Raw genomic sequence first — 454357 nt, 5'->3', positions numbered from 1 at the left:
GAGATGGCCTGCGGATCGATAACGTCAAACAGCTCGGCAATCTCATTTTCTGACGGCAGCGTCATGATCAGCGCGGTCAGTGCCGGGTCGCAGTCGGTATCAAGCAGCACTGCGCGGAATGCGTCGGCGACGTGCAGTGGCAGCGACAGATGCTGGCCCTGCTGATAGCGGGCGACATTGAGGCGGATATAGGTGGCCAGCAGGCTCTGAGCCGCATCCCAGCGGGAGAAGTCGTTGCGGGCATGGCGCATCAGGAAGGTAAGCTGCGCGTCACTCCACTTATAGTCGAGCTTCACCGGCGCAGAGAATTCACACAGCAGCGACGGTACCGGCTGGAAGTAGACGTTGTCGAAAATAAAGGTCTGGAACTCCTCGGTAACATTCAGCACATGATGCACCGGCTGCCCATTATGCTGCAGCGGGATCACCTTGCCTTCGCCATCATAGAGTTCGATATCCAGCGGAATGTGCAGCGGCAGCTTCTCTTTCTGGTCGGCGGTGGCTGGCGTGTGCTGGGTAACATGCAGAGTGTACTGTTCCAGCTCCGGATTATAGTCGTCACGAACCGTCAGGACCGGTGTACCCGACTGGCTGTACCAGCGGCGGAACTGCGACAGGTCGACGTTAGAAGCATCTTCCATCGCCTGAACAAAATCATCACAGGTTGCCGCGCTGCCGTCGTGGCGCTCAAAATAGAGCTGCATGCCTTTCTGGAAATTCTCCTCACCCAGCAGCGTGTGCATCATGCGGATCACTTCCGATCCCTTTTCATACACGGTCAGGGTGTAGAAGTTGTTCATTTCGATCACCTGATCCGGGCGGATCGGGTGCGCCATCGGGCTGGCATCTTCGGCGAACTGTGCACCACGAACGATGCGCACATTATCGATGCGGTTCACCGCGCGCGAGCCCAGATCGGAGCTGAACTCCTGATCGCGGAAGACCGTCAGCCCCTCTTTCAGGCTGAGCTGGAACCAGTCGCGGCAGGTCACACGGTTACCGGTCCAGTTATGGAAATATTCATGACCGATTACGGCTTCAATACCGAGATAATCTTTGTCGGTCGCGGTTTCAGCTTTGGCCAGCACATATTTGGCGTTAAAGACGTTGAGGCCTTTGTTCTCCATCGCCCCCATATTAAAGAAGTCCACTGCCACGATCATAAAGATGTCGAGGTCATACTCCAGACCAAAACGCTCCTCGTCCCACTTCATGCTGTTTTTCAGCGAGGTCATCGCCCAGTCAGCGCGGTCGAGATTGCCGCGGTCGACGAAGATTTCCAGCGCCACATCACGGCCTGAGCGGGTGGTAAAGCTGTCGCGCAGCACGTCGAAGTCGCCCGCCACCAGCGCAAAGAGATAGCAGGGTTTCGGGAACGGGTCCTGCCACTTCACCCAGTTGCGCCCCTGATCGTCCTGGCCGCCGTCGATCCGGTTACCGTTGGAGAGCAGGTAGGGATAGCGATTGCCGTCGGCATAAATGGTGGTAGTAAAACGCGCCAGCACATCCGGGCGATCGAGATACCAGGTAATATGACGGAAGCCTTCAGCTTCGCACTGGGTGCAGAGCGCCTCACCCGATTTGTACAGTCCTTCCAGCGCGGTGTTCTGATCCGGATGAATATCGTTGATGATTTTCAGGGTGAAGCTTTCCGGCAGCTGACTGATGACCAGCGCCCCCTCTTCTTCACGGAACGCCGTCCAGGGCTGCCCGTCGATTTCCAGCGCAATCAGCGTTAACGCCTCTCCGTCCAGGCGCAGCTCAGCCTGGCTGTCGCCCAGCCGTTTGACCTGGCTGATGGCCGTTACGCGGGTGGTCGACGCATCCAGTTCAAAGGTTAAATCGATGTCGGTGATGGTGTAATCAGGCGCACGGTAGTCGTGGCGATACTTGATTTGGGGCTGTTGCGTCATATTCCGTCTCGCGTTGTTATAAGTTTACCGGCAAAGTCTAAGCTTGTTACAACAAGCTTGCCACGCACAATGCAGCTAAAGGGTGAAATGTCTACAGTTTGTTAACAAAGGCACAGATTGGCCTCGACCCGCCGGACTGAAATATGCTGTGATTGGCGTCAGATAGTGAATTATACTTTTGCGTCTTTATGACTGTGTACAACACCGGGCTCTGCGCCACCGAACAGGATGCTGAAACGCGCCATGACAGGACATGCTTCCCCGATACTGACCTCGCTGCTGGATACGGACGCCTATAAGCTCCATATGCAGCAGGCCGTTTTCCACCGCTACCACGACGTAACGGTGACGGCGGAGTTTCGCTGCCGCGGCGACGAACTGCTGGGTCTCTACGCTGACGAAATTCGTGACGCGATAACCGCAATGCAAAATCTGGCGCTGACCGAAGATGAAGCGACCTGGTTGTCTCATCTTCCCTTCTTTCGCGAAGATTACCTGAGCTGGCTTCGCCAGTTCCGCTACAAACCGGAGCAGGTTGAGGTGCGCAATCACCACGGCAAGCTGGACCTTCGTATTCAGGGGCCGTGGCGTGAAGTGATACTGTGGGAGGTGCCGCTGCTGGCGCTGATCAGCGAGATTGTGCATCGTCATCGCACACCGCAGGTCACCACTCAGCAGGCGATTGACTACCTGCATCATAAGCTCAGTGACTTTAAAGCGCAGGTGGCCGACTTCGACATGTCACGCTTCCGCCTGATGGATTTCGGCACCCGCCGTCGCTATTCACAGGATGTGCAGCAGTCGATTGTCGCAACGCTGAAACAGGATTTCCCCTGGCTGATTGGTACCAGTAACTATGACCTGGCGCGCCGCCTGTCACTCACGCCAGTGGGCACCCAGGCGCACGAGTGGTTTCAGGCGTTCCAGCAGATTAGTCCCGTTCTGGCGAACAGCCAGCGGGCAGCACTGCAGGCGTGGCTGGATGAGTATGACGACCAGCTGGGTATTGCGCTGACCGACTGTATCGCCATGGATGCGTTCCTGCGCGACTTTGGCCCGGTGTTCGCCCGCCGTTATCAGGGTCTGCGCCACGATTCCGGCGATCCGGTTGAGTGGGGTGAGAAAGCGCTCGCCCACTATCAGAAGCTGGGTATCGATCCCTTAAGCAAAAATCTGGTCTTTTCTGACAATCTGAATCTCGACAAGGCGCTGGCGCTTTACCGCCATTTTGGTCAGCGAACGAATGTGGTTTTCGGTATCGGGACCCGCCTGACCTGCGATATTCCGGGCGTCACGCCACTGAATATCGTCATCAAACTGGTGCAGTGCAACGGTAAACCGGTGGCGAAACTCTCCGACAGCCCGGGTAAAACGATCTGTCAGGACAAAGCTTTTGTCAGAGCGCTGCGTAAAGCCTTTGACCTGCCGCTGGTGAAAAAAGCGAGTTAAATCCCCTCTTATCGGGGCGTCAATACGCCCCGCCTCTGCTGTAATAAATCTGTTTTCAGCCTGAATTTTGCTTGTTTCCTGAAGACTCGCAAGTAACATAGCAAAACCCCGGATGGGGCAACTTTTTTTACTCACTTCTTCTATATAGAGAGATATTTATGAGCGTAGTGCCTGTAGCGGACGTACTGCACGGTCGCGTCGCGGTTGACAGTGAAGTCACCGTACGTGGTTGGGTGCGTACCCGAAGAGATTCCAAAGCCGGTCTTTCCTTCATCGCCGTGTATGACGGCTCCTGCTTTAATCCCGTTCAGGCTGTCGTCAATAATTCTCTGAATAATTATCAGGATGAAGTGCTGCGTCTGACCACGGGCTGTTCGGTTATCGTCACCGGTAAAGTGGTGGCTTCGCCGGGTCAGGGCCAGGCGTTTGAGATTCAGGCGACCCATCTGGAAGTGGTGGGCTGGGTGGAAGATCCGGACAGCTACCCGATGGCGGCTAAGCGCCACAGCATTGAGTATCTGCGTGAAGTGGCTCACCTGCGTCCGCGCACCAACCTGATTGGCGCGGTTGCCCGCGTCCGCCATACTCTGGCGCAGGCGCTGCACCGTTTCTTCCATGAAAATGGCTATTTCTGGGTCTCCACTCCACTGATCACCGCGTCAGACACCGAAGGCGCAGGCGAGATGTTCCGCGTTTCGACGCTGGATCTGGAAAACCTGCCGCGTGACGATCAGGGCAAAGTCGATTTCGCTGAAGATTTCTTTGGCAAAGAGGCGTTCCTGACCGTATCAGGTCAGCTGAACGGTGAAACCTATGCCAGCGCCCTGTCGAAGATTTACACCTTTGGTCCGACCTTCCGCGCCGAAAACTCTAACACCAGCCGTCACCTGGCGGAATTCTGGATGCTGGAGCCGGAAATTGCGTTTGCTTCGCTGGATGATGCCGCAGCACTGGCCGAAGCCATGCTGAAATATGTGTTTAACGCGGTGCTGGAAGAGCGCGCTGACGACATGGCCTTCTTTGCTGAGCGTGTCGACAAAGAGGCTGTTGAACGCCTGCAGCGTTTCATCACCACCGATTTTGCTCAGGTCGACTACACCGATGCGATTGAGATCCTGAAGAACTGCGGTCAGACCTTCGAGAATCCGGTGTCCTGGGGTATCGACCTCTCCTCTGAACACGAGCGTTATCTGGCAGAGAAACACTTCAAAGCGCCAGTGGTTGTGAAAAACTACCCGAAAGATATTAAAGCGTTCTATATGCGCCTGAACGAGGATGGCAAAACCGTGGCGGCGATGGACGTTCTGGCGCCGGGCATTGGTGAGATCATCGGCGGTTCACAGCGTGAAGAGCGTCTGGATGTGCTGGATGCGCGTCTGGAAGAGATGGGGCTGAATAAAGAGGATTACTGGTGGTATCGTGACCTGCGTCGCTATGGCACCGTTCCGCATTCTGGCTTTGGTCTGGGCTTCGAACGTTTAATCGCCTATGTCACCGGCGTACAAAATGTCAGGGACGTTATCCCCTTCCCACGCACCCCACGCAATGCGAGTTTCTGACATTCGGCATTTAATATAAGAAAATCATATATATAAAGAGGTCGGCACTGCCGGCCTTTTTTTATTTTTGTAAATTTTGAGTTCTCTCACAAAGTTCCGTATTTTTTACATTTTGTAATACATATTTTCCTTTAGAAACCAGATTACGAGTTTAGTAGCATTTTCGCGCTAGAATTACGGCGGGGGGGATGGAAAGATGCGTGCAGACACAGGAAGACACCAAACTTCGTTGAGGGTTCTGTAAAGATTTCCTTACGGCAGTGGCAGGTGTACAAATAACTCCAATGAGGGTAATGAATAATGATGAAGCGCAATATTCTGGCAGTGGTTATCCCTGCTCTGTTAGCCGCCGGCGCAGCCAATGCTGCCGAAATCTATAACAAAGACGGCAACAAACTGGACCTGTACGGTAAAGCAGTTGGCCTGCATTACTTCTCTGATGATTCAGGTAACGACGGCGACCAGTCTTACGTTCGCTTCGGCTTTAAAGGCGAAACTCAGATTAACGACCAGCTGACCGGTTATGGCCAGTGGGAATACAACATTCAGGCGAACAACTCTGAAGGTTCAGACGCACAGGACGGCAACAAGACCCGTCTGGGCTTTGCCGGTCTGAAATTCGGCGATGCGGGTTCAATCGACTACGGCCGTAACTACGGTGTGGTTTACGATGCAATCGGCTGGACCGACATGCTGCCAGAGTTTGGTGGCGATTCAGGAAGTTCAGATACCTTCATGAACGGTCGTGGTACCGGCATGCTGACCTACCGCAACACCAACTTCTTTGGCCTGGTCGATGGCTGGGATTTCGCCGTTCAGTATCAGGGTAAAAACGATCGTGATGAAACTCGTCGTTCAAACGGCGACGGCTGGGGCGTGTCTACCTCTTATGTTGCACCAATCGGTGTGGGTGTAGTGGGTGCCTACAGCAGCAGCGACCGTACTGATTCACAGGCAGCAGGTGTTACTGATGTAAATGGTAACGTTATCGGACAGGGCAAACGTGCTGAAAACTGGGCAACTGCACTGAAATACGATGCGAATAACGTTTATCTGGCAGCGATGTATGGTGAAGGCCGTAACACCTCATCCTTTACCGCCACCATCCCTGGCACAACACCTAATACCACTTCTACTGCCACTGCTTTTGTTAATAAAACTCAGACTATTGAGTTAGTGGCTCAGTATCAATTTGACTTTGGCCTGCGCCCATCCGTTGCCTATGTGCAGCAGAAAGGCAAAGATATCGAAGGTATCGGCGATGCTGACCTGTACAAATATGTCGATGTTGGCGCGACTTACTACTTCAACAAAAACATGTCTACCTATGTTGATTACAAAATCAACCAGCTGGATGATAACAACCGCCTGAATCTGAACACAGACGACGTGGTGGGTGTAGGCCTGGTTTACCAGTTCTAATCCTGCTTTCAACATGTTGAAAAACGGGGCTGCGGCCCCGTTTTTTTATGGCCGTTAATCACAACCTCTGCGCTGCTTAATCCCCTTCCGCTCCGCGTTAACGTCTTTATCTCCCCATCGCGCAATCCGCACCGCAAAATAGAGCATTTTGATTCGCAAACGGTTGGCATTTGCCTGACCGGACGTTAACCTGAGAGCACTCTTGCAAACGTTCACGCTAATGGACCTGACACATGTTTGAATCGATCTCTGCTGCACCCGCCGATCCTATTCTCGGGCTCGCCGATCTGTTTCGTGCTGATGACCGCCCTGAAAAAATCAATCTGGGTATCGGCGTCTATAAAGACGAAACCGGCAAGACCCCGGTGCTGACCAGTGTTAAAAAGGCTGAGCAGTATCTGCTGGAAAACGAAACCACCAAAAACTATCTCAGCATTGATGGTCTGGCGGATTTCGCGCGCTGCACGCAGGCCCTGCTGTTCGGCAATGACAGCACACTGATTAGCGCGCGCCGCGCACGTACGGCACAGACGCCAGGTGGCACAGGCGCGCTACGCATTGCGGCAGATTTTCTGGCCACGCAGACAGCGGTAAAACGGGTCTGGATCAGCAACCCCAGCTGGCCGAATCATAAAAATGTGTTCAATGCTGCCGGTCTTGAGGTGTGTGAATATCACTATTATGACGCGGCAAACCACACGCTTGATTTTGAGGGAATGCTGGCGTCGCTGAGTCAGGTTCAGCCTGGCGACGTGGTACTTTTCCACGGCTGCTGCCATAACCCGACCGGTATCGATCCGACAGCGGAGCAGTGGCAGAAGCTGGCAGAGATCTCACAGGCGAATGGCTGGCTGCCGCTGTTCGACTTCGCTTACCAGGGCTTTGCCCGTGGTCTGGACGAAGATGCCGAAGGACTGCGTATTTTCGCCGCGTCACATCAGGAGCTGATCGTCGCCAGCTCATACTCGAAGAATTTTGGTCTCTACAATGAGCGCGTGGGGGCCATCACGCTGGTAGCGGCCGACGCCGGCGTAGCAGAAACCGCATTCAGTCAGGTGAAATACACCATTCGTGCCAACTACTCCAATCCCCCGGCGCATGGTGCGGCCGTCGTCGCGACGATTCTGAGTAACGACGCACTGCGGACGATCTGGGAGCAGGAGCTGTCGGACATGCGTCAGCGCATTCAGCGTATGCGGCAGCTGTTTGTTAACACGCTGGCAGAGAAAGGTGCGCAGCGTGACTTCAGCTTTATCATTAAGCAAAACGGCATGTTCTCATTCAGCGGCTTAACCAAAGAGCAGGTTATTCGCCTGCGTGAAGAGTTCGCTGTGTATGCCGTTAACTCTGGCCGCGTGAATGTGGCGGGCATGACGCCGGACAACATGTCGGCGCTGTGCGAAGCGATTGTCGCGGTGCTCTGAGGCAGGCGATAAAAAAAATGGGCCTGAGGGCCCATTTTTTATGGCAGGAAAAGGTCTGTTTTTACTGCAGGAAAGGATTGCTGATGCGTTCCTGCCCCAGTGTGGATATCGGGCCGTGGCCGGGCAGAAAAGTCACATCATCGCCCAGCGGCAGTAATTTGGTGTGAATCGCCTCAATTAACTGCTGATGATCGCCCTGCGGGAAGTCTGTTCGTCCCACGCCGCCATTAAAAATCACATCACCAGAAATCAGCAGCCTTCCGGGACGGTCAAAGAACACCACATGACCGGGGGAATGGCCCGGGCAGTGCAGGACCTCCAGCGTAGTCAGCCCGACCTGCACACTCTCCCCCTCCTCCAGCCAGCGATCCGGCGTAAAAGAGGCGCACTCTTCCAGTCCGAACATCCGGCTCTGCGTGGGCAGCGCCTCCAGCCAGAAAGCATCCCGCTTTTGTGGCCCGACAATAGGGATCTGATAGTAAGCCGCCAGTTCGACCGCGGCTCCGACGTGATCGAGATGCCCATGGGTCAGCAGAATCTGAGCGGGTTTGAGTCTGACCTGTTCCAGCGTTTGTTTGATCAGATCGGCATCGCCGCCTGGATCGACCAGAGCCGCTTCACGGGTGGTGTCGCACCAGATAACGGAACAATTCTGGGCAAAGGCTGTAACAGGAATAATGTGGTAGTTCATAACGCTCCATGACCGGCTCACGCAGCGTCGCCGGTGTCGTTACCAGTGCCTGATCGGACCGGTATCAATATGTACAAAGTTACTGCGGGGATAATATCCTACACCACCCGCACGCAGAGATAACGCCGCTTTGCGTACATTGGCTAATGAAACCCCTTCAATATGGAAATCCATCGCCTGGCCTTTGGTGTGATAGCTATGTTTCGCGACTCCCGGACCGCTCTCACGCAACATATTGTTGGTCGCCAGTGAACGGTAGCCCGAGACCAGCTGGACAGGTTTGCGCGTACCGAGCAGTGCCTGCAGGCGGAAAATCTGATCGAAGAGGTGCGGATCAATGCTTTTCACTTTGTTGGCGCGGTAGTCACGGAAAAAGTGATTTAATCGTGTCAACTCATCCTTGTCGTAACTCTTACCATTAAAAAATTCAGTTTTAAGGGTTTCACCGGTGTGAAGATTGTTAAGCATCAATACACGCGGGCGAGACGTTGAAAGCGAGGCCCTTGCAGAAGCGGGCAATAATGCCAGTCCGGCGGCGGCACTACCGCAAAGCAGCAGGTTGCGACGAAAAGAATCAATAGTAGACATGTAGCGGTTTACCTGAGAGTGAAGCCATAGAAATGTGCAAAAAGCGCACAGGCCGAACCATAACTTTCTCTCAGGTAAGCGTCAACCCATGTGGGGCGTGTTTGAGAGGCGATTCCCGAAGGAATCGCTCTCAGAGGATATTTCTTACGGTGCCAGGTGCGCCGCTAACGATTTAAAATCAATCACTAGAGCAGTAACTGTTTCGCCCGGCTCAGTGCCTGACTGCCCGAACGGGCGGTGTCATCATAATTGTAAATATCTGTTCGGAACTGCGGCTTGCCATCATCAGCAACCCAGGCCGTAAGGTAATAGAGATTGACCGGGATGCGATGGCGAATCGGCACATAACGGGTATCCCCCTCTTTCAGGGTGCTGGAAATACGGGAGTCGTTCCAGCCTGCATCCTGCAGTAACAACCCGGCCAGTTCTGATGCCTTATTCACACGTACGCAGCCTGAGCTGAGCGCACGAATATCACGCTGAAACAGGTTATGGTTTGGCGTGTCATGCAGATAGATGGCATCCGAACTAGGCATGTTGAATTTGTATCGGCCCAGCGCATTCGTCTGACCCGGAGCCTGAATCATCCGGTAAGGGAAGGATGCAGCGGAAACCATGCGCCAGTCGATCATGCTGGGATCGATCACTTCAGCGTCAGCACTCCAGCCCGACAGCAGGGTATAACCGTGCTTGTAGAGATAGGTGGGGTCCTGTTTCACTTTAGGGATGATATCTTTACGCACCAGCGTCGTCGGCACATTCCACGGCGGATTGAGCACCACATTATTGAGCGCGCTGCGCATCAGTGGTGTTTTACGATCGGGACGCCCGACAATGACCCGGGAAGAGAGGATCTTGTTGCCGTTGTTGTAATAGATCAGCGAGTAGTTGGCGATGTTGACCATAATGCCGTTGTGCATATCATCCGGCAGCAGGCGCAGTCGCTGAATATTCAGCGCCAGTAACGAAGCGCGCATCTGGGGTGAGACGTTCAGCCACTGCCGCGTTCTGGCACCGATAGCGCCATCGCCATCCAGTCCCTGCCACTGCTGAAAACGTTTGACCGCCGCCACCAGCGTCTCGTCATAGACATTGGCGGTGTTACCTTCCAGCGTCTGGCTCTGAACGTTGCCGGGTGACTGCGGTGATGGCGCAGGCAGATCGTTGACCGGGGTGGCAGAAGGACTCACTGCCACCGGCTGATCGCTGTGGGTTACCGGCGAAGGAGCGACCGGCACGGCATCATCATCCGGAGCCGGTGCGTTGCTCTGTGCGGTCAGCATGCCGCTGCGCTGCAGAATTTCACGCAGTGCGGGCACATCGTCACTGACCTGCCCCGGACGCAGCGTTTCGCTGTTCTTCAATTGCGGCCAGGGCTGTTTATCACTGAGCAGCGCTTTCAGCGCAGCGTGCATCGGCTGATACTGAGGATGCTGCGGCTGCAGGGAAGCAACAAACGTACTGTTCGCGCCCGCATTGACCGCATTCTGCCACTGATTTACCACGGCCACCGACGGCTGTGTCAGCCTGTAGGGAACATTACTGTAGAGCCAGGTTTCGCCCTGCGTCGGCACGTTAGAGACAAACTGCAGGTAGCCCAGCATGGCGTCGGAGAGGGTCACGTCACGGGCAAAACCAGTGATAGCCGGGTTAGTCAGACGGTCAACCCAGCGCGTGAACTGCGGCTGAACGCCAGAGAGCGCCACCTCAGCCAGCTGCTGCTGAAACTTCTGAACCGCCTGCTCATCCTGCCAGAGCGGCTGCATGTGGCGGGACGCATACAGCGTCGCCAGCGGCGCGAGGTAAAATGGCTGATCGGTGATGGAAAACGCCTGGCGGATACGTTGCTGACTGTCGGAAACCGAAACTGACGCGTGCGCGGTGCCGGGCATCGCGGCGATAACAGCGGCCTGTGGTAGCGTAAATGGAACAACCGTTAGCGCCAGCGCTAACAATGATATAACACGATGATGATTAACCTTTTTTGCCAGCAACATCCCTGCCCCCTTATCTTCTTAACTGCGCAGCGTTCCCTGTATCCGCTGCGATCGGGCTGTGACTCATTATGTTGAGTATACAAACAAAAACGGCATTTGCCTCATGCGACAAATGCCGTTTCCAGATTAACCAATGGTTCGGTTTTTGACTACGTCTCAGCCTGAGATTTTTCAGTGGTCAGATCGGGCAGAGCGGCCTCCCCGCTTCCGGCACGAGTGGGCACGGGATCGGCTGCAAATCCACGCAGGCCGACGACATGCACGTGCTCGGTGTTATTAAACACCTTACGCACGAGTTTGTAGGTCGTGCCTTTCTCCGGGCTGATGTTCTCCGGCGCAGCAATCACCAGCTGCATCTCCAGACGTTCACACAGCTCAAACAGCGTGGCGATAGAGCGGGCATCCAGACGGGCCGCCTCATCCAGGAACAGCAGGCGGCAAGGTGAGATATCCTTGCCACGCAGACGGCGGGACTCCTCTTCCCAGCTCTGCACGACCATCACCAGAATCGACATCCCGGTGCCGATCGCTTCGCCGGTTGAGAGCGCGCCACTTTCTGCACGCAGCCAGCCATCCGAACCGCGGTTAACTTCCACCTCCATCTCCAGATAGTTGCGGTAGTCCAGCAGCTCCTCACCGATAGTCTGCGGCGTCCGCTGACCCATATCGATATGCGGGTTCAGACGCTGATAGAGCTTCGCCAGCGCCTCTGAGAAGGTCAGACGGTTACTGTTGAAGAGGTCCTGATGCTGTTCATGCTCTTCCGACAGCGTATCCAGCAGCATGGCATGGGTTTCGCGAACGTTAACGTTGAGACGTACGCTGCGCACCTGACCAAAGCTGACAGTCTGCAGGCCCTGATTAAGCTGACGGATACGGTTCTGTTCACGCTGGATAGTTTTACGGATGATGTTCGCTGCACTGCGTGAACTGATGGCCAGCATCTGCTCACGTGCGGTCAGCTCTTCCGTCAGGCGATTCAGCTCAATTTCCATCTGCTCAATCGCTTCCACCGGATCGTCAGTCCGGATAATGTCCTGACGAATACGCTCACGCAGATGCTGATAAACGGCGATAAAGAACTGAATTTTACGTTCCGGACGTTTCGGATCTTCCGACAGCCGCAGCACGTCGCGCAGATGCTCATTGTCCGCCACCGCCAGACGCAGCGCACCCAGCGCCTTATCCGACATCGAACGCAGTTCATCGCCACTCATGTAGGCGAGTTCACGACGATGCAGACGACGCTCCACGCCATTCTCTTTGACCAGACGCAGCACCGTGCACCAGCCCGCTTTCGCGCTGACCACCTGTTCACGCACCTGATGATACTGGCGTTCCAGCTGGCGCAGTCGCTTCTGCAGATTATCCATCTCCGCTTCGCAGAAGGTCAGCTGTTTCTCCAGCTGATTCCGGCGTGCGCGGTTGTGGCTCAGTGCGGTATAAAGCTCATCGCGACGCGCCCGCGCCCGCGCTTCTGCGCTGCTGTCCGCATGGACGCCAATCGTCTGCATCTCCTGCTGCAGCTCTTTCAGCATGTCGCGCTTGGCATCCCAGGCGCTTTTCAGCGAGGCCAGCAGCTGAGCATATTGGGTCAGCTGTGCCTGATGTTCACGCAGACGTTCACGGCAACGACTGCGCTCGCCTTCAGCCTGCTCCAGGCGCTGACGCAGCTTGTCGCTGAGGTCATTGTTGCCACTGAGCATGCTGGCTGAATCGTCATAACTGAAGTGAGCACGACGCTGCACCACCTCGGTCAGGGCAAATGCCTGCTGACGGGCGTTGCGCTGCTGCTGCTGCGCCTGCTGATAATCCGCCTGCAGCTGTTCGTGCTGTTCCGGGTCGCTCTGCAGAACCGCGATGATCGGTTCCAGTTTCGCCAGCTTAGCGCCATGCTGATGCAGGAAGCGCGCCGCATCCTGAGAGGCATCAACCTGCTCACGAATCTCTTCGCAGCGATCGGCCAGGGTGTCATCCAGCAGCAGATTAACGCGCGGCAGCAGGCGGTTTAACTGCGATACGCCCTCTTTCGCCAGCTCATACTGCTGACGCTGCTGCTGATTGTTACTTTCATGCTGATTGAGCGCCCGCTCCAGCTCCCCGCGGCGCGCGCCTAGCTGACGAATCTGCGCTTCCGGGTCGGCATCAAAGGCGACGGCCAGATGACTGCCGATAAAGCGACTGAAGGACTGATGCAGACGCTGCGTTTTCTGCACATCGAACGACAGGGTCGCGTAGCGTTCCGCCAGCTTGTCGCGCTCCAGATGCAGCAGCTCAAGCTGGTTTTCACGCGCCGCGCGGCCAAACAGCGGTATTTTCGGGAAGCGGGAGTAGCGCCACTGACGCTCAGCCACTTTTACCACGACCGCATTCTGCAGTTCATCAACACTGAAGACGCTGTCGTCGAATGACTGCGGATCGCCCTCGATCAGATAGAGATCTTCCGGGCACTCTTCCAGTCCGTCCAGCAACTCGCGCACCCGTGAAAGATCAGGTACAACGATCGCATGACGTGACGGACCATAGAGCGCCGAGAAGTACGGCGCATCGTCCAGGGTCACATCATCATAAATCTCTGACAGCAGCACGCCGCCGAAACGTTCTGCCAGCTGGGTCAGACGCGCATCCTCAGCACCGCCCGGCTGACTGAGCCGTTCAATCTGCTGCTCGATGTCGCGTTTACGTGCTGCCACCTCGTCGCGCTCGACGGTGGTTTCACGCTCCTGTTCCAGCAGCTGCTGCATGTACTCGGTGACATCCTGGCTGCTGTTCAGCGCCTGGCCGGTCTGTTCGCTGAGCTGCGTCAGGATCTCCTGGGCGGCGAGCCAGTGCGGCGCGCGCGCCGTCAGGCCTGTAATACGTTCACGCAGCTGTTCGAGCTCCTGGCGCATCTTCATGCGCTGCTCACCCGCGTCCGCCACGCTGCTGTTCAGCTGTTCGATCTGCGCTTCCAGCTCCTGCTGCAGGCCAGCCAGCGCATCCGCGTCGTAGTGCTGCCCCTGACGCTTGCAGAACTCGGCCAGCAGACGCTCAGCCTCATGCTGCTCGCGCAGCCGCTGTTCCAGTTCATTGAGACGCAGACGCAGCGAGGAGAGCTGTTCGGCGTGATGGCGCTGATTGCTGGCATCCCGCAGCAGTTCGCGGCCGGTTTGCCAGGCATCCTGACGACTCACCTCACCGGCGATGCTGGTCACCAGCGCCAGCGCCTGTTCAAACTGACTGTGCGCCGCTTCCGCCACGCTCAGCTTCTGCTCAAGACGCAGCAGGTGCTCTGTCGCCTCCTCCTCTTTAGCCTGGAAGCTCTCCTGCCATTCGGCTGCATTGTCGATGCTCAGGTCGGGCAACTGACAAAGGGTACGGGCGCGCTCCAGTGCCTGCAGTGCCTGCTGATACTGAATGGCGCGGGTTTGCTGCACGTCGAGCGCCTGCTGGAAATCGGCCAGCTGACTTTTCAGCTCATCCACTTCCAGCTCAGCCGCTTCAGCCCGCGCTTCGTTCTCTTCCTGAATCTCACGCGCTTCGGCCACCACTTCGGTCTGCTCTTCCAGCCGCAGCGTCAGGTCTTCGATATCGGCATCGTAGCGTTCAATCTTCTCCTGCTGACGCATCGCCGTCTGCACAAGGTTAAGGTGATCGCTGGCGGACTGATAATCGACTTCGAGATCGTTTTCGGCGCCGCTGTGCTCAGCCAGTTCGCGCGCCATTTCAACATGACGATACTGCTCGGTGGCGAGTTGCTTGCGGCTGCTGAACAGTTCATTGCGCAGCTGTAACGCGCTGTCGAGATGAACCCGACGCTCGTTAGCATGGCGCATGTAGTCAGCCGAAACGTAACTGGTCGCCTCAGAGATCAGGTGTTTAAACAGATCGCGATCGGACTGAGTTACGCGGATTGCCTCCAGCGTCATGCGGTTCTCGCGCAGTGCGGCTTCCATATCCTGGAAGGCTTTGCGCACGCCGCTGTTTTCAGGCAGCAGGTAATCGCGCAGCGATCGGGTAATCGCACTGGAGATACCGCCGTAGAGCGAGGCTTCGATCAGGCGATAAAACTTGCTGCGATCGCTGGCGGAGCGCAGACGACGCGGCACCACGCCCAGATCAAACATCATGGCGTGATAGTCAGTGACCGAGTTATAGGCGCGGAACTGTACCCCTTCCTGCGCCTCAACCCGCTCTTTCACCTCATTCAGCGGCAACACGCGCGCCTGACGGCTGTTCAGCACTTCGGTCAGCATGTCGGTCGGATTGGTGTCGGCAGGCAGACCGTGGATACTGAACGGCTTGATGTCCACCTTTTTATCCCGGCCGGCGACCTGTTGCAGGCGAACACCCACCACCACACGCTGGTGGCGTGAGTTCACCACATCCAGCATGGAGTAGCAGACGCCGGCGCGCAGTTTGCCGTGCAGGCCTTTATCGCGCGACCCGGAGGTCGCACCCGCTTCGGTGGTATTACGGAAGTGCAGTAGCGTCAGATCGGGGATCAGCGCGGTGACAAAAGCCGCCATCGTGGTGGACTTACCGGCCCCGTTACCGCCTGACAGCGTGGTAACTAATTCATCAAGATCAAAGGTGCGGGCAAAAAAGCCGTTCCAGTTGATCAGCGTAAGCGAACGAAACTTTCCGCGCTCAATCATGCCTGTTCTTCCTCTGCGTTCTCACTCGCGTCGCTCTCCTGCCCGTCACCTTCATCGGTGTCGACCGGTGCAGTGGCGTTTTCCAGTAGCATCGCTTCACCATCACGAATCAGACGAAGCTGCGCTTCACGGGCATCATCTCCGCCGCGCACGTCGGCGCCAAAGCGGAACACCGATTCCGTGATGCGGAATTTGCTGCTGTCGTTGCCGAAAAACCACACCATGCCGAGACGGCGCAGACGGCTCAGTGAGGCGCGCACTTTCTCCTGCAGCTTGGTGCGGTCCAGATCCGACCCGGTTGAACGCTGATTCACCAGCTTCAGCAGCCGGTTCTCGTCCGCCAGCGAGAGCAGTTCATCGTAGAGCTCCTGCTGGGTGAAAATCCCTTCATTGGCCAGCCTTTCCGGGCTGAGATAGAGATAGCAGAGAATTTTCCCGACCATCATATCCAGCTCAGAGAGTACCGAGCGCGGGATCAGCGTGGTTGAACGCGGACGCAGATAGAAGAAACCTTCCGGCGCACGGATTAACTCCACGTGATAGCGGCTGTAAAACTCTTCGAGAAACGACTGGTAGTCCATCAGAAAAGCGTGGTTATCCAGCTCTTCAATACCGATGTGGCGTCCCGCGCGTAACTGGCTGTCCAGCGCGGGGAAAATCGGGTTGGCCAGTGCCTGTGCCAGCTTAACCGGCATCACTTGTTCAATATTTGTCGATGACATGTGCCTGCACCTTGGCTCCGTAATCATTGATGGCTTGCCATTCCACAGGCAAACCGGCTAAATCGGCTTCCGCTACGCCAAGACGCACCGCCTGGTCCACCACAATGCGCGCCAGATCGAAATGACGGGCGCGGGGATACTGGGCCAGGTAGTCGCGCATTACTGACGCGAGGTTGAGCGGTTTTTGTTGCAACTTGTAGACCTGCAGCGCTTCTTCAATCATGGCTGCCAGCTGTTCGCGGATTTCGTTGATCTCTTCGTACTCCATCTCCGGCGGCAGTTCGCCCATGACTTCGTCGTTACGCAGCGTCAGGGCCTCATCGCGCATGTCATAGAGACGGTCGGCGTTGGCATAGGTCAGCGCCCACGGCGCGTCGAAGTAATTCTGAACCGATACCCGCAGACGCTGCGCAAAGACGCGGTTTTTATCCATGTCGATGGCAGTACGAATAAATTTATGGACGTGGCGGTCGTAGCCGATCCAGAGGTCAATCGCCTGCTGGCCCCAGCTGGTGATTCGGTCAAGTTTGCTCTGCAGATCAAACACCAGCTTGTCGACAAACCCGAGATCCGGGCTGTTCAGCGTGGCATCCTGAATGCGTAACAGGTTTTCCTGCAGCCTGTCACCCGCGGCTTCGAGCGTATCCTGCAGTTCGCGCAGGGTTCCCGAGGTCTCTGAAAGCAGCATTTCGCAGCTGGAGATAGCCGCGCGCCAGTCTTTGTTCAGCAGCTCGGCGATATCGTTTTTGACCGCCTGCTGCTGCTCATCCATCAGACGCTGGGTCATATCAATGCTGTCGAATATCTCTGCCACCGAATATTTCAGCGGCGCGAAAACATTACGGTGCCAGTGAAACTCATCGCCGTTTTCCTGGGCGGCATCGGCGGCCCGCTTCAGCTCGCTGGCCACAATGGAGAGCTGCATCGACAGGCGCAGGGTCGAAAACTCCCGCTGACGGATGTAGTAGTCGGTGATACCGATCGCCAGCGGCGTCAGGCGATAGATGGCGTTGCCTTCGGTGAGTTCGCTGGTAAAGCGGTTGAGCAGGCGCTGTCGCACCATGTCATTGATGGCGTTATTGGCTCGAACCAGCACGGTTTCATGGGTTTGTTCAAACGCTTTACTGACATGACGGAAAGCATCAATCAGATCGCCTTCGCTCATTTCGCCGTCCATCCGCTCCCCGTTGAGGGTGGCGATAGCCAGCAAAAAGGCCAGCCGTTCCACTGGCAGCGCAAGGGAAAAGTCATTTTTGCGCGCCCAGGATACCAGTTCAGGTACCGTCTGGGAAAATTCACTCATAATTCGTCCTTCTGCCCGGGTTTACGCGCGGTCACGTGGATGTAACGCCCTAAGCTTAAAAAGGGTTCCTGACGGCAGTAACGCCGCTCCATCTCAATAATTTCGTCGTCGCTTTTGGGCTCGCCCTTTGGCGGTTTCATGTAGTCGCTGAAAACCCGGATACCGGCACGCCGCTCAATCACAAAGCCACAGGCCTCCAGCCAGCGATAAACCTGATCGGGATCGCGGGGATAGTCAGGCGATAGCGTGCGCTTTTTGCGTTTGGTCAGGTTGGTGCGCAGATAGCCAAAGTTGCCCAGCGTTAAGGTGCGCAGTGTCAGGCCGTGCAGATTGTAAAACATCAGTGACATGACCCCACCCGGACGCAGCACATCATACAACGCTTTCAGCACCGCCTCCGGTTCGGCGACCCACTCAAGCACAGCGTGGAACAATACCAGATCCACCGGCTTATCCAAATGTTCACCCACCTGCTGGGCGCTAATTTGTCTGAATTGCATGTTGTGGCTCACACCCTGCGCCGTGGCATTTTCTTCCGCCCGGCGCAGCATCTCACCGGAGAGATCGCACAGCAGCACCTGATGGCCCTGTGCCGCCAGACCGCTGGAGACCTGGCCGATTCCGCCACCCGCATCCAGCACGGAGAGCGGGTGTGGCGACAGGCCTGGCAGGATCATCGCCAGCTCATCATGGAGGATGGCCTGGCGTATCCGTCCTTTGGTGGTGCCGTAAATATTTTGCGAAAATTTATCCGCGAGATCGTCAAAGTTACGATCCTGCATGGCATGCGCTCCGGTATGCTGCGGTAAGACTTGTGCTATTTTGTCACAGGCACCAGAAGAATGAACCTTTCATCCCCATCTTCCCTTCCGGGTGCTCTATTTTCGGACAACAGGACGCGTTTTTGATGTTATTTACCCTGAAAAAAGTGACTGGCGGGCTGCTTTTACCCCTGCCGTTTCTGCTTTTGCTGATGGCATTGGGCATTTTACTGCTTTGGCTGACTGACTGGCAGAAAAGCGGTAAAACCGTGATCTCGGTCAGCTGGCTGTTACTGCTGCTTCTGAGTCTGCAACCGCTGGCCGATCGCCTGCTGTTGCCGCTGGATAGCCGTTATCCGACCTGGAACGGCAGCCGTGAGGTGGACTATATCGTCGTGCTGGGCGGAGGCTACACGTTCAATCCGGCGTGGGCGCCGAGTTCAAATCTGCTGAACAACAGCCTGCCGCGCGTGGCAGAAGGAGTGCGTCAGTGGCAACGCAATCCGCAATCGACCCTGATTTTCACCGGCGCCGCAGGCGGCACCAATCCGAAGAGCAGCGCCTGGGTCGCGGCACAGGTAGCCGAAAGTTTGGGGGTTCCCCCGGCACATATTCAGCTTCTCGATCAGCCGCGCGATACGGCGGATGAGGCGCAGGCGGTGAAAGGCGTGGTGGGTGAACATCCGTTCCTGCTGGTCACATCCGCGAATCATATGCCGCGGGCGATACGTTTTTTCCACGCGGTCGGATTGCAGCCGATTGCCGCACCCGCCAACCAGCTGGCAATTACCTCACCGCTGAATGGATGGGAGCGAGCGATACCCTCCCCGATCTGGCTGAGTCACAGCGAACGGGCGGTGTATGAAACGCTTGGCGCACTATTACAGAGGCTGAAAGGTGAGAAACCGGACTCAGCCGAGCCAGGGAAGTAGCTGCGCGCAGGCATGGTCAAAACGGGGACGATTAAAGGTGCCGGTCTGGATCAGCTGGTCGACACAGTCCCACACCTGATAAACCCACCGACGCCAGACAAAGCCTTCTGAAACCGGTGCCCGCTGCAGATAGCTGTGCAGCAGCGCGGTTTCAGCAGGAGAGTCATCCAGATGGATGAGATCAATCTCACGCGGTGCCCAGAGGAGCGGGCCGGGCTGGGTCATCGCGATTAGCTGATCGCTGCGGCTGTTTTTCAGCATGCTTTGCAGCCGGACGTTGCCATGCACCATTACGCAGGGATCGTCAAAGCCGCGGAACAGATGCGCCAGTCGCGCCCGGCAGCGAAACAGAATCTGGCGATCTTCCAGCGTTAAAGCCGGTGGTCGCAGATAATTCAGCGTCGCCCACAGCACCTCAACCCGCTGAGCATACCAGGCGGGCCAGCGATTCTGCTGAGTGCTGTCCACCGTACCCACCAGCCCATGGCTGTCGAGCCGATGCCAGGCAAGCAGTCCTTCGACTACCTGCTCACAAAACTGCTGCCAGCGCTGAGCATCCCGCGCCGGGGCCTCCGCCGCCACGCCATTGAGTCGCGCCAGCAGAAGCATTTCATGAACCGGAGGACGCTGGCTCATCACCAGACCATACACGGCTGGCACTGCAATCCGTCCGGCCTGACCGAGCAACGTCAGCTTTTTCGCTTCTATCGCTGCCCGGCCCTGATGACGAAAATATTTTGCCACGACCGGCATAGGGAGGCCTTCCCGATCGTATAACGCATAAAGTCGGGTGGGCGGCTGTTCGCTGATGATTTCGAGGCGGCTGATCGTTTCCCCCAGCGCCAGCGTGAGTTCCGATTTAAGCTCTTCCATGCGGCATCCTCCTCAGATGAGTATCACAATATCCTGAAGGAAGTGTTGGCGATAAGTTTAGTGGCGGATCAATAAGGTTGTGCGGAAACGGGGAGACAGGCTCCCCGATAATCAGGCCTGCATGGCCTCGCGGACACGTTGCAGATCGTCTGGCGTGTCTACCCCCACGCTGGGAATAGTTTGCGCAACAGCAACATGAATTTTCTCGCCGTACCATAACACCCGCAACTGTTCGAGCAGCTCAATCTGCTCCAGCGGACAAGGTGCCCAGGCAACATAGCGGCGGATAAAACCGGCCCGATAGGCGTAAATACCAATGTGGCGCAGTAGCGTGTCACCAATCTGGTCGCGTGACGCAGCATAGCGTTCACGATCCCAGGGGATAGTCGCCCGTGAAAAATAGAGCGCGTAACCCTGCGCATCCATAACCACTTTTACCGCATTGGGATTAAACGCTTCCTCCGCATCCGTGATGGGTACGGCCAGCGTCGCCATGCCCGCGGCCGACCCCGCCAGATTATTCGCCACCTGACGCACAATCTCTGCCGGAATCATCGGTTCGTCGCCCTGCACGTTGACGATGATTTCATCATCAGCAAACTGATACTTTTCGATCACTTCCGCCAGCCGCTCTGTGCCGGACTGATGATCGGCGCGCGTCATGCAGACTTCGCCGCCTGCCGCTTCCACGGCCTGCGCCACATCGGGATGATCGGTGGCCACAATGACCCGGCTGGCACCCGACTCGCGGGCGCGCTCCATCACATGCACCACCATCGGTTTACCATGAATATCGAGCAGCGGCTTGCCGGGTAAGCGGGTTGACGCATAACGTGCAGGAATGATGGCGGTGAAACTCATGGATGAATCTCTTCAACAGAGAGCGTACGGGCTTCTGTTTCCAGCAGTACCGGAATCCCCTCTCTGACCGGAAAGGCCAGGCCATCGGGTTTGCAGATCAGCTCCTGCTGAGCATTGTTAAAGTAGAGTTTGCCATTACAGACCGGGCAGGCAACGATTTCGAGTAAACGATGATCCATATGTCCTCCATCAGGGAGCAAATGCTTAAGGGGTAAAGCATACCATAGCCCGCTTCATGCGGGATGGGGTAAAACGTTCTCTGCGGCAGCTGCCGCAAAAGAGATTATGCCAGTGTCCACAGCGCAGGCCAGCAATCGCTAAGGGCCTCTGGCATGTTGAGGATGACGACGCTCTCTGCACCCTGCCATGCGGCGAAACGTTCGATCGCGCGCCGGATATCCACGACAAAGCGTGCCGTCACACGGGTCTTCTCTTCAAGCCAGATATTTTTAATTTCCAGCTGTTTAGCCTTGCGCAGCATGCGGGCATCCAGCCGGCCTTTCAGCTGACCGCGATGAAGTATGGGCAGCACAAAATAGCCAAATTTCCGCTTTTCCGCCGGGGTATAGCACTCGATACGATAGTCAAAGCTGAACAGCTCCAGCGCACGTTTGCGATCCCAGACCACCGGATCAAACGGCGACAACAGCGCGCTGTGCGTCGCCTGCAGCGGGGTCTCCAGTAACGGCATCAGTTCCCGGTGAAGCCACATCGCCCCCAGCCCTTCCGTGTTGACGGCCACCAGTTCTCCGGCTGCCTGCGCCTCGGCGATAAACGCGTTCAGTGGTGCCCGTTTCAGACGGTAGTAATCGGCCAGCCAGGCAGTGCGAAAGAGGCCCAGACTGCGGGCACTGTTCAGCAACATCTGGTGGATGGCTTCCGCTTCGCTGATGCCATGGATGGCATCCTGCCAGTCAGGCATCACGCGGCTGCGCAGGTCATAGACACGCTGAAAATTGCGGCGCTCGGTGACCATCAGTTCACCGGCGCTGAAGAGATTTTCCAGATGGCGCTTATGCGGTTTCCATGCCCACCATCCCGATTTGGGGTTATCAGCATGGCTGAAGTCGGCGGCCCGTACCGGCCCCTTCTCCCTGATCTGCTGCAGGAGATCGGCTATCTCCTGCTGATGCTCAGCAACCCACTGCGCATTATATTTCCAGCCCAGCCGCTCCGGCGAGAGCATACGATGACGCAGAAGCCGGTAATCAGCGCGCGGAATAAAGCAGGCCTCGTGCGCCCAGTATTCAAACAGCTCACCCTCAGCCAGCGCCTGTTCCAGCCAGCGCTGTGGAAAGTCACCAAGACGGCTGAAAAGCACCAGATAGGGACTGCGGGCCACCACATGGATCGTATCAATCTGCAGCAGCGACATGCGGGAGATGCACGCGATCAGATCCTGATAGACCGCGCGCTTTGCGGGGGCGCGCAGCAGGCCCTGGGCGGCAAGATGAAGGTGACGGGCCTGCTGTAACGAAAGTGAATGCGTGGTGTTCATTCTTTTCCTTATCAGGCCTCACCTGAATGCGCATTGGGGGTTCAGGGCGTGCGGCGGCAGAGCTGTTCGATATCGTCCAGTAAGGGCGTCACGGCCTGGCCGGATAACCGGGCATCTACCGGCAGATACCACCACGACGGCTGGGCAAACGGGCGGCATTTCACCGCATCTTTTTCAGTCATCAGCAGTTGCTGGCCCGGCTGCAGTAAGCGGGTCAGCTCATCTTCACTGTAGGCGTGATGATCGGCAAAGGCGACCTCTGCCAGCGGCGTCATACCCTGCTGCTTCAGGGTGTTGAAAAAGCGGGGCGGATGACCAATACCGGCCATCGCCACCACTGCACCCAACTGCTGCAACGGACAGGTTTCGCCGGTCAGCAGATTAGTGGCCAGGCCAGGCTGGAGATGCATGGCAATCTCGCCAGCCAGTGCATCGCCGCCGTTGATGATTACCGCATCAACCTGCTGCAGACGACTGGCTCGTTCGCGCATCGGACCGGCGGGCAACCACCAGCCATTACCGAAGCGACGCTGGCCGTCCACCACCACAATTTCCCGGTCGCGCTGCAGAGCGTAATGCTGCAGGCCATCATCCGTGATAATGACATCCAGCGGGCCCTGCTGTAGTAACGCCTCAATTGCCTGTTGACGCCGGGGGGCGACCGCGACCGGTGCCCCGGTGCGCTGGGCAATCAGGACCGGTTCATCCCCGGCCTGATCGGTGCCGGTCTGGTTGGTCACCCGCAGCGGATAGTGATCCGCCTTGCCGCCATATCCCCTGGAGACGACCCCCACACGCAGCCCGCGCTGCTGCAGCGCCTCAACCAGCCAGATCACCACCGGCGTTTTTCCGTTGCCGCCAGCGGTTAAGTTACCCACCACCACAACCGGCAAGGGTGCACGCCAGCTTTTTCGCCAGCCCCGGCGGTAACTGAAACGTATCAGAGCCGTAATCGCCCCATACAGCAGGCTTAATGGCCAGAGCAGAAGCCACAGCGGTGAGCGACCACTCCAGATACGTTCAATCATTGGCCGAATTGCATCTTGTGCAGCTGGGCATAGGCACCGCGTTCAGCCAGCAGCACCTGATGCGTTCCGCGTTCAACGATCTGACCATCTTCAATCACCACAATCTCATCCGCTTTTTCAATCGTGGAGAGTCGATGCGCAATCACCAGCGAGGTGCGGTTCTTCTGCAACTCATCCAGGGCTGACTGAATCGCACGTTCGGACTCGGTATCCAGAGCTGAGGTCGCTTCATCGAGGATCAGAATCGGACAATCGCGCAGCAGGGCACGGGCGATGGCAATACGCTGACGCTGGCCGCCAGACAGCAGTACGCCATTCTCACCAATGACCGTATCCAGGCCTTTATCCATTTTATTGATAAAGTCCATGGCGTGCGCCATGGTCGCTGCCCGTTCAATCTCTTCACGGCTGTATTGCTCACTGCGCGCATAGGCGATGTTATTGGCAATCGTGTCGTTGAAGAGATGCACATTCTGCGACACCAGCGCCACCTGATTACGCAGCGAACGCAGGGTGTACTCACGCAGGTCAAAACCGTCCAACAGAATTTCACCCTGCTGGATGTCATAAAAGCGGGTCAGCAGGCTCGCCATCGTGGACTTACCGGAACCGGAACGGCCCACCAGCGCGACCGTTTTTCCGGCGGGCAGCGACAGATTGATATTGCGCAGTGCCGGGACTTCACGGCCCGGATAGGTAAAGGTCACGTCGCGGAACTCAATATCGCCTTTGGCGCGGGTAATTTCGCGGGTGCCATTGTCCACTTCCTGTTCACTGTCCAGAATGGAGAACAGGGTCTGACAGGCTGCCATGCCGCGCTGGAACTGGGCATTGACGTTGGTCAGAGACTTAAGCGGGCGCATCAGAGCAATCATCGAAGAGAAGACCACGGTGATGGTGCCAGCGGTCAGGGTATCCATGACGCTCGGGAAACTGGCGGCGTAAAGAACAAAAGCCAGGGCCAGAGAGGCGATCAGCTGAATCACCGGATCGGAAATAGAGGAGGCTGAGACCAGCTTCATTCCCTGCTGACGCATACGGTTACTGACGCGGTTAAAGCGCTCTGACTCAATTTCCTGACCGCCAAAAATCAGTACCTCTTTATGTCCTTTCAGCATCTGCTCGGCGCTGGTGGTCACCTGCCCCATGGTGTTCTGCATACTTTTGCTGATTGAACGGAAGCGCTTAGAAACGGTGCGGATGGCAAAGGAGACGATAGGTGCCAGCACGATCAGGATTAACGACAGCTGCCAGCTGTAGTAGAACATCATGATGAACAGGCCAATAATCGATGCCCCTTCACGCACCACGGTGACCAGCGCACCGGAAGAGGAGGAGGCGACCTGTTCAGAGTCATAAGTGATACGCGACAGCAGGGTGCCGGTCGACTGCTGGTCAAAAAACGAAACCGGCATGCCCATCATATGGCTGAACAGGCGACGGCGAATATTCATCACGACATTGCCGGAGACCCAGGAGATGCAGTAGCTGGAGATATAGCTGGTTACGCCACGTACCAGCATCAGGCCGATCACCACCAACGGCATCCACAGCATCACTGACCGGTCGGCTTTACCAAAACCATCATCCAGTAACGGTTTCAACAGGGAGAGCATTAAGGCGTCGCCCGCAGCATTAATAATCAGGGCGACAGAGGCCACAATTAATCCCGCTTTATTTGGCGCGATCATCGGCCAGAGTCGGCGGAACGTCTGCCACGTAGAGAGATCTTTATCTTGATGCATTATTTATTCACGCTGTTGGAAATAGCCGGCCATTCTACCTGGAATCACGTTTGACGCCAAACCACTGATGATACCAACGGGGCATTAATTGATCCCGCAGGCTGAAAACCTGCACGCTGCCCTGCTCTATCCTGATGCTGATTTGCCCTGACTGCCCGGTATCCAGCCAGTGAAAACCGGCGGCGTGATAAGCTTCCACGACCCGTTTTGCAGGCATACGCCATGCATTGTAGCGCGCCAGAGAGGCGATGGCGGTGTGACCTGCCGCTTTGCGCAGCAGCAGTGAGGTGGACGAAGTGCGACTGCCGTGGTGCGGCACCTGCAGGATATCGACCTTCAATCCCTCCTTTTCCAGGGCCACCAGCTGACGCTCCGCCCTGGCTTCAATATCGCCGGTTAACATCAGCCGCACCTGACCATCATCAACAATCATCACGCAGGAGTCGTTATTTCCACCGGGTAAGGGGGCCGTCAGCGGCCAGATGACCCGAAAAGTGAGCTGTCGCCAGCGCCACTGCGTGCCACGCACACAGGGTAAGTGCGTCCTGTCCGCCAGCGCACTTCTGATTTCCGCTGCGGGCCAGCGCTTTTTGATCGCATCCAGCCCGCCGGTATGATCAAGATGTTTATGGCTGAGGATCACCTGCTTCAGGCGCAGCTGCCTGCGCTCCAGCCACGGAATAATCACCCGACTGCCTGCATTATCGTTCTGCCAGCGTGGCCCGGTGTCATAGATCACCGCCTCGTCGCCCTGGCTGATCACCAGGCTCAGTCCGTGTCCGATATCCAGCATATCGATACGCCAGCCCCGTTCCTGATTGGGCTGGCGACTGAGTATCATCGCCAGGGCTATCGCGCTGCTGCTCGCAGGAAAAGCGAAAAAGAGCTGCGCGCGCCAGAGGATCAGGCCGCCCCAGACCATGATCGTAAACCAGGTTGTGCCACTCAGTGGATACCAGCCCGATGGCAGCTGCTTCAGGCAGTAAAACAGCGCTCGCAGGGAAAGATCGGCCGCGCTCCAGAAGAAGCCGGAGAGCTGTGTGACCGGCAACAGCATGGCGAGCGTCATCAGGGGCATGGTAAGGAATGAGACAACCGGAATCGCGACGAAATTTGCCACCAGGGCCGTCAGGCTGATGCCGTTAAAAATCGCCACCTGCAGCGGTACCATTAAAATCATCATGCCCGCCTGCAGATGCAGCAGCTGAAGCGGCAGCCAGCGTCGTTGATGCCGAAGCGCGGCAGGCAAGGGAAACCAGTGATACCAGACCAGCAGCATGCCGACAGCCAGTACCGAGAGCCAGAAACTGTCAGAGAGTACGGTTAAGGGCTCTGCCACCAGCAGCAGTGCAATACAGAATGTCCAGACCTGCCAGCTGTTCAGCTGAATACCGGCAGTCCGGGTTATTCCCCATAGCGTCAGGGCAAGCAATGAACGCTCTGCGGGCGGCTGCGCGCCTGAAAGCCAGGTATAGAGTGCGGCGAACAGCCAGCTCACGATGAGAGGAAAAAGATAGCCAACACAGCGGGCAGGCAAAAGGAACTGAACGCCGCGCGCAATCAGCCAGCCGGTGCTGGCCGCTAAGGCGATGTGCATACCGGAGATCGCCATCAGATGCGCAGTGCCCGTCTCCCGCAGAAGCTGACGTGTCTGCTGGCTCATCTCATCACGAACGCCAAACGCCAGCGCTTCCAGCGTCGCCCGTGAAGCGAGGCCGCGGGTGCTCTCCCGATGCCTCAGAATAAACCGCCAGCGCGCGTCACAGCGCTCATCAACTGCGACCTGCTTCAGGATCCGACCCTGTAGCGGCGTATTGTTAGCGAGTGCGAAACGCTGGGCATCAAAATCGCCTTCGTTGAGACGGGCATGAACCGGTCGCAGACGCAGTTGCATCGTCCAGCGCTGTCCGGGACAGTAGAGCGCTGAGTCAGCATCGAAATAGATCCAGGCGAAGCGCGGCGGAAATATCCTCCTGCCCTCTTCTTCCAGCAGGCGAACCTGGATTTGCCTGCGCGCCTGGCGCAGTTCAGCGATCTGAATCGTGTAGCTCCTGTTACGTGCAGAGAAATGTTCAATGTCCCGCACCATCAGACGGGCGTCGTAGCACGCCCAGCTCAGAAGCAGCAGCGTGATACCGATCAGACGAACGGGCTGACAAGGAGAATGCAGCAGCGCCAGACCGGTAAGAAGACACATCAGTATCATCTGGCCTGAAGGCAGCCGGGCCATCAGCAGTAGCGGCAGTGTGGCCACAATCGTCAGTCGCGCCAGAACAGTCCATGTCAGCATAATCATATCCATCGGGTCAGTTCGGTAAGTCTGAACCCCTCAGGAGAAAGTAACAGGAGAGAATTGCGCTGGCCCGAGCGGGCTCGCAAAAAACTTGTGATGGATAGCGTCAGATAAGAACAGCGTGAATATCTGATCGCAGACAGGATAGCGGGCAAAAAAAAACGACATCCGGAGATGTCGTTTATCGGGTTCGGTATCGGCTTAGCCGTAAATATTTGCGCGATCGCGCAGCTCTTTACCTGGCTTAAAGTGGGGAACGTATTTACCTTCCAGATCCACTTTATCACCCGTTTTCGGGTTACGCCCGGTGCGCGGAGCGCGATAGTGCAAAGAAAAGCTGCCGAATCCCCGGATTTCGATGCGCTCACCCTGTGCCAGCGTCGTGGCCATGTGCTCGAGCATCTCTTTTACTGCATCCTCAACGACTTTCGCCGGTATATGAGTATGCTGTCCCGCCAGTCTTTCAATCAGTTCTGACTTGGTCATGTAACCTCCGGTTTATCCCTCAGGGAAAGTATGACAGCTTTTACCGAAACCGGGTGGTTGCCCACCCGGTGCTTCAGGTCGATTACTCGCCTTTAGCCGCTTTGAACGCTTCAGCCATCGCGTTAGAGAAGTTGCCTTCTTCCTGTTTGGTGTTAACAGTGTTGATAGCTTCTTTCTCATCAGCCTGGTCTTTCGCACGGACAGACAGGCTTACGACACGGTTTTTACGATCAACGCCGGTGAACTTAGCTTCAACGTCGTCGCCAACGTTCAGAACCAGAGTGGCGTCTTCAATGCGGTCCAGTGAAGCTTCAGAAGCGCGCAGGTAACCCTCAACGCCGTCTGCTAATTCAACTGTAGCACCTTTAGCATCAACTGCAGTCACTTTACCGGTGACGATCGCACCTTTCTTGTTCAGAGTGATGTAGTTGTTGAACGGATCTTCTGCCAGCTGTTTAACGCCCAGAGAGATACGCTCGCGCTCTGCATCAACCTGCAGTACAACGGCAGCGATTTCGTCGCCTTTTTTGTACTCACGAACGGCTTCTTCGCCAGTCGCGTTCCAGGAGATGTCAGACAGGTGAACCAGACCGTCGATGCCGCCGTCCAGGCCGATGAAGATACCGAAGTCAGTGATTGACTTGATTTTACCTTCAACACGATCGCCTTTGTTGTGCGTCTCAGCGAACAGCTGCCATGGGTTAGATTTACACTGCTTCAGACCCAGGGAGATACGACGACGCTCTTCGTCGATGTCCAGAACCATAACTTCAACCACATCGCCTACGTTAACAACTTTAGACGGATGGATGTTTTTGTTGGTCCAGTCCATTTCAGAAACGTGTACCAGACCTTCAACGCCTTCTTCGATTTCCACGAAGCAGCCGTAGTCAGTCAGGTTGGTCACACGACCGGTCAGGCGGGTGCCTTCCGGATAGCGTTTAGCGATAGCAACCCATGGATCTTCGCCCAGCTGCTTCAGACCCAGAGAAACACGGGTACGCTCGCGGTCGAACTTCAGCACCTTAACGGTGATTTCGTCGCCAACGTTAACGATTTCGCTTGGATGCTTAACGCGCTTCCACGCCATATCAGTGATGTGCAGCAGGCCGTCAACGCCGCCCAGATCAACGAATGCACCGTAGTCAGTGAGGTTCTTAACGATACCTTTAACTTCCATGCCTTCCTGCAGGTTTTCCAGCAGCTGATCGCGCTCTGCGCTGTTTTCAGATTCGATAACGGCACGACGTGAAACCACGACGTTGTTGCGTTTCTGATCCAGCTTGATTACTTTGAACTCAAGCTCTTTGCCTTCCAGGTGCAGCGTATCGCGCACCGGACGCACATCAACCAGTGAACCTGGCAGGAACGCACGGATACCGTTCAGCTCAACTGTGAAGCCGCCTTTAACTTTGCCGTTGATAACACCGGTAACAGTTTCAGCGTCTTCGTAAGCTTTCTCCAGCGTGATCCATGCTTCATGGCGCTTAGCTTTCTCACGGGACAGCAGGGTTTCACCGAAGCCGTCTTCCACTGCATCCAGAGCAACATCAACTTCGTCGCCAACCTGGATTTCCAGTTCGCCGGCTGCGTTCTTGAACTGCTCTGCAGGGATTGCAGATTCAGATTTCAGACCCGCATCAACCAGAACGACATCTTTGTCGATAGAAACGACGATGCCACGAACGATAGAACCCGGGCGGGTTTCGATTGTTTTTAAGGATTCTTCAAATAGTTGAGCAAAAGATTCAGTCATATTGATAATCTTCAGGATTCTTCAATTTAACGTCCATCTGACTTCATGTCGGATGGGGTTGTTTCACATGCCCTGCACCGGATCCGTGGTACAGGGTTATTAATTCAGTTAAGCCGGGATGCCCAGCTTTTCGCGGGCATAGTGTAGCGCTTTTTCAATGACCTGGTCGATAGACATCTCAGTCGAGTCTAATACCAGTGCATCGCCAGCGGCGACCAGAGGCGCAATTGCGCGGTTACGATCGCGGTCGTCGCGCTCTTTTATCTCGGCTAAAAGGCGGTCAAAGTTAACATTAAAGCCCTTTTCCTGCAACTGTAGCATACGGCGCCGGGCGCGCTCTTCCGGGCCGGCATCCAGGAAAATTTTCACTGGCGCATCAGGAAAAACCACGGTGCCCATGTCCCGGCCATCCGCAATCAGACCCGGCATCTCGCGGAAACCACGCTGGCGGCGCAGTAGTGCTTCGCGCACCCGGGGAAAGGCAGCGACACGGGAAGCGGTGTTGCTCACCTCCTGCGTACGGATCTCGCCGGTGACATCCTCCCCTTCCAGTATGACCTGCATTTCACCCTTTTGAGAGACAAAGCGCACATCAAGGTGTGCAGCAATCGGCACTAACGCCTCTTCCGATTCGATATCTACCTGATGATGCAATGCGGCTAACGCCAGCACGCGATAAATAGCACCGGAGTCCAGCAGATGCCACTGCAGCGATTCTGCCATGGCTTTGCACAGGGTTCCTTTCCCCGCGCCACTTGGCCCATCGATAGTTATGACCGGGGCAGTTACTGTCATTATTCCCTCCTGTTGCTGCGTGCTTCATGGCCTGTCGGCCACCCTTAATGGTTAGCATTATACGCTGCATAGCCGTGCTTGGTTACCCTTTCGCACTGAGCGGGTGGGGAAATTTAGTCAAATAAGAGGATATCCGGGCGATTAAAGCCAGATTAAATCAGGGAAAATCCGGTGCGGGAACGCACCGGAGAAGGTCTGTCAGGCGCGCTGGCTGATTTTCCCGAGCTGCACAAAATAGTCCGGGAAGGTTTTTGCCGTACAGCCTGGATCAAGAATGGTGACCGGCGTATCAGAGAGCGCCACCAGAGAAAAACACATCGCCATGCGGTGATCGTTATAGGTGCCAATATCCGCATGAATCAGTGTCGCTGGCGGCGTGATGCGGATGTAGTCATGGCCCTCTTCGACCTCTGCGCCTACTTTACGCAGTTCAGTGGCCATGGCGCTCAGCCGGTCGGTCTCTTTTACCCGCCAGTTATAAATATTACGTAACTGCGTTGTCCCTTCTGCAAACAGTGCCGTGGTCGCAATGGTCATCGCCGCGTCCGGGATATGGTTCATATCCATGTCGATCGCCTGCAGTTTTCCGGCGGTGCAGGCAATATAGTCATCGCCCCACTCAATGCTCGCGCCCATCTTTTCCAGCACGTCAGCAAAACGGATGTCACCCTGCATACTCTTACGTCCGATACCGGTGACCCGAACTGTTCCGCCTTTAATCGCGGCGGCGGCCAGGAAATAGGAGGCGGAAGAGGCGTCGCCTTCGACCAGGTAATCCCCTGGCGACTGATACTGCTGCGCACCTTTGATCAGGAAGCGTTGATAGTTCTGATTTTCAACGTCGACGCCAAAGCACTGCATCAGATTGAGCGTGATGTCGATGTAAGGTTTCGATACCAGATCGCCTTTAATGGTGATGCAGGTGTCCTGCTGAGCCAGCGGCGCAGTCATCAGCAGTGCCGTCAGGAACTGACTGGAGACGCTGCCATCCACACTGACGTCACCGCCGGTAAATCCCCCGCGTAAACGCAGCGGCGGATAGTGTTCGTTTTCCAGATACTCAATGGTCGCCCCACCCTGACGAAGCGCATCCACCAGATGGCCGATTGGGCGCTCTTTCATGCGTGGTTCGCCGGTCAGTTCGACATCGTGCTGACCCAGGCAAAGTGCTGCTGCCAGCGGGCGCATTGCGGTTCCGGCATTCCCCAGAAACAGCGACAGCGATTGTGCGGCATGCAGCGGGCCGCCATTCCCCGTCACTTCACACACGGTGCGATCGTCTGAAAGGGTATAGCTGACGCCCAGTGCGGTCAGCGCATTCAGCATGTGCTTTACATCATCGCTGTCGAGTAAATTGGTGAGTCGGGTGGTGCCTTTTGCCAGTGCAGCCAGCAGCAGTGCACGATTGGAAACGCTCTTGGAGCCAGGCAGATTTACCGTGCCGTCGACGCGCGCAATCGGTTGGAGAGTCAGGGAGTCCTGCATGTGAAACGAAATCCTCAAAAAATACAGAGACCTCGTCGCAGGACGAGGTCTGGCATCAGCATCAGCGCTGATATCTTATCGGTTAGCCGTGACGGCGTTCAAAATCTACCATGAAGTCGGTCAGGGCCTTAACACCTTCCAGCGGCATCGCATTATAAATAGAGGCGCGCATACCACCTACTACACGATGTCCTTTAAGCGCATGTAATCCATTCTTAAATGACTCTTCCAGGAACAGCGCATCCAGTGAGGCATCGGCCAGCTGGAAAGGAATGTTCATCCGCGAGCGGTTTTCTGTCGCCACATCATTGCGATAGAAGTCGCTGCCATCAATCACACCGTAAAGCAGGTCAGATTTTGCCTGATTGATGCGATCAATTTCAGCTACACCGCCTTTCTCTTTCAGCCATTTAAACACCAGACCCGAAAGGTACCAGGCAAAAGTCGGTGGCGTGTTAAACATGGAGTCGTTATCGGCCAGAACTTTGTAATCGAGGATAGAGGGAACAGAGCTGTGTGCCTGACCCAGCAGATCTTCGCGTACTATGACCAGCGTCAAACCAGCCGGGCCCACATTCTTCTGCGCGCCGGCATAGATCACACCGTAACGGCTGACATCAATCGGACGTGAAAGAATGGTAGAGGAGAAGTCAGCGACCACGGTCTTGCTGCCAAAATCGGGCTGTTCATCAATAGCGATGCCGTCGATGGTCTCATTCGGACAGTAGTGCAGGTAAGCGGACGCTTCGCTGACGGCCCATTCGCGCATCGGCAGAATGGCACGTTTACCGTTACGGGTTGTTTTGACATCCAGCGTACGCGGGGAGCAATACTTTTCCGCCTCTTTAATGGCACTGTGCGCCCAGTAACCGCCATCAACATAGTCGGCCGTTGTCGCGGACCCCAGCAGATTGCCCGGCACGGCAGCGAACTGCGCACGTGCGCCCCCATGACAGAATAAAACTTTGTAACCGGCCGGGATTTTTAGCAGATCACGGAAGTCCTGTTCGGCTTCCTCAGCCACCTGAATAAACTCTTTACTGCGGTGACTGATCTCCATTACAGAGGTACCCAGACCGCGCCAGTTCGTCAGTTCCTGTTCTGCACGACGGAGCACTTCTACCGGTAGCATCGCCGGGCCAGAGCTAAAATTATAAACCTGCGTCATTTCCCCTCACCACTGTCATATCGAACGGTTATGAATAATCATCCGGTTTTATCACTGCATTCTGATAGCTGCAATCATAAATCAGGAGGCGGTCACATTTTCTGACTCTGCCGCGCCGGATGTTATGTTACTAATGCAAACCTGCACGAAATTTTGTGAGGCGTCGTTCAGCACGATAAAAGTGCGTCTGGCCGGTAAAGCGAAGTAATGGAAAACTACGGCGGTAAATTTATCCCGCCCTGATAGCGGTCTTCAGGCAAAATCCGTATCATGGCGCGCTTTACGCACCCTATGACAACTGAGAGAGCGGCACTATGACGCAAACATTTATCCCGGGCAAAGATGCCGCACTGGAAGACTCCATTGCGCGTTTCCAGAATAAGCTGCAGGATCTTGGCTTTAATATTGAAGAAGCTTCCTGGCTGAATCCTGTTCCCCATGTCTGGTCTGTGCATATTCGCGACCGCGATTGCCCGCTCTGTTTTACCAACGGCAAAGGCGCCAGTAAAAAAGCGGCGCTGGCCTCCGCGCTGGGCGAATATTTTGAGCGTCTCTCAACGAACTATTTCTTTGCTGACTTCTGGCTTGGAAAAAAGATCGCGAACGGCGATTTTGTTCACTATCCCAATGAAAAATGGTTTGCTGTCCCTGAGGATGAATCTTTACCTGAGGGGATTCTGGACCCGCGTCTGCGCGACTTTTACGATCCAGACCAGGCGCTGACGGCGTCCGGATTAATCGATCTGCAGTCCGGTAATGCTGAACGGGGCATCTGTGCCCTGCCGTTTACCCGCCAGTCCGACCAGCAAACTGTTTATATCCCGATGAATATCATTGGTAACCTCTATGTCTCTAACGGCATGTCGGCGGGCAACACGGCCAATGAAGCACGTGTTCAGGGGCTCTCTGAGGTGTTTGAGCGTTACATCAAAAACCGCATTATTGCTGAAGCTATCAGCCTGCCGGCGATCCCGGATGAGGTGATGCAGCGCTACCCTGACGTGATCGAAGCGATTGCCCGTCTTGAAGCGGAAGGTTTCCCGATTTTCGCCTACGACGCCTCACTGGGCGGTAAATATCCGGTGATCTGCGTGGTGCTGTTTAACCCGGCCAACGGGACCTGTTTTGCTTCCTTTGGGGCGCATCCCGATTTTGGCGTTGCGCTGGAGCGTACCGTCACCGAGCTGCTGCAGGGCCGGAGCCTGAAAGATCTGGATGTGTTTACCCCACCGACGTTCGACGATGAAGAAGTCGCCGAGCACGCCAACCTTGAAACCCATTTCATTGATTCAAGCGGCCTGATCTCCTGGGATCTGTTTAAAGAGACGGCGGATTATCCCTTTGTGGACTGGTCCTTCGCGGGCAGCACTGAAGAGGAGTTTGCCACACTGATGGCGATCTTTGCTTCAGAAGATCAGGAAGTCTATATCGCTGACTATGAGCATCTGGGTGTCTACGCCTGTCGCATCATCGTGCCTGGCATGTCTGATATCTATCCGGCAGAAGACCTCTTCCTGGCAAATAACAGCATGGGAGCGGGCATACGTGAAACCCTGCTGGCACTGCCTGACAGCAACTGGAATCCGGAAGAGTATCTCGATTTAATCGGGCAACTGGATGACGAAGGTTTCGATGACTTTACCCGCGTCCGCGAGCTGCTGGGTCTGGCCACCGGTAAAGATAACGGCTGGTCGACGCTGCGTATGGGTGAATTAAAGGCGATGCTGGCTCTGGCAGGTGGCGATCTGGAGCAGGCCCTGATCTGGACAGAGTGGACAATGGAATTTAACAGCTCTGTCTTTACGCCAGAGCGGGCAAATTACTACCGCTGCCTGCAGACCCTGCTGCTATTAGCGATGGAAGATGAGCGTGACCCGCTGCAATACCATCATGCCTTCACGCGGATGTATGGTGAAAGCGCAGTGGAAGCCGCCTCGGCCGCCATCAGTGGTGAACAGCCGTTTAACGGACTTCAGGCGGTTGATGATGAGCTGCTGGCATTCCCTGCTCATCAGTCTCTGCTTGCGGCTTACGAAAAACTGCAAACGGCCAAACGCCACTACTGGAAAAACGCGTAATTCCTGACGCGTCAGCGGGTCGATAGTCGATCCAGCATGGCACTGCATTTACCGGGTGCCATGCTATTTTCTTTTCATGAAACATTAGCTGCATTAAATCCCTTTCCCGCAACATCCCATTGTTTTGTTTAACATGCGGATGACCAATCAACTACAAATGCCATTCCGGGCAGGCAATCACAGACCTGACATTAAAATAATCCTGCATATTTTAAAAAATATTTAATTAAATAAATTCAATATCTTACAACAAAATCATTCAGTTTTCCTGTGACAAAACGGTTACCGTTCCGGCAAACATGATCCACATCAATTACTTGCTACTACTCCTTTGTTACTATTTTTTCAGACAACTTCTGGAGTAAGTTAGTGTGAAAACTGACAACCCTTTTAATCTATTACTTCCGGCCGCAATGGCAAAAGTTGCTGAAGATGCCGGAATTTATAAAGCCACCAAACACCCCTTTACCACTTTCTTTCTGGCGTTAACCGCTGGCGTATTTATCTCAATCGCATTCGTTTTTTATATCACAGCCACCACCGGCAGCGGCACAATGCCCTATGGCATAGCCAAACTGATTGGGGGTATCTGCTTCTCACTCGGCCTGATGCTGGTTGTCGTGTGTGGTGCCGATCTCTTCACATCGACGGTCCTCATCGTTGTGGCCAAAGCCAGTGGACGTATCAGCTGGGGCCAGCTGGCCCGTAACTGGATCAACGTTTATGTCGGTAACCTGGGCGGTGCCCTCTTCTTTGTCGCACTTATGTGGTTTGCCGGACAACATATGGTTGCCAACGGTGCCTGGGGATTAAATGTGCTGCAGACCGCCGATCACAAAATGCACCACACCTTTATTGAAGCGGTCTGCCTGGGCACATTGGCTAATCTGCTGGTCTGCCTCGCGGTCTGGATGAGTTATTCCGGCCGTAGCCTGACCGATAAGCTGGTGGTGATGATTCTGCCCGTTTCGATGTTTGTAGCCAGTGGTTTCGAACACAGTATCGCCAACATGTTTCTGATCCCCTATGCCATTACTATCCGCGACTTTGCGACACCCGAGTTCTGGCAGGCGGCAGGGGCGACAGCAGCACAGTTTCACTCACTGACCGTCACTCACTTTATTCTCGACAACCTGATTCCCGTAACCCTGGGTAACATTATTGGCGGCGGCGTTCTGGTTGGTCTGACTTACTGGGTGATCTATCTCCGTAAAGGTGACCCGGTACACTAAACGTATTTTTGATGGCACAGCCCATCCGCTGTGCCTGACCGTAACAGTCTCTTCATCTAAGGCAGGTATAGTATGACCGAACTTAATGCAAAACTGGCCACAGCATGGGAAGGATTTGCTGAAGGCGAATGGCAGAATAGCGTCAACGTGCGCGATTTCATTCAGAAGAACTACACCCCTTATGAAGGTGATGAGTCATTCCTGGCGGGTGCAACTGAAGCCACTACCAAATTGTGGGAAAGCGTGCTGGAAGGGATCAAAATTGAGAACCGCACCCACGCGCCTGTCGATTTTGACACCGATCTTGCTTCAACCATCACCTCACATGACGCTGGCTACATCATCAAGCCACTGGAAAAAATCGTAGGTCTGCAGACTGAAGCCCCTCTGAAGCGCGCCATTATTCCTTACGGCGGCATCAAAATGGTGGAAGGCTCATGCAAAGTTTATGGCCGTGAGCTTGATCCTTCACTGAAAAAAATCTTTACCGAATACCGTAAAACCCACAACCAGGGTGTGTTCGACGTCTATACACCCGACATCCTGCGCTGCCGTAAATCCGGTATTCTGACCGGTCTGCCGGACGCGTATGGTCGCGGACGTATCATCGGTGACTACCGTCGTGTCGCGCTCTACGGCATCGATTTCCTGATGGCGGATAAATTCGCACAGTTCACCTCACTGCAGAACGATCTGGAGAATGGCGTAAATCTCGAAGCAACGATTCGTCTGCGTGAAGAGATCTCTGATCAGCACCGTGCGCTGGCGCAGATCAAAGAGATGGCGGCAAAATATGGCCACGACATTTCCGGCCCGGCCACCAACGCTGCCGAAGCGGTACAGTGGACCTACTACGGCTATCTGGCCGCCGTGAAATCACAGAATGGTGCTGCGATGTCCTTTGGTCGCGTATCCACCTTCCTGGATGTCTACATTGAGCGTGACCTTAAAGCCGGTAAGCTGACAGAAGAACAGGCCCAGGAGCTGATCGACCATCTGGTGATGAAACTGCGCATGGTCCGCTTCCTGCGTACACCTGAATATGATGAGCTGTTCTCAGGCGACCCAATCTGGGCCACTGAATCCCTGGCCGGTATGGGCGTTGATGGCCGTACGCTGGTCTCAAAAAGCACGTTCCGCTTCCTGAACACCCTCTATACCATGGGCCCGTCACCCGAGCCGAACATGACCATTCTGTGGTCAGAGAAACTGCCGATTAACTTTAAGAAATTTGCCGCTAAGGTCTCTATCGACACCTCATCCCTGCAGTATGAGAACGATGACCTGATGCGTCCGGATTTCAACAATGATGACTACGCCATTGCCTGCTGCGTCAGCCCGATGATTGTCGGCAAACAAATGCAGTTCTTTGGCGCGCGAGCCAACCTGGCGAAAACACTGCTCTATGCAATCAACGGCGGTGTTGATGAAAAACTGAAAATGCAGGTGGGCCCGAAAGGCGACAAAATCAGCGACGACGTGCTGAATTTCGACACCGTCATGGAGCGTATGGATCACTTCATGGACTGGCTGGCAAAACAGTATGTGACCTCGCTGAACATCATTCACTACATGCATGACAAGTACAGCTACGAAGCGGCACTGATGGCCTTACACGACCGGGACGTCTATCGCACCATGGCGTGCGGTATTGCGGGACTCTCTGTAGCGGCGGATTCACTTTCCGCGATTAAATATGCCAAAGTGAAACCTATCCGTGATGAAGACGGCCTGGCAATTGACTTCGATATCGAAGGTGAATATCCGCAGTTCGGTAACAACGATCCGCGGGTGGATGACCTGGCCTGCGATCTGGTTGAACGTTTCATGAAGAAAATCCAGAAGCTGACCACCTATCGCAATGCCGTGCCGACTCAGTCTGTCCTGACCATTACGTCAAACGTGGTATATGGTAAGAAAACCGGTAACACCCCGGATGGACGCCGCGCTGGTGCACCGTTCGGACCAGGTGCTAACCCGATGCACGGTCGCGACCAGAAAGGTGCGGTAGCGTCACTAACCTCCGTTGCGAAACTGCCGTTTGCCTATGCGAAAGATGGTATCTCGTACACCTTCTCCATCGTGCCGAACGCGCTGGGTAAAGATGATAACGTGCGGAAAACCAACCTTGCCGGTCTGATGGATGGTTACTTCCATCATGAAGCCAGCATCGAAGGCGGTCAGCATCTTAACGTCAACGTGATGAACCGTGAAATGCTGCTGGACGCGATGGAGCATCCTGAGAAGTATCCACAGCTGACCATCCGCGTTTCCGGTTATGCTGTTCGCTTTAATTCGCTGACTAAAGAGCAGCAGCAGGATGTGATTACCCGTACCTTTACTCAGTCACTGTAATCACCGCCCTACCCGCTTAAAAAGGCTCCTCGCGGAGCCTTTTATTTAAAAGTCTGTTCTGGTGGTCGTCTCTGTGAAGGTGTCCACCAGAATCGATTTCCTGCCCTGAGCGCAACAGAGATTGCGCCGTCTGTTACGGCAGACTCACTGGAGAAAACATCGCAATGTCAGTTAACGGTCGTATCCACTCATTTGAATCCTGCGGCACCGTCGATGGTCCCGGCATCCGCTTCATTACCTTCTTCCAGGGCTGCCTGATGCGCTGCCTTTACTGTCACAATCGAGATACCTGGGATACCCATGGTGGCAAAAAGATCAGCGTCGAAGCCCTGATGGCGGATGTGCTCTCCTATCGCCATTTCATGAACGCCTCTGGCGGTGGCGTCACCGCATCCGGAGGCGAAGCCATTCTTCAGGCTGAGTTTGTGCGCGACTGGTTTCGTGCCTGCAAGGCGGAAGGCATTCATACCTGTCTCGACACCAACGGTTTTGTCCGCCGTTATGATCCGGTGATCGATGAACTGCTCGACGTGACCGATCTGGTGATGCTCGACCTCAAGCAGATGAATGACGATATCCACCAGATTCTGGTGGGCGTGTCGAATCATCGCACGCTGGACTTTGCCCGCTACCTGCAGAAAAAAGGCAAACGCACCTGGATTCGTTTTGTCGTGGTGCCAGGCTATTCCGACGATGATGATACTGCGCACCGGCTGGGTGAATTCACTCGCGACATGGAGAATGTTGAGAAGATTGAACTGCTGCCTTACCACGAACTGGGTAAGCACAAATGGATTGCGATGGGGGAAGAGTACAAGCTGGATGGCGTGAAGCCGCCGAAGAAAGAGACAATGGAGCGGGTAAAAAATATTCTTGCCAGCTACGGACACGAAGTCATGTACTGACCCGTTTAATGCCAGAAAAGGGAGCCAGTGGCTCCCTTTTTGTTATTCCGCGATCAGGCATGCGCCACTGGCGTGGCATGATGATTCGCTTTACGCAGCAGCATTACCAGATAGATCAGCGCCACCGTCGCAATCATGATAAACAGTGAGCGATCAGAGTAATTCTGCATCAGAACGGAGGTCATCGCCGGTCCCGCCAGACTGCCGACGGTATAACTCAGTAGCAGCGCCTGATTCATGGCAACCAGCTCATGGTGTGACACCGTCTCACAGGCCCAGGACATCGCCACCGGATAGAGTGTAAAGCCCGCGAGGCCGAGCACAAACAGCGACGGTGCCATTGCGGCATTGGCCAGCATCGCCATCGCCCCCAGGATAACCACAAAGACCTGCACCCGCAGCACCAGCATGCGACCAAAGCGGTCAGCCAGACGGCCGATGGGCCACTGACCCACAATCCCGGCACTGACCAGTAACGCCATCCAGTAGCCCACATGAGCATCACTCATTCCCTGATGCGACAGGTAAAGCGGCATCAGACCGTAAAGTGAACCCAGGACGATACCGGAGATAATGCAGCCATTGATGCCAAGGCGCGAACTGCGGCGACGAAGCATAGGCCAGATGCGGGCCGGTACGGGCTCCGCCGCGTCTGCGCTGGCGGAGACGCGGGTAAAGACCAGCGGCAGTACCGCGCAGAACACCAGCGACGTGACCCAGGGGATCACACTTAGCAGCTCTGTTGAGAGTCTGCTGACCAGCAACTGACCGGCCACCGTGCCCAGGTAGTAGACGATCATATAGGCTGCCAGAAGCTGACCGCGGTTACGTACCGTTCCACTGCAGAGTAGCGCACTTTCAACCACCACCCACATCAGCGCACAGCCCACGCCCGCAATAAAGCGCAGCGAACTCCATGCCCAGAAGCCTTCCAGAGTCGCAAGGCAAAGCGTGGCGACAGCAAAAAGTCCGGTTGCCAGGTAATAGCTGCGATTAAATCCGTAGTGTCTGATCAACCAGCCAGCCAGCAGCGTGCCTGCAAGATTACCGGTGTAATAAGAGGAGCTTACGATGCCCACCTGCCAGGTTGTCAGTAAGTCATGGGTCAGCCACAGTGGAACCAGCGTATTCAGTACGGCGATGGCTACGGTCATTAACATCAGGCCGCAAAGCAGCAAAATCACAGGGCGTGACCAGGTTGACATAGGGGATCGAAACCAGAACAGATAAAGGGAAATTGCGCGCAGTTTGCCACTGGCTTTTTTAAAGTCAATGGGTGCCATTTAGCAGCAGCACATTTTGCTGTCCGACAATTTAATTTACTAATCTTCAGTGGGTTACAATCCGACAGGGCATCAGGACATCAAATGCTATCTCTATGAAAATACAGATTTTTAAGCATTACGGCCCATCTGCTTTCGATAACGTTTATTTGTGATGCATTTGACGCTAATCAGGCAGGGTAGTGAAAACTGCGGGCATAAAAAAACCCGGCTGGCGCCGGGTTTAGTCCGTCAGGCTTGCTCAGCCAATGATCTCAGCGCCATTCATATACGGGCGTAAAACCTCAGGCACAATAATGCGGCCATCTTCCTGCTGATAGTTTTCCAGCACCGCAACCAGGGTACGGCCTACAGCCAGCCCCGAGCCGTTCAGGGTATGAACCAGCCGTGGTTTCTTATCCTGTTTATTGCGGCAACGTGCCTGCATACGACGCGCCTGGAAATCGCCCATGTTCGAGCAGGAGGAGATTTCACGATAGGTGTTCTGAGCCGGTAACCACACTTCAAGATCGTAGGTTTTGGTCGATCCAAAGCCCATGTCGCCAGTGCAGAGTAAAACCTTACGATAAGGCAGGTTCAGCAACTGCAACACTTTCTCGGCGTGCCCTGTCAGCTCTTCCAGCGCATCCATCGACTGCTCCGGGCTGACAATCTGAACCATTTCCACTTTATCGAACTGGTGCATACGGATCAGACCGCGGGTATCACGGCCGTACGAACCCGCTTCAGAACGGAAGCACGGCGTATGCGCGGTCAGTTTGACCGGCAGGCTCTCCTCTTCGAGGATTTCGTCACGCGCCAGGTTAGTCAGCGGCACTTCTGCAGTCGGAATCAAGGCATAGTGGCTGCTGTCTGACTCCTCTTCCAGCGGGCGCGTGTGGAACAGATCTTCGCCAAATTTCGGCAGCTGTCCGGTACCGTAAAGCGTTTCGTGGTTAACCAGATAAGGCACATAGGTTTCCAGGTAACCATGCTGCTCAGTGTGCAGGTCAATCATAAACTGACTCAGCGCACGGTGCAGGCGGGCAATCTGTCCCTGCATCACGACAAAGCGCGAACCGGTCAGTTTTACGGCGGCCGCAAAATCCAGGCCTTTGGCTGCTTCACCCAGCTCAACGTGATCTTTAACCTGGAAATCAAACTGACGCGGGGTTCCCCAGCGACTGACTTCCTGGTTTTCGCTGTCATCTTTACCCAGCGGCACTTCGTCTGCCGGAATGTTCGGCAGTGCCAGCGCAAAGTCACGGATTTGATTCTGCAGTTCATCCAGTTCTGCTTTTGCGGCATCCAGGCGTTCGCCCAGCGCGTTCACTTCCTGACGCAGCGGCTCGATATCTTCCCCACGGGCTTTGGCCTGACCGATGGATTTGGATCGGGAGTTACGCTCTGCCTGCAAGTTCTCTGTTTCTACCTGCAGGACCTTGCGACGCTCTTCCAGCGAACGCAGCGTTTCCACATCCAGTTTATATCCCCGGCGTGCCAGTTTTTCTGCGACTGCGTCTGGCTCGTTACGCAGCAGATTGGGATCGAGCATGCTTATCCTGTGTTTAAAAAGTTGGTTGAAAGAAGGGACGCACTCCGGTGGAATGCGTTGAAAACATTGCCCACATTACCGTAACGTCTGTTTCAGCGGTAGCGTTTTGTCGGGCTATTTTGATCCTGTTCAGCCAGCCAGCTTAGCTTTTCGCCAATCTTGCCCTCAAGCCCGCGCTGGGTGGGACGGTAATAGCGGGTGTCAGCCAGTTCCGGCGGGAAATAGACTTCACCTGCGGCATAGGCGTTGGTTTCATCGTGGGCGTAGCGATACTCTTTGCCGAGTCCCATCTCTTTCATCAGCTTCGTTGGCGCGTTGCGCAGGTGTTCCGGCACATCGAAATCCGGATGGTCACGGGCATCCCGCATGGCGGCCTTGAAGGCGGTATAAACGGCATTACTCTTCGGTGCGCAGGCCAGATAAACAATCGCCTGCGCAATGGCGCGCTCCCCTTCTGCCGGGCCTACGCGTGTGAAACAGTCCCATGCGGCAATAGCGACCTGCATCCCGCGCGGATCGGCATTGCCGACATCCTCAGAGGCGATAGCCAGTAACCGGCGCGCCACATAGAGCGGATCGCCCCCGGCGGTGATAATACGTGCATACCAGTAGAGCGCCGCATCAGGCGCAGAGCCACGCACGGATTTGTGCAGCGCCGAAATCAGATCGTAAAAGCGGTCACCTTTGTTGTCGAAACGCGCCGAACGCTCGCCAGACACTTCATTAAGCAACCGGGGCGTGAGCTCCCGCTGGCCGGATGCGGTGGTTTCGGCCATATCGGCCATCATCTCCAGCGTGTTCAGTGCCCGACGCGCATCGCCATTCACCAGCTCAGCGATCATTCTGCGCGTGTTGTCCGGCAGGACAATATCTGTATCGCCGTAGCCACGCGTTTTGTCCTGCATCGCCTGATCCAGCACCTGCTCGATATCTTCCAGCGTCAGGGATTTCAGCAGATAGACGCGGGCGCGCGACAGTAATGCCGAGTTGAGTTCAAAAGAGGGGTTTTCTGTAGTGGCACCAATAAAAGTAATGGTGCCATCTTCGATGTGGGGTAAAAAAGCATCCTGCTGGCTTTTGTTGAACCGGTGCACCTCGTCCACAAACAGGATCGTCCGTCGCCCGGCCTGCTTATTCTGCCTGGCACGCTCAATGGCCTCCCGGATCTCTTTAACCCCGGAGGTCACGGCTGAGATACGCTCCACATCGGCATTGCCATAGTGCGCAATGATTTCAGCCAGCGTGGTCTTGCCGGTCCCGGGGGGTCCCCAGAGGATCATGGAGTGCAGGTGCCCTGCCTCAATGGCACGCGGCAGCGGTTTACCGGCACCCAGCAGATGTTGCTGACCAATGTACTGTTTCAACGTTTCTGGCCGCATACGCGCGGCCAGAGGTTTGAAATTTTCGGTGGAAAAATCCAGGGACAGGTTACTCACCGTGACCTCACTGACGTTGGTCGTCCACCGTCACGCCTTTTGGCGGTGTGAACGTGAATTTGTCCGGGCTGATTGCACCATTCTGCTGACTTTTCAGCTGATAATCGCTGCGTTGCCCATCCTGTTCCACCGCGCTGAAGCGATTGATGGTTCCGCCAGGCGTTACCTGAATCGTAAACTGTTTCAGATTGCCGTCACTGCTTTTCGGCGTCAGTTCGAAATTGTCGCCCTGCTGTTTGATGTTGTACTGCTTCCAGTCATTGGACTGATTGCGGGCAATCAGCATAAACGGCGTGTTGCTCGTCGCATTCTGCAGCAGGCTGACCGTCGCCTGTTCAACAAACGGGTTGTAGAACCACAGCGATTTGCCGTCAGAGATGATGATGCTTTCGTCCGGGGCGGTCATATGCCAGTTAAACAGGCTGGGACGCTTGACCCACAGCTCGCCTTCACCATCCTGCACGCTGGCGCCACTGCTGTCCGTGACTTTTTGTGTGAAGCTGGCGTGGAAGCTGCTGACCTTATTCAGGCGCTGTTGCAGATCACTGGACGCATCAGCCAGCACGCTGGCTGAAGCAAAGGTGGCCAACAGGCCCAGAGCGATTACGCGTAATTTCATCTGCTTCAATTCCTTATTTAAACGTTCCCATCGATGACTGCTTTAAGCCTGGTCGCCGTTCCGCCATCAGGATAGAGGAAAAAACCGAAAGCTGATTCAGATATGGGGGATAAACCGCATAAAAACAATGAGCCAGTCGGAACTGGCTCATCAAGACGTGTTACAACCTGTTAACCGTTACATATCGTGTGGCGGTGGCGACAGCACTTCACGGTTGCCATTGTGTCCGGGTGCAGAGACGATACCCTGCGCTTCCATCTGTTCAATGATCCGTGCCGCGCGGTTATAGCCGATACGGAACTGACGCTGCACGCCTGAAATGGACGCGCGGCGCTTGTCGATGACAAAGCTGACAGCCTGATCGAACAGCGGATCCAGCTCTTCATCACTCTCCATTCCACCGGCACTTTCGCTCTCTTCGCCCGCCGTAATATTTTCGATATATTGCGGACGGCCACGCGCTTTCCAGTCCTGAACCACCGCGTGCACTTCCTGGTCGCGAACAAACGCGCCATGAACACGAATCGGTATTGAGGAGTTTGGCGGCATGTAGAGCATGTCACCCATACCCAGCAGCGACTCTGCGCCACCCTGATCGAGGATGGTGCGTGAATCAATTTTGCTGGAAACGGTAAAGGCGATACGTGTCGGGATATTCGCTTTAATCAGACCGGTAATAACATCGACAGAAGGACGCTGTGTGGCCAGCACCAGGTGAATACCGGCAGCACGGGCTTTCTGTGCCAGACGCGCAATCAGCTCTTCAACCTTTTTACCGACCGCCATGATCAGGTCAGCAAACTCATCGACCATCACTACGATGTAAGGCAGTTTCTCCAGCACCGGCGGCGTCATATCCATACTGTCACCCGGCTTCCAGAACGGATCAGGAATCGGCCGTCCCATCGCTTCCGCCTGCTCAACTTTTTCGTTGTAACCCGCCAGGTTACGCACGCCCAGCGCCGACATCAGCTTGTAGCGACGCTCCATCTCACCCACGCTCCAGCGCAGCGCATTCGCCGCATCCTTCATGTCGGTTACCACTTCCGTCAGCAGGTGCGGAATGCCTTCATAGACCGACAGTTCGAGCATTTTCGGGTCGATCATGATGAAGCGCACTTCTTCCGGCGTCGCCTTGTAAAGCATGCTGATGATCATGGCGTTTACGCCCACCGATTTACCGGAACCGGTCGTACCGGCAACCAGCAGGTGAGGCATTTTCGCCAGATCGGCGACGACTGGCTGACCGGCAATGTCTTTACCCAGCACCACAGCCAGCGGAGAGGTATTGTCACGGAATTTAGGACAATCCACTACTTCACGCAGATAGACGGTCTGACGATGCTTGTTAGGCAGTTCCAGACCGACATAAGGTTTGCCTGGGATGACTTCCACCACACGCACCGCGACTGTCGACAGTGAGCGAGCCAGATCGCGTGACAGGTTGGAGATACGTGCCGCTTTCACACCCGGCGCCAGGTCAAGCTCGAAACGGGTGATGACCGGCCCCGGTGAAATGCCGACCACCTCCGCCTTGACGCGATAGTCACCCAGACGCGACTCCACCAGGCGGGCAGTCTGCTCCAGCGAGAACATATCTACCGGCTCTTCCTCTTCCGGCGGTGCGGTCAGCAGATCCAGCGAAGGCAGCGGTGTGGAAGGTTTCTCCAGCGGCTGCTCATGGCGCATCAGGAATGGGTGGATCAGGCTGTCATGCAGTGACGGCTTCGCTTCTTCAACCGGCTGAACCGGTGCCACAGGCGAACCATAAGCGGGCGCAGCATTGTCCGCAGCCGGTGCATGATAAGCAGGAGCCGCTGGCGGAGCATAGGCGGGCTCTGCCGGCGCATAGCGTGGGGGAGCCGGAACCTGAGCCGGAGCCTGCGGTTCTGACACCTCACGCACCTGCTGCCAGGGTTCATGTGAAACCGCCGGCGCTTCCGGTTCCGGCGTAGCGGCAATGGTGAACAGCGGTTCAGACGGGCCTTCATCAACCAGATCTTTCATTGGCGAAAAATCAAAGGCTGACGCGGTATCCAGATTAAAGACCGGTTCTTTTCGCTCTTGAGGTTCATAGCGCTGCTGCTGCTGTTCGGCGAACTGCCGCGCCAGGGCGGCCTGCTGCTGCGCCTCCTGTTCTTCCTCATCATCCTGCTGCCAGCCGGCGCCATACCGCTGCTGCTGTTCAGACTGGAAGGCCTGGCGCAGTTCAGCCTGCTGCTGCGCTTCTTCAGCCTCCTGAGTCGGAAGATCGGATGCAGCCGCAGTTGATTCAGCGCTTTCCGCTTTCGCTTTCTCTTCAGCCATACGCTGCGAAGGTAACTTAATACCATACGAGGCCAGCTCACGGCGGGTAGGCAGTTTTACCGGATTAGGACGCGGCAATGCCGGGCCAATACCCTGCTTAACCTGCGGATTCAGATTCGTTTCAGGTGCCAGGTCAAAGACCGGGGCCGTGCGCGTCGCGGTTCGGGAGGCAGCGGCAGCGGCGGTGACCGCGGCTGTTGCGGCGGGCACCACAGGGTTGACCGGCGTGTCGCGCCAGTTCCCCATTTTCGGCTCATCATCGTCACAGGCACTGAACGCCGGAGCCGCTGGCGCCTCGTCAGGCATTTCAAAGTGATAAAGCGGAGGTGCGGCAGCAGGCGCAGATGCACTCTGCGTTGCCGTCGGCGCAGACGCTGCCGCATAAGCAGGGGCGCTCTGCGCCGGTGCCGGCTGCACAGGCGCAGCTGGCTGCGAGGCCGACAGGCTTTCTGCTGCTGGATGCACCGCTGACGGCGGTACGGCTGCAGGCGCCGCGGACGCAGCAGTTCCTGGCGTTGCCGCTGCAACAGGCGCAGCCGGAGTCAGCAGCACATCGGCTGCTTCTGCGGTAGTGGCGACGGCCGCGCTGGTGGCTGCGGCGGCTTTAGCCAGCAACGGATCCTGCTCAGACGGTGAGGGTTCAGCGGCTTTGCGGGGGGCAGACAGCAGCACATCATCATCCTGATCGTCGGTATGCAGCACAGGCGCGTCATCATACTCACGCGAATCCTGTTCATCCTCTTCCTGCCAGGGTTCATCGTGACGGGAGCGGTTGCTGGCAAAGGTCAGAACGCCCATCACGACCCCACCAATTCTCTCGGCGATAGTGAGCCATGACCAGCCAGTGTACAGCGTGATACCTGCCGCCCAGACGCAGAGCAGCATCAGCGTGCCGCCAGCCGGACTGAACCAGGGAGCGATGGCATTACTCACCAGGCTGCCGATCACCCCGCCTGAGGCAAAGTACCAGATATCATCTGCGTTGAGTGCCGCCATGCCACAGGTGGTAACCACCAGCGCAAGAACGCCGATCAGGCGCAGCCCGACAGCAAAGTAGTCAAAATAGTCCTGATTATCGCGCTGACGGAAGGCAATCCAGCACAGACCCAGGATAACCGGCGGAATGGCGTACGCCATTACACCAAAGATGAAAAGTAAGGTGTCAGCCAGCCAGGCACCGACGCTGCCGCCGATATTGTGAATAGGCTCATGCCAGGCCGTTTGCGACCAGCTCGGGTCGGAAGGGTTAAAACTGACCAGTGAAACCATCAGGTAGATGGCAAACAGCGCCACCAGAATGAGCAACGCTTCCAGCAGACGACGTCCACTGCTCAGCGACTGTAACGTAACGTCTTTATCTTCTGTATATTCCTGGCTCAAGAGGACTCTCCAGGTGCCTGTAAAGTAAGAAGCAACAGCGTCGGGCAAGCCCGACGCTGATCCTGTATGAATTCACAGGAGTGTACCGAAATATCTCAGGTTTTGCACCTGCCCCGCATCAGCGAGTCTTGATCACCAGGCGATTGCTCTGTTTGACCTCTTCCATGACGACATAGGTTCGCGTGTCGTTTACGCCCGGCAGGCGCAACAGGGTCTCACCCAGCAACTTACGGTAGGCAGACATGTCAGGAACGCGCGTTTTCAGCAGGTAGTCGAAATCACCGGAAACGAGGTGACACTCTTGAGTTTCCTCAAGTTTTTGCACAGCGGCGTTAAATTGCTCAAACACATCCGGCGCACCACGATTCAGAGTAATCTCAACGAATACCAGCAGAGAAGCATCAAGATAGTGCGGGTTCAGCTGTGCGGTGTAGCCAAGAATAAATCCCTGACGTTCGAGACGGCGCACGCGCTCAAGACATGGCGTAGGCGATAATCCTACGCGTTTGGAAAGCTCTACGTTTGAAATACGACCATCTTTCTGAAGTTCGTTCAGAATGTTCCTGTCAATTCTGTCGAGATCTTTCCCGGGGCGTTTCTTATTATCTACCATTATTATTGTCTCTCTTCATTCCTTCCCTTTACCTGCCACACCCTGAAAACGCTCATTGTTCGGGGCATTTTTGAAGTGAGCTAACAGAGCCTGTGGGTGAGACTTATCGATATGACGCATGCTGTCTGTCCACATCATGCGTCATTATCCATACCAGGCTGCTTTTATTCGGCGTTAAGTGCAAAACAGGCGATGAAAACCTGTTTTGTTCCGATAAATGTTATCCGCTTCTGATAATGTTTTCGCAAAAGCGCAGGCGATTGTCAAAGTAAAATCACCAAATTCAGGACAAGATGCCAGACAGACCGCTGGGTTACTGTTTTTAAATGAGGTTTTTTCAGCTATTGCACCGCTTAAGCGGAGTTTTGCCCCCTTTTGGCGCATTGCAGAGGCAAAGTTGCCATTCATCGTCTACGCCACTTGCAGCTATCGTTAACAAAATTGCCTAAACCTTGTCATTGCTGCCGGATATTCCCTACAATCGCAGGCTATGTCAGCCGAATGAAACTGAGGAACGCATGAGTACGGCCAAACACAGTAAGCTACTCATTCTGGGCTCCGGCCCAGCGGGTTATACCGCAGCGGTTTATGCTGCACGCGCCAACCTGAACCCGGTGCTGATCACCGGTCTGGAAAAAGGCGGACAGCTGACCACGACCACTGAAGTGGAGAACTGGCCGGGCGACCCGCACGATCTGACAGGTCCATCACTGATGGAGCGTATGCATGAGCATGCCGAAAAATTCAATACTGAGATCATTTTCGATCACATCCACACCGTTGATCTGCAGAACCGTCCGTTCCGTCTGACCGGCGACAGCGGCGAATACACGGCTGACGCCCTGATCATTGCGACGGGTGCGTCAGCGCGCTACCTGGGTCTGCCTTCCGAAGAGGCGTTCAAAGGCAAAGGCGTCTCTGCCTGCGCCACTTGCGACGGTTTCTTCTACCGTAACCAGAAAGTGGCCGTGATTGGCGGCGGTAATACGGCCGTTGAAGAGGCACTCTACCTGGCGAACATCGCGTCTGAAGTGCATCTGATCCATCGCCGTGACAGCTTCCGTGCAGAAAAGATCCTGATTGATCGTCTGATGGAGAAAGTGCGCAACGGGAATATCGTGCTACACACGCATCGCACGCTGGAAGAGGTGGTCGGCGACCAGATGGGCGTCACCGGGCTGACCCTGCGCTCGACGCAGAACGATGAAACCGAATCGCTGGATGTGGCGGGTCTGTTTGTCGCTATCGGCCACAGCCCGAATACCGCAATTTTCGACGGACAGCTGGCGCTGGAAAATGGCTACATTAAAGTGCAGTCCGGCCTGCACGGAAACGCGACGCAGACCAGCATCCCGGGTGTGTTTGCGGCAGGTGATGTGATGGACCACACATACCGCCAGGCGATCACCTCTGCGGGCACCGGTTGTATGGCGGCGTTAGACGCTGAGCGTTTTCTTGATGGATTAGTTAAAAACGATCAGTAAGTTGTTAACCCGCTGATCTCAAATGTTCCAGGCGACGGTTTTTCAGTCGCCTTTTTTATTGCCCTCATGCTAGATTCTGGCGCCAGAAAGGAGGGAAATGCCTTTCCCTCTCCTCCCCGTCATCGACATTTAGCATGGTCTCGCATGGATAAATCGCGGCAGCAGCATCTCACCCGCTGGCTTCGTCAGCAGCGTCATTTCGGCGGTCGCTGGTTGCGCCTGAATACGCTGCTGGGCACCGTCAGTGCCCTGCTGATTATTGCTCAGGCAGGTTTACTGGCCTCACTGCTTCAGAGGCTGATCATCGGGCAACAGCCGCGTGAAACCGTGACGGCCAGCCTGCTGCTGTTGCTGCTCTGCTTTGTGCTGCGCGCCCTGATAAATTATGCCCGTGAACGGACCGGCTATCGTGCCGGGCAGGCGATCCGTCAGGCGTTACGCCAGCAGGTGCTGGACCGGCTCGCCGGGCTGGGTCCGGCGTGGATTCAGGGTAAACCGGCCGGTAGCTGGGCGACCCTGCTGCTGGAACAGATTGAAGAGATGCAGGAGTACTATGCACGCTATCTGCCGCAGATGACGCTGGCAGTGCTGATCCCCTGCTGCATTCTGCTGACGATTTTTCCGCTCAACTGGACCGCGGGTCTGATCCTGTTTGCCACCGCCCCTCTGATTCCACTGTTTATGGCGCTGGTGGGGATGGGCGCCGCTGAAGCCAACCGGCGGAACTTCCTGGTGCTGGCGCGTCTGAGCGGTAACTTCCTGGATCGCCTGCGCGGCCGGGAGACGCTGCGACTCTTCTATCGGGGTGCAGCAGAGCAGCAGGCGGTGGCAGACGCCACCACCGATTTTCGCCAGCGCACCATGGAAGTGCTGCGCCTCGCTTTTCTCTCCTCCGCCGTACTGGAATTTTTTGCCTCCCTGGCGATCGCTGTCGTGGCAGTCTATTTTGGCTTCTCCTATCTGGGCGAATTGCATTTCGGCGACTATGGCCGCGGCGTAACGCTGTTCGCCGGTTTTCTGGTACTGATTCTGGCGCCAGAATTTTTTCAGCCACTGCGCGATCTCGGCGCGTTTTATCATGCGAAAGCTCAGGCGGTAGGCGCTGCCGATGCACTCGAAACGTTTATGCAGGCTACGCCAGCCGCCACACCTCAGCAGGGTCAGAGCCCCTTCACGGCCGATCGCTCCCTCTCGCTGACCGCCGACCAGCTGGAAGTCTGCGCCCCGGATGGTCAGGTACTGTGTGGCCCGCTCACGTTTACCATCGCCGCCGGTGAGCAGATTGCGCTGGTCGGTCAGAGCGGGGCTGGCAAAACGGCGCTGATGAACGCCCTGCTCGGCTTCCTGCCTTACCGGGGATCGCTCAGGGCTAACGGGGTTGAATTGCGCGATCTGCAGCGGGCGGACTGGCATCAGCAGCTCAGCTGGGTAGGACAGAACCCTCAGCTACCGGCCGCCACGCTCCGTGACAACATCGTGATGAATGCAGCCTGGGAGGCGGAACGATTTGCCGCGCTGCTGGAGGCGTGCGGAATTAATGAGTTCCTGCCGCGTCTGCCCGACGGCATCGGGACCCGCCCCGGCGAGGGGGGTCAGCTGCTCTCTGTGGGTCAGGCGCAGCGGGTCGCCGTCGCGCGCGCGCTCTACAAAAGGTCGCATTTTTTACTGCTTGATGAACCCGCTGCCAGCCTGGACGCACTCAGCGAACGTCACGTAATGGCAGCGCTGAATCAGGCGGCCTCCCGACAGACCACGCTGATGATTACCCATCAGATTGATACGCTGAGCCGCTGGCAGACCCTCTGGGTTATGGAGGCGGGTAAGCTGGTGCAGCAGGGAGAGTGGCAGGCGCTGTCGCAACAGCCCGGTGCTTTTCGTGAGATGCTGCAACATCGTCAACAGGAGATCCGCTGATGTCCGCCCTGCGCCCCTTTCTTCGTCTCTGGCTGCGCCACCCTTTTCGCCTCGCGCTGGGCATCGTGCTGGCGATTGCGACCCTGCTGGCGAGTATCGGCCTGCTGACCCTGTCTGGCTGGTTTCTGGCCGCCTCATCCGTCGCAGGCGTGGCCGGCCTCTACAGCTTTAACTATATGCTGCCTGCGGCCGGCGTGCGGGGCGCCGCCATTATTCGTACGGCGGCGCGCTATGCGGAACGCCTGGTGAGTCATGATGCGACTTTCCGGGTGCTTCAGCATCTGCGTCTCCACACCTTCAGCCGTCTGATGGCGCTTTCGCCCGGGCAGCTGTTGCGGTTCCGGCAGGCGGATCTGCTCAACCGCTTTGTGGCCGATGTGGACACGCTGGATCATCTCTATCTGCGCGTCATTTCGCCGCTGACCGGAGCCCTGGTGGTCATCGTGGTGGTCACCACGGGCATGAGTTTCATCGACATCGGGCTGGCCCTGACGCTGGGCGGCATCATGCTGGTCACCCTGATCGTGATGCCCGCGCTCTTTTATCGCCTGGGCCGACCCGCGGGCGTCGCCATTGCGCGTGGACGCGCCCGCTGGCGCTTACAGCTGATGCAGTGGCTGACGGCGCAGTCAGAACTGACGTTATACGGTGCGTCGCAGGCGTGGCGTCAGCGACTGGATGAGGATGAACAGCAGTGGCAGCAGTCGCAATGCCAGCAGCAGCGTCTGCAGGCCCTGGCGCAGAGCCTGCTGCTGCTGATTAACGGCCTGACGGTGACACTTCTGCTCTGGCTTGGGGCTGCAACAGTCAGTCAGCAGCAACTCCCCGGCTCGCTGATTGCGCTGGTCGTGTTTTGCGCGCTGGCAGCCTTTGAGGCGCTGGCTCCGGTCGCGGGCGCCTTTCTGCCGATGTCTCAGGTGACCACCGCGGCTCAGCGGGTCAGTGACATTATCGATCAGTCACCTGCCATCACCTTTCCGGCCCATTCCGCTGCCCGGCCCGGCAGCCTGACCGTCGATATCGATCGGCTCGACTTCAGCTATCCCGATCGGCCAGACCGGGTGCTTGATCAATTTACGCTTAAAGTGGATGCGGGCGAACACATTGCACTGCTCGGGCCCACCGGCTGCGGAAAATCCACCCTGCTGGCGCTGCTGACCCGCGGCTGGAACAGCCAGCAGGGTGATATCCGCCTGAACGATCTGCCGATCGCCGCCTGGTCAGAATCAGCACTGCGCCAGCGCATCAGTGTGGTTACTCAGCGGGTGCATCTTTTCAGTCAGAGCCTGCGCGATAACTTACTGCTGGCCTCTCCCGGCGCCAGTGATGAGCAACTGAATCACGTACTGAACCAGGTTGGCCTGCAGCGCCTGCTGGAGAATCAGGAAGGCTTAAATGCCTGGATGGGCGAAGGCGGCCGGCCGCTTTCCGGTGGTGAACTGCGTCGGCTGGCGCTGGCGCGCGCATTACTGCACGACGGCGATCTCTGGCTGCTGGATGAACCCACCGAAGGGCTGGATGCCACCACTGAACAGCATATTCTCGCCCTGCTGCAGCAGCTGACCGCCGGAAAAACCGTCATTATGATTACCCATCGCCTGAGCGGTCTGGAAAAGATGGATCGCATCTGTGTGATGGACAACGGGACGATTGTCGAACAGGGCAGCCATTGCGAATTAATCTCAAAAGCGGGTCGCTACTGGCGTTTCCGGCAACGGATTGCGCTATAGTCTTAGCGAAATGCTGATGAGTAACCTATCGCGATGAGACTGATACAACTGTCACGGGAATCTCTGCAATTTCCGCCTCCTGAAATGGCACTGCGTGAGCCGAATGGCCTGCTGGCCATGGGGGGCGACCTCTCCCCTGCCCGGTTACTGAATGCTTATCAGCGCGGCATCTTTCCGTGGTTTTCGTCCGGCGATCCTATCCTGTGGTGGTCACCCGATCCCCGTGCGGTTCTTCTGCCCGAGCAGTTTCATCTCAGCCGCAGCATGAAGCGTTTCCATAACCAGTCGCCCTATCGCGTCACGATGAATGAGGCGTTTGCCGAGGTGATCGAGGGCTGCGCCAGCGGACGCGAAGAAGGCACCTGGATCACGTTTGAAATGAAGCGCGCCTGGCTGCGACTCTATGAGCTGGGCCACGCCCACTCCATTGAGGTGTGGGACGCGCATCAGCTGGTGGGGGGCATGTATGGGCTGGCGATGGGGCAGATTTTCTGCGGCGAGTCGATGTTCAGCCGCCAGCAGAATGCCTCGAAAACCGCGCTGTTAGTCTTTTGCCAGCATTTCATCCGCCATCAGGGGCGTCTGGTCGATTGCCAGGTGCTTAACCCGCACACCGCCTCGCTGGGCGCGCAGGAGATCCCCCGCAGTGACTATCTGCACTATGTTCAGAACTTTGCCAGCCAGCCGGTCAGTGAAGGCTGCTGGCAGACTCAGACCCTTTTTTAGTCACGCCGAGATGTTTTGCACACATAAAGACGGTTAAGTGGTATAATAGTCGGGTTTGGTATGTCGTCCGCGCTTCGCAATAACGAGCCGGAATTGCCAGGCTGGGAATCTCAACGCACTCTCGGAACTGTTTTCAATCGTGCGCGTGTAACCGGTTGATACAGATTCTTAGCCCGCTAATCCCCCGCAGACGCCACATAAACACCCTAATTTTACCGGATGCCCGCCACTGACGAGCACCCCCGGCAAAGCGTTGGCAAAATCGCCGACGGTTCTTTACATAAATCGTTGAATTGGGCATTATCTTGCCGGTTCAACTGAAAGGTAGTACACCCAGAGGATTCGATGGCCAAAGAAGACAATATTGAAATGCAAGGTACCGTACTGGATACGTTACCTAACACCATGTTCCGCGTAGAACTTGAGAACGGACACGTGGTTACTGCTCATATCTCCGGTAAAATGCGCAAAAACTACATCCGCATCCTGACGGGCGACAAAGTGACCGTTGAGCTGACCCCGTACGACCTGAGCAAAGGCCGCATTGTCTTCCGTAGTCGCTAACAGACATTAATTTCGCCGCCCTTCAGGTTGCAGCGAAAAAAAGGCCGGATAATTATCCGGCCTTTTTCACATCTGCAGCAGGCGATTAATGCACCGTGCCTTCAGTTTTCCGTTTTTCCGCACTCAGGAAGTGATAGGTCAGTTCACCTTTCTCACGATCCAGCGCCACGGATACCGAGCCACCATCCACCAGCGAACCAAACAGCAGCTCATTGGCTAATGGTTTTTTCAGGCTGTCCTGCACGGTACGCGCCATTGGACGCGCGCCCATCGCCTTGTCGTAACCCTTCTCCGCCAGCCAGTCGCGGGCTTCATCACTGACTTCCAGCGACACGCCTTTGGCATCCAGCTGCGCCTGCAACTCGACAATAAACTTGTCGACCACCTGATGGATCACTTCTGGTGACAGGTGACTGAACCAGATGATGTTGTCGAGACGGTTACGGAACTCTGGCGTAAAGATCTTTTTGATCTCTTCCATTGCGTCGGTGCTGTTGTCCTGATGAATCAGGCCAATCGACTTACGTTCCGTTTCACGCACACCGGCGTTAGTGGTCATGACCAGCACCACGTTGCGGAAGTCCGCTTTGCGTCCGTTGTTATCAGTCAGCATACCGTTGTCCATCACCTGCAGCAGCAGGTTGAAGACATCCGGGTGCGCTTTCTCAATCTCATCCAGCAGCACCACCGCATGAGGATGCTTGATAACGGCATCCGTCAGCAGGCCACCCTGATCAAAGCCGACGTAACCCGGAGGCGCACCAATCAGACGACTGACGGTGTGACGCTCCATGTACTCAGACATATCAAAGCGCAGCAGCTCAATACCCAGCGCTTTCGCCAGCTGCACGGTCACTTCTGTCTTACCGACACCGGTTGGTCCGGCAAACAGGAAGGAACCTACTGGCTTGCGATCCTGACCCAGACCTGCGCGGCTCATTTTGATCGCTTCAGTCAGCGCCTCAATGGCGTTGTCCTGACCAAAGACCAGCATTTTGAGACGGTCGCCCAGATTTTTCAGCGTATCGCGGTCAGTTGCAGAGACGCTTTGCTCCGGAATACGGGCAATACGCGCAACCACGGTTTCAATGTCGGAGACATTGATGGTTTTCTTGCGCTTGCTGGCAGGCATCAGGCGCGCACGCGCACCCGCTTCATCGATGACATCAATCGCCTTGTCAGGCAGATGACGGTCGTTGATATATTTCACCGCCAGCTCCACGGCGGCGCGCACCGCTTTCGCGGTATAACGCACATCGTGATGCGCTTCATACTTGGTTTTCAGTCCATTCAGGATCTGCACGGTCTCATCAACAGACGGCTCCGTGATATCGATCTTCTGGAAACGACGCGCCAGCGCACGATCCTTTTCGAAGATGTTGCTGAACTCCTGATAGGTGGTAGAACCCATCACCCGAATCTTGCCGCTGGAAAGCAGGGGTTTGATCAGGTTGGCCGCATCGACCTGGCCACCGGACGCAGCCCCTGCACCGATGATGGTGTGGATCTCATCGATAAACAGAATGCTGTGTTCGTCCTGCTCCAGTTGCTTCAGCAGCGCTTTGAACCGTTTTTCAAAGTCACCCCGGTATTTGGTGCCAGCTAGCAGCGAACCAATATCCAGCGAGTAGATGGTGCACTCTTTCATCACTTCCGGCACGTCGCCCTGCTCGATGCGCCAGGCGAGACCTTCTGCAATGGCGGTTTTACCGACACCGGATTCCCCCACCAGCAGCGGGTTATTTTTACGGCGACGGCACAGCACCTGAATGGTACGTTCCAGCTCTTTATCGCGACCAATCAGTGGATCGATCCCACCGACGCGAGCAAGCTGATTAAGATTGGTGGTGAAGTTTTCCATACGCTCCTCCCCGCCTGCTTGCTCTTCGTTAACCGGATTTTCTGCGCCTGGCGCCTGGCCCGGCTCATCTTTGCGCGTACCGTGAGAGATGAAATTCACCACATCAAGGCGGCTGACTTCATGTTTGCGTAACAGATAGGCCGCTTGCGACTCCTGCTCGCTGAAAATGGCGACCAGCACATTCGCGCCGGAGACTTCGCTACGACCGGATGACTGGACATGGAAAACCGCACGCTGCAGAACGCGCTGGAAGCTGAGCGTCGGTTGGGTATCACGCTCCTCTTCGCTGGCGGGCAGCACCGGCGTGGTTTGTTCGATGAAGGCTTCGAGTTCCTGCCTTAGAGCCACAAGGTCCACCGTACAGGCTTCCAGTGCCTCTCTGGCCGACGGGTTACTGAGCAATGCCAGTAACAGATGCTCGACGGTCATAAATTCATGACGGTGCTCACGCGCTCTGGCGAAAGCCATATTTAAACTGAGTTCCAGTTCTTGATTGAGCATTAGGCACCTCCCCCAATTATCGCCCTTACCAGTTTCCTATATGGAGACGTGTTCAGGCTTTTTCCAGCGTACACAGCAACGGATGATGATTTTCCCGCGCATAGTTGTTCACCTGGGCCGCTTTTGTCTCGGCGACTTCTGCAGTAAATACACCACAGATCGCCTTGCCGTGATAGTGAACTTTCAACATCAGCTGCGTTGCACGTTCAACATCATAAGAAAAGAACTTTTGTACAACGTCAATAACAAATTCCATAGGTGTATAATCGTCATTATTCAGAATGACTTTATACATTGAAGGCGGCTTTAACCCTTCGCGTACTTTGTCTTCGGCCAGATGTTCAAAATTAAGCCAGTCGTTTGTGTTTGCCATAGTGTTCCGTTGAGATTTCGCTTTGAGCTTTTACGTCGCTACATCCTGAGAGTTTAACATGTCTGTCAAGCCGCTGGCCGCTGCTGAAAATTTATTCAGAAATTTCCTCGCGCGACCTGCATCACAAAATTCGCAATAGCGTTAACTGCCTCAAATTTTGATGATTTTTTCCCCACCTGGCCCGGTGGTTTGCTTGACGCCAGCGGCGCTTTCTCTACATTCTACCTGCACAGGCTGATTGAGTTTTAATCAACTCTGACTCACAGCGTCTGAGACCTCACCTACTTATAAAATGTCTTGCGAGGGAAGTAAAAGCATGGAGACGGGCACCGTTAAATGGTTCAATAATTCCAAAGGCTTTGGCTTTATCTGTCCGATCGGAGGCGGCGACGATATTTTTGCGCACTACTCCACCATTCAGATGGAGGGCTACCGAACGCTAAAGGCAGGCCAGCAGGTTCAGTTCGATGTTCATGAAGGTCCGAAAGGCAATCACGCCAGCCTTATCGTCCCCGTTGAGGTGCAGGTTGTGGCCTGACACTTCTCCCCTTATGAACGGTGGACCCAAATGCCAGCCCGTGCCGCTGGCATTTTCATTTCCAGGGGCATTCAGTCTGCCTGCCCCTGTGCCAGCCGGATAACCCGGGCAAACATCTGCCGCATCAGTGGCGGAAGCGCCTCTGGCCCGCGCTCTGCCGCCGATGAGGCTACCGCAATCGCCAGCTCAGGTTTGGAACTGCGGTGAATCGCTTTGGTAATAATACGCCTGGAACTCATCGGAACGTTTAACGGCAGGTGCGCCATCTGATGATAAACCTCCTGGAAGCCGTGCTGATAAAGAAAGTTTTCCATATCCAGCGCCGGTAGCTGCGTCAGAAAACGCGGCTCCGCGTCACCCGGCTGCAGCTGACTGCGCGCCGTAGCGGCATACTTATGCCCCGCCTGATCGCCATCGGTCAGCACATGCCAGGCGATGCCCATACGTCGGGCAAACTTCAGCAGGGGCTTGAGACCGGACTGCGCAAACTCAATCACTTTGATCCCTTCAGCCGCAAAGTTGTAGCCACACTGCTGCGCCAGCTCATTCATGATCCAGACTTCGGTCTCCCCCTCCACCAGCAGCCAGCAGCGGGCGAACAGCGCTGCAGGACGGTTGACACGGATATGAAAGCCGATACGCCGACTCTCTTCGGCACTCAGTCCTTCCGGACCGATGCGCCAGGCCGCCACGCGCGACGATTCACGCACCAGACGGCAGACATTTTCCACCGGCACCTGCGCCAGCAGTTCAGCGGAATTGGTGGTGGCAATTTTCTGCAGCGGCAGCAGCCTCAGCAGGTTCCACGCTACCGAGAGCATAATCGGGTGCAGCCGGGTTTCCGGGTCTTCAATTAACAGCAGCGGCCGGGCATCGGCGGCCAGAGGCAGATCGCCCCGCGCCTCTATCAACAGAGTAAAAATTTGCAGCAGGATCAGCTGGCGGCTGCGGGAGTCCGTTCCGGCAATCAGCTGGTTGAGGTGATCCAGCGCCCGCCAGCCCTGCCCGCCGTCGCGCGTCTGCCCATCCCGCGGCCGCGCCGTCTGACCGGTTTCCGGCGTCTGCACCTGAAAGTAGTGCTGCATCAGCTGCTGCATGGTCTTTAGTCCCTGCCGCAGCGCCTCATCGCTGAGCTGCTGTGGATGGCGCGCCAGATCGCGCGCCAGCGACTCCATCCCCTCCAGTAACGGGGTATGCGCAGAATCCAGCGGCGCACTTCCCCGGGTGCGCTTGCTGAAACGCGCATCGCGGAGTCGCAGAACCGGATGACGTTTCAGCAACCGATCGATGGCCCCGGCACAGCCAGGCTCAGGCAACAGCTGACCGTCAGCGTCTGTAAAACGCCGCTGGGTTTCAATACCGCTATCCCGCCAGATGGCGCTGACGCGGTAAAAGAGTCTGCGTTGTCCCTGAGCGTCACGCTGCCAGAAGGGAGCGAACAGCTCATCGGCGTCGCGCTCATCGTCGCGAAAGTGAAACATAACCGACAGACGGCGCATCGGATCATCCGCCTCGCCCGGAGTAAAGTGAAAATCGGCGGGCGTAAAAATGTGCGCCGGCTGATGCGGCGACAGCAACAGGCTCAGGGCATCCAGCAGGCTGGATTTGCCCCAGGCGTTCTCACCAATCAACAGGTTGGTCCGGGTCAAAGGCAGTGAAAGCTTATTGATGCCGCGGAAACCCCGAATATCGATATGTTCCAGAATCACAGGCGTCCATCCTCAGTTTATAAGAAGCATGGTTGCCGTAAGCCAGCCGGTCAAGCCGCGTTTTCGGGGTTTACTCTGTCACCCTTTTTCGTTAGCTTGTCGCCTCTTTTCCCAGGGATGGAACCTGCTGTTATGTACTCCGGACTTCTGATTATTCTGCTGCCGCTGGTGGCGGGCTGGCTGTTACCCTTCCGACAGACCGCGACCCTGCGCCGGGTCAACCAGCTCCTGGGCTGGATGGTTTACGTCATTCTGTTTTTTATGGGCATTAGTCTGGCCTTTCTCGACAACCTCAGCAGCAACCTGCTGGCGGTGTTTCACACTGCGCTGGTGGCCGCATTCTGCATCCTGATCTGTAATCTGCTGGCACTGCGCGGACTGGAAAAATATGCCCCCTGGCAGCATGCGCATCGCCAGGAGAAGCTGCCGTCACGGCTGCATATGGCGCTGGACTCGCTGAAGCTCTGCGGCGTGGTAGTGATCGGTTTTCTGCTCGGCCTGACGCAGTGGCCGCTGCTGCATCACGCCTCGACGGCCAGCGAATATGCCCTGATCTTTCTGCTGTTCCTGGTCGGTATTCAGCTGCGCGGCAGTGGGATGACGCTGCGCCAGATTATCCTGAACCGTCGCGGCCTGCTGGTCGCCAGCGTGGTGCTGGTCAGCGCGCTGGCTGGCGGCGTGATCGCCGCGCTGCTGCTTGGCATGCCACTGAAAACCGGTCTGGCGTTGGCCAGCGGCTTTGGCTGGTACTCCCTCTCCGGGATCCTGATGACCGAAGCCTTTGGCCCGGTCATCGGCAGTGCCGCCTTCTTCAACGACCTGGTGCGTGAACTGGTGGCGATCATGCTGATCCCGGCGCTGATTGGCCGCCATCGCTCGAGCGCACTGGGCCTGTGCGGCGCCACCTCGATGGACTTTACCCTGCCGGTGCTGCAGCGGGCGGGCGGCAATGAGATTGTCCCGGCGGCCATCGTACACGGCTTTGTGATGAGCCTGCTGGCCCCGATTCTGATCGCCCTTTTCTCTGCCTGATCCCTGTCTGAAATGCGCAGGTCACCATTTACCTGGCCGCAATAAATAAGCGCAACGCGCAGGGAACAGGGTCAGAGGTGAAAAATGGCCCGTCCTCTGCCCGGCCCCCGGCGCTGCCAGCGCATTTTTTCACGCCTGCTTTTCTGCCGTGTCGTCTACGCTTCTTTTTTCAGTTCTGGTCACGTCATACATCAGGGCGAGCCGACAAAGGAGAAGAGCATGAAACAAACCGTGGCGGCGCTGGTCGCCAAAACGCTGGAAAGCGCGGGCGTAAAACGCATCTGGGGCGTCACCGGGGACTCCCTGAACGGCCTGAGTGACAGCCTTAATCGCATGGGCACCATTGAATGGATGCCGACGCGCCATGAAGAGGTGGCAGCGTTTGCGGCGGGCGCAGAAGCGCACATCAGCGGCGAACTGGCGGTCTGCGCCGGCTCCTGCGGGCCGGGCAATTTACACCTCATCAACGGTCTGTTCGATTGCCACCGCAACCGCGTGCCGGTGCTGGCGATTGCCGCGCACATCCCCTCCAGCGAAATCGGCAGCGGCTATTTTCAGGAAACCCATCCGCAGGAGCTGTTCCGCGAATGCAGCCACTACTGCGAGCTGGTCTCCAATCCGGAGCAGTTACCGCAGGTGCTGGGCATCGCGATGCGTAAAGCGATCCTGAACCGGGGGGTTTCGGTGGTGGTCTTACCCGGTGATATCGCGTTGCAGCCCGCGCCGGAGAGCGCCCGCACCGAGTGGTATCCACCGCAGCTGCCGCAGGTTCTGCCGCAGCCTGCCGAACTGGCTCAGCTGGCCAGTACGCTGAATGACGCCAGCGACATTACGCTGCTGTGCGGCAGTGGCTGCGCCGGAGCACATCAGGAAGTGGTTGCGCTGGCCGAAGCGCTGAAGGCCCCTATCGTGCATGCGCTGCGCGGCAAAGAACACCTGGAATATGATAACCCTTATGATGTCGGGATGACCGGTCTGATTGGCTTCTCATCGGGCTTCCACGCCATGATGAACGCCGGGACGCTGGTGCTGCTGGGTACCCAGTTCCCCTATCGCGCTTTCTATCCGGAAAAGGCGCGCATCATCCAGATCGATATCAATCCCGGCAGCCTGGGATCGCATTGTCACGTTGATGAGGCCTATGTCGGTGACGTGAAAACCACCCTGCAGGCGCTGCTGCCGCAGCTGACGCACAAAAACGATCGTACCCATCTCGACAGCGCCGTTAAGCACTATCGTGAGGCGAGGAAAAGTCTGGATGAGCTGGCACAGCCCAATGACAAACAGCCTATCCATCCGCAATATCTGGCGCAGCAGATCAGCCACTACGCCAGCGAGGATGCGATTTTCACCTGTGACGTCGGCACGCCTACCGTCTGGGCGGCGCGCTACCTGAAGATGAACGGCAGACGTCGCCTGCTGGGGTCGTTTAACCACGGTTCGATGGCAAACGCCATGCCGCAGGCGCTGGGCGCGCAGTCCATCGATCGGAATCGTCAGGTGGTGGCGCTGTGTGGTGACGGCGGATTCAGCATGCTGATGGGCGATTTTATCTCGCTGGCGCAGCTGAAAATGCCGGTGAAACTGGTGATTTTCAACAACAGCGTGCTGGGCTTTGTGGCGATGGAGATGAAAGCGGGCGGCTACCTGACCGACGGCACCGAACTGGACAATCCCGACTTTGCCGCCATCGCTCAGGCCTGCGGCATCAAAGGGATCCGGGTGGAGAAAGCGTCAGAACTCAACGGCGCGCTGGAGCAGGCATTTGCTCATGACGGGCCGGTGCTGGTCGATGTCATCACCGCCAAAGAGGAGCTGGCGATGCCGCCGCAGATCAAACTGGAGCAGGCCAAAGGCTTCAGCCTCTACATGCTGCGCGCCATTATGAACGGTCGCGGGGATGAAGTGGTAGAACTGGCGAAAACCAACTGGCTGCGGTAAAACAGGGGTTCCATCCAGGCGGGCGCGATGCCCGCCTTTTTTTTGTCTTCCGCTACGTTCAGGAGCATAAGGTGATCGATTTACGCAGTGATACCGTGACCCGGCCCAGCGCCGCCATGCTGAACGCGATGATGTCTGCCGAAACCGGTGATGATGTCTACCGTGACGATCCGACCGTGAATGCGCTGGAGGCGGAGGCGGCACGACTCAGTGGCAAAGCCGCCGCGCTCTTTTTTCCGACCGGTACCCAGGCAAACCTGGTGGCGCTGCTGAGCCACTGTGAACGCGGCGATGAATATATCGTGGGTCAGCAGGCGCACAACTACAAATATGAGGCGGGTGGCGCGGCGGTGCTGGGCAGTATTCAGCCCCAGCCGGTGCTGGCCAGCGAGGACGGTACCCTGCCGCTCGACGTGGTGGCGGCCGCTATCAAGCCGGATGATATTCACTTTGCCCGCACCCGACTGCTGAGTCTGGAGAACACCCATCACGGTAAAGTGCTGCCGCTGGCTTATCTGGAACAGGCCTGGACCTTTACCCGCGCGCATCAGCTGGCGCTGCACATTGATGGCGCACGGATCTTTAATGCGGTGGTGGCGCAGCAGACCACGCTGGCGGCGATTGCCCGCTACTGCGACAGTCTCACTATCTGTCTCTCGAAAGGTCTGGGGACACCGGTGGGGTCCCTGCTGTGCGGCGACACGGCGCTGATTGAGCGCGCGCGTCGCTGGCGGAAAATGACCGGCGGCGGCATGCGTCAGGCGGGCATTCTGGCGGCAGCCGGCCTTTACGCGTTAGAACATAACGTGGCGCGGCTGCAGGAGGATCATGACAATGCGGCCTGGCTGGGTGAGCAGTTGCATGAGCTGGGTGTCAACGTCATTGAGCAGCAGACGAACATGCTGTTTGTTGCCGTGCCGGAGGCGCAGGTCAGGCCGCTGGGCGAGTGGATGAAAGCGCGTGGGGTATTAATCAGCGCGGGCACCCGCACCCGTCTGGTCACCCATCTGGATACGGATCGTGCCGCGCTGGAACAGGTGGTCGCACACTGGAAGGCGTTTCTGCAGCAGTAACGGCTACTGCGCCGCGCCATAGCGTTCCAGCAGCGCGGCGGCTATCGCAGCCGTCTCAGCATCGGGCAGCCCACGATAATCCGCGGGCCGGAAATGCATCTGGAAGGCGGCAATCACCTTCTGCTGCTCACGCGCGCTCATCCCGTCACTCACCGGATAGCCGTAGCGGCTTAACAGGGTCAGAACCTGATCCGCGGGCACCGCCGCGTGCGGCGCCTTGCCAGCCAGCCAGAACTGCACCCGACGGCTATCCGGCCAGGCACCGAGTCCGCGCTGCGCCAGCTGTTGCCAGGGAAAGCACGGCCCCGGATCCTGCTTGCGCTGCGGCGCGATATCACTGTGGCCGACGATATTTTCCGATGGGATCGCGTAACGCCGGGCAATATCCCGCAGCAGCGCCTCCAGCGCCGTCATCTGTGCAACCGTAAAGGGCTGCCATTCGAGACCGGTCGGCGTGCGGCGATAGCCCCGGTTCACCAGTTCAATACCTATCGAGGTGTCATTGATACGGCTGGCCCCGCGCCAGAAGCTGGGCCCGGCGTGCCAGGCCAACTGCTGCTCCGGCACCAGCTGCCAGATAATCCCTTTCCCGGCGCGCTGTGGCGGCTGACGGGGGATCAGATAGTGTGCGCTGACCTCCCGATCCGTCAGCGTTGCCAGCGACGACGAAAAGTCTTCGGCGGTGTAGTGGATCACGATCACCTTCACCCGTGGGCGCGCACCCTGTGCCGGATGCCGCAGATCGGCCCAGTAGCCGTCGCGGGATTCTATGCCGGTCTGGCAGCCGGCCAGCAGCAGCGCCGTCAGCAGTAACAGCAGGCGTCTCAACGCAGGATCACCGCCGTGCCGGTGACGCTGACCATCAGCATGCTGCTCTCTTTGCCCACCGTTTCGTAATCAATGTCGATGCCGACCACAGCGTTGGCGCCCAGCGCTTTAGCCTGCGCTTCCAGCTCGTCAAAAGCGATCTCGCGCGCTTTGCGCAGCTCTTTCTCATAAGCACCGGAACGGCCACCGACCACGTCGCGGATCCCGGCAAAAAAATCACGGAAGATGTTGGCACCCAGAATCGCTTCACCGGTGACCACGCCGCAATAGTCGCTGATGCTGTGACCTTCCAGGGTTGGGGTGGTTGAAAATTTCATCGCATTCTCCTTGTTGAAAACCGGACTAAGGCTCTATCGACTAAAAAGCATGGCTATACTCTATGCTAAAAAAGGCACCTTGCCAGAGAACCATAAGGAAATCGAGATGAGAAACAATGCGTTTGCGCTGATGATCCCGGCTGCCCTGTTGCTCAGCGCCTGTACCACCGTGGAGCCCGTGATTAAGGATAATGGGCCGCGAACCGCGCCCTGCATTGAGGGCGGTCCTGACCAGGTCGCTCAGCAGTTTTATGACCTGCGGATCGAACAGCCGGTGCCGGGACTGCCCGACAGCAACACGCTGGCGAAATACCGTCCCTACCTGAGTGACGCGCTTTATCGTGCGTTACAGGCGGCCAGCGGCAGCAACGCCGGTGCGCAGTGGCGCAATGGCGATATCTTCTCCAGCCTCTCGCAGGGTCCGACAGCCGCCAGCGTGGCCGATGCCTCAACGATTCCGAACCGCGATGCGCGCAACATTCCGTTGCGGGTTGACCTGAGCCGTGACAACCGTCAGTGGCAGGATGAAGTGCTGATGATCCATCAGGGCAGCTGCTGGGTGGTGGATGACGTGCGCTACATGGGAAATCCTGCGCATGCCGACGGTGGCAGCCTGAGCCAGATGCTGGAAAAAACGCGAAAATAGATCAGACAGTCATGAGAAGCGCGGCCAGCCTCACTGCCGCGCTTTTTTTATCTCTGCACCCTGCCAGCCCCCCCCGGAGAGGGCATGATTTTGTGCTAAGCTTTTGCTGTTTACCCCCTGTTTTACAAATTTTAACCCGCCTGAATTGCATAACTATTCTGGTGACGTTAAAATCCGCGGCACTAATAGCTATTCAAATCTGGCGCATGAGTATTCAACTAAACGCAATAAACTGCTTCTACGGTGCTCATCAGGCGCTGTTCGACATCAACCTTGAGTGCCCTCAGGGCGAGACCCTGGTGCTGCTGGGCCCCAGCGGCGCTGGCAAGAGTTCCCTGCTGCGGGTCCTCAACCTGCTGGAGCAGCCGCGTTCAGGTCAGTTGCAGATTGCCGGTAATCAGTTCGACTTCAGTCAGAAGCCTTCCGATGCCGCGATTCGGGAGCTGCGTCAGAACGTGGGTATGGTCTTTCAGCAATATAATCTCTGGCCGCATCTCACCGTGCTGCAGAATCTGATGGAAGCGCCCTGCCGGGTGCTGGGGCTCAGCAAGAGCGATGCCCGCGCCCGCGCCGACCGGCTGCTTGACCGGCTGCGTCTGACCCCTTACAGCGACCGCTTTCCGCTCCACCTCTCAGGAGGTCAGCAGCAGCGCGTGGCGATTGCCCGTGCGCTGATGATGGAGCCGCAGGTACTGCTGTTCGATGAGCCAACCGCCGCGCTGGATCCCGAAATTACCGCACAGATTGTCTCAATTATTCGCGAACTGGCGCAGACCCGTATCACCCAGGTGATCGTGACCCATGAAGTGGAAGTAGCACGTAAAACCGCCAGCCGCGTGGTTTACATGGAGAACGGTCATATTGTGGAACAGGGCGATGCCAGCCGCTTTACACAGCCGCAAACCGAGGCGTTTGCTCACTATCTTTCGCACTAAGTCAGGATGCTAAAAATGAAAAAAATGGTACTTGCTGCACTGCTCGCTGGTTTTAGCCTGACCGCTACGGCGGCGCAGACGATTCGTTTTGCTACCGAAGCCTCCTATCCTCCGTTTGAGTTTGTGGATGCGGACAATAAGATTCAGGGCTTTGATGTCGATCTGGCCAATGCGCTCTGTAAAGAGATCGACGCAACCTGCACCTTTACCAATCAGGCGTTCGACAGCCTGATCCCAAGCCTGAAGTTCCGCCGCTTTGATGCGGTGATGGCCGGCATGGATATTACTCCGGAGCGTGAAAAGCAGGTCCTGTTCACCAGGCCTTACTATGACAATTCAGCGCTGTTTGTGGCCCAGAAAGGCAAATTGGCCAGCGTTGAGGCGCTGAAAGGCAAGCGCGTAGGTGTTCAGAACGGCACCACCCATCAGAAATACCTGACGGAAAAACACAGCGAAATTACCACTGTGCCTTACGACAGCTATCAGAATGCCGTTCTGGATCTGAAAAATGGCCGTATTGATGCCGTGTTCGGTGATACCGCCGTGGTTAACGAATGGCTGAAGCAGAACCCTGCGCTGGCGGCTGTCGGTGACAAAGTAACGGACAAAGCCTACTTTGGTACCGGCCTGGGCATCGCGGTGCGCACCGGTAACACCGAGCTGCAGAGCAAATTCAACGGCGCACTGGATAAGATCAAAGCTGACGGGACGTACAAAACCATCTACAGCAAATGGTTCCAGCAGTAATCTCTGATGAATGAAATGATGACCCTTGCAAGCGCCGCCGGTATGACCGTCGGCCTTGCCGTTTGTGCTCTCATCGCTGGCCTCGTGCTGGCGATGCTGTTTGCTGGCTGGGAGTCACTGCGCCTCAGACCGCTGGCGTGGATCGGCACCGGCCTGGTGACCCTGATTCGCGGCCTGCCGGAAATTCTGGTGGTGCTGTTTATCTATTTCGGTGCCTCTCAGCTGCTCCTGACCCTGTCCGACGGCTTCACGCTTAACTTCGGCCTGTTTCAGCTGCCGGTGCAGATGCAGATTGAGAACTTCGATGTCAGTCCGTTCCTGTGTGGCGTGATTGCGCTGGCGATGCTCTATGCCGCCTACGCCTCACAAACGCTGCGCGGCGCGCTGAAAGCGGTTCCGGTCGGCCAGTGGGAGTCGGGCCAGGCGCTGGGCATGAAAAAATCGGCCATTTTTTTGCGGCTGATTATGCCGCAGATGTGGCGTCACGCCCTGCCCGGTCTGGGCAATCAGTGGCTGGTTCTGCTGAAAGACACCGCCCTGGTTTCGCTGATCAGCGTTAACGATCTGATGCTGCAGACCAAAAGTATCGCTACCCGCACCCAGGAGCCCTTTACCTGGTTCCTTGTGGCGGCGGCAATCTATTTAGTGATTACGCTGTTCAGCCAGGCCGTACTGCGCCGCATCGAACTGCGCACTACCCGCTTTGAACGGGGGAACAGCTAATGCTGGCTTACCTGCCTGAACTCCTGAAAGGGCTGCACACCAGTCTGACGCTCACCGCGGCCTCGCTGATCCTGGCCCTGCTGCTTGCGCTGCTCTTCACCGTGGTGCTGTCACTGAAAACCCCGCTGTTTTCGCCGCTGGTAAAAGGATTTATTACGCTGTTTACCGGCACCCCGCTGCTGGTGCAGATCTTCCTGATCTACTACGGACCGGGACAGTTTCCCTCGCTTCAGCAGATCCCCTGGCTGTGGCATTTACTCTCACAGCCCTGGCTCTGCGCGATGCTGGCCCTGTCGCTGAACAGCGCAGCCTATACCACCCAGCTCTTCTACGGTGCCGTGCGAGCGATCCCTGCCGGGCAGTGGCAGTCGTGTGCGGCGCTTGGCATGCGCCGAAAAGATACCCTGCGTATTCTTCTGCCTTATGCATTTAAACGCGCCCTCTCCTCCTACTCCAATGAGGTGGTGCTGGTCTTCAAGGGCACCTCACTGGCCTACACCATCACCCTGATGGAAGTGATGGGCCACGGTCAGCTGCTCTATGGCCGGACCTATGACGTCACCGTCTATGCCGCAGCCGGCCTGATTTATCTCTGCGTGAACGGTCTGCTGACGCTGATGATGCGACTGATCGAAAGGCGTGCGCTGGCCTTTGAAAGGCGCAACTGATCCCCGGGCGAGCTCGCTCGCCCCTCCCGCCTGGAAAATCACAATAATTGCATAAACATTCAATCTGTGGCAGGGTATCGCCTTCTCTGGCTGACCACAACACAGGATTTTTACAATGAAAAAATGGATTATTGCCGCGGCGCTGGCGTCACTGGCGATCACCGCTCAGGCAGCGGAAAAAATTCGCTTCGCCGCTTCCGCCACCTATCCGCCGTTTGAATCTCTCGACGGGGAAAATAACCTGGTGGGTTTTGATATCGATCTGGCTAAAGCGCTCTGTCAGCAGATTAAAGCGGAGTGTACGTTTACCAATAACGCCTTCGACAGCCTGATCCCTTCCCTGAAGTTCCGCCGCTATGACGCGGTCATCTCCGGCATGGATATCACCGCAGAGCGCAGCAAACAGGTCGATTTTACCCAGCCTTACTATGCGAACTCAGCGATCGTCATCGCCCGTAAAGGCCAGTTCAGTCAATTCAGCGACCTGAAAGGCAAGCGCATCGGCGTGGAAAACGGCACCACGCACCAGAAGTACCTGCAGGAAAAACATCCGGAAGTGAAAGTGGTGGCCTATGACAGCTACCAGAATGCGATTCTCGACATGAAGAGTGGCCGGCTGGATGGAGTATTTGGCGACAGCGCGGTGGTGAATCAGTGGCTGAAGAGCAATCCGGAGCTGGCTACGGTCGGTGAGCATGTGACCGACACGGACTACTTTGGCACCGGCCTTGGCATTGCCGTGCGTAAGGGCAATACGGCGCTGCGCGATGAGTTTAACCAGGCGCTCGCCGCGCTGAAAGCCAACGGCAGCTGGCAGCAGCTCAATCAGAAGTGGTTCCCGGAGTAAGCCTCCCGATCGCAGCGCCCGCCTCCGCGATCTACGGCTGCTGGCGGCGGGTTAACAGCGTCAGCACCTCAAAATGGGCGGTATGAGGAAACATATCGAAGAGCTGCACCTTCGTGATCTCATACGCGCTCAGTCGGGCGATATCCTGCGCCATGGTCTGCGGATTACAGCTTGAGTAGAGCAGATAATCGGGTGCCATCTGGCTCAGATAGTCACACAGCGCCTCGCCAATCCCGCGACGGGGCGGATTGACCAGCACCAGCTGCGGCACCGCGTCCCGCCCGGTGGCAAACGCCGTCGAATCCAGCGCCGCAAACTGCACCTTCTCCAGCCCCAGCATCGCGGCGGAGCGCTGAGCGCAGGCAATCGCCTCGGCGCTGATCTCAATCCCGGTCAGCTGCATCGCCGGTGTCGCACAGTGCAGACCGAAACCGCCCACGCCGCAGAAGAGATCCCACATGCTGTTGACCGGCAGTGCGCGGACCCAGTCGCGGGCAGTGGCATAAAGCGTGCTGGCAACCTGCGGGTTGGTCTGAAAGAAACTCTGCGGACGGATCCAGAGCGGCACGCCATTGAAGTTCTCCGCCAGCGACTGATCCGGCGTCAGCGCTATCTCCTCATCGCCCTCCAGAATCGCCATATGTACCGGCTGAATGTTGGCAGAGATGACCGTCAACTGTGGCAGCTGCTGTTGCAGCCACGGCAACGCCGCGCGCAGCTGTTCCAGCTTCGCCGTCGATCGCAGGACAAAGCGCAGCATCATACCGCCCTGCTGACTTTCGGTAATCAGCAGAAACTTCAGTTCTCCACGCTTGCGCGCCACGTTATAGGGCGTCAGCCCGGCACGCGCGATAAACGGTTTCAGTGCGGCAAAGACGGGCTGAAAACTGTCCGGATAGAGCGGGCACGCACACAGATCGACCGCCTCCCCCTCCCGGGACAGCAGGCCCAGCACCGGACGCTCAACGCTGCCGCTGACGACCATTTTCGCTTTATTACGGAACGCCTGCTGCGGTGATACCACCGGCGGCAACCAGGCCGCGACCGGCTGTTCAGCCAGCAGCTGTTCCAGCAGTGACTGTTTGTCGCTGAGCTGAGTGGAATAGGGTTTGTCGAGCCACTGACAGGAGCGGCAACGGTTGGCGTCATAAAGCGCGCAGTGCATGGTAAAGCCTTAACGATCGGGTCGGGCGGAGCGCGATTGTATCACCGCTTTCTGAAAAAAGCGCGGCTGCTGGCAGGCAGAAACAGCAGCATCAGCACCAGCAGATCGGGGATTTTCTGCGTCAGGGTGTGGTGAATAATCTGGACGTTGTTGTCGCCGTCGATACTGAAAATTTCAGGGTAGATCCAGCCCAGCGAGGCCACAAGCATGTAGCCCAGTACGAGCACCTGGGTCGCCACATAGCCCCAGCGTCCGGCATTACTGCCGCGCATCAGGGTAAAGGCGCAGCGCAGTTCAAACAGGAAGATCAGCTGGCTGGCGATAAAGATAAGCGTAGAGTCCCAGGACTGAGCACTGCGGTGAACAAAGTTGGCGATTTCGCTGTAGCCCAGCTCATTGGCCAGCATCAGGACGCTCAGGCAGCGGGTGGCAATGATGGCAATGCCCGCCACACTGACCGGCACCGGCGCATCGGAAAGCGTGGCACTGCTTTTAAAGATTTCTGACATAGTCCGTGGCTCCACCCGATCGAAAAACGGGCCGGTTAAACCGGCCCGTTCATATAGTGGCAAAGGTTAACGATTTCAGCCACGTTTAGCTTTCTGAATATCGCTTAAACGCTGTTTTTCTTCGTTCGCCATTACCCGCCAGGCGATAAAACCCACTAAACCGACCACAAACAGAATCAGCGACGCCAGCGCGTTGATTTCCGGATTCACGCCGCGCCGCACGGTGGCAAAGATCGCCATGGGCAGCGTGGTGGCACCGGGACCGGTGACAAAGCTGGCGATCACCAGATCGTCGAGTGACAGAGTAAACGCCAGCAGCCAGCCGGTCACGATAGCCGGCGCAATCATCGGCACGGTAATCACGAAAAAGACCTTCAGCGGCGTGGCGCCTAAGTCCATCGCCGCCTCTTCAATCGAGCGGTCCAGTTCACGCAGACGCGAGTTGATCACCACCGCCACATAGGCGGTACAGAAGGTCACGTGTGCCAGCCAGATGGTGAGCATGCCGCGTTCGCTGGGCCAGCCAAAGGCGTTGCCCATCGCCACAAACAGCAGCAGCAGCGACAGTCCGGTGATCACATCGGGCATTACCAGCGGCGCGGTGAGCATAAAGGCAAACCCGTTATGTCCGCGGAACCGCCCGAAGCGCACGATGATGACCGCCGCCAGCGTGCCCAGCACCACAGCCATGGTGGCGGAAAGCCCGGCAATGCTCAGACTCAGCAGCACCGCATCAATCATCGCGCTGTCCTGGAAGAGCACCCTGTACCAGTGGAAAGAGAAATTCTCCCACACCGTTACCAGCGGTGAGCTGTTAAAGGAGTAAACCACCAGCAGCAGCATCGGCGCATAGAGGAACAGGAAACAGCAGACCAGAATACCGGTTCGCCAGGGTGAGCGAATGGTGGGCAGATTATTCATGCCTTCTCTCTCATTTCACGGTTTTGATGCTTATGGAACCAGATGATCGGCAGAATCAGGATCAGCAGGATAATCACCGCCAGTGCAGAGGCCACCGGCCAGTCACGGTTATTGAAGAACTCCTGCCACAGAATACGGCCAATCATGATGCTGTCCGGCCCGCCCAGCAGTTCAGGAATCACATACTCCCCGACCGCCGGAATAAAGACCAGCATCGATCCGGCAATAATGCCGCCTTTAGTCAGCGGCACGATGACGCTGAAAAAGGTTTTGAGCGGACGCGCTCCCAGGTCCAGTGACGCTTCCACTAGCGAGTAGTCGATACGGGTCAGCGCGGTGTAGATCGGCAGCACCATAAACGGCAGATAGCAGTAGACGATACCGATATAGACGGCGGTATTGGTATAGAGGATCACCAGCGGATGATCGATCACGCCGAGCCACATCAGGAAGCGGTTGAGAATCCCGTTATTGTTCAGCAGCCCCATCCAGGCGTAAACGCGCACCAGAAACGAGGTCCACGACGGCAGGATGACCAGCAACAGCAGAATCGTGCGCATCGACGGCTTGCTGTGTGCAACAGCCCAGGCGAGCGGATAACCAATCAGCAGACAGATGACCGTCGAAATCGCCGCTACCTTCAGGGATTGCAGATAGGCGTCGATGTAGAGCGGGTCGTCGGTCAGCGTCAGGTAGTTGCCAAAGTTGAGTACAATGCTGAACTGATCGTCCGCCCAGCTCACCAGCTCGGTGTAAGGGGGGATCGCCCGCGCGATGTCCGCGAAGCTGATCTTCAGCACCGTCAGAAAGGGCAGCAGAAACAGCAGCACCAGCCACAGGTAAGGCAGCGCAATGACCAGCTTGCGGCCATGCTGCATTTTGACCCGGGTGGCCCAGCGTTGCAGCGGCGTGCCGACCAGCCGGGCGGGCGCTTTGGCGCGTTGGAAAATCTGGCTCATAGCCGCTCCTTAAACCGTCAACACCACGCAGCTGTCGCTTTCCCAGCAGAGGCGGACTTCGTCACCCCAGGTGGGCAGCCCTTTGCGGTAGCGATGCGCGTTCTGCAACTGTGCACTGATCATCTGTCCGCTATGCAGACGGACATGGAAGATAGAGAGGTCGCCAAGATAGGCGATGTGAACCACCTCACCCACCGCAAAGTTGCAACCATCGGCAGGCACCTCATCGCACAGCATCACTTTTTCCGGACGCAGCGCGACATGAACCGGGACGTTATCCACCACCGAGACATCGGAGTCGACTTTTAACGGATGCATCAGGCCGGGGCTGTCGATCACCAGGCCGTCCGCCTGACGTTCACGCAGCAAGCCTTCGAAGACGTTAACCGAACCGATAAACTCGGCGCTGTAGCGGCTGGTTGGATGCTCATAGATCTCTTCCGGCTCACCGATCTGTACGAACTTGCCGCGATTCATGATCGCGATACGGCCGGCCATGGTCATCGCCTCTTCCTGGTCGTGCGTCACCATCACGCAGGTCGCACCAACCCGCTCCAGAATATCGACCACCTCCAGCTGCATCCTGTCACGCAGCTTCTTATCCAGCGCGCCCATCGGCTCATCCAGCAGCAGCAGTTTAGGCCGCTTCGCCAGGCTGCGTGCCAGCGCAACACGCTGACGCTGCCCGCCGGAGAGCTGGTGCGGTTTGCGTCTGGCAAACTCCTGCATGTGCACCAGCGACAGCATCTCGGCGACCCGGCTGGCGATCTCCCCTTTCGGCAGACGATCCTGCTTCAGGCCAAAGGCGATGTTTTGCTCCACCGTCATGTGCGGGAACAGCGCATAGGACTGGAACATCATATTGATCGGGCGCTGATAGGGGGCCACGTGCGACAGATCCTGACCATCCAGCACAATCTGGCCGCTGGTCGGTGGCTCAAATCCGGCCAGCATCCGCAGCAGCGTTGATTTGCCGCAGCCTGACGCGCCCAGCAGCGCAAAAATTTCACCTTTGTAAATGGTCAGACTGACATCATCCACGGCGTGCTGGCCGTCAAAGGATTTGGTCAGATTGCGAATCTCCAGCAGCGGCGTTAACGCCTTTGCGGTTTTGTTTTGAGGACGGGGAATGGCATCGTTCACTACTATCTCTCTCCGGAGCCAGGCGGAACATCGCGGCAAAATCCGCCGCTAAAATGGCACAACAGAGGCCGACACTGCGCCTCTGTTGCTGTTACGTGACAGGTCAATCCGTTCGGGACGAACTACTTACCACTTTTTACTTTAGTCCATGCACGCGTACGCACACGATCCAGTTTCGGATCCTGGACTTTCAGCACAAACAATTTCGACATCGCTTCCGGCGTCGGGAAGATACCCGGGTTGTTACGGATGTCGGCATTGATCAGCGGCAGTGACGCTTTGTTGCCGTTGGCATAGTTCATTTTATTGGAGACATCAGCGATCACTTTCGGATCCATGATGTAGTTCAGCCAGGCATAGGCGCCGTCGATGTTTTTCGCATCTTTCGGAATCGCCATCATGTCGAAGAAGGCCAGTGCCCCCTCTTTCGGCACGCTGTAGCCCAGGTGCACACCATTTTTCGCCGCATCCGCACGGTTTTTCGCCTGCAGGATGTCACCTGACCAGCCGATCGCCACGCAGATATTGCCGTTGGCCAGATCGTTAATGTACTGAGACGAGTGGAAATAGCGGATATTCGGACGCAGCTTCAGCAGCAGGTCTGTCGCCGCACCGGAATAATCTTTGGCATCCGAAGAGTTAGGATCCTTGCCCAGATAGTTCAGCACGGTAGCGAAAATCTCTTCCGGCGCATCCAGGAATGAGACACCACAGCTTTTCAGCTTCTCAAGGTTTTCCGGCTTCATCACCAGGTCCCAGCTGTTGAGCGGCGCATCGGTTCCCAGCGCGGCCTTCACCTTGTCGACGTTATAGCCGATGCCGGTGGTGCCCCACAGGTAAGGAATCGCATATTTGTTGCCCGGATCGTGCTGCGCCACTTTTTCCATCAGCGCCGGATCGAGGTTTTTGTAGTTCGGCAGCTTGCTCTTATCCAGCGGCTGGAATACCCCGGACTGAAGCTGACGCGCCAGGAAGCTGGAGGATGGCACCACGACATCGTAGCCGGTACTGCCCGCCATCAGTTTGCCTTCCAGCACTTCGTTGGAGTCAAAGACATCGTAGACAACCTTGATGCCGGACTGCTTTTCAAAGTTCGGCACGGTATCTGGCGAAATATAATCAGACCAGTTGTAGACGTGCAGCGTTTTATCTTCCGCCATGCTGCTGGCCGACGCGACCATCAGCGAAGCCGCTACCACAGCTGACAGCCATTTCTGACGTGAGTTGAACATGTTTTCCATCCTCCTGAGCGGGTCATAACAACGCTGCAAACCTGAGATCCCTGCATTGCGTTCTGTACAGGACGTCAGTGACACAATGAATCATTATTCAGCGGGAGTTTAATAGCAAAATCCTATATCTGAAGCGCAGTTACGCGCCTGTTACAGCCCCGCAAGCATAGCCCCCCTGCTCATGCTGCACCAGACCCCAGCGTAAAAAACGCCTGAAACCGATATTTTATGCATGTTTGAGCTATGAGGTTCGGCTTTGATGGCATAAACGACGACAGATATCTGGCATTAAAGGGCAAAATGCAGAATAAAAAAAGGTGGCGGCAGGCGGCGGGTATAAAAAAGCCGTCTCAGGGACGGCTTAGTCTGGAGGGGTCGGGCTAGTGCAGCACCGAATGCACGCTGGAGACCGCAACGTGCTCTTCTTCCTCGCCGACAATCAGCAGATTGTTAGCAAAGGCTTCCAGGATCACCATCGAGATCTGCTCTTCGCTCTGTTTCATAAAGTGCGAGAACTGACCAAAGGTTAATCCGGCGGTGGTCGTCATTGACTGGCAGACAATCAGCTTCGGCAGATTGTCATCCTGAATGTCGATAAACGCTTTTACCGTCAGCGAACTGGCGTTGATCTGCGACAGATCGCCGACCAGCGGAATCAGCGCCGTGGGCTTTACTTCCGCCAGCGCCGAGAACAGGATGACGTTGTCGACCAGATCGATTTTGGCGTCAAACACCCCATCAAAGTTTTGCATGTGCGGCAGATGAAGTGCCTGACAGGCATCGCATTCGAACCAGGTGATATTTTGCTGATCCAGCCAGCGACGCAACAGGTCGATATCCGGAACGACAAGAGAATCCATCGTAAAATCCCAGTGGGGTGATAAACAGGCGACTTAGCTTACGGAAAAACGGGCGACGATGCCACGAAAACTGCTGAAAAGCGCGTTTCAGCCTGCGGTTTTAGGACGGAGCCCGGGGATGGTTTGCTGTTCAATCCGCGCGATCATCAGCGCGGCGAGGTTCAGTTCACTGCAGGTTTCAATGCCTTCCAGACCGGGGGAAGCGTTAACCTCCATCACCAGCGGACCGCGATGCGCGCGCAGAATATCGACACCCGCAATCTCCAGCCCAAGCGTAGCGGCGGCTTTCACCGCAATTTCCCGCTCCTGAGGGGTAATCTCCACCGGACAGGCTTTGCCGCCGCGATGCAGATTGGAGCGAAAATCGCCCTCTTTCGCCACCCGCTCAATCGCCGCCACCACCTGATTACCGATGACCAGACAGCGCACATCGCGCCCCCGGGCCTCTTTGATAAACTCCTGCACCAGGATATGGGCGTTGAGGCCGCGAAAGGCATCGATGACGCTTTCTGCCGCCTGCCGCGTTTCCGCCAGCACCACGCCGATACCCTGCGTGCCCTCCACCAGCTTCACCACCAGCGGCGCGCCGCCCACCATGGCGATCAGATCGTCGGTGTCATCGGGTGAGGAGGCAAAGCCGGTAACCGGCATGTCGATGCCCTCCTGCGCCAGCAGCTGCAGCGAGCGTAATTTGTCGCGGGTGCGGGTAATCGCGGCGGAGGCATTGAGCGTGTAACTGCCGCACATCTCAAACTGTCGCAGCACCGCCGTTCCGTAAAAGGTGATGGCGTTGCCGATGCGCGGGATCACCGCATCAAAATGGCCCAGCGGTTCACCGCAATAGTGAACCGCCGGAGAGGCCGGATTGATATTCATGTAGCAGGAGAGCGGATCGATGATTTGCACCTCATGACCGCGAGCTATCGCTTCATCCTGCAGCCGGCGACTGGAGTAAAGCGTGGCATCACGCGACAAAATGGCGATTTTCATCTCTGCTCTCCGCTCCTGGCTTAGCGTGTTGCCCAGCCCTGCTGATGCAGATAATCCAGCATAAACGGGCGTGTCTCTTTGATGATCAGACGCTGAATCAGCTCACTCCAGGTTTCGCTACGCTGGTTGCTGTCTCGCTGCTGATAATAGAGTTCAGTGCGGCTATCGTATTCGGCCAGCACGTTTTTATCCAGTGGCTGATAGCGGTTTTCATGCACCAGCATGGCGTGTGGCATGCGTGGTTTCACGTCCGGTTTTGACTCAGGATGACCCAGGCAGAAACCAAAGAGCGGCAGCACAAATTTCGGCAGGCCCAGCAGTTCGGTCACTTCTGCGATGTTGTTACGGATCCCGCCGATAAAGACGCCGCCCAGCTCCAGCGACTCTGCGGCCACCATTGCATTCTGCGCCATCAGCGCGGTGTCGACGCAGCCCAGCAGCAGCTGCTCGGCACGACCCAGCTGGGCATCCGGGCAAATCTGCAGATGACGATTGAAGTCAGCGCAGAAGATCCAGAACTCAGCAGCCTCTCCGACCCAGGTTTGTCCGCCCGTCAGCGTGACCAGCTTGTCGCGCAGCGCTTTGTCGGTGATGCGGACAATGGAGGAGCATTGCAGAAAACTGGATGTGGACGCCGATTGCGCCGCAGTAATAATCGCTTCGCGCTGCGCTTCACTGACCGGCTGGTCGGTAAAGGCGCGGATTGAACGGTGGCTGCACAGTAAATCAATGGTCGGTGTCATAAAGTCTCCAGCAACATTATTTTCTTTTATCGGTTTGGTTAAACAGCTGTGGGGCTATCGCTTTTGCGGTGCGCCACATCAACAGCCAGGCGGCGGGCAGCATCAGCACGATCCCGGCGATAAACAGCAGCGTGGCCAGCGTTTTTGGCTCAGCCAGACCTGGCACAGGCAGCCAGTGGTTTATCAGCAGCAGCGCCCCCAGAATTAACAGGCCGCCAGCCGCCTCCATCACCACCACAAACCGGGGTAATCTGGCTACACTCTGCATCACACTCTCCTGCCTTCACGGGCTACTGAGGGTCAATTATGGTCAACAACCCAAAATTTGCGCGGGCTGTGGCCGCCGCACGGGCAAAAAAGCCTCTGTTTCAGACGCTTCCTGACGCTTAACATAGCGTGCGGGCATCAGACTAACAGGCAAATCCTGCTTTCTTTAAGCGATATGAGCGGGCATCATGGTTGCCATTCTCTGTTTAGTTGTGTGACGTACATCACACAACAGTCGCTGCAAGGAGTTTTCTATGATTGCTGTTATTTTTGGTCGTCCAGGCTGTCCCTACTGTGTTCGCGCTCATGAACTGGCTGATAAGCTGACTGCCGAGCGGGATGATTTTAGCTATCAGTATGTCGATATTCAGGCGGAAGGCATCACTAAAGCCGATCTGGAAGCGAGTGCGGGCAAACCGGTTTCTACCGTGCCGCAGATCTTTGTGGATGAAAAACATATCGGTGGTTACACCGAGTTTGCGGCCTGGACCAAAGAGAATCTGGGATTTGCCGCATAAGGCGGAAAGCCTCGATAAAAAAGGCGAGACACTAATGTCTCGCCTTTTTATTTTCGAATGCCAGCAGCACGGCTGAGTTAGTTAAGTGACGCCATCACGATCTGCATCAGCCGCACCAGCAAGGCGCCGCAGCCTGCCCAGAACAGGGCGCTGAGGCTCCAGGCGAGCACAAAAAATCCGTTGCCGTGGATAAAGAGGCTGCTGTTCAGCAGTAGCGCGGCCAGTAACGTCCCCCACAGCCCCATCAGCAGCGTGCTTTTCAACGGGCTCTCCACCTGCAGCAGCGCCATCAGAATGCCGGGAAGCATAAAGAGCAGTAATTCGGGCTGACCGCGAAGCGGGCCTGGCCCAACCTGCCAGGTGTGACAGGTAAAAACAAACACCAGACTGTACAACACCACGCCGCACAGGCGGGTCGTCCAGAGATAAGAGCGCTGCGGCATACCACCCCACTGATTAAAAATAATCCCGACAATAACCTGCTGATAACCCTGCTGCGTTCAGATGGAAATAAAAAGAAACAGTTCGTTGTGACAACGAATGAAAACAGCCAATGGCTGTAGAAGATATTTGTGATTAGAATAGCGCCGCGGAAAAGGTTGCATTTGCAGTACTGATACAACAGCACCTCAACGGCCTGCTCAAGATAGCGAAAAACAGGCCACTCTTCAACAGGTTACAAGTAAACAAGAAGTTAAACAGTGAATATTAACGTCGCAGGATTGTTAAGCGGAAATGACATTTTGTTATTATTTGTCGTTTTAGCGCTCGGCCTCTGTCTGGGTAAGTTGCGTCTTGGCTCAGTTCAGCTGGGAAATTCGATTGGCGTATTAGTGGTTTCGCTCTTATTAGGGCAGCAGCATTTCACCATCAATACCGATGCATTAAGCCTGGGCTTTATGCTGTTTATTTTTTGTGTCGGCGTCGAAGCCGGCCCTAACTTCTTCTCTATTTTCTTTCGCGACGGCAAAAACTATTTCATGCTCGCCATCGTCATGGTGGTCAGCGCGCTGCTGCTGGCACTGGGACTCGGCAAGCTCTTCGGCTGGGATATTGGCCTCACCGCCGGGATGCTGGCCGGTTCCATGACCTCAACACCGGTGCTGGTGGGCGCAGGCGATACGCTGCGGCAGAGCATCAGCGATCCTAAACAGCTTGGACTGATGCAGGATCAGCTGAGCCTGGGCTATGCCGTAACCTATCTGATTGGCCTGGTCAGTCTGATTTTTGGTGCCCGTTACCTGCCCCGCCTGCAACATCAGGATCTGCCCACCTGCGCCCAGCAGATCGCCCGCGAGCGCGGTCTGGATGCAGACAGTCATCGCAAAGTTTTCCTGCCGGTGATCCGCGCCTATCGCGTTGGCCCGGAGCTGGTGGCGTGGAGCGGCGGCAAAAATCTGCGTGAACTCGGCATCTATCGTCAGACCGGCTGCTACATCGAGCGTATCCGCCGCAACGGTATTCTCGCCAGTCCCGATGGCGATGCGGTGTTACAACTGGGTGATGATATCTCGCTGGTCGGCTATCCCGACGCACACGCCCGGCTCGATCCCAGCTTCCGTAACGGCAAAGAGGTGTTTGACCGCGACCTGCTGGATATGCGCATTGTCACCGAAGAGATCGTGGTGAAAAACCACAACGCGGTGAACAAACGCCTCAGTAAGCTCAACCTGACCGATCACGGCTGCTTCCTGAACCGGGTCATCCGCAGCCAGATTGAGATGCCGATCGACGACAGCATTATGCTGAACAAAGGCGATGTGCTGCAGGTCAGCGGCGAGGCACGCCGGGTGAAAAGCGTCGCGGACCGCATTGGCTTTATCGCCATTCACAGTCAGATGACCGATCTGCTGGCGTTCTGTGCCTTCTTTATTGTGGGGCTGATGATTGGTCTGATTACCTTCCAGTTCAGCAATTTCAGTTTCGGTATCGGTAACGCCGCCGGCCTGCTGTTCGCCGGGATCATGCTGGGATTCCTGCGCGCCAACCACCCGACGTTTGGTTATATTCCGCAGGGCGCGCTGACAATGGTGAAAGAGTTCGGTCTGATGGTGTTTATGGCTGGAGTGGGGTTGAGTGCCGGCAGCGGCATTAATCACAGCCTGAGCAGCGATGGTGCGCTGATGCTGCTGTGCGGCCTGCTGGTCAGCCTGCTTCCGGTCATCATCTGCTTTCTGTTTGGTGCCTATGTGCTGCGGATGAACCGCGCCCTGCTGTTTGGTGCCATCATGGGCGCACGCACCTGTGCTCCTGCTATGGAGATTATCAGCGATACGGCTCGCAGTAATATCCCGGCGCTGGGCTATGCCGGGACCTACGCCATCGCCAACGTGTTACTGACGCTGGCGGGGACGCTGATTGTGATTGTCTGGCCGATATTGCCCCTATAAAAATTTTTTGGCTACGTCCAGAACTTTTTTGTCAGCGGGCAGTCCTAATAAGTGCCACTGCTTTTCTTTGAAATCCCCAGATTGTGGAGCCCGCTGGTCTTTTTCCCGGCGGGTTTTTTTATGCCCTTTTTTCTTGCGCGCCGCGCTGCCGCGTCCGAATCCCGCCATTCCCCTGCCGAACTTAAACCGTTGCACAACTCAGTAACAGATTAAGAGCGCGATGATGGACGAAACGCCTCGCAATCAGCAGGATAGAGTGCTGTGAAATTAGCTATTTGTGCTGATTAACTGGGCGAGCGCGCTGGTGCTGACTGTTTTTATTGCCGCTGTTATCAGAAGGCTGACCGGGTAGCGTCAGCCACTGTTAGCCGGGCTGTCTGCTGAGGAATCTATCCCGGAATGGAAGAACTGAACCACTCACTGTTTACTGCCATTAATGCCACACCAGCGTCACCTGCCTGGTTACTGCAACTGGCGACCTTTATTGCCAAAGATCTGATTGCCATCGTGCCGCTGCTTATCGTGGTGATGTGGCTGTGGGGGCCACGCGATCAGCTCTCTTCGCAGCGGGCACTGGTGCTGAAAACCGGCATGGCGCTGATCTATGCGCTGACGATCTCCTGGTGTGTGGGCCAGCTGCTGCCTCATCCGCGTCCGTTCGCCATTGGTTTCGGTTATCAGTTCCTGCATCATGCGGCGGATGACTCCTACCCCAGCGATCACGGCACCACGATTTTCACTTTTGCCCTGGCCTTTATTTTCTGGCATCGCCTCTGGTCGGGGGTGGTTCTGATGGGTGTGGGTTGCGCTATCGCCTGGTCACGGGTCTATCTTGGCGTTCACTGGCCGCTGGATATGCTGGGTGGATTCCTTGTCGGGCTGCTGAGCTGTCTGGCTTCGCATCTGGCATGGCAGTTCTATGGCGAGCGGATGCTGGCTGTTATCCATCCTCTCTATCGGGCGCTGTTTGCGGTGCCGATTCGCAAAGGCTGGACGCAGGATTGAAAAAAGAGGCGACAGCCTCCTGAAAATTGCCGTGCAGGTCTGCGATGCTCGCGGCAGGATCGAGCCTGCTCAGGGAACAGGGTCAGATCGGAAAGACGCAAAGCCGTCATCCCTGACTGCTCGGCCCGCGCCTTCCCTGGCGCGGGACGCTTTCCTCTTCTGACCCTGTTCCCTGCGCCTTACGTTGATGCGTAGCGGTTATCCCCTGGTCTGGATGCATTAACCGCTTCAGGGACGCGTCAGTGTCCCTGATAACTTATGAAAACCATTTCCCAAACCAGCCGTTAAATTTCATCATCACGAAGTCAATCATCCGACTGAAGAATCCGCCTTCCTGCACATCCTGCATCACCACCAGCGGGCGCTGTTCAATGGTTTTGCCGTCCAGCTGAAAATCGATCGTGCCCACCACCTGATTCTTCTTCAGCGGTGCTTCCAGCTGAGGTGTGGTCAGTTTAAAACTCGCCTTCAGGTTCTTCATCTGCCCTTTAGGGATGGTCAGCGCCGCATCTTTGGCGACGCCGAGATTAACCTGGCTGCGATCGCCGAACCAGACCCGCTGCTGAGCAAAAGGCGCATCGGCTTTAATGGGGGTGACCGTTTCAAAGAAGCGGAAGCCCCACGTCAGCAGCTTTTCACTTTCGCGGAAGCGGATCGCATCGCTGGTGGTGCCCAGCACCACGGAGATCAGGCGCATGTCACCTTCGGTCGCAGAGGCAACCAGATTGTTGCCCGCCCCGGAGGTGTGGCCGGTTTTAACGCCATCGACCTTGAGATTGGTGCTCCACAACAGACGGTTACGGTTGATCTGGCGGATATTATTGAAGGTGAACTCTTTCTCTTTGTTCAGCGCATACTCATCGGGGACATCACGGATCAGCGCCTGCGCAATCAGGGCCATATCCCGTGCGGTGCTGTACTGCCCTTCTGCATCCAGGCCGTGAACCGTCATAAAGTGGGTGTTCTGCAGGCCCAGCGCCTTCACGTAGTTATTCATCAGGCCGATAAACGAATCCTGACTGCCCGCCACGTAATCCGCCAGCGCAATACAGGCATCGTTGCCGGACTGGATCACAATGCCTTTGTTCAGCTCATGCACCGGGATGCGGTCACCCGGCTTGAGAAACATCAGGGATGAACCGCGCAGCTTAGGATTGCCGGTCGCCCAGGCATCCTGTCCTACGGTAACCATATCATCCGGTTTAATTTTGCCCGCTTTAATCGCCTGACCCACCACGTAGCTGGTCATCATTTTGGTCAGACTGGCGGGATCGAGACGCTGATCGGCGCTGGATTCAGTTAAGACTTTACCGCTGGCGTAATCCATCAGGATCCACGCTTTTGCGTCAATGCCTGGCGCGGCGGGAGCCTGTTCAGCATAGGCGCTGATCGGGGCGATAATCAGTAATGAGGTAGCAGCGAGAAGCCGCAGGCGTGATGGGAAGCGAGTGTTTGTCATGGGCGTGGCCGGATTGTCCTTGTTAACGCGAAATTCCAGGGGCAGAAAATTCTCACTCAAACGCTAACCGTTGACGGCAGCGAAAAAAACCGCCGAATCGTAAAGTTTTTTAGAGTTTAGTCGATTTACCCTGGCACAACGGCCGCGCGCGTGCCCTTTCGCCTCGCTTCTGTCATCCCTGAAACTGCGTGAAATTCCGATTTTTCGCAGAAGAGTTAAGTCGGTCACAATTATCCGCTAACCTGAAAGCCAGTCAGCCGAGGAGACCGACCATGGACTTAGCCCTTTTTGATCTGGATGAAACACTTATTTGTGAAGACAGTACCAGCCTGTGGCTGCGCTGGCTGGTATCACAGGGGTTCGCCCCCAGCGAACTGATCGATCAGGAACAGGCACTGATGGCCCAGTATTATGCCGGTACGCTCTCAATTGAAGAGTATATGAGTAAAACCCTCTCACCGCTGTCGGGTATGGCTACCCTCACGGTGGAAGGCTGGGTGCGCCGCTTTATTCATCGCGACATCATGCCCCGCGTTTTTCCCGCAGCCCGGGAACGCATTGAGTGGCACCGGGCGCGCGGCGACCGCGTCATGATTATCTCTGCCAGCGGTGAGCATCTGGTGGTGCCGATTGCTCAGCAACTGGGGGCCTGCGGTGCGCTGGCGATTGGCGTTGAAATCGTGGACCAGCGTTACAGCGGCAATACCTACGGCACCATGACCTATAAAGAGGGCAAAGTGACCCGGCTGGGTGACTGGAAAGCGCTGCAGGCGGAGGAGACGTTTGACCGCACCTGGGCCTACAGCGATTCGATGAATGACCTGCCCCTGCTGGAGCAGGCCGATCACGCCCATGTCATCAACCCGGATGAAAGACTGCATCAGGAAGCGGTCAGCCGGGGATGGCAGGTTTATCACTGGGCACGCTGAATCAGCCGCGGGACGCGCCAGCGTCCTGCGCTAATCCCACTTTCAGCAGTTTGCCATTGGCCTCATCGGTCAGCACATAGAGCCAGCCATCCGGTCCCTGCCGCACATCACGAATCCGCGCATTCTGGTCGCCCAGCAGGCGCTGCTCTTCCACCACCTTTTCACCGTTCACACTCAGCCGAATCAGGTTCTTCTCTTTCAGCGCGCCGATAAACAGCGAATTCTTCCACTGCGGAAAACGGGCGCTGTTGTAAAACGCCATGCCACTGATGGCCGGAGAGACTTTCCAGTGCCAGATCGGCTGCTCGGTGCCTGCAACATGGGTGCCCTTTGACTCCGGCACTTTATCGCCGCTGTAGTCGATACCGTAGGTCGCCAGCGGCCAGCCATAGTTTTTGCCACGACTCATGATATTCACTTCATCGCCGCCGCGCGGGCCATGCTCATTTTCCCATATCATCCCGGTCCAGGGATTCAGCGCCAGCCCCTGCGGATTACGCAGGCCAAGCGCCCAGATTTCCGGCCGCGCGCCGGGCTTATTCACAAACGGGTTATCATCCGGCACGCTGCCGTCGGCATTCAGCCGCAGCAGTTTGCCCTGCAGTTTATCGAGGTCCTGCGCGGCGCTGCTGACAAAATTATCGCCGAAGGCGATCCAGAGATAGCCCTGAGTATCAAACGCCAGCCGGGTGCCGATGTTATTACCGCTGGAGAGCATCGGCGTCTGCCGGATCACCTCGCGGAAATCGCTGAGCTGGCGATTATCCCTGCTCAGTGTCCCGACACCTACCACCGCCCCCGCTTTGCCCTTGCTGTCAGCCTCGGTGTAACTGAGCCAGACACGACGGCTGCTGGCGAAGTCGGGAGCCAGCACCACATCCAGCAGGCCGCTCTGCCGCTGTGCCCAGACCTCTGGCACGCCCTGAATCGGCTGCGACAGGCCGCTCTCCGGGTTCCAGCTGCGCAGCTGCCCGCTCCGTTCGGTTATCAGCAGCGTTTTGTTGTCGGGCAGAAAGGCAACCGACCATGGATGTTGTAACTTATCCTGTAACACCTCAACCTGCAGGTCAGCGGCAAACAGCGGCGGCACTGAGAGCAGCGAACCGGCCAGCAGCAGAACGGTTGAAAAACGGGACATAGAGTTCTCCTCATGGGATAGCGTGCCTTAAGCGTAGTCAGCCCGCGCGCAGTGAACCTGAGGATTTACAAAAGATTAAACAGGAAAACCCGCCGCAGGACGCAGCGGGTGAGAGGCATTACTCGAAGCAGGTGTCCGGATTCTCAGACAGGGTGATGAACTGCTTGCCACCCTGGGTCAGCGCCATAATGGTGCCGCTTTCGATATCGTAAACCCAGCCATGCAGACGCAGTTTGCCGTTACGCAGCGCGACGGAAACCGAAGGATGGGTTTTCATGTTGTTCAGCTGCGCGATCACGTTCTCTTTGACCATCTCATTCAGCTTCTTCTCCGGTGAGTCATACTCACGCTGCTCGACCACCGCTTTTGCCGCATCGGCATAGCGCAGCCAGTGCTCTACTGCGGGCATGGTGTCCATGCAGGCGCAGGAAGCAATAGCGTTCATAGCACCACAGTTGGAGTGACCGCAGATGATGATGTCGGAGACGCCCAGTGCGACCACGGCATATTCGATAGTCGCGGACACACCGCCAGGCTCCGGGCCAAATGAGGGAACGATGTTGCCCGCGTTGCGGATAACGAACAGCTCTCCTGGCTCCTGCTGCGTTACCAGCTCAGGCACCAGACGGCTGTCTGAACAGGAGATGAACAGGGCTTTCGGATTTTGATTTGACGCCAGGCTTTTGAAAAGATCCTTCCTTTCAGGAAACACATTCTGCTGGAAATTCAGAAATCCTTTGATGATCTCTTTCATTATTTAGCTCTCACATTATCCATTTCATTACCTGAGGGGCATAGCCCCCTCAGTGGGGTTAGCGGGTTTATTATTAATGAAAACAAGTGAATATCAACCCGCGTTTTTCATTCACTGTTCAGCCGGGGTTACGGACAGCGCTTCGCTTATCCGCCAGTCAACGGTCCAGGCGGCGATTTCTTTTTATAGCACGGTGAGTTACCACGACGCGCCCGTTTTTCTCTGAGCCTGATGCGGGTCTGCAAAGCGGACAGGCTTTTACGCGTTTTTTCACTACTTTACGTCGTGCGCCAGGCTGAAATCGTTTTCAGTCATTCACGCTCAGCGGACGCATCGCATCCGGCGGATTGCTGCGCCGTGAGCGTAATCCGCCGGTTTCAGTCCGCCGGCAGGGTTTTGACGGGAAGAAGCAGGAAAGATGAAATAGCGCGGAAAGCGGAGGCACTGCGGCGTGAAATGAATTTCGCCTCCCCGGCGCTACAGACGCGCCGGGCAGAAAAACGGTCATGCTGGTTCAGCGCTTAGCCATAAAGTTGCTGATGCGCCTTTTTCCGTTGCAGATAGTCCTCATCGGCCCGGAGACGGTCCCAGTAAGCTTTGAAAATGGCCGCCGCCGCGGCTTTTTCTTCGTTGACGCCACGCGGCAGCTCCTTGCCTTCAGCGTCATATTTTCGTCCGCCCTTGTGATTGCTGTAGCGGCGGGCACGGGTATAGCCCATCTGGATAAACTTGCGCGCCATATCCATGCCGACAAAATCATCCTGACGCCGGTAATCTTCAAACAGCGCCATGATCTTTTCTGCCGACTCTTCAGCAATGGGAACGGTTCGAAATCGCCAGTGAGGCAGGATTTCGCTCTTATAAGGCTCGACCATCAGCACACCCTGCTCCCCGCGGCCGACCTGATATCGCTCAGGGTGCTTACGGAAGTCGATAGTGCTGAAGTCCTGATCATAATCGAAAGGTTTCATGTCTTTAGTTTAGGATCAAGTGCGTCGCGCAGCCCGTCTCCGAGTAAATTAAATGCCAGAACAGTGAAGAAGATCGCCAGACTGGGGAAAATCGCCACGTGCGGCGCGATAACCATGTCGGCGCGCGCCTCGTTCAGCATGGCGCCCCACTCCGGCGTGGGCGGTTGTGCCCCTAAACCCAGAAAGGAGAGACTGGCAGCGGTGATGATGGAGGTGCCGACGCGCATGGTAAAATAGACCACAATCGGTGAGACCGTCCCCGGCAGGATATGTCGCATCAGAATGGTCCAGTCAGAAGCGCCGATGCTGCGCGCTGACTCAATAAAGGTCTGATGCTTGAGTACCAGCGTATTGCCGCGCACCAGGCGGGCAAAAGCCGGGATGCTGAAGATGGCTACCGCCACAATCACATTGCTCATGCCGCTGCCCATAATGGCGACGACCGCTATCGCCAGCAGAATGCCGGGAAAGGCAAACAGCACATCACAGATGCGCATGATGATGCGGTCCCACCACCCTTCATAATATCCCGCCAGCAGGCCAGAGAGGGTGCCAATCAGCGCGCCGATCAACACAGAGAAGAAGCCCGCAATCAGGGAAATACGCGTGCCGACCAGCACCCGGCTGAAGATATCGCGCCCCAGCGAGTCCACACCAAACAGGTGCATCAGTGACGGCCCCTCGTTGAGCCGGTCATAATCGAAATAGTTCTCCGCATCGAACGGCGCAACCCACGGTGCGATAAATGCCAGTACGATCAGCATCAGCACAAACAGGCCCGCCAGCAGCGCCACCGGCTGCCGTCTGAAACGCCGCCAGAACTCACGCCACGGCGTCCGCACCCGATTCTCCGCGAGCAGCGGCATGCTTTTCAGTGCCGCTGCGCGTCGCCAGTTTTTCATCGCGACTCCTTAAAGCGAATAGCGGGATTGATGACCGCATAGAGCATGTCGGTAAACAGATTGATCAGAATAAACTCCAGTGAAAACAGCAGGACCTCTGCCTGAATCACCGGGTAGTCGCGCATCGTCACAGAATCGACCAGCAGACGCCCCAGGCCAGGCCAGTTGAAAACCACTTCAACCACAATCGAGCCGCCCAGCAGAAAACCGAACTGCAGGCCCATCATGGTCACGACCGGGATCATGGCATTGCGCAGGCCATGTTTGACCACCACCAGCGACTCGCGTACCCCTTTGGCCCGCGCCGTCCGCATGTAGTCTTCCTGCATGACCTCGACAAAGGAGGCGCGGGTAAAACGGGCCATCACCGCCGCGACCGCGGCACCTAAGGTGATTGAAGGCAGGATGTAGTGTTTCCAGCTCTCTGCACCTACCGTCGGCAGCCATCCCAGCTCAACCGAGAAGACCTGCATCAGCAGCATGCCGAGTGCAAAGGCGGGGAACGAAATGCCCGACACCGCCAGCGTCATGCCCAGCCGATCGGGCCAGCGGTTGCGCCAGACGGCAGAGACAAGGCCAATTGCCATGCCAAAAATCACCGCCCAGACCATGCTGACCAGCGTCAGCCAGAGGGTCGGCATAAAGCGCGTGACGATCTCTTCGGCGACCGGCCGTTTCGACACCATCGACTGGCCAAAATCGCCCTGCAGCGCATTCAGTAAAAAGTGCCAGAACTGCTGCGGCAGCGGCAGATCCAGCCCCAGCTCCTGGCGCACCAGCGCCACCACGGAGGCATCCGCTTCCGGCCCGGCGATCAGGCGTGCGGGATCGCCCGGCAGCAGGTGCACAAACAGGAACACCAGCACCGCCACAATCAGCAGCGTCGGGATCAGCCCGAAAAGTCGTTTAATGAAATAGTTAAACATGCAACATCCTGCAGCTGCGGCCAGCCCGCGGGCTGGCCGGCTCCGTTACTTCAGAGTCGCCTCATCAAAATTGAATGAGGTATCGGGCATCACATAAAAACCGCTGAGGTTTTTGCTGTTAGCAGAGACCAGCTGCTCAACCACCAGCGGGATCCACGGGTGATCCTGCCAGATGGTATCCTGCGCATCTTTGTAAAGGCGCGCTTTCTCAGTACGGTCGGTGGTTTTCAGCGCATCGGCCAGATCTTTATCGACCTTTGGATTGCTGTAAAACGCGGTGTTGAAGATGGCCGGTGGCCAGGCTGCGGTGGCGAACAGCGGCGTCAGCGCCCAGTCTGCTTCGCCGGTTGAGGCGGACCAGCCGGTATAGAACATCCGCACGCCGCTCTCTTTCTGCCCTTTGCCCTCCACTTCCGCCGCACGCTGACCGGCATCCATCGCCGTGACCTTAACCTTCACGCCCACCTGTGCCAGCTGCTGCTGGGTGAACTGCAGCACCTTCTGCGCAGTACTGTGGTTGTGCGACGACCAGAGCGTGGTCTCGAAACCGTTCGGATAGCCCGCCTCTTTCAGCAGCGCTCTGGCTTTAGCCGGGTCGTAGCTTATCGCCGGATAGCTCTGTGCAAAGTCGATGGAGGGCGGCACAACGCCGGTCGCTGGCGTCGCATATCCGGAGAACGCCACTTTCGCCAGCGCCTGACGGTTGATGGCGTATTCCAGCGCCTCGCGCACTTTCGGGTTATCGAACGGCTTCTGAGTCACGTTGAGGCTGATGTAGCGCTGCATGATGGATGGCGTGGTCACCACATCCAGCTTGCTGTTCTGCTCCAGCCGCTTCGCCTGCTCATAAGGCACCGGGAAAGCGAAGTTCGCCTCACCGGTCTGCAGCATCGCCGCACGGGTGTTGTTATCCACCACCGGACGCCAGGTGATGCTGTCCAGCTTCGGATAGCCCGGCTTCCAGTAGCCATCCCACTTCTTCACCTTCACAAAGTCGGTCTGATTCCAGGTTTCAAACAGAAACGGACCGGTCCCGACCGGATGGAAACCGATCTCTTTGCCATATTTTTTCAGCGCAGTGGGCGAAATCATCGCCGCCGCCGGGTGCGCCAGGATGTTGATAAAGGCGGAGAACGGCTCCTTCAGCGTCACTTTAACCGTGGTCGGATCCACCACTTCGGTGCTGGCGATATGTTTAAACAGGTTGTAGCGCTTGAGGTGATTATCGGGATTGCTGGCGCGATCGAGGTTGACCTTCACGGCTTCGGCATTGAAGTCCGTGCCGTCCTGGAATTTGATGCCGGAACGCAGCTTAATGGTGTAGGTCAGTCCGTCCGGGCTGGCCTGATAGCTTTCCGCCAGCACGTTGGTCAGCTTCATCGCTTTATCAAAGCCGAACAGGCCCTGATAGAAAGATTTGGCGACCGCCTGCGACAGCGTGTCGTTGGCATCATAGGGGTCGAGCGTCGTGAAATTGGACGCGACGGCAATCACCGCATCCTGTGCTGCCCAGGCGGGCAGTGCCATTGCGCTGCTTAACACGCCAGCCGCCAGTAACCCTTTACGCATCGTTATCTGCATCTTGTTCTCCTGTAATCCCTGTCGGGTTGGTCGCCGGGGCGACATCGTCACTGTTCAGGTCGCACTGATAACGTGGCGCGCGACGAAATGGCCCGGAGCCACCTCCATCAGCGGCGCCACTTCAGGCTCATCCCCTAATGCATGGATCGGGCTGGGGATCTCATCGACCAGTAAGGCTCGTTCACGACGGTGGTGAGCCGGATCGGCTACCGGCACCGCCGCCATAAGTTTGCGGGTATAGGGATGCTGCGGCTGCTCAAAGACCGCCTGACGCGGCCCTATCTCGACAATCTGACCGAGATACATCACCGCTACGCGGTGGCTGATCCGCTCGACCACCGCCATATCGTGAGAAATAAAGAGAAAGGCGATGCCAAACTCGCGCTGCAGGTCGAGCATCAGATTGATAATCTGCGCCTGAACTGACACATCCAGCGCAGAGACGGACTCGTCGGCGATCACCACTTTAGGGTTCAGCGCCAGCGCACGGGCGATGCAGATTCGCTGACGCTGTCCGCCGGAAAATTCATGCGGATAGCGCTGAGCATGCTCCGGCAGCAGGCCCACTTTATCCAGCAGCCAGGCGACGCGCTGCTCCGCCTCGCGTCGCGGCATCACCTTATGTACCAGCAGCGGCTCCATGATTGAAAAACCCACTGTCAGGCGCGGATCGAGTGAGGCATAAGGGTCCTGAAAGATAAACTGAATGTCGCGTCGCAGATGGGCCAGCGCGGCACCGGAAAGCGTATCTATCCGCTGTCCGTCGAAGGTCAGCGTGCCGCCCTGGCTCGCCACCAGCCTGAGCAGCGAGCGTCCGGTGGTGGATTTACCGCAGCCTGATTCGCCCACCAGCGCCAGTGTCTCACCGGCATAGAGGTCGAAACTGACTTTTTCGACGGCGTGAACCCGGCTTTTAACCCGATTCAGCAGCCCGCCGCGAATATCGAAGCGGGTCACCAGATCGCGCACCTGTAAAATCGGGGGCTGCAGACGGCGTACCGTATCCTGCGGCACGTCGTCGGCCGCGTCGCTGTGCAGCAGGGGAAATTTCGCGGGCAACGGCTGGCCCTGCATGGCGCCGAGCTTTGGCACGGCGGCCAGTAGCGCCTGGGTGTAAGGCTGTTCCGGTGCGCTGAACAGCCGGTCGACCGGGGCTTTTTCCACCACCTCGCCGCGGTACATCACCTGAACCCGGTCAGCCATTTCAGCCACTACGCCCATATCGTGAGTGATAAAAATCACCCCCATCTGCATCTCTTTCTGCAGCACGCGGATAAGCTGCAGAATCTGCGCCTGAATCGTTACATCGAGCGCCGTGGTTGGCTCATCGGCAATCAGCAGGGCGGGTTTGCAGCAGAGTGCCATTGCAATCATCACCCGCTGGCGCATCCCGCCTGACAGCTGATGTGGAAACCGGGAGAGGACATTTTGCGCATCAGGGATCCGCACCAGGTCCAGCATCCGGCGCGCTTCCGCCAGCGCGGCGGCATGACTCTGTCCCTGATGCAGACGAATCGATTCGGCAATCTGCTCGCCGACGGAGAAGACGGGATTCAGCGAGGTCATCGGCTCCTGAAAGATCATCGCCATATCGGCGCCGCGCACCCGGCGCATCTGCTGCTTTGAGGCACGCATCAGATCCAGCACCTCCCCATTGCGACGGCGCAGCAGCGCTTCGCCACTGACCTGGCCTCCCGCCTGCTCGATGAGCCGCATCAGCGCCAGAGACGTGACCGATTTGCCTGAACCTGACTCGCCTACCAGCGCCAGCGTCTCGCCGCGAAACAGATCGAGTGACAAATGGCGCACCGCGCGGGTCAGGGTCGCCTCATGCTGAAATTCCACGCTGAGATCGCGCACCGCCAGCACCTGCTCAGGGGCCAGGGTCGGATGCGTTTGCCTGTCGCTCATCTCTGCTCCTTAACTTTCGCGGTAGATAGCGACTTCCGCTGGCTCGCCCACCCGGGCGACGCCGCGGTACATTCCCTCGCTGTTAAACGGCAGGGCCACATTGCCCGCACGATCGACAGCAATCAGGCCGCCGCTGCCGCCCAGCTCCAGCACGCTGTCATGAATGACATTGACGCTGGCCTGCTGCAGCGTACGACCGGCATAGCGCATCTGTGCGGCCACGTCATAAGCGGCCAGCGTGCGCATAAAGACCTCACCGGTGCCGGTACAGGAGACCGCCACGCTGTCATTGCTGGCATAGCAGCCCGCACCCGGCAGCGGCGAGTCGCCTACCCGTCCGGCCTGTTTATTGGTCATGCCGCCCGTTGAGGTCGCCGCAGCCAGATTGCCCTCCAGGTCCAGCGCCACCGCGCCCACCGTGCCAAACTTGCGGTCAGGGTCGAGCGGGTCGTCGTGGTGAGCCGCGCCATCATGGTCCAGCACCGCCGAATCGCTATTCAGCGCGCGCTGCAGCTGTTCCCACCGTTCCGGCGTCGAGAAGTAGTCAGGGCTCACCGGCGCCAGTCCGTTCGCCGCCGCGAACTGTTCAGCACCTTCACCGATGAACAGCACATGCTCGCTTTTTTCCAGCACGGCACGCGCCGCCAGAACCGGGTTGCGCACCCGCGTCACGCCGGCGACGGCGCCCGCCTCCAGCGTGCGCCCATCCATGATGCAGGCATCGAGTTCATGCGTGCCCTGATGGGTAAATACCGCGCCTTTACCGGCATTAAACAGCGGGCACTCTTCAAGCAGCCGCACCGCTTCCGTTACCGCATCCAGTGCGCTGCCACCCTGCGCCAGGATCTGCTGGCCCTGAGTGACAATCTCCTGCAGCGCCTGACGATATGCCTGTTCTTTTTCAGCGCTCATCGCTGAGCGCGTAATGGCACCCGCGCCGCCGTGAATGGCAATCACTGCTTTAACCATAACGCTCTGCCCTGTTGCATCCGCATGAAAAACACTGATTTAAAATGGTTTTCATCCATTTTTGATGATTTTTGACTATAGAAAGCCTGCTAAGGGTTGTAAAGCGGAAACTGTTCCTGTGGTTATAACCTTTTCTTACCACCCTATATCATTTTGACCCTTATCGCGGGCAAGCCCGGGGTGACACCGATGTGACTCAGCGGCCAATTGCCACCATAATAGGCAGCATCTGAATTCACCAGGCTGGACCCTTATGGAAAGTTTTACTGCAGGTTTGATCTCCCTTGAGGAGGCGCAACAAAAAATGCTCGCGCAGCTGACGCCCATCGCCGACGCTGAGAACGTGTCACTGGCCGCGGCGGCAGGCCGCATCACGGCAAAAGCGGTGACCTCCCCTATCGCCGTACCGCCCTTTGATAACTCCGCGATGGATGGTTACGCCGTCAGGCTGGCAGATATCAGCCGCGGTGAGCCGCTGCCGGTGGCCGGTAAAGCCTTCGCTGGCGCACCCTTCAGTGGTGAGTGGCCGCAGGGCAGCGTGATCCGCATCATGACCGGTGCGCCGGTTCCCGCAGGCTGCGACGCGGTGGTGATGCAGGAGCAGACGGAAACGCGGGAGGGGGCCGTTGTGATCACCGCACCGGTGCGTCCCGGCCAGAATATCCGCCTGACCGGCGACGATATTCAGCCCGGTCATGTCGTGCTGGAAGCGGGCACGCGGCTGGGCGCGGCGGAACTGCCGCTGCTGGCTTCGCTGGGGATTGCGCAGGTCAGCGTAGTGCGAAAAGTGCGGGTGGCGATCTTCTCCACCGGTGATGAACTGCAGCCGGTGGGGGAACCGCTGGCCGAAGGCGCAATTTACGATACCAACCGTTTCGCCGTGTCGCTGATGCTGAATAAGCTCGGCTGCGACGTCATCGACCTGGGGATTATCAAAGACGATCCGGCGGCCCTGCGGGCGGCTTTCGCAGAGGCGGATCGGCAGGCGGATGTGGTGATCAGCACCGGCGGTGTCTCAGTCGGGGAAGCGGACTTTACCAAAACGATGCTGGAAGAGCTGGGGGCAATCAGCTTCTGGAAGCTGGCGATCAAACCCGGCAAACCTTTTGCTTTTGGCCGCCTCAGCCACAGCTGGTTCTGCGGTTTACCGGGTAATCCGGTCTCGGCTGCTGTCACCTTTTATCAGCTGGTTCAGCCGCTGCTGGCGAAACTTACCGGCCTGCAGAAATCGGCTCTGCCGCCGCGTCAGAAAGTGCGCTGCGCCTCTGCGCTCAAAAAATCACCGGGCCGGCTCGATTTCCAGCGTGGCATCCTGCGCCAGAACGCGCAGGGTGAGCTGGAGGTGCAGACCACCGGCATGCAGGGTTCCCACGTCTTCAGCTCTTTTGCGCAGGCAAACTGCTTCATTGTGCTGGAGCGGGAGCGCGGCAATGTGGAGCCTGGCGAATGGGTTGAGGTGGAACCCTTCAACGCCCTGCTGGAGGCGTAAATGCTGCCTGAATTAAGCGATGAGGAGATGCTGCGCTACAACCGGCAGATTGTCCTGCGCGGTTTCGATTTTGACGGTCAGGAGCGACTTAAAGCCAGCCATGCGCTGATCGTCGGGCTGGGCGGACTTGGCTGTGCCGCCGCGCCCTGGCTGGCGTCAGCCGGGATCGGCAGCCTGACGCTGCTTGACTTCGACACCGTGTCGCACTCTAACCTGCAACGGCAGATACTGCATCATGACGCCGATATTGGCTGTGCCAAAGTCGAATCGGCGGCACAAAGCCTGGCGGCCATCAATCCTCACTGTCAGCTGCATCCGGTCAACGGCCAGCTGGATGATACGGCGCTGCTGGCGCTGATAGCCCGCCAGCAGGTGGTGCTGGACTGCACCGACAATGTTGCGGCGCGGGAGCAGCTCAACCGGCTCTGTCGCCAGCAGGGCGTCCCGCTGGTCTCCGGGGCGGCAATTCGTATGGAGGGCCAGATCAGCGTATTCAACTGGCAGCCCGGCACGCCCTGCTATCGCTGTATCAGCCGCCTGTTTGGCGAACAGACCCTGAGTTGTGTCGAAGCAGGCGTCATGGCCCCGCTGGTGGGGGTGATTGGTGCAATGCAGGCGATGGAAGCGATTAAGGTCCTGACGGCCTTTGGCACGCCGGCCACCAGCCGGTTGCTGATGTACGATGCCATGAGTGCAGAATTCCGCAGCATGAAAGTGGCGCAGGATGCGCACTGTGAAGTGTGTGGCGATGGAGCATAGGCTCCCTGAAGCTGGCTCCAGCCTCAGAGTGATTACCTTGCGGCCCATTCCGGGCCAAAAAAAGGGGGTGGTCTGCGCCACCCCCCTTTTATCAGACGATTCCCTGACTGCGCAGGTAATCTTCATAGTTGCCGGTGAAGTCCACCACCTTGTCTGCTTTCAGCTCAATCACGCGGGTTGCCAGCGAGCTGACAAATTCACGGTCGTGCGACACAAACACCAGTGTGCCTTCATACATCTCCAGCGCCATATTGAGCGATTCAATCGACTCCATATCCAGGTGGTTAGTCGGCTCATCCATAATCAGGATGTTCGGTTTCTGCATCATCAGCTTGCCGAACAGCATGCGCCCTTTCTCACCACCGGAAAGCACCTTCGCCGGTTTCTTAATATCATCCTGTGAAAACAGCAGGCGACCCAGAATACCGCGAATCGTCTGCTCATCATCACCGGGCTGTTTCCACTGACTCATCCAGTCAAATACGGTCAGATCATTAGCAAAATCTTCGGCGTGATCCTGCGCGTAATAACCAATGCGCGCATTCTCTGACCATTTAACGCTGCCATTATCGGGCTCAAGTTGCCCTACCAGCGTCTTCAGCAACGTCGATTTACCAATACCGTTGGCGCCGATGATCGCCAGCTTTTCGCCCACTTCCATCAGCAGATTTAAATTCTTAAACAGCGGACCGTTATCAAACCCTTTGGTTAATCCTTCCACTTCCAGGGCGTTTCGGAACAACTTCTTATCCTGCTCAAAACGGATAAACGGGTTCTGACGACTGGACGCTTTGACTTCTTCCAGTTTAATTTTATCCATCTGTTTTGCGCGCGATGTCGCCTGACGCGATTTAGATGCGTTGGCGCTGAAACGGCTGACGAACGACTGCAGGTCAGCAATCTGCGCTTTTTTCTTGGCGTTGTCAGATAACAGACGTTCACGCGCCTGGGTTGCGGCGGTCATATATTCGTCATAATTACCGGAATAGACACGCAGCTCGCCATAATCCAAATCCGCCATGTGGGTGCAGACCATATTAAGGAAGTGACGGTCATGCGAAATGATAATCATGGTGCTGTCACGTTCATTCAGCACCTGCTCCAGCCAGCGAATGGTATCGATGTCCAGGTTGTTGGTTGGTTCATCGAGTAACAGAATATCGGGATTGGAAAACAGCGCCTGCGCCAGCAGCACGCGCAATTTAAAGCCCGGCGCAATTTCGCTCATCGGGCCATAATGCTGTTCAACCGGAATACCGACACCAAGTAATAACTCACCGGCACGGGATTCGGCGCTATAGCCATCCATCTCACCGTAAAGCGCCTCAAGGTCACCGACCTTATACCCCTCTTCTTCGCTCATTTCTGGCAAAGAATAAATACGGTCGCGCTCCTGCTTAACTTCCCATAATTCATGGTGACCCATGATCACGGTGTCCAGCACGCTGAATTGTTCAAAGGCGAACTGATCCTGACGCAGCTTACCGATACGCTCGTTGGGATCGTAAGAGACGTTGCCGGCTGAAGGCACCAGATCGCCACCCAAAATCTTCATGAAGGTGGATTTTCCGCTGCCGTTCGCACCGATTAAACCGTAACGATTACCGCCGCCAAACTTAACGGAGATATTCTCGAACAGTGGCTTACTGCCAAACTGCATGGTGATATTGCTGCTAACTAACACGGCATTGACCTTTGTGAAGAGAGTGGATGAAAAAACGGCGGCTATTATGCCAGATGTGACGCAGCGCACGCCAGCGTCGGGGATGGATTGCTGGCCGGGTGATTGATATCCCGACAGAAATAAAAAAGCCGGCAGGCCATCATGGCCCCCGGCTCCCACTTACAAGGATTGTGTCGATCAATCGATCAGGAAGCTGTCCAGGCTTTTACCGGAATCCAGCGCTTTTTTAATCGCTGCCGGGGTACGGCCCTGGCCAGTCCAGGATTTCTGCTCACCGTTTTCGTCGGTGTAAGTATATTTAGCCGGACGCGGCGCACGCTTGGTGCGTTTTTTTCCGCTTTCCAGGGCACCTAATAATTCATTAGGATCGATGCCGTCAGCCAGCAGCATTTCGCGATATTTAGAGAGCTTTTCTTCTTTTTCGCGATTCTGCGTCTCTTCTGCTTCTGCTTCTTCGCGGCGCTCAGTCACAACAACAGTTAATTTTTCCAGGATCTCTTCAAGATCGGTCAGTGGCAGTTCACGAGCCTGGGCACGTAATGTGCGAATATTGTTCAGTACCTTAAATGCGTCACTCATCACAATGTCCTTGATTAAGGGGGGGTTAATAAAACTGTAGCGGCAAGATTACCTAATTCAAATAAAAAAATAAATTATTTTTACGCCCCAGATAATTCTTAAGTATTAATTATGCCGAAATATGGCTTTTAAAATCGGACCCGCCTGAGGTTTATTAACGATGAATTAACAACAAACCGGGCCTGTGTCCCTGTATTGAAAACGATTTCAGCCGGACGATACCGCCTGCAGAGGCATAACCGCATCTGTGAAAGCGTGCAGGTTCAGGCCCGTTATTTCCGGTTTACCGCCCATGCTCTGGCGATAAAAAAAGGCCGGAAAGGCTACCTCTGTCACAATAGTTTACAGTTCATGATTAAAAATTGCCCTTCTCATCGGGCAATAACGTTAAAGAATTATCGCCCTATTCGATTTTATTATGACAGTCGCGACGTTCCCGGCATGTTTTACCGCTGCGTTTTTCAGCAGCGTCAGATTATTCGCAGAGAAGAGCGTTGAACAACAGCGGTCGCGTTCTGCAGACGCTGGCGAATTGTCATGCGCGTTCTGAGTGGCATTAAAAAAGCATCCTGAAATAAATGCAGAAAGGTGATGCAGCTCAAAATCTTAAATTGAACTGATGCCAGCCACATAAATAATAACGCCCTGACCGCTGCGCAGATAATAGCCCTGCTGTCAGGCCTGTTTTATTTTCGGCCATTTTATCCTGACGAATTCCGGCAACGATTGCCGCTGATTCAATGAGTTAGATTATCGGTAAAGGGAGATGGCGGGCTGACCGCGCAGCGGAGAGGGATAAGCAGGCAGTCACGGCAGCAGCGCCGCGACCGCCTGAGAACTAATTGGCCTGGGTGGCCGGACCGAAGACGGAGTAGTGCGGCATCTCAACAGTCTGGTAGGTTTCCCAGCCGCCGCCCAGTGCTTTATAGAGCGCCACCAGATCGAGTGCGCTCTGCATCCGTGCCTGGGTTGCCTGCTCCTGTGCCTGTGCAAGCTGGCGCTGTGCATCCAGCACCTCCAGGAAGGTGGAGAGCCCCTGACGGTAGCTGTCGCTGGCGAGATCAAAGGCACGCTGAAGAGCACCGGTTGTCTCATCCAGCGCGGTGACACGCTGCTGATCGGCGCGATAGCTGACCAGCGCATTCTCCACATCCTGCAGCGCCGTCAGCACCGTCTGGCGATAATCCAGTGCGGCACTCGCCTGCTGCGCCCGCGCCAGCTTCACGCTCGACACCAGCTGTCCGCCCTGGAAAATCGGAATCGATAACGAGGGGCCAAAGCTGTAGAAATGGCTGCTCCAGTTATCCAGATAGCTGACGTCCGTGTTACGCACGCCCAGCTGGCCGGTCAGCGACAGGCTCGGGAAAAGCTGCGCGACAGAGACGCCAATTTCCGCGGTCTGCGCATGCAGTGTCGCTTCAGCCTGACGAATATCAGGACGACGGCGCGCCAGCGTTGAAGGGATACCCACCTGCACAAACTGAGGCAGCGGCGGCAACGGTTTCGGCGTACTGAGTTCCACATCCAGCGCGCCCGGCGTCTTGCCGAGCAGCACCGCCAGGCCGTTCATCGCCTGCCGCGCCTGCGACTGATACTGCGGCAGTTGCGCCTGCAGCGTGCTCAGCTGGGCCCGGGCATTCTCTACGTCGGTCAGCGGCGCCAGACCATTACGCTGCTGGCTCTGCGTCAGCTCGGTCGTCTGCTGCGCCACGCTGATCTGCTGCTCCAGCGTCTGGATGGTGCTCTGCGCCCCGCGCAGCTGTAGCCAGGCGCGCGCCACTTCCGCTTCCAGTGAGACCAGCGCATCATTGCGCTGCTCAATCGCCGCCTGCTGCTGGGCAGTGGCAGCCTCAACCTGACGGCGCACTTTGCCCCACAGATCCAGTTCCCAGCTCGCATCGAAGCTGCCCTGGTAGAGATTGACCGGCTGGGTCAGGCCGTTGAGCTGACTGGCTACGTTACTGTCGAGCTGATCGGTGGCCCCATTGGCTTTCAGCAAGCCTTCCAGACCGAGCTGCTGACGCGTCACTTTGGCCGAACCGCTCAGGCTGGGTAACAGGCTACCCTGGGCCTGTGTCAGCTGTTCGCGTGCCCCGGCAATACGCAGTACCGTCTGCTGCAGGCTCAGGTTGCCTGCTACCGCCCGCTCAATCAGGCTGTCGAGCTGCGGATCGTTAAAGCTTCGCCACCAGCGGGAATTAATCGCGGCGCTTTGGGGTACGGACACCTCCTGCGACGCCATGGCGTTAAAACTGCCCGGCACGGCCGGTTTCGGCGCCTGATAGTCAGGCCCGACGGCGCAACCCGCCAGGGCAAGAGCCAGCAGTAAACTCACGGGTTTCAGGCGATGAGAGTAAAAAACCTTCATGTTAGTGTGCTCCTGCACTGCCTTCGCTCTTAATCGGCGACAGCAGCCAGCAAAATGGAATCAAAATCAGGGCGACAATACTCAGGCCTGAGAAGACATCGATATAAGCGAGAATGCGCGCCTGCGCGATCATCTCCTGATAAAGCTGACCAGTTGCCAGCGTAACGGGATCGCCAACCGCCGAAGTAAAGTCGCGTATCGCCTGCGCCCAGTGCTGCAGCGTGATGTTGAATTGTTCGTTCAGCGGCGTCATGTTGTGCACCATGTGCGCCGAGCGAACCTGCTCGCGCTCGGTAATGGCCGCGGTCGAGAGTGAAATCCCGATCGATCCGGCCACGTTGCGGAACATGGTAAACAGCGCCGAGGCATCCGCATTAAGTCGCTGCGGAATGGTGACAAACGCGATGGTGGTCAGCGGAACAAACAGGAAGCCCAGCCCGATCGACTGCGCGCTGCGCATCATTACCAGCGTGGCAAAATCGACATTCGGTGCCAGGGTGGCGGAGTAGAAAAACGCTACCGCCAGACAGCTGAAGCCAAAGGCGATGATGTAACGCGTCTGAACAATCGGCATCAGCTTCAGCACCAGCGGGATCGTCAGCACGATCAGCACCGCACCGGGCGACAGCACCAGACCTGACCAGGTGGCGGTGTAGCCCAGGTCCTGCTGCGCCAGCTGAGGCAGCACGACAGAGCTGCCATAGAGGATCATCGCCATACCCGCCATCAGCAAGCCCGCCACCCAGAAGTTGCGATCCTTCATCACCAGAATATCGACCACCGGTTTGCGGGCATACATCAGCCAGTAGACGGCCCCGACGATGCCGACCAGCGCCAGAATGGCGAACAGCACGATAAAGTGAGAGGCGAACCAGTCCTCATCTTCCCCGCGATCCAGCATCACCTGCAGGCAACCCAGCCCCAGGGTAATCAGGCTGATACCGATGTAATCGATCTTAAGTTTGCCTTTGGCCCATTTGCGCTCCCACGGTGGATCTTCCAGCAGCTGATAGATTGCCAGCACGGTCAGCACCCCGACCGGGATGTTGATAAAGAACACCCAGCGCCAGCTGTAGTTATCCGTGATCCAGCCACCCAGCGTCGGGCCAATCACCGGCGCAACGATGATGGCGATAGAGGAGAGACCAAAGGCTTTGCCGCGATCTTCCGCTTTAAAGTAGTCGAGCAGCACAGACTGCTGAACCGGCTGCAAGCCGCCGCCGAAAAAGCCCTGCAGGACGCGGAACAGAATGATCTGCCACAGTTCGGTGGCGATACCGCACAGGAACGAACAGATGGTAAACATCACGATGCAGATCAGGAAAAACTGTTTACGACCAAACAGACGGCTGAAGAATGCAGAGATAGGCAGCACGATGCCGTTCGCCACCAGATAGGAGGTCAGTACCCAGGTTGACTCATCGTAACTGGAGGAGAGTGAACCGGCGATATGCGGCAGCGCCACGTTGACGATGGTGGTGTCGAGGATCTCCATAAACACCGCCAGCGTCACCGTGATCGCCACTAACCACGGATTGCTGGCAGGTTTCCAGCTCTGCGCCGTACTCATTCCACCGTCACCTTGGGTTCAACAGAGAGACCCAGTGGCAATGGATGGTTGGGATCGAGCCCTTTATCAATCACGATTTTAACCGGCACGCGCTGCACGATTTTCACGTAGTTGCCGGTGGCGTTTTCTGACGGGAAGGTCGAAAAGCGTGAACCGGAGCCCATCTGAATGCTGTCGACATGCCCTTCCAGCTTCATATCCGGCCAGGCATCGACGCTGATTTCAACTTTATCGCCCGGATTCATGCGCTCAAGCTGAGACTCTTTAAAGTTTGCGGTGATCCAGATGTCCGGTGAGACCAGCGAGAACAGCGAAGAGCCAGCCTGCACCAGAGTACCCAGCTGAACATTACGCTTGGTGATGAAGCCATCATAGGGCGCACGAACCTGGGTATAGGAGAGATTAAGGTCAGCCGTGCTGAGCTGCGCTTTTGCCTGCTCAACCTGCTGCTGACGCGCTTCAACATTGGTTTCCTGCTGACGAATCTGCAGGGCAACCTGTGATGCGACTTCAACCTGCGCTTTAGCGCTCTGTAACTGCGCCTGCGCCGAGCGTAACTGCGCCGAGGCGCTGTCGATATTGCGCTGACTGGTGGCACGCGGGTCGACGCCGCGCTGGCGACGGTAATCGGCCTGGGCGTTCAGCAGGTTAGCTTCCGCTTTCGCCTGGTCCGCCAGCGCCTGATCGCGCTGAGCCGGATACTGAACCCGGGACAGGGCCAGCTGCGCCTGCGCCTGATGAAGCTGCGCGACAGCTAAACCGAGCTGCGCCTGCGCCTGTTCACGCTGGGCGCGGTTGTCGCTGGGGTCGATTTCCACCAGCAGATCGCCCTTCTTCACCCGCTGGTTATCGTTTACCAGCAGCTTCACCACATAACCGGACGCTTTCGGCGCAATGGTCACCGCATCGCCTTCGGTAAAGGCGTCGTCGGTGGTTTCAATATTGCGGGTCGTAAACCAGAACCAGAATCCAACGATCAGCATGATCACTACCACGACCGCCAGAATAATCAGCGGCTTTTTACCGGGGCGTTTGCGTTCTGGCTGCTGGTCGTTGTCCTTGTTTTCATCTGACTGACGGTTTTTATCCGTCGCGTTATCGGCATCCTGCTGGTGTTGATCGTGTTGGTTGTTCTCGCTCATAGTTCCCATCACTGGCTAAGGCCCTGATTCCGGGCATAAAGGTCTAGTTAACCTTATATCGGAACCTGACAAAATCCAGCGCAACTTTACGAAACTTGAGAAATGGCGCACGTCCTGCCACCTGATGAGGGTGGCAGGCGGGGTGGGACTAATTGAGCAGCCGCAGCAGCAGCCAGCCGCTGGCCATCGACCAGGCGAGCAGAGGGAGTGAAAACAGGTGGAAACGCCACCAGACGGCCCGATCTTTTGCCATACGCAGCGCAATAAGGTTAGCCAGGGAACCCGGCAGCAGGCCGAATCCACCGATGTTTACCGCCCAGGCGAGCACATCCGTGGGTGGCACCTTTTGCAGCAGCAGAATCGTTGCCGGCACATTACTGATGACCTGTGACAGCCCGATAGCCAGCAGATAGAGCTGTCCATGACCGAAGTGGGAAACCGCATCAAAGTGCGCCTGCATCACCGGCAGACGGGTCAGCAGGAAGACATCAATGAACATGGCGATAAACACCGCCAGCAGGCTCCAGTCAATGCGCAGCAGCACCGGGCGCGCCATGACCAGAAAAGTGGCGAGAATCAGCAACAGCACCCAGCCGGTGATTTCCAGCTCCAGGCCGGCGATAAACAGCAGGTAGAGCACCACGCTGACAATAAACAGCGGTTTCTGCCACTCAGGCTGTTCAGGATTGTCATGCTTATCAATCGACCGCTTTGGAAAGCTGAACCAGGTCAGGACCATCAGGCTCAGCAGCAGCCATGCCGCCAGCGGCAGCATCTGCACAATAAACGCGACAACACTGAGCTTGCCGTGACTCCATAACAGAATATTCTGCGGGTTGCCGACCGGCGTCAGCAGCGAACCGGCATTCACCGCCAGCGCTTCAAAGATGATTAGCCGCGAGATGGGCAGATGAGAGAATTTGCGCAGCGTCAGGGTCAGCGGCACCAGAATGAACAGCGCCACATCATTGGTCAGAAAGGTCGAGAGCAGCGCAGCGGCCAGCACCATAAACAGCGCCAGCGCACGTTCATGCCGGAAACGCGCAATCAGCCGTCCCCCCAGCACATCAAAATAGCCGCTGGTTTCCAGCCCTTTGGTCAGGATCAGCAAACCGGTCAGCGTGATGATGGTGTGCCAGTCTACGGCACCTGGCAGATCGCCCCAGCGGAAATTCGCCAGAAAAGCCAGAACCACACCCAATACGATTAATAAATGCAAAATAGAGTCGTGCAAAAAAGATCGAAGCAGTTGAGGCATGATGAGGGTACGCCTTAGCGTTAACGGGTTTCGGAGAACTTCTTAAACACAGCCAGAGTTTCATCACTGACGTGATGCTCAATCCCTTCTGAATCACGTCGGGCAGTTTCAGGACTGATGCCCAACGCCAGCAGAAAACTTTCAACAATATGATGACGGGCACGACTCTCTTCGGCCAGCTTCTCCCCTTCGCTGGTCAGAAAGACCCCGCGATAAGGGACCTGCTCGACCAGTCCGGCACTGCCCAGTCGTTTCAGCATTTTTGCCACGGTCGGTTGTGACACACCCAGGCGGGCTGCCATATCGACCTGACGTGCTTCGCCAAATTCACCAATTAAATCAGAGATTAGCTCAACGTAGTCATCAATTAACTCCCGACGATGCGCTTCACGCACCTGCCGAAAACCTTCGACATGCTCTTCAATATCTTTCAGTGGTCCTTTTGGCGCAGAAACCACGCTTTTAGCACGACGACTCATTCAGCTTCCTCATTATTATTTCCCGTACGGGCACTGCTGTACGGATTTAGCTGCGCTTATTGTAAACCAGCCGCAAAGAAGCTCAAATTTTTCCTCGTTAGCCTTGGCTAAAGGATATAGCCAGTGCTATATTTGTTGATAATGTAAGCAGCACACAGAGGATCCTTTGCGATCCTGGGGGATCCGGTGATGACGTATCTCACCCCAGGCTGCTGGCGACCGCGTCGACAATGATTGGGAGGTGATTTTATGAGCACCCTGAAATGTTGCTTAGATTGCAGCAAATGCTTCCAGGCTGAGAAGAGAACAACCACGGAGATGAAATCCTGGCTGTGCCTGCTGACGCGTTCCCCCTTCACGCTGCGTCTGATGTTGATTGAGAAACTGCTGGGCCACAAACCCGCCGATCGTCGCTGTCAGAAGCTCATCTGGCGCGGCTAACCTCTTTTCAGCGCCTCTCAGCCCGGGAGGCGCTCTCCCCTTCTGCTTATTTTCTTTTCTCTTATTTCGCCTGACACATCGCGCGCTCAGCGGGCATCACGCTGCCGGCTATGAGGGCACAGAGATTGTCAGCTGGGGAAGAGAAAGGCGGGCGCCTGCATGGCGGGGAGAACATCAGCACAATAAAAAACGGCCCCATAAGGGGCCGTTTTTTGGCGGGTCAGCTAAGCTAAACTTAGAAGCTGTAACCTACGCCAGCGATCCAGGTACCCACGTCCACATTGCGGATGCGGCTCTGCTCGTAGCCAACGTCCAGCGCGACGTCCTGAATTGGGTTAAACTGCAGACCAGCACCGTAAGAGAAACCTACGTCGCTTGAATCAGTTTTAGCGCGTGAAGAAGTATCGTTCTGCTGGAATTTACCGTAGCCGATACCTACAACACCGTAGATGCTCGCCCAGTCGTTCAGACGGTAAGCAGGACCACCGGTCACACCGTAGTACTGGCCTTTGTTGTAAACGCCAGCTTCAGTGCGGTCTTTTTCGGTGTAGGTGAATGAACCGATCCAACCCAGTGGGTTAGAACCGTCTTCATAGCGGTATTTCAGGTTGAAGCCGTTAGCTTTGTTAGCCACGCCCTGATAGTCGCTCTGCGCGTAACCACCAGTTACGGTGCTCTGTGCCATTGCTGAACCTGCAGATACTGCCAGTACACAGGCTAATGCTGAAAGACATGCAATTTTTTTCATAACCACCTCAAATGTGAAAATACTTCTCTCCTGACAACGCTGAAAATATAACAAAAAATAGCGAGAAACTCTGCCCGGATTTTGTTGTCTAACAGAAAGTTTGGTGTAACAGGACGTTAATGCGACATCCTATGTCATTCATTTTTCTTATAAAATCCGTCATCTTCCTGCAACAATCATTTTGTGCTGAATTCCCTCTTTAAGTTAAATCCTAAAAAATCCTGACATTTCTTTACCAAAATGGCACTGAATTCGGGCAAAAACTGCGCAACCCGTTCGCATTTAAAACGCAAATTCGTGATTTTTTAGCCGCTCTTTCCTTTACACTGGTCGACTGATTTTGTTGATGACCAGGAAAAGTGAACAGGATGTCTGCCTCTCCCGCTGCTAAAAACCTTACCCCGATTTTATTGCCGGTCGCCGTACTGCTGATTGCGATGCTATCGCTTCAGGGCGGTGCATCCCTGGCGAAGTCACTGTTTCCTGCCGTTGGGGCGACCGGGATCACCGCCCTGCGCCTGGGTTTTGGCACACTGATACTTTGCATAATTTTCAAACCCTGGCGTTTACGCTTCAGCCGCGAGCAGCGTCTTCCCCTTCTGATGTATGGCCTGGCGCTGGGCACAATGAATTTCACGTTCTATCTGGCCATCCGGACGGTGCCGCTGGGTGTGGCGGTGGGTCTGGAGTTTACCGGCCCGCTGGCGCTGGCGCTGTTTGGTTCGCGCCGGCCGCTCGATTTTGTCTGGGTGGTGCTGGCCGTGATTGGCCTGTGGTTCCTGCTGCCATTTGGCACAGGCATGACCGCCATTGACCCCGTGGGGGCCGCGCTGGCTGTCGCTGCCGGAGCCTGCTGGGCGATCTATATCCTGGCCGGACAACGGGCAGGCGCGGAGCATGGCCCTGCTACCGTGGCAATCGGTTCGCTGATCGCCTCGGTTATTTTTGTGCCACTGGGACTGACCTTTGCCGAGAGTGGCATCTGGAACTGGGCGGTCATGCCCATCGCGCTGCTGGTCGCCCTGCTCTCCAGCGCCATCCCCTACTCGCTGGAGATGGTCGCACTGACCCGCTTACCGGCGCGCATCTTCGGCACCTTGATGAGTCTCGAGCCGGCGATGGCTGCCTTTTCAGGGATGCTCTTTCTGGGGGAAACGCTGAGTGCACTCCAGTGGCTGGCGCTGCTGGCTATCATCATCGCGTCGGCAGGATCAACACTGAAGATGCGGCCGAAAAAGAGCCAGCTGAACAACGTGGAATTATCCGGCGACACTCAGAAATAAGCGCGTCTTGCCCGCTGTTATGGCGGGCTAAATAACAATCATGCTCAACATGAGAATTATTCTTAACCGATTCATTCCTCTGCACTTTCTATTTTGAAACAGTCACTTACCGGTTATTTACAAAATAATTTAACTTACTGATTCATAATAAAATTTTCTTTATTTTATATTTTAACATAGTAGTAACCTTCCTGAACCCGCGCGGCACCGGACAAAGAGAGACACTATTTCATCCATTGATAAAGTCGTTTCTGCAAAGTTAAAAAGCGCTGCTATACTTATCCGGTACTTGATTAGGACAACCATCAAAGAGAGGACTGAAACGATGAGTACCGCTAAATTGGTTAAAACTAAATCTTCTGATCTGATTTACACCCGCAATGACGTGGCCGAAGACGAAAAGAAAGCCACCATCGAGGTGCTGAATCGTCTGGTCGTCGAGTTTATTGACCTGTCATTGATCACTAAGCAGGCGCACTGGAACATGCGCGGTGCTAACTTTATCGGTGTACATGAGATGCTGGATGGTTTCCGCACCGCGATTACCGATCATCAGGATACGATTGCTGAACGTGTTGTGCAGCTGGGCGGCGTGGCACTGGGCACCGCACAGGTCGTGAACGACAAAACCCCGCTGAAAAGCTATCCGCTGAACATCCATAGCGTGCAGGACCATCTGAAGGCACTGGCCGATCGTTATGCCATCGTTGCTAACGATACCCGTAAAGCGATTACCGAAGTGAAAGATGAAGATACTGCTGACATCTTCACTGCGGCCTCTCGCGACCTGGACAAGTTCCTGTGGTTCATCGAAGCCAACATTGAATAAGACTTAATGCAGTGACTGTGCAGTCAATCAGGCGGGGAAACCCGCCTTTTTTACGTCTGTATAACCCCGTTTTATGACCCTGTTAACAGTTCTTCTCTTCTTCGCTTCAAAGCTTCAACAACTGAGGCACACTACCGCTTGCACCAAAATCGCCACCTGCACCACAATAGAGCACCAAAACGGTGCAAATACAGAATAACCTGCAAAATCGCTTCAGCTGTGATATTTAACTCACTGATTTCGCGTATCTTGCAGAGTTGGCATAATTTTTTCATATGACAAGCCGAAAACGCAGGTCCTGCCGCCTGAGTGTAAAAAGGAAAAAATGATGAAGTCACTGTTAAAAGTTTCTGTGGCCGCGCTGGCGCTGGCCTTCTCCCTATCCTCCACCGCAGCAGAAAAGAAGCTGGTTGTCGCGACCGATACCGCCTTTGTTCCGTTTGAATTCAAACAGGGTGACAAATATGTCGGCTTTGATGTGGATCTGTGGGATGCGATTGCCAAAGAACTGAAGCTCGATTACACCCTGAAGCCGATGGATTTCAGCGGCATTATCCCTGCCCTGCAGACACGTAATGTCGATCTGGCGCTGGCGGGTATCACCATTACTGAAGAGCGTAAGAAGGCGATTGAGTTTTCTGACGGCTACTACAAAAGCGGTCTGCAGGTGATGGTGCGTAACAATGAAAACAACATCAAAGGCATCAGCGATCTGAATGGCAAAGTGGTCGCCGTCAAAAGCGGCACCGGCTCTGTAGAGTATGCGAAAGCCAACATCAAATCGAAAGATCTGCGTCAGTTCCCGAACATCGACAGCGCCTACATGGAGCTGGGCACCAACCGTGCTGACGCCGTGCTGCATGACACGCCAAACATCCTTTACTTCATTCACACCGCCGGTAAAGGCCGCTTTAAAGCGGTGGGCGATTCAATCGAAGCGCAGCAGTATGGTATTGCCTTCCCGAAAGGCAGCGACGATTTACGCGAGAAAGTCAACGGCGCGCTGAAAACCCTGAAAGAGAACGGCACCTACAATCAGCTTTATAAAAAATGGTTCGGCACTGAACCAAAATAATAATTTGTCCGTGAATTAATTTGAGCAGGGAAACTTTTCCCTGCTTTTTTCCATCGCAACATATCTGGAGTGACACCATGGAGTTTGACTGGAGCGTCATCTGGCCCGCCATGCCAGCGCTGCTCGAAGGCGCTAAACTGACCTTAATTATCTCAATCATCGGCCTGTGTGGCGGTCTGCTTATCGGTCTGGTGGCCGGTTTTGCCCGTGCTTACGGCGGCTGGATCACCAATAACATCGCGCTGGTGTTTATCGAAATCATCCGCGGTACGCCTATCGTGGTGCAGGTGATGTTCATCTACTTTGCCCTGCCAATGGCGTTTCCCGACCTGCGAATCGATCCCTTCAGTGCGGCGGTCGTAACCATCATGATTAACTCCGGCGCTTACATTGCCGAGATCACCCGTGGTGCCGTGCTGTCAATCAACAAAGGCTTCCGCGAAGCGGGTCTGGCACTGGGACTGTCGGGCCGTGAAACGCTGCGCTACGTGATTATGCCGCTGGCGCTGCGCCGTATGCTGCCGCCGCTGGGTAACCAGTGGATTGTCAGCATTAAAGATACGTCGCTGTTTATTGTTATCGGTGTGGCTGAACTGACGCGTCAGGGTCAGGAGATTATTGCCGGTAACTTCCGCGCTCTGGAAATCTGGAGTGCCGTCGCGATCATCTATCTGGTGATTACGCTGGTGCTGAGCTTTGTGCTGCGCCGCATTGAGAAAAGGGTGAAAATCCTGTGATTGAATTTAAAGATGTCTCCAAGCATTTTGGTCAGACCCAGGTGCTGCACAACATTGATCTGAAAATTAACCAGGGCGAAGTGGTGGTCATTATCGGTCCTTCCGGTTCCGGTAAATCAACCCTGCTGCGCTGCATTAACAAGCTGGAAGAGATCACCAGCGGCGAGCTGATTGTGGATGGTCTGCGCGTCAACGATCCGAAAGTCGATGACCGCCTGATTCGTCAGGAAGCGGGCATGGTGTTTCAGCAGTTTCATCTGTTCCCGCAGATGAGCGCGCTGGACAACGTGGCGTTCGGTCCGATCCGGGTGCGCGGTGCCAGCAAAGAGTCGGCACGCCAGCTGGCGCGCGAGCTGCTGGGCAAAGTGGGCCTCGCCGAGCGTGCGCATCACTTCCCGTCTGAGCTTTCCGGCGGTCAGCAGCAGCGCGTCGCGATTGCCCGTGCGCTGGCGGTGAAGCCGAAGATGATGCTGTTTGATGAGCCGACCTCCGCGCTTGACCCGGAGCTGCGTCACGAAGTGCTGAAGGTGATGCAGGACCTGGCGGAAGAAGGCATGACGATGGTGATTGTGACCCACGAAGTCGGCTTCGCTCAGAAGGTGGCCTCGCGTCTGATCTTTATCGACAAAGGCCGGATTGCGGAAGATGGCGATCCCGACAGCCTGATCAGCAATCCCCCGAGTGAGCGTCTGCGCGAATTTCTGCAGCACGTCTCCTGATCAAAACGGGCCGCTTAGCGGCCCGTTTTTATTGTTGGCAAAGTCTGCCCTGCCCAGCTGTGAGACCAACCCTGCGAAGGGAACACGGGCAGATCGGAAAGTCGCTTAAACCATCCCTGGTCGCTCGGCCCGCGCCGTCCATGGCGCGGGACGCTTTCCTCCTCTGCCCATGTTCCCTGCGCTATTAGCTAATGTGTTGCTGCAAGAGCAACCCCGATTGGGTTTGTCAGCAGTCTGAAACGGCCGCATCGCAGCACGTCCTTTTTTCTCAGCAGATAGATTCCTGCTACCTGCGTAATGAGATGCCTCAGTTCCCCAGGCGACTCAGCAGCTTGCTGCGCTGGGCAGCAGGCATAAAACTCCACGCCAGGAAGCGGCTCTGCTTCTGACCCTGCGCCATGTTGACCACCCGCACCTCAGCAACGTCGAGCGCCTGCAGCTGTTTTTCCAGCGCGGGCAGATTCTCTTTGCGCGATACCAGTGAGGTAAACCAGCCAATCTGACGACCAAAGGCCACGCTCTCGGCGATCATCCTGCCGATAAAGGCTTTTTCACCGCCGGGATACCACAGCTCATTATGCTGACCGCCAAAGTTGAGCGGCGCCGCTTTATCGAGTCCGAGATTGCGTGATTTACGTTGCGACCCCGCCGCGGCCTCCTCCGCCGAGGCGTGGAAAGGCGGGTTGCACATGACAGCACTGAAAAATTCGTTTTTGCTGATCACGCCCGCCAGCACCGCGTCGCTGTTTTTCTGACGACGCAGACGGATCTGGCGCGTCAGGCGCGGATTCGCGGCCAGAATGCGGTTGGCTGCTTTGAGTGCAACCTCGTTGATTTCGGTGCCGGTAAAGCGCCAGCCATATTCCGCCGCGCCAATCAGGGGATAGATGCAGTTTGCACCGCAGCCCACATCCAGGACGTCAGCGGCGGGGATTACGCCGTTGTTATCCAGCGCCAGCAAATCCGCAAGGTAGTGCAGATAGTCGGCTCGTCCCGGCACCGGCGGACAGAGTGAGCCGGGGGCCAGCTGCCAGTCGATATCATAAAACAGTTTGATCAGCGCCTGATTCAGCAGCATCACCGCCTCGGGGTCCGCAAAATCCACCGACTGCACGCCATACCCGTTGGGCCGGACTTTGGCCGCCAGTGGCGGATGCGCGGCGGTTAACGCGGCAAAATCGTACTCGCCCTGATGGCGATTGCGGGCGTGGAAAGGCGAGGTGCTGGCTGACTTTTTCATACGTTCTCTCAGTTATTCAGGCGCGCGTACAATACGCTGTAGGCGAGTGAAAATAAACCCGCACCATCCGCTTACCACTTTCCGATTCGACAGGCCATGCTGTCGCGCTAAGATTAATCATTATTCCCCGTTGGAGAGGTTATGAGCCAGAAACGCTATTCTTATCAACCCCGTGCCGGTCATGGTCTGCCGCACGATCCGCTGAATGCCATTATCGGCCCGCGCCCGATCGGCTGGATTAGCTCAGTCAGCGCCAGCGGCCAGCGCAATCTGGCACCCTACAGCTTCTTTAACTGCTTCAGCTATCATCCGCCGATTATCGGTTTTGCCAGCAGCGGCTGGAAAGACAGCGTCCGCAATATTGCTGAGACCAGAGAGTTTGTCTGGAACCTGGCGACCCGCCCGCTGGCGGAAGCGATGAATGAAAGCTCAGCGTCGCTGCCTGCCGATCAGGATGAGTTCACCTTCGCCGGTTTAACGCCGCAGGCCGGTTCCCAGGTCAGCGCCAGTCTGGTGGCGGAGAGCCCGGTCAACTTTGAGTGTCGCTTAACACAGCTGATACAGCTGCAGGATGCCGATGGCAACCCGCTCGACAGCTGGCTGGTCATGGGCGAAGCGGTGGCGATCCACATCAGTGAAACGCTGCTGGAAGAGGGCATATATCAGACGGCCAAAGCGGAGCCGATTCTGCGCGCCGGGGGACCCAGCGCCTATTACGGCATCAGTGAAGCCCAGCGCTTCGACCTGGTCCGTCCGGACGCCCGCCGGTCGTAACCCGCCTATCCCTCAAGCGCATCGCACCGGTGCGCTCTGATCTGTTCTGCCGCGCGGGCGATATCAGGCGCCAGCCAGCGATCCTGCTGCCAGCACGCCACCACCTGCCGTAACTGCTGCCACGCACGCCGCGTTCCTGCGGCCAGCTGTGATTCACCGTGAAACTCCAGCGCCTGCGCCGCCAGCAGATACTCAATCGCGAGGATGTGCCCGACATTGCTGACCAGCTTCAGCAGCTTCAGTGCCGCACCGGTGCCGAGGCTCAGATGATCCTCCTGTAATCCCGACGTAACAAAGTTGTCGAGCACCGCCGGCTGAGCGAGCTGGCGGTTCTCCGCGCAGAGCGACGCCGCCACATATTGCGCAATCATCATGCCGGAGTTGACGCCCGGCTCGGCCACCAGAAACGGCGGCAGACCGCTGACCAGCGGATTCACCAGCCGATCAAGCCGTCGCTCCGCGATGCTGCCCAGCTCCGCCAGCGCAATTGCCAGCAGGTCGCAGGCCATCGCCACCGACTCGCCGTGCGGGTTCGACTGCGACACGACGCGCCAGGCGTCGGGGGTGCCCAGAATCAGCGGATTGTCGGTAGAGGCGTTAAGTTCGGTCTCCACCTGACGAACCGCATGGGTAAACTGGTCGCGGCAGGCACCGTGAACCTGCGGCATCGATCGCAGGCTCATCGCATCCTGTGTCCGGATACCGACGCTCGCTTTCAGCAGCGGGCTGTCACTTAACAACTGGCGCAGACGTTCGCCGCTGCGCTGAATCCCCGGACTGGCTTTCAGCGCCAGCACCTCAGGATCAAATGCCACCAGCTGGCCACGCAGCGCTTCAAAGCTCATCGCGCCCGTGACATCCGCCCAGTCCAGCAGACGCGCCGCATCATCCAGCGCCAGGCAGGCTAAGCCGGTCATGCACGGCGTGCCGTTTACCAGACTCAGCCCCTCTTTCGCGCCAGGCCGGTAGGGCGTCAGCCCTGCCTCCGCCAGCGCCTGCTCTGCCGGGACGACGCTGCCCTGCCACTCCACCTCACCGATGCCGATCAGCGTCAGCCCGATATGCGCCATGTGGGTCAGATAACCGACCGACCCCTGTGACGGCACCTGCGGGGTAATCCCCCGGTTGAGCAGCGCCAGCAGCTGCTGCACCAGCGCTACCGAGACGCCTGATTTACCGTGGCTGTAGTTGGCGATCGCCGCACACAGGATGGCGCGCACCTCGGCTCTGGCCAGTTTCGGGCCGACACCACAGGCGTGGCTCAGCAGGGTATTACGCGACAGCTGGCTCAGTTCATCCTCAGAGAGGGTGATGTTGCACAGCGCACCCAGCCCGGTATTGATGCCATAAGCCACCTGCCCCGTCGCCACGATGGTGCCGACGATCTCGCGGCTCTGCGCAATCCGCTGCCAGGCACTGTCGCTGAGGGTCAGAGGGGCATCGTGCCGGGCGACCTGCACCAGCGACGGCCAGGTCAGCGGGACATCGCCCCACACCTGGGGAGGATTCAGCGTACTGCTCATAACACCGGCTCCACCTGATGATGACGGGAGATGAACTGCCTGAAGCGCGCCGAGCCGCCGTCGCCAAACATCGCTTCCGGCGTGCCCTGACAATCAATCGTGCCCTGATGCATAAATACCACCCGGTTAGAGACGTGGCGGGCAAAGCCCATCTCATGCGTCACCACCAGCATGGTGCGCCCCTCCTCCGCCAGGCTGCGCATCACCTTCAGCACCTCACCGACCAGTTCGGGGTCGAGTGCCGAGGTCGGCTCGTCAAACAGCATCACCTCCGGGTCCATCGCCAGCGCGCGGGCAATCGCCACGCGCTGCTGCTGACCGCCGGAAAGCTGAGCGGGATAGAAATCTTTGCGGTTCAGTAAGCCGACCCGGTCCAGCAGCTGTTCCGCCTGGGCGATGCAGGCTTTTTTGTCGCGCTTCAGCACATAGTGCGGCCCTTCAATCACATTCTGCAGCACCGTCAGATGCGACCAGAGGTTAAAACTCTGGAACACCATGCCAAGCCGGGAACGCAGCCGTTCAATCTGGCGGGGATTAGCGGCCAGCTGATGCCCGCGGGCATGGCGCTTCATCTCAATGGTCTCACCACCGACGCTGACCACGCCCGAATCGGGCGTCTCCAGCAGATTAATGCAGCGCAGCAGCGTACTTTTGCCCGAGCCGCTGGCTCCGAGAATCGAGATGACATCGCCTTTGTGCGCCTGCAGTGAGATGCCCTTCAGCACCTCCATGGCACCAAAAGATTTGTGGATATCGCTGGCCGACAGCGTGACGGGTGACAAATCAGACATATTACTCTCCTCCGGGGATCGGCTTAGCGGACGGTAACGGCTTTTTTTCCGGTTTGTGCACCGGCGTCAGACGCCGCTCCAGCAGGGCATAGAGTTGCACAATGATGAAATTAAGGATCAGGTAGATCGCCGCCGCACAGAGAAAGACCTCCATGGTGCGGTAGGTGCGCTGGATGATCTGCTGCGCCACCCCGGTGACATCCCACACCGTCACCAGACTGGCGAGCGCGGTCGATTTCACCAGCAGAATCGCTTCGGTAGAGTAGGCAGGCAGCGCGTAACGCAGCATGACCGGCGCGATAATGCGCCGCAGCAGCAGCCCGCGTGACATCCCACACGCCAGCCCCGCCTCGACCTGGCCTGGCGGCACCGCCAGCAGCGCCCCGCGCAGGATCTCTGCGGTGTAGGCGGCGGTGCAGAGCGAGAGCGCGAGCACCGCACAGGTGAACGGCTCACGCAGAAATGGCCAGAGGAGGCTGTGACGGATCACGCCAAACTGTCCCAGACCGTAGTAGATCAGGAACAGCTGGATCATCAGCGGCGAACCGCGAAACACCAGAATGTAGCCGCGGGCAAAGCCGCTAAGCAGCCGCCAGCGGCTCATGCGCAGCGCCAGAATCCCTGTCGCCAGCACGCCACCGCACAGAAAGGCGCTGATAAACAGACCGAGCGTCACCGGCAGCGCGGCGCTGAGTTTCAGGAAGGTGTCTGTGAGAAACGCAAAATCGATCATCAATCCCCCTAATGCTGTGCAGCGGTGCGGCTTTGCCAGGCGCGCCCCAGACGGGATTCAGCGCGCAGGAAGGCACGGTTGGACAGCAGCGTCAGCAGCAGATAGCAGCCTCCGCCCACCAGATAAAAGGCGAAGTAGTCACGGGTCGAACCGGCGGCAATCTGGCTCGCCCGCATCAGCTCGACAATGCCGGTGACCGACACCAGCGCCGAATCTTTCAGGCTCATCTGCCAGACGTTTGATAAACCCGGCAGCGCATAGCGCGCCACCTGCGGCAGCAGGATGCGTTGCCGGATGCGCCAGCGGGGCATGCCAATCGCGACCGCCGCTTCGATCTCCCCTTTCGCCAGCGCCAGCCGTGCGGCGCGATAGACTTCCGCCTGATAAGAGCCGGAGATAAGCCCGATGGCCAGCGCCCCGATCAGAAACGGCGGCGCTTCGATAAATCCGTCGGCACCAAACAGCTGGCCGATCTGCGTGATCAGCCCCGATCCCCCGAAGTAGAACAGGTAGATCACCAGCAGCTCAGGAATGCCGCGAAAGATCACCGAGTATCCCTCCCCCAGCCAGCGAACCGGCCGGTGGGGAGATAACTTCGCGGCGGCAACGCCCGACCCGACCACCGCCCCCACCACCAGCGCGGCAAACGACAGCAGCAGCGTGGTCAGCGCGGCACTCAGAATCAGCCGTCCCCAGCCGTCCGGGCCAAAACTCAGCAGGCTTATCATCAGTTACCTCACTCAGGGTGTGACATCCGTTTTGAACCACTTCTCGCTCAGCTTTTTCACTGTGCCATCGGCCAGTGCGGCTTTGATCGCCTCATCCAGCCGGGCTTTCAGATCGTTATCCGCCATGCGCACGCCCAGCGCCTCTCCCTCACCCCAGATCGGGCCACCCAGCTGCGGGCCGCTGAAGCTGAGATTGCGGTTTTCGGGCCGCGCCAGCATCGACTGCGCGAAGGTCACGTCGTCAAACACCGCATCAATCCGCCCCGCCTGCAGGTCGAGGATGGCGTCGGCCGAGCTGGTGTATTCACGGACATCCGCCACCTCTTTGAAATATTTGTCGATAAAGGGGGTGTAAACCGTGCCGGAGGCGATACCGATCGTTTTACCTTTCAGCGCCGCTTTCAGACCTGCAATGGCCGGCTCCACGCTTTTTGCGTCGTCGGTCAGCTTGATAATCTGGCTGTCAGCGGGCAGCAGGCTCCCTTTCAGGGTGATGAAGGTGGCAGGCGTCGAGGCGTAAGGCAGGGTGAAGCTGACCACTTTCTTTCGTTCCGGGGTAATCACAATCGCATCCATGATCACGTCATATTTTCCGGCATTAAGCCCGGCGATCATGCCATCCCAGTTCTGCACCACCAGCCTGCACTGAATCGCCATACGCTGGCAGAGATTCGCCATCAGTTCCGGTTCAAAGCCGCCGAGCTTGCCGCCTGGCAGCGTCAGGTTCCAGGGTTCATAACTGCCTTCGGTGGCAATGGTGATCGACTTCCACTCTTTCGCCTGGGCGCTGACGCCACAGAGCAGCAGAGAGGAAACCAGGGTCGTGAGACATAAACGACGAAGAGTCAGAGGGTGCGTCATACGGTTCTCCTGAAAGTAGCGGCCTGGTGATCGCCCTGACGAGATTTAACATAAATTTCACAGGATGATATGTCATGTATATACAAGCTAACGCGGCGCAGTTCATTCCCGGCTTTACTGTTTTGTGAGCCAGACAGAATTTATGATGTGATAGATGCGCTGCTGTACTTGTACATACAACCAAGCAAAGGTTATGCCAGCTCTGCAAAAGGGAAAAAGGCGGCCGGGAGCGCCGTGCAGTCAGGCGGCCTGCACCCGCCTGCACCGGTTCAGCGCAGCGATGCACCGGGGTGGCGCATCGCCGTGGTGGGATTATCGGGTTTTGCCCTCCGCCAGCATGGCGTGGATCAGTGCTTTCAGCGTTTTTTGCAACTGCGCGGCGCGCGCCTGCTGCCAGGCGTAAGGCGGGGTTTCATCCATGTAGTTCAGCTGCGCCAGCTCCAGCTGGACAGCCTGAGTCTGCTGCTGCGGCTGACCATAGGCGCGGGTAATGTAACCGCCTTTAAAACGTCCGTTGAGCACCCAGCTGTAGTCGTGCTGCGCGGCGCAAACAGCCTCCAGCGCCGCGCTCATCGCCGGGCTGCAGCTGGCGCCGTCATTGGTGCCAAGGTTGATATCGGGCAGACGGCCTTCGAACAGGCGGGGAATTTCACTGGCGATGGAGTGTGCATCAAACAGCAGCGCATAGCCGTGCTCTGCTTTAAGCCGCGCCAGCTCCTGCTGGATCTGCTGGTGGTAAGGCTGCCAGATCTGGTCGATGTAGCCCTGACGCTGAGCCGCATCGGGCGTTTTGCCTGGCAGGAAAGTCGGGGTGCCGTCGAACAGGGTTTCCGGGAACAGACCGGTGGTGGCGGTGGTGTAAAGTGGCTGATTATCGGGCGGACGATTCAGATCGACCACGAACCGCGAGTAACGCCCGATTAACACACTGGCTCCGAGGTCGCGCACGAAATCATAGAGCAGCGGGATGTGCCAGTCGGTGTCCGGTAAACCACGCGCGGCGTCGCTCAGTCCGGCGTCCACCTCGGGCGTCAGTTCAGTGCCGGCATGGGGAATACTGACCAGCAGCGGCAGGCTGCCCCGGGTAAATATGAAGGGATTCATTGGGGTTCTCCACGATAGATAACGGTACAGGGCAGCTCACCGCCCAGCCAGTAAACCAGTTCCGCCGGACGGGCCAGCGGCCAGTGAACGAAGTTCGCCACTTTTCCCGCCTCCAGCGAGCCGTGGCTGTCCGCCAGGCCCAGCGCTTTTGCGCCCCACAGGGTCACGCCCGCCAGCGCCTCTTCCGGGGTCATGCCGAACAGGGTGCAGCCCATGTTGAGCATCAGACGCAGCGACAGCGCCGGTGAGGTGCCGGGATTAGCATCGCTGGCCAGCGCCATCGGCACCCCGTGCTGCCGGAAGAGATCCACCGGGGGACGCCGGGTTTCCCGCAGCAGATAGAAAGCGCCCGGCAGCAGCACCGCCACAGTGCCGTGTGCCGCCATCGCTTTCGCATCCTCCTCGGTGGCGTATTCAAGGTGGTCGGCAGAAAGGGCACCGTAACGGGCCGCCAGGGCCGCTCCCCCCAGCGACGAGAGCTGCTCCGCGTGCAGCTTCACCGGCAGACCCAGCGCCACCGCCCGATCAAACACCCGCGCGACCTGCTGCGGTGAAAAGGCAAGATGTTCACAGAAGGCGTCTACCGCATCCGCCAGTCCCAGCGCCTGCACCTGCGGCAGCAGCCGTTCGCAGATGAGTTCGACCCAGCCCTCCGGGTCATGCTTAAACTCCGGCGGAAAGGCGTGGGCGGCCAGGCAGGTGGCACGGACATCGGCGGCCACGCTCTGCCCCAGCTGGCGAATCGCGCGCAGCATCCGCAGTTCGCTCTCCTCATCCAGCCCGTAGCCGGACTTGATCTCCACCGTGGTGACCCCCTCTGCCAGCAGGCGGTCGAGCCGCCAGCGCGCCGACGCCACCAGCGCCTCCTCCGTGGCGGCGCGGGTCGCCCGTACCGTCGAGAGGATGCCGCCGCCCTGTGCGGCAATGTCGGCATAGCTGACGCCATTCAGGCGCTGTTCAAATTCCTGACTGCGGTCACCGCCAAACACCAGATGGGTATGGCAGTCCACCAGTCCCGGCGTCACGATACCGCCCGGCAGATGATGATGCCGCGCGGCGACGAAGGCGGGCATCTCAGCCGCCGGGCCGACCCACACCAGCTTACCCGCCCGCACCGCCATCGCCCCCTCAGGTATCAGGTGGTACTTTCCGTCCCGCATGGTGACCAGATCCGCCCCGGTCCAGACCGTCTCTACCTGCATCTCTTCCGCCATCGCTGCCTCGTGCCTCCACCGTTTACACTGTGTCTTAAAGTATGTATATGTATATACAACTACATCCGACGAGGATCAACCATGGCGACTTTTTTTGCCCCGCGCGCACTGCTGGCGGAGGGCTGGCAGCAGCAGGTACGTATCACGGTCAATCAGGCCGGTTTTATCGACGCTCTTACCCCGGAGAGCCACGCCGACCAGGCGGTGCTGCTCAACGGCGAGGTGATCCCGGCGATCGCTAATCTGCATTCGCACGCCTTTCAGCGCGCCATGGCCGGTCTGGCGGAAGTGGCGGGCGATCCGCAGGACAGCTTCTGGACGTGGCGTGACCGGATGTACCGCATGGTGCAGCGCCTGACGCCGCAGCAGGCGGGCGACATCGCCGCCCTGCTCTACATTGAGATGCTGAAAGGGGGTTACACCCAGGTCGCGGAGTTTCACTATCTGCATCACGATCCCAGCGGCGCGCCCTATGCAGATGACGCCATGCTGCAGCAGCTGATCGACGCCGCCGAACTGGCCGGTATCGGCCAGACGCTGCTGCCGGTGCTCTACAGCTACAGCGGCTTTGGCAGCCAGCCTCCGGCTGCCGGGCAGAAACGCTTTATTCAGCAGACCGATCGTTATCTGCAACAGCAGGCGCGACTGGATGCGTGGCAGCAGCAGCGGCCCCTGCTGAACCGCGGCCTCTGTTTTCATTCGCTGCGGGCCGTCAGTGAAAGTCAGATGGAGACGGTGCTGGCGGAGAGCGATCCGACGCTGCCGGTGCATATCCATGTGGCGGAGCAGCAGAAAGAGGTGAATGACTCGCTGGCGTGGAGCGGCGAACGCCCGGTGAGCTGGCTATTGAACCGTTTTGCCGTGGATGCACGCTGGTGCCTGATCCACGCAACTCATCTGGATGAGAGCGAGCTGACGCGCCTCGCCCGCAGCGGTGCGGTGGCCGGTCTCTGCCCCACCACCGAAGCGAATCTCGGTGACGGCATTTTTCCGGCGGTGGAGTATATCGCGCAGGGAGGACGCTGGGGCATCGGCTCCGACAGCCATGTCTCGCTCAGCGCCCAGGAAGAGCTGCGCTGGCTGGAGTATGCGCAGCGACTGCGCGATCAGCGCCGCAACCGCATTACCCTGCCCGGCCAGCCGTCGGTCGGCGATCTGCTGTGGCAGCAGGCGGCGGCGGGCGGTGCGCAGGCGTGCGGCATTCAGCAGGGAACGCTGGCGGTGGGGCAGCGCGCCGACTGGCTGGTGCTGCGCGATGAGGCGTGGCTCGGCAGCGTGGAATCTCAGGCGCTGCTGAACCGCTGGCTGTTTGCCGGTCAGCGCGATCAGATTCGGGATGTCTACGTGGCAGGTAAGGCGGTGATCGTCGATGGCGAGCATCCTCATCAGGCGGCGTGTGCCAGACGCTTCCGTCAGGCCATGGCGGCACTGCAATGATCGCCCGCTTCTCTTACGCTGACCTAGCGGTCAGCCGCTGGCGTAATGGCGGAGGCGAAACCCGCGAAATTGTCAGCTTTCCGCCCGGTGCGGAATCCTTTGGCTGGCGCGCCAGCATTGCCACCCTGGCGCAGGATGGCCCCTTTTCAGCCTTTCCGGGCATCGATCGGATCATCACCCTGCTGCACGGCGACCCGGTCCTGCTTACCGCGCCGGGCACAGCGCATCGGTTAATGCCGCAGCAGCCCTGGTCATTTGCCGGCGAACTGGCCCTGACCGCGCAGTTGCAGGGCAGCATCAGTGAAGACTTTAACATTATGACGCGGCGGGAGCAGTGGCAGGCCACGGTTGAGGTGGTCACCGCCCCCGTCAGCAGCCTGCATGGGGTTGCCTGGGTGCTGGCAGGCGCGTGGCGGAGCGACGACGGGAAACAGCTGACCGCCCGACAGGGCGCATGGTGGGTCGATGAGGCGTGCAGCTTCACGCCCGACAGCCGGGACGCCCGGCTGCTGTTTACCCGGCTTAGCCGTGTCCCCTGAAGCGGCCCAGCAGTTTGTAACGTGAGCCGGGATAGAGCAGCCGCGCGTAGGTCACGATTTTGTTGTCGCTCCAGGTCTGACGACGGATCAGCAGGCAGGGTTCGTGCTCATCCAGCGACAGATGTTTGCGCTGACGCACATCGGGCAGCACTGCCTCGACAATGTGCTCGCCCGCCGTCAGCGGCGCAACCCGCATCAGATAGGTATACGGGGTCATCTGCTGATAATCCTGCGCCAGATAATCGGGGGCGACCAGCGGATTGACCAGCCTGTCCTCCAGCTGTACCGGCAGATCGTTTTCGTAGTGCACAATCAGCGAATGATAGAGCGTCTGCCCGGTGGTCAATCCCAGCACCGCCGCCTGTTCGGGATCGGCTTTGTTCTGGCCGATGGCGAGAATTTTACAGCTGTGCTGATGACCGCGCTGGGCGATCTCGTCGGCGATGTTATGCACCTCCAGCATGGCGGTGTAGCCTTTCATCTCGGCTACGAAAGTGCCGACGCCCTGCATCCGGACCAGAAAGCCTTCGCTGGTCAGTTCACGCAGCGCCCGGTTGATGGTCATGCGGCTGACGCCCAGCTCATTAACCAGTTCACTTTCTGACGGCACACGCTGATTCGCTTTCCACATTCCTTCGCGGATCTGGCTGATGATCGCCTGCTTCACCCGCTGATAAATCGGGGCGGGCTCATCGCTCATCGCCGCCGCCAGTTGTGCCAGTGCCGTATGCTCGACCATTTGCTGTTCCTTTTCCTGATAGTGCCTTCAGTTTACTGTCTCACCGCGTGAATGTATATACATCCAGTCCGGCGCGCTGTGCCCCGCTGGTGCAGCGCTCGCCTCCTGATGGTGCAGCCTCCGCCTTCGTTTCCTCACCCACCCGCAGCAGGCGGGCATTCCATTTTTGTGATCGGCCTGGCACGCCCCTTGCTACTTGTATAGACAAGAATAGACACTTATGTTTCACTCGCTTTATCCCGCTGGTTCAGGGCAGGAAAAACCGCTCAGCCGTGCCAGCACACTTGTATAGACAGGAGTAGACTATGTCAGGTTCGTCTCAGGCATTGCGCCTGGTGCCAGGCGAGGTAGACCTCGCCACCTTACGCGCCATCTATCAGGGTCACGTAACGCTGAGCCTCGATGACAGCGCGCGTCAGGCGATTGCAAAGGCGCAGCAGACCGTGGAGGCGATTGTCGCCTCCGGCAACGTGGTGTATGGCATTAACACCGGCTTTGGCAAGCTGGCGCAGACGCAGATTCCGGCCAGCCGACTGGCCGATCTGCAACGCAATCTGGTGCTGTCTCACAGCGTCGGGCTGGGGGATCTGCTGCCCGACAATGTCACCCGTCTGGTGGTCGCCACCAAAATCGTCAGCCTGGCCCGCGGCCACTCCGGCGTGCGGATCGAACTGGTGGAGGCGCTGCTGGCGCTGTTCAATGCCGGTGTCATGCCCTGCATTCCGGAAAAAGGATCGGTCGGGGCTTCTGGCGATCTCGCGCCGCTGGCGCACATGTCGCTGATGCTGCTGGGCGAAGGCCAGGTGCGGGTCGATGGCGCGCTGATTCCGGCAACAGAGGGACTGGCAAGCGTGGGCCTGTCGCCCTTTGTGCTCGGGCCGAAAGAGGGGCTGGCGCTGCTCAACGGCACCCAGGTTTCGACCGCGCTGGCGCTGCGCGGCCTGTTTGAAGGGGAGAATCTGTTTGCCGCCGGTCTGATGGCCGGTGCGCTGTCGCTGGAGGCGATTAAAGGCTCTCTGAAACCGTTCGACGCCCGTATTCATCAGGCGCGTGGCCAGCAGGGCCAGATTGCGGTCGCGGCCGCCGTCAGCAGCCTGATCGAAGGGAGTGAAATTTTGCAGTCCCACACCCACTGTGGCCGCGTGCAGGACCCCTACTCCATCCGCTGCGTGCCGCAGGTGATGGGTGCCTGCCTGGACAATATCCGCCACGCGGCGCGGATTCTGGAAATCGAAGCGAACGCCGCTTCGGACAATCCGCTGGTGTTCAGTGACAGCGGTGAGGTGATCTCCGGCGGCAACTTCCATGCCGAGCCGGTGGCCTTTGCCGCTGACATCCTGGCGCTGGCGATTGCCGAAGCAGGCGCCATCTCTGAACGGCGGCTGGCGCTGCTGCTGGACAGCGGCTTATCCGGCCTGCCGCCCTTCCTGGTGCGTGACGGCGGCGTGAACTCCGGCTTTATGATCGCCCAGGTCACCGCCGCTGCGCTGGCCTCTGAGAACAAGTCGCTGGCCCATCCGGGCAGCGTCGACAGCCTTCCCACCTCTGCAAACCAGGAAGATCACGTCTCCATGGCGACCTACGCTGCGCGTCGTCTCGGCAGCATGTGCTTTAACAGCGCCGCCGTGGTGGGCATCGAGGCGATGGCTGCCGCGCAGGGTATTGAGTTTAACCGGCCGCTGAAAAGTTCTGCGCTGATTGAGCAGGCGTTAGATGAGATCCGTCAGCAGGTGGCCTTCCTGGAGGAAGATCGCCTGCTGGCACCCGATATCGACGCCATGCGTCAGTGGGCAAGTCGCGCTGACTGGCCTCAGGCATTGACCGCGCTGCTGCCGAGCATGCGCTCCACTTCTTGAATTAAGGAATCTGTAATGAGCGAAACTCTTTCTCAGGCTGTAGCACGTGAGATTCGTGCGCCACACGGCACTACGCTGCACTGCGCCAACTGGCTGATTGAAGCGGCTTACCGCATGATCCAGAACAACCTCGACCCCGATGTGGCCGAGCGGCCGGAGGATCTGGTGGTTTACGGCGGCATCGGAAAGGCGGCACGTAACTGGGCGTGTTTCGAGCAGATCCTGCGTTCCCTGCAGCTTCTGCAGCCGGACGAAACCCTGCTGATCCAGAGCGGCAAGCCGGTCGGTGTCTTCCGCACCCACGCCGACGCGCCGCGCGTGCTGCTGGCGAACTCCAACCTGGTGCCGCACTGGGCAAACTGGGATCACTTCCATGAGCTGGATAAAGCGGGCCTGATGATGTACGGCCAGATGACGGCAGGCTCCTGGATCTATATCGGTGCGCAGGGCATCGTGCAGGGCACCTACGAAACCTTTGTCGAAGCGGGACGTCAGCACTACAACAACGACCTGAGCGGACGCTGGATCCTCACCGCCGGACTGGGCGGCATGGGCGGCGCGCAGCCGCTGGCCGGTGTGCTGGCCGGTGCCTGTGTGCTGGCGATTGAGTGCCAGGAGTCGCGCATCGATTTCCGCCTGCGCACCCGCTACGTCGACTACAAAGCCACCACGCTGGATGAGGCGCTGGCGTTGATCAGCGACGCCACCGCCGCGAAAAAAGCGATTTCTGTCGGTCTGCTGGGCAATGCCGCTGAGATTCTGCCGGAGCTGGTGAAACGCGCCAGGGCGGGCGGGCCGAAGCCGGATATCGTGACCGATCAGACCTCGGCGCACGACCCGATCAATGGCTACCTGCCGATTGGCTGGGATCTGGCGCGCTGGGAGCGGGAGCGTGTTTCCCAGCCGAAAGCGGTAGAGAAAGCGGCGCGCGCCTCAATGGCGGTCCACGTCCAGGCGATGCTCGACTTCTGTCATATGGGCATTCCGACCGTGGATTACGGCAACAATATCCGCCAGGTGGCGCTGGATGAGGGTGTCAGCAACGCCTTCGATTTCCCCGGCTTTGTGCCCGCCTATATCCGTCCGCTGTTCTGTGAAGGCAAAGGCCCCTTCCGCTGGGTGGCGCTGTCAGGCGACCCGGAAGATATCTATAAGACCGACGCCCGACTCAAAGAGCTGTTCCCGCATCACAAAACGCTGCATCGCTGGCTCGATATGGCGCAGGAGCGCATCGCCTTCCAGGGATTGCCTGCCCGAATCTGCTGGCTGGGGCTGGGTGAACGGCATCTGGCCGGTCTGGCGTTCAACGAAATGGTGCGCAACGGCGAGCTGAAAGCGCCGGTGGTGATTGGCCGCGACCATCTCGACTGTGGTTCGGTCGCCTCACCGAACCGCGAAACCGAGGCGATGAAAGATGGCTCTGATGCGGTCTCTGACTGGCCGCTGCTGAACGCGCTGCTGAACACCGCAGGCGGCGCGACCTGGGTCAGCCTGCATCATGGCGGCGGCGTGGGCATGGGCTTCTCTCAACACTCGGGTGTGGTGATTGTCTGTGACGGCAGCAAAGAGGCGGATGCGCGTCTGGGTCGGGTGTTATGGAACGATCCGGCGACCGGAGTGATGCGTCATGCCGACGCCGGGTATGAGCTGGCGCAGCAGTGCGCCGCAGAGCACGACCTGAACCTGCCCATGCAGAAGTAACATCCTGACCGGGGCAGGCCGCAGCCTGCCCCGGCTTTCAACCTCACGCTTCGCACCCGGCAGCAGGTCGCTGACATCACTTCCTTATTACTTATTCCATTTTGATTTAGCCTATAGCCCGATTTAAGCCTGACGGCGATAGACGCCGCGCCAGACGACCTCTAAAGTGAAATCTTCTCATTCTGTATGGAGCGCGACTCTGCATGACCCTTTCCCCTGCCCTGCTTGAAGATGCCCTGCGCTGGCGCCGTGAGTTTCATCGCCACCCCGAATTAGGTTACCAGGAACAGCAAACCAGCCAGTTTATCGCGGAGGAGTTAGCCCGGGCGGGATTGCAGGTTTTTCGTGGCCTGGCGGGCACCGGGGTCATCGGCACGCTGGAGAATGGTCCTGGCCCGGTCATTGGCCTGCGGGCGGACATGGATGCGCTGCCGATCACGGAGAAAGGGGAAGCGGCGTGGCGCTCTGCCACACCGGGCGTGATGCACGCCTGCGGCCACGATGGTCACAGCGCCACGCTGCTGGCCGCTGCCCGCCAGCTGGCCGCGACGCGCCAGTTCAGCGGCACCGTGCATTTCATCTTTCAGCCTGCCGAGGAGAACCTCGGTGGCGCACGCAGAATGGTGGAAGAGGGACTGTTCCAGCGCTTCCCGATGGATGCCATCTACGCGATGCATAACTGGCCGGGGCTGCCGCTGGGGTCACTGGCGGTGAATCCCGGTGCCATGATGGCGTCGCTGGACTCGTTTGAGATCACCCTGCACGGCAAAAGCTGCCACGCGGCGATGCCGGAAAGCGGAGCCGATCCGATGGTGGTCGCCGCCGAGCTGATTCTGGCGCTGCAGACGATCCCGTCGCGTCGCCTGTCACCGCTCGCCTCGGCGGTGGTGAGCGTGACCCAGATCCACGGTGGCGAGGCGATTAACGTTATCCCGGAGCAGATTGTGCTGCGCGGCACGGTGCGCTGTCTGCAGACCAGCGTGCGCGATAAGGTGCGCGGACTGATTGATGAGTTTGTGGCGACTCTGCCGCGTCCGTTTGGCGTCAGCGGTGAGGTGCACTGGTTACCGGGCTATCCGGTGACTGCTAACCATGCGCTGCCCGCTGAGCAGGTGCGCGAGGTGGCGCTGGCGACGCTGGGTGCCGGACAGGTTCACTGGCAGGTGAATCCGTCGATGGCGTCGGAAGATTTTGCCTGCATGCTGGAAGCCTGCCCTGGCGCTTACTTCTGGCTGGGCGCAGATGGAGAAACCCCCTCTGCGCCGCTGCACAACGCCCGCTATGATTTCAACGACGCGCTGCTGCCGATTGGCATCCGTTTCTGGCAGGATCTGGTGGAACAGGCCCTGCCGCAATCCTGAGTCAGTAACCGGCGGCGCGGATCTGCTCCTCCGCCGCCGCCAGTGAATCGCACTGACCGCTGGCACGCAGGCAGCAGGCGATCTGCAGCCGCAGCGACGCGGGCAGCGGGCGCTGCTGATTCAGCACCTCCTCAATCCAGCGCGCCGTCACCTCTGCCGTTTTATCTGTCGGCAGTTCAACGGCCACTTCTGGCTGACGCTCCACCCAGACTTCGGTTTCGGCTCTCGCGCCCTGAATCATGCTGATCGCCGGGCAGCGCTGCGGATTCGCATACACTTCCCCTTCGGTGCCATTAAGCAACAGGGCTGGCGCATCGATGTCGCTGAAGAATTTCGCCACACGCGGCACATACTCCGGATGCGAGACGCTCGACAGACGCAGCGCCGCCCGCTCCGCAAACGGGGTCGCCAGTTTTGCCAGCGTGTGCGCACTGTTACGCACGCCCATTCGCCAGCGCAGAGACAGCTGCTTCGCCATCGGCGGGCAGAGGTGATCGATGGTGATAAAAGCCAGCTCGCCCTGATCCAGTCTGGCCTGCGCCGCCTCTGCCGTGGTGACCGGTGCGATGCCGAGCGCCGCAAACACCGCCTCGCTGGTAATGCGCGTCGCGTCGTCGCTGACGCCATGCACCAGCACCGGAAAGCCGAATTTTACCAGCAGCAGCGCCAGCAGAGGCGTCAGGTTGCCCTGACGACGGGCACCGTTGTAGCTGGGGATCACGATTGGCATGGGCCGGTTTTCCGGCGCACGCAGCGGCATCATCTGCGCCTGCATCGCCTGATAAAAGCCGCGCATCTCCGCTTCGCCTTCGCCTTTGATGCGCAGCGCAATCAGGATACCGCCCAGTTCCAGATCGGGCACCTCGCCCGCCAGCATCGCGCTGTAGAGCGCCACGGCACTCTCAAAATCGATATCGCGGGCATGATTTTTACCGCGACCAATCTCTTTAATAATTTTATTCAGTTCCATCACTCGCTTCCGGTTAAGTGCGCGGCTCAGCGCCGCGTGGGACGTCGTTTTCGCACGCTGGTTTTGGGCACCACGGCGGCCGGTATCGCTTCCGGCTCGGGCGCTTCCGGCTGCTCAATCGGGAAGACGGGCAGCGCCGCCAGCAGGCGGCTGCCGTAAGCTTTGCTCAGCAACCGGCGGTCATAAATCACAATCTCGCCATAGCATTGATGGCTGCGAATCAGGCGTCCGACCTGCTGAATCAGGGTAAATGAGGCGCTGGGCAGACTCTGCACCTCAAACGGATAGCGCTTCAGGCTTTTCAGCCACTCGCCTTCGGTCAAAATTACCGGACTGTCTACCGGGGGAAAAGCGATTTTGTGAATATGCACCTGACTCAGCAGATCGCCTTTCAGATCCAGGCCTTCAGCGAAGGATTGCAGGCCAATCAGAATACTGGTTTCGCCTTTAGCAACCCGCTGCCGGTGCAGATCGACCAGGCGGCTGCGCGGCTGATCGCCCTGTACCAGCATCGACAGCCGCAGATCGGGCAGCGCGGTGACAAACTGCTGCATCGCCCGGTTGCTGGCAAACAGCACCAGCACCCCTTTGTGCTTTTTCTCTTTCATCTGCTGGCGGAAGAAACCGGCCATCTCGGCGATATGCTCCGCCTCATGCGACATCAGGGGTTCATAGCGCATCTGCGGGATGACCAGCTTGCCCTGCCCGACGTGGTTGAACGGGGAGTCGAGCGCCACAAAGCGGTCGCCCGCTTTTTCGCTCAGTCCCGACATCTCCTGCAGGCGGTTGAAGCTGTTGAGCGAACGCAGCGTGGCGGAGGTGACCACCACATGCGGGATTTTGCGCCACAGCATCTTCTCCAGCTGATCGCTGACGCGGATACCGGCGCAGTGAAACAGCAGGTGCGCCTGCCCTTCGCGCAGCTCGCGGGTGATCCATTTTGAAACCGGCGCGCCGGAGGCTTTCTCCATTGCCGCCAGCCGCCACAGTTTACTGATCGATTCGAACCAGCCAAACTGGCGATTGAGCTGCAGCAGATTACGGTGCAGCCGCACCACGTCGACCTTGCCCGTCTGCTCGCTCAGCGCATTGATCAGGCCTTCACTCAGCCCGCGCAGCGCGTCACTGAGTTTAAACAGCCGGGCGCAGAGGTCGAGTAACTCCTGCGGCAGCGCCCCGAGCACAAAGCGATATTCGCCCGGCTGGTTGTGGGGCGGCAGCAGCGGATTCAGCGCCTGGGCGGTCACCGTAAGCAGTTCGCGCAGCTCATCGCAGTGCGCTTTCAGCCTTTCCGGGTTTGCCAGCGGCGGCGGCGACTTCGGCCGCATCTGGGTCATGATGCCGTCGACCAGCCGGATAAAGAGATCGAGCTGCAGGCTGCTCCAGCCCGGCGTGATGTCGGCGCTCATCTCCAGCGCATCGCGGGCCACTTCCGGCAGATGATGCCCCTCATCCAGCACCAGCATCAGGTTTTTAGCGGGCGGCAGTACCGACTCATTCTCCATCGCGGCCATCACCAGCGCATGGTTCGCCACCACCACATCCACCTGCTCAATCTCACGGCGCGCGACAAAAAAGGGGCATTCACGATACCAGCGGCAGTGCGCGCCCAGGCAGCTCGCCTTGTCGGTGGAGAGCCGCTGCCACAGGCTGTCGCTGACGTTCTCCTCGCTGTGATCGCGCAGGCCATCCCACTGATAGCGATCCAGCGACTTCTGCAGGCGGCCACACTGCGTCTGCTCCTCTTTGGTGCTGCTGACGGCGTCGTCGTCCAGATAGAGCAGCAGATCGCCCTGCTGATCGTCATCGGCTGCCAGCGCGGCCAGATTGCGCGGACAGACATAGCGTCTGCGTCCAAAGGCGGCAGTAAAAGTCAGATCGGGAATGATTTTTTTGAGCAGCGGCAGATCTTTGGTGAAGATCTGATCCTGCAGCGCCACGTTGGCGGTGCTGATCACCAGCCGTTTTTCCTGGGCGCGGCTGGCCGCGATGCCGGGAATAAGATAGGAGAGCGTTTTACCCACGCCGGTCGGCGCTTCCACCGCCAGGTGGCGCGCATCGTCACCAGCCAGACATTTTGCCACTTCAGCGATCATCTGACGCTGCGGCGCACGCGGAATGAAATCAGGCACCTGCTGCGAAAGCGCTTTATACCACTGCGCTATCTGGCTTTTTACTGCGGCTGTCAGGGCCATGAGTTGCGTTACCACACCGAAAAAATGGCCTGTATTTTTACACAGTATCCCGGCGGCGTCAGCTTTCGTGCTGAATTTTTCGTGCGCCGTCGGAAATTTCAGCGGATAGCGTGGAGGCGTTCAGCGCCGGGTCGTCCGGCGCGGAAGCAGGCTACGCCAGCACCTTATACATATAGGTAGTGGCATCCAGCACGCCCGCCGTCGACTCGGCATAAAAGGGGATCGACCCTGCCACCTGCCAGCCCAGCGAGCGATAGAGATCGCTGGCAACGTCACCGCTGCGGGTATCCAGCACCAGCAGCGTTTTGCCCTGCCCGCGGGCCAGCTGCTCAGCGCGCTGCATCAGTTCGCGGGCAATCCCCTGACGCCGCGCCTGCGGATGCACCAGCAGCTTGCTGACGTCGGCCCGATGGCGGCCGTTCGGCATCGCGCTGCGACTGAGGATCACCGTCGCCACAATCCGGTTGTGCTGACGCGCCACCAGCAGTTCGCTCTCCCCGCTGGTCAGACTGGTTACCCGCTGCTGCCAGAAGCGCGTCATCACCGCCACATCGGCGGCATCCACGAATCCGACACTGGCGCCATCAGCCACGCAGGCCTGAAGCACTGCCGTCAGCCCATCGATCTCCTGTTGTGCCTGTTCAGGTGAAAGCCTTTGATAATCGATCATGGTTTAGCCACCGCCAGCAGATAGTGTGCGCCTTCGGTCAGATGCGCCTCGAAAGCCGATTTTCCGGTGAGGTGAAAACGTAAACAGTCACCGGGCTTAAGCGTCCACTGCTGTTCGGCCACCGATACGGTCAGGCCGCCTGCCTGAAGCAGGATATGTTGCTCCAGTCCCTGGATGGGTGGCGCATCATATTCAATGCGTGCACCAGGCCGTAATTTGCCCTCTACCAGTTCGCATCTAAAATGAAGTGCGGGCGGTGAAACATTGCGGCGGATAAAACCGCTGGACGGGTCATGCCAGACCGGTTGCTGATCATAAGGCACCAGCAGACTCGACGACTCCTCAACCTCACTCAGCAGGCGAGACATGGTTAATCCGTAGGCGGCACACAGCCGGTTAAGCAATGCGGCAGTAGGGCTGGTCTCGCTTCGCTCAATGCGCGATAATGACGCGCGACTGATGCCGGTGGCGACAGAAAGTTCATCCAGTGACCAGCCGCGTTGCAGGCGTAATTCTGCCAGCCTTACCGCCAGTCGTTGCTCCGTATTCAGCTCCGGCATGGTATTTTCTCACATGAGGGAAATATTCTCTGAAATGAGATATAGCTGAAAACAGGCGTATCAGTCAAGTTGTACATTGCGAAATGTATTGTACAACTTAACTGGCTTCGTTATGGTAATCGCACTCAGACCAATCGAAAGAGGCATTTATGACCTTATACAGTATCGGTGACGTCGCCGAGCGCTGTGGCATAAACCCAGTCACCCTGCGCGCCTGGCAGCGTCGTTATGGCTTGCTGAAGCCACAGCGCACCGAAGGCGGGCATCGTCAGTTTGATGAAGAAGATGTACAGCGCATCGAAGAGATCATGCGCTGGATTGAAAGCGGCGTGCCGGTCGGTAAAGTCAAGGCACTGCTGGAAGGGGGCGACGTGGATGCCCATGATGGCTGGACAACCCTGCAGGATGAGCTGATCAGCGTTCTGCGCCACGTCAGACCCGCAAAACTTCGTAACAAAATTGCCGCGATTGGCCGCGAGCATCCGATTGATGCGCTGATCGACCACGTTTTTATGCCGGTGCGCCAGAAGCTGAGTCTGGACCAGAACACTGCCCGCACGATGTGCAGCCTGCTGGATGGTCTGCTGATCGACTATGTCGCGTTCTGCCTGACGGGCAGCCGCAAAAAATCGGGCAAGGATGCGCTGATCATCGGCTGGGGTATCGAGGATCGCACCCGCATCTGGCTGGAGGGCTGGCGTCTGTCGCAGCACGGCTGGCGGATTGATGTACTGGCCGAACCGCTGGACGTGCCGCGTCCTGAACTCTTTCCCGGCATGAACATGTTTGTCTTTACCGGTAAAAAACTGACCCGTCGCCAGCAGGAACAGCTGTCACACTGGCAGGAACAGGGCTATTCCGTGCGGTTGCACGAACCCGCCTGATAACAAAAAACGCACGCCGGGCGCTTTGCCTGCTGCCTCGCGCGCGCTATTATCCCCGCCTCACTGTTAACACGCTCAGGTTTTCTCCATGAACTGCAAAAAAGCCTTTTTCGCCACGCTCTTTTTTATCATGGCCGTCGGCGGCACCAGCGGACTGATGCTGGTCGGATACTCTCTCATCGTTCACTCACGCTAAGCCAGCGTTGCAGGCGCTCAAACAGGCGGTCGCTGACGATAGCCAGCAGCGCCACCAGCAACGCCCCCTGAATCACATACGCCGTATTAAAACCGCTTAAGCCGATAATCACCGGTGACCCCAGACTTTTCGCCCCGACCGTCGAGGCGATGGCGGCGGTGCCGATATTAATGATCACCGAGGTGCGTATTCCGGCGATGATCACCGGCGCAGCCAGCGCCAGCTCGATCTGCCACAGCCGCTGCCAGGGGCTCATACCCAGCCCGGTGGCGATCTCCCGGCTGCTGGCGGGCACGCTGTCGAGTCCGGCCAGCGTGCCCTGTAAAATCGGCAGTAACCCATAGAGCAGCAGCGCAACGACGGCGGGCCAGGTCCCAAAGCCCATCACCGGCACGGCAATCGCCAGCACGGCCACCGGCGGAATCGTCTGCCCCGCCGCCACAATCGTCTCCATCAGCGGCCGGAAGGCGCGACCGGCGCGCCGCGTAACCAGCACGCCGCTGCCGATGCCCAGAACGATCGCCAGCAGGCTGGCCGTGATCACCAGCAGCAGATGCGCCAGCGTCAGCTGCCAGAAGCTCTCCTGCTGATAGAGTGGCCGCGCCAGGTCGGGAAACCATGTGTGAAACAGCGGCCCGCTATAGGGCATCAGGGCCAGCAGCGCGCCATAGAGCAGCACCAGCCACAGCAGCGGATCTTTCAGCCAGCGCATGCTAATCCCTCGCGCAGTTGCAGCAGATCGCTAAAGTGCAGCACGCCCAGCGGCTGCTGCTGATCGTCGACCACCGGCAGTTTATCGGTGCGCCGGGTAATAAACTGCGACAGGGCGTCACGCAGCGTCAGCGTCGCGGCAATGGGTTCGTCCGTCAGCCACTCGCCGCGCCGGACGGCATCCCCGGCGTGCTCCAGCGACAGCAGTCTTACCCCCATTTCCGTGCGACCAAAGAAGTCGCGGACAAAATCATTTTCTGGCCGGGTCAGCAGCTCCACCGGCCTGCCCTGCTGAACAATCCCGCCGTTATCCATCAGTACAATGCGGTCCGCCAGGGTCAGCGCCTCGTCGATGTCATGGGTCACCAGCACGATGGTCCGTCCCGACAGCCGGTGGATACGCAGCATCTCCTGCTGCAGCGCGCCCCGCGTTACCGGATCGAGCGCCCCGAACGGCTCATCCATCAGCAGCACCTCCGGATCGGCGGCCAGCGCTCGCGCCACGCCGACCCGCTGCTGCTGCCCGCCGGAGAGCTGATGCGGATAGCGCTTCAGCAGCTGTGCGTCCAGATTCAGCAGCGCCAGCAGCGCCGTGATGCGTTCGTTGATCTGCGCGCGGGGCCAGCCCAGCAGTTCGGGCACCGTGGCGATATTCTTCTGCACCGTCCAGTGCGGAAACAGCCCGATCGACTGGATGGCATAGCCCATGCGGCGCCGCAGCGTGCGGGCATTCAGCTGGCGAATTGACTCACCGGCAAAGCGGATGTCACCGCTGTCGAACTCCACCAGCCGGTTGATCATCTTGAGGGTGGTTGATTTACCGGAGCCGGAGGTGCCGAGCAGCACGCAGAACTCCCCTTCCGCCACCTGTAACGACAGATCTTTTACCGCCGTTTTGCCGTTAAAGGCGCGGGAAACGTCCCTGAACTCAATCATCTTTTCTCTCCAGCAGTGAGATCAGCAGGCGGAACAGCGCATCGATCGCCACCGCCAGCGCGATCACCGGGATCACCCCCAGCAGCACCAGATCGAGCGCGCTGCTTAACAGGCCCTGAAAAATAATCGCACCAAAGCCGCCTGCCCCAATCAGCGCGGCGACCACCGCCATGCCCAGCGTCTGTACCACCACTACCCGCAGACCCGCCAGCCAGACCGGCAGCGCCAGCGGCACATCGACGGCGACAAACTGCTGCCAGCCGCTCATCCCCATGCCGCGCGCGCTTTCGCGCACCTCATGTGGCACCTGCTGCAGCCCCACCACCACGCTGCGTACCAGCGGCAGCAGGGCGTAGAGCACCAGGGCGATCAGCGCCGGGGCCATGCCGATGCCGCTGATGCCCCAAGCCCCGAGCCACGGAAAGTGATTTGCCAGTCCGGCCAGTGGCGCAATCAGCAGGCCAAACAGCGCCACCGACGGCACCGTCTGGATCACATTCAGCACGCCAAAGACGCCGCTCTGCCAGCCTGGCCGCCGGAACAGCAGGACCCCCAGCGGCAGGGCTATCAGCAACGCCGGCAGCACCGTACCGGCCAGCAGCGTGAGATGGCGTCCCAGTGCGGCATCAAACACCGCATGGCGGTTGGCATACTCTTTCAGCAGGGAGAGGTCGCTGAGCTGACCGCTGAAGAGCAGCAGCAGAGGCAGCAGCCAGACCTGCAGATTGAGCAGCAGCTGAGCCAGCCGGTGACGGGTGATCTGCCGCACCCGATCGGTGATCAGCAGCAGGAGCAGCGCGCCGCTGCACCACAGACCGCTGGCAAAACTGGTGCGTGCCAGACGACTCCCCTGCTGGCTGAGCAGCGTGGCCTGATGACCACTGAGCCAGAGGATCGCGGCCAGCATCAGCTGCGCGGCCAGCAGCGCCAGCACCAGGTTTACCCGCGTCGGCGGCCGCCATAACAGCAGCCAGAGCGTCAGCAGCGGCACAAGCAGCAGCCCGAACCGGCTGATCTGCGATCCCATCAGCGGTTCCCCGGCCACCAGCCGGTTCGGGGCGAAGTTAAGAAACGGCAGCGCAGCCAGCGCCAGGCTCAGCAGCGTCAGCAGCAGCAGGGCCACCGGCTGTTGCAGCGGGCGACGTATCGCTTCCCGCGATAACACCATCGGTTACAGCAACTTCTTCTGCTGCAGCCATTCGGTCGCGACGCTGCTGGCATCCTGACCGTCCACGGCGATTTTCGCGTTGAGCTGTTGCAGCGTCTTCTCGTCCAGCGCGCTGAATACCGGCTTCAGCCATTCCGCAATCTGTGGGTACGCTTTCAGAACCGATTCGCGGATCACCGGTGTCGGGGCGTAAATCGGCTGAACGCCTTTCGGATCGCTGAGCGTCTGCAGACCCAGCGCCGCCACCGGCCCGTCGGTGCCGTACGCCATCGCCGCGTTCACCCCGGAGGTCTGCTGCGCCGCCGCGCTGATGGTCACCGCGGTATCGCCGCCAGCCAGCGACAGCAGCTGATCCTGCGTGAGGTTAAATCCGTAGGCTTTTTCAAAGGCGGGCAAGGCGTCGCTGCGTTCAATAAACTCTGCCGACGCCGCCAGTTTGAAGGTCCCGCCCTTTTTCAGCCAGGCGCTGAGGTCGGCCAGAGAGGTAAGCTGATTCTTTTCGGCCAGATCTTTTCGCACAGCGATGGTCCAGGTGTTGTTAGCCGGTGCCGGTGTCAGCCAGACCAGATGGTTTTTCTCCGCATCGAGCTTTTTCACCTTCTCATAGCCCTGGGCGGCATTCTTCCAGGCGCTGTCTTTTTCATCGTTAAAGAAAAATGCGCCGTTGCCGGTATATTCCGGATAGATATCCAGTTCGCCCGCCGTGATCGCGCCACGCACCACCTGAGTGGTGCCGAGCTGGATTTTATTCACGGTTTTCACGCCATGCTTTTCCAGCACCTGAAGAATCACATTTCCCAGCAGCGAGCCTTCCGTATCAATTTTTGAGCCGACCCGCACCGGATCGGCTGCCTGTGCTACCCCGATGCTGAGCAGTAAGGCGCTGACGCCGATCCAACCCCGAATTCTGACCATGACCTTTTCCTTATCGCATTATCGCGTGTTGTTATAGCGTGATGTTTTCGCGAGGCGTCAATGGTGCGCCTGAGCGATCAGACTGCTCTCCTGCTTTGTGAGTCGATGCTGGCAGGGCGCGAAGCGGTAAATTCTCTGCCTTAAAAGCGTAGCCTGGCGCGGCGGTGATGCCGCTGACTTTCTCGCAAGCTGATAACGATTTGAGATTATAAAATAATTTTATATAACTCAAATGAATTTACGTCTGGGCGTCTAAACGGCTATTCTCGAAAATCTGTTTTTATAATAAAAGACGCACAACATCATGTCCGACCTGACTTCTTCTGCCCCTGTGGCGACTGCCGGGCGTTCGCCCGCCGGGGAAACGCAATGGATTCGCAGCGCCGCTGACGTCTCCCGTTTAGTGAACAGCGGCGACAGCGCCCGCAATAATGCCCGCATCGTGGTGGCGATTGCGCTGGGAGGCGTGTTTCTTGACGCCTACGATCTGGGTGCGCTGGCTTTTGGCATCAAAGATGTGACGCGCGAATTTCATCTTACGCCGACTGGCACCGGCATGATCGCCTCCGCGATTACCTTCGGGGCGATCGTGGGTGCGCTGCTCGGCGGCTACCTCACCGATAAGATTGGCCGCTATCGGGTCTTTATGGCCGATATGTTCTTTTTCGTCGTCGCGGCTATCGCCTGTGCTTTTGCTCCCAATGAGTATGTGCTGGGTGCAGCGCGCTTTGTGATGGGCCTGGGTGTCGGCATCGATCTGCCGGTGGCGATGGCCTTCCTGGCGGAGTTTTCGAAGCTGCGCGGTAAGGGGAATAAAGCCGCCAGCGTGGCGATGTGGTGCCCGACCTGGTACGCGGCGATCAGTATCTCCTATCTGCTGGTGCTGCTGCTCTATGCGGTATTGCCGGAGAGCCATACCGACTGGCTGTGGCGGCTGATCCTGGGGTTTGGAGCCGTGCCGGCGATTATCATTATCGCTATCCGCAGTCGTTACATGAGTGAGTCGCCGGTCTGGGCGGCCAATCAGGGCGACCTGAAAGGGGCGGCGGCGATCTTACGCAGCGCATGGAATATCAACGCGCAGGTGGCACCCGATGCCGCGCTGACGCCGGTTACTCCGGTGCGCAGGGCGAGCTGGCGCAACTATGGTGCGCTGCTGCAGGGCGTCTATCGCCGCCGCACGCTGCTGGCGACCATTACCTCTATCGCCTCATCCTTTGCTTACAACGCCGTCGCATTTGGCCTGCCGGTGATCATCACCAGCTTTTTTGCCCAGTCGATGCTGACCACAATTCTGGTGTCGCTGGCGCTGAATCTGCTGTTCGCCTTTGTGGGCGGGCTGCTGGCAGTGCGTCTGGTGCCGCGTCTGGGTGCCTGGAAGATGTCGGTGGCGGGTTACAGTTGTCAGTGTGTGGCGCTGCTCGGGCTGGCGCTGATTGGTCGCCCGGAAGGGGGGCAGGAAGCGGCTGTCGCGATCGGCATGCTGGCGCTGTTCCTGTTTGGTCAGGGATTCGGGCCCGGCTCGCACACCATGACCTTTGCGTCACTGAGCTACCCCACGTCGCTGCGGGGTGTGGGCGTCGGCTTCAATCAGACGCTGATGCGCGGCAGTTCGACCGTTTCACTGTTTCTGTTCCCGGTGCTGGTTGCGGCGCTCGGCACCGGCGTGTTCTGGGTGATCTTCCTGGCCCCGCTGGCCGGACTGCTGGCGCTGCTGGCCATCCGCTGGGAACCATCGGGCTATGATGTGGATGAAGAGGATTTTGAGCTGCCGCGATAATCCGCGCTGCGGGCGTGGACAGAGCGCAGGAAAACCGCACCTCAGTGCGGTTTTTTTATGCCGTAACGGCCGGGAAAGGAAACTGCTCCAGATAGTCCGGGATACGCGGGAAGGTATGCAAAAACCACGGCGTGAACTGCTCTGGCTGCTGCTGCATCTGCTCTTCAATCAACGCCATCGGGCGATAATCGAAGGCGTCCGCTTCCTGCGGATTGAGCTGCGGCAGGCTGTCGCAGACGGCAAAAAAGACGTGACCATATTCATGCTCGGTCAGGCCATTACTCAGCTTCAGGTTGTAGCTCAGCTCAAACACCGGCGTCAGCGTCACCACCATGCCCATCTCTTCGCGCAGGCGGCGTTCAGCGGCGTCACGGGTCGATTCATGAGGATACGGATGCCCGCAGCAGGTATTACTCCACAAGCCACCACAGTGATATTTATCGCTGGCGCGCCGCTGCAGTAACAGCTCCTGCCGGGAATTGAAGACGTAGACCGTCACCGCGCGGTGCAGTAGTCCTTTTTCATGCACTTCCAGCTTTTCCATTTTGCCGGTGGGACGATCGAGGTGGTCAACGAGGATAACTTCAATAGCAGACATGGCGTTTCCTTGAGATTATTCTCAACTATTCTGGCACAAGATTCGCGGTTTGGGCGTAACAGAAAGGAATTTTTACCCTTATCGGGCAGAGGTAAGCGGATGACGCCAGACGAAAATCAGGCCAGCAACGCTGGCCTGAGGAAGAATTACAGCCGGAAGCTCTGCACCACCTGCTCAAGCTGGGTACTCTGCGCCTCCATCGCCTGAGCCGCAGCGGAAACCTGCTCGACCAGCACGGCGTTCTGCTGGGTAGTGCCATCCAGCTGCGTAATCGCCACGTTAACCTGCTCGATCCCCATGCTCTGTTCCCGGCTGGCTGACATGATCTCGCTCATCAGCGTCGTTACGCTGCTGACGCCCTGCATCAGCTCATCCATCGTCTGACCCGCCTGCTCCACCAGCGCGCTGCCGGTATCAATGTTCGCCACGGACTCTTCAATTAACTTTTTAATCTCACGCGCCGAATTGGCTGAGCGCTGCGCCAGGTTACGCACTTCTGACGCCACCACCGCAAAACCGCGCCCCTGCTCACCGGCACGGGCTGCCTCGACGGCGGCGTTCAGCGCCAGGATATTGGTCTGGAACGCGATGCTGTCGATCACGCTGATGATGTCGACCACCTTACGTGACGAATGGTGGATCTCGCCCATGGTGGTGACGACCTGACGCACCACTTCTGAACCGCGTGCGGCAACCTGCGAGGCATCGCCTGCCAGCTGGTTGGCGTGAGTAGCGTTATCGGCGTTCTGACGCACGGTGCCGGTCAGCTGCTCCATCGACGCCGCCGTTTCCACAATCGAGCTGGCCTGATCTTCAGTGCGCGAAGAGAGATTGGCGTTGCCGCTGGCGATCTCGCGCGACGCTGCGGTGATCGCCAGCGCGCTGTCGCCCACCTGCTGGATTAACCCCTGCAGATAGCTGATGAACTGGTTAAAGCTCTGTGCAACGGCATTGAACTCCGGGCTGTTGCTGGCGGGGAGACGCTGGGTCAGGTCCGCGCCGCCGGTCGACAGCGCTTCGATGTTGCTGTTCAGCACGCTGAGACGCTTCATCATGGCGCGGACAAAGCCCAGCGACACCAGCAGCAGGATCACCGCCAGCGGAATCTGCACCAGGCCCAGACGCGTCAGCATGTTGTGCGACTGCGCTTTCAGCAGGCTGGTCGGCAGGCTGCTGGCGAGAAACCACGGGCTGCCGGGAATGGCCTGCAGAAACAGCGTCTGCTCGCCTTCGCTGCTGTCATAGGTGGTTTCCAGCGGCTGGGTGCCCGCCCCGCTCAGCAGCGCTTTCAGGGGCGCTGCCATCGGCGTCTGCACATCGGCCAGGTTCTCCAGCTTCGGCGCGGCATTCACCAGCGCACCGTTACCGACAACTTTGCCATCCGCTTCGACGATCAGCACGTTGCCCTGAATGGTTTCGCCCATCTGCTTCGCCAGCTGGTTAAAGAATCCCAGCGTCACGTCGATGGTTGCCACCCCCCAGACGGTGCCGTTGCGGTAGATCGCCATGGCACAGTTGGTTCGCGGCTGTGGGCTGGCGGCATCCTGATAGGCTTTTGCCCAGGCACACTGCCCTTTCGGGGCGGCCAGGCCATCCTTGTACCAGGGTTGCTCCCAGTATTTGTCGGCGGCATCGGAGTTCCAGTAGGTATTGACCTGCAGTTCGTTGCTGGCATTGCGGGCAAAGAAGCTGCTGTTTTTCTCTTTGGCGGGATCGCGACGATTTGGCAACGGCCAGATGCCGCCGCCGAAGACATTACTGTCCTGATACTGGTTAACCAGCGTCGGTAGCAGGGTGTCGATGGTGGCGCTGTCCATGACGGAGGCCGCTTCGGTAATCGCACGCTGCTGAGCCTGAACGCGGTTCATCTGCTCGACGATACCGGAGGCCAGTGAATCGACCTGATAACGCACCAGACGGCTTTCGCTGTCGACCAGCTGCGGTGCGACAAACTGATTGATAACCCAAACTGTAACGAGTAAAAGCGCAACAAAGAACGCGATCATTGTTGCGGTAAAGCGGGATTGTGTTGTTTTAAACATCTTTGTTCCCCTGAACCTGGTATGGCGCGATTGCCTGATCCGGGTTAACGGCTCGCTTACGGGGAACTTGAGGTGAGCGGGATCACAGAATTGATAAATGTTAAATTTTTGTGAAAATTTAATTTCATTGCGGGATTATCACCTCCCCGGCCCGAGCCGGGGAAGGGGCGGAGAGGCCTGTTTTGCCTGGCTTAGCCTTCTGAATCGACAACCTCCTGACGCGGACGGAAGATGTGGTTACTGCCGCCAGCGGTTAACAATTCCCGTAACTTCTGACCGCCATGCTCATCCGCCTGGGCGAACTGCCGCTCCGCTTCGGTGATCGGCGTGGTCCAGAGCAGTGTGGGACGATCGCCATCGCGCTTGGGCAGTTTAAACTGTGCCGGTTCGCTGGCCAGCTCATTTGCCAGCAGGAAGCTCTCAAAGCCGACCGGCGCGACTTCCGATGCCAGCGTATGCCCCTCCCCCAGCCAGGTGAGGCGCGCCCAAGGCAGATGCACAAACTCCGCCAGAGCACTCGCCATCTGCACCGCATTGCCTTCGGTCATGACGTCGCCATCCACCGCCATCCCCAGCTCGATACGGCGATACTGCGGTGCCAGCTCATCAAACAGGTAGTCGACCTGCGGCATCGGCCGGATGCTCATGCCAATGGTCAGGAAGTACCAGACGCCCTGATGCCAGTGCTGGGAGATCGCCATTGGCGGCCAGCTCCCCTGATCGATCGCGTAATATTTCACCGACTCACCAAAGCGGCTCTGATAGCAGGCCATAAGATCCTGCTGAACCTTGTCCCACTCGCTGCCATCGTGCCATTCGCGCCAGAACTGACGCTGCTGCTCTGCACGGGCATAGTAGTCATTGGTCGAGGCCGAACCCAGCGGGGCCGTCAGTCGGTTCTTTTTGATGCAGCCCGCAGAGAAGCTGACCTGCTTATCCTGGTAAAGACTCCAGCCGGGGATGACTGCCAGCAGCTGACCGTAATACCAGAGCGCCGCGCCATCATCGCTCGGCTCCCAGAGAACCTGCAGCCCGGCGGGATTCAGTGCAGGCTCCGCTTCCAGGTTACGGCAATATTCGGCGCTGAGCAGCGGCGCAATGCCCTGCTCCATCGCCTCGCGATCTTCCTGCGCCGGTGCGGGCAGCAGGTTTCGCAGCCAGCAGCCGCGCACCGCATACTGACTGCGGAACAGGTCGGTGGGCCAGATGTAAAAATAGGCGGTGCGCGCATCCTGTTCGACAATAGCGGTGAGGGTGCGCTGCTGATTGTGGACTTCAGCAATCAGGGATTTGTACGTCATAGTGCCTCGACAAAGCCTGGAGGAATCCATTTTCCCCGAGAATAGAGCAGGATCGTGACTGCTGCACGCGGAGACAAGGGTAATAGTCTCAAAGTGGCCTGCGATCACTATTTACACCCGGGATAAATAATCCTGCCATTGTCGGGCGATTAAGACGCTCATTTATGTTCAGATAGCAGGAAAAGTTCGTTTACCGCGTTTTCAGCAAGGAGGTCTTATGCGTCGTCGTCCCTCATCCCGCCTGATTGTTCTGTCACCGGAAAAGCATGTTCTGCTGTTTTATTTTTCTCATCACGATGATGCGTTAAGTGGCCGATCATACTGGGCGACACCTGGCGGTGGGCTTGAATCGCAGGAAACCTTTGAGCAGGCCGCGCTACGGGAGTTGCGGGAAGAAACCGGGCTGATTCGCCACTCAGCAGGCGCGGCTGTCGCGTCCCGGACATTTCCGATGACGCTGCCCGATGGAGAGACCGTGCTCGCTGAAGAGCGCTTCTTTCTCATTCGTGCGGAAGAGACAGAGATTGATTGTTCAGGGTGGAGTCAACATGAAAAGCACGTCATACAGCATTACCACTGGTGGACAGCAGAAGAGCTCAGAGACACCGCCGACACCATTTTTCCCCATGATTTGCTAAGCGACATCCTCTCCGGCGATCGGGTATGAGCAGCAGCAGCATCAGAGGCTGCCATGGCGTTAGCGTAAGCCAGCGCGCTTGAGTGGCGAGATGGCCTTATAAAAGCCGTTTGCGCATAAACAGACTTAACGGGTCGGGCATATAGGGTGGGAACGCCTCGCATAGTGCGTACCCGCATCGGCGATAGAGTGCGATAGCCGGTTGCTGATGAATCCCGGTTTCAAGCCGCAGTTCGCGTAAACGGTTTTCTGAAGCTATCGTCTCGATGGCGGCGATGATCTGCTCGCCGAGCTTCCTGCCCCGGTAGGCCGGCCGGATATAAACCCGCTTGATCTCCGCAAAGCCCGCCTCCTGAAAGAGTAAGGCCCCACACCCTGCCGGCAAGCCCTGCTCATCACGCACGATAATGCACTTCAGCTGCTCATCACCGACGGTTGAGAGATCCAGACAGTGATTGCTTTCTGCCGGATAGAGTTCGCGCTGAAAAGCGTCGAGTTCGCCGACCAGGCGCACCAGGTCGCTATCCCCTTTATCGACTTCTGAAATGCTGAACATCTCTTCTCCCCGTCAAAGGTCGCTTCCGGAACGACTCTGCCCGTTGATTTACTTCAGCTTAACGCCTTTTGTTTCTGGTGCCATCCAGACCACAATCATCGCGGCGACGAAGGCCAGCACGGTGGTGGCCAGCCCGGCGGTGAAGCCGCCAATGCTGGCCACATAGCCGATGAGCAGCGGCGCGATAAAGCCGCCCAGACGCCCCCCGTTGTAAGCCAGGCCCATCAGAAAGCCGCGTGACTGGGTGTCGCCAATAATCTCGGCCAGGAAGGGGCCGGAACCGGCGAAAATACCGTTAACCCCGAAACCGGCCATAAAGATGGCCACCATAAGAATCAGCGGCTGCGTCGTCACCAGATATAATCCGACCGCGACCGCACCGATCAGGAGATAGAGCAGAAACATCGGCCGGCGTCCCCATTTATCGGCCATGAGTGAGAACACCAGGAAGCCCGCAATCGCACCGGTCTGCAGGGCCAGCACAAACTTCAGACTGTGAAGAAAATCGAGATGCTTCACTTCACGAAGGTAAGTGGGCGTCCAGGTGAAGACGCCCCAGAACAGATACTGAATGAAGAAGATAAAGGTAAACGCCAGCAGCAACCCTTTGATGTTCGTTTTGCCGGCGCTGGCCTTTTTAGTCTGCCGCTGTGCGCGTTCCTGCTGGCGCGCCAGCCATACCGGCGATTCGGGCGTAATGTACGCAATAACCATCATGATAAAAACCGGCAAGGCGCCAATCATGAACAGGTAGCGCCATCCCCCGTGTTCCAGCCCACCGGTCATTGCCGTGACCAGTGCCGTCAGGCCAATCGCCAGGATTGCGCCCACCGGTAGCCCCATCTGCATCAGCGCGCCGCCGCGCGCACGGCGCTCCGGACGCCAGGTTTCAGCGATGAGCGCCGCGCCTGATGTCCACATTCCGCCCATACCGAGCGCACCGCAGAATCGCAGCAAGGTAAAGACCTGCTGATTATGGGAAAACGCCAGCAGACCGGAGAAAAGCGAATAGATGGCGATGCAGATCAGGGCCGTTCTTACGCGTCCGATTTTATCGGCCACCAGCCCGAAGAGAATGCCGCCAATAATCTGCCCGCCAGCCGTGGCGCTGATAAACACGCCAAGTTCCGTTTTGCCGAGGCCAAATACCACGCCCAGCACAGGTAAGAGCAGAGAGAGCAAAAAAGAGTCGTAGCTTTCAAATGTCCAGCCTAACCCGCCCAGCGCCAGGGTCCTTTTTTCAGCCGATGAATAGGAGAGCACTGAACCGGAGGCGTCCGCATCGAGAGGATGCGCCTCATGCACTTTTGATTTCATATTCATCCATATTCTCCAGGGAGGATAAGCGATAGGTTGATGCCGCGGTGCGCCAGAAGAGATGCGCCTGTTCGGCCGCAGAAGCCTGCTCCGCCAGCCTTTTGCAGGCATTCCAGAACACACCGTAATTGAACATGCCTTTGTCGACCGGGAAGTTGCTGGCAAACATGCAGCGCTGCACGCCAAATGCCTCAACCAGCGTTTCAAACAGCGGTTGCCAGGCCCGGGAGAGCGTCAGGGAGTCAGGTGGTGTGTCGTGTTGTGCAAAGGGATAGCCCATGACCGTCATGCCAAAACCGCTGATTTTGATGCGCACGTTGGGCAGCGCCGCCAGGGCGATAATCCCCTTTTTCCACGCCTGAAAAACGGCATCCTGTTTACCGGCATAAGGCCCCGTTCCAATCGGTCCGCCGCAGTGATCCACAATCACCAGCAGATCGGGCTGCGCGCGGGCCAGTCCGGCAATTTCATCGAGCTGAGTGTGATAAACCCAGACATCCAGCGAAAGTCCGTTGCGGGCAAGGCAGGCTGCCCCGCGCCGGAATGCGTCACTGGCCGCCAGACCGGCGGGCGGCGTGACGGGACTGGAGCTGACGCGGGGATCAGGATGCCAGGCCAGCGGATTCCGCATCCCGCGCAGTCGTCCTCCCGATCGCGCCAGCATGAGTTCCACGACGGGCAGCAGGTCGTCCCCAGCCAGCAGGCTGGCACCGCCAACGATGGCTTCACAACCTGCGGCTTCGCCATAGTGACCGCTTTCAAACATCGCGGCACAACCGCCTGCAAACTCGACCTCTCCGACGGGTCTGAACGCTTCAGGCCCGTGACGGCGCAGCATGGAGCGGCACTGAACATACACCGTCGAGAGAATCCGGTGTCCGGACTGTTCGATATCCTGGCTGAGCTCCGGTACCAGGTAGCGGCCTGACTGGCGATCCCACAAATGATGATGCGCATCCACGACCGGAAGTTCGGGCATCAGCGCCTCTTCATGATGACGCGCGAGCCACGCTTCCCGAACGGGCAGATGCGGTGCATTAACAATCTCCATAACGTCCTCTTAACCTTCTGATTAAAATCAGATCCCGACATTTTTCGCGTGGCGGACAGGTGAACAGACCCGAACCGCATTGTTTTATCTGATAAAACTCAGTTTTACTGAATAAATTCACTATAGGCTCAGCGGATAAAATTCAGCCAGCAAAAAAAGGAGGCGCTTAATGTAAATACGATGTTAATCACAAATATTTTACTTTAAGGACACGCCGCGCTTCAGAGCCAGCTGCTGCTCAGCGGCGGTGCACTGATGACCGGGAACGGGAGAGAGGATGCGGTTCGGGGACGCCCCGTTTCGGGAGACGGGAAAGAGAGCGACGAAGAAAAGTCGCGGTGTGAAATCAGTAAAAACCGCGACGTTTCAGAACAGGCACAGATGCGTGTTCTACGCCTGGCGGATGATAAATTCTGGTTCACAGGAGACAGGAAAATTGACCGATCTGGCAATAAAACAGACTTTATGGATCTCATGGTGAATAGCCGAGGCTGAATCAAGATTTGTCCCCTCAGCTACCGCGATCGTCGGTCTCAGCACCGCCGAAATAAAGCGCCCCGCCCCGCCTTTTGATATTTCACCTGTCGCTAAGGGAGAATCTTCATAGCCGAGAACCGTGATCCCGGCGTCGGAAGCCAGATGCAGATACCAGAGCATATGGCATGCCGAAAGAGAGGATATCAGGAGGTCTTCAGGATTCATTTTACTTGCGTCGCCACCCAGCAGGGGATCATTGGAGCAATGGATGACCTCTTTCCCGCTGATGGCGATATCCCACGTCCTTGCATACGCTTTATAACCCGACGTCCCCGTTCCCAGATTGCCGGTCCAGAAGATGCGCGATGTGTAGTGATGTTCCATTATTCTGACTCCTTTATTGAGGATAAAACGGGGGAAAACAGAGGGAACTTCTGCTGTTTACTCAACCACATTCTGTCGGGTAATAAAATCAGCACAATGAAAACGCGTGCAGGTACGTGTACAACCCTGCTCAATGCTTTCTGAAAATACGTTTCAGCATCCACAAAAGCGCAACAGACATCAGGACAGAAACAACGATATTGGCTGTGAGTACAAAGTCGGGGATTGCCTCATCGCCATTGATATGAAAAACATCTGCAATGGCATAAAAGAACTCTACAGGCACGATGAGAGCAATAGCTTTTGATATGGCGATGACACAAAAAACAAAAATAAAAACAGGTAAAATAAAGCGCATAGTTAGTATACCTATATGTCGTCATCGCTTCCCTGCATTAATCAGAACTGCTCAGGTTGCTGTAATCATATTGCATTCAAATCGAGCCTAAAGTGCATGGCGACTATACAGATGGATGGCCCGTGATTAGACTCGTGAAATTGACACCATAAGTCGCCCAAAGCTGACCATGAAAATAATCGGCTGGGGTGTAACAGCTAAGGTGACATTCGATTTACTCAGCGTAAGTAACCGATGACACTAAGCCTTTTTCAACCGCCAGTAGCGCCATGACTTCCAGGCCAGGACTGGCGGTTGAATAAATGTCACTAAGACTATCCCGATAAGCAGTGACAGGCCACCGCCTAAGATGTATGGCTTAGTTGAGAAAATGAGAAGAAATATAAATACGAGCGTGCAGGCGGAAACAATCCACAATAGCACTCTGAATCTGTTTTTTAAATCCACTACAGCCTCATCCAGCGTACCACCGTAGCTTTCAAGATTATTTTTGATTTTTTTCAAATCAGCATCAGTAAAGCCCGACTTCAACAGCTCTGATTCAATAACTATCATAGTGCACTACCTTTCATCTTTAAAACGTGCAGTCATTCTAACGCAATTATATACGTGTTTGCTTCTCAAGCGGCAACTTGCTCTGTTGGCACAAACGGACATTACTATCTTTACTATCAGTCTGAGGTGGCTAACGCCATTTAAATGACTGTCTGAACAAAAGCCTTTACTTAAAACTTTTTATTAACGACTACGGTTAGATGATCTTATTATAAACGGCAATATCCCACTTTTTTCTGGTGAACCTCTCACCTTACCTCCCGTCCCATCCTCACCATCGCCCGATACCAGGCTCCTCTCTGAATCGACCAGCGCAACCCGATCGCAATCGCATTAATCTTTCGATCAATCATCGCCTGCTGAAAGCGCCCTGTCTCACGGCCGGACATCGCCTGCGCCCATGCTGGCATCAGCCCGAACCCCGACATCAGCATCACTTTCATCACCGGTTTCGCCTGCCAGCTCGGGGCTGGCGCATTCATCAGCAGTCGCGTCACTTCAGCGGTGCGCGCATCAAAGCGTAATTCCGGACGCATCTGCTGCAGATAATCCGCCACATCGACGACGCTTTTCGGCACCCGCTCCGCGCCCAGCGACTCAGCAATCAGCGCCGCTTCCTGATAGTACCGATCCTGTTCGGCGCGCGTGAGGTGGGGATTTTTGTAGCGCAGATGGGCCGCCAGGAAACGGCTGGTCTCCGCCACATGCACCCAGGTCAGCAGATGCGGATCGCTGGCGGCATAGGGTTTGCCTTCGCTGTCGACGCCGCTGACTTTAAGGTGAATGCGTTTCACCCGGTCGATCAGCGTCTGCGCATCCTGCTGATTACCGTAGGTGGTCACGGCGATGAACTGACTGGTACGCCGCAGCCTGCCCATCATATCTTCGCGGAAATTGGAGTGATCCCAGACGCCCGCCAGCGCCGCCGGATGCAGCATCTGTAATAGCAGCGCGCTGATCCCGCCGCACATCATGGAGGTGAAGTCGCCGTGGACGCGCCAGATCACGCTGTCCGGGCCAAACAGGCCGGGATCGCCAGGCGGCTGGGAGAGATCAAACTCATTCATCGACAGGCCGTTAAGGCGAAAGACCTGCTGCTGAATACGGTCACGCAGATTTATCATGGTGGCTCTGATAGTGAAATGACGCGGCGCGCCGTAGCAGGACGCTAACGACGCGCCGCACCCCCTTTCTCAGGAGAAAGGCGGGCGGTTACAGATAGTTGAACTGCGCATCCTGAGTACGAACGGAATCGAGTCCAATCATCACGTTGAACTTGCCGGGCTCCGCCACATGCTGCATCTGCTGGTTCCAGAACTTCAGCGCATCGACGTCGATCTTAAAGGTCACGGTCTGAGACTCGCCCGCTTTCAGCATGATGCGTTTGAAACCACGCAGCTCCTGCACCGGACGGCTGATGGAGGCGACCGGATCGTTGAGATACATCTGCACCACCGTCGCACCGTCGCGCTGACCGCTGTTGGTCACCGTCACGCTGGCTTCGATGCTGCCGTTACGCGGCATGGTCGGCGACGACATTTTCACCGGAGACACGGTAAAGCGGGTGTAGCTCAGGCCGTAACCAAACGGATAGAGCGGGCCGTTAACCGCATCATAGTAGTGCGACGTATATTTGTTCGGCTTAGCAAAGTTGTAAGGCCGGCCGGTGGGCAGATGGTTGTAGTAGATCGGAATCTGCCCCACGGAACGCGGGAAGGAGACCGGCAGCTTGCCCGACGGGTTATAGTCGCCAAACAGGACATCGGCGATGGCGTTACCGCCTTCCGTCCCGCTGAACCAGGTCTCCAGCATCGCATCGGCCATACGATCTTCATTCACCACCGACAGTGCGCGTCCGTTCATCAGCACAATCACCAGCGGTTTGCCGGTGGCTTTCAGCGCGGCCAACAGCTTCTGCTGGCTTGGCGGGATCACCAGGTCACTGCGGCTGGAGGCTTCGTGGGCCATACCCTGCGCTTCACCCACGGCGGCAACGATGACATCCGCCTGCTTCGCTTTGGCGACCGCGTCATCGATCATCTGCTGCGGTGAACGCGTGTCGATGGAAACCGCCGGTTCATAGAGGTTCAGGAAGTCCTGAATGCCCTTATTATCGGAAACGTTGGCGCCCTTCTCATAAAGCAGCGTCGCTTTGCCTTCGGTGGCGTTGCGCATCCCCTGCAGCAGCGAGACAGATTGTTTCGCCACGCCGGCCGCGGACCAGCTGCCCATAATGTCGCGCTGGCTGTCGGCCAGCGGCCCGATCAGCGCAATGGTGCCCGATTTCTTCAGTGGCAGCGTTTCCAGCCGGTTCTTCAGCAGCACGATACTCTTGCGCGCTACGTCGCGCGCTTCGGCGCGATGCAGACGGCTCTCCGCGTTGGTGTCCTGCGGGTCGCTCTCTTTCGGCCCTAAATGGCTGTAGGGATCGTTGAACAGCCCCATATCATATTTGACGTTAAGCACATGACGCGCCGCATCATCAATTTCGGCCATGCTGACTTCGCCGCGCTTCACCAGATCCGGCAGATATTTGCTGTAATACTCGTCGCTCATGCTCATGTCGACGCCCGACTTCAGGGCGATGCGCACCGCGTCCTGCGGATCGCTGGCGACGCCATGCTTAATCAGCTCTTTAATGGCGCCGTGGTCGCTGATGGTAATGCCTTTGAATTTCCACTGACCGCGCAGCAGATCTTTCAGCAGCCAGCTGTCCGCCGTCGCCGGTACGCCATTAATGGAGTTCAGCGCCACCATAACGCCACCGCTGCCCGCATCCAGAGAGGCTTTATAAGGCGGCAGATAGTCCTGGAACATGCGCTGCGGACTCATATCCACCGTGTTGTAATCCCGGCCGCCTTCGACCGCGCCATAGAGCGCGAAGTGCTTGACGCTGGTCATCACGCTATAGCGATCGGCGGCGCTTTTACCCTGCATCGCCTGCACCATGCTGCGGCCCATCTCGCTGGTGAGATAAGTATCTTCACCAAACCCTTCGGAGCCACGCCCCCAGCGCGGTTCACGGGTGACATCCACCATCGGTGCCCAGGTCATATTCAGGCCATCATCGGCCGCCTCATAGGCGGAAACGCGCCCGACCTCTTTCACCGCATCCAGATCCCAGCTCGACGCCAGCGCCAGGGGAATAGGAAAAATGGTGCGCTGGCCGTGGATGACGTCGAAGGCGAAAAAGAGCGGGATCTTCAGCCGGCTGAGCTGCATCGCCTGATCCTGCATGGCGCGGATATCCGGGCGGGTCACCGTGTTAAAGATCGCACCAACCTGACTCTTCTGAATCATGTCGCGAATCGCTTCTTTGGGATTATCCGGTCCGACGCTGATTAAACGCAGCTGACCGATCTTTTCGTCCAGCGTCATTTTTTTCAGCAGCTGGTTAACGAAGGCATCCCGCGCCTGTTCGGTCATCGGGTGGTGACCTGGCACGGTCTCAGCCAGTGCCGGTTGCATCGCGAGGGAAACAGCGAGACTAACAGAGTAAATCCATTTCATCAGGTTGGGTTCTCTTAAGTAACTGCGCAATATCGTATTAACAGGCGGCAGTGTGCCACAAGATGAGAATAGCAGGTAGCCTGCCGCTGTCACACTGCGAGGAGATGAGCGGACGTGCTACAGTTAAGGCGCACTGATAAGACAAGGGAATTGCTCATGATACCTACCTCTGCCCTGCTTTCTGACCTGCGCCGCCTCGTCGGCCCCTCTCATCTGCTGACTGAACCTGAACAGACCGCCCGCTATCGCAAAGGCTTTCGCTCCGGCGAAGGAGATGCGCTGGCCGTGGCGTTTCCCGGAACGCTGCTGGAGCTCTGGCGGGTTCTGCAAACGCTGGTCAGGGCGGATGTCATCATTCTGATGCAGGCGGCGAATACCGGCCTGACTGAAGGCTCGACGCCGCACGGCGACGACTACGACCGCCCGCTGGTGATTGTCAGCACCCTGCGGCTGGATAAGCTGCAGCTGATCGACAACGGCCAGCAGGTGCTGGCTTTCCCCGGCAGCACCCTCTATCAGCTGGAAAAAGCGCTGAAGCCACTGGGACGCGAACCGCACTCGGTGATCGGCTCCTCCTGCATCGGCGCGTCGGTCCTGGGCGGCATCTGCAATAACTCCGGCGGATCGCTGATCAAACGCGGTCCGGCCTACAGTGAAATGGCCCTGTTCGCCCGAATCGATGCGGAGGGCAAACTGCGGCTGGTGAACCACCTGGGCATTGAGTTAGGCAGCACGCCGGAAGAGATTCTGGGGCGGCTGGATGACGATCGCTGGCAGCCTGGTGATGTGCAGCACGATGGCCGCCACGCCTCTGACCACGAATATGCTGACCGGGTGCGTGACGTGAATGCCGATACGCCCGCCCGCTATAACGCCGATGCGCGCCGTCTGTTCGAAGCCTCGGGCTGTGCCGGCAAGCTGGCGGTGTTTGCCGTGCGACTGGACACCTTTGCCAGCGAACCCCAGCAGCAGGTGTTCTATATCGGCACCAACGAGCCTGGCGTCCTCACCGATATCCGCCGTCATATCCTGGCGCACTTCACCCATCTGCCGGTGGCGGGCGAATATATGCACCGCGACATCTTTGACATTGCGGAGGTCTACGGCAAAGATACCTTCCTGATGATCGACAGGCTGGGCACCGACAAAATGCCGCTGTTCTTCACGCTGAAGGGACGGGTTGATGCCTGGCTGAACAAACTCGCCTTCGTTAAACCGCACTTCACCGACCGCCTGATGCAGCGCCTGAGCCGGCTGTTCCCGGCGCATCTGCCCAAACGCATGAAGCAGTATCGCGACAGATATGAACATCATCTGATGCTGAAGATGTCTGGTGAAGGCGTTGCGGAAGCGCGTAACTACCTGCGCGACTACTTCCGTGAAGGCGGAGGCGAATTCTTTGAGTGCGAAGGCAAAGAGGGGGCGCACGCTTTTCTGCATCGGTTCGCGGCTGCAGGGGCGGCCGTGCGCTATCACGCGGTGCACGCTGACGAGGTCGAGGATATCCTGGCGCTGGATATCGCCCTGCGTCGCAACGATGCTGACTGGTTTGAAACGCTGCCTGAATCGATCCGCGCTTCACTGAGCCATCGCCTCTACTATGGTCACTTCTTCTGTCACGTCTTCCATCAGGATTACATCGTCAGAAAAGGTGTCGACGTGCACGCCCTGAAAGCGCAGATGCTGGAGATTCTGCAGGCGCGCGGCGCGGAATACCCCGCCGAGCACAATGTGGGCCATCTCTATCAGGCGAAACCGCAGCTGGCGGCCTTCTATCGCCAGCTCGATCCCACCAACAGCTTTAATCCCGGCATCGGCAAAACCAGCAAGCAAAAAGGCTGGGCAGTAAAGCAGCCGTAATCGGCTAACCGGCCCGCCTGCTCATCAAAGCGGCGGGCTGATTAAGGCTATTCAGATAACATCCGCATTAAAAACAGTTAACCTCCTTTCTGATATTCTCCCTGATTATTTATAAAGCGATTCTGTTCTGCGTAATATCTCACAAAAGTTTGCCCTGCCAATTGATCATCCGTCAGCCGAAAAATAGAGTGCCGTTGAAAAATAACAGAAAAAGAGAGAATGCCTTATTCAGGCAGCGCTAACCCTCACGGGTAGCGCACTATCCGTTTCAGCAGGGATGAATCATGATGTTAAAGCGATACCTTATGGCGCTCACGCTGCTGAGCCTTACAGCCTCAGCTTACGGCAGCGCCTCAGTTCAGCGGGGAGTGGATCCAATCCGTCACTTCAGGCTCACCTGTCAGGTTAACGATAATCAGGCTGCCCTTCATGGCACCGACTGTGCCGCAGTGGGTGGCGACTTCGCCGCCTGCAATCGCGCCACCCTTACCCTGACTAACAACGGCCCGGCCCTGACGGACCGGCACTGGGCCCTCTACCTGAGCAATGTCCACCAGAGGCTGCGGGTCGAACATGATCAGTTCAGAATGACCCACCTTGTCGGCGGTTTAACCCGGCTGGAGCCGACAGAGAAGTTCACCGGCCTTGGCGCAGGCGAATCGGTGCAGGTTCCCGTCGTCAGCGAATACTGGCAGCCGTTCGCGCACAAACGCCCGGACAGAGCAGAGGATCGCCGCCTCGCCTCGCTGCGCTCGCGGAACGACGATCAGGGCCGGCAGAACCCGGCCCTTTTGCCTTAAACCAGCTTCTCTTCGGGTTCCGCATCCGGCTGCTGACGGCGTTCGATAATCATGGTCTGCGGCGTGGAAAGCAGGATGCCCTCTTTACGCAGGCGCGTCAGAATATCGAACAGCAGATCGCTTTTGGCGCCGGAAATCTGGCGCTGCCCGGCCACGTTACCGGTCACGCTCAGCACAATGCCCTGCTGGGTCAGATCTTTAAACGAAACAGACGGCTCTGGCGTCTCCAGAATGCGTTCGTTTTCGTTGTAAACATCGAGCAGAATATCGCGCACTTTCACCGGATCGATGTTGAGCGGGAAGGTCAGCGTAATTGTCACCACCCCCTGCGCATTGCCCATCGTGGCGTTGCGCACGTTCTGCGAGATAAATTGCGAGTTCGGCACGATGACCGTGGATTTGTCACCCAGCTGGATCTCGGTGGCACGCACGTTAATCCGGCGGATATCCCCTTCGATGCCGCTGATGGTCACCAGATCGCCCACCTTCACCGGCCGCTCGGTTAGCAGAATCAGGCCCGAAATAAAGTTCTTCACGATCTCCTGCAGGCCGAAACCGATACCGACCGACAGCGCACTGACGATCCAGGCCAGCTTGTTCCACTGCAGCCCCATGATCGACAGGGTCAGCAGGATGATCAGCACATAACCGATGTTGCTGAACAGCGTCACCAGCGACACCCGCATCCCCACGTCCATGGTGGTTTTTGGCAGGAAGTCGGTGTCGAGCCAGCGGCGCACCGAGCGCAGCACATAGATGCCGACAATCAGGCAGATCAGCGCATTAACCATGTGTGCCGGAACGATATTCAGGGACTCCAGCCCTTTCCCGCCCCAGAACTCAATCACCTTCTGCAGCAGCTCAATCGGCGTTGAGGAGGCAAACGTCCCGTTGACCAGCGCCAGCGCCACAAACAGCACCAGAATGGTCTTACCAATCGCCGTCAGCAGCGTGGCGGTTTGCTGCAGATGACGCTCATTGATGTTGAGCGAACTCTGAATGCGGCGGCCGGTTGCGTTGCTGGTCGAAAAGAGACTCTCACAGCCATCGTTGAGCAGATGGCTCAGGAAGTAGAAGGAGCCAAACAGCAGGCCACACCAGATCACCTCATAACTCAGGAAGCGCGCCAGCGTGACATAACCCACCAGCAGCGAGATCAGGATCGCGAGCGCGGTCAGGGTCAGCCCCAGCTGGATCAGCCCGACCAGCGTAGAGCGGGCTTCCGGCGGCGTGCCTGCCAGCGTCATGCGACGACGAACGCGGTTGGTTCGCATGCTGATGGCCAGCGCGGTACTGCCTATCAGCAGCGCCGTCAGGCCGTTGGCAAAAATGGTGGTATTCAGACTGGTGCCGACGCTGTAGTTAAAGGCCTCAACCGTCTGGAAGATAAACACCAGCACCGCGGTAATGGGCGGGAACGGTTTGAGCGCCAGCGCCACTTCATTGGAGATGGTGGGCAAACGCCAGCTCGGCCGCCGCGTAGAGAGAAACGCACGCCCCAGTCCGGCGATCAGGCCGCAAAAGACGCTGAGCTGAACCAGCCGATCGACAAAGTCCTGCACATTTTCCGAGACCTCATCGCGGCGGGTAAACGCCAGAGCGATAAAGTTAAAGGTGAGTACCACCGCCACCAGCGTGGTCAGGGCGATCGCGGCCGCCAGGAAGCTGCGGCGCAGTTTGCCTTCCGGCATTTTATGAATGCTGACCCAGGCGAGAAACTCTTCACTGTAGCGACGACCCACCGTCATCACCAGCAGCGCCGCCAGCAGCCAGAGCGTACTGCCTATCCGCCAGCCCGGCTCCCAGGAGAGCGCCGCGGTGTCCTGCAGCTCCTGCAGAAACTCGCCGATCTTCTCACCGTCCAGGTCCTGGCTGTTGGTCAGGGGAGACCAGAAACGCGCACCGAGAATGGTACCGGAGTTGAGCGCCAGCTGACTTTTCAGCTGGTCACGGCGCAGGTTAACAATCTGCGACGACAGCGTTAAGGCACCATTTTTAATGCCCTCTGCCTGCTTGATCTGATCGTCGAGTTTGCTTTTCTGACTCTCCAGCGCGTTTCGCTTGCGCGTCACCTCCGGCGTCTCTTTTACCCCGCTGTCAGCTTTGGGGGCCGGACCCAGCACCTGCAACTGCGCTTCCAGCTGCTGGCGATCGGGGATCAGCGCCTGACCCAGCGTGTCGGCATTGCCGGAAAGCTCCAGCGCCATCTCATTCAGCTGATTCAGTTTGTTTTCGCCCGCGTCGCCTGACACCTGGCTCTTAATCTTATCGAGGATCTTCTGCATTTTCGGCAGTTCAACCGAAGCATTCAGCTTCGGCTGGGCATCCTGTTCCTGTTCCTGTGCCGCCGCGGTGATATCATCCGCCGCCTGCGTCACCGCCGGGGCAAACACCACCAGCGTCAGCATTAACCATGCAAAAAAGGATCTTATAAACATATGAGTAAAATTCCGGCAGCTTATATCAGGCGATCGTCCCTCGCCAGTCGCGCGTAGTGTAGGACTTTGCAAGGGATGGCAATATAGGAATAACGGGTATTTTTCGGGCTAATTCCGGGCAGACCGCGCGCGTTACGCCGCTGCCCGGCTCGCCCGGCGCGCCTGCTCAGACAGCAGACAACGCCGGGTAACACAGCAGACTTTCTCTGCTCTCTTTACTCCACGCCGGCACTGCTGTCCCCGTTGCTGGCGACCTGGCCCGACTTCTGCTTTTTGTACGCCAGCGCAGCCGCAGGCACCGGCGCGGCTTTGCCGGTCTCGATCCAGCTACGCAGACGGTTGGCATCCGCGAAATGGGTATATTTGCCAAAGGCATCCAGCACCACCAGCGCCACCGGACGATTGTTGATCATGGTGCGCATCACCAGGCAGTGCCCCGCCTCGTCCGTGTAACCGGTCTTGGTCAGCTGGATATGCCAGTCATTTTTGTAGACCAGATGGTTGGTGTTGCGGAACGGCAGTGCATAGCTCGGATGGGCAAATACGGCCGTCTCTTCTTTGGTGGTGCTGAGGGCGCCGAGCAGCGGATATTCGCGCGTCGCCTTGAGTAATTTGACCAGATCCTGGGCGCTGGAGACGTTTTGCGTCGACAGGCCGGTCGGCTCCACGTAGCGGGTCTGTTTCATGCCCAGCGACCGCGCTTTGGCATTCATCGCCCGGATAAAGGCGTTGTATCCGCCCGGATAGGCATGAGCCAGGCTGGCGGCAGCGCGGTTCTCCGAGGACATCAGCGCCAGCAGCAGCATGTTGCGGCGGCTGATCTGGCTGTTGAGCTTCACGCGTGAGAAGACGCCACGCATTTCCGGCGTCTGGCTGATATCGACGGTTAACATCTCGTTCATCGGCAGGTGCGCATCCAGTACCACCATCGCCGTCATCAGCTTGGTGATAGAGGCAATCGGTCTGACCCGATCCGGGTGACTGGAGAAGAGCACTTTATTATTGGTGAGGTCGACAATCATCGCACTGCCAGAGGCAATCTGCGGCTGAGCAATAGGCGTAAGCTGCGACAGGGAAGTGGTCGCCTGAGCCGGAAGTGAAACAATCTGCCCGGAAACGAGCAGTGCCAGCGAAAGCAGGCTGGAACGAATTTTTGCAGACATCGTAGAAAAACCCGGTTGGTGTTATGTACTGTGCCAGAGAGACACAGGCCGCCCGCCTCAGTCACGTCGGCGCGCGGGCTGGCAGCAGCATCATACGCGGAAGGTTAAGAAATTTCCTGGGGAGAGTGTATCCGGGCGTAAAAAGAAAACTGCCGCCAGGCCGGCGGCAGCGGTTGTCTAGAACAGGCGGGGACCATATCCCCACAGCACCACGGTCAGGGCCAGTAACACTTCAAACACCAGCACGCCGATCGCCAGGGTAGAACCGGAGAAGCGCAGGCTCTCTTCACGGTCGATGTTCAGAAACAGCGGAATGCCGATATAGAGCAGGTAGCCGGTGTAGAGCAGCGCCAGCGCACCCGCCAGCACGCAGAGCCAGACCAGCGGATAGAGCGCTACCAGCCCGCTGAGAAACAGCGGTGTCGCCACATAACCCGCGAAGACGGTACAGCGCTGCACGCCGGGCCGCTGCGGATAATCACGTGCCATCCAGTGGATCACCCGCCCCATCACCGCGACGCCACCGAGAATAATCAGATAGAACAGGATGCCGAGCCCAAGCCCGGTCGCCAGGTTAAGTTGCACATATCGCCCCTCGCCCAGGTTCCACCCCAACTGAGTGGTCCCGATGAAGGCGCAGATCACCGGGATCGCCGCCATCAGCAGAACATGGTGGGTATAGTGGTGCGATACACTCTCATTCTCTTGCTTAATATCACGCATTTCCTGATTCGGATGCGCCAGAAGTCCCCAGACATGGTTCATACAGTCACTCCTCTGATGCAGTGGGCCGCCCGATGAGCATGCGTCTTTGGGGGCAGCGTCTTCTCAAGTATAAACGGCAGCAAAACTTTCGTGGCGACCGGACAAAAAAACAGCAGAAATAAACGCACCCGCGCGGCCCGAGCGGAAGCGAAGCCAATTCGCGTATAGACTTGAAGAAACAGCCACCGAACAGGGAGTGTCACTTTGCATCTGGATATCAACGCATTAATTACGCAGTACGGTTATCTGGCACTGTTGATTGGCTGTATTGCCGAGGGGGAGACATTTACCTTACTGGGCGGCGTGGCTGCCCATGAAGGACTGCTGCACTATGCGGGCGTGGTGCTGGCTGCGATGGGCGGAGGGATCATCGGCGACCAGCTGCTCTACTGGGTTGGCCGCCGCTGGGGAACACGCATCCTGCGCCGCTTTAAAAAGCATCAGGATAAGGTGGTGAAGGCGAACCGCCTGATCAAACGCCGTCCCAGCCTGTTTGTGATCGGCGTGCGCTTTATGTATGGCTTTCGCCTGATTGGTCCCATCATCATCGGGGCCAGCCGCCTCAATCCGATGAAATTTTTTATCCTCAATATCATTGGTGCGGCCATCTGGGCGCTGATCTTTGTCACCCTGGGCTATTTTGCGGGCGGCATTATCGCGCCGTGGCTGCATAAACTCGATCAGCATCTGAAACATCTGCTCTGGCTGGTGGGTGCGGTGGTGTTCGCCTTTATCCTGCGCTGGGTGATCCGGCGCTGGCATAACCGTCGGGCCGATCAATAAGCGCTGACAGCTGCCCAAACGAAGCCGCATCGGCATGCTCAGCTATAGTTAACAGCACACTGACAGGGAGATGAGCATGAGTAAGGTAAAACGTAAGATTGAAGAGCATGGCGTCATTGGCGATCTCCGCACCTGTGCACTGGTGGCGAATGACGGGACGATTGATTATCTCTGCTGGCCTGAACTCGATAGCCCGTCGGTCTTCTCTGCCCTGCTCGACAGCGACGATGCCGGCCTCTTCTCCCTCTCGCCGGACTGGCCCGATGCGCGCCGTCAGCAGCTCTACCTGCCCGACACCAATATTCTGCAGACCCGCTGGCTGGATGAGCAGGGGGTCGCAGAAATTACCGACTATATGCCGATTTGCGATGACAGGGAGAAGCTGCCGCGCCTGATCCGGCGGGTCAAAATGGTACGCGGCAGCGCGACCTTTACCCTGCGCTGTTCACCACGTCACGACTACGCCCGGGCGCAGACGCGCGCCGAGGCCCATCACGGCTGTATCGATTTTCATGCCGAAGGTCAGCCCTCGCTGCGCCTCGCCGCCAGCGTCGTCATGACGCTGGAGGATGAGAGCGCGACCGCCGTCTTTACCCTGCAGCCGGGCGAACATGCGCAGTTTGAATTTGGCAGCGTCGACGATGCGCATATCGAAGCGCTGGCGACCGAACACTGCTTTGAAGATACCCTCAACTACTGGCGCCGCTGGAGCGCAAAGAGCACCTATCAGGGACGCTGGCGTGAAATGGTGCAGCGCTCCGCGCTGGTGCTGAAGCTGCTCACCTCACATCAGTATGGCTCCATTGCGGCGGCGGCAACCTTTGGCCTGCCCGAAGAGCTGGGCGGTGAACGAAACTGGGACTACCGCGCCTCCTGGATCCGCGACGCCTCATTCAGCATGTATGCCCTGATGCGGCTGGGCTACACCGATGAAGCCAAACACTTTACGGAGTGGGTGGGCCGCTGCGTCGAGAACAGCCATCACGATGAGATGCGCCTGCAGGTGATGTACCGGCTTGACAGCGGCACCGAACTGCATGAGATGGAGCTGCTCAACCTCTCCGGCTACGGCGATTCCCGGCCGGTGCGCATCGGCAACGATGCCTGGCAGCAGACCCAGCTCGACATCTATGGCGAGCTGATGGATGCAATCTATCTGGCCAATAAATATGGTGAGGCGATCTCTCAGCGCGGCTGGGAGCACGTAGTGAAGATGATCGACTGGCTGAGCGAGAACTGGGATCAGCCCGATGCCGGGATCTGGGAGATGCGCGGCGAACCGGAACATTTCCTGCATTCCCGTCTGATGTGCTGGGTGGCGATGGATCGCGCGCTGCGTCTGGGCATGAAGCGATCGCTGCCGATGCCCTATCAGCGCTGGGATGAGGCGCGGCGTAAGATCCGCGAAGATATCTGGGCCAATTTCTGGAACGAGGAGCGCGGGCACTTCACCTCCACGCGTCACGGCGACTATCTCGACGCCTCCATGCTGCTGATGCCACTGGTGCGCTTTGTCGGTGCCACTGACCCGGACTGGCTCTCTACGCTGGACGCGATCAAAAAGGACCTGGTCAGCGATGGCATGGTGCGGCGTTACAATATTCATGAAACCCCGGCCGATGGCCTGCAGGGAGGAGAAGGTTCTTTCGGTGCCTGTTCCTTCTGGTATGTAGAGTGCCTGGCGCGCGCAGGCCGGATACAGGAGGCGCATTTTGAGTTTGAGAAGCTGCTGAGCTACGCCAATCCGCTGGGCCTTTACGCCGAGGAGTTTGACAGCCACGGCCATGCGCTGGGCAATACGCCGCAGGCGCTGACGCACCTGGCGTTAATCAGCGCCGCCTTTTTCCTGAACCGGAAACTCAGCGGCGAACAGACCCAGTGGCAGCCTTAGTCATCGCGGTTTTCAGCGCCCTCTTTTCCCGAAAGGCGCTCATCTCTGCACGGTTTTAGGTAAAGTATTACTGTCAGGTTAAAATCCTGATTCACAACATCAGATCAATGAACATATAATGCGCAGCAGGTCACATTGGCCGGCATGAATTCGATACTTTGACCAGCCTGAAACAGGGCGATAAAGACTTGTAAAATATGAAAATGATTCGCGCTTTCGCTTCAATCGCACTGGCTCTGGCGGCGTTCAGCCAGTCAGCCTTTGCTGTGGTTTACCCGTTACCGCCGGCTAACAGCCGTCTGATCGGGGAAAATATTGAAATTACCGTTCCTGAAGACAGCAAATTGCCGCTGGAAGCTTTTGCGGCGCAGTATCAGATGGGCCTCAGCAACATGCTGGAAGCCAATCCGGGCGTTGACGTTTATCTGCCGAAAGCCGGCAGCAAAATGATTATCCCACAGCAGCTGATCCTGCCAGACGCCCCGCGCGAAGGCATTGTGATCAACAGCGCCGAGATGCGTCTTTACTACTATCCGAAAGGCAGCAAAACCGTGGTTGTCCTGCCGATTGGTATCGGCGAGCTGGGTAAAGATACTCCAATCAACTGGACCACGGCGGTTGAACGCAAAAAAGATGGCCCGACCTGGACGCCAACCAAAGGGATGCACGCCGACTACGCCGCTCGCGGTGAAACGCTGCCTGCCGTCTTCCCGGCTGGCCCGGACAACCCGATGGGCCTCTATGCGCTCTACATCGGTCGTCTCTATGCGATTCACGGCACCAACGCCAACTTCGGTATCGGCCTGCGCGTGAGCCACGGCTGTGTGCGTCTGCGTGCGGATGACATCAAGTGGCTGTATCAGAATGTGCCGGTCGGCACCCGCGTTCAGTTCGTTGACCAGCCGGTGAAAGCCTCGGTTGAGCCAGACGGTTCACGTTACCTTGAAGTGCACAACCCGCTGTCGACCACCGAAGAGCAGTTCAACTCCCGTGAGCTGGTGCCGATCACGCTGACTCAGGCCGTGACCAAAGTGCTGGCTGATGGCAGCATCAATCAGGATCAGGTTAACGCCGCGATTCAGGGCCGTACCGGTATGCCGGTAAAAGTGAACGGTGTGGAGAACAACGTTCAGACTGCGCCTGTTCAGGTGCCGGAAAACTCACAGGCCGCCCCTCAGGAGCAGCCAATGACTCCGGTGACGCCTCAGGGTGCCAGCAGTGATGCTGCGCAGCCTCAGCAGCCTGCGACAGAAGCGGCCCCGGTGACCCCGGCCGCCCCGGCCGCCCCGGCTGCCGCCACGAATAACAATTCGTAACGGACCGCCTGTTCTCAGAAGCCAGCGCCTGTCGCTGGCTTTTTTATTGCCTGGATTAAGATTTACTAGCGCTCATCTGGCCAATTAGAGGAGATTATCAACTTTGCCTGTCTGAGTGCAACACTGGCCATTCCCTGATTGTCTTTGTATACGCTGTTCCAGTTACCCGAAGTGAATATATCTTCAATCCGCATTAAAAAAATCAGGAGCATTACCATTGGCCGTAAGGGTATTTTTTTCCTTTGATAAAAATCTCAGTATCTTTGCCGTATTCATAGCCGTGTGAAAAACGTGTAATTCCTTTACAGATATCCAGCTTATCTCCGGATAAAGTTTTCAGGACGGACGGTGTAATGCGATAATTAGGCTCAAACCCGATACCTTTTAGCCATACCGCTGCTTTCCCCTCCGGAGCCAGGCCAATCTGGATGGTGTCATAGGTATTATTATAGGGATCCGTTTTCCCACTGGCACTGTTCATCTTTTTTACGATGGCATCAGGGACAGTCAGATGGGTCTCATACACTTTCTTATCAATTACTGAGTCCCAGAAAAAAATAAAATGTTTAGGGGGGCGATCAACATGATTTCCAGTAGCCACCAGAGGCACGATCTTTATCATTCCACTTACCGATAACCTCAGGCAGTGCAAAATTACTGTTCAGTGTATTAAAGCGATAAATCGTCCCATCAGCACCCTGAATGACGGCAAATGTCACCAGAGCAGGTAACGCTTTTGGCGTGAAGAAATTGAATTTCCATTCTGAGGGAGCATCAGTTTTGACCACTGCCGGAACCGTCTGGCCTGCACCGTGACAGCCAGTCAGTATCAGGAGTGTAATAAATTCCGCCATGCGTCTTATTTCCATATTTTATTACCGTCCATATCGTAAACCGTACGCTGCCAGCGTTCGTCCAGCCGGTTAGTAAATGTCACAAGCTTTGCCGGTCTGACTGCACTGCTGATTCTTCTTTAACAGTTTAACTGGTCACCCTTTTAAAATGGCTGAAATGACTATCTTTCAGCCAATGATTAAATATATCGGGAGCGTTACCATTGGCCGTAAGGGTATTTTTTTCCTTTTATAAAAACCTCATTATCTTTGCCGTATTCATAGCCGTGTGAAAAACGTGTAATTCCTTTACAGATATCCAGTTTATCTCCTGAGACGGTTTTCAGAATTGACGGTGTGACACGATAATTAGGCTCAGAGCGGATCCCCTGCAGCCAGACGGCTACCTTTCCCTCTGGAGCCAGACCGATCTGTACTCTGTTGTAATATGCTGTTTTCCCCCAATAGTCTTTATGCCCGGCCGGACTGAGCATTTTCTCTAGTACGGGTTTAGGAATAGTCAGTGCCGTCTCATACACTTTTTTATCGATAATTGAGTCCCAGCAGAAAATAATATGCCTTGGCGGGCGCTCAACGTGATTCCAGTAGCCACCAGGCGCACGATCTTTGTCGTTCCATGCACCGATAACTTTAGGCAGAGCGGGTGTGCTGTTCAGCGTGTTAAAGCGATAAATCGTACCTTCCGCATCTTGTACAACGGCGAACGTCACTAATGCCGGTAGCGATTTTGGGGTGAAAAAATCAAAGGTCCATTCTGCCGGTGCACCGTTCTGAGGAGAATCATTTGTGTGTGCTTCTCCCTGACAGCCAGTCAATACCAGAATAGTAATAAGCCCTGCCATACGTTTTATTTCCATATTTTATTTCCGTCCATATCGTAAACCGTACGCTGCCAGCGTTCGTCCGGTCTGTTAGTGAAGGTCATCAGCTTCGCGAGTCTGACCGCACTGCTGACACTTCCCTGATTTCCTATAAATACGCTATTCAGGTTGGCTGAAATAAATATATCTTCAATCCGTATTAAAAGTATCAGGAGCGCTACCATTGGCCGTATGGATATTTTTTTTCTTTGATAAAAATCTCAGTATCTTTACCATATTCATAGCCGTGTGAAAAACGTGTAATCCCTTTACAGATATCCATCTTATCTCCGGATAAAGTTTTCATGACGGACGGCGTTATACGGTAAACTGGTTCGCCCTGGGCAACACCACTTAACCATACAGCTACCTTTCCCTCCGGAGCCAGACCAATTTGTATAGTGTTGTAATACTTCCCTTTCCCCGGATAGTCTTGATTTACCCCAAGCCGGAGCATTTTATCTATGACGGGATCAGGAATGGTCAGAGTGGTCTGATATACCCTTTTATCGATAATTGAGTCCCAGCAAAAAATAATATGTCTGGGAGGCTGTTTAACGTGATTCCAGTGACCGTTAAGCGTTCGTGCATTATCGTTCCACTTACCGACTACACCATTAAGCGCTCTTGTACTATCAAGTGTGTTGAACTCATAAACTTTACCTTCGGCATCCTGAAAACCCGCGAAGGTTACTAATGCCGGTAACGCTTTAGGCGTGAAAAAATTAAACCACCATTCTGTTGGTGCGTTGTTCTGAGGAGCGTTAATGGAGTGCGTTTCTCCCTGACAGGCTGTCAACGCCAGCATTGCAAGAAGCCCTGCTACGCGTTTTATTTCCATATTTTATTCCCGTCCATATCGTAAACCGTACGCTGCCAGCGTTCGTCCGGCCGGTTAGTAAATGTCACAAGCTTTGCCGGTCTGACTGCACTGCTGATTCTTCTTTAACAGTTTAACTGGTCACCCTTTTAAAATGGCTGAAATGACTATCTTTCAGCCAATTAATTAAATGTCGGGAGCGTTACCATTGGCCGTAAGGATATTTTTTCCCTTTGATAAAATCAGGTGTATCTCCATAATATTTATATCCATTTGGATGTTTGTTTATTCCTTTACAGATATCCAGTTTGTCTCCGGAAAAAGTTTTCAGGACAGACGGTGTAATGCGATAATTAGGCTCAAACCCGATACCTTTTAGCCATACCGCTACCTTCCCCTCCGGAGCCAGGCCAATCTGAATGGTGTCATAATTATTATTATAGGGATCCGTTTTCCCACTGGCACTGCTCATCTTTTTTACGATAACATCAGGGACAGTCAGATGAGTCTCATACACTTTCTTATCAATTACCGAGTCCCAGCAAAAGATAAAATGTTTAGGGGGGCGATCAACATGATTCCAGTAGCCACCAGAGGCACGATCTTTATCATTCCACTTACCGATAACCTCAGGCAGTGCAGAAGTACTGTTAAGTGTATTAAAGCGATAAATCGTCCCATCAGCACCCTGAATCACGGCAAATGTCACCAGAGCAGGTAACGCTTTTGGCGTGAAGAAATTGAATTTCCACTCTGAGGGAGCATCGGTTTTGACCACTGCCGGAGCCGTCTGGCCTGCACTGTGACAGCCAGTCAGTATCAGGAGTGTAATAAATCCCGCCATGCGTCTTATTTCCATTTTTTATTCCCGTCCATATCGTAAACCGTACGCTGCCAGCGTTCGTCCGGCCGGTTAGTAAATGTCACAAGCTTTGCCGGTCTGACTGCACCGCTGATCATTCCTTGGTCATCCCTCACTACACCGTTCCAGTTAGCTGAACAGTGAATGTATTTTTTGGCCAGCATCAGGATTTCGGGAGTTGTAAAGCCGGGTGTAGATTGACTATTCCGAACCGCACGCCCCATGACAATCGCTTTTTCACTCAGTCCATTCGTTTCTGCACTCAGCGCAAAATCAGGATTGGTTTCATCGACAGGTTCAAACACCACACCGGCATCCTGCGCCGCATCAAGCATCACCCGTAGCGCCACCTTCGACCAGTCATTGCGGGTAATTCTGTCAATAACCAGCGCCGCACCACTGCGTTTTTGTAGTGTGCCGTAACGATCGGCTGGCATTCTGTCGTCATGCCAGACATCGGCATTGACCTCCACCGCATTCAGCAGCGGCGCTATCGCCGGATAGCCGTCCATCGTTTTAAGCTGCGCGCAAGTCTGCTGATAAATCCGCGTTTCTGTATCGGGAGTTGAGAGTGGTACGGTTTCAAACTCCGGCCGGGTGAGGAAACAGGCTTCGCGTTCCTCCGGATTGTAACCTCCGCCAATGTCGGAGTGCGCACCAGGCAGGGCCAGCTCAGGCCAGGCCGGTTTGACGCTGTTCAGCGCAAAGTTAAACCGGCATTCGTGCTGCGCTGTGATATGAAATACCTTTTCCGCCACGCCCGGACGTAGTACCAGATTCACCTCACCGGTATCTGCGCTGTGCGGGTTCAGGCCATTAACCGGCGTTCCGATGGCCGCCACGGTATCGAAAATTCCCAGAAATCGGGTTTTACCGCCGGGCGTACCGGAGAACTCAACATCACCCAGCTCTATCTTAATTGCCGAGATAATGGTCCTGTCCTGGCTGAATACCCGGTTGGCAAAATGCCGCGCCGCCGCGGCTCCACGGCTGAAGCCAAAAATATCAAACTGTAACTCTTTAATGACACAGGCGCGGGCATCAGTGTATTTATCCAGATAACCTTTTATAGCAGTAGCTAATTCTGAGACAGCCTTATCGGTTTTGCTGATTACCCCAGTATTTCCCAGGCCTGTACCCATTCCATATGCGCTGTCAGCCCCCCCATCTTCCGTCCCGATACCATTAATATAAATCGCATGCTGACCAGAACCCGTTTGAGGAGCCATATTCTGGTCATATAGAGTGTTGAGCCAATGCACATTAGTGTAATAGCCAAGATAGCTTCCGGCAGCGGTGCCACTTATTCCGCGATTCAGTCGTATGCACTGCTGCAATACGGACTCTGTCTCCGCATCGTTCATTCCAAAATGTGCGCCGGTACAGACAGCCTGACGGTCAGTTGTGTTAATCGCATTGTTGCCCGTTCCATCAAAGAACACACCGATGGTGAGCGTGATTTCCCGTTTCTTCTTCACTGCCTGTGCACGCTGTTCAGGCTCTGACTGCTGTGCTTTTCTCTCCGCAGCCTCAGCTCGTTCGGCTGCACGGCCAGCATTGCAGTCTATCTCGTAAGTGTGCGTGCTGACGGAGGGAATAAAACGGGCACGACAGGGGCAGGAGCTGTAACTGTGAAGAGAACCCGCCCACTCTTTCAGGACACCATTCACCTCATAGGTGTCCCCCATCCCTCCACAGACGCGAAACCGTCCTTCATGTTTTCCGCAGGTCACCGGATCGCCCTCCCGGACCTGCTGGCACTCGATGCCGCCGATGGTGTACGTTTCATCAGGTGCGCCGCTAAGAATCCTTCCGCCGCAGGTGGTTTTATCCAGGTGATATAAAAAAAATCCTTCAGTCATAATCCCTCATGAACTTCATGGCTATTAAGTAAACGCATCATACCTTAATTATGACTTAACCTAAATTACAGGCTTCTGTTAGCGGTCTTAGTGTCTGAATGTGGCATCGCTGTTAATGGTGTTAGCTTTTAATATCGCCATCAGGTAAAGAAACTTTTCCGCAAGACCGACCATCATTTTTCTGTCATAGAAAGCGCGTATCACACAGCGATAACCCGGTGCAAATCAGCATCCGCTATCCGCCACATGAGGTACACCATGAGCGAAAACAGTCTCCCCTCATCCGTCCGGGGCCGGCCTGATTTCAACGGCAAAGGCAGTCGCTTCAGTAAACCGCTGTTTTTTATTCTGCTGGTCGCGGGTCTCGCGTTCGCCGGCCTCAACCTGGTCAGTGACGTTGAAGAGACCAACATGCCGGTTACCAGCTTCCTGCCCTTCTTTCTGCTGGGCCTGGCGCTGCTGATTGCGCTCGGTTTTGAGTTCGTCAATGGCTTTCACGACACCGCCAATGCCGTCGCCACAGTGATCTATACCCATTCGCTGACGCCCGGCGTCGCCGTGGTCTGGTCCGGTTTCTGTAATTTTCTGGGCGTGCTGCTCTCCAGCGGGGTGGTGGCGTTTGGCATTATCTCGCTGCTGCCGGTGGAGCTGATCCTGCAGGCCAGCAGCGGCAACGGCTTCGCGATGGTCTATGCACTGCTCTTTTCCGCCATTATCTGGAATCTCGGTACCTGGTATTTTGGCCTGCCCTCCTCGTCATCACATACCCTGATTGGCTCCATCATCGGCGTCGGCGTCGCCAACGCGATGCTGCACGGGCGCAACGGCCTGAGCGGCGTGGACTGGGATCAGGCGCTGAAGGTGGGCTATGCCCTGCTGCTCTCGCCGGTGGTGGGCTTCGTCTGTGCCGGGCTGCTGCTGTGGGTCATGAAACGCTTTATCCGCAATCGCCAGCTTTACCGTGCGCCACAGAGCGATCAGCCGCCGCCGGTCTGGATCCGCGGCCTGCTGATCCTGACCTGTACCGGCGTCTCCTTTGCACACGGCTCTAACGACGGGCAGAAAGGGATGGGGCTGATTATGCTGATCCTGGTCGGCACCATGCCGATCGCCTACGCCCTGAACCGATCGCTGCCTGCCGACCAGATCCCCCGCGTGGCCGCGCTGACCGAAGTCACCGCGCATCAGCTGCGCCAGCTGCAACCGGCGGCGGCACACCCTCCGGCGGCCCGCGACGTGCTGACCGGCTTTGTCGGCAGCAACCGGATGAACAGCGAGGTGTTACCGGCGCTGGCGATGACGCTCAATGAAGTGGGTGATGAGATTCGCCGCTATGGCTCGATGGATAACATTCCGGCGCAGGCGGTGACCAATACCCGCAACCAGATGTATCTGGCATCAGAGTCGATCAAGCATCTGCAGACCGCAAAGGTCACGCTGCCGCAGGAGACGGAACGCAATCTGAAAGCCGTGAAAAGCGAACTCGACAGCGCCACCCGCTTTATTCCGATGTGGGTAAAAGTGGTGGTGGCGATTGCGCTGGGACTTGGCACGATGGTGGGCTGGCGGCGGATTGTGGTCACGGTGGGAGAACGCATCGGCAAAACCCATCTCAGCTATGCGCAGGGCGCCAGCGCCGAGCTGGTGGCGATGGCGACCATTGGCGCGGCAGACGGTTTCGGTTTGCCGGTTTCCACCACCCATGTGCTCTCCTCGGGCGTGGCGGGCACCATGGCGGCCAATCGCTCCGGCCTCCAGCTTGCCACGCTGCGCAACCTGGCGGTCGCCTGGGTCTTAACCCTGCCGGTCTCCGTTCTGCTCTCCGCCCTGCTCTACTGGCTGTTTACCCGTTTCTGATGACCCGGCGGCTCACCCGCTGGTGAGCCGCTGCTGAGCGCAGAGCCACAGGGTAATCAGCAGCGCACCCAGGACCATGATCGCCGCCGCGAGGTAGACCGACTGCATGCCCCAGTGTCCGATAAAGAGTCCCGCCACCGGGCCGGTTAAGCCCAGCCCCAGATCGAGAAAGGCGGAGTAGGTGCCGAGCGCCGATCCCTGATCCTGACGCTCAACCCGCTTAACGGCTTCCACCCCCAGGGCCGGAAAGACCAGCGAAAAACCGCTGCCGGTCAGAAACGCCCCCGCCCCCACCAGCCACGCGCTGTCCGCCTGCCAGATCAGCAGCAGCCCTACGCACTCCAGCAGAAAGGAGAACAGCGAGACGCGCAGTCCGCCAAAGCGGGTGATAAAGCGCCCGAAGCCGAGACGCACCAGCACAAAGCCCAGGCTGAACAGCGTCAGCGCATAGGCCGCGCCCTGCCAGTTGCGGCTGGCAAAGTAGAGGGTAATGAAGGTGGCAATCACGCCAAAGCCGATGGTGCCGAAGCCCAGCGCCAGACCGTAGAGCCAGACGCGGGAAAAGACGCGATGAAACGGAATGCGCTCGCCAATGCTGACGGTGACGGCAGGTTTGCGGCTCGCCATCAGATAGCCTGCGATCCCCATCACCGCAATCAGGCCAGCAAAGCCGCTCATGCCGAACTGACCGTTGAGCATCACGCCCAGCGGTGCGCCCACCGCCATCGCCAGATAGGTGGCGACGCCGTTCCAGGAGATCACGCGGGCGGTCTGCAGCGGTCCGACGATGTTCATGCCCCACAGGGTAGAGCCGGTGCTGCTGAAGCTTTCGCCCACCCCAAGAAACAGCCGTCCGACAGCCAGCAGCGTCAGGCTCAGCCACGGCCAGCCGCTCAGCAGGGCGGCGACGATGGTCAGCACCCCGCTCATGCCGCAGCAGAGCAGCCCCAGCATCACCACGCGTTTAGGGCCAAGCCGGTCGGCCAGACGGCCCGACTGAGGACGGCTGAGCAGCGTCGCGAAATACTGAATACTGATAATCAGCCCGGCGATGAATGAGCTGAAGCCGAGGTGATTTTTGACAAAGCCAGGCAGCACAGCCAGCGGCAAGCCGACGGAGAGATAGCAGAAGAAGGTGAAAACGATAACGGAAAGGATACGTTTGTTGAGCTGGCTGTTGCTCAACACGGCGGTGTCAGACATAGCAGAGTTGCGGTGAAGGAAATTTGGCTCACTATACCGTCAGGCCGCTAAGGGGTCGCCTGATTTTTTATCACAAACCATGAACCGTCGCGTGACGATCGATCGCCTGTGCAATGTCGCCCGACGATTTTAATGCCCGGATTTCGCTGAACAGGCCATCCGCTTCTGCATAGGCTTTGCGCAGATAGCCAAGCCACTGTTTGATGCGCGCGACGTGATAGAGTCCGGTGTCACCCTGCTTTTCCAGCCGGCTATATTTCTGCAACAGGCGCACCACCTCAGGCCAGGCCATTGGCGGCTCGTTATATTTGACCACCCGGCTCAGGTTAGGGATGTTCAGCGCACCGCGGCCAATCATCACCGCATCGCAGCCGGTGACCGCCATACAGTTCTGCGCGCTCTGCCAGTCCCAGATTTCACCATTAGCAATCACCGGAATGCGCAGCCGCTGACGAATCTCGCCAATCGCCTGCCAGTTGATCGCCTCGGCACGATAGCCCTCTTCCTTGGTTCGTCCATGCACCACCAGCTCACTGGCTCCCGCCTGCTGTACAGCATCGGCGATCTCCAGGCTGCGGGCGCTGGAATCCCAGCCGAGCCGCACTTTCACCGTGACCGGTAAGTCAGCAGGCACCGCTTCACGCATCGCTTTCGCGCCGCGATAGATCAGATCGGGATCTTTAAGCAGGGTCGCTCCGCCTCCGCTGCCGTTGACCAGCTTAGAGGGACAACCGCAGTTGAGATCCACCCCCCAGGAGCCCAGCGCCACCGCACGGGCGGCGTTCTCGGCTAACCATTCGGGATGCTGCCCCAGCAGCTGCATCCGCACCCGCGTGCCGGAAGGCGTGCGGCTGTTGTTATGCAGCTCGGGGCAGAGACGATAAAAGGATTTTACCGGCAGCAGCTGATCGACCACGCGCAAAAACTCGGTGATGCAGAGATCGTAGTCGTTCACTTCCGATAACAGCTGGCGCACCAGCGAATCAAGCACGCCCTCCATCGGCGCCAGTAAAACCCTCATACTCAGACGTTCCCGGTACGCTTCGGTGCCGGACGACGCGGACGGGAAGCGGGCTTGTCGCCCTGAGGCGCAGGCTGTCCCTGACGACGAGGCTGAGAACGCTTGTCGCCGGATGAACGTGGTGCACCTGCACCCTGTCCGCCCTGACCACGACCGCGCCCGCCGCCTGCACCGCCGCGCGACTGCTGCTGGCGACCGTTGATGATAGGCTCTGCTTTGATGCTCGGATCGGGTTCATAACCCGGAATCGCCAGGCGCGGGATTTCACGCTTCAGCAGGCGTTCGATATCACGCAGCAGTTTATGCTCATCGACGCAGACCAGTGACAGTGCCGCACCGGTGGCCGCCGCACGGCCGGTACGGCCAATACGGTGCACATAATCTTCGGCGACGTTGGGCAGCTCATAGTTGACCACGTGTGGCAGCTCTTCGATATCCAGGCCACGCGCCGCGATATCGGTCGCCACCAGCACGCGGATCCCGCCAGATTTAAAGTCAGCCAGCGCACGGGTACGGGCACCCTGGCTCTTGTTGCCGTGGATCGCGGCGGCGGTGATGCCATCTTTGCCCAGCTGCTCGGCAAGGTGGTTAGCGCCATGCTTGGTTCGGGTAAAGACCAGCACCTGCTGCCAGTTCCCTTCGCCAATCAGCTGCGACAGCAGTTCCCGCTTGCGCTTCTTATCCACGAAATGCACCTGCTGAGCAACCTGTTCAGAGGCGGTGTTGCGGCGCGCCACTTCCACCATTTCCGGGTTGGTCAGCAGTTTTTCAGCCAGGCCTTTAATCTCATCAGAGAAGGTGGCCGAGAAGAGCAGGTTCTGACGCTTAGCCGGCAGGCGCGCCAGCACGCGACGGATGTCGTGGATAAAGCCCATATCGAGCATCCGGTCCGCTTCATCCAGTACCAGAATTTCGACCTTAGAGAGGTCAACCGCATTCTGATGCGCCAGATCCAGCAGACGACCCGGTGTCGCCACCAGCACGTCGACGCCGCCACGCAGTTTAACCATCTGCGGATTGATGCTGACACCACCAAACACCACCATCGACCGCAGCGGGAGATATTTGCTGTAGTCACTGACGTTTTCGCCGACCTGCGCCGCGAGTTCACGGGTCGGGGTCAGGATCAGGGCGCGCACCGGGCGACGGCCGCGCACCGGCGTGGTGGTCGCAGAGAGTTTTTCAAGCAAAGGTAAGGTAAAGCCGGCCGTCTTGCCGGTGCCGGTCTGGGCGCTCGCCAGCAGATCGCGGCCTGCCAGCACCACAGGTATCGCCTGGCGCTGGATAGGTGTAGGTTCGCTGTAGCCTTGTTCGGCGACCGCGCGCAAAATATCGGCACTCAGGCCGAGAGAGTCAAAAGACATTACGTGATTTACTCCGGTCCGCTCTGTCCGTGATTCACGGTGTAGTTTTCAGAGGGATAGTGACGGCAGCTGGGGCTGACGCGTGAAAAGGGCACAAACTACGATGCGTAAGCGGGCGAGTGTAGCAGCTTTAGAGCAAGTGTGCGAGATAGCTCACATTTACACACACATCTTCCCTGCCCCATAAACAGGAAGGCCACCTTTCGGTGGCCTTCAACTTAGCTACGTTTTTTTTCGATGCGCCGTGGCGGTTCTTTCGCCAGCAGCGACACCAGCGCCGGACCCAGCAACATCACCACGCCGAGGCACGCCAGCAGCAGGTTGTTGTGGTAGATCCGCGACACCAGAAACAGTGTCATCATGGCAGCGCCAAAGTAGTAAGTGGTGGTCGCTTCTTCAAGATAATCGCCAAGGGTCCGTAAACGGGCGATGCGCTGTGTTGCCAGCATGGCAACAAAAACCAGTGCGTAGACGGCCACCAGCGTGCTGCAGACATCGACCAGGGCCTTGTGCTTCCAGCCCCAGATCAGCGCAGCGATCACCAGCAGATGCATAGCGATATGCATGTATGTCTGACCCGTGATGATTTGAATACGATTAGACCATTTCATTCAGTTCTCCTGGCAGACCCAACAGGTCGCCCAAGTGCTACCGGCACAAGCCGGAAACGGTTTCCTCAATGTAAAACAATTTTCGGATAACGCCTTAATTATCGCCCTCTCTCACCACCCATTTGTGACAAAGACTACACTTTGATTCTGGTGATGATGAAAAGGAGTGCGTCGCGAGTATGCCACAAAACACGCAAGGATTTTCAATAAAAGTCCTGACGATCAATACACACAAGGGTTTTGCCCCGTTTAATCGCCGCTTCATCCTGCCGGAATTACGCGAAGCCGTTCGCGCAACGTCGGCGGATGTGGTCCTTCTGCAGGAGGTGATGGGCACGCATGCCATCCATCCGCTTAACCATGACGCGTGGCCCGAGGCGCCACACTATGAGTTTCTGGCCGACACCATGTGGAACGATTTCGCCTACGGGCGCAATGCGGTCTACCCGGAAGGACATCACGGCAATGCCGTGCTGTCGCGCTTTCCGATTGCAGAGTATGAGAACCGGGATATCTCGGTGGCGGGCAGTGAAAATCGCGGCATGCTGCACTGTCAGATCGCCCTGCCCGAGCCGCATGGCACGCTGCACGTTATCTGCGTGCACCTTGGCCTGAAGGCCTCGCACCGCCGCGCGCAGATGAAGATGATATGTGAAATGGTCACCTCGCTGCCGCCCGACGCGCCGGTTGTGGTGGCGGGTGATTTTAACGACTGGCAACGACGCGCTAACGCGATCTTAAAACAGGGCGCAGGCCTGAAAGAGGTATTCAGCATGAAAACCGGACGCCCGGCGCGCACCTTCCCGGCGCGCTTCCCGATTCTGCGGCTCGACCGCATCTATGTACGCAATGCCACCGTCACTCATCCGTGGGCGCTGCCGCGTAAGCCGTGGTCCCATCTCTCCGACCATGCGCCGCTGGCCGTGGAGATTCACCTATGAATTTCAGCTGGCAGGAAGGCAACCGGCTGCTGTTGCTGGAAAATGGTGAGGCGTTTTTCCCGCGCGTCTTTGGTGCGATACAGCGGGCCGAGCGCACGGTGCTGATTGAAACCTTTATTCTGTTTGAGGATGAGGTCGGCAATGCCCTGCATCGCGAACTGCTGGCGGCGGCCCAGCGCGGGGTGCGGGTTGAAATCATGGTGGATGGCTACGGCTCCGCCGAACTCTCCGACACCTTTGTGAACAGCCTGACCAGCGCGGGCGTGCGCTTCATCTACTACGATCCGCGCCCGCTGGTGATGGGCATGCGCACTAACGTGTTCCGCCGCCTGCACCGCAAAACCGTGGTGGTGGATGATGTGGTGGCCTTTGTGGGCGGCATCAACTTCTCTGCCGAGCACAACACCGACTACGGCCCCGAGGCCAAGCAGGATTATGCGGTGCAGGTCAAAGGGCCGGTGGTAGGCGATATCGCCCGCTATCTGCAGCAGGCGATTGGCAGTGAACAGCCTACCCGCCGCTGGTGGGGGTCGCGATCTCACCGTCCGGCGGTCAATGCCAGGCCCGGCGATGCCCAGGTGCTCTATGTCTATCGCGACAATGACGAACATCGCGACGACATTGAAATGCACTACCTTGAGATGCTGCGCGAGGCGAAGCGGGATGTGATTATCGCTAACGCCTACTTCTTTCCCGGCTACCGGCTGTTGCGTGAGATGCGCAACGCGGCGCAGCGCGGCGTCAGGGTGCGGCTGATTGTGCAGGGCGAGCCGGATATGCCGATTGTGAAAGTAGGCGCGGAGTTGCTCTACAACTATCTGGTCGATGGCGGGGTTGAAGTCTATGAATATATCCGTCGTCCGCTGCACGGCAAGATCGCGGTGAAGGACGATCAGTGGGCCACCGTCGGCTCCAGCAATCTCGACCCGCTCAGCCTGTCACTCAACCTGGAAGCCAACCTGATCATTCACGACCGGCCGTTTAACCAGACGCTGCGTGACAACCTTGAAGCGCTGCTGGCAAATGATTGTCAGCGGGTGCAGGAGGATCGACTGCCCCCGCGCAACTGGTGGCAGCTCAGCAAAAGCGTGGTGGTCTTCCACTTCCTGCGCCATTTCCCGGCTATTGCGGGCTGGTTACCGGCGCACACACCGCGGCTGGCCCAGGTGGCTGCCCCGGTGCAGCCCGAGATGGAGACACAGGATCGCGTAGAAGCCGACAACCAGGGAGCAAAATCCTGATGGCAAAAAAACATCCACGCTGGCAACTGGCAAAAAAAATCCTCACCGTGCTGTTCTTTATCGCGGTGGTGGTGCTGCTGGTGGTTTATGCCCGCAAAGTGAACTGGGAAGATGTTTATGACGTCATCGTTAACTATAACCGCTTTGTGGTTCTGACCGCCGCCGGACTGGTGGTGCTGAGTTACCTGGTCTACGGCTGCTATGACCTTATCGGGCGCGCCTACTGCGGGCATAAGCTGGCGAAGCGGCAGGTCATGCTGGTGTCATTTATCTGTTACGCCTTTAACCTGACGCTGAGCACCTGGGTCGGCGGCGTGGCGATGCGCTACCGGCTCTACTCCCGCCTGGGACTCGACAGCGCCACCATCACCCGCATCTTCTCCCTGAGCATCGCCACCAACTGGCTGGGCTACATTCTGCTGGCTGGCGTGGTGTTCAGTGCGGGCATGGTCTCCATCCCCAGCGGCTGGTTTATCGGTGAGACTACCCTGCGGCTGATCGGTGTGGTGCTGCTGGTGCTGGTGGCGATCTACCTCTGGGCCTGTGCCTTCTCGAAACAGCGACGCTGGACGGTCAAAGGGCAGACGCTGCAGCTTCCCTCGCTGCGTATGGCGCTGCTGCAGTTTGGCGTCTCCTGCGCTAACTGGATGGTGATGGGGGCAATTATCTGGCTGCTGCTGGGGCGCGATGTCGGCTATCCGATGGTGCTGGGCGTGCTGCTGATCAGCAGTATTGCCGGGGTGATCATTCATATTCCGGCGGGTATTGGCGTGCTGGAGGCGGTCTTCCTGGCACTGCTCAGCGGTCAGCACGCGTCGCATGGCACCATTATCGCGGCGCTGCTCGCCTATCGCGTCCTCTATTTCATCCTGCCGCTGCTGCTGGCGCTGGTGCTCTATCTGGTTCTGGAGAGCCGGGCGAAGCATCTGCGCCAGAAGAACGAGCAGAAGCTTCAGAAGTCATCATAAAACGGGGGAGGCGCAACCGGTGCGCCTCCCCCTTTACATCTCAGCCGTTCAGCGCGGCGCTGGCCGCGAAACGGGTAGCCTGACTCAGCGACGGTTGCCCATAATCCGCAGCAGCATCAGGAAGAGGTTGATGAAGTCCAGATAGAGCGTTAACGCCCCCATGATCGAGTAGCGACGCAGGTTTTCCGTGTCGCGCGCATCAATCTGCTCACCGATATTTTTCAGCTTCTGGGTGTCATAGGCGGTCAGGCCGACAAACACCACCACTCCGATATAGGTAATCGCCCACATCAGCGCCGGGCTTTTCAGCCAGAAGTTCACCAGCGACGCCAGCAGGATGCCGATCAGCGCCATAAAGAGCAGACTGCCAAACCGGCTCAGATCGCGTTTGGTGGTGTAGCCGTAGAAGCTCATCGCGCCAAACATCCCGGCGGCGACAAAGAAGGTACTGGCGATGGAGGAGTAGGTGTAAACCAGGAAGATGCTGGCCATCGTGACGCCGGTCAGCGCCGAATAGAGCATAAACAGCCCGGTCGCCACCGCCCCGCTCAGGCGATGCACCATGCCTGACAGGAAGAACACCAGCGCCAGCTGCGCGATAATCAGCCCGAAGAAGGTGATCCGGTTGGCGAAGACCAGCTCCATGACCGCAGGCGTACGTGCAGCGAACCAGGAGACAAACGCCGTCAGCAGCAGACCACAGGTCATCCAGCCATACACCTGGGCCATGTAAGCCTGAAGCCCGCGCGAGGCGGGTTGAACGATAGAATCATGTCGTGGATATCGATCCATGATGCACCTCTTGATAAAGGGATAAGTAGTAAGACGCTCCACAGGGAGCCCTGTCAGATTTAAGTGTGGCACAGCTCAGCTCAACTGCGCCACAACATGCCGTTTAACGCCGTGACAGGCACTGCTGATAACGGCTGTCGACGCGCTGCGCAAACCACGCCGTCGTGAGATTGCGGGTAATTTTCGGGCTCTCCAGCTTAATGCCCGGCAGCATTTCACGCGGCAGCTTACGGCCCGCCATTTTATCCGCCAGGGTAAAGACCTGCTTCCAGAGTTCGCTGTCGCTGAACGACGCTTTCTCCCCTTTCTCCAGATCGCGCCGGATGGCGCTGTTGCTCATGTCGATCTGCTTCGACAGGGTGCGCACCGCCAGTTCGGTGCCGCCCGCCGCGTCTGAGCCATAGAGGATCAGATCGCCATCCAGCGCCAGCTTCATCCCGGTCGCCTTCGCCACCGCCGCCTGGAACGCCGCGTTGCGACTGGCGTACCAGCCCGCATTGAAGTCCGCGAAGCGGTAGAGCGGCTGGCTGTAGTCAGCCGGGTAGCCGAGCAGGTGCATCGTGCCGAAGTAGATCCCGCCGTGACGGGTAAAGACTTCACGCCGGATCGTGCCATCAACCGGCCACGGGTAGCCTTTGGCATGCGCCTCGGCAAAGGCAATGCTGACCTGCATCGGCCCGCCCGTGTGGATCGGATTGAGATTGCCAAACAGCGTCTGGCCCATCGGCACCATGTCGATCAGGTCATCAAAGATGGCGCTCAGCTCTTTTTCACTGCGCACTTTGTCGAGCCGCGCCGCGTAACTTTCGCCGGTCGGGGATTTAATCAGCAGCGCAGTGCGCACCAGAAAAGCCGGCACATGGACTTTGGCCGCCCGGCGATTGATCTCACCCCAGGCGATTTTAGGCAGGCCGGGCACGGCCGCCTCGGCGCTGAAGTTACTCTCCTGATCCGCCACGGCGATCACCGCGCAGAGGTTGCTGGCGCTGGGATCGATCTGCTGGGTGCGGAAAGAGGTGTAGATATCGTCGCTCCATGCCGCTTTGTTGCTGACATGCGACGGCAGCAGCCGCTGAATTTGTGCTTTCACATCCTCAGGCTGCCGGACCGGCGCCTCGGGGGTTTTCTTGCTGCTACAGCCCGCCAGCACCAGCGCGGCGACCAGTGTCAGACGTTGCAGAATCGGGGTGGATGACATGCCTGTCCTCAGAATGAACCAAAACCCTACTCTATCATCGCCAGCGTTTCGCAGGCAGGCGGGAACTGAACTAAGGTTACCTTTTTTAACGTTAAAGGAACTTACGATGTTTAAACTCTGGCCCGTTGCGGCGTTCAGCCTGTTATTAACCGGCTGCGGCGCCAATAATACGCCTGCTCAGGTGCAGTCACCGGGCGCGCCCACTTCCTCCTCGCTGAAGCTGCTGGAGACCGGTGCCAGCGTGATGCAGTCACGACCGCCGATTGAGGCGATCAACACCTATCTGGATGGCTTCCATTTTTACAATGGCGACCAGAACGGTCAGATGGAGGCACACCACTACGTCACCGTGCTGAACGAGGATGTGATGCAGGCGGTGATCTATGACGGCAACACCCGCGATGCGCGGCTGATGGGGGTGGAGTACATCATCAGCGAACGGCTGTTCAACACCCTGCCCCCGGAGGAGAAGAAGCTGTGGCACAGCCACCAGTATGAGGTGAAGTCGGGCACGCTGATTGCGCCGGGCTTACCCGCTAGCGCCGATCACGCCCTGATGAAACGCATCGTGAATACCTACGGGAAAACCTGGCACACCTGGCATACCGATCGCGATAAAACGCTGCCGCTCGGCATTCCGGCACTGATGATGGGCTTTACGGCGGATGGTCAGATGGATTCCCGGCTGCTGGCCGACCGCGATCGCCGCTTCGACGTCGACAGCAAAGCGATTCGCGCCCGGCGCGCCGATATCGTGGCGCACCCGGCGGCGGCGGGTGCGAACGCGTGGCAGCAGGGCCAGGTGATCCAGCTGAAGCGGACGACGGGCGGCGGTGAGCACAGTCACGGCCAGACCCGCTTTGGCCCGGCGGAGCAGCTGAAGCAGCCGTAGTTCCGCGCTACTCCCAGCGCTGAGCGGCCTGGTGATCGCTGTCGCGGGCATCCACCCAGCGGTCACCCTGCTCTGTCGCTTCGCGTTTCCAGAAGGGCGCGCGCGTTTTCAGGTAATCCATGATGAATTCGGCGGCGGAAAAGGCGCTGCCGCGATGGGCGCTGGTCACGCCGACCAGCACGATTTCATCGCCGGGAAACAGCTCGCCGACGCGATGGATCACCGTGACGCGCTGCAGCGGCCAGCGTTCACGCGCCGCCGCCACGATCTCCTGCAGCGCTTTCTCGGTCATACCGGGATAGTGCTCCAGCGTCAGCGCCGCCACATCACTCCCCAGATTGTGGTTGCGGACTTTACCGGTAAAGGTCACAACCGCGCCATCTTCATCACAGGCGGCCAGCCAGCGATACGCTTCTGCCATGTCAAACGGCGCGGGGCCGACGCGAATCTGCGTATCCATCTCAGCCTCCGGTTACGGGCGGGAAAAAGGCCACTTCATCCCCGGCGTGCAGGGGATGCGTCATCGGCACCAGCGTCTGATTGACCGCCGCCAGCAGCTTACCCGACGCCAGCGCCAGCGCCCAGCGGTCGTCCCGTGCAGCGAGGGATGCGCGCAGTGCCGCCACGTCCGGATAGTCCGCGCTGACCTCCAGTGCGGCCGTGCCGGTCAGCTCGCGCACCTGGGCAAAAAACAGCACCTTAATCATGGGCCACCGCCTGAAAATCGCCGCTTTTGCCACCGCTCTTGCTGATTAAACGCAGCTGATCGATGACGATATCTTTCTGCACCGCTTTGCACATGTCGTAGATAGTCAGCGCGGCCACCGAAGCCGCGGTCAGCGCCTCCATCTCCACGCCGGTTTTGCCACTCAGGCGGCAGAGCGAGGTGATGCGGACCCGGTTGTGCGCCGGTTCTGCTTCGAGGTTCACTTCCACTTTGCTCAGCATCAATGGATGGCAGAGCGGAATCAGCTCCCAGGTGCGTTTCGCCGCCTGGATACCGGCGATGCGGGCGGTGGCAAAGACATCCCCTTTATGGTGGCTGCCCTCGATAATCATCTGCAGCGTTTCCGGCTGCATCAGCACCAGCACTTCTGCCCGCGCTTCGCGCACGGTTTCAGCCTTGGCGGAGACATCCACCATGTGCGCTTCGCCCGCGGCGTTAATGTGTGTAAGTTGAGACATGCTTATTGTTTCTTCAGATGTGAGACAAAATTACAGGGCGCGGTGCGCGCATCGATCTGATCGGCAATGATGCGCTCCCAGGCGGTACGGCAGGCGCTGGTCGAACCCGGCACGGCCAGAATCAGCGTCTGATTCGCCAGACCGGCAATGGCGCGTGACTGCAGGGTCGAACCGCCAATCTCCTCATAGGAGATCATCCGGAACAGTTCGCCAAATCCCTCAATCTCGCGGTCAAACAGCGGCAGCAGCGCTTCCGGCGTGCTGTTCTTCAGGTTAAACCCGGTGCCGCCGTTCACGATCACCACCTGCACATCGTCACTGGCGATCCAGCGCGACACGGTGGCACGAATGCGATAGAGATTCTCTGGCACGATAGCGTGATCGACCACGCTGTGGCCCGCTTCCGCCGCCGCGCTGCGCAGGTAGTCACCGGAGGTGTCGTTGCTGGCATCGCGACGATCGGAGACCGTCATCACCGCAATCTGCACCGCCTGAAATTCGCTGGCTGGTTTACCCATACTGCCTCCTGAAATTAGCCGCCAATGTAAGAGAGATTCTGTGTAATGCCGGTGTTGCCCTGATGGAGAAAATGGGTCTGCTTCTTCTGCCCCAGGCTGCTGGCAATGCGCGCCTGCAGTTCAGCCTGCTGGTCGTCCGACGCCAGCAGATCGCGCAGCGGAATGCCGCCGTCGCCAAACAGACAGAGGTGCAGATTGCCCTGCGCGGAGACGCGCAGACGGTTGCAGCTGGCACAGAAATCTTTGGCGTAGGGCATAATCAGGCCGATCTCGCCGACATAATCGGGATGGTAAAAAACCTGCGCCGGGCCGTCACTGCGTTCGCTTTCACGACGCTGCCAGCCCTGAGCGATCAGCTGGTCGCGGATCACCGCACCGGAAACGTGCTGATCGCGGAACAGCGAACCGCCGTCACCGGTTTCCATCAGTTCGATAAAGCGCAGCTGAATCGGACGGTTGCGGATCCAGTCCAGGAAGGTGGTAAGACTGCGGCTGTTAAGATCGCGCATCAGCACGCTGTTGACTTTCACCTGGCGAAAACCGGCGTCAAAGGCGGCATCGATGCCGCTCATCACCTGATGAAATTTATCCTGACCGGTAATGGCGTGAAACTGGCGGGCATCCAGACTGTCCACGCTGACGTTCAGCGCGGTTAAGCCTGCCTCGCGCCACTGCTTCACGTCACGCGCCAGCCGGTAGCCGTTAGTGGTCACCGCGATCTGACGAATGGCGGCGTTTTCACGCACCGCGGCGATGATGTCGGTGAAATCACGGCGCAGCGACGGCTCCCCTCCGGTCAGCCGCACTTTTTCCGTGCCGGCTGCCGCAAAGGCCCGCGTGACACGGCGGATTTCATCCAGAGAGAGAAAGCTTTTGTTACGAATTCCCTGCGGCTTGTAGCCGTCCGGGAGACAGTAGGTACAGCGGAAATTACAGACATCCGTGACCGACAGGCGCAGGTAATAGAACTTACGCGCGTATGCATCAGTAAATTGTGACACCAGAACACCTTTCCAGATTGGGAGATGCAGTCATTTCTTCCTGCACCCTGGCAGCTCGATGGCTACGGCCTGAACCCCCTATCCGCAGACTTAGGCATTCAGGCTTGAGTGTACGCTGACCCGTTGATCAGCGCGGTAAACATGATGTTAGCGTGATTCACGCCACTCTTCCATTCGCTGTTTTCGCTATATATTCTTATACATATCGAATTTTCACCGCATTTTCGCTACAGGATACGTTAAAATGCCCGCCTGATTTTGACGTAAGTCATCCGCGCGGGCTTAGCGTTTAGAGCCTCGCCACGCGAAAGGAAAGTAAGGAGAAGTATGAATCGCACACTGGCCGATCTTGATCGCGTTGTGGCACTGGGCGGCGGACACGGTCTGGGCCGCGTGATGTCTGCCCTTTCCCCGCTGGGCTCGCGCCTCACCGGCATTGTCACCACCACCGACAACGGCGGTTCAACCGGCCGTATCCGCCGTTCCGAAGGCGGGATCGCCTGGGGAGATATGCGCAACTGCCTGAACCAGCTGATTACCGAACCCAGCGTCGCCTCTGCGATGTTTGAGTATCGTTTCGCCGGTAATGGCGAACTGGCCGGGCACAACCTGGGTAACCTGATGCTGCGCGCGCTGGATCATCTCAGCGTGCGCCCGCTGGAGGCGATCAACATCATCCGCAACCTGCTGAAGGTGGATGCCTTTTTAATCCCGATGTCGGAGCAGCCGGTGGATCTGGTGGCGATGGATGCGGAAGGCAACATGGTTTACGGCGAAACGGCGATTGACGAGATGAAGCAGCCGCCGCAGGAGCTGATGCTGCATCCCAATGTCCAGCCCACGCGGGAAGCGCTGCAGGCGATTGGTGAGGCGGATCTGATCCTGATCGGGCCGGGCAGCTTTTATACAAGCCTGATGCCGATCCTGCTGATGGATGAGATGGCGCAGGCGCTGCGGCGCACGCCCGCCACCATGGTCTTTATCGGCAATCTGGGCCGCGAGCTCAGCCCCGCCGCCGCCAGCCTGTCGGTGGCTGACAAACTGGCGATGATGGAGCGTTACATCGGCAAGCGGGTAATTGATGCGGTGGTGGTCAGCCCGGCGGTCGATACCCGGGGGATTGACGATCGGCTGATCGTCCGTGAACCGCTGGAGGCCGCCGACATTAAATATCGTCACGACCGCCAGCTGCTCAGGGTGGCGCTGGAACACGCCATTCAGGGTTTTAACGGCGCTATGAGGCCGCAATAAACAGCGTACGCAGCTCATGCAGCTGATCGCGCACGTTCGCCGCCTGCTCGAACTCCAGGTTCTGCGCATGCTGCTGCATCTGTCCCTCCAGCTCGTGGATCTTCTTCTGCAGCGCCTGAGGCGTTAAGGTCAGCAAATCGGCCTGAGCCTGCGCTTCGCCCGGGCGGGCCGGTCTGGCTTTGCCACGGGTTTTCACCACGTTGTTGCCGAGTTCCAGAATATCGGTGATCTTCTTGTTGAGGCTCTGCGGCACGATGCCATTCTTTTCATTGTGCAGCTGCTGTTTCTCACGGCGGCGTTCGGTCTCTTCAATGGCGCGCGCCATCGACGGCGTGATTTTATCGCCGTAGAGAATCGCCTTACCGTTGACGTTTCGTGCCGCACGACCGATGGTCTGGATCAGGGAACGTTCTGAACGCAGGAAGCCCTCTTTATCCGCATCCAGGATCGCGACCAGTGACACTTCCGGCATATCCAACCCCTCACGCAGTAAGTTGATGCCCACCAGCACATCAAACTCACCCAGACGCAGGTCGCGGATGATCTCCATACGTTCCACCGTATCGATATCGGAGTGCAGATAGCGCACCTTCTCGCCATGCTCTGTCAGATATTCGGTGAGATCTTCCGCCATGCGTTTGGTCAGCACCGTCACCAGGATACGTTCGTTGGCCGCCACGCGCTGACGGATCTCCGACAGCAGATCGTCAACCTGGGTGCCGACCGGACGCACTTCGATGATCGGATCGAGCAGACCGGTCGGACGCACCACCTGATCGACCACTTCATTGCCCGATTTTTCCAGCTCATATTTACCCGGCGTCGCCGACACATAGATGGTCTGGGGCGCCAGCGCCTCAAACTCTTCAAACTTCATCGGACGGTTATCCAGCGCCGACGGCAGACGGAAGCCATACTCCACCAGCGTCTCTTTACGCGCCCGGTCGCCTTTATACATGCCGCCAATCTGCGGAATGGTGACGTGGGACTCATCCACCACCAGCAGGCCATCGGCAGGCAGATAGTCAAACAGCGTCGGCGGCGCTTCGCCCGGCCCGCGTGCAGAGAGATAGCGCGAGTAGTTTTCGATGCCGGAGCAGTAGCCCAGCTCGCTCATCATCTCCAGATCAAACTGGGTACGCTGGGTGATGCGCTGCTCTTCCAGCAGTTTGTTGTTCTCCAGCAGCACCCGTCGGCGATCCGCCAGCTCCACTTTGATCTCTTCCATCGCCTGCAGGATGCGCTCGCGCGGCGTGACGTAGTGGGTTTTAGGGTAGATGGTGAAGCGCGGCACCACCGACTCGATCTGGCCGGTCAGCGGGTCGAACAGCGACAGCCGCTCAACCTCTTCGTCAAACAGCTCTACGCGCAGCGCAATGTCATCCGACTCCGCCGGGAAGATATCGATCACCTCGCCGCGCACCCGGAAGGTCCCGCGCTGGAACGCCTGGTCGTTTCGGGTGTATTGCAACTCGGAGAGACGACGCAGAATACTGCGCTGATCGATGATCATGCCGCGGGTCAGGTGCAGCATCATTTTCAGATAGAGATCGGGGTCGCCCAGACCGTAGATCGCGGAGACGGACGCCACCACGATCACATCCCGCCGCTCCAGCAGCGCCTTGGTGGCCGACAGACGCATCTGTTCGATGTGCTCATTCACCGAGGCATCTTTTTCGATAAAGGTGTCGGAGCTGGGCACATAGGCTTCAGGCTGATAGTAGTCGTAGTAAGAGACGAAGAACTCCACGGCGTTATCCGGGAAAAACTCTTTCATTTCGCCATAAAGCTGGGCGGCCAGCGTCTTATTGGGCGCCAGCACCATGGTCGGACGGTTGAGGTCGGCAATCACGTTGGCGACGGTAAAGGTTTTACCGGAGCCGGTTACCCCTAATAAGGTCTGATGGGCCAGTCCATCCTCCAGTCCCTCTTCCAGGCGACGGATCGCCTCAGGCTGATCGCCTGAAGGTTTAAAGGCAGAGTTTAATTTAAAGGCTTTGCTCATGAATGCATTTCCTGCTGGAGAAGTCGGCGGGCAGGCACTTATTTTACTCGGCTATGGTGATTTTGCCAGAAAATAATACTGGATATAAAAACAGTAATGGTGCAATGTTAACCCTGTTGCGGTTCCGCTCCCCTCTCTGGCGCGCGATGAAAATCCAGGCGAAGCGTGTTGCGCAAGGTTATCCCCAGGCAGAGATCGGATTTAACATTTGTCAATAGAGCGTCACAAAATTACAGTCTGGTTACCTGACAGAGAAATCGCAGGCTTGTTTTTTAATAAAATACTGATTTTAATGGCTTTAGCTTATGAGGCCAGAATCTCGTCATTATGTTACCAGGCCCCGTATTTCCTCGCTTCCAACTGGTTTTCATTACCTAATGCACAAGGTTATCCACAGGAATAGTGGATAAGTGATGGCAGCCCCGCCGCCATCAGCTGTGTATAGTTTTTCCCTGCCCTTCTGACACCGCGAAAATAATTTTTTTTCCGTTAAATTTCGCGCCCGCGGCTGGCGGAATAGTCTGCATTTTTAATCCTTCCCCCCGCTGGCCAGGCAAATTTCCGGGCGCCGACTAGAATTCTTAATCAGATTCGTTGCCTTCTCAGAGCACGCCTGCACCAGGAACAGCGCCGCCAGGCACTGCAAAAGTGCAGGTGCGTGATGACCGTGGGGAATTGATAAGTTTTTCTCACCTTTCCTTCCCCGAAAGCAGGCACAGCAGCAGAAAACAGGGCCGTTTTAAGATCTGGCCTGGGAATTGCAGGACTCTCTGGCACCAACGCGCACCAGGCGCACTGAGCTGCAACGGCGACAGGGCCGCTGCTGATGACTTGTTTGCCAGACGACAGAGAGCGGAAGCATTCAGGCTAATGATCGGGAAGGAGAGTGTCAGATGCTGAGTTTACGTTCGGTGAATCAATTTTACGGTCAGAACCATATTCTCTGGGATGTGGACCTCGATCTGGCGCCTGGCACCTGCACCGGCGTTCTGGGCCGGCCTGGCATGGGCAAAACCACGCTGGTGAACTGCATCATGGGCAGACTGCCTATCAACAGCGGCTCTATCTCCTGGAAGGAAGATGGCTCCCCGCCGGAAGATCTGCTGCTGCAACCGGCTGAACAGCGGGCACAGATGGGGATCGGCTACGTGCCGCAGGGCCGCCATATTTTTACTCAGATGAGCGTGGAAGATAACCTGCTGATCGCCCTGCTGGCGGGTGCCAGTCAGCACGATCGCCATCGCGCCATTCCTGAAATGGTGTTCGATCTCTTTCCGGCACTCTATTCGCTGCGCCAGCAGCGCAGCGGTGATCTGCCTGTCGATCAGCAGCAACAGCTGGCCCTGGCGCGTGCGCTGGTGCTGCAACCTAAACTGCTGATTCTCGATGAACCCACCGACGGCATGTCGCCGTGGCTGGAGGAGGAGATGGGCAATCTGATCCGGCGGCTTAACCTCGACTACGGGCTGACCATTCTCCTGCTGGAGCAGCGCCTGTCGCTAATCCGCCGCGTGGCAGACTACTTTCTGCTGCTGCATCGCGGTCGCAATGTGGCGCACGGCAGCATGGCGCAGCTTGACGATTACACCGTCGATAAATGGCTGACGGTGGCCTGAGGGCAAAACCGGTTGCGGCGGGCAGAGCCGCCGCTGGCCGCAGTGACGGCCGGGCCGGGTCCGCTTATTCAGGCAGCTTCAGGTAGTGTCCACAGGCAGCCTGCTGCGCCTCATCCGTGAGATAGGGGATCGTGCCCAGACAGGGGGCAGGCAGGCGCTGTTTCAGGCTGGCGAGATAGTGCTGATAGCGTTTGCCCGGTGGCTCGATGGTATTCGCGATCCAGCCTGCCAGGGTCAGCCCGCGCGCCCGTACCGCCTCTGCGGTGAGCAGCGCATGGTTGATGCAGCCCAGCTTAATCCCCACCACCAGAATCACCGGTAGCTGTTCGCTGACCACCCAGTCCGCATAGGTGTGCGTCTCCGACAGCGGGGTGTACCAGCCCCCGGCCCCCTCGACCAGAATCCAGTCCGCCAGCGGCTCCAGTGCCGCCAGACCAGCCGACAGCGCCAGATGGGTAATCGGCCTGCCCTCTTCCGCGCTGACGATGTGCGGTGATGTCGGTTCCATAAAGGCCAGCGGATTGACCTGCTGATACGTTAACGCGACGCTGCTGTAACGCTGCAGGGCCAGTGCATCGCTGTTGCGGATGCCCTCCGGCGTCATCTCACAGCCCGACGCCACCGGCTTATAGCCCGCACAGCGGAAGCCTGCGGCGGCGGCGGCCTGCAACAGCGCGCCGCTGGCGACCGTTTTGCCAACTTCGGTGTCGGTGCCGGTGATAAACAGGCGTTTCATGATGCACTTACTCCATAAATTAAATGATAACTCAGGCGGTAGCCGTGCCGGTCGCGCGGCCAGTGCGCCTCTAACCGGCTGAGGCGTTGCCGGGTTAACACCTGGCCGTCACGCCCCTGATGCAGATGGGTCGCGCCAATGCCCTTTAGTGAGCGCATGGCGCTGAGCGCATCGGGAAAATGGATCGTCACCCGCTCCGAGGTGCAGCGCAGCGGCCAGGCATGGCAGGCGGCGGCAATCTGCGCCTCGCTGAGAAAGCGATTGGCATGCGGCAGTGCGTCCAGATGTGACCAGGCTTCATGCACCTCCTGCAGCGAATCGTCCCCCAGGGTGGAAAAGAGCAGCGTGCCGCCGGGCCGCAGCACCCGCCGGAACTGGGCCAGCGCCTGCGGCAGATCGTCACTCCACTGCACCGCCAGGTTGCTCCAGACCAGGTCAAAGCTGTTGTCCGCCAGCGGCAGCGCATCAATGTCCCCCGCCAGATAGTGCTGCGCCGCGTCGTTGCGGCGTGCCTGTTGCAGCATCTGCGGGGAGAGATCCAGCGCCGTAACCTGTTTGCCACGCGCGCGCCAGAGCCGGCTGTACCAGCCGGTGCCACAACCGGCATCCAGCAGGTGCAGACCACTGTCGACCGGGGCGTGTGCCAGCAGGGCATCGCCGCTCAGACGCTGCAGGGCGGCATGCGCATCGTAGTGGCTCGCCGCCCGGCCAAAAGCGCGAGCGACCGCCTGTTTGTCAACCTGCAGCGTCATGCAGCGCCTCCAGTAGCCGATCGATATCCTCAGGGCGATGTGCCGCCGTCAGGGTGATGCGCAGCCGGGCGGTACCCGGTGGCACGGTAGGCGGCCGGATAGCGCTCACCCAGCAGCCCGCCTCAGCCAGCTGCGCAGAGAGCGCCACCGCCTCGCTGTTTTCACCCACCAGCAGGGGCTGAATCGCACTCTCTGAATCCATCAGCTGCCACGGCAGCGACGCCGCGCCGCGCCGGAAATGGCGGATATTCTGCTGCAGGCGCTGGCGCAGCGCCTCGCCCTGCTGAACTTCATGCAGCGCCGCCTGCAGCGCAAAAGCCTGGGCGGCGGGCATGGCGGTGGAGTAGATCAGATGACGGCTGAACTGCAGAAAGTAGTCGGCAGTGTCGGCATCGCACAGCAGGGCCGCGCCGCTGACGCCAAAGGCTTTGCCAAAGGTGATCACCTGCAGTTCCGGCCGGACGCCCTGCTGCCAGCAGCTGCCGCGCCCCTGCTCACCCACCACACCAATGCCGTGCGCATCATCCACCAGCAGCCAGCCTCCGGCCTGACGCGTCTGCTGCGCCAGTGCAGCCAGCGGCGCGCTGTCGCCATCCATGCTGAAAATCCCCTCCGTCACCACCAGCGTCTCCCCCTCACAGGGTGAGGCGAGCCGCGCCGCCAGACTCTCCGGCGCGTTGTGACTGAACCGGCGCAGCTGCGCCGGGCTGTGGCTGGCCGCGTCGAGCAGAGAGGCGTGGCTGAGTTTATCAGCCAGGATGCGATCGTTTTTCTCCCCCAGCAGATGGATCACCGCCTGGTTGGCCGCGAAACCGGAGATAAAGAGCAGCGCACGGTCATAGCCGAGCCAGTCGGCCAGCTGCGCCTCCAGATCGGCATGCTGACGGTGATAGCCGGTTACGTGTCCTGAGGCCCCCGCGCCCGCGCCGGTCAGCGCCGCACCCTGCTGCCAGGCCGCGATCACCGCCGGATGGCGGGTCAGGCCGAGATAATCATTGCTGGAGAAGTGGTGATAGCAGCGACCGCCGCTGTGCAGCGTGCGGGTCGTCTGTTCGTCGACAATCCGTCGCTGCCGCCAGCCATCGGCCGCACGACGCTGATCCAGCGCCTGCCGGAATCGTTGCTGCCAGCTCATTACAGCGCCGCGTTGTAGAACTGTTCCGTGTCCGCATGGAACAGCTGCTCGCTGAGATGCTCTTCCTGCTGCTGATCGCCGTGCTGCGTGTGCGTATGCTCCGGGTTCAGCCCCAGTTTGCGGAACAGCACCCGATCGGTATCCTCTTCCGGATTAGGTGTGGTCAGCAGTTTGCAGCCGTAGAAAATGGAGTTCGCCCCGGCCATGAAGCACATCGCCTGGGTCTGTTCGTTCATCTGCTCCCGGCCTGCTGAGAGACGCACATGGGAGGTCGGCATCATGATGCGCGCCACCGCAATGGTGCGGATAAAATCGAACGGTTCCACATCGTCGTTATCCGCCAGCGGTGTGCCTTTCACCTTCACCAGCATGTTGATCGGCACGCTCTCGGGTGGCGTCGGCAGATTGGCTAACTGCACCAGCAGACCGGCGCGATCGTTCACGGTTTCCCCGAGGCCGACGATCCCGCCTGAACAGACTTTGATCCCGGCGTCGCGCACTTTGCCCAGCGTATCCAGGCGCTCCTGATAACTGCGGGTGGTGATGATGGAGCCGTAAAACTCCGGCGAGGTGTCGAGGTTGTGGTTGTAGAAATCGAGCCCCGCGCCCGCCAGTCGCTGCGCCTGCTGCTCGCTGAGGGTGCCCAGCGTCATGCAGGTTTCCATTCCCATCGCCTTGACGCCTTCAACCATCTTTTCCAGATAGGGCATATCGCGCTCGTGCGGATTTTTCCACGCGGCCCCCATGCAGAAGCGGGTCGAGCCCGCGGCTTTGGCCTGACGGGCGGAGGTCAGCACCTCTTCCACTTCCATCAGGCGTTCCGACTCCAGGCCGGTCTTGTAGCGCGCACTCTGCGGGCAATATTTACAATCCTCCGGGCAGGCACCGGTTTTGATCGACAGCAGGGTACTGACCTGCACCTGACGCGGGTCGAAGTGCTGACGGTGCACCTGCTGCGCTTTAAACATCAGTTCAAGAAAGGGTTCATCAAACAGCGCTTGCGCCTGTGCAATTGTCCAGCGTTGAGCCATTACTTACTCCAAAAAGGGTGTCATCCCGACAGAAAGCAGGGGTATACTTGTAAACTATATTTTTTTATTTTGGTTTACAACTCCGATGACCCTCACCGCGTTCACCTCTGAAGATGCCCGTTTTGACCGCCAGCATATCTGGCACCCCTACACCTCCATGCAGGACCCCCTGCCCTGCTACCCCGTGGTGGCCGCCCGCGGGGTTACGCTGCAACTTGCCGATGGCCGTGAGCTGGTGGATGGCATGTCCTCCTGGTGGGCCGCGATCCATGGCTACAACCATCCGCGTCTGAACCAGGCGCTGACCGCGCAGGTTGCACAGATGTCCCACGTCATGTTTGGTGGCATCACCCACCCGGCAGCAGTGGCGCTCTGCCGCCAGCTGGTGGCGATGACGCCTGAGGCGCTGGAGTGCGTCTTCCTGGCGGACTCCGGTTCGGTGGCGGTGGAAGTGTCGATGAAGATGGCGCTGCAATACTGGCTGGGCCGCGGTGAGACGCGCCAGACCTTTCTGACGCTGAAGCGCGGCTATCACGGCGATACCTTTGCGGCGATGTCGGTGTGCGATCCTGAGAACTCCATGCACAGCCTGTGGCGCGGCTATCTGCCGGAACATCGCTTTGCAGCGGCACCGGCCTGCGGCTTTGACGATGCGTGGCAGAGCCAGGACTTTGAGGATTTTGCCCGGCTGATTGAGACACACCATCAGCAGCTGGCGGCGGTGATCCTGGAGCCGATTGTGCAGGGCGCTGGCGGCATGCGTTTTTATCATCCGCGCTACCTGCAGCAGGTGCGGGAGGCGTGCGATCACTACGGCGTGCTGCTGATTGCCGATGAGATCGCCACCGGATTCGGCCGCACCGGCAAGCTCTTTGCCTGCGAGCACGCGGGCATCACCCCGGATATTCTCTGCGTCGGCAAGGCGCTCACCGGCGGCATGATGACCCTGGCGGCCACCCTGACCACCCGCGAAGTGGCAGACACCATCAGCCGCAGTGCGGCAGGCTGTTTCATGCATGGCCCGACCTTCATGGGCAATCCGCTGGCCTGCGCGGTCGCGTCGGAGAGCCTGAAGATGCTGGCGGAAGGAGAGTGGCAATGCCAGGTAGCAAACATCGAACAGCAGCTGCGGGCTGAACTGCTGCCGCTGCGCCACTCGCCGCAGGTGGCCGACGTGCGCGTGCTGGGCGCGATTGGCGTGGTGGAAACGCATCAGGCGGTCAACATGGCGGCGCTGCAGCAGTTCTTTGTGGAACAGGGGGTCTGGATCCGCCCGTTTGGCCGCTTAATCTACCTGATGCCGCCCTACATCATCACGCCACCGGCGTTAAGCCGGCTGACCGCTGCGATTGCCGGCGCGCTGGATCATCCGCACCATTTTGTCTCCTGAGCAGGCTGACCGCTGGCACTGGCTGCGCTTTTGGTTATGATGAAAGGCTATTCATCGACAGTTAAGGAGATGTGATGCGCGTTTTTAGTCAGGATTTTAATGACGGCGAGAAGATGCCTGAGAAGCATGTTTTCAACGGCATGGGTTATCACGGCGAGAATATCTCTCCGCATCTGGCCTGGGAAGCGGCACCGGCGGGCACCAAAAGTTTTGTTGTGACCTGCTACGATCCGGATGCCCCGACCGGGTCCGGCTGGTGGCACTGGGTCGTGGCGAACATCCCGGCCAGCACCACCTCCCTGCCGCAGGGTGCCGGTTCCGGCAAAGCGGCGCTGCCTGCAGGCGCCGTGCAGACCCGTACCGATTTCGGTCAGGCGGGTTACGGTGGCGCAGCACCGCCGCAGGGCGAAACCCATCGCTACATTTTCACCGTGCATGCGCTGGATGTGGAGACGATTGAAGTGGATGAAGGCGCCAGTGGCGCGATGGTCGGCTTTAATGTGCATTTCCACGCTCTGGCGAGCGCCTCGCTGACCGCGAACTATCAGTAACAGGGGACGCTTTCTTCTTCTGACCGTGTTCCCTGCATGCTGAGCGGATTCATCGCGGTCAGAGGCACCCGGATTTGCGTTTTTCCGCCCTCTGAATGCCTCTCCTGCTCAGGAGAGGCGTTTTTCAGGATAGGTTACGCCTGCAGCGAGTGGATCACGACCCACATCGGACCCTGGCCCACGGCATAACGAGCCAGCGGCTCTAACAGCCCTTTCGGTTCATTAATGGCATAGACTTCAATGTGATGCGACTTCTGCCCCGCCGCCACCAGATAGCGTCCGCTGTGGTCGATATTAAAGCCGCGCGGCTGCGTTTCGGTCGGCTGGAACCCTTCCAGCGTCAGCTCATCACCCAGTTCGCTGACGCTGAAGATCGCCAGCGTGCTGCTGGTGCGATCGCAGGCATAGAGGAAACGACCATCCGGCGTCAGGTGAATATCGGCTGCCCAGCGCGTGCCGCTGAAGTCCGGCGGCATCATGTCCAGCGTCTGCACGCTCTCGGCTTCTCCCCCGCCCTGATTTAACGCCCAGACCTCAACCGTGCTGTCGAGTTCGTTCACGCAGTAGGCGTACTGCCCGCCCGGATGGAACTGCATGTGACGCGGACCGGCACCCTCGACCGTCGTCACCTGCGCCTGCTCACGCGGCGTCAGCTGACCGTCTGCGCCCAGCGCAAACAGACAGATGCGATCCTGCTTCAGGGCCGGCACGTAGAGCGTCTTATTGTCATTGTCGATGTTGGCGGAGTGACAGCCCTCCAGTCCGTTAATCACCTGCAGCGGCGCCTGCGGAATGCCATCCTCACCAATCGGGCTGACGCTGACGCAGGCATCGTTGTAGGAGCCACAGAACAGGAATTTCCCCTGATGATCGGTGGAGATGTGGGTCGGACTGCCGGGCAGCGGCGCCTGGCCCGCTTCCGTCAGCGTGCCGTCTGCGGCAATACGGAATGCCAGCACGCGAAAATTGGGACGAACACCGACATAGAGAAAATCGCGCTTCGGACTCACCACCATCGGCTGAACCTGGCCGGCGACATCGGTCACCTGAAGCAACGTCAGCCCACCCTCATCATTCATCTGCCAGACGTGGATCTGCTGGCTCTCGGGACTGGCGGTGTAGACAACTTGTTTCATGCATTCTCCTTTTTTGCTGCCTGATCATGAACTGTCAATCACTGTAGCGCGTTTTATTGCCGGACGCTGGAATCATTTGTGCCCTGTTTTTTGTCTCCGGGCCGCGGTCAGGTGTAGACTTTAGCCCTCGCAAACCCGGATGAATGGAAGGATTAATGAGCTACCGTGTAATTGCCCTCGACCTCGACGGCACACTGCTGACCCCCGCCAAAACGATTCTGCCGCAGTCCATCGAGGCGCTGAACCAGGCACGCCAGGCGGGTATTCACGTCGTTATCGTGACCGGACGCCATCACTGCGCCATCCATCCTTTTTATCAGGCGTTACAGCTGGATACACCTGCGATCTGCTGTAATGGCACTTATCTGTACGATTATCAGGCGAAAAAGGTGCTGGCGTCCGACCCGCTCGATCCGCAACTCGCCCTTGAGGTGATCGACAGGCTGAACGCGCAGCGGATTCACGGCCTGCTCTATGTGGATGATGCGATGCTCTATCAGACGGCGACCGGACACGTGACGCGCACCCTGAAGTGGACCGAATCACTCCCTGCCCACCAGCGCCCGCTGTTTCGTCAGGTGCCTGACCTCGCTCAGGCGGCGCGCGACGCCGGTTCGATCTGGAAGTTTGCGCTGTCGCATACCAACATTCCGGAACTGCAGCAGTTCGCCAGCCAGGTGGAAACGGAGCTGGGGCTGGCCTGCGAATGGTCGTGGCACGATCAGGTGGATATCGCTCGCGGCGGCAACAGCAAAGGCAAACGACTGGCGCAGTGGGTTGAATCACAGGGCCTGAGCATGTCGGATGTGATCGCCTTCGGTGACAACTACAACGATCTCAGCATGCTGGAAACGGCCGGACTGGGGGTGGCGATGGGCAACGCCGACGAGGCGATTAAAGCACGGGCGAAGAAGGTGATCGGCACGAACCTTGAAACCGCCATTGCCGATACCCTCCATCAGTACGTGTTGTAATCAGGGCGTCACCGAGACGCTTTTAATCTGGGCATAGAGCCATTGATCGGGCCGGATGCCCAGCTCATCCCGCGCCCACGGCGTGATGCGCGCCCAGAGTTCGCTGATGCCGATGCGCAGCTTCACCTCAACCTGGTCGCCGACCTCCACCAGCTCCACCACCTGCGCGGGCAGAATGTTGCGGATGGAGCTGTGCTGGGGTGGCTGCAGCGCCAGCGAAACGTCGGCCGAGGCGATGCGAATGCGCAGCGGGGTCTTCACCGGCTGATTCACCCGGCTGACCCAGATATGCTGATCGCCCAGCGACAGCGCGGTCATCGGGTAGTCGGGATGCTGCTCCAGCACCTGCACCCGCAGCACGCTGGTCAGTTCACTCATCGGCAGCCAGGGACGCATCGCGCTGCTGCTCCAGACCCGCTCCAGCGGTCCGAAGGCTTTAACCCGCCCCGCATCCAGCACCAGCACGTTATCGGCCAGCTGCAGGATCTCCTCCAGACTGTGCGAAACGTAGAGCATCGGAATATCGACCTGCTTCGCCAGCTTTTGCAGATAAGGCATCAGTTCGCGTTTGCGCGGCAGATCCAGTGACGCCAGCGGCTCATCCAGCAGCAGCATATCCGGTGCGGTCAGCAGCGCACGGCCAATGGCGACCCGCTGCTTCTCGCCGCCCGACAGCGACAGCGGAAAGCGTGGCAGCAGCGCCTCCAGCCCCAGCAGTGACACCAGGGTGTCGAACTGCGCTTTCATCGCGGGCGCCATGCCATATTGCAGGTTGCCGCGCACCCGGTAGTGGGGAAAGAGCCGGGCATCCTGAAAGACATAGCCGATACGCCGCTTTTCCGGCGGCAGCGATATCCCCTGCTCCGCATCGAACAGCAGCCGGTCATTCAGCGCTATCCGTCCGCGCTGGGGCTGAGTCAGGCCGCTGATCGCGTTGATCAGCGAGGTTTTACCGGCCCCGGAGACGCCGAAGATGGCCGTGATCCCGCTGGCCGGGATCTGCAGGTCGACCTCTAAGTGATGATCGCCCTGCTGCTGCATAAAATTGAGTGACAGCATCAGCTTCCCATCCGCTTACGACCGGCACGGGCCAGCCATTCCGACGCCAGCAGCGACGCCAGCGCCAGTACAATGGCGATCACGCAGAGGCGCGCCGCCGCCCCTTCTGCACCCGGCGTCTCGATCAGGGTAAACATCGCCAGCGGCAGGGTGCGGGTCTCGCCCGGTATATTGGAGACAAAGGTGATGGTCGCGCCAAACTCACCCAGCGAGCGGGCAAAGGCAAGCACCGTCCCGACAATCACGCCAGGCAGGGTCAGCGGCAGCGTAATGGTGAAGAAAACCCGCCAGCGTCCAGCCCCCAGGGTGCGCGCCGCCTGCTCCAGCCGGCTGTCGACCGCCTCCAGCGCCAGCCGGATGGCGCGCACCATCAGCGGAAAAGCGATCACCGCGGAGGCCAGTGCGGCCCCCCGCCAGCTGAAGGCGAAGCTGAAACCGAACCACTCATAGAGCTTTTCACCGATGATGCCGCGCCGGCCCAGGGTAATCAGCAGCAGATACCCCACCACCACCGGCGGCAGCACCAGCGGCAGATGGATCAGGCTGTCGAGCAGCGCTTTGCCGGGAAAACGGCAGCGCACCAGAATCCAGGCCATCAGGATGCCAAACGGCAGGCTGCCGAGCACGGCAATGCCAGAAACTTTGAGGCTGAGCAGTACCGCCTGCCATTCGGGATCGCTGAGTATCATTTCGTCGGTGTGAATCCGTAGTGTCTGAAGATAGCCGCCGCTTCCGGCCCTTTCAGGTAGTCATAAAACGCCTTAACGGCGGCGCGGTTGTGATCGTTAACGATCGCCATGGGATATTCCACCGGTTTGTGGCTGCTGGCCGGGAAATGCCCCACGACCTGCACTTTTTCGCTGGCCACGGCGTCGGAGCCATACACTATGCCATACGGCGTTTCGTTGCGCTCGACCAGCGCCAGCGCTGCCCGCACGTTGTTAGCCGGGGCTAATACCGGTGCGACCTGCGGCCAGGCCCCCAGGTTCTGCAGCGCCTCTTTGGCGTAGAGTCCCGCCGGCACGTGATCCGGGTCGCCGACCGCCAGACGTTCACCGTGCAGCAGGTTTTTCCAGTCCGTCTGCTTGTCCAGCGTAACCGCTTTTGCCGCGGCGCTGCGCGGGGCGATTAACACCAGATCGTTGCCCAGCAGCGTATAACGGCTGCTCTTCATCATGCTGTTTTTAGCGACCGCATCGTCCATCCACTGCTGATCGGCAGAGATAAAGAGATCGGCAGGGGCCCCCTGTTCAATCTGGCGCGCCAACGTGGAAGAGGAGGCAAACGAAGCGACGACGTTCACGCCCTTCTCCTGCTGATAACGGCTGGCAATATCCTGCAGGGCATTGGTCAGTGAGGCCGCCGCAAACACGGTAATATTATCCGCGGCAACCGCCTGACCGGCCAGTGAAAAAGTGACCAGCGCCGCGACGCCCCAGCGAGTGTAATGGTGTGACATGATCTTCTCCGGCTATTCGTTGTGTAGCGGATAATATAACGCATTATCACGGCATCCCGATAAATTATCGGCAGCAGAGAGAGAAGGATGAAGGGGGGCGGGATAAAAATGACCGCGCCCGCGCAGAGAGGCGGGCGGGGCAGAAATCAGTTGTGCGAACGGGCGGAGGATTTTTCGCGATGACCAAATTTTGAGATGACGTTAAACACTTCACCCAGGCCATAAATGATACCCAGCATCAGCGCCATCACCACAGGCACCATCAGGACGGCTACGGCGAGGCTTTTCAGTAATTCCAGCATCGGGAGTCTCACTCTGAGAATAAAAAAGTGATTGTAACGGGTCAGGAAAATTTTGCGCAGCCCTTTTCGTGCTTTTACTTTGGTCACGAAACGCCGCTATCATCGGCCTCCACACGCGTTAACCCTTTGCCGGAGCTGTCATGGAAGCCGAACTGTCCCTTCACATCCGTTTACAACAGAAACTGTTTGCCGATCCCCGTCGTATCGAGCTGCTGAAACGGGTCCGGGAAACCGGCTCAATCAGTCAGGGAGCAAAGCTGGCGGGCATCAGTTATAAAAGCGCCTGGGATGCGATTAACGAGATGAACCAGCTGGCGGATGAAACGCTGGTGGCGCGGGCCACCGGCGGCAAAGGTGGCGGCGGCGCGACGCTGACCCGCTACGGTGAACGCCTGATCCAGCTGTTTCAGCTGATGGAGCAGATCCAGCAGAAGGCCTTTGATGCCCTGCAGCAGGATGCCCTGCCGCTCGACAGCATGCTGGCGGCGATCGCCCGCTTCTCCCTGCAGACCAGCGCCCGAAACCAGCTGTTTGGCACCGTGATGAGCAATGACGCGCAGCAGGTGGTGCAGCATCTGCTGATTCAGCTGGCCGATGGGGTCACGCAGCTTAACGTGGCGCTGACGCAGCGCAGCGCCGATCGTCTTCAGCTGGCGGCGGGTAAAGAGGTGCTGGTGCTGATCAAAGCCCCCTGGATTCATATCAGCCGGGATGCCACCGGGGATGACAACCAGCTGGCGGCCACCGTCAGCGCCATTGAGCCGGGCGACGGCAAAAGTGAAGTTCTGCTGCAGATCGCCAGCGGCGAAACCCTGTGCGCCACCCTGACCCGCGAGCGGCTGCAGCAGCTGAAGCTGCAGCCGGGCGACGCAGTGACCGCGAGCTTTAATGCGGAGAACGCCATCGTTGCCACCCTGCTCTAGCGGGGAATTTGACATCACTACCGGCAGAGGTTACAACGCAGTAACACGATGCAAAAAACGGAACAGATTATGGCTTCATTGCATATTTCGCAAGGCACGTTTCGTCTTAGCGATACCCGGTTACTGCGCCTGAATCAGGTGGAACTGCAACGCGGCGAGAGCTGGGCGTTTGTCGGCGCCAACGGCAGCGGCAAATCCTCTCTGGCGCGCGCGCTCTCCGGGGAGCTGCCGCCGCTCTCCGGTTCGGTCAGCAGCACGTTCAGACGACCGGTCAGGCTGTCGCTGGAGCAGTTGCAGTCTCTGGTGGCACAGGAGTGGGAACGCAACAACACCGATATGCTCAGCGAAGGCGAAGAGGATACCGGGCTCACGGTGGCCGATGTCATCCAGATGGAGGGGCAGCACCCCGGACGGTGCGAACAGTTTGCCCGCCAGTTTGGCATTGAATCCCTACTCTCACGTCGCTTCAAATATCTTTCTACCGGTGAAACCCGCAAGACGCTGCTCTGCCAGGCGCTGATGAGCCAGCCTGACCTGCTGATTCTGGATGAGCCGTTTGACGGGCTGGATGTGGCGTCGCGCGCCAGCCTGACCGACACCCTGCGCAGCCTGCAGCAGCCCGATTTCACCCTGGTGCTGGTGCTCAATCGCTTTGATGATATTCCCGATTTTATCGGGCAGGTGGGCGTGCTGGCGGAGTGTAACCTGACACACAGCGGCGCGCGCCAGACGATTCTGACGGAAGCGCTGGTGGCACAGCTGGCGCACAGTGAACAGCTGCTGGGTATGGCGCTGCCGGAGGCGGATGTGCCGGATGCCCTGCCCGCCCTGGCCGATGATGCGCCGCGCGTCATTCTGCGCAACGGCACCGTCTCTTACCACGATCGGCCCATCATCAGCGGGCTGAACTGGCAGGTCAATCCAGGCGAACACTGGCAGATCACCGGTCCGAACGGTGCCGGTAAATCAACTCTGCTCAGTATGGTGACCGGCGATCATCCTCAGGGCTACAGCAATGACCTGACCCTGTTTGGCCGTCGCCGTGGCAGTGGCGAAACCCTCTGGGACATCCGGCAGCATATCGGCTATGTCAGTAGCAGCCTGCACCTGGATTATCGCGTCAGCACCAATGTGCGTACGGTGATCCTGTCGGGCTTCTTCGACTCTATCGGTCTCTATCAGGCGGCGTCTGACCGGCAGAAAGCGCTGGCCCAGCAATGGCTGGCTCTGCTCGGCATGGACAACCGTCTGGCTGATGCCCCCTTCCACTCCCTGTCGTGGGGACAGCAGCGGCTGGTGCTGATCGCACGCGCGCTGGTTAAACACCCGACGCTGCTGATTCTGGATGAGCCTCTGCAGGGACTCGATCCGATTAACCGTCAGCTGGTGAGGCGCTTTGTCGATGTCCTGATTGGCGAAGGACGTACCCAGCTGCTGTTTGTTTCGCATCACGCCGAAGATGCGCCGGCCTGCATCACGCATCGCCTGAGTTTTGTCCCTCAGGACGATGGCTATCGCTATCAGCAGGAGACGCTGCGCTAACGTTCTCTCCTCAGCCCTGACGCCGCGACAGCGGCGTTTTACAGCCCTACTGTGTAAGCGTTACCATTCCTTCTCACCTTTAACCCTCCTGCACCGCACGCAATGCCACCAAATAAGAATTTTCAGCTTGTGTAAACGATACCATTTATCCAGACTTGATCACGCTTTCGGGCGCGCTGATGTGCTAATTTTTACCGATGCCTCTTTGGCTTTTGACGCTTACCAGGACCTCACATGGACAAATTCAACCCGGTCGATCATCCGCATCGCCGTTACAATCCACTGATTGATCAATGGATTTTAGTCTCTCCTCATCGGGCCAAACGGCCGTGGCAGGGCGCGCAGGAGACCCCGGCGGTTAACACGCTGCCGTCCCATGATCCGGACTGCTTCCTCTGTGCCGGAAACACCCGCATCACCGGCGACAAAAACCCGGACTATACCGGCACTTACGTCTTTACCAATGACTTTGCCGCGCTGATGACCGACACCCCCGACGCGCCTGAGAGTGACGATCTGCTGATGCGCTGTGAAAGCGCACGCGGCACCAGCCGGGTTATCTGCTTTTCGCCCGATCACAGCAAAACCCTGCCGGAGATGTCGCTGAGCGCGCTGGAAGAGGTGGTGCGCACCTGGCAGGAGCAGACCGCTGAGCTGGGTCAGCACTATCCCTGGGTGCAGGTGTTTGAGAACAAGGGCGCGGCGATGGGCTGCTCCAACCCGCATCCGCATGGTCAGGTCTGGGCCAACAGCTTCCTGCCGAATGAAGCGCAGCGTGAAGATGACCACCAGCGCGACTACTTCGCGAAAAAGGGTTCACCGATGCTGGTCGATTACCTGGCGCGTGAACAGCAGGATGGCAGCCGCACCGTCGTGGAAACCGAACACTGGCTTGCCGTGGTGCCGTGGTGGGCCGCCTGGCCGTTTGAAACCCTGCTGCTGCCGAAAGCGCACGTCAGACGTCTGACCGATCTCAGCGCAGTACAGCGTACCGATCTGGCGCTGGCGCTGAAACAGCTGACCAGCCGCTACGATAACCTGTTCCAGTGCTCCTTCCCCTACTCTATGGGCTGGCATGGCGCACCGTTTAACGGCGAAGCCAACGATCACTGGCAGCTGCATGCCCACTTCTATCCGCCGCTGCTGCGTTCAGCAACGGTACGCAAATTTATGGTCGGCTATGAAATGCTGGCCGAAACCCAACGCGATTTAACGGCGGAACAGGCGGCGGAACGTCTGCGTTCTGTCAGCGACGTTCACTTCCGTGAGGCACAACAATGAGCTTAAAAACCATCACGCAGCAGCTTTTCTCAGACACCTTCGGTTACGCCGCCACCCATACCATTCAGGCACCGGGTCGCGTCAACCTGATTGGTGAGCACACCGATTATAACGACGGCTTTGTGCTGCCCTGCGCCATTGACTACCAGACGGTGATCGCCTGCGCCCGCCGTGACGATCGCCAGATTCGCGTGGTCGCGGCGGATTATGAGAATGCCCAGGACACCTTTTCGCTCGATGAAGAGATCGTCAGCGTGCAGGAGCCGATGTGGGCGAACTATGTGCGCGGCGTAGTGAAACATCTGCAACGGCGTCATGCCGATTTCGGTGGCATCGACATGGTGATCAGCGGCAACGTTCCGCAGGGCGCGGGCCTCAGCTCCTCTGCCTCGCTGGAAGTGGCGGTCGGCACCGTGGTGCAGCAGCTCTATAACCTGCCGCTGGATGGCGCGGCGATTGCGGTTAACGGTCAGGAAGCAGAAAACCAGTTCGTTGGCTGCAACTGCGGCATCATGGACCAGCTGATCTCCGCGCTGGGCCAGAAAGATCACGCCATGCTGCTCGACTGCCGCACGCTGGGCACCCGTCCGGTGTCGATGCCGGCAGATATCGCCGTGGTGATCATCAACTCCAACTTCCGCCGCACTCTGGTCGGCAGCGAATACAATACCCGTCGCGAGCAGTGTGAAGCGGGCGCGCGCTTCTTCAACAAAAAAGCGCTGCGTGATGTTGAGCTGGCGGAGTTTGAAGCGGCAGAGGCGAAGCTGGACCCGCAGGTGGCTAAGCGGGTGCGTCACGTTCTGACCGAGAATGCCCGCACGCTCGAAGCCGCCGATGCGCTGAGCCGGGGCGACCTCTCCCGTATGGGTCAGCTGATGGCCGAGTCGCACGCCTCCATGCGTGACGATTTTGAGATCACCGTGCCGCCGATCGACACGCTGGTGGAGATCGTAAAAGCGCAAATCGGTGAGCACGGGGGCGTTCGCATGACCGGCGGCGGCTTCGGCGGCTGTATCGTCGCGCTGATGCCGCTGGATCGGGTGGATCAGGTGAAAGCCGCCGTTGCGGAGCAGTATGAAGCGCAGACCGGCATCAAAGAGACCTTCTACGTCTGCAAAGCCTCTGAAGGAGCCGGTCAATGCTGAATGACGTCAACTCTCACGCGCCCGACGGTCAGCCGTGGCGCATCACGGTGCTGCGCAATGCCAACGGCATGCTGGCGACCTTTATGGACTGGGGCGCAACCTGGCTCTCCGCCCGCGTCCCGATGCAGGATGGCACGGTGCGTGAAGCGCTGCTTGGCTGCGCCACCCCCTCTGACTATCTGCACCAGGATGCTTATCTCGGTGCCACGGTGGGCCGTTACGCTAACCGCATCGCCGGTGCAAAACTGACCACAATCAACCGTCAGCTGGTGCCGAACCAGGGCGCGCATCAGCTGCATGGCGGCCCGGAAGGGTTTGATAAACGTCGCTGGCAGATTGTCAGCCAGTCAGACAGCGACGTGCACTACCGCCTGGATTCGCCGGATGGCGATCAGGGCTATCCCGGTAACCTGATTGCCGACCTGCACTATCATCTGGACGATCAGAACTGCCTGAGCATCCGCTATGAAGCACGCTGCGACCAGCCCTGTCCGGTCAACCTGACCAACCACGCTTACTTTAACCTTGATGCGCATCATGGCGACGCCCGCCAGCATCGCTTACAACTGCACGCAGATCACTATCTGCCGGTCGACAGCGAAGGGATTCCCAATGCGCCGCTGAAAGCCGTGGCCGGCACCAGCTTTGATTTCCGGCAGGCGAAAACGGTCGCGCAGGATTTCCTGACAGACGACGACCAGCGGGCGGTGAAGGGGTATGACCACGCGTTTCTGCTCAACAGCGCAGGCGATGACAGCCAGCCTGCCGCAGAACTCTGGTCAGAAGATGGCAGACTGCAGCTCAGCGTCACCACCTCCGCTCCGGCCCTGCAGTTCTACTCTGCCAACTATCTGGCCGGGACCCGTGCCCGCGAGCAGGAGAGCTATACTGCATTTCAGGGCATTGCGCTGGAGAGTGAATTTTTACCGGATTCGCCCAATCATGCTGAGTGGCCTCAGCCCGATTGCTGGCTGCAACCGGGAGATCGCTGGGAATCGGTGACGCGCTATCGCTTCACGCCACGCTGATCTTCTGGCTGAAAAACGCGCAGTGCGTCACACACAGGCTTACGCGCTGCCCGCTTTTCCGCTATGGTATGGCGCAATCCGCTCGCGTGTCAGGCGGGCAGCAGCAGGTTTCCAATCTCACAGAAACATCACAGTATTAAGGAGTTAAGCTATGGCTGTAACTAAGCTGGTTCTGGTGCGACACGGCGAAAGCCAGTGGAACAACGAAAACCGCTTTACCGGTTGGTATGATGTTGACCTTTCTGAGAAAGGTCGTGGCGAAGCCAAATCAGCGGGTCAGCTGCTGAAAAAAGAGGGCTTTGTTTTCGATTTCGCTTACACCTCTGTACTGAAGCGCGCGATTCACACGCTGTGGAATGTGCTGGATGAGCTGGATCAGGCCTGGCTGCCGGTCGAGAAAACCTGGCGTCTGAACGAGCGTCACTACGGTGCGCTGCAGGGCCTGGATAAAGCGGAAACTGCGGCCAAATATGGCGATGAGCAGGTTAAGCAGTGGCGTCGCGGTTTTGCCGTTACCCCACCTGAGCTGGATCGGGCTGATGAGCGCTTCCCTGGCCATGACCCGCGTTACGCGAAACTGACCCCGGAGCAGCTGCCAACCACCGAAAGCCTGGCACTGACCATCGACCGCGTGATCCCTTACTGGAACGACACCATTCTGCCGCGCATCAAAAGCGGTGAGAAAGTGATCATTGCCGCACACGGCAACTCACTGCGCGCACTGGTTAAATATCTGGATAACCTGAGCGAAGATGAGATCCTCGAACTGAACATCCCAACCGGCGTGCCGCTGGTGTATGAGTTCGATGAAAACTTCAAACCGCTGAAACGCTACTACCTGGGTGACCAGGACGAGATTGCCGCGAAAGCCGCAGCCGTTGCGAATCAGGGTAAAGCGAAGTAATTTTTCGCTGAGAGGCAAAAAGGCCAGACAGAAGTCTGGCCTTTTTTATTGGGCTGCGTCCGGCAATGCTGTGTGTCATCTTTAACTGTCAGAGTGAAAGCCTGAATGTCCGTTCGTCCCGGACGAATCACATCGTCAAAGCTGTCTGAGTATGGCAGCAATAAATCAGCTCAATGCGCAGGGAACATGGTCATTCTCCACTGCGCATTCAGACAGACCCGGCCAGTTGTCACGCCAGATCGCCAGCACTCAACCGCGGCGCTGTTTAACCGCTGCCGCCAGCTGACGCAGCACCTTATCGGTATCATCCCAGCCGATGCAGGCATCAGTGATACTCTTGCCATAGACCAGCGGCTCACCGCTCTCCAGGCTCTGATTGCCCTCGACCAGATGACTCTCGATCATCACGCCGACAATCGCCTGTTCACCGTTGATGATCTGCTGCGCGACATCGTCCGCCACGACCATCTGACGCTGGAACTGCTTGCTGCTGTTGGCATGGCTGAAATCGATCATGACCTGCTGTGGCAGACCCGCTTTTGCCAGACCCTCTTTGACCTCAGCCACATGCTTCGCACTGTAGTTCGGCTCTTTGCCGCCGCGCAGAATAATGTGACAGTCGCCATTGCCGCTGGTTTCGACAATCGCGGAGTGGCCATATTTGGTTACTGACAGGAAGCAGTGCGGCGAACCGGCAGCGTTGATGGCATCGATGGCCACCTTGATGGTGCCATCGGTGCCGTTTTTGAAACCGACCGGACAGGAGAGACCGGAGGCCAGCTCACGGTGCACCTGGGATTCGGTGGTGCGTGCGCCAATCGCGCCCCAGCTCATCAAATCCGCCACATATTGCGGGGTGATCATATCCAGAAACTCGCCCGCCGCCGGTAAACCGCTGTCGTTGATCTCCAGCAGCAGTTTACGCGCCAGACGCAGACCATCATTGAGCTGGAAGCTGTTATCCATGTAGGGGTCGTTGATCAGCCCTTTCCAGCCCACGGTAGTGCGCGGCTTTTCAAAATAGACCCGCATGACCACTTCCAGTTCGCCTTTCAGCTCATCCCGCAGCGCCAGCAGACGGCCGGCATACTCTTTGGCGGCCTCAGGATCGTGGATTGAGCAGGGACCAATCACCACCAGCAGGCGGTCGTCCTTGCCCTGCAGGATCTGATGAATCGCCTGACGCGCCTGTGAAACGGTCTGTGCAGCACGATCGGTCGCCGGGAATTTTTCGAGCAGCGCAACCGGGGGTAACAGCTCTTTAATCTCTTTGATGCGTAAGTCATCGTTCTGGTAATTCATACTGATTCCATATTATTTCTGGCCCGGCGCCCGCCGGACACAACCTGCCCAATGTAGCCCGAAGCGCCAGGGGTGTAAATTCCCGCTGCGGGTTAAATGTGCGGGTCATATTTGCATTAATCAGGTTAGCGACTAGACTTTTTAATGGTAAGCACTGAGGAACGTCCCGCTTACATGATTAAATCACCCTGTTTAAGCCAACTGGCGAATTTTATTTCGTCCGGGACTTTTTTATCCCCAATTTCACCTCTGGGCTTAAAACGTCTTCATTTATTAATGGGAGTATAATGATGAAAAAGTTTGCCTTACTCTTTTTGACAGCAGCAATGACATTAGGCAGTGGCGCGGCGCTGGCGGAAGGCAGCAACAACGGCACAGCTAACCAGGCAGCCAGTGCAGGTGCGGTCGCACCCGGCGCAAAAGAGAACCTGCCACCGAATAATGTCGATAACAGCAAAATTAATAACACCGGCACCAATACTAATCCGGCCACTTCTGGCAGCACCACCAGCAGCGGAAATATGTCTGCTAACGAAATTGACCAGAACAGCCAGTGTAAAGATGGCAAATGTCCGAACATCAACAAAAAAGTTGAAACGAAAGTGGGCGGCGGTGACGTTAATACTAAAACCGACGGCACGACCCAGTAATTCTGTCTGACCCGGAGAGCATCCGTTCTCCGGGTTTTTCTCCCCTCTGCCCCACTCTTCCGCTATGCTCATCCTGTGAAATTTACAGGGAAACCGTTCATGGCCGTTTTGCTCTTGATTGACGATCATCCGCTGGTGGAAGTGGCACTTGAAGCCGCGCTCAGCCAGTCGCCCATTCCGGTTCAGCTCCTCTCTGCCAGCAGTGAACACGCCGCCCGTCCTTTTCTTCAGCAGCCGCTGGACATTATCGTGCTTGATATCGGGCTGCCGGAGAGCGACGGGCTGGAGATCCTGCGCCGCCTGAAAATCCATCGTCCCGACTGTCCGGTGCTGATCTATTCGGCCCAGCAGACCCGTCACTATATCCGGCGCGCTCAGGCATTAGGGGCGTCCGGTTATGTGGTGAAAAGCCAGCGCATGACGCAGCTGCTCAGCGCCATTCTGGCCGTGCTCGGCGGACAGACCGCGTTTCCGGAAACCGAAGAGGAGCCTGAGCTGCCGCTGACGCACAAAGAGCGTCAGATTCTGGCGCTGCTCGCCAGCGGCCTCTCTAACCTGCAAATCGCCGCCCAGCTGCACATCAGCAACAAAACGGTCAGCACCCATAAAAAGAACATTCTGGAAAAAACCGGTGCCCGCTCTGTGGTTGAGCTGGCTGACCTCTGGAAGGCGCAGCAGTGAGATATGCGCTGCTGATTCTGCTGTGGCTGTGCGGCAGCGCGCTGGCTGAGGTGCGCCCGGTCAGCAGCCTGAATCTGCCGATGATGCTGCCGGTCACGCACGCCGAAACCATGCAGGGAAAGAGCCTGCGCGTCGGGCTGCTGGAAGAGAACCACGCGCCCTGGACGATGCGGATCGGCAACGACCTGTATGGCATCAATGCCGACTATCTTGCTGCGCTGCGACAGCTGACCGGGGCGCAGTTTACCCTGCGCCTCTACAGCGACGCGCCGCAACTGATGCAGGCCCTGAACCGTGGAGAGATCGATTTTGCGCTGGGCATGTGGAACACCCCGCTGCCTCAGGGCACGCTGAGCAGTGAAAGCTGGTTCAGCAGTCCGCTGCGGGTCTATCGCAATCAGCAGAACCAGCGTGCCGTGATGTTCAACAGCCAGAATGCGCAGCTTGCGATCAGCGACAGCACCCTGGCGCAGCTGCCACCCGCCCTGGCGGCCCGTCACCACTGGCGACGCTACAGCAGCGATCTGCAGGCGCTCTATACCCTGCTCAATCAGCAGAACGACTATGTGGTGGCGGACGAGACCAGCGCCGGTTTTCTGCTGAGTCAGCTGCAGCAGGGGCAGATTTATCAGATCGCCTCACATATTGAGGCGGGACAGCTCAACCTGCGTGCCCTCTCCCGCGATCCCGCGCTGATTGACTGGATAAATCAGAGCCTGCGTCAGTTACCGGCGGAACTGATGAACAGCCTGCAGGCGCGCTGGAGCAGCACGCTGCCGCGCTATCAGGATACGCAGACCCTGATGCTCAGCCCCGCTGAACGCGCGTGGATCGCCGACCACCCTGGCATTACGTACACCGCCGAGCCCGACAACTATCCCTGGAGCTATCGCGACGCCAGCGGCACCGCCAGAGGCTATGGCGTGGATTTACTGAAAGCGGTCGCCCAGAGCACGGGCCTGCAGTTTGAACCCGTGTGGGTCAGCAATCCCCATCAGGCCAGTGCGCTGATTCAGCAGCAGCAGGCGATGCTGCAACTGATGCAGCCTCTTAATGGCGATGCGATGCAGAGCACCTCACTGCCGGTGTGGCGGGCGCTGTGGGGGATCTACAGCATTCACTCTGCCCCGCTGTCGCACTGGCAGGATCTGCGCGGCAGGCGGATCGGCGTATTGCAGGATGACCTGGCGCTGCGCCTGCTGCCGGAGGATCTGCATCCCGTGCCGTTTGCCGACCGGAACAGCCTCTATGATGCGCTGGCAAAGGGGCAGATTGATGCGCTGGTCGATAATGTGCTCTCCGCCCGCTGGCGCATCGCCAGCCGTGATGATGCGCGTATCCACCTCGCCTTTGCCGCCAGCGACATCGCCTGGCCGATCGCGCTGGGTGTCACGCCCGATCAGCCCCTGCTGCGCAGCCTGCTGGATCGGGCACTGCAGCAGATCCCGGCGGATACTCAGGGCAAAATGCGCGACAGCTGGTCAACACCGCCGCAGCCCGGCAGCGTGATGGTGATGCGAACGCTGCCGATGATGGTGCTGGCGGTAGCCGGGGCCGCCATTGTACTGCTGCTTCTGCTGCTGGCGCGCCGTTACTGGCAGCAGCGCCGCGAGCGTCAGCAGCGCGAACAGGCGGAGCGGGCCAACGCCATGAAGAGCCAGTTTCTGGCTACCGTCAGCCATGAGCTGCGTACGCCAATGCAGGCGATCCTCGGCCTGCTGGAGCTGGAGAAGCAGCAGCACAACAGCCAGAACCTGACCCTGCTGCACAGCAGCGCACACTCCCTGCTGACCCTGCTGAATGACCTGCAGGATCACGCACGTATCGAGAGCAACAGTTTTACTCTGGCGCCCCGCCCGCTGGCGCTGGCGCAGTGGCTCGAACAGCAGCAGCATTTTTATCATCCGTTAATGCGGGCGGACGGCCCGCGTCTGATCGTCGCGGCACAGACGCCGCTGCCTGACACGGTGATGATCGATGCCGATCGCCTGCAGCAGGTGGTCAATAACCTGATGACCAATGCGCTGAAATTTACCCGTCACGGCACCATCCGCCTCACCCTGGCGGCAGAGCAGCAGCAGCTGGTGCTGACGGTGACTGACAGCGGCAGCGGTATTCCGCCTGAGGAGCAGCCGAAGCTGTTTGATCCCTGGTATCAGGCACCGTCGGGCAAAACCGTGTCGGTGCAGGGCAGCGGTCTGGGCCTGTTTATCTGCCGCGAGATGGTGCTGCGGATGGGGGGCGATATCCGGCTTACCTCGCAGCCCGGCCAGGGAACGCAGGTCACGGTGACCCTGCCTCTGCAGATCGCGGAGCCGGTCAGCAGCACCGATGAGTCTGGCCTGCCCGGCTTTCCCCATCTGCGGGTGGCGATTGTCGATGACCATCCGGCCAATCTGCTGGTGATGCAGCAGCAGCTGGCGCGCTTTGCCATTCAGGCCGACATCTTCGAAGAGGGACGTGCGCTGCTCAAGGCCGATGCGCAGCAGCCTTTTGACCTGCTGTTTATCGACCAGATGATGCCGCGTCCTGACGGCACGCTGCTGCTGCGACTGCTGCGACGCCGTGACCGGCAGCGGGGACGGCAGGCGATGCGGGTGCTCTGCTCCGCAGACGCCCAGCTGCTGTCACGACCGGCTGAGGCGCAGGAGCGGGTTCTGATTAAACCGGTGCAGCTGGCCGATCTCCGCGCACTGCTGGCGGAGTGGCAGCCCGACCCGCTGGCACCGCTGGATGAGAACCTGTGGCAGCTGGCACAGCAGAATGACAAATTTCTCAGTCGGCTGAGTCAGACGCTGCATAGCACGGTGACCCAGGATCTGACCGTAATGCGTGAGGCGCGCGCACGCGCGGACTGGAACCAGTTTGCCGACGCGGCACACCGGATGAAAGGCAGCTGGTTGCTGGTGGGGCTGGAGCAGGGTGCACAGCTGAGTCAGCAACTCGCAGAGCAGGCAAAACAGCATCAGGACACGTCTGAGACGTGGCAATTACTGATATTATTAGCAAACAGGTTACTGAAAAAACTGGAATCTTATGGCACATACCCACACTCATAGCGGGCAGGATAGTAATCGCACGCGTCTGGCGGCCGCCTTTGGCGTGACCGTCCTCTTCATGGTTGCCGAGGTGATTGGCGGCTGGCTTTCAGGTTCACTGGCGCTGCTGGCAGATGCCGGACATATGCTCACCGATGCCGCCGCCCTGCTGATGGCGCTGCTGGCGGTCCACTTCTCGCGCCGTAAACCCAATGCGCGTCATACCTTTGGCCTGCTGCGCCTGACCACCGTAGCGGCCTTTGTCAATGCCATCGCCCTGCTGGGTATTACCGCGCTGATCGTCTGGGAGGCGGTGCGTCGCTTCAGCGATCCGCAGCCGGTGACCGGCGGCCTGATGCTGGGCATCGCGATTGGCGGCCTGCTGGCCAACCTGCTCTCATTCTGGCTGCTGCACCACGGCAGCGAAGAGAAGAACCTCAACGTGCGGGCAGCGGCACTGCACGTCATGGGTGACCTGCTCGGTTCGGTGGGGGCGATTGTGGCAGCAGCCATCATTATGCTGACCGGCTGGACGCCGATCGACCCGATTCTGTCGCTGCTGGTGTCACTGCTGGTGCTGCGCAGTGCCTGGGCGCTGCTGCGTGAGAGCCTGCAGGAGTTACTTGAAGGGGCACCCCACTCCCTGGATGTGAACCGGCTGATGCGGGACCTCACCCTGAACATCGCTGAAGTGCGCAATGTTCATCATGTGCATCTGTGGCAGGTGGGTGAAAAGCCGCTGCTGACGCTGCATGTGCAGGTGATCCCGCCCTATGACCACGATGCGCTGCTGCACCGCATTCATGACTATCTGCGCCAGCACTATCAGATTGACCATGCGACCGTGCAGATGGAGTATCAGCCCTGTGCCGGTGCTGAGTGTGAGCTGAGCTTCAGCAGTGCGGCTGAGGCTGGCCACGGTCACAGCCATTCCCATTCCCACGACCATACTCACGCCAGAGGCGACGAGCACGCTCACTAAACGACCGCGCGCGGTAACCCGGTTACCGCGCGCTGTGACCGCCCCTTACTGGCCTGTCTGCTGCGCCGACAGTGCGCGTGACCCCTGCTCCCGGGCACTGCGGATCCACATGCGTGAGCCATTAAGCGCAATCAGCGTCAGAATCACATACTCCAGCGACATCGCATAAACCCCCTGACGGGCAAAAATCATGACGCTGATGACGTTAATGATCACCCACAGCAGCCAGTTCTCAACATATTTGCGCGTCATCAGAATCATCGCCGCAATCGACAGCACCATCATGCAGGCGTCCCAGAACGGGAAGGCATCCGGCTGCAATGCCGGCATCGCCACCGACAGGCCAATCGCGTTCATCAGCGTCACCGCTGCGCGGGTCAGCATGGCAAATACCGGGTCAATGTAGAGCGTCATCAGCGCAATCGCGACGACGCAGCTCACCGCCCAGGCGATCGCTTTCGGCAGCGGCAGCCAGCGAATCTTCAGCGCCGCCTGATGATCGCTGGTCTGCCGGCTCCAGGCGTACCAGCCGTAAATATTGGCGGCAAAAAAGAAGAGCTGCAGCAGCAGGCTGGCGTAGAGCTGAATCTGAAAGAAGATCACCGCAAACAGCGTGACGTTAATCAGGCCGAAGGGGTAGTTGATGATTTTTTCCAGGCTGGCAAACCAGATACAGAGTAAGCCCGCCAGGGTGCCGATAGCCTCAATCCATGAGAGATCGTAGCCGCCTGCACCCAGAGGAATGTGAACCAGAATATTATGCGTGCTGAAAAAGTCCATGCAGAGCACCTGTCAGGAAAACGGCTAGGCGTTTCCCTTCACGTTGAGTTTAAGTTCCGCTGCAAAGGATAGCATGCGATTCAGGGGCAGTAACGCCGCCTCTCGCAGCGTCTCGTCCACCTGAATCTCATGTTCCGCGCCGCCCGTCTCCAGCGCGTCTGCGATAGCTTTGAGACCGTTCATCGCCATCCACGGACAGTGCGCGCAGCTGCGGCAGGTTGCGCCCTCCCCGGCTGTCGGCGCTTCCAGCAGCTCTTTGTCCGGCACCGCCTGCTGCATTTTGTAGAAGATGCCGCGATCGGTCGCCACAATCATCTGCGGATGCGGCAGGGATTTGGCGGCCTGAATCAGCTGGCTGGTCGAACCCACCGCGTCGGCCAGATCCACAATCGCCTGCGGCGACTCGGGATGAACCAGCACCGCCGCATCGGGATAGAGCGCTCTCATGCGCTGCAGCGCCTGAGTCTTGAACTCATCATGGACAATGCAGGCGCCCTGCCAGCACAGCACATCGGCACCCGATTTCTGGGTGACGTAGCGGCCGAGGTGACGATCCGGTGCCCAGATAATTTTCTCGCCCAGGCTGTCGAGGTGCTCAATCAGCTCAACCGCAATGCTGGAGGTGACGACCCAGTCAGCGCGCGCTTTTACCGCCGCCGAGGTGTTGGCGTAGACCACCACGGTGCGATCGGGATGGGCGTCGCAGAAGGTGTTGAACTCCTCAATCGGACAGCCCAGGTCCAGCGAGCACTCCGCCTGCAGTGTCGGCATCAGGACGGTTTTCTCAGGGCTGAGGATTTTGGCGGTCTCCCCCATAAAGCGCACACCCGCCACCAGCAGCGTGGTCGCCGGATGGTTGCTGCCAAAACGGGCCATCTCCAGTGAGTCAGAGATACAGCCGCCGGTCTCTTCGGCCAGCGCCTGAATTTCCGGGTCGGTGTAGTAGTGCGCGACCATCACGGCATTTCGCGCCTTCAGCAGGGTTTTGATTTTCTCACGATAAAACGCCTTCTCGTCGTCACTCAGGCGGGCGGGTTTAGGGGGAAAGGGGTAAACGGTGCTTTCAGGATCGAACATCACACTCATGACACAGCTCTCGTTTTATCTAATTAACGAAAATCGCCAGAATAGGCGAAATATGGCGTTGAATCCGCCGTCGTGTTTTATATGCTAAACACGATAGCGGAAAAGCCCGACTGTGTCGTGTGATTTTTTAATCGGCCTGCATGACCGCACCGCCAGCCCGACCCTGTGCGCCTTGTTCGCCCGGCTGCGGCAGGGGTTGTGATGTTTCCAGCGCCAGCAGAAACGCTTTAACCGTCAGCCCGCCGGCAAACCCGGTCAGCTTGCCGTTGGCCCCTATCACCCGGTGACACGGCGCGACAATCGAAAGCGGATTACGACCGTTGGCCGCGCCAACCGCACGCACCGCCAGCGGATGCCCGATCTCGCGGGCAATCTGGCTGTAGCTGCGCGTTTCACCAAACGGGATCGCCACCAGTGCCTGCCAGACTTTTTTCTGAAAGTCAGTGCCGGCAAAATCGAGCGGCAGTTCAAAGCCGCGTCGCGCACCGGCAAAGTACTCGCCGAGCTGACGTGCCGTTTCGACCAGAATGGGATGGTCGTCATCGCGCGTCTGCGGTAAAAAGCGGGTGCGATGAGGATCGTCGTTCTCCCACAAAATACCCGCCAGGCCGCGCTCGCTGGCCACCAGTTTCAGTTCGCCCACCGGGGTAACAGTCAATTTGAAGTAATACATGGTGATTCTCCCGTCACGGTTTCGACACCTATTATCGCACTTTTCCTCAGCCTGACTGGCTGTTTTCGGTCATGGCGATAAACTGATGTGTTGTCCGAAAACAGCCAGTCTGCCGGGAATCACCGGTGTAGGCTCCGCATATTTACCGGAGAAATGCCATGCTTAATCCCGACATTGCCTATCAGGCGCTGACCTCCCGTGATACCCGTTTTGACGGCGTATTTTTTGTTGGGGTGACCTCAACCGGTATCTATTGTCGTCCGATCTGCCCGGTCAAAGCGCCGATGCAGAAGAACTGCCTCTTTTTCAGCAGCGCCGAAGCCGCCGAAAAAGCGCGCTTTCGTCCCTGCCTGCGCTGCCGGCCTGAACTGGCGCCGGGCAATGCGCCGGTGGATCAGCCGCACCGCGTGGCGGAACGGCTGATTCAGCGCATCGAAGAGGGAATGCTGGAGGAGCGCGAAGGGCTGGAGGCGATAGCCACTGAGTTCGGTTTAAGCCTGCGTCAGCTGCGGCGTATCGTGCAGCAGGAGCTGGGAGTCTCACCGCTTGAGCTGAGGCAGACGCGACGGATGCTGCTGGCAAAGCAGCTGCTGACGGAGACGCAACTGCCGATTACGGAGATCGCCTACGCCAGCGGTTTTGGCAGCCTGCGCCGCTTCAATGATATGTTTCAGGCGCGCTATCGCATGACGCCAGGCGCCCTGCGCCGGAACGAGGCGGGTGACGGGCGCACGCAGCCCGGTGACCGCGTGACGCTGCGGCTCGCCTATCGCCCGCCCTACGACTGGGCAGCGATGCTCTGGTTTTTACAGACTCACCTGATGAAAGAGGTCGAAGCGGTGGAGGATGGCACCTGGCGACGCACGGTGGCGATGGGCCGCTATCGGGGCTGGGTCAGTGTCGCGCATCTGCCGCAGAAGAATGCGCTGCAGGTGACGCTCTCCACCTCGCTGACGCCGGTTCTGCCTCTGCTGCTGCGCCGCCTGCGCGACCTGTTCGATCTTGATGCTCAGCCGCAGCGTATCGCCGCCTGTCTGTCACAGGATCCGCTGCTGGCGCCCAGCCTGATCGCCCACCCGGGCCTGCGTGTTCCGGGTGCCTTTGACGCCTTCGAGCTGGGCGTGCGCGCGATCATCGGTCAGCAGGTGACGGTCAAAGCCGCCACCACCGTCAGCAGCCGCTTTGCCGCCGCCTTTGGCGAGCCCTGTGAAACGCCGTTTGCCGACCTGACCCGCTACGCTGCGCCGCCGGCACGTATCGCTGGCCTGACGGTCGACGAGGTTGCGCCGATGGGTATTGTCAGCGCCGCGCGCTCACGCGCCATCATCGCCTTCGCTGAAGCCTGCGCCAGCGGGGATCTGCGCCTCAGTGCCGCTGAGCCGCCTGACGAGGTGATCAAAAAGCTGATCAGCCTGCCTGGCATCGGTCCCTGGACCGCCCACTACATCGCGATGCGTGCCCTGCGCTGGCCGGATGCCTTTCCCAAAGAGGATATCGCCATCCGGAATAACCTGGGCGGCATGTCATCCAGGGAAGCAGAGGCACGCTCGCAATCCTGGCGTCCCTGGCGCAGCTATGCGGTGATGCATATCTGGGAGAGCCTGGCAGTGGCGAAAGCGAAGAAAAAGGCGTAACGGCGGAGACAAGCCTGCTCTCCTCATAATGCAGAAGCAGCCCGCGCCAGTAGCGCGGTCAGAGAAGGAAAGCGTCCCGCACCGTAAAGTCCGTGCCCTGGAAACGAAAAAAGCGCCCTGAGGGCGCTTTTTTCTTAATTGGTGGGTCGTGCAGGATTCGAACCTGCGACCAATTGATTAAAAGTCAACTGCTCTACCAACTGAGCTAACGACCCGCTGGGGGCTTACAACCGTTCAGCACGCCAGGCGGCTGAAGTAAGATGGTGGGTCGTGCAGGATTCGAACCTGCGACCAATTGATTAAAAGTCAACTGCTCTACCAACTGAGCTAACGACCCATCTTAGGTTGTGAAGCAATCCTGAACTCTTCTTCGCGCGTCGCACTGATGCGCGACTGAGAGAAGATGGTGGGTCGTGCAGGATTCGAACCTGCGACCAATTGATTAAAAGTCAACTGCTCTACCAACTGAGCTAACGACCCATCTTCAGGCTTGCCAGACACTTTGCATTGTGTCCCGGCAACGGCGGCATATATTACTGATTTAGCGGGGTAGCGCAACTCTTATTTCTGCTAAATGCTTCAGTTGCTTACCTTTCATACGGCAAGACCAGAAATCACACGATATCTGGCCTGAACCGTACCGATTACAGACCTGACAGACGTTTTTGCGCCTGTTTTGCAGATTCGCTATCAGGATAAAGTTTGATCACCTGCTGGAAGACCGCTTTGGCTTTCGCCGTGTCTTTCTTCTCCTGCATGATCACACCCACCTTCAGCAACGCCTCTGCGGCTTTCGGCGACTTCGGATAGTTTTTCACCACCGTGGCGTAATAATAAGCCGCGTCGTCCTTTTTGCCTTTGTTGTAGTTCAGCTGCCCCAGCCAGTAGTTGGCGTTGGGCTGATAGGTCGAATCGGGGTAACGCTTTACCCACGCCTGAAGCGCACTGATCGCCTGATCATACTGTTTCTTTTCCAGAATCAGCGCCACAGCAGCATTGTAATCGCTGTTGGCGTCACCGGTCTGCGCAGGTGCGCTCTCCGTTGATGCCGCTGCGCCTGTGCTGGCTGCTGCACCGGTATCGGCTGCGGCATCGCCGCCCGCCGCCTGCTGGCCGCCGCTGCTGCTGGCGCTGCTCAGGCTGTCGATCTGCTGGTAGAGCTGCTTCTGGCGCTCAACCACCTGATTCAACTGATACGTATTTTGCTGGATTTGCCCACGCAGCGCGTCGATATCACGCTGATTGTCGCTCATCTGCTGCTGCAATTGCTGCATCAGCTGCGCCTGGGCATTAGAGATTCGTTCGAGAGTGGTGACACGGTCTTCGACCGAGCCGGAGCCAACGCTACTGATTGACGCTTGGGCATTAGCGGCCCAGGGGGCCGCTACGCCAATCAGTAACGACAGACTCAACAGATGACGTCTGAAGTTACTAACCATGTGATTCTCTTAGTAGACCAGTACGGCACGACGGTTTTTAGCATATGCTGCTTCGTCATGACCCAGAACGGCTGGCTTCTCTTTACCGTAAGAAACGATAGACATCTGATCAGCTGACACGCCTTTGCCCTGCAGGTACATTTTAACTGCGTTAGCACGACGTTCGCCCAGGGCGATGTTGTATTCCGGCGTACCGCGCTCATCCGCGTGACCTTCGATGGTCACTTTGTAGGATGGGTTGCTGCGCAGGAAGGAAGCGTGCTGATCCAGCATCTGTGCGTAATCAGACTGAACGTCATACTTGTCCAGACCGAAGTACACGATGTTGTTCTGCTGCAGCTGCTGCATCTGCAGACGCGCCTGCTCGTCAGAAGACATGTTGCCGCCGTTGCCGTTCATGCCAGAGTTTGCACCGTAAGCGCCATCAGCGCCCATGCCAGTCTGGTCATTGTTGTTGTTTTTGTGTGAGCTACAAGCCGCTACTGCCAGAACCGGCAGAGCCAGCATCAAACCCTTCAGCATTTTGTTCAGTTGCATTTCAAAAATCCCATTATTGTTTATTGTTTGCGATGTCTGATCGATCAGACATTACAGATACGGCGACCAGGCAGGAAATTTGACCTGTCCATCGGTTGCCGGAAGACGCGCTTTGAAACGGCCGTCGGTTGAAACCAACTGCAGCACGGAACCCATCCCCTGAGTAGAGCTATAGATTACCATTGTGCCGTTTGGTGCCAGGCTCGGCGTTTCATCCAGGAACGTGTCCGTTAACGTTTGAACGGCTCCCGTTTCCAGATCCTGTTTGGCGACGTGCTGTGATCCACCGCTGGTGCTGATCATCACCATGGATTTGCCATCGGTTGCGACATCCGCATCCTGGTTCTGACCGCCTTCCCAGGTAATACGTTGTGGCGCGCCGCCATTAATGCCTACTTTATAAATCTGAGGTGCACCCGCCTGATCCGAGGTATAAGCCAGCGTCTGGCTGTCCGGGAACCAGGTTGGTTCTGTACTGTTATAACGGCCATCTGTGACCTGACGCGTCTGACCTGAGGCCAGATCCATCACATAGAGGTTCAGGCTGCCGGTTTTAGAGAGTGCGAAAGCCAGCTTAGAGCCATCCGGTGAGAACGCCGGAGCACCGTTGTGGCGCGGGTACGAGGCGACCTGACGAATAGCCCCGTTAGACAGCGTCTGAACCACCAGCGCAGACTTGCCGCTTTCAAAGGTCACGTAAGCCACTTTGCTGCCATCCGGAGACCAGGCTGGCGACATCAGAGGCTGTGGTGAACGATGAACCACAAACTGGTTGTAACCATCGTAATCCGCTACGCGCAGCTCATACGGGAACTGGCCGCCGTTGGTCTGCACGACATAGGCGATACGGGTACGGAAAGCGCCCTTGATGCCGGTCAGCTTCTCGAAGGTTTCATCACTGGCGGTGTGACCGGCATAACGCAGCCACTGTTTGGTGACTTTATAGGTGTTCTGCGCCAGCACGGTTCCCGGTGCACCACCGGTATCGACCAGCTGATAAGAAACCTGATAGCTGCCATCCGGGTTAGCGGCGACCTGACCGACCACAACCGCGTCGATGCCCAGGGCGCTCCAGGCCGCAGGCTGAACTTCCTGTGCGCTGCCAGGCTGCTGAGGCAGACGTGAGCGATCCAGCGGATTAAATTTGCCGCTGTTGCGCAGGTCAGCGGCCACGATGCCGCCGATATCTTCCGGCGCGGCACCTGCACCCGTCCATTTAAATGGCACAACGCCAATCGGGCGTGCGGTGTTGACGCCCTGGGTAATCTCAATTCGAACTTCTGCATGCAGCATGGCTGCCCACAGCAGGATAAAAAAGCCTAACGTAACGCGAAGAGCTTGCTTCATTTTATCTCCCTTATCTGAACCTCAGTCCACGATAATTGGCACTGTTCCTGGAAACCACGAGTAGAACTTAAGTACGGCAAGCTAAACATAGATCAACTTGCCGCCCGTTACTGCATTATTGCGGTTTAAAACGCATAGGGGCGTTCTTAAACACTTCGTAGACCGCCTGGGAAGGCGGCTTCGGAATACGTGCCTGTCGGGCGGCGGTAATCGCGGCCTGACAGAGCGCGGGGTCCCCACCTTCTGACTTAACATCAATCAACAGGCCATCCGGCGCAAGTTTAATCCGCAAATCACAGGTTTTTCCGCGATACAGATCGGCATCATAGAAGCGGCTTTGAATCGCACTGACCACCTGCCCCATGTAGGAGTTGATTTCCGCGCCTGACGCACCCGCTTTCTTCTGGTTTCCCTGCCCTGCTGCGCCGCCGCCAGCGGCCCCGCTTTTCGGTGCATTTTTACCGGAAGCCAGTCCACCCAGCAGATCGTCGACATCGCTGTCGTTGGCCGCATCGGCGGCGGCTTTCGCTTTCGCGTCGGCTTTGGCCTTCGCGGCGGCATCGGCTTTCGCTTTGGCAGCCGCGTCCGCTTTGGCTTTCGCTGCCGCATCGGCTTTCGCTTTGGCCGCGGCTTCAGCTTTCTCTTTCGCCGCTTCTTTCGCCGCCTCTTTCGCGGCTTCCGCTTTGGCTTTTGCGGCTTCCGCCGCTTTCTCTTTCGCTGCCTCTGCGGCTTTTTCTTTGGCTTCTGCGGCTTTCTCTTTCGCCTCTTCAGCCGCTTTCGCTTTGGCCTCGGCGGCCGCTTTCACTTTAGCTTCCGCTGCCGCTTTGGCCTCCGCGTCAGACTTTGCCTTCGCTTCGGCGACGGCTTTCTCTTTTGCTGCCGCCGCCGCAGCGGCTTTCGCCTGCTGATCAGCCTGCTTCTTTGCTTCGGCAGCAGCCTGTTTCGCCTGCTCAGCCGCGGCTTTCGCCTGGGCATCCGCCTGCGCTTTAGCTTCAGCCTTCGCTTTTGCGGCTGCCGCTTCAGCGGTTTTCTGTTGCTCAGCCGCCTGTTTAGCGGCCTGTTCGGCCGCTTTCTGCTGCTCAGCCTGCTGTTTAGCCTCTTCTTTTGCCGCTTCCTGCGCAGCTAAGCGCTCTTTTTCCAGCGCTTTCAGACGCTGCTGTTCGGCGGCCTGCTTCTCCTGCAGCTCTTCAGCCTGCTGCTGCGCCTGCTTTTTACGCTGCTGCTCAGCACGCTGGCTGTCGCTCTGCTGGTTCTGCTGACGGTTATACTGGCTGACGACGGCGCCGGGATCGACCATCACCGCATCGATATCACTGCCGCCGCCACCCGCACTGCTGGGGTCAACATGCTCATTAAACGAGCTCCATACCAGCAGCGCGATCAGCACGATATGCAGAATCACCGAAATGATTATCGCGCGCTTTAACTTCTCGTTTTGCTCGGTTGCCTTCGACACACTCGGTTCCCAAAAAACGGTTCGATTTTAAATCGGCTGCGTCATCAAACCGACAGATTTAACACCCGCCTGGTGCAGCAGGTTGAGCGCTTTAATAATTTCATCGTAAGGCACCTCTTTCGCGCCCCCGATCAAAAAGACCGTCTTAGGATTCGCTTCCAGTCGACGCTGCGCTTCGCTGATCACCTGCTCGGGCGGAAGCTGATCCATGCGATCGTGATCCACCACCAGGCTGTACTGACCCACGCCCGCCACCTCAACAATCACCGGCGGATTGTCGTCGCTGGAAACGGTTTTAGAGTCGGTCGCATCCGGCAGATCCACTTCCACGCTCTGGGTAATAATGGGTGCGGTTGCCATGAAGATCAGCAACAGCACCAGCAGGACGTCCAGCAGCGGAACGATATTGATTTCCGACTTCAGGTCGCGGTGTTTGCGACCACGTACTCTGGCCATCATTAACCTCTGTTTACTTAGCGTTATCGCTGGAGAAAGCCTGGCGATGCAGGATGGCCGTGAACTCTTCCATAAAGTTGTCGTAGCCCTGCTCCAGTTTGTTGACGCGCTGGTTCAGGCGGTTGTACGCCATCACCGCCGGAATCGCGGCAAACAGACCGATCGCGGTCGCAATCAGTGCTTCAGCAATACCTGGCGCCACCATCTGCAGCGTCGCCTGCTTCACCGCGCCCAGCGCGATAAAGGCGTGCATGATCCCCCAGACGGTGCCGAACAGCCCGATGTAGGGGCTGATTGAACCGACGGTGCCGAGGAAAGGAATGTGGTTTTCCAGCGTTTCCAGCTCGCGGTTCAGCGAGATGCGCATCGCACGGCTGGCGCCATCAATGACCGCTTCCGGCGCATGATTATTGGCGCGATGCAGACGGGCAAACTCTTTAAAGCCGGCGTAGAAAATCTGCTCAGAACCAGCCAGTTCGTCCCGACGCTCCTGACTCTCCTGATAGAGACGCGAAAGTTCGATACCCGACCAGAACTTGTCTTCAAACGCCTCCGCTTCTCTTCCGGCCGCATTCAGAATACGTGTGCGCTGAATAATGATGGCCCAGGAGGCAATAGAAAAGCCGATCAAAATCAACATGATAAGTTTGACCAGAAGGCTCGCCTTCAGGAACAAATCAAGAATGTTCATGTCAGTCACTGCTTGAACTCCGCGACAATAGACTTGGGAAGCGCAATCGGCTTCATCAGATGTGGGTTAATGCAGGCAATCAGGACTTCTGCCTCATTGAGCACTTTGCCTTCAGTATTCACGATACGCTGCGTGAACGTCATCGTGGCCCGTGTCATTGATGTCACTTCACTCTGGATCTCCAGAAGGTCATCAAGACGCGCCGCCGACAGGTAGTCCACCGTCATACGTCGTACCACAAAAGCGACCTGCTGCTCTAACAGCGTCTGCTGATTGAAATGGTGCTGTCGCAACATCTCGGTACGTGCTCGTTCATAAAAAGCGATATAGCTGGCGTGATAAACCACACCACCGGCATCAGTGTCTTCGTAGTAGACCCGAACCGGCCAGCGAAACAGCGTTGTACTCACTCTACATCCCGGCCTCGTTTTAAACGATGCTACTATACGCAAGAGAATTGGGGTTGGGAATGGGTCGCCAGAGCCAGGCGAAAATAATTATCGCTCCGTAACAAACGGAACGATTTCAGGGAGATTTATTGACCGTACGCTGACAAATATTCACTGACAGCGCCGGTAAGGCGGGGGCTAAACGTAAAAACGGTAAAGGGCAATCATTAACACCAGCACGGCGGGTAACGGCGTAAACAGCACCTGCCATCGGGTTTTTCGTGGCCGGAAACCCACACCGTGGATCACCCCGCAGCAGATCGCCCAGATCAGCACCAGCGCCTGCAGCGCAGGTAACTCCCCTGCCTGATTGGCAAAGCGCGCAGGATCCCACATAACCCCGCCCGCCGTCAGCAGTGCCAGCAGCAGAGAGAGGGCCCGTAACGGGCCCTTATCCATCAGATCATACAGCATCCGAATCCGCGTTCGCATCAGTGAGACTCATCCTGCGCTTCAATGTGCTCAATCGCCAGCGCGGTGATGATACCAAAGGCACAGGCCAGCAGAGTGCCGAGAATCCAGGCAAAATACCACATGCGACATCTCCTTAATCAGTAGAGTGAGTGACTGTTGCTTTCAATATGCTCTTTGGTGATACGACCAAACATCTTCCAGTAGCACCAGGTGGTGTAGGCGAGAATGATCGGCACAAAGATAACGGCGGCAATGGTCATGGTTTGCAGGGTCAGCAGGCTGGACGTGGCGTCCCACATCGTCAGGCTGGTGCCCGGCACGGTGCTGGACGGCATGATGAACGGGAACATCGCAATACCCGCCGTCATGATGACGCAGGCCAGCGTCAGCGAGGAGAACAGGAACGCCCAGGCCCCCTTCTCCACCCGTGAGCAGAAGATGGTCAGCAGCGGCAGAAGCACACCCAGCAGCGGGAACAGCCACAGCACAGGATGCTGCTGGAAATTCACAAGCCAGGCTCCCGCTTCGCGCACCACGGTTTTACCCAGCGGGTTGGAGGCGGCAAAGTGATCCAGAGGGCTGGTCACTACATAGCCATCAATGCCATATTTCACCCAGACACCTGCCAGGATGAAGCAGACCATCATCACCAGCGCGGCAAGCTGTGCGGCGGTGCGTGAACGCAGATGCAGTTCACCGGTGGTGCGCATCTGCAGATAGGTCGCACCCTGCGCCAGAATCATCGCCACACTGATCACTCCCGCCAGCAGACCAAATGGATTCAGCAGCTGGAAGAAGTTACCGGTGTAGAACAGACGCAGATACTCGTCGGCATGGAACGGCACGCCCTGTAACAGGTTGCCAAACGCCACGCCAATCACCAGCGGCGGGACAAAACTGCCAATGAAAATGCCCCAGTCCCAGGCACCGCGCCAGCGGTTGTCTTCAATCTTTGAGCGGTAGTCGAAACCGACCGGACGGAAGAAGAGCGACGCAAGCACGAGGATCATTGCCACATAGAAGCCCGAAAAGGCGGCCGCGTAGACCATCGGCCAGGCGGCAAACAGCGCCCCTCCGGCGGTGATCAGCCAGACCTGGTTGCCGTCCCAGTGCGGGGCGATGGTGTTAATCATGATGCGACGTTCGGTATCGGAGCGTCCCAGAATGCGTGTCAGCATACCGACGCCCATATCGAAACCATCGGCGACGGCAAAGCCGATCAGCAGCACGCCAATCAACAGCCACCAGACAAAGCGCAGAACTTCGTAATCAAACATGGTCGCTCTCCTTATCCCTGTACCGGCTGAGGGGTTGCCGTGATCTGCTCGTGGTGATAACGCCCGGTTTTCAGACTGCTCGGCCCGAGGCGGGCGAATTTGAACATCAGGTACATTTCAGCCACCAGGAACAGGGTGTAGAGGCCACAGATCAGAATCATCGAGAACAGCAGATCGCCTGTGGTCAGGGAGGAGTTAGCCACCGCCGTCGGCAGAATTTCACCGATGGCCCAGGGCTGACGGCCATACTCTGCGACAAACCAGCCTGATTCCACCGCAATCCACGGCAGCGGAATCCCCAGCAGTGCCGCTTTCAGCAACCCGCGGTTCTTACCGATGCGATTGCGTATCACGCTCCAGAAGGAAAGCGTGATGATGGCCAGCAGCAGCACGCCGCACAGCACCATGATGCGAAACGCGAAGTAAAGTGGTGCCACACGCGGGATGGAATCCTGCGTCGCCTGCCTGATCTGCGCGTCCGTCGCATCCGCCACGTTGTCGGTATAGCGTTTCAGCAGCAGACCGTAGCCGAGATCCTGTTTGTGACTGTTAAAGGCGTCACGTACTGCCGGATCCTGGCTGCCGCTGCGCAGCTCATTCAGCAGGGTGTAGGCCTTCATGCCGTTGCGGATGCGCACCTCATGCTGTGCCATCAGATCTTTCAGGCCGGTGACGGGCGTATCGGTGGATCGGGTGGCGATCAGGCCCAGCAGCCAGGGGATCTGAATCGCATAGCGGTTCTCCTGAGTCGCCTGATCCGGCAGACCAAACAGCGTAAATGAAGCCGGTGCCGGCTGGGTCTCCCACTCGGCTTCAATCGCGGCGAGTTTGGTTTTCTGCACGTCACCCATTTCATAGCCGGACTCATCGCCCAGCAGGATCACTGACAGCACCGCAGCCATACCAAAGCTGGCGGCAATGGCGAACGAGCGTTTTGCAAAGGCGAGATCACGCCCTTTCAGCATGTACCACGCGCTGATGCCGAGAATAAACATCGCACCGGTGGTATAACCCGCCGCCACGGTGTGCACGAATTTGACCTGCGCGACCGGGTTCAGCACCAGCTGCGAGAAGCTGACCATCTCCATACGCATGGTTTCGAAGTTAAATTCAGAGGCGATCGGGTTCTGCATCCAGCCGTTGGCGACCAGAATCCAGAGCGCCGACATGTTCGATCCCAGCGCCACCAGCCAGGTGACCGCCATGTGTTGCACTTTGCCCAGCCGATCCCAGCCAAAGAAGAACAGGCCGACAAAGGTCGATTCCAGGAAGAACGCCATCAGACCTTCAATGGCGAGCGGCGCACCGAAGATATCGCCGACGTAGTGAGAGTAATAGGACCAGTTAGTGCCGAACTGAAATTCCATCGTCAGTCCGGTGGCCACACCCAGCGCAAAGTTAATGCCAAATAACTTGCCCCAGAACTTCGTCATATCTTTATAAATCTGTTTGCCGCTCAGCACATAGACCGTTTCCATAATCGCCAGCAGAAACGCCATACCCAGCGTTAAAGGGACGAACAGAAAATGGTACATCGCCGTTAAGGCAAACTGTAATCGCGACAGCTCGACGATATCTAACATAAGGACTCCTTGCTCCTCGCTTTCTCTCAATTGCGCGCGCGAATCGCGAACGTAATCGGGGTCAGGAACGACTGTTTATTGATTCCAGTTTTTTTATTACCCGCAGACCCGGCCTGTAAGCTGCCGGGACAGGTCAGTCACGCATGCAGCAGCTCTGAATTGTCAATCCGCGCTTTCATTAACGCGTGCTATAACAGGAGAAAAGCGGGTGTCATCCCGGGTTGAGCAGACGTTTGAAAATGTGTGTAAAAGGCTGGATTGATGCAGCGCAATTTACGCCCTTAGCGTTGCGCTTTGCCAGAGAAATAGTTGGATATAAGTCGCGATTAATTGATCTGGAATAACGCAATAAGTTTCCAGATAAGGTCAGGTAGGATTCTTGTTAATAAGATGTCATTACTTAAATCAGGAGTGAGAAAATAGATCACGTTTGCCATTATTCATTAACCTGGCAGGCGCCCGGACGCCATTATCATGCAGCCTGTTTCCCTTTCCGCTGACGGCCCTCTCCCCCGGGTTAATCGCAAAAAAAAGCCACCCGAAGGTGGCTGAGTCTCAGATGACGCTGGCTTATTTAGCCGGTAATACTGCTTTCACGGCGTCACCGATGTCCGCCAGACTGCGAACGGTCTTCACGCCTGCCGCTTCCAGCGCCGCAAACTTCTCATCAGCGGTGCCTTTACCACCGGCAATGATGGCGCCCGCATGGCCCATACGTTTGCCTTTAGGCGCCGTCACACCCGCGATGTAACCCACGACAGGCTTGGTCACGTGCTCTTTGATGAAGGCTGCCGCTTCTTCTTCTGCGCTGCCGCCGATCTCACCGATCATCACGATCGCTTCCGTCTGCGGGTCATCCTGGAACAGTTTCAGGATGTCGATGAAGTTAGATCCCGGGATCGGGTCGCCGCCGATACCCACACAGGTCGACTGGCCGTAACCGATATCGGTGGTCTGCTTAACCGCTTCATAGGTCAGCGTACCGGAACGTGAGACGATACCCACGCGGCCCGGCTGGTGAATGTGGCCCGGCATGATGCCGATTTTGCATTCGCCTGGGGTGATAACACCCGGGCAGTTTGGACCGATCATCCGCACGCCGGCTTCATCCAGCTTCACCTTCACGGTCAGCATATCCAGCGTCGGGATACCTTCGGTGATGGTGATGATCAGTTTGATGCCCGCTTCAATCGCTTCCAGGATGCCATCTTTGCAGAACGGTGCCGGAACGTAGATCACGGTTGCCGTTGCGCCAGTCGCTTCTACCGCTTCGCGCACGGTGTTGAACACCGGCAGGCCGAGGTGAGTCGTGCCGCCTTTGCCTGGCGTGACGCCGCCAACCAGTTGGGTACCGTAGGCCAGCGCCTGTTCAGAATGGAAAGTCCCCTGGCCACCGGTGAAACCCTGGCAAATGACTTTGGTGTTTTTGTCGATCAGAATGGACATTATTTACCCTCCGCGGCAGCAACAACACGCTGTGCGGCGTCTGTCAGGCTGGTTGCTGCAATGATGTTCAGACCGCTGTCCGCCAGTTTCTGGGCGCCCAGCTCGGCGTTGTTACCTTCCAGACGTACCACCACTGGCACATTCACACCCACTTCAGCAACTGCGCCGATGATGCCGTCGGCAATCAGGTCACAGCGTACGATACCGCCGAAGATGTTAACGAAGACGGCTTTCACCGCATCGTCAGAGAGGATGATTTTGAAGGCTTCGGTTACGCGCTCTTTGGTTGCGCCGCCGCCGACATCAAGGAAGTTTGCTGGCTGGCCGCCGTGGTGCTTAACGATGTCCATGGTGCCCATCGCCAGACCTGCGCCGTTAACCATACAGCCGATGTTGCCTTCCAGCGCAACATAGTTCAGTTCCCACTGTGTCGCGTGCGCTTCACGGGGATCTTCCTGGCTTGGATCGCGCATTTCGCGCAGCTCTGGCTGGCGGAACAGGGCATTGCCATCGGCACCCAGTTTGCCATCCAGGCAGATCAGGTCGCCCTGCTTGGTGATCACCAGCGGGTTGATCTCAACCATCGCCAGATCGCGCTCCAGGAACAGTGTCGCCAGACCCATAAAGATCTTGGTGAACTGGCCGACCAGCTTACCGGTCAGACCGAGTTTGAATGCCAGCTCGCGGCCCTGGTACGGCTGCGGACCGGTCAGCGGATCCAGCGCCATTTTGTGGATCAGATGCGGAGTCTCTTCCGCTACTTTTTCGATTTCCACGCCGCCTTCGGTTGAGGCCATGAAAATCACACGACGGGTAGCACGATCCACCACCGCACCCAGGTAGAGTTCCTGGTCGATGTCGGTCGCAGCTTCAACCAGAATCTGGTTAACCGGCTGGCCGTTCGCATCTGTCTGATAGGTCACCAGGCGTTTGCCCAGCCAGTTTTCAGCAAAAGCACGGATATCTTCTTTGCTGTTAACCACTTTCACACCGCCCGCTTTACCGCGGCCACCGGCATGAACCTGACATTTAACTACCCACGGGCCTGCGCCAATTTTAGAGGCTGCTTCTTCCGCTTCACGTGGTGTAGTACAGGCGTAACCCGTTGGTGCCGGCATGCCATACCGTGCAAACAGCTGTTTCGCCTGGTATTCGTGTAAGTTCATGATGTTCTATCCATTCAGGTCTGAAAAGAGTAATGAGGTTGGGCGCACGCGAAGGTGCGCCCGGTGAAAATCAGACATCCAGCAGCAGACGTGCTGGATCTTCCAGCATCTCTTTCACTGCAACCAGATAACCCACAGATTCACGGCCATCGATCAGGCGATGGTCGTAGGAGAGCGCCAGATACATCATTGGCAGCACCACAACCTGACCATTGACCGCCATCGGGCGATCTTTGATAGCGTGCATGCCCAGAATGGCGCTCTGCGGTGGGTTGATGATCGGCGTAGACATGAGTGAACCAAAGACGCCGCCGTTGGTGATGGTAAAGTTACCGCCGGTCAGATCCTCAACCGTCAGCTTACCGTCACGGCCTTTCACGGCCAGCTCTTTAATTTTCTTCTCGATGTCCGCCATGCTCAGCGCATCGACGTCACGCAGCACTGGCGTCACCAGACCGCGCGGCGTGGAGACCGCAATGCTGACGTCGAAGTAGTTGTGGTAAACCACATCTTCGCCATCGATAGAGGCGTTCACTTCCGGATAGCGTTTCAGCGCTTCAACCACCGCTTTCAGGTAGAAGGACATGAAGCCCAGACGCACACCGTGACGCTTCTCAAAAGCTTCACCATACTGCTTGCGCAGATCCATGATGGGCTTCATGTTGATTTCGTTGAAGGTGGTCAGCATCGCGGTGCTGTTTTTCGCTTCCAGCAGACGCTCAGCAACACGCTTACGCAGACGGGTCATCGGCACGCGTTTTTCGCTGCGATTCGCGATCGGCTGCGGCGCGGCAGCGGCTTCAGCGGCCGGTGCGGCAGCTTTGGTATCCTGCGGCTTGCTGGCAAGATGTTTTTCAACATCTTCACGGGTCAGACGTCCGCCCACACCGCTGCCTTTGATCTGCGAGGCATCCAGGTTGTGCTCAGCAATCAGACGGCGGATAGCCGGGCTGAGCGCATCGTTGCTCTCTTCTTCCAGCGACGCGGTCTGACGCTGAGCCGGAGTCGACTCTTTGCTTTCAGACTTCGCGCTGGTCTCTTTACCGGCGCTGTTGCCCTCTTTCAGGCGGCCCAGGATCTGGCGTGAAGTGACGGTGGCGCCCTCTTCTTCCAGCACGGCTTCCAGGATACCGTCAGCCGCCGCAGGCACTTCCAGCACCACTTTGTCGGTTTCGATTTCAACCAGCACTTCATCGCGAGTGACGGCATCGCCTGGTTTTTTGTGCCAGGTTGCCACTGAGGCATCGGCAACCGATTCAGGCAGGTCGGGAACGAGAATATCTACGCTACTCATTATCTTTCCTTTTAATTAATTAACGTTCAGCGCGTCATTAACCAGGTCTTGCTGCTGTTGTTGGTGTACGGACATGTAACCCACGGCCGGTGAGGCGGATGCCGGGCGGCCTGCATAACGTAAGGTCGCGCCAAACGGCACAACTTCACGGAAGTGATGCTGGCTGCAATACCAGGCGCCCTGATTCAGCGGCTCTTCCTGACACCAGACAAAATCCTGCACGTGAGAATACGCTTTTAATGCTTCCTGTACCGCCTGATGCGGGAAAGGATAGAGCTGCTCGATGCGCACGATGGCCACATCGGTCTGCTCGTTTTTACGACGCTGCTCCAGCAGGTCGTAATAGACTTTACCGGAACAGAGCACGACGCGTTTCACGCCCTGCGGATCGAGATCGTCAATTTCACCAATCGCTGGCTGGAAACTGCCGTTTGCCAGTTCATCCAGCGTCGAGATCGCCAGCGGATGACGCAGCAGTGATTTCGGTGACATCACAATCAGCGGACGACGCATACCGCGCAGCGCCTGACGACGCAGCATGTGGTAAACCTGCGCCGGGGTTGAAGGCACGCAGACCTGCATGTTCTGCTCAGCGCAGAGTTGCAGATAACGCTCCAGACGCGCAGAGGAGTGCTCCGGCCCCTGACCTTCATAGCCGTGCGGCAGCAGCATCACCAGACCACACATGCGGCCCCATTTCTGCTCACCGGAGCTGATGAACTGATCGATAACCACCTGTGCGCCGTTGGCGAAGTCACCAAACTGCGCTTCCCAGATAGTCAGGATGCGCGGTTCAGCCGTTGCGTAGCCATATTCAAAGGCCAGCACCGCCTCTTCGGACAGCACGGAGTCCCAGACTTTAAACTGGCCCTGACCACTGTGCACATGGTGCAGCGGGGTGTAGGTAGAGCCGTTCGCCTGGTTATGAATAACAGCGTGACGGTGGAAGAAGGTGCCGCGACCGGTATCTTCGCCCGAGAGGCGCACCGGAATGCCTTCATCGACCAGTGTGGCGTAGGCCAGGTTCTCTGCCCCGCCCCAGTCGAAGGCTTTTTCACCTTCGGCCATCAGGCGACGGTCGTTGTAGATCTTGGCGACACGCGACTGAACTTCCACCTCTTCAGGCACCTGGCTGATACGCAGCGCCAGCTCCTTCAGACGTTTCAGCTCAACCTGCGCCGGATAAGGCTCATCCCACTCATGGTTCAGGTAAGGTGACCAGGTAAAGGAGTGCAGGCTCATCGGACGCCATTCCGGCACCACACACTCGCCCGCATCCAGCGCGTCACGGTAAAGATTGACCATCTCGGTCGCATCTTCCTGCGTGGCAACGGCTTCACCTTCCAGACGGTCGGCGTAGATTTTGCGTGGCGTCGGGTGTTTTTTGATTTTCTGGTACATCAGCGGCTGGGTCGCGCTTGGCTCATCCGCCTCGTTGTGACCATGACGGCGATAGCAGACCAGATCGATAAACACATCACGCTTAAAGGTGTTGCGGTAGTCGAGTGCCAGACGGGTAACAAAGGCCACCGCTTCCGGGTCGTCAGCGTTGACGTGGAAGATCGGCGCCAGCACCATTTTGCCGATGTCGGTGCAGTATGGCGTAGAGCGCGCATCTTTCGGGTTAGAGGTGGTAAAGCCCACCTGGTTGTTGATCACGATGCGAACCGTGCCACCCACTTCATAACCGCGCGCCTGAGACATGTTCAGGGTTTCCTGAACCACGCCCTGACCAATGACGGCCGCATCACCGTGAATGGTGATCGGTAAGACTTTATTGCTGGCTGGCTCATCAAGGCGATCGAGACGGGCACGAACCGAGCCCATCACCACCGGGCTGACGATCTCCAGATGCGACGGGTTAAACGCCAGCGCCAGATGCACCAGGCCGCCTTCCGTTTCCACGTCAGAGGAGAAGCCCATGTGGTACTTCACGTCACCGGTGCCCAGATGCTCTTTGTGTTTACCGGCGAACTCGTCGAACAGATCCTGCGGCTTTTTACCCAGCACGTTGATCAGCACGTTGAGACGGCCGCGGTGCGCCATACCCAGCACCACTTCACGGGTTCCGCTCTTACCGGCATGACGGATCATTTCGCGCAGCATCGGAATCAGCGCGTCGCCACCTTCCAGCGAGAAGCGTTTCGCACCCGGGAATTTCGCTCCCAGATATTTCTCCAGCCCTTCTGCGGCGGTCAGCTCTTTCAGGAAACCTTTTTTCTCTTCGTTGCTGAACGCTGCACGGCCCGCCACGGACTCAAGACGCTGCTGGATCCAGCGTTTCTCATCGGTGTTGTTGATGTGCATATATTCCGCACCAATCGAGCCGCAGTAAGTCTGGGTCAGCGCCTCGAAGAGATCGGCCAGCTTCATGGTCTCTTTGCCGATGGCAAAAGAGCCGACGTTAAAGCTTTCCTGAAAATCGGCCTCGGTCAGATCGTGAAAAGCGGGATCAAGATCGGCCACCCGGTCCTGTTTCCACAGGCCAAGCGGATCGAGGTTGGCGTGCTGATGACCGCGAAAACGGAACGCGTTAATCAGCTGCAACACTTTCACTTGCTTGGAGTTGGTTTCCGGATCGGAGAGAGATGAGGTGTAACGAGATGCGTCTTTCGCCAGGCGACGGAAGTACTCACGTGTGGTGGAGTGAAACTGCTCAGGTTTCATTCCGGTGCCCGGTAACTGCTGGAACATCGAGCGCCACACTGCATCGACAGAGTCAGGATCGGTCAGGAAATCCTCATAGAGCTGCTCTATGTAAGACTGATTCGCGCCGGCCAGCCAGGAAGAGTCCAGCCAGGGTTTCATCGCGCTGTTCTGCATTGTGATCCCTTAAGCATTGCTATGCTTTTTTGAGGTTTCATTTGTTGCCGCTTTCGCGGTTTGCCGTAGTGAGTTCAGCGATACGAGCACTCTGCGCAGCGCGCGTGGCCCGTAAGGGAACCTTTGTAAACGTGGTCATCACCGCGCTTACAGAGGCTTCCGTAAAACACCGGGAACCTGAGGTTCCCGGCAAGTACACATCATGCACCGCGCTGCAGCAGCATCGACTTGATATGGCCGATGGCGCGCGTCGGGTTGAGCCCTTTCGGGCATACGCTCACACAGTTCATAATGCTGTGACAGCGGAATACGCTGAAAGCATCATTCAGATTGTCGAGGCGCGACTCGGTTTCAGTGTCGCGGCTGTCAATCAGGAAGCGGTATGCGGCCAGCAGACCGGCTGGACCAATAAACTTCTCCGGATTCCACCAGAATGACGGGCAGGAGGTTGAGCAGCAGGCACAGAGAATACATTCGTACAGGCCATCCAGATGTTCACGCTCATCCGGTGACTGCAGATGTTCACGTGCAGGCGGATTTTCCCCATTATTCAACAGGAAAGGCTTAATTTTCTCATATTGTGCATAAAACTGGCTCATGTCTACTACCAGGTCACGCACGACCGGTAAGCCCGGCAGCGGACGGATAACAATTTTCTGTTTTCCGTTGCCCAGTGCCGATACCGGCGTGATGCAGGCCAGACCGTTTTTACCGTTCATGTTGAGGCCGTCAGAGCCGCAGACACCTTCACGGCAGGAGCGACGGAAGGCCAGGGTCGGATCTTTCTCTTTCAGGCGGATCAGCGCATCCAGCAGCATCATGTCACGACCATCTTCCGATTCCAGCGTGTAATCCTGCATACGCGGTTTGTCGTCGACGTCTGGATTGTAGCGATAAATTGAAAACTCGAGTCTCATCGTCGTCTCCGGAATTAGTAGGTGCGCACTTTCGGCGGGAAGGCCGCGCGCAGTTTCGGCTGCATGTTCACCTCACGGCGCGTCATGCTTTCGGTTTCCGGGACATAAAGACTGTGGCACAGCCAGTTTTCATCATCACGATCCGGGAAGTCGAAGCGACTGTGCGCACCGCGGCTCTCGGTGCGGTAGTTAGCCGCGACCGCCGTGGCAAAGGCCGTCTCCATCAGGTTATCCAGCTCCAGGCACTCAATACGCTGGGTGTTGAAATCGGGTGAGCGGTCATCCAGACGCGCTGACTTCAGGCGCTGGCGAATCTCTTTCAGCTCTTCCAGACCCTGTGCCATCGCATCACCTTCACGGAAGACCGAGAAGTTGTTCTGCATGCAGCGTTGCAGCGCTTTGCGAATCTCAACCGGGTCTTCACCGGTGGTGTTGTTTTCCCAGCGGTTGAAACGCTCCATCGCCACGGCGATTTCATCTTCGGTCGCATCCCGCAGGTCGCCCTGCTCCTGGATGCTCTCCAGCAGATGCAGACCCGCCGCGCGGCCAAAGACCACCAGGTCCAGCAGGGAGTTACCACCCAGACGGTTGGCTCCGTGCACCGAAACACAGGCGATTTCGCCGACGGCGAACAGGCCAGGAATCACCACATCTTCGCCCTGCTCGTTCACGCGCAGCGCCTGACCGGTTACTTTGGTCGGAATGCCGCCCATCATGTAGTGGCAGGTCGGGATAACCGGAATAGGCTCTTTGATCGGATCGGCGTGAGCAAAGGTGCGCGACAGCTCCAGGATACCCGGCAGACGCGATTCCAGTACCTCTTTACCCAGATGATCGAGTTTCAGTTTGATGTGCGGGCCCCACGGACCGTCACAGCCGCGACCTTCACGGATTTCAATCATCATCGAACGCGCAACCACGTCGCGGCCCGCCAGGTCTTTGGCGTTTGGCGCATAACGCTCCATGAAGCGTTCGCCATGTTTGTTCAGCAGGTAGCCACCTTCACCACGGCAGCCTTCCGTAACCAGCACACCTGCACCCGCGATGCCGGTTGGGTGGAACTGCCACATCTCCATATCCTGCACCGGCACGCCTGCGCGCAGCGCCATACCGACACCGTCACCGGTGTTGATGTGGGCGTTGGTGGTGGACTGGTAGATACGGCCTGCACCGCCGGTCGCCAGAATGGTCGCCTTCGCTTTGAAGTAGACGGTTTCACCGGTTTCGATGCAGATAGCGGTACAACCCACTACCGCGCCATCGGCGTTTTTCACCAGATCCAGCGCGTACCACTCCGAGAAGATGGTGGTTTTGTTTTTCAGGTTCTGCTGATAGAGCGTATGCAGCAGGGCGTGACCGGTACGGTCAGCGGCCGCCGCCGTACGTGCCGCCTGCTCGCCGCCGAAGTTTTTCGACTGACCACCAAACGGACGCTGATAAACACGGCCATCTTCCAGACGGGAGAATGGCAGGCCCATATGCTCCAGCTCCAGAATCGCTTCCGGGCCGGTTTTGCACATATATTCAATCGCGTCCTGGTCACCGATATAGTCGGAACCTTTGACGGTGTCGTACATATGCCATTCCCAGTTATCTTCGTGGGTATTACCCAGCGCAACGGTAATACCGCCCTGCGCAGATACCGTGTGGGAACGGGTCGGGAAAACTTTGGATAACAGGGCACAGCTCTGGCCGCCCTGGGAGATTTGCAGTGCGGCGCGCATTCCTGCACCACCTGCGCCGATCACCACGGCATCAAATTCTCTGATTGGCAAACTCATTTACACACCCCACACCACAACAAAGCCATAAATCGCATACCACAACAGCGCCACGACAATCATAAACTGCAGCAACAAACGGGTTGGCAGCGATTTAACGTAGTCTGTTAACACCTGCCACATCCCGATCCAGCCGTGGATCAGAATGGAGAAGAGCGTCAGCAGCGTAAACACTTTGGTGAAGGCGGAGGCGAAGAAGCCACGCCACAGGTCATACGTCAGCGTGTCTGTCATCACCACGAAACCGAGGATGTAGACGATGTAGAGCGTAATGAGAATTGCAGTTGCGCGCAGCAGCAGCCAGTCCTGGATGCCGTTGCGACCCAATGCGGATGCATTGCTTACCATACGAGGACTCCCGCCAGAATTGCCAGCACGACAGTGATCACAAAAGTTATATGTGCTGAGCGCTTACCGACCTGCAGCGTTTCAGCCAGATAACCAAAATCCATCAACATATGACGAATCCCGCTCACCGCGTGATAGGCCAGCGCCGTTAAGATGCCCCACATGATGAACTTCGCGAAGAAGCCATCCATAATGGACGCAGCGTGCTGGAAACCTTCAGGAGAGGAGAGAGAGAGACCGAGTAGCCACAGCAGGATGCCAATGGCAACCAGGGTGATTACGCCGGAGACGCGGTGAAGAATGGATGATATTGCAGTAACGGGAAACCGGATCGTCGAGAGATCCAAGTTGACAGGTCTTTGTTTTTTCACGGTTTTGCCCACACAGCTCTTTTTTATTTTGCTTCCTCCGGACCTGAGGCGGAGTCTAATCACAACGCGTGGCAGACTTTAACCGTCACCAAACAAGCAACATCCAGTGTTAATTGACGCGGTAGTAAACGCTGGGTGGCTCCTGGTGTCAGGGTGTTCCGGAGACCTGCCTGGAGTATAGGAGGATCACATTCTGATTACAATTCCCCTACAAACTCTTTGGTATATTTTAGGTAGAACAGTGATCATACTCACGATTTTCACAATTGATACAATTTTAATTATCTGATTTGACAATAGTTCAACAATTCAGTTACAAACTAAGCCTGTAAATTCCTATGATGCACAAAAGTTATGGGGATACACTTTCCCCTAAGCGCAAGTTATGTAACATTGCGATAATGAGCATTAAAAAGCATCAGGTTATTGGTTACCAAGAAGTTATGTCCTGACCGGATCTTTAACAACCGCGATATGCAGCATGTCCATGGCTCACAGGTTCCCGCTGGGAACGCGCCGCTCACTCTGTACCCTGCACCGGCCTGATCGCCGCAGAGTGATACTGTGTTGTTTTGCCAACCGCAACATGAACGCGTTTCAGGTGTCTAAAGATCCTTACCTACATAAGGCGCTATGGAGACGAAAATGACAGATAAAAAAGTAACGCTAACCCTGCAAGATGGAACATCTATTGAACTGGACGTGCTGAAAGGCTCGCTGGGCCAGGATGTGGTTGATGTCCGCTCTCTGGGTGCAAGTGGCCTGTTCACCTTCGATCCCGGTTTCACTTCTACAGCGTCCTGCGAATCGCAAATCACCTTTATTGATGGTGACGAAGGTATCCTGCTGCACCGTGGTTTCCCTATTTCTGAGCTGGCGACCCACTCTAACTATCTGGAAGTGTGCTACATCCTGCTGAATGGCGAAGCGCCGGATCAGAAGCAGTTTGATGAGTTCCGCACCACCGTTACCCGTCATACGATGATTCATGAGCAGATTACCCGTCTGTTCCACGGCTTCCGTCGTGACTCGCATCCGATGGCGGTGATGTGCGGTGTGACCGGTGCACTGGCGGCGTTTTACCACGATTCGCTGGATGTAAACATTGAGCGCCACCGCGAAATCGCGGCATTCCGTCTGCTCTCCAAGATGCCGACCATGGCAGCGATGTGTTACAAATATTCCATCGGCCAGCCATTTGTTTATCCGCGCAACGACCTCTCCTATGCCGGTAACTTCCTGCACATGATGTTCGCTACGCCATGCGAAGAGTACAAAGTTAACCCGGTGCTAGAACGCGCCATGGACCGTATTCTGATTCTGCATGCTGACCATGAGCAGAACGCCTCTACCTCAACAGTACGTACCGCCGGTTCAAGTGGTGCGAACCCGTTTGCCTGTATCGCCGCCGGGATCGCCTCCCTGTGGGGACCGGCGCACGGCGGTGCAAACGAAGCGACGCTGCGTATGCTGGAAGAGATCAGCAGCGTTGAGCACATTCCTGAGTTCGTTAAACGTGCCAAGGATAAGAATGACTCCTTCCGCTTGATGGGCTTTGGTCATCGCGTTTACAAAAACTACGATCCACGCGCGACCGTGATGCGTGATACCTGCCATGAAGTCCTGAATGAGCTGGGTATGAAAGATGACCTTCTGGAAGTGGCGATGGAGCTGGAACACATCGCGCTGAACGACCCGTACTTCATCGAGCGTAAGCTCTATCCGAACGTCGACTTCTACTCCGGTATTATTCTGAAAGCGATGGGGATTCCTTCCTCCATGTTTACGGTGATCTTCGCGATGGCCCGGACCGTTGGCTGGATTGCACACTGGAAAGAGATGCACGACGAAGGCATGAAGATTGCCCGTCCGCGTCAGCTATACACCGGTTACACTGAGCGTGAATTCAGCTCTAAGCTGGAGAAGTAAGTTCGTGATGGCGGGGAGCGATCCCCGCCTGGCGACGTGATTCTGATCTGGCGCGGCGAGCGGTTATGCCGTGCCTGCATAGCAAACCTTTCCTCTGCGAAGCCCTTCTTTCCCTCTGTAATTCCCTTCACATGCCTGATGAAATGAGGTCTGCACAGTCACTGCTGCTGCGGGACCGAGCCTGCTCAGGGAACAGGGTCAGATCGGAAAGTCGCTCAGGCCATCCATGGCCGCTCGGCCCGCGCCTTCCCTGGCGCGGGACGCTTTCCTCTTCTACCCCTGTTCCCTGCGCTTTTGACCTGTTTGCCGCGGCCGGACTCAACCTGCTTTTGCTTATGATGGCGCCGCAGGAATCCCTCTCTCTACCTCTGACAGCCCGGACACCAGTAAAAAGGCCGCGATGAGAGCGTGCCCTTCTCAATGGTTGTGCCACATCGCCGGCACGTCTTGCCCTGGCGGTGAAACACCTCAAACTGAAAGGCCGCTTCCTCATGATATTTCTTCATGGTTCCGCGCATCCGGTAGGCGTGACGCGGTACCGACAGCAGTGCTTCGCTGAAAGCAGTCAGCTGATCGTCGCTCAGCTCCTGAGCCTTATGGTGAGGCAGCAGCTGTGCCAGCCAGAGAATTTCAGCGCGCAGGTAGTTGCCCAGCCCGGCCAGAAACGCCTGATCCAGCAGCAGACCGCTGAACTGGCGTCGCCGGAAGCGGGGTGAGAGCAGCCTTTCCCTGACCTCATCCACCGTCACACCGCTACTCAGCACATCCGGCCCGATACGATTCAGGAACGGGTGGGCCGCCAGCGTATCCGCGTTGAGCAGTTCAATGTCGGAGGCGCTGTAGAGCAGAATCGCTTTATCCGCCGTCGCCAGCCGCACCCGCAGCTGACGTGTGGTGTTAAGTTCGGTGTCAGGTTTGACGATGCGCCAGACGCCGTAGAGCTGGTTGTGGCTATAGAGCGTCAGGCCATTGCTGAAGTGCGTCAGCAACGCCTTTCCGCGCGTCTCAATCGCCTGCACCTGCTCGCCAATCAGGGCCGGTTCGTAGGTTTTCAGCTGAGGAAATGCAAACCACGCCTCTGTCAGCGGCTGCCCCACAATCGCGACTTCAAGTTTATCCGCCACACGGCGGATTTCCGGTCCTTCAGGCATCCTTCATCCTCTTAATGGGTGGCTCCGCCCACCTGTTTTATGTCGTCGCCGGTTTCCAGCGTCACCTGCACTGCAATTTCCAGCGCCCTGATAATCGTTGCGACCGCCATGCTCGGCACACCGGGATGCTGCGCCGCCTGCTCGGGCAGATAAGGGATATGGATAAAACCACCCCGCGCCGGGCGCTCCTGCTGCGCCAGCCAGTGCAGCAGGCCATACATCACCCGGTTGCAGGTAAAGGTGCCGGCGGTTTGTGAAACCGAGGCGGGAATGCCCGCTTCGCGCACGGCCGCAACGATCGCTTTGATTGGCAGACGGGAAAAGTAGGCTGCCGGGCCGCCCGCGACCACGGGCTCATCCACCGGCTGATGACCGGCATTGTCCGGGATACGGGCGTCATCCACATTAATGCCGATACGTTCAACGCTGATATCGCTACGGCCCCCCGCCTGCCCCACGGACAGAATGAGATCCGGTTTAACCTCATCCAGTGCCTGATAGAGCACCGTCAGCACATCGCGGAAGACGACAGGTAACTGGCGGATAACGATGGTGGCGTCACCGATCTGTTTGCCCTCCAGTGCGCGGACCGCTTCCCATGACGGGTTAATCGTTTCACCGCCAAAAGGTTCAAAGGCGGTCATCAGAACAGTTTTCATGCGGCCTCACAGAAACATCAGGAAATAGAGCAGGAAAATGTTAACAATTAACAGTAGCACACCGGTTGGAATCTGAGCCCTGATCACCGCGTTACGGTCCGGCAGTTCCAGCAGCGCGGCCGGGACGATATTGAAGTTGGCCGCCATCGGCGTCATCAGGGTGCCGCAGTAGCCGGAGAACATGCCAATCGCGGCCATCACCGCCGGATTACCGCCGTGCTGCAGCACTAAGATCGGGATGCCGACACCTGCGGTAATAATCGGAAACGCGGCAAAAGCGTTACCCATGATCATGGTCAACAGCGCCATTCCGACGGCATAAACGGTGACCGCGACAAAGCGGTTGTCTACCGCCAGCCAGGTCTCAGTCAGATGCGAAATCGCACCGCCCACGCCCGCGCTGGTAAAGAGCAGTCCCAGGGTGGCGAGAATTTGCGGCAGAATAAAGGCCCAGCCAACCGAATCCAGCAGACGGCGGGTCTCCTGCATCGACTGCACCGGTGTTTCATGAGTCAGTTTTAACGCCACCAGCCAGCCGATCAGACAGCCCACCATCATGGAGAAAAGCGTCACCAGCGTGGCGTGGTTGCCGGGTCCGAAAACCGCATCCTGCAGACCGGGAATATGGTTAAACGCCAGCACACCGATCACAGTCACGACCGGGATCGCCAGCGCGGGCAGAAACAGTTTATTGCCCAGACGCCCTGCGCTGGCCTGCTTCTCTTCATCACTGCGCTGATGATAACGACCCAGCCGGACACCCCCGAAACCGGCGATCAACGCCATCACCACCACAATGACACCGATGGTGATGTGCAGCATTCGGGTGCCCGCAGCATCCGAGCCCATCAGGCTGCTCATCATCTGCGTCGTCCAGTCCCCCACCAGAAATACCAGGCCATACAACGCCCAGAAGAGTCCGGTGGTAAAACGGCGCGGATTTGCGCTGTCGCGCCAGGAGAGGATCGCAACCACCAGCAGGATAATGCCCGCCAGCCACATCAGATATTGTTGCTGGAACATTATTCACCTCCCCGGGCTTTCAGCGCCTGGTTGTTCAGCTGCTGCAGTTCCCGCGCCAGCTGACGATCCAGACGCATCAGACGGGTCGAGTGGATCAGAAAGGCGGCAAGCGCGGTCGGAATGCCCCATAACGCAATGTGCAGCGGTTCGGTCTGAATCCCGGCCGACTCCTGCATAAAGTTATGCATAAAGATAATCGCGCCAAATGCCACGAAGATATCCTCACCAAAGAAGAGGCCGACATTATCGGTGGCCGCAGACATGGCGCGCAGCCGGTAGCGCAGTTCAGGTGTGATCTCACCATAGCGGTTTTCCGTTGCCCCCTCTGCCATCGGGGCCAGCAACGGACGTACCATCTGCGGATGGCCACCCAGGCTGGTTAATCCCAGCGCGGCGGTGATTTCACGAACAAACAGATAGACGATCAGCAGACGTCCGGCGGTGGCCGTTTTTATCTGTGCGATCCATGCCTGTGCCCGCTCCTTCAGCCCGTGACGCTCCAGCAGGCCGATGACCGCCAGCGGCAGCAGCAGAATCAGCGGCAGGTTACGGGTGTTCAGAAAACCGGCGCCGAGCTTTTCCAGAATGTCCGCCAGCGGCATCATCGCCGCCAGACCGGTGACGAATCCGGCGACGATCACGACCAGCACCGGATTGAAACGTAACACGAAGCCGATAACGATGGCGGCAATGCCCAGTAACGGCCAGAGATTGACTGCACTTTCCATGGTTTTCCCTCAGAGTTGAAAAACCCGGCATAAGCCGGGCTAAATGTTATTCAGGCGCTGGTAACCGCAATCTGCTGAGCGGCGAAGGCATCACGCAACCGCCGGGCAAACTGCAGCGCGTGTGCGCCGTCGCCATGTAAGCAGACGGTCTGCGCATTCACCGCGACCCATTCACCACTGATACTTCTGACTTTGCCCTGCCGGACCATCGTCAGCGTCTGATCAATGGCCTGCTGTTCATCCTCAATCAGTGCGCCCGGTTCGCTGCGCGGCACCAGTGCCCCGCTGCTCAGGTAACCCCGGTCAGCAAAAACCTCTTCCCGGGTGCGTAAGCCGTAGTGCGCCGCGGCGCGGATCGATTCGCTGCCAGCCAGCCCTGTCACGATCAGCTGGCTGTCAACCGCCCTGATGGCGCGGGCGATGGTGTCAGCCAGCACCGGATCGGCTGCGGCCTGGTTGTAGAGCATGCCGTGCGGTTTGACGTGGACCAGCCGCGCCCCTTCACTTTCCGCCAGGCTTTTCAGCGCGCCAATCTGGTAGATCATCTGGGCGTAAAGCGTCTCCGGCGGCAGCTGCATGGCGCGGCGGCCAAAGTTTTCCCGGTCAGGAAACGAGGGATGCGCGCCGATGGCCACGCCCGATGCCTGCGCCCATCGCACCGACTGCAGCATGGTCTGCGCGTCACCGGCATGAAAGCCACAGGCGATGTTGGCAGAACTGACCAGTTGCAGCAGTGCCTCATCGCTGGCGCAGCCCTCGCCGAGATCGGCATTTAAATCAATCTTCATTAAGCCCCCACATCATCTGATCCAGTGCGCGTTGCTGATGCTGGCGCGCCAGCATCGCCTCCGGCAGGGTGCAGTGAATAAAGTGAACAGGTTCACCCAGACGGATTTGCGCCAGGTGATAGAGATCGGCTTCGATAACCGAGGCAATGCGTGGATAGCCACCGGTGGTCTGGGCATCCGCCATCAGCACGATGGGCTGTCCGCTGGGTGGCACCTGAATCACGCCCGGCATGACGCCGTGTGACAGCAGTTCACGCGAATTTTCACGACTGAGTTGCCGCCCCTCCAGCCGGTAGCCCATCCGGTTACTTTGCGGGCTGAGTTTCCAGGCGGTGCGCCAGAATGCCTGCTGCGCGTCGCGGCTGAATTCGTGGTACTCCGGGCCGGGCAGCGCACGAATCCGGTTGCCCCACAGCAGTTGCCGCACCCCGGCTTTGCGGTCGAACGTCCGGGTCGGTTTGCCCAGCGGCAGGCGATCGCCATCCTGCAAGATTCGCCCTTTGAAGCCGCCAAAACCCGCTTTGAGATCGGTGCTGAGCGAGCCGAGCATCTCCGGCAGATCAAAACCGCCCTGCACCGCCAGATAGCTGCGCATGCCGCGCTTCGGCATTGCCAGCGAGAGTACCTGCCCTTTTTTTACTGCAGTGCGCCAGCCTGTCCAGACCGGCTGACCATCCAGCTCCGCCTGACAGCCCGCCCCCGTCAGCGCAAACCAGCCATTGCGGGTAAACTCCGCTTTAAACTGGCCCAGCACGATCTCCAGCACCGCGCTGTGGGGCGCATTGCCCACCAGCACATTGGCGGTAAACATAGCAGGATAGTCGAGCACGCCGCCGGGGCTGATGCCATACTGCCGCCAGCCAGTGCGACCGGCATCCTGAATCGTGGTGGCCAGTCCGGCTCGCAGAATGTTTAACATACGCCCTCCTGTTGCGGCACAAAGCGCACGCGGTCGCCGGGACGCAGCAACACAGGCGGTTGCTGGCGCGGATCGAACAGCGCGGTGGAGGTATGTCCGATCAGCTGCCAGCCACCGGGCGAGGCCAGCGGATAGATGCCGGTCTGGCTGCCACCGATGCCGACCGATCCGGCGGGCACCGCGACTCTGGGTTCAGCACGGCGAGGCGTGTGCAGACGGGAATCGAGTCCGCCGAGATAGGGGAAACCGGGCTGGAAGCCGATAAAAAACACCACATATTCGCTGCTGCTGTGCAGCTCAACCACCTGACGGGGCGTCAGTCCGGCATGTTCCGCCACTACGGTCAGATCGGGGCCAGTGGAGCCGCCATAGATCACCGGGATCGACACCTCCCGCGACGCGGGAAATTCCGCCTCACTCTCCTCCCACCAGCGCTGAAGACGCTCTATCGCATCCAGCGCATTCTGCTGGGGATCGCGCAGGATCAGGGTGATGTTGTTCATGCCGGGGATCACTTCCTGCACGCTCTCATGATCGCGCAGCCGCTGATTGAGTCCCCAGATGCGTTGCTGGCTCTCCAGTGAAACCGGCGGTTCCAGCTCCAGCACGACAGCGCGTTCCCCTGATAAATAACACCGTGCTCGTTGCAACCGCTACCTCCCGCTCAGTTGAGATCGCGCCTGACCGTGCCGCCAAAAGCAGCGGTTCGGCCAGTGCCTTATCTACATAAAGCAAACAGTTATGCGAAAGTGACAGGAAGATGTCAATCAATAAGCTCCGCTGCAGGCGCGCAGCAGCGTGGGTTCTCATCGAAGAATAAGGGCCTGCGCAGGCGTACAGCAGCAGGAATAGCGTCAGGAAATAAGGCCCTGCGCAGGTGCGCAGGACCGGGAAGGGCATCAGGCAGGGTTAGGAATATCGATGAAGGTTACGTCCAGATTGTGGTGCTGCGCCAGCCACTCGCCCAGCGCTTTTGCGCCGCCCCGCTCGGTAGCATGGTGCCCTGCGGCAAAGAAGTGCAGCCCCTGCTCACGCGCACTGTGGATGGTCTGTTCAGAAACTTCACCGGTAAGGTAAGCATCGACGCCTGCGGCCGCAGCCTGGTCGATAAAGCCCTGCCCGCCTCCGCTGCACCAGGCAATACGGCGAATCAGGGCCGGCGCGTTGTCACCGCAATGCAGCGGCTGACGTCCCAGCCGCTCCCCGATTCGGCTGGCCAGCTGTTCGCCGGAGAGCGGCTCTGCCAGTTCCCCATGGAAAACGAGCGGCATCACTTCACCCTGAATCTCAATATCCAGCAGTTTTGCCAGCTGCGCGTTGTTGCCCAGTTCCGGGTGCGCATCAAGCGGCAGGTGCCAGCCGTAGAGATTGATATCATTCGCCAGCAGGGTCCGCAGACGGCGGCGCTTCATCCCTTTAATCGCGGCCGGTTCGCTTTTCCAGAAATAGCCGTGATGGACAATTATCGCATCGGCCTCGCGGGCGACTGCCTCATCGAGCAATGCCTGACAGGCTGTGACACCGGTGATAACCCGCTTAACCTCACTGCGTCCCTCAACCTGTAAACCGTTGGGGGCATAATCGCTGAAGGTATGGCTGTTGAGATGCTGATTAATCAGCGCCTCCAGTTCGTAATGATTCATTCAGGCTCCTGCGAGGCCTCAGGCGGCGCTTTTGGCGCGCTCAAAGGCGTCTAATGTCTTTTTACGTGCAGCCTTATGATCCACGATTGGCGCCGGATAATCGAGTTTCTTATGATGCTTCTCCGCCCAGCGGTGCGGCTGGTGAATATCGCTGTCGGGGACATCGGCCAGTTCCGGCAGATAGTGGCGGATAAAGTCGCCCTGCGGATCGAAGCGCTCGCCCTGGGTCGTCGGGTTAAAGATTCGGAAATAGGGTGCGGCGTCCGTCCCGGTTGACGCGGCCCACTGCCAGCCGCCATTGTTCGCCGCCAGATCGCCATCAATCAGCTGCTGCATAAAATAGCGCTCCCCTTCGCGCCAGTCGATCAGCAGATCCTTCACCAGAAAGCTGGCGGTGATCATGCGTAACCGGTTATGCATCCAGCCCATCTCCTTCATCTGCCGCATCGCAGCGTCAACGATCGGAAAGCCCGTTTTCCCCGCTTTCCAGGCGTCGAAATGGGCCTCATTGCGCTGCCATTCCACCCGGTGCGTCCAGTCAACAAAGGGCTTATGGCGGCACAGAGACGGATAGGCGACCAGCAGATGCCGGTAAAATTCGCGCCAGATGAGCTCATTCAGCCAGGTAAATGCGCGGCTGTTGTCCAGCGCATCGGGATGTTCATGCAGGACACGATGCAGACACTGGCGGGGTGACAGAACGCCTGTTGCCAGATAAACCGACAGACGGCTGGTCGCATCCAGCGCGGGCAGATCGCGTTTGTCGGGATAGTCCAGCACCGGCTGTTTAGCGAAGTGGCGCAGACGCTTCAGCGCCGCGGTTTCGCCTGGCGGAAAAAGATCCCGGTCAAACTCGCCTTTGGGGTAGTCAAATGCAGGAATTGCCTGAGTCTTCAGCGGTGCGCCTTCACGCGCTTTTGGCGCAGGGACGCACTCCGGCAATCCCTGCTGGAGACGTCGGACAAAGGCTTTGCTGAAGGGCGTGAACACCTTATACATGGAGCGGTCGCCGCTCTGTACGCTACCGGGTGCCAGCAGCAGACTGTCATCAAATCCCTGACAGATAACCCCCGCCTTGTCGAGACGCTTTTCAGCTTCTGCATCACGCTGACGCTCATTGACCTCATACTGATAGTTATAGAAAAGCTGGTCGACCTTCTGCTTTTCACAAAACGCTGCCAGAGCATCAATGCTGTCGCTGAAAGTGTTACACGCCTGGTAGTGCAGTCTGATGCCCCGCTCTGCCAGCGCATCCTGCACTTCCAGCAGGCTGGCGTGGATAAAGGCAGCCTGTTTAGGTGACATCTCATGCTGTTGCCACTGTTCCGGCGTCGCCATGAAGAGCGCAATTACGTTCGCCTTGCTGTCGCGACAGGCGGCGTGCAGCGCCAGATTATCGTTGATGCGTAAGTCGTTACGCAGCCAGACCAGATGGGTGGTCATACGCCTCCTGAATTACTGTCCGTAGCGTAAGCACAAGGCTTCGGGATAGGGGTCAAAATAACGTTGCTGAGCCAGCCACGGATGCGGGAACTCCGCCATGTAGTGCTTGAGGATGGTGATCGGCACCAGCAGCGGCTGTGTCCCCTGGCGATAGCGGTCAATCAGCGTGGCCAGCTCCTGACGCTGTGGCGAGCTGAGCTGACGGCGGAAATAGCCCTGCACGTGCATCAGGACATTGGTGTGATTGCGACGTGACGCGGGACGAGACATCAGCGCCATCATGCGGTTGCGGTATTCAAACGCAAAGGCGTCCAGCGAATCCCACTGGCTCATGGAAGCGACAAAAGGTCCCAGCTCGCGATATTTCTCCTGCGAGTGCGCCAGCATCATCAGCTTGTAGCGGCTATGGAAGGCGATCAGCCCGTGGCGGGTCAGTCCCTGTTGCCACATCTGATTAAACTCATGCAGCGCGCAGATGCGGCCGATGAAGTTTTCACGCAGCGCCGGATCGTGCAGGCGACCATCTTCTTCCAGCGGCAGCCAGGGCATTTCGCGCTGCAGAAATTCAGCGAAGATGCCGGTGCCGACTTTGCGGTTGTTGTTGGTGTCAGGTTCATAGACCCGCACACGCTCCATGCCACAGCTGGGGGATTTGGCACACAGGATGTAGCCCGAAAGATGATGCAGCGATTTTACCCGCTCTGCTGACCAGTCACGCATCTGGCGGGTGACTTCTTCCCCGCCATCTTTGCTGAAGCAGAGATGCAGCTCATCATCATCGCCCTGCTTCACCAGCCGTAATGCCGGACGCGGTGTAGGCAGGCCAATCGCCATTTCAGGACAGATCGGCTCAAAACGGACAAAGGGCGTAAGATCCTGGGTCGCAAAAGTAAGACGCTTATGGCCACCATCAAACCTGACGCTATCGCCGAGCAGGCATGCACTGATTCCAACGGGGATTTTATTGCTCATACTTGTACAACCTCTGAAATCTTGTAGAGGTTTAAGTGTAGCGTAAAATGGTCAGGAAGACAGCGTTAAAGCAACAGGTTGCTCTCATTATTGTAGAAAAAAAGTAAAAAAAAGCCCGGTCTGCTGACCGGGCCTGTTTGCTGACAGGAGGCTTTACCAGAAGACGCCGCCTGCTGCTTCTGACTGGGCCAGCCAGACCGGTTTGGCGCTGGTTTTACACCAGATGCGGTGCAGATAGCTGTAGAAACGGGCGCGATCCTGGCGAAAAAGCATGACAGGAAGCGCCATAACGCCGAGAAGAACCACCAGCGTGCGGCGTGCAATAATTTTGTAGCGTGGATAAGCCTGATACATGGTTTTTCCTCCCGGCGAGCGAAACGGTGCGAATGTGATCTGTGTCTGACTTTACGCCAGATTGTGTAATTTTACTACTCATCTGACCACTTAATTACCGCTATTTTTGCTGTTTAAGAATCAGCCTGTAATTAAGTTACAGATAAGTTACCTGCTGGTTACTAAAGAGGTGGAAGCAACTGATAGATGAAGCCGCCGGACGGCAGCCAGAAATATTGATAAAGTAGCGCTTCGGCACCCCGTTAAGGCAGGTATTGCGTGACCACGGTTTTGATCGTTGAAGATGAAAAAGAGATCCGTCGCTTTGTCCGGCTCGCACTGGAGAGTGAAGCCCTTAAAGTTTTTGATGCAGATACGCTGCAGCGCGGACTGATTGAGGCAGCGACCCGTAAACCCGATCTGGTTATCCTGGATCTGGGCCTGCCGGATGGGGATGGCACCGATTTTATCCGCGATCTGCGCCAGTGGAGCGCCATGCCGGTGATTGTGCTATCCGCGCGCAGTGATGAGCAGGATAAGATCGCGGCACTGGATGCCGGTGCGGATGACTATCTGACCAAACCCTTTGGCATCGGCGAACTGATGGCGCGCGTGCGGGTTGCGCTGCGCCGTCATAGCAGTCAGCAGCCCGACGCCCGGGTTCATTTTGCCGATGTCAGTGTCGATTTTGCCGCACGACGGGTGCAGCGCGGCGACAGTGAGGTTCACCTCACTCCTATTGAATTTCGCCTGCTGAGTATTCTGCTGAACAATGCCGGGAAGGTGCTGACACAGCGGCAACTGCTGAGCCAGGTCTGGGGACCGAATGCGGTGGAACACAGCCACTATCTGCGCATCTATATGGGACATCTGCGTCAGAAGCTGGAAGCCAACCCGACACAGCCTGCGCATCTGCTGACAGAAACCGGCATCGGCTACCGTTTTATGCCATGAAAAAAGGCGCCAGAGGCGCCTTCTGATACTGACAGAATCGGGCAGGTATCGCTGTAAGACGGAGCCTGCTCAGGGAACAGGGTCAGATCGGAAAGACGCAAAACCGTCATCCCTGACTGCTCGGCCCGCGCCTTCCCTGGCGCGGGACGCTTTCCTCTTCTGACCCTGTCCCCTGCGCATCAGGTTAATCCGTTGCGGCAGGATATGCCCTGATGCGAGTAAGGGAGCAGTCTGAGGCGCCCGCGGCGCCTTTTCATTGCCCGACGGATCAGGCGTTTTTCAGCACTTCGCTGACAATCTCTACTGCTTCTTTCTCGATCTGCGCGCGGTGTTCTGCGCCCAGGAAGCTTTCACAGTAAATCTTGTAGGCGTCTTCAGTGCCTGACGGACGGGCCGCAAACCAGCCATTCTCCGTCATCACTTTCAGACCGCCAATGGATGCGCCATTGCCCGGTGCTGCCGTCAGGCGAGCGGTGATCGGGTCACCTGCCAGTGTATCCGCGCTGACCATCTCAGGAGAGAGCTTCGACAGCGCCGCTTTCTGCGCGGAAGTCGCTGATGCCTGCAGACGGTTGTAGCTCGGCGCACCAAAGCGTGCAGCCAGCTCATCGTAATGCTGCTGAGGGTTTTTACCGGTCACGGCAGTAATCTCAGCCGCCAGCAGACACATGATGATGCCATCTTTGTCCGTTGACCACGGCGTACCATCGAAACGCAGGAATGAGGCACCCGCGCTCTCTTCGCCACCGAAGCCGAAGCTGCCGTCATACAGACCATCAACAAACCACTTGAAGCCGACCGGCACTTCCACCAGCTTGCGACCAATGTCATTAACCACACGGTCAATCATGGCGCTGGAAACCAGCGTTTTGCCGACGGCAACGTCCTGGCCCCACTGCGGACGATGCTGGAACAGGTAGTTAATCGCCACAGCCAGATAGTGGTTTGGATTCATCAGACCCGCCGGGGTCACAATGCCGTGACGGTCATAATCGGGATCGTTACCGAATGCCAGATCAAACTTGTCGCGGTAAGCCAGCAGGCCTGCCATGGCGCTTTCAGACGAGCAGTCCATGCGCACCACGCCATCTTTATCCAGATGCATAAAGCGGAAAGTCTGATCGACCGCGTCATTGACCAGCGTCAGATCCAGCTTGTAGTGTTCCGCAATGCGCTGCCAGTAGGCGATACCTGAACCACCAAGCGGATCAACGCCCAGCTTCAGGCCCGCTTTCTGGATAGCCGGGAAATCGATAATTTCGGCCAGGCCTTCAACGTAAGGCTGAATCAAATCTTTCTCGACCACATGACCGCTGGCCAGTGCCTGCTCCAGTGGCAGACGCTTAACCTCTTTCAGGCCATCTTTGATCAGCTGATTAGCGCGATCTTCCACCACTTTGGTGACGTTGGTATCAGCCGGTCCGCCATTAGGTGGGTTGTACTTGATGCCGCCATCTTCCGGTGGGTTATGGGACGGCGTAATCACGATGCCGTCAGCCAGCGGGCCACCCGATTTGTTGTGCTCAAGGATCGCATTTGAGATGGCAGGGGTCGGCGTATAGCCATTGTCCTGCTGCACAATCACGTCAACGCCATTCGCTGCCAGCACTTCCAGCACCGACAGAATTGCCGGCTCAGAGAGCGCATGCGTATCTTTGCCGACGTAGCAAGGCCCGGTGATGCCGTTCTTTTTACGCTCTTCCGCAATCGCCTGTGCAATCGCCAGAATGTGCATCTCGTTGAAGCTTTGACGCCCTGCACTGCCGCGATGGCCAGAGGTGCCAAATTTCACCGCATGTTCCGGGTTCGCCACATCGGGCTGCAGGACATAATATTGTGACGTTAATTGTGCAACGTTAATCAAATCGCTCTGCTGGGCGGGTTGCCCGGCACGTGGGTGATTGGCCATCGGCGCTGCTCCCTGACGCTTAAGTTTTAGATGGTGCCGCAAACTTTTTCGGTGAGTTCCGCAGGGAACTGCATCGACAGCATGATGTGTTCGATCATGCTGCATTTACGGCCGGTATTGGTGTTGGTGATCACCCAGTACGGCGTGCCGGGCACATGCTTCGGCTTAGTATGGGTGCCATTCTGCAACAGCGTATGCTCATCACCTGCAAAGTAGACGCGGGTGCGGCCCTGCAGCGATGCAGTGGCCTCAGCAAAGGCTGCGGTATCAAGACGATAGAGCGTTGACAAAACGAGCATAAAGCGATTGACCGCCCGCTTCTGCTCCGCATATTCATCGGAGAGCAGCAGCTCACGCATCGCGCGCACACGATCCTGCGGGCGCGAACCCACAGGCGCAGACGGCGCCTCTTTCGCTGCATCTTTTGAGGCAGGCTGAGCCGGCGAAGCGGGTGCCGTCTGACCGGCCGTAAACTTCAGCATACGACGCAGAATGTCAGATGCGCTTTCACCAATGTGCTGCGTGTGGCTGGCAATATAACGGTAGAGCTCTTCGTCAACTTCGATCGTTTTCATCTTATTCCGTACGGTTCTTTCTCATGACAGAACCACCTCTTTCCTGAAAAGCCCTGAGTATAGTCAGACAATTCAACGGATGTGCGGGTTCTAACATGAGGATTATAAAGTTAAATTCAGGCGGGTTGTTAGCAATCAAACGGTTTACGGGCAAAAGTCAGAATATGTCCTAATGCCGCCGGAACCGGCGCGCCTGAAAAGGTGAAACCATGATAACCTAAGCTCAGGTCTCAAACTTAAGAACTTTGCTATGATTTTGAACGCCCGTCTGCAAACTGAACAATCCCCTGCTGATTCTCTGCCCATCCTGCTTATTCACGGTCTGTTTGGCAGTCTGGATAACCTCGGCGTGCTGGCCCGTGGCCTGAAAGATGCCGGGCCACTGCTGCAGGTGGATGTCCGTAACCATGGACTCTCGCCGCGATCGGAGGAGATGAACTACGCTGTAATGGCGCAGGATATGGTCGATACGCTGGATGCGCACGGCATCGATCGCGTCGCGGTCATCGGTCATTCGATGGGCGGTAAAATCGCCATGACCATGAGCGCGCTGGTGCCGGATCGCATTGAGCGGCTGGTGATGATCGATATCGCGCCGGTCGATTATCAGACCCGGCGCCACGACCTGATCTTTGCCGGTATTCGCGCCGTTTCAGAGGCGGGCGTGACGCTGCGCAGCGAGGCGGCCCGCATTATGCGGCCGGTGATTGAAGAAGAAGGGGTCATTCAGTTCCTGCTGAAGTCATTTCATGACGGGCAATGGCGCTTTAACGTGCCGGTGCTGTGGGATAACTACCCTACCCTTTCTGGCTGGCAGCCTGTTCCCGCCTGGCCTCATCCGGCTCTCTTTATCCGCGGCGGCGACTCCAGTTACCTGGATAACCGCTATCGCGATGCGTTACTTCAGCAGTTCCCGGCGGCGCAGGCCCACGTGATCGGCGGTGCGGGCCACTGGGTCCATGCTGAGAAGCCCGATGCCGTTTTGCGCAGTGTGCGGCGCTTTTTTGCGCTTTAAAAGCAAATAGATGGCAGTAAAGGTTTAGGATTGGCGTCCGGAGTAAGCGTGCAGTATGATGGCGCGCTAAAATTTTGCCACAGGTCGATTTTTCTGCGGCAACGGCCAATAATTTATAATCTGCGCGGTGAGCGTCTGGCGCCCGCACCCATTCAGTTTTACTAAGCCATGGCAAAAGAACACACTGACCGCACGACGCTCGATCTGTTTGCTGATGAGCGCCGCCCGGGTCGCCCCAAAACCAGTCCGCTTTCGCGTGATGAACAGCTGCGCATCAATAAGCGCAATCAACTGAAACGTGACAAAGGGCGCGGACTGCGTCGTGTCGAACTGAAAATGAACAGTGAGGCCGTCGATGCACTTAATTCGCTGGCCGCGCAGCGTAATCTCAGCCGCAGCGAACTGATTGAACAGATGCTGCTGGCGCAGCTCAAACTGGATTGATGCGGGCAAATCGCACGCAGGAGCAAATGTCGAGGCTTTAACCGTTCCGCGGGTTTGTCTCGTCTGCTATTATTCGCAGAAATGTGCTGCGGCACACATCTCATTATCAGGATTTAAGAGGTTATTTTACTCATGGCACTCGTAGGCATCTTCTTTGGCAGCGATACCGGCAACACCGAAAACATTGCAAAAATGATCCAGAAACAGCTGGGTAAAGATGTTGCAGAAGTGCATGACATCGCGAAAAGTACAAAAGAAGACCTGGAAGCGTTTGATATCCTGCTGCTGGGCATCCCGACCTGGTACTACGGTGAAGCGCAGTGCGACTGGGATGACTTCTTCCCGACGCTGGAAGAGATCGATTTCAACGGCAAGCTGGTTGCCCTGTTTGGCTGTGGCGACCAGGAAGATTACGCTGAATATTTCTGTGATGCGATGGGCACAATCCGCGACATTATCGAGCCGCACGGCGCCGTTATCGTGGGTCACTGGCCAACAGAAGGCTACCATTTCGAAGCCTCAAAAGGTCTGGCTGATGAGACGCACTTCCTGGGCCTGGCCATTGACGAAGATCGTCAGCCTGAGCTGACCAGCCAGCGCGTCGATCAGTGGGTTAAGCAGATTTTTGATGAACTGCAGCTGAAAGAGATCATCGAAGCCTGATGCACCCCGCCTCAATGTGAGCGCCAGCTCACATTGAGGCAATGGAATTTCCTATAGAAATAATAGCCACATTTTTTTAACTTTCTTCGTTTAATCTGTAGAATACCCGCATCGATCTTCCGCGTATTAGCTCAGGCGGTATGACGCAGTGATGTGCTGAAAGACCTCTGCCAGAATCCTCCCCGGCCCGGTGAAGCTTCCCCCATCGCCCATGATGATTCACGGCCCTCAGGTTTTCATTTCATCCCCTGAGCTCTATAATGAGACGCAAATGCGAATGAGCACAGATCGACATTCAAGGCGACAAGCCACAAAAGTGAATATTAGTAACAGGACAAAATCCGCATGACTGACAACAACACCGCATTAAAGAAGGCTGGCCTGAAAGTGACACTGCCCAGACTGAAAATTCTGGAAGTGCTTCAGGAACCTGAGTGCCATCACGTCAGCGCGGAAGATTTGTATAAACGCCTGATCGACATCGGCGAAGAGATTGGCCTGGCCACCGTTTACCGCGTGCTGAACCAGTTCGACGACGCCGGTATTGTGACCCGTCACAACTTTGAAGGCGGCAAATCCGTTTTCGAACTGACGCAGCAGCATCACCACGATCACCTGATCTGCCTGGACTGCGGCAAGGTTATTGAGTTCAGCGATGAATCCATCGAAACGCGTCAGCGTGAAATCGCGACCCGCCACGGCATCAAGCTGACCAACCACAGCCTCTATCTGTACGGACACTGTACGCTGGGCGACTGCCGTGAAGATGAGACCCTGCACGACCAGTAATCTGGCGGGCGGAAATAAAAAAACCGGTTACGTGACCGGTTTTTTTTCGTCTGTGCTCTGCTGAACCCTCAGGCCACCAGCGTCTCCTGCAGATAACGCCAGCGTGGATTCGAGCTGCTGCAATCCAGAATCGCCAGCGAAATACGGCTCTGGTTATTACCATTCAGCATCTGCATCTCACGATACTGCACGGTGATCTCATTTTCGTGATGAGAGAGTATGACGTGCTCACAGGTCGCAATTCGCATCCCTTCCCGCTGCCCCTGCAGCTGTCGGAACAGCTCTTCGACCGCGTTAAGATCGTACTCTTTACCTTTTGGCGTCACCATGCGGAAATCAGGATGGAAAAAGGACATCATCAGCTCAAAGCTGTCATCCGATCCGGCAGGCTGATTAAAAATACGTTCAATGAGCTGATGTAAAACGACGACACTGTGTTTGGCTTCCTGAGCGAGGACTGGCATTTTTTTTCCTTATATAACCCGCTTTGCTACCTCTTAGAGCGCATAGCCTACCTGAAAGCGGACAATTCACATCCTGAAATTGATTAATTTTTTTAAACTCAGATTTCTCTCACAAGGCAGTCCGGGCAGGATTTGCGTTAAGCCAGAATAAACGTCGGCAATTCTCAACACAGGGGCAATAAAAAAGGGCGATTAATCGCCCTTTTGTCATTTTATGAGGTCAGCCCTAAACGATTATTCGCCCGTTTTAGCCCAGGTATCGCGAAGCCCCACGGTGCGGTTAAACACCAGCTGCGTCGGTTTAGAGTAAACGCTGTCGGCGCAGAAATAGCCTTCACGCTCAAACTGGAACGGGGTGGCTGCTTCCACATCGCGCAGGCTCGGTTCGACGAAACCATTTTTGATGCTCAGTGAATCAGGGTTGATCACCGCCAGGAAATCTTCAGCCGCGGCCGGATTCGGCACGCTGAACAGTCGGTCATAGAGGCGGAACTCGGCAGGCTGCGCATGATCCGCAGACACCCAGTGAATCACCCCCTTCACTTTGCGGCCATCGGCCGGATCTTTGCTCAGGGTATCCACGTCGCTGGTGCAGTAGATGCAGGTAATGTTGCCCGCTTCATCTTTGGCTACCCGCTCTGCACGGATCACATAGGCGTTGCGCAGACGGACTTCTTTGCCCAGAACCAGACGCTTATATTGTTTGTTCGCCTCTTCGCGGAAATCTGCACGGTCAATCCAGATCTCACGGCTGAACGGCACTTCACGCGTGCCCATCTCCGGTTTACCCGGATGGTTAGGCATGGTGATGACCTCGTTGTGACCGGCGGGCAGGTTTTCGATCACCACTTTCAGGGGATCGAGTACTGCCATCGCGCGTGGCGCATTTTCGTTCAGATCGTCACGGATGCAGGATTCCAGTGACGCCATTTCGACGATGTTATCCTGCTTGGTCACGCCAATACGACGGCAGAACTCACGGATAGAAGCTGCGGTGTAACCACGACGGCGCAGACCTGAAACGGTCAGCATGCGTGGATCGTCCCATCCTTCTACGTGCTTCTCGGTCACCAGCTGAGTGAGTTTGCGTTTTGACATCACCGCATACTCCAGATTCAGGCGCGAGAACTCATACTGGCGCGGATGAACCGGAATCGTGATGTTGTCCAGCACCCAGTCATAAAGACGGCGGTTGTCCTGGAACTCCAGCGTACAGAGCGAGTGTGTAATGCCTTCCAGCGCATCGGAAATGCAGTGGGTAAAGTCATACATCGGGTAGATGCACCACTTGTTGCCGGTCTGGTGATGTTCCGCAAACTTGATGCGGTAAAGCACCGGATCGCGCATAACGATGAAGTTCGAAGCCATATCGATTTTGGCGCGCAGACAGGCCGTGCCTTCCGCAAAGCCACCGTTTCGCATTTTTTCAAACAGCGCCAGGTTCTCTTCCACGCTGCGATCGCGATACGGGCTGTTTTTGCCCGGCTCTTTCAGGGTGCCACGATATTCGCGAATCTGATCCGGGCTCAGCTCATCAACGTAAGCCAGCCCTTTGGTAATCAGCTCAACGGCATAGTTGTAGAGCTGATCGAAATAGTCTGATGAGTAGCAGACTTCACCGCTCCACTCAAAACCCAGCCACTGGACGTCACGCTTGATGGATTCAACGAATTCCATATCCTCTTTAACCGGATTGGTATCGTCGAAACGCAGGTTGCATTGCCCCTGATAATCCTGGGCGATGCCAAAATTCAGACAGATCGATTTCGCATGACCAATGTGCAGATAGCCATTGGGCTCCGGCGGAAAACGGGTATGCACGCTGCTGTGCTTACCGCTCGCCAAATCTTCGTCAATGATCTGACGAATAAAGTTAGTTGGGCGGGCTTCAGCCTCACTCATCTCAAAAATCCTCAATACGAATAACGGGTGATTTGTACCACGAAGTAACGGAGTATGATCCACAAAGCGTCTGAGGGAAACAACCGTTTGTTAAGCCTTTAAAACAAAAAAGGCAGGAATCGCTTCCTGCCTGTAGGGTTCTGTTGCGGGGATTAGCCTTTCACTTCATACAGCGGGGTTTCACCTGCGACGACCGGACCGTGGGCCAGGAGTGTCAGACCCGCGAAATCTTCACTGTTACTGACCACCACCGGACTCACCATTGAGCGGGCATTCGCGTTCAGGAATTCAAGATCCATCTCCAGCACCGGCTGACCGGCTACCACGCTGGCTCCCTCTTCCGCCAGCCGGGTAAAGCCTTTTCCGTCCAGCGCGACGGTATCGAGTCCCATGTGAACCACGATCTCGACACCGTTGTCGGTTTCCAGACAGAATGCATGATTGGTATTGAAGATTTTCACCAGCGTTCCGGCAATCGGTGCCACAACCCATTTGTCGCTGGGTTTGATGGCCAGCCCGTCACCTACCGCTTTGCTGGCAAAGGCTTCATCCGGAACCGCATCCAGTGCCACGACCTCTCCCGTTACCGGTGCCAGCAGCGTCGCAATAACGCGCTTCTCGCTGTTCAGCACGGCCTGCGGTTTAACCTCCGGCTCTGCCGCTGGCGTTGTGCCGGATGCAGCTGCCGCGACCGGGCCTTTGGCCAGCACTTTTTTCATGGCGGAGGCGATGCCTTCCGCCTGGGTGCCGACAATGATCTGCACGCTCTGTTTATTCAGACGGATAACGCCGGACGCGCCCAGACGCTTCGCCACGCTCTCGTTGACCTGAGCGGAATCATTCACGTTCAGACGCAGACGGGTGATGCAGGCGTCAATGCTGGTCAGGTTAGCGGAGCCACCGACCGCACCGATGTAGCGACGTGCCAGGGATTCCGTGGCGCTTTCGCCGTTATCGCTGTTGTCCACGTTGACGTCATACCCATCGCTTTCATCACCGGCCACCGCCAGCTCGCGGCCAGGGGTCAACAGATTGAATTTTTTGATGGTGAAGCGGAAGACCACGTAATAGATAACGAAGAACACCAGCCCCTGCGGGATCAGCATATACCAGTGGGTCGCCAGCGGGTTACGGGTGGAGAGGAACATATCCACCAGCCCGGCGCTGAAACCAAATCCGGCGATCCAGTGCATGCTGGCGGCGATGAAGACAGAAATACCGGTCAGTACAGCGTGGATCAGATAGAGCACCGGTGCCACGAACATGAAGGAGAACTCCAGCGGTTCGGTGATCCCGGTAAAGAAGGCGGCAAACGCAGCGGCCAGCATGATACTGCCCACTTTGACGCGATTCTCAGGACGCGCGCAGTGATAGATAGCCAGCGCAGCACCAGGCAGACCAAACATCATGATCGGGAAGAAGCCCGCCTGATAGCGACCGGTAATGCCCACGGTGGCCGACCCATCCGCCAGTGACTGTGCACCGCCGAGGAATTTAGGAATGTCATTAATTCCGGCCACATCGAACCAGAACACGGAGTTCAGCGCGTGATGCAGACCGACCGGGATCAGCAGACGGTTAAAGAAGGCGTAAATACCGGCTCCGACCGAGCCAAGCTTCTGGATATGCTCGCCAAAGCCTACCAGACCATTGAACACCACCGGCCAGATATACATCAGGATAAAGGCGACGAAGATCATCAGGAACGAAACAAGAATCGGCACCAGCCGGCGTCCGCTGAAGAAAGAGAGCGCCTTAGGCAGTTCGACGTGGCTGAAGCGGTTATAGACTTCTGCCGAGAGAATACCGACCAGAATGCCGACAAACTGGTTTTCGATTTTGCCAAAGGCAGCAGGCACCTGAGCCAAAGGAATTTTCTGAATCATTGAGACAGCGGCTGGTGAGCAGAGCGTGGTGACCACCAGGAAGCCGACAAAGCCGGTGAGGGCCGCCGCGCCATCTTTATCTTTCGACATGCCGTAGGCGATACCGATCGCAAACAGGACTGACATGTGCTCAATAATCGCCGCACCGGACTTAATCAGCAACGCTGCCAGCGCGTTATCTGCACCCCAGCTGACGGGATCGAGGTAGTACCCTACCCCCATAAGTATCGCTGCCGCTGGCAGGGTGGCAACCGGCACCATCAGTGCCCGCCCTACCTTCTGTAAATAACTTAACATGGACCTTCCCCCTATGAGCCTGACTTGTCGCTTTGCGCCGCTTAATGTTGTTATGTCAGCTGCAAAGATTGTAAATACACTGCATGTCACGCAGCGAAGTGTAATGACAAATTAATTCGCCTCGCAAATTAAAACCCCGACATATGTGACTTTTATCACTAAAAAACATCGGGTCACACTGCAACATCTGGCTATGAATGCAAACTTATTTTATGATCCGAAATATTGAATTGCGCTCCGGCCGTGGCGAGAATAGAAAATCTGTTCAGGCTGATGATTTACGCAACGGTTAAGCGATCCCCTTTCCATTTCAAATGAGGTGAAACATGAGACTGATTCCTTTAGCGACGCCAACCCAGGTCGGCAAATGGGCCGCCCGACATATCGTTAACCGCATTAACGCGTTTAACCCGACGGCGGAAAAACCTTTCGTCCTGGGTCTGCCTACCGGCGGCACGCCACTGGAGGCATACAAACACCTGATTGATATGCACAAAGCGGGCCAGGTCAGTTTTAAGCATGTTGTGACGTTCAATATGGATGAATATGTGGGCCTGCCAAAAGAGCATCCGGAGAGCTATCACAGCTTCATGTATCGTAATTTCTTCGATCACGTTGATATTCAACCGGAAAATATCAACCTGCTGAATGGTAATGCACCCGATATTGACGCAGAATGTCGTCAGTACGAAGAGAAAATTCGCGCGCTGGGTAAAATTCACCTGTTTATGGGGGGTGTCGGAAACGACGGCCATATCGCCTTTAACGAACCGGCTTCATCGCTGGCTTCGCGAACCCGCATTAAAACCCTGACCCATGATACCCGCGTAGCGAACTCTCGCTTCTTCAACGGCGACGTTGACCAGGTGCCTAAATACGCGCTGACGGTCGGCGTCGGCACGCTGCTGGATGCAGAGGAAGTGATGATTCTGGTTACCGGCCATGTTAAAGCGCAGGCCCTGCAGGCGGCGGTTGAAGGCAACGTCAACCATATGTGGACCATCAGCTGCCTGCAGCTGCACGCAAAATCGGTGGTGGTGTGTGATGAGCCGGCCACCATGGAACTGAAAGTGAAAACCGTGAAATATTTCCGCGAAATGGAAGCGGAAAATATGAAAGGCGTGTAACAGAACATTGTCATGCCCTGCTGTTACGCTGCGTGACAGCAGGCCAGGACGGGAGAAGAGAGATGTACGCACTAGTCAACGGTCGCATCTACAGCGGTCATGAGATTCTGGATAACTATGCGGTCGTGGTTGACGGGACGCAGATTGCGCACGTCTGCCCGCGTGAAGCGGTTGCGGCGGATGTTGAATTGCGGGATGTGGCGGGTGCCATCATTGCGCCAGGCTTTATCGATCTCCAGCTTAACGGCTGTGGTGGCGTGCAGTTCAATGATGACATTGATGCGCTCAGCGTTGAAACGCTGGAGATCATGCAGCGCGCCAATGAGAAATCGGGCTGCACCAGCTTTTTACCGACGCTGATCACCAGCAGCGATGCCCTGATGAAGCGGGCCATTGAAACCATGCGCGCCTATCTGCAGAAGCATCAGCATCAGGCGCTGGGTCTGCATCTGGAAGGCCCGTGGCTCAGCAAGGCGAAGAAAGGCACCCACGATCCGGCGCTGATTCGCCTGCCGGATGCGGCGATGGTGCAGTATCTGTGTGACAACGCCGATGTCATCACCAAAGTGACGCTGGCGCCGGAGAATGCCGGTCGCGAGGTGATTCGGCAGCTGACTGACGCGGGGATCATTGTGTCTGCCGGTCACTCCAGTGCAACGTATGAAGAGGCGAAAGCGGGCTTCTCGGCTGGTGTGAGTTTTGCGACACACCTCTACAACGCGATGCCCGCCTTTGCCGGTCGTGAACCGGGGCTTATCGGTGCGCTGTTTGATTCGCCTGATGTATACTGCGGCATTATTGCGGATGGTTTACATGTACATTACGCTAACGTGCGCAATGCTAAACGCATAAAAGGCGACAAGCTGGTGCTGGTAACGGATGCCACCGCACCAGCGGGCGCGGCAATCAGTGAGTTTATTTTTGCTGGCAAAACAATCTATTATCGTGACGGGCTCTGTGTTGACGAAAACGGCACACTCAGTGGTTCAGCCCTGACGATGATTGAAGCGGTACGGAACAGCGTCGAGCATGTGGGTATCGCACTGGACGAAGCATTGCGCATGGCATCACTCTACCCGGCACGGGCGATGGGCGTGGAAAAACAGTTAGGCTCGATCGAAGCAGGAAAAATCGCGAACCTGACTGTGTTTACGCGCGACTTTAAAATCATTAAGACGTTTGTCAACGGAGACGACGTCCTGAGCGAGTAAGCACTGAATGACCACTGGCGGCCAGTCACAAATAGGAAATGTCGATCTTGTTAAGCAACTTAATAGCGCAGCGGTTTACCGGCTGATTGATCAACAGGGGCCGATATCGCGCATTCAGATTGCCGAACTTAGTCAGCTCGCCCCCGCCAGCGTCACGAAAATTACCCGCCAGTTGATTGAGCGCGGCCTGATCAAAGAGGTAGACCAGCAGGCGTCTACCGGTGGTCGCCGCGCTATCTCGATTATCACTGAAACCCGCCACTTCCAGACTATCGGCGTCCGGCTCGGCCGTCACGATGCCACCCTTACGCTGTTTGACCTCAGCGGCAAATCGCTGGCGCAGGAGGATTATGCGCTGCCGGAACGCACCCAGGAGACGCTGGAGCATGCGCTGTTTAATGCCATCAGCGGCTTCATCGAGCAGCACCAGCGTAAAATCCGCGAGCTGATCGCTATTTCCGTGATTCTGCCCGGTCTGGTCGACCCGATTAACGGCGTGATTCGCTATATGCCGCACATCGCTGTCAGCCACTGGCCGCTGGTCGCCAGCCTGAAGAAACGCTTTAACGTCACCAGTTTTGTGGGTCACGATATCCGCAGTCTGGCGCTGGCCGAGCACTACTTCGGTGCAAGCCGCGACTGTGCTGACTCAATTCTGGTGCGGTTACACCGGGGGACCGGTGCCGGCATTATCGCCAACGGCCATATTTTTCTCGGCAGTAACGGTAACGTCGGCGAGATCGGCCACATTCAGGTCGATCCGTTAGGCGAACGCTGCCACTGCGGTAACTTTGGCTGTCTGGAAACCATTGCTGCCAATGGCGCCATTGAAAACCGTGTGCGTCACCTGCTGAATCAGGGCTACCCCAGTGTACTGACGCTGGAGGCGTGCCAGATGCCCCACATCTGCAAAGCGGCGAATCAGGGTGATGCCCTGGCCTGTGAAGTTATCGAGCACGTGGGGCGCTATCTCGGCAAGGCGATTGCCATCGCCATCAACCTGTTTAATCCACAAAAAGTGGTGCTGGCGGGAGAGATTACCGAAGCAGAAAAAGTGCTGCTACCCGCGATTGAGGGCTGCATTAATACCCAGGCGTTAGAGGCCTTCCGTAAGCATCTGCCGGTTGTTCGTTCGACACTGGATCATCGTTCTGCGATTGGTGCCTTTGCGCTGGCTAAACGTGCCATGCTTAACGGCATTCTGCTGCAACACCTTCTGGAAGATTAAGCTCACCCGCTGCTGTGGCGGGCCACACCGGATCTGACTATGACCATAAAAAGCGTAATTTGTGATATCGATGGCGTGCTGATGCACGACAACACGGCCGTTCCCGGCGCACAGGAATTTCTGCAGCGCATTCTGGCCAAAGAGATGCCGCTGGTGGTGCTGACCAACTACCCTTCGCAGACTGAGCAGGATCTGGCTAACCGTTTTGCCTCAGCAGGCGTTGAGGTGCCCGATTCCGTCTTCTACACCTCGGCAATGGCCACCGCGGACTTCCTGCGCCGTCAGGAGGGCAAAAAGGCGTATGTGATTGGTGAGGGCGCGCTGATTCATGAACTCTACAAAGCGGGCTTTACCATTACTGATGTGAATCCCGACTTTGTGATTGTCGGAGAGACCCGCTCCTTTAACTGGGACATGATGCATAAAGCGGCCTTCTTTGTTGCCAACGGCGCTCGCTTTATTGCCACCAATCCCGATACCCATGCGCGTGGGTTTATTCCCGCCTGTGGCGCACTCTGTGCGGGGATTGAGAAGATATCCGGCCGCAGCCCCTTTGTTGTGGGCAAACCAAGCCCTTACATCATGCGTGCCGCGCTGAACAAAATGCAGGCTCACTCCGAAGAGACGGTCATCGTCGGCGATAACCTGCGCACCGATATTCTGGCCGGTTTCCAGGCGGGTCTGGAGACGGTGCTGGTGCTCTCTGGCGTCTCCACCCTGAGCGATATCGACGCGATGCCCTTCCGCCCGGACTGGATCTACCCCTCTGTTGCCGATATCGACCTGTTCTGATTCAGTTTGCTTATGACGCATCGGGCTGAATTGTGATGCGTCTCCCCTTTTTCTCCGCTTTTACCCCCTGTTTGCCGCCTGATTTTTGCTCAAAAAATGCATTTCATTGCAGATCCAACAACAAATAAGCTCTTAAATTATCGTTTATTCAATTTTATCGTCATGTGATCAATATTTTTATCAGTAAATCACGATTCCTCTTGCATTGACGGCACCAAATAGCGCATTTTCTTATCTATCACGCAGCGTCAGGCTGCCGGACAAACCTAAAAGATAACATCGCCGTAAGGTGAGCTCAGGAGTCAGTTATGTGTTCAATTTTTGGTGTGCTGGATCTGAAAAGCGATCCTGTTGAGCTGCGCAAAAAGGCGCTGGAATGTTCACGCTTAATGCGTCATCGCGGCCCGGACTGGTCAGGCGTTTACGCCGATGACCATGCCATCCTGGCGCATGAACGTCTCTCAATTGTTGACGTTAACAACGGCGCACAGCCGCTGTACAACGCCGACCACACCCATGTCCTGGCAGTCAACGGCGAAATTTATAACCATCAGGCGCTGCGCGCGGAACTCAGCGATCGCTATGCGTTTCAGACCGGTTCTGACTGTGAAGTGATTCTGGCGCTCTATCAGGAGAAAGGGGTCGACTTCCTTGATGACCTGGAAGGCATGTTCGCCTTCATCCTCTATGACAGCGTCAAAAACACGTATCTGATTGGCCGTGACCATATCGGTATCATCCCGCTCTATATGGGTAACGATGAGCATGGCAACCTCTATGTCGCGTCAGAAATGAAAGCGCTGGTGCCGGTCTGCCGTTCGATTAAAGAGTTTCCGCCGGGAAGCTACCTCTCCAGCACCGATGGCGAAATCCGTCGTTACTGGCAGCGTGACTGGATGGAGTACAAAAACGTTGAGCACAACACCACCGATGCGGCCGGTCTGAAGAATGCGCTGGAAGAGTCTGTGAAAAGTCACCTGATGTCAGATGTGCCTTATGGTGTGCTGCTGTCGGGCGGCCTGGACTCCTCCATCATTTCCGCCGTGACCAAACGTTTTGCGGCAAAGCGTGTTGAAGACCAGGATAAAAGTGATGCGTGGTGGCCACAGCTTCACTCCTTTGCTGTCGGGCTGGAAGGCTCACCCGATCTGAAAGCGGCGAAAGCCGTGGCGGAACATCTGGGCACCGTGCACCATGAGATTCATTTCACCGTGCAGGAAGGTCTGGATGCAATTCGCGATGTGATTTATCACATTGAAACCTATGACGTCACCACCATCCGTGCCTCCACGCCGATGTACTTAATGTCGCGTAAAATCAAGGCTATGGGCATCAAGATGGTGCTGTCAGGCGAAGGCGCAGATGAAGTGTTCGGCGGCTACCTTTACTTCCATAAAGCCCCCAACGCTAAAGAGTTCCACGAAGAAAACGTGCGTAAACTGCAGGCGCTGCATATGTTCGACTGTGCCCGCGCCAACAAAGCGATGTCCGCCTGGGGCGTTGAGGCCCGCGTGCCGTTCCTGGATAAAAAATTCCTGGATGTGGCGATGCGTATCAACCCGGAAGATAAAATGTGTGGCAGCAACGGCAAAATGGAGAAGCACATTCTGCGTGAATGTTTCTCCTCCTACCTGCCGGAAAGCGTGGCGTGGCGTCAGAAAGAGCAGTTCTCAGATGGCGTCGGTTACAGCTGGATTGACTCGCTGAAAGAGGTGGCTGCGAAGCAAATCAGCGACCAGCAACTGGCAACCGCTCACTTCCGCTTCCCGCACAACACGCCGGGGTCGAAGGAAGCCTATCTCTACCGTGAGATCTTTGAAGAGCTGTTCCCGCTGGCCAGCGCCGCGGAGTGTGTGCCAGGCGGTCCATCAGTAGCCTGTTCGTCAGCCAAAGCGATCGAGTGGGACGAGGCGTTTAAAAACATGAACGATCCATCAGGTCGTGCCGTTGGTGTGCATCAGTCAGCCTATCAATAAGCCGACTGAGCACGGTCAGAATGGGCCCGCTGCGGCCCATTTTTTTGACGATTAGCGTTGTATTCACTGAAAAATTGCCGAATAAACCGCCATGCTGGTTATAAGCCACGCAAACAGCCATAACCAGGCAAAAATCGGTAAAAAAATTGTTGACGCTGTCAGGTCAACTCCGCATAATGCGCCCCGCAACGCCGATGAAGGTAACGCGAAAAAAAGATGGCTACGTAGCTCAGCTGGTTAGAGCACAGCACTCATAATGCTGGGGTCACAGGTTCGATTCCCGTCGTAGCCACCATCTTTTTTTGCGGGAGTGGCGAAATTGGTAGACGCACCAGATTTAGGTTCTGGCGCCGCAAGGTGTGCGAGTTCAAGTCTCGCCTCCCGCACCATTTCATTATTCGGCAGCGTGGATGGGATATCGCCAAGCGGTAAGGCACCGGTTTTTGATACCGGCATTCCCTGGTTCGAATCCAGGTATCCCAGCCAATTTTGATGATTCTCGATGCTGAGAACGGACGAATGGGATATCGCCAAGCGGTAAGGCACCGGTTTTTGATACCGGCATTCCCTGGTTCGAATCCAGGTATCCCAGCCATCATTAAAATGCAGTACAATTTGGCTACGTAGCTCAGCTGGTTAGAGCACAGCACTCATAATGCTGGGGTCACAGGTTCGATTCCCGTCGTAGCCACCATATAATTGGGGTGTCGCCAAGCGGTAAGGCACTGGTTTCTGATACCAGCATTCCGGGGTTCGAATCCCTGCACCCCAGCCATACAAAGACAATTTGAAAAACACCATTATTGGGGTGTCGCCAAGCGGTAAGGCACTGGTTTCTGATACCAGCATTCCGGGGTTCGAATCCCTGCACCCCAGCCAAATTGCACAACAGGCCCGCTTTTGCGGGCTTTGTTGTTTTTGTCCTCTGCCTTTCTGACGGCTGACCCACCCTGCGGTGAGCCAGACCGCCTCTCTGTTACAATCCCAGCGCGTAGCGCAGCACCTGCCGCTTCAGTACCCCGGAATGTTCGGCGGCGATCAGGCCGAGATTTCGTGCAAACCGCAGCGGAGCCAGCTGATTGCTGAAGGCGAAGTAGAAGAGATCCATCCCCCCCTGCATCAGCATGTTGTCGCGGCGGCGCTTGCGGTGATAACGCTGCAGCACCCGCTCAGAGGCCCACTCTTCCGCCGCATCGCGCGCGCTGACCAGCACATCAATCAACGCATCAATATCGCGATAGCCCAGATTGACGCCCTGCCCGGCCAGCGGATTGATGGTGTGCGCCGCATCGCCAACCAGCGCCAGCCCCGGCAGCACATACTGCGAAGCGTGACGGCGCACCAGCGGGAAACTGCCCGCCGCGTGGGCTTTAAAACGTCCCAGCCGCGCCGGGAAGTGACTGGCAATCTCTTTTTCCAGCTGAGCCATCGGCATCGCCTGAAGCTGACGGACTCTTGCCGGTGCGTCATACCAGACCAGCGAGGCCCGGTTGTCATACAGCGGCAAAAAGGCGCGTGGCCCCTGAGGAGTGAAGTGCTGCCAGGTGGCATCGCCTGCCGGATGTTCACAGGTCACGCTGATCAGTAAACAGGACTGCGCATAGCTCCAGCCATGAATGCCGATGCCGGCCATCTGCCGCACCTGCGAATTGGCTCCATCGGCGCCGATCACCAGCCGGGTATGCAGGGTCACGCCATCGCTCAGGTCGACGCGCCAGCCGCCGTTTTCCGGCTGCAGATTTTCCAGCGTGGCCGGGCAGTAGCAGGTCACATCCCGCGACTGCATCTCTTCCCACAACGCGCGCTGAAGAACGCTGTTCTCGACCATGAAGCCCAGCTCCGGCAATCCCAGCGAGGCGGCATCGAAACTCACCTGCGCCGTCTGCCACTCCCAGGTTTCCAGCCTGCGATAAGGGGCGCTTCGCATCGCTTCCACCCGCGGCCAGACGCTGAGCTGCTTCAGTAACGCCACCGAGGAGGAACCGATCGCTGAAATGCGCAGATCGGGATCGCTGTCGGCATCAAAGGTGGCAGGCTCGGCGCGTTCAATGACCGCCACGCGAAAACGCTGCTGCGTCAGTCCACAGGCCAGCGCAGCACCCACCATGCCTCCCCCGACAATCACCACATCAAACTGATTATCCTGCATTGCTTCTATCCTTCTCTTAATCCCGTCCGCCTGCGCAACACGGGTCTGAATACAGCAAAGTGTACCGGAAAACCGGATAGCTGACAGAAAAGCCCGCAGGCTGGTCACAACCGCATCAAAGCATTACAATACGCGCCCCGCACTTCACTGCACTGAATCAATGGCTAGCGCGATGACAAAAAAACTGCATATCAAAACCTGGGGATGTCAGATGAATGAGTATGATTCATCGAAGATGTCTGATCTGCTGAACAGTACGCACGGCTATACGCTGACCGAGGTCGCTGAAGAAGCGGATGTTCTGCTGCTTAACACCTGCTCTATCCGCGAAAAAGCGCAGGAGAAGGTTTTCCACCAGCTGGGGCGCTGGAGAAAGCTGAAAGAGCGTAACCCGGATGTGATCATTGGCGTGGGCGGCTGTGTGGCGTCACAGGAAGGAGATCATATTCGTCAGCGAGCGCCCTGCGTGGACATCGTATTTGGCCCGCAGACCCTGCACCGCCTGCCGGAGATGATCAACACCGTGCGCGGCAGTAAAAGCCCGGTGGTAGACATCAGCTTCCCGGAAATCGAAAAGTTTGACCGCCTGCCGGAACCCCGCGCAGAAGGTCCGACAGCCTTTGTCTCCATCATGGAAGGCTGCAACAAATATTGTACGTTCTGCGTGGTGCCTTACACCCGTGGTGAGGAAGTGAGCCGTCCGTGTGACGACATTCTGCTGGAGATTGCTCAGCTGGCGGCGCAGGGCGTGCGCGAAGTGAACCTGCTGGGTCAGAACGTCAACGCCTGGCGCGGTGCTTCCTTTGATGGCGACACCTGTACCTTCGCTGAGCTGCTGCGCCTGGTCGCCGCCATCGACGGTATTGACCGCATCCGCTTCACCACCAGCCACCCGATTGAGTTCACGGATGACATCATTGATGTCTACCGTGATACGCCGGAGCTGGTGAGCTTCCTCCATCTGCCGGTGCAGAGCGGCGCAGACCGCATTCTCACGCTGATGAAACGTGCTCACACGGCACTGGAATATAAAGCGATTATCCGCAAGCTGCGCGCGGCGCGTCCCGATATTGAGATCAGCTCTGACTTCATCATCGGTTTCCCGGGTGAAACCCAGCAGGATTTCGAGCAGACCATGAAGCTCATCGCCGACGTGAATTTCGATGTCAGCTTCAGCTTTGTCTACTCAGCCCGTCCCGGCACGCCCGCCGCTGACCTGCCGGATGATGTCAGCGAGGAGGAGAAGAAGCAGCGCCTGTGGATCCTGCAGGACCGCATCAACCAGCAGGCGCAGGCGATCAGTCGCCGCATGCTGGGCACCGTGCAGCGTATTCTGGTTGAAGGCATCTCCCGCAAGAACGTCATGGAAGTCTCTGGCCGCACCGAAAATAACCGCGTGGTCAACTTTGAAGGCTCACCTGAGATGATCGGCCGGTTTGTGGATGTTGAAATTGTCGATGTCTACACCAACTCCCTGCGCGGCAGGCTGGTGCGCACGGAAGATGAGATGGGCCTGCGCATGGCACAGAGCCCGGCGTCTGTGATTGCCCGCACCCGCAAAGAGAACGACATCGGCGTGGGTCTCTTCCAGCCGTGATACCGGCTTTATTGTGCGGCAGCGCGCTTCGCGCTGCCGCCCGTTTCACATTGCGACACTTGCTTTCTGAAGCTGTTGCCCAAATATCTCTCCTTAAGCTTGCGCCCAGGCGTTACGGCATAAATAATTTCGTTATGGTGCATCCGGTTAAGCTCAACGGTGCGTCAGACACACCCCATAACTGGCCCTGAGTGACCCAAAGGATTCGTTTGAATATCGAAACTCGTGAAATCGCCCTTGAACCGGCTGATAACCGTCGTCTGATGAGCCTGTGCGGGCCGTTCGATGACAATGTGAAACAGCTCGAGCGCCGACTGGGTATTGAGATCAATCGTCGCGACAACGTCTTTAAGCTGGTTGGACGCCCTCTGTGCGTCAATGCCGCCGCCGATATCCTGAAAACGCTCTATGTGGATACGGCACCCGTGCGCGGCGACATTCCGGATATCGAGCCGGACCAGATTCATCTCGCCATCAAAGAGAGCCGGGTGCTGGAGCAAACCGCCGACAGCGTGCCGGAGTACGGTAAAGCGGTCAACATCAAGACCAAACGTGGCGTTATCAAGCCGCGCACGCCGAACCAGGCGCAGTACATCGCAAATGTCCTCGACCACGATATCACCTTTGGTATCGGCCCGGCCGGTACCGGTAAAACCTATCTGGCCGTGGCCGCCGCGGTGGACGCGCTGGAGCGTCAGGAGATCCGTCGTATCATGCTGACCCGCCCGGCGGTAGAAGCGGGTGAAAAACTGGGCTTCCTGCCCGGCGATCTGAGCCAGAAAGTCGACCCCTATCTGCGTCCGCTCTACGATGCGCTGTTTGAAATGCTCGGTTTTGAGCGGGTTGAAAAGCTGATGGAGCGTAACGTCATTGAAGTGGCCCCGCTGGCCTACATGCGTGGTCGTACCCTGAACGATGCGTTTATCATTCTTGATGAGAGCCAGAACACCACCATCGAACAGATGAAGATGTTCCTGACGCGTATCGGCTTTAACTCCAAAGCGGTCATTACCGGCGACGTGACCCAGATTGACCTGCCGCGCCACGTTAAGTCCGGCCTGCGTCATGCCATTGAGGTGCTCTCTGATGTGGAGGAGATTAGCTTCAACTTCTTCCACAGCGAGGATGTGGTTCGCCATCCTGTCGTGGCCCGCATTGTCACCGCCTATGAAGCCTGGGAAGCGGCCGATCAGACTCGTCGTGACCAGCAGGCTGAAGAGCGCAAACGTGAAGCACTGGCGGCGCAGAACGCAACCCAGGAGAGCAAATGAGCGAGGTGATTCTCGACCTGCAGGTCGCCTGTGAAAACAGCGCAGGGTTGCCGGATGAAAGCCAGTTTCATCGCTGGCTTTCGGCGGCGGTTGCCCCTTTTCAGCCCGACAGCGAAGTCACCGTCCGTCTGGTTGATGAAGCAGAAAGTCATGAGCTTAATCTGACTTATCGCGGTAAAGACAAGCCGACTAACGTGCTCTCCTTCCCGTTTGAAGCCCCGCCGGGTATTGAGCTGCCGCTGCTGGGCGATCTCATTATCTGCCGTCAGGTGGTTGAGCAGGAAGCGGCTGAACAGGGTAAAAGCGTGGAGGCGCACTGGGCCCACATGGTCGTGCACGGCACGCTGCATCTGCTGGGATATGACCATATTGATGACGATGAAGCCGATGAAATGGAAGGGCTGGAGACCGAGATAATGCTTGCTCTTGGGTATCCTGATCCGTACATTTCGGAGAAAGAAGACGCCTGAGTCCCGCATTCAGGCTATCCGGCTGTCAGTGCATGTGGCTGACAGCCCCCATTCCTCACCAGAGAGATCTTTAAAAACCGCCATGAGCGACGACCATTCTCAAAACAGCGATGCACCCAGTAGTAAAAAGGGATTTTTCTCCCTGTTAATCAACCAGCTTTTTCACGGCGAACCCAAAAACCGTGATGAGCTACTGGAGCTGATCCGCGACTCGAATAACAAAGAGCTGATTGACCAGGACACCCGCGACATGCTCGAAGGGGTACTGGATATTGCGGAGCAGCGCGTGCGTGACATCATGATCCCGCGCTCGCAGATGATCACCCTGAAACGGAATCAGAGCCTTGAAGAGTGTCTGGATGTCATCATCGACTCCGCGCACTCCCGCTTCCCGGTGATCAGCGAAGATAAAGATCATGTGGAAGGTATCCTGATGGCGAAAGATTTACTGCCGTTTATGAGCAGCGAATCTGAACCTTTCAGCATTGAAAAAGTGCTGCGTCCTGCGGTGGTGGTGCCGGAAAGTAAGCGTGTGGATCGGATGCTGAAAGAGTTTCGCTCCCAGCGTTACCACATGGCGATCGTGATTGATGAGTTTGGCGGCGTCTCCGGCCTGGTGACCATTGAAGATATCCTGGAACTGATCGTCGGTGAGATTGAAGATGAGTATGACGACGAAGAAGATCGTGATATCCGTCAGCTCAACCGCCACACCTTCACGGTGCGCGCGCTGACCGCCATTGAAGATTTCAATGAGGTGTTTGGCACGCAGTTCAGTGATGATGAAGTCGACACCATCGGTGGCCTGGTGATGCAGGGCTTCGGCCATCTGCCTGCACGCGGTGAAAGCATCGAGATTGAAGGTTACCAGTTCAAGGTGGCGATGGCGGACAGCCGACGCATCATCCAGGTTCATGTGACTATTCCGGAAAACGCGCCACAACCTCAACTGGAAGACGAATAAGTCTATGGCTTTCGCCTCACTTTACCCGCGTCAGCGGGTTCGCCTGCTGCTGGCTTTAATAACGGGTGCGTCTGGCACCCTCGCCTTCTCCCCCTACGATTTCTGGCCCGCCGCACTGCTGTCACTGTGCGGTTTACAGCTGCTGAACCTTAACCGTTCCACTCCGCAGGCCAGCGCCATCGGCTTTGTCTGGGGGCTGGGCCTGTTTGGCAGCGGCGTCAACTGGGTTTACGTCAGCATCGCCACTTTTGGCGGTATGCCCGGCCCGGTAAACGTGTTTATTGTGGCGCTGCTCGCCGCCTATCTGGCGCTCTATCCGGCCCTGTTTTCCGGTGTGCTGAACCGCCTGTGGCCTCGCACTTCGCTGTGGCGACTGGCGCTGGCCGCCCCGGCGCTGTGGCAGATCACCGAGTTTCTGCGCGGCTGGGTGCTGACCGGCTTTCCGTGGCTGCAGTTTGGTTACAGCCAGATCGACGGACCGCTGAAGGGTCTGGCACCGCTGGCGGGCGTTGAAACCCTGACCTTCCTGCTCATGGTTATCGCCGGGCTGCTGGCTTATGCCCTGCAGCAGCGCAATGTCAGAAGTCTGATCGCCGCGCTGCTGCTGCTGGCGCTGCCGTGGCCGTTGCGCTACCTCCAGTGGGTTGAGCCGATGCCCGAACGCACCGTCGAGGTGGCGCTGGTTCAGGGCAACATTCCGCAATCCATGAAGTGGGACCCGCAGCAGCTGCTTAACACGCTGCGCATTTACACCGGCCTCAGTCAGCCGCTGATGGGCAAAGCGCCGATCATTATCTGGCCGGAGTCAGCGATAACCGATCTGGAAAGCAACCAGCAGCCCTTCCTGCGTTCGCTGGATGATGAGCTGCGTCAGCGCGGCAGTTCGCTGGTCACCGGTATTGTTGACTCCCGGCTGGAGCAGAACCGCTATCACGACTACAACACGGTCATCGTGCTGGGCGGCAAAGCGCCGTACAACTACTTCAGTGGCAACCGCTACCAGAAAAATCATCTGGTGCCGTTTGGTGAATTTGTGCCGCTGGCCGATCTGCTGCGTCCGCTGGCTCCGTTCTTCGATTTACCGATGTCCGCGTTCAGCCGGGGCAACTATCTCCAGCCGCAGCTCAGCGTGGCGGGATATCACCTTACCACGGCGATCTGTTATGAGATCGTGCTGGGTGAGCAGGTGCGGGCCAACTTCCATCCCGATACGAACTTCCTGCTGACCGTTTCTAATGATGCCTGGTTTGGTCACTCGATCGGCCCGTGGCAGCATTTCCAGATGGCGCGGATGCGGGCGCTGGAACTGGGTCGTCCGCTGTTGCGCAGCACTAACAATGGCGTCACGGCCGTGGTGGATGCGAAAGGCGATGTGACGTCAATTCTGCCGCAGTTCACCCGCGATGTCCTGACCAGCAAAGTTACCCCGACCCAGGGGGAAACGCCCTACGCGAAAGCGGGCGTCTGGCCGGTGTGGTCTCTGACGCTGCTGGCTGCGGTAATTGCCCTGCTGCGTCGCCGTCGATAACCGCCTGGATGCCGCAAGGCCAGCGGTGAGATCCAGCCAGCGCAGGAAACACGGTCAGGCAAAAACCGCCCTCTCTGACACCCCCGACCCGCGTCGTCCATGGCGCGGGTCGCTTTCCGCTTCAGCCCCTGTTCCCTGCGCTTTCATCTGACGCTTTACTGCCAGATTCCTCCGGCTTCGGGTGTGTCAGCCTTCTGAGGCTTCGTTTTTTATTTCTTTCTCCCCGATATAACTCACTCTCCTGACCGCATACTCTGCTGCCTTTCTCGCTCTGAACCGCTTTCTGGCACGATGATTGCTAAATATTTCAGTGTTTTTCACAAACAGGCTGATTGCAGGCGCTGACAGCGAGCCGGTTGCACCAAAACCATCCGCACCGCTGCACCGTTACCGCGCAGTGCGGGATATTTGCCTTTTTTTGGTGCGTATCATCTCGCAAAACAGAAACTTTTTTGTTTCATTGCGTTAACAATCCGCTATGTTAGTGACTCTTCTGCGCCCGTTTTCAGCGCAGAAAGAGCCCGGACGCAGCAAAAAACAGACACAACATCATAATCAGCGCAGGTTATAGCCTGTGCCTTTTTCATACGAAGGAGTTGGAACATGCAACTACGCAAAGTGGCATTATCTCTTCTGCTGATCAGCGCAGCGGCGGGAGCGGCCCAGGCGGAAGATCTCAGCGGCACCCTGAAAAAGATCAATGACAATGGCGTTATTGTGGTCGGGCATCGCGAATCATCAGTTCCCTTTTCTTATTATGACAACCAGCAAAAAGTGGTGGGCTATTCACAGGCCTATTCCAACGCCATCGTGGACGCCATCAAAGCAAAACTGAACAAGCCGGATCTGCAGGTCAAGATGATCCCTATCACCTCTCAGAACCGTATTCCGCTGTTGCAGAACGGCACCTACGATTATGAGTGTGGCTCGACCACCAATAACCTTGAGCGCCAGAAACAGGCAGCCTTCTCTGACACCATTTTTGTCATCGGCACCCGTCTGCTGGTGAAGAAAGGTGGCCCAATCAAAGATTTCGCTGACCTGAAAGGCAAAACCGTCGTTGTGACCTCCGGCACCACCTCTGAAGTGCTGCTGCATAAACTCAATGACGAGCAGAAAATGGATATGCGCATCATCAGCGCAAAAGATCACGGCGACTCTTTCCGCACCCTGGAAACCGGTCGTGCCGTGGCCTTTATGATGGATGACGCGCTGCTGGCTGGCGAACGCGCAAAAGCGAAAAAACCGGACAACTGGGAAATCATAGGCACGCCGCAGTCCAAAGAGGCCTATGGCTGCATGCTGCGTAAAGATGATCCACAGTTCAAAGCCCTGGTGGATGAAACCATCGCTAAAGCCCAGACCTCCGGTCAGGCTGAAAAATGGTTCGACACCTGGTTTAAACAGCCGATTCCGCCTAAGAACCTGAACATGAACTTTGAACTGTCTGAAGACATGAAAGCACTGTTCAAGACGCCGAACGATAAAGCACTGAATTAACAACAAAATACCCAATGAATTTCAGGTTGCATTACGGTGGTCAGAGAGTGAATCCCGATGCGCTTACCCAGGTAAGTGATTCGCGTAAATCAACGAAGCCAGCAACATGGCAGCCTGAAAGACGGCGGGTATAACAAGGGCGGCCCGGCTGCCCTCTCGATTGCTGAAACCGCGGCATGGACAGACAGACTGACACGGGTCGTTCCCCTGCGTCAGAAGATAAAACGCCGTTCATCAATCTTCAGGGTAGCTTCGCTACCCTTTTTTTCCGGAGCTCGTTATGGGTATCGATTGGAACTGGGGCATCTTTCTCGAACAGGCCCCGTTCGGTAACACGACCTACCTTGGCTGGCTGTGGTCCGGTTTTCAGGTGACGATTGCCGTCTCCTGCTGCGCCTGGATTATTGCCTTCTTCGTGGGTTCATTTTTCGGCATTCTGCGCACCGTGCCTAACCGCCTGCTGGCCACCATTGGCACCTGCTATGTCGAACTGTTTCGTAACATCCCGCTGATCGTCCAGTTCTTCTTCTGGTATCTGGTCGCGCCTGAACTGGTGGGCGAGAAGCTCGGCATGTGGTTTAAGTCGGAGCTGGATCCCAACATTCAGTTTTTCCTCTCCTCCATGATCTGTCTTGGCCTCTTTACCGCGGCCCGCGTCTGCGAGCAGGTCCGTGCTGCCATTCAGTCACTGCCGACCGGGCAGAAGAATGCGGGTCTGGCGATGGGATTAACCCTGCCGCAGACCTACCGCTATGTGCTCCTGCCGAATGCGTATCGCGTGATTGTCCCGCCGATGACGTCGGAAATGCTGAACCTGGTCAAGAACTCGGCTATCGCCTCCACCATTGGCCTGGTCGATATGGCCGCGCAGGCGGGCAAACTGCTCGACTATTCGGCCCACGCCTATGAGTCCTTTACCGCCATTACGCTCGCCTACGTCGCGATTAACCTGGTGATTATGTTGTTGATGAGTCTGGTCGAGCGCAAAGTCCGGCTGCCAGGCAATGCGGGAGGCAAGTAATGTACGAGTTTGACTGGAGTTCCATTGCTCCCAGCCTGCCCTATCTGCTCAACGGCCTGGTGATTACGTTTAAAATCACCCTGACCGCCGTGGTCTTCGGCATTCTGTGGGGCACCCTGCTGGCGGTAATGCGTCTGTCGAGCTTTAAGCCGATCAGCTGGTTCGCCAAAATTTATGTCAACCTGTTCCGCTCCGTGCCGCTGGTGATGGTGCTGCTCTGGTTCTATCTGGTGGTGCCGAGTTTTCTGCAGCAGGTGCTGGGACTATCGCCCAAAACCGATATCCGGCTGATTTCAGCCATGGTCGCTTTCTCGCTGTTTGAAGCGGCTTACTACTCTGAAATTATTCGCGCCGGCATCATCAGTATCTCACGCGGCCAGGGTAACGCCGCGCTGGCACTCGGCATGACCCCGTGGCAGTCGATGAGACTGATCATCCTGCCGCAGGCGTTTCGCGCCATGGTTCCGCTGTTACTGACCCAGGGTATCGTGCTGTTCCAGGATACCTCACTGGTCTATGTCTTAAGCCTGGCGGACTTCTTCCGCACCGCGTCCACCATTGGTGAGCGCGACGGGACCCAGGTGGAGATGGTTCTGTTTGCCGGTCTGGTCTACTTCGTGATCAGCCTGAGTGCATCGCTGTTGGTCAGCTATCTGAAAAGAAAAAGGACGGTTTAAATGATTAGCCTGAAAAATGTTTCTAAGTGGTATGGTCACTTTCAGGTGCTGACCGACTGCTCAACCGAGGTCAAAACCGGTGAAGTGGTGGTGGTGTGCGGGCCGTCCGGCTCCGGTAAATCGACGCTGATCAAAACGGTTAACGGACTTGAGCCGATACAGCAGGGTGTGATTGCGGTGAATGGCACCGAGGTGAACAACAAAAAAACCAACCTGGCGCAGCTTCGCAGTCAGGTTGGCATGGTATTTCAGCACTTCGAACTCTTCCCTCACCTGAGCATTATCAACAATCTGGTGCTGGCGCAGGTGAAAGTGCTGAAGCGCGACAAAGCGGCAGCGCGGGAGAAGGGGCTGAAACTGCTGAAGCGAGTGGGTCTGGCCGCGCATGCTGAGAAGTTTCCCGGTCAGCTTTCCGGGGGCCAGCAGCAGCGTGTGGCGATTGCGCGGGCACTCTGCATGGACCCCATCGCGATGCTGTTTGATGAGCCGACCTCCGCACTGGACCCGGAAATGATCAATGAGGTGCTGGATGTCATGGTCGAGCTGGCCCAGGAGGGGATGACAATGATGGTGGTGACCCATGAGATGGGCTTCGCCCGCAAGGTAGCCAATCGCGTCATCTTTATGGATGAAGGAAAAATTATCGAAGACACCAATAAAGATGACTTCTTTAATAATCCGCAGTCTGACCGCGCCAAAGATTTCCTCGCCAAAATCCTGCACTAACCCCGGCCATTATGCGGGTCACCACCGGTGGCCCGCCTCACGCATGCGATGACGCTATCAGGGTTCAAAAGGCTGACGCTGAAACTGATCGTGGCCGCACTCCGGACAACGTGACAGCGTTTCAGGCGTGTAGATTGCCCGGGTAAACTGGCACTTTTCACACACCAGATTCCCCAGCCCCACCACTTCCCCGCTCTGATAGACCCCATGATGATGCAGATCCTGGAAGACCTCGCGCCACTCCAGCTGACTCTTATCGGTAATATCTGCCAGCTCTTTCCAGACGCTCTCACGGATGATGCGCATAAAGAGCGAGTCTGCGACCGGTTCTTCGACGTCGCTATAGCTGCGCGCAAACTCTTCCAGATCGCGTCGGACCGCGCGCAGTACCTGATCAATATCCTCTTCCGTCATATCGTTGCGCGCCAGCAGCTGGCTTCGCCGTCCGTCAATCAGCGCATCTGGGTTACGATCGCCCTGACGCAGACGGTCGGTCAGTACGGCTAACGACTCGCGATATTCCTGAGCCACTTTATTCATTTTGTTCTCCTTTTATGCAGACTCTCGCTGAATTAAGTTTAGTCGCAATGTTGCTTTTGCCGTGTCGTCTGTACAGGGAATTACAAAAGGGTGAAGGTTCTGACGCTTTCAGCAGAAATCGCGCCAGCAAAAGTGGGAAGTGTTGTTGATATGCGGCCTTATGGGTATGCTATGCGGATCTTAAAGCCAGAAAAATGTTATTCACAAAGGACCACAGGCAGCCATGCAAGAGCAATACCGCCCGGAAGAGATTGAATCCCGTGTGCAGCAACACTGGGATGAAAACGAAACGTTTAAAGTGACTGAGCAGGAAGGTAAAGAAAAATATTACTGCCTTTCAATGTTGCCCTATCCTTCTGGGCGCCTGCACATGGGCCACGTTCGTAACTACACCATCGGCGACGTAATCGCGCGTTATCAGCGTATGCTCGGCAAAAACGTACTCCAGCCGATTGGCTGGGATGCTTTCGGCCTGCCTGCAGAAGGCGCAGCGGTGAAGAACAACACCGCGCCAGCCCCGTGGACCTACGACAACATCGCCTACATGAAGAACCAGCTTAAACTGCTGGGCTTTGGCTATGACTGGAGCCGTGAACTGGCGACCTGCCAGCCTGAGTACTACCGCTGGGAACAGTGGTTCTTCACCAAACTGTATGAAAAAGGCCTGGTCTATAAAAAAACCTCGGCGGTGAACTGGTGCCCGAACGATCAGACCGTACTGGCTAACGAGCAGGTGATCGACGGCTGCTGCTGGCGCTGCGACACCAAAGTTGAGCGCAAAGAGATCCCGCAGTGGTTCATTAAAATCACCGATTATGCGGAAGAGCTGCTGAACGACCTGGATACGCTGGACGAGTGGCCTGAGCAGGTCAAAACCATGCAGCGTAACTGGATTGGTCGCTCAGAAGGCGTTGAAATCACCTTCGACGTGGCTGACAGCGAAGAGAAAGTCACTGTCTACACCACCCGCCCGGATACCTTTATCGGCGCCACCTATGTGGCCGTGGCCGCAGGCCATCCACTGGCGACTCAGGCGTCGGTGAACAATCCGGCGCTGGCCGACTTTATCGCTGAATGCCGCAACACCAAAGTGGCTGAAGCCGATATGGCGACCATGGAGAAGAAAGGCATGGCGACCGGCCTCTCGGTTGTCCATCCGCTGACCGGCGAACACCTGCCGGTCTGGGTCGCTAACTTCGTCCTGATGGAATATGGCACGGGTGCCGTTATGGCAGTTCCGGCGCACGACCAGCGCGACTGGGAGTTTGCCACCAAATATGACCTGCCCATTAAGCCGGTTGTCCTTAACCTGGATGGCAGCATTCCTGACGTCAGCGCGGCGGCGATGACCGACAAAGGCGCCCTGTTCAACTCTGGCGAATTTAACAGCCTGGATCATGCGGCCGGTTTTAACGCCATCGCAGATACCCTGGCGGCCAAAGGCGTGGGCGTGCGTAAAGTGAACTACCGTCTGCGCGACTGGGGCGTTTCCCGTCAGCGCTACTGGGGTGCGCCTATCCCGATGGTCACGCTGGAAGATGGCACCGTAATGCCTGCACCAGAAGATCAGCTGCCGGTGATCCTGCCGGAAGATGTGGTGATGGATGGCATTACCAGCCCGATCAAAGCGGATCCGGAGTGGGCAAAAACTACAGTAAATGGCCAGCCTGCGCTGCGCGAAACCGATACCTTTGACACCTTCATGGAGTCCTCCTGGTACTACGCACGTTACACCTGTGCCGACTACAAAGAGGGTATGCTGGACCCGGCTGCAGCGAACTACTGGCTGCCGGTCGATCAGTATGTCGGCGGTATCGAGCACGCCATCATGCACCTGATGTATTTCCGCTTCTTCCACAAGCTGCTGCGTGATGCGGGCCTGGTGAACTCCAGCGAGCCGGCCAAACGCCTGCTGTGCCAGGGTATGGTGCTGGCTGATGCCTTCTACTACCTCGGCGACAACGGCGAACGCAACTGGGTTTCACCGGTTGACGTTGAGGTTGAACGTGACGAGAAAGGCCGCATCGTGAAGGCGGTGGATAAGCAGGGTCGCGAGGTGATCTACGCGGGCATGAGCAAAATGTCGAAGTCGAAAAACAACGGCATCGACCCACAGCTGATGGTTGAGCGTTACGGCGCGGATACCGTGCGTCTGTTTATGATGTTTGCCTCACCGGCGGATATGACGCTGGAGTGGCAGGAGTCTGGCGTTGAAGGCGCAAACCGCTTCCTGAAGCGTGTCTGGAAACTGGTCTACGAGCACACCCAGCTGGGTGCGACCGTGGCACTGGATGTGGAGAGCCTGAACGATGAGCAGAAATCGCTGCGTCGCGACCTGCACAAAACCATCGCCAAAGTAGCCGATGATATCGGCCGTCGTCAGACCTTCAACACCGCTATCGCGGCGATTATGGAGCTGATGAATAAACTGGCCCGCGCGCCGCAGGAAAGCGAGCAGGATCGCGCCCTGATGCAAGAAGCGCTGCTGGCGGTCGTTCGTCTGCTCTATCCGTTTACCCCGCACGCCAGCTACGTTCTGTGGCAGACGCTGGGTGGCGAAGGCTCCATTGATGAAGCGACCTGGCCGGTTGCGGATGAAGCCGCTATGGTTGAAGATTCACTGCTGGTTGTGGTGCAGGTCAACGGCAAAGTGCGTGGCAAAATCACCGTCGCCGCCGATGCAACACAGGAACAGGTTCAGGCACGCGCTGCCCAGGAGCATCTGGTGGCGAAATACCTGGACGGTGTGACTATCCGTAAAGTCATTTATGTACCGGGCAAACTGCTTAACCTGGTCGTAGGTTAAGTTCAGGAGGAACTGTGCGACATCCGATTATCAGGCTGTTTGTCATGCTGGCGGTGGTCATCACCGCTGGCTGTGGTTTTCATCCGCGTGGCACCACACAGGTGCCCAGCGAACTGAAAACCCTGATTGTTTCAACCGGCGATCCTTATGGACCCCTTGCGCGCACTGTGCGTCAGCAGCTGCGTATCAACGATGTCACTATTGTTGAAGACACTAAACAGAACCGCACCGATATTCCGACGCTGCGTCTGGGTCCTGAGGTGTCGGGGCGTAACACCGCCTCGGTCTTTATCAGCGGCACCTCTGCGGAGTATCAGCTGGTCATGACGCTAACGGCGCAGGTCCTGTTGCCGGGCAAAGGCATCTATCCTATCAGCACCACGGTCTATCGTTCATTCTTCGATAACCCGAACGCGGCGCTGGCAAAAGATGCCGAGCAGGATCTGATTACGCAGGAGATGCGTCAGCGTGCGGCCGAACAGCTGATACGTAAGCTGCTGACCGTGCATGCCGCACAGATCAACAACAAAGAGACCTTACCGGCGTCCGTGATTCCGGTACCGGGCCAGGTTTCAAAGGAAGCGCCCACTTCCTCTGCCACCAGTCTGCAATGATCAGGATTTATCCTGAGCAACTCAGCGCGCAGCTCCGTGAGGGGCTGCGCGCCTGTTATTTATTAACCGGAAACGAACCGCTGCTGTTGCAGGAGAGTGCCGACGCCATTCGCGCCGCCGCAACCGCGCAGGGATTCCAGGAACATTTCAGTTTTACGCTGGATGCGCAGACCGACTGGGAAAGCCTGTTCGTCAGCTGCCAGTCACTGAGTCTGTTTGCCCAGCGTCAGACCCTCACGCTGCAATTCCCCGACAATGGCCCTAACGCCGCAATGGCCGAGCAGCTGGTTAAGCTGTCACAGCTGCTGCACGCCGATATTCTGCTGGTCTGCCGGATGGCAAAGCTGACCCGCGCGCAGGAAAACAGCGCCTGGTTTAAAGCGCTGTCCGCCTCTGCGGTCATGGTGCCCTGCCAGACGCCAGAGCAGGCGCAACTGCCCCGCTGGGTGGTGAATCGGGCCAGAGCGCTGAAGCTGTCGGTGGATGACGCCGCCGTGCAGCTGCTCTGTTACTGCTACGAAGGCAATCTGCTGGCGCTTGCTCAGGCGCTGGAGCGGCTCTCACTGCAGTGGCCTGACGGCAAACTGACACTGCCGCGGGTGGAAGAGGCGGTCAGCGATGCAGCGCACTTCACCCCTTTCCACTGGGTGGATGCGTTACTGGCAGGCAAAAGCCGCCGCGCCCTGCATATCCTCCATCAGCTGGAGAAAGAGGAGAGCGAGGTGGTGATTCTGCTGCGTACGCTGCAGCGCGATATGCTGACGCTGCTGCATCTGCAACGTCATCAGGCACAACAGCCGTTGCGCACGCTGATGGATCAGCAGCGGATCTGGCAGAATCGCCGCGCGCTGTTCACCGAGGCGCTGCAGCGACTCGACGCTGCCCGTCTGCAGCGCGCGATCCATCTGCTGAGTCAGATTGAGGTGACGCTGAAGCAGGATTATGGACAGCCGGTGTGGCCTCAGTTGCAGACCCTGACGCTGCTGCTCAGCAGCCGGGCTTTTCCGACGAGTTTTGCGCATGTCTGAGTTGCAGGCGCTGTTTGGCGGCACGTTCGATCCGATTCATTTCGGCCATCTGCGCCCGGTCGAAGCGCTGGCGCAGCAGACCGGTCTGCAGCGCGTGACGCTGCTGCCCAATAATGTCCCTCCCCATCGTCCGCAGCCGGAAGCCAGTGCGAACCAGCGGGTCGACATGCTGCGCTGTGCCATCGCCGATTTGCCGCTGTTTGATATTGATACCCGTGAGCTGGCGCGCGATACGCCCTCCTGGACCGTGACGACCCTGGAGGCCTGGCGCGCCGAACGCGGTGCCGCCCAGCCGCTGGGATTTATCATTGGTCAGGACTCCTTACTGAGCTTAGCCAGCTGGCATCGCTGGCAGGATCTGCTGTCACTCTGCCATCTGCTGGTGTGCCAGCGGCCGGGCTACGCCACGCGCTTTGAGGCGCCGGAGATGCAGCAGTGGCTCAATGAACACCTCGCCGGCGATATCCGGCAGTTACATCAGCAGCCCGCGGGCCATATCTGGCTGGCAGACACACCGCTGTATAACATTTCGGCAACCGAAATCCGCCGCCGCCGCCATCAGAACCTGCCCTGCGACGACCTGTTGCCCCCGGCGGTGATCGACTATATCGACCGCGAAGGCTTATATCGCGACTGATCCGGGCATGCTATACTGCGCCGCTTAATTTTCTGGCTGCACTTTCCGGGCTCGCAGCCGGCCCGATACCATCAGATTCAGAGGGGAACCTTTTGCAAGGTAAAGCACTCCAAGAGTTCGTTATTGATAAGATTGATGATCTCAAAGGTCAGGACATCGTGACCATCGACGTTCAGGGCAAATCCAGCATCACCGATTTCATGATCATCTGCACCGGCACCTCTACACGTCATGTGACCTCGATCGCAGAACACGTTGAGCAGGAGTCCCGTTTAGCTGGCCTGATGCCGTTGGGCATCGAAGGTAAAAGCGCGGCGGACTGGATCGTGGTTGATCTCGGTGATGTCATCGTGCACGTGATGCAGGAAGAGAGTCGCCAGCTGTATGAGCTGGAAAAACTCTGGGGCTAATCGGTGAAACTGCAACTTGTTGCCGTCGGCACGAAAATGCCCGACTGGGTGCAGACCGGTTTCATGGAGTATCTGCGCCGCTTCCCGAAAGATATGCCACTTGAGCTGACCGAAGTCACCGCGGGGAAACGCGGCAAAAATGCTGATATCAAACGCATTCTTGAAAAAGAGGGTGAAGCGATGTTAGCGGCGGTCGGCAAAGGAAATCGCATCGTCACGCTGGATATTCCCGGTCATCCGTGGGAAACCCCGCAGCTGGCGCAGCAGCTTGAACGCTGGAAACTGGATGGCCGCGATGTCAGCCTGCTGATTGGCGGGCCTGAAGGCCTGGCCCCCGCCTGCAAAGCGGCGGCAGAGCAGAGCTGGTCCCTGTCAGCATTGACGTTGCCCCATCCGCTGGTGCGCGTGCTGGTCGCGGAAAGTCTGTATCGAGCCTGGAGCATTACGGCAAATCATCCTTATCATCGTGAATGACCGATCAGCCCACAGCAGACATGACAAGTAGCGGATGAAATTACAAAGCAACGCCTTTCGCGATTACAGCGCCGAACAGAAACTCTTTGTCCGTCGGGCGTTTTTCGCCTTCGTCGGTATTTTGCTGCTCTCTTCAATCCTGGTGGTAAACCTTTACCATCTGCAGATCCTTCGCTTTGATGATTACAGTACCCGCTCCAACCAGAACCGCATAAAACTGGTGCCTGTCGCGCCCAGCCGCGGCATTATCTACGATCGTACCGGCACGCCGCTGGCGCTGAACCGCACCATCTATCAGGCTGAACTGGTGCCGGAAAAAGTCGATAACCTGCAACAGACGCTGGAGAATCTGCGCCCGATCCTGGAGCTGACTGATGAAGATCTGGAAAACTTCCAGAAAGAGCGTAAACGCTCGCGTCGTTTTACCTCCATTCCGGTGAAAACCGCGCTGAATGAGGTGCAGGTCGCCCGTTTTGCGGTCAATCAGTACCGCTTCCCCGGCGTGGAAGTGAAAGGCTATCAGCGCCGCTACTACCCATACGGTTCCACGCTGACGCATGTGGTCGGCTACGTCTCCAAAATCAACGATCGTGATGTGGCCCGCCTCGATAAAGAGGGGATCTGGCCAAATTACGCCGCGACCCACGATATCGGCAAGCTGGGCATTGAAGCCTATTATGAAGATCTCCTGCATGGCAAAACCGGCTTTGAGGAGGTTGAGGTCAACAACCGTGGCCGGGTCATTCGCCAGCTGCATGAGGAGTCGCCTCAGGCGGGCCGTGATATCTATCTGACGATCGATCTCAAACTGCAGCAATATATTGAAACCCTGCTGGCGGGCAGTCGCGCAGCGGTGGTCGTCAGCGATCCGCGCACCGGCGAAATCCTCGCCATGGTTTCTACCCCCAGCTACGACGCCAACTTATTTGTCGACGGCATTTCCAGTAAGGATTACCGCGGCCTGCTGGAAGATGAAAACCGCCCGCTCTATAACCGCGCAATTCAGGCTGCCTACCCTCCCGCCTCAACGGTCAAACCCTATGTCGCCGTCTCCGCCATGAGTGCCGGGGTGATTAACCGCAACACCAGTGTTTTCGATCCCGGCTGGTGGCAGCTTCCCGGTTCCGAAAAGCGTTTCCGCGACTGGAAGAAATGGGGCCATGGTCGTCTGAACGTCACCAAAGCGCTGGAAGAGTCTGCCGATACCTTCTTCTATCAGGTCGCCTATGACATGGGCATCGATCGCCTCTCTGAGTGGATGAACAAGTTTGGCTACGGCAGCCGGACCGGCATCGACCTGCCGCAGGAGAGCGCCGGCAATATGCCGACCCGAGACTGGAAGATGAGACGCTTCAAAAAGCCGTGGTATCAGGGTGACACCATTCCGGTGGGCATCGGCCAGGGCTACTGGACGGCCACGCCGCTGCAGATGAACAAAGCGATGATGATTCTGATTAACGATGGCATCATCCGTGTGCCGCATATCCTGCGCGCCACCCGTGAAGGCCGGACGCTGGTGCCCTATCGCCAGCCCCCTGCCGCGCCGATTGGCGATATCCATTCCGGCTACTGGGAAATTGCCAAAGATGGCATGTATGGCGTGGCAAACCGCCCTAACGGCACCGCGCACAAGAGCTTTGCGGATGCGCCCTACAAAATCGCCGCCAAGTCCGGTACCGCACAGGTCTTTGGCCTGAAAGAAAATGAAACCTATAACGCCCACAGAATTGCTGAACGATTACGCGACCATAAGTTAATGACCGCGTTTGCTCCCTATGACAAACCTCGGGTTGCCGTGACCATTATTCTGGAAAACGGTGGCGCCGGTCCGGCTGTCGGCACCGTCATGCGCCAGATTCTGGATCACATCATGTTAGGTGATAACAATACAGTCCTGCCGGACGCCGCCCCGGTGCCGCCCGGTTATGAAGGTGAATAAACATGTCGATGCAAGATAGTCCGCAGAAACGATCAATCTGGATGCGCATCCACATCGATCCGCTGTTTATGCTGATCATCCTCGGCCTGCTGACCTACAGCGCCGTGGTGATCTGGAGTGCCAGTGGTCAGGACCCGGGCATGATGGAGCGTAAACTGGGTCAGATCGCGATGGGCCTGGTGATCATGATTGTGCTGGCGCAGGTGCCACCGCGTGTCTATGAAGGCTGGGCACCTTACCTCTATATTGTCTGCGTGATCCTGCTGGTGGCGGTAGATGCCTTCGGTCAGATCAGTAAAGGCGCACAGCGCTGGCTCGATCTCGGCTTTGTCCGTTTTCAGCCCTCGGAGATTGCCAAGATCGCGGTGCCGCTGATGGTCGCGCGCTTTATTAACCGTGACGTCTGCCCGCCGACGCTGAAAAATACCGGTATTGCGCTGGTGCTGATCTTCGTGCCTACCCTGCTGGTGGCCGCGCAGCCCGACCTCGGTACCTCCATCCTGATTGCCGCCTCGGGTTTGTTTGTGCTGTTCCTGTCAGGGATGAGCTGGAAACTGATTGGCGTGGCGGTGCTGCTGGTGGCCGCCTTTATCCCGATCCTGTGGTTTTTCCTGATGCACGACTATCAGCGCGATCGCGTCATGATGCTGCTCGACCCGGAAACGGATCCGCTGGGTGCCGGCTATCACATCATTCAGTCGAAAATCGCCATTGGCTCGGGGGGACTGCGCGGCAAAGGCTGGCTGCAGGGCACCCAGTCTCAGCTGGAGTTTTTGCCGGAACGTCACACCGACTTTATCTTTGCGGTTCTGGCCGAAGAGTTAGGGCTGGTGGGCGTCCTGCTGCTGCTGACCCTTTATCTGCTGCTGATCATGCGCGGACTGGTGGTGGCCGCGCGGGCGCAGACCACCTTTGGCCGGGTCATGGCGGGCGGTTTAATGCTGATTTTATTCGTTTATGTTTTCGTTAACATTGGCATGGTTAGTGGTATCTTACCGGTGGTTGGCGTACCGCTGCCGCTGGTCAGTTATGGCGGCTCCGCGCTAATCGTGCTTATGGCGGGATTTGGCATCGTGATGTCGATCCACACTCACCGAAAAATGTTATCTAAAAGTGTCTAAGAGGCTGCAGATGCGTAAGGAATGGCTTGGCGTTGCACTGGCATCACTGGTTCTGGCGGCCTGTACTACGCCGGAACCCCAAAATACGGCGCCGCCGCAACCGGCATACAATGGACCGGTGGTAGAGATTCCGGGCGTTGAGCCACGTTATGAGCCGGTTAATCCGGGCACCAGCCAGGATTACAGCGTCAACGGCAAAAATTATCGCATCGTTAAAGATCCCTCCAACTTCAGTGAAGTCGGTCTGGCCACCTGGTACGGTGAAGAAGCGCAGGGCAACCGCACCGCCATCGGTGAAACCTACGATCCCGATGCGCTGACAGCGGCCCACCCTACCCTGCCGCTGCCGAGCTATGTGCGCGTCACCAATATCGCCAACGGTCGTCAGATTGTGGTGCGGGTGAACGATCGCGGTCCTTATACGCCAGGTCGTATTATCGATCTCTCCCGCGCCGCCGGTGACCGCCTGAATATCTCGAACAATTCGCGGGTGCGGGTCGACTTTATCAAGGTCGCGCCTGACGGCTCACTCTCCGGTCCTGGCACCATCGGCACCGTCGTAGCGAAACAGAGTTATGCCCTGCCCGCCCGTCCGGACCTGAGTGGTGGCGCAGTCATGAATGGCGGCAGCGCAGCGGCTGCTCAGCCGCCAGCGCAGAATGTGGACGCTATCAGTAACAGCACGCTGCAGAGCAGTGACAGCATGGGTGCACCGGTGCAGAGCAGCGGCTTTCTTGGCGCGCCCCAGCCTTTAGCGAGCGGCGTGCTGGAAGGCAGTGAACCGCCCGCTGCCGCCGTTGCCGCACCGGCAGCGGTTGCTGCTCCCGCCGCCGCCAGCGCCGCGCCTGCGGCCAGCCGTGGAACCGCAGCGGGCTATGTCGTGCAGGTCGGCGCGCTGAACGATCCGGCGCGTGCACAGCAGATGATGAAAAGCCTGAGCCAGCGTTATGGTGTGCCCGGGAAAGTTGAAGACGCAGGCAACAATGTTTATCGCGTGCAGCTTGGCGGGTACGCTACCCGCGCCGAAGCCGCCGCGCTGCAACAGCGCCTGAGCAGTGAAGGCCAGACCGCTTCATTTATTACTAATACGCGTCGCTGATCCGTTTGTCAGACCGCTGCACGTTACGTCTGCTAACAACCCAATCATTTCACCCCATGCCAGCGCCCCTGGCATTGGGTATGATAAGTGACTTTTTTAAACCTCAAACTCACGGATGTTGTAGTCCTACACATGAACACGCTGAAATCCTCTCGTTTGCTGAAACGCCTGACAGTGGGATCACTGATCGCTTTCTCCCTCAGCCATGCTGCTATCGCTGATGACGTCAATCTCAAGACCATGATTCCGGGCGTACCGGACATTGATGCCGAAGCGTATGTCCTTATCGACTACAACTCGGGCAAAGTGCTGGCGGAGAAAAATGCCGATGCACGCCGCGATCCTGCCAGCCTGACTAAGATGATGACCAGCTACGTCATCGGTCAGGCCGTGAAAGCCGGTAAAATTCATCAGGACGATATGGTCACAATTGGTCAGGATGCCTGGGCCACCGGTAACCCGGTGTTTAAAGGCTCCTCGCTGATGTTCCTGAAGCCAGGCGACCGCGTACCGGTTTCTCAGCTGACCCGTGGGATTGTGCTGCAGTCCGGTAACGACGCCTGTGTAGCGATGGCTGACTATGTTGCCGGCAGCCAGGACGCGTTCGTTAATCTGATGAACAACTACGTCAAAGCGCTTGGCCTGCAGAATACCCACTTCGGCACGGTGCATGGTCTGGACGCTGAAGGTCAGTACAGCTCCGCGCGCGACATGGCGCTGATCGGTCAGGCGCTGATCCGCGATGTGCCGGAAGAGTACGCCATCTATAAAGAGAAAGAGTTCACCTTCAACAATATCCGTCAGATGAACCGTAACGGTCTGCTGTGGGATACCAACCTGAATGTGGATGGGATCAAAACCGGTCACACCAATTCGGCAGGTTTTAACCTGGTGGCATCAGCGACAGAAGGCCAGATGCGCCTGATTTCTGCCGTCATGGGCGGGCACACCTTTAAAGGCCGTGAAACGGAGAGCAAGAAACTGCTGACCTGGGGCTTCCGTTTCTTTGAAACCGTCGCGCCGCTGAAAGCAGGTAAAGAGTTCGCCTCTGAGCCGGTCTGGTTCGGCGATAATGACCGCGTGCAGCTGGGTGTGGAAAAAGATGCCTACCTGACCATTCCACGTGGCCGCATGAAAGATCTGAAGGCAAGCTATGTGCTGAACAACACAGAACTGCATGCCCCGCTGAAGAAAAACCAGGTCGTCGGCAGCATCAACTTCCAGCTGGATGGCAAAACCATCGAACAGCGTCCGCTGGTGGTACTGAATGAAATTTCCGAAGGCGGTTTCTTTGGCCGTATCGTTGATTACATCAAGCTGATGTTCCATCACTGGTTCGGTTAAGCGTGACGGGTGATTGAAAAATCACCCCTCCGCCCCCATTACACGATATTATGATGCTCCCGCTCAGGCGGGAGCCTGTTTTTTATGCACCGGAGTTAATATGAAAACCAAACTGAATGAGCTGCTCGAATTTCCTACCCCGTTTACCTACAAAGTAATGGGTCTGGCGCAACCGGAGCTGGTTGATCAAGTGGTTGAAGTGGTGCAACGTCATGCGCCCGGCGACTACAGTCCTGAAGTTAAGCCGAGCAGCAAAGGCAACTATCACTCGGTTAACATCACCATCAACGCGACCCACATCGAACAGGTCGAGCGCCTGTACGAAGAGCTGGGCAAGATCGAAATTGTGCGGATGGTGCTGTAATTTACGGGTCGGCAAGGCGCCTGTGCCTGACGGTTTGCCGACATTATCCAGCGATTCTTCTTTAGCGGATTCTCGTTTTGTCAGTTGAAACCCTTCTCGTCCGTCAGTCCGGTCTGCGCGACTGGCAATCTGTCTCCGATGCCATGCACCACTACACCGACCAGCGCGATGAACAGAGTCGCGACGAAATCTGGCTGGTTGAACATCCGCCGGTCTTTACCCAGGGCCAGGCAGGAAAAGCGGAACATCTGCTGATGCCGGGAGAGATTCCGGTGGTGCAGAGCGACCGCGGTGGCCAGGTGACCTATCACGGTCCGGGACAGCAGGTGATGTATGTCCTGATCGATGTCAAACGCCGTAAGCTTGGCGTCCGCCAGCTGGTTACGATTCTGGAAGAGACGGTGATTGCCACCCTGGCGGAATCTGGCGTCAGCGCCCGCGCGCGTGCCGATGCCCCTGGCGTCTACGTGGGTGATGAAAAGATCTGCTCACTGGGATTACGCATCCGCAAAGGCTGCTCGTTTCACGGTCTGGCGCTGAATGTGGCGATGGATCTCTCCCCCTTTCTGCGGATTAACCCCTGCGGCTACGCCGGCATGAGCATGACTCAGTTAAGTCATTTCCGGCCGGGCGTTACGACAGAACAGGTTCGTTCGCCGCTGGTCAGCGCGTTTGCGCGGCTGGCCGGTTACGACCATGTTGAGTGGACCACGGATGATCTGCCGGTTCAGCCTTAGCGCTGAATGCGAATTTACAAATATGTAACTTTTCCGCGCTGACGGTGGCTGCTTCCCGGGCGCTGAGATGATATAATTTTTGCACTTTTTTCAAATAAAGTTGAAAGCACCCTTCCCGGTTTGAATGGGAACGCTTTCAAATCGCAATCCGACCGGAACCTGCTGATTTATGAGTAAACCAATTCAGATGGAACGCGGCGTCAAATATCGTGACGCAGACAAAATGGCGCTGATCCCGGTGAAAACCGTGGCTGTTGAACGGCAGGAGATGTTGCGTAAGCCGGAATGGATGAAAATCAAGCTGCCAGCTGACTCCAGTCGTATTCAGGGCATCAAAGCGGCGATGCGTAAAAATGGACTGCACTCGGTCTGTGAAGAGGCCTCCTGCCCTAACCTCGCCGAATGCTTTAACCACGGCACCGCCACCTTTATGATCCTGGGCGCAATCTGTACCCGCCGCTGTCCGTTCTGCGATGTGGCCCATGGGCGTCCCAACGCGCCTGATGCCGGTGAGCCCGCGAAGCTGGCGCAGACCATCGCCGACATGGGACTGCGTTACGTCGTGATCACCTCAGTTGACCGTGACGATTTGCGAGACGGTGGCGCTCAGCATTTTGCCGACTGCATCAGCGCGATTCGCGAAAAAAATCCGACGATCAAAATTGAAACGCTGGTGCCGGACTTCCGCGGCCGTATGGATCGCGCGCTGGAGATCCTCACCGCGACGCCACCGGATGTGTTCAACCACAACCTGGAAAACGTACCGCGCGTCTATCGTCAGGTTCGTCCCGGCGCTAACTACGAGTGGTCGCTGAAACTGCTGGAGCGCTTCAAAGAAGCGCACCCGGATGTCCCGACCAAATCAGGTCTGATGGTGGGTCTGGGCGAAACGAATGCCGAAATCATTGAAGTGATGCGCGATCTGCGTCGCCACGGCGTCACCATGCTGACGCTGGGTCAGTATCTGCAGCCGAGCCGTCACCATCTGCCGGTTCAGCGTTACGTCAGCCCGGCCGAGTTTGATGAGATGAAAGAAGAAGCGATGGCAATGGGCTTCACGCATGCGGCATGTGGTCCGTTTGTCCGCTCTTCCTATCATGCCGATATGCAGGCGAAAGGGATGGAAGTGAAGTAATTCCCGCTTTGCTGCTGCATAAAAACAAAAAACCAGACTGCTGACAGTCTGGTTTTTTTATGTGTGCCTGAAATAAAAAGTAACAGTTATTTGCTGCAAATAACCGATTAATCTTTATGAACGACGCGTTCTGCAGGCACGTCTTCAGCCGTATTTCGGGTTGCACTGGTATCTTCATCTTTCATGGCTTTCTTGAAGCCCTTGATTGCGGAGCCCAGATCGCCACCCAGCGAGCGCAACTTGTTGGTACCAAAAAGCAGTACGATAAGCGCACCGATAATCAGCAGCTTGGCAATACTGATACCTTCCATATTTAACCTTTCAACTTTATCGAATAACGGTGACTGTTATTTACGCGCAGATTGCCTGTCACCACAAGCAGAATCTGTAACAGAGTAAGATCTGACACCCCTGCCGTCAGCGTATCCGGCTCAGGCTCTGTTTGTTTCACTCTCCGTCGAGTTCAGGCCGGGCAAAACGCCGGTTCTCCAGCACCGGCAGTACCTGACGGGCATAGACAAGACGTTCGGGATCGAGGTCGGCAAACAGCAGTGCGGGCGCTTCCGCCGCGTTTGCTACCGCGACCCCCATCGGGTCCACCACCAGACTGTTGCCGATATTGCGCGGACCACACTCGCCCGCCGCCACCATATAGCAGGTGTTCTCCAGCGCACGGGCGCGGGTCAGCAGTTCCCAGTGCATCTCTTTCAGCGGGCCTTTCACCCAGGCGGCAGGCAGCACCAGGACATCGGCACCGTCCAGCGCCAGCCGCCGCGCCATCTCCGGAAACCGCACGTCATAGCAGGTCATTAAGCCCACCTTCATACCGGCCACCTCAATCAGTGGAGGAATGACCCGGCCGGGATTGACCCGCTGCGACTCCTGCATCGTGAAAGCATCATAGAGATGCAGTTTTTCATAGACGGCGATGATCTCACCCTGTCGGAAGGCAACCAGCACGTTAAGCGCTTTCTGCGCGCCGTCGGGAACATGCAGACAGAGGATCGTCGTCAGGGCACGCTCTTTGCTGGCTGCCAGCAGCTGGCTCAGAAAAGGGCCATCCAGCGGCTGCGCGGCTTTCAGCACGATATCGGGATCGGTAATATCCCGCGCCAGCACGCCTTCCGGCAGGACCAGCAGATCGGCTCCCCCTTCCGCCGCCCGCTGCATCAGATCCAGACAGACAGCGGCGTTTTCCTGCCATTCACGACCGACGGCAAACTGCCCTATTGCCACTCTCATCATTGTTCTTCTCCTGCTGTCGCCGTCAACAGCCTTCCGGCGACCCTGTCAGAGGGATTCGCTCAGGCTGCCCCTGTTCACTGCCCTCATTGATCAACGCCGCGGCATTCTGATCTGCGGTCGGGCTGAGGGAGCATCGTAACCTGAACACACCGGGAAAGTCTGCCGGAGAGAGCCTGTCAGCTCAGGCGGGCTCCTGAAGGACGTGCGCAGGGCAACCGTTTCTGCTGCCTGTCTGCCACGGAGAGAGCAGAAAGCACTGACCACCGGCCGCTCTCCTGCGGGAGGCTCACCCGCCGGATGAAAATTAACTCGCCAGGGATTTAATATGATAACGGGGTGATTCGGCAAAGCCTTCACGGCCGTAGAAGAGATTCGCTTTCAGGCGCGACTGGTGGCAATGCACCTCCATGCGATCGCAGCCACGACGCGCGGCCAGCGCCTCAGCATGCTGAAGCAGCTGCTGCCCCATCCCTTTGCTGCGCTCGCCTTCAGCAATGCAGAAGTAGCTGATGCGGGCAAAGTCACCGGCCAGCGCCAGCTGTGGAATGAAATGCAGGGAAAGGAACCCCAGCACCTGGTTATCCTGTTCCGCTACTAAGAGTGCTTCACTGGGATCGCTGCATAACTGCGCCAGGCGCTGCTCAATAAAACCTTCGGTGCCGCCGTAGCCTAATTCGCTGAGCAACGCACTCAGCGCAAAACTGTCTTTTAACTCTGCCTGCCGTATATTCATCCTGCCTCCTCACCCACCGGGATCTGTCACTCTGTTATAACGCGTTGCCCGCAAAAAAGCGGCACTTCAGCTTGTTATAAATATGTTACGAGGATTTATTGTGAAGCGTCGCGCAGTTTGTGCGGCAGACAAGCCAGCAGCGCAGGATAGACAGGAGAAGGTGACGCGCAGATGACAGGCATAAAAAAACCCGCCATCAGGCGGGTTTTTAGAATTCTGACTGTTAACTTACAGGCTGATAACGTTAGCAGCAGATGGGCCTTTAGCACCGTCGGTGATTTCAAACTCAACGCGCTGACCTTCAGCCAGAGTTTTGAAGCCGTTGCTCTGGATTGCAGAGAAGTGTACGAATACATCTTTGCTGCCATCTTCAGGAGTAATGAAACCGAATCCTTTAGATTCATTAAACCACTTAACGTTACCTTTGATCTTAGACATCTATATTACCTTTACATGAAAAATGGACACTAAACTGTGTCGGCATCTAGTACAGCAATTGCGGAGGGATTTGTCCAGCACGATTTGATGAAAAAGTGATAAATATCGACTTTCTGTGCATCCATCACACTTTCCTGCTTTCCGACTTGCGAAATCGGTTTCAGCAGCTAGCGAACCCCGTTCCTCATCTCCGTGCTAACACGCTGGAAAGTCATGCCTTTTTTGAATTTCAACTTAACAGGCGCTCTGGCTGAAAAAGAAAAATCTTATTGAGACCCGTTCCTGTTCTTTCTGACGTTATGGCGCGTAAAAACGCCCTTTTTTTTCTCTACCGGGTCAGCCAGGCGTCTGACGCTGGTGCAATTTTCAGGCGGCTGAAAGCCATAGCAGGATAAAAAATCACTTATTGCAAAAAATTTGCGATTAATTCACCGCCAGTTCGCCTTTCTTTCCGACAAAATTGAGCCTACCGTGCCGTTTATCCGCGCCAAGACAGGCCATCTGCGGGCGTTTTAGCCAATAGATGACAATCTTTGATCATGATCAATGAAGTGGTTTTTACAGACCGGATTCGCATTTGGCAGCAAACATTCATGCTCATAAGACACTACTTTTCTCATCGCAGTCCGGAATAATATTGCATAGCAATAGATTAAGTCTGCTTAACCGGTCAGGGAACGCGATCAGCACAGTGTCAGTCCAAAGGAGGTCATACGCAGGATGGTGATGAAAATACGCTGTAGTCAGTGTGGAAGCGCCCGGTTCGTTTTTGCTAATTACAAAGAGGGCCAGCGCACCTTTCATGGTGCCTGTTGCGCATGCTGTCGAAAACAGCTGGGCTCGCGGGATCTACTGCCGAATACGCCAATGGACCCGATTACACAGTGTCTGTTGGCCAGCCAGAAAACGTTTCGGGCACCTGATTAGGTGCCCGCTGTCGCAGAATCTTTAACAGAAATCAGAAAATCAGTTTGAACACCCCTGTCAGGGTCAGTAAGCCCACGATAAAAATGATCGCGATAATCCACAGAATAATTTTCATTTCCTTTTCCCTCGCTGGTTAAACAGGTTTCCTGTAAGCAGTATAGTCAGAAAACCAGGCTCTGCCGCTTCACTAAGTCGTTAACCGGTCACAGGTTCATCAACTTTTGCTTTTATTTGCATTCTGAGAGTGCGATCGCAACCCCGTCTTTTACCCGCTCTCTTTCTTCGTTTTACAGACGACTCCTGGCTAAAATTCAGGCGGCAAGGCAGATCTCAATCTCAATAGTGAGGAGATTGACATGAGTTGTGAGGAGATCGTATGAGCACGATTAATACCAGTATGGGCCGTTACAGCCTCAAGGCTAAAAACAGCGGTAACCACATCAAAGGTTCTTTCGCCATCAACGATGAGGGCGGCACTCAGCTCACGATGCAGGAGTTTGAAGAGCACTACCTTGATGATGTGGTGAATAATGTCATCTATCCCGTCACCGGCGGCAACCGCGAAATTGCGCGTGCGCTTCGGGAACAGATGGTGAAAGCCGGTTTTGAAGCGCCTCATTAAGCGGGCAGCGTTAACTGTTATCACCCATGGGCCGCATAGTGCGGCCCTCTTTATGAGTACCATCCTCTTTCAGAGAGCCAGCAGAGGGCCGCTGGCAGGCGGTGCCAGCGGCAGGGGATCAGATTACCCAGGAGAGCAGCAGACAGCCCACCAGGCCGCACACGGAGATAATGGTTTCCAGCGCCGACCAGGAGCGAATGGTCTCACCTATCGTCAGGTTGAAATACTCCTTGAACAGCCAGAAGCCAGGGTCATTAACGTGAGAGAAGATGACGCTGCCGGACCCTACGGCGATCACCATCAGTTCCGGGCTGGCACCACTGGTGACAATCAGCGGGGCCACAATGCCACCTGCGGTAATCGCCGCCACCGTTGCCGAACCCAGCGCGATACGCAGCACCGCCGCAATAGACCAGGCCATAAAGATGGGTGACAGCTGAGTCGAGTGCATCATGCTGGCGATATATTTATCCACGCCGCTGTCGACCAGTACCTGCTTAAAGGCCCCGCCGCCACCGATGATCAGCAACATCATAGCGATGATTTTGATCGAGTCGGTCAGGGTATCCATTACCTGTTCCATTGAGCGGCCGCGGTTAAGGCCAAACGTGAAGATGGCAATCAGTACGGCAATCAGGGTGGCCATGACCGGGTCGCCAAAGAACTCAGCATACGGCAGCAGCACATGCCCTTTTGGCAACAGCATCTCTGCCACCGCACGCAGGGCCATCAGCACCACCGGCACCAGGGCCGTCCAGACGCTGACCCCAAAGCTGGGCATTTCTGCTTCGGTGAACGTTTTCGGGTTATAGAGTCCCTGCGGAATCGGTTTGTCGATGCCCTTCAGGAAGCGGGCGTAAACCGGGCCCGCCAGAATCACCGTAGGAATACCCAGCAGGGTGCCGAACAGCAGCGTTTTGCCCATGTCAGCATTGAACAGCGTGGCGATGGCAGTCGGGCCGGGATGCGGTGGCAGAAAGCCATGCGTAACGGACAGTGCAGCCGCCATCGGCACGCCGACATAGAGCAGCGGCACGCGCGCCGACGCCGCCACGCTGAACACCAGCGGCAGCATCAGCACAAAGCCAACTTCATAAAACAGCGCAAATCCGACGATAAAACCGGTCAGCACCAGCGCCCACTGAATGTGCTTTGTGCCAAATTTTTCAATCAGCGTGGTCGCGATACGCTGCGCACCGCCGCAGTCGGCCAGCAGTTTACCCAGCATGGCACCAAAGCCCATGATCAGCGCCAGGCTGCCGAGCGTGCCGCCGACACCCGCTTTAATAGACGTAATTACTTTATTGACCGGCATGCCCTGCATCACGCCGACAGCCAGCGCCACCAGGATCAGCGCGATAAATCCATTAAGCTTAAAGCGAATCATCAGCAGCAGCAGTAACGCGACGCCGATCGCCACATAGAGTAATGGCATAGGTTTTCTCCACCTTGCGCACTGAATGGAATCCAGTGTCGGTTGTTATCATGGTCCCCTGAGGGCTGCAAAACAGTGCGCCTGTAAGAATTTTATACATCCGGACAAACGCTGTTACCGATAACATGTTAAGGGTAACATCCGCAGTAAAGCACCACCCCGCCGGGGTGAATTTCTGTTTTGAGAAGATGATCAACTTTTTACCGGGACGTTATCAGAAAGTTTGCCAGTGCCGGCGGCGCGCTTTTCGTTACACTCAGATTTTAGTGAAATGTAAAAAGGATGCGCTGGTGAGTGTGAACCTGAGTGAGCTGTACAGTAATCAACGAACCCTCTTTGGCCGCGGCAGCCTCGATAAACTGGTGCCGCTGCTGGCCGCCCGGTCACAGCCTACGCTGCTGTTTTGCGGGCAATCCTTTCTGCAGGGCGCGGCGTATGAGCGGATTAAAGCTGACCTGAACGCGCAGATTATCGGCTATGAAATTGTCAGCCATGAAGCCTCTCCTGCTGAGATTGATGGCTGGGTGGCACGCTGGCGGGGTCATGTGGATCGGGTGGTGGCCATCGGCGGGGGCAGCGTGCTGGATGCGGCTAAAGCGTTCAGCGCGATGATGCAGCATCCGTTGCCGACGGCCCGCTACCTGGAAAAGGTGGGCGACAGCGCGGTTCAGCCAGTCACGTTACCGCTGATTGCCATTCCGACGACGGCCGGGACCGGCAGTGAAGTGACGCAGAATGCGGTGGTGACCGACCAGCGCGATATTCAGATCAAAGCCTCACTGCGCCACCCGGTTTTTGTCCCGGAAGTGGCTATTCTCGATCCCGATCTGCTGAAGGGGGCACCTGACCACGTGCTGGCGACCTGCGGGATCGATGCCTTTACCCACCTGTTTGAAGCCTACCTCTCCGCGAAAGGTAATCTTTTCACTCAACAGCTGGCCGTGACCGGCCTGCGTCAGTTTATCCAGGCCTGGCCGGCGCTGAACAGTGAAGAGAGTGCGGGCGATGCGGCAAGAGAGTCGATGATGATGGCATCGTGGCTGGGGGGTGTTGCGCTGAGCAGCGCCGGTCTGGGGGTCATCCACGGTATTGCAGGCGAACTGGGCGCGATAAAACCGTTTCACCACGGCGAAGTGTGCGGGCGGCTGTTGTTCCCCTTCCTGGATCGGCTGGCCGACAGCGATCATCCGCTGCAGCAGACACTAATGTCAGCGTTACATGGGCAGCTTTTCAGTGAAGCCACCGACTCACCCGCGCAGTTCCTCAAAACGTGGCTGCAGCAGCAGGCGATTCTGCCGTTCTGGCAGGGGGGGCCCACGCTGACGGGCGAAGAGGTGAAGTGGATTCTGGCGCGCGCCAACAGCAAAAATTCGCTGGTGAATTACAGCCGCGAACAGATGGAGACGATGATCGCCCAGGCCTGGCGCATCACGGCGTGAAGCGAGGCGGGCCAGATGACCCGCCTCTGCCCTTCCGAAAACCGCGTCTGCCCGTTACGCGGGCAGGTTTCCGAATGGCCCCTCACCGGCCAGCATCTGCTCAATCACCTGCAGCACGCCCTCTTCGTTATTAGCAGGGGCAGCATAGCGTGCTGCCTGCTTCACCCGCTGTGGCGCGTTAGCCATGGCAAAACTGAAACCAGACTGCTTAAGCATCTCCAGATCGTTGCCGCCATCACCAAACGCCAGCACCTGGTCGTGTGTGATGCCCCAGCGCGTGGCGAGCAGATCCAGGCCATGCGCTTTATGATTGCCCGGCACAATCAGGTCAACGGAGCCGTGTCCGCTTGAGGTTGCGGCCACACGACCATGATGCAGCCGCTCGATATCCGCCATCAGCGGCTCGATAGCGTCGTCAGAGAGATTCAGTGCGAACTTGAACAACCGATCATGCTGCACCTCATCCAGATGCTGAATCGGCTTCAGGCGATGACAGTAGTGACGCATCTTTTTCAGCCAGCTCTCTTCCATGCCGTCAAAGTAGTACGCACTTTCGCGTCCACACAGCAGATAACGCAGGCCGGGATAGTTGCCGTTTTGCAGGGTGTTGATGACCGCTTCGACATCGCGGCGGTCAAAGGCGCCGCAGAACAGCTCCTCATCACGGTCGATAATCCATGCGCCGTTTTCCGCCACAAAGGCGATATCGCTGGCGACCTCCGGAAAAAAGGATTTGAGCTGGTAGTACTGATTACCGCTGGCCACGACAAATTTGATGTCGCGGGCGGTGAGTTGCTGGTAGCAGGCGAGAAACCGGGATCGATTGTACTGCTTGTTGTCGTCCAGAAAAGTGCCATCCATATCAACCGCAACCATCTTAACCGTCGTCATCATGACTCCTTACACAGGGAGAATGTCAGTGTGGAGTCTCAGGATAGACGCTGGCGGCGCAAAACGGAAAGAAAGCGGGATGGCCGCCGCCATCCCGCGGGATCAATTCAGTGCGTTGTTCAGCAGCAGTGAGGTGATAATGCCGGTTGCCGCCGCAATCAGCACATAGTTGCCGTTGATGTCTGCCCAGTGTTCCCCCTGCGGAGGTTCAGGCAGTCCGCGCGCATCCCAGTCGTCAACGCGGTAACGGTCGTCACAATAGGCTCGCGGGATCGCATGGCCACGGCGAAACTCATGTCCCTGCCAGGCGAATGCGTCGCGCGGCTCATATCGCCCTCTGTCGTGACGGAAGCGCTCGTCATCATGACGCGCATGTTCAATCTCATGACGTTCCCGCTCCTCATGACGATGGCGGTCGTCGCGGTCACGATCCGGATGCGGGCCGGGCCCCCACGCATCCGGGCCAGGGCCATCATTCTGATGAGGCACCGGCGGGTGGTGCGGATCGCCGCGATCGTCTGCCAGCGTGGTCTGAGAAAAGAGCGTGCTGCATGTCAAAAGTGAAGCGATAAGCGTTAATGTTGTTTTTTTCATGGTACTGCCTCCGAAAATAACGGCTGTCAGGCACCGTTGATCGGCATCATGGCAATAATCCTGTATGGCAACATCTGTATAATTCTTAAAAACCGCCAATTTACAGACCATTACGCGTAATTATCACTTTCTTAACACTAAAGACCGCCCTGCCCGCTGGCTGATCGGCGCATCAGACAAAACGCCGATCGCCGCTGCCAGCGAAAACGTGTGTCAGGGTACGAAACCGCACCCTGACAGGGGCCGGTTATGGCGTACTGAGGATCACGGACGCGTCAGGTAATCCTGTAAAGTGCGTCACGATGTGGTGGTAATCCGCCGTGGGGTCGAGGTCACGAAACTGTTGCGGATAGAGATCTTTCGCCAGAATCTCCATCCCGATAATGTTGTAGGGATGGTTATAGAAGTGATGGTAAACGCCATAGACGCGCTGCTCTCTGACCGGGGCGATCTGCGCCAGCCCCGTGCGGCTCAGTAAGCGCTTAAAGGTCGCGGTCACCTCGGTCTGATTCGCGCCGTAACCAAACGGCAGCACATTGCTGTTCGGCCGCTTTGAGCCGGTCATGATGTAGACATCCGGCTTCATGGCGATGATCTTCTCCAGCGAAACAAAGCCGGAACTGCCGGGCAGCAGTTCAGAGCCAATATTTTTGCCGCCTACCGCCTCCACCAGCGCGCCCCAGCCGTTGTGTCCGTGGGTAAAGCAGCAGTTGTCGCTGTTACCGGCAATCGGCTCAACAAAAACCGTCGGCTTGTGCGGAACCTGGGCGATCTTCTCCTGAAGCGCCTGCCAGCGCTGCTGATAAAAATCGGCGTAGTCTTTTGCTTCAGCTTCACGGTTCAGCACCGTGCCGAGCACGCTCACGCTCTTCAGGGTGTTCTCTTTCGGATGCAGCTCATCATCGAGGAACAGTACCGGGATGTGCAGATTTTTCAGGGTGGCCAGCACGCCTGATTGTGTCAGCGCGGGTTTAGCACGCAGCTGCGCAATCATCAGATCGGGCTGCTTCGCCAGCACGCTCTCCAGGTTGACCTGGCCCTGATCGTTAAAGCCCATATCCACAATTGAGGTCGCCTGAGGCCAGCGCTGCTTCAGCAGATCCCAGGTCTGAGTGTCCTGCTTTTTCGGCAGATTGTTCCAGGCCACGACCCGCTGAAACGGATTCTGTCGATCCAGCAGTGCCAGCGTCATGACGTCGCGGCCATCCTGCAGAATCACATGCTGAGGCTCTTTCTGCAGCGTAATTTTCTGTCCATCCATATCGGTCACGGTGACCGGATAAGTGGTGGCCGCGCAGGCGGTCGACAGCAAAAGTGTGGTGGCAGCAGCCATCCCGATCTTCATGTTCATCCTGTCCTTTAAAGGAATAATAATTATTCGCGTTAACTCTACCATGTCACTCTGTAACAACTGTAACCATTGCTAACCAGATACTTCAGTCGGGCAGGAGACAGGGGATGAGCCGGATTCGGACGCGCGGGAGGCGTGTATGACAGGGGGAACGTCAGGAGCCTCCCGGAGGAGGCATCTGCCGTAGGCAGGATTACTTCACCAGCGAATAGAAAATAGCGGAGATGGCAATCACTCCGATCAGCACCACAAACAGGTTGCTGATTTTTCCGCTGTACTGACGCATTGCCGGGACTTTCTGAATGGCGTACATCGGCATCAGGAACAGGATCATGGCAATGACCGGCCCGCCCAGCGTCTCAATCATGCCGAGAATATTCGGGTCCAGCGTTGCCACCAGCCAGGTTGTCAGCAGCATAAAGAGTGACGTCAGGCGATTCAGTCTGGCTGGCGCGATCGCTTTACCGCGACTGCGCAGCGCTTTATTAACCATGCCGTTGAACCCTTCGCGCGCGCCAAGGTAGTGACCCAGGAACGATTTGGTGATCGCCACCACCGCGATCAGCGGGCCCAGCCAGGCAATCATCGGCACCTGAAAGTGGTTCGCCAGATAGGAGAGAATCGTGATGTTCTGCGCCTTGGCCGCATGCAGATCCTCAGGCGACAGGCTCAGCACGCAGCTGAAGACAAAGAACATCACTGTCACCACCATCATCAGGTGTGAGCAGGCCAGAATGCACGAGCACTTTTTCTCAGCGGCGTCGCCATACTCTTCGCGCTTCGCCAGCGCAAAGGAGGAGATAATGGGAGAGTGGTTAAAGGAGAAGACCATCACCGGGATCGCCAGCCACAGCGTCATCCACAGGCTGCTGCCTGCAGGCTGAACGGTCAGCGTGGAGAGCGCCGCGCCGTGCCAGTGTGGGATCAGATAGCAGGCCATCAGCATCAGCACCGCGACAAAGGGGTAGACCAGCACGCTCATCGCTTTGACAATCATCTTCTCGCCAAAGCGCACAATGGTCATCAGCCCGACAATCAGCAGCAGCGACAGCAGCGCACGCGGCGGCGGCACCAGCCCCAGCTGATTCACCATCAGACTCTCGACCGTATTGGTAATCGCAACGCTGTACATCAGCAGAATCGGGTAGATGGCGAAGAAATAGAGCAGCGTAATCAGCTTGCCCGCCCCGACGCCGAAATGCTCCTCAACAACCTCGGTGATATCACCGGCCGGGTTTTTGCCGGAGAGGACAAAGCGGGTCAGCGCGCGGTGCGCATAAAAGGTCAGCGGAAACGCCAGTATCGCCATAATGATCAGCGGGATGAGGCCGCCGACGCCCGCATTAATCGGCAGGAACAGGACGCCCGCACCAATCGCAGTGCCGTATAAACCCAGCATCCACATGGTGTCGGTTTTACGCCATCCCATATCGACGTCACTTTCAAGCGCGCCCAGCGTGCCAGTTTGCGTGGTTTTCATCAGATATTCCGTGTTAAAAGCGCCAGTACCCTGGACCGCTGAAAGAGGTGTCGTTCCCTGCTTTCCGGCCCGGTCGCAGCGGAACCTGCGCGCGTGATGCTGCCAAAGTACATGCACAGGTAATCGTTTGCGTGCGCCACTTTTTACACTACCTGACGATAAAAGTTCAAGCTGCACCGACAAACGCGCACAGATCGCTGAAATAACCGTCAGGTTGTGCAGAGTGACTGCGGGGCAGATCATGCCATCTTTAAGGCGCGTTTACCGCACTAAAAAAGGTGATCCCTGTAACGATTAAGCGTAACGGGCTACGCTTTAACTCTGACGGGTCGCGAGGGTGGCGACGCAAATACGGGAGAAGAGAATGAAAATTGCCTGTCTGGGCTGGGGATCGTTAATCTGGAAAACCGGCGCGCTGCCGGTCGCCAGTGAGTGGCATCATGATGGTCCCGCCGTACCGGTGGAATTTGTGCGCATCAGTGATGGCGGTGAGCTCTCCACGGCAATCTGTCTGAATGCCAGTCCGGTGCCGGTGTGCTGGGCCTGGCTGAATACCGCTTCACTGGAGCGGGCCTGCCAGGCGCTGCGGCTTCGTGAGGCCATTCCGGACAACCGCGTCGATGGCGTCGGGATGATCTCGGTGACAGATAACGCCACAGGCCCGCTGGCGGCGTGGGCGCAGGCCAGAGGGATTGAAGGTCTCATCTGGACTGATTTGCCCGCCCGCATGGCCGGTGTCGAAGGCCAGATACCGACGCTGGGTCAGGCGCGGCACTATCTGCAGCAGCTGAGCGGTGAAACGCGGGAACACGCTTTCCGCTACATTGAACAGGTACCGGCGCAAATCGACACGGCTTATCGTCGCGCCTTTGCCGATCTGATGCGGTGGCAGCCCGATGCGCCCCTCGTCACGGTTGCTGACACCCGGACATCCCCTCCCTGCCAGCCCGGCTGAGACGGGGCTTTCTCCTGCACCGCTCTGCTTACTCTTCTGAGGGTGACTACACTTCACGCAGGTTGAGGCTCAGATATCGCAACACTTCCCCGCGAGTGGTCACGGCTCACGGTCTGACCGCCCTCCCCTTATCAGCAGGAGATGAACAGATGAAAGCATTAACCTACCACGGCCCGCATAAAGTCAGCGTGGATAACGTCCCCGATCCCGGCCTGGAGGCCGCAGATGACATCATTCTGCGTGTGACCGCCACGGCCATTTGTGGGTCAGACCTCCACCTCTATCGCGGCAAAATTCCCGGTACCGGCCACGGTGATATCTTTGGCCATGAGTTTATGGGCGAAGTGGTTGAGACAGGCAGTGCGGTCACGGCCGTCGCCAAAGGCGATCGGGTGGTCATCCCGTTCGTTATCGCCTGTGGCGACTGCTTTTTCTGCCTGCTTAATCAGTATGCCGCCTGTGAGAACACCAACAGCGGCCGGGGTGCCATCCTGAACCGCAAAAATATTACTCCGCCGGCCGCGCTGTTTGGCTTCAGCAAACTTTACGGTGGTGTGCCCGGCGGACAGGCTGAGTATGTCCGGGTGCCTAAAGCCAACACCGGCCCGTTTAAAGTGCCGCCGGTGCTGTCGGATGAGAAAGTGCTTTTTCTCTCCGATATCCTGCCGACCGCCTGGCAGGCGGTGAAAAATGCCGAGGTCAGACCCGGTTCCAGCGTGGCTATTTTCGGTGCCGGGCCGGTGGGGCTGCTCAGCGCCGCCTGCGCCCGCCAGCAGGGGGCCGAACAGATCTACATGATCGACCACAACAGCTACCGCTTAAACTTTGCCCGTGAACGCTATGGCGTTATCCCGATTAACTTCGATGAAATTGATGACCCGGCAGGCTGGATCATCGAACAGAGCGCCGGCAATCGCGGGGTGGATGCGGTGATTGATGCCGTGGGCTTTGAGGCGAAAGGCAGCCTGACGGAAACCGTGCTCAGCAACCTCAAACTGGAGGGCAGCAGCGGTAAAGCGTTGCGCCAGTGTATTGCGGCGGTGCGGCGTGGCGGTATCGTCAGCGTGCCGGGCGTTTACGCCGGTTTTATTCACGGCTTCCTGTTTGGTGACGCCTTCGACAAAGGGCTGACCTTTAAGATGGGACAGACCCACGTTCACGCCTATCTGCCTGACCTGCTTAAGCTGATTGAGCAGGGCCACCTGACACCGGAAGAGATTGTGACCCATCATCTGCCGCTGGAGGATGCGGCCCGCGGCTACGATATTTTCAACAAACGGGAAGAGGAGTGCCGCAAGGTGATTCTGGTGCCTGGCCTGTCACCCACGCAGGCCACCCTATAACCTGCGGGTCTGACGCGTTCAGATTCGGCTCTCTGGTGCCCAGGCAGCGTGCTCTGCCGGGGCGTTATCTTAAAACGGCCTGCGTTGCAGAGTGCTCCGCCCCTCCCGTCCCTCCAGCAGATGTTCATCCGGCGTATCCGCCGTATCCACCTGGCTCCCCTGTTCCAGCAGTCGCGCACTGCGTGAATGGGGATGACTTTCGCTAATCACCTGTTGTGAAAACGCGCCAAACGATAACAGTAAAAAAAGTAACCCACTGGCCAGCCTCACTTTCATACGCACACCTCTTTGATAACGGTGACGCTATGCTGCCCGAAGCGTTTTCATTTTCTGTCAGTAACAGGCAAAGTTATGTGGCAACCGGGAACAAGCTGCAACGCGTTTAGCTGCGGTTCAGGCTAACCCGTCAGAACGGCGGATCTTCCCCCTCGTATACCGTCCGTTTTTTTTCAGGAGGATGCTATTGAACATCAATCAGTTTAATCAGCCGGTCGGCGAGGCTCTGCCCGAGTGGCAGCCGGTTGCCAGACCGCCCCGCGCACCACTGTCGGGTCAGCATTGCCTGCTTCTGCCACTGAGTCTCGATCATGCTGAACCGCTGTTTCACGCATTCATGCAGGCAAAAGATGATCGCGACTGGACATGGCTGAGTGCAGAACGACCCACGTCACTATCACAGATGCAGCGCTGGATTGCGGATAAAGTAGCGGACGCGGCGCTGATCCCCTTTTCAGTCTGTACGCTGGAGCAGCAGCCTTATGGTGTCGTCTGCTTCGCCAGCATTGAGCAGGAACATGGCACCATTGAAATTGGTCACGTGACATGGTCGCCGCTGATGCAGCGCACTGTTATCGGCAGCGAAGCGATTTTTCTGCTGCTGCAGCAGGCTTTTTCACTCGGCTATCGTCGGGTAGCGTGGCGCTGTGATTCAACTAACGTCGCGTCACGGCGGGCAGCAGAACGACTCGGGTTCCGCTTTGAGGGCCGCTTTCGCCAGGTCATGACACGTAAACAGCGCAACCGCGATACCGACTGGATGTCGATTATCGATCGTGAATGGCCGGCCGTTCAGTGTGCCCTGAGTTCGTGGCTGAGTACGGAAAATTTCACGGCCCAGGGTCAGCAAAAGCGACCGCTCAGTGCCTGCTTCGCCGACGTTAAACCGGGCGATGGGAAGGCTGAAAGCTGAGCTGAGGCGGGCCATCAGTGCAACCGGCGCACGGTCAGCGCCACAGACCAGCGCTGGCGCTGGCAGCGCGGACAGACCGCCTGCTGCTCTGCCTCAATGGTCCGGGTCTGGCCGCAATGGGTGCAGGCATAAAGCCCGCTCGTCGGGACCGTGCTGTAATCCTGCCGGTGCGCGGGAGGCAGCACGCTTAACCCGGCGCGCATCGCATCGTCGTCATAGAAATAGAGGCTCAGCTGGCCATCGACCTCCACCAGCGCCAGGCGGATCTGCCCCAGATGTTCCACGCCGCTCTGCCGCAACTCCATATAGAACTCATCTTCGGAAATATTCAGCCGATCCAGACTTTCCAGCACATATAGCCCGTCTTTAATCAGGGTAATCACATCCCCCTGAATCAGCCGTGAAAAGCGCGGACTAAGCGCCGTCAGCCAGGTGGTCAGACGGTAGAGCGACAGCAGAACCACAAACACCATAATGACCGGCAGCACCGGCACATCATCATAAAACGTCACGTCACCCGAGGCGGAACCCAGCGTCAGGATCACCACCAGTTCAAACAGAGACAGCTGACGCACGCCGCGCCGCCCGGAGACTTTGAGAAAGGTAAATACCACCAGATAAGCGATCAGGACACGCGCCACCACCTCAAACAAAAAGGTGGCGGGCTGATCGTTGAGCAAAAAACGGTGCCAGTCGAATGAGAACATAGTCTGCTAAACATCCTGTTTTAAAGGGGGCGTCTCTTCGCCGCCGCCGATTGATTGGCCCGCAGATCCAGGCCAGCGATACGTCAAGCTTGTCGCCTGTTCGCCAAAAGGCAAGCGAAGCTGTAAGCCTGAAGCGGGCGAGTCTGACCGTTCTGCAGGCTGCGGAAAAGGTTAACAAAGCTGAAAAAGGGACAGCCTCGCCTCACGCTGCGCTTATTTTGCTGGCGACTGAAACGGAAGCAAAAATTTCCTTTTTCTGGCTGGCTGCTTTTTGCCGCTGCGTTTTTTCTTTTTACTTCAATAATTTGCCAAGAACATTACCCAGCCTATACTTTCCAGTAAGGCTTCCACCTCATCACTTAACATTCAGAGAAGCCACTCTTTTTCCTGCCGATAGCGCTGTCTGTAAAACCTGCTATCTCACTCGTCCATTTTGCAACAGGTGCTGATGCCTGCCATTCAGCGTCTGTGGCTTATGGCAGGGATCGCCCGTTCGTTGAGAGTGGCCCGACCGGCCAGTCTGCTTTGCATACCCATAACGCCCTGACCCGTTTCACGACGGCGCGTCAGCGGGAAGCGTGTTGCTTTTTTTCGGGAGATGCCATGACGCCTTTTTCCAGTTTCTGGCAGGCGGGTTACGAAGGGGCCGATCATATCAATCCTGCCGGTCTTGCGCTGTCGATGAACGATCTGAATCAGCATCAGAGCCGTGCAGCAGCGGATTATGCCGCCCTGGCCCCCTTTTCTCTTCGCACGGTGCGCGAAAGCGTGGGCTGGCGGCTGTGTGAACGCAATGGACGCTATGACTTCTCGACCGTCGCAGCGCGGATGGTGGCCGCACGTGAGCAGGGTATTCAGCTCAGCTGGACACTCTGTCACTACGGCTGGCCCGCTGACGTCACGCTGTTCAGTGATGACTTTGTCAGCCGGTTTGCCGCCTTCTGCGGCGCTCTGGCCCGCTTTCTCGCCCCCTGGTATTCGTCTGCGCCGGTCTATTCACCGATGAATGAGATCTCTTTCCTCAGCTGGGGCATCTCCGTCGGGGTTTTCCCCTGTGAGGCGATCCCTGAACCCGATCGGGCGGATGCCGCCAAGCGTCAGCTGGTGCGGGCTACGCTGGCGGCCTGTGATGCGATCTGGCAGGCGGATCCGCGCGCCCGCCTGCTGCACTGCGATCCGCTGATCCATATCGTGCCCGATCCCGCCGATCCCGACAGCGACGGGCTGGCACGCGCCCTGTGTGACACCCAGTACCAGGCGTGGGACATGCTGAGCGGCAGACGTGATCCGGAGCTGGGCGGCGCGCCCCGCTATCTCGATCTGGTGGGCGTCAACTATTACCACGACAACCAGTGGGAGCAGGGTTCGAACCAGCGACTCTGGTGGCATCTGGGCGACAGCCGCCGCCTGCCGCTGCATCAGATGCTGCAGCAGGTCTGGCAGCGTTATCAGCGGCCGCTGCTGCTGGCAGAAACCAGCCATGTCGGCAGCGGACGCGGCGCCTGGATCGGCGAGATCGCCGCCCAGGTGGCGCAGGCGCAGCTGGCGGGCGTTGAGATGCTCGGCATCTGCCTCTATCCGATTCTCGATCGTCCCCTCTGGGAGGAGACCACCTTCTGGACCCGCAGCGGGTTATGGGATTTGGACCTGTCAGGGCCCGATCCTTACGCCCGCCAGTTACAGCAGCCTTATGCCGACGCCCTGCGCCAGGCGCAACGCTTTTTGCAGCACATCGTCCCTTCCTCATCCCCCTGTCAGGAGTCTGTCATGAACAAACCCGCTCTTATCGTTTTCAGTCATTTACGCTGGGGCTTTGTTTTCCAGCGCCCGCAGCAGCTTCTGACCCGTCTGGCACAGCACTATCGCGTGCTGTTCGTCGAGGAGCCGGTCTGGCAGGCGGGACCACCTGGCCTGCATCAGAGTTCGCCCGCAGCAAATATCACCGTGATCCAGCCGCATACCCACCACGACGCGCCCGGTTTTCACGACAGCCAGATTGCCCCACTGCTGCTGCTGCTCGCCCCGCTGCTGGAGGAGGATGAGGAGCCGCTGATCTGGTTCTATACCCCCATGGCCCTGCCGCTGCTCACCCCCTTCAAACCCCGGCTGGTGATCTACGATTGCATGGATGAGCTCTCCGCCTTCCACAACGCCCCGCGCCAGTTACAACAGCGCGAATCGGCGCTGATGACCCGCGCCGATCTGGTGTTCACCGGCGGCTCCAGCCTCTATGAAGCAAAGCGCGATAAACATCATCAGGTTTACTGCTTCCCCAGCAGCGTGGATGCCGTCCACTTTGAGCAGGCACGCGATCGCAGTAACCATCATCCGCTTCAGGATGCGATCCCAGCAAAGCGGCTTGGCTATTACGGCGTACTGGATGAGCGTATCGATCTGCCGCTGATTGCCGCGCTGGCGGACAGCCATCCGGAGTGGCAGATCATCATGGTCGGCCCGGTGGTGAAAATCGATCCCGCCAGCCTGCCGCAGCGCGACAACATTCACTGGCTCGGCCAGCAGCCCTATCAGGCGCTGCCGCAGTTCCTGGCGGGCTGGGATGTCTGCCTGATGCCTTTTGCCATTAACGCCTCGACGCGTTTCATCTCGCCCACCAAGGTGCTGGAATACATGGCGGCACAGTTGCCGATTGTCAGTACCGCCATCGTGGACGTGGCGCGACATTACGCTGAAGAAGTGGCGGTGGCAGAGACCCCTGCCGCCTTTATTGCCGCCTGTGAAGAGGCGATGACCCTCAGTGCGGCTGAGCGACTGGCGCTGGCGGGCCGCATGCAGGTAAGAGTGGACGCGACCTCCTGGGATCGCACGGCAGAACAGATACAGGCCCTGATCCAGCAGGCTCTGACGCATCCGCAGCCTGCCGGTGAGCCGGTCACGCCAGCCAGTGCCCAGGCGAACGTGACGCCGTTAACCCCGGCGATGCTGGAGAGCGAAGCGGTGCCCTGCCTGATTGTCGGTGCCGGGCCAACCGGACTGAGCGCCGGTTATCACTATGGTGAAGGCGCGGTGCTGCTGGAGAAAAATGCCACGCCGGGTGGCTGGTGCCGCTCCATTGACGATCGGGGTTTTACCTTCGACTATGCCGGGCACATTATGTTTTCGCAGGACCCCTATGTCCTGCAGCTCTACGAGATGCTGCTCGGCGACAATCTGCACTGGCAGGCGCGTGAGGCCTGGGTCTGGAATGACGGCATCTATACCCGCTATCCCTTTCAGTCGGCGCTGCACGGTCTGCCGGTTGAGGTCGTAAAAGAGTGCGTGCTGGGCGCAATCGAGGCGCGCTATGGCGAAACGGCCGCGCCCGCGGTGCCGCTGGATCGTGCGCGGGCGCGACGGGACTGCTGTGCCGATGGCGCGATAGCGGATGAGGGCAGCCTGGCCGGTGAAGTGGAAGGCGAAGAGGATTTTCAGCACTTTATCCTGCGCACCTGGGGGAAAGGGATCGCACGTCACTTTGCTCTGCCCTATAACCAGAAACTGTGGAAAGTGCCGCTGACTGAGATGGAGACCTCATGGCTGGGCGGACGCGTACCGCTGCCCGACCTGGCGCAGATTATCGATGGCGCACTACAGCCGCTGGCAAAACCGGTGGGGCCTAACGCCCGCTTCGGCTATCCGCTGCGCGGTGGCTTCCAGGCGCTGATGTCCGGCTTTCTGCCGCACCTGAAGTGCAAACTGGAAACGGATGCCACCCTGAGCCGGATTTATCCGCAGGCGCATGTCGCGCTGCTGGCGGATGGACGCCACTACCGCTATGAGCAGTTGATCAGCACCATGCCGCTGCCGGAACTGATTAAACTGATGGGCGATGAGGCGCCGGAGAATGTGCAGCGGGCGGCACAGCAGCTGCAGTTTGTCTCGGTGCGCTGCGTGAACCTGGGCATTGGCCGGGCTGACCTGACCGAAAAACACTGGATTTACTATCCGGGCGACACGCTGTTTCACCGCATCTTTGTGCAGGGCAATGCCAGCCCGCACTGCAATCCCCCCGGCGGGTTCGGCTTAACCTGTGAAATCACCTACAACGCCGCCCATCCGCTGCCGCTGACGGGCGATGCGCTGATTGAACGCTGCCGTCAGGATTGCATCCGGGTCGGGATGATCAGCGAGAGCGATCCGCTGCTCTGCGCCTCAGAGGTCGATATGCCCTACGCCTACGTCATCTACGACCATGCGCGCAGTGCGAACGTGGCGCTGATCCGGCAGTGGCTGCTGACGCAGGATATCCATCTGTCAGGCCGCTACAGTGAGTGGGAATATTACAATTCCGACCACGCTTTCCTCGCCGGTAAGCGCGCCGCCGAAAATGTCCGGCTGCAGCATGTCAGCGAGCGGACACGCGGCTGACCCGACGCAGCCAGCTACGCAAGAGGCTGGCTGCACTTCGCGGCTTTCAGCGACTGCAACTGGCTGACGCGCCGCGCCACCTTCTGGCTGGCATTGTATTTTGCAATGCCATTACCCAGACCAAAATCGCCGACGAAGCCCAGCACGGTCAGGGCGTCAAACCGCCCGGTCTGCTCAATATCGCTCTGTACGCCGTGCGCTTTCACCAGCTCCTGATCCAGCGCGCCACAACTGAGCATCGCCGTCTCTTCCGGCGTCACCGCCGTGGCCTGTGGATAGTGCTTGGTGGCACAGCCTGTCAGCGACAGCGCCAGCAGCGCCGCCAGAATTATCCTGTTATGCATTTTTCATCGCCCGATGTTCACCTCATTAACCGGGTTATCGGCAGATTCCGCCGCGATCATGAGTGACTGACCTACCAATAATGGTTGAAACCGCTACGCTAAGGTAGGATCCCGCGCGTGATGGTCAGTTGCCGTGCATGACTGTCCGGGCGCGACGCCGTGAACGCACATCCGCCGTTCCCCGCTTCTGCCCTGAATTTCAACGCGTTAGCCTGCATGAAGCTGCCACCGGCAGCGTTTAAAGAGTAAAGCCTGATCGATATTCAGTGATGAGCGGTCAGTGCAAGCGAAGCCAGACACGGAAAATTCGTGCTTCGGGTTTATCAGAGTATGTTCCAGATGAGGTTTTTCCATGCGTTTTAAAGGATTGAACATCGGATTTTTCATTTTGATTCTGGCGATCGCCACGTTCGCCTTTTTTGAGGTGCTTTCGCCCTATTTCTCGCCGATTTTATGGGCGGCAATTCTGGCGGTCATTTTCCATCCGCTGAAAAGTTATCTGCGGGGCCGGCTGGGGGAACGCAATGGCCTGGCCGCACTGCTCACCCTGCTCTGCATCTGTCTGATTGTGTTTACGCCGCTGGCCATTATCGCCTCATCGCTGGTGGTCGAGACCAATGCGGTCTATCACAAGCTGCAGACCAACTCGGCGCAGTTCCCGGCAGTTTTTGCCGACCTGCTGCAGCATCTGCCGCGCTGGGCAAAACATTATCTGGCTGAAAATAATCTCGATACCGCCGGAGAGATTCAGCAGAAGCTCTCCTCGTTTGCCCTCAAGGGCGGCCAGTACCTGGCAGGCAGCGCATTCATCATCGGCAGGGGCACCTTCAGCTTTACCGTCGGTTTTGGCGTGATGCTCTATCTGCTGTTCTTCCTGCTGAAAGATGGCTCCTATCTGGTGCATCTGATCCTGGAAGCGCTGCCGCTTTCGACCTACGTCAAGCATCACCTGCTGGTGAAGTTTGCCGCGGTGGCGCGTGCGACGGTCAAAGGCACGGTTGTGGTCGGCATCGTGCAGGGTATTCTCGGCGGGCTGGCCTTCTGGTTCACCGGCATTGACGGCAGTCTGCTATGGGGGGCGCTGATGGCGTTCCTCTCCCTGATCCCGGCCGTCGGCTCCGCCATTATCTGGGTGCCTGCTGCGGTCTTCTTCTTCGCCACCGGTGCCGTGTGGAAAGGCCTCTTCCTGGTCGGTTTCTTCGTGGTGATTGTGGGGCTGGTGGATAACATCCTGCGTCCGCTGCTGGTCGGTAAAGATACCAAAATGCCTGACTACCTGATCCTGATCGCCACGCTGGGCGGGATGGAGATTTACGGCATCAACGGTTTTGTCATCGGTCCGGTGATTGCGGCGCTGTTCATCGCCTGCTGGAACCTGCTCTCCGGTCGCGATAATCGCGAGAACATCGAAGTCATCGACGAAGAGGTGATCGAAGAGGGCAAGAAACAGTCTGAGACCGCCGCCGAGGCCGCGGCAGAAGCCGCCGCCGTTGCGGCCGAAGCAGCGGCTGACGCGGAGATGAAAGTCTCAGCCTTAGCGGCGGCAGAGAAAGAAAAAGCCGCCGCCAGCAAAGCCTGATTTTCTCTGGAAATGAAAAAACCCACCTTTCGGTGAGTTTTCAGAGGCTACAAAATTTAAGACCCGCTTAATCAGGCAGCAATGAAAACGCGCAACGCGTCGGGAACAGCAGAAGAGGAAAGCGTCCCGCGCCAGGGACGGTGCGGGCCGAGCGGCCATGGATGGTATAAGCGACTTTCCGATCTGCCCCTGCTCCCGGGGCAGGCTCAATATCAAAGCAATCTGCCCTGGCATTGCAGCCATAAAAAAACCCACCTTTCGGTGGGTTCTTTTTTATCTGAAATGGTAGCGAATCAGTTGGTCGCTTTGTTTTTCAGATCTTCAGCGCCCTGCTTGGTTTTATCCCAGCCTTTCTCGGCACCTTCTTTCGTTTTATGCCAGCCCTTCTGGGTGCCTTCGCTGATTTTGCTGCCGGTGGTGTGGCTCTTGCCTTCCGCCGCGTGCTCAGATTTCAGCTTCAGCTCTTCGCCCTGATTCTGCGCATGATGCAGTTTTTCTTTAGCGGTATCCGCGCCTTTGTGCGCTTCCGCAACGGTGTTATCGGTAGTGGTAGCAGCAAATACCGGCGAGGCCAGCAAAATAGCAGACAGTGCAATAATTGATTTCTTCATAATTCCCTCTGTATTCATTGTTGCCGTGTAGGTTTTAATCCTGGCATAGCGATTCCAGGAAAGATTTAAGAATAAACCAGGAATGAAAAAGGGCCAGTTTTCACCAGAAAATTCCCTCCGGGGCAGCCTGATCGTCCGCTACCAGAGTGCGAGCTGCGGATCGTCATCCGGCTTCGTCGTCTTTCTGACCACCCGCGCGGGCGGCGCGGGACGCTGCATCTGATCGCTGATCCACTGCAACAGCACTGACACCACATAGGCCTGCTGCTCTGCGCTCAGGGGCTGCTGCTGATCAATATTGTGCCATTTGCTCAGACAGCCACGACAGCAGGTCGCGGTGGCGTGCTGGGCGATAAACACCGGATGACCGCGCATCGGCGTCTGTTTGCCATCACGCGCAGGCCGGGCGGGTGCCAGCCGCTGTGCAACAAATTCTGCGGCATGCTCACGCAACACCGGCTCGCCTTTGCTCAGCGCATAATCATACTCCGCGCGCCCCAGTCGAAAGCGCTGGCGGAATGGCGAGCGCGCCAGGCGGGCAAAGAGATCGTCAGAAACTGTCATACTGCCCGCCCGTCACTTATATTTCCGGCCCGCCAGGTAGCGTACGCCCTGCGGCCCGAACGCCTCACGATGCAGCTCATTCGGCTGCAGGTGAAACGTCTCTCCCGAATGGTAAGTGGTCTCGCCCTGTTCTGTACTGATGGTGATATCACCACTGAGGATCAGGGCCAGTGCTTCAAAGGGATGGACATGATTGTCGAGCTCGGTGGCGGGCGCACGTTCCACCAGCAGTGGCTCGTCAAACCCCTCTCCGGCTAATCGTTTTCTGAATTCATCTTGTGTCATTGTCACTCCTCAATATGGAACCGACCCTGGAAGTGTAGACGATTTTTATCGCCATTTATGGCACGCCGGTGGTTACGTAAAGTAGCGCAAGCAGGGTTGTTCACCGCGCATACCGATGCTGTACTTTCCGCCTCGTGCCAGCCATTTTGACATCAGGATGACGGAAAAATATGTCTCACCCTCTGAAAACCGCCCTGCTGCTGATCAATCCGCGTTCACGTAAAGGCCGCGCGGCGGCCAGCCGGGCCAGGACGCTGCTGACTCAGGCGGGTATCACCCTGCTGCAACCGGCTGAGGAGGAGAGCCGCAGCTACTGCGAACTCATCGCGGCTTATGCCCATCGCATTGATGCGGTGATCGTTGGCGGGGGCGACGGCACGCTTAACGCCGCCGCGCCGGGCGTGATGCAGACCGGCCTGCCGCTGGGGATCCTGCCGCTGGGTACTGCCAACGACTTTGCCCGGACGCTCGGCATCCCCGCCACGCTGGAGCAGGCGGTGCAGATTATCACTGACGGGCAGCTGCGCGCAGTCGATCTGGGGGAGGTGAATCAGCATCTGTTCCTCAACGTCTCCAGCATCGGCTTTTCCGCCGAGCTGGCGCGCAATCTCACCGCAGAATCGAAAAAACGCTGGGGGGTCGGCGGTTATGCTCTGGCGGCGTTGCGGCTGCTGCGTCAGAGCCGTCCGTTCAGCGCCACCCTGATCCATGAGGAGCAGCGCACGCCCATCCGGACCGTTCAGGTTTCCGTGGGCAACGGCCGTTTTTATGGCGGAGGGATGACGGTCGAAGCGCGCGCCGCACCCGACGACGGGCTGCTGGATGTTTACAGTCTGGAGGTCCGGCACAGCTGGCAGCTTATTGCGCTGCTGCCCTTTCTGCGACGGGGTACGCAGGGTCGCTGGCGCAACGTGCGCACCTTCAGCACGACGGCGCTCACCATCGAAACGCGTCGCCCCCACTACATCAATGCAGACGGCGAGATTATCGGACAGACGCCCGCCCATTTCCGCCTGATCGCAGGGGCCATACAGGTTTATGCCCCTGCCGGTCCGACAGCGGAATAGCGGATGTCACATCGCGGGGTTAATGCTGAGTGCCGTTCTTTTCGGCGTCGTTGATCTGCGTGGTGAGGGTGCTGACCAGCTCTTTCGCCATCTCGATGGTCAGGCCGAAAAACAGCGACTCCTGCGCCGATCGCGCGCGCGGGACCTGAGGATCGAGATAGCTGAACTGCAGCACCAGCGCGGCGTGCCCGCTTAACGGGCCGATGTGCCAGCCGGTGACCGGATAGAACGTAAAACGGTTAAAATCATTCACTATATACCTGACTTGTTAAGCATAACGCTGATTGAGTGTCAGGCCAGCTCAGAAAATAAAACACGGTTCGGTTACTCAGCCTGGCGCAGATCGGCTGAATAGCAAGCGAAGCGAGATTCACCCTGCCCGCCGGACGTGGCATCTGCAGCCCGGCGAAACCTGCCGTCTGAGGCGGTCAGCTGTCCGCGCGGGGGATAACCGAAATATGTCCGTTGACCTCCAGCACGGCATACTTAATCTGATCAAACCGTTCCAGTCCCGGTCCGGAACGCGCCGCCTCCAGCACATCGTCAGGATCAATCCCGGTCATCTTCATGCGTTCGGTCAGCAGGTTGCCGTTTTCCACCAGAATCACCGGACCGCCATCGATTGCCTGCTCCACCACCGGAAAGCGGCTTTTCAGTTTTCCCAGTACGATGTCGATCGTCACCAGCGTGATAATCGTCAGCGCCGCGCCCGTCACCGAAAAATCATCGCCCAGCAGCGCCTGCTGCGTGGCTTCGCTGATAATCAGCAGCAGAATCAGATCGAAAGAGGTCATCTGCAACAGCGTGCGTCTGCCCGCAATTTTGAACACCACCATCAGAACCAGGTAGATCGCTGCAGCGCGTAAAACCGTTTCCATAAAGTGCCTCTGTCAGGGATAGATCCATTGGGTAAATCGGGCCGGTGCGTGATCATCGCCCTGAATCGTGACGTGAATCAGGCCCGCATCGCGTGGCTGCAGGCCGAGCCAGATTGCGTGATCCGCCCCGGTGTCACCGGTGGAAAAGGTCAGCCGCAGATCGCTGCCGATCGTCACGGCTTCCAGCGGCTGCGGCTGCAGCGTCTGGATCTGCAGATTATTCAGCGCGCCGCCGCCAATCGTAATCGTGAAGCGATCGCCGGCGGGTGCGTTGTAGCCAATCCGCATATCCATATTGCTTTCGGTCCGGCCGAACCGTTCATATTCAACCTGAAGTGTGCCGTCTGGCGACCGGCTATGACCCTCGCTCAGCACCCCTTTAGAAAAGAGGCCGCACGCCCCCAGAATCACCAGCAGAATTAACAGATACTCCCCTGCCCGCTGAATCAGCCATTCACGCCGTACCCAGCGAAGATCTTCTTTTATCGGGTAGTCCCGACTCACAATGCGATCTTTCTTCACTCTCATTCCCTCTGGTAAGCGTACCCGCTTCTGCAGCACGCTGCCTGAAGCATAGCGGACGGGCATTATTTCGCGCGTCGCTCAACCCAGAACGACCAGCTGTGGTAGAGCAGCGTGAGCGGCATCGCAATCACCGCTCCCACCAGCACAAAACCCTGCGTGACCGGCGAAACGGCGCTGTCGCTGAGCGTAAACTGATAGGGCACAAGCCACGGATAGAGGCCACACAATACGCCGCTAAAGAGTGCGCTAATCAGCATAAGCGTCAGAATGAGTTGCAGTAGCGGCCTGGCGCGCCACAAGGCCACCGGCAGGGCGATCCAGAGCAATACTATCGCGCCTGCTGCGATCCTGCCCGGCGGTCGCTGCCAGCTCTGCCGCCAGAGATCGGCATTGAGATAGAGGTCGGCCAGAAAAATAACCAGCGCCAGCAGCCACCACAGCCAGCTCAGTGCCGCCGCCAGCGGCTGTACCCGCTCACCAATGCGCCAGCCAATCCAGCAGCAGGCCATCAGCGAATTGATCGCCATCAGGCCCGCGCCGCTGAGCAGCGGCACCAGGCTCAGTCCATCCGGCAGGCCGGTCTGCGGCTGAGCGCTGATGATCATGCCGGCGCACCAGCCCTGAATAAAGGTCGCCAGCGCGGAGCTGCCCGCCATGAGGCGATCCAGCCAGCGACGCAGGCGGGGAGAACTCTGAGCGCGATACTCCAGTGCCATCGCCCGCACCAGCAGCGCCAGCAGCATGGCAAACAGTGGAACACTCAGCTGACTGAACAGCAGCGCATAGACCGGCGGAAACAGCGCCAGCAGCCCACCCGCCGCCAGCACCAGCCAGGTTTCATTCGCATCCCACACCGGCAGAATGCTGTGCGTCATCAGTTCACGCTGTTCATCATCGTGAAACCAGCAGAAAAGCATCCCCACGCCCAGATCCGTGCCATCCAGCAGCAGGTAGAGCAGCAGAGAGAGACAGATAATCAGCGCAGAGAGTTCGGCCATGCCACTCTCCTAATGGGGCGTTTTCAGCGCAATCACCACCGGTTCTCCCGATGGCATCTCACCTTTAACCCGGCGCAGCAGATAGCGTAAGCCGAGGGCGAAGGTCAGCGCATAGATCAGCAGCACCGCCACGAAGATGCCCAGCGTGCTGCTGAGTGACAGCGGCGAGACGCTTTGTGCGGTGCGTAACAGGCCATAGACCGTCCACGGCTGACGCCCGACTTCGGTCACGACCCAGCCTGACAGCAGGGCAATAAAGCCCGCCGGTGAGAGCCATGTCAGCCAGCGCAGAAAGCGCCCCGACGTGGTCAGCCCTCCCCGCCAGCGCTGCAGATTCGCCGTCAGCGTGGTCACCAGGATAATCATCCCCAGCCCCACCATCAGGCGAAAAGCGAAAAAGACCGGGAGCACCGGGGGGATGGCATCCGCGGGAAATTCGCTCAGGCTTTTAATGTGGCCGGAGAGGTTGTGGCGCAGATAGAGCGATCCGAGTGCGGGCAGAGTGACCTCCAGAATGTTGCGCTGCGCCTGCTGGTCCGGCAGCGCAAACAGCCGCAGAGGTTCCCCCTCCCCGGGGGCTGGCTGGTGCCAGCTGCCTTCCATCGCAGCCAGTTTAGCGGGCTGGTAGTCGCGGGTGTTTTCACCGTGCAGATCGCCGAGAACGATCTGCAGTGGCACCGCAAACAGCAGCAACGTCAGCGCGCTGTTGAGCATCAGACGCGAAGCCGCTTCCCCGCTGAAATACCGGAGTCGCCACGCCGCCACGCCCGCGATCATCACTGCCACGGCAATCAGCGACCCGACCACCATATGGCTGAAGCGCCACACAAAGGAGGGAGCCTGCAAAAGCGACCGCCAGCTGTCGGCCAGAAAAACCCCGTTCGGATCGCGCGTAAAGCCGACCGGCGTCTGCATCCATGAGTTAGCAGCCAGAATCCAGAAGGCGCTGAGCAGCGCGCCGAACGCCACCAGACAGGTCACGGCAAAATGCACGCCGGGCCGGATTTTGTTGAAACCGAACAGCATCACTCCGGTCAGGGCCGATTCGAGAAAAAACGCGACCAGCACCTCATAGAACATTAATGGCCCAATCACGCCGCCGGCCTGCTGTGAAAAGCGCGCCCAGTGCGTGCCGAACTGAAACTCCATGACGACGCCGGAGGCGGCACCTATCGCCACCGTCAGGGAAAAGAGCGTCAGCCAGAAGTGCAGCGCATCCCGTGCAGCCTGCTGCTTTCCCCACAGCCAGCGCGCCTCAAACCACACCAGAAAGGGGGCCAGTCCCAGCGTCAGCGCCGCCAGCGTAATATGCATGCCCATGGTCAGCGCAAACTGCGTCCGGGCAATTGCCAGCACCCAGTCGCTGTCATTCATGGCGGTATCGTCCCGAAGCCTCAGATCCGCCGGAGTGCGTGACGGATGAGGAGAGACACGCCGCCGCAAGCCGTTCTTTCATCTGATTCTCTCCTGATCTTATTGCCTCTCATCAGCGTCAGGCTTATTTCGCCAGACGGTAAGTCGCCTCTCGTTTTGTCAGTTTATCGTAGTGAAGAAATAAAAATTCAGCCAGCATCGACCGGGAAGGAATAACAGCACGTGCAGAACCGCGTTAATTGCCATCCGGTGAACAGCGATAAAAAAGATATTATCGCCGTATCGGATGCGCTGCGCTTAAATAACGAAAATAAGCATTAAGCGAGGCGGAGAATTAATTCGTCCGCCTCTGGATTGCCCTACAGCCAGCCGGAGCGACGCAGCCTGGCCCACAATCCGCCGCAGGCCAGCAGCGTCAGACCGACTGCCAGCGGATAGCCATAATGCGACTTCAGCTCCGGCATATGTTCGAAGTTCATGCCATACATGCTGAACACCACGGTCGGGATAACCAGGATGGCGCCCCACCCTGCCAGCTTTTTCACAACCTCATTCTGCTGTACCGTCACCAGCGCCAGATTGACCTGCATGGCACTGGTGAGCATCTCGCGCATATCTTCCGCATCGGTCACCACATGGCGGGCGTGATCCTGCACGTCCCGGATATAGGCGCGCAGCGGGCGCGGGATCAGATCCTCATGCAGGTGAATAAGCTGGTTGCAGATCTCTTCCAGCGGCAGTGCTGCATTGCGCAGCTTCAGCAGCTGCCGCCGCACGGTATAGACCGCCTGTACCGATCGGCGGTCAAATTCGCTGGTGAAGAGATCGTTCTCCATCTGCCCGACGCGTTCGTTCAGCGAGGTGGAGAGTTCGGCATAACGGTCGACAATAAAATCGAGCAGGCAGTAGAGCGGATAACCCGGCCCCAGTTTCAGCAGCGCCGGATTTTCAGCCGCCCGTTCACGCACCGGACTGTAGCTCTCCGAAGCACCGTGACGGATGCTGATCAGGAAATTTTTTCCGACAAAGAAATGGGTTTCGCCCAGTTCACAGCTGTCATCTTTCGCACGCACCGTTTTCACCACGATAAACAGCGACTCGCCATAATGTTCGATCTTGGGCCGCTGGTGCGCATTCAGCGCATCTTCAACGGCCAGTTCGTGGAGTCCGAACTCTTCTTTGATCTTTGCCATAAACGCCGCGTCTGGCTGCCACAGGCCGAGCCAGATAAACGCCTCCGGCTCTTTAATCACGTCGCTGATATCCTCAACGTCTATCTCTTCGCCCGCGCTTCCCGGACGATATACCCTGCTGCTTACGATCATCTTCTGTGTTCCCGTTGTGACAATAGAAGCAGCTTAGCCAATCCCGCGCCCGTAACCGGATAAAAACCGTAAGGATTTGCTGCAACAGTGTGTCGTCAGCGGGTTACCACTTCAGGCCTAATCCGGTGGAGAAGATCCCTTCGTTCAGGGTATCAGGAATGCCGCTGACCAGATTACGATGGTAGCCAACGTGCAGGGTCGACCAGGAGGTCAGGCTATAGCGCAGGCCAACTTCCGCATCCAGCATGAATACGCCGTCGTCATCCAGCGAATGACCGACATCACCGTTGCTGTAGAGCGTGACCGATTTGCCCAGCAGATAGCGCTGATAGTTCCAGCGCAGCGAGCCGCCAAAGTGGCGCTCCTCCCGGTCATCGCTGTAACCATACTCAAAGGCACCACCCAGCAGGGAGAGCGAGAAGCTGCTGAGTTCGGTGTCCCACAGCTGATAGCCGGGACCGGTGCCAATCAGTGCCTGGCGCGACAGATTCTCCACCCAGTCGCGCTTATAGGTGGCGCGTGCCTGCCAGAAGAACTGCTCCCGGAACAGATAGTCAACGGCGTAGCGCAGGCTGTAGTTGTCAGTGTTGACACTCGCGTTTTCCTGCTCGCGATTGTAGGTTGCGCCAATATCATGCCGCCATTTTCCCTGGTTCAGCTTGGTGTTGAGCGCAAAACTGTAGTCGTCCGTTTTGGTAGAGGCTTTTTTAACCTTCATACCGGCGTCGATGTTGCCGGTCCAGGCGAGCTGATCGCTGCGGACTTTGGCTTTCATAAACTCATCGATGCGCCTGACGGAGACCTGCTGCTCCTGCTCGTCGCGTTCCACCCAGACGTAGCCGGGATCAGAGGAGGAGAGTCGCACCTGATAATGTTCACCGGTTTTTTTGTTTTCAACATTCACCGGATTGTCGCTGGCGAGGGTGCTGACCGCATTCCAGTCCAGCGTGACCGTGCCGGCGTAATGCGTCTCTATCGCCAGCTTGCCATCGCTCAGGTAACGAATGGTGCCGGTGAGCCGGTCGCCATTATTCAGCCAGACGGTATCCGCGGCGGCCTGCTGAGCCCATCCGGCGCAGCAGCTGATAACCAGCAGTGTGGTAAACGAGGTGGCACAGCGCATAGCTTTCCCTGAAAAGGCGTCCTCCTGCATGGACGACGCGTCACCACAAATTCTGACCTGACAATTAAGCCGATTCTGCGACGATATGCAATGTGCCGCCCCGGTTATGACAGGTCGTGCAGCTCTTTACTGAGGGGAGGCCCCAGCCTGAAGTCGGAAAAACGGATCGCCAGCCCCTGTCGCTCCGGCGAGCAGCCCATCACGCCGACAAAACGCTGCGCCTGACCGGGCCAGGGACAGAGCCGCAAAAGTGGCCAGGTCAGGCCGTCGGTGGAGTACTGGATTCGCAATGCCGCCTTTTCCAGCGTCGCGCGCATCCAGAACTGACGCGCATCACCGGGGAAAACACCGGTAGACCAGTCAGAAAACTCGCGCGTGACCACGCTGCCGATGGCAGGCTGGTCATCATTAAACTCAATGCCTGCTTTAACCCAGTGCGTTTCACTGTCCTGAATAAACAGACCGGCCTGGTCATAAAGCTGGCTGAAGTCCGCCCTCACCTGCACCTGAACGGTAAAATCATTTTCCACCCAGAAGCCAAACGCATGGCCGCTGTGCCGTTCGAAACCATACCAGGTCCGCTGCCAGAAATCGCTGTTCAGGGCAGTTTCAAACTGCAGCACATCACCCTGTAGAGTGTGTACCGGCGGCTGATTAATCCAGACGCCGCCTTCGGCCGTTATTGAACTGACTGCTCTCATGGTTACTCCTTTCAGTAAGGTAAAACGCCTGCAGGCTGGCCTGCAGCGAGGTCATCGGTCTGATCATCATCGCCATCAGGGCCAGTCAGCTTAACTATTTCATTTTGTTAATCGCCTGGCTAAAACGGCATTTAACAGCCAGGCTTGTTTTGTCTGACGGCAACTGAACTCATTAAATATAAGGATTAAGCCACCATGGTAGATAAATCAGAAATTTTAGATCACGCTCAGGTTGTTGATGTTAACGGTGAACATGTCGGTATCGTCGATCATTTCGAAGGTGACGACAAAATTAAGCTGGCGAAAAGCGACCCGGAAGCGGGCGGCAAACACCACATTATTCCTTTCAGCTGGGTGAAAGAGGTTGACGATAATAAAGTCATCCTTTCTAAAGCCAAAGCTGACGTTGAAAGTGAGTGGCAGTCTGCATAATATCGTCGCCGTGGCTCCTGCCACGGCGTATTTATTTCACGTACCTGTTTCTGCGCCCTGCCCCGCCCGTTCTCTCAATCCCTATAAATTTATTACTGCATAAACTTTTCGCCAGTAATAAAACCTGTATCCTTTACGAAGACAGGCTGATATTTTCCATTCGCGTTGTTGCGTAGCAGCCGAATACCCCTTCGATGAGTGGATAGCGCCCGGCATCGGGCAGTTCAAAATGCCACCATTCAGTTGCAATGCCGGTAAAACCGCCTCCCAGCATGATGGCATTGAGCAGCAGCCGGTTACGCTGCGCCTGCACGGCTACCGCAGGATGATAAGGATGGGAGTGCTCGCTCATCTCATCAAAGCCGGTGCCCATATCCATTATCTCGCCGCGCTCGTCGATCAGCGTCACATCCACCGCCGTGCCCCGGCTGTGATTAGAGCCGAGCGCCAGGGGAACAACATAGTCCGGATTCGGGCACGCCTGCCAGAGGATCGCCTGCGCTTCAGGAGGCCGGTACGCGTCGAGAATGAGCAGCGTATAGCCCGCGACCTCTGCAATATCGATACTTTTCGCCAGCGCTTTCGCCGCATCTACGTGCAGCAGACAGCGCGCGTCGCGGTAGATTGGCTGCCCGGTGAGGTTGTCGGCGGTGGCGTATTTGAGATCGATGGCCAACCGGGGAAAGGCGTCAGCGATGTCTGTCAGATGGTTATTTTCCATGGTGGTGAGTTCCCTGTTTATGCGCTGTGGCGGGCTGGCCATGAACGGTGATGTTGAGGGGTATCATGGCACTGCGGCAGGGGGAAGGAAAGTGTGTGATGAGGCGTGCTGTGGCAGCGTGATTACTCAGTGTGGTGGCTGGCATATTTAAGGCTTCGCAATAGCTTCAGGATTCACCCACTCAATAGTGTCGACTCCGGTGTATGATGGGGATGCATACTGCCGCATTGATGTTCATCATTTCACAAAGGGTATCTCGCAATGAAAATAGGGATATTTATGGCAATCCTTTTCGCTTCCTGGGTTCTTATACCCGAAGGATTCATCAGATCATTGATTGCAGGTCACATTAATGGTGATGGTGAAAATGCTATGGATAGCTTCGAGTTCACAGTGATTCTACTAAAGGCCGTTTTTTCTGTGCTGCTTGCCTTCACTGGTATCTGGTTATATCACAAAGCTAAATGACGCTGTCTGTAAAAAGCGCGTCATCGGCACCCCGCTGAGTTTCAGGCGTAACCATAAAGACAAAAACAGGATAAGTGTAAGTAGCAGCGGCATTTTTGAGAGGGACTAAAGGCAAATAGTACAGATTCACAATATGAATTCCCGCCCAGAGCAGATATTACAGACCTCATAAGAAAGAAGAGATAAGCAAAATGTGAAATGGAAAGAATTCATTTTTCCAGAGAGGCATCGCAACATTATATTTAAGTTTCAGCGCGTTTACCGGGCAGAAGTTGTATATTTAAACAGGGAATAACAGAACGGGAAGCGCGAAAAGAGAGATTTTTGCGCGGCTGAAGCGGGCGGCAACCCGCAGCAGCCGCTGACCATAAGCAACTAAGAAGGAGTTGATCATGGCTGACACGCATCATAAGTCAGAGACACGCACATCCACAACCGCCGCCAGCGAATCGCGGGCGCATTATTACAGAGTGGGATACCGACCCAATAAAGGTCAGCCGAACCCGCTGCCACAGCTCACCATCAAGGGACGCTGGCTGGAAGCGCTGGGCTTTACCACCGGGCAAAAGATCGAGGTAATCACCGGGCCGGGACGGTTAATCATCCAGCTGGCGACTGAAGGGTAACTGGCTGACACATAATGTAAAATCCCGGCAACAAGGCCATGATTTACGTACATCACTCAGGATTTGAAGGCGAGGACGGTTTCTCTTTCGACATGAGACATTGTCCTACGCCAATAATCACCCCACATCCAATTGATATTTCAGCTGCTCTGACTAAGTCATTTCGATAAAAATCAAAATCACCTGATAAAAAATAGGATGCCAGAGATATAAATATTCGACCACCTACAAGAATAATGAAAAGGCCCACTACCCATGAAGAAATCAATAATAATAAGAGTTTAATTTTCTTATTTTGCATGACTCTTTTCTCCAGTTGCTGCTGAACTTTTTCAGCCAGGTTTTGTTCGGAACTTTCAGGATATTCAGAACCAGCAGATTCAGCTACTGCTCCTTTAATTTAGGTATAGAAAGTCTGGTAAGCCTGCCCGCTGATGTCCCCAGCCGTTGGCTTTTTACCCGGATTCGCCTTCCGCCTCTGCCGTCTTCATCTGCCCCGGCGTGACATCCTTCATCTGTTCGTTTGCGGCCTTCGTCGCGGCTATCTGCCCCTCTGTCCGTAGGATATCCGCCGCCCGGTTACTGATTTTATCTATCAGCTGCGTCTCACGCAGCCGGTTCTACTCACGCTCCTTGTCAAATAGCGGCGACAGCGTCTGGTTCGCGTGCTCTGCGGCTCAGCTCGCCCCCATTCACCCGCCACCTTCGTCACCGAGCTGTCGCTGCTCATAACCGCCCAATCCAGTTGCGAGTGAAAGACTTCCGCATTCATGCCCTAAGACACACCTAAGCGAACTGCTTAATCCAGTCTGGCGTTCCGCTGTCCGCGCTGCAGGAAATAGGCGGATGGGAAAGCATCGAAATAGTACGTCGATATGCTCATCTGGCACCTAACCATCTGACTTAACATGCGCGCAAAGCTGACTCACTTTTGGAGGAAAACAACACAAATATGACATAAGGAGAAAATCAGGTAGGGTGGAATATGGCGTAAGCCACTGAAATTGATGCAGGATTATAACTTTCGAGCCAGTTATCTGTTGCATATGTGATTTTTTCATTTAAATTTGTGATCTGCCTCCAAATATGACTCTTTAGAAAATGACTACTCTCACGGCTAAAGTTCATCACTGCATGATCGTGTGGGCGTCGATGACTCTGAACAATGTTGAGAAGATTCTTAACCTACTTTACAAACAGAAAATGTATAATACTCAAACATTTGAATAAAAGGGATTGATTTTTAAATGAAAGGAATCGACAAAAAACTGATCATCTTCACTACAAAAAAAAGATTCAATGACAGAAATGCCGATGACATGCAAAGTGGCGATATGGATGTTGATTTACTAAAAAAGCATTATCATCTCGGGCAAGTATCAACTTTCATCGATTGGGCTACTTTTGGTCCCTCCTATCAGCATCCTGCTACTCACTCTATACAGCCGGTTAATAGAGAAAAAGCTATTGCGATATTATATGATGAGCTACGATCTCAGTCCTATGCTTTTTCTTTCCGAGGACCATACCAAGGCTTGATTATAAATCTTTTCAATCACATGGAACGTAGTAATGGAAATGATTTTCAACATCCTTTTATGAACAATGCCTACAGAAATCTCATATTGAGTGACAACTCTATCGATAGCACATTATCCATAATTAAAAGCACTATCGAGCAATTTGATTTTAATAAGTCACAATTGACGAAAGAGCATTTTTCAAATGTGTTGTCTAAAAGTCGCCTACCTAAATACACAAGATGGAAAGATTTCGTCAATGGAATGGGCATTACTGTTCACGATATAAACAGCACAGAAATCTCTATAGAAAGCCTGACCTTTCAGGGCAATAAATATAGTGCGACTGTCAAATACAGAGCACAAGATCATTTTGGCTTAGATAAAGAAGATATCTTAAAAGTTAAATTTAACTCTATTGCTTTCTTTAGAATATGGTTCGTTCTACAGAGAGCAAAGCATTTTTCTCAGAAGCCATTTTTCACAAATTTCGAGGCTACTATAACATTGACAGGAGAAAACAATGTTTAAATACAAAAGGATTAGCGTAGTTGTGATTTTTTTAATAACAGCATACTGCGTATGGATTGCTACAAAGCCAGCCAAAATAGTCAGAGTTAATAATGGTGCAGTTTTTGTCGAACATCTACCAATGACTACTGAAGGAAAACTAAACTGGTGGTTGAAAAATAAAGATTCACTTCAGAAAAAATATCATATTATCAGCACTCCCGATAATTACACAGTTATCGTCATGAATTTCGGCGGTTATGAACAATTACCAAAAGGAACCAGAGATGGTTCAATTGATGACTATACCTGCTTTGATGATAGTAATGGCGAGAATAAGAAATGTGTTTATAACAGCATAGCAATTATTGTTAGAGGAAGCCTTAATAGTAAAAGTTATATTAATATAGATGAGCATACATACACCTTAACGCCAGATGGCAAATTAAAAGCTGAAGAGAAATAATAAAGATAAAACAGGCATAATTTTCCTCTTTTTCAGCTTTTATCGTCACAGGATTAAACTTAGTTTTCATCAACCTTTTCATGCGTTGAAACAGACAGTTTCCCTGCACTCATTGAAAGAGCCAGATACAAGAACAGGCCGCAATGTCGGCAACAACTTTCCGGGAGACGGACCTGAATATATTGGCCGTAGGATGCTGCATCTTACGGGCAGAGAAAATTATGACCGCTACGGCAAAATTCTACATAAGGATTTGGTCAATCATCCAGATTCCGTTGCCGTTTATCCGGACATTGCAGTCAGAACAGCGTGCGAGTTCTGGGTCTCACGGTTCGTTAATCCACGTGCGGATAAAGACGATTTGAAAGCCGTTACACTGCTTGTTAATGGTGGCCTGAATGGCTTTACTCAAAGGCATCTGGCGTTGGATCGTATTAAAAAGGAAATGGGGATTGCTCAATGAAAAACATTAAAGCTGCTGTCATTCTATCGGGATAACGGTGACAGAATCTCTATTGATAAAAAAGTTACCCCGCTGGCAAAGATTAAGAATCCGCAAGGCGGCACCCGAAAATTAGACGCTCTTGAAATTTGGGGATATATCTATAAAGGTAAATACCGTATGCGCTTTATGTATTATTCGGACGTGGATTGTACGCTGATGGGTGAAGAAATACTGGAGTATGCGAACCTGTAAGATTCACATCACCCCAGAATATCGGTCTGAAAGCGGCAGGGATTGAAGACTTCCATTTGCATGACCTGAGGCACACCTGGGCGAACTGATTAATCCAGTCTGGCGTTCCGCTGTGAGCGCTGCAGGAAATGGGAGGCTGGGAAAGCATCGAAATGGTACAGCGATACGCTTACCTTGCACCTAACCACTTAACGGAGCATGCACAGCAAATTGATGCGATTTTTGGCAGTCGTGTCCCACATCTGTCCCATGTGGAAAATCAGGTAGTCGGAGGAAAAGGATAAGTCATTGAATTTATTTGGCACGCCCTACAGGATTCGAACCTGTGACCTACGGCTTAGAAGGCCGGTGCTCTATCCAGCTGAGCTAAGGGCGCATGGAGATGGCACGGATTATACGTCGGGAAGCGGGTACGTCAACGTTTTTGCCGCTTCCCGGCAGCGAAGTGCTGCTGTAATAACCAATTCACGTCAGTGACGCTTGCGCCATTCGCTGAGCGACACGAGTTTACTGCTGCCGGTGAATTCTCCTTCCAGCTCAATCCCTTGTGAAGTGAAATGCGCATTGTATTGCTCACGAAGTGCGTGCAGCTCCCGGCTATCTGGCTCCAGCTGTCGCAGAAAGCCCAGCGCGAGCAGCAGCTGCTGGCGGCTGATAAGCGGTGGAAAACCGGCATGCCTGAGAATCGCATGCCAGCGCTGGCTGTTCTCTTCGCTGCCGTCAACAATCAATACCTGCCAGATCAGCAGCACCGCAGCACCATTATGCAGATGCGTTTCATTGTCGCTGCTGAGATAGTCGGTAAACTCTTTCGCCGCCTCTTTGCCCATCATAGCGATCATTGATTCCACCTGTACCGGAGGCAGACGCAGCCGTTTGCTGAGCCGCTGGGCGGCGTGGCGTGAGCCAGCGGTGAGCAGCTGAAATCCAGCGACAAATACCACCGCCAGCGTAGCAAGCATTATCCAAATCATGACTTCGTCCCCGGGTTGTCCTGCCGATATCATACGCATGCAGGCGGGCTCTCGTCGCGACGAAAAAGCTGGAAGGCGCATACACGGCTGAAACTGTGACTGACAGCAGCCCGCGCTTCTGACAAAATAGCCATCTTCCCCGATTCAACACAACACAGTGGATTTCCTCTCTGATGGCAGCAAAAATTATTGACGGTAAAACGATTGCGCAGCAGGTGCGCGTTGAGGTTGCGGAAAAAGTGAAGCAGCGCCTGGCGGCCGGAAAACGCGCCCCGGGCCTGGCTGTCGTGCTGGTGGGTGAAAACCCAGCCTCACAAATCTATGTGGCCAGCAAACGCCGTGCCTGTGAAGAGGTCGGATTCCACTCGCGCTCTTACGATCTGCCCGCCACCACCCGCGAAGATGAGCTGCTGGCGCTGATCGACACGCTCAATCAGGATGACGACATCGATGGCATCCTGGTTCAGCTGCCGCTGCCAGCGGGTATCGATAACGTTAAGGTGCTGGAGCGCATCACGCCTGATAAAGATGTCGATGGATTCCACCCTTACAACGTGGGTCGCCTGTGTCAGCGTGCGCCCACACTGCGTCCCTGCACGCCGCGCGGTATCATCACGCTGCTGGAGCGCTACAACATCGACACCTACGGCCTGAATGCCGTGGTGGTCGGCGCATCCAACATCGTCGGTCGCCCGATGAGCATGGAACTGCTGCTGGCGGGCTGCACCACAACCGTCACCCACCGTTTTACTAAAGATCTGCGTCACCACATTGAACACGCCGATCTGCTGGTGGTCGCGGTGGGCAAACCCAACTTTATTCCGGGTGACTGGATTAAACCCGGCGCGATTGTCATCGACGTGGGGATCAACCGTCTTGAGAGCGGCAAAGTGGTGGGCGACGTTGATTTTGAGAGCGCATCAGCACGCGCCTCCTACATCACGCCAGTGCCGGGCGGTGTGGGACCGATGACCGTCGCAACACTGATACAAAACACGCTGCAGGCGTGTGAAGAGTTTCACGATAAAGAGGTAGATTAAATGGCAACGTTTTCACTGGGAAAATTCCCGCATGTCGATCTGTGTGACCTGCTGAAGCTGGAAGGCTGGGTTCAGAGCGGCGCACAGGCGAAAGTCGTGATTGCCGAGGGTGAAGTCAGGGTCGATGGGGCGGTGGAAACCCGTAAGCGCTGCAAAATCGTGGCCGGTCAGACCGTTGAGTTTGCGGGTTACCGCATTACTGTGGTCGCGTAACCTTCAGGCGTCCCTGCGGGGACGCTGTTACAGCAACGCCTCTCCCCTGACCCTCGTCTCCCCTTCCCGCTGTTCCCATGCAATATGATTCACTGCCGTATGCGGCGCAATCAGCCTCAGGTTACGGACTGAACGGAAGCCACGGATCTCTATCTGCTCAATCGTCATAATAAAAAAGGGCGATTGCTCGCCCTCTCCGGTTTATTTTCGACGCCAGCTGGAACCCTGAGGCCCGTCTTCGACAATCACGCCCAGCGCGTTCAGTTTGTCGCGGGCGATATCCGCTTCCGCCCAGGCTTTGGCCGCGCGCGCATCGGCTCGGGCTTTCACCCAATGCTCAATCTCGGCAACCTCTTCATCATTCACCTGCGCGCCACTTTGCAGGAACAGCTCCGGGTCCTGCTGCAGAATGCCCAGCACTTTGGCCAGCTCACGCAGCTTCGACGCCAGCCCATGCGCTGAGGCGCCCTCTTCGCTTTTCAGGCGGTTCACTTCACGCGCCATATCAAACAGCACCGAGTAGGCTTCCGGGGTATTGAAGTCATCATCCATTGCACTGCGGAAACGCGCTTCAAACGCTTCACCGCCGCTGGCTGGCACGCTGCTGTCGGTGTGGCGCAGCGCCGTATAGAGACGCTCCAGCGCCGCACGCGCCTGATTGAGGTTATCTTCACCGTAGTTGAGCTGGCTGCGGTAGTGACCGGACATCAGGAAGTAACGCACCGTCTCCGCGTCATAGTGCTGCAGCACATCACGTACGGTGAAGAAGTTGCCGAGTGACTTAGACATCTTCTCACGGTCAACCATCACCATGCCGGAGTGCATCCAGTAGTTAACGTACGGACCGTCATGTGCACAGCCCGACTGGGCGATTTCATTTTCATGGTGCGGGAACATCAAATCGGAGCCGCCGCCGTGAATATCGAAATGGCTGCCCAGCTGTTTGCAGTTCATGGCCGAGCACTCGATGTGCCAGCCAGGACGACCGTTGCCCCACGGTGATGACCAGGCCGGTTCATCCGCTTTAGACATCTTCCACAGCACGAAATCCATCGGGTTACGCTTCACGTCAGCGACTTCAACCCGTGCGCCTGCCTGCAGCTGTTCCAGATCCTGGCGCGACAGTGCGCCGTAGTCAGGATCGCTCAGCACATCAAACATCACGTCGCCGTTATCCGCCACATAGGCGTGACCACGGGCGATCAGCGTCTCCACCAGCGCAATGATTTCCGGGATGTGGCGGGTCGCACGCGGCTCCTGATCCGGCGGCAGAATCCCCAGCGCGGCGAAGTCATTGTGCATCTCGCCAATCATGCGGTTGGTCAGGGTTTCGATGCTCTCGCCGTTTTCATTGGCGCGTTTGATGATTTTGTCATCAATATCCGTAATGTTGCGCACATAATTAAGCTGATAACCCAGATAGCGCAGATAGCGCGCCACCACGTCAAACGCCACGAACGTCCGCCCATGACCAATGTGACAGAGGTCATACACCGTGATGCCGCAAACATACATGCCGATTTTCCCGGCATGAATGGGTTTGAATTCCTCTTTCTGTCGACTCAGGGTGTTATAAATCTTAAGCATTGAACGGTTCCGTTTTCGCGTGTGGTTGACACTTTTAAGTATCCAGACATTGTGCCGTATTTTTATCGCTCGCGCGACGCAAAGCAAGCCAACTGCGCCGTGCTGCTGACGCGTCATTGGAAATTATGATATAAGAACGGTCGACAAAAAGGGGGACGCCATCCGACAGAGCGACCCCGGCTACTGATCACAACCTTTACAGGACGACAAAAATGGTAACTTTCCAGACGAACCATGGCGATATCGTAATCAAAACCTTCGATGATAAAGCGCCAGCAACCGTACAGAACTTCCTGGATTACTGCCGTGAAGGTTTTTACGACAACACCATTTTTCACCGCGTAATCAACGGCTTTATGATTCAGGGCGGCGGCTTTGAGCCGGGCATGAAACAGAAAGCGACCAAAGACGAAATCAAAAACGAAGCGAACAACGGCCTGAAAAACACCAAAGGCACGCTGGCTATGGCTCGCACCTCTGCGCCGCACTCCGCGACGGCACAGTTTTTCATCAACGTGGCTGACAACGACTTCCTGAACTTCCGTGACGAAAGCGTTCAGGGCTGGGGCTACTGCGTATTCGCTGAAGTGGTTGAAGGCATGGATGTAGTCGAGAAGATCAAAGCGGTCTCTACCGGTCGCAGCGGCATGCATCAGGATGTACCGAAAGATGACGTCGTTATCCAGAAAGTGACCGTCAGCGAGTAATGTCGCGCACCCTGTTTATCGCAGATCTCCATCTGTGTCAGGAAGAACCGGCGATTACCGCCGGTTTTCTGCATTTTTTACAGCGCGAAGCGCCCCACTGCGACGCGCTCTATATTCTCGGCGATCTGTTTGAGGCCTGGATTGGCGACGACGATCCCAATCCTCTGCATCAGCAGGTGGCCAGCGCCCTGCGCGCCCTGCCGGTTCCGGTTTACTTTATTCACGGCAATCGCGACTTCCTGGTGGGCCGACGCTTCGCGCGCGCCAGCGGGATGACGCTGCTGCCCGAAGAACAGGTGCTGACGCTGTATGGCCATCGCCTGCTGATCATGCACGGCGATACGCTCTGTACCGATGACGCCGGTTATCTGCGCTTTCGCGCCAAAGTGCACAATCCGTGGATTCAGCGGCTGTTTCTGGCCCTGCCGTTATGGGTCCGCAAACGCATTGCTGCCCGGATGCGCGCCGACAGTAAACAGGCTAATCAGCACAAATCACAGAGCATCATGGATGTGAATCAGGGTGCGGTGGTCACGACGATGCAGCGCCATCAGGTGCCGCTGCTGATCCACGGGCACACCCATCGTCCGGCGATTCATACGCTGACCCTGCAGAGCGAGACGGCGCAACGCGCGGTACTCGGCGCCTGGCACAGCCGCGGCTCCATGATCCAGCTTGACGCTGCTGGCATTCAGCTTATCGATTTCAACTTTTAACCAGCGGGTAAATCCCCGACATCAGCCCGACGCAACCGTTTTCCTTGCGCCCTTCTCATGCTATTCTCTGTGCCCTTCAAAACCTGTCCGCCCGGCCAGGTCTGTTTGTTCATTCACAGGAGTTGACCGCATGTCATCCAACGCCCCGGCCCGCATCGCCATTGTCATGGGTTCCAGAAGTGACTGGGCCACCATGCAGTTCGCCGCTGAGATCCTTACCAGCCTGGACGTCCCATTTCATGTCGAAGTGGTCTCTGCGCATCGCACCCCGGATAAACTGTTCAGCTTCGCCGAATCGGCAGCCGAAAACGGTTTTCAGGTGATCATTGCCGGCGCAGGTGGCGCGGCACATCTGCCGGGTATGCTGGCGGCGAAAACCCTGGTGCCGGTACTGGGTGTACCGGTGCAGAGCGCGGCACTGAGCGGCGTGGATAGCCTCTACTCGATTGTTCAGATGCCGCGCGGTATTCCGGTCGGTACGCTGGCAATTGGCAAAGCGGGCGCAGCCAATGCCGCCCTGCTGGCAGCGCAGATTCTGGCCCTGCATGACGGCGCACTGGCGTCACGTCTCGATCACTGGCGGCAGAGCCAGACTGATGAGGTGCTGAACCATCCCGATCCGCGGGTGGATGCATGAAGCCGGTCTGCGTTCTGGGCAACGGCCAGTTAGGCCGTATGCTGCGTCAGGCCGGTGAACCGCTGGGCATTGCGGTCTATCCGGTGGGTCTGGACGCCGATCCTGCCGCGCTTCCTATCGCCGACAGCGTGATCACCGCCGAAATCGAGCGCTGGCCGGAAACGGCGCTGACGCGGGAACTGGCCCGTCATCCCGCCTTTGTGAATCGCGATATTTTTCCACGTCTGGCCGACCGCCTGACGCAGAAACAGCTGCTGGATGAGCTGGGGCTCGCCACCGCGCCGTGGCAGTTGCTGGCGGATAAAAGCGAATGGCCGGCGGTGTTTAACTCGCTGGGCGAACTGGCCATTGTAAAACGCCGCACCGGGGGTTACGACGGGCGCGGTCAGTGGCGTCTGCGCGCCGGTGAGACGCACACCCTGCCGGAGGAGTGCTACGGTGATTGCATCGTTGAGCAGGGCATTAACTTTTCCGGTGAAGTCTCCCTGGTAGGCGCACGCGGCCACGATGGCAACGTTGTGTTCTATCCGCTGACGCATAACCTGCATCAGGACGGCATACTGCGCACCAGCGTAGCGCTGCCGCAGGCAGATCAGGCGCAGCAACAGCAGGCCGAGGCGATGCTGAGTGCGATCATGCAGGCGCTGAATTACGTGGGCGTGATGGCGATGGAGTGTTTTGTTACGCCTGCCGGACTGCTGATCAACGAGCTGGCTCCGCGTGTGCACAACAGCGGCCACTGGACGCAGAACGGCGCGTCAGTCAGCCAGTTTGAGCTGCATCTGCGTGCCATTCTTGGCCTGCCCCTGCCGCAGCCGGTGGTGTTTGCCCCGTCGGTGATGGTCAATCTGATCGGCACTGCGGTGAACCTCAGCTGGCTGCAGCAGCCGCTGGTGCATCTGCACTGGTATGACAAAGAGGTACGTCCGGGCCGTAAGGTGGGTCATCTCAATCTGACCGACAGCGATGCAGAACGGCTTAAGGCCGCGCTGGATGCGCTGGTACCGCAGTTACCGGAAGAGTACGCCAGCGGCATCGCCTGGGCCGTTGAAAAACTGTAGTTCCCCGTTACCCGCTTGCGGATGCGGTCCGGATGAAGCTTAAAGGCGGCCTGGTGCCGCCTTTAAGCCATTATCCCTTACGCCGCATCAAACTTCCTGAACAGCGCCTTTCCTTTCAGTAACCGGATCCCCAGCCAGCCGCCACACAGCGATAACAGCAGGGCACCGCACAACGGCAACGCCAGCCACAGTGTCCAGTCCGGCTGCCACGGGAAGTCGAAAATCTTACGCTGCAATCCCCACAGCGCCGCCTCCGCGCCTATGGCCGCCGCCACACCTGAAACCACCCCCAGCAGTGCAAACTCACACCACAGCGTGATGCGCAGCAGTCGCCTGCCGGCACCCAGCGTGCGATAGACCACCAGCTCCTGACGCCGCTGGCGCATACCGACCTGAATCTGCGCCAGCAGCAGCAGGATGCCGCAGGCGGTGACCAGCACCACCATAATCTCCAGCGCCTGACTGACCTGCGTCAGCACCTGACCGACCTGCCGCATGATGCCACCGATATCCAGCAGGCTCAGCGTCGGAAAGGCCCGGTTAAGCGCGGCCAGCAGAGCGGGATCGGACGCCATGCGGAAGCTGGTGAGCCAGGTCTGAGGCTGGCTGTCGAGCGCCCCAGGTGGAAAGATAAAAAAGAAGTTTGGCTTCAGGCTCTCCCAGTCCACTTTGCGCAGACTGCTGATGCGGGCACTGAAGGTCTGCGTATCGCCTTCAAATGTCAGGGTATCACCCAGCTTCAGGCCCAGCCTGTCCGCCAGTTCCACTTCCATCGATACTTCACCCGCGCCAGGCGGCCAGCTGCCGGCCACCAGCGGATTGTGATCCGGGCGCTCCGCCAGGGCCGTCAGGTTAAGTTCACGGTTGAGAGCGTTATCCCGTTCGGGGTCGGCAGGTTTGCCATTAAGTCCGGTGAGCCGCACCCGTGCAATCGGATAAAAGGTTTCGGGCCTGATCTGGTGCGACTGCAGAAAATCGCGCACCTGCGGCACCTGATCGGCCGTCATATTCAGCAGGAAGAAGTTCGGGCTGTCCGCCGGTAGCTGCTGCTGCCAGCGATCCAGCAGATCGCCGCGCATCACCAGCAGCAGTGCCAGCAGCATAAACGAGAACGAAAAAGCCGCGAGCTGGCTCAGCGTCATGCCGGGCTGGCGCAACAACCGGTTGATAGCCAGCCGTAACGCCAGATTGCGCACCACCAGCCGGCGCAGCAGCAGCAGGGTTCCCCAGCCGAGCAGGGCCAGCAGTGCCGCCAGCACCACCACACCTGCCAGCAGCGCCCAGAGCATTTTACTGCCGCCGACCAGCAGAGCGAGCAGCGCAACGACCACGCCGCCCATCAGCGGAATATAGATTTTCAGCGGCCAGAGGCTGGCGACCGCATCACGCCGCAGAACGCGGAGTGGCTGCGTCGCCAGCAGCAGCCGGTAGGGGCGCAGGCCGACCAGCAGCGAAATCACAAACAGCGATCCCACCGCCCAGATCCACGGCCAGAGGCTGGCGGCGGGTAAGCTGGCGGGCAGGACCGGTTTCAGCATCGCCATCAGCATCGCTTCCACGCCCTGCCCCACCAGGCCACCGGCTATCGCCGCCAGCAGCAGCACAGCCAGCCACTGACCGATAATCAGGCGCTGCAATGCACCCTGCGTAGCGCCCAGGGTTTTCAGCACCGCCACCAGATCGTAGCGGCTGCGACAGTAGTGACTCATGGCGACCGCCACGGCGGCTATCGCCAGCATCAGCGTCAGCAGCGCCGAGAGCAGCAGAAACTGCTGCGCCCGCTGCATGGATCGCCCCAGCGCATCTTCGGAATTGTCGACGCTGATCCAGCGCTGGTCCGTTTTCAGCTGTGGTTCAATCCAGCGGTCATAGCGGGCCAGCGCTTCAGGATTACCCAGAAACTTATAGCGCCAGGTCAGGCGACTGCCGGGCTGAATTGCACCGGTTTTTGCGGCATCGGCCAGGTTAATCAGCAGACGCGGCGCCATTTCAAAGGGGTTGAAGCCACCATCCGGCTCCTGGATCAGCTCCCCGGTTATCCGCAGCCGGGTGTCCCCCACGTCCAGCATATCGCCCACTTTCAGATTCAGCAGCGCCATCAGGCGCGGCGCGGCCAGGGCGGTGCCCGCCTGCGGTTTCAGCCCTGGCGGGGCTGTCTGCAACGTGCCAGCCATCGGATAGCGATCGTCTACCGCTTTCACGGCGGCGAGCTGAGGCGACTCACCGGCAAAGGTCATCGTCATAAAGGTCAGCTGACGGCTGACCGTCAGACCGCTCTGCTGCGCTTTCTCCAGCCAGGCTTCCGGTGCCGCATCTGTGCTGCGCAGCGTGCGGTCACCCGCCATAAAATCACGGCTCTGCTGATTCAGCCCTTTTTCCATCCGATCGCTGATCGATCCCAGTGCCAGCACGCAGGCTACCGCCAGCGTCAGGGCCAGCCAGACAATCAGCAGCGAGGGCGACCGCCACTCGCGCCAGAACCAGCGCCAGATCATTGCTCCTCCCACAATTTACCGTCACGCAGCCGGAGACGACGGTCGCAGCGCGCCGCCAGTTGCTCATCATGTGTCACCAGAATCAGGGTGGTGGCAAAGTCACGGTTAAGGGAAAAAAGCAGATCGGCGATGCGATCGCCGGTTTTGCGGTCAAGATTGCCGGTCGGCTCATCGGCAAACAGCAGACCCGGCCGCCCACTGAAGGCGCGTGCCAGCGCGACCCGCTGCTGTTCGCCGCCGGAAAGCTGAGCCGGCAGATGGTGCAGACGTTCCCCCAGCCCCAGCAGCGTCAGAAGTTCACGCGCCTGTTCACGGCTCTGACGGTCACTGTCGCCACGCAGCAGCGAGGGCAGCTGCACGTTCTCCAGCGCATTGAGGGTTGGCACCAGCATAAACGACTGAAAAACAAAGCCGACCTGCCGGGCGCGCAGGGCCGCTCGCTGCTCTTCGTTCATCTGGTGCAGCTCCTGCCCCAGCAGATGGACTTCGCCGCTGCTGCCATCATCCAGCCCGGCCAGAATGCCCAGCAGCGTTGACTTACCGGAACCTGACTCGCCTATCAGCGCAATGGTCTCGGCTGGTTTGACAACCAGCTCAACTCCGGTAAGGATGGTCAACTGATGCTCTCCCTGACCGACGGACTTAGTAAGATGATGAACTTCAACAATGTTTTCCGCTGGCATTATCCCTTCCTGTTATTGGTTCTTCTGCTGGTATCGCGGTTTGCAGCTGCCGATACCCTGATGGTGCTGGGCGACAGCCTGAGTGCAGGCTATCGTATGTCCGCCACGGCCGCCTGGCCCAGCCTGCTTAACAAGCAGTGGCAGCAGCAGCCTGAAGTCATCAACGCCAGTATCAGCGGTGATACCTCCGCTCAGGGGCTGGCGCGTCTGCCCGCGCTATTAAAACAGCATCAGCCGCAATGGGTGTTAATCGAATTGGGCGGTAACGATGGACTGCGTGGTTTCCCGCCCGCGACCATTACGCAGACGCTGAGTAAGGTGATCGAAGATGTCAAAGCCGCCAATGCGAAACCGCTGCTGATGCAGATTCGCCTGCCGGCCAACTATGGTCGCCGCTACACCGAGGCGTTCAGCGGCATCTACCCGGGATTAGCGCAGCAACACAATATTCCGCTGGTGCCCTTCTTCATGGAGCAGGTCTATCTGAAACCTGAATGGATGCAGCAGGACGGCATCCACCCCAATCCCGATGCCCAGCCTTTTATCGCCCGGTTCATGGCGAAAGAGCTGGCCCCTTTAGTTAAGCAGCCGTAGCGCGATCGGATAGGCAAAAAGGGTAAAGAAATGCAAAAAATGCCTGATAATTAATAATATTTAAAACTTATATCGGTTCAGTTAACAATCGCGACAGTGTGTGGGCCGTTCCTGGCTGAACCTGACTTATTCCCGATTGCGCTGGTTCAAGCCAACATGAGCAAATTAATATATTTAAGCCACTCAAAAGAGTGGCTTTTGTCAGCCTGGGGTCAGAGATGACACCAGGGTTCAACGTCTGCGTTTAACCTGCTGCCTGCAGGCAGGAATCAAGACCGATCTGTATGCCTTAGATTTTAAAAACAGGCTTTAACGGCTTTCTATTTTGTATTGCCTGCCATTGGGAAAAAGAACGATTCAAATTCAGGTCTGCCTGATTTTCGCTGCTCCATATGAAATCACATAGCCTGCTATCAGTGCCCCAATACAGCCGACGATTTTCATCCATGTGTTTTCAAACCAGTAAAAAGAACCCATTGCAAAAATCACGGCTAAAAAAGTAATGGTTCCTTCAATTGCGTGAGAAATTAATGATTTTACAAATTTCATTCTGTATTCCTTTGCAATTGATTGGATGTCCCTCAATGAATACAAGGTAAGGCTCTAATTGTCGTTCAACAAGGAAATAAACCCAATCCAGATTATCTTTTGATACCCTACCGTACGTAACGGGATACCGGGTTCTCATCCTTTCAGATGCCCTTGCTGACTCTTCAATTATTCCCTGGAGCATGACTACGTTTAAGGAGACTGAAGCACTGAATCGGATGAAATGCCTGTACGCCTCGTCAATAGCCAATCGACGCAACATTATACTCGCCGTTGTCTGAGCCAGTGTAATCTGCCCGGCTGTTCTTCCTGCAACACTTCCGGCGCCGTAACCCAGTTTATTGTTAACAGCCTCTTTGCCTTCATCATTAAGCTTCTGATAAAACGCGGTGAAAACAAGCGTAATCAGTCTGCGCAAAGGTGACTCAGCATTACCCAGGCTTTTGAGCATACGGAAAAAACGCTCCGTCTCAGCCTGGTTTCGTTGTCGGATGCTTTCCCCCGCGAGTCCGCTCCCCTCCCAGCTTCTGACCAGCCCCATGTAAGCCGTATGAGGTATAGAGGAGAGCCCATCGACAATACCGGCTGCAGCCTGCTTAATGTCCATATTCCATCCATCCCTGCCGCTCTGAAACTGGATAAAGAATAATCAAAACTCACAAGTGCTTTCAAACGAATTTATTAAAGGGCCTGCATTTCTTCCTGCACCGCACCAGCGCTATCATTTCGTCAGATGATGCTAACAGGAACAATAACTTCACCATGACACTACTTTATGCCCGCTATGGGTCTGAACATCATGAAGATGCTATTGTAGAAACACATTTTTATGGCGGAATCCTGATATACCAGGGGGAGACGTGAAATGCTGACTCTTTACAATCAGGTATATATGCAAAAGAAATAACAGCTTAATTCAGAAGAAACATAAAACCCGAAGGAGTATGCATTTGTGCAAAAAACCATCCTGATTACAGGTTGTTCCAGTGGCATCGGCCTGGTCGCCGCACAGGATCTGCTGGCACGCGGCTATCGGGTGATCGCCGCCTGTCGCAAAGCAGACGATGTCGCGCGCATGAGTTCGCTGGGCTTTACCGGACTTCAGCTGGATCTTGACGATCCGCAGAGCGTGGATCAGGCCGCAGACACGGTCATTGCACTCTGCGACAACCGTCTGTACGCGCTGTTTAACAACGCTGGCTTTGGCCTCTATGGCCCGCTTCGGACGCTGACCCGCCAGCAGCTGGAACAGCAGTTTTCCAGCAACTTTTTCGGTGTCCATCAGCTGACGCTGCGGCTGTTACCCGCGCTGCAGGCCAGCGGCGACGGACGCATTGTTAACACCAGTTCGGTGCTGGGACTGATCTCGACCCCCGGCCGCGGGGCGTATGCCGCCAGTAAATATGCACTGGAAGCCTGGAGCGATGCGCTGCGGCTGGAAGTACGCAGCAGCGGCATCCGGGTCAGCCTGATTGAGCCCGGCCCGATCCAGACCCGCTTTACCGACAACGTGACGCAGGGCGAACAGCACAATCCGGTGCGCAATCCCGGCATCGCGGCCCGTTTTACCCTGCCACCGGAAGCCATTCTGCCGAAACTTCGTCACGCACTCGAGAGTCAGCATCCCCGTTTACGCTATCCGGTGACCCTGGTCGCACACGTGATGAGCCTGCTGAAACGGTTGCTGCCTGGCTGGATGCTGGATCGCATTTTGCGCAGCCATTAATCAGCCGCAGGCATTAGCGCTTGAAGCCGGGCCCGTTGGCCCCATATTCTTAGAACACTTTTTGCAAAGAGACTTCTCCATGTCACCACATGCTTCGATCATCGACATCAACGAATCTAACCTGCAGCAGACCCTTGAGCAGTCGATGCAGCTGCCGGTGCTGTTCTACTTCTGGTCTGAGCGCAGCCAGCACTGCCTGGAACTGACGCCGCTGCTGGAGCGGCTGGCGCAGGAGTATGCGGGTCAGTTTATTCTCGCCCGACTGGATTGCGACAGAGAGCAGCGCGTGGCGGCGCAGTTTGGTCTGCGCTCTATCCCGACCGTCTACCTGTTCCAGGATGGTCAGCCGGTCGACGGCTTCCAGGGTCCGCAGCCGGAAGAGGCGATCCGCGCCCTGCTGGAAAAAGTCCTGCCGCGCGAAGAAGAGCTGAAAGCCCAGCAGGCGATGGCGCTGATGCAGGAAGGGAAACCGCTGGAAGCACTGCCGCTACTGAAAGAGGCGTGGCAGTTAAGCAAACAGTCCAGCGAAATCGGCTTCCTGCTGGCGGACGTACTGATTACGCTGAACCGCAGCGATGAAGCGGAAGCGGTGCTGAAAGTGGTGCCGTTGCAGGATCAGGATACCCGTTATCAGAGCCTGATGGCGCAGATCGATCTGCTGAAACAGGCGGCGGACACGCCGGAGATCCAGCAGCTGCAATCCCAGCTGGAAGCGGAGCCGGCTAACGCCGGGCTGGCTGCTAAACTTGCGTTACAGCTGCATCAGGTGGGCCGGAATGAAGAGGCGCTGGAACTGCTGTTCAGCTTCCTGAAATCCGATCTGAATGCGGCGGATGGCCAGGCGCGTAAAATGCTGCAGGAGATTCTGGCTGCGCTGGGCACCGGCGATGCACTTGCCGCGCGCTACCGTCGTCAGCTCTACTCCCTGCTTTACTGACCGGCAGACCCCGGGCCGAAGCGACTCGGCCCGTTATTCTGACAATGCGGAGGTTGTATGATAACAGTAATTCCTGCCCTGATTGTGCTGGCACTGGTGGCTGTCTGGGCGACAGTCAAGGTTGTGCCACAAGGTTTTCAATGGACGGTTGAACGTTTTGGCCGTTATACCCGCACCCTGCAACCCGGACTGAGCCTGGTGGTGCCGTTCATGGATCGTGTTGGTCGCAGGATCAACATGATGGAACAGGTGCTGGATATCCCCTCCCAGGAGATCATCTCCAAAGACAATGCTAACGTCACCATCGATGCGGTCTGCTTTATTCAGGTCGTTGACCCGGCGCGCGCCGCCTATGAGGTCAGCAATCTTGAGCAGGCGATTCTGAACCTCACCATGACTAACATGCGCACCGTGCTGGGCAGCATGGAGCTGGATGAAATGCTCTCTCAGCGCGACAGCATTAACACCCGCCTGCTGCACATTGTGGATGAAGCGACCAATCCGTGGGGCGTCAAGATTACCCGTATAGAGATCCGCGATGTCCGTCCACCGCAGGAGCTGGTTGGCGCGATGAATGCGCAGATGAAAGCGGAGCGCACCAAACGCGCTGATATTCTGACCGCTGAAGGGGTGCGTCAGGCTGCTATCCTGCGGGCTGAAGGGGATAAGCAGTCGCAAATCCTCAAAGCCGAAGGGGAACGGACCTCGGCCTTCCTGCAGGCTGAAGCGCGTGAACGTCAGGCAGAAGCGGAAGCCAACGCCACGAAAATGGTCTCTGAAGCGATCGCCGCGGGGGACATTCAGGCGATCAACTATTTCGTCGCGCAGAAATATACCGATGCACTGCAGAAAATCGGCGAAGGGAATAACAGCAAAGTGGTGATGATGCCGCTGGATGCCAGCAGCCTGCTCGGTTCGATTGCGGGCATCGGCGAACTGCTGAAGGAAACCCGCACTGAGTCGAAACGCTGATGCTGGTCGATATCATTGCGCACCCGCACTGGTTCTGGCTGACGCTGGGAGGGTTGCTGCTGGCGGCGGAGATGCTGGGCACCAGCGGTTATCTGCTCTGGATCGGGCTGGCGGCGGTGCTGGTCGGTGTCTTTGAATGGTTTGTTCCGCTCAGCTGGACGGCACAGGGGGCAACGTTTGCTGTGCTGACGCTGGTCTGCGTCTTCTTATGGTATCGCTGGATGCGGCACCGCGAAGCGCATCAGGCTCCAAATGCGCTGAATCAGCGGGGTCGTCAGATGATCGGTTCGACGCTGACGCTGGATACTGCCTTGCAGAATCGTACCGGACACGTGCGCATCGGAGACAGCAGCTGGCGGGTGGAGGCCGATCGGGATCTGCCGGCGGGCACCCCGGTGATCGTAGTCGGCATTGAAGGCATTACGCTGCGTATTCAGCCACGCTGAGCGCAGCACCCGGCCAGATTGTTGATAATTGGGCATTCGGCGCTCTCGTCGCCCGGACAGGCGTCTGCCAGTGCCAGCAGACGAGCCCGCATCGCGTGCAGCTCTTCAATGTGCGCGGCTATTTCTTCGGCTTTCTGCAGGGTTCGGGCTTTAACATCGGCACTGTGGCGCGAGGGATTATTAAACAGCGCCACCAGCTCACGGCACTCATCCAGCGTGAACCCCACCTGCCGCGCCTGACGTAACAGGTTCAGCTCATCAAGATGGTGTCCGCTGTAGCTGCGGTAACCATTTTCACTGCGCACTGGCGGCGTGACCACCCCCTTCTCTTCGTAAAAACGGATCGCCTTGCTGGTCAGCCCGGTCTTTTTCGCCACATCGCTGATGTTCATTTTCGTCCCCTTGACCTTCCCCTTGATGGAAGGTTTATGCTTAAGCATGAATCGAAACTGGCTTAACGGTCAAATATCTTCACCTGAGGAGCTGATTATGTCACATACCCTTTCCCTGGCCCTGGACGGCTTGTCCTGTGGACACTGCGTCAAACGCGTGAAAGAGGCACTGGAACAGCGCGACGACGTCGACCACGCGGAAGTCACGCTGCAGGAAGCCCAGGTTACCGGTCATGCGGAGGCCGCTGCGCTGATCGCCACCGTGGAGCAGGCAGGCTATCACGCGACGCTGAAACCGGCGGACACCTTCCCAAAGTCTGAACCGTTGACAGCATCGGAGCCGCCGCCGGAGGCGCTGACAACGGATAATGCCTCGCAGCCGGCAGAAAAAACCGCTCCCACTCATGTGCTGCTGATCGACGGGATGAGCTGCGCCAGCTGTGTCAGCCGGGTAGAAAAAGCACTGCAGCAGGTTGCCGGCGTCACTCAGGCGCGGGTTAACCTCGGTGAACGCAGCGCGCTGGTGCTGGGTGATGCTGATCCGCAGTCGCTGGTGGCCGCTGTCGATGCCGCAGGCTATGGCGCGCAGGTGGTTGATGATGAACAGGAGCGGCGCGAAAAGCAGCAGCAGAGCGCCCGCAGCGCGATGCGCCGCTTTAGCTGGCAGGCGGCTGTCGCGCTGGCCTTTGGCGTGCCCCTGATGATCTGGGGCATGGTGGGCGACAACATGATGCTCACCGACAGCAACCACCGCCTCTGGCTGACGCTGGGCTGCCTTACCCTGCTGATCATGGTGCTTACCGGCAGCCATTTTTACCGCAGTGCCTGGCGCAGTCTGCGCAACGGCAGTGCCACCATGGATACGCTGGTGGCACTCGGCACCAGTGCGGCCTGGATCTACTCTTTCAGTGTGGTGCTCTGGCCGGGCTTCTTCCCGCCGCAGGCCCGCCATCTCTATTTTGAAGCCAGCGTCATGATTCTGGGCCTGATCAACCTGGGCCATGCCCTGGAGCAGCGCGCACGTCAGCGCTCGTCAGAAGCGCTGGAGCGCCTGCTCGATCTGACCCCGGCTCAGGCGCGCCAGGTCGGCGAACAGGGTGACCAGCTGATACCGGTCAGCGCGGTGCAGCCCGGCATGCGGCTGCGTCTGGTCACGGGCGACCGGGTGCCGGTCGATGGTGATATCGCCAGCGGTGAAGGCTGGTTTGATGAGGCGATGCTGACCGGCGAAGCGGTGCCACAAAGTAAAAGCCCGGGTGCGGCGATTTTTGCCGGAACCCTGGTGCAGGATGGATCGGTGGAGTTCATCGCGAAAGCCACCGGCGAGCAGACGACCCTGTCGCGCATTATCCGGCTGGTGCGGCAGGCACAGAGCAGTAAACCCGACGTGGGCCGGCTGGCCGATCGCATCTCTGCCATCTTTGTGCCGGTGGTGGTGGTGATTGCGCTTCTCAGCGCTGCCGTGTGGTATCTGTTCGGGCCACAGCCGCAGATTGCCTACACGCTGGTGATTGCGACGACGGTGCTGATTATCGCCTGCCCCTGCGCACTGGGACTGGCGACGCCGATGTCGATCATTGCCGGTGTGGGTCGCGCCGCCGAGCTGGGCGTGCTGGTTCGTGACGCCGATGCGCTGCAACGCGCCAGCCAGATCGACACTCTGGTATTTGATAAAACCGGCACCCTGACCGCGGGTACGCCGCAGGTCAGCGATGTTCAGGCCTGGGGCACAGCCAGCCGGGAATCGGTGATCGCAGCGGCCGCCGCGCTGGAGTTTACCTCCGGGCATCCGCTGGCCAAAGCAATTGTGGCTGAAGCGAAACTGACTCAGCCTCCTGCCGTTGCGCAATTTCGTACAATACGCGGCAAAGGTGTCAGCGGCATACTGGATGGCAGAACGCTGCTGCTGGGTAATGCGGCACTGATGCAGGAGAACGGCGTCGATTGCCGGATAGCGGAAGCAGAGATTGTGCGCCTGACGCAGCAGGGCGCCACCCCTGTGTTGCTGGCTGAACAGGGTGAGCTGGTCGGATTAATCGCGCTGCGCGACAGGCTGCGACCGGAAAGCCGGGCCGCCCTCCAGCGCCTGCATCAGCAGGGTTATCGTCTGATGATGCTTACCGGGGACCACGAGACGACCGCGCGCGCCATTGCTGCCGAAGCGGGCATTGATGAGGTTATTGCAGGCGTTCTGCCGGAAGGCAAAGCGGCAGCGATTACCCAGTTACAGCAGCAGGGGCATCGCGTGGCGATGGTCGGAGACGGTATCAATGACGCGCCCGCGCTGGCGCAGGCCGACGTGGGTATTGCCATGGGCGGCGGCAGTGATGTGGCTGTCGAAACCGCAGGGATTACCCTGATGCGCGCTGACCTTAACAGCGTGGCGGATGCGCTAGCCCTCTCATCGGCGACACTGCGCAATATCCGGCAGAACCTCTTCGGAGCCTTTGTTTATAACAGCATCGGTATTCCGGTGGCGGCAGGCGTGCTCTATCCGCTGACCGGCACGCTGCTCAGTCCGATTGTGGCCGGTGCGGCGATGGCGCTCTCCTCGATTACGGTGGTCAGCAATGCCAATCGCCTGCTGCGTTACCGGCCACCGCGCCCGTGATCGTCGTTCCGGCGCTGTTTTTCCCTCGCTGAAGTCGCTAGCATGGGGTTTTACATCGCAAAGGACCGGGAATGACAGGCAACCTCTGGCGCTCACTGCGCGGCTTTATCGGCCAGCTTTTCCCCGCCAGTTACCGCTGGCCGGCAATGGATGTCCGGCTTGGCGACCGTCAGCTGCATCTGGTTGGCAGCATCCACATGGGGACCCGCGACATGCAGCCGCTGCCCGCCCGCCTGTTGCGTCAGCTGCAGCAGGCTGATGCGCTGATTGTGGAAGCGGATATTACCCAGGGCGGCTCACCCTTTGATCACGCTGGCGATCGCCCTGCCCTCGCCTCCCGGCTCGATGACCAGGCGATGCAGAGGCTCAGCGCACTCTGTCAGGAGATGAGCCTGACACTGAGCCAGTTTGATCATCTGCCTGCGTGGCAGGTGGCGCTGATGTTACAGGCACAGCAGGCGCAGAGGCTGGGATTACGGCCTGATTACGGCATTGATTATCAGCTGTTGCAGGCCGCGAAAGGTCTGAACAAACCGGTGATTGAGCTGGAAGGCGCCGATGCGCAGATTGCCCTGCTGACCGCGCTGCCCGATGACGGTATGGCCCTGTTACAGGATACGCTGCTGCACTGGCACACCAATGCCCGGCTGCTGCAGATGATGGTGAGCTGGTGGCTCGATACGCCACCCCGTCAGCCAGATATCACCCTGCCCTCCACGTTCAGCCAGACGCTGAACGATACCCTGATCGGTCAGCGTAATGCGCAGTGGTGTAAAAGCCTGCAGAGTCTGGCGGCGGGCAACTATGTGGTGGCGGTGGGGGCGCTGCACCTCTATGGCGAAGATAACCTGCCTGAGATGCTGAAGAGGCCCTGAAAAAAAAGAGAGCCGATAAGATTATCGGCTCGTCAAAGAGGAATTTGTTTATGATTTTGGTTATCGCTCAGCAACCGAATTGCTGGCGCGCGGCCAATTTTCACTCAAAGAACAAAATTCCGCCACCTTTTTCCATCATTAAGCGTAATAAGATTTTTCTGAGTAAGGAACCCGTATGACGCCCGCCGTAAAATTGCTGGAAAAACAGAAGGTCAGTTTTACCCTGCATCCCTATGAGCATGACAGCAACGAAACCCATTTTGGAGACGAAGCGGTGCGCAAGCTCAATCTGGATGCGCGCCAGGTCTATAAAACGCTGCTGGTCGCCCTTAACGGCGAGGCGAAGCAGCTGGCGGTGGCGATTACGCCGGTTTCGACGCAGCTGGATCTGAAGAAGGTGGCAAAGGCGCTGGGCGCAAAAAAAGCGGATATGGCCGACCCGCAGCTGGCACAACGGGTCACCGGCTATCTGGTGGGGGGGATCAGCCCGCTGGGACAGAAAAAACGACTGCCTACCGTCATCGATCGCTCCGCCAGCGCGTTCAGCGCCATGTTTATCTCCGGCGGCAAACGGGGGCTGGATATCGAACTGGCACCTGGCGATCTTTCACGACTGCTGGATGCGCCGTTTGCGGATATTGCCCGCCACGATTAAACCCGTGGCTGAGCACAGAGCTGGTCTATCATCCAGCGCCCCGCCGGACCGGGTGGCGTGCGGCGTGACCAGACCACCTCAACAGCGATATGCTGCGGCCAGCCCGGCAGCGACAGCTCTTTCAACACGCCATGCCCGAATTGTTTCACCAGCCAGCGCGGCAGAATCGTCCAGCCAAATCCCTGTTCCGCCATCTCCAGCAGTAACAGATAGGTGGGCGCAGACCAGATACGCCCCATCGGTTTTGGCTGGTGCGCTTCAACCCAGGTGTTAAGCCGCAGATGCCGAACCGGCTCCAGCTGGCTTTCGCTGAGGATCTCCGCCTTTGCCAGCGGGTGATCGCGATGTAAAAAGATGGCCATCTGTGCTTCAACCTGCAGTCGCGCCACCGCGATATCCACCGGCAGATTGGGTTGCGCCCGCACGACGCCCAGATGGACCCGCCCGGCCTGCAGCAGGTCCAGCACATCCTCATCTTCCGCAATCATGCACTCCAGTTCCAGCTCCGGGTAGCGGGCATCAAGCTGTTTCAGCAGCTGTTCATGATGATCGGTTTGCCAGAAATCGGACATGGCAAAACTGAGCCGGGGCTCCACCCCCTGCGACAGGCGTATCGCCAGCGCATCCAGCCGTTCACTGGCGGCCAGAATCTGCTGAACCTGAGGCAGTACGCGGTGCCCCTGTTCCGTCAGGATGGGCTGACGACCGGCACGGTCAAACAGCGCAAAACCGAGATCGTCTTCTAAACTGGCCACCGCTGCACTGATGGTGGACTGGCTTTTGCCCAGCGCGCGCGCAGCCGCAGAAAAGGAGCCGCTCGCCACCGTCTGCATAAAAGCCTCAAGGGATTCCGGGGAGTATCGCATTCGTTCCATCGCTTTTTCCGATAGGTGTTCATTTTATCTTAGCATCCTGCGATGGGAAAATGCGCCGCATGATTGAAGGAGAAAACACAATGCGTACCCGCTCACTTAAAGAACGTATTCTTCATGCCGTCTGTTTTGAGACGCTGGCGATTCTGACCGTTTCGCCGCTGGCGGCCTGGGTGATGAATAAGCCGCTGTTTCAGATGGGATCGCTGGCGATTATGCTTTCAACCGCGGCGATGCTGTGGAACATGATCTACAACGCCGGGTTTGATCGGATCTATGCGCCGGGCGAGAAACGCGGGCCCGTCGTGCGTGCCGTTCATGCGCTGGGATTTGAAGGTGGCTTTATCCTGATCGGTCTGCCGATTGCCGCCCTGATGCTGGATATTACCCTGTGGCAGGCGTTTCTGGTGGAAGTGGCCTTTTTCCTCTTCTTCCTGCCGTTTACCCTCGCTTATAACTGGGGCTGGGACCAGCTCCGCGCCCGCTGGATCAGGCGTCGCCACTGCCGGGCATGAGAAAATCGGGAGGCGCAGACGCCTCCCGGTGCGTTCAATGCGTGCGGGCTGTTTCGTTCCCCCACGGCCAGATCCACGCCAGAATCATTTTCGGGTAGTTACGCTTACGCGCTTTTTCGGCCGCCTCATCCCGCGCCCGGATCTGCTCATCGGTCAGATGTACGATCTGGCCTTTGGGCTGATAGTCACTGGCTTTAAGCGGCGAATGGGCGTTAATCCATTCACGCAGTACCTGCGCATCCACCGCTCCGCTATTGCGATAGCCCGCGTGGTTATCCAGACGCGGATAACCGTCGCCGCCTGCCGCATTAAAGCTGTTGGTCGCCATACGATAGTGCTGCGTCTCCTGCAGCGGCTTGCCGTTGATCATGACGTCGCTGACCTGCTTTCCATCCGCGGTCAGGCTGATCCCGGCAAACTGGGCGTAGCCCCCCGTGTCCGGCTGAATATTGGCAACCACATCCAGATATTTTTTAATCTCCGCGCCGGTCAGGCTGACAGAGACCACCTGATTGCCAAACGGCTGAACCTGCAGCAGATCCCGCCAGCTGAGTTTGCCCGATTTCAGCGAGGTGCGAATGCCACCGCCGCTCATCACGGCAAAATCCGCCTGCGTGTGCGCCATCTGGGCGCGCAGAATCAGCTGGCCGAGGTTGGTCTGCTCAAAGCGAACCTGCTCTTTTTCACCGCTGAACTCGCCGTCGGCGCTGCCGACATTGACGGTTAACTTCGCCTCCGCCCGCTTCTGGAACGGCATCAGTAGTTTCATCATCGCGCTGTTTTTAGGGATCTCCTCCTGCCAGGTGAGCCAGGTTTCGCTGCCATCGGCGTTTTTCACCCGGTGTTTAAGATTCACCGGCACCAGCTGATACGCCTCCAGCGTCACCTGACCGTTGCGGAAGGTAAAATCGCCGCGTCCGACATATCTGCCCCACTTATCGGCCTGCATAATCCAGATGCCATTTTGCTTATCAGGCTGGCATGGCTGACCAGGCTGATAATTTTTCACGCTGACGTTCTCTTTTTCCATACAGACGGCGTCATGCGAATGACCGCCGACAATCAGATTGATTGTCCCGGCGGGCAGGCTGCGCGCCAGGGTGACATCATCAATGCCGTTGCTGCCATGGTTGCCATCGTCATAGTGACCAAGATGGGTCAGCGCGATAATCACATCCGGCTTCTCTGTGGCGCGCAGTTCGGCCACCGCCTTCACGGCTTCAGCAATCGGATCGCGGAAGTCGGTATCTTTCAGTCCTTCAGGGTTAGCCAGCTTCGCCGTGTCAGGCGTGATCAGCCCGACAACCGCGATTTTCAGTCCGAGACGGTTAAAGACCGCCCAGGGTTTAAACATCCGCTGACCGGTGCTTTTCTGATAGACGTTGGCAGCCAGCAGCGGGAAGCGCGCCCACTTCTCCTGCTTACGCAGCACCGCAATCGGCTTATCAAACTCATGATTGCCCAGCGCCATGGCGTCATAACCAATCAGGTTCATCGCCCGAAAATCAGGTTCTGCATCCAGCTCGTCAGACTCCGGCACCCCGGTGTTCACATCCCCGGCGGAGAGGATCAGTGCGCCGCCGCCTCTGGCCTGCACGTCATAGCGCATCGTGTCCATCAGCGTTTTCTGTGCCGCCAGACCATACTCGCCCTGTTCATTAAACCAGAAATGGCCATGCTCATCGTTTGTGTGCAGCACGCTGAAGCGATAGCTGCGGTCGGCCTGGGCGGCCTGTGAAAACAGCGGAAACAGCGCCATCAGCAGCGCGACGCCCGCCCCTGTCCATTTTGAAAACACCACTGACATTCTCCTTAATTTTCCCCTGGCCCGAATTCCCGGCCGCATTGCCCCACTGTGTCGCACATTCTCCCGGCGAACTCAAGGCCAATGCGCATCACGCCAGCTGCACCGGTCCGCGCAATGCCGCCAGCAGAACCGGGGGCGGGCACCGTATCGCAGGCTCCCTGTCTGCAAGCGTCACCTTAACCGGCAGTGCGCTCTATTGTTAACTGATTGTTTACTCCTGCAAAAAGAGGGGCTGACGGGTTTTAGCCGCTCTGAGAGGCCATTTACCGGCTATTTGTGTCAGACTGCCGGCATTTACTCATGATAATTTTTATTTATCCTGCTCTTGCTGAACCGCAAACTCAGCCAGTATTGCCGATAATGAGCAGAAATGGCCTTCCGATTGTGTAATTGGCTTTTTTTCCGGTTTTTTTACGCTATTCCCGCAAATTGCTCAGCGGAAGGTGTGATTTTACATTAAACTCGTTTGTTACAAGCGGATACATTTGCATACAAGGAGACAGGCATGCATCACACCACCCCGTTGATCACTACCATTGTCGGAGCGCTGGTTCTGGCATTTCTCCTTGGGATGCTGGCGAATCGCCTGCGTATCTCCCCGCTGGTTGGTTACCTGATGGCCGGCGTGCTGGCCGGCCCTTTTACCCCCGGTTTCGTTGCCGATACCAACCTGGCCCCTGAGCTGGCTGAACTCGGCGTTATCCTGCTGATGTTCGGTGTCGGCCTGCACTTCTCAATGAAAGATCTCATGTCGGTAAAGTCGATCGCCATTCCCGGTGCCATCGCGCAGATCGCCGTCGCGACCTTACTGGGAATGGGATTGTCCTGGACGCTGGGCTGGTCATGGATGACCGGCCTGGTCTTTGGCCTCTGCCTCTCTACCGCCAGTACCGTGGTGTTGCTGCGCGCGTTAGAGGAGCGACAGCTGATCGATAGCCAGCGCGGGCAGATTGCGATTGGCTGGCTGATTGTTGAAGATCTGGTGATGGTGTTGACGCTGGTGCTGCTGCCTGCGATTGCCGGCATGATGGAACAGGGCAACGCCAGCGCCGGCCTGCTGGCCTGGGATCTGCTGTGGACCATCGGCAAAGTGGCGGCCTTTATGGTGCTGATGATGGTCGTGGGACGCCGGGCTGTGCCCTGGATCCTCGCCCGTAGCGCGGCGACCGGTTCACGTGAACTCTTTACCCTGGCCGTGTTAGCCCTGGCGCTGGGTATCGCGTTTGGCGCGGTTGAATTTTTCGATGTTTCGTTTGCGCTGGGTGCGTTTTTCGCCGGTATGGTGCTCAACGAGTCCGAACTGAGCCACCGCGCGGCACGCGATACCCTGCCGCTGCGCGATGCCTTTGCGGTGCTGTTCTTCGTCTCGGTGGGGATGCTGTTTGACCCTTCCATTCTGGTAACGCAGCCGCTGGCCGTGCTGGGTGCGCTGGTGATTATTGTGGTCGGCAAGTCAGTCGCCGCCTGGCTGCTGGTGTCACTGCTCGGCCATTCGCGTCGCACGGCGCTGACCATTTCGGTCAGTCTGGCGCAGATCGGTGAGTTCGCCTTTATCCTGGCGGGTCTGGGTATCTCACTCGGCCTGCTCAGCGATGAGGGGCGCAACCTGGTGCTGGCCGCCGCTATTCTGTCGATTATGCTCAACCCGATTCTGTTTACCCTGCTGGAGCGTTTTCTGGCGAAAACCGAAACCATGGAAGAGCAGACGCTGGAAGAGGCCATCGAAGAAGAGAAGCAGATTCCGGTCGATTTTTGCAATCACGCGGTGATTGTTGGTTATGGCCGGGTGGGCAGCCTGATTGGTCAGAAGCTGCTGGAGGCGAATGTGCCACTGGTGGTGGTTGAAAACTCCCGTCCGCGGGTCGAAGCGCTGCGCGAGCAGGGTATCAAAGCGGTGCTGGGCAACGCGGCCCGCGCTGAAACCATGGAACTGGCACGACTGGACTGCGCCCGCTGGCTGTTACTCACTATCCCGAATGGCTATGAGGCGGGTGAAGTGGTCACCGCCGCGCGTGAAAAACACCAGAACATTGAGATTATCGCCCGCGCCCACTACGACGATGAAGTGGAATACATCATGGAACGCGGTGCATCCCGCGTCGTGATGGGTGAGCGTGAGATCGCCAGCAGCATGCTGCAGATCCTGCAGGATGAGATGACGCAGGGCGAGGATTTACAGCCCTGTGATGTAGTGCGCTGAAGCCTGTTTAACAAGTCCCGGCAAATTACTGACATATCCCATTCAGGGTGAATTTTACAGCAACGAATAAACTCAACGCGCAGAGAACATGGTCAGAGGAGGAAAGCGTCCCGCACCAGGGACAAAAACGTCAGGAACGTTTTTGAACAACGCGAAGCGTTGGCCCGGCAACGGGCGCACCTCAGGGATGAGGTGCGTAATTGTGCGGGCCGAGCGGCCAGGGATGGCTTAAGCGACTTTCCGATCTGACCGTGTTCCCTAAGCAGGCCCGATCTCACCGCTAAACGAGCCAGACGCTGACAGTCATTTAAGGCCCTGCTGTTCAGAAGGGCCTTTTTTATATCCTGTCGCGACCCGCTTTACCGATCCCAGTAGGACTCTTCCAGGCTGTCCTCGCGTTCCGGCAGTCCGCGGGTTAAACGCGGCGAATGCTGGTTCAGCACCTGATAGCTGACACGGTTGGCGTACTTACACACCTGCGCCAGCGACGAGTAGGTCAGATAAGGACGCGCATGTTTACTGGAGTTGGGCACGTTCAGACTGTGATAGGTGTTGGCGGTAATATCATGCAGTAACGCCGCCAGCGCCCCATCCCCCGCGCCGTTGGTGTTCATGATCTTCTCCGGGCCGCCCATATAAGGCGCGATATGCGAGAAGACACGCAGCGGCTGCTGGCAATCCTGCTGGCGCATCACCCGGCTGAACTCATACTGATTGAACTCCGCAATCGCGCCAGGCAGCAGCGGATGGTTGGTTTTGCGTTTGAACTCTTCCTCGGTGTACCCCGCCATATAGAGCCCGATTGGGCCAGCGGTACAGAGCACCAGATCCACCCACTCCAGCGCCATATCCGCGGCGAGCAGCGGATCGGACTCCCCGGTCAGTGCCAGCGCTTCCTCTTCATTCATCGCCACGATGCTGACATGGTCACGCAGGAAGTCACGCCAGAACTGAGGGTTGTCGCCAATCACATGTTTGGTGCCCAGCGTCAGCACCACCGGCACATGATGGCGTTTGGCATACTCAATCGCGCGCAGCGTCGCCTGCGGCATCGGCTCACCCTCAGCACAGCGCACCAGATAGGAGGTGAGAACCAGCGCCGAGGCCCCGGCAATTACGTCTTCCGGCACACTATCCGGATGAAGCTGATTCATCTGACCGGGGCTGATAGCAAAGGTGCGCTCGCCATGCTCGCCAATCAGCGTGAAGCAGCGACCGATCGCGCCATCCACTCCCTGAAGGAAGTTGAGATCTACCCGGCTTGAGGTGTTGCAGAGATAGCGATAGGCGTAGCCGCCAATCTGGATGTTGTTACACATCACGCCCAGCAGGACCGAGCGATCATCGGCCAGCACCGAAAAGTTATGCAGCGTGTTACCGATGGTGCCACCGGCAAACTGATGGGTGATGAGCCCGTCACGCATCAGCTCGCTGTACAGCGCTTCCGCGACATCATTGTCGATGACCAGTGAGTGCCCGGCACTCAGGCCGTATCGTGACAGAAAAGCGTCATCGACTTTTGCTTCGATATCCACCAGCGTCTGGTCGATACCCACCACCCAGCTGCCCGCATCAACGTCGGTCTGAGTCGGCTGTAACAGGGGATCGCGTGCGCTGACGGGAAAGTAGTGTTTAGATTTGCGTTTGCCGGGAAATTTCATCGGAAGTGCCGTCTGGAAAAACAGGCGGAGAATGATATCACACTCTCCGCCTCTGCTTTAACGACGTGCGTTGACCAGTTGCACCATCATGTCGATGTGCGCGTCATCGGCGTTCAGTGCGGGAATGTACTCAAACTTCTCGCCGCCGGCGTGCATGAAGATTTCGCAGTTTTCACCACTGATCTCCTCCAGCGTCTCCAGGCAGTCTGACGAGAAGCCCGGACTCATCACCTGAACATGTTTAATCCCCTTCGCAGGCAGGCTTTCCATCGTTTTGTCGGTGTAGGGCATCAGCCAGGGCTCACGGCCAAAACGTGACTGGAAGGTCATCATGTACTGATCCTCACGCAGGCCGAGCGCTTTCACCAGGGCCGCTGTGGTATCCGCGCAGCGCTGCGGATAGTCATCACCTTCGTTGGCAAAGCGCTGTGGAATGCCGTGGAAGGATAACACCAGCAGATCGGGCTGACCGTGCCGCGCAAAGGATTGCTCCACAGAGGCTTTCAGCGCGGCGATATAGGCCGGATGCTCGGCGTAGTCGCGAATAAACTGCACCTCAGGCAATGAGCGATACGCTCTGAAGACGCTGGTCAGGCCATCCCACACCGCCGCCACGGTGGAGCAGGAGAATTGCGGATAGAGCGGCAGCACAATCAGGCGGGTCACGCCCTGCGCCATCAGCTTATCCACGGCGCTTTTCAGGCTGGGATTGCCGTAGCTCATACCCAGTTCAACCGGCATATCGACGCGGGCCGCCAGGGCGTCGCGCTGACGCTGGCTATAGACCAGCAACGGCGATCCCCCTTCCATCCAGACCGAAGCGTAAAGCTTCGATACGCGCGGTGAGCGAAACGGCAGAATGACGGCATTGAGAACCGGCCACCAGAGCCAGCGCGGCGCATCGACCACGCGAGGATCGCTTAAAAACTGTTTCAGATAACGTTTAACAGCAGGTGTGGTAGGGGCGTCTGGCGTACCTAAATTAACCAGTAACACGCCGGGCTTATCTTGCCTCATTGGAGTTCCTTGATAACAACGGGGATGCGTGAAAACAGGGAAATTGTAGCGGAATTAGTGGGAGGTAAAAGCAATTACTGCAAAAGGGGCCGGTAATCCCGGCCCCGGTGAGCTTAGCCCAGAATCTTAGCCAGCTCAGCACTCACTTCGGACACCTTACGGGTGCCGTCGATTTTGTGATAGGCGGTGTTGCCCGCTTCCGCTTCTTTGCTGTAGTAAGCAATCAGCGGCGCGGTCATCTCATGGTATTCCACCAGACGCTTACGCACGGTCTCTTCCTGATCGTCTTTGCGCGTGGTGAGCTCTTCACCGGTCACATCATCTTTGCCTTCCACTTTCGGTGGATTGAAGGTGACGTGATAGACGCGGCCTGACGGCGCATGCACGCGACGACCCACGATACGTTCGACGATCAGTTCGTCCGGTACAGCGAACTCCAGCACGTGATCAACGGTGATCCCGGCTTCTTTCATTGCATCCGCCTGAGGAATGGTGCGCGGGAAACCGTCCAGCAGGAAACCGTTTTTGCAATCTTCCTGGGTGATACGCTCTTTAACCAGCGCAATCACCAGCTCATCGGTCACCAGTTTGCCAGCATCCATGATGGCTTTCGCCTGGTTGCCCAACTCGCTGCCTGCTTTCACTGCTGCACGCAACATGTCGCCAGTGGAGATTTGCGGAATGCCGTACTTCTCCATGATGAATTGGGCCTGAGTCCCCTTACCTGCGCCCGGAGCTCCGAGCAGAATAATACGCATTGCGTAAATCCCCTTGCGAATCGCATTGATCTATCTTGAAGGCGAAGAACATACCATTATGACCCGCTCATCACAAGGAAGGGCGCGGATCGCTCAGGGCTACTTTACTGGCTTTATGGCGCGAAACCAGACCCGGCTGGTCTGCCTGACGCTTTTTCAGATTTCATGCCGGTGCCGAGCAAATACTGCAGCCGGCGGCTCAGATAATGGGTCATATTCACGCTTTTTTTACCGCTGCCGCGCACGTTGGCATTCAGCTGCAGCCGCGCCTGCTGCGGCCACTTCACCACATCATCGGCGTCCGACAGCCTGGCGAACAGCGGTGCCGGGAGCGTAAAGCTGGCAAAGGGCAGACCGGGCTGATGGCTGGAGTTGAGCGACAGCGGCCCTGAAAGTGAAAGCGCATCGACGGTGGCGGCATTGTAAGGCCGCCACTGCGGATCGTTGAGGCGATGCAGCGCCTCGTCGATGGCGGGCAGCGTCAGCCCCTGTTCAAACAGACGCAGTTCACTGCGTACCAGGGTGCTGAAGTCGTGCGTTCTTAGCGCCACCAGCACCAGATCGCTGCAGATCTCCGCATGCCGATCCAGTCGGGTCACAAACAGACGGGCTTCGTCGATCAGTTTGTGATGCAGCACGCTGGCGAAGCTCTCGCTCGCTTCCGTCACGCCGTGGCGCTGGCACTCCCGCAGCGGGCGCACCCGACCATCCGGTAAGTCGACGTGCGGCACCAGCGTGATGTTACCGGCTATCAGGGGGATCGCGGGCAGAACGCTGAGTTCGGTAACCGGATAGTGTGAGGCGTAGCGGGTCTGATTGCGCGTCTGCTCCTGGCGCAGAAACAGCTGAGAGAGCAGCACCTGAGCCACATGCAGTGAGGGGGTAAAGAAGAGGTCAAACTGCTCAAGTTTATAATAACGTGACAGCGCCAGGCGCAACCGATGACGCGCCTCTTCAGACGTTTCAGAGGATAAAGGGCCGTTTGCCATGGCAGTCTCGCTTGAATAATAGTGTGGCGTGAACGCAGGTGAAGCCAGGCGGAATAGCTGTGGAAAATCACAGATAAAAGGATGAGTCAACCCGCCAGAATTTGTCCTGTAGAGTAGGCCAATGCGGCTGGACTTTAAAATGATATAAATTGACAATCCCTGTTAGATTTTTGCACAGGGGATAAGGATGAACGGACTGCCGCCACTGAGAGCGCTGCACTATTTCCACCAGGCAGCCTTGCACAGCAGCTTCAGCGTGGCGGCTGAACATCTGCACGTCACGCACAGTGCTATCAGCCATCAGATTCGCCAGCTGGAGAGCTGGATGGGCAAACCGCTGTTTGTCCGCACCAATGGCCGCGTAAAGCTGACGGCACATGGCGACCGGCTGCTGCTGAGCTGTCAGCAGGCATTCAGTGAATTACGCAGCAGCTGTGAAAATATCCGCACCGGTCTGCTTCAGCAGATTCGCATCTCCTGTGCCCCCAGTTTTTTATCGCAATGGCTGATCCCCCGCATCTCCAGCTTCTATCAGCGCTATCCGGAGATTGAGGTTCACTTTCAGCCGCTGGCTCAGGTTCCTCAACTGCGCAGCGAGCATGTGGATGTGCTGATCCTCAGCCATAGCGAGTCACCTGAACCCGATATTGACGCGATGCTGGTGAGCGAGGATGAGATCGGACCGCTCTGCGCCCCGCATTTCGCTTCACAGCTGCGGGTGGGCGAAGATTTATCGGCAATGCCGTTGCTGCATGCGGATACCCGTCTCCACGCCTGGTCAGAGTGGGCCTCAAAGGCAGGGGTCAGCGGCCGTTTCAGCAGCGGTAAGCACTTTGAGACGCTGACCCTGGCTATTCAGGCGGCACGCAGTGGTCTGGGCGTGCTGATGGCGCCGCGTCTGCTGGTTCGCCGGGAGCTGGAGGAGGGATCGCTGATCGCCCCACTCGGCTTTGTCCCGACCGATCGGGCAACATGGATGATGACGAAGCAGAGTCGCCGTGACGACAGCGAGATCACCCTGTTTCGGGACTGGCTGCGGGATGCCGCACAGCCATAAAAAAAGCCGGTGATGATCACCGGCTTGATGTTGTTGACTCTGCTCTGAACTGCTGTCAGATCGAGCCCGCACAGGGAACACGGTCAGGCAGACGACACCAAAGCTAAAGCGATGGGAGCGTACGCCAGGAGCAAAGCATAGCGGGCCATGGATGGCCCGCGCTGAGCCCGCCAGGGATGGCGGCGTTTGCGTCTTTGCGTAGGGCGTATGCTCCCTGAGCCAGCGCTGCACAATCCGCATCAGGCCATTAAAATCGCCGCCCCGTTAACGTTTAAGCCGTCAGCAGTTGATTCATGCGACGGATAAACTGGTTTGGATCGTCCAGCGTGCCGCGCTCTGCCAGCAGTGCCTGATCCAGCAGCAGCTCAACCCACTCACCGAAGCGTGCTTCATCCTGGGTATCAGCGACACGTTTCACCAGCGGGTGATCCGGGTTGATTTCGAACAGGTACTTCACTTCCGGCACCTCTTGTCCGGCCGCGGCAAACAGCTTCGCCATCTGCGTGGTCATCTCGTTGGCGTCGGTCGTGACAATGGCGGGTGTGTCGGTCAGACGGTGAGTCAGACGTACTTCTTTCACGCGCTCACCCAGCAGATTTTTCACCCGCTCAACAAACGGCTCCAGCGCTTTTTCCGCCTCTTTCTGCTCTTCGGTCTCTTCATCGGCCAGCTTGCTCAGCGACTCGTCCGCTTTGCTCACTGACTGGAAGGTTTTCCCGTCAAACTCGGTGAGGTAGCTCATCATCCATTCGTCTATGCGATCGGAGAGCAGCAGCACCTCGATGCCTTTTTTGCGGAACAGCTCCAGATGCGGGCTGCTCTTGGCAGCGGCATAGCTGTCAGCAGTGATGTAGTAAATCTTCTCCTGACCTTCCACCATGCGGCTGACGTAATCTTCCAGCGAAACGGTCTGTGCCGCGCCGTCGCTCTGGGTGGTCGCGAAACGCAGCAGCTTCGCGATCGCTTCCTGATTCGCGTGATCTTCTGCCGGGCCCTCTTTCAGCACCAGACCGAACTCTTTCCAGAAGGTCTGATACTTCTCACTGTCATCTTTCGCCAGTTTTTCCAGCATCTGCAGGGTACGTTTGGTCAGCGCACCGCGCAGGCTCTGCGTGACGCGGCTGTCCTGCAGGATCTCACGGGAAACGTTCAGCGGCAGATCGCTGGAGTCAATCAGGCCACGTACAAAGCGCAGGTAGTTCGGCATAAACTGCTCAGCGTCATCCATGATAAAGACGCGCTGCACATAGAGTTTCAGGCCATGCTTCTGATCGCGGTTCCACATATCGAACGGCGCACGCGCCGGAATGTAGAGCAGGCTGGTATATTCCTGCTTACCTTCCACCCGGTTGTGGCTCCACGCGACCGGATCGCTGAAGTCGTGAGCGATGTGCTTGTAGAACTCGTTGTACTCTTCATCGCTGATATCAGATTTGTTGCGGGTCCACAGCGCCTGGGCTTTGTTGATCTTCTCCCAGTGCGTCGTGTCGCTCTCTTCATCTTTGCTTTCGATCTCAACCGGCAGCGCGATGTGATCGGAGTACTTGCTGATGATGTTGCGAACGCGCCAGACATCCAGGAACTCATCTTCGCCTTCGCGCAGATGCAGGGTGATCTCGGTCCCGCGGTCGGCTTTCTCAATCTCCGCCAGGGTATATTCACCCTCGCCTGCTGACTCCCAGAAAACCCCTTCATCGGCTGAGGCGCCCGCGGCACGGGTGCGCACGGTCACTTTATCCGCCACGATAAAGGCGGAGTAGAAGCCCACGCCAAACTGACCGATCAGCTGGCTGTCTTTCGCCTGGTCAGAACCCAGGGATTCGAGGAAAGATTTGGTGCCTGATTTGGCGATAGTCCCGAGGTTCTCAATCACCTCATCACGACGCATACCGATACCGTTGTCGCTCAGCGTCAGGGTACGGTTGTCCTTATCAACAGAGAGACGAACGTGCAGCTCGCCATCACCTTCATACAGGCTGGAATCTGACAGGGCGCGGAAGCGCAGTTTGTCTGCCGCATCCGAGGCGTTGGAGATCAGCTCACGCAGGAAAATCTCTTTGTTTGAATAGAGAGAATGGATCATCAGGTGCAGAAGTTGTTTTACTTCCGACTGAAAGCCACGGGTCTCTTGTCCTTTCATGGTCATTGCTACCTCAACAAAACAGGTTGAACAAACGTTGAGGTTGATGTGGGGATGACGGGGGGATTTTCAAGCCGGTGTCTGTCACAACACCGGCAAGTGATTAAAATTTAAACTTCTGGCGACCCGCCAGTGAATGGGAGAGCGTGGTGCCATCAACCATCTCCAGCTCACCGCCCACCGGCACGCCGTGCGCGATTCGGCTGGCGCTGACGCCATACTGGCCACAGAGCTCCGCGATATAGTTCGCAGTCGCCTCACCTTCCACCGTCGGGTTGGTGGCGAGGATCACTTCCTGCAGAGTTTCGCTCTCCAGACGCTGCTCCAGACGATCCAGACCGATGTCGGCCGGACCGATCCCGTCGAGCGGCGAGAGATGGCCCATCAGGACAAAGTAGCGACCGCCAAACTGGCCGGTCTGCTCAATGGCGTGGATATCCGCCGGGCTTTCCACCACGCAAATCTGACCGTTCTGCTGACGCCGTGGGTTGGCGCAGATCGTGCAGATTTCCTGCTCGGTGAAGGTGCGGCAATCGGCACAGTGACCAATTTCCGACATCGCCCGGGTCAGCGCCTGTGCCAGCCGCATGCCCCCGCTGCGATCGCGCTGCAGCAGCTGAAACGCCATGCGCTGAGCCGACTTCGGCCCCACGCCGGGCAGACAGCGCAGCGACTCCATCAATGATTCAAGCAGTGGGCTGGTTTGCATCAGAATGGCATCTTAAAGCCTGGCGGCAGCTGCATGCCTGAAGAGACAGAAGCCATCTTCTCTTTCTGGGTTTCGTCAATGCGACGTGCGGCATCGTTGAACGCTGCGGCAACCAGATCTTCCAGCATGTCTTTATCATCTTCCAGCAGGCTGGGATCGATTTCCACGCGACGGCAGTTATGCGCGCCGTTAATGGTGACTTTTACCAGGCCAGCACCGGACTCACCGGTCACTTCAAGCGCGGCGATCTCTTCCTGAACTTTGGCCATTTTGTCCTGCATCTGCTGGGCCTGTTTCATCAGGTTGCCCAATCCGCCTTTACCACCAAACATAGTTTTCTCTCTCAGCTAAGGCTACAACGCTATCGTGACGATAGCAGCAGCGTGTTCAAACAGGTCGGATACTCTCCTCATCCAGATCGGCATCGAAAAATCGCTGTAGCGTCTGGATGTGGGTATCACAGGTGATCGACTGACGCGCCTGCGCCAGTTTCTCTTCGTAAATGGCCTGACGCCACTCCAGTGGCGTCAACACCGATGAATTATCGTCTTCAACTACCGAGAGTTCAACTCTCTGCCCGGCGTGCTGACTCAGCGCCTCGCTTAACACCTGCTGCGCCGACGCTGAATTAAGATGCCGCTGGCTGCTGCGCAGATGCAGGCAGACGCCGCTTTCGGTCACCTCTTTCCACGCGTTTAAGGCCAGCTGCTGAACCAGCTTCGGCAGCGGCAGGAGAGCGATTTCTGCGGCCCAGGGATCGCGCTGCTGCGCCTCTTCCGCCAGACGCGCCGCAAGCTCAGGGGTTTTCTCATGCTCCAGCGCAGAACGCAAGGCCTTTGGCGTCGCCACCGGCTCCGCCACTTCCTCCGTCTGATTCACCGCCTTCCAGCGGTACGCTTCCTCTTTTACCGGCGTGGCAGGCTCGCGATCGCGGATCCGCTGCTGACTGCGCTCGGTAACGGAAGCCAGCCGCTCCAGCGCGGAGTTGGCCGGCCGCGCACCTGGCGCCGCCGGCTCATTCTTTTTTGGTTTGTTCGCTCCCTGACGCAGCAACTGAGTGCGCGCCTGCAGGAGCTGGCTGGTGGAACTCGACAGCGCGCTGTCCGGTGCGGCATCGGGCGGCGGCGAACGCGGTGGCTCCGCGTCGGGTGCCGCCATCTGTGGCTGCGCGGCAACCGGCTGCGGGGTTACGGCTGGCTGCGGCTGTGGCTGTGCCGTCTGCGGCGGTGTCGCAGCGGCCGGTGACGGCGTGGCTGGTTGTCGGGCGGCTGGTGCCGCTGATGTCGATCCCGCAGCCGATCGCTGTGCCGGGGCTACTGGTGACATCTGCTCGGTTAATGCGGGACGCGCAATGGGTTCCGCCACGGCGGCTTTCGGATGAAACGCCAGTGCACGCAGCAGCGTCATCTCCACCCCCATGCGGCGGTCGGGCGCAATCGGCAGATCCTTGCGCCCCATCAGCAGGGTCTGATAGTAGAGCTGCAGATCGGCGGGCGGCACCACCCGGGCCAGTTCCCGCAAACGAAGCGCGCTGCTCTCGTCATCATCGTTGAGTGAGGCGGGCAGCAGTTGCACCATCGCAATCTGATGCAGCAGGCGCAGCATTTCTACCAGCAGCGCCTCCCACTCGACGCCGCGAGACGCCGCCTGACTCAGCAGGTTCATCACCTGCTGACCGTCACCCTCGACCAGCGCCTCCAGCAGCCCCAGCGGCTGCTCATCATCCAGCGTGCCAAGCATGACGCTGACCGTGCTGCTGGTCACCGCCCCCTGCCCCATGGCAATGGCCTGGTCAGTGAGGCTCAGCGCATCGCGCATACTGCCATCGGCAGCCCGTGCCAGGAGTTGCAGCGCACGGGTTTCACTCTCAATCTGTTCCTGCTTCAGGACATGCTCAAGCTGCTGACGGATTTGATCGACATCCAGCGCCTTGAGGTGAAACTGCAGACAGCGCGAAAGGATGGTCACCGGCAGTTTCTGCGGATCGGTCGTGGCCAGTAAAAACTTAACGTGTGAAGGCGGCTCTTCCAGCGTCTTTAACAGCGCATTGAAGCTGTGACGTGACAGCATGTGCACTTCATCGATCAGATAGACTTTGAAGCGGCCACGCGCCGGGGCGTACTGCACGTTGTCGAGCAGATCGCGGGTGTCTTCAACTTTGGTGCGTGATGCGGCGTCAATCTCGATCAGATCGACAAAGCGGCCCTGCTCGATTTCCCGGCAGTTGTCACACTGACCACAGGGTGTCGCGGTGATACCGGTTTCGCAGTTAAGGCCTTTGGCCAGCAGACGCGCAATGGTGGTTTTCCCGACGCCGCGGGTGCCGGAGAAGAGATAAGCATGATGGATGCGTCCCAGAGACAATCCATTCGCCAGCGCGGTCAGAACATGTTCCTGACCGACAACATCAGCAAAAGCCTGGGGACGCCATTTTCGCGCAAGTACCTGATAGCTCATGTGGATTCGACGAAGTTGGATGGAAAGATGAGCGCAGACGCTCTGCAACCCCTGTATAAGATTGCAGTAGTCTATCAGCTACGCTTTTGCCTGGCACTCGTTATCTTGACGCCAGGGGCGTGACGGCCTCGCGCGGGAGCAAGGCCGGAAGAGTGGCTTAGTGGCCGGGGAATTTAACCAGGCTGTAGCTCTCAACGCCCAGGGCAGTCAGACGCGATTCACCGGTCAGGTCGAACAGATTAATGATGAACGCCGCGTCTTTCACTTCACCGCCTGCACGACGAATCAGTTTCACTGTCGCTTCGATCGTGCCGCCGGTCGCCAGCAGGTCATCGACCACCAGCACCACATCGCCAGGCTGAATCGCATCTTTGTGCAGTTCCAGCTGATCGGTGCCGTACTCCAGCTCATAGGCTTCGCTGTAGGTTTCACGAGGCAGTTTGCCCGGCTTGCGCACCGGCACAAAACCGACGCCGAGGCCCAGCGCCACCGGTGCGCCAAACAGGAAACCGCGCGCTTCCGTGCCGACCACTTTGGTGATGCCTTTATTACGGTAACGCTCAACCAGCAGCGCAATCGACGCGGCATAGGCTTTGGGATCTTCCAGCAGGCTGGTGACATCGCGGAACAGGATGCCTGGCTTAGGATAATCGGGGATGCTTTTGATGCTGTTTTTAATGAATTCAAGCTGCTGCGCAGTGTCGGTCATGATGATACGCCTGGTAAAAAATTCTGTTTCGCGCAGCTTCAAAAGCGCTAATACCTGGTAAAAGGCTCAGCGGAAGTTAATTCACAAAGGGAAGCCACGCACGAAGACGCCCAAATCTAAGCAAATGACCGGCTAATTGCAACTTTATCCGGGTGGCGGCGGTGCGTCCGCTGTTTCTGCCACCACCGGAATCCGCCACATAAACAGCAGCAGTGCGGCCAGCATGATCAGCAGCATGATGCGAACCCAGACCTGGTGAACCAGAAACAGGGAGAGGCTAAAGGTCGCCACGATCAGACAGATGGCGCGCACTTTGGCACCCGGCGGCATGGCGCGATGCTGCTGCCAGTGGCGCAGATAGCGGCCAAAAGGCGATTTCCACAGCAGCCAGTGATGAAAGCGCGGCGATGAGCGGGCGAAACACCAGGCTGCCAGCAGCATGAATGGCGTGGTAGGTAATAAAGGTAATACAATGCCCAGCGTTCCCAGCACAATGGCCAGCCAGCCGAGGGTTAATAACAGAATGCGTTGCATAAATGCCGCCCAGCTCTTTCTTCATCTGCTTACGTTAGCACAGTTGAGCGTGCCGCGATGAGGGCGATCGCTATTCAGCAGCGATTGCAGCAGCTTATTCTCACCCTGCGTGAGACCCTGGCACGTCACCCGGACGGCGTCTGCCGCCTGCCACGTTTTGACAACCAGCTGTTCCACACCAAAGGCACCCGGCTGGCGGATTATCTGCAGGAAGTGGAGCTGAATTTCGCCCGTCTGTGCGACAGCAGCCAGGATCTGTCTCGCAGCCGCTGGCTGGCGGAACGCCTGGTCGATCAGATTGCGGCTCTGCAACGTGAGGTGGGTACCCAGCAGTTGCGTCTGCGACGTGAACAGCCGGTGAAGGGACCCGCCCCGACAAAATATCAGGAGTACCGTGAATTTGAGCGGCGTCTGCTGGCGATGATCGATCAGCGTGAGCAGCGTCTGGCCCTGGCGGAAACCCTGATGATTCAGCAGCAGCTGAAGCAGGAGCTGGAAACGTTAGAGGGTCGGCTGGCTCGCTGCCGTCAGGCGATTCGCTCGGTGGAGTGGGCGGCCTCACTGCGCGGCAGCGATTAAAGCGCGGCGCGACAAAAGCGCTTCTATACTGGGTGTGATTCTGCGCGGAGAAGAACAATGGGCTTATTCACCTGGCTGTTATGTGGGCTGCTGCTGGGGTTGCTGAAACGTCTGCTGCTGCCGGGACGCCCTGGCGGGCTGGTGGCCACCCTGACACTGTCGATGATCGGCGCCCTGATTGGCGGCTATATTGCGACGTACTTTGAACTGGGTTCACTGGCCACGGTGCACATCGGCGCGCTGGGGATGGCCATTGCAGGTGCGCTGCTGATGTTGCTGGTCGTGGCCCGATTACGTATATAGGAGAAGCGATGTCACTGGAAAATGCTCCTGACGACGTCAAACTGGCCGTCGATCTGATTCAGCTGCTGGAAGAGCATCAACTGCCGGTGGAGACGGTGCTCTCAGCGCTGGCCATGGTGCAGCGCGACTTCGAGAACAAACGCGACCGTCAGCCCGATTAATGGCGGGCGGTCAGCGTCGGGCTGAGGCACAGCATATCAATGAAGGCATTTACCAGCGTCGGCGCGTCGGCGGCTAAATCAAAGCTCTCTGGCGCGAACAGCCAGCTTTCCATCATGCCGTTGACATACCCACGCAGAATAATGGCGGCCTGCCGCGTGCTGAGCGTGCCCGGAAGCTGTTCCGCTTCAATACACTGACGCAGGACATCTTCGATTTTGTCGTAGCACTCCAGCAACAGGCTCTGCTGCATACTCTTCATCGCCGACATTTCGCCAACAAATTCGCATTTGTGGAAAATGATCTCCATCAAGGCGCGGCGCTGAGGATCCTTTGCTGTCGCTTCAAAGATATAGACCAGCATTGCACGCAACACAGAGAGTGGATCACCAGGGTATTTTGTCTGATACTCAAGTTCCACATCATCCAGACCGGCATCACAACGAAGCCATATTTCATGTAAGAGATCGGCTTTATTTTTGAAGTGCCAGTAGATTGCCCCGCGCGTCACACTGGCAGCGGTTGCAATATCGGCCAGAGACGTGGCTGAGACGCCCTGCTGCGAAAACAGAACAAGGGCGGCATCAAGAATTTGATGCCGCGTTTCAAGTGCTTGCGCTTTGGTTTTTCGTGCCATAGGGGGCTTTTTTTACAAACGGGTAAGTTTACATACATTTGTGAATGTATGTACCATAGCACGACCTGCGACTTGACACAGCAATGGGTTTTTCAGTTTGTGATCCATTGACCAATTGATATCGGACACTAGAGGTTTATTTATGAATAAAATCAGAGGATTATCGCCTCTGGCGGCCGTCCTGATGCTATCAGGCAGCTTTTTGTTAACAGGATGTGACAACAATAAATCCGAACAAGCCGCCCAGCAACCGCCAGAAGTGGGTGTCGTGACCCTGAAAACTGAACCCCTGAAAATTTCGACTGAACTTCCAGGCCGTACCTCAGCCTATCGCGTGGCTGAAGTACGTCCGCAGGTTTCCGGTATCATTCTCAAGCGTAACTTTATTGAAGGCAGTGATATCAAAGCCGGTCAGTCTCTCTATCAGATCGACCCGGCCACCTATCAGGCTGCTTATGACAGCGCGAAAGGCGATTTAACCCAGGCGCAGGCCAATGCCCGCATCGCTCAGCTGACCGTTAAGCGTTACAAACCGCTGCTCGGCACGAAATATATCAGTCAGCAGGATTACGACACGGCGGTTGCCACGGCTGCGCAGAATGACGCAGCGGTCCAGGTGGCAAAAGCCAACGTGGAAACGGCCCGCATTAATCTGGCCTACACCAAAGTCACCTCCCCTATCAGTGGCCGCATCGGCAAATCGTCAGTCACCGAGGGTGCGCTGGTTCAAAGCGCCCAGACCACCGCGCTGGCGACCGTGCAACAGCTTGACCCGATGTATGTCGATGTGACCCAGTCGAGCGAAGATTTCATGCGCTTACGTTCAGAGCTGGAATCAGGTCAGCTGAAGCAGACCGATGGCAAAGCCAGCGTGACCCTGCTGATGCAGAACGGCAACACTTTTGCGCAGAAGGGAACACTGGAGTTCTCTGACGTCACCGTCGATGAGACCACCGGCTCCATCACCCTGCGTGCCATTGTCCCGAACCCGGACCATACCCTGTTACCGGGCATGTTTGTGCGCGCGCGTCTGGAGGAAGGGACCAATCCGAATGCGTTGCTGGTTCCACAGCAGGCGGTCACCCGCACGCCAACAGGCCAGGCGACGGTCATGGTGGTCGGCGCAGACAACAAAGTTGAATCGCGTCAGGTCACAACCTCACAGGCGATTGGCGACAAATGGTTAGTCACCGACGGCGTTAAAGCGGGTGAACGTGTGATCAGCACAGGTCTGCAGCGAGCCAAGCCGGGCGCACAGGTTACCCCACAAGAAGTCTCAGACGATGCGAAAGCGGCACCCGATTCTAAGCCGCAGTCTGACAAGTCATCGTCATAACAGGAGCCGTTGATTCATGGCTAAGTTCTTTATCGATCGCCCCATCTTTGCGTGGGTGCTCGCCATCATCATCATGCTGGCCGGTGCGCTGTCGATTCTCAAACTCCCGATTGAGCAATATCCCAATGTTGCGCCGCCGGCGATTGAGATTCAGGCCTCTTACCCTGGTGCGGATGCGAAAACGCTGCAGGACACGGTGACCCAGGTCATTGAGCAGAATATGAACGGTATCGATGGACTGATGTATATGTCCTCGAGCAGTGACTCATCCGGTACCCTGACCCTGACCATCTCCTTTGAGTCAGGCACGGATGCAGACATCGCGCAGGTTCAGGTGCAGAACAAACTGCAGCTGGCGATGCCACTGCTGCCGCAGGAAGTTCAGCAACAGGGGATTCAGGTTAAAAAATCCTCCAGCAGCTTCCTGATGGTCGCCGGCTTCATCAGCGACGATGACAATATGACTCAGAATGATATTTCTGATTATATTTCCTCGACCATTAAAGATCCGCTGAGCCGTACCAAAGGTGTCGGTGATACCCAGGTGTTTGGTGCGCAGTATGCGATGCGTATCTGGATGGACCCGCACAAGCTCAATAACTACAACCTGACGCCGGTTGACGTGATCAGCGCGCTGAACACGCAGAACGCCCAGGTTGCCGCCGGTCAGTTAGGCGGGACACCGCCGGTGCCGGGACAGCAGCTTAACGCCTCTATCATTGCGCAGACCCGCCTGACCTCGACCGAGGAGTTCGGCAAAATCCTGCTGAAAGTGAATGAGGATGGTTCACAGGTTCGCCTGCGTGACGTAGCAAAAATCGAGCTCGGTGCAGAAAACTACGAGATCATTGCCCGTTATAACGGCCGGCCCGCGTCCGGTATCGGTATCAAGCTGGCAACCGGCGCCAACGCCCTGGATACCGCGAATGCGGTGAAAGCGGAACTGGCGAAGATGCAGTCCACCTTCCCGGCCGGAATGAAAGTGGTTTACCCTTACGACACCACGCCATTCGTTAAGATCTCGATTTTCGAAGTGGTGAAAACGCTGGCTGAAGCCATCGTGCTGGTGTTCCTGGTCATGTACCTGTTCCTGCAGAACTTCCGCGCGACGCTGATTCCGACTATCGCCGTGCCGGTGGTGTTGCTCGGCACCTTCGCCATCATCAGCATTTTTGGCTACTCGATAAACACCCTGACGCTGTTCGGGATGGTGCTGGCTATCGGCCTGCTGGTAGATGACGCCATCGTGGTGGTAGAGAACGTTGAGCGCGTGATGCAGGAAGAGGGCTTGCCGCCAAAAGAGGCGACCAGGCGTTCTATGGAGCAGATTCAGGGTGCGCTGGTCGGTATCGCGCTGGTGCTGGCCGCGGTATTTATCCCGATGGCGTTCTTTGGTGGTTCGACCGGTGTGATTTACCGTCAGTTCTCGATCACCATTGTGTCAGCCATGGCACTGTCGGTGCTGGTTGCCCTGATTCTGACCCCGGCACTCTGCGCCACCATACTGAAGCCGGTGAAAAAAGACGGTCACGGTAAAACGACCGGCTTTTTCGGCTGGTTTAACCGGATGTTCGACAAAAGTACCAATCACTACGTCGACAGCGTTGGCCACATCATTCGCAGCACCGGCCGTTACATGGTGATCTACCTGGTCATCGTGGTCGGCATGGCGTATCTGTTCATGCGTCTGCCCTCTTCATTCCTGCCGGAAGAGGACCAGGGGTTACTGCTGGCTCAGGCGCAGCTGCCTGCGGGCGCTACGCAGGAACGCACCCAGAAAGTGCTGGATCAGGTCACCGACTACTTCCTGACGCAGGAGAAAGACACGGTTAAATCGGTGTTTACCGTTAACGGCTTCGGCTTTGCCGGTCGCGGACAGAACACCGGTATTGCTTTCGTCAGCCTCAAGCCGTGGGATGAGCGAACCGGCAGCGACATGAAGGTACCGGCGATTGCCGGGCGTGCGATGAAGGCACTGGGTGCCATCAAAGATGCGATGGTCATCCCCTTCAACCTGCCAGCCATTATCGAACTGGGTAACGCCACCGGCTTCGACTTTGAGCTGATTGACCAGGCCAACCTGGGCCACGAGAAACTGACCGAAGCGCGTAATCAGCTGTTCGGCATGATTGCCCAGCATCCTGACACTCTGGTGGGTGTGCGTCCTAACGGTCTGGAAGATACGCCGCAGTACAAGCTGATTATCGATCAGGAGAAAGCACAGGCGCTGGGCGTATCGTTAAGCGATATCAACACCACGCTGGCGGCCTCCTGGGGTGGCTCCTACGTCAATGACTTCATCGACCGTGGTCGCGTGAAGAAAGTTTACGTCATGGGTAAAGCGGACTCCCGTATGCTGCCGGATGATATCGGCAAATGGTACGTGCGCAACAGCAACGGAACGATGGTGCCTTTCTCCGCCTTCTCGACGGCGAAGTGGCAGTATGGTTCACCGCGTCTTGAGCGTTACAACGGTCTGCCTGCGATGGAAATCCTGGGTCAGGCTGCGCCAGGTAAGAGCTCCGGTGCCGCCATGGATCTGATGGAGCAGCTGGCGGAGAAACTGCCTGCGGGTATCGGCTATGACTGGACGGGCATGTCTTATCAGGAACGTCTGTCGGGTAACCAGGCGCCTGCGCTCTATGCCATCTCGCTGATTGTGGTCTTCCTGTGTCTCGCCGCCCTGTATGAGAGCTGGTCGATTCCGTTCGCGGTTATGCTGGTGGTTCCGCTGGGGGTTATCGGTGCGCTGATCTTCACCACCCTGCGTGGCCTGAGTAACGACGTCTACTTTGTGGTGGGGTTACTGACAACCATTGGCCTCTCGGCGAAGAACGCCATCCTTATCGTCGAATTTGCTAAAGATTTGATGGATAAAGAGGGCAAAGGCCTGGTGGAATCGTCGCTGGAAGCCTGTCGTATGCGTCTGCGTCCGATCCTGATGACGTCACTGGCGTTTATTCTCGGGGTACTGCCGCTGGCGATCAGTACCGGTGCCGGTTCCGGTTCGCAGAACGCTGTAGGTACCGGCGTTATCGGCGGCATGGTTACCGCGACCGCGCTGGCTATCTTCTTTGTTCCGGTGTTCTTCGTGGTGGTTCGCCGCCGCTTCAGTAAGCACAAAGAGGAACCGCGCAGCGCTGAGCCGGTTGAGCACAACCAGACTCACTAAGCAGTAACACCTCTGAGGCCGCGCAAGCGGCCTTTTTTTTACCCTTCAGTTTCGCCCTCCTCTCCCCCTCGCCTTTCTGCCATCAGCAGACGTTGCATTCCGTTCCGCGGCGGCGCATAATATTGTTATATTATAACATTACATAGGTGTGCATTATGAAAGCAAATATCCATCCTCACTATCGCCCGGTGGTCTTCCATGACACCTCAGCTGACGTTTACTACAAGATCGGCTCGACCATTAAAACCGACCGCACCGTAGAGTTTGAAGGTGAAACGCTGCCCTACGTCACGCTGGATGTGTCGTCGGCTTCACACGTTTTCTACACCGGTAAACAGAAAGATTTCGCTAAAGAGGGCAGCACCGCGCGCTTTAACCAGCGCTTCGGACGCTTCCTGGGTCGTAAATAGAGGAGAGGGTCATGCAGGTATTAAGCTCGCTGCGTTCCGCAAAAAATCGCCATCGGGATTGCAGGGTGGTCCGTCGCAAGGGGCGTATTTACGTCATCTGCAAAACGAATCCGCGCTTTAAAGCCGTACAGGGAAGAAAGAAGAAACGCTAGTGTGTGTCGTGATGACTGGCCGGGCTTGCCCGGCCTTTTTTATGCTTACTGCATGCTCTTCAGCATGGCGTTCACGTTGTGCTTAAAGGCAGCCTGATAGGTCGGTGCCGGACCAGAAGCCGGGGACAACGCTTCCGGATAGAGCTCACCGCCCGGCTCCGCTCCCGTAGCGCTGGCGATCTGTTTAACCAGACGCGGATCGGTCTGGTTCTCAATGAAATAGCGGGTGATGTGCTGCTGTTTCAGCTGAGTGATCAGATCACCGACGTTACTGGCACTCGCTTCCGCTTCGGTAGAGAACCCGACGGGCGCCAGGAACGTCACGCCATAGCGCTGGCCAAAGTAGCCAAAGGCATCATGGCTGGTCAGCACCTTCCGCTTCTCCACAGGAATTTTATCAAACGCCGTCTTTGCCCAGCTATCCAGCGCCTGTAACTGCTGAATGTAATTCTGTCCGCGCTGACGGATCGCCGCAGCATCCTCGGGGTCGGCTTTGACCAGCGCATTCATCACGTTGGTCGCATAGATCACGCCGTTCTGCATGCTGTTCCAGGCGTGCGGATCGGTGATGGTTTTGCCCTCCTCTTCCATGCTGCGCGTGGTGACACCCGCAGAGGCGACCACCGGCTGACCGTGATAACCGGAAGCGCTGACCAGGCGGTCCATCCACCCTTCCAGTCCCAGCCCGCTGACAAAGACCAGATCCGCTTTTGCCAGCGCCTGGCTGTCCTGCGGCGTCGGTTCAAACGTATGGGGATCGCCATCCGGCCCTACCAGACTTTTCACCTTCACATGATCGCCTCCCACCTGGCTGACGATGTCTGCCAGCACGGTAAAGCTGGCGACAACGTCTACGGTTTTTGCCATCGCCAGCGGCGTGGCGAACAGCGCAGCGAGCGCCAGACTAACCGGTAATTTTTTCATAGATACCCCTTAAGATTAATGGCGGCGTAAAATTCCGCCGCACGGTCCTGTCAGAATCGAGAGAAAGAAGAGCATGGCGGCGCTCAGCACCACGGCGGGGCCGGCCGGCAGCGAGAAGTGCCAGGAGAGCATCAGGCCCGCCAGCGCAGAGAGGGTTGCCATGAAGATGGCGATGGCCAGCATCGCCGCAAGATGACGGCTCCAGAAACGGGCGCTGGCAGCGGGTAACATCATTAAACCCACCGACATCAGCGTGCCCAGCACCTGAAAGCCCGCGACCAGGTTCAGCACCACCAGCATTAAAAACAGGCCATGCACCAGCGGCGCGCTCCATTTCCCCTGCGCCCGCAGAAAGTCACCGTCAAAGGCATCGATGACCAGCGGGCGATAGATCACCGCCAGCATGATCAGCGTAAAGGCCGCGATGCCACCGACCAGCAACAGCGCCGCGTTATCGACCGCCAGCAGCGAGCCAAACAGAACGTGCAGCAGATCCACGCTTGAGCCGCGCAGTGAAACCAGCGTGACGCCCAGCGCCAGTGATCCAAGATAGAATCCGGCAAAGCTGGCATCCTCTTTCAATGGCGTGTAGCGACTGACTGCGCCAGAGAGCAGCGCGACCGCCAGCCCGGCAATCAGGCCGCCGATACCCATGGCCACCAGGGAGAGGCCGGAGATCAGATAGCCAATGGCCGCACCCGGCAGCACCGCATGGGATAAGGCGTCACCAATCAGGCTCATACGACGCAGCGAGAGGAACACACCGAGTGGCGTGGCACTGACGGCGAGCGCCAGGCAGGCCACCAGCGCTCGCCGCATAAAGCCAAATTCGATAAAAGGCTGAATCAGGGTCACGAGGCTCGACTCCGTGCCAGGACATCGGACCGGAAGGTATCGCTGAGATGATGTTCATCCATCGACAGGACGTTACTGAAGTAACGCGCCACCAGCGGGCGGTCATGCAGCACTACCAGCAGAGTGGTGCCTGCCTGCTGCTGCTGCTCCAGAATCGACATCAGCAGGGTAACCGTCTGGCTGTCTATGCCGTTAAAGGGTTCATCCAGCAGCCAGAGCGCGCTGCGCTGTAGCATCAGCCGGGCAAACAGGACGCGCTGAAGCTGCCCGCCCGAGAGGGTGGCCGGTTGCGCATCCGCATAATCGCTCATCTGAACTGCCTCCAGCGCCTGCCCGATTTCCCGCCGCAGTGACCGGTTAATGCCGCCAAACCAGCCGCAGCGTGGCCAGCAACCCATGGAAACCAGTTCGAAGACCGTCAGCGGAAAGCGGGTCTCAAGTTCGGTGCGCTGTGGCAGCCAGCCGATATCCCGGCGCGCCACCTGCAGTTCGCAGCCTCCGCTTACCGGCGGCAGTAAGCCCGCAATGGTTTTCAGCAGGGTCGATTTCCCGCTGCCGTTTGCACCGACCAGCGCAGTCATGGAGCCTGCTGCGAGCTGACCCGTGATCGCCGGGGTGACCCCCTCTCCCTGGTAGCCTGCACGCAGTGCGTTAAATCGGATCATGCGCTGATCCCCCAATATATCGCGACAGCCAGTAGCGCGATGATCAGCAGGGCGACGCTCAGCCGTCCGCCCAGCGACATAAGTAATCCACTCTGACGCATCAGTTCACCAATATGTTATAACATAACAATAAGGATACCGGATGCAGCCTGCGGTTCAAGAGCGGAATGTGTTTCAAAAGGTATCGGGAGTCCGGCGGCCCCGGGGGCGTTTAAGCCACACCCGCCGCACCGCTTTGCTGGCAAAACTCAGAAAATGACAGTTTTGTGCTTTACTGGCTTGCAAACCTGTTGCGTAAAACCAATGATAGGTTTATTAACGGTTAGGAGTAGACAAGATATGCTGTCACGGATTGAATGTGATATTGCGATGGGTGAAACAGACTGCGCAAAAATAGCTGAAGTTGTTCAGCGGAATATTCTCAAAATATCAGATTTGCTGACAGGGGATTTACGCTGGTACGCTCAGAATGCGCAGTTAGTACCAGACAGTTTAAAAATAGTTTCCGTTGAATACCTGGATCTGAATAGTTTTAAATTACTTTACGATTTTCAGTGGAATTTATTTAGTCCCTGTCAGGATCTGAATGAAACGGTGACCCAAACGGAGCGGGTAAATTTTTACATTAAGCCCGGTGCGCTTGAGTTTGATGTGATAGACAACCAGCAACCCTCTCCGGGTGATGAATTGTAATATTTAGTAATTGAGATGAGCAGAACTAATGGTTTTACACTATCTTTAACGTATCCCGTTTAATAACCACCTGAAAGATCGCTTCCTGGCCGCTTTATCCGAACTCGCCGCCCTGCGGCAACTGTGCAAGCTATGGAGGGGAAAAAGATGGACGAATACTCACCAAAACGGCATGATATTGCCCAGCTGAAATACCTGTGTGAGAGCCTGTTTGACGACAGCATGGCAACATTGACTGACAGCCATCATGGCTGGGTAAATGATCCCACTTCTGAAAGCAATCTGCACCTGAACGATCTGATTGAACATATCGCTTCGTTCACCATGAATTACAAAATTAAACACGTTGAAGATGAAGCGCTGATTTCGCAAATCGATGAATATCTTGATGATACTTTTATGTTATTCAGTAACTACGGTATCAATAATCCTGATCTTCAGCGGTGGCAACGTTCAGCAAAACGCTTATTTAATCTGTTCACTGAAGAGTGCGCTTTTCTCCAGCAACCGAGCCATTCATTATAGTACAGACGTGAGAACGCTTTATTTATGAACAAAACACTGACAAAAACTGATTATTTGATGCGACTGCGTCGCTGTCGCTCTCTGGATACCCTGGAGCGGGTGATCGAAAAGAATAAGTATGAATTACCGGAAGATGAATTAGCGGTATTCTATTCGGCAGCTGACCATCGTCTGGCCGAGCTGACGATGAATAAGCTCTACGATAAAGTACCGGGTTCGGTCTGGAAGTTTGTCCGCTAATCTGCTCACCTGCATCTGACGGCATTGTCCCCACATTAAGTACCGGATATTCCTGCCTGCCGGCAAAGGATCGGCCCAGGCGGGTTTTGCCTGTCTGTCACACTGGGGAAGAAGTTCAGGGGGGGGAAAGTGGTGGGGGCCCTGCCAGCTACATCCCGGCACACGCATCACCTGCTACGGCTGCTTCCTTCCGGATCTGACCGAGTTCACAAGCTAGCATTGCGGGAGAACCAACAGGGCCCCCATTGACAAGCCCTCTTTACGAGAGCGGGGGCATTATCTGGGAAGGGGCTGGCAATTGCAAGCGTCGTCGGGACAACCGTTGTTTTCTTGAACAACCGCCGCGTTGATGCTTTCACCATCGCCTCTGCATGATAAAGTTAACTCTCTTTTTCCTGACGAAATAAGCACATGAATCAGCCTGACACTTTCCAGCAACGCATCTGGCAAATTGTTGCCGCGATTCCATCCGGGTGCGTCACGACCTATGGCGATGTGGCACGACTGGCCGGTTCGCCGCGTGCGGCACGTCAGGTCGGCGGTGTGCTGAGCCGGTTACCCGAGGGAACCACCCTCCCCTGGCATCGTGTCGTCAATCGTCACGGCATGATTTCGCTTCAGGGCGACCAGCTGATACGACAGCGGGATGCACTGGAAGCAGAAGGGATTGTGGTGAGTGATGCCGGTGAGCTGAATCTTGAAACGTATCGCTGGCGATTCGATGGCTGAAAAACGGGGCGGCTCTGCCGCCCCGTTTGTACATTACAGACGGGTGGGTGCAGGCACCGCCGCAGAAGGCGTGACCTGAGTCGGTGATGTCGAAGGCACGGTGGTCGCTGCGCCTGGCTGGGTTGGCATCGCCATTGAAGGCACCGGTACCAGCAGCAGTTCAGCTTTGGTGCCGCCCTGATTGATGACCGGTTTTACGCTGTCAGTGACAAAGGCCAGCTTGCCGTCGATCGCGATGGCGGCGCTTAACAGAATGCGTGCATTTGGCTGGATGTCAGCCGGGTTAAACGGCAGCACAAACTGGAACGGCGCCTGTTTGCCTTCCGTCCGCACCACGCGTTGTGACAGCACTTTTGACGGGGCGTCGGCAACAGACGCATCTGACAGCGTCACGGTTAATACCGCATCCGGCGGCAGCGCGATGCGCTGGCGAATAAAGACTGAACCGCTGACGTTAGGCTGCGCAATCGCCGCCGTCTGTCCGGCTACCGCAGAACCCAACGTTGGTGTTGGCACAGGTTTACTCTTGTCGGCACAGCCCGCAACAGCAACCGCCATAACTACCCCACTGAACACATGCCACAGTTTCATTGATGTCGTCTCCATTTGATCAAAATGATTGTCGGCAGCGAATCCTGCTTACAGCGTTTCACTCGCCGTATGTCCTTAATGTTGGCACAAAAATGAAATTTTGCCTGGCACAGGCAAAGCGGAAAGTCTGATTGACGTCAACTGGTCCGATCTTTCACACTGAGCAGGTCACTATATTGAGGAACGCGCCATGAGTCAGGCACTGCAAAATCTGCTGAATTTATTAAATCTGGAAAAACTGGAAGAAGGTTTATATCGCGGCCAGAGTGAAGATCTTGGCCTGCGCCAGGTGTTTGGCGGTCAGGTGGTGGGTCAGGCGCTCTATGCCGCAAAGCAAACCGTCGCGACCGATCGGACGATTCACTCCTTTCACAGCTACTTTCTGCGGCCCGGCGACAGCCAGAAAGCGATTATTTATGACGTCGAAACCCTGCGTGACGGCAAAAGTTTCAGCGCCCGCCGGGTCAGTGCCATTCAGAATGGTCAGCCCATTTTTTATATGACCGCCTCATTCCAGTCACCGGAAAGTGGCTTTGAGCATCAGAATACGATGCCACAGGTGGCAGGACCGGAAAATCTGGTCACGGAACAGGCGATGGCGCAGAAGATGGCGCACATGCTGCCGGAAAAACTGCGGGAGATATTTATCGCGGAACGTCCGCTGGAGATCCGCCCGGTGCAGATTCACAATCCGCTGCGCGGGCATGTGGACAAGCCTGAGCGCCAGGTCTGGATCCGGGCCAACGGTCCGCTGCCTGACGATCTGCGCATCCATCAGTATCTGCTCGGCTATGCGTCGGATCTCAATTTCCTGCCGGTTGCGCTGCAGCCACACGGCAAAGGCTTTTTAGAGGCGGACATGCAGGTTGCCACGATCGATCACTCGATGTGGTTCCATCGTCCGTTCGACTTCAGCGAGTGGCTGCTCTACAGCGTGGTAAGTACTTCAGCGTCAGGTGCCAGGGGGTTCGTACGGGGTGAGTTCTACAATCAGCAGGGGGTGCTGGTCGCCTCTACGGTGCAGGAAGGGGTGATGCGCCAGCGAAGCGAATAAAAAAAGGGGCGATAGCTCGCCCCTTTTTCACTGTTTATACTCTCACGCATTACTGGTTGTAAGCGTTCTCGCCGTGGCTGTTAACATCCAGACCTTCGCGTTCGTGCTCTTCCGGTACGCGCAGACCGACAATCAGATCGGCCAGTTTGAAGCCGATGAAGGCCACCACGCCAGACCAGACGATTGTGACGCCGACGCTGAAGAGCTGAACCCAGACCTGATGGCCCATGGTCACACCCTGCGCATATCCGACGCCGCCCAGTGAAGAGGAGGCAAACACGCCGGTCAGGATACAGCCAACAATGCCGCAGACGCCGTGCACGCCGAACACATCACAGGGGTCGTCCACACGCAGCCATTTCTTCAGAGAGGTCACACCCCACAGACCCGCCAGTCCGCCAACCAGACCGATAATCAGTGCACCGCCGACGCCAACATAACCACAGGCTGGGGTAATCGCGACCAGTCCGGCGATAAAGCCTGAACAGGCGCCCAGCAGAGAAGGCTTACCGCGCACCGCCCATTCGCCAAAGGTCCATGAGAGTACGGCACCCGCCGTTGCCACAACGGTGTTCAGGAACGCCAGCGCGGCAATTTCGTTTGCTGCTGAGGCAGAACCGGCGTTGAAGCCGAACCAGCCTACATAGAGGATCGCGGTGCCGGTGAAGACCATCGGCAGATTATGAGGTTTGAAAGCTTCTTTACCAAAGCCGGCACGTTTGCCAACCAGATACGCGCCCACCAGACCCGCTACCGCGGCGTTGATATGCACGACGGTACCGCCGGCGAAATCCAGCGCGCCATCCTGCGCCAGAAAACCCCCTGCCCATACCATATGCGCGATAGGCAGATAAGCCAGCGTCAGCCAGACACCGACGAAGATCAATACGGCTGAGAAACGGATACGCTCTGCAATGGCACCCACAATCAGGCCCACGGTGATGCAGGCAAATGAGGCCTGGAATGCAACGTGGATATACTGATAGAAGCTGCCCATTACCGCGGTCAGCTGGATATTCTTCAGCATGGCCCAGCCAAATCCGCCAAAGAAGGCGTTACCTTCGCTGAACGCCAGTGAATAGCCGTAGACCATCCACAGGACGCACACCAGCGAGAAAGTGACGGCCACCTGCGTCAGCATCGACAGCACGTTCTTACCGCGAATCAGACCGCCGTAAAACAGCGCAATCCCTGGAATTGACATAAACAGCACCAGCGCGGTGCAAATCATCATAAATGCGTTGTCAGCCTTGTCCGCAACGGCAGGCGCAGCCATCGCGAGCGATGGTAACAGTGCCAGGCTGGTCAGGCCCAGCTTAGTCAGAACTTTATTCATTTTTATTCCATCCCATCACAATACTGAGTCGTAATTACAGAGCGGCTTCGTCGGTCTCGCCGGTACGAATACGAATGACGCGCTGCAGTTCAGCCACGAAAATTTTACCGTCGCCAATTTTTCCGGTGTAAGCCGCTTTACTGATGACATCCACAACTTCGTCCAGCTGATCGTCGGCAATAGCGATATCAATTTTGACTTTCGGCAGGAAGTTCACGCTGTACTCTGCGCCCCGATAGAGCTCGGCGTGCCCCTTCTGGCGGCCAAACCCTTTCACTTCGGAGACGGTCAGTCCCTGAATGCCGATAGAGGACAAAGCTTCACGCACATCCTCCAGCTTGAATGGCTTAATTACGACGGTAACCAGCTTCATTGGATCCCCTCCAGCGAGTAAATAGGTAACGTTTACGGACACACAGGGAGATAAGCAAAGGCTGTGCCAGTTAGTAAAAGCGGTGATAATCAGTGGGTCAGGCGGGATGGAGCAAGGTGAGGCTCTGCAGTGGCTCTGAAAAGGGGGAAAAGGAGAAAGCCGGTCAGCGCATCGGGATGCACTCCTTTGGTGCTTCAGGCGTCAAAGGAGTGCATTTATACAGATTAGTCCGATAAAGCTGCGCAAAAAAGGTGCAGGTCAGGCTTCCGCGGTGGCAGGCACGCCCGACGCGAGATCATCCCCGGCCTGCTGAAGCTGATACATCTGCCAGTAGCGGCCCTGCATCGCCAGCAGTTGCTGGTGCGTGCCCTGCTCGACCACCCGGCCGCGATGGAGGACCAGGATTTTGTCGGCGTCGATAATGGTGGAGAGACGGTGAGCAATTACCACCAGCGTGCTGTGCTGACGCAGTCTGGCCAGCGTCTGCTGAATCGCCTGTTCCGTGCCAGAGTCAATATTAGCCGTGGCTTCATCCAGAATCAGTATCTGCGGCAGATCGACCAGCACCCGCGCCAGCGCCAGCAGCTGCTTCTGCCCGACAGACAGGTTATTCCCCTGCTCACCCAGCCGGGTGTGAATCCCCTCCGGCAGAGCCTGTGCCAGGGGCGCCAGCCGGACCTGTTCCAGCACCGTCCAGACCGCCTCTTCGCTGATATCACGGCCCAGCCGGACATTGGCCAGCAGCGTATCCGCCAGCACCACCGGGTCCTGCTGCACCATGGCGATCCCGTGTCGCAGCACGCTATGGCTCTGATCCCCAATCGGCCGGTCATCAATGCGGATCTCACCGCGTGTCACCGGGTAGTAGCCCATTAGCAGGTTTGCCAGCGTGCTTTTGCCGCTGCCGGTATGTCCGACCAGCGCCACAAATTCGCGCGGCGCCACCTCAAGATTGATGTCACTGAGCACATCGCGGTTTTCACGGTAGGCGAAACTCAGATTGTTCAGCGAAATGCGGCCGGAAGCCAGCGGCTGCTGACTTTCGCCATACTGCTGCTGCGCGGCATCCATGAGTTCGAAGATGCGCTCACCGGAGACCACCGCCTGCTGCAACATCGACTGCTGTGTGGTGAGCTCAATCAGCGGCTCATTCAGGCGTCCCAGATAGGTGATGAAGGCATAAAGCACACCGACTTCAAAAACGCCGGGCACGGAGAAGCTGAACAGAACCAGCAGCCCGCACAGCACCATCGCGGAAAAGAGGCTCAGCAACGGGCGCAGCAGAAAGCCGTCGAGACGCAGCGTTTCCATCCGCGCCAGGTAGTGAGAGCGACTGGCCTCGCCCATCCGCTCGCCGAAGCGGGCCTGCTGACGAAACTGCTGGATCACGCTCATGCCGCTGATCACTTCGTTAAAGCCGTTGTTGATGTCGGCCAGATAACCGCGAACCCGGCGGGCAATTGGTGTACTGAAGCGCTGATAGATCACCATCACCATCAGCACCAGCGGGAAGATCATCATCGCCACCAGCGCCATGCGCCAGTCAAGGCTGAACATCGCCACCATCATGGCCCCAACCAGCGCGGCACTGCGCAGCACGGTTGAGACCACCGTGACGTAGAGATCGCGGATGACTTCGGTGTCGTTGGTCACGCGTGAAATAATCTGACCGACCGGCTGGGTATCGAAGGCGCTCAGCGGCTGACAGAGCGCGGCATTCATCACATCGCTGCGTAACCGCTGCACCACGCCGATCGCCGCCCGGTTGAATAACAGCGCCTGCCAGTAGTGGAGCGCGGCGGCCAGTAGCTGAAGCAGAATGAAACTGACCAGCAGGCCGGCAACCAGCCCCCAGGGCATCTGATGTTTCGCCACCAGATTGTCGATAAAGTAGCTGACCAGCACCGGTCCGGTCACTTCAGCAGCGGCCGCGATCCAGAGCAGGCCGACGGCCAGCGACAGGGATTTACGCCAGGGCTTACCGTAGCTCAGCAGGCGCTTCAGGGTAGGCCACAAGCGGGCAGACTTAGCCATGCGGCACTCCTTTCTCATTTTCATCATCATCCAGTGCGGCTTCCAGCTGCTGATAACGGAACATATCCCGATACCAGCCGGGCGTTCCGCTCAGCGTATCGTGGTCACCGCGCTGGGCGACGCTGCCCTGCTGCATCACCAGAATTTCACTGGCTTCCGTCAGCGCCGATAAGCGGTGCGCGCTGATAATCAGCGTGCGTCCCTCTCCCCAGATGCGCAGGTTATGCAGAATTTCATGTTCGGTACGGCCATCCACCGCAGAAAGCGCGTCATCCAGAATCAGGATTTCGGCATTCAGCAGCAGTGCCCGGGCAATGGAAAGGCGCTGCTTCTGTCCCCCGGAGAGCATCACACCCCGCTCCCCGACTTCCGTTTCATAACCCTGTGGCAGACGCAGGATATCGTCATGCACGCAGGCGAGCCTGGCGGCCTGTTCGATCTCCTGCCGGGACGCGCCCGGTTTCCCCAGCGCAATGTTACTGGCCACGCTGTCAGAGAAGAGGAACGGCGTCTGGCTGACCACCGCCAGACGGCTGCGCCAGCTGTCGAGCCGCAGCTGCGGCAGCGGGATCTGGTGGTAGCGGATATCCCCCTGCTGAATGTCAAAGTGGCGCTGAATCAGGCTGAGCAGGGTGCTTTTGCCGCTGCCGGTCGGGCCGCACAGTCCCAGCATCTCACCGGGTTTCAGCTGAAAGCAGACATCGCTTAACACCGGCGCCGTGCTGGCCGGATAGTGAAAGGCTCGAATCGCCACCTGAAGCGTTCCGGGGTCAGGCGGCAGCGTTTTGTCACCATCTTCCACCGCCGGTGCTTCCGCCAGCAGCGCGCCGATGCGGCTCCACGCGGCGCTGCCGCGTTCGACAATATTAAACATCCAGGCCAGCGCCAGCATGGGCCAGATCATCAGGCCGAGATACATCACGAAGCTGGTGAGCTGACCCAGCGTCATCTGATCATGCCACACCAGCCAGCTGCCGCCGCCAATCGCCAGCAGGTTTGAAAAGCCGATGGCGATATAGATAGTGGGATCGAAACGGGCATCAACCCGCGCCACCCGCAGGTTTTTCTCACCGGTATCGCGGGCGATAGCGGAAAACTGCTGTGACTGATGCTGCTCAAGCCCAAAGGCTTTGATCATGCGGATGCTGGTCAGGCTCTCCTGCGTCTGGTCGTTAAGGCTGGAAAAGGCTGCCTGAGCCAGCTTAAAGCGATCGTGCAGTTGATTACCGTAACGATGGATGACGATCGCCATCACCGGCATCGGCACCAGCGAGAGCAGCGTCAGCTGCCAGCTGATCTGGGTGCTCATCACCAGCAGCACGCCACAGCCCATAACCAGCGAGTCCACCAGCGTCAGCACCCCTTCCCCGGCAGCAAACACCACCCGATCCACGTCGTTAGTGGCGCGCGCAATCAGGTCACCCGTGCGATGGCGCAGATAAAATGCCGGTTGCTGACGACTCAGCTGACGATAAAAATCTTCACGCAGCTCGACCGCCAGCTGGTAGGAGGCGCCAAACAGCAGCACGCGCCAGACATAGCGCAGCAGATAGACCACGACCGCCGTTGCCAGCATGACCCCAATCCACATCATGATGCGACCGGTACTCATGGTGTCGCCTGTCACGCCGTCAACAATGATCCCCACTACATGCGGCGGCAGCAACTGCAGAACAGCAATAACAATCAGCAGGATGACCGCGCCCAGATAGCGTCGCCACTCCCGCAAAAAATACCAACTTAACTGACTGAATAATCGCACAGCGCTGTTCTCAATCTCAGGCCCCCAGAGGGGCAACGGGTAAAGCCGTGGTGTATTTAATCTCTTCCATGGCGAAGCTGGAGGTCACATCGATCAGGCCGGGCACGCCGTTGACTAATCGCTTATAGAAAGCATCATAGCTTTTCATGTCGGCCACCTGAATGCGCAGCAGGTAGTCATACTCGCCTGCCATGCGGTAAAAGGCCATCACCTCCGGCATGCTATTGACCACCGAGACAAAGGTCTGATACCAGTCACGGCTATGCTGCTGGGTTTTAACAAACATAAACGCCGTCAGTGACAGGCCGATTTTGTCACCGTCCAGTAACGCCACCCGCGCGCGAATAATGCCATCATCTTCCAGTTTTTTCAGTCGCTTCCAGCAGGGCGTGGTCGTGAGATTGACGGCATCTGCCAGCGCCTGCAGCGACAGCGTGCAGTCCTGCTGCAGCAGCGCAAGCAGCTTAAGGTCAGTTTTGTCTAACATTCGCGTCTCCGGGAGAATCATTTTCTCCATTAACGCGATTTTAGCGGTAATTTTGCAATCTCTTTTTCCTGCACGTGCCATAAAATAGCCGGACTGTTTTATAACCGGATGACTGAGATGCAGACCTGCTGGATTCGCCACGCTATCAACGAAATTAACGCCGATTTTCAGCGATCGGCCGAGACGCATCTGATCCGTTTCGATCTTGCGGATTTTCCCGGCATCTGGTTCTACCTGAAAGATGAGAGTACCCATCCCAGCGGCAGCCTGAAGCATCGCCTGGCGCGCTCCCTGTTTCTTTATGGCCTCTCTAACGGCTGGATTAAACAGGATACGCCGATTATTGAAGCCTCGTCAGGCAGCACGGCTGTTTCTGAGGCCTACTTCGCACGGCTGCTGGGGCTGCCCTTTATTGCGGTGATGCCAGCCAGTACGGCAAAACGGAAAATTGAGCAGATCGCCTTTTATGGCGGGCGGTGTCATTTTGTCGAGGATCCCTGCCAGCTCTACGCGGAATCTGAGCGGCTGGCGCGTGAACTGAACGGTCACTTTATGGATCAGTTTACCTATGCTGAGCGTGCAACCGACTGGCGCGGCAATAACAACATCGCGGAGAGCATTTTCCGTCAGATGCAGCATGAACCCTATCCGATCCCTCATACGGTGATTATGAGTGCGGGCACCGGCGGCACCTCCGCCACGCTGGGGCGCTACATCCGCTATCAGGGACTCGAAACGAAACTGCTGGTGGTCGATCCCCAGCACTCGGTGTTTTTCGATTACTGGCAGCAGCGTGATGCCACCCTGACCAGCACCCGTGGCAGCCTGATCGAGGGGATTGGCCGTCCGCGGGTCGAGCCGTCATTTATGCCCGATGTGATCGACGAAATGATCAAAGTGCCGGACGGCGCAACGCTGGCCGCGATGCTGAAACTGGAAAAGATTCTGGGACGCAAGCCGGGTGCCTCTACCGGCACCAACTTCTGGGGCATGATGCAGGTGGCGAAACGCTTACGGGCGGCAAATCAGTCGGGCGCGCTGGTCACGCTGTTATGTGACAGTGGTGAACGCTATCCCGACAGCTACTATCAGCCGGAATGGGTGGCAAAACATATCGGTGATATCACGCCGTGGCAGCGCGAGCTGGCGTAAAAAACCGGACTTCCAGTCCGGTTCACGGCAATCCTCAGCATTCGGGGGAATACGCGAGGTGGGGTGTCGCCAGCCAGTGATTTAAATAATGGGACACCGCCTGTGTCCCGCAATGCCCTAACACCGGCAGATGCGGAAGCGCCCTCTTTAACTGCGCCATCGCATTACCCATGATGAAACCCTGCCCGGCCTGAGCCAGCATCTCGCGATCGTTCATCGCATCCCCGAACGCCATACACTCCGCCATGGTCAGGGAGAGGTGGTCACACAGCAGCGCCAGCGCGCTGCCCTTGTTGCAGTTTGCGGGCAACACTTCCAGACAATCCTCCGCAGAGAAACAGATGTTGACCTGATCGCCCAGCACGGCATCCAGCTGCGTTTTAAGCTGACACAGGTGCTGATGCCGATCGATGAAGCAGATTTTTGTTACCTGATGCGCGGGCAGCGTTTTAAGGTCGCACAGCTGATAGCCAAATCCGCTCATCTGATGCGCCACCAGCAGTTCAGGCTGCGGCCGGTCGGTAAACCAGCCCTGGTCGTTAAAGATGTGCATCGTGGCAGTCGTCTCCCAGTGACGATGGATCACCTCTTCGGCGACGGCAGAAGGCAGATCGCATCCAAATAGCCGCGTACCCTGCCGGTCATGTATGCGGGTGCCATTCCCCGTGATAAGCCAGGCGGGCAGAATCATTTTTTCCCGCAGAATCTGCATCTCCAGCAGGTGGCGGCCCGTCGCCAGCGCGAGATGAAGACCCCGTGAATGTAACGCCTGCAGACTCTCCAGTGTCTGCTGTCCCAGCTGATGATCCGGCAACAGCAATGTGCCATCCATATCGAACGCGGCTAAACGCATCATGACTCTCCTCCTGCTGAAAAGATGAGTCCCACTATTGCCTGTTAATTACGGAACTAATAGTGAATACTTTTAAAAAATTGTTCCGGGTTTATGATGCGCGAACTTCACCGTATTCATCAGTTTCAGCGCCTGTGGCAGCAGAGTCAGGGGGCGCCTCAGCAGACCTGCGTGGCGGAGATGGCCCGTCACTGCATCTGCAGCGAGCGTCATCTCCGCACGCTGCTGTCACACTGGCAGCAGGCGGGCTGGCTCAGCTGGCGGGGTGAAGCGGGCCGGGGTAAACAGGGTCAGGTCACTTTTCTGCGCACGCCTGAAGCGTTGCGTCAGCAGCTGCTGCAACGGCAGCTCGATACCGGCGCGGCCGCAGACGCCTTGCAGCTGCTGGATCTGCCGCCGGAGCGGCTGATGACTCTGCTGCGGCCGATGATGGGGGGACAGTGGCAGAACGATACGCCGGTGCTGCGCATCCCCTACTATCGCCCGATGGAGAACACAGCGCCGCATCAGATTACCGGCCGGGCTGAACAGCATCTGGTGCGCCAGATCTACTCCGGCCTGACCCGCTTTGAGCAGGATGCACCGGTCGGCGATCTGGCTCATCACTGGCAGCACGATGAAACGGGATGTCACTGGCTATTCTGGTTACGGCCTCAGCTGAGGTGGCACAACGACGAGCCGGTTCAGGCGGAGCAACTGGTGTCGCAGTTTCGTCAGCTGTTGCAGGAACCGCGCGTCGCACTGCTGCTGGCCGACGTGGAGAGCGTGGAGGCGCCGCATCCGCTGGCCCTGCGCTTTGTGCTGCGGCAACCTGATTTCTGGCTACCGCACCGGCTGGCACATCTGCTGTGCCTGCTGCCCCATCCCGATCATCCCACCATCGGCAGCGGTCCGTGGAAACTGCGTCACTTCAGCCCTGAACTGGTCAGGATGGAGAGTCATGCGCAGTGGCACCTGCAGCGTCCACTGTTGCAGGCCGTGGAGTACTGGATTACGCCACAACTGTTCGACCCCCGCCTGGGCAGCAGCTGTCGTCATCCGGTGCAGATCGCCATCGGCGATGCCGCCGAGCTTAAGACGCTGCAACCGGTCAGCAACAGCATCAGTCTCGGTTTCTGCTATCTGCTCTGCCGCCCGCGTGACGGATTTACTGCCGAACAGGCGCGCAGCGTTTTCCATCTGATCCAGCAAAGCGGCATCGTCAGCCGGCTGCCTCTTGATGAAGGCTTAATTACGCCCAGCAACGAGCTGCTGCCTGGCTGGCCGGTGCCGCCGATCGAGGCAGTGCCTGGCCCCCTGCCCGCCACGCTGACACTCCACTATCAGCTGCCGGTTGAGCTGCATCAGATGGCGCAGGCGTTATGTGAATTACTCAGGCAGCATGGCTGTCACCTCCAGGTGTTTTTTCATCCGGTCAAAAGCTGGCAAACCATTCATCAGCTTGATGAGGCCGACCTGGTGATGGGCGATCGACTGATAGGCGATGCCCCGGTGTTTACACTGGCGAACTGGCTGGCACTGGACCCGCTGTGGCGGCCTCTGTCAGCGACCCTGCAGGGCAAAGCGGTACAGAGACAGCTGCTGGCTATCCAGCAGATTGCTGACGGTGAGGCCCGCTCCCGCGCGCTGCATCAGCTTTATCATCAGCTGATGACGGACGGCATTCTGCTGCCGCTGTTTAACTATCGCTACCAAATCTACGCGCCGCCCGGCGTCGAAGGGATTGAACTCAATGCGCTGGGCTGGTTCGATTTCAGCCGCGCATGGATTCCACCGCCGATTGATCCGCCGTGCAGCTGTTCAGCGGCGGAATGAGGCATTACCATAAGCGCAAAATTACTTATCAGGGAAATGCCATGAAACGCGCTGTTGTTGTTTTCAGCGGTGGACAAGATTCCACGACCTGCCTGGTTCAGGCTTTAGCACTTTATGATGAGGTGCACTGCGTCACCTTCGATTACGGACAACGCCATCGGGAAGAGATTGAGGTGGCCCGGGATCTGGCTATCAGGCTGGGTGCGCGCGCACATAAAGTGCTGGATGTCACCATGCTGAACGAACTCGCCGTCAGCAGCCTGACGCGCGATAGCATTCCGGTACCCGCCTACAATCCTGATGCCACCGGATTACCGAGTACTTTTGTGCCGGGTCGCAATATTCTCTTTCTGACGCTGGCCTCGGTTTATGCCTATCAGGTAGAGGCCGAAGCGGTGATCACGGGCGTCTGCGAAACCGATTTTTCCGGCTATCCCGATTGCCGCGATGAGTTTGTCAAAGCCATGAACCAGGCGGTCACGCTTGGCATGGCGCGCACTCTCCGCTTCGAGACGCCGCTGATGTGGCTCAATAAGGCGGAAACCTGGGCGCTGGCGGACTACTGGCAGCAACTGCCGCTGATTCGCGAAGAGACGCTGACCTGCTATAACGGCGTGAAAGGAGACGGCTGCGGTGAGTGTGCAGCCTGTCATTTACGGGCCAACGGCTTGCAGGGTTATCTCAGCGATCGTGCGGGCGTGATGGCCGCAATGAAAGCAAAGAGCGGCCTTAACTGAGGCCGACAGTGATGGCGGCAGCGATCGGATTTGCCGCCTTTTTTCTCTCATGCCATCAGACGCATCAGTCGCTCCCGCAACGCCCCTTCCAGGGTGACCGCCTTCTGGGTGCGCAAATCGATGCAGACAAAGGTCAGCGCAGCATCGGCAACCACTGTTTCCTGGCCTGCCAGCAGCACCCGCTGCGCGATGACGCCACTCCTGCCATTTAACTGCGTAATCTCACTGTCGATGGTGAGTACGTCGCCCAGTACGGCCGGGCGACGGTAGTTGATGTTAATATTGACCACCACAAACGCCAGTTTCTGCTCCTGCAGCCAGTGGAATGCTTCAGCCTCTTCCAGCCATTGCCAGCGCGCCTCCTCAAGAAATTCAAGATAACGCGCATTGTTAACGTGCTGATAGACATCCAGATGGTAGCCGCGCACTTTTATGATGGTCTGCATGGTCATGCTCTCCTGCTTTGGGTGAACTGGTTGGACCTGTTCACTTTAGCAGAGCCGCCGGTTCAGCGCGGGTTATGCATCACAGATGCGTACTGCCTCACAATTTCAGCCGGTCTGCATTACGTTCTATCAGCGCATTCCCGATCCCCGGCACTTCGCTGAGTTGCTGGATCGCGCTGAACGGTCCGTACTGTTCGCGATAGCTGACAATGGCCTGGGCCTTTTTCAGCCCCACGCCGTTCATCACGGCAGAGAGCTGTTCCGCCGTCGCATCATTGATGCTGACCTGACCCGGCTGAGCAACGTCGCTGATCGCTTTTTCCGGCGCAGGCAATGCGTTCTGGCTGATGGACGTGCTGGCAGGATCGGGGGCCGCAGCGACGCTGCTGTGGCAGAACGCGCCGCCCAGCGCGAGTGAGAGATAGAGGGCAACGACTTCATGTTTAGCCATGCTGTGTTTCTCCTTGTGTGTAAACAGCAGCGACAGCGTGTCACGACGGTGCACAAGGCACAAAAGCGGGATTTCAGAAATGGAAAAGGCCGCGAATGCGGCCTTGGGTTATTACAGTGGTTTCGCGGTTTCTGCGAGGCTTACTACATTTGTGCGGCTGCGCCGTACTTGATTTTTGCCTCTTTGCGCAGATTTTGCAGTAACGCTTCAAAGGTCAGTTGGGCATTGTTCTGCGTGACACCTTTGACCATTTCATCAATCTGCGCCTGTGGCATGGTGCCGGTTTTCACCTTATCCACTGCCACCAGCACCACGTTGCCCTGCATATCTTCGCTCACGCCCCACGACGGTTTGTTATCCGCAGGCTGAGGCAGATTAAAGGCAGCCTGTGCCACCGGATCCTGCACGTTGCGATCGACCGTTTTACTGGCGCTCAGCGTCAGGCCTGCTGCGGTCAGCGCATCCTGCTTACCGGCTTTAAGCGCATCCAGCAGTTTGTCCGCCTGGGCTTTCGCCTGCTGCGTCGCTTTATCATGCTTCAGCGTGTCGGTGATCTGCGCCTTAACCTGATCCAGCGGTTTTACCGCTTCCGGTTTGTGATCGCTGATACGCAGCACAAAGGCGCGGTCGCCATCCACTGTGATGATATCAGAGTTATTACCCGGCGCACCGTTCTGTCCCACCAGGCCACCGTTGAAGATAGCCTGCTTCACCGGATCAAAGTTAAGCGCGTCTGGCAGTGAATCCTGACTGAACCAGCCGGTCTCCTGCGCCTTCAGACCGGAAGCCTGCTCGGCACCCGCCAGTGACTCATTATCGTTGCTCGCCGCTTCGCTGACTTTCTGCTGCAGTTTGTAGAAGGCATCAACGCCCTTCTCCTGCTTCACTTTCGCGGCAATCGCGCTGTGAACGTCAGCCAGCGGCTTAACCTGCTCTGCCTGGATATCGTCAAGACGCACGACCAGGAAGCCCACAGACGACTTGATCACGCCCGACATCTGGCCTTTCTCTGTCAGGCCCGCATTTTTCAGCTCATCCGGTGTGGTTGACGGTTCCAGCCAGCCCATGTCGCCGCCCTTACGCGCGGAGATAGGGTCAATGGATTTGGCTTTTGCCACGTCCGCGAAAGAGGCGCCCGCTTTCAGCTGAGCCAGAACGGCATTAGCATCCGCTTCCGTTTTGGTCTGGATTACGCTGTAGCGGGTACGCTGTGGCTGCGTGTAGTCCGCTTTATGCTGATCGTACCAGGCCTGAATATCCGCCTCGCTGGCATCCTGCTGCATGCTGGCGGCATCCATCAGGATGTAGCTGACGCGGAACTGCTCTGGTGCCATAAAGCTGCTTTTATGCTGCTGATAATACTGGCTGATTTCGTCATCGGTGACGGTCTGTTTCGCCGCCAGCGCGTTCACATCCAGCGTCGCCTGACGGATATCACGCTGCTGGGACACCAGGTCCACCAGCCGGCTCGCTTCGCCTTTCAGCGTGAAGTCAGTATTGGCGACGGCATTGATCAGCTGTTGATTGGAGAGCTGTTTACGCAGCGCTTCAGCATACTGGTCAGCACTGAACCCCATGCTGCCGATCAGATTGAGGTATTTCGCATTATCGAATTTACCGTTGGTCTGAAAAGCCTGCTGGTTGAAGATAGCCTGTTTGACCTGATCGTCGCTGATGCTGAGGTGGAGATCTTTGATATAGCTGTCAAGCAGCGCCCGGTCGATTAACTGAGACAGCGCCTGCTGACGCATCTGCTGCATGTAACCGTCGTTGCTGGCCAGCTGCGAGAACTGGTCACCCAGCATCTGCTGCTGACGACTGCGTTCGCTGTTGAACGCCTGCTCCAGCTGCGCGCGGCTAATCTCCTGACCGTTTACTTTGGCCGCATAGTCGTTATTGCCGCCAATCAGATAGTTGCCAACGCCCGTCAGCACAAAGGAGAGGATAATCAGCCCCAAAATAATCTTGAGCACGACATGGTTCGACGCCGCGCGTAAATTGTCCATCATGGTATGGCAACACTCCGCTGTAGTGTGAATGTAAAGCCCGGTCGCCCTTCGCCTCTGGCTGGCGACTCACGCAACTGCTGGCTTAGCTGGCAGTCTCAATCCGGTCCAGGTCCATCTAACGGCCCGATTTTCACCGATTAAAACAAAAAAGGCACATCTCATTGATGTGCCCGTATGTTACATGAGAACGCGTTCATCGTCCTCTCATCCACTGAAGAAAATGCGTCAATGAATCTGTTCGTTATTCTTAATTGACTGCGTCTTTCAAGGCTTTACCGGCACGGAAACCTGGCACTTTACCGGCCGGGATCGTGATCTCTTTACCGGTTTGCGGGTTGCGGCCAGTACGCGCAGCACGGTCACGTACAGAGAAAGTACCGAAACCGACCAGAGCCACTTCATCACCGTCTTTCAGCGCATCAGAAACAGAGCCCATAAATGCATCTAAAACACGTCCCGCTGCCGCTTTAGAAATGTCAGCATCAGCAGCAATTTTGTCGATCAATTGTGACTTATTCACTCTCTTCATCCCCTCTTTTATTATTTCACATCGTACCCCGGCTTCCCGCCGGGTACGAACGCGCAGCAAGTTATATCAAGCCTGTGGAGCCGAAACAACGGAATTTCTCTGAGAACGTCATGCCGGCAGCCACCTAAATTAGCGGCACAAAAAAAAGCTGGCAAGCGTCAATTGCCTTGCCAGCTTCGCTTTTTAACGGTTTATGCCGCTAATCACTATTTTGCTGTTGCGACCTGCATACCGTATGGCGCATTTTCCAGTGCCAGATTCAGCACCTCTTCAATGCGTTTCACCGGATGAATCGCCAGATCGGCAATCACGTTCTGAGGAATATCTTCCAGATCACGCTTGTTGTCGTCCGGGATCAGTACGGTTTTGATGCCACCACGGTGTGCGGCCAGCAGTTTCTCTTTCAGGCCGCCAATCGGCAGCACCTGACCACGCAGGGTGATCTCACCGGTCATCGCCACATCGGCGCGCACCGGGTTACCGGTCAGACAGGAGACCAGCGCGGTGCACATTGCGATACCGGCACTTGGGCCATCTTTTGGCGTCGCGCCTTCCGGAACGTGAACGTGAATATCACGTTTTTCGTAGAAGTCACCATTGATGCCCAGCTTCTCGGCACGGGCACGCACCACGGTCAGCGCAGCCTGAATCGACTCCTGCATCACTTCACCCAGCGACCCCGTATAAGTCAGCTTGCCTTTACCCGGCACACAGGCGGTTTCGATGGTCAGCAGATCGCCGCCCACTTCGGTCCACGCCAGTCCGGTCACCTGACCGACACGGTTTTCGCTGTCAGCACGGCCATAGTCGAAGCGCTGAACGCCCAGGAAATCCTTAAGGTTCTCGCCATCGATGGTGATGTGCTTTTTCGTCTTGTCCATCAGCAGTGACTTCACCGCTTTACGGCACAATTTCGACAGCTCACGCTCAAGGCTACGCACCCCGGCTTCGCGGGTGTAGTAGCGAATGATGCCGATGATGGCGCTGTCTTCAACCGTGATCTCACTGGCTTTCAGGGCGTTACGCTCAATCTGCTTCGGCAGCAGATGCTGCTTAGCGATGTTCAGTTTTTCATCTTCGGTGTAACCCGACAGACGAATGACTTCCATACGGTCAAGCAATGGAGCCGGAATGTTCATGGAGTTTGACGTGGCCACGAACATCACATCTGAGAGGTCATAGTCGACTTCCAGATAGTGATCGTTGAACGCAATGTTCTGTTCCGGATCGAGGACTTCCAGCAGCGCCGACGCCGGATCGCCACGCATGTCCGAGGACATCTTGTCGATTTCATCCAGCAGGAACAGCGGGTTTTTCACCCCGACTTTTGCCATTTTCTGAATGAGTTTACCCGGCATTGAGCCGATGTAAGTCCGACGGTGACCACGGATTTCCGCTTCGTCACGCACGCCACCCAGAGCCATACGCACATATTTACGTCCGGTCGCTTTGGCGATCGACTGACCGAGGGACGTTTTACCTACCCCTGGCGGTCCAACCAGGCAGAGAATCGGCCCTTTGATTTTGCTGACGCGACTCTGAACCGCAAGATACTCGAGAATACGATCCTTCACGCGCTCCAGGCCGTAGTGATCGGTATCCAGTGTCTCCTGCGCTTTACGCAGATCTTTCTTCACTTTGCTGCGTGCGTTCCACGGAACCTGCACCATCCAGTCGATGTAGCCACGCACTACGGTCGCTTCCGCCGACATCGGAGACATCATTTTCAGCTTCTGCAACTCGGCTTCGGCTTTCTCACGCGCCTCTTCCGGCATTTTAGCCGCGTCGATTTTGCGTTTTAACGCTTCATATTCGTCCGGCGCGTCATCCATCTCGCCCAGCTCTTTCTGAATTGCCTTCATCTGCTCATTCAGATAGTACTCGCGCTGGCTCTTCTCCATCTGCTTCTTAACACGGTTGCGAATACGCTTCTCAACCTGCAGCAGATCGATTTCAGATTCCATCATCGCCATCAGATATTCCAGACGTTCGTTAACGTCGGACATCTCCAGCACAGACTGTTTGTCTGCCAGTTTCAGTGGCATATGTGCAGCAACGGTGTCGGCAAGGCGCGCCGCATCGTCAATATTGTTCAGTGAGGTCAGGACCTCAGGTGGGATCTTTTTATTCAGTTTGATGTAGCCTTCAAACTGGTTGATCGCCGTGCGCACCAGCACTTCCTGCTCGCGCTCTTCAATTTCCGGCGAAACCAGGTATTCAGCTTGTGCCACAAAATGGTCACCGTTATCGGCCAGCGTCGTGATATGGGCGCGCTGTAAACCTTCGACCAGAACTTTGACGGTGCCATCCGGCAGTTTCAGCATTTGCAACACTGATGCCACGGTCCCTACTGAAAAGAGATCGTTAATGCCAGGTTCATCCGTTGAAGCCTCTTTCTGTGCGACCAGCATGATTTTTTTATCATGATCCATTGCGGCTTCAAGGCACCGAATTGATTTTTCCCGGCCAACAAACAACGGAATTACCATGTGCGGAGAAACCACCACGTCGCGCAGCGGCAACACGGGGATTTCAATGCGTTCAGAACGCTCAGGATTCATAGAGCTCTCTCTTTGTTTAATGTCCGCCAGGTGATGGGAACCGCATCAGGCAGGTATGCAGTTAAACCCACAGGTATCTGAGTATATGGGGATGATTGTCTGACATTCAACGTCACAGAGGCGAGAAAAGCAAAAGGGGAAACATTTTCCCCTTTTTTAAGATAACAATGTGGACGATCTGTTTAATTATTCGCCAGATGCCTGCGCTTCGTGCTTACCGTAAATCAGCATCGGTTCAGACTGACCGTCAATAACTGACTCATCAATCACTACTTTTTCGACGTCATCCATAGAAGGCAGGTCATACATCGTTTCCAGTAACGCACCTTCAACAATCGAACGCAGACCACGTGCACCGGTTTTACGTGACATCGCTTTTTTCGCAATAGCGGTTAACGCCTCGTCACGGAACTCCAGCTCAACGCCTTCCAGGTTGAACAGCGCCTGGTACTGTTTGGTCAAGGCGTTCTTCGGCTCACGCAGAATCTGAATCAGGGCTTCTTCACTCAGCTCGCTCAGGGTCGCCACAACAGGCAGACGGCCGATGAACTCAGGGATCAGACCAAATTTGATTAAATCTTCAGGTTCACACTGTGAGAGCAGTTCGCCTTCGCTGGCTTTCTGCGATTTCCCTTTCACGGTTGCGCCGAAGCCGATACCGGATCCGGTTTCAACACGCTGCGAGATCACTTTGTCCAGACCGGCGAATGCGCCGCCACAGATAAAGAGAATTTTAGAGGTATCAACCTGCAAAAATTCCTGCTGAGGATGCTTACGTCCGCCCTGCGGTGGAACCGCGGCTACAGTACCTTCAATCAGCTTCAGCAGCGCCTGCTGAACACCTTCGCCTGACACGTCACGGGTAATCGACGGGTTGTCAGACTTACGTGAAATTTTATCGATTTCATCGATGTAGACGATGCCGCGCTGCGCTTTCTGCACGTCATAGTCACACTTCTGCAGCAGCTTCTGGATGATGTTTTCGACATCTTCACCCACGTAACCCGCTTCAGTCAGCGTGGTTGCGTCAGCCATGGTGAACGGCACATCCAGCAGGCGCGCCAGCGTCTCAGCCAGCAGCGTTTTACCACTCCCGGTCGGACCAATCAGCAGAATGTTACTTTTGCCCAGCTCAATACCGTTGCTGGTATCGCCATTGCGCAGACGTTTGTAGTGGTTGTAAACCGCAACCGCCAGCACTTTCTTCGCTCTCTCCTGACCGATGACATAATCATCAAGGTGATGGCGAATTTCATGTGGGGTTGGCAACGCACTGCGTTCACGATGCGGGGCAACTTCTTTGATCTCTTCGCGAATGATGTCGTTGCACAGGTCAACACACTCATCGCAGATATACACTGACGGCCCGGCAATCAGCTTTCGCACTTCATGCTGGCTTTTGCCGCAAAAAGAGCAGTACAGCAACTTTCCTGAACCGTCTTTGCGCTTATCTGTCATCAGTTAACCTCTTCTTGTTCTCAGGCCGTACCTGCGTACGGCGCAGGCCGTGCAGTGACGGCCGAAATTCATTCAACCCGTAATAGTACCGTTGTCCTGTTAACTATAGACCAGGGACAAGGGTAAGTCGGGTCTTATTGGCGATGCGTCAGAATTGAATCGACTAAGCCATACTCTACCGCTTCACTGGCAGAGAGGAAACGGTCACGCTCGGTGTCGCGCTCAATTTCTTCCAGCGATTTACCGGTGTGCTCAGCCATCAGCTCATTCATACGCTGTTTCACCTTCAGGATCTCGCGCGCATGGATTTCGATGTCTGACGCCTGGCCCTGATAGCCGCCCAGCGGCTGGTGAATCATGACGCGTGAGTTTGGCAGGCAGAAACGTTTACCTTTGGTCCCCGCGGTCAGCAGGAAAGCGCCCATGGAACAGGCCTGGCCCATACAGATGGTGCTGACGTCCGGCTTGATGAACTTCATGGTGTCGTAAATCGACATGCCAGCCGTGATCACGCCGCCCGGTGAGTTAATGTAGAGATAGATATCTTTTTCCGGGTTTTCCGCTTCCAGAAACAGCATCTGCGCGACGATCAGATTCGCCATATGGTCTTCGACCTGGCCGGTCAGGAAGATCACACGCTCTTTCAGCAGACGGGAGTAAATGTCGTAAGAACGCTCACCACGCGAAGTCTGTTCAACAACCATTGGCACCAGCGCATTGTGCGGTGCAGTATATTCACGATCGCCACTGTATGACATTACCGTCTCCTGGATAAATTTCATTGGCAACATTCTGTACCGATTCTACGAAAGACGCGCGGGAAACTCCACGCCACGTCTCTTTCCGACACCTTCAGGACGGTTAATCAGCCAGCCTCACTCTTCTTCCTGCATACTCCCTATATCTGGGGATAGTGCACGCCTGTTTCAAGCATAACAATCTTTTCCCTGTTCGCTAACCCGGAAAAAGCGATGCGTGAATAATTTGCTGGTTAATTAAGCAAATAGAGGGGGAGAATAGCGTGCTGAGCGTCAAAACAAAAAAGCCCGCGACTTTTCAGTCACGGGCTTAGCACATACCGTTAAAGGTCTGATCAGGCCTGAGCGGTCTGGTTCATCAGATCCTGGAAGTTGGTCTCTTTCTCGGTCACTTTCGCTTTCGCCAGGACCGCTTCAACCGCCTGCTCTTCCAGCGCAACGTTGCGCATGTTGTTCATCAGCTCGTTATTCTTGCTGTAGAACTCGATCACTTCCTGCGGATCTTCATACGCAGAAGCCATCTCTTCGATCATGGTGTTAACGCGTGCTTCATCCGCTTTCAGCTCATGGGTACGAATCACTTCGCCCAGCAGCAGGCCGACAACAACACGGCGTTTCGCCTGCTCTTCGAACAGTTCACGAGGCAGTTCCAGCGCCTGCTGCTCGTTGCCACCAAAACGCTGTGCAGCCTGACGACGCAGAACGTCGATTTCGCTATCAACCAGCGCAGCAGGAACGTCGATTTCGTTAGCCGCAACCAGACCGTCGATCGCCTGAGATTTGATGCGGTTACGGATAGCGCCTTTCAGCTCGCGATCCATGTTCTTACGGACTTCAGTGCGCAGACCGGCAACAGAACCATCTTCAACGCCGAAACGTTTGATGAACTCTTCAGTCAGTTCTGGAAGCTCGCGCGTTTCAACTTTCTTCAGCACGATCTCGAACTTCGCGTCTTTCCCTTTCAGGGTTTCTGCGTGGTAGTCGTCCGGGAATTTCACGTCAATGGTGAACGTCTCGCCCGCTTTGTGACCCACGATGCCTTCTTCAAAGCCTGGGATCATGCGGCCCTGGCCCATGGCCAGAACGAAATCAGAGGCTTTGCCGCCTTCGAACTCTTCGCCGTCAACGGAACCGTTGAAGTCGAGGGTCGCGCGATCTTCTGCACCGGCCGCTGCGTCGCTTTCAATCCAGTTAGCCTGCTGCTTGCGCAGGGTATCCAGCATGGTGTCAACGTCAGCATCGGTAACTTCAACCAGAGGTTTTTCGACTTCGATGTTTTCCAGGCCTTTCAGCTCAACTTCCGGATACACTTCGAACTCAACCGCGTAGGTGAAATCCTGACCTTCTTTGTACTCGCCTGGCACGTAGTTAGGTGCGCCAGCCGGGTTGATTTTTTCTTTGATGATGGCGTCAACGAAGTTGCGCGTCATCAGCTCGCCCAGCACGTCCTGGCGGACAGAAGCGCCGTAACGCTGTGCGACGATGTTCATCGGCACTTTGCCTTTACGGAAACCATCGATGCGAACTTTCCTGGCAACGTCAACCAGTTCTTTTTTTACTGCGCTTTCGATGCTGTCAGCAGCGACAGTAATCGTAATGCGACGGCCCAGGCCCTGAGTGGTTTCTACAGAAACTTGCATCTTGTTACCTCAAAAAATCACGTGCTCGGTCAACTTCAGACACCACACATCGTGAAATGCGCCGTATCCAACAACCGGGACGGCTTCCGTGAAGAGAACCTGATCCCTGTTACCAGAAGCGTCCCGAAGACATTCCGGAAAAATAGACGCAGCATTATAGCGGCATCGCTGGAATGAGTCGAGGATGGTAACTCACCACTTTTCAGCAGCTTTGCTGCTTTTTTGAGCCAGGGATCGCGTTTTTCGCTAAATAAACGAAAAAACGGCCCGCAGGCCGTTTCAGAGAAGGGAGATCAGGCGAGGGTTCCGGCCCCACGACAGTTCGGCGAAGCCAGCACGGTATCCTGCAATCCTTCCCACTCTTTCAGTGTGTAGGTGTGCAGGGCTAAGGCATGGACGCTGCCGGCGAGTTCTGCCGCCAGTTCGCCATAAATCAGACGGTGACGCGCCAGAAAGCGCTGGCCTGCAAAGCAGTCGCTGACAATGACCACTTTGAAGTGACTTTCGGAACCGGCAGGCACATTATGCCGGTAACTTTCGTCATGCACTTCCAGATGAGCTGGCTGAAATGCCACACGCAGCTTTTCTTCTATTTGTTCGCGGATCATGGCTATTACTCCTCAATGGCGAGCGCGGTGCCCCATCTCATTCAATCTTAGTCGCTTTTACTGCGCTTACCCGTCAGCCGACACGAAATATTCGCTCAGGCGTCGGCCAGCTTCCGGCGCGCATCATAACGCAGCTGAAACGAACAGCAAACAGACCCGCCAGTGACGCCGCGCAAAACATCTTCAAAGACAATTTCCCCTGGCGCAGGGCTTTTTTCACTGCCGGGCAATGCTATGATGAACGCCATTTTTGCAAACCAACCCCCTGACACCAACGAGAAAAAGTATGTTGAAAAAACTGTTATTCCCCCTGTTGGCTGCGTTCATTTTAGCCGGCTGTGCAACCAGCAATAATACCCTTACCATTCAGCCTAAGATTGAGCTGCCACAGCGCGATCCAGGCCTGATGGCGGTCACCGTCAGCATCAACGGAGCCGATCAGCGTCAGGATCAGGCGCTGGCAAAAGTGAACCGTGACGGCCAGCTGGTGACCCTGACGCCATCGCGCGATCTGCGTTTCCTGCTGCAGGAAGTGCTGGAGAAACAGATGACGGCACGTGGCTATATGGTAGGACCGAATGGCGCGGTCGATCTGCAGATCGTGGTGAACAACCTCTATGCTGACGTTACCCAGGGCAACGTGCGCTACAGCATTACCACCAAAGCGGATATCTCTATCATCGCTACCGCCAAAAACGGCAGCAAACAGGTTAAAAACTACCGCCAGACTTACAGCGTAGAAGGCGCGTTCAGCGCAACCAACCAGAAGATTACTAACGCGGTCAACGCCACCATGAGCGATGTCATCGCAGACATGGCACAGGACACCAGCGTCAACGACTTCATCAAACAGAACGCGCGTTAATTTCGCCTCTCCTCTGCCCGGCATGATGCCGGGCATCGTGTTTGTTACCGGCAGGATCCGCATGAACCACTATCTTCGCCTCTTCAGCCAGAAAAATGCCGCCGTACTGCTGCTGCTCGGTTTCGCCTCCGGCCTGCCGCTGGCCCTGACATCCGGCACGTTGCAGGCGTGGATGACGGTGGACAATGTCGATCTGAAAACCATCGGTTTCTTTTCGCTGGTCGGCCAGGCCTATGTCTTTAAGTTTCTCTGGTCGCCGATGATGGACCGCTACACGCCGCCGTTTCTGGGCCGGCGTCGCGGCTGGTTGCTGCTCAGCCAGCTGGCGCTGGTCGGGGGCATTGCGGCGATGGGGTTTCTGCAACCCACCCGGGATCTGACCCTGATGGCGGCTCTGGCGGTGCTGATTGCCTTCTGCTCCGCCTCACAGGACATTGTCTTTGACGCCTGGAAAACCGATATTCTGCCGCCTGAAGAGCGCGGCAGCGGCGCGGCGATAACCGTGCTGGGTTACCGGCTGGCGATGCTGATTTCAGGCGGGCTGGCGCTGTGGCTGGCTGACCGTTATCTCGGCTGGCAGGCGACCTACTGGCTGATGGCGCTGATGATGGTGCCAGGCATTATCGCCACGCTGATGGCGAGCGAGCCGCACACCCATATTTCCACGCCCCACTCTCTGCGTCAGGCTGTCGTCGACCCGCTGAAAGATTTCTTTCAGCGCAATAACGCCTGGCTGCTGATTACCCTGATTATTCTCTACAAGCTGGGCGATGCTTTTGCCGCCTCACTGACCACCACCTTTCTGATTCGCGGCGTCGGCTTTAATGCTGGCGATGTCGGTCTGGTTAACAAGACGCTGGGCCTGCTGGCGACCATCATTGGTGCGCTCTATGGAGGTGTCGTCATGCAGCGCCTGAGTCTGTTCCGGGCACTGATGATTTTCGGCCTGCTGCAGGCTGTCTCAAACTTCGGTTACTGGCTGCTGGCGGTGACGGATAAACAGCTGTGGAGCATGGCCAGCGCGGTTTTTGTGGAAAACCTCTGTGGCGGCATGGGCACCGCCGCCTTTGTGGCGCTGTTGATGACCCTCTGCAACAAATCGTTCTCCGCGACCCAGTTTGCCCTGCTGTCAGCGCTTTCTGCGGTGGGCCGGGTTTACGTCGGTCCGGCTGCGGGCTGGCTGGTTGAACTCTGGGGCTGGCCAGCCTTTTATGCCTTCACCGTCGTGGCGAGCGTGCCGGGTCTATTGCTGCTGGCATTTTGCCGTCAGACGCTAAATCAGGTCGAGCAGAGTGGCAAATTCCTGACACGAAGCTACTATCCTCTTGGCTATCGCTGGACGAATCGTCTGTTTGCAGCAGGCTGTGGCGTGCTGGGACTCTGGCTGGTGGCGCTGGCGCTGGATGCGCTGGGGCTCACTGTGCTGGCTGCCCTGCTGTCACCCCTGTTTGGTACTGGCATGGTACTCGCGTTGCTGGCCGTATTGTCGGGTCTGCTGCTCGACTACCGGGCACTGAAACGAGCGCCTGCCCTGCCCGCGTCAGATGCTTAAGTGAAATCGATGGGTTAACGGCTGCGGCTTATTTTTTTGTCAACGGACCAGGCCGCCGTCATTTATCATCGCCTGTTATTTTTTGAAAATAAGAATATGGCCTGAGGAGGGGGAGCGGAAATACTAAAAACCGGTGAGCAATTACTTTAGTTAAATTTCATCACATAAATGATGCAGACTTGTTAAATATTTGGGCGTTAAAAGTAAGGGTTATTCCTTTCCCTGATTTTTTTGCGGTTACTTCCATTGGTTTTTGTTATATTGGTGCCAACTGCTTGTCTGCGTTAACTATTTGTCACCTGACGCAACATCTGTGACACCCTTAGCAAAAGGTGTCAACACGCATCTGACACATCCTTAAGCTGGTTTACACTGCATAAACCTTCCCGTAAAATGCGCGCACACTTAAACGACAATAGAGCCCTTTGTCATTGAGGTCGTTAAATGAGACTCAGTAAATACAATAAAAGTTTGGGGATTTTGTCATTAATTGCAGGCACTTTATTAATGAGTGGCTGCGATAGTGCATTGTTAAATCCCAAAGGACAGATTGCACTGGAGCAACGTTCGCTGATACTGACTGCCTTTGGCCTGATGTTGATCGTCGTTATCCCCGCAGTCCTGATGGCCGTGGTGTTTGCCTGGAAATATCGGGCATCCAACACGAATGCGAAGTACAGCCCTAACTGGTCACACTCTAACAAAGTGGAAGCCGTGGTCTGGACCATTCCGATCCTGATCATTCTCTTCCTCAGCGTGCTGACCTGGAAATCGACCCATGCACTGGAGCCCAGCAAACCGCTGCAATCTGATGTAAAACCGGTTGAGATCGATGTGGTTGCACTGGACTGGAAATGGCTGTTCATTTACCCGGAACAGGGTATTGCAACCGTGAACCAGATTGCCTTCCCGGCAAACACGCCAGTGAACTTCAAAATCACGTCTAACTCCGTCATGAACTCTTTCTTCATTCCAACGCTCGGCAGCCAGATTTATGCGATGGCCGGTATGCAGACCAAACTGCATCTGATTGCGAATGAGCCAGGGACTTTCGACGGTATCTCTGCGAACTTCAGTGGTCGCGGTTTCTCTGGCATGAAGTTCAAAGCCATTGCAACCAAAGACGATGCGGAATTCCAGCAGTGGGTAGCAAAAGTTAAAGCAGCACCTAACACGCTGACCACCATGGAAGATTTCGAGAAAGTTGCTGTACCAAGCGAAAACCACCCGGTGGAATATTTCTCTTCAGCGAATCCTGAACTGTTCAAGCAAGTTATCGCTAAGTTCATGACCAGCCACGGGAAGATGGACATGCCTGAACATGAAGGTATGGACATGAGTCACGCCGCTTCCGCGGGAGCCGAGGAATAATACGATGTTCGGAAAATTAACACTGGATGCAGTGCCGTACCATGAGCCGATTATCATGGTCACGGTCGCCGGTATCATTTTAGGTGGTCTGGCACTGATTGCCGCCATCACCTATTTTGGTAAATGGCAATATCTGTGGTCTGAATGGCTAACGTCTGTCGACCATAAAAAACTGGGTATCATGTACGTCATCATGGCATTCGTCATGCTGCTGCGTGGTTTTGCTGATGCCATCATGATGCGTACCCAACAGGTAATGGCGTCGGCCGGTGAAGCGGGCATTCTGCCACCGCATCACTACGACCAGATCTTTACGGCGCACGGCGTCATTATGATCTTCTTCGTGGCGATGCCTTTCGTGGTTGGCCTGATGAACATCGCCGTTCCGCTGCAGATTGGTGCACGTGACGTTGCGTTCCCGTTCCTGAACAACCTGAGCTTCTGGTTTACCGCGGTCGGTGTGATCCTGGTTAACCTGTCGCTGGGTGTGGGCGAGTTCGCGCAGACCGGCTGGCTGGCTTATCCGCCACTGTCCGGCGCGGAGTACAGTCCCGGCGTCGGGGTCGACTACTGGATCTGGAGTCTTCAGCTCTCCGGTATCGGTACGACCTTAACCGGTATTAACTTCTTCGTGACCATCCTGAAGATGCGTGCACCGGGCATGAGCCTGTTCAAAATGCCTGTCTTTACCTGGACTGCGCTGTGCACCAACGTCCTGATCATCGCTGCGTTCCCGGTTCTGACCGTGACCCTGGCGCTGTTGACCCTTGATCGTTATCTCGGCTTCCATTTCTTCACCAATGAAATGGGCGGGAACATGATGATGTACGTCAACCTGATCTGGGTCTGGGGTCATCCGGAAGTGTATATTCTGGTTCTGCCGGTCTTTGGTGTGTTCGCAGAAATTACCGCGACCTTCTCCAAAAAACGTCTGTTTGGCTACACCTCACTGGTGTGGGCGACCATCGCGATCACCGTACTGTCGTTCATCGTCTGGCTCCACCACTTCTTCACCATGGGTGCGGGTGCGAACGTTAACGCTTTCTTCGGTATCATGACGATGATCATCGCGATTCCGACGGGGGTTAAAATCTTTAACTGGCTGTTCACCATGTACCAGGGTCGCATCCAGATGCACTCTGCGATGCTGTGGACCGTTGGCTTCCTGGTAACCTTCTCTGTAGGGGGTATGACCGGCGTACTGCTGGCCGTTCCGGGTGCTGACTTCATTCTTCACAACAGCCTGTTCCTGATTGCACACTTCCATAACGTTATCATCGGTGGTGTTGTCTTCGGTTGTATGGCGGGCGTGACCTACTGGTTCCCGAAAGCCTTTGGCTTTACCCTGAACGAAACCTGGGGCAAACGCGCCTTCTGGTTCTGGATCATCGGCTTCTTCGTTGCCTTTATGCCGCTGTACGCGCTGGGCTTCATGGGTATGACCCGTCGTCTGAGCCAGGATATCGATCCACAGTTCCACCCTCTGCTGGTGGTCGCTGCGGTCGGTGCAGGTCTGATTGCAATGGGTATCCTGTGTCAGCTGACCATGTTCTACGTTTCGGTCCGTGACCGTGACCAGAACCGTGATCTGACCGGTGACCCGTGGGGCGGTCGTACGCTGGAGTGGGCAACCTCTTCACCACCACCGTTCTATAACTTTGCTGTGATCCCGCATGTGCATGAGCGTGACGCTTTCTGGGAAATGAAAGAGAAAGGCGAAGCGTACAAGCAGCCGGAGTCGTATGAAGAGATTCATATGCCGAAAAACAGCGGTGCTGCACTGGTTATCTGTGCGTTCGCGACGGTAATGGGCTTCGCGCTGATCTGGCATATCTGGTGGCTGGCAGGTCTTTCATTCCTCGGCATGATCGTTACCTGGATCGTGAAGAGCTTCGACGAAGACGTGGATTACTACGTTCCGGTTGCTGAAGTTCAGAAGATTGAAAACCAGCACTTTGACGAAATCAGCAAAGCAGGTCTGAAATAATGTCAACTGAAACTCTGATTAAACATCACCACGACGCCCATGCGGAGCATGGGCATCACGATGCAGGAGCCAATAAAGTCTTTGGCTTCTGGATCTACCTGATGAGTGACTGCATTATCTTCGCAACCCTGTTTGCGACCTATGCCGTCATGGTCAACAACACTGCCGGTGGCCCGGCAGGTAAAGATATCTTTGAGCTGCCGTTTGTTCTGGTAGAAACCGCCCTGCTGCTGCTGAGCTCCATCACGTACGGCATGGCTGTTATCTCCATGAACAAGGAGCAAAAAGGTGCCGTTATCGGCTGGCTGGCGCTGACCTTCCTGTTTGGTCTGGGCTTCATCGGCATGGAAATCTATGAATTCCATCACCTGATTGCGGAAGGCTTTGGTCCGGATCGCAGTGGCTTCCTGTCTGGCTTCTTTACGCTGGTCGGTACCCACGGTCTGCACGTGACCTCGGGTCTGATCTGGATGCTGGTGCTGATGTTCCAGATTTCTAAACGTGGCCTGAACGCGACTAACCGCACCCGTATCATGTGTCTGAGCCTGTTCTGGCACTTCCTGGACGTGGTCTGGATTTGCGTCTTCACCGTTGTTTACCTGATGGGAGCCATGTAATGAGTCATTCTGTTAACGAACATGGCGCTTCACACGGTAGCGTGAAGTCCTACATGATCGGCTTCATCCTCTCTATCATCCTGACGGCGATCCCGTTCTGGATGGTCATGGATGGCAGTGCATCTCACGGTACTATCCTCGGTGTTGTTCTGGTCTGTGCGGTCATCCAGGTGCTGGTTCACCTGGTTTACTTCCTGCACTTAGACAGCAAATCTGAGGGTGGCTGGAACATGGTAGCCATTGTTTTCTCGGCCATCATCATCCTGATTGTCGTAGTAGGCTCACTGTGGATCATGTGGAACCTCAACTACAACATGATGCCTCACTAAAGAGTCACGCGTAATGTTTAAGCAATACCTGCAAGTTACAAAACCAGGAATTATTTTCGGGAATTTAATTTCTGTGATCGGCGGATTCCTGCTGGCCTCTAAAGGCAACACGGATTACGCCCTGTTTCTCATCACCCTGGTGGGCGTGTCACTGGTGGTTGCATCGGGTTGTGTTTTCAACAACGTGATCGACCGCGACATCGACATCAAGATGGAGAGAACCAGGAATCGGGTGCTGGTAAAAGGCCTTATCTCCGCGAAAGTAAGCCTGGTTTATGCCACTGTGCTGGGTATTGCTGGCTTTGCGTTGCTCTACTTCGGTGCAAATCCGCTGGCCATGTGGCTGGCGGTGATGGGCTTCGTGGTTTACGTGGGCATCTACAGTCTCTACATGAAGCGTCACTCCGTTTACGGTACGCTGATTGGCAGTCTGTCGGGTGCTGCACCGCCGGTTATCGGCTACTGTGCGGTATCCAATGAGTTTGATGCCGGTGCCTTAATCCTGCTGGCGATCTTCAGCCTGTGGCAGATGCCGCACTCGTACGCGATTGCCATCTTCCGCTTTAAAGATTACCAGGCGGCGAATATCCCGGTACTGCCGGTGGTGAAAGGGATCTCCGTAGCAAAAAATCATATTACGCTCTATATCCTGGCGTTTATGATTGCCACGCTGATGCTGACGCTGGGTGGCTATGCCGGCTACAAATATCTGGTGGTGGCCGCTGCGGTCAGCGTCTGGTGGCTGGGCATGGCGTTATCCGGTTATAAAACCGCTGACGATCGTGTCTGGGCACGTAAACTGTTTGTCTTCTCTATCGTGACGATCACCGCGCTGAGCGTGATGATGTCGGTAGATTCGATGGCTCCGGCCTCGAAGGACCTGCTGACTTACGTCTGGTAACGGACACCGTAAGAGCATGAAAAGGGCGCGATTTTCGCGCCCTTTCTTTTTGTTACGACTGCTTAAAAACTATTGTTTTACCCGCCCTGCCCCGCCCCCTAGAATAAATGCAGCACATTAACAGAGGTTGGAATGAACGATAATAAAATGACTCCGGTGGAGCTGCGTGCCACATGGGGCCTCGGTACGGTCTTTTCCCTGCGCATGCTGGGAATGTTTATGGTCCTGCCGGTACTGACCACTTATGGCATGGCATTACAGGGCGCGAGTGAAACGCTGATCGGCCTGGCGATTGGTATCTATGGCCTGGCCCAGGCGATTTTTCAGATTCCTTTTGGTCTGCTTTCCGATCGCATCGGGCGAAAGCCGTTGATCGTGGGCGGACTGCTGCTGTTTGTTCTGGGTAGCGTTATTGCTGCCTGCACGGACTCTATCTGGGGCATTATTCTGGGCCGTGCGCTGCAGGGCTCCGGCGCAATTGCCGCTGCCGTGATGGCGCTGCTCTCCGATTTGACGCGAGAGCAGAACCGCACCAAAGCGATGGCCTTTATCGGCATCAGTTTTGGTGTCACCTTCGCGATTGCGATGGTCGTCGGCCCGGTCGTTACGCACGCGTTAGGGCTGCAGGCGCTGTTCTGGATGATTGCGATCCTGGCCTCGCTGGGTATCGTCATCACGCTGCTGGTGGTGCCATCCACCCCGCATCATGTGCTGAACCGTGAATCGGGCATGGTCAAAGGCAGCTTTCGCAAGGTGCTGGCAAATCCACGTCTGGTGAAGCTGAATATCGGTATTTTCTGTCTGCATATCCTGCTGATGTCGAGCTTTGTCGCCTTGCCGGGGCAATTTGAGCAGGCGGGTTTCCCGGCCCCGGAACACTGGAAAGTCTATCTCTCGACCATGCTGATCGCCTTTGCGGGCGTGGTGCCGTTCATCATTTATGCCGAAGTGAAGCGTCGCATGAAGCGCGTCTTTGTGGGCTGCGTCGGGATGATCGTTATTGCTGAGATCGTACTGTGGGGTGCGGAAGGCCATTTCTGGACGCTGGTCGTTGGGGTTCAGCTCTTCTTCTTCGCTTTCAATCTGATGGAAGCCATTCTCCCTTCGCTGATCAGTAAAGAGTCGCCTGCCGGTTACAAAGGAACGGCGATGGGCATTTACTCTACCAGCCAGTTCCTTGGCGTAGCCGTTGGCGGCAGCATGGGCGGCTGGGTGTTTGGTCATTTCGATGCACAGACCGTGTTTATGGTCGGCGCAATGGTGGCTGCGGCCTGGCTGTTTGTCAGTATGACGATGCAGGAGCCCCCTTATGTGAGCAGCCTGCGCATTGTGCTGAGTGACGCGGCACTGGCTTTGCCGAATCTGGAGCAGCGCCTGAAAGCGCAGAAAGGGGTGAACTCCGTGTTTATCGTGCCGGAAGAGAAAAGCGCGTATATCAAAATTGATAGCAAGGTCACCAGTCGGCCAGAGCTGGAAGCGCTGCTGGGGAGTTGCTAGTTTAAGAAAATTTTCGCGACGACTTCCGCTCGTTTCGCTTCAGGATCGAGCTGGCTCAGGGAACAGGGTCAGATCGGAAAGTCGCAAAAGCCGCATCCTTCTTACAGACGACTCATAAATTCAAAGGCGATGGGAGCCTGTGCCTGTAGCAATCATCCAGACGACATCCGGTTCGATAACAAAAAACCCGGCCTGAGCCGGGTTTTTCATAACTGCCTTCAGGCCAAAAAAACAGCCTGCCCCGCTTAATCGCGGAAGTTTTTAAACTGGAACGGCTGTCCCAGATTGCTGCCGCGCACAATCGCCATTGCGCTCTGCAGATCATCGCGCGCTTTGCCGGTCACTCGTAATGCTTCACCCTGAATCTGGGTCTGTACTTTCAGCTTACTGTCTTTGATCAGCTTTACCAGCTTCTTCGCTACGTCGCTCTCAATGCCTTTCTTCAGTTTGGCATCGACCGCCCAGCTTTTACCGCTGTGCTCAATCTCTTCCGGCACCTCTAAGGCACCGCCTTCAATCCCGCGCTTCAGTAACTTCTCACGCAAAATATCGACCAGCTGTTTAACCTGGAAATCAGACTCGCTGGTGATTTTAATGGTTTCATTCTTTTCGTTGAGCTCAAACTCGGCGCTCACGTTGCGGAAATCGAAGCGGGTAGACACCTCACGGTTGGCATTCTCCACCGCATTGCGAATTTCCTGCAGATCGACTTCTGAAACGATATCGAAAGATGGCATCTCTTCTTCTCCTGACGCTAAAGTGACATGCATAATACGCGTCTTACGGTGCTAAATAAAATCAGGCTGTGCACGACGCTATACTCATGGTGTGACAGTAAATAATAAATGGATAGCCCGCCAGCGGGAGGCAGTATGAAAATTACCGTGTTAGGGTGCGGTGCTCTGGGTCAGGTCTGGCTGACAGCGCTCGCCCGTCAGGGACACGAGGTGCAGGGATGGTTGCGGGTGCCGCAGCCCTATTGCTCGGCCAATGTCGTCGACCCGGAAGGCAACATAGCCAACCGCACCTTCATCGCTAACGATCCGCTGTTTCTGGCGGAAAGCCAGCTGCTGCTGGTTACGCTAAAAGCGCCACAGGTGTCACCCGCCGTGAAAAATCTGGAAAGCGTTCTGCCGGAAAACTGCCCGGTGCTGCTGCTGCATAACGGCATGGGCACGCTGGAGGAGCTTAAAGGGTTAACTCAGCCGCTACTGCGCGGCGTCACGACGCACGCCGCGATGCGTGATGGCACCGTCATCAAACACATCGCCAGCGGCATCACCCACATCGGCCCCGGTAACCGCAAAAGCGCTGCTTACAGCGATCTGGCCGACATCCTGCACCATGCCCTGCCCGATGTCGCCTGGCATGACAACATCCGTGCGGCCTGCTGGCGCAAGCTGGCGGTGAACTGCGTGATCAACCCGCTCAGCGTTGAATATGAGTGCCAGAACGGCGCGCTGCGTGCGTATCCGGAACAGATTGCGCAGTTATGCGAAGAGATCAGCTGGGTCATGGAGCGCGAAGGTCAGAACGTAGCCAGCGAAAGCCTGCAGGATATTATCTTCGACGTGATTGAAAGCACGGCGGCGAACACCTCTTCCATGCTGCAGGATATCCGCGCGCAGCGGCTCACCGAAATCGACTACATCAGCGGCTTTTTACTGCGCCGCGCCCGGACGCACGGCCTGGTGCTGTCGGAGAACACCCGTCTGTATGACATTGTAAAACGCAAGGAGTCCCATTATGACCGCGAACGCATCGGTGCTGGTTTGCCTGGCACATGGCAGTGAAGAGACCGAAGCCGTCACCACCATCGACCTGCTGGTTCGTGCCGGGCTGAACGTCGTCACCGCCAGCGTCGAGAGCGATGGCAGCAGGGAGATCATCTGCTCACGCGGTGTCCGCCTGCTGGCTGACGCCCCGCTGGTCGAGGTCGCCGACAATGATTTCGCCGCCATTGTCCTGCCCGGTGGCCTGAAAGGCGCGGAGACCTTCCGTGACAGCCCGCTGCTGGTCGAAACGGTGCGTCAGTTTCATCTCAGTGATAAAATCGTTGCGGCGATTTGCGCGGCGGCAGGTACGGTGCTGGTTCCCCACGATCTGTTCCCTGTCGGAAACATGACCGGCTTTCCCGGCTTAAAAGAGACCATTCCGGCGGAGAAATGGATGGAGCGCCGCGTCGTCTGGGATCCGCGGGTAAAACTGCTCACCAGCCAGGCACCCGGCACGGCCATGGATTTTGCGCTGAAGCTGATCGATCTGCTGGTGGGAAAAGAAATGGCGCGCGACGTTGCCGCCCAGCTGGTGCTGGCACCCGGCATTTATGACTATCAGGCGTGATCAGGCTCATCAGTCAGACCCCGACAGGGTCTGACTGACCGTAAGCCAGCACTACGGGCGGTAGACTTTCACGTTCTTAAAGCCCTGCTCATGCAGATAGAGGGCCTGCAGACGGCTCATCACGCCGCGATCGCAGTAAAGCAGCCAGGTGCGGTTCTGATCGAGATCGCCAAACTGCGTGCTGAGTTTGTAGAACGGCAGTGATTTCACTTCCGTGGCCTTCAGCTCAAGCGGATTCTCTTCCTGCTCGTCGATGGCGCGGATATCCAGCACCACGTCGTTTTCACTCAGCAGCGCGACGGTTTCAACTTCCACCACCTCCTCTTCTGTCTGCTCAGCGATGGTGCGGATATCGACATTGGTCGCCTCTTCCACCACGCGATCCAGAATCGTGAAGTCGAAATTCTGCTCTTCTGCCTCGATCTTCGCTTTCACCGCCTTCACTGTCGGGCTTTTGGAAATCACCCCACAATATTCCGGCATGGTGCTGGCAAAATCTTCGGTGCCGATCTCCCGAGCGACTTTGATGATGTGCTCTTTGTCGTGAGAGATCAGCGGACGCAGAATCAGCGTATCGGAGGCGTTATCAATCAGACGCAGGTTGGTCAGCGTCTGGCTCGATACCTGCCCGACCGCTTCACCGGTGACCAGCGCCTGTACGCCGTAACGCTCAGCCACGCGGGAAGCGGCACGCACCATCATGCGCTTCAGCACCACGCCCATCTGACCGTCATCCACTTTTTCCAGGATCTCACCGACGACCGGCTCAAAATTGATCGCCACAAAACGCACCCGGTGCGAACGGCCAAAGCGGTTCCAGAGATAGTGCGCGACCTGACGGACGCCAATCTCATGGGCGGCACCGCCAAGATTAAAGAAGCAGTAGTGTACGCGGCTGCCGCGGCGCAGCAGCATGTAGCTGGAGACGCCGGAGTCAAAGCCACCGGAAATCAGCGACAGCACATCTTCCTGTGTGCCGATTGGGAAACCGCCCAGCCCCTCATAGCGTGCGGTCACCAGCGTCAGCTGATTCTCGTCCACTTCGAGATTAACCGTTACCTCCGGGTTTTTGAGCTGCACACGGGCGCTTTCGATGTGCTGGTTCAGCCCGCCGCCCACATAGCGCTCCACATCCTGCGAACTGAAGCTATGCTTACCACGACGTTTAACCCGAACGCAGAAGCTCTTCCCTTCGAGGCTGTCGCGATACTGCGCTAAGGTCTGTTCGAAGATGTGATGAATATCGGTGTACTCGCGATCTTCAACCGCTAAAACGTGATGAATCCCCGGAATGCGCGTCAGCTCATCGGGAATAATGTCCCGCAGCGCGTCGTTTTTTGAGCGCACTTCAATGTGATCCCAGTAACGCACAACGGCGATGTCGTCGCTGACGGTTTTCAGGACGTTACGGATATTGCTGGCAAGAATCTTGATAAAGCGCAAACGCACCGACTGACTCTTGATGGTGATTTCAGGAAATAACTTGATGATAAACTTCATGGCGACACAGCTTCGTTGGGCAAATAAGTGCTAAAAGAGGCAGCACTTAGCTGGTAAAATCACAAAATTGCGGGCTGCAAGGCGCAACCGCATCCGAGGCGCGGGAGTATATCACCTTTGTCAGGTGACTGCTTCTTCATCAGCTGCCGCATTGATTATTTTGCTAATCATAGGGTCTCAGCTACCATGACCGATTGCGAGATAATGTCCCAACCGTGAGTCGACACGAAATATGCCGAAAAAAGCCGAACAGCCAGCCAGCTTCGAAACGTCATTGCAGCAGCTGGAGCAGATTGTCAGCCGTCTGGAAAGTGGTGAACTGCCGCTGGAAGAAGCCCTGAACGAGTTTGAGCGCGGCGTGCAGCTGGCGCGGACAGGCCAGCAGACGCTGCAGCAGGCTGAACAGCGTGTCCGTATTCTGCTGAACGATGATAAAAACGCCGACCTCACTGCTTTCACGCCGGAAAATGACTAATGGATTTTGTCCGATTACTCGACGCGTATCAGCAGCAGGTCAACGCCGCGCTGACGCGTTTTATAGCGCCACTTCCTTTTCAGAGTTCTCCTCTGGTTAATGCCATGCATTATGGGGCATTATTGGGCGGTAAACGCCTGCGCCCTTTTCTGGTCTACGCGACCGGTGAGATGCTCCGCGCCGACCCGGCGAGTCTGGATGCGCCCGCCGCCGCGGTTGAATGCATTCATGCGTACTCTCTGATTCATGACGATCTCCCTGCGATGGATGACGATGCACTGCGTCGCGGGCAGCCGACCTGTCACATTAAATATGGCGAAGATACGGCGATACTGGCAGGCGATGCCCTGCAGACGCTGGCCTTCTCAATTCTGACTGACGCAGCCATGCCGGGTGTCAGCGCGGAGTACCGGCTGCGGATGATCTCTGAACTGGCAAACGCCAGTGGCGTGGCCGGCATGTGTGGCGGTCAGGCGCTTGATCTGGCGGCAGAGGGTAAATCGGTGGATCTCAATCAGCTGGAGCAGATCCATCGCCACAAAACGGGCGCGCTGATCCGCTCAGCCGTCCGCTTAGGTGCTTTTACCGCAGGCGATGCGGGCCGTGAAGCCCTGCCGCTGCTCGACCGCTATGCTGAGGCTATCGGTCTCGCGTTTCAGGTGCAGGACGACATCCTGGACGTGGTGGGTGACACCGCCGTTATCGGAAAACGTCAGGGTGCCGATCAGCAACTGGGCAAAAGCACCTATCCTTCACTGTTAGGCTTAGAAAATGCCCGTGCCAAAGCGCGGGATTTGTATCAGGAAGCCCTTGATGCTCTGGAATTGCTCGCTGCGCACTCCTATAACACCACAGCACTGCAGGCGCTGGCGAGCTTCATAATTGAACGCGACAAATAACTTCCATAATGAGTCTCTGATGAGTTTTGATATTGCTAAATACCCGACACTGGCGCTGGCAAACACGGTTCAGGAGCTGCGTGCCCTGCCGAAAGAGAAGCTGCCTGCACTGTGTGATGAACTGCGTCAGTATCTGTTAGACAGCGTGAGCCGCTCCAGCGGCCATTTTGCATCGGGTCTGGGCGTTGTCGAACTGACTGTCGCGCTGCATTATGTCTACAACACTCCTTTTGATCATCTGGTGTGGGATGTAGGTCATCAGGCTTATCCGCATAAAATTCTGACCGGTCGCCGCGATCGCATCGGCACCATCCGTCAGAAAAACGGCGTGCATCCGTTCCCGTGGCGCGGCGAAAGTGAATATGACGTGCTGAGCGTCGGTCACTCGTCGACCTCCATCAGTGCCGGTCTGGGCATGGCCGCGGCGGCAGAACGCGAAGGTCAGGGGCGTCGCACCGCCTGTATTATCGGCGATGGGGCTATCACCGCAGGCATGGCGTTTGAAGCGATGAACCATGCCGGTGATATCAAACCGGACATGCTGGTGATCCTCAATGACAATGAGATGTCGATCTCCGAAAACGTCGGCGCGCTGAATAACCGTCTGGCGCAGATCCTGTCAGGTAAAACCTACGCGCGACTGCGTGAAGGCAGTAAGCGCGTGCTGACTAACCTGCCCCCGATTAAAGAGCTGGTTAAGCGCACGGAAGAGCACCTCAAAGGCATGGTGGTGCCGGGAACGCTGTTTGAAGAGTTAGGCTTCAACTACATCGGTCCGGTTGATGGCCACGATGTCCTGACGCTGGTCAATACGCTGAGTAACATGCGCAACCTGAAAGGGCCGCAGTTCCTGCATATCATGACGAAGAAAGGTAAAGGCTACGCCCCGGCAGAGGAAGATCCGATCGCCTGGCACGCCGTCCCTAAATTCGATCCGGCCATCGGCGAACTGCCGAAAAGTGCCGAAGGTCTGCCGAGCTACTCTAAAATCTTCGGCAACTGGCTGTGCGAAATGGCCGCCGACGATCCGAAGCTGATGGCGATTACCCCGGCGATGCGTGAAGGCTCCGGCATGGTGACCTTCTCCCGTGAGTTCCCGCAGCAATATTTTGATGTGGCGATCGCCGAGCAGCACGCGGTGACCTTCGCCGCCGGTATGGCAATTGGCGGTTATAAGCCGATTGTGGCCATCTATTCCACCTTCCTGCAGCGCGCCTACGATCAGCTGATCCATGACGTCGCTATCCAGAAACTGCCGGTCCTGTTTGCTATCGATCGCGGTGGTATTGTTGGCGCTGACGGTCAGACTCACCAGGGCGCATTTGATCTCGCCTATCTGCGCTGTGTGCCGGAGATGGTGATCATGACCCCCAGCGACGAAAATGAGTGCCGTCAGATGCTCTACACCGGCTATCACTATCAGGACGGGCCGAGCGCCGTGCGTTATCCGCGCGGCACCGGCGTTGGCACCCCACTGGCACCGCTACAGAGCCTGCCGCTGGGCAAAGGCGTGGTGAAACGTCAGGGTGAAGAACTGGCGATTCTGAACTTCGGTACGCTGCTGCCGGAAGCGGCCGCTGCGGCGGAAGCGCTGAATGCGACCCTGATCGATATGCGCTTTGTGAAGCCGCTGGATGAGGCGCTGATTGCCGAACTGGCCGCCACCCACACGTCACTGATTACGCTGGAAGAAGGCGCAATCAAGGGCGGCGCAGGCAGCGGCGTCAATGAGTTCGTCATGGCGAAACGCCTGGCTGTGCCGGTTCTCAATATCGGTCTGCCCGATGAATTTATCCCGCAGGGCACACAGGAAGAAGTGCGCCATGACTACCTGCTGGACGCCGAAGGTATCCAGCAGCAGATCACCCGCTGGCTGGCGCAGTAACCTCTCCTCTCTGCGCTCCCTCCGGGGAGCGCAACGCCCTGCTATGCTGAAACCTTTGCACTTTCGCAGGAGCCTCCACCATGAAACTGATTCAACTGGGAACTACCGACCTTCAGGTTTCTCGCCTCTGTCTGGGCTGCATGACCTATGGCGAGCCGACGCGCGGCAACCACGCCTGGACGCTGCCTGAAGCGAGCAGCCGTCCGCTGATCCAGCAGGCCCTCAACGCAGGGATCAACTTCTTCGACACGGCCAACAGCTATTCAGACGGCAGCAGTGAAGAGATCCTGGGACGGGCGCTGAAAGATTTTGCGCGCCGTGAAGAGATTGTGGTCGCCACCAAAGTCTATTTCCCCCTGAGCAACCTCTCACAGGGTCTGTCGCGCAAAAATATCCTGCAATCCATTGATGACAGCCTGCAGCGCCTCGGCATGGAGTATGTCGATCTGCTGCAGATTCACCGCTGGGATTACGAGACGCCGCTGGAAGAGACGCTGGAAGCGCTGCATGATGTCGTACAGTCGGGCAAAGCGCGCTACATCGGGGCCTCATCCATGCACGCCAGCCAGTTTGCTCAGGCGTTGCAGATGCAGTCGCAACAGGGCTGGCATCGCTTTGTCAGCATGCAGGATCAGTACAACCTGATTCAGCGTGAAGAGGAGCGTGAAATGCATCCGCTCTGTCAGAAAGAGCAGATCGCCGTGCTGCCCTGGAGCCCGCTGGCGCGCGGTAAGCTGACCCGCCCATGGGGTGAAAACACCGCTCGCTCCACCTCTGATCAGGTCATGGCGAAGCTCTATGCCACCACCGAAGAGAATGATGCCGCCATTGCGCAGCGTCTGGCGCAGGTAGCAGAGAGTAAAGGCGTGACGCGGGCACAGGTCGCCCTGGCCTGGCTGCTGAGCAAACCTGCCGTCACGGCGCCAATCATCGGCGCGTCGCGTGCTGAGCAGTTTGCGGATCTGGTGAAGGCGGTGGATGTCACACTGAGTGACGACGAGATTACCCTGCTGGAAGAGGTCTATCAGCCGCATCAGGCGGTGGGATTCGAGTAACGCCGTCAGATGACGCCCTTGCCGGGCGTCATCTTATCGCGGGTGAGCGGATCAGCCCGCCAGCCAGACCCCGATGCCATACAGCATGGCAGCCGAAATGACCCCGGCAATGATGTCATCGACCATAATGCCCATGCCACCGTGCACGTTGCGGTCAAACCAGCGAATCGGCCAGGGTTTCCACATATCCAGAATACGGAACAGTACAAATCCCCCGAGCACCCACTGCCAGCTGTTGACCGGAATCGCCATCAGCGTAATCCACATGCCGATAAACTCATCCCAGACAATACTGCCATGATCGTGAACGCCCATATCTTTGGCGGTGCGATGACAGAGGTAAACGCCGACGCAGATGCCGACCAGCACGACCAGCGAATAGAGGTCCTGCGGCAGAAACGTCATCAGCCACCAGAACGGGATCGCCGCCAGCGATCCCATGGTGCCAGGCACCACCGGGCTTAACCCGCTGCCAAAACCGGTCGCCAGCAGATGCCAGGGATTGCTCATCCGCAGGCGGCCTTTGGCCACATCGTTATTTCGTATCAAAGTGATCAAATCCTTTATGGCGGAAGGTGGCGGGCTTGCCATTATCCAGCAGCGTTAAGCCTTCCGACTCCGGTGCTATCTGACCGATGCAGGTGTAGGGCACGCCCAGATGACCCAGCGCCACATCCAGCGCGCCGCGATTCACCTCCGGCACGGTGAAGCAGAGCTCATAATCCTCTCCCCCACTCAGCGCCCAGCGCAGAACCTGCTCAGGGTCGAAATGGTCACGCAGCGCGCCAGAAAGCGGCAGAGCATCAAGATTAAGCCGTGCGCCACAGCCGCTGGCTTTCAGCACGTGACCGAGATCGGAAATCAGGCCGTCAGAGAGGTCTACCGCAGAGGAGGCCAGCGCACGCAGGGCCTGTCCCTGCAGAATGCGCGGCATGGGGCGCAGATGGCGTTTGATCAGCGCCTCATGCACCGCCGGATCGCTGATGCGGCAGTGATGCTGCAGCAGCGCCAGGCCCGCCGCACTGTCACCCAGCGTGCCGGTCACGTAGATCCAGTCACCCGGCTTCGCGCCGGAGCGTTTCAGGGCCCGGCCCTGCGGCACCAGACCGTGAATCGCCAGCGTCAGGCTCAGCGGGCCGCGCGTGGTGTCACCGCCCACCAGCTGCATATCGTAATACTCCAGCAGCTCAAACAGGCTCTCACTGAACGCCGACAGCCAGCTCTCATCGACCTGCGGCAGCGTCAGGGCCAGCGTCAGCCACGCGGGATCGGCGCCCATAGCGGCGAGGTCGCTGAGATTAACAGCCAGGGCTTTGTAGCCGAGATCGGCGGGATGGATATCCCGTAAGAAGTGCACACCGGCAACCAGGGTATCGGTGCTGACCGCCAGCGTCTGTTTTTCCGGCACGCTCAGTAACGCACAATCGTCACCGATGCCGAGTTCGACATCACGGCGGCTGCGTGTTCTGCGGTTGAAGTAGCGTGCGATGAGTTCAAATTCACCACAAGACATAATTACGTTCCGCTTAACCCTCTATGAAAAAAGGCCGGCAAGCCGGCCTTTTTGTTTATTTGCGATGGGGTCGAATCTGTGGACCGGCTTTATCCAGCACGCCGTTAACAAATTTATGACTGTCTTCGGCGCCGAAGACTTTCGCCAGCTCAATCCCTTCGTTGATGGCCACTTTATAGGGCACATCATCACGTTTGCTCAGCTCATACAGTGAGATGCGCAGGATCGCTTTTTCTACCTGGCCCAGCTCTTCAAGCTGACGCGACAGGTAGGGCTTCATCAGTCCATCCAGATACGCACTGTTGGTCGCCACACCGGACAGCAGTTCGCGGAAATAGGTAATGTCGACGTCTTTGACGTCCTGTTCCGCCAGAAACTGGTATTCCACATCGGCAATGTCGTTATTCGACAACTGCCAGGAGTAAAGCGCCTGAACAGCGCACTCACGGGCGCGACGACGAGCAGCAGGTTTCACAAAATTCCCCTTACAAAAATCAGGCTTTAATGGCTTTCAATACGTTGATCATTTCGAGCGCGGTCAGTGCGGCTTCCGCACCTTTGTTACCGGCTTTGGTACCGGCACGTTCAATGGCCTGCTCGATGCTTTCGGTTGTCAGCACGCCAAACGCGACAGGAATATCGCTGTTAATGGCGACGCTGGCGATACCGGAGCTGGCTTCACCCGCCACATATTCGAAGTGGGCAGTGCCACCACGAATCACGGTGCCGAGGGCGATAATCGCATCATATTTGCCGGCGTTAGCCAGCGCGCGAGCTGCCAGAGGCAGTTCGTAGGCGCCGGGAACCCAGACTACGGTGATATTGTCATCTTTGACCTGGCCGATACGTTTCAGGGCATCAATTGCACCCTCCAGCAGGCTGTCATTAATGAAGTTGTTAAAACGCGCGATAACGATGGCAACACTGGCCTCAGGCGTTGCAACAGCAGCTTCGATAACTTTCATACTTATCCTTTCAGGGGTTTATTTAGCCCCGCGCAGGGGGGCGGATTCTATCATACTCTTCGGCGGCGTGCTCTCGCTTTTCCGCCCGTGTTATTGCGGCGTCAGGGTCAGGCGTAAATCGTCACCGACCTGACGGACATCGCTGAAACGAAAGGCAGGCGCGTCAGCCAGCTGACTGAGTCCGGGCAGGTGACACAGGCCGCGGCCTTCATCACCTAACAGCTTAGGTGCCACGTAGACGATCAGCTCATCGGCCAGTCCCGCCTGCAGCAGCGCACCCGCCAGCGTTGCGCCCGCTTCAACCCAGACGCTGTTGATCTGGCGCTGGCCCAGCAGCATCATCATCGCCACCAGATCCAGCTGATGCTCGCGCTGCGGAACGGCAATTTGCGTTACGCCTGCGGGCCAGCTCTGCTGATCCGGCTGATGGCGCATCAGCCAGGTTTCTCCCGGCTGCGTAATCAGGCGATGCCCGGACGTAACGCGATTCTGGCTGTCGATAATCACCCGCACCGGCTGACGCAGCTGCTGCTCATCCAGCAGCGCCTGGGTGTCCGCACTGAGTTCGGACCAGCGCACCGTCAGGGAGGGATCGTCCGCCAGCACGGTTGCGCTGCTGCTCAGGATAGCCGCACTTTGCGCCCGCAGACGCTGCACATCACGACGTGCAGCCGCAGAGGTAATCCACTGACTTTCGCCGCTGGCCATGGCGGTCCGGCCATCCAGCGACGCGCCCAGTTTGAGCTGAATCCAGGGAAACCCGGTGCGCATCCGCTTGAGAAAGCCGCGATTCAGCGCCTCCGCTTCCGGCATCATCAGACCGTGGCTGACCTCAATGCCCGCCTGCTGCAGGCGGTGCAGCCCGCGACCGGCGACCTGCGGATTCGGGTCCTGCATCGCGGCCACGACCCGCTTCACACCTGCGGCGATCAGGGCATCACAGCAGGGAGGCGTACGGCCATGATGACTGCACGGCTCCAGCGTCACATAGGCGGTAGCACCGCGCGCTTTTTCGCCTGCCATACGCAGCGCGTGGACTTCCGCATGGGGTTCTCCGGCGCGCTGGTGCCACCCCTCCCCCACGACCTCACCATCGCGTACGATAACGCAGCCGACGTTGGGGTTGGGCATGGTGGTAAAACGGCCGCGTCGCGCCAGCTCCAGCGCGCGCGCCATATAGCGTTCATCCATACTTTAATCCTGTAACCGGGCGATCTCTTCGCCAAAATCCCGGATATCTTCAAAGCTGCGGTAAACCGAGGCGAAGCGGATGTAGGCCACCTTATCGAGTTTTTTCAGCTCATCCATCACCAGGTTGCCAATCAGCTTACTGGGGATCTCCCGTTCACCCGTGGCACGCAGCTGGGTTTTGATATGGTTCACGGCGCTTTCCACCGCGTCGGCGCTGACCGGACGCTTTTCCAGCGCCTTCATCATCCCGCTGGCCATTTTGTCTTCATTGAAGGGTTCGCGCACGTCATTGCTTTTCACCACGCGAGGCATCACCAGTTCTGCCACCTCAAAGGTGGTAAAGCGCTCATGGCACATCAGACACTGGCGGCGGCGGCGCACCGAAGAGCCTTCACTAACCAGACGAGAATCAATCACTTTGGTGTCCACAGCGGAGCAGAATGGGCAATGCATGACGTTTCCTGACGCGAGAGTGATAGGTCAGACAGTGTAGCGCGAACTGCGAATCAACAAAATCTCTTCGTGCCTTTCAGAGGATTCACCTCTCAGGATAAACGATGCTAAATTTCGTCTGCAGCAAAAGGGACTACGCTTTAAGGGCTGCAATTGAAATTTTCCACTAACACACTGGAGGTTGTATGGGTCTGTTTAACTTTGTGAAAGAAGCGGGTGAAAAATTGTGGGATGCCGTGCATGGCGGTGATGACCAGAATAAAAAGCTGCAGGAGCACATCAACAAACTCGGATTACCCGACAGCGACAAGGTTGATGTCAAAGTGAATGGCGATACCGTCACGGTGACCGGCGATGGCCTCTCTCAGGAGCTGAAAGAGAAGATTCTGATCGCAGCGGGCAACGTCGCGGGCATCACCAAAGTGGAAGACAAGGTTACCGTCACCGACAGCGCAGCGGAGTCCGAACTTTACACTGTGAAAAAAGGCGATACGCTGAGCGCTATCTCGAAACAGGTCTACGGCAACGCCAATGAGTACAATAAGATTTTCGAAGCGAACAAACCGATGCTGTCACACCCTGATAAGATCTACCCGGGTCAGGTGTTACGCATCCCGAAATAACGGACAAGGATAACTTATGAACAGGATGGTTTGGGTTCCGGTGGCGCTCTCTCTGGTGACGCTGAGCGGATGCAGCAGCACCGCCAGCACACCGCAGGTCAGAGAGCTGCATCAGGAAGTGAGTCAGCTTAATCAGCAGATGCAGCACCTGACCTCGCAAGCCAGTGCGCTGGAGATTCAGGGACAACTGAACAGCCAGTCGCAGCAGGGAGCATGGCTGCTGCCACAGGCCAATACGCCCGTGGCATTGCAGACCCGGCTCGGTACGCTGCGACTGACGCTGTCGCCCGTCACGGCTGAAGCGAGCGGCTCGCGGGCAACCCTCACGGTGCGTTCGATGGATGAACAGCCGTTGCCTGCGCTGAACGCCACGGTAATCTGGGGTGAGCTCGATCCCGCCAGCGGCAAACCGCTCGGCAATGACACGCTGAGTCAGACCATCACCGTGCCTGCCTCCCTGCTGCCGCAGCATTCGGTCACCGTCCCGCTGCGCCTCAGCGGTCTGACACCGGAGCAGATCGGCTACGTCCGCGTGCATAACGTGACCGGTAACGTGCCGACCCAGACCCCACCTGCTGCACCGGCATTACCCTGACGGCCGGCGCAAAAAAAACGGGCAGCCCCAGGGCTGCCCGTTTTCATTTCTGTCATGCGATTACGGCAGGATAGAAGGCTGATCTGCGCCCTCTTTCTCAACCTTCTGCACCAGCATATGTTCACGCTTCATGCCCAGCTTCAGCGCCAGCGCCGAAGAGACATAAATGGATGAAATCGTACCGATCGTCACACCAATCAGCATGGTCAGTGAGAAGCCTTTCAGCAGCGCACCACCAAAGATGAAGAGGATGAGGATCATCGCCAGTGTGGTCAGCGAGGTAATCAGCGTACGGCTTAAGGTCTGGGTCAGGGACACGTTGGTAATATCGTAAGCGCTGCCGCGACGGATCTTGCGGAAGTTTTCACGAATACGGTCAGAGACCACGATTTTATCGTTAAGCGAGTAGCCAATCACTGACATCAGTGAGGCAACAATCGTCAGGTCGATTTCAATACGGAACAGCGCCAGCAGACCGCAGGTGATGATGACGTCGTGCGCCAGCGCCAGCACGGTACCCAGTGCCAGACGCCACTCAAAGCGGAAACCGATATAGATCAGAATCGCAATCAGTGCCGACAACAGCGCCATCGCCCCCGCCTGCGCCAGGTCGCTGCCCACGCTCGGGCCTACGAACTCAATGCGCTTAACGGTCGCGTTCTGCTGGGTGGTCTGGTTAATCACCGACACCACTTTATTGCCTATTTCGGTGCCTGCCGGACCGGTAACCGGTGCCATACGCACCATGACGTCACGGCTGCTGCCAAAGTTCTGCACCAGCGGCTCGTCAAAGCCCGCTTTCACCAGATCGCTGCGCAGCGTGTCGAGGTCGGCAGGTTTTTCCAGCGCAATCTCAATCACGGTACCGCCGGTGAAATCGAGGCCCCAGTTAAAACCGCGCACGCCCACGATCGCAATCGCAGCGACGATCAGCAGTCCCGAAATGATGAAGGCCAGCGTATCCCAGCGCATAAAGTCGACGACTTTACGCCCGTGGTTCAACTGCTCAATGTTATATTCCTGTGCCACAACGCACTCCTCAGATAGACAGCTTGTTGATGCGTTTGCCACCGTAAACCAGGTTAACAATGGCACGGGTACCGATAATCGCGGTGAACATTGAGGTCGCGATACCGATAGCGGTGGTAATCGCAAAGCCTTTGATCGAACCGGTGCCGACCGCGTAAAGAATGATCACTTTGATCAGGGTGGTCACGTTCGCATCGACAATACTGGAGAAGGCGCCTTTGTAGCCCTCATGGATTGCCTGCTGAACCGAGCGCCCGTTGCGCAGCTCTTCTTTAATACGTTCGTTAATCAGTACGTTGGCATCAACTGCCACCGCCAGGGTTAACACGATACCGGCAATACCCGGCATGGTCAGGGTCGCGCCCGGCAGCAGGGACATGATGCCGACAATCAGCACCAGGTTTACCAGCAGCGCACTGGTCGCAATCAGACCAAACTTCTTGTAGAACACCACCATGAACAGGATCGACGCGAGCAGACCCCAGAGGCAGGCTTCCAGACCCTGAGTAATGTTCTGCTGACCCATGGTCGGTCCGATAGTGCGCTCTTCCACGATCTGGATTGGCGCAATCAACGCACCGGCACGCAGCAGCAGCGACAGCTGACGCGCTTCGTTCGGATTGTTGATACCGGTAATACGGAAGCTGTTCCCCAGGCGAGACTGGATATTGGCGACGTTAATCACCTCTTCCTGCTTCACCAGAATGGAACGGCCATTGGCATCTTTCTTACCGCTGTCTTTGTACTCCACAAACAGGGTCGCCATCGGTTTACCGATGTTGTCCTTGGTGAAGTTCGACATGATGTTTCCGCCTGCGCCATCCAGGGAAATGTTCACCTGTGGCTGGTTGTACTCATCCATGCTGGAAGTCGAGTCGGTGATGTGGTCACCGGTCAGAATCACCCGCTTGTAGAGTACGACCGGCTGGCCGTCACGCATCTTTTTGACTTCGGAGTCACCCGGCACCCGGCCACTGGCGGCTGCGCTCGGATCCACGGTGGTGTTCACCAGACGGAATTCCAGGGTTGCGGTCGCACCCAGAATCTCTTTGGCGCGCGCCGTGTCCTGAATCCCTGGCAGTTCCACCACGATGCGATCGGAACCCTGACGCTGAACCAGCGGTTCCGCCACGCCCAGTTGGTTCACACGGTTACGCAGAATCGTGATGTTCTGCTGAACCGCATATTCACGCGCTTCGCTGAGACGGGCATCGCTCATGGTGGCACGCAGCGCATCGCTGCCGCTGCTGTTAATCACCAGATCCTGATGACGGGAAGAGAGCCAGGAAATCGCCGCATCGCGGCTGGCGGCGTCACGGAAACGAATTTCCACGCCGTAGTTCGCGATTTTATTGACGTTGGTATAGGGGATATTTTTGGCGCGCAGGTCGCTACGCAGCGTATCAGCATTCTGCTCCTGCAGTTTGCTGAGTGCGGTGTCCATGTCCACTTCCATCAGGAAGTGCACGCCGCCACGCAGGTCGAGACCGAGTTTCATCGGTTCTGCTGACAGCATGGTCAGCCAGCGGGGCGTGGCAGGCGCGAGGTTCAGCGCCACGACGTAGTCTTCACCCAGCGCTTTCATGATCGCTTCACGGGCGCGTAACTGCACATCCGTATTGGCGAAGCGCGCGGTAATCGCACCATTTTCCAGCGCAACAGATTTGCTCTGGATATTGTCCTGTTTTAATGCGGACTGAATCTGATCCAGCGTCTGCTCACTGGCGGCGCTTCCGCGCGCACCAGTGATTTGAACGGCCGGATCCTCACCATAGAGGTTGGGAAGCGCATAGAGCAGGCCGACGATAATCACGACGACCAGCATCACATACTTCCACAAAGGATAACGGTTTAACACGGCAGTTCCCTTAGGGAAGAAAGAATTACAGCGCCTTAATGGTGCCTTTAGGCAGCACGGCGGCAACGAAATCACGTTTAATGACCACTTCGTTGGTGTCATTCAGCGCGATAGCGACGTAGCCCGTGTCAGAGACTTTTGTGACGCGACCCACCAGGCCACCGCTGGTTAACACTTCATCGCCCTTTGAGATGGAATCCATCAGCTTCTTGTGCTCTTTCGCACGTTTCTGCTGCGGACGCAGGATCATGAAATAGAAAATCAGACCAAACACCACCAGCATGATCACCAGAGAATACGGACTTCCCTGAGACGGTGCGCCTGCTGCGGCCACGGCGTCAGAAATGAATAAGCTCATTAAATTTCCCTCATTGATGAATTGTCAGACGTTAAAGGCGGAACTTCTTTACCCGTCCGTTGGTAAAACTCAGTTACAAAGCGCTCTAATCTACCCTCTTCGATAGCCTGGCGTAAACCAGCCATCAGACGCTGGTAGTAGCGCAAATTGTGGATAGTATTCAGACGCGCGCCCAGTATTTCGTTACAACGGTCGAGATGATACAAGTAGGCCCGGCTATAATTGCGACAGGTGTAACAGTCACACTCCGCATCCAGTGGCGCGGTGTCATCTTTGTAGCGGGCGTTGCGGATCTTCACCACGCCCTCGGTCACAAACAGATGACCATTGCGCGCATTACGGGTTGGCATCACGCAGTCGAACATATCGACGCCGCGACGGACGCCCTCAACCAGATCTTCAGGTTTGCCAACGCCCATCAGATAACGGGGTTTATCCTGCGGAAGCTGCGGACAGACGTGCTCAAGAATACGGTGCATGTCCTGCTTAGGTTCACCCACCGCCAGGCCGCCCACAGCGTACCCATCAAAGCCAATCTCTACCAGACCTTTAACCGAGACATCTCGTAAATCTTCGTAAACCGAGCCCTGGATAATGCCAAACAGTGCATTTTTGTTGCCGAGGCTGTCAAAACGGTCACGGCTGCGTCGTGCCCAGCGCAGCGACATCTCCATTGAGCGTTTGGCGTAGTCCCAGTCCGCCGGATAAGGCGTACACTCATCGAAAATCATCACGATGTCGGAACCGAGGTCATACTGAATCTCCATCGATTTTTCCGGATCGAGGAAGATCGGATCGCCGTTGATCGGGTTACGGAAATGCACGCCCGCTTCGGTGATTTTACGGATGTCGCCCAGGCTGAAGACCTGGAAGCCACCGGAATCGGTCAGAATCGGCCCTTTCCACTGCATAAAGTCATGCAGATCGCCGTGCAGTTTCATGATCTCCTGACCCGGACGCAGCCAGAGATGGAAGGTATTCCCCAGAATGATCTGCGCGCCGGTATCCTGTACCTCTTCCGGCGTCATGCCTTTGACGGTGCCATAGGTGCCAACGGGCATAAACGCCGGGGTTTCCACCACGCCGCGATCAAAAATCAGACGGCCACGGCGTGCGCGCCCGTCTGTGGTATCAAGTTCAAATTTCACAAAGCCTCCATCGGAGAAACAGTCCGATGCAGATAGCCTTCTGTCACGCAGAGCGCGATTCCGGCTATCGGTTGATAAATCAGTCGCCCACTTTTTCCAGCGGCGCCTGCGGATTTTTGCTGATAAACATCGCGTCGCCATAACTGAAGAAACGATATTGCTCAGCCACGGCTGCGTGGTACGCGGCCATGGTGTGCTGATACCCGGCGAAGGCCGAGACCAGCATAATCAGGGTCGATTCAGGCAGATGGAAATTGGTGATGAGCGCGTCGATCACCTGATACTCATAGCCCGGATAGATAAAAATCTGGGTATCGTCGAAGAATGGCGCGATCAGGGCATCCTGGCTCGCTTTGGCTGCGCTCTCCAGCGACCGGACGGAGGTGGTGCCCACCGCAACCACCTTATTGCCGCGCGCCTTGCAGGCCAGCACCGCATCAACCACCTCCTGCGGTACTTCGGCATATTCCGCGTGCATGTGATGCTCTTCGATGGTTTCGACACGCACCGGCTGGAAGGTTCCCGCCCCGACATGCAGCGTCACAAACGCCATCTCAATGCCTTTCTCTTTCAGCGCCTGCAACAGCGGCTCATCAAAATGCAGACCGGCTGTGGGTGCCGCGACGGCGCCCGGACGGGCGCTGTAGACGGTCTGATAAAGCTCGCGGTCAGCCTCTTCGTCCGGCCGATCGATATAGGGCGGCAGAGGCATATGGCCCACGCTGTTCAGGATATCGAGCACCGCGCGCTCATCATCAAATTCAATCTCAAACAGCGCATCGTGGCGGGCCACCATGGTCGCTTTCACGCTCTCATCTTCGCCCAGCAGCAGCGCTGCACCCGGCTTCGGCGCTTTTGAGGCGCGCACATGTGCCAGGACACGCTTGTCGTCGAGCATCCGCTCGACCAGCATCTCGATTTTGCCGCCGCTGGCTTTGCGGCCAAAGACGCGCGCCGGGATCACACGGGTATTGTTGAACACCAGCAGATCGCCTGGATTCAGCTTATCCAGCACGTCGGTAAAGACCCCGTGCGTCAGTGCGCCGCTGGGACCGTCGAGCGACAGCAGACGGCAGCCGCTGCGCTGCGCCTGGGGATAGTGAGCAATCAGGGATTCGGGCAATTCAAAAGCAAAATCGGCGACACGCATTGAAGTGTTCTTTCTCAGGCAAAAACAGGCGGCACAGTTTAGCGGAAAATCGACCAATTCTGAACAGCTGGCTGCGCAAAGGCAGTTCAGCCTATAATGCGGCATGAACTTTCTTGCTCATCTCCATCTGGCTCAGCTGGCCGACAGCTCCCTGCTCGGCAATTTAATGGCTGACTTTGTGCGGGGTAACCCGCACCAGCACTGGTCTGCGCCTGTCGCAGACGGCATCCTCATGCACCGGCGTCTTGACGTCATGACCGACACGCTGCCGGAAGTGCGCAGCGCCCGTCAGCTGTTCCGTGCTGAAACCTATCGCGTGGCCCCGATTACGCTGGACGTCATCTGGGACCATTTTCTGGCCCGTCACTGGCAGCAGTTCATGCCCGACCAGACGCTGGCGCAGTTTTCTGCCGCCGCCGAGCGCGAAATCGTGCCGCACCTCGCGGAGACGCCGGTCGATTTTCAGGAACTTAACGCGGTGATGTGGCGCGAGCGCTGGTTTGAGCATTATGCCCAGCCTGCGCGGCTGGAGCGGGTTCTCCACGGCATGGCCAGCCGCCGTCCGCGTCTGGCGGCACTGCGCGACTCCTATCAGGATTTCACCGAACACTACGATCAGCTGGAAGCGCTGTTTTTTGTTTTTTATCCGCGTTTAATGGCGCTGGCGACCAGCCGCACCCTGTAAAACCCGATCCTCTGCTGCCGCGCCGGGCGGGCGCAGGCGCCTGCCCGCTGAAAAAGCCCGTCGTCCGCCCCTGCGCCATCTTGCCATTGCCCGCTAACTGCGGCTTAATGAAGCCTTTCTTAACAATAGTTACGTTAACAGCACAGCCAGACCGCCTGTTCAGGCGCGCCTTCCGTTCGTTATGGCACAAAATCATAAGAGGAAAAGATGTCATCCGCTTCGCAATCTGAAATTGACGCGCGTTACCGTTACGCCTGCGACATCGCCCGTGCGGCGGGCAGCCGGGCCCTGTCATGGTATCAGCAGCGTCAGACACTGGTGGTGGAACACAAAAGGGATTTACAGGATGTGGTGAGCGAGGCTGACCGCAACGTGGAAGCGCTGCTTAAAACATTAATCGCTGAACGTTTTCCTGACGATGCCGTCTATGGCGAAGAGAGCGGTGGCGAGGTTCAGGGCGCCCCTTTTGTCTGGGTCATCGATCCCATCGACGGCACCGCCTGTTTCGTCAACGGCCTGCCTAACTGGTGCGTGTCGCTGGCGGTGGTCTGCGAGGACGAACCGGTGATCGGCGTGATCTGCGACCCCAATCATCAGGAGCTGTTTCATGCCCGCAAAAACCACGGGGCGTGGCTTAACGAAAGCCGCCTGCAGGTCCATGCGGCAGAGCGGCTTAACGAGGGACTGCTGGGTATCAGCAACTCCAGCCGCACCGGCGGCGAAAGCGTCTCGCGCCTCATCACCGGCCTGATTGAGCAGGGTGGCATGTTTATTCGGGTGGGGTCCGGCGCGCTGACCAGCGCCTGGGCTGCTGCTGGACGCCTGATAGGCTATTACGAAGCGCACATGCATCCCTGGGATAGTCTGCCGGGCATTGTCCTGATGCGCGAAGCGGGCGGCGTCACCAACGACTACCTGCGTAACGATGGGCTGAAAAACGGTAATCCGGTTCTGCTGGCCAATGCGGCCCTCTATCCACAGATTAAAGCGCTGACGGGTAATCCCGCTCTGGATGAGTAGATGATCCGGTTACGGCTGCGTCGGTGCGCGCTTATTCTCGCCGCTCTCTGTCTGCTGAGCACGACGTCACAGGCGGCTGAGTATCAGCTGGAGAAGGTGGTCGAGCTGAGCCGCCACGGCGTGCGGCCACCGACGCCGGGAAACCGCAAAGAGATTGAGGCGGCCAGTGAGCAATCCTGGACGGTGTGGACCACCGCCGATGGGGAGCTGACCGGACATGGCTACAGCGCGGTCGTGAATAAGGGGCGCTGGCAGGGCGATCACTATCGCCAGCTCGGCCTGCTTGCGGCGGGCTGCCCCGATGCGGCGCAGGTCTACGTGCGGGCCAGTCCGTTGCAGCGCACCCGCGCCACCGCGGCGGCACTGACTGACGGCGCCTTTCCCGGCTGCGGCGTGCCGGTGCATCACGTCGCGGGCGAGGTCGATCCCCTGTTTCAGAGCGACAAACTGCCCCTCACCCACATCGATCCCGCCCGGGCGCTGGCGGCTAAGCAGCAGAAGGCAGGCGATCTGGCACAGCGGCAAAAGCAGCTGCAACCGGCAATTCAGCAGCTCAGAGCGGCGGTCTGCCCGCCTGCGTCCCGCTGCACGTTCTTCGATCGCCCCTGGCAGTTCAGACAGACCCGCGACGGCGGCAGTTACGTTGAGGGGCTGAGCGCGATGGCCAGCATGGTGGAGACGCTGCGCCTGGGCTACAGCGAAAATCTGCCGTCTAATCAGCTCGCCTGGGGACACATCACCTCGGCGGCGCAGATCACCTCGCTGCTGCCACTGCTGACCGCAAACTACGACCTCAGTAACGATATCCTTTATCTGGCCCAGCGGCGTGGCTCGATCCTGCTCAGCACAATGCTGCAGGCGATTGGCTCCGATACGTCGCCGACCCGCTGGTTAATTCTGGTGGCGCACGACACCAATATTGCCATGGTGCGCACGCTGATGGGCTTTGACTGGGCGTTGCCAGGCTATTCACGCGGGAATATTCCACCGGGCGGCAGTCTGGTGCTGGAGCGCTGGCGCGACACGCGAAGCGGGGAACGTTTTTTGCAGATCTACTTTCAGGCGCAAAGCCTGGATGATCTCCGTCGGCTGCAGCCGGTTGATGAAAAACACCCGTTATTACATCAGGCGTGGCATCAGCCTGGCTGCAGGGATACCAGTGTGGGCCTGCTCTGTCCTTATCAATCCACGCTGACACAACTGCAGAAAAACATCGACAACAGCGCCACGCTGCCGGTTTCCGTTATATTGCCCTGAGTCTGTGGCTAATCATATTCAGGCCGCAACAAAAACGCGGTCTGAATAATGTTAATCCCTGTTAATTAGCGTTATTCCGCCCTTTTCTTAATTGAATCCGGCTGGCTTTCAGCGTCCCGCGTTTTGTTTTACGATAGCCCCGTCAATCATCCCTTTATACATTTTTTCCTGTAATATTTAGATTCTTTCGGCGACTGGTTTCGCCGTTTTTTATTTCCTTTTACCCTCCCCTTCTCTGGCCATTCAGGCCTGTCTGACGCCGTCTGCCGGGGAATACTTTTATTCTGCGCTGACAGCGCATCCTTTGAGAAATTAAGGCGGGAGGAAAAGAGAATGAAGGCGGGAGATTGCCGGTTCTGCTCCCCCGTGAATCGGGAGAGCAGAACGGAAGATTAGCGCGGCTTGCGCACCAGCTTATAGCCCAGCAGCAACAGCACAATCCACACCATACCCACGTAGAGTGAAATGCGGGTATCGGGGAAATAACCAATCAGGCCGATAATAAAGCAGAGGAAGGCGACGCCGACGCCAGCGGTCCAGCTGCCGCCCGGCAAGGCGAACAGCAGCTTACCGGCCGCCTCTTTGCCAATTTTGCGGCGGAACGCGATCTGCGACAGCAGGATCATGATCCAGACCCACACCGTAGCAAAGGTCGCCAGCGAGGCGATCACCAGGAAGACTTTCTCTGGCATCAGGTAGTTGAGATAGACCGCGATCAGCATGGCGAACATCATCACCACGACCGTCACCCACGGAATGCCGCGTGCGGAAACCTTCATGAAGACCTTCGGCGCATGGCCCTGCTGCGCCATGCCGTGCAGCATACGGCCCACGCCAAAGACATCGCTGTTAATCGCCGAAAGTGACGCGGTCAGCACCACGAAGTTGAGAATCGAAGCGGCCGCGGCGATCCCCAGATGCTGGAAGGTCAGCACAAACGGGCTGCCCGACGTCCCCACCTGGTTCCACGGGTAGATCGACATAATCACAAACAGCGTGCCGACATAAAAAACCAGAATGCGCCATGGCACCGAGTTGATCGCGCGCGGAATCGACTTCTCCGGCTCTTTCGCTTCCCCGGCGGTGATGCCGATGATTTCGATGCCGCCGTAGGCGAACATCACCATCTGCAGCGACAGCAGCATGCCGACCACGCCGTGAGCGAAGAAGCCGCCGTTGGTCCAGAGGTTATGGATACCGGTTGGCTGCCCGCCGTTGCCAATCCCCCAGATAATCATGCCGAAACCGGCCAGAATCATCACGATAATGGTGGCGACCTTGAAGAAGGAGAACCAGAACTCCACCTCGCCAAACACCCTGACGCTCATCAGGTTAACCGCCCCGATGATCAGCACCACGCTCAGCACCCAGATCCAGTGCGGCACCTCCGGAAACCAGACGCCCATATAGATGCCAAACGCCGTCACATCGGCAATCGCCACAATCAGGATTTCAAAACAGTAGGTCCAGCCGGTGATGTATCCGGCCATCGGCCCCAGATAGTCCTGGGCGTAACGGGAGAAGGAGCTGGCCTGAGGATTATTGACCGACATCTCACCCAGCGCGCGCATGATGATGTAAGCCACTGCCCCGCCGATGATATAGGCGAGCAGCACGCTCGGCCCGGCCATTTTAATCGCGTCAGCGGAACCGTAAAAGAGCCCGGTGCCAATCGCCGATCCCAGCGCCATAAAGCGGATGTGGCGCGTGCTCAGTCCGCGTTTGAGCTTATTGGTTTCTTGCATAACAACCTGTACCTGTGAAATGAAAAAACCACGGGCAAGCCCGTGGTTAAAGAAAAAACCGTGCTGACTGTTACGAGTGAGCCGTCACCTGTTCAGGCCCTTTCACCCGATCAACCACAGCGGCAATCAACAGCATCACCAGCGACGGCGGCAGCCAGGCGAGACCCTGGTCGGCCAGCGGCAGATGCTGGCTGAAAGCCGGCAGCAAATCTTTAAACCCGGTCGTTTTAATCGCATCGACAATACCAAACAGCAGGCTTACCAGCATTGCAGGCGCGATAATCCGGCTGCTCTTATTCCACCAGTTGAGGGTGAAACTCAGCACCACCAGCACGATACAGGGCGGATAGATCGCCGTCAGTACCGGGATGGAGATCTGAATCAGGTGGCTCAGGCCGAGATTCGACACCACCATAGAGAACAGACCCAGAATAAACACCAGCGTTTTATACGATAACGGCAGGTATTGCGCAAAAAATTCCGCACAGGCACAGGTCAGGCCCACCGCGGTCACCATGCAGGCGACGAAGATCAGAGCGGCCAGGAAGAAGCTGCCCATGTTGCCAAAGGTGTGCTGAACATAGGCGTGCAGAATCGCTGCGCCGTTAGCGTTTTGATCCACCAGCGCGCCGCTGCCCGCCCCCAGTTTAAACAGGCAGAGGTAGACCAGCGTCAGGCCCAGACCGGCAATCAGTCCTGCCAGTACGGTATAACGGGTCAGCAGTGCGGCATTGTCCACGCCACGCGAACGGGCGGCGTTAACAATCACGATGCCAAACACCAGCGCGCCCAGGGTATCCATGGTCAGGTAACCGTTGACGAAACCGCTGGAGAAGGCCGCTCGCTGATAATCAGCCGTAGCGGTGATCGTCCCGCCTGCCGGCCACAACAGCGCGGCGACGCCCAGTATGGTCAGCGCAACGATTTTCAGGGGTGCCAGGAAGTGCCCTACCGTGTCGAGCAGCTTGCCGGGATAGAGCGACACGCCAATCACCAGCACAAAGTAGATCAGGCTGTAGATAAACAGCGGCAGCGCGCCTTCACCGGTCAGGGGGGCGATGCCCATCTCAAACGAGACCGTCGCCGTTCGCGGGGTGGCAAACAGGGGCCCGACCGCCAGATAGCAGACGGTGGCCAGCACGATGCCAGCCACCTTGCCGATCGGGCTGCTGAGCGCATCCACGCCGCCGCCGACACGGGCCAGCGCGATCACGGTCATCACGGGCAGACCCACAGCGGTAAGCAGAAATCCGATAGCGGCAGTCCAGACATGTTCGCCAGACTGAATACCAACCATAGGAGGGAAAATGATGTTGCCCGCGCCAACAAACAGGGCGAATGTCATAAAGCCCAGCGCGAGAATGTCCTTCGAAGTTAAACGATGTGTCATACGGCCTGTCACTGATGTTGCGGTGGAAGTTGGGTTTGTGTTGTCCCCCTCGCTGCATATAAGCCGCGACCTGACTGAGTGTCTCAGCGCATTATGCTCGTCGCAGGGAAAAGTGCAGGTGATTTGAGCTGCTTTTATTCTGTTCACAGAGGGATGGATCGACAACGGCGCTAAGTAAAACGTTTATAGCGGAGAAAGGCAATACGGGATCGGAAAACCAGAAGCTTATCCCGCCATTTTTTCAAATGACAGAGGATAGCGTTGATTTTTGGCACAGGCACACAAGATGATGTGCCTGAAAAACAGACAGGCGGTGGGAAATATCCGCATAAACGCACCGGCAGATACACAAAAGGCGCGTTTTACGCGCCTGTCTGCACAACGTTACAGCCTTACCAGACCTGTTTCGCGATATCGACAACCAGTCGAATCTTCTGCCACTGCTCGGCTTCGCTGAGGCTGTTGCCCTCTTCAGTCGACGCAAAGCCGCACTGCGGACTGAGGCAGATCTGCTCCAGACTCACAAACTGCGCCGCCTCTTCCAGCCGGGATTTTACCTGCACCGGATCTTCCAGCTCTCCCACTTTCGTGGTGATCAGCCCCAGCACCACCTGCTGATGACCGGGCTTGATGAAGCGCAGAGGCTCGAAGCCGCCGGAACGGGCATTGTCATACTCCAGGAAGAAAGCATCTACGTTGACGCTGCCGAACAGGATTTCAGCGACCGGTCCGTAACCACCCTCTGAGATCCAGGTTGAGCGGAAATTACCGCGACAGACATGCAGACCCACGGTCAGATCGGCCGGTTTATCCTCCAGCGCTTTGTTCAGCACCCGGGCATAGGTCTGCGCCAGCTGCGCCGGATCGTCACCACGCGCCCGGATATCCCGCTTCTGATCTTCCGAGCAGAGGTAAGCCCAGACGGTGTCATCCAGCTGCAGATAGCGACAGCCCGCCGCGTAAAACGCCTGAATCGCCTGTTTGTAAGTCTGCGCCAGATCGTCGAAATAGTCCGCCAGATCGGGATAGACCTCCGCGTCGATCACTTTGCGACCGCCACGGAAGTGCAGCACGCTGGGGCTGGGAATGGTCATCTTCGGCACCGCATCACCGGCAATGCTCTGCAGGAAGCGGAAATGGTCCAGCATCGGGTGATCGGCCGGAAAGCCGAGCTTGCTCACCACTTTCACACCGTGCGCTTTGGTCTGCACGCCATTGAACTGAATGCCCTGCTCCGCTTCATAGCTCTCGACGCCGTCCAGGCCGTAGAAGAAATCGAAGTGCCACCAGCCGCGACGAAACTCGCCGTCAGTCACGACTTTCAGGCCGTTCTCACGCTGCTTAGCCACCACATCGCGGATGGCCTCATCTTCCACCTGACGCAGCGCTGCCGCATCAATCTCGCCGGCCGCAAACTGTTCGCGCGCCTGTTTAATCGCGGCGGGACGGAGGAAGCTGCCGACAGTATCGGCACGGAACGGGGCGGTTTCTCTTTGCATGATCACTCCTGTCTCTCCTGCCAATCATTGCGGCAGGAAATAATTGCATTCTGATATAAATAGCCATCTGGATGGCTATATGTCTGAATGCAGAGTGACATGAGTGGCCTCAGTCTGCAACTGAAGAAAATTCAGCGATGATGAAAAAAATTCAACTTAGAGGTTACTGCAGGGCTGCACGCGCCTGCGCCATCTGCGTGTCAGAGAGCGGCAGGTAGCCCGCTTCACTGACCCGACGCTGTCCCTGCGCGGAAAGCACCTGCTGCAGAAACGCGGCCACCAGCGGCGGCAGCGGCTTACCGGGTGCTTTATTGACATAGAGATAGAGCGGACGCGCCCAGGGATAGCGGCCACTGCGGATAGCCTCCGCATCCGGGGCAATCGCCTGCCCCTGATCGTTCTTCACCGCCAGCATTTTGACCCCGCTGAGATGAAAGCCAAAACTGGCGTAGCCAATGCTGCGCGGGTTCCCGGCCACCGCCTGCACCACCGCAGCCGAGCCAGGAAACTCCGCCACGTCGCGGCGAAAATCGCCCTTGCAGAGCGCCTGCTGCTTGAAGAAACCCCAGGTGCCGGAGGCGGAGTTGCGGCCATAGCGCTGAATCGGCCGTTTACGCCACTCAGCGCCCGTTAAGCCAAGATCGCCCCAGAACCGCGGCACGCTGTGTGCACCGCACAGGCGGGTCACAGAAAAGAGGGCATCAAGCTGCGAGGGCGCAATCTGTTGCAGCGGATTACGCTGGTTGACCACGACGACCAGCGCATCCATGGCCACCGGCACCGCCAGCGGCGGGTAGCCGTAGCGCGCTTCAAACGCCTGGCGTTCATCTGCCTGCATCGGGCGGCTCATCGGGCCGAGTTGCGCCGCCCCCGCCGCCAGCGCGGTCGGGGCCGTAGAAGAGCCGGAGGCCTGCACCTGAACGTTGACGCCCGGAGCCTGGCGGCTGAAATCCTCGCTCCAGAGGGTCATCAGATAGCCCAGCGTATCAGACCCGACACTGCTGAGATTGCCGGCGAGCGTGCCGGGCTGAGCCAGCGCCAGACCCGGCAGCAGCGTAATGATGAAGAGAAGAAGCAGGCGCATGGCAGAGTTCCGGCAGCGGTTAATGAACGGCATTCTCCTGCATCACGCTGCTGACAATCAACCTTGCCGGCAGCGTAAAGGTAAAGCAGGTCTCCTTGTGCGGCACGCTGGTGATATCGAGCCGCGCGTTGTGGTGGCTCAGGGCATGTTTCACAATCGCCAGCCCCAGCCCGCTGCCACCGGTGGCGCGTGAGCGCGCCTTGTCAACCCGGTAGAAGCGCTCGGTCAGCCGCGGGATGTGTTCCGGCGCGATCCCCGGCCCGTTGTCACAGACCCGGAAAATCGCGCCCTGTTTGCCGCGCAGCCAGCTGATATCGATCCGCGTGCCCTCTGGCGTGTGGTTCACCGCGTTGTAAACCAGATTGGAGATGGCGCTGCGCAGCTGTTCATCGTTGCCGAACACTTTCAGATGGGGATCGGTGTGGAAATGGATGTCGTGGCGGCCGCCGCTCAGCGTCGCGGCTTCATGCTGCAGCAGTTTCAGCATCACCGGCACATCGACCTTCTCTTTCAGGTCGATCGCCGGGGCCGCTTCGATGCGCGACAGCGTCAGCAGTTGCTTAACCAGGCTGTCCATGCGGCGCGTCTGCTCCGACATGGTGTGCAGCGCTTTGCTGCGCGAAGGTTCGCTCATCACTGAGTCGTTCATCATCTCCAGATAGCCCTGCAGCACCGTGAGCGGGGTGCGCAGCTCATGACTGACATTGGCAAAGAAGTTGCGGCGCGCCCCTTCCAGCTGATGCATCTGCGTCACATCGCGCGCCACCAGCAGCCACTGCCCTTCACTGTAGGGCATGACGCGAAATTCCATGTGCAGTTTATTGTTCAGCACCAGCGTCAGGGGTTTATCAAAATCGCGCTGGCGAAGATAGCGGGAGAATTCGGGGTAACGCAGCAGGTTGAGGATGTTCTGGCCATTGTCTTCCGGCCAGCGCAGGCCAAGGTGCTGCTGCGCCAGTCCGTTGCACCAGAAAATGGTGCCCTCTTCGGTGGTGAGGATCACCGCATCCGGCAGCGATTCGGCACCGCTGCGGAAACGCTTGATCAGATTGCCCAGTTCGCGCCGCCGCCGCCGGTTGCGCAGCTGCATCTGGTAAAGCCCATAGAAGAGCGGCTCCCAGCTGGCACGCCCGGCAGGGGGCGTCATGGTGCGGTCGAGCCACAGCCAGTGTGACAGCCGCATCAGATTATGAAAATGCCACAGCAGCACCAGCAGCACGCTCAGCAGCAGCCACCAGGCCAGCCCGCCAAACAGCAGGCCAGGCAGCAGCGCGGGCAGACAGGCCAGCAGCAGTTCTGTCAGTAATCTCTTCCAGGAGAGGCGTTCCAGCACGGTAAAGGCTCCGTTCAGTAGCGGGCAGAGAAACGATACCCTGTTCCGCGAACGGTTTGTACCATGCGATCGTGGCCGGAGATCTCCAGCGCTTTACGTAAACGACGGATGTGAACATCAACGGTGCGATCTTCCACATACACATTGGTGCCCCAGACGTGGTTCAGCAGCTGTTCGCGGCTGTAAACGCGCTCCGGGTGCGTCATAAAGAAGTGCAGCAGTTTATATTCGGTCGGGCCCATCTCCAGCGGCGTGGTTTCGGACATCACGCGATGCGACGAGGGGTCCAGACTCAGCCCCTGCATCTCGATCACCTCTTCCACCGCCATTGGTGAAATACGGCGCATCACCGCTTTAATGCGCGCCATCAGCTCTTTGGGGGAAAAAGGCTTGGTAATGTAGTCATCCGCGCCCACTTCCAGCCCGCGCACCCGATCTTCCTCTTCGCCACGGGCGGTCAGCATCATGACCGGAATGTCGCGCGTCATCGCCTCACGCTTCAGGTGTTTGATAAACTGAATGCCGCTGCCGCCCGGTAACATCCAGTCCAGCAGAATCAGATCGGGCCAGGGTTCGATCAGCCTGGCCACGGCGCTGTCATAATCTTCCGCCTCGATTGGCTGATAGTCGTTCTGCTCCAGAACAAAACACAACATTTCACGGATGGGGGCTTCATCCTCCACAACCAAAATGCGCTTAGCCATTATTTCTCCTGCTGATTATGACGGCTGTCACTGAGATTCGCGGCGCCATTATGCGTCAGATTTGTGACACTTTTATGAAAAACATAACCTGCCTGTAACCACATAGGTAATCAATTATGACAGTGCAGCGACTCTTTTTTGCTTTGGCCGCAGAGCCAGTATAATCGCCGGGCGAATCACAACGGCAGGGACTCATCATGCGCATTATTCACACTGCGGACTGGCATCTGGGGCAGTTCTTCTACAACAAAAGCCGGGCGGCCGAACATCAGGCGTTTCTCGACTGGCTGTTGATCCAGATTGAACAGCATCAGGTGGATGCGCTGATTATCGCCGGCGATCTGTTTGATACCGGCACGCCGCCCAGCTACGCGCGCGAAATGTTCAACCGTTTTGTGGTGGCGCTGCAGCCCAGCGGCTGTCAGCTGATTGTGCTGGCGGGCAACCACGACTCCGTGGCGACGCTGAATGAGTCGCGCGAGCTGCTCGCCTGTCTCAATACCCAGGTGATCGCCACCCCGCAGGACGATGATGTGCTGCTGCTCAACACCCGTCAGGGTGAACCGGGGGCGCTGCTCTGTGCGATTCCCTACCTGCGGCCGCGCGACATCCTGCGCAGCCGGGCGGGTCAGTCGGGACGCGACAAGCAGACCTCGCTGCTGGAGGCGATCGCTCACCACTATCAGCAGCGTTTCGCCGCAGCACAGGCACTGGGCCATGCGCTGCCGGTGATCGCCACCGGCCATCTCACCACCGTCGGCGTCAGCCAGAGCGATTCGGTGCGTGACATCTATATCGGCACGCTGGACGCCTTCCCGGCCAGCGCCTTTCCCGCCGCCGACTATATTGCGCTGGGCCATATTCATCGCGCGCAGCGCGTCGCTGGCAGCGAGCATATCCGCTACAGCGGCTCACCGATCCCGCTGAGTTTTGATGAGCTGAGCAGTGAAAAAAGCGTCTTCCTGCTGGAGCTGACGGCCAGCGGCCTGCAGGCGGTCACCCCGCTGGTGGTGCCGCAGACTCAGCCGATGCAGGCGCTGAAAGGATCGCTGGCGCAGATTGCTGAACAGTTAAACGCCTTCAGCGGGCAGCAGCCGGAGAAACCGATCTGGCTCGATATCGAAGTCACGACCCAGGAGTACCTCAGCGATCTGCAGCGCCAGGTGGAAACGCTGACCGCCACGCTGCCCGTCGAGGTGCTGCTGTTGCGCCGCAGCCGTGAACAGCGGCAGCAGAGCCTGGCGCGGCTTGACAATGAAACCCTGAGCGAGCTGAAGGTGGAAGAGGTCTTCGCCCGCCGTCTGGCGCTGGATGAGGGCTTAGAGGCGGAGCAGATCGATCAGATGACCACCCTGTTTCGTCAGACGCTGGCCGCCATGGAAGAGACCCAATGAAGATCCTTACGCTACGTTTTAAAAATCTGAATGCCCTGCGCGGTGAATGGTTTATCGATTTCCGCGCCGAACCTTTTGCCAGCAACGGCCTGTTCGCCATTACCGGTGCCACCGGTGCCGGGAAAACCACCCTGCTGGACGCTATCTGCCTGGCGCTCTACCACCAGACGCCGCGCCTGGGCGCGATCTCCCAGAGCCAGAACCCGCTGATGACCCGCGACTGCGCGGAATGTCTGGCTGAGGTGGAGTTTGAGATTAAGGGTGAAGCCTGGCGCGCCTTCTGGAGTCAGAACCGCGCGCGCGGTGCCGCCGACGGCAAGCTGCAGGCCCCGCGCGTTGAGCTGGCACGCTGCGCCGACAACAGCATCGTGGCCGATAAGGTGGGTGACAAGCTGAAGCTGACGGAAACCCTCTCCGGGCTCGATTTTGAACGCTTCACCCGCTCGATGATGCTCTCTCAGGGCCAGTTCGCCGCGTTTCTCAATGCCAGAGCCAGTGAACGCGCCGAACTTCTCGAAGAGCTGACCGGCACCGAAATCTACGGCCTGATCTCAGCCGCCATTTATGAGCGCCACAAAGAGGCGAAAACCCAGCTGGACCTGCTGCGCAGCCAGGCGGGCGCGATGACCCTGCTGGAGAGTGAGGCGCGCGAGGCGCTGCAACAGCAGCTGACCGGGCTGGACCAGGCGGAACAGCAGCTCAGCAGCCACTATCAGCAGGCGCAGCAGCAACAGCAGTGGCAGCAACAGGCGCAGCAGCTGCAGCGGGAGAGCGAGCAGGCGGAGGCGGCGGTGCAGCAGGCCAGCGCGGCCTTACAGGCCGCTGAGCCCGATCGCCAGCGGCTGGCACGCAGCGAACCGGCTGAAAAACTGCGGGGCGCGCTGCAGCAGCGCGACGCCCTGCGTACCGAGCAGCAGCAGGTCTCGCATCGCTGTCAGCAGCTGACGGATCAGCAGCAGCAGGCGCAGAGCCAGCATCAGCAGCATCAGCAGCGCTATGCGGCCACCCAGCTTGCCCGCCAGCAGGCACAGCAGGAACAGCAGCAGCAGGAGACCCTGCTGACGGAACAGGTGTTGCCGCTGGATCAGCGCATCAGCGCCCTGCAGCAGCACAATGAGGAGCAGCAGCAGGAAAACGCCCGTCAGCAACAGCATCTTGAGCAGACTCAGGCTACCCTGGCGGAGCAGACCCGTCAGGTGACCCGCCTGAAGCAGGCGATGGCTGAACAGCATCAGTTACGTGAGCAGTTGACCGATCTGGCGCACTGGGGTGCTTCGCTGCCGCTGTGGCAGGAGAACTTTGCCCTGCTGGCACAGCGTGAAGCGACGCTGGCGGGACTGACACAACAGCGCAATCAGCAGCAGCAGCAGATCGCCACGCAGCAGGCGGAACAGCAGCAGCAGGCTCGACAGGCACTGCCGCGCCAGCAGGCGGAGCAACAGGCCCGCCAGGCGCTGTCGCAGGCGGAGCAAGCACTAACTTCGCTTCAGGAGCAGCATCCGCCTGCCGCACTGCGTCAGGCGTTAAGCCAGTTGCAGAGCAGCCGTCCGGCGCGTCAGCAACTGCTGCTGCTCTCAACGCAGTGGCAGCCGCTGCACCAGCAGCTGGACCAGCGCCAGCAAAGGCTACACGCGCTGGAAAAAGCGCATCAGCAGAGCCAAGCGGAATTGCAGACGCTGCGTGAGACGTGGAAACGCGAAAAACAGCAGCTGGACGATGTGGAAAAAATCTGCGCGCTGGAGCAGCAGATTGTCGATCTCAGCGACTACCGCGCCCGGCTCACCGCCGATCAGCCCTGCCCGCTGTGCGGCTCCTGCAACCATCCCGCCGTCGGGGTCTACAGCACACTGGAAGTCAGTGCTAACCAGCAACGCCGGGCTGCGCTGCAACACCAAACCGAGGCACTGCGCGAAGCGGGCACGGCAAAAAACGAACAGCTGAAGCAGTCTGCGCTACAGCAGCAGACGCTGCGCGAGGAAATCGCCGGGATGCAGCAACAGCTTGAGCAGCTTGAGCAGCAATGGCAGGTTCTGAGCGGTGAGCTGGCACTTACTTTCCCGCTTGCCGATCGCGAGGCCTTAGCCACGTGGCAGCAGCAGCAAAGCGACCGTGAAAGTCAGCTTGAGCAGCAGCGACAGGCTCAGGAAGCCGCAAGCCAGGCCCTTCAGGCTGCGAAAGATCACCATCTTCAGCAGCTACAGGCCTGGCAGCAGCAGCAGCAGGCCGAACAGCTGGCGCAGCAGTCGCTGACCAGCCTGCTACAGGCGCTGGATGTGCTGCAACAGCGTCAGCAGCAGGAACAGCAGGCCTGGGAGCAGTTGCAGAGCCGTCTGGAGCAGCAGTTCAGCGCACACCATCTTGCCCTGCCCGCTGCCGCCGATCGCGCTGCGTGGCTGGCGGAGCAACAGCGGCGCTGGCAGCGCTGGCAGGAGAGTGAGCAGTTGCTCGCTAACCTGCAGCCACAGCTGTTAAAAGGGGAAACCCAGCTCACTGCCCTGCAGCAGCAGGCTGAACAGGAACAGCAGCAGCTCACGACTCGTCAGCAGCAGCAGCAGCAGAGCCAGGCGCAGCTCAGCGAAATGCGTCAGCAGCGTCTGGCGCTGTTTGGCGATCGCGAGGTCACCCTCGCCCGTCAGCAGCTGCAGGCCCGCGTTCAGCACGCCGATGAACAGCTGGCACAGCAGCTCACCGCCCTGCAACAGGCGCAGGCCGAGGTCAGTCGCCTGCAGGGTGAGCTGGCGGGGCTGGAAAATCAGCGTCAGACCCTCAGCAGCAAACTGGCAGAGGCGGAAAGCACACTGCAGCAGGCACTGGCGCGCGCCGGATTTGCCGATGAAGCCAGCCTGCGCGCGGCGCTGCTGGATGAGCAGACTGCACTGCAACTGCGCCAGCAGCTGCAGCAGCTCGATCAGCAGTACCAGCAGCAGCAGGCGCGACGGGCGGATCTGCGTCAGCGGCTCAGCACCCATCAGCAGGCAAAGCCCGACGCGATGCCGGAATCTGCCGAGGCGCTGGCGCAGCAGCTGGAGCAGTTACGGCTGGCGCTGCGCGACAACGCCAGCCAGCAGGGTCAGATTCAGCAGCAGCTGCACAGCGACGCCAGCCTGCGTGCCCGGCAGCAGAGTCTGATGACACAGATAGAACAGGATGGGGTGGCGCTGGCGCAGTGGAGCCTGCTCAACGACCTGATCGGCTCCGCCAGCGGCGATAAATTCCGGCGTTTCGCCCAGGGGCTGACGCTGGATCATCTGGTCGCGCTCGCTAACCGTCAGCTTGACCGGCTGCATGGCCGCTATCTGCTGCAGCGGCGGGCGCAGGATCAGCTGGAGCTGGATGTGGTTGACACCTGGCAGGCTGACGCCGCGCGCGATACCCGCACCCTGTCGGGCGGGGAGAGCTTCCTGGTCAGTCTGGCGCTGGCCCTGGCGTTATCCGACCTGGTGAGCCACAAAACGCGCATCGAATCGCTGTTTCTGGATGAAGGATTCGGCACGCTGGATGCCCAGACGCTCGACACCGCGCTGGATGCCCTCGACGCGCTCAACGCCAGCGGCAAAACCATCGGGGTGATCAGCCACGTCGAGGCGATGAAGGAGCGCATCCCGGTGCAGATTAAAGTGCGCAAGATGAACGGATTGGGTTACAGCCAGCTGGAGCTGCCCCAGGGATAACGGGCGCGTCAGCCGGGAGGTTAAGCGATGCGCGGCGCTGACATCCGGCGAGCCGTTATCCGCAGGCAGCACCAGAATCAAGGCGGGTTTGCTGGCATGGAAGGCACTGCCCGCCGTCAACCGGGAGAGTGCCGCAAAGGCCTGTTTTCTGCCTTTCTCATCCAAAACGTGAAAGAGAGATCGTCCGCACCGGGGCGGTAAATTCTGGTTCTGCTGACAGTCGGAGGAATGCCATAGCATTCAGCAGGCCGGTCTGTAGACTGTCGGCAGCAGACAGGAAGATCTTTAAGGGGAGATGGGCCAGTTAAATGAATTTGATTAATGTAATAAGGCGGATATTGCCGGGTGTGATTGTTGCCATCTCGCTCAGCGCCTGCCAGCAACCTGTAATAAAGCAACGGGATAGCGTGGCAAACCTCTGTCAGCCGGAGAAAGATCCTGACAGCAAATCCTGTCACTGGACGCATCAAATGCAGCCAGTGCTGAACCGGGACTTCCGGGATGCAGCCCGTTATGCGGGCCAGCAATGTCTGGTACGGATGGAGTGGCAACGGAGTGGACGTTATGCGGTGACCCAGACCCAGGGTGATGAAGCGCTCTGCCTGCGCGCATGGCAGCTGGTGGCGCAGACCCGCGGCCTTCCGCCACCGCCGGAGCCTGGACAACCGGCGTGGTTCGGCTTTGCGCCGCGCGGTTAGCTGGCCAGCCCCTCCTGACGCCACTGACGCGGACTGATACCGAACCAGCGACGGAACGCGCGCGAAAAAGCACTGACTTCCGAGTAGCCCAGCAGCAGCGCCATTTCTGAAATCGGCAGCTGCTTCTGTTGCAGGTAGTGTGTCGCCATTTCGCAGCGCACCTGATCCACCAGCGCGGTAAAGCTGCTGCCCTCTTCGCGCAGCCGCCGCTGCAGTGACCAGCTCGACAGCCCCAGCTTATCCGCCACCTCTTCCAGCACCGGCTCCCCCTGCATCAGCGACAGATTGACCTGCGAACGCGCCTGCTCAACCATGCTCTGCTGCGACGTGCCACGATTAAGCCGCCGGATCGCATCCTGCATCACCGTCAGCAGGATCGGATCGCTCTCCGGCATGGCGCGCAGCAGATCGCGCTTCGGGATCACCAGTGAATTGAAGGGCTGATCGAACCAGACCGGCGCATCAAAGACTTTGCAGTGATCGTGCCACTGGCCGGGGCGCGGATGTTCAAAGTGCACTTCGCGCGGCGCCCAGTGTTTGCCCGCCACGTGGCGGATCAGATTCATAAACATGCCCAGCGTCAGCTCCGCATCCTGACGGCGCGACAGAATCGCCCCGTGGCGCACCTGATAGTCGAGCCGCCAGCATTCCCCCTTATCCACCAGGCGTGTCAGCGTGTCGTGCTGATGCCAGGGAAACGCGTTGACCACATTGTGCAGCGCCTGTTCCAGCGTGGTGGAACAGAGACCGATGTAGCCAATCAGGCCTAATGACTGCGGTTTAAACTGCCTGCCGTAGTGCAAACCGAAGTTATCAGAACCGGAGTGTCGGGCCGCCTCTTCCAGTACCCGACAGTAGTTAACCAGCCCGAGGCTCAGCGTCGGGCTGGCAAGGCGCTCCGGATCGATGCCGCTGATACCGAAGATGCGGTCCGCGTCGCCACCCTGAGTATGAATAAAGTCGCTCAGGCCAGTCGCTGCCGCAGCCAGTACGCCGTGATTGCCAGCTTCTGCGGCTGCCGAGCAGGCAGCAAACGCATCGGGCTTGATCAGTGTCGGATTCATGGTCGCCTCTGTGAGTAGAAAGGTGGATCACCCCTGTTACTGACAGCAATTTCCATACCAGTTTCCCGAAGCCAGCCGCAGGCGGCACGGGCGCAACCGCATCCCGCCTCCCGGCCGCCTCTTCCGCTGCGCCACCCGGCTATCGGGCACTGTGGCGGCGCAGCGACGCCCGTCGCTGGTGCATCAGACCCCCACCGGCAGTCGCTCCCCCTCCAGATAACGGCGGCAGAGACGCACTGAATGGCTCGCCCACTCGGGTCCCAGACTGCGCGCCATTTCCGTTTCGGCATGCGAACCGACCCACGCGGTGAGCTGAATACGACGCTGAACCAGCAGCGCAGGCAGCATAGCCATCTCCGCATCGCTGATGTGCGCCACCTGCTCATAACCGCGGATCCAGTGATCGATCCACTCCGGGGCGCGCGGATGGTGCTCAACAAAACTGATCGCCGCCGCCAGATCGTGCAGATACCAGCCCAGCCCGCAGTCATCAAAGTCGATCACCCGCGTTTCCCCTTTGTGCAGCAGCAGGTTGGTCAGGCGAAGATCGGCGTGGATCAGGCCGTAACGATCCGATCCCTTCCCGAACTGCGCCATCGCCGCGCCCACCTGCGCAATCGCCTGTTCGACCACGCCGTGATCGGCAGGGTTGAGGTTTGGCGCATCCTGCCAGCGTCCCCAGTGACTCTCCGCGCTGGTCATGGTGTGGTGGTCCCAGATAATGCGCTGAAAGCCCGCTGGCTTTTGCCACTGCTTACTCTGCTGGTGCAGCCGGGCGGTGATCTGCCCCAGCTGCTGAAAGGCGCGGGGATCGACGTCGGTGGTCGGCATCTCGCCCTCGATCCAGTGAAACAGCACCACATAACGCTCGCTGCCATCCGGCAGCCGCAGCGTCAGCACCTGTTCACCCTCTTTATCCGGTACCGCTTCCGGCACCATGATGCCGGTTTCACGCAGCGCATCGAGCCACTGCAGTTCACTGACGATATCTGCTTTCTGATGGTAATCGCCACGATGCAGCCGCAGCGCATAACGCTGCCCGGCCGCCCTGAGCAGAAACGTGGCGTTCTCCGATCGGCACAGCAGGCTGAGCTGACCCTGCAGCGGATCGGGATAACAGGCCAGCGCCTGCTGCGCCATCAGGGTGAGTTGGGAATCAGTCAGGTTGTCATATTGTTTCGCGCTCATCAGTCCGGCTCCTGGTCACTTGCGTCATTTCAGCATGCGTGGCCAGCGTGTGTGCTGCTTGACTTCAGAGGAGACAAAGTTGACCGCAGCGTGCAACTGGCCCGGTTGTTGCGTGTGAGTTGACTCTGGAGAACAGAAGTCACTGCGCTGGCGTCAAGTCGTGGCGCGCAAGGCAGCGGCATCATCCTTCTACTGTAGCGTAATGGCGGTGTAACGCCGCATAAGACCAACAACGACGGGGATGGCAGTTATGACAAACAGACTCAAGCCCACGCTGGGCACCCTGCATCTGTGGGGGATTGCGGTTGGCCTGGTGATCTCAGGCGAATATTTTGGCTGGAGTTATGGCTGGGCGGTGGCGGGCACGCTGGGATTCCTGGTCACCACCGCGCTGATCGCCACGCTCTACACCTGTTTTATCTTCAGCTTCACCGAACTGACCACTGCGATCCCCCATGCGGGCGGGCCGTTTGCCTACAGTCGCCGCGCCTTTGGCGAAACCGGCGGGCTGATTGCCGGTCTGGCGACGCTGATTGAGTTTGTCTTTGCGCCACCGGCGATTGCCATGGCGATTGGGGCCTATCTCAACGTGCAGTATCCCGACCTCAACCCGAAAACCGCCGCCGTCGGCGCCTACCTGCTGTTTATGACGCTGAATATCCTCGGCGTAAAACTGGCCGCGATGTTCGAACTGGTGGTGACGGTGCTGGCGGTGATCGAACTGCTGGTGTTTATGGGCGTGGTCTCTCCCGGTTTCAGTCTGGCGAACTTCGCCGCACACGGCTGGGCCGGGAGCGACAGCTTCGGACTGCCCGCCTTCTCCGGCATTTTCGCCGCGATCCCTTTTGCCATCTGGTTTTTCCTCGCGATTGAAGGCGCGGCAATGGCGGCAGAAGAGGCAAAAGATCCCACCCGGACCATTCCCCGCGCCTACATCAGCGGCATTCTGACGCTGGTGGTGCTGGCGATTGGCGTGATGCTGATGGCGGGCGGTGCGGGCGACTGGCGCAAACTGGCTGACATTAACGATCCGCTGCCGCAGGCGATGAAAATGATCGTCGGGGAGCATTCAAACTGGATGCACATGCTGGTCTGGATCGGCCTGTTTGGCCTGATTGCCAGCTTTCACGGCATTATTCTCGGCTACTCACGGCAGTTCTTTGCGCTGGCCCGCGCGGGTTATCTGCCTCCTGCCCTGGCAAAACTGTCGCGTTTTCAGACCCCGCATCGCGCCATCCTTACCGGCGGCGTGCTGGGCATTGCGGCCATCTACAGCGATGGCGTGATCAATCTGCAGGGGATGACACTGACGGCGGCGATGATCACCATGGCGGTGTTTGGTGCCATCGTGATGTACATCATGAGCATGCTCAGCCTCTTCCGGCTGCGCCGTAGCGCGCCGGAGATGGCACGCAGTTTCCGTGCGCCGGGCTATCCGATTGTGCCGGGCATCGCCCTGCTGCTGTCGGTCATCTGCCTGCTGGCCATGCTGTGGTTCAACCCGGTGATTGGCGCGCTGTTTGTCGCCATTATGGTGGTGGGCTATCTCTATTTCCTCGCGACCAAAGCGCAGCGCGGACGCGCCCCGCAGGACAGTATGCTGGTGGGCGAGTAAACCGGCATAACAACGCTGACGGATCAACGGCTCAGCGCCTGGTACTTCAGGGGCTGAGCCGCCACGGTCCGGCAAGCGCATGACAGAGCCAGCTCTCACCGGCATGCCGCATCAGCTCTGCAGCGGCCAGAGCCACGCCGCACCGCGCACGCCGCTGGAGTCGCCATGCTGCGCTTTCAGCACCGGCGTTTCACACTCGCCGCCAAACACCCACTTCTTCATCAGCAGCGGCACGGTCTGATAGAGGCGATCCACGTTGCTCATCCCGCCGCCCAGCACGATCACATCGGGATCGATCAGATTCACCACCTGCGCCAGCGATTTTGCCAGCCGCAGCTCATAACGGCTCATCGCCAGTTCGGCGATCGGATCCTGCTGCGCCAGCAGCGAGACGATCTCCGCCCCTTTGCGATGCACGCCGCTCAGCCGCTGATAGTCGATACCAAAGCCGGTGCCAGAGACAAACGTCTCAATGCAGCCCTGCTGGCCACAGTAGCAGGGCACTTCCTGGCGGTAGCGCAGCTCATCCTCATCCATCCAGGGCAGTGGATTGTGCCCCCACTCACCGGCATTGCCGTTGCCGCCAATGCGTGATTCACCGTTGATCGCCACGCCCGCTCCCGAGCCGGTGCCGATGATCACCGCAAACACCAGCGCCTGTCCGGCCCCGGCGCCGTCGATCGCTTCCGACACCGCCAGACAGTTGGCGTCGTTGGCGATACGCACTTCGCGGTTCAGCGCCTGTGCCAGATCTTTATCCAGCGGCTGGCCGTTGAGCCAGGTGGAGTTAGCATTCTTCACCCGCCTGCTGTAAGGCGACAGTGAGCCAGGAATACCGATCCCGACCGTGCCGCTCTGGCCGGTTTTCTCTTCGGCCAGCATCACCAGATCGACAATCGCCTGTACCGTCGCCTGATAGTCATCACGAGGGGTATTTACCCGGTGGCGGAACAGCGCCTGCCCTTCATCCGACAATGCAATCACTTCTGTCTTGGTGCCACCCAGATCGATACCTATGCGCACGGTTTATTCCTCATTATTCGTTCAGATGAGAGATACAGTAGAAGCCGCCAGCCGGAAAGGCAATGAAACCACTCCGATGTTTCGCTATCATGCGCGCTGACTCTAGCAGACTTGTGCGCCCGATCGCGCCACGGTAAGGAATCCCGATGTTGTGGTTTAAAAATATGATGGTTTATCGTCTGAATCGTGACATTCCGCTGTCCGCAGATGAGATGGAAAAACAGCTCGACGCCTTCACGTTTTCGCCGTGTGGCAGTCAGGATTTAAGCAAAACCGGCTGGGTCTCGCCGATGGGCAACCGCAGTGATGCGCTGACCCACGAGAACAACGGCCAGATCGTGATTTGCGCCCGTAAAGAAGAGAAAATTCTGCCCGCACCAGTGGTGAAACAGGCGCTGGAAGCCAAAATCGACAAGCTGGAATCTGAGCAGAGCCGCAAGCTGAAGAAGACTGAAAAAGATTCGCTGAAGGATGAAGTGCTGCACAGCCTGCTGCCGCGCGCCTTCAGCCGTTTCAGCCAGACTTACCTCTGGATCGACACGGTTAACAATCTGATTATGGTGGACTGTGCCAGCGCTAAGAAAGCGGAAGATACGCTGGCGCTGCTGCGTAAAAGTCTGGGTTCTCTGCCGGTGGTGCCCCTGACGCTGGAAAGCCCGATTGAGCTGACGCTGACCGAATGGGTGCGCTCAGGCGATCTGCCGGCCGGTTTTGCACTGATGGATGAAGCGGAGCTGAAAGCGCTGCTGGAAGATGGCGGCGTCATCCGTTGTAAAAAGCAGGATCTGGTGTGCGATGAGATCGCGAACCACATTGAAGCGGGCAAGCTGGTGACCAAACTGGCGCTAGACTGGCAGGAGCGTATTCAGTTTGTGCTGGCCGATGATGGTTCAGTGAAACGTCTGAAGTTCAGCGACACGCTGCGCGACCAGAACGACGATATTGACCGCGAAGATTTTGCCCAGCGTTTTGATGCTGACTTTATTCTGATGACCAGCGAACTGGCCGCGCTGACCAGCAACCTGGTGGAAGCGCTCGGCGGCGAAGCCCAGCGTTAATCATCGGCAGGCAGCCCCATGCTGACAGGGCTTATCTGACCATGAAAAAAGGGCCGCTAAGCGGCCCTTTTTTAATCTTTCAGGTAACGGCAGAGATAGGAGCTCGGCTCGCCCACCTGCAGATGAAATTCGCTGTGACCCGGCACGTTAAACACCGAACCCGCTTCAAACCATTTCCACTCCGTCTCACCCGGCAGTAACACCTTCAGCGAGCCGCTGACCACGGTCATCTCTTCCGGCTGACCGGTACCGAATGTGTATTCACCTTCAGCCATCACGCCCACGCTGGCACGGCCGGTGCTCGCACTGTCAAAACCGATAGATTTAACTTTTCCGTCAAAATACTCACTTACGTTGAGCATAATAGTCTCCAGAGCACATGTTGTGTGTCTGGCAGTGTAGAAGGGAACCCGCTGATCTGTCACGCGAAATCACAGGCGTTTGTGATCGCCTTCGTCAGGGAAGCAGCGCGGCCGCCAGCCGGGCCACCAGCTCATTAGAGAGGAGAACCGGCACGCCCAGCTGCTGCTGTAACGCAGCCCGATGCTGCTGGTGATACCCCATACAGTCCATCACCACCAGCGCCGCCCCCTGCGCTTGCAGCGTGTGCGCTGCACTGATGAAGGTCGCCTGATCGCCCTCATAGGGGCTGGCAACCGCATAACAGGGGGGAACGGGCAGATGCTGCCACTTACCCGCCTGCTCGACAATCTGCTCCGTAACCGGCACCACGATCCCGATCTGCTGCTGCTGCACCATGGCGCCGATCAGCGGCGGGATAATACGGTCCGGCTCCAGCAGAAGCGCCTGTCGGGTGCGAAGCTGGCTGAATTCACCGGTGCAGAGCAGCAGGATGGTCTGATAGCCCGCCCGTTCCAGCGCACTGATTTTGCGCTGCAATCCCTGCTCGACCTTCGACGCCGCCAGCCGCACCTGTTCGCCGTTTTGCAGCCGTGACACCAGCACCGCATCGCCTGCCTCCGGCGCAAACTGCGCCTGGATCTCGGTGCGGCTCAGCCCATCCAGCAGTCCGGCGTGATCGGTCTGCGCATCCGGCAGATGCTGACGCAGCAGCGGCAGTATGTCGCTGCGCGGCGACTGACCGATGGTCAGCGTCACCAGGGAGGCCGTCATCTTAGTGGTTCCGGTGACGCAGATGCGCCAGGCTGCCATAGAGCGCGATCAGCCGCGCATATTCGTCGGCGTCGTAGAAGTGACAGGTTTCACGACCAAACTCCTTGGCGACCTCAATGGCAAACTTCGCTGCGGCCGCGATGTCCACTTCATGACTGGCCCCGGTTCCGCAGCCCGGCACCACCGACTCTGCCGTGATCGCCACGCCCACAACCGGGACATCGGTGGCGGTGGAAGGCTGCAGAATACTGTTGAGATGATAAATCCCGTTACCGTACGGCGTAATATCCTGAGTCGTGATCGGGAAGGTCACCGCCGGACGACCGCTGGTCATCTCCATGATGCGCAGCAGATCCTCCGACACCCGCAGGATGTAGCCCTCTTTTACCGTCGGCGACAGGGCAAAACCTTTGTGGTTGATGATGCGATTGCCTTTGGTGGTGTCGATCGACAGAATCGCATCCACCCCCGCCACCACCTCATTGTCATTCATCGTGACATCATCAATCGGTGAATCCATGAAATCGACCGGCAGATGCGGCCGCGTGGGCGCATCGGGACAGATATGGGTGGTGATGATCACATCCCCCGTCAGCCTGTCGCCTTTACCCTGCATCTGCGCCAGCTTCAGCGCACAGGCGATCGCCGCGACGGCGCCATCGGCATCGGAGACCATCCCGATCCGGCCAGGGCGGGCACCGATGCCGCCAAGCCGGCCAATAATGCCCAGCGTTGGCGCACGGCCTCCCGCGGCTTTGCCCTGCACGCCCGGGATATCGATGCGCACAAAGTCGGTCCGGCCTTTGGGACCGGTCACCCGGTTGAAACGGGCCGTGATCTCCGGCCAGGGCGCAAACAGATCCACCACCTGCTGCCCGTCGATATGGGCGCTGTCCAGTAATTCAAAAACCGTCAGGGTCTGCTGCAAACTCATCGTCAATCCTTTTATTTCTTGCTGCTGCTGGCAAACAGCGAATGGAAGAAGCTGTAGAGGGCATCACCGGCAATAAACCCTGCCGCCATGACTTCCATCGGCGACCGGCCCCGCTCGCCCCAGACACGAATAATGACGATGCGCAGGGCAATCCCGACCATCACAGCCCAGCCCGCCATCGCGTTGTTGATTAACAGACCGGTGGCCAGCAGCACGCCCAGCTGCCGTTTCGGTCCGCCGATCAGCTGAATCATCGCGCCAGGAATCGCCCACAACAGCAGGTTTCCGGCGATACCCGGCTCCGCGCCCGCCTGAATGGTTTTGGCATAGACCCGCGCGACCGGCGGCAGCAGGTTATCGGTAAAGAACAGAGTGTGGGCGTACCAGACCAGCGGAATCGACACCACAAAGGCGATCATGGCGGCGATCAGCTGAATGCGCCGTCCCCACAGCTCCTGTTGCAGGTCGGCACCGTTGCCGCGCAGGATAAAGCCCGCCTTCAGGTCATAGCCCATATCGGCGAACGCCGGCCCGGTGGCGGCGGTAAAGCCGCACAGCAGACAGAGTGCCAGCGGCGGAAAGCCGAGCAGAATGCCGATAATCAGCGTAATCAGCGCCACGGCAAAGGCCGGGAACCAGCCGGAGTGCATCGCGGCAATCCCGACAATCAGTTCATGGGCAAAGGCCGCAAAGGCGGCGTAGAGGACAAACAGCAGCAGCATCGCGATGCCCATCTCACTCCACAGGCCGCCCGCCAGCGCCAGCAGCGCCGAAATCACGATGTAGCCCACGCTGCCGAAGCCCAGCGCCCGCTGCACCTCATTGCCGTTGCGGCTTACCCCCTGCGCATCATTTTTGCGACTGCGGATCACCATCATGACCTGAATCAGCGCCACCAGGCCGGCACCGACCATCACGCCATGCGGAATGTAGAGTGCATTGATATCAATACCGGCCACCGGCTGCGCGTAGGCCCGCAGCAGAAAACCGATGCCGAGCATCGACAGCGCCCAGATATTGCCGATAAACGCGGTGCCAAAGGCGGACATCGGGATCTTCAGCATCGCGCCGACAACGCCACCGACAATACCCGCCACCAGCAGCCAGGCCTGGCGCCCCCCTTTATCCCCTGCTTTGATCGCTTCAGCCGCCGCCACGCCCGGAGGCCAGGCATTGCTGGCCGGAAAGACGCGGGTATCAAACAGACGATAGAGCAGCCAGGCATCAAGCAGCATTGCGGCACTGACGCCACAGAAGAGTGGCAGCACCAGCTGCGGCTCTCCCAGCGCCCAGGGCACCGCAATCGGCATCAGCAGGCTGTTGGCTGCCCCGAAGGTGGCTGACGAGATAGCAGTCTGCGCCAGATTCTGGATTTCAATCGAACGATAGCGGCGGAAAGCCTGCAGCGGAATACGCGCCAGCAGCATGGCAAACAGCGCACCAATAATCGACGTGTTAGGCGTTACGCCAAGGGTGGTGATCAGCTGGATACCAATAATGGCACCCGCGATAGAAAGCAAAATTAAAACCAGTGCCACGCCAGCGTGCCTGATCGGATTTACCCGTTCCATATGTCCCCGCCAGTCCTTGTCCAGAAGAAATAGAAGAATGTCTGCCCGTCTGCTGACGGGTTGACGCCGCTTGTCTTTTTTACGGTTCTGATGCGCGCAGGCGCTGCCCTCCTGCCAGGAACGTCACCCGTGCACAAACACGCGAGAGGGACGCACACAGGCAGCCAGTCTGCTGCGTAAAGCATGGCGATCAGATTGAAAGAAAAAGGCCCGAAGGCCCTGGTTTTCCCTGGTGTGGCGAAAGTATTACGCCGATAAAATCGTGGTGACGTTACGCGCCAAACTTTTCGGCCATCTCTGTGGCCGTTGCGCGTAATGCGTCAAGGAGCGCTGGCGGGTATCCCGGTTCCGACTCCTGCGACAGAAACGACAGGCAGAGCGCGACCGTTTCGCCATGATGTTTGTTGTGCACGATGACTGACAGTGAACTGATGCCAGGCAGAGACTCATTCCGGGCCAGTGACCAGCCCTGCTGCCGGATTTCCGCCAGACTGGCAAGAAGCGCCTCCGGGCTTTGCGGCGAGTTTGCCGGGCCAGCCTGCCAGTAGTCACGAAAGCGCGCCAGCACCTCGTCATCGCTTAACTGCGCCAGCAGTACCCTGCCGGTTGAGGTGGCGTCAGCCGGCATCCGGCTGCCGGGTGGGGTGACCATCTGGGTAAAGTGACGGCCATGAAACATGCGCATCACTAATATTTCCCGGCCATCCAGCTTTGACACGTAGCCCATGCAGCCCGTTTTTGCGGCCAGCCTGACCATCGCGGCTGAGACGCTGTCCACCAGCGGTGCAGACAGATAGTGCCCGGCGGCGGCTAACAATACGCGGCCAATATGATAACCGCGCGTGTCGGCATCGCGCTCCAGCAGCCCCTGACTTTCCATCGTGGCGAGCAGACGCGATACCGTGCTTTTGGGCAGGCCCAGCGCCTCAACCACCTCACTGAAGGAGAGACCGACATGCCCCTGCGTCACGCCCTTGTGCTGAAATAACCGGAGTACGGCGGCGGCATTTTCGAGTGTGGTCATGTCACGGGTTCCACTATATGGAACAAAGTTCCTCTGCAGTTGCGACGAAAATAAAACGTGACGCTGAATCGGTCAAGCGACAATTTTGTCGCCGACAGGATCGGCAGCAGAGAAAATACGGCGATAAAATTGATTAGCGGGGCTTTATAGGGCGACGCCGGGAGTGCGCAGAACAGACGCCCGGACAGAAAGCCTGTCGCAGTAAATCTGCGTAAATTTTGCGTGTTAATTGACCGGATGCGGTCGGGGAAAGGGGAAACTTTATCGCGCAGGGGCAACAGAAGAGGATGTTGCCGGCTATCACAGGATGAAAC

At 57.3% G+C, this 454357-nt stretch carries 427 protein-coding genes, 11 tRNA genes, 1 other RNA gene, 3 pseudogenes, 1 riboswitch and 1 other annotated feature (1 of these 444 only partly in view); of the genes and pseudogenes, 184 read left to right on the top strand and 258 right to left on the bottom strand.

What is annotated here, in order from left to right; all coding sequences use genetic code 11:
* Window positions 1–1913, bottom strand: partial view of an aminopeptidase N gene (gene pepN / locus AC6I7A_RS06370; protein WP_058957442.1) — the 5' portion only. 703 nt of this gene lie to the left of the window's left edge; the window shows 1913 of its 2616 coding nt (coding positions 1–1913); it begins with the start codon at window positions 1911–1913; its stop codon lies off the left edge, out of view.
* A 243-nt stretch (window positions 1914–2156) separates the two neighbouring features.
* On the opposite strand from pepN, the gene pncB reads away from it, so the two are divergent.
* From pncB to AC6I7A_RS06350, 4 genes are all read left to right on the top strand, one after another.
* Window positions 2157–3362 (top strand): nicotinate phosphoribosyltransferase, encoded by a 1206-nt coding sequence (gene pncB / locus AC6I7A_RS06365; RefSeq protein WP_498004609.1) that lies wholly within the window; start codon window positions 2157–2159, stop codon window positions 3360–3362.
* 158 nt (window positions 3363–3520) lie between these two features.
* Entirely contained in the window at window positions 3521–4921 is a 1401-nt protein-coding gene (gene asnS / locus AC6I7A_RS06360) for an asparagine--tRNA ligase (protein WP_009091079.1), read from the top strand.
* 300 nt (window positions 4922–5221) lie between these two features.
* A complete protein-coding gene (gene ompF / locus AC6I7A_RS06355; RefSeq protein WP_058957444.1) occupies window positions 5222–6343 on the top strand; it encodes a porin OmpF in 1122 nt (373 codons plus the stop codon).
* Window positions 6344–6576: 233 nt separating this feature from the next.
* On the top strand, window positions 6577–7767 hold the full coding sequence (locus tag AC6I7A_RS06350) for an amino acid aminotransferase (protein WP_058957445.1): 1191 nt from the start codon (window positions 6577–6579) through the stop codon (window positions 7765–7767).
* Between the two features lie 61 nt (window positions 7768–7828).
* On the opposite strand, the gene AC6I7A_RS06345 is transcribed toward AC6I7A_RS06350, so the two are convergent.
* The 7 genes from AC6I7A_RS06345 to cmoM form a co-directional block, all read right to left on the bottom strand.
* Window positions 7829–8458 carry an MBL fold metallo-hydrolase gene (locus AC6I7A_RS06345; RefSeq protein ID WP_058957446.1) on the bottom strand — a complete coding sequence of 210 codons (630 nt, stop codon included), beginning with the start codon at window positions 8456–8458 and terminating at the stop codon, window positions 7829–7831.
* Between the two features lie 39 nt (window positions 8459–8497).
* On the bottom strand, window positions 8498–9046 hold the full coding sequence (mepK, locus tag AC6I7A_RS06340; protein ID WP_009091085.1) for a peptidoglycan L,D-endopeptidase MepK: 549 nt from the start codon (window positions 9044–9046) through the stop codon (window positions 8498–8500).
* Window positions 9047–9231: 185 nt separating this feature from the next.
* Entirely contained in the window at window positions 9232–11043 is a 1812-nt protein-coding gene (ldtD, locus tag AC6I7A_RS06335) for a L,D-transpeptidase (protein WP_058957447.1), read from the bottom strand.
* A gap of 149 nt (window positions 11044–11192) precedes the next feature.
* Window positions 11193–15680 carry a chromosome partition protein MukB gene (mukB, locus tag AC6I7A_RS06330; protein ID WP_058957448.1) on the bottom strand — a complete coding sequence of 1496 codons (4488 nt, stop codon included), beginning with the start codon at window positions 15678–15680 and terminating at the stop codon, window positions 11193–11195.
* Complete coding sequence (gene mukE, locus AC6I7A_RS06325) at window positions 15677–16402, bottom strand: chromosome partition protein MukE (RefSeq protein ID WP_009091092.1); 726 nt, start codon at window positions 16400–16402, stop codon at window positions 15677–15679. Before mukE ends, mukB begins: the two co-directional genes overlap by 4 nt.
* Window positions 16383–17705: a chromosome partition protein MukF gene (gene mukF / locus AC6I7A_RS06320; protein ID WP_058957449.1), complete on the bottom strand. Its 1323-nt coding sequence runs from the start codon at window positions 17703–17705 to the stop codon at window positions 16383–16385. Before mukF ends, mukE begins: the two co-directional genes overlap by 20 nt.
* Window positions 17702–18487, bottom strand: a complete 786-nt coding sequence (cmoM, locus tag AC6I7A_RS06315; protein WP_058957450.1) for a tRNA uridine 5-oxyacetic acid(34) methyltransferase CmoM — start codon at window positions 18485–18487, stop codon at window positions 17702–17704. The genes mukF and cmoM overlap by 4 nt, the downstream gene beginning before the upstream one ends.
* Before the next feature lie 125 nt (window positions 18488–18612).
* Between cmoM and elyC the strand changes: the two genes are divergently transcribed.
* Window positions 18613–19398, top strand: coding sequence for an envelope biogenesis factor ElyC (gene elyC, locus AC6I7A_RS06310; protein ID WP_058957451.1), 786 nt, complete (start codon window positions 18613–18615; stop codon window positions 19396–19398).
* Here elyC and AC6I7A_RS06305 read toward each other — a convergent pair.
* From AC6I7A_RS06305 to serC, 12 genes are all read right to left on the bottom strand, one after another.
* Window positions 19378–20271: a protein kinase family protein gene (locus AC6I7A_RS06305; RefSeq protein ID WP_058957452.1), complete on the bottom strand. Its 894-nt coding sequence runs from the start codon at window positions 20269–20271 to the stop codon at window positions 19378–19380. The two genes, elyC and AC6I7A_RS06305, sit on opposite strands and share 21 nt — an antisense overlap.
* 111 nt (window positions 20272–20382) lie before the next feature.
* A complete protein-coding gene (gene kdsB, locus AC6I7A_RS06300; protein WP_009091099.1) occupies window positions 20383–21132 on the bottom strand; it encodes a 3-deoxy-manno-octulosonate cytidylyltransferase in 750 nt (249 codons plus the stop codon).
* A complete protein-coding gene (locus tag AC6I7A_RS06295; protein WP_009091101.1) occupies window positions 21129–21311 on the bottom strand; it encodes a Trm112 family protein in 183 nt (60 codons plus the stop codon). Before AC6I7A_RS06295 ends, kdsB begins: the two co-directional genes overlap by 4 nt.
* Window positions 21312–21415: 104 nt before the next feature.
* The gene (locus tag AC6I7A_RS06290; protein ID WP_058957453.1) at window positions 21416–22630 is read right to left on the bottom strand and encodes a winged helix-turn-helix domain-containing protein; all 1215 of its coding nucleotides are present in this window, start codon (window positions 22628–22630) and stop codon (window positions 21416–21418) included.
* 41 nt (window positions 22631–22671) lie between these two features.
* Window positions 22672–23658, bottom strand: coding sequence for a tetraacyldisaccharide 4'-kinase (gene lpxK / locus AC6I7A_RS06285; RefSeq protein ID WP_058957454.1), 987 nt, complete (start codon window positions 23656–23658; stop codon window positions 22672–22674).
* On the bottom strand, window positions 23655–25403 hold the full coding sequence (gene msbA / locus AC6I7A_RS06280; RefSeq protein WP_046101523.1) for a lipid A ABC transporter ATP-binding protein/permease MsbA: 1749 nt from the start codon (window positions 25401–25403) through the stop codon (window positions 23655–23657). The genes lpxK and msbA overlap by 4 nt, the downstream gene beginning before the upstream one ends.
* A 34-nt stretch (window positions 25404–25437) precedes the next feature.
* Window positions 25438–27693, bottom strand: a complete 2256-nt coding sequence (locus AC6I7A_RS06275) for a DNA internalization-related competence protein ComEC/Rec2 (RefSeq protein WP_058957477.1) — start codon at window positions 27691–27693, stop codon at window positions 25438–25440.
* A gap of 204 nt (window positions 27694–27897) precedes the next feature.
* Complete coding sequence (ihfB, locus tag AC6I7A_RS06270; protein ID WP_003849360.1) at window positions 27898–28182, bottom strand: integration host factor subunit beta; 285 nt, start codon at window positions 28180–28182, stop codon at window positions 27898–27900.
* A gap of 82 nt (window positions 28183–28264) precedes the next feature.
* On the bottom strand, window positions 28265–29938 hold the full coding sequence (gene rpsA, locus AC6I7A_RS06265) for a 30S ribosomal protein S1 (protein WP_009091109.1): 1674 nt from the start codon (window positions 29936–29938) through the stop codon (window positions 28265–28267).
* A 108-nt stretch (window positions 29939–30046) separates the two neighbouring features.
* On the bottom strand, window positions 30047–30733 hold the full coding sequence (cmk, locus tag AC6I7A_RS06260; protein WP_046101522.1) for a (d)CMP kinase: 687 nt from the start codon (window positions 30731–30733) through the stop codon (window positions 30047–30049).
* A gap of 198 nt (window positions 30734–30931) precedes the next feature.
* On the bottom strand, window positions 30932–32218 hold the full coding sequence (aroA, locus tag AC6I7A_RS06255) for a 3-phosphoshikimate 1-carboxyvinyltransferase (RefSeq protein WP_058957455.1): 1287 nt from the start codon (window positions 32216–32218) through the stop codon (window positions 30932–30934).
* 82 nt (window positions 32219–32300) lie between these two features.
* Entirely contained in the window at window positions 32301–33386 is a 1086-nt protein-coding gene (gene serC, locus AC6I7A_RS06250; RefSeq protein ID WP_058957456.1) for a 3-phosphoserine/phosphohydroxythreonine transaminase, read from the bottom strand.
* 314 nt (window positions 33387–33700) lie between these two features.
* On the opposite strand from serC, the gene ycaO reads away from it, so the two are divergent.
* The 4 genes from ycaO to pflA all read left to right on the top strand — a co-directional run bounded on the left by ycaO (window position 33701) and on the right by pflA (window position 39956).
* Window positions 33701–35464: a 30S ribosomal protein S12 methylthiotransferase accessory factor YcaO gene (gene ycaO / locus AC6I7A_RS06245; RefSeq protein WP_058957457.1), complete on the top strand. Its 1764-nt coding sequence runs from the start codon at window positions 33701–33703 to the stop codon at window positions 35462–35464.
* A gap of 371 nt (window positions 35465–35835) precedes the next feature.
* On the top strand, window positions 35836–36696 hold the full coding sequence (gene focA / locus AC6I7A_RS06240; protein WP_009091118.1) for a formate transporter FocA: 861 nt from the start codon (window positions 35836–35838) through the stop codon (window positions 36694–36696).
* Window positions 36697–36768: 72 nt separating this feature from the next.
* Complete coding sequence (gene pflB / locus AC6I7A_RS06235; protein ID WP_009091120.1) at window positions 36769–39051, top strand: formate C-acetyltransferase; 2283 nt, start codon at window positions 36769–36771, stop codon at window positions 39049–39051.
* Window positions 39052–39215: 164 nt separating this feature from the next.
* Window positions 39216–39956: a pyruvate formate lyase 1-activating protein gene (pflA, locus tag AC6I7A_RS06230; RefSeq protein WP_058957458.1), complete on the top strand. Its 741-nt coding sequence runs from the start codon at window positions 39216–39218 to the stop codon at window positions 39954–39956.
* A 53-nt stretch (window positions 39957–40009) separates the two neighbouring features.
* Here pflA and AC6I7A_RS06225 read toward each other — a convergent pair whose 3' ends face one another.
* The 7 genes from AC6I7A_RS06225 to AC6I7A_RS06195 form a co-directional block, all read right to left on the bottom strand.
* On the bottom strand, window positions 40010–41161 hold the full coding sequence (locus AC6I7A_RS06225) for an MFS transporter (protein WP_058957478.1): 1152 nt from the start codon (window positions 41159–41161) through the stop codon (window positions 40010–40012).
* Between the two features lie 319 nt (window positions 41162–41480).
* Window positions 41481–42773 carry a serine--tRNA ligase gene (gene serS / locus AC6I7A_RS06220; protein WP_058957459.1) on the bottom strand — a complete coding sequence of 431 codons (1293 nt, stop codon included), beginning with the start codon at window positions 42771–42773 and terminating at the stop codon, window positions 41481–41483.
* Window positions 42774–42865: 92 nt separating this feature from the next.
* On the bottom strand, window positions 42866–44209 hold the full coding sequence (locus tag AC6I7A_RS06215; RefSeq protein ID WP_058957460.1) for a replication-associated recombination protein A: 1344 nt from the start codon (window positions 44207–44209) through the stop codon (window positions 42866–42868).
* Window positions 44210–44216: 7 nt separating this feature from the next.
* Window positions 44217–44828 carry an outer membrane lipoprotein periplasmic chaperone LolA gene (lolA, locus tag AC6I7A_RS06210; protein WP_009091130.1) on the bottom strand — a complete coding sequence of 204 codons (612 nt, stop codon included), beginning with the start codon at window positions 44826–44828 and terminating at the stop codon, window positions 44217–44219.
* 177 nt (window positions 44829–45005) lie between these two features.
* Window positions 45006–48515 carry a DNA translocase FtsK 4TM domain-containing protein gene (locus AC6I7A_RS06205; RefSeq protein ID WP_058957461.1) on the bottom strand — a complete coding sequence of 1170 codons (3510 nt, stop codon included), beginning with the start codon at window positions 48513–48515 and terminating at the stop codon, window positions 45006–45008.
* Window positions 48516–48633: 118 nt separating this feature from the next.
* Window positions 48634–49128, bottom strand: coding sequence for a leucine-responsive transcriptional regulator Lrp (gene lrp / locus AC6I7A_RS06200; RefSeq protein WP_006118610.1), 495 nt, complete (start codon window positions 49126–49128; stop codon window positions 48634–48636).
* Window positions 49129–49302: 174 nt separating this feature from the next.
* Window positions 49303–49536, bottom strand: coding sequence for a hypothetical protein (locus AC6I7A_RS06195; RefSeq protein WP_140028290.1), 234 nt, complete (start codon window positions 49534–49536; stop codon window positions 49303–49305).
* 110 nt (window positions 49537–49646) lie between these two features.
* On the opposite strand from AC6I7A_RS06195, the gene trxB reads away from it, so the two are divergent.
* The 5 genes from trxB to infA all read left to right on the top strand — a co-directional run bounded on the left by trxB (window position 49647) and on the right by infA (window position 55546).
* Window positions 49647–50612: a thioredoxin-disulfide reductase gene (gene trxB / locus AC6I7A_RS06190; RefSeq protein WP_058957462.1), complete on the top strand. Its 966-nt coding sequence runs from the start codon at window positions 49647–49649 to the stop codon at window positions 50610–50612.
* A gap of 144 nt (window positions 50613–50756) precedes the next feature.
* Window positions 50757–52526 carry a heme ABC transporter permease/ATP-binding protein CydD gene (gene cydD / locus AC6I7A_RS06185; RefSeq protein WP_058957463.1) on the top strand — a complete coding sequence of 590 codons (1770 nt, stop codon included), beginning with the start codon at window positions 50757–50759 and terminating at the stop codon, window positions 52524–52526.
* Window positions 52526–54256: a heme ABC transporter ATP-binding protein/permease CydC gene (gene cydC, locus AC6I7A_RS06180; protein WP_058957464.1), complete on the top strand. Its 1731-nt coding sequence runs from the start codon at window positions 52526–52528 to the stop codon at window positions 54254–54256. Before cydD ends, cydC begins: the two co-directional genes overlap by 1 nt.
* A 33-nt stretch (window positions 54257–54289) precedes the next feature.
* Window positions 54290–54982 (top strand): leucyl/phenylalanyl-tRNA--protein transferase, encoded by a 693-nt coding sequence (gene aat, locus AC6I7A_RS06175; RefSeq protein WP_033736359.1) that lies wholly within the window; start codon window positions 54290–54292, stop codon window positions 54980–54982.
* Window positions 54983–55327: 345 nt separating this feature from the next.
* Window positions 55328–55546 carry a translation initiation factor IF-1 gene (infA, locus tag AC6I7A_RS06170; RefSeq protein WP_002211347.1) on the top strand — a complete coding sequence of 73 codons (219 nt, stop codon included), beginning with the start codon at window positions 55328–55330 and terminating at the stop codon, window positions 55544–55546.
* Between the two features lie 85 nt (window positions 55547–55631).
* Here the strand turns inward: infA and clpA are convergent, their stop codons facing one another.
* Window positions 55632–57908, bottom strand: coding sequence for an ATP-dependent Clp protease ATP-binding subunit ClpA (clpA, locus tag AC6I7A_RS06165; RefSeq protein ID WP_009091142.1), 2277 nt, complete (start codon window positions 57906–57908; stop codon window positions 55632–55634).
* Window positions 57909–57960: 52 nt separating this feature from the next.
* The gene (gene clpS, locus AC6I7A_RS06160) at window positions 57961–58281 is read right to left on the bottom strand and encodes an ATP-dependent Clp protease adapter ClpS (protein WP_003849318.1); all 321 of its coding nucleotides are present in this window, start codon (window positions 58279–58281) and stop codon (window positions 57961–57963) included.
* 316 nt (window positions 58282–58597) lie between these two features.
* On the opposite strand from clpS, the gene cspD reads away from it, so the two are divergent.
* Window positions 58598–58819, top strand: coding sequence for a cold shock-like protein CspD (cspD, locus tag AC6I7A_RS06155; RefSeq protein ID WP_009091144.1), 222 nt, complete (start codon window positions 58598–58600; stop codon window positions 58817–58819).
* A gap of 71 nt (window positions 58820–58890) precedes the next feature.
* On the opposite strand, the gene AC6I7A_RS06150 is transcribed toward cspD, so the two are convergent.
* A complete protein-coding gene (locus AC6I7A_RS06150; RefSeq protein ID WP_058957465.1) occupies window positions 58891–60528 on the bottom strand; it encodes a DUF2813 domain-containing protein in 1638 nt (545 codons plus the stop codon).
* 132 nt (window positions 60529–60660) lie between these two features.
* On the opposite strand from AC6I7A_RS06150, the gene AC6I7A_RS06145 reads away from it, so the two are divergent.
* From AC6I7A_RS06145 to ltaE, 3 genes are all read left to right on the top strand, one after another.
* Entirely contained in the window at window positions 60661–61560 is a 900-nt protein-coding gene (locus AC6I7A_RS06145) for a LysO family transporter (RefSeq protein ID WP_058957466.1), read from the top strand.
* Between the two features lie 219 nt (window positions 61561–61779).
* The gene (gene poxB, locus AC6I7A_RS06140) at window positions 61780–63501 is read left to right on the top strand and encodes a ubiquinone-dependent pyruvate dehydrogenase (protein ID WP_058957467.1); all 1722 of its coding nucleotides are present in this window, start codon (window positions 61780–61782) and stop codon (window positions 63499–63501) included.
* Between the two features lie 71 nt (window positions 63502–63572).
* Window positions 63573–64574, top strand: a complete 1002-nt coding sequence (ltaE, locus tag AC6I7A_RS06135; RefSeq protein WP_058957468.1) for a low-specificity L-threonine aldolase — start codon at window positions 63573–63575, stop codon at window positions 64572–64574.
* 3 nt (window positions 64575–64577) lie between these two features.
* Here ltaE and AC6I7A_RS06130 read toward each other — a convergent pair whose 3' ends face one another.
* Window positions 64578–65402, bottom strand: coding sequence for an N-acetylmuramoyl-L-alanine amidase (locus AC6I7A_RS06130; protein WP_058957469.1), 825 nt, complete (start codon window positions 65400–65402; stop codon window positions 64578–64580).
* A complete protein-coding gene (locus tag AC6I7A_RS06125) occupies window positions 65399–65719 on the bottom strand; it encodes a heavy metal-binding domain-containing protein (RefSeq protein ID WP_009091154.1) in 321 nt (106 codons plus the stop codon). Before AC6I7A_RS06125 ends, AC6I7A_RS06130 begins: the two co-directional genes overlap by 4 nt.
* Before the next feature lie 106 nt (window positions 65720–65825).
* On the opposite strand from AC6I7A_RS06125, the gene AC6I7A_RS06120 reads away from it, so the two are divergent.
* The 6 genes from AC6I7A_RS06120 to AC6I7A_RS06095 all read left to right on the top strand — a co-directional run bounded on the left by AC6I7A_RS06120 (window position 65826) and on the right by AC6I7A_RS06095 (window position 70285).
* Window positions 65826–66365: a lipoprotein gene (locus AC6I7A_RS06120; RefSeq protein ID WP_009091156.1), complete on the top strand. Its 540-nt coding sequence runs from the start codon at window positions 65826–65828 to the stop codon at window positions 66363–66365.
* 206 nt (window positions 66366–66571) lie between these two features.
* Window positions 66572–67300 carry an arginine ABC transporter ATP-binding protein ArtP gene (gene artP, locus AC6I7A_RS06115; RefSeq protein ID WP_009091158.1) on the top strand — a complete coding sequence of 243 codons (729 nt, stop codon included), beginning with the start codon at window positions 66572–66574 and terminating at the stop codon, window positions 67298–67300.
* Between the two features lie 15 nt (window positions 67301–67315).
* Entirely contained in the window at window positions 67316–68047 is a 732-nt protein-coding gene (gene artJ, locus AC6I7A_RS06110) for an arginine ABC transporter substrate-binding protein (protein WP_058957470.1), read from the top strand.
* A gap of 6 nt (window positions 68048–68053) precedes the next feature.
* A complete protein-coding gene (artQ, locus tag AC6I7A_RS06105; protein WP_009091162.1) occupies window positions 68054–68770 on the top strand; it encodes an arginine ABC transporter permease ArtQ in 717 nt (238 codons plus the stop codon).
* A complete protein-coding gene (gene artM, locus AC6I7A_RS06100) occupies window positions 68770–69438 on the top strand; it encodes an arginine ABC transporter permease ArtM (RefSeq protein WP_009091164.1) in 669 nt (222 codons plus the stop codon). Before artQ ends, artM begins: the two co-directional genes overlap by 1 nt.
* A 115-nt stretch (window positions 69439–69553) precedes the next feature.
* Entirely contained in the window at window positions 69554–70285 is a 732-nt protein-coding gene (locus tag AC6I7A_RS06095) for an arginine ABC transporter substrate-binding protein (RefSeq protein WP_058957471.1), read from the top strand.
* Window positions 70286–70316: 31 nt separating this feature from the next.
* Here AC6I7A_RS06095 and rlmC read toward each other — a convergent pair whose 3' ends face one another.
* The 10 genes from rlmC to AC6I7A_RS06045 form a co-directional block, all read right to left on the bottom strand.
* On the bottom strand, window positions 70317–71450 hold the full coding sequence (rlmC, locus tag AC6I7A_RS06090) for a 23S rRNA (uracil(747)-C(5))-methyltransferase RlmC (protein ID WP_058957472.1): 1134 nt from the start codon (window positions 71448–71450) through the stop codon (window positions 70317–70319).
* A gap of 41 nt (window positions 71451–71491) precedes the next feature.
* Window positions 71492–71959 (bottom strand): YbjO family protein, encoded by a 468-nt coding sequence (locus AC6I7A_RS06085; protein ID WP_009091170.1) that lies wholly within the window; start codon window positions 71957–71959, stop codon window positions 71492–71494.
* A 75-nt stretch (window positions 71960–72034) separates the two neighbouring features.
* Complete coding sequence (gene potI / locus AC6I7A_RS06080) at window positions 72035–72880, bottom strand: putrescine ABC transporter permease PotI (protein ID WP_046101505.1); 846 nt, start codon at window positions 72878–72880, stop codon at window positions 72035–72037.
* On the bottom strand, window positions 72877–73839 hold the full coding sequence (gene potH, locus AC6I7A_RS06075; protein WP_058957473.1) for a putrescine ABC transporter permease PotH: 963 nt from the start codon (window positions 73837–73839) through the stop codon (window positions 72877–72879). Before potH ends, potI begins: the two co-directional genes overlap by 4 nt.
* 9 nt (window positions 73840–73848) lie before the next feature.
* Window positions 73849–74982, bottom strand: coding sequence for a putrescine ABC transporter ATP-binding subunit PotG (potG, locus tag AC6I7A_RS06070; protein WP_009091176.1), 1134 nt, complete (start codon window positions 74980–74982; stop codon window positions 73849–73851).
* Window positions 74983–75104: 122 nt separating this feature from the next.
* Entirely contained in the window at window positions 75105–76214 is a 1110-nt protein-coding gene (potF, locus tag AC6I7A_RS06065) for a spermidine/putrescine ABC transporter substrate-binding protein PotF (RefSeq protein WP_009091178.1), read from the bottom strand.
* Between the two features lie 380 nt (window positions 76215–76594).
* Window positions 76595–77074, bottom strand: a complete 480-nt coding sequence (locus AC6I7A_RS06060) for a YbjN domain-containing protein (protein WP_009091179.1) — start codon at window positions 77072–77074, stop codon at window positions 76595–76597.
* An 87-nt stretch (window positions 77075–77161) separates the two neighbouring features.
* Window positions 77162–78064 (bottom strand): 30S ribosomal protein S6--L-glutamate ligase, encoded by a 903-nt coding sequence (rimK, locus tag AC6I7A_RS06055; RefSeq protein WP_058957474.1) that lies wholly within the window; start codon window positions 78062–78064, stop codon window positions 77162–77164.
* A gap of 20 nt (window positions 78065–78084) precedes the next feature.
* The gene (gene nfsA / locus AC6I7A_RS06050) at window positions 78085–78807 is read right to left on the bottom strand and encodes an oxygen-insensitive NADPH nitroreductase (protein ID WP_058957475.1); all 723 of its coding nucleotides are present in this window, start codon (window positions 78805–78807) and stop codon (window positions 78085–78087) included.
* A 16-nt stretch (window positions 78808–78823) separates the two neighbouring features.
* Window positions 78824–79075 (bottom strand): DUF1418 family protein, encoded by a 252-nt coding sequence (locus AC6I7A_RS06045; protein ID WP_009091185.1) that lies wholly within the window; start codon window positions 79073–79075, stop codon window positions 78824–78826.
* 253 nt (window positions 79076–79328) lie between these two features.
* Between AC6I7A_RS06045 and AC6I7A_RS06040 the strand changes: the two genes are divergently transcribed.
* Window positions 79329–79592 (top strand): GrxA family glutaredoxin, encoded by a 264-nt coding sequence (locus tag AC6I7A_RS06040; protein ID WP_046101502.1) that lies wholly within the window; start codon window positions 79329–79331, stop codon window positions 79590–79592.
* A 77-nt stretch (window positions 79593–79669) separates the two neighbouring features.
* Here the strand turns inward: AC6I7A_RS06040 and ybjM are convergent, their stop codons facing one another.
* The gene (gene ybjM, locus AC6I7A_RS06035) at window positions 79670–80035 is read right to left on the bottom strand and encodes an inner membrane protein YbjM (RefSeq protein WP_009091189.1); all 366 of its coding nucleotides are present in this window, start codon (window positions 80033–80035) and stop codon (window positions 79670–79672) included.
* Between the two features lie 258 nt (window positions 80036–80293).
* Between ybjM and AC6I7A_RS06030 the strand changes: the two genes are divergently transcribed.
* Window positions 80294–81982: an aspartate:alanine antiporter gene (locus tag AC6I7A_RS06030; protein WP_058957476.1), complete on the top strand. Its 1689-nt coding sequence runs from the start codon at window positions 80294–80296 to the stop codon at window positions 81980–81982.
* On the opposite strand, the gene AC6I7A_RS06025 is transcribed toward AC6I7A_RS06030, so the two are convergent.
* Window positions 81977–82150, bottom strand: coding sequence for a hypothetical protein (locus tag AC6I7A_RS06025; protein ID WP_167428450.1), 174 nt, complete (start codon window positions 82148–82150; stop codon window positions 81977–81979). The two genes, AC6I7A_RS06030 and AC6I7A_RS06025, sit on opposite strands and share 6 nt — an antisense overlap.
* A 231-nt stretch (window positions 82151–82381) precedes the next feature.
* Here AC6I7A_RS06025 and ybjG point away from each other — a divergent pair, with 231 nt between their 5' ends.
* Window positions 82382–82987, top strand: a complete 606-nt coding sequence (gene ybjG, locus AC6I7A_RS06020; protein WP_046101501.1) for an undecaprenyl-diphosphate phosphatase — start codon at window positions 82382–82384, stop codon at window positions 82985–82987.
* A gap of 256 nt (window positions 82988–83243) precedes the next feature.
* Here the strand turns inward: ybjG and AC6I7A_RS06015 are convergent, their stop codons facing one another.
* The gene (locus AC6I7A_RS06015) at window positions 83244–84446 is read right to left on the bottom strand and encodes a serine hydrolase (RefSeq protein ID WP_072052704.1); all 1203 of its coding nucleotides are present in this window, start codon (window positions 84444–84446) and stop codon (window positions 83244–83246) included.
* 272 nt (window positions 84447–84718) lie between these two features.
* Here AC6I7A_RS06015 and AC6I7A_RS06010 point away from each other — a divergent pair, with 272 nt between their 5' ends.
* Window positions 84719–85375 (top strand): HAD family hydrolase, encoded by a 657-nt coding sequence (locus tag AC6I7A_RS06010; RefSeq protein WP_058957694.1) that lies wholly within the window; start codon window positions 84719–84721, stop codon window positions 85373–85375.
* Between the two features lies 1 nt (window position 85376).
* Here AC6I7A_RS06010 and AC6I7A_RS06005 read toward each other — a convergent pair whose 3' ends face one another.
* From AC6I7A_RS06005 to AC6I7A_RS05970, 8 genes are all read right to left on the bottom strand, one after another.
* The gene (locus AC6I7A_RS06005; RefSeq protein WP_058957695.1) at window positions 85377–86513 is read right to left on the bottom strand and encodes a PQQ-dependent sugar dehydrogenase; all 1137 of its coding nucleotides are present in this window, start codon (window positions 86511–86513) and stop codon (window positions 85377–85379) included.
* 118 nt (window positions 86514–86631) lie between these two features.
* On the bottom strand, window positions 86632–87267 hold the full coding sequence (locus AC6I7A_RS06000; RefSeq protein ID WP_009091197.1) for a carbonic anhydrase: 636 nt from the start codon (window positions 87265–87267) through the stop codon (window positions 86632–86634).
* Between the two features lie 521 nt (window positions 87268–87788).
* Window positions 87789–88238: a DUF4385 domain-containing protein gene (locus AC6I7A_RS05995; protein WP_009091198.1), complete on the bottom strand. Its 450-nt coding sequence runs from the start codon at window positions 88236–88238 to the stop codon at window positions 87789–87791.
* Entirely contained in the window at window positions 88235–89140 is a 906-nt protein-coding gene (gsiD, locus tag AC6I7A_RS05990; RefSeq protein ID WP_058957696.1) for a glutathione ABC transporter permease GsiD, read from the bottom strand. Before gsiD ends, AC6I7A_RS05995 begins: the two co-directional genes overlap by 4 nt.
* Window positions 89137–90066: a glutathione ABC transporter permease GsiC gene (gene gsiC / locus AC6I7A_RS05985; RefSeq protein WP_058957697.1), complete on the bottom strand. Its 930-nt coding sequence runs from the start codon at window positions 90064–90066 to the stop codon at window positions 89137–89139. Before gsiC ends, gsiD begins: the two co-directional genes overlap by 4 nt.
* Window positions 90067–90111: 45 nt before the next feature.
* Window positions 90112–91647 carry a glutathione ABC transporter substrate-binding protein GsiB gene (gene gsiB / locus AC6I7A_RS05980; protein ID WP_058957698.1) on the bottom strand — a complete coding sequence of 512 codons (1536 nt, stop codon included), beginning with the start codon at window positions 91645–91647 and terminating at the stop codon, window positions 90112–90114.
* Window positions 91648–91701: 54 nt separating this feature from the next.
* A complete protein-coding gene (gsiA, locus tag AC6I7A_RS05975) occupies window positions 91702–93558 on the bottom strand; it encodes a glutathione ABC transporter ATP-binding protein GsiA (protein ID WP_058957699.1) in 1857 nt (618 codons plus the stop codon).
* A gap of 9 nt (window positions 93559–93567) precedes the next feature.
* Window positions 93568–94527, bottom strand: a complete 960-nt coding sequence (locus AC6I7A_RS05970) for an isoaspartyl peptidase/L-asparaginase family protein (RefSeq protein ID WP_058957700.1) — start codon at window positions 94525–94527, stop codon at window positions 93568–93570.
* Between the two features lie 253 nt (window positions 94528–94780).
* Between AC6I7A_RS05970 and moeA the strand changes: the two genes are divergently transcribed.
* Both moeA and moeB read left to right on the top strand, forming a co-directional pair.
* Window positions 94781–96016 (top strand): molybdopterin molybdotransferase MoeA, encoded by a 1236-nt coding sequence (moeA, locus tag AC6I7A_RS05965; RefSeq protein ID WP_058957701.1) that lies wholly within the window; start codon window positions 94781–94783, stop codon window positions 96014–96016.
* Window positions 96017–96775 carry a molybdopterin-synthase adenylyltransferase MoeB gene (gene moeB / locus AC6I7A_RS05960; RefSeq protein WP_058957702.1) on the top strand — a complete coding sequence of 253 codons (759 nt, stop codon included), beginning with the start codon at window positions 96017–96019 and terminating at the stop codon, window positions 96773–96775.
* A 91-nt stretch (window positions 96776–96866) separates the two neighbouring features.
* On the opposite strand, the gene AC6I7A_RS05955 is transcribed toward moeB, so the two are convergent.
* The 7 genes from AC6I7A_RS05955 to mntR form a co-directional block, all read right to left on the bottom strand.
* Window positions 96867–98459 carry an ABC-F family ATPase gene (locus AC6I7A_RS05955; protein ID WP_009091206.1) on the bottom strand — a complete coding sequence of 531 codons (1593 nt, stop codon included), beginning with the start codon at window positions 98457–98459 and terminating at the stop codon, window positions 96867–96869.
* A 177-nt stretch (window positions 98460–98636) separates the two neighbouring features.
* Window positions 98637–99038 carry an H-NS family histone-like protein gene (locus AC6I7A_RS05950; protein ID WP_009091208.1) on the bottom strand — a complete coding sequence of 134 codons (402 nt, stop codon included), beginning with the start codon at window positions 99036–99038 and terminating at the stop codon, window positions 98637–98639.
* Between the two features lie 838 nt (window positions 99039–99876).
* On the bottom strand, window positions 99877–101406 hold the full coding sequence (locus AC6I7A_RS05945; protein ID WP_058957703.1) for an efflux transporter outer membrane subunit: 1530 nt from the start codon (window positions 101404–101406) through the stop codon (window positions 99877–99879).
* A 1-nt stretch (window position 101407) separates the two neighbouring features.
* Window positions 101408–102976: a DHA2 family efflux MFS transporter permease subunit gene (locus AC6I7A_RS05940; RefSeq protein WP_058957704.1), complete on the bottom strand. Its 1569-nt coding sequence runs from the start codon at window positions 102974–102976 to the stop codon at window positions 101408–101410.
* Window positions 102973–104118 carry an HlyD family secretion protein gene (locus tag AC6I7A_RS05935; protein ID WP_009091215.1) on the bottom strand — a complete coding sequence of 382 codons (1146 nt, stop codon included), beginning with the start codon at window positions 104116–104118 and terminating at the stop codon, window positions 102973–102975. Before AC6I7A_RS05935 ends, AC6I7A_RS05940 begins: the two co-directional genes overlap by 4 nt.
* A 148-nt stretch (window positions 104119–104266) precedes the next feature.
* Window positions 104267–105376, bottom strand: a complete 1110-nt coding sequence (locus AC6I7A_RS05930) for an SLC13 family permease (RefSeq protein WP_058957705.1) — start codon at window positions 105374–105376, stop codon at window positions 104267–104269.
* 20 nt (window positions 105377–105396) lie between these two features.
* On the bottom strand, window positions 105397–105855 hold the full coding sequence (gene mntR, locus AC6I7A_RS05925; protein ID WP_003850512.1) for a manganese-binding transcriptional regulator MntR: 459 nt from the start codon (window positions 105853–105855) through the stop codon (window positions 105397–105399).
* A 249-nt stretch (window positions 105856–106104) separates the two neighbouring features.
* On the opposite strand from mntR, the gene AC6I7A_RS05920 reads away from it, so the two are divergent.
* On the top strand, window positions 106105–106296 hold the full coding sequence (locus tag AC6I7A_RS05920; protein ID WP_033736362.1) for a hypothetical protein: 192 nt from the start codon (window positions 106105–106107) through the stop codon (window positions 106294–106296).
* A 235-nt stretch (window positions 106297–106531) separates the two neighbouring features.
* Here the strand turns inward: AC6I7A_RS05920 and ompX are convergent, their stop codons facing one another.
* Window positions 106532–107044, bottom strand: a complete 513-nt coding sequence (gene ompX / locus AC6I7A_RS05915) for an outer membrane protein OmpX (protein ID WP_009091221.1) — start codon at window positions 107042–107044, stop codon at window positions 106532–106534.
* A gap of 368 nt (window positions 107045–107412) precedes the next feature.
* Between ompX and rhtA the strand changes: the two genes are divergently transcribed.
* From rhtA to glnQ, 5 genes are all read left to right on the top strand, one after another.
* Window positions 107413–108327: a threonine/homoserine exporter RhtA gene (gene rhtA, locus AC6I7A_RS05910; protein ID WP_058957706.1), complete on the top strand. Its 915-nt coding sequence runs from the start codon at window positions 107413–107415 to the stop codon at window positions 108325–108327.
* Between the two features lie 325 nt (window positions 108328–108652).
* Window positions 108653–109156, top strand: a complete 504-nt coding sequence (gene dps, locus AC6I7A_RS05905) for a DNA starvation/stationary phase protection protein Dps (RefSeq protein ID WP_009091225.1) — start codon at window positions 108653–108655, stop codon at window positions 109154–109156.
* Between the two features lie 328 nt (window positions 109157–109484).
* Window positions 109485–110231 (top strand): glutamine ABC transporter substrate-binding protein GlnH, encoded by a 747-nt coding sequence (gene glnH, locus AC6I7A_RS05900; RefSeq protein ID WP_009091226.1) that lies wholly within the window; start codon window positions 109485–109487, stop codon window positions 110229–110231.
* Between the two features lie 77 nt (window positions 110232–110308).
* A complete protein-coding gene (gene glnP, locus AC6I7A_RS05895; protein ID WP_009091229.1) occupies window positions 110309–110968 on the top strand; it encodes a glutamine ABC transporter permease GlnP in 660 nt (219 codons plus the stop codon).
* Window positions 110965–111687 (top strand): glutamine ABC transporter ATP-binding protein GlnQ, encoded by a 723-nt coding sequence (glnQ, locus tag AC6I7A_RS05890; RefSeq protein ID WP_009091231.1) that lies wholly within the window; start codon window positions 110965–110967, stop codon window positions 111685–111687. Before glnP ends, glnQ begins: the two co-directional genes overlap by 4 nt.
* Window positions 111688–111994: 307 nt before the next feature.
* Here the strand turns inward: glnQ and rlmF are convergent, their stop codons facing one another.
* Window positions 111995–112927 (bottom strand): 23S rRNA (adenine(1618)-N(6))-methyltransferase RlmF, encoded by a 933-nt coding sequence (gene rlmF / locus AC6I7A_RS05885; RefSeq protein WP_058957707.1) that lies wholly within the window; start codon window positions 112925–112927, stop codon window positions 111995–111997.
* 141 nt (window positions 112928–113068) lie between these two features.
* Here rlmF and AC6I7A_RS05880 point away from each other — a divergent pair, with 141 nt between their 5' ends.
* Window positions 113069–113701: a flavin reductase family protein gene (locus AC6I7A_RS05880; RefSeq protein WP_009091235.1), complete on the top strand. Its 633-nt coding sequence runs from the start codon at window positions 113069–113071 to the stop codon at window positions 113699–113701.
* A gap of 5 nt (window positions 113702–113706) precedes the next feature.
* Here AC6I7A_RS05880 and hutH (AC6I7A_RS05875) read toward each other — a convergent pair whose 3' ends face one another.
* The 7 genes from hutH (AC6I7A_RS05875) to hutI form a co-directional block, all read right to left on the bottom strand.
* Complete coding sequence (gene hutH / locus AC6I7A_RS05875; protein WP_009091237.1) at window positions 113707–115224, bottom strand: histidine ammonia-lyase; 1518 nt, start codon at window positions 115222–115224, stop codon at window positions 113707–113709.
* On the bottom strand, window positions 115221–116015 hold the full coding sequence (locus tag AC6I7A_RS05870; protein WP_009091239.1) for an ABC transporter ATP-binding protein: 795 nt from the start codon (window positions 116013–116015) through the stop codon (window positions 115221–115223). The genes hutH (AC6I7A_RS05875) and AC6I7A_RS05870 overlap by 4 nt, the downstream gene beginning before the upstream one ends.
* Window position 116016: 1 nt before the next feature.
* The gene (locus AC6I7A_RS05865; RefSeq protein ID WP_046101491.1) at window positions 116017–116748 is read right to left on the bottom strand and encodes an ABC transporter permease; all 732 of its coding nucleotides are present in this window, start codon (window positions 116746–116748) and stop codon (window positions 116017–116019) included.
* 8 nt (window positions 116749–116756) lie between these two features.
* A complete protein-coding gene (locus tag AC6I7A_RS05860; protein WP_046101490.1) occupies window positions 116757–117476 on the bottom strand; it encodes an ABC transporter permease in 720 nt (239 codons plus the stop codon).
* Between the two features lie 12 nt (window positions 117477–117488).
* Window positions 117489–118337, bottom strand: coding sequence for a transporter substrate-binding domain-containing protein (locus tag AC6I7A_RS05855; protein ID WP_058957708.1), 849 nt, complete (start codon window positions 118335–118337; stop codon window positions 117489–117491).
* A gap of 312 nt (window positions 118338–118649) precedes the next feature.
* Window positions 118650–119441, bottom strand: a complete 792-nt coding sequence (gene hutG, locus AC6I7A_RS05850; RefSeq protein WP_058957709.1) for an N-formylglutamate deformylase — start codon at window positions 119439–119441, stop codon at window positions 118650–118652.
* Entirely contained in the window at window positions 119438–120655 is a 1218-nt protein-coding gene (gene hutI / locus AC6I7A_RS05845) for an imidazolonepropionase (protein ID WP_058957710.1), read from the bottom strand. Before hutI ends, hutG begins: the two co-directional genes overlap by 4 nt.
* An 81-nt stretch (window positions 120656–120736) precedes the next feature.
* Between hutI and AC6I7A_RS05840 the strand changes: the two genes are divergently transcribed.
* Both AC6I7A_RS05840 and AC6I7A_RS05835 read left to right on the top strand, forming a co-directional pair.
* Window positions 120737–122092: a formimidoylglutamate deiminase gene (locus tag AC6I7A_RS05840; RefSeq protein WP_058957711.1), complete on the top strand. Its 1356-nt coding sequence runs from the start codon at window positions 120737–120739 to the stop codon at window positions 122090–122092.
* Window positions 122089–122631 (top strand): HutD/Ves family protein, encoded by a 543-nt coding sequence (locus AC6I7A_RS05835; RefSeq protein WP_058957712.1) that lies wholly within the window; start codon window positions 122089–122091, stop codon window positions 122629–122631. Before AC6I7A_RS05840 ends, AC6I7A_RS05835 begins: the two co-directional genes overlap by 4 nt.
* On the opposite strand, the gene hutC is transcribed toward AC6I7A_RS05835, so the two are convergent.
* A complete protein-coding gene (gene hutC / locus AC6I7A_RS05830; protein WP_009091253.1) occupies window positions 122615–123370 on the bottom strand; it encodes a histidine utilization transcriptional repressor HutC in 756 nt (251 codons plus the stop codon). The two genes, AC6I7A_RS05835 and hutC, sit on opposite strands and share 17 nt — an antisense overlap.
* A 305-nt stretch (window positions 123371–123675) precedes the next feature.
* On the opposite strand from hutC, the gene hutH (AC6I7A_RS05825) reads away from it, so the two are divergent.
* The 3 genes from hutH (AC6I7A_RS05825) to AC6I7A_RS05815 all read left to right on the top strand — a co-directional run bounded on the left by hutH (AC6I7A_RS05825) (window position 123676) and on the right by AC6I7A_RS05815 (window position 128288).
* On the top strand, window positions 123676–125226 hold the full coding sequence (hutH, locus tag AC6I7A_RS05825; RefSeq protein WP_058957713.1) for a histidine ammonia-lyase: 1551 nt from the start codon (window positions 123676–123678) through the stop codon (window positions 125224–125226).
* Window positions 125227–125241: 15 nt separating this feature from the next.
* On the top strand, window positions 125242–126927 hold the full coding sequence (gene hutU, locus AC6I7A_RS05820; protein WP_058957714.1) for a urocanate hydratase: 1686 nt from the start codon (window positions 125242–125244) through the stop codon (window positions 126925–126927).
* Window positions 126928–127130: 203 nt separating this feature from the next.
* A complete protein-coding gene (locus tag AC6I7A_RS05815; protein WP_058957715.1) occupies window positions 127131–128288 on the top strand; it encodes an amidohydrolase in 1158 nt (385 codons plus the stop codon).
* A gap of 1 nt (window position 128289) precedes the next feature.
* Here AC6I7A_RS05815 and ybiB read toward each other — a convergent pair whose 3' ends face one another.
* From ybiB to AC6I7A_RS05795, 4 genes are all read right to left on the bottom strand, one after another.
* Entirely contained in the window at window positions 128290–129258 is a 969-nt protein-coding gene (gene ybiB, locus AC6I7A_RS05810) for a DNA-binding protein YbiB (RefSeq protein ID WP_058957716.1), read from the bottom strand.
* A 26-nt stretch (window positions 129259–129284) separates the two neighbouring features.
* Window positions 129285–131453, bottom strand: a complete 2169-nt coding sequence (gene dinG / locus AC6I7A_RS05805; protein ID WP_058957717.1) for an ATP-dependent DNA helicase DinG — start codon at window positions 131451–131453, stop codon at window positions 129285–129287.
* A gap of 151 nt (window positions 131454–131604) precedes the next feature.
* A complete protein-coding gene (locus AC6I7A_RS05800) occupies window positions 131605–132123 on the bottom strand; it encodes a GNAT family N-acetyltransferase (RefSeq protein ID WP_058957718.1) in 519 nt (172 codons plus the stop codon).
* Complete coding sequence (locus AC6I7A_RS05795; protein WP_058957719.1) at window positions 132120–132683, bottom strand: helix-turn-helix transcriptional regulator; 564 nt, start codon at window positions 132681–132683, stop codon at window positions 132120–132122. The genes AC6I7A_RS05800 and AC6I7A_RS05795 overlap by 4 nt, the downstream gene beginning before the upstream one ends.
* 149 nt (window positions 132684–132832) lie before the next feature.
* Between AC6I7A_RS05795 and AC6I7A_RS05790 the strand changes: the two genes are divergently transcribed.
* Together AC6I7A_RS05790 and AC6I7A_RS05785 are read left to right on the top strand one after the other, a co-directional pair.
* Entirely contained in the window at window positions 132833–133567 is a 735-nt protein-coding gene (locus AC6I7A_RS05790; RefSeq protein ID WP_009091268.1) for a MerR family transcriptional regulator, read from the top strand.
* 88 nt (window positions 133568–133655) lie between these two features.
* Window positions 133656–133763: a YohO family small membrane protein gene (locus AC6I7A_RS05785; protein ID WP_009091270.1), complete on the top strand. Its 108-nt coding sequence runs from the start codon at window positions 133656–133658 to the stop codon at window positions 133761–133763.
* Here AC6I7A_RS05785 and AC6I7A_RS05780 read toward each other — a convergent pair.
* The 4 genes from AC6I7A_RS05780 to osmF are packed head-to-tail and all read right to left on the bottom strand — an operon-like array spanning window position 133744 to window position 137493.
* Entirely contained in the window at window positions 133744–134475 is a 732-nt protein-coding gene (locus AC6I7A_RS05780) for an ABC transporter permease (RefSeq protein ID WP_046101479.1), read from the bottom strand. The genes AC6I7A_RS05785 and AC6I7A_RS05780 overlap by 20 nt on opposite strands.
* Complete coding sequence (locus AC6I7A_RS05775; protein ID WP_058957720.1) at window positions 134463–135410, bottom strand: ABC transporter ATP-binding protein; 948 nt, start codon at window positions 135408–135410, stop codon at window positions 134463–134465. Before AC6I7A_RS05775 ends, AC6I7A_RS05780 begins: the two co-directional genes overlap by 13 nt.
* Complete coding sequence (locus AC6I7A_RS05770) at window positions 135403–136578, bottom strand: ABC transporter permease (RefSeq protein ID WP_058957721.1); 1176 nt, start codon at window positions 136576–136578, stop codon at window positions 135403–135405. Before AC6I7A_RS05770 ends, AC6I7A_RS05775 begins: the two co-directional genes overlap by 8 nt.
* 3 nt (window positions 136579–136581) lie before the next feature.
* Window positions 136582–137493, bottom strand: coding sequence for a glycine betaine ABC transporter substrate-binding protein OsmF (osmF, locus tag AC6I7A_RS05765; protein ID WP_058957722.1), 912 nt, complete (start codon window positions 137491–137493; stop codon window positions 136582–136584).
* A 304-nt stretch (window positions 137494–137797) separates the two neighbouring features.
* Here osmF and AC6I7A_RS05760 point away from each other — a divergent pair, with 304 nt between their 5' ends.
* On the top strand, window positions 137798–139273 hold the full coding sequence (locus AC6I7A_RS05760) for an MFS transporter (RefSeq protein WP_058957723.1): 1476 nt from the start codon (window positions 137798–137800) through the stop codon (window positions 139271–139273).
* Between the two features lie 55 nt (window positions 139274–139328).
* On the opposite strand, the gene idi is transcribed toward AC6I7A_RS05760, so the two are convergent.
* From idi to AC6I7A_RS05745, 3 genes are all read right to left on the bottom strand, one after another.
* Window positions 139329–139871, bottom strand: a complete 543-nt coding sequence (gene idi, locus AC6I7A_RS05755) for an isopentenyl-diphosphate Delta-isomerase (RefSeq protein ID WP_009091282.1) — start codon at window positions 139869–139871, stop codon at window positions 139329–139331.
* A 146-nt stretch (window positions 139872–140017) separates the two neighbouring features.
* Entirely contained in the window at window positions 140018–141913 is a 1896-nt protein-coding gene (locus AC6I7A_RS05750; RefSeq protein WP_046101475.1) for a methyl-accepting chemotaxis protein, read from the bottom strand.
* Between the two features lie 191 nt (window positions 141914–142104).
* Window positions 142105–143214 carry a suppressor of fused domain protein gene (locus AC6I7A_RS05745; RefSeq protein ID WP_058957724.1) on the bottom strand — a complete coding sequence of 370 codons (1110 nt, stop codon included), beginning with the start codon at window positions 143212–143214 and terminating at the stop codon, window positions 142105–142107.
* A 217-nt stretch (window positions 143215–143431) separates the two neighbouring features.
* Between AC6I7A_RS05745 and AC6I7A_RS05740 the strand changes: the two genes are divergently transcribed.
* Complete coding sequence (locus AC6I7A_RS05740; RefSeq protein ID WP_046101474.1) at window positions 143432–143881, top strand: NUDIX hydrolase; 450 nt, start codon at window positions 143432–143434, stop codon at window positions 143879–143881.
* Between the two features lie 67 nt (window positions 143882–143948).
* Here AC6I7A_RS05740 and AC6I7A_RS05735 read toward each other — a convergent pair whose 3' ends face one another.
* The 8 genes from AC6I7A_RS05735 to bglX form a co-directional block, all read right to left on the bottom strand.
* Window positions 143949–144407, bottom strand: a complete 459-nt coding sequence (locus AC6I7A_RS05735; protein ID WP_058957725.1) for a GNAT family N-acetyltransferase — start codon at window positions 144405–144407, stop codon at window positions 143949–143951.
* A 48-nt stretch (window positions 144408–144455) separates the two neighbouring features.
* Window positions 144456–145730, bottom strand: a complete 1275-nt coding sequence (locus AC6I7A_RS05730; protein WP_058957726.1) for an MFS transporter — start codon at window positions 145728–145730, stop codon at window positions 144456–144458.
* On the bottom strand, window positions 145705–146775 hold the full coding sequence (locus tag AC6I7A_RS05725; protein WP_058957727.1) for an amidohydrolase family protein: 1071 nt from the start codon (window positions 146773–146775) through the stop codon (window positions 145705–145707). The genes AC6I7A_RS05730 and AC6I7A_RS05725 overlap by 26 nt, the downstream gene beginning before the upstream one ends.
* A 390-nt stretch (window positions 146776–147165) precedes the next feature.
* On the bottom strand, window positions 147166–147636 hold the full coding sequence (locus AC6I7A_RS05720) for an OsmC family protein (RefSeq protein ID WP_058957728.1): 471 nt from the start codon (window positions 147634–147636) through the stop codon (window positions 147166–147168).
* A gap of 130 nt (window positions 147637–147766) precedes the next feature.
* Window positions 147767–147994 (bottom strand): hypothetical protein, encoded by a 228-nt coding sequence (locus AC6I7A_RS05715; RefSeq protein ID WP_046101469.1) that lies wholly within the window; start codon window positions 147992–147994, stop codon window positions 147767–147769.
* 240 nt (window positions 147995–148234) lie between these two features.
* Window positions 148235–148549: a hypothetical protein gene (locus tag AC6I7A_RS05710; protein WP_058957729.1), complete on the bottom strand. Its 315-nt coding sequence runs from the start codon at window positions 148547–148549 to the stop codon at window positions 148235–148237.
* 248 nt (window positions 148550–148797) lie between these two features.
* A complete protein-coding gene (locus AC6I7A_RS05705) occupies window positions 148798–149673 on the bottom strand; it encodes an oxygenase MpaB family protein (RefSeq protein WP_058957730.1) in 876 nt (291 codons plus the stop codon).
* Between the two features lie 88 nt (window positions 149674–149761).
* Window positions 149762–152059, bottom strand: a complete 2298-nt coding sequence (gene bglX, locus AC6I7A_RS05700) for a beta-glucosidase BglX (RefSeq protein ID WP_009091300.1) — start codon at window positions 152057–152059, stop codon at window positions 149762–149764.
* Between the two features lie 156 nt (window positions 152060–152215).
* Between bglX and dld the strand changes: the two genes are divergently transcribed.
* Window positions 152216–153919, top strand: coding sequence for a D-lactate dehydrogenase (gene dld, locus AC6I7A_RS05695; protein WP_058957731.1), 1704 nt, complete (start codon window positions 152216–152218; stop codon window positions 153917–153919).
* A 284-nt stretch (window positions 153920–154203) separates the two neighbouring features.
* Complete coding sequence (locus AC6I7A_RS05690; protein WP_230200877.1) at window positions 154204–154719, top strand: carbohydate-binding domain-containing protein; 516 nt, start codon at window positions 154204–154206, stop codon at window positions 154717–154719.
* Here the strand turns inward: AC6I7A_RS05690 and AC6I7A_RS05685 are convergent.
* The 3 genes from AC6I7A_RS05685 to AC6I7A_RS05675 all read right to left on the bottom strand — a co-directional run bounded on the left by AC6I7A_RS05685 (window position 154716) and on the right by AC6I7A_RS05675 (window position 159085).
* Window positions 154716–157157, bottom strand: a complete 2442-nt coding sequence (locus AC6I7A_RS05685) for a DUF3772 domain-containing protein (protein ID WP_058957733.1) — start codon at window positions 157155–157157, stop codon at window positions 154716–154718. The genes AC6I7A_RS05690 and AC6I7A_RS05685 overlap by 4 nt on opposite strands.
* Before the next feature lie 215 nt (window positions 157158–157372).
* Window positions 157373–158320 carry a D-alanyl-D-alanine endopeptidase gene (gene pbpG / locus AC6I7A_RS05680; protein ID WP_009091304.1) on the bottom strand — a complete coding sequence of 316 codons (948 nt, stop codon included), beginning with the start codon at window positions 158318–158320 and terminating at the stop codon, window positions 157373–157375.
* A 177-nt stretch (window positions 158321–158497) separates the two neighbouring features.
* Window positions 158498–159085: a Yip1 family protein gene (locus AC6I7A_RS05675; protein WP_009091306.1), complete on the bottom strand. Its 588-nt coding sequence runs from the start codon at window positions 159083–159085 to the stop codon at window positions 158498–158500.
* A gap of 204 nt (window positions 159086–159289) precedes the next feature.
* On the opposite strand from AC6I7A_RS05675, the gene AC6I7A_RS05670 reads away from it, so the two are divergent.
* The 3 genes from AC6I7A_RS05670 (at window position 159290) to AC6I7A_RS05660 (ending at window position 163075) form a co-directional block, all read left to right on the top strand.
* Window positions 159290–159868, top strand: a complete 579-nt coding sequence (locus AC6I7A_RS05670; RefSeq protein WP_058957734.1) for a DedA family protein — start codon at window positions 159290–159292, stop codon at window positions 159866–159868.
* A 76-nt stretch (window positions 159869–159944) separates the two neighbouring features.
* Window positions 159945–161759, top strand: coding sequence for a glycoside hydrolase family 15 protein (locus AC6I7A_RS05665; RefSeq protein WP_009091310.1), 1815 nt, complete (start codon window positions 159945–159947; stop codon window positions 161757–161759).
* Window positions 161760–161956: 197 nt separating this feature from the next.
* Entirely contained in the window at window positions 161957–163075 is a 1119-nt protein-coding gene (locus tag AC6I7A_RS05660; RefSeq protein WP_058957735.1) for a L,D-transpeptidase family protein, read from the top strand.
* 211 nt (window positions 163076–163286) lie between these two features.
* Here AC6I7A_RS05660 and AC6I7A_RS05655 read toward each other — a convergent pair whose 3' ends face one another.
* The 6 genes from AC6I7A_RS05655 to AC6I7A_RS05630 form a co-directional block, all read right to left on the bottom strand.
* Entirely contained in the window at window positions 163287–163697 is a 411-nt protein-coding gene (locus AC6I7A_RS05655; RefSeq protein ID WP_498004557.1) for a DUF2931 family protein, read from the bottom strand.
* Entirely contained in the window at window positions 163654–163929 is a 276-nt protein-coding gene (locus tag AC6I7A_RS05650; protein WP_318250640.1) for a DUF2931 family protein, read from the bottom strand. The genes AC6I7A_RS05655 and AC6I7A_RS05650 overlap by 44 nt, the downstream gene beginning before the upstream one ends.
* 197 nt (window positions 163930–164126) lie before the next feature.
* Window positions 164127–164786, bottom strand: coding sequence for a DUF2931 family protein (locus tag AC6I7A_RS05645; RefSeq protein ID WP_058957736.1), 660 nt, complete (start codon window positions 164784–164786; stop codon window positions 164127–164129).
* Between the two features lie 181 nt (window positions 164787–164967).
* The gene (locus AC6I7A_RS05640; RefSeq protein WP_498004554.1) at window positions 164968–165630 is read right to left on the bottom strand and encodes a DUF2931 family protein; all 663 of its coding nucleotides are present in this window, start codon (window positions 165628–165630) and stop codon (window positions 164968–164970) included.
* A gap of 181 nt (window positions 165631–165811) precedes the next feature.
* Entirely contained in the window at window positions 165812–166468 is a 657-nt protein-coding gene (locus AC6I7A_RS05635; protein WP_058957738.1) for a DUF2931 family protein, read from the bottom strand.
* Window positions 166459–168333, bottom strand: coding sequence for a type VI secretion system family protein (locus AC6I7A_RS05630; protein WP_498004551.1), 1875 nt, complete (start codon window positions 168331–168333; stop codon window positions 166459–166461). Before AC6I7A_RS05630 ends, AC6I7A_RS05635 begins: the two co-directional genes overlap by 10 nt.
* A gap of 258 nt (window positions 168334–168591) precedes the next feature.
* Here AC6I7A_RS05630 and AC6I7A_RS05625 point away from each other — a divergent pair, with 258 nt between their 5' ends.
* Window positions 168592–170190, top strand: a complete 1599-nt coding sequence (locus AC6I7A_RS05625) for an inorganic phosphate transporter (RefSeq protein WP_498004549.1) — start codon at window positions 168592–168594, stop codon at window positions 170188–170190.
* Window positions 170191–170202: 12 nt separating this feature from the next.
* Here the strand turns inward: AC6I7A_RS05625 and AC6I7A_RS05620 are convergent, their stop codons facing one another.
* From AC6I7A_RS05620 to AC6I7A_RS05605, 4 genes are all read right to left on the bottom strand, one after another.
* Complete coding sequence (locus tag AC6I7A_RS05620) at window positions 170203–171393, bottom strand: MFS transporter (protein WP_058958319.1); 1191 nt, start codon at window positions 171391–171393, stop codon at window positions 170203–170205.
* A 70-nt stretch (window positions 171394–171463) separates the two neighbouring features.
* Window positions 171464–172414 carry a tRNA dihydrouridine(16) synthase DusC gene (gene dusC / locus AC6I7A_RS05615; RefSeq protein ID WP_009091316.1) on the bottom strand — a complete coding sequence of 317 codons (951 nt, stop codon included), beginning with the start codon at window positions 172412–172414 and terminating at the stop codon, window positions 171464–171466.
* A gap of 2 nt (window positions 172415–172416) precedes the next feature.
* Window positions 172417–173778, bottom strand: a complete 1362-nt coding sequence (gene rhlE, locus AC6I7A_RS05610) for an ATP-dependent RNA helicase RhlE (protein ID WP_009091317.1) — start codon at window positions 173776–173778, stop codon at window positions 172417–172419.
* A 218-nt stretch (window positions 173779–173996) separates the two neighbouring features.
* A complete protein-coding gene (locus tag AC6I7A_RS05605; RefSeq protein ID WP_009091318.1) occupies window positions 173997–174389 on the bottom strand; it encodes a YbhQ family protein in 393 nt (130 codons plus the stop codon).
* Between the two features lie 179 nt (window positions 174390–174568).
* On the opposite strand from AC6I7A_RS05605, the gene AC6I7A_RS05600 reads away from it, so the two are divergent.
* The 3 genes from AC6I7A_RS05600 to AC6I7A_RS05590 are packed head-to-tail and all read left to right on the top strand — an operon-like array spanning window position 174569 to window position 177539.
* A complete protein-coding gene (locus tag AC6I7A_RS05600) occupies window positions 174569–175330 on the top strand; it encodes an endonuclease/exonuclease/phosphatase family protein (protein WP_009091319.1) in 762 nt (253 codons plus the stop codon).
* On the top strand, window positions 175327–176571 hold the full coding sequence (clsB, locus tag AC6I7A_RS05595) for a cardiolipin synthase ClsB (protein WP_058958320.1): 1245 nt from the start codon (window positions 175327–175329) through the stop codon (window positions 176569–176571). Before AC6I7A_RS05600 ends, clsB begins: the two co-directional genes overlap by 4 nt.
* Window positions 176571–177539 (top strand): lysylphosphatidylglycerol synthase domain-containing protein, encoded by a 969-nt coding sequence (locus tag AC6I7A_RS05590; RefSeq protein WP_009091322.1) that lies wholly within the window; start codon window positions 176571–176573, stop codon window positions 177537–177539. The genes clsB and AC6I7A_RS05590 overlap by 1 nt, the downstream gene beginning before the upstream one ends.
* A gap of 84 nt (window positions 177540–177623) precedes the next feature.
* On the opposite strand, the gene AC6I7A_RS05585 is transcribed toward AC6I7A_RS05590, so the two are convergent.
* Both AC6I7A_RS05585 and AC6I7A_RS05580 read right to left on the bottom strand, forming a co-directional pair.
* On the bottom strand, window positions 177624–178331 hold the full coding sequence (locus AC6I7A_RS05585; protein ID WP_046101458.1) for a Bax inhibitor-1/YccA family protein: 708 nt from the start codon (window positions 178329–178331) through the stop codon (window positions 177624–177626).
* A gap of 103 nt (window positions 178332–178434) precedes the next feature.
* Window positions 178435–179529 carry a DUF1615 domain-containing protein gene (locus AC6I7A_RS05580; protein ID WP_058958322.1) on the bottom strand — a complete coding sequence of 365 codons (1095 nt, stop codon included), beginning with the start codon at window positions 179527–179529 and terminating at the stop codon, window positions 178435–178437.
* A gap of 106 nt (window positions 179530–179635) precedes the next feature.
* Between AC6I7A_RS05580 and AC6I7A_RS05575 the strand changes: the two genes are divergently transcribed.
* A complete protein-coding gene (locus AC6I7A_RS05575) occupies window positions 179636–180421 on the top strand; it encodes an OBAP family protein (protein WP_058958323.1) in 786 nt (261 codons plus the stop codon).
* 7 nt (window positions 180422–180428) lie between these two features.
* Here AC6I7A_RS05575 and moaE read toward each other — a convergent pair whose 3' ends face one another.
* The 5 genes from moaE to moaA form a co-directional block, all read right to left on the bottom strand.
* The gene (moaE, locus tag AC6I7A_RS05570) at window positions 180429–180881 is read right to left on the bottom strand and encodes a molybdopterin synthase catalytic subunit MoaE (RefSeq protein ID WP_009091326.1); all 453 of its coding nucleotides are present in this window, start codon (window positions 180879–180881) and stop codon (window positions 180429–180431) included.
* Window position 180882: 1 nt separating this feature from the next.
* The gene (gene moaD / locus AC6I7A_RS05565) at window positions 180883–181128 is read right to left on the bottom strand and encodes a molybdopterin synthase sulfur carrier subunit (protein WP_009091327.1); all 246 of its coding nucleotides are present in this window, start codon (window positions 181126–181128) and stop codon (window positions 180883–180885) included.
* Window positions 181121–181606 (bottom strand): cyclic pyranopterin monophosphate synthase MoaC, encoded by a 486-nt coding sequence (moaC, locus tag AC6I7A_RS05560; protein WP_058958324.1) that lies wholly within the window; start codon window positions 181604–181606, stop codon window positions 181121–181123. Before moaC ends, moaD begins: the two co-directional genes overlap by 8 nt.
* A 2-nt stretch (window positions 181607–181608) precedes the next feature.
* Complete coding sequence (moaB, locus tag AC6I7A_RS05555) at window positions 181609–182124, bottom strand: molybdenum cofactor biosynthesis protein B (RefSeq protein ID WP_009091329.1); 516 nt, start codon at window positions 182122–182124, stop codon at window positions 181609–181611.
* Between the two features lie 14 nt (window positions 182125–182138).
* A complete protein-coding gene (gene moaA / locus AC6I7A_RS05550; RefSeq protein ID WP_058958325.1) occupies window positions 182139–183125 on the bottom strand; it encodes a GTP 3',8-cyclase MoaA in 987 nt (328 codons plus the stop codon).
* Window positions 183115–183248, bottom strand: a riboswitch (molybdenum cofactor riboswitch). (Overlaps the previous gene by 11 nt.)
* Window positions 183249–183452: 204 nt before the next feature.
* Here moaA and AC6I7A_RS05545 point away from each other — a divergent pair.
* Window positions 183453–184376 (top strand): gluconeogenesis factor YvcK family protein, encoded by a 924-nt coding sequence (locus AC6I7A_RS05545; protein ID WP_009091333.1) that lies wholly within the window; start codon window positions 183453–183455, stop codon window positions 184374–184376.
* Here the strand turns inward: AC6I7A_RS05545 and uvrB are convergent.
* Complete coding sequence (gene uvrB / locus AC6I7A_RS05540) at window positions 184360–186381, bottom strand: excinuclease ABC subunit UvrB (RefSeq protein ID WP_058958326.1); 2022 nt, start codon at window positions 186379–186381, stop codon at window positions 184360–184362. The two genes, AC6I7A_RS05545 and uvrB, sit on opposite strands and share 17 nt — an antisense overlap.
* A gap of 893 nt (window positions 186382–187274) precedes the next feature.
* On the opposite strand from uvrB, the gene AC6I7A_RS05535 reads away from it, so the two are divergent.
* The gene (locus AC6I7A_RS05535; RefSeq protein ID WP_009091339.1) at window positions 187275–187997 is read left to right on the top strand and encodes an ABC transporter ATP-binding protein; all 723 of its coding nucleotides are present in this window, start codon (window positions 187275–187277) and stop codon (window positions 187995–187997) included.
* A 64-nt stretch (window positions 187998–188061) separates the two neighbouring features.
* Here AC6I7A_RS05535 and bioD read toward each other — a convergent pair whose 3' ends face one another.
* From bioD to bioB, 4 genes are read right to left on the bottom strand one after another with little or no spacing between them, the layout of a single operon-like run.
* Entirely contained in the window at window positions 188062–188733 is a 672-nt protein-coding gene (gene bioD, locus AC6I7A_RS05530) for a dethiobiotin synthase (protein ID WP_058958327.1), read from the bottom strand.
* Window positions 188730–189485, bottom strand: a complete 756-nt coding sequence (gene bioC, locus AC6I7A_RS05525; protein WP_009091341.1) for a malonyl-ACP O-methyltransferase BioC — start codon at window positions 189483–189485, stop codon at window positions 188730–188732. The genes bioD and bioC overlap by 4 nt, the downstream gene beginning before the upstream one ends.
* Complete coding sequence (bioF, locus tag AC6I7A_RS05520; protein WP_498004540.1) at window positions 189469–190620, bottom strand: 8-amino-7-oxononanoate synthase; 1152 nt, start codon at window positions 190618–190620, stop codon at window positions 189469–189471. Before bioF ends, bioC begins: the two co-directional genes overlap by 17 nt.
* A complete protein-coding gene (gene bioB, locus AC6I7A_RS05515; RefSeq protein WP_009091343.1) occupies window positions 190620–191651 on the bottom strand; it encodes a biotin synthase BioB in 1032 nt (343 codons plus the stop codon). The genes bioF and bioB overlap by 1 nt, the downstream gene beginning before the upstream one ends.
* Window positions 191652–191736: 85 nt before the next feature.
* Between bioB and bioA the strand changes: the two genes are divergently transcribed.
* Together bioA and AC6I7A_RS05505 are read left to right on the top strand one after the other, a co-directional pair.
* The gene (bioA, locus tag AC6I7A_RS05510) at window positions 191737–193041 is read left to right on the top strand and encodes an adenosylmethionine--8-amino-7-oxononanoate transaminase (protein ID WP_058958328.1); all 1305 of its coding nucleotides are present in this window, start codon (window positions 191737–191739) and stop codon (window positions 193039–193041) included.
* Window positions 193042–193115: 74 nt separating this feature from the next.
* On the top strand, window positions 193116–193592 hold the full coding sequence (locus AC6I7A_RS05505) for a kinase inhibitor (RefSeq protein WP_058958329.1): 477 nt from the start codon (window positions 193116–193118) through the stop codon (window positions 193590–193592).
* 134 nt (window positions 193593–193726) lie between these two features.
* Here AC6I7A_RS05505 and pgl read toward each other — a convergent pair whose 3' ends face one another.
* A complete protein-coding gene (gene pgl, locus AC6I7A_RS05500; protein WP_058958330.1) occupies window positions 193727–194728 on the bottom strand; it encodes a 6-phosphogluconolactonase in 1002 nt (333 codons plus the stop codon).
* A 155-nt stretch (window positions 194729–194883) separates the two neighbouring features.
* Here pgl and AC6I7A_RS05495 point away from each other — a divergent pair, with 155 nt between their 5' ends.
* The gene (locus tag AC6I7A_RS05495) at window positions 194884–195702 is read left to right on the top strand and encodes a pyridoxal phosphatase (protein WP_058958331.1); all 819 of its coding nucleotides are present in this window, start codon (window positions 194884–194886) and stop codon (window positions 195700–195702) included.
* Here AC6I7A_RS05495 and modC read toward each other — a convergent pair whose 3' ends face one another.
* From modC to AC6I7A_RS05475, 4 genes are all read right to left on the bottom strand, one after another.
* Window positions 195703–196761, bottom strand: coding sequence for a molybdenum ABC transporter ATP-binding protein ModC (modC, locus tag AC6I7A_RS05490; RefSeq protein ID WP_046101443.1), 1059 nt, complete (start codon window positions 196759–196761; stop codon window positions 195703–195705).
* A complete protein-coding gene (modB, locus tag AC6I7A_RS05485; RefSeq protein ID WP_058958446.1) occupies window positions 196761–197450 on the bottom strand; it encodes a molybdate ABC transporter permease subunit in 690 nt (229 codons plus the stop codon). The genes modC and modB overlap by 1 nt, the downstream gene beginning before the upstream one ends.
* Window positions 197447–198220, bottom strand: coding sequence for a molybdate ABC transporter substrate-binding protein (modA, locus tag AC6I7A_RS05480; protein ID WP_058958447.1), 774 nt, complete (start codon window positions 198218–198220; stop codon window positions 197447–197449). The genes modB and modA overlap by 4 nt, the downstream gene beginning before the upstream one ends.
* Before the next feature lie 146 nt (window positions 198221–198366).
* Complete coding sequence (locus AC6I7A_RS05475) at window positions 198367–198522, bottom strand: AcrZ family multidrug efflux pump-associated protein (RefSeq protein ID WP_009091356.1); 156 nt, start codon at window positions 198520–198522, stop codon at window positions 198367–198369.
* A gap of 140 nt (window positions 198523–198662) precedes the next feature.
* Here AC6I7A_RS05475 and modE point away from each other — a divergent pair, with 140 nt between their 5' ends.
* From modE to gpmA, 6 genes are all read left to right on the top strand, one after another.
* The gene (gene modE / locus AC6I7A_RS05470; RefSeq protein WP_009091358.1) at window positions 198663–199445 is read left to right on the top strand and encodes a molybdenum-dependent transcriptional regulator; all 783 of its coding nucleotides are present in this window, start codon (window positions 198663–198665) and stop codon (window positions 199443–199445) included.
* 69 nt (window positions 199446–199514) lie between these two features.
* Window positions 199515–200987, top strand: a complete 1473-nt coding sequence (modF, locus tag AC6I7A_RS05465; RefSeq protein WP_058958456.1) for a molybdate ABC transporter ATP-binding protein ModF — start codon at window positions 199515–199517, stop codon at window positions 200985–200987.
* Between the two features lie 234 nt (window positions 200988–201221).
* Entirely contained in the window at window positions 201222–202268 is a 1047-nt protein-coding gene (gene galT, locus AC6I7A_RS05460; RefSeq protein ID WP_058958448.1) for a galactose-1-phosphate uridylyltransferase, read from the top strand.
* Window positions 202265–203413, top strand: coding sequence for a galactokinase (galK, locus tag AC6I7A_RS05455; protein WP_058958449.1), 1149 nt, complete (start codon window positions 202265–202267; stop codon window positions 203411–203413). Before galT ends, galK begins: the two co-directional genes overlap by 4 nt.
* A complete protein-coding gene (galM, locus tag AC6I7A_RS05450) occupies window positions 203407–204441 on the top strand; it encodes a galactose-1-epimerase (RefSeq protein ID WP_058958450.1) in 1035 nt (344 codons plus the stop codon). Before galK ends, galM begins: the two co-directional genes overlap by 7 nt.
* 151 nt (window positions 204442–204592) lie before the next feature.
* Window positions 204593–205345: a 2,3-diphosphoglycerate-dependent phosphoglycerate mutase gene (gene gpmA, locus AC6I7A_RS05445; RefSeq protein ID WP_009091367.1), complete on the top strand. Its 753-nt coding sequence runs from the start codon at window positions 204593–204595 to the stop codon at window positions 205343–205345.
* A gap of 249 nt (window positions 205346–205594) precedes the next feature.
* Here gpmA and aroG read toward each other — a convergent pair whose 3' ends face one another.
* On the bottom strand, window positions 205595–206647 hold the full coding sequence (gene aroG / locus AC6I7A_RS05440; RefSeq protein WP_058958451.1) for a 3-deoxy-7-phosphoheptulonate synthase AroG: 1053 nt from the start codon (window positions 206645–206647) through the stop codon (window positions 205595–205597).
* 287 nt (window positions 206648–206934) lie between these two features.
* On the opposite strand from aroG, the gene AC6I7A_RS05435 reads away from it, so the two are divergent.
* The 4 genes from AC6I7A_RS05435 to zitB all read left to right on the top strand — a co-directional run bounded on the left by AC6I7A_RS05435 (window position 206935) and on the right by zitB (window position 211998).
* Window positions 206935–207297: a YbgS-like family protein gene (locus AC6I7A_RS05435; RefSeq protein ID WP_033736370.1), complete on the top strand. Its 363-nt coding sequence runs from the start codon at window positions 206935–206937 to the stop codon at window positions 207295–207297.
* Window positions 207298–207396: 99 nt separating this feature from the next.
* On the top strand, window positions 207397–207978 hold the full coding sequence (locus tag AC6I7A_RS05430) for a response regulator transcription factor (protein ID WP_009091372.1): 582 nt from the start codon (window positions 207397–207399) through the stop codon (window positions 207976–207978).
* Window positions 207960–211037 carry an ATP-binding protein gene (locus tag AC6I7A_RS05425; RefSeq protein WP_058958452.1) on the top strand — a complete coding sequence of 1026 codons (3078 nt, stop codon included), beginning with the start codon at window positions 207960–207962 and terminating at the stop codon, window positions 211035–211037. Before AC6I7A_RS05430 ends, AC6I7A_RS05425 begins: the two co-directional genes overlap by 19 nt.
* Complete coding sequence (gene zitB, locus AC6I7A_RS05420) at window positions 211015–211998, top strand: CDF family zinc transporter ZitB (protein ID WP_009091376.1); 984 nt, start codon at window positions 211015–211017, stop codon at window positions 211996–211998. Before AC6I7A_RS05425 ends, zitB begins: the two co-directional genes overlap by 23 nt.
* Before the next feature lie 45 nt (window positions 211999–212043).
* Here zitB and pnuC read toward each other — a convergent pair whose 3' ends face one another.
* The 3 genes from pnuC to AC6I7A_RS05405 all read right to left on the bottom strand — a co-directional run bounded on the left by pnuC (window position 212044) and on the right by AC6I7A_RS05405 (window position 214537).
* A complete protein-coding gene (gene pnuC / locus AC6I7A_RS05415; RefSeq protein ID WP_058958453.1) occupies window positions 212044–212778 on the bottom strand; it encodes a nicotinamide riboside transporter PnuC in 735 nt (244 codons plus the stop codon).
* Window positions 212779–212802: 24 nt separating this feature from the next.
* Entirely contained in the window at window positions 212803–213864 is a 1062-nt protein-coding gene (nadA, locus tag AC6I7A_RS05410; protein WP_058958454.1) for a quinolinate synthase NadA, read from the bottom strand.
* Window positions 213865–213991: 127 nt separating this feature from the next.
* The gene (locus AC6I7A_RS05405; protein ID WP_140028230.1) at window positions 213992–214537 is read right to left on the bottom strand and encodes a methylated-DNA--[protein]-cysteine S-methyltransferase; all 546 of its coding nucleotides are present in this window, start codon (window positions 214535–214537) and stop codon (window positions 213992–213994) included.
* Between the two features lie 158 nt (window positions 214538–214695).
* On the opposite strand from AC6I7A_RS05405, the gene AC6I7A_RS05400 reads away from it, so the two are divergent.
* The gene (locus AC6I7A_RS05400; protein WP_058958455.1) at window positions 214696–216171 is read left to right on the top strand and encodes an AlkA N-terminal domain-containing protein; all 1476 of its coding nucleotides are present in this window, start codon (window positions 214696–214698) and stop codon (window positions 216169–216171) included.
* Window positions 216172–216310: 139 nt separating this feature from the next.
* On the opposite strand, the gene AC6I7A_RS05395 is transcribed toward AC6I7A_RS05400, so the two are convergent.
* The 22 genes from AC6I7A_RS05395 to sdhC all read right to left on the bottom strand — a co-directional run bounded on the left by AC6I7A_RS05395 (window position 216311) and on the right by sdhC (window position 235978).
* Window positions 216311–216386, bottom strand: a tRNA-Lys gene (locus AC6I7A_RS05395).
* A 46-nt stretch (window positions 216387–216432) separates the two neighbouring features.
* A tRNA-Lys gene (locus AC6I7A_RS05390) sits at window positions 216433–216508 on the bottom strand.
* 67 nt (window positions 216509–216575) lie between these two features.
* A tRNA-Lys gene (locus tag AC6I7A_RS05385) sits at window positions 216576–216651 on the bottom strand.
* A 164-nt stretch (window positions 216652–216815) separates the two neighbouring features.
* A complete protein-coding gene (cpoB, locus tag AC6I7A_RS05380) occupies window positions 216816–217610 on the bottom strand; it encodes a cell division protein CpoB (RefSeq protein WP_009091386.1) in 795 nt (264 codons plus the stop codon).
* Window positions 217611–217619: 9 nt separating this feature from the next.
* Window positions 217620–218147, bottom strand: coding sequence for a peptidoglycan-associated lipoprotein Pal (gene pal / locus AC6I7A_RS05375; RefSeq protein ID WP_009091388.1), 528 nt, complete (start codon window positions 218145–218147; stop codon window positions 217620–217622).
* A gap of 51 nt (window positions 218148–218198) precedes the next feature.
* Window positions 218199–219494 (bottom strand): Tol-Pal system beta propeller repeat protein TolB, encoded by a 1296-nt coding sequence (gene tolB / locus AC6I7A_RS05370; protein WP_046101431.1) that lies wholly within the window; start codon window positions 219492–219494, stop codon window positions 218199–218201.
* A gap of 115 nt (window positions 219495–219609) precedes the next feature.
* On the bottom strand, window positions 219610–220950 hold the full coding sequence (gene tolA, locus AC6I7A_RS05365; RefSeq protein ID WP_009091391.1) for a cell envelope integrity protein TolA: 1341 nt from the start codon (window positions 220948–220950) through the stop codon (window positions 219610–219612).
* Window positions 220951–220977: 27 nt separating this feature from the next.
* Window positions 220978–221406 (bottom strand): colicin uptake protein TolR, encoded by a 429-nt coding sequence (gene tolR / locus AC6I7A_RS05360; RefSeq protein WP_009091394.1) that lies wholly within the window; start codon window positions 221404–221406, stop codon window positions 220978–220980.
* 13 nt (window positions 221407–221419) lie between these two features.
* Window positions 221420–222106: a Tol-Pal system protein TolQ gene (gene tolQ, locus AC6I7A_RS05355; protein WP_009091396.1), complete on the bottom strand. Its 687-nt coding sequence runs from the start codon at window positions 222104–222106 to the stop codon at window positions 221420–221422.
* A complete protein-coding gene (gene ybgC / locus AC6I7A_RS05350) occupies window positions 222103–222507 on the bottom strand; it encodes a tol-pal system-associated acyl-CoA thioesterase (RefSeq protein ID WP_009091398.1) in 405 nt (134 codons plus the stop codon). The genes tolQ and ybgC overlap by 4 nt, the downstream gene beginning before the upstream one ends.
* A gap of 177 nt (window positions 222508–222684) precedes the next feature.
* Complete coding sequence (gene ybgE, locus AC6I7A_RS05345; protein ID WP_058956299.1) at window positions 222685–222978, bottom strand: cyd operon protein YbgE; 294 nt, start codon at window positions 222976–222978, stop codon at window positions 222685–222687.
* Complete coding sequence (gene cydX / locus AC6I7A_RS05340; protein ID WP_009091402.1) at window positions 222978–223082, bottom strand: cytochrome bd-I oxidase subunit CydX; 105 nt, start codon at window positions 223080–223082, stop codon at window positions 222978–222980. The genes ybgE and cydX overlap by 1 nt, the downstream gene beginning before the upstream one ends.
* A gap of 15 nt (window positions 223083–223097) precedes the next feature.
* Window positions 223098–224237, bottom strand: coding sequence for a cytochrome d ubiquinol oxidase subunit II (cydB, locus tag AC6I7A_RS05335; RefSeq protein ID WP_058956300.1), 1140 nt, complete (start codon window positions 224235–224237; stop codon window positions 223098–223100).
* Window positions 224238–224248: 11 nt separating this feature from the next.
* A complete protein-coding gene (cydA, locus tag AC6I7A_RS05330) occupies window positions 224249–225820 on the bottom strand; it encodes a cytochrome ubiquinol oxidase subunit I (protein ID WP_058956301.1) in 1572 nt (523 codons plus the stop codon).
* Between the two features lie 570 nt (window positions 225821–226390).
* Entirely contained in the window at window positions 226391–227266 is an 876-nt protein-coding gene (gene sucD / locus AC6I7A_RS05325; protein ID WP_009091407.1) for a succinate--CoA ligase subunit alpha, read from the bottom strand.
* On the bottom strand, window positions 227266–228432 hold the full coding sequence (gene sucC, locus AC6I7A_RS05320) for an ADP-forming succinate--CoA ligase subunit beta (RefSeq protein WP_009091408.1): 1167 nt from the start codon (window positions 228430–228432) through the stop codon (window positions 227266–227268). Before sucC ends, sucD begins: the two co-directional genes overlap by 1 nt.
* Window positions 228433–228502: 70 nt before the next feature.
* The gene (odhB, locus tag AC6I7A_RS05315; RefSeq protein WP_009091410.1) at window positions 228503–229726 is read right to left on the bottom strand and encodes a 2-oxoglutarate dehydrogenase complex dihydrolipoyllysine-residue succinyltransferase; all 1224 of its coding nucleotides are present in this window, start codon (window positions 229724–229726) and stop codon (window positions 228503–228505) included.
* 15 nt (window positions 229727–229741) lie between these two features.
* Entirely contained in the window at window positions 229742–232549 is a 2808-nt protein-coding gene (gene sucA / locus AC6I7A_RS05310; protein ID WP_009091412.1) for a 2-oxoglutarate dehydrogenase E1 component, read from the bottom strand.
* 200 nt (window positions 232550–232749) lie between these two features.
* Entirely contained in the window at window positions 232750–233466 is a 717-nt protein-coding gene (locus tag AC6I7A_RS05305) for a succinate dehydrogenase iron-sulfur subunit (protein ID WP_009091413.1), read from the bottom strand.
* A gap of 14 nt (window positions 233467–233480) precedes the next feature.
* On the bottom strand, window positions 233481–235247 hold the full coding sequence (gene sdhA / locus AC6I7A_RS05300) for a succinate dehydrogenase flavoprotein subunit (RefSeq protein ID WP_009091415.1): 1767 nt from the start codon (window positions 235245–235247) through the stop codon (window positions 233481–233483).
* Window positions 235248–235595 (bottom strand): succinate dehydrogenase membrane anchor subunit, encoded by a 348-nt coding sequence (gene sdhD / locus AC6I7A_RS05295; protein WP_058956302.1) that lies wholly within the window; start codon window positions 235593–235595, stop codon window positions 235248–235250. It abuts the gene before it with no gap.
* On the bottom strand, window positions 235589–235978 hold the full coding sequence (gene sdhC / locus AC6I7A_RS05290; protein WP_009091418.1) for a succinate dehydrogenase cytochrome b556 subunit: 390 nt from the start codon (window positions 235976–235978) through the stop codon (window positions 235589–235591). Before sdhC ends, sdhD begins: the two co-directional genes overlap by 7 nt.
* A gap of 633 nt (window positions 235979–236611) precedes the next feature.
* Between sdhC and AC6I7A_RS05285 the strand changes: the two genes are divergently transcribed.
* The gene (locus AC6I7A_RS05285; protein ID WP_009091420.1) at window positions 236612–237895 is read left to right on the top strand and encodes a citrate synthase; all 1284 of its coding nucleotides are present in this window, start codon (window positions 236612–236614) and stop codon (window positions 237893–237895) included.
* 362 nt (window positions 237896–238257) lie between these two features.
* Here the strand turns inward: AC6I7A_RS05285 and nei are convergent, their stop codons facing one another.
* From nei to AC6I7A_RS05230, 11 genes are all read right to left on the bottom strand, one after another.
* Window positions 238258–239046, bottom strand: coding sequence for an endonuclease VIII (gene nei / locus AC6I7A_RS05280; RefSeq protein ID WP_058956303.1), 789 nt, complete (start codon window positions 239044–239046; stop codon window positions 238258–238260).
* 11 nt (window positions 239047–239057) lie between these two features.
* Entirely contained in the window at window positions 239058–239705 is a 648-nt protein-coding gene (gene pcp / locus AC6I7A_RS05275; protein WP_009091423.1) for a pyroglutamyl-peptidase I, read from the bottom strand.
* 6 nt (window positions 239706–239711) lie between these two features.
* Window positions 239712–240731, bottom strand: coding sequence for a DUF979 domain-containing protein (locus tag AC6I7A_RS05270; protein ID WP_140924572.1), 1020 nt, complete (start codon window positions 240729–240731; stop codon window positions 239712–239714).
* A complete protein-coding gene (locus AC6I7A_RS05265; RefSeq protein WP_058956305.1) occupies window positions 240728–241456 on the bottom strand; it encodes a DUF969 domain-containing protein in 729 nt (242 codons plus the stop codon). Before AC6I7A_RS05265 ends, AC6I7A_RS05270 begins: the two co-directional genes overlap by 4 nt.
* Before the next feature lie 50 nt (window positions 241457–241506).
* Window positions 241507–242244, bottom strand: a complete 738-nt coding sequence (gene pxpA / locus AC6I7A_RS05260; protein ID WP_058956306.1) for a 5-oxoprolinase subunit PxpA — start codon at window positions 242242–242244, stop codon at window positions 241507–241509.
* Complete coding sequence (gene pxpC, locus AC6I7A_RS05255) at window positions 242234–243163, bottom strand: 5-oxoprolinase subunit PxpC (protein WP_058956307.1); 930 nt, start codon at window positions 243161–243163, stop codon at window positions 242234–242236. Before pxpC ends, pxpA begins: the two co-directional genes overlap by 11 nt.
* Entirely contained in the window at window positions 243157–243813 is a 657-nt protein-coding gene (gene pxpB / locus AC6I7A_RS05250) for a 5-oxoprolinase subunit PxpB (protein ID WP_046101422.1), read from the bottom strand. Before pxpB ends, pxpC begins: the two co-directional genes overlap by 7 nt.
* Window positions 243814–244062: 249 nt before the next feature.
* Window positions 244063–244806, bottom strand: a complete 744-nt coding sequence (locus AC6I7A_RS05245) for a type 2 GTP cyclohydrolase I (RefSeq protein WP_058956308.1) — start codon at window positions 244804–244806, stop codon at window positions 244063–244065.
* An 18-nt stretch (window positions 244807–244824) separates the two neighbouring features.
* Complete coding sequence (phrB, locus tag AC6I7A_RS05240) at window positions 244825–246249, bottom strand: deoxyribodipyrimidine photo-lyase (RefSeq protein WP_058956309.1); 1425 nt, start codon at window positions 246247–246249, stop codon at window positions 244825–244827.
* A 12-nt stretch (window positions 246250–246261) separates the two neighbouring features.
* Window positions 246262–247221, bottom strand: coding sequence for a YbgA family protein (locus AC6I7A_RS05235; RefSeq protein WP_058956310.1), 960 nt, complete (start codon window positions 247219–247221; stop codon window positions 246262–246264).
* A gap of 153 nt (window positions 247222–247374) precedes the next feature.
* Window positions 247375–247575, bottom strand: coding sequence for a YbfA family protein (locus AC6I7A_RS05230; protein WP_009091439.1), 201 nt, complete (start codon window positions 247573–247575; stop codon window positions 247375–247377).
* 258 nt (window positions 247576–247833) lie between these two features.
* On the opposite strand from AC6I7A_RS05230, the gene kdpE reads away from it, so the two are divergent.
* Window positions 247834–248508 carry a two-component system response regulator KdpE gene (kdpE, locus tag AC6I7A_RS05225; RefSeq protein ID WP_009091441.1) on the top strand — a complete coding sequence of 225 codons (675 nt, stop codon included), beginning with the start codon at window positions 247834–247836 and terminating at the stop codon, window positions 248506–248508.
* 268 nt (window positions 248509–248776) lie between these two features.
* Here kdpE and pgm read toward each other — a convergent pair whose 3' ends face one another.
* On the bottom strand, window positions 248777–250417 hold the full coding sequence (gene pgm, locus AC6I7A_RS05220; protein ID WP_009091443.1) for a phosphoglucomutase (alpha-D-glucose-1,6-bisphosphate-dependent): 1641 nt from the start codon (window positions 250415–250417) through the stop codon (window positions 248777–248779).
* Between the two features lie 26 nt (window positions 250418–250443).
* Complete coding sequence (gene seqA, locus AC6I7A_RS05215) at window positions 250444–250992, bottom strand: replication initiation negative regulator SeqA (protein ID WP_009091446.1); 549 nt, start codon at window positions 250990–250992, stop codon at window positions 250444–250446.
* Window positions 250993–251242: 250 nt separating this feature from the next.
* On the opposite strand from seqA, the gene ybfF reads away from it, so the two are divergent.
* The 4 genes from ybfF to fur all read left to right on the top strand — a co-directional run bounded on the left by ybfF (window position 251243) and on the right by fur (window position 253903).
* A complete protein-coding gene (gene ybfF, locus AC6I7A_RS05210) occupies window positions 251243–252007 on the top strand; it encodes an esterase (RefSeq protein WP_009091448.1) in 765 nt (254 codons plus the stop codon).
* A gap of 168 nt (window positions 252008–252175) precedes the next feature.
* Window positions 252176–252451: a LexA regulated protein gene (gene ybfE, locus AC6I7A_RS05205; RefSeq protein ID WP_009091450.1), complete on the top strand. Its 276-nt coding sequence runs from the start codon at window positions 252176–252178 to the stop codon at window positions 252449–252451.
* Window positions 252452–252583: 132 nt separating this feature from the next.
* The gene (gene fldA / locus AC6I7A_RS05200) at window positions 252584–253114 is read left to right on the top strand and encodes a flavodoxin FldA (RefSeq protein WP_009091452.1); all 531 of its coding nucleotides are present in this window, start codon (window positions 252584–252586) and stop codon (window positions 253112–253114) included.
* A 345-nt stretch (window positions 253115–253459) separates the two neighbouring features.
* Entirely contained in the window at window positions 253460–253903 is a 444-nt protein-coding gene (gene fur / locus AC6I7A_RS05195) for a ferric iron uptake transcriptional regulator (protein WP_009091454.1), read from the top strand.
* Between the two features lie 68 nt (window positions 253904–253971).
* On the opposite strand, the gene AC6I7A_RS05190 is transcribed toward fur, so the two are convergent.
* The 3 genes from AC6I7A_RS05190 to nagE form a co-directional block, all read right to left on the bottom strand.
* Window positions 253972–254367, bottom strand: coding sequence for a hypothetical protein (locus AC6I7A_RS05190; protein ID WP_009091456.1), 396 nt, complete (start codon window positions 254365–254367; stop codon window positions 253972–253974).
* 234 nt (window positions 254368–254601) lie between these two features.
* Entirely contained in the window at window positions 254602–256269 is a 1668-nt protein-coding gene (gene glnS / locus AC6I7A_RS05185) for a glutamine--tRNA ligase (RefSeq protein ID WP_009091458.1), read from the bottom strand.
* A gap of 152 nt (window positions 256270–256421) precedes the next feature.
* Window positions 256422–258452: an N-acetylglucosamine-specific PTS transporter subunit IIBC gene (nagE, locus tag AC6I7A_RS05180; RefSeq protein ID WP_058956311.1), complete on the bottom strand. Its 2031-nt coding sequence runs from the start codon at window positions 258450–258452 to the stop codon at window positions 256422–256424.
* A gap of 326 nt (window positions 258453–258778) precedes the next feature.
* Here nagE and nagB point away from each other — a divergent pair, with 326 nt between their 5' ends.
* The 12 genes from nagB to AC6I7A_RS05120 all read left to right on the top strand — a co-directional run bounded on the left by nagB (window position 258779) and on the right by AC6I7A_RS05120 (window position 265665).
* Window positions 258779–259579 (top strand): glucosamine-6-phosphate deaminase, encoded by an 801-nt coding sequence (nagB, locus tag AC6I7A_RS05175; protein WP_009091462.1) that lies wholly within the window; start codon window positions 258779–258781, stop codon window positions 259577–259579.
* Between the two features lie 62 nt (window positions 259580–259641).
* The gene (gene nagA, locus AC6I7A_RS05170) at window positions 259642–260790 is read left to right on the top strand and encodes an N-acetylglucosamine-6-phosphate deacetylase (RefSeq protein ID WP_058956312.1); all 1149 of its coding nucleotides are present in this window, start codon (window positions 259642–259644) and stop codon (window positions 260788–260790) included.
* Between the two features lie 7 nt (window positions 260791–260797).
* Entirely contained in the window at window positions 260798–262018 is a 1221-nt protein-coding gene (gene nagC, locus AC6I7A_RS05165) for a DNA-binding transcriptional regulator NagC (RefSeq protein ID WP_046101417.1), read from the top strand.
* Between the two features lie 39 nt (window positions 262019–262057).
* Complete coding sequence (locus tag AC6I7A_RS05160) at window positions 262058–262810, top strand: HAD-IIA family hydrolase (protein ID WP_009091467.1); 753 nt, start codon at window positions 262058–262060, stop codon at window positions 262808–262810.
* 308 nt (window positions 262811–263118) lie between these two features.
* Window positions 263119–264786, top strand: coding sequence for an asparagine synthase B (gene asnB / locus AC6I7A_RS05155; protein WP_058956313.1), 1668 nt, complete (start codon window positions 263119–263121; stop codon window positions 264784–264786).
* Between the two features lie 218 nt (window positions 264787–265004).
* Window positions 265005–265081, top strand: a tRNA-Met gene (locus AC6I7A_RS05150).
* A gap of 9 nt (window positions 265082–265090) precedes the next feature.
* Window positions 265091–265175, top strand: a tRNA-Leu gene (locus AC6I7A_RS05145).
* A gap of 22 nt (window positions 265176–265197) precedes the next feature.
* A tRNA-Gln gene (locus AC6I7A_RS05140) sits at window positions 265198–265272 on the top strand.
* A gap of 34 nt (window positions 265273–265306) precedes the next feature.
* Window positions 265307–265381: transfer RNA gene (locus AC6I7A_RS05135), tRNA-Gln, on the top strand.
* Between the two features lie 22 nt (window positions 265382–265403).
* Window positions 265404–265480: transfer RNA gene (locus AC6I7A_RS05130), tRNA-Met, on the top strand.
* Between the two features lie 6 nt (window positions 265481–265486).
* Window positions 265487–265561, top strand: a tRNA-Gln gene (locus AC6I7A_RS05125).
* 29 nt (window positions 265562–265590) lie between these two features.
* A tRNA-Gln gene (locus tag AC6I7A_RS05120) sits at window positions 265591–265665 on the top strand.
* Between the two features lie 97 nt (window positions 265666–265762).
* Here the strand turns inward: AC6I7A_RS05120 and ubiF are convergent.
* Window positions 265763–266935, bottom strand: coding sequence for a 3-demethoxyubiquinol 3-hydroxylase (gene ubiF, locus AC6I7A_RS05115; RefSeq protein ID WP_058956314.1), 1173 nt, complete (start codon window positions 266933–266935; stop codon window positions 265763–265765).
* A gap of 172 nt (window positions 266936–267107) precedes the next feature.
* On the opposite strand from ubiF, the gene miaB reads away from it, so the two are divergent.
* The 9 genes from miaB (at window position 267108) to AC6I7A_RS05070 (ending at window position 276689) form a co-directional block, all read left to right on the top strand.
* Window positions 267108–268532, top strand: coding sequence for a tRNA (N6-isopentenyl adenosine(37)-C2)-methylthiotransferase MiaB (miaB, locus tag AC6I7A_RS05110; protein WP_009091472.1), 1425 nt, complete (start codon window positions 267108–267110; stop codon window positions 268530–268532).
* 209 nt (window positions 268533–268741) lie between these two features.
* Window positions 268742–269803, top strand: coding sequence for a PhoH family protein (locus AC6I7A_RS05105; protein ID WP_058956315.1), 1062 nt, complete (start codon window positions 268742–268744; stop codon window positions 269801–269803).
* The gene (gene ybeY / locus AC6I7A_RS05100) at window positions 269800–270273 is read left to right on the top strand and encodes an rRNA maturation RNase YbeY (protein ID WP_058956316.1); all 474 of its coding nucleotides are present in this window, start codon (window positions 269800–269802) and stop codon (window positions 270271–270273) included. Before AC6I7A_RS05105 ends, ybeY begins: the two co-directional genes overlap by 4 nt.
* 82 nt (window positions 270274–270355) lie before the next feature.
* Complete coding sequence (gene corC, locus AC6I7A_RS05095; RefSeq protein WP_009091478.1) at window positions 270356–271237, top strand: CNNM family magnesium/cobalt transport protein CorC; 882 nt, start codon at window positions 270356–270358, stop codon at window positions 271235–271237.
* A 4-nt stretch (window positions 271238–271241) separates the two neighbouring features.
* Window positions 271242–272765 carry an apolipoprotein N-acyltransferase gene (lnt, locus tag AC6I7A_RS05090; RefSeq protein WP_058956317.1) on the top strand — a complete coding sequence of 508 codons (1524 nt, stop codon included), beginning with the start codon at window positions 271242–271244 and terminating at the stop codon, window positions 272763–272765.
* Between the two features lie 603 nt (window positions 272766–273368).
* Complete coding sequence (locus AC6I7A_RS05085) at window positions 273369–274265, top strand: amino acid ABC transporter substrate-binding protein (protein ID WP_058956318.1); 897 nt, start codon at window positions 273369–273371, stop codon at window positions 274263–274265.
* Window positions 274266–274545: 280 nt separating this feature from the next.
* Complete coding sequence (locus AC6I7A_RS05080) at window positions 274546–275286, top strand: amino acid ABC transporter permease (protein WP_009091484.1); 741 nt, start codon at window positions 274546–274548, stop codon at window positions 275284–275286.
* On the top strand, window positions 275286–275963 hold the full coding sequence (gene gltK / locus AC6I7A_RS05075; RefSeq protein ID WP_009091486.1) for a glutamate/aspartate ABC transporter permease GltK: 678 nt from the start codon (window positions 275286–275288) through the stop codon (window positions 275961–275963). The genes AC6I7A_RS05080 and gltK overlap by 1 nt, the downstream gene beginning before the upstream one ends.
* Window positions 275964–276689 (top strand): amino acid ABC transporter ATP-binding protein, encoded by a 726-nt coding sequence (locus AC6I7A_RS05070; RefSeq protein ID WP_009091487.1) that lies wholly within the window; start codon window positions 275964–275966, stop codon window positions 276687–276689. It begins immediately after the preceding gene.
* Window positions 276690–276746: 57 nt separating this feature from the next.
* Here AC6I7A_RS05070 and AC6I7A_RS05065 read toward each other — a convergent pair whose 3' ends face one another.
* Complete coding sequence (locus AC6I7A_RS05065; protein ID WP_058956319.1) at window positions 276747–277229, bottom strand: zinc ribbon-containing protein; 483 nt, start codon at window positions 277227–277229, stop codon at window positions 276747–276749.
* A 223-nt stretch (window positions 277230–277452) separates the two neighbouring features.
* On the opposite strand from AC6I7A_RS05065, the gene leuS reads away from it, so the two are divergent.
* From leuS to lipA, 13 genes are all read left to right on the top strand, one after another.
* On the top strand, window positions 277453–280035 hold the full coding sequence (gene leuS / locus AC6I7A_RS05060) for a leucine--tRNA ligase (protein ID WP_046101411.1): 2583 nt from the start codon (window positions 277453–277455) through the stop codon (window positions 280033–280035).
* A 14-nt stretch (window positions 280036–280049) separates the two neighbouring features.
* Window positions 280050–280649 (top strand): LPS assembly lipoprotein LptE, encoded by a 600-nt coding sequence (lptE, locus tag AC6I7A_RS05055; RefSeq protein ID WP_009091493.1) that lies wholly within the window; start codon window positions 280050–280052, stop codon window positions 280647–280649.
* A complete protein-coding gene (holA, locus tag AC6I7A_RS05050; protein ID WP_009091495.1) occupies window positions 280646–281677 on the top strand; it encodes a DNA polymerase III subunit delta in 1032 nt (343 codons plus the stop codon). The genes lptE and holA overlap by 4 nt, the downstream gene beginning before the upstream one ends.
* On the top strand, window positions 281670–282314 hold the full coding sequence (gene nadD, locus AC6I7A_RS05045) for a nicotinate-nucleotide adenylyltransferase (RefSeq protein WP_058956320.1): 645 nt from the start codon (window positions 281670–281672) through the stop codon (window positions 282312–282314). Before holA ends, nadD begins: the two co-directional genes overlap by 8 nt.
* Before the next feature lie 92 nt (window positions 282315–282406).
* Window positions 282407–282724 carry a ribosome silencing factor gene (rsfS, locus tag AC6I7A_RS05040; protein WP_009091499.1) on the top strand — a complete coding sequence of 106 codons (318 nt, stop codon included), beginning with the start codon at window positions 282407–282409 and terminating at the stop codon, window positions 282722–282724.
* A 3-nt stretch (window positions 282725–282727) separates the two neighbouring features.
* The gene (gene rlmH / locus AC6I7A_RS05035) at window positions 282728–283198 is read left to right on the top strand and encodes a 23S rRNA (pseudouridine(1915)-N(3))-methyltransferase RlmH (protein ID WP_009091501.1); all 471 of its coding nucleotides are present in this window, start codon (window positions 282728–282730) and stop codon (window positions 283196–283198) included.
* A gap of 34 nt (window positions 283199–283232) precedes the next feature.
* On the top strand, window positions 283233–285137 hold the full coding sequence (gene mrdA / locus AC6I7A_RS05030; protein ID WP_009091503.1) for a peptidoglycan DD-transpeptidase MrdA: 1905 nt from the start codon (window positions 283233–283235) through the stop codon (window positions 285135–285137).
* A gap of 8 nt (window positions 285138–285145) precedes the next feature.
* Window positions 285146–286258, top strand: coding sequence for a peptidoglycan glycosyltransferase MrdB (gene mrdB, locus AC6I7A_RS05025; protein ID WP_033736585.1), 1113 nt, complete (start codon window positions 285146–285148; stop codon window positions 286256–286258).
* A gap of 10 nt (window positions 286259–286268) precedes the next feature.
* The gene (rlpA, locus tag AC6I7A_RS05020) at window positions 286269–287357 is read left to right on the top strand and encodes an endolytic peptidoglycan transglycosylase RlpA (RefSeq protein WP_046101408.1); all 1089 of its coding nucleotides are present in this window, start codon (window positions 286269–286271) and stop codon (window positions 287355–287357) included.
* Between the two features lie 132 nt (window positions 287358–287489).
* Complete coding sequence (gene dacA / locus AC6I7A_RS05015) at window positions 287490–288701, top strand: D-alanyl-D-alanine carboxypeptidase DacA (RefSeq protein WP_009091510.1); 1212 nt, start codon at window positions 287490–287492, stop codon at window positions 288699–288701.
* Between the two features lie 100 nt (window positions 288702–288801).
* Window positions 288802–289065 (top strand): DUF493 family protein YbeD, encoded by a 264-nt coding sequence (ybeD, locus tag AC6I7A_RS05010; RefSeq protein WP_009091513.1) that lies wholly within the window; start codon window positions 288802–288804, stop codon window positions 289063–289065.
* Window positions 289066–289142: 77 nt separating this feature from the next.
* Window positions 289143–289802, top strand: a complete 660-nt coding sequence (lipB, locus tag AC6I7A_RS05005) for a lipoyl(octanoyl) transferase LipB (protein ID WP_058956321.1) — start codon at window positions 289143–289145, stop codon at window positions 289800–289802.
* Window positions 289803–289971: 169 nt separating this feature from the next.
* A complete protein-coding gene (lipA, locus tag AC6I7A_RS05000; RefSeq protein ID WP_009091517.1) occupies window positions 289972–290937 on the top strand; it encodes a lipoyl synthase in 966 nt (321 codons plus the stop codon).
* Window positions 290938–291044: 107 nt separating this feature from the next.
* Here lipA and tatE read toward each other — a convergent pair whose 3' ends face one another.
* The 5 genes from tatE to AC6I7A_RS04975 form a co-directional block, all read right to left on the bottom strand.
* Window positions 291045–291248, bottom strand: coding sequence for a twin-arginine translocase subunit TatE (tatE, locus tag AC6I7A_RS04995; RefSeq protein WP_009091518.1), 204 nt, complete (start codon window positions 291246–291248; stop codon window positions 291045–291047).
* 136 nt (window positions 291249–291384) lie between these two features.
* On the bottom strand, window positions 291385–292179 hold the full coding sequence (locus AC6I7A_RS04990; RefSeq protein ID WP_058956409.1) for a deaminated glutathione amidase: 795 nt from the start codon (window positions 292177–292179) through the stop codon (window positions 291385–291387).
* 307 nt (window positions 292180–292486) lie between these two features.
* Window positions 292487–292915 carry a GNAT family N-acetyltransferase gene (locus AC6I7A_RS04985; RefSeq protein WP_009091522.1) on the bottom strand — a complete coding sequence of 143 codons (429 nt, stop codon included), beginning with the start codon at window positions 292913–292915 and terminating at the stop codon, window positions 292487–292489.
* 228 nt (window positions 292916–293143) lie between these two features.
* Window positions 293144–293353, bottom strand: a complete 210-nt coding sequence (gene cspE / locus AC6I7A_RS04980; protein WP_006118399.1) for a transcription antiterminator/RNA stability regulator CspE — start codon at window positions 293351–293353, stop codon at window positions 293144–293146.
* 958 nt (window positions 293354–294311) lie between these two features.
* On the bottom strand, window positions 294312–294395 hold the full coding sequence (locus tag AC6I7A_RS04975; RefSeq protein ID WP_019105993.1) for a small membrane protein YohP: 84 nt from the start codon (window positions 294393–294395) through the stop codon (window positions 294312–294314).
* A gap of 261 nt (window positions 294396–294656) precedes the next feature.
* Here AC6I7A_RS04975 and AC6I7A_RS04970 point away from each other — a divergent pair, with 261 nt between their 5' ends.
* Window positions 294657–294902 carry a hypothetical protein gene (locus AC6I7A_RS04970; RefSeq protein WP_009091526.1) on the top strand — a complete coding sequence of 82 codons (246 nt, stop codon included), beginning with the start codon at window positions 294657–294659 and terminating at the stop codon, window positions 294900–294902.
* A gap of 118 nt (window positions 294903–295020) precedes the next feature.
* On the opposite strand, the gene gntT is transcribed toward AC6I7A_RS04970, so the two are convergent.
* Window positions 295021–296337 (bottom strand): gluconate transporter, encoded by a 1317-nt coding sequence (gene gntT / locus AC6I7A_RS04965; RefSeq protein ID WP_009091528.1) that lies wholly within the window; start codon window positions 296335–296337, stop codon window positions 295021–295023.
* Between the two features lie 290 nt (window positions 296338–296627).
* Between gntT and AC6I7A_RS04960 the strand changes: the two genes are divergently transcribed.
* On the top strand, window positions 296628–297776 hold the full coding sequence (locus tag AC6I7A_RS04960; RefSeq protein WP_058956410.1) for an iron-containing alcohol dehydrogenase: 1149 nt from the start codon (window positions 296628–296630) through the stop codon (window positions 297774–297776).
* A 54-nt stretch (window positions 297777–297830) separates the two neighbouring features.
* Here AC6I7A_RS04960 and AC6I7A_RS04955 read toward each other — a convergent pair whose 3' ends face one another.
* From AC6I7A_RS04955 to AC6I7A_RS04940, 4 genes are all read right to left on the bottom strand, one after another.
* A complete protein-coding gene (locus AC6I7A_RS04955; protein ID WP_058956322.1) occupies window positions 297831–298667 on the bottom strand; it encodes a Cof-type HAD-IIB family hydrolase in 837 nt (278 codons plus the stop codon).
* A gap of 102 nt (window positions 298668–298769) precedes the next feature.
* Window positions 298770–299261: an RcnB family protein gene (locus AC6I7A_RS04950; protein WP_058956323.1), complete on the bottom strand. Its 492-nt coding sequence runs from the start codon at window positions 299259–299261 to the stop codon at window positions 298770–298772.
* A gap of 247 nt (window positions 299262–299508) precedes the next feature.
* The gene (locus tag AC6I7A_RS04945) at window positions 299509–300606 is read right to left on the bottom strand and encodes an ABC transporter substrate-binding protein (protein ID WP_058956324.1); all 1098 of its coding nucleotides are present in this window, start codon (window positions 300604–300606) and stop codon (window positions 299509–299511) included.
* A 199-nt stretch (window positions 300607–300805) separates the two neighbouring features.
* On the bottom strand, window positions 300806–302092 hold the full coding sequence (locus AC6I7A_RS04940; RefSeq protein ID WP_058956325.1) for an HAAAP family serine/threonine permease: 1287 nt from the start codon (window positions 302090–302092) through the stop codon (window positions 300806–300808).
* 364 nt (window positions 302093–302456) lie between these two features.
* Between AC6I7A_RS04940 and AC6I7A_RS04935 the strand changes: the two genes are divergently transcribed.
* Window positions 302457–303047 (top strand): hypothetical protein, encoded by a 591-nt coding sequence (locus tag AC6I7A_RS04935; protein ID WP_058956326.1) that lies wholly within the window; start codon window positions 302457–302459, stop codon window positions 303045–303047.
* 149 nt (window positions 303048–303196) lie between these two features.
* The gene (locus AC6I7A_RS04930; RefSeq protein WP_058956327.1) at window positions 303197–304390 is read left to right on the top strand and encodes a zinc-dependent alcohol dehydrogenase; all 1194 of its coding nucleotides are present in this window, start codon (window positions 303197–303199) and stop codon (window positions 304388–304390) included.
* Between the two features lie 69 nt (window positions 304391–304459).
* On the opposite strand, the gene AC6I7A_RS04925 is transcribed toward AC6I7A_RS04930, so the two are convergent.
* Window positions 304460–304666, bottom strand: coding sequence for a hypothetical protein (locus AC6I7A_RS04925; RefSeq protein ID WP_009091537.1), 207 nt, complete (start codon window positions 304664–304666; stop codon window positions 304460–304462).
* A 187-nt stretch (window positions 304667–304853) separates the two neighbouring features.
* On the opposite strand from AC6I7A_RS04925, the gene AC6I7A_RS04920 reads away from it, so the two are divergent.
* Complete coding sequence (locus tag AC6I7A_RS04920) at window positions 304854–305579, top strand: GNAT family N-acetyltransferase (RefSeq protein ID WP_058956328.1); 726 nt, start codon at window positions 304854–304856, stop codon at window positions 305577–305579.
* 14 nt (window positions 305580–305593) lie between these two features.
* Here AC6I7A_RS04920 and AC6I7A_RS04915 read toward each other — a convergent pair whose 3' ends face one another.
* Window positions 305594–306286, bottom strand: coding sequence for a DUF421 domain-containing protein (locus AC6I7A_RS04915; protein WP_046101399.1), 693 nt, complete (start codon window positions 306284–306286; stop codon window positions 305594–305596).
* Window positions 306287–306889: 603 nt separating this feature from the next.
* Here AC6I7A_RS04915 and AC6I7A_RS04910 point away from each other — a divergent pair.
* Window positions 306890–310651: an NAD(P)-binding protein gene (locus AC6I7A_RS04910; protein WP_058956329.1), complete on the top strand. Its 3762-nt coding sequence runs from the start codon at window positions 306890–306892 to the stop codon at window positions 310649–310651.
* A 14-nt stretch (window positions 310652–310665) separates the two neighbouring features.
* Here the strand turns inward: AC6I7A_RS04910 and AC6I7A_RS04905 are convergent, their stop codons facing one another.
* Window positions 310666–310995, bottom strand: a complete 330-nt coding sequence (locus tag AC6I7A_RS04905) for a hypothetical protein (protein ID WP_009091543.1) — start codon at window positions 310993–310995, stop codon at window positions 310666–310668.
* Between the two features lie 352 nt (window positions 310996–311347).
* On the opposite strand from AC6I7A_RS04905, the gene AC6I7A_RS04900 reads away from it, so the two are divergent.
* Entirely contained in the window at window positions 311348–312574 is a 1227-nt protein-coding gene (locus tag AC6I7A_RS04900; protein WP_009091545.1) for an AI-2E family transporter, read from the top strand.
* 293 nt (window positions 312575–312867) lie between these two features.
* Here AC6I7A_RS04900 and AC6I7A_RS04895 read toward each other — a convergent pair whose 3' ends face one another.
* The 3 genes from AC6I7A_RS04895 to AC6I7A_RS04885 form a co-directional block, all read right to left on the bottom strand.
* Window positions 312868–313185, bottom strand: coding sequence for a KPN_00521 family repetitive protein (locus AC6I7A_RS04895; RefSeq protein WP_033736382.1), 318 nt, complete (start codon window positions 313183–313185; stop codon window positions 312868–312870).
* Between the two features lie 138 nt (window positions 313186–313323).
* The gene (locus AC6I7A_RS04890; protein WP_058956330.1) at window positions 313324–313749 is read right to left on the bottom strand and encodes a DUF4186 domain-containing protein; all 426 of its coding nucleotides are present in this window, start codon (window positions 313747–313749) and stop codon (window positions 313324–313326) included.
* 12 nt (window positions 313750–313761) lie between these two features.
* Window positions 313762–314034, bottom strand: coding sequence for a cupin domain-containing protein (locus AC6I7A_RS04885; RefSeq protein ID WP_058956331.1), 273 nt, complete (start codon window positions 314032–314034; stop codon window positions 313762–313764).
* A 170-nt stretch (window positions 314035–314204) separates the two neighbouring features.
* Between AC6I7A_RS04885 and AC6I7A_RS04880 the strand changes: the two genes are divergently transcribed.
* Complete coding sequence (locus AC6I7A_RS04880) at window positions 314205–315101, top strand: lipid kinase (protein WP_058956332.1); 897 nt, start codon at window positions 314205–314207, stop codon at window positions 315099–315101.
* Window positions 315102–315120: 19 nt separating this feature from the next.
* Here AC6I7A_RS04880 and AC6I7A_RS04875 read toward each other — a convergent pair whose 3' ends face one another.
* The 8 genes from AC6I7A_RS04875 to AC6I7A_RS04840 form a co-directional block, all read right to left on the bottom strand.
* Window positions 315121–315354 (bottom strand): BssS family protein, encoded by a 234-nt coding sequence (locus AC6I7A_RS04875; RefSeq protein WP_009091549.1) that lies wholly within the window; start codon window positions 315352–315354, stop codon window positions 315121–315123.
* Between the two features lie 175 nt (window positions 315355–315529).
* The gene (locus AC6I7A_RS04870; RefSeq protein WP_009091550.1) at window positions 315530–315979 is read right to left on the bottom strand and encodes a DUF421 domain-containing protein; all 450 of its coding nucleotides are present in this window, start codon (window positions 315977–315979) and stop codon (window positions 315530–315532) included.
* Window positions 315980–315991: 12 nt separating this feature from the next.
* Window positions 315992–316507 carry a hypothetical protein gene (locus AC6I7A_RS04865; protein ID WP_046101394.1) on the bottom strand — a complete coding sequence of 172 codons (516 nt, stop codon included), beginning with the start codon at window positions 316505–316507 and terminating at the stop codon, window positions 315992–315994.
* Between the two features lie 59 nt (window positions 316508–316566).
* Complete coding sequence (locus tag AC6I7A_RS04860; RefSeq protein ID WP_058956333.1) at window positions 316567–317502, bottom strand: cytochrome d ubiquinol oxidase subunit II; 936 nt, start codon at window positions 317500–317502, stop codon at window positions 316567–316569.
* A 9-nt stretch (window positions 317503–317511) separates the two neighbouring features.
* Window positions 317512–318876 (bottom strand): cytochrome ubiquinol oxidase subunit I, encoded by a 1365-nt coding sequence (locus AC6I7A_RS04855; RefSeq protein WP_058956334.1) that lies wholly within the window; start codon window positions 318874–318876, stop codon window positions 317512–317514.
* Window positions 318877–319235: 359 nt separating this feature from the next.
* A complete protein-coding gene (locus AC6I7A_RS04850) occupies window positions 319236–320201 on the bottom strand; it encodes a magnesium and cobalt transport protein CorA (RefSeq protein WP_058956335.1) in 966 nt (321 codons plus the stop codon).
* Between the two features lie 103 nt (window positions 320202–320304).
* Window positions 320305–321324 carry a DUF481 domain-containing protein gene (locus AC6I7A_RS04845; protein ID WP_058956336.1) on the bottom strand — a complete coding sequence of 340 codons (1020 nt, stop codon included), beginning with the start codon at window positions 321322–321324 and terminating at the stop codon, window positions 320305–320307.
* Window positions 321325–321428: 104 nt separating this feature from the next.
* Entirely contained in the window at window positions 321429–322025 is a 597-nt protein-coding gene (locus tag AC6I7A_RS04840) for a DUF1349 domain-containing protein (protein ID WP_058956337.1), read from the bottom strand.
* Window positions 322026–322220: 195 nt separating this feature from the next.
* Between AC6I7A_RS04840 and AC6I7A_RS04835 the strand changes: the two genes are divergently transcribed.
* On the top strand, window positions 322221–322457 hold the full coding sequence (locus tag AC6I7A_RS04835) for a DUF2171 domain-containing protein (RefSeq protein WP_003854080.1): 237 nt from the start codon (window positions 322221–322223) through the stop codon (window positions 322455–322457).
* Window positions 322458–322590: 133 nt separating this feature from the next.
* On the opposite strand, the gene ddpX is transcribed toward AC6I7A_RS04835, so the two are convergent.
* Window positions 322591–323178, bottom strand: coding sequence for a D-alanyl-D-alanine dipeptidase (gene ddpX / locus AC6I7A_RS04830; RefSeq protein WP_058956338.1), 588 nt, complete (start codon window positions 323176–323178; stop codon window positions 322591–322593).
* On the opposite strand from ddpX, the gene AC6I7A_RS04825 reads away from it, so the two are divergent.
* Both AC6I7A_RS04825 and AC6I7A_RS04820 read left to right on the top strand, forming a co-directional pair.
* Window positions 323177–323329 (top strand): hypothetical protein, encoded by a 153-nt coding sequence (locus tag AC6I7A_RS04825; protein WP_195910791.1) that lies wholly within the window; start codon window positions 323177–323179, stop codon window positions 323327–323329. The genes ddpX and AC6I7A_RS04825 overlap by 2 nt on opposite strands.
* Window positions 323330–324038: 709 nt before the next feature.
* Window positions 324039–324272 carry a SymE family type I addiction module toxin gene (locus AC6I7A_RS04820; RefSeq protein ID WP_058956340.1) on the top strand — a complete coding sequence of 78 codons (234 nt, stop codon included), beginning with the start codon at window positions 324039–324041 and terminating at the stop codon, window positions 324270–324272.
* Between the two features lie 52 nt (window positions 324273–324324).
* Here the strand turns inward: AC6I7A_RS04820 and AC6I7A_RS04815 are convergent, their stop codons facing one another.
* Window positions 324325–324573, bottom strand: coding sequence for a hypothetical protein (locus AC6I7A_RS04815; RefSeq protein WP_140028199.1), 249 nt, complete (start codon window positions 324571–324573; stop codon window positions 324325–324327).
* 450 nt (window positions 324574–325023) lie between these two features.
* On the opposite strand from AC6I7A_RS04815, the pseudogene AC6I7A_RS04810 reads away from it, so the two are divergent.
* From AC6I7A_RS04810 to AC6I7A_RS04790, 5 genes and pseudogenes are all read left to right on the top strand, one after another.
* Window positions 325024–325176: pseudogene (locus AC6I7A_RS04810) on the top strand (tyrosine-type recombinase/integrase); the annotation flags it as partial.
* 343 nt (window positions 325177–325519) lie between these two features.
* Complete coding sequence (locus tag AC6I7A_RS04805) at window positions 325520–326323, top strand: DUF3289 family protein (RefSeq protein WP_140028198.1); 804 nt, start codon at window positions 325520–325522, stop codon at window positions 326321–326323.
* Window positions 326316–326768: a DUF943 family protein gene (locus AC6I7A_RS04800; protein WP_058956341.1), complete on the top strand. Its 453-nt coding sequence runs from the start codon at window positions 326316–326318 to the stop codon at window positions 326766–326768. Before AC6I7A_RS04805 ends, AC6I7A_RS04800 begins: the two co-directional genes overlap by 8 nt.
* Before the next feature lie 85 nt (window positions 326769–326853).
* Entirely contained in the window at window positions 326854–327231 is a 378-nt protein-coding gene (locus AC6I7A_RS04795; protein ID WP_230200809.1) for a glycoside hydrolase family 19 protein, read from the top strand.
* Between the two features lie 254 nt (window positions 327232–327485).
* Window positions 327486–327749 (top strand): annotated as a pseudogene (locus AC6I7A_RS04790) (tyrosine-type recombinase/integrase); the annotation flags it as partial.
* A 15-nt stretch (window positions 327750–327764) separates the two neighbouring features.
* Here AC6I7A_RS04790 and AC6I7A_RS04785 read toward each other — a convergent pair.
* Together AC6I7A_RS04785 and AC6I7A_RS04780 are read right to left on the bottom strand one after the other, a co-directional pair.
* Window positions 327765–327841, bottom strand: a tRNA-Arg gene (locus AC6I7A_RS04785).
* A 94-nt stretch (window positions 327842–327935) separates the two neighbouring features.
* On the bottom strand, window positions 327936–328439 hold the full coding sequence (locus tag AC6I7A_RS04780; RefSeq protein WP_058956343.1) for a DUF1198 family protein: 504 nt from the start codon (window positions 328437–328439) through the stop codon (window positions 327936–327938).
* Between the two features lie 173 nt (window positions 328440–328612).
* On the opposite strand from AC6I7A_RS04780, the gene folD reads away from it, so the two are divergent.
* Together folD and ybcJ are read left to right on the top strand one after the other, a co-directional pair.
* On the top strand, window positions 328613–329479 hold the full coding sequence (gene folD, locus AC6I7A_RS04775) for a bifunctional methylenetetrahydrofolate dehydrogenase/methenyltetrahydrofolate cyclohydrolase FolD (protein WP_009091578.1): 867 nt from the start codon (window positions 328613–328615) through the stop codon (window positions 329477–329479).
* Entirely contained in the window at window positions 329480–329692 is a 213-nt protein-coding gene (gene ybcJ, locus AC6I7A_RS04770; protein WP_009091579.1) for a ribosome-associated protein YbcJ, read from the top strand.
* A 201-nt stretch (window positions 329693–329893) separates the two neighbouring features.
* Here ybcJ and cysS read toward each other — a convergent pair whose 3' ends face one another.
* Window positions 329894–331279 carry a cysteine--tRNA ligase gene (cysS, locus tag AC6I7A_RS04765; RefSeq protein ID WP_046101382.1) on the bottom strand — a complete coding sequence of 462 codons (1386 nt, stop codon included), beginning with the start codon at window positions 331277–331279 and terminating at the stop codon, window positions 329894–329896.
* Between the two features lie 212 nt (window positions 331280–331491).
* Here cysS and ppiB point away from each other — a divergent pair, with 212 nt between their 5' ends.
* The 4 genes from ppiB (at window position 331492) to purK (ending at window position 334400) form a co-directional block, all read left to right on the top strand.
* Window positions 331492–331986, top strand: coding sequence for a peptidylprolyl isomerase B (gene ppiB / locus AC6I7A_RS04760; protein WP_009091583.1), 495 nt, complete (start codon window positions 331492–331494; stop codon window positions 331984–331986).
* Window positions 331986–332702: a UDP-2,3-diacylglucosamine diphosphatase gene (gene lpxH / locus AC6I7A_RS04755; protein ID WP_058956344.1), complete on the top strand. Its 717-nt coding sequence runs from the start codon at window positions 331986–331988 to the stop codon at window positions 332700–332702. Before ppiB ends, lpxH begins: the two co-directional genes overlap by 1 nt.
* Before the next feature lie 130 nt (window positions 332703–332832).
* Window positions 332833–333339 carry a 5-(carboxyamino)imidazole ribonucleotide mutase gene (gene purE, locus AC6I7A_RS04750; protein ID WP_009091589.1) on the top strand — a complete coding sequence of 169 codons (507 nt, stop codon included), beginning with the start codon at window positions 332833–332835 and terminating at the stop codon, window positions 333337–333339.
* Window positions 333336–334400, top strand: a complete 1065-nt coding sequence (gene purK, locus AC6I7A_RS04745; protein ID WP_058956345.1) for a 5-(carboxyamino)imidazole ribonucleotide synthase — start codon at window positions 333336–333338, stop codon at window positions 334398–334400. The genes purE and purK overlap by 4 nt, the downstream gene beginning before the upstream one ends.
* A 77-nt stretch (window positions 334401–334477) precedes the next feature.
* Here purK and ybbP read toward each other — a convergent pair whose 3' ends face one another.
* Window positions 334478–336895, bottom strand: a complete 2418-nt coding sequence (gene ybbP, locus AC6I7A_RS04740; protein WP_058956346.1) for a putative ABC transporter permease subunit YbbP — start codon at window positions 336893–336895, stop codon at window positions 334478–334480.
* Window positions 336892–337578: a putative ABC transporter ATP-binding protein YbbA gene (gene ybbA, locus AC6I7A_RS04735; protein WP_058956347.1), complete on the bottom strand. Its 687-nt coding sequence runs from the start codon at window positions 337576–337578 to the stop codon at window positions 336892–336894. The genes ybbP and ybbA overlap by 4 nt, the downstream gene beginning before the upstream one ends.
* On the opposite strand from ybbA, the gene tesA reads away from it, so the two are divergent.
* Window positions 337546–338172: a multifunctional acyl-CoA thioesterase I/protease I/lysophospholipase L1 gene (tesA, locus tag AC6I7A_RS04730; RefSeq protein WP_140028190.1), complete on the top strand. Its 627-nt coding sequence runs from the start codon at window positions 337546–337548 to the stop codon at window positions 338170–338172. The genes ybbA and tesA overlap by 33 nt on opposite strands.
* A gap of 363 nt (window positions 338173–338535) precedes the next feature.
* Here tesA and AC6I7A_RS04725 read toward each other — a convergent pair whose 3' ends face one another.
* Window positions 338536–338721: a hypothetical protein gene (locus AC6I7A_RS04725; RefSeq protein WP_140923293.1), complete on the bottom strand. Its 186-nt coding sequence runs from the start codon at window positions 338719–338721 to the stop codon at window positions 338536–338538.
* Window positions 338684–339328: an Ssp6 family T6SS pore-forming effector gene (locus tag AC6I7A_RS04720; RefSeq protein WP_058956349.1), complete on the bottom strand. Its 645-nt coding sequence runs from the start codon at window positions 339326–339328 to the stop codon at window positions 338684–338686. Before AC6I7A_RS04720 ends, AC6I7A_RS04725 begins: the two co-directional genes overlap by 38 nt.
* A gap of 345 nt (window positions 339329–339673) precedes the next feature.
* Between AC6I7A_RS04720 and AC6I7A_RS04715 the strand changes: the two genes are divergently transcribed.
* From AC6I7A_RS04715 to AC6I7A_RS04700, 4 genes are all read left to right on the top strand, one after another.
* Window positions 339674–340447 (top strand): SDR family oxidoreductase, encoded by a 774-nt coding sequence (locus tag AC6I7A_RS04715; RefSeq protein ID WP_046101375.1) that lies wholly within the window; start codon window positions 339674–339676, stop codon window positions 340445–340447.
* Window positions 340448–340526: 79 nt separating this feature from the next.
* Window positions 340527–341384, top strand: a complete 858-nt coding sequence (locus tag AC6I7A_RS04710) for a co-chaperone YbbN (RefSeq protein WP_058956350.1) — start codon at window positions 340527–340529, stop codon at window positions 341382–341384.
* A gap of 57 nt (window positions 341385–341441) precedes the next feature.
* The gene (locus AC6I7A_RS04705; protein WP_009091604.1) at window positions 341442–342356 is read left to right on the top strand and encodes an SPFH domain-containing protein; all 915 of its coding nucleotides are present in this window, start codon (window positions 341442–341444) and stop codon (window positions 342354–342356) included.
* Window positions 342356–342802 (top strand): NfeD family protein, encoded by a 447-nt coding sequence (locus tag AC6I7A_RS04700; protein ID WP_058956351.1) that lies wholly within the window; start codon window positions 342356–342358, stop codon window positions 342800–342802. The genes AC6I7A_RS04705 and AC6I7A_RS04700 overlap by 1 nt, the downstream gene beginning before the upstream one ends.
* On the opposite strand, the gene cueR is transcribed toward AC6I7A_RS04700, so the two are convergent.
* Window positions 342790–343194, bottom strand: a complete 405-nt coding sequence (gene cueR / locus AC6I7A_RS04695) for a Cu(I)-responsive transcriptional regulator (RefSeq protein ID WP_009091609.1) — start codon at window positions 343192–343194, stop codon at window positions 342790–342792. The two genes, AC6I7A_RS04700 and cueR, sit on opposite strands and share 13 nt — an antisense overlap.
* Before the next feature lie 97 nt (window positions 343195–343291).
* Here cueR and copA point away from each other — a divergent pair, with 97 nt between their 5' ends.
* The 3 genes from copA (at window position 343292) to ybaK (ending at window position 347335) form a co-directional block, all read left to right on the top strand.
* Window positions 343292–345805, top strand: coding sequence for a copper-exporting P-type ATPase CopA (copA, locus tag AC6I7A_RS04690; protein ID WP_058956352.1), 2514 nt, complete (start codon window positions 343292–343294; stop codon window positions 345803–345805).
* Window positions 345806–345876: 71 nt separating this feature from the next.
* Window positions 345877–346680 (top strand): TraB/GumN family protein, encoded by an 804-nt coding sequence (locus tag AC6I7A_RS04685; protein ID WP_009091613.1) that lies wholly within the window; start codon window positions 345877–345879, stop codon window positions 346678–346680.
* A 175-nt stretch (window positions 346681–346855) separates the two neighbouring features.
* On the top strand, window positions 346856–347335 hold the full coding sequence (gene ybaK, locus AC6I7A_RS04680; protein ID WP_009091615.1) for a Cys-tRNA(Pro)/Cys-tRNA(Cys) deacylase YbaK: 480 nt from the start codon (window positions 346856–346858) through the stop codon (window positions 347333–347335).
* Here ybaK and AC6I7A_RS04675 read toward each other — a convergent pair.
* A complete protein-coding gene (locus AC6I7A_RS04675) occupies window positions 347332–348201 on the bottom strand; it encodes a LysR family transcriptional regulator (RefSeq protein ID WP_058956353.1) in 870 nt (289 codons plus the stop codon). The two genes, ybaK and AC6I7A_RS04675, sit on opposite strands and share 4 nt — an antisense overlap.
* 89 nt (window positions 348202–348290) lie before the next feature.
* Between AC6I7A_RS04675 and AC6I7A_RS04670 the strand changes: the two genes are divergently transcribed.
* Complete coding sequence (locus AC6I7A_RS04670) at window positions 348291–348722, top strand: multidrug/biocide efflux PACE transporter (RefSeq protein ID WP_009091619.1); 432 nt, start codon at window positions 348291–348293, stop codon at window positions 348720–348722.
* A 34-nt stretch (window positions 348723–348756) separates the two neighbouring features.
* On the opposite strand, the gene ushA is transcribed toward AC6I7A_RS04670, so the two are convergent.
* A complete protein-coding gene (ushA, locus tag AC6I7A_RS04665; protein ID WP_153009162.1) occupies window positions 348757–350529 on the bottom strand; it encodes a bifunctional UDP-sugar hydrolase/5'-nucleotidase UshA in 1773 nt (590 codons plus the stop codon).
* Between the two features lie 505 nt (window positions 350530–351034).
* Between ushA and ybaL the strand changes: the two genes are divergently transcribed.
* Entirely contained in the window at window positions 351035–352729 is a 1695-nt protein-coding gene (gene ybaL, locus AC6I7A_RS04660; RefSeq protein WP_009091623.1) for a YbaL family putative K(+) efflux transporter, read from the top strand.
* Window positions 352730–353088: 359 nt separating this feature from the next.
* Here ybaL and AC6I7A_RS04655 read toward each other — a convergent pair whose 3' ends face one another.
* The 4 genes from AC6I7A_RS04655 to AC6I7A_RS04640 form a co-directional block, all read right to left on the bottom strand.
* Window positions 353089–354390, bottom strand: coding sequence for an inosine/guanosine kinase (locus tag AC6I7A_RS04655; RefSeq protein ID WP_058956354.1), 1302 nt, complete (start codon window positions 354388–354390; stop codon window positions 353089–353091).
* 57 nt (window positions 354391–354447) lie between these two features.
* A complete protein-coding gene (gene hemH / locus AC6I7A_RS04650) occupies window positions 354448–355407 on the bottom strand; it encodes a ferrochelatase (RefSeq protein ID WP_058956355.1) in 960 nt (319 codons plus the stop codon).
* A 113-nt stretch (window positions 355408–355520) separates the two neighbouring features.
* Window positions 355521–356165 carry an adenylate kinase gene (gene adk / locus AC6I7A_RS04645; RefSeq protein WP_009091630.1) on the bottom strand — a complete coding sequence of 215 codons (645 nt, stop codon included), beginning with the start codon at window positions 356163–356165 and terminating at the stop codon, window positions 355521–355523.
* 113 nt (window positions 356166–356278) lie between these two features.
* Window positions 356279–357154 carry a DUF6024 family protein gene (locus AC6I7A_RS04640; protein ID WP_009091632.1) on the bottom strand — a complete coding sequence of 292 codons (876 nt, stop codon included), beginning with the start codon at window positions 357152–357154 and terminating at the stop codon, window positions 356279–356281.
* A gap of 187 nt (window positions 357155–357341) precedes the next feature.
* Between AC6I7A_RS04640 and AC6I7A_RS04635 the strand changes: the two genes are divergently transcribed.
* Window positions 357342–358211 carry a LysR substrate-binding domain-containing protein gene (locus tag AC6I7A_RS04635; protein ID WP_009091634.1) on the top strand — a complete coding sequence of 290 codons (870 nt, stop codon included), beginning with the start codon at window positions 357342–357344 and terminating at the stop codon, window positions 358209–358211.
* A 271-nt stretch (window positions 358212–358482) separates the two neighbouring features.
* Here the strand turns inward: AC6I7A_RS04635 and htpG are convergent, their stop codons facing one another.
* From htpG to AC6I7A_RS04605, 6 genes are all read right to left on the bottom strand, one after another.
* Window positions 358483–360357 carry a molecular chaperone HtpG gene (htpG, locus tag AC6I7A_RS04630; protein ID WP_033736390.1) on the bottom strand — a complete coding sequence of 625 codons (1875 nt, stop codon included), beginning with the start codon at window positions 360355–360357 and terminating at the stop codon, window positions 358483–358485.
* A 97-nt stretch (window positions 360358–360454) separates the two neighbouring features.
* Window positions 360455–361060: a recombination mediator RecR gene (recR, locus tag AC6I7A_RS04625; RefSeq protein ID WP_046101370.1), complete on the bottom strand. Its 606-nt coding sequence runs from the start codon at window positions 361058–361060 to the stop codon at window positions 360455–360457.
* Window positions 361060–361392 (bottom strand): YbaB/EbfC family nucleoid-associated protein, encoded by a 333-nt coding sequence (locus tag AC6I7A_RS04620; RefSeq protein ID WP_009091641.1) that lies wholly within the window; start codon window positions 361390–361392, stop codon window positions 361060–361062. Before AC6I7A_RS04620 ends, recR begins: the two co-directional genes overlap by 1 nt.
* A 55-nt stretch (window positions 361393–361447) precedes the next feature.
* Window positions 361448–363517, bottom strand: a complete 2070-nt coding sequence (gene dnaX, locus AC6I7A_RS04615) for a DNA polymerase III subunit gamma/tau (protein WP_058956356.1) — start codon at window positions 363515–363517, stop codon at window positions 361448–361450.
* Window positions 362045–362106, bottom strand: a sequence feature (DnaX frameshifting element). Its footprint overlaps the gene before it by 62 nt.
* A gap of 157 nt (window positions 363518–363674) precedes the next feature.
* Window positions 363675–364226 carry an adenine phosphoribosyltransferase gene (apt, locus tag AC6I7A_RS04610; RefSeq protein WP_009091646.1) on the bottom strand — a complete coding sequence of 184 codons (552 nt, stop codon included), beginning with the start codon at window positions 364224–364226 and terminating at the stop codon, window positions 363675–363677.
* A 144-nt stretch (window positions 364227–364370) separates the two neighbouring features.
* A complete protein-coding gene (locus tag AC6I7A_RS04605; RefSeq protein ID WP_058956357.1) occupies window positions 364371–364760 on the bottom strand; it encodes a DUF454 family protein in 390 nt (129 codons plus the stop codon).
* Between the two features lie 57 nt (window positions 364761–364817).
* Between AC6I7A_RS04605 and priC the strand changes: the two genes are divergently transcribed.
* The 3 genes from priC to rsmS are packed head-to-tail and all read left to right on the top strand — an operon-like array spanning window position 364818 to window position 365803.
* Window positions 364818–365339 (top strand): primosomal replication protein PriC, encoded by a 522-nt coding sequence (gene priC / locus AC6I7A_RS04600; protein WP_058956358.1) that lies wholly within the window; start codon window positions 364818–364820, stop codon window positions 365337–365339.
* Between the two features lie 57 nt (window positions 365340–365396).
* Window positions 365397–365642: a GlsB/YeaQ/YmgE family stress response membrane protein gene (locus tag AC6I7A_RS04595; protein WP_046101367.1), complete on the top strand. Its 246-nt coding sequence runs from the start codon at window positions 365397–365399 to the stop codon at window positions 365640–365642.
* 8 nt (window positions 365643–365650) lie between these two features.
* Window positions 365651–365803 carry a pleiotropic regulatory protein RsmS gene (gene rsmS, locus AC6I7A_RS04590; protein WP_009091656.1) on the top strand — a complete coding sequence of 51 codons (153 nt, stop codon included), beginning with the start codon at window positions 365651–365653 and terminating at the stop codon, window positions 365801–365803.
* Here the strand turns inward: rsmS and acrR are convergent.
* The gene (gene acrR / locus AC6I7A_RS04585) at window positions 365800–366438 is read right to left on the bottom strand and encodes a multidrug efflux transporter transcriptional repressor AcrR (RefSeq protein ID WP_009091658.1); all 639 of its coding nucleotides are present in this window, start codon (window positions 366436–366438) and stop codon (window positions 365800–365802) included. The two genes, rsmS and acrR, sit on opposite strands and share 4 nt — an antisense overlap.
* A 142-nt stretch (window positions 366439–366580) precedes the next feature.
* Between acrR and AC6I7A_RS04580 the strand changes: the two genes are divergently transcribed.
* The 4 genes from AC6I7A_RS04580 (at window position 366581) to ykgO (ending at window position 371508) form a co-directional block, all read left to right on the top strand.
* Window positions 366581–367774 carry an efflux RND transporter periplasmic adaptor subunit gene (locus tag AC6I7A_RS04580; protein WP_009091659.1) on the top strand — a complete coding sequence of 398 codons (1194 nt, stop codon included), beginning with the start codon at window positions 366581–366583 and terminating at the stop codon, window positions 367772–367774.
* Between the two features lie 16 nt (window positions 367775–367790).
* Entirely contained in the window at window positions 367791–370946 is a 3156-nt protein-coding gene (locus tag AC6I7A_RS04575) for a multidrug efflux RND transporter permease subunit AcrB (RefSeq protein WP_058956359.1), read from the top strand.
* Window positions 370947–371101: 155 nt separating this feature from the next.
* Window positions 371102–371356 (top strand): type B 50S ribosomal protein L31, encoded by a 255-nt coding sequence (locus AC6I7A_RS04570; RefSeq protein WP_009091662.1) that lies wholly within the window; start codon window positions 371102–371104, stop codon window positions 371354–371356.
* An 11-nt stretch (window positions 371357–371367) separates the two neighbouring features.
* Window positions 371368–371508: a type B 50S ribosomal protein L36 gene (gene ykgO / locus AC6I7A_RS04565; protein ID WP_009091664.1), complete on the top strand. Its 141-nt coding sequence runs from the start codon at window positions 371368–371370 to the stop codon at window positions 371506–371508.
* 45 nt (window positions 371509–371553) lie between these two features.
* Here ykgO and AC6I7A_RS04560 read toward each other — a convergent pair whose 3' ends face one another.
* Genes AC6I7A_RS04560 through AC6I7A_RS04550 form a run of 3 tightly spaced genes read right to left on the bottom strand, consistent with a single transcriptional unit; the run spans window position 371554 to window position 373952 of the window.
* Window positions 371554–372432 carry a metal ABC transporter substrate-binding protein gene (locus tag AC6I7A_RS04560; RefSeq protein WP_009091665.1) on the bottom strand — a complete coding sequence of 293 codons (879 nt, stop codon included), beginning with the start codon at window positions 372430–372432 and terminating at the stop codon, window positions 371554–371556.
* Window positions 372433–372447: 15 nt separating this feature from the next.
* Window positions 372448–373287: a metal ABC transporter permease gene (locus AC6I7A_RS04555; protein WP_009091667.1), complete on the bottom strand. Its 840-nt coding sequence runs from the start codon at window positions 373285–373287 to the stop codon at window positions 372448–372450.
* The gene (locus tag AC6I7A_RS04550) at window positions 373284–373952 is read right to left on the bottom strand and encodes a metal ABC transporter ATP-binding protein (protein WP_046101365.1); all 669 of its coding nucleotides are present in this window, start codon (window positions 373950–373952) and stop codon (window positions 373284–373286) included. The genes AC6I7A_RS04555 and AC6I7A_RS04550 overlap by 4 nt, the downstream gene beginning before the upstream one ends.
* 339 nt (window positions 373953–374291) lie before the next feature.
* On the opposite strand from AC6I7A_RS04550, the gene AC6I7A_RS04545 reads away from it, so the two are divergent.
* The 3 genes from AC6I7A_RS04545 to hha all read left to right on the top strand — a co-directional run bounded on the left by AC6I7A_RS04545 (window position 374292) and on the right by hha (window position 375410).
* On the top strand, window positions 374292–374645 hold the full coding sequence (locus AC6I7A_RS04545) for a hypothetical protein (protein WP_009091670.1): 354 nt from the start codon (window positions 374292–374294) through the stop codon (window positions 374643–374645).
* Window positions 374646–374792: 147 nt separating this feature from the next.
* Window positions 374793–375170, top strand: coding sequence for an Hha toxicity modulator TomB (gene tomB, locus AC6I7A_RS04540; RefSeq protein WP_046101364.1), 378 nt, complete (start codon window positions 374793–374795; stop codon window positions 375168–375170).
* A gap of 24 nt (window positions 375171–375194) precedes the next feature.
* Complete coding sequence (gene hha, locus AC6I7A_RS04535; RefSeq protein WP_003850458.1) at window positions 375195–375410, top strand: hemolysin expression-modulating protein Hha; 216 nt, start codon at window positions 375195–375197, stop codon at window positions 375408–375410.
* Between the two features lie 139 nt (window positions 375411–375549).
* On the opposite strand, the gene ffs is transcribed toward hha, so the two are convergent.
* Window positions 375550–375646, bottom strand: an RNA gene (gene ffs, locus AC6I7A_RS04530) — signal recognition particle sRNA small type.
* A gap of 175 nt (window positions 375647–375821) precedes the next feature.
* Here ffs and AC6I7A_RS04525 point away from each other — a divergent pair.
* Complete coding sequence (locus AC6I7A_RS04525; RefSeq protein ID WP_058956360.1) at window positions 375822–376139, top strand: MGMT family protein; 318 nt, start codon at window positions 375822–375824, stop codon at window positions 376137–376139.
* 33 nt (window positions 376140–376172) lie between these two features.
* On the opposite strand, the gene AC6I7A_RS04520 is transcribed toward AC6I7A_RS04525, so the two are convergent.
* Entirely contained in the window at window positions 376173–376730 is a 558-nt protein-coding gene (locus AC6I7A_RS04520; RefSeq protein WP_058956361.1) for a YbaY family lipoprotein, read from the bottom strand.
* Between the two features lie 190 nt (window positions 376731–376920).
* On the opposite strand from AC6I7A_RS04520, the gene tesB reads away from it, so the two are divergent.
* Entirely contained in the window at window positions 376921–377784 is an 864-nt protein-coding gene (gene tesB / locus AC6I7A_RS04515; protein ID WP_058956362.1) for an acyl-CoA thioesterase II, read from the top strand.
* Between the two features lie 49 nt (window positions 377785–377833).
* Here tesB and amtB read toward each other — a convergent pair whose 3' ends face one another.
* The 5 genes from amtB to AC6I7A_RS04490 all read right to left on the bottom strand — a co-directional run bounded on the left by amtB (window position 377834) and on the right by AC6I7A_RS04490 (window position 383776).
* Window positions 377834–379120 carry an ammonium transporter AmtB gene (gene amtB, locus AC6I7A_RS04510; RefSeq protein WP_009091680.1) on the bottom strand — a complete coding sequence of 429 codons (1287 nt, stop codon included), beginning with the start codon at window positions 379118–379120 and terminating at the stop codon, window positions 377834–377836.
* 34 nt (window positions 379121–379154) lie between these two features.
* A complete protein-coding gene (gene glnK / locus AC6I7A_RS04505) occupies window positions 379155–379493 on the bottom strand; it encodes a P-II family nitrogen regulator (protein ID WP_003850469.1) in 339 nt (112 codons plus the stop codon).
* A 258-nt stretch (window positions 379494–379751) separates the two neighbouring features.
* Window positions 379752–381527, bottom strand: a complete 1776-nt coding sequence (locus tag AC6I7A_RS04500) for a SmdB family multidrug efflux ABC transporter permease/ATP-binding protein (RefSeq protein ID WP_058956363.1) — start codon at window positions 381525–381527, stop codon at window positions 379752–379754.
* Window positions 381520–383289, bottom strand: a complete 1770-nt coding sequence (locus tag AC6I7A_RS04495) for a SmdA family multidrug ABC transporter permease/ATP-binding protein (RefSeq protein ID WP_009091683.1) — start codon at window positions 383287–383289, stop codon at window positions 381520–381522. The genes AC6I7A_RS04500 and AC6I7A_RS04495 overlap by 8 nt, the downstream gene beginning before the upstream one ends.
* A gap of 16 nt (window positions 383290–383305) precedes the next feature.
* Window positions 383306–383776 carry an Lrp/AsnC family transcriptional regulator gene (locus AC6I7A_RS04490; RefSeq protein ID WP_046101361.1) on the bottom strand — a complete coding sequence of 157 codons (471 nt, stop codon included), beginning with the start codon at window positions 383774–383776 and terminating at the stop codon, window positions 383306–383308.
* Window positions 383777–383893: 117 nt separating this feature from the next.
* Between AC6I7A_RS04490 and AC6I7A_RS04485 the strand changes: the two genes are divergently transcribed.
* Window positions 383894–384928: a PLP-dependent cysteine synthase family protein gene (locus AC6I7A_RS04485; protein WP_009091687.1), complete on the top strand. Its 1035-nt coding sequence runs from the start codon at window positions 383894–383896 to the stop codon at window positions 384926–384928.
* 34 nt (window positions 384929–384962) lie between these two features.
* Here AC6I7A_RS04485 and cof read toward each other — a convergent pair whose 3' ends face one another.
* A complete protein-coding gene (gene cof / locus AC6I7A_RS04480; RefSeq protein WP_058956364.1) occupies window positions 384963–385784 on the bottom strand; it encodes an HMP-PP phosphatase in 822 nt (273 codons plus the stop codon).
* A gap of 93 nt (window positions 385785–385877) precedes the next feature.
* On the opposite strand from cof, the gene AC6I7A_RS04475 reads away from it, so the two are divergent.
* Together AC6I7A_RS04475 and queC are read left to right on the top strand one after the other, a co-directional pair.
* On the top strand, window positions 385878–387596 hold the full coding sequence (locus AC6I7A_RS04475; protein ID WP_058956365.1) for an SgrR family transcriptional regulator: 1719 nt from the start codon (window positions 385878–385880) through the stop codon (window positions 387594–387596).
* A 41-nt stretch (window positions 387597–387637) separates the two neighbouring features.
* Entirely contained in the window at window positions 387638–388333 is a 696-nt protein-coding gene (gene queC, locus AC6I7A_RS04470) for a 7-cyano-7-deazaguanine synthase QueC (protein ID WP_046101358.1), read from the top strand.
* Window positions 388334–388380: 47 nt separating this feature from the next.
* On the opposite strand, the gene AC6I7A_RS04465 is transcribed toward queC, so the two are convergent.
* The 9 genes from AC6I7A_RS04465 to bolA all read right to left on the bottom strand — a co-directional run bounded on the left by AC6I7A_RS04465 (window position 388381) and on the right by bolA (window position 398793).
* Window positions 388381–388779, bottom strand: a complete 399-nt coding sequence (locus tag AC6I7A_RS04465) for a YbgC/FadM family acyl-CoA thioesterase (protein ID WP_058956413.1) — start codon at window positions 388777–388779, stop codon at window positions 388381–388383.
* A 97-nt stretch (window positions 388780–388876) separates the two neighbouring features.
* Entirely contained in the window at window positions 388877–389230 is a 354-nt protein-coding gene (locus AC6I7A_RS04460) for a helix-hairpin-helix domain-containing protein (protein ID WP_426607416.1), read from the bottom strand.
* Between the two features lie 143 nt (window positions 389231–389373).
* Entirely contained in the window at window positions 389374–391239 is a 1866-nt protein-coding gene (gene ppiD, locus AC6I7A_RS04455) for a peptidylprolyl isomerase (RefSeq protein WP_058956367.1), read from the bottom strand.
* Between the two features lie 247 nt (window positions 391240–391486).
* Entirely contained in the window at window positions 391487–391759 is a 273-nt protein-coding gene (hupB, locus tag AC6I7A_RS04450; protein WP_009091701.1) for a nucleoid-associated protein HU-beta, read from the bottom strand.
* 215 nt (window positions 391760–391974) lie between these two features.
* Window positions 391975–394329 carry an endopeptidase La gene (gene lon, locus AC6I7A_RS04445; RefSeq protein WP_498004470.1) on the bottom strand — a complete coding sequence of 785 codons (2355 nt, stop codon included), beginning with the start codon at window positions 394327–394329 and terminating at the stop codon, window positions 391975–391977.
* A gap of 186 nt (window positions 394330–394515) precedes the next feature.
* Complete coding sequence (clpX, locus tag AC6I7A_RS04440) at window positions 394516–395787, bottom strand: ATP-dependent protease ATP-binding subunit ClpX (RefSeq protein ID WP_009091705.1); 1272 nt, start codon at window positions 395785–395787, stop codon at window positions 394516–394518.
* 134 nt (window positions 395788–395921) lie between these two features.
* Complete coding sequence (clpP, locus tag AC6I7A_RS04435; protein ID WP_009091707.1) at window positions 395922–396545, bottom strand: ATP-dependent Clp endopeptidase proteolytic subunit ClpP; 624 nt, start codon at window positions 396543–396545, stop codon at window positions 395922–395924.
* Between the two features lie 335 nt (window positions 396546–396880).
* Window positions 396881–398185: a trigger factor gene (tig, locus tag AC6I7A_RS04430; RefSeq protein ID WP_009091709.1), complete on the bottom strand. Its 1305-nt coding sequence runs from the start codon at window positions 398183–398185 to the stop codon at window positions 396881–396883.
* Window positions 398186–398478: 293 nt separating this feature from the next.
* The gene (gene bolA / locus AC6I7A_RS04425) at window positions 398479–398793 is read right to left on the bottom strand and encodes a transcriptional regulator BolA (RefSeq protein ID WP_008924895.1); all 315 of its coding nucleotides are present in this window, start codon (window positions 398791–398793) and stop codon (window positions 398479–398481) included.
* A gap of 286 nt (window positions 398794–399079) precedes the next feature.
* Here bolA and AC6I7A_RS04420 point away from each other — a divergent pair, with 286 nt between their 5' ends.
* From AC6I7A_RS04420 to AC6I7A_RS04385, 8 genes are all read left to right on the top strand, one after another.
* On the top strand, window positions 399080–399658 hold the full coding sequence (locus AC6I7A_RS04420; protein WP_009091711.1) for a lipoprotein: 579 nt from the start codon (window positions 399080–399082) through the stop codon (window positions 399656–399658).
* Between the two features lie 61 nt (window positions 399659–399719).
* Window positions 399720–401210 carry a muropeptide MFS transporter AmpG gene (gene ampG, locus AC6I7A_RS04415; protein WP_058956414.1) on the top strand — a complete coding sequence of 497 codons (1491 nt, stop codon included), beginning with the start codon at window positions 399720–399722 and terminating at the stop codon, window positions 401208–401210.
* A 444-nt stretch (window positions 401211–401654) separates the two neighbouring features.
* Window positions 401655–402581, top strand: a complete 927-nt coding sequence (cyoA, locus tag AC6I7A_RS04410; RefSeq protein WP_046101354.1) for a cytochrome o ubiquinol oxidase subunit II — start codon at window positions 401655–401657, stop codon at window positions 402579–402581.
* Between the two features lie 4 nt (window positions 402582–402585).
* Window positions 402586–404568: a cytochrome o ubiquinol oxidase subunit I gene (gene cyoB / locus AC6I7A_RS04405; RefSeq protein WP_009091717.1), complete on the top strand. Its 1983-nt coding sequence runs from the start codon at window positions 402586–402588 to the stop codon at window positions 404566–404568.
* A complete protein-coding gene (locus AC6I7A_RS04400) occupies window positions 404568–405185 on the top strand; it encodes a cytochrome o ubiquinol oxidase subunit III (protein WP_009091720.1) in 618 nt (205 codons plus the stop codon). The genes cyoB and AC6I7A_RS04400 overlap by 1 nt, the downstream gene beginning before the upstream one ends.
* A complete protein-coding gene (locus AC6I7A_RS04395; RefSeq protein ID WP_008924889.1) occupies window positions 405185–405514 on the top strand; it encodes a cytochrome o ubiquinol oxidase subunit IV in 330 nt (109 codons plus the stop codon). The genes AC6I7A_RS04400 and AC6I7A_RS04395 overlap by 1 nt, the downstream gene beginning before the upstream one ends.
* A 13-nt stretch (window positions 405515–405527) precedes the next feature.
* On the top strand, window positions 405528–406415 hold the full coding sequence (cyoE, locus tag AC6I7A_RS04390) for a heme o synthase (RefSeq protein ID WP_009091722.1): 888 nt from the start codon (window positions 405528–405530) through the stop codon (window positions 406413–406415).
* 132 nt (window positions 406416–406547) lie between these two features.
* On the top strand, window positions 406548–407912 hold the full coding sequence (locus tag AC6I7A_RS04385; RefSeq protein ID WP_009091724.1) for an MFS transporter: 1365 nt from the start codon (window positions 406548–406550) through the stop codon (window positions 407910–407912).
* A 245-nt stretch (window positions 407913–408157) separates the two neighbouring features.
* On the opposite strand, the gene AC6I7A_RS04380 is transcribed toward AC6I7A_RS04385, so the two are convergent.
* A complete protein-coding gene (locus AC6I7A_RS04380; RefSeq protein ID WP_009091726.1) occupies window positions 408158–408649 on the bottom strand; it encodes a YajQ family cyclic di-GMP-binding protein in 492 nt (163 codons plus the stop codon).
* Window positions 408650–408784: 135 nt separating this feature from the next.
* Here AC6I7A_RS04380 and panE point away from each other — a divergent pair, with 135 nt between their 5' ends.
* Both panE and yajL read left to right on the top strand, forming a co-directional pair.
* Window positions 408785–409705, top strand: coding sequence for a 2-dehydropantoate 2-reductase (gene panE / locus AC6I7A_RS04375; RefSeq protein ID WP_009091728.1), 921 nt, complete (start codon window positions 408785–408787; stop codon window positions 409703–409705).
* Window positions 409659–410255 carry a protein deglycase YajL gene (gene yajL / locus AC6I7A_RS04370; RefSeq protein WP_058956368.1) on the top strand — a complete coding sequence of 199 codons (597 nt, stop codon included), beginning with the start codon at window positions 409659–409661 and terminating at the stop codon, window positions 410253–410255. Before panE ends, yajL begins: the two co-directional genes overlap by 47 nt.
* A 51-nt stretch (window positions 410256–410306) precedes the next feature.
* On the opposite strand, the gene thiI is transcribed toward yajL, so the two are convergent.
* Entirely contained in the window at window positions 410307–411755 is a 1449-nt protein-coding gene (gene thiI / locus AC6I7A_RS04365) for a tRNA uracil 4-sulfurtransferase ThiI (protein WP_009091733.1), read from the bottom strand.
* Between the two features lie 232 nt (window positions 411756–411987).
* Between thiI and xseB the strand changes: the two genes are divergently transcribed.
* The 4 genes from xseB to AC6I7A_RS04345 all read left to right on the top strand — a co-directional run bounded on the left by xseB (window position 411988) and on the right by AC6I7A_RS04345 (window position 416069).
* Window positions 411988–412230 carry an exodeoxyribonuclease VII small subunit gene (gene xseB / locus AC6I7A_RS04360; protein ID WP_009091735.1) on the top strand — a complete coding sequence of 81 codons (243 nt, stop codon included), beginning with the start codon at window positions 411988–411990 and terminating at the stop codon, window positions 412228–412230.
* Window positions 412230–413129, top strand: coding sequence for a (2E,6E)-farnesyl diphosphate synthase (gene ispA / locus AC6I7A_RS04355; protein WP_058956369.1), 900 nt, complete (start codon window positions 412230–412232; stop codon window positions 413127–413129). Before xseB ends, ispA begins: the two co-directional genes overlap by 1 nt.
* Before the next feature lie 19 nt (window positions 413130–413148).
* The gene (gene dxs, locus AC6I7A_RS04350; RefSeq protein ID WP_058956370.1) at window positions 413149–415014 is read left to right on the top strand and encodes a 1-deoxy-D-xylulose-5-phosphate synthase; all 1866 of its coding nucleotides are present in this window, start codon (window positions 413149–413151) and stop codon (window positions 415012–415014) included.
* An 80-nt stretch (window positions 415015–415094) separates the two neighbouring features.
* Entirely contained in the window at window positions 415095–416069 is a 975-nt protein-coding gene (locus AC6I7A_RS04345; RefSeq protein WP_009091739.1) for an aldo/keto reductase, read from the top strand.
* A 51-nt stretch (window positions 416070–416120) separates the two neighbouring features.
* Here the strand turns inward: AC6I7A_RS04345 and pgpA are convergent, their stop codons facing one another.
* The 6 genes from pgpA to nrdR form a co-directional block, all read right to left on the bottom strand.
* On the bottom strand, window positions 416121–416660 hold the full coding sequence (gene pgpA, locus AC6I7A_RS04340) for a phosphatidylglycerophosphatase A (protein ID WP_072052699.1): 540 nt from the start codon (window positions 416658–416660) through the stop codon (window positions 416121–416123).
* Window positions 416605–417582, bottom strand: a complete 978-nt coding sequence (gene thiL / locus AC6I7A_RS04335; protein WP_058956371.1) for a thiamine-phosphate kinase — start codon at window positions 417580–417582, stop codon at window positions 416605–416607. The genes pgpA and thiL overlap by 56 nt, the downstream gene beginning before the upstream one ends.
* 55 nt (window positions 417583–417637) lie before the next feature.
* Window positions 417638–418057, bottom strand: a complete 420-nt coding sequence (gene nusB, locus AC6I7A_RS04330; RefSeq protein ID WP_009091744.1) for a transcription antitermination factor NusB — start codon at window positions 418055–418057, stop codon at window positions 417638–417640.
* Between the two features lie 19 nt (window positions 418058–418076).
* The gene (ribH, locus tag AC6I7A_RS04325) at window positions 418077–418547 is read right to left on the bottom strand and encodes a 6,7-dimethyl-8-ribityllumazine synthase (protein ID WP_009091746.1); all 471 of its coding nucleotides are present in this window, start codon (window positions 418545–418547) and stop codon (window positions 418077–418079) included.
* Window positions 418548–418637: 90 nt separating this feature from the next.
* Window positions 418638–419738 carry a bifunctional diaminohydroxyphosphoribosylaminopyrimidine deaminase/5-amino-6-(5-phosphoribosylamino)uracil reductase RibD gene (ribD, locus tag AC6I7A_RS04320; RefSeq protein WP_058956372.1) on the bottom strand — a complete coding sequence of 367 codons (1101 nt, stop codon included), beginning with the start codon at window positions 419736–419738 and terminating at the stop codon, window positions 418638–418640.
* Between the two features lie 3 nt (window positions 419739–419741).
* Window positions 419742–420191: a transcriptional regulator NrdR gene (nrdR, locus tag AC6I7A_RS04315; RefSeq protein WP_009091750.1), complete on the bottom strand. Its 450-nt coding sequence runs from the start codon at window positions 420189–420191 to the stop codon at window positions 419742–419744.
* 185 nt (window positions 420192–420376) lie between these two features.
* Between nrdR and lysM the strand changes: the two genes are divergently transcribed.
* Complete coding sequence (gene lysM / locus AC6I7A_RS04310; protein WP_009091752.1) at window positions 420377–420814, top strand: peptidoglycan-binding protein LysM; 438 nt, start codon at window positions 420377–420379, stop codon at window positions 420812–420814.
* A gap of 16 nt (window positions 420815–420830) precedes the next feature.
* Window positions 420831–421409: a SadB/YajI family lipoprotein gene (locus AC6I7A_RS04305; protein WP_046101349.1), complete on the top strand. Its 579-nt coding sequence runs from the start codon at window positions 420831–420833 to the stop codon at window positions 421407–421409.
* A 60-nt stretch (window positions 421410–421469) separates the two neighbouring features.
* Here the strand turns inward: AC6I7A_RS04305 and secF are convergent, their stop codons facing one another.
* The 5 genes from secF to queA all read right to left on the bottom strand — a co-directional run bounded on the left by secF (window position 421470) and on the right by queA (window position 426952).
* The gene (gene secF, locus AC6I7A_RS04300) at window positions 421470–422438 is read right to left on the bottom strand and encodes a protein translocase subunit SecF (RefSeq protein WP_009091756.1); all 969 of its coding nucleotides are present in this window, start codon (window positions 422436–422438) and stop codon (window positions 421470–421472) included.
* 10 nt (window positions 422439–422448) lie between these two features.
* Window positions 422449–424296: a protein translocase subunit SecD gene (gene secD, locus AC6I7A_RS04295; RefSeq protein ID WP_009091758.1), complete on the bottom strand. Its 1848-nt coding sequence runs from the start codon at window positions 424294–424296 to the stop codon at window positions 422449–422451.
* Window positions 424297–424321: 25 nt separating this feature from the next.
* On the bottom strand, window positions 424322–424654 hold the full coding sequence (gene yajC / locus AC6I7A_RS04290; protein WP_009091760.1) for a preprotein translocase subunit YajC: 333 nt from the start codon (window positions 424652–424654) through the stop codon (window positions 424322–424324).
* Window positions 424654–425802: a tRNA guanosine(34) transglycosylase Tgt gene (tgt, locus tag AC6I7A_RS04285; RefSeq protein WP_009091761.1), complete on the bottom strand. Its 1149-nt coding sequence runs from the start codon at window positions 425800–425802 to the stop codon at window positions 424654–424656. Before tgt ends, yajC begins: the two co-directional genes overlap by 1 nt.
* A gap of 79 nt (window positions 425803–425881) precedes the next feature.
* On the bottom strand, window positions 425882–426952 hold the full coding sequence (gene queA / locus AC6I7A_RS04280) for a tRNA preQ1(34) S-adenosylmethionine ribosyltransferase-isomerase QueA (protein WP_058956373.1): 1071 nt from the start codon (window positions 426950–426952) through the stop codon (window positions 425882–425884).
* Window positions 426953–427055: 103 nt separating this feature from the next.
* On the opposite strand from queA, the gene AC6I7A_RS04275 reads away from it, so the two are divergent.
* From AC6I7A_RS04275 to AC6I7A_RS04265, 3 genes are all read left to right on the top strand, one after another.
* Window positions 427056–427637: an ACP phosphodiesterase gene (locus AC6I7A_RS04275; protein WP_471802904.1), complete on the top strand. Its 582-nt coding sequence runs from the start codon at window positions 427056–427058 to the stop codon at window positions 427635–427637.
* Window positions 427638–427844: 207 nt separating this feature from the next.
* On the top strand, window positions 427845–428657 hold the full coding sequence (locus AC6I7A_RS04270) for an inositol monophosphatase family protein (RefSeq protein ID WP_058956374.1): 813 nt from the start codon (window positions 427845–427847) through the stop codon (window positions 428655–428657).
* Entirely contained in the window at window positions 428658–429914 is a 1257-nt protein-coding gene (locus AC6I7A_RS04265) for a histidine-type phosphatase (protein WP_046101346.1), read from the top strand. It abuts the gene before it with no gap.
* Window positions 429915–430306: 392 nt separating this feature from the next.
* Here AC6I7A_RS04265 and proY read toward each other — a convergent pair whose 3' ends face one another.
* The 6 genes from proY to phoB all read right to left on the bottom strand — a co-directional run bounded on the left by proY (window position 430307) and on the right by phoB (window position 437669).
* On the bottom strand, window positions 430307–431659 hold the full coding sequence (proY, locus tag AC6I7A_RS04260; RefSeq protein ID WP_009091770.1) for a proline-specific permease ProY: 1353 nt from the start codon (window positions 431657–431659) through the stop codon (window positions 430307–430309).
* Between the two features lie 70 nt (window positions 431660–431729).
* A complete protein-coding gene (gene brnQ / locus AC6I7A_RS04255) occupies window positions 431730–433049 on the bottom strand; it encodes a branched-chain amino acid transporter carrier protein BrnQ (RefSeq protein ID WP_009091772.1) in 1320 nt (439 codons plus the stop codon).
* A gap of 392 nt (window positions 433050–433441) precedes the next feature.
* On the bottom strand, window positions 433442–434548 hold the full coding sequence (locus AC6I7A_RS04250; protein ID WP_009091774.1) for a cobalamin-independent methionine synthase II family protein: 1107 nt from the start codon (window positions 434546–434548) through the stop codon (window positions 433442–433444).
* A 163-nt stretch (window positions 434549–434711) separates the two neighbouring features.
* Window positions 434712–435632 (bottom strand): PstS family phosphate ABC transporter substrate-binding protein, encoded by a 921-nt coding sequence (locus tag AC6I7A_RS04245; protein WP_058956415.1) that lies wholly within the window; start codon window positions 435630–435632, stop codon window positions 434712–434714.
* A 19-nt stretch (window positions 435633–435651) separates the two neighbouring features.
* The gene (gene phoR, locus AC6I7A_RS04240; RefSeq protein ID WP_009091779.1) at window positions 435652–436965 is read right to left on the bottom strand and encodes a phosphate regulon sensor histidine kinase PhoR; all 1314 of its coding nucleotides are present in this window, start codon (window positions 436963–436965) and stop codon (window positions 435652–435654) included.
* Window positions 436966–436979: 14 nt separating this feature from the next.
* Window positions 436980–437669, bottom strand: a complete 690-nt coding sequence (gene phoB / locus AC6I7A_RS04235) for a phosphate response regulator transcription factor PhoB (protein WP_009091780.1) — start codon at window positions 437667–437669, stop codon at window positions 436980–436982.
* 197 nt (window positions 437670–437866) lie between these two features.
* Here phoB and sbcD point away from each other — a divergent pair, with 197 nt between their 5' ends.
* Window positions 437867–439063: an exonuclease subunit SbcD gene (gene sbcD / locus AC6I7A_RS04230; protein WP_058956375.1), complete on the top strand. Its 1197-nt coding sequence runs from the start codon at window positions 437867–437869 to the stop codon at window positions 439061–439063.
* Complete coding sequence (locus tag AC6I7A_RS04225; RefSeq protein WP_058956376.1) at window positions 439060–442734, top strand: AAA family ATPase; 3675 nt, start codon at window positions 439060–439062, stop codon at window positions 442732–442734. Before sbcD ends, AC6I7A_RS04225 begins: the two co-directional genes overlap by 4 nt.
* 48 nt (window positions 442735–442782) lie before the next feature.
* Here the strand turns inward: AC6I7A_RS04225 and AC6I7A_RS04220 are convergent.
* A pseudogene (locus AC6I7A_RS04220) lies at window positions 442783–442974 on the bottom strand (hypothetical protein); the annotation flags it as partial.
* Window positions 442975–443042: 68 nt separating this feature from the next.
* On the opposite strand from AC6I7A_RS04220, the gene AC6I7A_RS04215 reads away from it, so the two are divergent.
* Window positions 443043–443432, top strand: coding sequence for a cell envelope integrity TolA C-terminal domain-containing protein (locus AC6I7A_RS04215; protein ID WP_046101341.1), 390 nt, complete (start codon window positions 443043–443045; stop codon window positions 443430–443432).
* Here AC6I7A_RS04215 and qhpR read toward each other — a convergent pair.
* Window positions 443429–444496, bottom strand: coding sequence for an AraC-like transcriptional regulator QhpR (qhpR, locus tag AC6I7A_RS04210; RefSeq protein WP_009091789.1), 1068 nt, complete (start codon window positions 444494–444496; stop codon window positions 443429–443431). The genes AC6I7A_RS04215 and qhpR overlap by 4 nt on opposite strands.
* A 183-nt stretch (window positions 444497–444679) precedes the next feature.
* A complete protein-coding gene (locus AC6I7A_RS04205; protein WP_009091791.1) occupies window positions 444680–445684 on the bottom strand; it encodes a phosphotransferase enzyme family protein in 1005 nt (334 codons plus the stop codon).
* A 250-nt stretch (window positions 445685–445934) separates the two neighbouring features.
* Here AC6I7A_RS04205 and eat point away from each other — a divergent pair, with 250 nt between their 5' ends.
* Window positions 445935–447299 carry an ethanolamine permease gene (gene eat, locus AC6I7A_RS04200; protein WP_058956377.1) on the top strand — a complete coding sequence of 455 codons (1365 nt, stop codon included), beginning with the start codon at window positions 445935–445937 and terminating at the stop codon, window positions 447297–447299.
* Window positions 447300–447410: 111 nt separating this feature from the next.
* Here the strand turns inward: eat and mak are convergent, their stop codons facing one another.
* A complete protein-coding gene (mak, locus tag AC6I7A_RS04195; protein WP_058956378.1) occupies window positions 447411–448322 on the bottom strand; it encodes a fructokinase in 912 nt (303 codons plus the stop codon).
* A 146-nt stretch (window positions 448323–448468) separates the two neighbouring features.
* On the opposite strand from mak, the gene rdgC reads away from it, so the two are divergent.
* Window positions 448469–449380 (top strand): recombination-associated protein RdgC, encoded by a 912-nt coding sequence (rdgC, locus tag AC6I7A_RS04190; RefSeq protein ID WP_009091797.1) that lies wholly within the window; start codon window positions 448469–448471, stop codon window positions 449378–449380.
* A gap of 71 nt (window positions 449381–449451) precedes the next feature.
* Here the strand turns inward: rdgC and ppnP are convergent, their stop codons facing one another.
* The 5 genes from ppnP to AC6I7A_RS04165 all read right to left on the bottom strand — a co-directional run bounded on the left by ppnP (window position 449452) and on the right by AC6I7A_RS04165 (window position 454043).
* The gene (gene ppnP / locus AC6I7A_RS04185) at window positions 449452–449742 is read right to left on the bottom strand and encodes a pyrimidine/purine nucleoside phosphorylase (protein WP_009091800.1); all 291 of its coding nucleotides are present in this window, start codon (window positions 449740–449742) and stop codon (window positions 449452–449454) included.
* 94 nt (window positions 449743–449836) lie between these two features.
* Window positions 449837–450514 carry an AroM family protein gene (locus AC6I7A_RS04180; protein WP_498004449.1) on the bottom strand — a complete coding sequence of 226 codons (678 nt, stop codon included), beginning with the start codon at window positions 450512–450514 and terminating at the stop codon, window positions 449837–449839.
* A gap of 1 nt (window position 450515) precedes the next feature.
* Window positions 450516–451448, bottom strand: coding sequence for a DUF1177 domain-containing protein (locus AC6I7A_RS04175; protein ID WP_009091804.1), 933 nt, complete (start codon window positions 451446–451448; stop codon window positions 450516–450518).
* Between the two features lie 11 nt (window positions 451449–451459).
* Window positions 451460–453019 (bottom strand): OPT/YSL family transporter, encoded by a 1560-nt coding sequence (locus AC6I7A_RS04170; RefSeq protein WP_058956379.1) that lies wholly within the window; start codon window positions 453017–453019, stop codon window positions 451460–451462.
* A gap of 271 nt (window positions 453020–453290) precedes the next feature.
* Complete coding sequence (locus AC6I7A_RS04165) at window positions 453291–454043, bottom strand: IclR family transcriptional regulator (RefSeq protein ID WP_058956380.1); 753 nt, start codon at window positions 454041–454043, stop codon at window positions 453291–453293.
* Window positions 454044–454357: the final 314 nt, after the last annotated feature.

Source organism: Type-F symbiont of Plautia stali, from assembly GCF_059731105.1.
This window is presented reverse-complemented; position numbering and strand designations above follow the sequence as displayed.

Bases quoted from the DNA above. Each gene is read 5' to 3' on its own strand.
- AC6I7A_RS05860 (WP_046101490.1), bottom strand. From the start codon at position 117,476: ATGATAAGCCTGCTGAGTTTTGGCCCGGACGGCTGGGGACGGCTGATT.
- AC6I7A_RS04895 (WP_033736382.1), bottom strand. From the start codon at position 313,185: ATGAAGAAATCAATTATTGCACTGTCTGCTATTTTGCTGGCCTCGCCG.
- galK (WP_058958449.1), top strand. From the start codon at position 202,265: ATGAGCTTAAAAACCATCACGCAGCAGCTTTTCTCAGACACCTTCGGT.
- AC6I7A_RS05855 (WP_058957708.1), bottom strand. From the start codon at position 118,337: ATGACGCACCCTCTGACTCTTCGTCGTTTATGTCTCACGACCCTGGTT.
- cmoM (WP_058957450.1), bottom strand. From the start codon at position 18,487: ATGCAGGATCGTAACTTTGACGATCTCGCGGATAAATTTTCGCAAAAT.
- lpxK (WP_058957454.1), bottom strand. From the start codon at position 23,658: ATGATTGAACGTATCTGGAGTGGTCGCTCACCGCTGTGGCTTCTGCTC.
- fur (WP_009091454.1), top strand. From the start codon at position 253,460: ATGACTGACAACAACACCGCATTAAAGAAGGCTGGCCTGAAAGTGACA.
- rlmC (WP_058957472.1), bottom strand. From the start codon at position 71,450: ATGCACTGCGCGCTTTATGACGCCAACCGTTGCCGCTCCTGTCAGTGG.
- AC6I7A_RS04265 (WP_046101346.1), top strand. From the start codon at position 428,658: ATGATCCGGTTACGGCTGCGTCGGTGCGCGCTTATTCTCGCCGCTCTC.
- ompX (WP_009091221.1), bottom strand. From the start codon at position 107,044: ATGAAAAAAATTGCATGTCTTTCAGCATTAGCCTGTGTACTGGCAGTA.
- AC6I7A_RS04305 (WP_046101349.1), top strand. From the start codon at position 420,831: ATGAACAGGATGGTTTGGGTTCCGGTGGCGCTCTCTCTGGTGACGCTG.
- AC6I7A_RS04385 (WP_009091724.1), top strand. From the start codon at position 406,548: ATGAACGATAATAAAATGACTCCGGTGGAGCTGCGTGCCACATGGGGC.
- AC6I7A_RS04420 (WP_009091711.1), top strand. From the start codon at position 399,080: ATGTTGAAAAAACTGTTATTCCCCCTGTTGGCTGCGTTCATTTTAGCC.
- fldA (WP_009091452.1), top strand. From the start codon at position 252,584: ATGGCACTCGTAGGCATCTTCTTTGGCAGCGATACCGGCAACACCGAA.
- gntT (WP_009091528.1), bottom strand. From the start codon at position 296,337: ATGCCATTACTCTATGTGGCGATCGGCGTCGCGTTACTGCTGCTGCTG.
- AC6I7A_RS05970 (WP_058957700.1), bottom strand. From the start codon at position 94,527: ATGGTTAAAGCAGTGATTGCCATTCACGGCGGCGCGGGTGCCATTACG.
- AC6I7A_RS04595 (WP_046101367.1), top strand. From the start codon at position 365,397: ATGGGCTTATTCACCTGGCTGTTATGTGGGCTGCTGCTGGGGTTGCTG.
- aat (WP_033736359.1), top strand. From the start codon at position 54,290: ATGAGACTGATACAACTGTCACGGGAATCTCTGCAATTTCCGCCTCCT.
- pxpA (WP_058956306.1), bottom strand. From the start codon at position 242,244: ATGAAGATTGATTTAAATGCCGATCTCGGCGAGGGCTGCGCCAGCGAT.
- potI (WP_046101505.1), bottom strand. From the start codon at position 72,880: ATGAATAATCTGCCCACCATTCGCTCACCCTGGCGAACCGGTATTCTG.
- AC6I7A_RS05190 (WP_009091456.1), bottom strand. From the start codon at position 254,367: ATGCCAGTCCTCGCTCAGGAAGCCAAACACAGTGTCGTCGTTTTACAT.
- moaD (WP_009091327.1), bottom strand. From the start codon at position 181,128: ATGATTAAGGTGCTGTTTTTTGCCCAGGTGCGCGAGCTGACCGGCACG.
- ybcJ (WP_009091579.1), top strand. From the start codon at position 329,480: ATGGCAACGTTTTCACTGGGAAAATTCCCGCATGTCGATCTGTGTGAC.
- holA (WP_009091495.1), top strand. From the start codon at position 280,646: ATGATCAGGATTTATCCTGAGCAACTCAGCGCGCAGCTCCGTGAGGGG.
- cof (WP_058956364.1), bottom strand. From the start codon at position 385,784: ATGATGCGTTTAGCCGCGTTCGATATGGATGGCACATTGCTGTTGCCG.
- AC6I7A_RS05665 (WP_009091310.1), top strand. From the start codon at position 159,945: ATGAGTAAGGTAAAACGTAAGATTGAAGAGCATGGCGTCATTGGCGAT.
- AC6I7A_RS05070 (WP_009091487.1), top strand. From the start codon at position 275,964: ATGATTAGCCTGAAAAATGTTTCTAAGTGGTATGGTCACTTTCAGGTG.
- ycaO (WP_058957457.1), top strand. From the start codon at position 33,701: ATGACGCAAACATTTATCCCGGGCAAAGATGCCGCACTGGAAGACTCC.
- pal (WP_009091388.1), bottom strand. From the start codon at position 218,147: ATGCAACTGAACAAAATGCTGAAGGGTTTGATGCTGGCTCTGCCGGTT.
- AC6I7A_RS05545 (WP_009091333.1), top strand. From the start codon at position 183,453: ATGAATCGCACACTGGCCGATCTTGATCGCGTTGTGGCACTGGGCGGC.
- bolA (WP_008924895.1), bottom strand. From the start codon at position 398,793: ATGATCCGCGAACAAATAGAAGAAAAGCTGCGTGTGGCATTTCAGCCA.
- brnQ (WP_009091772.1), bottom strand. From the start codon at position 433,049: ATGACACATCGTTTAACTTCGAAGGACATTCTCGCGCTGGGCTTTATG.
- odhB (WP_009091410.1), bottom strand. From the start codon at position 229,726: ATGAGTAGCGTAGATATTCTCGTTCCCGACCTGCCTGAATCGGTTGCC.
- AC6I7A_RS04870 (WP_009091550.1), bottom strand. From the start codon at position 315,979: ATGGAAACGGTTTTACGCGCTGCAGCGATCTACCTGGTTCTGATGGTG.
- AC6I7A_RS04990 (WP_058956409.1), bottom strand. From the start codon at position 292,179: ATGAGAGTGGCAATAGGGCAGTTTGCCGTCGGTCGTGAATGGCAGGAA.
- queA (WP_058956373.1), bottom strand. From the start codon at position 426,952: ATGCGTGTCGCCGATTTTGCTTTTGAATTGCCCGAATCCCTGATTGCT.
- AC6I7A_RS05750 (WP_046101475.1), bottom strand. From the start codon at position 141,913: ATGTTTAAAACAACACAATCCCGCTTTACCGCAACAATGATCGCGTTC.
- bioD (WP_058958327.1), bottom strand. From the start codon at position 188,733: ATGAAACGCCTGTTTATCACCGGCACCGACACCGAAGTTGGCAAAACG.
- gsiB (WP_058957698.1), bottom strand. From the start codon at position 91,647: ATGCAGATAACGATGCGTAAAGGGTTACTGGCGGCTGGCGTGTTAAGC.
- AC6I7A_RS06120 (WP_009091156.1), top strand. From the start codon at position 65,826: ATGAGAAACAATGCGTTTGCGCTGATGATCCCGGCTGCCCTGTTGCTC.
- uvrB (WP_058958326.1), bottom strand. From the start codon at position 186,381: ATGAGCAAAGCCTTTAAATTAAACTCTGCCTTTAAACCTTCAGGCGAT.
- AC6I7A_RS06125 (WP_009091154.1), bottom strand. From the start codon at position 65,719: ATGAAATTTTCAACCACCCCAACCCTGGAAGGTCACAGCATCAGCGAC.
- ybjG (WP_046101501.1), top strand. From the start codon at position 82,382: ATGGAAGAACTGAACCACTCACTGTTTACTGCCATTAATGCCACACCA.
- AC6I7A_RS04500 (WP_058956363.1), bottom strand. From the start codon at position 381,527: ATGGCTAAGTCTGCCCGCTTGTGGCCTACCCTGAAGCGCCTGCTGAGC.
- clsB (WP_058958320.1), top strand. From the start codon at position 175,327: ATGAATTTCAGCTGGCAGGAAGGCAACCGGCTGCTGTTGCTGGAAAAT.
- AC6I7A_RS04170 (WP_058956379.1), bottom strand. From the start codon at position 453,019: ATGGAACGGGTAAATCCGATCAGGCACGCTGGCGTGGCACTGGTTTTA.
- gsiC (WP_058957697.1), bottom strand. From the start codon at position 90,066: ATGTTTAACTATTTCATTAAACGACTTTTCGGGCTGATCCCGACGCTG.
- AC6I7A_RS04945 (WP_058956324.1), bottom strand. From the start codon at position 300,606: ATGAAGATCGGGATGGCTGCTGCCACCACACTTTTGCTGTCGACCGCC.
- serS (WP_058957459.1), bottom strand. From the start codon at position 42,773: ATGCTCGATCCCAATCTGCTGCGTAACGAGCCAGACGCAGTCGCAGAA.
- qhpR (WP_009091789.1), bottom strand. From the start codon at position 444,496: ATGAATCCGACACTGATCAAGCCCGATGCGTTTGCTGCCTGCTCGGCA.
- AC6I7A_RS05725 (WP_058957727.1), bottom strand. From the start codon at position 146,775: ATGGAGATTGTTAATGCACCGCATCTGCCCGTTCGGGAAGCGTGGCTC.
- AC6I7A_RS04800 (WP_058956341.1), top strand. From the start codon at position 326,316: ATGTTTAAATACAAAAGGATTAGCGTAGTTGTGATTTTTTTAATAACA.
- AC6I7A_RS04205 (WP_009091791.1), bottom strand. From the start codon at position 445,684: ATGAGCGCGAAACAATATGACAACCTGACTGATTCCCAACTCACCCTG.
- sbcD (WP_058956375.1), top strand. From the start codon at position 437,867: ATGCGCATTATTCACACTGCGGACTGGCATCTGGGGCAGTTCTTCTAC.
- clpX (WP_009091705.1), bottom strand. From the start codon at position 395,787: ATGACAGATAAGCGCAAAGACGGTTCAGGAAAGTTGCTGTACTGCTCT.
- tig (WP_009091709.1), bottom strand. From the start codon at position 398,185: ATGCAAGTTTCTGTAGAAACCACTCAGGGCCTGGGCCGTCGCATTACG.
- AC6I7A_RS04655 (WP_058956354.1), bottom strand. From the start codon at position 354,390: ATGAAATTTCCCGGCAAACGCAAATCTAAACACTACTTTCCCGTCAGC.
- AC6I7A_RS05840 (WP_058957711.1), top strand. From the start codon at position 120,737: ATGGCGACTTTTTTTGCCCCGCGCGCACTGCTGGCGGAGGGCTGGCAG.
- AC6I7A_RS04525 (WP_058956360.1), top strand. From the start codon at position 375,822: ATGAATCAGCCTGACACTTTCCAGCAACGCATCTGGCAAATTGTTGCC.
- corC (WP_009091478.1), top strand. From the start codon at position 270,356: ATGAGCGACGACCATTCTCAAAACAGCGATGCACCCAGTAGTAAAAAG.
- AC6I7A_RS05495 (WP_058958331.1), top strand. From the start codon at position 194,884: ATGAGCTACCGTGTAATTGCCCTCGACCTCGACGGCACACTGCTGACC.
- ribH (WP_009091746.1), bottom strand. From the start codon at position 418,547: ATGAAAGTTATCGAAGCTGCTGTTGCAACGCCTGAGGCCAGTGTTGCC.
- AC6I7A_RS06095 (WP_058957471.1), top strand. From the start codon at position 69,554: ATGAAAAAATGGATTATTGCCGCGGCGCTGGCGTCACTGGCGATCACC.
- AC6I7A_RS04850 (WP_058956335.1), bottom strand. From the start codon at position 320,201: ATGATCGTAAGCAGCAGGGTATATCGTCCGGGAAGCGCGGGCGAAGAG.
- ybfF (WP_009091448.1), top strand. From the start codon at position 251,243: ATGATTTTGAACGCCCGTCTGCAAACTGAACAATCCCCTGCTGATTCT.
- sucC (WP_009091408.1), bottom strand. From the start codon at position 228,432: ATGAACTTACACGAATACCAGGCGAAACAGCTGTTTGCACGGTATGGC.
- pgm (WP_009091443.1), bottom strand. From the start codon at position 250,417: ATGGCCAATCACCCACGTGCCGGGCAACCCGCCCAGCAGAGCGATTTG.
- AC6I7A_RS05405 (WP_140028230.1), bottom strand. From the start codon at position 214,537: ATGTATTACTTCAAATTGACTGTTACCCCGGTGGGCGAACTGAAACTG.
- AC6I7A_RS04270 (WP_058956374.1), top strand. From the start codon at position 427,845: ATGTCATCCGCTTCGCAATCTGAAATTGACGCGCGTTACCGTTACGCC.
- rpsA (WP_009091109.1), bottom strand. From the start codon at position 29,938: ATGACTGAATCTTTTGCTCAACTATTTGAAGAATCCTTAAAAACAATC.
- AC6I7A_RS04720 (WP_058956349.1), bottom strand. From the start codon at position 339,328: ATGGACATTAAGCAGGCTGCAGCCGGTATTGTCGATGGGCTCTCCTCT.
- AC6I7A_RS05880 (WP_009091235.1), top strand. From the start codon at position 113,069: ATGAGCCAGAAACGCTATTCTTATCAACCCCGTGCCGGTCATGGTCTG.
- AC6I7A_RS04575 (WP_058956359.1), top strand. From the start codon at position 367,791: ATGGCTAAGTTCTTTATCGATCGCCCCATCTTTGCGTGGGTGCTCGCC.
- AC6I7A_RS05630 (WP_498004551.1), bottom strand. From the start codon at position 168,333: ATGACTGAAGGATTTTTTTTATATCACCTGGATAAAACCACCTGCGGC.
- amtB (WP_009091680.1), bottom strand. From the start codon at position 379,120: ATGAATAAAGTTCTGACTAAGCTGGGCCTGACCAGCCTGGCACTGTTA.
- AC6I7A_RS04905 (WP_009091543.1), bottom strand. From the start codon at position 310,995: ATGCATAACAGGATAATTCTGGCGGCGCTGCTGGCGCTGTCGCTGACA.
- AC6I7A_RS05790 (WP_009091268.1), top strand. From the start codon at position 132,833: ATGACCTTATACAGTATCGGTGACGTCGCCGAGCGCTGTGGCATAAAC.
- AC6I7A_RS04635 (WP_009091634.1), top strand. From the start codon at position 357,342: ATGAACGGACTGCCGCCACTGAGAGCGCTGCACTATTTCCACCAGGCA.
- AC6I7A_RS04975 (WP_019105993.1), bottom strand. From the start codon at position 294,395: ATGAAAATTATTCTGTGGATTATCGCGATCATTTTTATCGTGGGCTTA.
- AC6I7A_RS04890 (WP_058956330.1), bottom strand. From the start codon at position 313,749: ATGACAGTTTCTGACGATCTCTTTGCCCGCCTGGCGCGCTCGCCATTC.
- lon (WP_498004470.1), bottom strand. From the start codon at position 394,329: ATGAATCCTGAGCGTTCTGAACGCATTGAAATCCCCGTGTTGCCGCTG.
- AC6I7A_RS05435 (WP_033736370.1), top strand. From the start codon at position 206,935: ATGATGAAAAAGTTTGCCTTACTCTTTTTGACAGCAGCAATGACATTA.
- folD (WP_009091578.1), top strand. From the start codon at position 328,613: ATGGCAGCAAAAATTATTGACGGTAAAACGATTGCGCAGCAGGTGCGC.
- AC6I7A_RS04460 (WP_426607416.1), bottom strand. From the start codon at position 389,230: ATGGCTAAACATGAAGTCGTTGCCCTCTATCTCTCACTCGCGCTGGGC.
- ddpX (WP_058956338.1), bottom strand. From the start codon at position 323,178: ATGGAAAATAACCATCTGACAGACATCGCTGACGCCTTTCCCCGGTTG.
- AC6I7A_RS05235 (WP_058956310.1), bottom strand. From the start codon at position 247,221: ATGAGCAATAAAATCCCCGTTGGAATCAGTGCATGCCTGCTCGGCGAT.
- dnaX (WP_058956356.1), bottom strand. From the start codon at position 363,517: ATGAGCTATCAGGTACTTGCGCGAAAATGGCGTCCCCAGGCTTTTGCT.
- AC6I7A_RS05930 (WP_058957705.1), bottom strand. From the start codon at position 105,376: ATGCCTCAACTGCTTCGATCTTTTTTGCACGACTCTATTTTGCATTTA.
- potF (WP_009091178.1), bottom strand. From the start codon at position 76,214: ATGTTCAACTCACGTCAGAAATGGCTGTCAGCTGTGGTAGCGGCTTCG.
- ihfB (WP_003849360.1), bottom strand. From the start codon at position 28,182: ATGACCAAGTCAGAACTGATTGAAAGACTGGCGGGACAGCATACTCAT.
- htpG (WP_033736390.1), bottom strand. From the start codon at position 360,357: ATGACCATGAAAGGACAAGAGACCCGTGGCTTTCAGTCGGAAGTAAAA.
- AC6I7A_RS05285 (WP_009091420.1), top strand. From the start codon at position 236,612: ATGACAGATAAAAAAGTAACGCTAACCCTGCAAGATGGAACATCTATT.
- modF (WP_058958456.1), top strand. From the start codon at position 199,515: ATGGCTTCATTGCATATTTCGCAAGGCACGTTTCGTCTTAGCGATACC.
- AC6I7A_RS05605 (WP_009091318.1), bottom strand. From the start codon at position 174,389: ATGAAATGGTCTAATCGTATTCAAATCATCACGGGTCAGACATACATG.
- lipA (WP_009091517.1), top strand. From the start codon at position 289,972: ATGAGTAAACCAATTCAGATGGAACGCGGCGTCAAATATCGTGACGCA.
- AC6I7A_RS05710 (WP_058957729.1), bottom strand. From the start codon at position 148,549: ATGATAGTTATTGAATCAGAGCTGTTGAAGTCGGGCTTTACTGATGCT.
- AC6I7A_RS04700 (WP_058956351.1), top strand. From the start codon at position 342,356: ATGCTGGTCGATATCATTGCGCACCCGCACTGGTTCTGGCTGACGCTG.
- nfsA (WP_058957475.1), bottom strand. From the start codon at position 78,807: ATGACACCGACCATTGATTTACTGTGCAGCCACCGTTCAATCCGCGCC.
- AC6I7A_RS05935 (WP_009091215.1), bottom strand. From the start codon at position 104,118: ATGAGCGAGAACAACCAACACGATCAACACCAGCAGGATGCCGATAAC.
- pxpC (WP_058956307.1), bottom strand. From the start codon at position 243,163: ATGTTAAACATTCTGCGAGCCGGACTGGCCACCACGATTCAGGATGCC.
- AC6I7A_RS05720 (WP_058957728.1), bottom strand. From the start codon at position 147,636: ATGGAACATCACTACACATCGCGCATCTTCTGGACCGGCAATCTGGGA.
- AC6I7A_RS05080 (WP_009091484.1), top strand. From the start codon at position 274,546: ATGGGTATCGATTGGAACTGGGGCATCTTTCTCGAACAGGCCCCGTTC.
- AC6I7A_RS05770 (WP_058957721.1), bottom strand. From the start codon at position 136,578: ATGGTGTTATCGCGGGAAGCGATACGTCGCCCGCTGCAACAGCCGGTG.
- AC6I7A_RS04970 (WP_009091526.1), top strand. From the start codon at position 294,657: ATGAGCACGATTAATACCAGTATGGGCCGTTACAGCCTCAAGGCTAAA.
- AC6I7A_RS05625 (WP_498004549.1), top strand. From the start codon at position 168,592: ATGAGCGAAAACAGTCTCCCCTCATCCGTCCGGGGCCGGCCTGATTTC.
- nagB (WP_009091462.1), top strand. From the start codon at position 258,779: ATGAGACTGATTCCTTTAGCGACGCCAACCCAGGTCGGCAAATGGGCC.
- ldtD (WP_058957447.1), bottom strand. From the start codon at position 11,043: ATGTTGCTGGCAAAAAAGGTTAATCATCATCGTGTTATATCATTGTTA.
- queC (WP_046101358.1), top strand. From the start codon at position 387,638: ATGAAACGCGCTGTTGTTGTTTTCAGCGGTGGACAAGATTCCACGACC.
- AC6I7A_RS05305 (WP_009091413.1), bottom strand. From the start codon at position 233,466: ATGAGACTCGAGTTTTCAATTTATCGCTACAATCCAGACGTCGACGAC.
- AC6I7A_RS05940 (WP_058957704.1), bottom strand. From the start codon at position 102,976: ATGAGTACGGCGCAGAGCTGGAAACCTGCCAGCAATCCGTGGTTAGTG.
- lysM (WP_009091752.1), top strand. From the start codon at position 420,377: ATGGGTCTGTTTAACTTTGTGAAAGAAGCGGGTGAAAAATTGTGGGAT.
- bglX (WP_009091300.1), bottom strand. From the start codon at position 152,059: ATGAAATGGATTTACTCTGTTAGTCTCGCTGTTTCCCTCGCGATGCAA.
- AC6I7A_RS05635 (WP_058957738.1), bottom strand. From the start codon at position 166,468: ATGGAAATAAGACGCATGGCGGGATTTATTACACTCCTGATACTGACT.
- lnt (WP_058956317.1), top strand. From the start codon at position 271,242: ATGGCTTTCGCCTCACTTTACCCGCGTCAGCGGGTTCGCCTGCTGCTG.
- hutG (WP_058957709.1), bottom strand. From the start codon at position 119,441: ATGAATCCCTTCATATTTACCCGGGGCAGCCTGCCGCTGCTGGTCAGT.
- AC6I7A_RS05870 (WP_009091239.1), bottom strand. From the start codon at position 116,015: ATGTCTGATTTGTCACCCGTCACGCTGTCGGCCAGCGATATCCACAAA.
- AC6I7A_RS05535 (WP_009091339.1), top strand. From the start codon at position 187,275: ATGCTGAGTTTACGTTCGGTGAATCAATTTTACGGTCAGAACCATATT.
- purK (WP_058956345.1), top strand. From the start codon at position 333,336: ATGAAGCCGGTCTGCGTTCTGGGCAACGGCCAGTTAGGCCGTATGCTG.
- ushA (WP_153009162.1), bottom strand. From the start codon at position 350,529: ATGTCAGTGGTGTTTTCAAAATGGACAGGGGCGGGCGTCGCGCTGCTG.
- apt (WP_009091646.1), bottom strand. From the start codon at position 364,226: ATGACCGACACTGCGCAGCAGCTTGAATTCATTAAAAACAGCATCAAA.
- AC6I7A_RS05575 (WP_058958323.1), top strand. From the start codon at position 179,636: ATGTTTAAACTCTGGCCCGTTGCGGCGTTCAGCCTGTTATTAACCGGC.
- AC6I7A_RS04815 (WP_140028199.1), bottom strand. From the start codon at position 324,573: ATGCAAAATAAGAAAATTAAACTCTTATTATTATTGATTTCTTCATGG.
- AC6I7A_RS04475 (WP_058956365.1), top strand. From the start codon at position 385,878: ATGCGCGAACTTCACCGTATTCATCAGTTTCAGCGCCTGTGGCAGCAG.
- pflA (WP_058957458.1), top strand. From the start codon at position 39,216: ATGTCAGTTAACGGTCGTATCCACTCATTTGAATCCTGCGGCACCGTC.
- ybaL (WP_009091623.1), top strand. From the start codon at position 351,035: ATGCATCACACCACCCCGTTGATCACTACCATTGTCGGAGCGCTGGTT.
- gltK (WP_009091486.1), top strand. From the start codon at position 275,286: ATGTACGAGTTTGACTGGAGTTCCATTGCTCCCAGCCTGCCCTATCTG.
- cmk (WP_046101522.1), bottom strand. From the start codon at position 30,733: ATGACAGTAACTGCCCCGGTCATAACTATCGATGGGCCAAGTGGCGCG.
- copA (WP_058956352.1), top strand. From the start codon at position 343,292: ATGTCACATACCCTTTCCCTGGCCCTGGACGGCTTGTCCTGTGGACAC.
- infA (WP_002211347.1), top strand. From the start codon at position 55,328: ATGGCCAAAGAAGACAATATTGAAATGCAAGGTACCGTACTGGATACG.
- asnS (WP_009091079.1), top strand. From the start codon at position 3,521: ATGAGCGTAGTGCCTGTAGCGGACGTACTGCACGGTCGCGTCGCGGTT.
- AC6I7A_RS05245 (WP_058956308.1), bottom strand. From the start codon at position 244,806: ATGAATCATTACGAACTGGAGGCGCTGATTAATCAGCATCTCAACAGC.
- priC (WP_058956358.1), top strand. From the start codon at position 364,818: ATGAGGGCGATCGCTATTCAGCAGCGATTGCAGCAGCTTATTCTCACC.
- cydX (WP_009091402.1), bottom strand. From the start codon at position 223,082: ATGTGGTATTTTGCCTGGATTCTCGGCACTCTGCTGGCCTGTGCCTTT.
- ybaK (WP_009091615.1), top strand. From the start codon at position 346,856: ATGACGCCCGCCGTAAAATTGCTGGAAAAACAGAAGGTCAGTTTTACC.
- rsmS (WP_009091656.1), top strand. From the start codon at position 365,651: ATGTCACTGGAAAATGCTCCTGACGACGTCAAACTGGCCGTCGATCTG.
- AC6I7A_RS05590 (WP_009091322.1), top strand. From the start codon at position 176,571: ATGGCAAAAAAACATCCACGCTGGCAACTGGCAAAAAAAATCCTCACC.
- mrdA (WP_009091503.1), top strand. From the start codon at position 283,233: ATGAAATTACAAAGCAACGCCTTTCGCGATTACAGCGCCGAACAGAAA.
- clpA (WP_009091142.1), bottom strand. From the start codon at position 57,908: ATGCTCAATCAAGAACTGGAACTCAGTTTAAATATGGCTTTCGCCAGA.
- AC6I7A_RS06005 (WP_058957695.1), bottom strand. From the start codon at position 86,513: ATGTCCCGTTTTTCAACCGTTCTGCTGCTGGCCGGTTCGCTGCTCTCA.
- mukF (WP_058957449.1), bottom strand. From the start codon at position 17,705: ATGAGTGAATTTTCCCAGACGGTACCTGAACTGGTATCCTGGGCGCGC.
- zitB (WP_009091376.1), top strand. From the start codon at position 211,015: ATGGCACATACCCACACTCATAGCGGGCAGGATAGTAATCGCACGCGT.
- xseB (WP_009091735.1), top strand. From the start codon at position 411,988: ATGCCGAAAAAAGCCGAACAGCCAGCCAGCTTCGAAACGTCATTGCAG.
- rlmF (WP_058957707.1), bottom strand. From the start codon at position 112,927: ATGAAAAAGTCAGCCAGCACCTCGCCTTTCCACGCCCGCAATCGCCAT.
- AC6I7A_RS04670 (WP_009091619.1), top strand. From the start codon at position 348,291: ATGCGTACCCGCTCACTTAAAGAACGTATTCTTCATGCCGTCTGTTTT.
- AC6I7A_RS05780 (WP_046101479.1), bottom strand. From the start codon at position 134,475: ATGCGCTGGCTGAAAGATCCGCTGCTGTGGCTGGTGCTGCTCTATGGC.
- AC6I7A_RS04620 (WP_009091641.1), bottom strand. From the start codon at position 361,392: ATGTTTGGTGGTAAAGGCGGATTGGGCAACCTGATGAAACAGGCCCAG.
- pnuC (WP_058958453.1), bottom strand. From the start codon at position 212,778: ATGGACTTTTTCAGCACGCATAATATTCTGGTTCACATTCCTCTGGGT.
- serC (WP_058957456.1), bottom strand. From the start codon at position 33,386: ATGACGCAGGTTTATAATTTTAGCTCTGGCCCGGCGATGCTACCGGTA.
- modB (WP_058958446.1), bottom strand. From the start codon at position 197,450: ATGATACTCAGCGATCCCGAATGGCAGGCGGTACTGCTCAGCCTCAAA.
- nagE (WP_058956311.1), bottom strand. From the start codon at position 258,452: ATGTTAAGTTATTTACAGAAGGTAGGGCGGGCACTGATGGTGCCGGTT.
- dusC (WP_009091316.1), bottom strand. From the start codon at position 172,414: ATGAGGGTTTTACTGGCGCCGATGGAGGGCGTGCTTGATTCGCTGGTG.
- recR (WP_046101370.1), bottom strand. From the start codon at position 361,060: ATGCAAACCAGCCCACTGCTTGAATCATTGATGGAGTCGCTGCGCTGT.
- AC6I7A_RS04345 (WP_009091739.1), top strand. From the start codon at position 415,095: ATGAAACTGATTCAACTGGGAACTACCGACCTTCAGGTTTCTCGCCTC.
- moaE (WP_009091326.1), bottom strand. From the start codon at position 180,881: ATGGATACGCAGATTCGCGTCGGCCCCGCGCCGTTTGACATGGCAGAA.
- moaC (WP_058958324.1), bottom strand. From the start codon at position 181,606: ATGTCTCAACTTACACACATTAACGCCGCGGGCGAAGCGCACATGGTG.
- AC6I7A_RS05950 (WP_009091208.1), bottom strand. From the start codon at position 99,038: ATGAGTGACGCATTTAAGGTACTGAACAATATTCGCACATTACGTGCC.
- AC6I7A_RS05065 (WP_058956319.1), bottom strand. From the start codon at position 277,229: ATGAATAAAGTGGCTCAGGAATATCGCGAGTCGTTAGCCGTACTGACC.
- AC6I7A_RS04520 (WP_058956361.1), bottom strand. From the start codon at position 376,730: ATGAAACTGTGGCATGTGTTCAGTGGGGTAGTTATGGCGGTTGCTGTT.
- AC6I7A_RS04395 (WP_008924889.1), top strand. From the start codon at position 405,185: ATGAGTCATTCTGTTAACGAACATGGCGCTTCACACGGTAGCGTGAAG.
- panE (WP_009091728.1), top strand. From the start codon at position 408,785: ATGAAAATTACCGTGTTAGGGTGCGGTGCTCTGGGTCAGGTCTGGCTG.
- rhtA (WP_058957706.1), top strand. From the start codon at position 107,413: ATGTCTGCCTCTCCCGCTGCTAAAAACCTTACCCCGATTTTATTGCCG.
- tesA (WP_140028190.1), top strand. From the start codon at position 337,546: ATGATGAACTTCAACAATGTTTTCCGCTGGCATTATCCCTTCCTGTTA.
- artJ (WP_058957470.1), top strand. From the start codon at position 67,316: ATGAAAAAAATGGTACTTGCTGCACTGCTCGCTGGTTTTAGCCTGACC.
- AC6I7A_RS06145 (WP_058957466.1), top strand. From the start codon at position 60,661: ATGTACTCCGGACTTCTGATTATTCTGCTGCCGCTGGTGGCGGGCTGG.
- aroA (WP_058957455.1), bottom strand. From the start codon at position 32,218: ATGCAGGACTCCCTGACTCTCCAACCGATTGCGCGCGTCGACGGCACG.
- AC6I7A_RS05995 (WP_009091198.1), bottom strand. From the start codon at position 88,238: ATGAAACCTTTCGATTATGATCAGGACTTCAGCACTATCGACTTCCGT.
- AC6I7A_RS06025 (WP_167428450.1), bottom strand. From the start codon at position 82,150: ATGGCGGGATTCGGACGCGGCAGCGCGGCGCGCAAGAAAAAAGGGCAT.
- pflB (WP_009091120.1), top strand. From the start codon at position 36,769: ATGACCGAACTTAATGCAAAACTGGCCACAGCATGGGAAGGATTTGCT.
- yajL (WP_058956368.1), top strand. From the start codon at position 409,659: ATGACCGCGAACGCATCGGTGCTGGTTTGCCTGGCACATGGCAGTGAA.
- ybfE (WP_009091450.1), top strand. From the start codon at position 252,176: ATGGCAAAAGAACACACTGACCGCACGACGCTCGATCTGTTTGCTGAT.
- AC6I7A_RS05735 (WP_058957725.1), bottom strand. From the start codon at position 144,407: ATGTTCAGCATTTCAGAAGTCGATAAAGGGGATAGCGACCTGGTGCGC.
- AC6I7A_RS04225 (WP_058956376.1), top strand. From the start codon at position 439,060: ATGAAGATCCTTACGCTACGTTTTAAAAATCTGAATGCCCTGCGCGGT.
- rimK (WP_058957474.1), bottom strand. From the start codon at position 78,064: ATGAAAATCGCCATTTTGTCGCGTGATGCCACGCTTTACTCCAGTCGC.
- AC6I7A_RS04675 (WP_058956353.1), bottom strand. From the start codon at position 348,201: ATGCGATACTCCCCGGAATCCCTTGAGGCTTTTATGCAGACGGTGGCG.
- AC6I7A_RS04580 (WP_009091659.1), top strand. From the start codon at position 366,581: ATGAATAAAATCAGAGGATTATCGCCTCTGGCGGCCGTCCTGATGCTA.
- modC (WP_046101443.1), bottom strand. From the start codon at position 196,761: ATGCTGTCACTCAATTTTATGCAGCAGCAGGGCGATCATCACTTAGAG.
- AC6I7A_RS05760 (WP_058957723.1), top strand. From the start codon at position 137,798: ATGTCCGACCTGACTTCTTCTGCCCCTGTGGCGACTGCCGGGCGTTCG.
- moaB (WP_009091329.1), bottom strand. From the start codon at position 182,124: ATGGGTAAACCAGCCAGCGAATTTCAGGCGGTGCAGATTGCGGTGATG.
- hutH (WP_058957713.1), top strand. From the start codon at position 123,676: ATGTCAGGTTCGTCTCAGGCATTGCGCCTGGTGCCAGGCGAGGTAGAC.
- AC6I7A_RS06195 (WP_140028290.1), bottom strand. From the start codon at position 49,536: ATGAATGGCAACTTTGCCTCTGCAATGCGCCAAAAGGGGGCAAAACTC.
- AC6I7A_RS05230 (WP_009091439.1), bottom strand. From the start codon at position 247,575: ATGTATCAGGCTTATCCACGCTACAAAATTATTGCACGCCGCACGCTG.
- sdhD (WP_058956302.1), bottom strand. From the start codon at position 235,595: ATGGTAAGCAATGCATCCGCATTGGGTCGCAACGGCATCCAGGACTGG.
- nei (WP_058956303.1), bottom strand. From the start codon at position 239,046: ATGCCTGAAGGACCGGAAATCCGCCGTGTGGCGGATAAACTTGAAGTC.
- AC6I7A_RS05775 (WP_058957720.1), bottom strand. From the start codon at position 135,410: ATGATTGAGTTCAGGGACGTTTCCCGCGCCTTTAACGGCAAAACGGCG.
- hutC (WP_009091253.1), bottom strand. From the start codon at position 123,370: ATGGTCGAGCATACGGCACTGGCACAACTGGCGGCGGCGATGAGCGAT.
- gpmA (WP_009091367.1), top strand. From the start codon at position 204,593: ATGGCTGTAACTAAGCTGGTTCTGGTGCGACACGGCGAAAGCCAGTGG.
- bioB (WP_009091343.1), bottom strand. From the start codon at position 191,651: ATGGCTCAACGCTGGACAATTGCACAGGCGCAAGCGCTGTTTGATGAA.
- AC6I7A_RS05745 (WP_058957724.1), bottom strand. From the start codon at position 143,214: ATGACGTACAAATCCCTGATTGCTGAAGTCCACAATCAGCAGCGCACC.
- galM (WP_058958450.1), top strand. From the start codon at position 203,407: ATGCTGAATGACGTCAACTCTCACGCGCCCGACGGTCAGCCGTGGCGC.
- glnS (WP_009091458.1), bottom strand. From the start codon at position 256,269: ATGAGTGAGGCTGAAGCCCGCCCAACTAACTTTATTCGTCAGATCATT.
- idi (WP_009091282.1), bottom strand. From the start codon at position 139,871: ATGTCTGCTATTGAAGTTATCCTCGTTGACCACCTCGATCGTCCCACC.
- glnP (WP_009091229.1), top strand. From the start codon at position 110,309: ATGGAGTTTGACTGGAGCGTCATCTGGCCCGCCATGCCAGCGCTGCTC.
- AC6I7A_RS05800 (WP_058957718.1), bottom strand. From the start codon at position 132,123: ATGATCGATTATCAAAGGCTTTCACCTGAACAGGCACAACAGGAGATC.
- nagC (WP_046101417.1), top strand. From the start codon at position 260,798: ATGACCACTGGCGGCCAGTCACAAATAGGAAATGTCGATCTTGTTAAG.
- osmF (WP_058957722.1), bottom strand. From the start codon at position 137,493: ATGGTCAGAATTCGGGGTTGGATCGGCGTCAGCGCCTTACTGCTCAGC.
- poxB (WP_058957467.1), top strand. From the start codon at position 61,780: ATGAAACAAACCGTGGCGGCGCTGGTCGCCAAAACGCTGGAAAGCGCG.
- cspE (WP_006118399.1), bottom strand. From the start codon at position 293,353: ATGTCTAAGATCAAAGGTAACGTTAAGTGGTTTAATGAATCTAAAGGA.
- AC6I7A_RS04780 (WP_058956343.1), bottom strand. From the start codon at position 328,439: ATGATTTGGATAATGCTTGCTACGCTGGCGGTGGTATTTGTCGCTGGA.
- AC6I7A_RS04245 (WP_058956415.1), bottom strand. From the start codon at position 435,632: ATGCGCCTGCTTCTTCTCTTCATCATTACGCTGCTGCCGGGTCTGGCG.
- tolB (WP_046101431.1), bottom strand. From the start codon at position 219,494: ATGAAGCAAGCTCTTCGCGTTACGTTAGGCTTTTTTATCCTGCTGTGG.
- tesB (WP_058956362.1), top strand. From the start codon at position 376,921: ATGAGTCAGGCACTGCAAAATCTGCTGAATTTATTAAATCTGGAAAAA.
- AC6I7A_RS04900 (WP_009091545.1), top strand. From the start codon at position 311,348: ATGCGTTTTAAAGGATTGAACATCGGATTTTTCATTTTGATTCTGGCG.
- ppnP (WP_009091800.1), bottom strand. From the start codon at position 449,742: ATGCTCAACGTAAGTGAGTATTTTGACGGAAAAGTTAAATCTATCGGT.
- mukB (WP_058957448.1), bottom strand. From the start codon at position 15,680: ATGATTGAGCGCGGAAAGTTTCGTTCGCTTACGCTGATCAACTGGAAC.
- AC6I7A_RS04545 (WP_009091670.1), top strand. From the start codon at position 374,292: ATGCTGTCACGGATTGAATGTGATATTGCGATGGGTGAAACAGACTGC.
- AC6I7A_RS04400 (WP_009091720.1), top strand. From the start codon at position 404,568: ATGTCAACTGAAACTCTGATTAAACATCACCACGACGCCCATGCGGAG.
- pgpA (WP_072052699.1), bottom strand. From the start codon at position 416,660: ATGGCAAGCCCGCCACCTTCCGCCATAAAGGATTTGATCACTTTGATA.
- ybbP (WP_058956346.1), bottom strand. From the start codon at position 336,895: ATGATCTGGCGCTGGTTCTGGCGCGAGTGGCGGTCGCCCTCGCTGCTG.
- AC6I7A_RS05620 (WP_058958319.1), bottom strand. From the start codon at position 171,393: ATGTCTGACACCGCCGTGTTGAGCAACAGCCAGCTCAACAAACGTATC.
- thiI (WP_009091733.1), bottom strand. From the start codon at position 411,755: ATGAAGTTTATCATCAAGTTATTTCCTGAAATCACCATCAAGAGTCAG.
- AC6I7A_RS04560 (WP_009091665.1), bottom strand. From the start codon at position 372,432: ATGAAAAAATTACCGGTTAGTCTGGCGCTCGCTGCGCTGTTCGCCACG.
- lolA (WP_009091130.1), bottom strand. From the start codon at position 44,828: ATGAAATTACGCGTAATCGCTCTGGGCCTGTTGGCCACCTTTGCTTCA.
- mepK (WP_009091085.1), bottom strand. From the start codon at position 9,046: ATGTCTACTATTGATTCTTTTCGTCGCAACCTGCTGCTTTGCGGTAGT.
- AC6I7A_RS04855 (WP_058956334.1), bottom strand. From the start codon at position 318,876: ATGAATGACAGCGACTGGGTGCTGGCAATTGCCCGGACGCAGTTTGCG.
- AC6I7A_RS05505 (WP_058958329.1), top strand. From the start codon at position 193,116: ATGCGCGTTTTTAGTCAGGATTTTAATGACGGCGAGAAGATGCCTGAG.
- moeB (WP_058957702.1), top strand. From the start codon at position 96,017: ATGCTGCCTGAATTAAGCGATGAGGAGATGCTGCGCTACAACCGGCAG.
- AC6I7A_RS05690 (WP_230200877.1), top strand. From the start codon at position 154,204: ATGATGTTAAAGCGATACCTTATGGCGCTCACGCTGCTGAGCCTTACA.
- AC6I7A_RS04820 (WP_058956340.1), top strand. From the start codon at position 324,039: ATGGCTGACACGCATCATAAGTCAGAGACACGCACATCCACAACCGCC.
- AC6I7A_RS05795 (WP_058957719.1), bottom strand. From the start codon at position 132,683: ATGCCGGAGCTGAATACGGAGCAACGACTGGCGGTAAGGCTGGCAGAA.
- AC6I7A_RS04570 (WP_009091662.1), top strand. From the start codon at position 371,102: ATGAAAGCAAATATCCATCCTCACTATCGCCCGGTGGTCTTCCATGAC.
- bioF (WP_498004540.1), bottom strand. From the start codon at position 190,620: ATGAGCTGGCAGCAACGATTCCGGCAGGCGCTGGATCAGCGTCGTGCG.
- bioA (WP_058958328.1), top strand. From the start codon at position 191,737: ATGACCCTCACCGCGTTCACCTCTGAAGATGCCCGTTTTGACCGCCAG.
- gsiD (WP_058957696.1), bottom strand. From the start codon at position 89,140: ATGAAAAACTGGCGACGCGCAGCGGCACTGAAAAGCATGCCGCTGCTC.
- AC6I7A_RS04910 (WP_058956329.1), top strand. From the start codon at position 306,890: ATGACGCCTTTTTCCAGTTTCTGGCAGGCGGGTTACGAAGGGGCCGAT.
- pncB (WP_498004609.1), top strand. From the start codon at position 2,157: ATGACAGGACATGCTTCCCCGATACTGACCTCGCTGCTGGATACGGAC.
- AC6I7A_RS04605 (WP_058956357.1), bottom strand. From the start codon at position 364,760: ATGCAACGCATTCTGTTATTAACCCTCGGCTGGCTGGCCATTGTGCTG.
- AC6I7A_RS05655 (WP_498004557.1), bottom strand. From the start codon at position 163,697: ATGATAAAGATCGTGCCTCTGGTGGCTACTGGAAATCATGTTGATCGC.
- AC6I7A_RS05685 (WP_058957733.1), bottom strand. From the start codon at position 157,157: ATGTTTATAAGATCCTTTTTTGCATGGTTAATGCTGACGCTGGTGGTG.
- acrR (WP_009091658.1), bottom strand. From the start codon at position 366,438: ATGGCACGAAAAACCAAAGCGCAAGCACTTGAAACGCGGCATCAAATT.
- AC6I7A_RS04915 (WP_046101399.1), bottom strand. From the start codon at position 306,286: ATGTTCTCATTCGACTGGCACCGTTTTTTGCTCAACGATCAGCCCGCC.
- AC6I7A_RS04380 (WP_009091726.1), bottom strand. From the start codon at position 408,649: ATGCCATCTTTCGATATCGTTTCAGAAGTCGATCTGCAGGAAATTCGC.
- cueR (WP_009091609.1), bottom strand. From the start codon at position 343,194: ATGAACATCAGCGATGTGGCGAAAAAGACCGGGCTGACCAGCAAGGCG.
- AC6I7A_RS04275 (WP_471802904.1), top strand. From the start codon at position 427,056: ATGAACTTTCTTGCTCATCTCCATCTGGCTCAGCTGGCCGACAGCTCC.
- AC6I7A_RS05400 (WP_058958455.1), top strand. From the start codon at position 214,696: ATGCTTAATCCCGACATTGCCTATCAGGCGCTGACCTCCCGTGATACC.
- artP (WP_009091158.1), top strand. From the start codon at position 66,572: ATGAGTATTCAACTAAACGCAATAAACTGCTTCTACGGTGCTCATCAG.
- cydD (WP_058957463.1), top strand. From the start codon at position 50,757: ATGGATAAATCGCGGCAGCAGCATCTCACCCGCTGGCTTCGTCAGCAG.
- clpP (WP_009091707.1), bottom strand. From the start codon at position 396,545: ATGTCATACAGTGGCGATCGTGAATATACTGCACCGCACAATGCGCTG.
- AC6I7A_RS06000 (WP_009091197.1), bottom strand. From the start codon at position 87,267: ATGAAAGAGATCATCAAAGGATTTCTGAATTTCCAGCAGAATGTGTTT.
- ykgO (WP_009091664.1), top strand. From the start codon at position 371,368: ATGCAGGTATTAAGCTCGCTGCGTTCCGCAAAAAATCGCCATCGGGAT.
- AC6I7A_RS04925 (WP_009091537.1), bottom strand. From the start codon at position 304,666: ATGAAAGTGAGGCTGGCCAGTGGGTTACTTTTTTTACTGTTATCGTTT.
- AC6I7A_RS06290 (WP_058957453.1), bottom strand. From the start codon at position 22,630: ATGAACACCACGCATTCACTTTCGTTACAGCAGGCCCGTCACCTTCAT.
- trxB (WP_058957462.1), top strand. From the start codon at position 49,647: ATGAGTACGGCCAAACACAGTAAGCTACTCATTCTGGGCTCCGGCCCA.
- ybeD (WP_009091513.1), top strand. From the start codon at position 288,802: ATGAAAACCAAACTGAATGAGCTGCTCGAATTTCCTACCCCGTTTACC.
- AC6I7A_RS05085 (WP_058956318.1), top strand. From the start codon at position 273,369: ATGCAACTACGCAAAGTGGCATTATCTCTTCTGCTGATCAGCGCAGCG.
- AC6I7A_RS06015 (WP_072052704.1), bottom strand. From the start codon at position 84,446: ATGACAAACACTCGCTTCCCATCACGCCTGCGGCTTCTCGCTGCTACC.
- seqA (WP_009091446.1), bottom strand. From the start codon at position 250,992: ATGAAAACGATCGAAGTTGACGAAGAGCTCTACCGTTATATTGCCAGC.
- AC6I7A_RS06045 (WP_009091185.1), bottom strand. From the start codon at position 79,075: ATGCAGAGTGTAGCCAGATTACCCCGGTTTGTGGTGGTGATGGAGGCG.
- hutI (WP_058957710.1), bottom strand. From the start codon at position 120,655: ATGGCGGAAGAGATGCAGGTAGAGACGGTCTGGACCGGGGCGGATCTG.
- AC6I7A_RS06305 (WP_058957452.1), bottom strand. From the start codon at position 20,271: ATGGAAGAGCTTAAATCGGAACTCACGCTGGCGCTGGGGGAAACGATC.
- gsiA (WP_058957699.1), bottom strand. From the start codon at position 93,558: ATGAGCGACAGGCAAACGCATCCGACCCTGGCCCCTGAGCAGGTGCTG.
- ompF (WP_058957444.1), top strand. From the start codon at position 5,222: ATGATGAAGCGCAATATTCTGGCAGTGGTTATCCCTGCTCTGTTAGCC.
- AC6I7A_RS04705 (WP_009091604.1), top strand. From the start codon at position 341,442: ATGATAACAGTAATTCCTGCCCTGATTGTGCTGGCACTGGTGGCTGTC.
- sucD (WP_009091407.1), bottom strand. From the start codon at position 227,266: ATGTCCATTCTGATCGACAAAAACACCAAAGTCATTTGCCAGGGTTTC.
- tatE (WP_009091518.1), bottom strand. From the start codon at position 291,248: ATGGAAGGTATCAGTATTGCCAAGCTGCTGATTATCGGTGCGCTTATC.
- AC6I7A_RS04805 (WP_140028198.1), top strand. From the start codon at position 325,520: ATGAAAGGAATCGACAAAAAACTGATCATCTTCACTACAAAAAAAAGA.
- ybbA (WP_058956347.1), bottom strand. From the start codon at position 337,578: ATGCCAGCGGAAAACATTGTTGAAGTTCATCATCTTACTAAGTCCGTC.
- ribD (WP_058956372.1), bottom strand. From the start codon at position 419,738: ATGGATGAACGCTATATGGCGCGCGCGCTGGAGCTGGCGCGACGCGGC.
- AC6I7A_RS05715 (WP_046101469.1), bottom strand. From the start codon at position 147,994: ATGCGCTTTATTTTACCTGTTTTTATTTTTGTTTTTTGTGTCATCGCC.
- cyoE (WP_009091722.1), top strand. From the start codon at position 405,528: ATGTTTAAGCAATACCTGCAAGTTACAAAACCAGGAATTATTTTCGGG.
- AC6I7A_RS06060 (WP_009091179.1), bottom strand. From the start codon at position 77,074: ATGGATTCTCTTGTCGTTCCGGATATCGACCTGTTGCGTCGCTGGCTG.
- artQ (WP_009091162.1), top strand. From the start codon at position 68,054: ATGAATGAAATGATGACCCTTGCAAGCGCCGCCGGTATGACCGTCGGC.
- sdhA (WP_009091415.1), bottom strand. From the start codon at position 235,247: ATGAGTTTGCCAATCAGAGAATTTGATGCCGTGGTGATCGGCGCAGGT.
- nadD (WP_058956320.1), top strand. From the start codon at position 281,670: ATGTCTGAGTTGCAGGCGCTGTTTGGCGGCACGTTCGATCCGATTCAT.
- AC6I7A_RS06295 (WP_009091101.1), bottom strand. From the start codon at position 21,311: ATGGATCATCGTTTACTCGAAATCGTTGCCTGCCCGGTCTGTAATGGC.
- ispA (WP_058956369.1), top strand. From the start codon at position 412,230: ATGGATTTTGTCCGATTACTCGACGCGTATCAGCAGCAGGTCAACGCC.
- AC6I7A_RS06345 (WP_058957446.1), bottom strand. From the start codon at position 8,458: ATGAACTACCACATTATTCCTGTTACAGCCTTTGCCCAGAATTGTTCC.
- msbA (WP_046101523.1), bottom strand. From the start codon at position 25,403: ATGCATCAAGATAAAGATCTCTCTACGTGGCAGACGTTCCGCCGACTC.
- AC6I7A_RS04845 (WP_058956336.1), bottom strand. From the start codon at position 321,324: ATGCGCTGTGCCACCTCGTTTACCACACTGCTGGTTATCAGCTGCTGC.
- glnK (WP_003850469.1), bottom strand. From the start codon at position 379,493: ATGAAGCTGGTTACCGTCGTAATTAAGCCATTCAAGCTGGAGGATGTG.
- kdsB (WP_009091099.1), bottom strand. From the start codon at position 21,132: ATGAGTTTCACCGCCATCATTCCTGCACGTTATGCGTCAACCCGCTTA.
- AC6I7A_RS05920 (WP_033736362.1), top strand. From the start codon at position 106,105: ATGAGCACCCTGAAATGTTGCTTAGATTGCAGCAAATGCTTCCAGGCT.
- purE (WP_009091589.1), top strand. From the start codon at position 332,833: ATGTCATCCAACGCCCCGGCCCGCATCGCCATTGTCATGGGTTCCAGA.
- cysS (WP_046101382.1), bottom strand. From the start codon at position 331,279: ATGCTTAAGATTTATAACACCCTGAGTCGACAGAAAGAGGAATTCAAA.
- AC6I7A_RS04950 (WP_058956323.1), bottom strand. From the start codon at position 299,261: ATGAAAAAAACAACATTAACGCTTATCGCTTCACTTTTGACATGCAGC.
- ybeY (WP_058956316.1), top strand. From the start codon at position 269,800: ATGAGCGAGGTGATTCTCGACCTGCAGGTCGCCTGTGAAAACAGCGCA.
- AC6I7A_RS06085 (WP_009091170.1), bottom strand. From the start codon at position 71,959: ATGTCAGAAATCTTTAAAAGCAGTGCCACGCTTTCCGATGCGCCGGTG.
- AC6I7A_RS05865 (WP_046101491.1), bottom strand. From the start codon at position 116,748: ATGATCGATTTTGCGTTTCTCACAGACACCTTCCTGAAACTCAGCGCC.
- AC6I7A_RS04835 (WP_003854080.1), top strand. From the start codon at position 322,221: ATGGTAGATAAATCAGAAATTTTAGATCACGCTCAGGTTGTTGATGTT.
- hutU (WP_058957714.1), top strand. From the start codon at position 125,242: ATGAGCGAAACTCTTTCTCAGGCTGTAGCACGTGAGATTCGTGCGCCA.
- AC6I7A_RS05740 (WP_046101474.1), top strand. From the start codon at position 143,432: ATGCGTCGTCGTCCCTCATCCCGCCTGATTGTTCTGTCACCGGAAAAG.
- AC6I7A_RS06225 (WP_058957478.1), bottom strand. From the start codon at position 41,161: ATGTCAACCTGGTCACGCCCTGTGATTTTGCTGCTTTGCGGCCTGATG.
- dacA (WP_009091510.1), top strand. From the start codon at position 287,490: ATGAACACGCTGAAATCCTCTCGTTTGCTGAAACGCCTGACAGTGGGA.
- AC6I7A_RS04885 (WP_058956331.1), bottom strand. From the start codon at position 314,034: ATGACACAAGATGAATTCAGAAAACGATTAGCCGGAGAGGGGTTTGAC.
- bioC (WP_009091341.1), bottom strand. From the start codon at position 189,485: ATGACGCTGCAGGTTGACAAACAGGCGGTCGCTCGCGCTTTTGGCCGG.
- AC6I7A_RS04940 (WP_058956325.1), bottom strand. From the start codon at position 302,092: ATGAAAACCACGCAAACTGGCACGCTGGGCGCGCTTGAAAGTGACGTC.
- ubiF (WP_058956314.1), bottom strand. From the start codon at position 266,935: ATGCAGGATAATCAGTTTGATGTGGTGATTGTCGGGGGAGGCATGGTG.
- rhlE (WP_009091317.1), bottom strand. From the start codon at position 173,778: ATGTCTTTTGACTCTCTCGGCCTGAGTGCCGATATTTTGCGCGCGGTC.
- lpxH (WP_058956344.1), top strand. From the start codon at position 331,986: ATGTCGCGCACCCTGTTTATCGCAGATCTCCATCTGTGTCAGGAAGAA.
- AC6I7A_RS04930 (WP_058956327.1), top strand. From the start codon at position 303,197: ATGAAAGCATTAACCTACCACGGCCCGCATAAAGTCAGCGTGGATAAC.
- yajC (WP_009091760.1), bottom strand. From the start codon at position 424,654: ATGAGCTTATTCATTTCTGACGCCGTGGCCGCAGCAGGCGCACCGTCT.
- AC6I7A_RS06350 (WP_058957445.1), top strand. From the start codon at position 6,577: ATGTTTGAATCGATCTCTGCTGCACCCGCCGATCCTATTCTCGGGCTC.
- proY (WP_009091770.1), bottom strand. From the start codon at position 431,659: ATGCAAGAAACCAATAAGCTCAAACGCGGACTGAGCACGCGCCACATC.
- sucA (WP_009091412.1), bottom strand. From the start codon at position 232,549: ATGCAGAACAGCGCGATGAAACCCTGGCTGGACTCTTCCTGGCTGGCC.
- AC6I7A_RS05835 (WP_058957712.1), top strand. From the start codon at position 122,089: ATGATCGCCCGCTTCTCTTACGCTGACCTAGCGGTCAGCCGCTGGCGT.
- AC6I7A_RS06275 (WP_058957477.1), bottom strand. From the start codon at position 27,693: ATGCTGACATGGACTGTTCTGGCGCGACTGACGATTGTGGCCACACTG.
- ybjM (WP_009091189.1), bottom strand. From the start codon at position 80,035: ATGCCGCAGCGCTCTTATCTCTGGACGACCCGCCTGTGCGGCGTGGTG.
- modE (WP_009091358.1), top strand. From the start codon at position 198,663: ATGGAAGCCGAACTGTCCCTTCACATCCGTTTACAACAGAAACTGTTT.
- thiL (WP_058956371.1), bottom strand. From the start codon at position 417,582: ATGTCTTGTGGTGAATTTGAACTCATCGCACGCTACTTCAACCGCAGA.
- AC6I7A_RS05430 (WP_009091372.1), top strand. From the start codon at position 207,397: ATGGCCGTTTTGCTCTTGATTGACGATCATCCGCTGGTGGAAGTGGCA.
- AC6I7A_RS05475 (WP_009091356.1), bottom strand. From the start codon at position 198,522: ATGCTGGAATTACTGAAAAGCCTCGCCGTAGCCGTCCTGATGGTGCCT.
- AC6I7A_RS04825 (WP_195910791.1), top strand. From the start codon at position 323,177: ATGGTGGTGAGTTCCCTGTTTATGCGCTGTGGCGGGCTGGCCATGAAC.
- AC6I7A_RS04840 (WP_058956337.1), bottom strand. From the start codon at position 322,025: ATGAGAGCAGTCAGTTCAATAACGGCCGAAGGCGGCGTCTGGATTAAT.
- AC6I7A_RS05645 (WP_058957736.1), bottom strand. From the start codon at position 164,786: ATGGAAATAAAACGTATGGCAGGGCTTATTACTATTCTGGTATTGACT.
- AC6I7A_RS05730 (WP_058957726.1), bottom strand. From the start codon at position 145,730: ATGAATATGAAATCAAAAGTGCATGAGGCGCATCCTCTCGATGCGGAC.
- cydC (WP_058957464.1), top strand. From the start codon at position 52,526: ATGTCCGCCCTGCGCCCCTTTCTTCGTCTCTGGCTGCGCCACCCTTTT.
- AC6I7A_RS04640 (WP_009091632.1), bottom strand. From the start codon at position 357,154: ATGGCAAACGGCCCTTTATCCTCTGAAACGTCTGAAGAGGCGCGTCAT.
- AC6I7A_RS04180 (WP_498004449.1), bottom strand. From the start codon at position 450,514: ATGACGGCCTCCCTGGTGACGCTGACCATCGGTCAGTCGCCGCGCAGC.
- AC6I7A_RS04710 (WP_058956350.1), top strand. From the start codon at position 340,527: ATGTCACCACATGCTTCGATCATCGACATCAACGAATCTAACCTGCAG.
- dinG (WP_058957717.1), bottom strand. From the start codon at position 131,453: ATGGCCCTGACAGCCGCAGTAAAAAGCCAGATAGCGCAGTGGTATAAA.
- galT (WP_058958448.1), top strand. From the start codon at position 201,222: ATGGACAAATTCAACCCGGTCGATCATCCGCATCGCCGTTACAATCCA.
- artM (WP_009091164.1), top strand. From the start codon at position 68,770: ATGCTGGCTTACCTGCCTGAACTCCTGAAAGGGCTGCACACCAGTCTG.
- cydB (WP_058956300.1), bottom strand. From the start codon at position 224,237: ATGTTTGATTACGAAGTTCTGCGCTTTGTCTGGTGGCTGTTGATTGGC.
- dxs (WP_058956370.1), top strand. From the start codon at position 413,149: ATGAGTTTTGATATTGCTAAATACCCGACACTGGCGCTGGCAAACACG.
- AC6I7A_RS05580 (WP_058958322.1), bottom strand. From the start codon at position 179,529: ATGTCATCCACCCCGATTCTGCAACGTCTGACACTGGTCGCCGCGCTG.
- AC6I7A_RS05265 (WP_058956305.1), bottom strand. From the start codon at position 241,456: ATGGAAAGTGCAGTCAATCTCTGGCCGTTACTGGGCATTGCCGCCATC.
- AC6I7A_RS04465 (WP_058956413.1), bottom strand. From the start codon at position 388,779: ATGCAGACCATCATAAAAGTGCGCGGCTACCATCTGGATGTCTATCAG.
- ybiB (WP_058957716.1), bottom strand. From the start codon at position 129,258: ATGGAACTGAATAAAATTATTAAAGAGATTGGTCGCGGTAAAAATCAT.
- mrdB (WP_033736585.1), top strand. From the start codon at position 285,146: ATGCAAGATAGTCCGCAGAAACGATCAATCTGGATGCGCATCCACATC.
- AC6I7A_RS05585 (WP_046101458.1), bottom strand. From the start codon at position 178,331: ATGGATCGATATCCACGACATGATTCTATCGTTCAACCCGCCTCGCGC.
- AC6I7A_RS04215 (WP_046101341.1), top strand. From the start codon at position 443,043: ATGAATTTGATTAATGTAATAAGGCGGATATTGCCGGGTGTGATTGTT.
- AC6I7A_RS05785 (WP_009091270.1), top strand. From the start codon at position 133,656: ATGAACTGCAAAAAAGCCTTTTTCGCCACGCTCTTTTTTATCATGGCC.
- nagA (WP_058956312.1), top strand. From the start codon at position 259,642: ATGTACGCACTAGTCAACGGTCGCATCTACAGCGGTCATGAGATTCTG.
- cspD (WP_009091144.1), top strand. From the start codon at position 58,598: ATGGAGACGGGCACCGTTAAATGGTTCAATAATTCCAAAGGCTTTGGC.
- moeA (WP_058957701.1), top strand. From the start codon at position 94,781: ATGGAAAGTTTTACTGCAGGTTTGATCTCCCTTGAGGAGGCGCAACAA.
- asnB (WP_058956313.1), top strand. From the start codon at position 263,119: ATGTGTTCAATTTTTGGTGTGCTGGATCTGAAAAGCGATCCTGTTGAG.
- adk (WP_009091630.1), bottom strand. From the start codon at position 356,165: ATGCGTATTATTCTGCTCGGAGCTCCGGGCGCAGGTAAGGGGACTCAG.
- AC6I7A_RS04880 (WP_058956332.1), top strand. From the start codon at position 314,205: ATGTCTCACCCTCTGAAAACCGCCCTGCTGCTGATCAATCCGCGTTCA.
- AC6I7A_RS05945 (WP_058957703.1), bottom strand. From the start codon at position 101,406: ATGAAGGTTTTTTACTCTCATCGCCTGAAACCCGTGAGTTTACTGCTG.
- dld (WP_058957731.1), top strand. From the start codon at position 152,216: ATGATACCTACCTCTGCCCTGCTTTCTGACCTGCGCCGCCTCGTCGGC.
- AC6I7A_RS06040 (WP_046101502.1), top strand. From the start codon at position 79,329: ATGATTGCTGTTATTTTTGGTCGTCCAGGCTGTCCCTACTGTGTTCGC.
- cpoB (WP_009091386.1), bottom strand. From the start codon at position 217,610: ATGGTTAGTAACTTCAGACGTCATCTGTTGAGTCTGTCGTTACTGATT.
- elyC (WP_058957451.1), top strand. From the start codon at position 18,613: ATGTTATTTACCCTGAAAAAAGTGACTGGCGGGCTGCTTTTACCCCTG.
- hutH (WP_009091237.1), bottom strand. From the start codon at position 115,224: ATGAGCAGTACGCTGAATCCTCCCCAGGTGTGGGGCGATGTCCCGCTG.
- AC6I7A_RS04865 (WP_046101394.1), bottom strand. From the start codon at position 316,507: ATGAGAGTGAAGAAAGATCGCATTGTGAGTCGGGACTACCCGATAAAA.
- nrdR (WP_009091750.1), bottom strand. From the start codon at position 420,191: ATGCATTGCCCATTCTGCTCCGCTGTGGACACCAAAGTGATTGATTCT.
- cyoA (WP_046101354.1), top strand. From the start codon at position 401,655: ATGAGACTCAGTAAATACAATAAAAGTTTGGGGATTTTGTCATTAATT.
- AC6I7A_RS05815 (WP_058957715.1), top strand. From the start codon at position 127,131: ATGACCCTTTCCCCTGCCCTGCTTGAAGATGCCCTGCGCTGGCGCCGT.
- nadA (WP_058958454.1), bottom strand. From the start codon at position 213,864: ATGAGTGTGATGTTCGATCCTGAAAGCACCGTTTACCCCTTTCCCCCT.
- AC6I7A_RS04485 (WP_009091687.1), top strand. From the start codon at position 383,894: ATGCAGACCTGCTGGATTCGCCACGCTATCAACGAAATTAACGCCGAT.
- ppiB (WP_009091583.1), top strand. From the start codon at position 331,492: ATGGTAACTTTCCAGACGAACCATGGCGATATCGTAATCAAAACCTTC.
- AC6I7A_RS04725 (WP_140923293.1), bottom strand. From the start codon at position 338,721: ATGAAATTTGTAAAATCATTAATTTCTCACGCAATTGAAGGAACCATT.
- ybgE (WP_058956299.1), bottom strand. From the start codon at position 222,978: ATGCGAACGCGGATTCGGATGCTGTATGATCTGATGGATAAGGGCCCG.
- ppiD (WP_058956367.1), bottom strand. From the start codon at position 391,239: ATGATGGACAATTTACGCGCGGCGTCGAACCATGTCGTGCTCAAGATT.
- lrp (WP_006118610.1), bottom strand. From the start codon at position 49,128: ATGGTAGATAATAAGAAACGCCCCGGGAAAGATCTCGACAGAATTGAC.
- AC6I7A_RS04685 (WP_009091613.1), top strand. From the start codon at position 345,877: ATGACAGGCAACCTCTGGCGCTCACTGCGCGGCTTTATCGGCCAGCTT.
- AC6I7A_RS06010 (WP_058957694.1), top strand. From the start codon at position 84,719: ATGGACTTAGCCCTTTTTGATCTGGATGAAACACTTATTTGTGAAGAC.
- AC6I7A_RS04165 (WP_058956380.1), bottom strand. From the start codon at position 454,043: ATGACCACACTCGAAAATGCCGCCGCCGTACTCCGGTTATTTCAGCAC.
- tolR (WP_009091394.1), bottom strand. From the start codon at position 221,406: ATGGCCAGAGTACGTGGTCGCAAACACCGCGACCTGAAGTCGGAAATC.
- AC6I7A_RS04955 (WP_058956322.1), bottom strand. From the start codon at position 298,667: ATGACGACGGTTAAGATGGTTGCGGTTGATATGGATGGCACTTTTCTG.
- modA (WP_058958447.1), bottom strand. From the start codon at position 198,220: ATGTCACACCATTACACTCGCTGGGGCGTCGCGGCGCTGGTCACTTTT.
- phoB (WP_009091780.1), bottom strand. From the start codon at position 437,669: ATGGCTAAGCGCATTTTGGTTGTGGAGGATGAAGCCCCCATCCGTGAA.
- pgl (WP_058958330.1), bottom strand. From the start codon at position 194,728: ATGAAACAAGTTGTCTACACCGCCAGTCCCGAGAGCCAGCAGATCCAC.
- mntR (WP_003850512.1), bottom strand. From the start codon at position 105,855: ATGAGTCGTCGTGCTAAAAGCGTGGTTTCTGCGCCAAAAGGACCACTG.
- cyoB (WP_009091717.1), top strand. From the start codon at position 402,586: ATGTTCGGAAAATTAACACTGGATGCAGTGCCGTACCATGAGCCGATT.
- mukE (WP_009091092.1), bottom strand. From the start codon at position 16,402: ATGTCATCGACAAATATTGAACAAGTGATGCCGGTTAAGCTGGCACAG.
- pbpG (WP_009091304.1), bottom strand. From the start codon at position 158,320: ATGTCTGCAAAAATTCGTTCCAGCCTGCTTTCGCTGGCACTGCTCGTT.
- phrB (WP_058956309.1), bottom strand. From the start codon at position 246,249: ATGACCACCCATCTGGTCTGGCTGCGTAACGACTTACGCATCAACGAT.
- rdgC (WP_009091797.1), top strand. From the start codon at position 448,469: ATGTTGTGGTTTAAAAATATGATGGTTTATCGTCTGAATCGTGACATT.
- AC6I7A_RS05650 (WP_318250640.1), bottom strand. From the start codon at position 163,929: ATGGCGGAATTTATTACACTCCTGATACTGACTGGCTGTCACGGTGCA.
- hha (WP_003850458.1), top strand. From the start codon at position 375,195: ATGAACAAAACACTGACAAAAACTGATTATTTGATGCGACTGCGTCGC.
- AC6I7A_RS04490 (WP_046101361.1), bottom strand. From the start codon at position 383,776: ATGTTAGACAAAACTGACCTTAAGCTGCTTGCGCTGCTGCAGCAGGAC.
- AC6I7A_RS04985 (WP_009091522.1), bottom strand. From the start codon at position 292,915: ATGAATATACGGCAGGCAGAGTTAAAAGACAGTTTTGCGCTGAGTGCG.
- miaB (WP_009091472.1), top strand. From the start codon at position 267,108: ATGACAAAAAAACTGCATATCAAAACCTGGGGATGTCAGATGAATGAG.
- glnH (WP_009091226.1), top strand. From the start codon at position 109,485: ATGAAGTCACTGTTAAAAGTTTCTGTGGCCGCGCTGGCGCTGGCCTTC.
- AC6I7A_RS04860 (WP_058956333.1), bottom strand. From the start codon at position 317,502: ATGGCCGAACTCTCTGCGCTGATTATCTGTCTCTCTCTGCTGCTCTAC.
- rlpA (WP_046101408.1), top strand. From the start codon at position 286,269: ATGCGTAAGGAATGGCTTGGCGTTGCACTGGCATCACTGGTTCTGGCG.
- ampG (WP_058956414.1), top strand. From the start codon at position 399,720: ATGAACCACTATCTTCGCCTCTTCAGCCAGAAAAATGCCGCCGTACTG.
- AC6I7A_RS04550 (WP_046101365.1), bottom strand. From the start codon at position 373,952: ATGATCCGATTTAACGCACTGCGTGCAGGCTACCAGGGAGAGGGGGTC.
- AC6I7A_RS05675 (WP_009091306.1), bottom strand. From the start codon at position 159,085: ATGAACCATGTCTGGGGACTTCTGGCGCATCCGAATCAGGAAATGCGT.
- AC6I7A_RS04935 (WP_058956326.1), top strand. From the start codon at position 302,457: ATGAAAATTGCCTGTCTGGGCTGGGGATCGTTAATCTGGAAAACCGGC.
- AC6I7A_RS05600 (WP_009091319.1), top strand. From the start codon at position 174,569: ATGCCACAAAACACGCAAGGATTTTCAATAAAAGTCCTGACGATCAAT.
- AC6I7A_RS04175 (WP_009091804.1), bottom strand. From the start codon at position 451,448: ATGAGTTTGCAGCAGACCCTGACGGTTTTTGAATTACTGGACAGCGCC.
- aroG (WP_058958451.1), bottom strand. From the start codon at position 206,647: ATGAATTACCAGAACGATGACTTACGCATCAAAGAGATTAAAGAGCTG.
- AC6I7A_RS05640 (WP_498004554.1), bottom strand. From the start codon at position 165,630: ATGGAAATAAAACGCGTAGCAGGGCTTCTTGCAATGCTGGCGTTGACA.
- AC6I7A_RS05705 (WP_058957730.1), bottom strand. From the start codon at position 149,673: ATGATAAATCTGCGTGACCGTATTCAGCAGCAGGTCTTTCGCCTTAAC.
- clpS (WP_003849318.1), bottom strand. From the start codon at position 58,281: ATGGCAAACACAAACGACTGGCTTAATTTTGAACATCTGGCCGAAGAC.
- hemH (WP_058956355.1), bottom strand. From the start codon at position 355,407: ATGAGGCAAGATAAGCCCGGCGTGTTACTGGTTAATTTAGGTACGCCA.
- AC6I7A_RS05660 (WP_058957735.1), top strand. From the start codon at position 161,957: ATGAAAATGATTCGCGCTTTCGCTTCAATCGCACTGGCTCTGGCGGCG.
- AC6I7A_RS05160 (WP_009091467.1), top strand. From the start codon at position 262,058: ATGACCATAAAAAGCGTAATTTGTGATATCGATGGCGTGCTGATGCAC.
- leuS (WP_046101411.1), top strand. From the start codon at position 277,453: ATGCAAGAGCAATACCGCCCGGAAGAGATTGAATCCCGTGTGCAGCAA.
- dps (WP_009091225.1), top strand. From the start codon at position 108,653: ATGAGTACCGCTAAATTGGTTAAAACTAAATCTTCTGATCTGATTTAC.
- pcp (WP_009091423.1), bottom strand. From the start codon at position 239,705: ATGAAAACTGTTCTGATGACCGCCTTTGAACCTTTTGGCGGTGAAACG.
- eat (WP_058956377.1), top strand. From the start codon at position 445,935: ATGACAAACAGACTCAAGCCCACGCTGGGCACCCTGCATCTGTGGGGG.
- tomB (WP_046101364.1), top strand. From the start codon at position 374,793: ATGGACGAATACTCACCAAAACGGCATGATATTGCCCAGCTGAAATAC.
- potH (WP_058957473.1), bottom strand. From the start codon at position 73,839: ATGAGCCAGATTTTCCAACGCGCCAAAGCGCCCGCCCGGCTGGTCGGC.
- AC6I7A_RS04250 (WP_009091774.1), bottom strand. From the start codon at position 434,548: ATGCAAAGAGAAACCGCCCCGTTCCGTGCCGATACTGTCGGCAGCTTC.
- cydA (WP_058956301.1), bottom strand. From the start codon at position 225,820: ATGTTAGATATCGTCGAGCTGTCGCGATTACAGTTTGCCTTAACGGCG.